This window comes from Rhizobium sp. SRI_017, from assembly GCF_057586295.1.
In genome coordinates this window covers 1-449,725 of sequence record NZ_JBYCZP010000004.1, presented here as the reverse complement: position 1 = coordinate 449,725, position 449,725 = coordinate 1, and the positions used below count along the sequence as shown (strand labels likewise).

Sequence of the window (449,725 nt, the reverse complement as noted above, 5' to 3'; positions counted from 1 at the left end):
CGAGCGGCGCCTCGCCGTCGACGACCCATTGGGCCAGCACCCAGCCGGCGCCACCGCCAGAGGCGATGCCGAAGGCGTTGAAGCCCGCGCCAACGAACATGTTCTTGCATTCAGGTGCTGCGCCGAGAATGAAGTTGCCGTCGGGCGTAAAACTCTCGGGGCCGTTGATCATCTGCTTGACACCAGCCGTCTCGAGCGCCGGTATGCGGGCCATCGCCTGTTCCATATGCTGTTCGAAATGGTCGAAATCGTCGTCGAACAGGCGGAAAGCCCATTCATCCGGCACGTCGCCGGTGGTCCAGGGCTGGGGATTCGGCTCATAGCCACCCATCACCAGGCCGCCGACCTCTTCCTTGAAATAGGTGCGGCGGTCAGGGTCACGGATGGTCGGCGCGTCGGTCGCAAGTCCGTCGATCTTCTCGGTGATGATGTATTGATGCTTGACCGGCTGCAGCGGCACGTTGATGCCGGCCATCGCGCCCACCTGTCGCGCCCATTGGCCGGCGCAATTGACCACCTTCTCGCAGGCGATGTCGCCTTGTGTCGTCTTCACCGCCGTGATGCGGCCATCCTTGATGTCGAAACCGGTGACACGGATGTTCTCGAACAGTTTCGCGCCATGCATGCGCGCGCCCTTGGCGAGCGACTGGGTGATGTCGGACGGGCTCGCCTGGCCGTCCGTCGGCAGCCAGCTCGCGCCGACGAGATCGTCGGTCATCATCAGCGGCCACATCGCCTTGACCTCCTGGGGCGTCAGCAGATGCATGCCCATGCCGAAACTCTTGGCCGTCGTGGCGAGGCGGCGGTATTCCGTCCAGCGATCCTCATTGGTGGCGAGCCGCAGGCAGCCGGTCATCTTCCAGCCGGTTGCGAGGCCGGTCTCGGCCTCGAGGCCCTTGTAGAGCTCGACGGAATATTTCAGCACACGGGTGATCGAGGCCGAGGAGCGCAGCTGGCCAACAAGGCCCGCAGCATGCCATGTCGAACCCGAGGTCAAGGTACCTTGCTCGAGCAGCACGACATCCGCCTTGTGGTCGCGCGCGAGGTGATAGGCCGTCGAGCAGCCGATAATGCCGCCGCCGATGACGACGATCTGGGCGTGGGATGGCAGTGTCATGTTGCAGTCTTCCCGTATTCTGTTCTGTAATGGTCGAGCGCCTTGTCGAGGCGACCGAGATTTTCCTGCGTATAGGTCTCGTAATCGGCGCCGGGTGCCGAGAGGTGGAGTTCGGACACCATGCTCCACATCGCTTCGCGCAGCAGCGAGGCGCATTGCATGGCGGCGTGGGAGCGCTTGATCTCGGCCGTCGGCAGCTGCCCAAAATAGGCGGCGAGGAATTCGTCGATATGATCGGGCGAGAAGCCGGCATTGGAGGTGGTGCCGGCGAGATCGAACATCGCCGTGTTGAAGCCGGCATATTCGAAGTCGATCAGCCAGAGCCGCTTGCCGTCGTCGAGAATGTTGGCGGGCAGCAGGTCGTTGTGGCCGAAGATGACGGGCAGTGGCGCCTGTGCAGCTTCCAGCTCCTCCGCGAGCGCGAGATAGCGCGGAAGCTCTGGCATCATGCGGCTCTCGCCGGCCTCGAGCGTCCGCGCATAGTCGCGGATGACGTGGAAGACCCAGAAGATGAAGCCCGCGCCGCTCACATGCTTTGGCATGCTGTCATGGAAGCGTCGAAGGAGCTCTGCCACGCGCCTCCGCTCGCGAACGACGTCCGCGCCCGCAAAGGTCTTGGCGTCGAGAAAGGCCGAGACCATCACGCCAGGCTCGGCATAGCGCGCCTCTGGCGCAAAACCTGCCGCATGCGCCGCGCGGGCCGTCATGATTTCCCGCTCGCGAGACACATGATGGAAGGGGTAGTCGTGGCCGAAGCGGACGACATGGCGACCTAGGGCATCGCGCACCACGTAGCTTTCGTTGCTGATGCCGCCCTTGAGAATGGCAATCTCGATGCTGCCGTTCCAGCAGGGCAAGGCCCGGATGCGATCTTCCGTCTTCACGGCCCCTCCTCGCGCATCATCCTTCATGCCAGCCTCCGGCGCAGTCGAATCGCGCCGGCCGAAATGAGCCGGTCGGCAATGATGGCGATGAACGCGACGGCAAGGCCGGCGACCAGCCCGCGACCGGTATCGGCTTTGGCAAGTGCTGCATAGACTTCCTGGCCGAGATCGCGGGTGCCGACGAGCGCGGTTATGACCAGCATCGAAAGCGCAAACATGATGGTCTGGTTGAGGCCGAGCATGATCTCGGGCAATGCGAGCTTCAGGCGGATCTTGGTGAGTATCTGCCATCTTGTGCAGCCCATCGCGCGGCCTGCCTCGATCAGGCGCGGATCGACCTTGCGCAGCCCGAGCACCGTGTAGCGGATCGCCGGCACAAGGGCATAGGCAACGACGGCGATCATGGCAGTGAAGTCACCCACCCGGAACAGCATCACGACGGGCATCAAGTAAACAAAGGAGGGCAGCGTCTGCAGCGTGTCGATAACGACCTGCAGCCAGCGCCACAGCCGGTCGCGCTCTGCTGCGAGAATGCCGAGCGGGACGCCGATCAAGGAGGCTGTCATGACCGAGATGCCGCAGAGATAGACGGTGATCATCGCCTTTTCCCACTGCCCGGTTACCGCGATGAGCAGCGAGAGAGTGCCGGTCGTCAGAGCAAGCCTGGCGCCGCCCAGCCGCCAGCCGGCGAAAGCCAGCAGTGCCACGACACCGAGCCACGGCAGGCCTGTCAGCAGGCGCTTGAAAGGAACGAGCAGGTTCAGCAGGATGAAATTCTTGAAGGCTTCGAGCGCGTCGAAGAAATTGACATTGATCCAGCGTACCACCTCCGACCAGAAGGTGCCGGTCGAAAGGGTAAGCGTCTCGGGATAGGTCTGGACCGCCGGCAGGGCCAAGCCGATCAGGCCGGCGCCGAGCGCGACTACCAGTCCTGTGAGCAGGTAGGCGTGACGCGCCACGAAGGTCCCGTGTATCGCTTCTTTCGGCTGCCCGGCCTTGTCGGCATAGGCCTGGCTCAGTCGGTCGAGCGCCACGGCCAGCGCCACGATGGCAAGGCCGGCCTCGAGGCCGGCGCCGAAATCGAGCCGCCGCAGCGCCGCAAGCACGTCCGCGCCAAGGCCTCCGGCGCCGATAATCGAGGCGATGATCACCATGTTGAGCGACAGCATGATGACCTGGTTGACGCCGACCATCAGGCTGTCCTTGGCCGACGGCACCATCACCCACCACGTCATCTGCTGTCGCGAGCAACCGACCATGACGCCGAGGTCGCGGATTTCCGAGGGGACCGCGCGCAGGGCCAGGACCGTGATCCGCGCCATCGGCGGCAGTGCGTAAATCAACGTGGCGACAATGGCCGCCGTGGGTCCGAAACCGAAAAGGAAGAGGACCGGCACCAGATAGGCAAAAACCGGGATCGTCTGCATGAGATCGAGCACCGGCGTCAGCGCCCGTTCAAACCGCGGCCAGCGATAGGCCGCAAGCCCAAGAAAGAGGCCGACGGCGACTCCGATTGGCACCGCGACCACAATCGAGGCCAACGTGACCATCGCGCTACCCCATTGGCCGAAGGCAACGAGGAACACGAAGCAGACGCCGACAAGCGCGGCGAGCCGCACACCACCGGCATGAAGGCCGAAGAGGACCATCACCGTGATGACCGCAATCCACGAGATCGGGGGCAGCAATTGCACGGCGCTCGACCCCTGCCCCGAGAGCAGTCCGGTATGAAGCAGGCTCAGCGCAACTCGGTATGGGACGTCGATGACGGCAGCGACAAAACGGGTGAGATCGGTGAACGTGAACAAGCCGAAACTCGCCTCATTGACCAGCCACTTGGTTATCGTGCTGATCCAGCGCGCAACCGGGATGCGCCAACCCGTCGGATAATCGAATGCCCATTTCGCGAAGGGTTCGGCGAACTGCCAGAACAGGACGAAGGCTGCGGCAACCGCAAGCCACATCCAGCCGTGGCCGAGCCTGTCACCCGTCGGTGATGCGTCGATCCTCACAGCTGGTTGGGCGGAGGCGCTCATCGATCAGCCCCGCATCATCATATCGACGACGTCGGCCCGCCGCAGAATGCCGATGATCGCATCATCGCCATAGGTCACGCCGATCGTCTCCTGCCCCGCCCGAAACAGCGGTGCCGCCTCAGCGACCGCCGCGCTCGCGCGGACGGTCACAGCAGGCGCTGCACCATTCGTGGGCTGCATGAGCGACACGACCTTGACGACCTTGGCCTTGACGACGCTCTGCGTGAATTCGGCGACGTATGGCGTTGCGGGATTGAGCACGAGGTCCTCCGGCGTACCGGACTGGACGATCTCGCCATCCTTCATGATGGCGATGCGATCGGCGAGCCGGATCGCTTCGTCGAAATCATGGGTGATGAAGACGATGGTCTTTCGTAGCACCGCCTGCAGGCGCAGGAATTCGTCCTGCATTTCGCGGCGGATCAGCGGGTCGAGCGCCGAGAAAGGTTCGTCGAGGAACCAGAGTTCCGGTTCGACCGCAAGCGAGCGGGCAATGCCGACACGCTGCTGCTGGCCGCCGGAGAGCTCGCGCGGATAGGACATCTCCTTGCCCAAAAGGCCGACAAGTTCGATCATCTTGCGCGCACGCTCGATCCGCTGCACCTTGTCAATTCCCTGGATCTCAAGCGGAAACGCCACATTCTCCAGCACGGTCAAATGCGGCAGCAGCGCGAAATGCTGGAACACCATGCCCATCTGGTGACGGCGAATTTCGATCATCCGTGCTTCGTTGGCCGCCAGCAGATTTTCACCGTTGAAGATGATCTCTCCCGCCGTCGGCTCTATCAGCCGCGAAAGGCAACGGACCAATGTCGACTTGCCGGAGCCGGAGAGGCCCATGATGACAAAGATCTCGCCGGTCCGGACTTCGAGATTGACGTCACGCACGGCGCCAACCAGTCCCGCAGCACGCAGTTCCTCGCTGCTGGGCTTTCGGCCGGCCGCCGGCACTGCGCCAGCGGCGGCCCCGAAGATTTTCCAGACGTCACGGCAGACGAGTTTCGGTTCGGCAGAAGTCATGTCTTCGGTCGCGTGGCATCCTGCGGCCGTGCCGACCGCATCCCGGGAGAATGTCAGGCTCCGCGGCGCACGCCGCGAAAGCCCTGTTCAGACTGTGCTTTATTTCTTGATCCATTCGGACCAGCGGGCCTCGTTGGCGCCCATCCATTCGGCCACAACCTCCTCGAGCTTCTTGCCGTCGAGGTCGACCTTGGTGATCATCGCGCCCATTTCGTCATTGTTGAGCGCGAAAGCCTTGATCGCCTTGTGTGCGCCCGGCCACTTGTCCTTGATGCCGGACCAGCCGACCTTCCAGATCGGGCCGAAGGGCTTGCCGCAGTCATAGGCCGCATCGGGGTTCACGCCGGCGGCTGCGTCTGCATAGCATTCCTTGCTATAGGGCGGGAATTCCACCCATTCGCCCTTGTATTTCGCCGGCGCCCAGTGCGGCGCATAGATCCAGAGCAGGATCGGCGCCTTGCGCTGATAGGCGCTCTCGAGTTCGGCAAAGAGCGCAGCATCCGTGCCAGCGTGGATGACTTCGAAAGGCAGGCCGAGAGCCTCGACGCGCTCGTCATCGAAACCGCCCCAGGTGACGGGTCCGCCGAGATAGCGGCCCTTGGGCGCGGTCTCAGGGATCGAGAAGGCCTCGGCGCATTTCTCGTCCTTCAGCGCTTCCCAATTGGGCAGGCCGGGGCATTTCTCCTTCATATAGTCCGGATACCACCATTCCTCCTTGGCGAGCATGCCGGTCTCGCCGAGATTTTCGACCTTGCCGGTGGCAGTGGCCGCGTCCATGGCGTCCTTGCCCGTTGTCGCCCAGATCTCCATGGCGACATGCAGGTCGCCGCTTTCGAGCCCGGCGAACTGCGCAAGATAGTCGGCCTGGATATATTCGATGGAATAGCCGGCCTTCTTCAACACCTCGCCCATGATCTGGGTGGTGATCAGCTGGCCGGTCCAGTCATGGAGTGTCAGCTTGATCGGATCTGTCGATTCCTGCGCCTTGGCAGGCGCCAATGAAAGTCCGGCCGCGATGCAGAGCGTGGCAGCCAAAGACCTGGCAATAGTAATAGATTTGAACATGCGAGATCTCCCAGTCGCACCGAATGAACTCGTTCCCGCGCAACTGGTCGTTCCCGTGATTTTCGTATGATTTGACCTCGGCGCACGTCCAATGTCTCGCGCACTTAACGGACTGTCAATCATGCCTGTGGCTTTTTTTGTCTTTTTGCCCGCTTCTGCGGAATTGTTGCGCGGGACGTGACAAGGGATTAAGAGTGGCGGGCATAGGCCGTCCGGCGGGATCAGATGAACCACTCGAAACGACATCGCGCAATACTGACACTGCTCCAGCAGGACGGCACGGTGACGATTTCCGATCTAGCCCGAAAGCTCGACGTCTCGCTTGAAACGGTCCGTCGCGACATCAAACCGCTCGCGAGCGAAGGCACAGTCGTCAAGATGCACGGGGCGATCAGCTTGCCCTCGATAACCGGCGAAGCCCCGTTTGAAAAACGCATGCGCGAGAACAGCGAAGCGAAGAAGGCGATCGCGATGGCAATGGCAGCCACCGTGCGCGACGGCGACTCGATCATGCTCGATACCGGCACGACAACAAGCTTCCTCGCGCGCGAGCTACTCGGTCATCGCCGGCTTACCGTCATCACCAATTCGTCGGATATTGCGCGGACGCTTTCCACCGTGAATGACAATCGCGTCTATATGGCCGGCGGCGAGCTCCGCAGCGACAATGGCGCTGCCTTCGGCGTCAGTGCCATCGAATTCGTCAGCCGCTTCAGCGTTACCCATTCGGTGATTTCCGCCGGCGCCGTCGATGCGGTATCGGGCATTATGGATTTCGACCTTGAAGAGGCCGAATTTGCCCGCATGGTAATTTCCCGCGGCCGTCGTTCGGTCGCCGTCACCGACCACAGCAAGTTCGGACGCCAGGGGCTCGTAAAAGTCTGCGACTTCTCTGATATCAACGAGATCATTACCGATAGCGGTCCACCAGACGACATCATCAATGCGCTCGACATCGCGTCTGTCCAGCTGACACTGGCGACCGGAGCGGAAGCCTAAGTTTTGGGCTGGCGGGCACATCGTCCCGCGTGGAGATCTCTCTCGGCGTGATCAATACCAGATGCGCGCCTGGCCGGGATTGAAGTTTTCACCCTGTGGTGACTTGCGGAAGCGCTCGCCGATCCACGCCCAGAATGTCGTGGCGCGGGGCGTTTCGTCGTCCTCGGCCAACCCATAGACCGGGCCTGTCTTTGGCCAGCTCTCGAGGCCGGCGAGTGGATGGGTAGTCCGGAAGTCCTGGGAAGCAGTATGGCTCACGGAGCGGTCTCCTCAATTCGCAGTACCGTCAAACGGACAGGCTGCGACATGGTTCCGCCCAAGAAGACCTCTTGGAGAGCGTTTCTTCAGAAACCGTCGCGCCCGCGGAAGCGGCGTTGATAGTCGGGATCATAGAGGGCGCTTTCCCGGAAACCGTCAGCAGTCAGGCCCGGTCCGACGAAGATAAGTGCCGTCCGTTCGATCGGTTCGGCCGCGACAAGACTCTCGATCGTCGAAAGCGTGCCCTTGAGGATCCGCTCGTCCGGCCAGCTGGCCTTGACGACGATCGCCACCGGGCAATCGACGCCATAGAGCGGCGCGAGCTCCGCGACGACCTGCGGCAGGGCGTGGATCGCGAGATGGATCGCGAGCGTCGCGCCGGACTGGCCGAAGGCGGTCAGCGTCTCGCTGTTGGGCATGGGGGAAGCCCGACCGGAAACACGCGTCAGAACAAGGCTCTGCGCGACCGCCGGGATCGTCAACTCGCGGCCGAGTGCGGCGGCAGCCGCCGCGAAGGACGGCACGCCCGGCGTCATCGTATAGTCGATGCCATGGCGATCCAGCCTGCGGATCTGCTCGGCGACGGCGCTCCAGACCGAGAGGTCGCCGGAATGGAGCCGCGCGACGTCCTGGCCGTTGGCGGCGGCATTGAGATATTCCGCCTCGATCTCGTCGAGCGACATCGGTGCCGTGTCGACAATCCGTGCGCCCTCGGGGCAATATTGCAGCAGTTCGGGCGAGACGATCGAGCCGGCATAGAGGCAGACCCGGCAGTCGGCGATCAGCTTTGCGCCGCGCACCGTGATCAGGTCGGCGGCCCCCGGCCCTGCGCCGATGAAATGTACCTTCATGTCTCAGTCCTTTTCACGGGGCCTTCCTGACCCAGCTCCACTGGGTGACGGGCATGGCCGGCCGCCAGCCCTGCATCCCGCCCACGGGTATCGCGCGCGAAATATCGAGGCGGATCAGCGAGCCGCCGAGACGCGCCTGCTGCGCCAGCAGCACGGCTTCCATTTCCAACGTCACCGCATTCGCGACGAGTCGACCGCCCGGCTTGAGCGCCGCAATCGCTGCCTCCATGACACCTGTATCGCTACCGCCGCCGCCGACGAAGATCGCATCGGGCTGCGGCAGGCTTTCCAGAGCCATCGGCGCAGAGCCAGTCACCACACGGAGACCGGGAACGCCGAAACTCGCAGCATTGCGCGCGATGCGATCGGCGCGCTCGGCATTGGCCTCGATAACGACCGCCCGCATGGCAGGATGCGCCAGCATCCATTCGATCGAGATCGAGCCAGATCCGCCACCGATATCCCACAGCAGCTCGCCGCGGCGCGGGGCAAGCGCGGACAAGGTCACGGCACGGATTTCGCGTTTTGTGATCTGGCCATCGTGGTCGAACAGGCTGTCATCGATGCCGGCCGCGAGCGGGATGATCCGAGCAGCGTCGCCTGCCACCACCTCGACGGCGCACACGTTGAGTGCGCCAATGGTCTCAAGCGAAAAAGTCTCCGCCTGGTGATGTGTAATCCGCTCGCGGTCGCCGCCCAGCGCTTCAAGTACCGTAAGCCGCGATCTGCCAAAACCGTTGTCAGTCAGCAGTGTCGCCAGTTCCGGCGGCCCCTTCTCGTCCGAGGTCAGCGCGATAATGCGCGCGCCCGGCTGCAGATGTGGCCTGATAAGATCGAGCGGCCGGCCATGCAGCGAGACCAATGCCATGTCCTGGATCGGCCAGCCGAGCCGCGAGGCGGCCAGGCTGAAGGAGGACGGCGCCGGAATCGTCAGCATTTCGGACGGATCGATGCTCCGCGTCAAGGTGGCGCCCATGCCGAAAAGAAAGGGGTCTCCCGAGGCGAGCACGCAGACAGTGCGGCCTCGGGCCGCCTTGATGAATTCGACCGAATTTTCGAGCGGCGACAACCATTGATGTCTCTCGCCGGTGATAAGTCCGGCTGCCAGTTCGAGATGCCGCGCGCCGCCGCAAACGAGGTCGGCATTGGCGATCCTGCGCTTGGCCGCGTCGCCCAGCCCGGCTATACCGTCCTCGCCGATGCCGACAATGGTGAGCCACGGCGATGATTTTGCGAGTTCAGCCATGGCCAAGCACCGTATCCTGATCCTGGGCGGCACGACCGAGGCGCGGCGCCTGGCCGAAAAGCTGGCCATGCGCGACGATGTCGAAGCGGCGATTTCCCTTGCGGGCCGAACCGTTGATCCCAAGCCCCTGCCCTTGCCGACTCGAATTGGAGGATTCGGGGGTATCGAGGGCCTGGTTGATTATCTGGCTAAGGAACGTATCGACCTGCTTGTTGATGCGACCCATCCCTTCGCTAACCAGATCTCCGCCAATGCTGCTGCCGCTGCCCAACGGTCGGGGATTGCGCTTTTTGCATTGCATCGTCCGGGCTGGGACGCTGTCGCTGGTGACAATTGGACACGCGTCGAGGGCGTCGAAGCGGCTGTCGCCGCTCTCAACGGCAGACCACGCCGCATCTTTCTCGCGATCGGTCGCCAGGAAGCCGGGCGCTTTTCGGCTGCGCCGCAGCACAGCTATCTCGTCCGCAGCGTCGATCCGGTCGACCCGCCGCTCTCCGTGGCCGATTGCCGGTACATGCTCGCCAGCGGCCCCTTCGGCGAAGCTGACGAGCGAAAGCTGCTTCAAGACGAGCGCATCGATGTCGTCGTCACCAAGAATTCGGGCGGCAGTCCGACCTATGGGAAGATCGCGGCCGCGCGCGCGCTTGGCATTGAGGTGATCATGATCGAGCGCCGCCAGCCGCCCGGCGTCACCGCCGTCGGCACGGTCGAGGCGGCGCTTGACCTCGTGGATCAATTGCTGCCTCCGGCATAGAAGCGGGGCGTGTAGACGAGGTTTGGCAGGTTTGGCCGCGCGAGGACGCGGGTCTCTGGCGAACCGATCATCACGCAGGTCGCCATATCAGCCACTGTCGGATCCGCCTCCGCAAGTGGCATCACGGTGATCTGTTCATCCGGCCGTCCGGCCGCACGGCCGAATATAACCGGCACCGTGCCCGGCAGGACTTCGCGAAGGATTTCAAAGGCTTTTCCGAGCTGCCAGGGCCGCGCCTTGGAGATCGGATTATAAAGCGCAATGACAAGACCTGCTTCGGCAACCAGCCGCAGGCGTCGTGAGATCACGGCCCAAGGCTTCAAATTGTCCGAGAGCGAAATCGCACAGAAATCATGACCTAGCGGCGCGCCGGACCGGGCCGCGACGGCGAGCATCGCTGTCACCCCGGGGGTTACCACGAGCTCGATGTCCCGCCATTCCGACGGCCCGTTCTCGATCGCCTCGCAAACGGCTGCGGCCATGGCGAAGACGCCGGGATCACCGCCGGAGACAACGGCAACCCTGACGCCCGTGGCAGCGCGGGTCAGCGCGGCGCTCGCGCGATCCAGTTCCTCACGGTTGTCGGAGGCGAGCTTGCGCTGGTCACTCCGGAGCGACAGCCGGTCGAGATAGGGAAAATAGCCGAAGAATTCTTCCGCCTTCTCGACGGCGTGCGCGGCTTCCGGTGTCATCTGCTCGGGATTGCCCGGGCCCGTCCCGATGACATAGAGCGTTCCGGTCACGGCTTTGCCTTCCAGCCGGGTACGAGGACGATCGAGAAATACGGCGCCTCGTCGTTGGGCTTCGTCGCCAGCGGCATCATCTGCGTATTGGCCATCGTGCCGCGCTCGACATAGATCGCGTCATTGATGCGACCCGTCTCGGCAAGCGCGCGGCGGATCTTCGGCAGGTTGCGACCGACCTTCATGATGACGGCGGCTTCAGTGTCGTTTAGCCGGCGAACCAATTGGTCTTCGTCCATCGTGCCTGGCAGCACGGAGAGCACGTCATCGCCCTGCACAATCGGAACGCTAGCCTGCGACCAGCAGCCGGACATGGCTGTCACGCCCGGAATAACCTCTGCGGCATATCGCTTGGCGAGCCGGACATGGAGATGCATGTAGGAGCCGTAGAAGAGCGGATCGCCCTCGGAGAGCACGACGACATTGCGGCCGGCATCGAGATGCTCCGATATCGCCTTCGTAGAAGCCTCGTAGAAGCCGGTGACCTGATCGATATATTCCGGCTTTGCACGATGGATTTCCGTGGTCACCGGATAGTAGAGCGGCAGCTCGATCGTGCCCTCGCCCACCATGCCCTCGACAATGCCTCGGCCATTGCCGCGCTTGCCTTCCTTGGCGAACCAGGCGAGCACATCGGCGCTGCCGATGGCTTTCACGGCCTTGACGGTCAGCAGTTCGGGATCGCCCGGGCCTGTGCCCACGCCGATTAGGCGTCCTGTCAAAACCGCACTCACAGGCCCTGCCTCGCCAGCGAATTGAGGGCGGCAGCCGTCATCGCGCTGCCACCGAGGCGACCGCGAACGATGGCATAGGGCACGCCATAGGAATTCTCCGCCAATGCTGCCTTGGATTCGGCCGCACCGACAAAGCCGACGGGCATGCCGAGAATCGCAGCCGGTTTGGGCACGGCACCGTCGCGAAGCAGTTCCAATAGATAGAAAAGTGCTGTCGGCGCATTGCCAATCGCTACAACCGAGCCAGCCATGCGTTCGCCCCACAGTTTGATTGCGGCGGCCGAGCGCGTATTGCCGATCTCCTTGGCGATTTCGGCCGTGCGCGGATCGCGCAGGGTACAGATCACTTCGTTGTTGGCAGGCAACCGGGCCGCCGTCACACCATGCACCACCATATTGGCGTCGCAGAAAATTGGCGCGCCGGATGCCAGGGCCCCGCGGGCGGCCTCGACGAAGCCAGGTCCGAATTCGAAAAACTGCGCCGCATCGACCGAGCCTGCGGCATGCACCATGCGCACGGCCATATCCGCTTCGGCTTCACTGAACCGGCTGAGATCGGCTTCGGCACGGATGATCGCAAAGGACTGCTCGTAAATCGCAGTTCCGTCGCGGATATAGTCGTATTCGGTCATTGTCCGTCCAGTGTCAGAGCCGCAATGATCCGCGCCGGCCCCAATCTCGCAAGGCAGTCGCGGGCAGTCTCGCCCGTCTCCTTAGCGCCTGCCACGAGCGAAGCAAGTCTCTCCAAGGCAATTCCAAGGTCATTTGCGGCAATGTAGAGGACCGGCGTATCCGACGCCGCACCATTTACGACAAGGCCGTAGCCTGATGGCGCACCGGTGAGCGTAAGTGGCGACGGCGCGGGATGCGCACAGCCTTTGGGACAGCCCGAGAGATGCAGGGTAAGCGAACCGTCAAGCAAATCCGGCGCCCGGTGCGCAACGTCCTCCGCCACAGCCTGGGTATCGAAATGCGCCGAAGCGCAGCCAGCGGTGCCGGCACAGAGCGAAATATTTGCACGGGGCTCGCTGGCATTCGTCCAGAAGCCGTGACGTCGCGCAGCAGCCTGCGCTTCGCCGGTCTCGCGATCCTGCATGCCGGTCACGATCAGGCCGTGACCGGGCGCCAGGCGGATGTCAGAAACGCCAAGGATTTCAATTTCATCCAGAAAGGCGATGAGATCGGTGGATTGAGCTTGACGATAAGGAAGTGCGAGCCCCAGCGTGGCTAAGCTTTGTGCCGGCAGCGTGCCGAGTTTCTGGACGCCAAGGAAAGATTGAATCTCCGATCGGAGGGCTGGTTCAAGCGCCGCCGGATCGTAGAGATTGTCCAGCATTTCGACCTGCAGGTCCTTGCCGCGCGCGGTCGGCCCGATAGCCGCGATGGCCTCCAGCATGTCCAGAACCGCCCGCGCGGCGTCGTGCCGGTCGATGACCGCCACCTTGCGCGCCGAGCGATTGGTGCCGCCAATCGCCATCAGAAAGCGCCGCCCGTCGATCGCCGTAAGGCGTATATCGGCCGTGACAGCGCCAAGGTGAAATCGCCCCCCGCCGTCCACCGTTATCGCGAGCTTTGGCGCGAGCGCAAGCGCCGGCTCATGCGCTGCCACGAGGCTCCTGATTTCCTCGGCGATCGGTCGAGGATCGATCATTTCGTCCGGGTCGATGCCGGCAAGCGGCGGCACCTCGACCATGACGCCACTCGCCGGAATTATGCCGGCCGCCAGCACCGCCTGTTCGAATGGCGCCACCGTTTCCGGCCGCAATCCACGGATCTGCAGGCTTCCCCGGGCAGTGACTTCGAGAATGCCGTTGCCATTCTCGGCTGCTGCCAAAGCCACGGCCCGCAACTGCGTCAGCGTGACCCGGCAATCCTGGGGTCTCAGCCGCGCCAACAGGCCGTCGCCAGTGCGCATCGGCCTGCCGAGCGTCGGGCAAGCGCCGCGGCGCAAGGCCGAAACCTCCGACTGAAAACCTGCAATCACCTGAACTGTCATAACGTCATCCTGCGTCTAACTCGACTAAACGCCTTCTCGCGTGGACGAGCAAGCTGAGCCTTGTCTTCGATCAAGGCTCGTCGAAATCCGCACCCTTGCGCAGCAGGTAGATATCCATGATCCAACCCATTTCCGCCCTCGCCTGCCGCCGGCGCTCGAGGATTTCATCGGACTTCTCCGAGAGCTTGCCGGAAATGGTGATCTCATGCGGCGTGCCGAGATAAGCGCCCCAGAAGATCGTGGCCTCGGCATCGTCGACCTTGGAGAAGGCCTGTTCGCCATCGAGCATCACGGCGACCGTTTCGCTCCTCGCAGGAAAACTCTCGGAAAGTCGCCTTCCGGTGGTGATTTCCACCGGCTTGCCAACGAGATTCAGCGGAATCCGATGCGCCGCGCACAGCGCCTGCAGGCTGGTAATTCCCGGGATAACGGAAAACTCGAATTCGACTGTCCCCGAAGCCCGCACCCGCTCGATGATGCGGATAGTCGAATCATAGAGCATGGGATCGCCCCAAACAAGGAAAGCACCAGTCTCTTCAGGTCCGAGTTGCTGAATCAGACCCGCATGAATGTCGGCGATCGCCGCGTGCCACTGGTCGACGCTGTTGTTGTAGGTTCGGTCGGCTGTGCGCCGTTCCGGCACCGCGAATTCGACTGTGCGGCTTTTGGGATTGCTCACATAGCGCTCGATGATCTCGCGGCGCAGATCGGCCAATTCCGCCTTGTTTGCCCCCTTGGTCGGCACGAACAGCACATCGGCGCCGTTGAGGGCATTGATGGCCTGGACGGTCATATGTTCAGGATTGCCGGAGCCGATGCCGACGATGAGTATTTGGCGCATAGTGTCAGTCCTGTTCGCCGCAACATAGAGGCGTTTGCAGCACCGTTCATGCCCCTAAGCGCCATGCTGCGTCAAATGTATAGGCCCTGCCGCAGGTGATAAGGGCTTTTGATCGTTGATGTTTTGCTATAGCACTTGGCTCCCGGCCAACAACCGATCGAGTGTCCATGCCACGCGAGTTTCGAGCCATAGCCTTCACTGCCTCCACCGCCGACGAGGCGCAGGCGGGCCTGAAGGATCTATCGGATCGTTATGCCAATGTGTCGATCGACGAGGCTGACGTGATCGTCGCGCTCGGCGGCGACGGCTTTGTGCTGCAGATGCTGCACCGAACGATGAATTCCGGCAAGCTGGTCTACGGCATGAACCGCGGTTCCGTCGGATTCCTGATGAATGAATATTCGACCGATGGCCTGCTCGAAAGAATTCGCGACGCGGTAGAGAATTCCATCCATCCCCTGACAATGGAATCTGTTGACGAAAGCGGCGAAAAGCGCACCGAATTGGCCATCAATGAGGTGTCGGTGTTTCGCCAATCGTATCAAGCGGCCAAGCTCAGGGTTCGCGTCGATGGACGCGAGAGGCTCGCTGAACTGATCTGCGATGGCCTTCTGCTTTCCACGCCCGCAGGTTCCACTGCCTATAACTTCTCGGCGCACGGACCGATCCTACCGCTTGAGGCACCGCTTCTTGCGCTCACGCCGATCTCCGCCTTCCGGCCGCGGCGCTGGCGTGGCGCACTGCTGCCGGACCGTGTGCAGGTCGATATCGAAGTTCTTGAGCCGGCGAAACGTCCGGTCAACGCGGTGGCTGATCACGACGAAGTCAAGTCGGTGGTCAAGGTCAGCATCAAGCAATCGAAAGAGCACACGGCTTGGCTGCTCTCCGATCCGGATCATTCCTGGTCCGACCGGATCCTGGCCGAGCAGTTCATCGACTAGCGCGAAATCGGTCGCAGTTCTGCGGCATCCGCGCTTTCAATCCACAAACATTCCGAGGAAAACCTGCCAGACGGGTGGCCTTAACACCATTCGTGATATATCACTCTTTGGAGCATTCAAAATGCGACATGACAGCCTTGATATATCAGTCGCGGAGTAAACTGTTTGGCAGAGCCCGTCGAGTCCCACAGCCGTCTCGCCTATCTTCGGCTCGAAAGGCTGATCGTGACGCTAGAACTGGCGCCAGGCTCGATGGTGACCGAGAAGCAGCTCATCGCGCTATCTGGACTTGGGCGCACGCCGGTCCGTGAAGCAATTCAGAAGCTGGAATGGCAAGGGCTGATCGCGGTCCGCCCACGTGCGGGCCTGCAGATCACGGCGCTCGATCCCGCCCACCCCGCAATGATCTACCAAACGCGGCGGCAGCTCGAACCACTCGCCGCACGCCTCATGGCCGGCCATATCGACGCAAGGGCGCGTGAGGCGCTGATCGCCTGCGCCAAGGCGATGACCGAATGTTCAGTTACCGGCGACAAGGCCGGCTTTCTCGACGCGGACAAGCTTTTCGACGAGATCCTGGAGAGAACCTGCCCCAATCCCTTCATCGTTCAGGCGCTCTCGGCTCTGCAGACCCATGCGCGCCGATATTGGTTTGACGCCGCTGATGACAAGGCGCTCGACACGTCGGTCAATCTCCATGTGAAAGTGATCCGTGCCCTGCTGCAAGGTGATCCGGATGCGGCCGAGGCGGCGATGCGGGACCTGATTGATGGCATCGCGAGCGCGGCATCGCATTAGCTGTCAGCTCAGATAGAGCGCCGAATAGGCGGCCAGCAATTGCTTTCGGGCCGGCACCTGCCGTTTCGGCGAGCCGATCACAAGCGAGGGACAGTCGAGCACGCGTTCCATTTCGGTCGCCAGTGCCGTTGGATGTGATTCTGCGGCGACGAGCCCAACATCGTAACGCCTCAGGATTTCCGGCGCGCCGCCATGCGGATAGGCGATCACCTGCTTGCCATGATGTAGTGCCTCGTAGATCACCAGCGGTGCATTTTCCCACCAGAGCGACGGGAACACCAAACGGTCGACATCGGCCATCTGCGTGCGCAAATCCTCCTGGCGGTAGGCGCCGAAGAATTGGATCGCAGAGCCGAGAGCGTGCTTTGTGGCATCCATGCGATCCTTCAGCGATTGATCGTGGATGAGTTGAGCGCCGTGGACATGGATCCGGAAACCTGACCTGCCCTTCGCTTTCAGGATGCCCGCGGCATCAAGCAAATCGCCGAGCCCCTTGACCGCGGAGATATTGCCGAAATAGGCGAAGACAGGATCGCTCCCACTCCGATGCTGTGTCGTTTCGCAGATCTCAGCGTCGCCGAGATAGGCATTTTCAACGAATTCAATCGGCTGCCGGACAGACAGGTAAGTTTCGAGCTTGGATCTGAGGAAATGGGACGGCGCAACGATCTTGTCGAAAAGGTGAAGCGTCGCCGTGATGTTCTGCCGTCTCAAGATCAGATCGCCGGCGTCCACATTGGAGAAGCACTTCGGGCACTCGGCCAGATTTGGTCCGAGGCAACGCTGCTTCATGTCATGTCTGTAAAGCTGCCCGTTGTTCGCACAGATCAAGTAGAAATCATGCGCAGTGAGGATCAGCTTGACATCCGGCAGGGTGTTTCGTGTGGCGTGAATGGCTTCCAAACCGAATTGAAGTAAATGATGGAAGTGAACGACATTGGGTTTTATCGCCCTCAGATAGTCAGTGAACTCCCTGACGAAGCCAAGCTGGTCAGGCTGTTCGAGGCCGAAGCGGACGAAGCTGTCCGTGAAGAGCGCCGATTCCCGGTGGTCGGGCGACAGCGCGATCATCTGACTCCCCCTGCCGGGTGTGATCTGGGCGCCATCGAGCGCGCCGAGATACCAGCTGTCGATGCCCTCCTCTCGGGCCTGGCGATGGAGCGCCAGGGCCGTGAGTTCGGTGCCGCCGGGATGAAATCGCGGGTGATTGTGGGCAATTTGCAGGACGCGCTTGCCGCTAGCTGGCATGATGCGCCTCGGGCGTCGCGGCGATCAGCGCCTCGATCGTCTTCGACCAGCGCAGGCTGTGAAGCGCTCGGTCATAAATCGTCGAAGCGGAATCGCGATCACGATCGGCTTCCGGCCCCGACTGTCGCTCGAAGTGGAACAGCGTGACCGATGGCACGTAAAGACAGAGCCCTCCTCGAGACCGGAGCTTGAGACAGAGATCACTGTCTTCATAGTCGCCGGAGATGAACTCGGTCGCGAAACCGCCCGCGACGAGAAAATCTTCGCGACGCAGGACCATCAAGGCAGCGGTCGCGGCGGGTACTTCGCGTTCCACATTAGCGGGCGGAAAATCCCGACCGTAGCCATTGAAGAAATGCATCTTCTGCCAATGACCGTTCGGCAAACGAAGGAAGGACATGCCGGCATGCTGAAGACTCTCATCCGCATAGATGAGTTTCGGGCCGATGACCGATGATGGCGGCAGGGTGGCAAGCCGCTCGGTCATGTCCGCCAGCCAGCCAGGCGCTTCGGGGATGACGTGCGAATTCAAAAGGACGATGGTCTGCCCCGCGGCCTCGCGAACAGCAAGATTGTTCGCCAACGCATTGCCACCATTGCGCTCCAGGAGCACGAGCCGGATGTCGAGTGCGAAGACATGGACAGCACCGCCTAGTATCTGGCGTACTTGATGCGCGACCAGCGGATCGTCGACGACATAAACAATCTGACAGATTGATTTCACAAGCGGATCGGCATCGAATGCGATGAGCTGCGGTCGGATGAATCTGAGTTCTCGACCGAGCGGAATGACGATTGATACCGCGCGCGTGGACCGAGTGCCGAGATCCAGGATTTCGCTCACGCGCTGCCTGTCGTTCAATGCGGCCTGGATGGGCCTCACAGCGGGCAGGAAGGTCTTCTTTAGTGCGTCGAGCGTGAAACCCGCCGGATTGATGGAATCCAGAATGCGATCCCGGGTCGCTCTATCATCGTTCTGACAGCTGCGAACAGACGTGACGTGGCGTTCGCCGTTTTGCAACTCTACTATCAACGTGACGCTGGGCGGGGCGGCATACCCGTCTTGCCGTGCCGCAAAGGCGTGAAACTGCCGCACGGCGATTATCCCGCTCCCCATCGCGACTTTGGCTGGCGCGACGGCCCATTGTCCGAGCAGCCTGTGGTCAACGAGGCCGTAATCGACGAGCCATACGTCTTTCAGCTGCTGGTCGGGGTCAACGAACCAACCACTGACGAAGAGTCCATGCTGCATCGAAAAGGTGTGCGTGATCTCAAGGCGAAATCCGTGGGAGGGCAGCACGACGGTGGTTGGGAGGGAGTCACTTCGCCCCAGCACAGCAAGTCCGATCCGTGCTGCGCTATCCCAGATCGCGAAAAGATTTAGCGCCTCAGGCAGTTTCCGAGCTTGGGATTGGCTAAACGCTGTTATGTCGCGGCTCTGCCGAACTTCGACATCGGCTATCGAGACGCCGTGTGGAGAGATCAGCAGCATCCCGTCGCCTGAGGGAGTGCACGTGAGGTCTGTGACTGCCAGCTTTATGTCGTTGCGGCGCCCGATCGGCCGCTCCACCGCCTTGACCTCGCCGATCGTCAACTGGTCGGCAAAGGAAACAATCAGGCTGCCCTTCCTAACCCTCAGACGCTGAGACACTTCGCAGATCGCAGTATCGATGGTCTCGACGCGGTGGATAGTCATTCGCCCCTTGGGAATTCCGTCGGCAGACAGAAGGCGGTTGAACTCGCCGCGGAGAACATCATCCCTTCTCAAATTGAAAGTCTGGGCGACCAGGCGAAACACAGTAGTTATTAGCTTGGTGTGTTCGGACGCGTTCAGTTCCAATCGCGCTGAAAATTCAAGCAATCCCACGATCTGGAGGTTACCAGCGTCTGTTCGGTGGTCGATTCTTGTCTTAAGCAGGAAGGCCGTAACGGCGCGTTCATCAACGCAAAGATCGAGCCGCCGTGTGGTCTCACGGCGGAAAACCTTCTCCACCGCCTCCACCCACGGTCCGGCGACGAGATAGGCAACTTCACCGATTCTGCAGACCAGTTGCGGTGCTGATTCCGCGCACGTCCTTTGCTCACTGCTCACGGAAGGCCCTGCTAAAACTTCGCCGGATGGGCTCGGTGAGATAGGCAAGCGCAGTCCGGTCGCCGGTGACGATATAGACCTCGGCCGACATGCCCGGATAGAGAAAGAGGTTCGGCTGCGCCTTGAGCTCGGCCTCGTCGATTTTCGCCCTAAAGGCAAAGCGCACGTCTCCCGTCCGCTCGTCGACGATACTGTCGGGCGCGATATAGATCACATGGCCCACAAGTGGCCTGAGTTCCGCGGCGCCGAAGGCACTGAGCTTGATTTCCGCCTTTTGGCCGACGCGCATCTGGTCGATATCCCTGGCGGCAGCAACGCCCTCGATCAACATCGGCTGGTTCGCCGGGACGATGTCGAGTACCGGGCTGCCGGCGGTCAGCGCGGAACCCGGCGTGCGGATCCTGATGTTGGCAATGATGCCATCCTGCGGCGCGCGGATCGCGGCCTTGGCAACGACGTCTTCCGCCGAAATGATCTGCTGGCGAACATGCACGATATTGGTTTGCGTCTGTTGAATTTCGACCGAGACGCTGCGGAAGTAATCGTTGCGCCGGTTTGCGACTGAAAGCTCAAGCTGCCTCTTGCGCTGGCTGTTCTCGGCAAGGACGGCATCGGATTCACCAATCCGGCTCTTCAGATCAAGCAGTTGAAGATATTTGGCGTTGAACGCAGCGGCGGTAATGAGTTTTCGCGCTTGCAATATTGTGTAGGTGTCGACTTCCCGTCTTACCACGGCTTCCTGCTCGACCCAGGATCGGCGACGCGCTTCGATCGCCAGCCGCTGGCTCGCGAGCTGCGCAATGCCCGACTCGTCAGCCGCAATCTGGTCGCGGAAAAGGCTGGTTCGCTCAATGAACAATCTCCTTTCCGTGAGGAGCACGTCGCCGGCGGCCGTCGTCTCCATTCCCTCCGGCACCTGTGTCTCGTAGGAAAAGGTTTCGCTCCCATTGCGCTCGGCGACGAGGCGCGCAAGCTGTGCCTTGTCAGCAAATTGCTGCTGTTTGAGTTGCAAAAGTTGGGATTCGCTGCGGGTGGCGTCCAATCTCGCGAGGACTTCGCCCGCTTTGACCTCGTCACCCTCCCGCACCACGAGCGCCCTGAGCGTGCCGCCCTCAAGATGGGAAACTGTCTTGGTGCTGCTTTCGACAATAACGCGCCCGCTGGCGATGGCTGCAGAACTGAGTTCGGTAGAGCCCGCCCAGAGGAAGAAGCCCCCGACACCGACGATCAGGGTGAAGATGCCCAACATGATGGGGCCTCGAAGCGAAGCCCCGTGTGCCTCTTCCTCCTTCACCACCGCGGCCCAGTCGCTCAGAGCAATCCGATTCGCAGCAGCGGCGTCCTTGTACTCTCCGAAAGAAAGTGCCAGGTGCGCCATCACTCGGCCCCTTCGGCGGCAACAGCGCGAATGCGCTTGCGGCGCTCCGCAACGCTGGTCGCTGCAAGCGCCGCCATGACATCATCCCTGTCGCCGAATTGCGATACCGCGCCGTTTTCAACGACCATCATCTTGTCGGCGATGGCCATGACGGAAGGTCGGTGCGCGATGAGGATGACGATGGCGCCGCGCGCCTTGCATTGTTGGATCGCGTCGATCAGCGCCAGTTCCCCTTCTCCGTCGAGATTCGAATTGGGCTCGTCGAGAATGATCAGCTTGGGATCGCCATAGAGGGCACGCGCCAGCGCCAGGCGTTGCGTCTGCCCCCCGGAAAGCATGTGCATGCCCTCCTGAACCGCCGTATCGTAGCCATGCGGCAACCGGCCGATCAGATCGTGAATTCCTGCCGCGCGTGCGGCGCGGATGACGTCGCGCGGATCGCTCTCCTGCATGCGGGCGATCACCTGCATGATGGTACCGTCCATGATCGAGAGGCTTTGCGGCAGATAGCCGACGGCCCTGCCAAAGGATCCGCGCTCCCAGAGATAGGTCGACTGACCGTCGAGATAGACGCCGCCGACCGTCGGCCTGGCGACGCCGGTCAGACAGCGTGCCAGGGTGGATTTGCCGGCGCCCGAAGGTCCGGCGATGCCAAGCGCCTCGCCAGGCCTCAATTCGAAATTGATGCCGCGCAGAACTGGAACGGTCCGACCTTCCGGCAGGTAGACGAGGTTTTCGACAACAAGATTGCCATCCGCCACTGGCGCCGGCATAGTCTGGCGCACCGAATTTTCGGTTTCGATCAGCCGCTTGATCCGACTCCAGGCACCGAGAGCATCGATCCACTGCCGCCCGTTTTCGACCATGCGCGCGAAGGGATTCACCGCCTGGCTGGTCAGGACCATCGCTGCAAAAAGCACGCTCGTGCTGACGGCGTGGTCCAGAACAAGGAAGGCACCTTCCGCGACGACGACCATCTGCAGGCTCTTGTGGAGGGACTTGGTCAGCGAATGGACAACGCGCGAACGAACGTTGGCGGTTCCCGAATATTCCAGCATTTCCGACTGAGAACGCCGCCAGACACGCACGAGCGCCGGCAGCATGCCCATGGCCTCGATCGCTTCCGCGTGGCGCAGCGAGTTGGCGACCTCCTGAACATGGCGCCGCTGCGCCTCGTTCGCTGCCCGAAGGGCTGGGCGTGTAAGAACGTCGGTCACAAAATTGAGACCCAGCATCACGGCGATGAACAGGATCGCCACGCCTGCATAGACCGGGTGGATGATGTAGAGCGCGGCGAGGAAGATCGTCGACCAGAAGGCATCGATGGGCATCGAGATCGCGGAACTTGCAATGAAGCTGCGCAGCTCGGCGATGTCCTTGATCACGACGCCACCTTCCATCGCGCCGCCACGCAGCGATTTGAGGACACCGGCCTGGACTGCGGGGAGATTGAGGCGTTGAGCAAAGCCCTGTGCCATGACGGCATAGGTCCAGTTTCGAGCGAAATCGAGCAGGCCATAGATCGTCACGCCGAGCACTGCGATGACAATCAATCCGTAGAGCGTGTCGTAGCTCTTGGTCGGGATGACGCGGTCATAGACCTGGATCATGAAGATCGAGCCGACCAGCGTCGCGAAGTTTACGAAAAAGCTGACGGCCGCAGCAAAAAGCAACCCGCGCAGAAATATCTTTCGGACGGACTGCAGGAGAGTCCCGGAATCTCTTGAACTGGAATTTGCCTCGGAGTTACGCAACAGACGACTTCCCGCGGATCTTGCCCCCGGCAACAACTCATGCTCTGAAGTAGACTGTTTTATACAACCCTAGGAATTATCATCTGTCAATAGGGTTGTATTGTCGACGAGCATCAACCTTTATCTCTCGACGGATAGTCGTGATGAAACACAATTTGGTCCGATCGCAGCGCTGAGATCCGGAAAGGCTCGTATACGAAAAACGTAAGGGGCAAAAATGGTGCAACGCAAAGGGAATAGCCGAATTTTTACTCCCATTGTCGCGGCAAGCATTGAAATCTCATGCCGGGCCGTCTTTATAGCGTGTGTCCGGGGGAGCCGTTTGTCCGGAGACAATCCGGGCAGATAAAAAGAGAATGCGATGACTGACACGCGGCCTGTAGAGGCCCAAGACGAAATCCATTGGCCGTCCCTGGTCGCGGCGATCGCAGCCATCAGCGCCGTGGGCATCGCGATCGGCCTGGGCCTTCCGCTTCTCACAGTCCTTCTGGAAAAGCGTGGCATTCCTGCAAGTCTCACCGGGCTCAACACGGCGATGGCGGGCGTTGCGGCAATGATCGCGGCCCCCATCACGACCAAGATTGCCCACAGCATGGGCGTCGCCAGCACCATGCTGTGGGCCGTGTTGATCGCCGCCGTCAGTTCGCTCGGCTTCTACTACATCGAGAATTTCTGGGCTTGGTTTCCGCTGCGCATCGTCTTCCATGGCGCGATCACGGCACTCTTCATTCTCTCTGAATTTTGGATCAATGTCGCTGCGCCCTCGCGAAAACGCGGGCTCGTTCTCGGTGTCTACGCCACAGTGCTGTCGATCGGCTTTGCACTTGGCAATGTCATTTTCTCGCTTGTCGGTTCGTCCGGCTTCCTGCCTTTCGGGGTTGGCTCAGCCATCATCCTTCTCGCCGCGATCCCGATCTTCTGGGCGCGACACGAAAGCCCTGTGCTTGACGAAAAGCCAATGGGACACTTCCTGCGCTATCTCATGCTCGTGCCAACGGCGAGCTTCGCGGTCTTTGTCTTCGGCGCAGTGGAAGCCGGCGGCATGGCGCTTTTCCCGATCTTTGCCAGCAAGGAGGGATTCAGCGAAGCCCAGGCCGGTTTCCTGCTCAGCGTCATGGCCATCGGCAATGTCGTGTTCCAGATTCCGGTGGGCTTGCTCTCCGACCATATTCGCGACCGTCGCAAGTTGCTGACGACCATTGGAACGGTAGGCCTCATCGGTTCTATCCTGCTGCCCTTCGTCACGCAGGACTGGCGTGTATTCTCGTTCCTGCTGCTTATCTTCGGCGGCGCGATTGCCGGTCTCTACACGGTGGGCCTCAGCCATCTCGGTTCCCGCTTCCGCGGAGCGGAACTCGCGGCCGCCAATGCTGCCTTCATCTTCTCTTATGCGGTGGGTACGGTCGTGGGTCCGCAGGCCATAGGCATCGGCATGGATCTGGTGGGCGGCCATGGCTATGCCTGGGTGATCACCGGCTTCTTCGCGAGCTTCGTGCTCTTCGCCCTGTCACGCCTGATTTTCCACCCGCCGAAGGCTTGACTTTTGCCGCGTGATGCGTAGTTTCCGCGCAAATTCGCCGTGACCGTCCTCGGATTCCACGGCGTCATCTTTTTATAAGGCAGGACGACCATGGCGAAAGCAACCACGATCAAGATCAAGCTCCTCTCGACGGCTGATACCGGCACCTTCTACGTGACCACGAAGAACAGCCGCACGATGACCGAGAAGATGACCAAGACCAAGTACGACCCGGTCGTACGCAAGCATGTCGAATTCAAGGAAACCAAGATCAAGTAATTGATTGCGGATTTCTGACCGTTTGAAGCGCCGGTATCACACCGGCGCTTTTGTTTTGCGTGCCGGCTAGCCCATTCCGCCGCAATAGAGCTCCTGGTAGGTCTTGAGCGCCTTGCGCATGGCGAGAACCTCCTGCTTGACGTCGTGGCCGATGTCGCCGCCGTCGCTCGCAAAGTATTTGTGGATGAAGATCAGCACGTTGCCCGAGCGACCGCCGGTTTCCAGCACCTTCTCGCCCTGCAGGTAGAGTTCGACCTCCTTAAGGTTTCCTTCCTGCTGGGCCTTGTTCAAATTCACATAGAGCACGTTCTGGAGATTGAAGGTCGCGGCGTAGCGTTCGCCGGTCGCCGTGACCAGCGTGTCGGCATGAATGATGCAGCGGTTCTCTTCGAAGCGATAGGTTTGCGACGCCTTGTGATCACTGAACTGCATGAGTCGTTCGGCGAAGGCAGGACGACAAGATTGCGTGCCTTGGGACGTGTTGGCGCAAGGGTCTTCGAAATAACGGCCGAAGAGCAATTCAGCAAAGGCGCGCTCGGCTTCGAAGGCAGTGGATTGTGCGCTGGCCGGCGCTGCGGCACACAGGAGCGCGATTGCCAGCACGCCCCGCCACATGGCCTAACTCCTGATTTCGCGTTTGCGGAAAGCCTGAATGATCGCGCCGAGCACGGCGACGGCAATCTCCGCCGGACTCTGCGCGCCGATATCGAGCCCGATCGGTGCGTCGATCCGTGCAATGTCTTCTGCCGTCAGTCCCTCAGCCAAGAGACGCTCGACGCGCTTGGCATGTGTCTTTCGGCTCCCAAGGGCGCCGACATAGAAGCAGCGTGAGCGCAGCGCCGAGATGATCGGAAAGTCGTCAATCTTGGGATCATGGGTCACGGCCACAAGCGCCGTATAGGCATCGAGCGGCTGCGCCGTGAGCACATCCTCCGGCCAGTCGGCAACGAGATCGATACCGCGAAATCTCTCTTCGGTCGCAAAGGCCGTACGCGGGTCGATGATACGGATATCGAAACCCGCGACCCGCGCCATCTCGGCGAGCGCCTGCGAGATATGGACAGCGCCAATCACCGCGATGCGCGGCGGCGGCACCTGGACATTGAGGAAAAGCCGCTGGCCGTCGCCGGTTTCCAGGATGCCTGACTTGCCCGAACGATAGGCCTTGTCGATCGCCTCGCGCAGATCGGGCTTTACAGTCTCTCCCTCCAGTTGCACCTGGCTCTCGCCAGTCCCGAGATCCGTGATCAGTATGGCGGCCCGCCTGGCGCGACGCGCTTCGTTGAGCTTTTCAAGATCGGAAAGCTGCATCACGCGACCTTTGCGACATAGACGGCGATGCGGCCACCGCAGGAAAGGCCGACCCGCCAGGCGGTCTCGTCGGCGACGCCGAATTCGAGCAGCTTGGGCGCACCCGAGGCAATGACATCCATCGCCTCGGAGATCACGGCACCCTCGACGCAACCGCCGGAGACCGAGCCCTCGAAATTGCCCTCCCCGTCGATGACGAGATGGCTGCCAACCGGCCGCGGCGCCGAGCCCCATGTCTCGATGACAGTGGCGAGCGCGACGTCGCGGCCCGACCTTCTCCAGTCTTCTGCGATATCCAGCGGTTCGCGGAGTTCGGACATGTGTTCCTCCTTAGAGAAGCCGGCGCGGATCGGCATCGTGGCTGCGACCCGCGGCAAGCGCTTTGGCGAGATCGCCAATGGCCTCTAGATTGTGCACGGCGCGCAATTCGTCAACATGCGGCAGCATGGCGCGTACGCCACGCGCCTTCGGTTCGAACCCTTCGAAACGCAGCAATGGGTTCAGCCAGATCAGCCGCCGGCAGGACCGGTGCAGGCGGTCGGTCTCGTGGCCGAGCAATTCGGCATCATCGCGCTCCAGGCCATCGGTGATCAGCAGCACCACAGCGCCTTGCGTCAGCACGCGGCGCGACCAGAGCCGATTGAACTCCTTGAGGGTCTCTCCGATCTGTGTACCGCCCGACCAATCCTTGACCGTCTCCGAGCAGATGGCGATCGCCTCGTCTGGATCGCGGTGGCGCATGGCGCGCGTGACATTGGTGAGCCGGGTGCCGAACAAGAAAGTATGCACCCTGCGCCGGCGCTCGGTCAGCACATGCATGAAATGCAGGAAGATGCGGGTGTATTGGCTCATTGACCCTGAAATGTCAGCAATTATGACAAGCGGTGGATGGATCTCGCGGCGCCGGCGCCACTTCGGCAGGATCAACTCCCCGCCTGTCCGCATCGCGCTTCGCAGCGTCGCTCGGGGATCCACCCTGCCCGGCCGCGTTGCGGTTTCAAAGCGGCGCGTCACCACCTTGTCCATCGGCAGCACCATGCGGCCAAGCTCACGTCTGGCCTCCGCAAGTTCGGCCGCGCCCATCTGGGCAAAATCCAGCTTGCGCAGCACCTCTCGGCCGGAAACGGAGAGCCGCGAATCGATCTCGATCTCGTCGCGTTCCTCCTCCCGGCGCGGTCTCTCGGCATGGAGCGCGTCCGACACCCGCGAGGCGGCCGCCTTGGCCTTTTCCTTGGTGCCCGCATCGGGCGTCATGCGCGACAGCATCTGGATCAGCTTGGCCTCGAAATCGCGTACCCGCCAGAAGACGTCGAAGGCGGCGTCGAAGACGGCCTGATCCTCGTGGCGCTTGACGAAGTTGCAGAAGAGTGCAGTGCGGAACTCGTCGCGCGAGCCGACGCCGATGGCATCGACGGATTCAATCGCGAGCTTGATCGCGCCGGGACCGATCTTCAACCCGGCGCGCCGTAGCACACGACCGAAATGCACGACATTGTCGGCAAAGCGGCCGATCTCGGCGGCGCTCTCCATCTAGCTCGCTGCTCTCAGTTCCGCCTTCACATCATCCAAGACCTTGCGGCCTTCCGAGCCCTGGATGCGGGCGATATCGTCCTGGTATTTCAGCAAAGCCCCGATCGTGTCCGAGATCGTCTCGGGATCGAGCGCCACCTTGTCGAGTTCGGTCAGCGCCGTCGCCCAATCGATTGTCTCTGCAATGCCGGGATTCTTGAAGAGATCGAGCCGGCGCAGTTTCTGCACATAGGAGACGATCTCACGGGACAGCCGCTCATTGCAGCCTGGCGCTTTCCGGTGAATGATCTCCAGTTCCAGATCGAGGCTCGGATAGTCGACCCAGTGGTAGAGGCAGCGACGCTTTAGGGCGTCATGCACTTCGCGGGTGCGGTTGGTGGTGATGATGACGATCGGTGGCTCGTCGGCCTTGACCGTGCCGAGTTCGGGGATCGTCACCTGATAATCGGAAAGGATTTCGAGCAGGAAGGCCTCAAAGGCTTCGTCAGTGCGGTCGAGCTCATCGATCAGGAAAACCGGAGCCCCGCCGTCACTGGCCGATAACGCCTGCAGCACTGGACGGCGGATGAGATGCTTTTCCGAGAAGATGTCGCCTTCGAGCCGAGCGCGATCCTTGACGCCCTCTGCCTCAGCCAGCCGGATCTCCAGCATCTGCGCAGGATAGTTCCACTCGTAGACAGCCGAGGAAATGTCGAGGCCCTCGTAGCATTGGAGGCGGATAAGCTTGCGGCCGAGCGCGTGTGCCAGCACCTTGGCGATCTCCGTCTTGCCGACGCCAGCGTCGCCTTCCAGGAATAATGGTCGCTTGAGCTTGAGTGCCAGGAACACGACTGTGGCGAGCGACCGGCCTGCCAGATAATCATTCGCCTCCAGCATCGCGACGGTTTCGTCGATCGAGCGAGGCAGCGGTGTCTTCAAATTCTCGGTCATTATCACTCCGGGACGTAGACGAGACGTCTTCGGCGGAGCTTATAGTGTGCGGTAGGAGCGGTCCATATAGACCAGTGCCGGATTGTGGCTGCCAAGTCGCAAGGCTGCGACTTCTCCGACAATGATCGTGTGGCTCGCATGCGGTACAAGCTTGACGATACGGCAGTCGTAGGTCGCGACCGCATCCACCAGCGCGGGCGCGCCGGTTACCAAAGTGTCCCAATTGCCATGACCGAAGCGTTCGTCCATCGAGAGCTTTTCGAGACCTGAAAACGCATGGCTGAGCGGCTGATGGTGCGAAGCGAGCGAGTTCAGCGCAAAGACGCCGCTTTCGAAGAAGATGTTGTTCTTCTCGTTATTGTGGTTGAGGCAGACCAGAACGGTGGGCGGACTGTCGGATACACTGCAGGCAGCGGTGACCGCCACGCCGCGGCGGCGGCCCTCATGCGCAGTCGTGACCAGCTGCACATGGCCAGCATAGCGCGCCATGGCATCACGATAGAGTTTTCCGTCGGCCACCGACAGTTCCGCCAAATTTCGCTTTAGCATCATGATTCCTATATAGGGCAAGCATTGAGAAATTCGAAACCTGGCTGCGACATTTTTAGCAATTTGCGCCAATGTTGGCCGATGCGTCTGGCGTTTCTCGCGTCCGCAGATCAGGTCAAGGCTTGCGCCCGCGCTCGTCCTGGTTAGAGTCGCGATATGGAAATGATGACGATGTTCAAACGCACCGCTCTCGCCCTGGTTCTGCTCGCTTCCGCCGATGCGACGGCGCTCGCGGCCGGGCCGAAGATTGCGGTCGTCGCACCCGATGAGGGCAACCTCAGGATTCTCGGCGATCAGGTGCGGATGGGTGCGGAATTTGCCGCACGCGACAGAGCTGAAATCGTTGTTATCCCGGAGAGTTGTGAAGAGGGGTCCGGCCCCGCACTTGCGAACAGGATCACCGAATCCGGCGCCGTCGCCGCGATCGGTTTCCTCTGCACCGAGTCGTTGCAGGGTGCCTTGTCCACCCTCGCCAAGGCCGACATTCCGGCAATCACGCTGTCGATCCGTTCAGAAGTCCTGATGCAGGATTCACTCAAGAAGAAGTGGCCCTTCTTCCGGCTCGCCCCATCCACCGGCGCAGAGCGCGATGCCGTGGCGAATGCGATCTTCGATCACTGGAAGGACAAGCCCTTTGCTCTGCTCGACGACGGCACGATCCTAAGCCGCGAAATGACGGACTCCGTAAGGCAGATTCTCGAACAGAAGGGCATGTCAGCGGCCTTTATCGACAATTTCCGGCCTGCGCAGGAAGTGCAGACCCAGCTCATGCGCCGGCTGAAAAAGGCCAATGTTACCCATGTCTTCGCGGCCTCCGACCGCAATGACATGTCGATCCTCGCGCGTGACGCCAAGGTGGCCGGGATCAATCTTACCTTTCTTGGCGGTGATGCGCTCAAGGGCATGAACCAGCCGGTGCCGCTTGAAGCCGGGGTCTATGCAGTCACTCTGCCGGAGCCCACGAATCTGCCTTCGGCGAAGTCCATCGTCGATCTGATGCGGAGCGAGAAGAAAGTCCCGGAAGGCTATGTTCTTCCCTCATATTCCTCTATCCAGATCGTGCTCGGCGCATCGGAGATCTCCGAAGGAAGCGGTGCTCCGCTGGCCGAGGCGCTGGTGGAAACGCCCTTCTCGACCGTTGTCGGCGATATTCGTTTCGGCAAGAATCACGAACTCACGAGCAATCCATACCGGATGCTGGTTTGGGACGGCTCCGCCTTCGTCGAGCCGCCGGTCTCGCAATGAGAGCCGGCCCACGCAATCTCATCACCGATGTCGGTGGTCTCAGCGTCGGCAATGCCGAAGACCGGCGGCTGAAATCCGGTACGACAGTCGTGATTTGCGATGCTCCGGCCACGGCATCCGCACAGGTATTGGGCGGCGCACCGGGTACCAGGGAGACGGACCTGTTGGAGCCGCATAACTCTGTACAGGCCGTGGACGCCATTTTCCTGTCCGGCGGCTCTGCTTTCGGCCTCGATGCAGGCACAGGCGTACAGGCGGCCCTGCGCGAAGATGGTCGCGGCTTTGCCGTGGGCCCGGTTCGCGTGCCGATCGTGCCCGGCGCCATCCTCTTCGACCTCCTGAACGGCGGCAAGAAGGACTGGGAGCGCTATTCTCCTTATCGCGACCTTGGATACGATGCGGCGAGAGCGGCCTCTGGTGACTTCGCGCTCGGCTCGCACGGCGCCGGCACGGGAGCGCTGACCGCCGGTCTCAAGGGTGGCCTCGGTTCGGCGTCCGCGGTTCTCGAAAGTGGCGCTACGATCGGAGCCTTGGTTGCCGTCAATGCGCTCGGCTCGGTGACCTTCGGACAAAGCGGCCACTTCCGCGCCGCCATCCATGAGATCGGCGACGAGTTCGGTGGCCTTGGCCTGCCCCATCCCCTGCCCGCGGATGCAGCCGAAATCCGCACCAAGATGAATCTCGGTCAGCCCAAGGATGCAAACACCACCATAGCCGTGGTTGCCACTGATGCCGTGCTGACCAAGGCCGAATGCAAGCGCCTTGCCGTCGCGGCGCATGATGGCTTCGCCCGCGCTATTTGGCCGAGCCATACACCGATGGATGGCGACATTGTCTTTGCCCTGGCAACCGGGACTTCGGGCCGTTCAATGGATGCTTTCGGATTCCTCGAACTCTGCGTTGCCGCCTCGGCTGTCATGGCCCGCGCGATTGCCCGCGGCGTCTATCGCGCGCATCCCGAAGACGGCGACGTGATGGCGTGCTTTCGCTAACGATCTGGAAACCCACACATTTAACCTGATTTCAAATCAAGACTGCTAGCTTCCCGGCAATCGTTGCTTATGCCTGTGCACGACCGGAGAAGAACATATGCGCCCGAAGTCGATTGCTGTGATCCTCGCCGTCCTGATGCTGCCTTCCCTTGCCATGGCTGGCCCCGACGGCATCTACCACGTCAAGGGCGTGAACCCTGACGACGGCAAGGATTATACAGGCAGCGTGAAGATCGTGCGCAAGGGCGAGATCTACCGGGTCATCTGGAAGATCGGCAGCAACCAGACAGTCGGCATAGGTGTCGGTCTCCGACTGGTCGACGGCCAGATGGTCGCGGGCGCGGCGAGCGACGATGACACGGGCATTTCGATTTCCTATTCGTCAGACAGCACCTTCGGCAACGCCACCTATACCGAATTCTCCGATGGAACCTGGCGCGGCGTCTGGGCCCACAAGGGCTATAAGAAGGTCTCCACCGAGGAGTGGATCCCCACGGCGCGTCAGATCAAGGTCAAGTCTCTCGCGGCCGTCAAACCCAAGACCAAACCGGTCAAGAAGCTCCAGGTCGCGCAGCAGGAGTTGGACGAGGCTAAGGTCGAAGATGTGACGGTGCAGGACACTCCCGCCCGCGTCATGTCCGCGCCGTTGGCGGCAAACGCCAGCCCGAAATCCTGACGCCGAAACCCACCCAAAAATCGTCAAAACGTTGCCGGCAGCCCACTTACCCAGTTGCGGGAAGCCGTGTATGCATTCACCCGGGACATAACGTCAGGCGTTCAGCCCGACGGGTGAAATTCGTACAAAGACAACACCGGAGGATTCCATGCGCCTGAAAATGCTTGCCGCTTCATGCCTTTTCTTTGCCTCGTCTACCCTCGCCTTCGCTGACCCTTCCGGCACCTATCAGGTGCAAGGCAAGAATGCCGACGGCGGGCAATATACCGGCACCGTCCAGGTCCAGCGCACCGGCGAAACCTATGCCGTGGTCTGGAATGTCGGCGGCACCGAATTCGTCGGCACCGGACTTGGCGCCAAATTCGTCGGCGACCGTTTCCAGATGGGCCCGGCGAGCGCGGATGACACGGCGATCTCCGTCGGCTATATCTCGGGCAAGACCTTCGGGATGGCGATGTATTTCCAGCAGCCTGATGGCCGCTGGCAGGGCATCTGGACCTATGGCGGTTCGGACAAGGCTTCCTACGAGGATTGGGTGAAGTGATTGCATTGAAGGGCGCGGCGGGTGCCGGCTGAGATTTTCGTCGATGCCGATGCCTGCCCGGTCAAGCCGGAAATCCTGAAGGTCGCGGAACGCCACGGCCTCAAGGTAACGCTTGTCGCCAATTCCGGCTTGCGGCCTTCGCGAGACCCGATGGTCCGCAACATCATCGTGTCGGCGAGCTTCGATGCCGCCGACAACTGGATCGCCGAGAATGCCGGCAAGGACGATATCGTCATCACCGCCGACGTGCCGCTCGCCACGCGTTGCGTTGCCAATGGCTGCCACGTCACCGGTCCGACCGGCCGCATCTTCGACCAGACCAATATCGGCATGGCTTCGGCCATGCGCGACCTCGGCCAGCATCTGCGCGAAACCGGCGAGAGCAAGGGCTATAACGCCGCCTTCAGCCCGCGAGACCGCTCGGCCTTTCTCGAAACACTGGACAAGCTTTGCCGCCGCGCAAAGTCGGCAATTGGCTGACCTGTCGCATTTGCGGCCACGGCGACTTGCGCTATGACAGACCTATGAACCACATCCTCCTCGTTGCCATCGGCGGTGCGCTCGGCTCCGTCGCCCGCTATCTCACCGGCCTTGCCACGCTGCGCTGGTTCGGGCCGAACTTCCCTTGGGGCACGCTAACGGTCAACATTGTCGGCGGCCTAGTCATCGGCGTCTTTGCCGAACTGATTGCACGGCGCTTCGACGGCTCTCCGGAGCTTCGGCTGTTCATCGTCACCGGCATCCTCGGCGGTTTCACCACCTTTTCCGCCTTCTCGCTGGAGGTGACGACGATGGCCGAGCGCGGGGATTACGTGACTGCGCTTGCCTATGTGCTGATCTCCGTCATCATATCCGTGGCCGCCGTCTTCGCGGGACTGGCATTGGTACGCTCTTTCGTCTAAAGCCCCGGGAAAAGGAATTCTCGATGGCTGGCGTTGAACACAAGCAGGTTTCCGGCGATGAAGCGGGCATGCGGCTCGATCGCTGGTTCAAGGTACACTATCCCGGGCTGGGCTTCGGCCCGCTCCAGAAGCTGCTGCGCTCGGGCCAGATCCGCGTCGATGGCGGCCGCGTGAAATCGGATAGCCGCGTCCAGCCCGGCCAGACCGTTCGTGTCCCGCCGATGGATGTTGATGAGAAGAAGAGTGGCAAGCCTCTCTCCGGCAAGGAACTCTCGCATTCCACCGATCACGAACTGCTCTCGCGCATGCTGATCTATGAGGACAAGAAGGTCATCGTGCTCAACAAGCCGCATGGCCTGCCCGTGCAGGGTGGCTCCGGCGTCTATCGCAATGTCGACAAGATGCTCGAGGCCTGGACCAGCCCGAAGGGCGAGAAGCCGCGGCTCGTCCATCGCCTCGACCGCGACACATCAGGCGTTCTGGTCGTCGCCCGGACCCGTGGCGCAGCGCAGACATTGACAGGTGCGTTCCGCGAACGCGACACCAAGAAGACCTACTGGGCGCTGGTCAAGGGTGTGCCTCGCCCAGCGGAGGGGAAAGTATCCTCCTGGCTGGTCAAGGAGCAGACACCCGATGGTGACCGCATGCGGACCGCCAAGCATGGCGAAGACGGCGCCGACCATGCCATCTCCTATTTCCGGGTGCTGGAAACGGCCGCCCAGAGCCTCGCCTGGCTGGAGATGGAACCCTATACCGGCCGCACCCATCAGCTTCGCGTTCACGCCCTCCATATCGGCCATCCGATCATCGGCGATCCGAAATATTTCGAGGCGGAGCAAGGCTGGACCTTTCCGGGCGGTGTGCAGAACAAGCTGCATCTTCACGCGCGCCATATCGATGTGCCCCATCCCGATGGCGGACGCCTCAGGGTCACCGCACCCCTGCCCCCGCATATGGTGCAGACGTGGAACCTGCTGGGCTTCGACGAAAAAAACGGCGGAGATTTCGAGGACTAGACTATGCGGCCAGACGTCTTCCAGTTGATCGGCTACGGCTCGCTCCTGCTGCTCATCATCTACGTCATTTTCCAGATCCGGCGGACGCGCTCGGCCCCGAGGGCGCAAAGACACGCGGAAAAGCTCCGTGACGCGCATATCGACGCACTGCGGGAAAATTCCGAGCTCCTGCGCGAGCTCATCGCCATAAACCGCAAACTACTCGAAAAACAGGAACGGCAGGACGCATGAAACTCGCCCTCTTCGATTGCGATGGCACGCTGGTGGATTCAGGCAGGCTGATCCACGAGGTCATGGCCCGCACCTTCGAGCATCACGGTTACGAGCGGCCGCATTACGACGCCACCAAATCGATCATCGGGCTCACGCTCGACACCGCGATCGCCCGCATCATGGGTGTGGAGATCGACGATCACATCCAGGCGATGACACAGCACTACAAGGATACCTACGGTCCGGTGCGACAGGAGCCTGGCTTCCAGGAGCCGCTTTACGACGGCGTCGCCGAGATGATCGCCGCGCTCGCGGCACGCGACGATGTGCTGATCGGCGCGGTCACCGGCAAGTCGCGCCGGGGTCTCGACCTGATCCGCAACAGCCACGGTTTCGAGAAGATCTTCTTCGTCTCCCGCACCGCCGACGACTGCCCCTCCAAGCCGCATCCGGCCATGGTGCTCGAATGCTGCGCCGAGGCCGGCGTCGACCCCGCCGATACGATCGTAATCGGCGACTCTGTCTATGACATGATGATGGCCAAGTCGGCTGGCGCCCATGCGCTCGGCGTGTCCTGGGGTTATGGCGAGGCCGATGCCCTCGCCGCGGCTGGAGCCGATGCCGTCGTCCATGAAGTAACCCACATCCTCCGACATATCTAAGAGACCATGCGCGATTTTTTGAACGACATTCAAGAACACCTCTCCGATCCAGATCCTGTGCGCCGCGCCCAGATCCAGATGAAGAACCCGTTGCCGAAGCGCTTCTACAAGGAGGTTGGCATCGGCCGGGACGCCGGCCGCTTCACGATCGAACTCGACGGGCGCCCCGTGAAGACGCCCGCCAAGAAGACGCTGTCGCTGCCGACCCGTGCTGCGGCCGAACTGGTCGCATCCGAATGGCGTGACCAGGTCGACGTCATCAATCCCGGCAAGATGCCGATCACGCGCCTGGTGAACTCGGCGCTTGATGGCGTCGCGAACGAGCTCGAAGCGGTGCTCGACGATATCGTGAAATATGCCGGCACCGACCTGCTTTGCTATCGGGCCGAAGCGCCGCAGTCGCTCGTCGAGGCGCAGGCCGGCAAATGGGACCCCGTACTCTACTGGGTTGCGGACGCGTTCGGCGCACGCTTCACCCTCGCCGAAGGCATCATCCATCGGGAACAACCCGCTTCTGCCATTGAGGCCTATGCCAGGGCTCTCGACAAATATCGCGATCCGCTCGCGGTCGCTGCGCTGCACACGGTCACGAGCCTGACCGGTTCGGCGCTTCTGGCACTAGCATTGGCCGAGGGCCGGATCACAGCCGAGGACGCCTGGACCGCCGCCCACGCCGACGAGGACTGGAACATCGAACAGTGGGGTTCGGATGCCGAGGCCGAAGCACGCCGCACACACCGCTGGCAGGACATGAAGGCTTCGAGCGACTTGTTTAACGCTGTCGTAAGACCCGGGGGATAGACGGGACGAACCAGCACGATCAGGGAGGGCCGGCTATGGTGCGCAAGGTGTTGACGAAGGACTGGGCGTCCTACACGGATGGCGACTTCACCCTGGTCAACAATCCCTGTAACCAGGGTAAACTGGAAAACGGTCCGGACTATACCCAGTCGATCGCCTTCGACACCGATGACATCACCAGCAATGTGCTGTTCAAGTGGAATTGGCCCGATGTCGGCCATGTCGTCGCTTATCCCGAGATCATCGTCGGCTACAAGCCCTGGGGCCGCGAGGGCTCGGACACGCTCGTCACCCGGCTCGACCAGCTCGGCCAGCTGGATGTGACCGTGGATTACGACATCTCCGGCAATACCGACGATTTCAACGTCGCCTTCGATATCTGGCTTTCCGACAAGGCGCTGGCCGGCAACAAGCACATCACCACGGAGCTGATGATCTGGACCCATGACGGCGGGCTGAGACCCGCAGGTGAAAAGGTGGGCATCTACGAGAATGGCGATTTCCGCGCCCAGATTTGGGTTGCCGATGATTTCGGCGATTCGAGCGGCGACAGTTCCACCACCTGGCGGTACATCGCACTTCGTGCCACCGACGAGCTCACGGCGGATACGATAGACATTGCCGCAATCATCGAAGATCTCGTCGGGCGCGGACTGATCGACGACCAAGACTATCTCAATGGATACGAGTTCGGCGCCGAGGTCATCGGCGGTCGCGGCAAGCTAAGGCTGAATGAGATCAGTCACGAATTCTCGACGCTTGCAGAAAGCGAGCCTGCCGATCAAAATATTACGGCTGCCGTCGAGGAATCCGCGCTTCTTTGAAGCCGATTTAACGCTTCGCTAACCATAATCGGCAACCCTTGAGTAACCATTTCTCAGGGGATTCGCCCATGTACCGCCTCATCCTGCGTGTCGCTCTTCTGGCCTTGCTTTCGGCCATCGTTGCAGCCTGCGGAACCAGACCACGCCAGACGGTCGACACGGCACGGATGTTCGATGTCCGCGCCGTGGGCGTCACCGCCAATGGCGGAGTCCCCGGCGGCGTGATCTCCGCCATTGAGCGGCAAATGGAGCTTTCCATTCAAGCGACCACATCGCCGATCCCCAAGGTCCGTGCGGTGATGAACATCCATGTAGCCTCGGTCAGCCGTGACCGCGCCGGACATGGGCAGGCCGAAATCTCCGTCACGCTTACGGATGTCGACTCCAGTCAGCCGGTCCTGGTTCGCAGCTACCTGATCCTGGCCTCATCGGAAGGTGGGCGCGTCAGTGACGCCGCCATCGCCGACGCGATCGCAAGCCGCCTGCGCTATGAATATGCCCTCTCGATGCCCGCCATCCGCAAGGTTCTCCGCCATGATCCAGCGCTCTCGACGCGCTTGAAGACACGCAATGACCGTCGCGAAAAGACGGTCAAGCCGATCGTCATTCCGCTCAAGACCGCCCCCGTCGTCGGGGCCGATCAGGACCCCATGCTGAACTCGAAGACGACGATCGAGCCCGTCGAAGAGCCCGCAAAGGTCGAACCGGCCGTGAAGGTCGAGAAGCCCGCCGCCGTCGAAAAGAAGCCTGCCGACGCCACCGTGGAAGCCGGCGCCAAGGCCAAGGTCGTGATCAAGCCAAAGGCAACCGACGAAGCCCCGGCCGATGACGAGCCCTGCGTCGAAACGCTCGAACAGAAGTGCTGAGCGAGGCTCCTACTTCAGCCGCTCGGCATGCCAACGCAGGTGGTCTTCCATGAAGGTCGAGATGAAATAGTAGGAATGGTCGTAGCGCTCGTGGTTGCGCATGGTGATGCGGATATCCTTGTCCTCCACAGCCTCCTCGAGCAGCCATGGGCGCAGGCCGGTCTGCAGAAAGTTGTCGGCAAGGCCCTGGTCGATCAGGAATTCGGGGAAAGTCATTCCATCCTCAACCAGCGCCACGGCATCGTATTTGCGCCAGTCGTTGCGATCCGGACCGAGATATTTCTCGAATGCCCCGATCGACCAGTCGGCCGTTGAGGGTTCGACGATCGGCGCGAAGGCTGAGGCACTACGGAAGCGGTCGGGGTGCTTGAGCGCGATGGTGAGCGCGCCGTGGCCACCCATGGAATGGCCGAAGATACCCTGACGGCTCATGTCGGTGCGGAAATTCCTGGCCACGAGCTCCGGCAGTTCCTTCGTGACATAGCTATACATCTGATAATTTTTTGCCCAGGGCGCCTGGGTGGCGTCGAGGTAAAAGCCGGCGCCCTTCCCCATCTGCCAATTGGTTGCCTCGTCGGCCACATCATCGCCGCGCGGAGATGTGTCGGGGCAGACAACGATGAGACCGAGTTCGGCGGCCAGCCGACGGTATTCGCCCTTCTCCATCACATTGGCGTGGGTGCAGGTCAGCCCCGAGAGATACCAGACAACCGGGCAGAGCGACGTCGTCGCCTGCGGTGGCACGAAGACGGCGAAAGTCATGTCGCAATCGCAGACTTCCGAGCGATGCGAATAGACGCCCTGCATGCCGCCATGGCTCGCCACTTGCGAAATGATCTTCAATTCCATGTCCAGTCCCTTACTTCAAATGCTTGGTTATGATGGGGTCAGTCGCCGTTGCGTTCGCGGCGAAGCTTGGCCCAGTAGTCGAGCCTTTTGTTGATCTCGCGCTCGAAGCCACGCTCCGGCGGATCGTAGAATTTCTTGCGGCCCATCTTTTCCGGGAAATAGTCCTGCCCTGAGAAGGCGTCCGGCTCATCATGGTCGTAGCGATAGCCGTCACCATAGCCTTCACTCGACATCAGCTTTGTCGGCGCGTTCAAGATCTGCTTCGGCGGCAGCAGAGAACCATATTGTTTGGCAGCTTGCGTCGCGGCTTTGAAGGCATTGTAGACGGCGTTGGATTTCGGCGCCGTCGCGAGATAGACAACGACCTGGGCGAAAGCCAGTTCCCCTTCGGGCGAACCGAGAAAGTCGTAGGCATCCTTGGCCGCATTGGCGACGACAAGCGCCTGCGGATCGGCCATGCCGATATCCTCGACCGCCATCCGGACAAGCCTCCGGCCGAGGAAGAGCGGGTTCTCTCCCGCATCCAGCATTCGCGCGAGATAATAAAGCGCTGCGTCGGGGTCGGAACCACGGACGGACTTGTGCAGCGCCGAGATCAGGTTGTAATGGCCGTCCTGCCCCTTGTCATAGATCGGTGCGCGGCGCTGGACGACACGGATCAGGCCCTCGGTGTCGAACACTTCGCTGTCGCGGGCGGCGCGCCAGACTTCCTCGGCCAGCGTCAGCACCGCACGACCGTCGCCATCGGCCATGCCGACAAGGGTCGCGCGCGCCGTCTCATCAAGCGGCAAGGGCTTGCCAAGCAGCGCCTCGGCACGCTTGAGCAACTCCTCGAGGCTAGCCTCATCATGGGATTTGAAGACGAGCACGCGGGCACGAGAGAGAAGCGCGGCATTGAGTTCGAAGGACGGGTTTTCCGTCGTCGCGCCGACCAGCACGATCGTGCCGTCTTCCATCACGGGGAGGAAACTATCCTGCTGCGAACGGTTGAAGCGATGAATCTCGTCGACGAAGAGCAGCGTCTGCCGCCCCTGGGACCGGCGCATGCGGGCTGTCTCGAAGACCTTCTTTAGGTCGGCGACTCCGGAGAAGACTGCGGAGATCTGGTCGAAATGTAGATCGGTCGCATTGGAGAGCAGCCGCGCCATCGTCGTTTTGCCGGTACCGGGCGGCCCCCAGAAGATCATAGAGCCGAGGGATCCCGACTCGATCATTCGGGTCAGCGCGCCGTCAGGGCCGGTCAGATGCTCCTGGCCCGTGACCTCCGCAATCGTCTGCGGCCGAAGCCGGTCGGCGAGCGGCCGGCGTTCATCCGGCAGCCCGGCACTGGAGAACAGATCGGTCATCGGAAGAATTGCCGTATCCGCTGGCCGTCGCGCTCGATCTCAACGCGCCAGAAATCCGGCTGGTTGTCGATGACGGACTGCAGCCGTTCGGTGGCGTCGATGTCGACGCCATTGACATTGACGATGATGTCGCGCGGCGCAAAGCCGAGGCGGGCGGCCGGCGAACCACGTGCGACATCCTCGACCACGACGCCCTGCACGTCGGTAGCCATCTGCAGGGCCTCGGCCACCCGGGGCGAGAGATTGGCGACGAGCAGTCCGGCAAATGGGTTGCGGCCATCGATGAGCCGTTCGTCCTTGGGCTTCGATTCCGGTGCGCGTTCGAGCTTGAGAGCCAACTCGCGTTCGGTGCCGTTTTCCGAGACGGTGAGCTTGACGGTTGTGCCGAGGCCCGCGGTCGTCAGGCGATAGCCGAGCGCGTCGGGATGTTCGACGCTGCGTCCGTTGATCGCCACAACGACGTCGCCGGGTTTCAGGCCGGCCTTGTCGGCCGGGCTTTCGGCGATGACCTTGGTCACCAGGGCGCCGCGGGCTATCTTGAGGCCCAGTGCCTCGGCCATGTCATTGGTCACCGGCTCGAAGCTCGCTCCGACATAGGGCCGCGCGAAACCCTGCTCACCGCCTTGGGCGGCGGCAATGAAGACCTTGACCAGGTTGGCAGGAATGGCAAAGCCGATGCCGTTGGAGCCGCCGCCCGACGAGACGATCGCCGTGTTGATACCGATCAGTTCGCCCGCCATGTTGATCAGCGCGCCGCCCGAATTGCCGGGATTGATCGAGGCATCCGTCTGGATGAAGAAGGAAAAGTCACCCTCCCCGATCTTGTTGCGCGCCAGACCCGAGACGATGCCCGAGGTCACGGTCTGACCAACGCCGAAGGGATTGCCGATCGCGAGCGCGAGGTCACCGACCTCGACCGCATCGGAATCGCCGACCGGCAGGAATGAGAAGCCGCCGCCCGGCGCCTGGATGCGCAGTACTGCGAGGTCGAGCCTATCGTCCTTGAGCACGATCTTGGCTGCGAATTCCCGGCCATCGGAGAGCGCCACGCGAATATCGTCCGCATTGGCGATGACGTGGTTGTTGGTAATAACAAGACCATCCGAGTTGACGATCACGCCGGAGCCGAGCGAACTCTGCTTCTGGCTGCGATTCGGCATTTGCTGGCCGAAGAATTCCTCGAAGAAGGGATCTCGCGAATAGAACGGCGTCACCCGCTTGTCGGCATAGACGTTGACCACGGCAGGCGCCGTCTTCTTGACCAGCGGCGAGAAGGAGAGCTGCATTTCAGCGGTGGTTTCCGGCACCTGCTTGGTCTCTTCAGCACGAAGCGGGGTGACGGCGAAGAGTATGGCAAGGGTGGCGATGGCAAGCCGGAGCATGACGATTCCTTTCTCGGGCGGCGGGAGGACTTTTCACCATCCGCGACGCGAAGAAAAGGGCTGCGGCATCCGGATCGCGATAATCCTCTGCTCAACGGCTGGTGGGCGGGAAACATTCACCCGCCCGCGAGGCACGCTCAGCCGTGGAGCGGCGCTGCCTGGAAACTGTCGGCGCGGGCGATCTGCCACGGGATCTTGTAGCGATGGTCATCGGTACCCGAGAGAAGCTCGCCCGCATCGAGTGGCGGGTAGAGATTGGTGAAGGTCGTCACCTGCGAATGGCTGACGCGCTTATGGAAATGATAGGTCTCGAATTCGGAGGGATGGCGGAGCCCCGCACCGGCGACGACTTCGGCCAGCGCTTCCAGCGTCTTGCCATGGAACTGCGCCACGCGCGTCGCCTTGTCGGGGACGACGAGCGCCCGCTGGCGGTCGAGATCCTGGGTGGCGACGCCGACGGGACACTTATCCGTGTGGCAGGACTGACTCTGGATACAGCCGACAGCGAACATGAAACCGCGCGCCATGTTGCACCAGTCGGCACCGAGCGCCATGACCCGGGCGATGTCGAAGGCCGAGATGATCATGCCGGACGCGCCGATCTTGATGCGGTCGCGGAGATTGGCGCCGATCAGCGCGTAATGCACGAAGGTCAGGCCTTCGCGGAGTGGCACGCCGATATGGTCGATGAATTCGGAGGGCGCCGCGCCGGTGCCGCCTTCCTTGCCGTCGACGACGATGAAATCCGGTGTCGTTCCGGTCTCCAGCATGGCCTTGACGATGGCCAGGAATTCGTGAGCATGGCCGATGCAGAGCTTGAAGCCGACGGGCTTCCCACCCGAGAGTTCGCGCAGCTGGCGGATGAAGGCCATCAGTTCGAGCGGGGTCGAGAAGGCCGGATGCGCTGACGGCGAGACGCAATCCTTGCCCATGGGTATGCCGCGGATCGCCGAGATTTCCTCGGTGATCTTGGCGGCCGGCAACACCCCGCCATGGCCGGGCTTGGCGCCCTGGCTGATCTTGATCTCGATCATCTTGACCTGATCGGAGGCAGCGCTTGCGGCGAAGCGCTCCGGCGAGAACATGCCGTCGGGCGTGCGACAGCCGAAATAGCCCGAGCCGATCTCCCAGGTGATGTCGCCGCCATTCTCGCGGTGATAGGGGGATATGCCGCCCTCGCCCGTGTCATGGGCAAAGCCGCCCATCTTCGCGCCCTTGTTGAGTGAGCGGATGGCATTGGCCGAGAGCGAGCCGAAGCTCATCGCCGAGATGTTGAGCACCGAGGCGTCATAGGGCTGCTTGCAATCCGGCCCGCCGATGCGAACGCGGAAATCATGGGTCTCGAGATGGGTCGGCGCGAAGGAATGCGAGATCCATTCGTATTTCGGCTCATAGACATCGTATTCGGTGCCGAAAGGACGCTTGTCGAGCTGGCCCTTGGCGCGCTGATAAGCGAGCGAGCGCTTGTCGCGCGGGAATGGCCGACCGTCCTTTTCGCCCTCGAAAAAATACTGCCGGATCTTTGGCCGGAGCTCTTCCATGATGTAGCGGGCGTGGCCCGAGATCGGATAGTTCCTCAGGATCGCGCGCTTGGTCTGCAACACGTCATGAATGCCGACGGCGGCCAGGAAGGCCAGGATGAAGAACGGCGCAATGAGGAATGCGTAGAGCCCATTGCCGAGAAGGATCAGACAACCAAAAAGCAGGAGAAGGATGATCGATCCCGAGAGCGGCAATATCCGCGATGAAAAGTAATGCCGCACCCGATCCATGTAGCCCCCCGACATCAGTCGTCCAGAGTCGTCCCGCCCCTGCAATAGAGCTCCTTCTATTGTGCGAAACGTGACAAGCGGAAGACGGGTCGGCTATTTGCGGTCGAGGCAGCCGACGGTCGGGCAATTGTCGGCGTAGCCGTTCTCATCCCAATTGCAGGCGACGACGGATTCGCCGCGATATTCCATGCCCTTGCAGGCCGGATCGGTGCGGCAGGCTTCAACCGTCATGTGGCGTCCACAGGCACCATCCTTTTCCGACGTGCACCAATCGTTGGGACTGTAGCCACAATTTTCATCGGCGGCGAAGGCCGGCGCGGGCAGCAGGAGTACTGTGGCGATGAGTGCGACGCGGAGCATGATCCCTCCCGGAATGGCGACGTCCATTATCCTAGCGCATCCGTCGCGCGGGCGCACCGCATCACTTCGGCCTGGACTGGGTTTCGATTGCCGTCGCCGCGGGCTTCGTTTCGACGACCGTTGGCTGCTCCTTGTGGCGCTGCCTGGCATAGACGACGCAGCGGTCGACCGTGCTGACACAGAGACCGTTGACTGACGTCGCAGTATTGTTGTCGCCGGCAAATTCGATCTCTGTCACATGGCCGTCGACGAAGCGGATCTGGGTGTAGCAGAAGCCGGGCGTCCCCATGCCCGTCGACCCGGTAAGGCCGGGCGTGGGGCCAAGAGCCAGTGTCGACGCGCCGACGGAAATCGTGCCGCGCGGATAGATCCGCTGATAGGTCCAGATCTTTTCCGTCGCGCCGATCATCGTGCCCATGGTGGGAAAGCCGGCGCACATGCGCACATCGGCTTCGCTCAGGCCAACCATGACGGAGCGGGAGGCTGTGACAGTCTTGTCTTCCTTGACCACCGTCGACGTATCGGCCGGGATGGTGCATGCACCGGCAAGGCTAAGCGCCGCCAGCGCGAGATATCGGACGCCTGTTCTCATCGCTGGGTGTGCTCCCTCGCGTTCTCATGCGTTGTCTCCTCCGGATGTCGGAACGCAGCGCCAGGCAAACGTGGTGGCGCCAGGTTCCTGGCAGGGGAAGACATGAATCAGCGGATGGGTTCCCGGGAAACGAGAAGGAGTTGCCAGCGCATTGTAACCACTGACTTCTTTTTGCCGTTGCTCACATGGCGAGGGCCGAAACGAAGACAGCCGGCCGCGGGTTGCGCGGCCGGCTGTGTCAGCCGGGTGATAGTCACCCGGCGCGGAATGCTTGGTTCAGCGGCCGAGGACTGCCGAACGGATCTGGCCGCGGGACAGGCCGATGTCGCTGAGTGCGTGGTCGGAAAGCGACTGCAGTTCCTGCACGGCGCGGCGGTTTTCAACGTAGGTTCTGATCTTCTTGCGGATGTTCATGGGTCTCTCCTGAATGTCTGTCCGTTTGTTTGATGACCATCAGATAGGCATTCGTCTGCTCGAAAAAAATGCATAAGACCGCATGTTAGGCATTCCGAATTTGCACGGCTCTTTAAGAATAATTTTACCGGTCGTCTTTTCGTCTTTTTCATCCTCCGACACACACGTATCAGCTGTGTAAGAATTTTTTCGCACTTCCGGCCGTAACTCCCAACGGAGGAAGAGAACTTTTCAGCGGCCGTGGTCCGACGGCCGTCCCGCCACACCACTCCTCCATGCCAAACCAGGGAGTTACGCATGAAGAACAAGCTGCTTATCGCCGCGCTCGCCGCCACGATGACGATCGTCACCGCCGTCCAGGCGCCTGCCGAGACGAAAAAGAAGAAGATCATCAAGCCGGAGGAGCAGAGCGAGCAAAGCGCCAACAAGGAAGTGATGGACGAATTGATGCTCGGCGTCGCCACCGGCATCCTCGGCCAGGCGATGAAGAAGGGCAAAATGCCCAAGGGCGGCAAGGAAATTCTCAAGCACGGCCTAAAGGCGGTGAAGGACTCGGCCAAGAAGAGCAAGGATGGCGGGAAGAGGGATTCGGGGAAGAAGAAGGATCCGCTGAAGGCGCTGTTTGGGGCGGACGAGGAATAGGCGGTCGCCGCTTGGCCTCTCCCCTTGCGGGAGAGGATACGAAGGCCGGGTGAACGATAGTGAACCCTTGGCCGAAGTTGGTGAGGGGTTCACTCTCCTCACTCACCTCGATCTTTAAGCGCCACGAGAATGCTCCGGCATACAAAGTCCAGCCCTTTCTCGATCTCCTCGTTCCAGAACCGGATCACCTGGAGACCTTGAGCTCGAAAATATGCGTCCCTCTCCTCATCACGCCGGCTTTCGGCATGCTGGCTGCCATCCACCTCAATGACCAGCCGCGCCTCCACGCAGACGAAATCAAGAATGTAGCCATCCACAGGCACCTGTCGGCGAAACTTGTGACCTTCCATCTGCCGATTGCGAAGCTGCTGCCAGAGCATATTCTCAGCCTTGGTTGAGTCATTGCGCATGGCTCGGGCGAATGTGCGATGCGTATCGGACGGGGTTCGGTGGTGTTGCATGCGGGGAAATTTGCGCGAAATCAGCGCCGCTGCAACCGAAGTTTGCAGCAGCATGAACCCCTCACCAACTTCGGCCAAGGCTTCGCTACGCTCACCCGGCCTGCGTATCCTCTCCCGCAGGGGGAGAGGTAAACCCAGCCGCGCCGCCGCGCCTCAAGTGAGGCGGCAATCGTGGCACCCTACCTCTCCCCTTGCGGGAGAGGATAGTTCGTCCCCAACAGCCGAAGGCGATTGGCTGGACGAACTTGGTGAGGGGTTTAGCCCAGAAGAGGAAGCGCAGTCGACTTCAGGTCGACCGCGCCCCATCGCTATTTGCTATTCTTGTTAGGAGCTTGCGTTAGAGCCGAAGCAGCCACTTTTTTCAATCAGTTTTCTACAACTTTTACGAGCACCCGCTCGTAGCACCACACGTGTTGCACTTCTCACAAGTCCCATTCCGCACCATCGTAAAGTTCTGGCACTCCGAGCACATGTTCCCCGTATAGCCCTGTGCCAGCGCCTGGGCCCTGCGGTCGGCTGCAAGCGTCTTGGCATCCGCTTTGGCTGATGCCGCATCCGCTGCCGCCTTGTCCGAGAAGAGTTCGGTGTCGACGACGCCTTCGTCGATTTCGATTTCCTCGGCGAGTTCGGCCTGGCGCACCTCGTAGTCGCGGCGGAAGGCCGTGGCTTCGGAGGTTATGGGTTCGAGGTCGAGCTTGCGGGCAGCAGCGCCGAAGGAGACGACCGAGCCGCCGAAGGAGGAAGCGCGGGCGCCCTCACCGGCTGCGCCCTTGGCGTCATGCGCCGGGCCGTGATTGGAGACCAGCGTCGGCTTGTGGCCGCGCGTCCAGCCCGAGGAGAACGGGTTGGTCTTGCCTTCCTGGATACCCTTGCCGAGCGCGGTGTTGCCGAAGTCGGACGTGTCGACATGAGCAAGGTCGTGGCGGCTGAGATAGGAGACGGCGAGTTCGCGGAACACGTAGTCGAGGATCGAGGTGGCGTTCTTGATCGCGTCATTGCCCTGAACGATACCCGCAGGCTCGAACTTGGTGAAGGTGAAGGCTTCGACGAATTCCTCGAGCGGCACGCCATATTGCAGGCCGAGCGAGATGGCGATGGCGAAGTTGTTCATCATCGCGCGGAAGGCAGCGCCCTCCTTGTGCATGTCGATGAAGATCTCGCCGATGCGGCCGTCGCCGAACTCACCGGTGCGGAGATAGACCTTGTGGCCGCCGACGACGGCCTTCTGGGTATAGCCTTGGCGACGGTTCGGCAGCTTTTCACGCTCGCGGCTGACGCGTTCGATGATCCGCTCGACGATTTTCTCGGTCACCGTCACGGCCTGAGCCGCGGCCGGGGCAGCGATCAGATCCTCCATCGCATCTTCATCGGCTTCATCCTCGATCAGCGAGGCATTGAGCGGCTGGGAGAGCTTGGAGCCGTCGCGATAGAGCGCGTTGGCCTTGAGGCCGAGCTTCCAGGAGAGCATGTAGGCGTTCTTGCAATCCTCGACGGTGGCGTCGTTGGCCATGTTGATCGTCTTGGAGATCGCGCCCGAGATGAAGGGCTGGGCCGCCGCCATCATGCGGATATGGCTCTCGACCGAGAGATAGCGCTTGCCGATCTTGCCGCAGGGATTGGCGCAATCGAAGACCGGCAGGTGTTCCTTCTTCAGGAACGGCGCGCCTTCGAGCGTCATCGCACCGCAGACATGGATGTTGGCAGCCTCGATCTCCTTGCGGGTGAAGCCGAGATGGTCGAGCAGGTTGAAATCGATCGCGTTCATCTGCTCGGTGGTGACACCGAGCGAGCCGAGGAATTCGGCACCGAGCGTCCACTGGTTGAAGACGAACTTGATGTCGAAGGCCGACTTGAGCGCGGCATTGACCGCTTCGATCTTGTCATCCGGCAGACCCTTGGCCTTCAGCGAGCCGGGGTTGATGGACGGTGCCTGGTTGAGATTGCCATGACCGACGGCATAGGCCTCGATCTCGGAGATCTGGCTTTCGGAATAGCCGAGCGTGCGCAGCGATTCCGGCACCGCGCCATTGATGATCTTGAAATAGCCGCCGCCGGCAAGCTTCTTGAACTTCACCAGGGCGAAATCGGGCTCGATGCCGGTCGTATCGCAATCCATGACGAGGCCGATCGTGCCGGTGGGGGCAATGACCGAGACCTGGGCGTTACGGTAGCCGTGCTTTTCGCCGAGTTCGAGCGCCAGATCCCAGGCCGCGACGGCATGCGTGATCAGGTCCTGATCCGGGCAATGGTCGTGGATCAGCGCGACCGGGGTCACCGACAGCGCTTCGTAGCCAGACTTGGTGCCGAGTGCCGCGCGGCGATGGTTGCGGATGACGCGCAGCATGTTGTCGCGGTTCGGCTGATACATCGGGAACGTGCCGAGCTCGCCCGCCATTTCGGCAGAGGTCGCATAGCAGACACCGGTCATGATCGCCGTCAGCGCGCCGGCAATGGCACGGCCCGCGTCGGAGTCATAGGGAATGCCCGTGGACATCAGCAGGCCGCCGATATTGGCATAGCCGAGGCCGAGCGTGCGGTATTCATAGGAGAGTTCGGCAATCCGCTTGGACGGGAACTGCGCCATCATTACGGAGATTTCGAGCACGATCGTCCAGAGACGGACGGCGTGTTCATACTGGCCGATATTGATGCGCGCCGTCGCCGGATCCTTGAACTGCATGAGGTTCAGCGAGGCGAGATTGCAGGCGGTGTCGTCGAGGAACATATATTCCGAGCACGGATTGGAAGCGCGGATCGGGCCGGCCGCCGGGCTGGTGTGCCAGTCGTTCATCGTCGTGTTGAAATGCAGGCCCGGATCGGCCGACGCCCAGGCCGCGTAGGAGATCGACTCCCAGAGGTCGCGGGCCTTCAGCGTCTTGACGACCTTGCCATCCTTGCGGGCGGTCAGGTTCCAGACGTCGTCGCGTTCGACGGCGCGGAGGAAATCGTCCTTGATCGAGACTGAGTTGTTGGAATTCTGGCCGGACACCGTGAGATAGGCTTCGCTATCCCAGTCGGTGTCATAGGTCTGGAACTCCATGTCAGTATAGCCCTGGCGGGCGAACTGGATGACGCGGCTCACATAGTTCTCCGGCACGAGCGCGGCCTTCGCGGCCTTGATCTCACGCTTCAGCGCCGGGTTCAGCTTCGGATCAAAGCAATCGTCGTCAGAGCCTTCGCAATTGACGCAGGCCTTCATGATCGCCTTGAGATGCTTGGCGACGACCTTTGAGCCGGTGACAAGTGCCGCCACCTTCTGCTCTTCCTTGACCTTCCAGTTGATGTAGTTCTCGATATCCGGATGGTCGATATCGACCACGACCATCTTGGCCGCGCGACGGGTCGTGCCGCCGGACTTGATGGCGCCGGCCGCACGGTCACCGATCTTGAGAAAGCTCATCAGGCCGGACGAACGGCCACCGCCGGAGAGCTTTTCGCCTTCGCCGCGCAGATGCGAGAAATTGGAGCCGGTGCCGGAGCCGTATTTGAACAGGCGCGCCTCGCGCACCCAGAGGTCCATGATGCCACCCTCGTTGACGAGGTCATCCTCGACGGACTGGATGAAGCAGGCATGCGGCTGCGGATGCTCATAGGCCGACTTGGATTTCACCAGCTTGCCGGTGAAGGGGTCGACATAGAAATGGCCCTGGCCGGGGCCGTCGATGCCGTAAGCCCAATGCAGGCCGGTGTTGAACCATTGCGGCGAATTCGGCGCGACGCGCTGGGTGGCGAGCATGAAGGCGAGTTCGTCGCGGAACGCAGCCGCATCTTCCTCGGACGAAAAATAGCCGCCCTTCCAGCCCCAATAGGTCCAGGTGCCCGCAAGGCGATCGAAGACCTGGCGCGCGTCGGTTTCGGAGCCGTACTGCTCGTCCTTCGGCAGCTTGGCGAGCGCCTCCTTGTCGGCCTCGGAGCGCCACAGCCAGGACGGCACGTCGTTCTCTTCAACCTTCTTCAGGTGCTTCGGCACGCCGGCCTTGCGGAAATACTTCTGGGCGAGCACGTCGGACGCGACCTGGCTGAACTGCTCCGGTACCTGGATATCGGCCAGCCGGAAGACAACCGAGCCGTCGGGATTGCGGATCTCGCTGATCGCGGTCCGGAATGCTACGCTGTCGTACGCCGATTTTCCTGCTTCTGTGAACTTGCGTTCGATGCGCATCTCGTCAACCCCTAGCCTGATGTCGCGCCTGTTTCAGGCGCATGATTTCCCGTTCTGAAACGCGGGTGTAAGTCCGCGCCAGCTGCCTCGATATCGAGAGGAAGACTCACGTCTCCCACTCTGTATCTTGTGGCCAATGCTGAGCGCGAACACTAAATATAGTATTAACGAACCGCTAAGGCCAGTCCTAGTTTCATTGTCGCCGGAAAAAATTCCGCAGGATCACATTGCCGCCAAGGCAAAGCTTCGCCTCTGGCTGACACCCCTATTCGCCCGCAAATTTTCGATAATTGGACCGGGCCTCGTTACAATCCGATCCTGTCGCCGCCGCAACGAGGTCCATTAAGCGCGGACGACCCGATTCCGTCAAGGGCTGGTTCATGACGAAATTATTAACACCATATCTAGTATCAACAGCATGTGGAAAACCGGGACAAACCGCAACGTCCGGGAATGATTGGCGTTCCGGCCGATCAGCCGAACGGGCTTCCACAGCAAAGCAAAAAAATCGCGCTGAATTTATTTATTTTTTTAACATGCGGCGCCACGGACTTCATCTGGCGCGCTGTTTGTGACTCGTATGGCCGAATCGACTTGCTCGTCGATTCCTGCGCAATGCAATCGCTACATCTCGCATTGTCAGGCACAGAAATGACCGACGAGATCTGGGGGCTAGAAAGTTGTGGGTGGACGCGGTCGGGACCGCGCCCACCAGATCTGGTGGTCAGAGCTGGTCGAGGTTCACGCCGATGGTGATCGCGCCGATCGGCTTGCCCGCCTCATCAACAATGGTCATCGAGGCCTGGCTCTGCAGCATCTGGGTCGACTCATCCTTCTCGGCGGCATCGACGAAGAGTGCACCGGGACCAGCACCGAAGCTCTTGGTGAACTTGTCCTCGTCGCCCTGCCAGTAGTCGGATGTTACATCCGACTGACCGACATTGAGGCCCTTGGCGTCGGTCACGAAGACTTCGGTGATCGTGCCGCCGGACGCTTCCTGCTTGGCCTTCAGGAAGGTGGAGATTGGGTTGGCCAGCACGCCGTCGATCATCGGGTGGCTCTCGGCTTCGACCTCGGCACGCCACTTCTGGTCAAGCGCGTCGATCCCCGCCTGATCGAGTGCAGCATTGGCGGCGTTCTGTGCCTTGATGGCGTCGACAATCGCCGGGTCCGAAAGCCACGGCTTGACGTTGGAGTTGATGTATTCCGTCACTGGGGCCACATGCGCGTCCTCAGCGAAGACCGGCGAAGCGGCAAACAGCGACATCAGGGCGATTCCGCCCAGCAGGTATTTCCTCATGGCATGCTCCTTGTTGTTGGCTCCCCCAAGAGCCGATAGCCGCGCCGGATAGGCCGGCGCGTATCCCTTAGAATTCTTCCCAGTTCTGGGCTGCGGCGGCGGACTGCTGCGCTATCGGACGTGCCGGAGCGCGCATGACCGCGGGACGAGAATTTGATTCTACCACCGGTTTGCGCACGGGCTGTGACGACATTTGTGCCGCCATTGTCCGCAGGGCCGCTACGGGCGCTGCTCCCCCGAACCGGAAGCCACCGAGCGCCGCCTTCAACTGATTGCTCTGGCCCTGCAGTTCCTGGCAGGCGGCATTGGTCTCTTCCACCATGGCCGCATTCTGCTGCGTCGCCTGATCCATCTGGCGGATTGCATTGTTGACCTCGCTCAGCCCGAGCGACTGCTCCTTGGCCGACGAGACGATGGCGACAATGCTGTTATGGATTTCGTTGACCTGCGTCTCGATCGAGAGCAGCGATGTGCCCATGGAATTGACGAGCGACACGCCCGAACCGACTTCCTGGCCGGAATTGGATACGAGCTGTTTGATCTCCTTGGCCGCACTCGCCGAGCGCTGAGCCAGTTCACGCACTTCCTGGGCAACGACAGCAAAGCCTTTGCCAGCCTCGCCGGCTCGGGCAGCCTCGACACCAGCATTCAGGGCGAGAAGGTTGGTCTGGAAGGCGATCTCATCGATGACGCCGATGATCGTGCCAATCTTGGCGGACGAATTCTGGATGCGGTCCATGGCGTCGACCGCCTCACGGGCAATGCCGGCGGAGCTATGGGCATTTTCCTTGGTTGCGAGGACGAGCTTCGAAGCCAGGTCCGCCTTGTCGGCGGCAAGCGTGACCGTGCTGGTGATTTCTTCAAGTGCTGCAGCCGTCTCCTCGAGCGAGGCCGCCTGGATCTCGGTCCGTTTGGCAAGCTGATCGGAGGAACCTGCGAGGTCCAGCGCGCTGCCATCCAGCTCGTGGGCGGTTTCCGAAATGCCGGACAGCGTGTTGGCCACGGTTGCGACCATGATGTTGAAATCGTTGCGCAGCTTGTCGAATTCCGGGCCGATGCTGTCGAGCCGGGCCGAGAAGTCGCCGGCGGCCAGCCGCTCCAGCGCCGCGCCGAGCGCGGCCATCGCTTGAGCTTGAATTTCGGCGCCTTCGCGGCTCTGCTCGGCAAACCGCGCTCGCTCACCTTCGATCTGATCACGCTGTTCGAGTGCGATCCGCTCCTGCGCCGCTTTTTCCTTGATCGACGCAATCGACCCATCGAGCGCACGGGCGATCACACCCACCGCATCGCCACGATCGATCATGGGAACGGCATTGTCGAGGTCTCCTTGCTGCATGGCCGAAATGCGCCCGGCGAGCAACGCCAGGGGTCTGCCGGCGAAATGACGCATCGCGATCAAGAAGGCGGCAATCACCAGCGCGATGACCATTGCCTGCTTGCCCGCGAAGAGCAATGCGTTGTTGCGCGCAGCTTCGACGACGGGCGTCGAGGACCAGCTCGCCGCGACATAGCCGATCCGCTTGCCGGCCTTGTCGAGACCGAGCGGGGAGACCACGAGCATCTCGCCGGAGACGGATTTGTCGACGACCGGGGTTTCCGGCGCCTTCTCGATTATTGCCTGGGCGCGGCCGGCGAAGTCCTTCTTCGCGTCCGGCACAAAAGACCAACTATCCGCCTCTTCATTCTTGGCATTGACCGCGAGAAATGCGTTCAGGCCCAGTTCCGGCTTCTCGCGGTACATGGCATAGGCTTCCTGGATGACGGAAGCCTTCTTCCATTTTACTGCGCCCTCTGCGGTCGCTCCGAACTGTTGCGTTGCCTTCGTCCACTCGCTCTCTGCGCGAGTGAGGGAAGTGCTCAAATCCGCCGACCAGGAAAGCCAGGCCGTGATGGCAAGACCGCTGAGATTGGCCGTCACGATGACAGCAGCGACCTTCGCGGTCAGTGAAAGCTTGGAAACCAGTCCGGAAAGCATCTGTACCCCATGCAACTCGCGACCGCATCAGAACGATCCACGGGGAAGAATTGATCCTAGATATTAAGGGTGCATTAAATACACGCGTATCGCGCTCGCTTAGCGTCGTTTTTTGGAAAAGCCCCCAAAAAATAGCTACTATGAGAAGAATTCACGCTCGCTGATAATCTTTAAAGTTGCCGTCAAGGCTATGCCGTTCAGCCGCGAGGCTCCTTGGCGATCGGTTCCTGGTAGGTGAATCCCATATCCCAAGGAAAGTAGATCCAGGTATCCTGCGAGACCTCGGTGACGAACGTGTCGATCGTCGGCACGCCCTGCGGCTTGGCATAGACCGCGGCAAAATGCGCCTTGGGCAGCATCGCCCGAACCTGCAGCGCGGTCTTGCCGGTATCGGTAAGGTCGTCGACCACGAGGAGGCCCTCACCTCCCCCTTCAAGCATATCTGTCGAAATCCCCTTCAGGACCGCCATTTCACCCTGATTGAGGTAATCGTGATAGGAGGCGACGCAGACCGTCTCGATCACCCGGATATTGAGCTCTCGCGAAATGATCGCCGCGGGCACGAGCCCGCCGCGCGTGATGCACACCATGCCCTTGAAATTCCTGTTGAGGCCAGCGAGCCGCCAGGCGAGCGCACGCGCGTCACGGTGGAACTGGTCCCAGGAAACGGGAAAGGCTTTTTCGGGAAGTGACATGGCACGGCTCTCGATCGATAGGGATCGCTCTCAATAGGAGATCGCGGGGTGCCGCGTAAAGAGTTCTCGCGCCTGTCTTGCGAGTGATCCACGCAAAAACGATCGGGATGGGGGTCAGTCAACCCCGTTCGCGCAGTCTTTGGAGGTGTCGTGTCAGCGCGACATCAGCACCGGCACGGTCATCGACTCGAGCAGCACATGGGTCACGCCGCCGAAGATGCGCTCCATGATGCGCGAGGTGCCATAGGCGCCCATGATCAGCAGGTCGGCACCGAAATCGCTGCAACGGTTTTCGAGAACCGCCGAGATCTGCAATTTCTCCGACCCCTGGGCGCGGGTGGTGACCTTGAGTCCGTGCCGTGCGAGCGATGCGGCAATCTCTGCGCCCGCGAGGTCGGCAGGGCGATCATCGCTGTGGCGGGCATCGACGGTGAAGAGTTCGATCTCGGATGCTGCATGGAGCAGGCCAAGAGAATCGAAAGTCGCCCGGGCGACGCCGCGCGAGCCGTCCCAGGCGATCAGCACCCGCTTGAACTGCTTGAACTGCTTGTCGATCCACGGAATGAACAGGATCGGTCGCCCGCCTTCGAAGAGGATCGTATCGTGTTCGCTGACATGGCCCTGCTGCGGCTGCGAGGCGATGACGAGATCGGCTGCACGGGCACTGTCGATCAATCCAGCGCTGGCCGCACCCGACGACCCCTTGAACGGCCGCCATTCGCAGGAGACACTCGATCGCGCGACGCATTCGTCAAAGGCGGCCTTGATACGGGCGCTCTTTTCCGCCGCGGCATCGTAGAGACCGGCAATGACGGAGGAATCGGGAAGATCAAGCGGCGAAAGCACCGGTGGCGGATCGATCACCTCGCCGTGGAGCGCTATGATATGCGCCCCATGTTCGCCGGCGATCGCCTCGGCGGCCTCGAAGACCGGCCGGGTCGTCTCAGCCTGGGTGAGAATGATGGCGATGGTCTTCACGGGCATAGCTACCTCCATGTTCGATGAAGCAACACTATGACTATCATCGATTCACGCATTGACGTGAATCAACGTTGATCAGGCCGATCGAGTTGCACCGCTGCGACGCTCCGCCGTCTCCGCCACCATGGCTGCCACCGCAGCGGCAGCCGCATCCAGCGCGGCTTCAGACCGCGCGCGGACGACGAGCTCGGTTGAGTAGGTCTTGCCGTCGAATTTCGGATAAGAGCCGATCACTGTTGCCGGATGCGCCTTCTGAACGGCACCCAGTGCTGCACCGATCTCGCCTTCGCCGAAGGGGCAATGGACGGTGCGCGACAGCATCTTGGCGCCGGACCGAAGCGTCGGCAGCACATTGTCCAGCATCGCCTGGAAGATCGACGGCACGCCGGCCATCACATAGACGTTGCCGATATTGAAGCCAGGCGCGACCGAGACCGGGTTGTCGATATGCACCGAGCCGACAGGCATGCGCGCCATGCGCTGGCGGGCTTCGTTAAATTCCATTTCACGCTTCGCATACATCGCTGCCATCATCTTCATCGCCTTGTCGTCATGCGTGACGGGAACGCCGAAGGCCTTGCCGATCGCATCGGCGGTAATGTCATCATGGGTCGGGCCGATGCCGCCCGACGTGAAGACATAATCGTAGCGCTCCCGCAATGCGTTGAGCGCGGCGACGATCTCGTCCTCTTCGTCGGCAACGATGCGGACCTCCTTGAGGTCGATGCCGGACAGAGTCAGCATCTCGGCGAGATGGCCGATATTCTTGTCCTTGGTGCGTCCGGAGAGCAGTTCGTCGCCGATCGCCAGCATGGCGGCGGTGACGAGGGAGGCGTCGTTTGGCATGGGAGACCCCGTGAAGCGGCAAGTCGCCGAAGTTGGAACGCCTAACATAGGCGAGTCAAGCACAGGATCGCGTCGAAAGGAAAGATGCGTCGATCAGCCCCTTCGTCTTTCCACCACCAGGAGCACCGTCAGGAGGCAGCACATCCGCCCAAGTGTTACTGGCAGCCCAGGATGTCAGATAATCTGCATCGCTAGGCCGCTATGGGCGAGCCCGCGATGCCGCCGTCTAGACGTTGCGCGGGACGAAACCTGTCGAACGAGTTCGCATTGCTTTCTGGCGGCCGGCCACGCCCCCGTTGGGCCGGCTCGACGAGGCGCTCTCGGAGGTCGAACTGTTCCTCGTCGCCAACCCGCATTTCTTGACCCGTCACTGGGCGGAAATCGAGCCATTTCAGGACGATACGATGCGCGAGTATTTCGTTGAGGCTGTCCCAGGGCCGACCTTCCGGGCTGACCGCTCCGCGCAGGCTAGTCTTCGAACCGATCGCCGGTATTGCGGTCACCCTCGTAGCGCCGCTTGACCGGAAAGGGCGGCAGCCAGGACTCCCGCCGGACGGTCCAGAGCTCATAGGTCGGCACAAACTGGTCCGGCGAATCCAATGACCCGAGATTGACCTCGACCTCATCTCCACTCCGCGCGAAAACCGGCGACCCGCAGCGGCGGCAGAAATGCCGTCCGGCATAGTCGCCCGTCTCGCCTCTAATCGTCACCGCACCCTGAGGAAAAATCGCCGAGGCGTGAAACAGCGCGCCATGATGCTTGCGGCAATCGAGGCAATGGCAGATACCGACCCGATAGGGTCGCCCCGACGCCTCAAACCGGACATCGCCACATCGGCAGCCGCCTGCGAATCTGTCCATCCTCCGCCTCCTTCAAGATCGAACACCCGGATGGTCTACGACGAACCGTGCCGTCATTGCAAAATCGGTGGAGGCGGGCGAGGTTGGAACGGGCCGAGCAATGCTGGTGCGGACGACGGGAATCGAACCCGTACGATCAAGGATCGAGGGATTTTAAGTCCCTTGCGTCTACCAGTTCCGCCACGTCCGCTCTGTCGTCGGTATCGGGGAATAGCGGCCGCGCGTCAAGATTGGGCCCGGACAATATCGACGCGTCGTGCACCAAGCGTGCGAGCGGTGCTAGACGGTCATCGACGGCGCCAGGCGTCACGTTTCAGTTGGAGGTAGACACTGTCACACCAGTTGTCGCCGACCAGGATCGTGGCCTGTTCGCGACCTGTTTCAATGAAGCCGAGCTTGGCGAGCAGCCGGAGCGAAGCAGTGTTGTGAGGGTCGACATCGGCGAGCAGCGCGTCGAAAGCGAACCGGCCGAACGCGCGGTCAATGAGTGTCGACAGGCACTCGAAGCCGAAGCCCCTGCCCCACATGTCGGGATGGAAGATATAGCCGATCTCGGGAAGGCGCCAGAAGCCGGCTTTGCCGATCACCTGGCCTTGGTATTCGACGACGAAATCATCACTTTCCGTCTCCGGCGAGGCCATCATCGCCTTCAGCCATTCGCGGCTCTGATGCAGCGATGCATGCGGCGGCGTGGACCAGTAGCGCATCGCCTCCGGATTGGAGAGTACGATGTGCATCGGACCGAGGTCGCGCACCTCCGCGCGGCGCATCAGCAGACGCTCGGTTCTGACAATGTTGTCGTCCATGGCGGGCTCTCCACGCCTCGAGGCGTGGCAGGGTTATCGCGTCATCTAGAAGGAGACAAGGGCTTGGGGTTCGTGCCGATCGTTCGGCTGCCGGGCTTTCGTGTCAGAACTCCGACCAGCCCGGCTTCGTGTCATAGGCGTGAGCATGCGTTGCGAAATCGGCACGCACCACATTGGTAACCGCACGCGCCGGTGCCGCCGCTTGTCGGGTTCGAGCGGGAGCTCGGGAAGCCGGGGCACCGACGTCGAACTGCCGGAGTTGCTCCAGGAGCGAGGCGAGTTCGGAGGCGAGCGCGTGGCTGGCGGCGCTCGATTCCTCGACGATCGCCGCATTTTGCTGCGTGCCCTGGTCCATTTCATTGACAGCCGCGTTGATCTCGGCAAGGCCAGTGGCCTGCTCGCGTGCGGATTCTCCGATGGCGCGCACGTTGCCATCGATCGCCCCCACCTGGCCGACAATCTCGGAGAGCGCTGCGCCGGTTTCGTGAACCAGCGACACGCCAGCCTTGACCTGTTCTGAAGATGTGTGGATCAGCGCCTTGATCTCCTTGGCGGCCTTTGCCGAACGCTGGGCCAGCTCGCGGACCTCTTGTGCCACCACGGCAAAACCTTTGCCGGCCTCTCCGGCGCGCGCCGCCTCGACGCCAGCATTGAGCGCCAGCAGATTGGTCTGGAAGGCGATCTCGTCGATTACGCCGATGATGTTGGAAATCTCGTTCGAGGACTGCTCGATACGGCCCATGGCCTCGACGGCGTTGCTGACCACCACGCCGGATCGCTCGGCGGCCGTGCGTGTGGCCGCAACGAGCTTGCCGGCTTCAGAAGCGCTTCGCGCAGATTCCTGCACAGTTGTGTTGACTTCTTCCAGTGCTGCTGCCGTCTCCTCAACCGATGCCGCTTGACGTTCCAGCTTGCGGGCAAAATCGGATGAGCTTTCCTGCAACTGAGAAGCATTGGAGGAAATGCCCTCCGCACTGGCGTGGATTTCGCGAACGACCTGTGCCAGTTTCTCGACGGCGCGGTTGAAGTCGGTGCGGGTGCCTTCCATGCTGGCCGTGAAGGGCCGGCTGAGGTTGGCGGTCAGTTGGCCGTCGGCCAGCTTGCCGATCGCATCGCCCAGTTCACCGATGCAGGCCATGCGGGCGGTGACGTCGGTTGCGAACTTGATCACCTTATAGACTTCCCCACGGTCGTTGAGAATCGGGTTGTAGGCGGCCTGAATCCAGATGGTCTTGCCGCCCTTGCCGAAACGCACGAATTCGTCCGAGTGGAACTTTCCAGCGGCGAGCGAGGGCCAGAAATTGCGATATGCGTCCGTCTTCACGTAGGCAGGATCGCAGAACATGGAATGATGCCGGCCGCGGATCTCCTCGATCGAATAGCCAAGCGTCTTGAGAAAATTCTCGTTGGCTTCCAGGATCGTGCCGTCGGGGTTGAACGCAATCACGGCCTGCGAGCGCGAAATGGCGCTCAGCTTGCTGTCATCCTCCATCGACTTGAGCTTGGCTTCGGTGATGTCGGTCGCGATCTTGACGACCTTGACCACTTTGCCGCCGCGGATGCAGGGGTTGTAGGAAGCCTCGATCCAGATCTCCCGGCCGCCCTTGGCAAAACGCTTGTATTGGCGACGGTCGAAATGGCCGGCTTTCAATCTCGACCAGAACTCCGCATATTCGGCGCTTTTCGCATAGGTGGGATCGACGAACATCGCGTGATGTTTCCCCTTGATCTCGGCCAGCGAATACCCGATCGCAGCGCAGAAATTCGCGTTGGCGTCGAGGATGATACCGTCGGGCGTGAACTTGATCACAGCCTGAGAGCGTCCGATCGCGTCCATTTCGTCACGATATTCTCTACCGAACACAGAAGCCATGCGCATTCCAACCTCCAGCCGAACGACGGCACTTTCGACACGTCCAAACTGATCCAGGTATCGCTAATATAGTGTGAACAAGACCCCTCACAATTTAGCACTCGTCAATTCATAATGTCGAATTCTTGCGGAAATTCTGTACAAGTCCGGCCAATTCAAATAATTTCAGCTGATTTACCAATACATTCAGTTCACCATCGTGCGCTGTATTATAATACGGGCGTATGTTTCAACCTCTGTGCCGCTCCGTTACAGGTATGAGTAGCCTGTATACCTTCTAGCTGGACGAGCTTCCGACAGAGAAATGCCGGTCTCTGCCGAACCATTAAATTTCTATGAATTTCCTCAATCTTCCATGGAGAGCCCGCTGATAGATTGCTGGTGATCGAGAATGGAAGGTCTCATGGTTCAGGTCGTCACCGTCTCCGCCACTACCGCAGCCTACGCAGCAGAAGGGCTCAGGCCGAGCGCGCGCGTCAGCGGCGTTTCGCCGTCGGAGAAGACCGTCCAGGCGCTCGCGGCCGAGGTCGAGAAGAGCGGCGACTTCGAGCGGAAGGCAATCCTCAACGTGGTGCAGCCACCGGCGCTTTCGCTTTTCTTCCTCACCGCGGAACGACAGCCCGATAATACGCTCAGACGCGCCCAGCAGGAGTATCTGCAGATGCTCGAGGGGCCCCTCGCCGAAGACGACAAGGCCGAAGAAGAGCCGAACTCCGAGGGCTGAGCGCCCTACCCTTTAACGCGTCCGCGACAATTCTTGCGGTAAAAGCGTCATCCCCCTCTTGCCATGACCCCTCAGGCACAGCTATCACATGGCCAGCCGCTGGGAGAATCTGCATTCTCGAAGCAGTGCCGAAGGAGCAACCGCCCCGGAAACTCTCAGGCCAAAGGACCAGCGGCGAGGTTACGGACTCTGGAGAATGATGCGGTCCCCAGGATGCGCATCTGCCGAAGGGATAACAATCTCAGGCATCAGGACAGAGGGGGCTTAAGATTTGCGGGCGCCGATTGGGCCCTGTTCTTGAGCTGGGCGCTCTCGCGCCGAACCGGAGGACCTCTCGTGGACGACCAACCTCTTCTCAGAACACCGCTTCACGCGCTGCATCTGTCGCTCGGCGCACGCATGGTGCCCTTCGCCGGTTACGACATGCCGGTGCAATATCCGCTCGGCGTGATGAAGGAGCATCTGGCGACTCGCTCCGATTGCGGTCTGTTCGACGTCTCCCATATGGGCCAGGTCGCGATCCGTCCGCGCTCGGGCATGATGGAGGATGCTGCGCTCGCGCTCGAGAGCCTGATCCCGATCGACATTCTCGGCCTCAAGCCCGGCCGCCAGCGCTACGGCTTCTTCACCAATGACGATGGCGGTATTCTCGACGACCTGATGGTGGCCAATCGTGGCGATCATTTCTACATGGTCGTCAACGCCGGCTGCAAGGAAGCCGACTTCCGCCACATGGCCGAACGATTGTCCGACCGCTGCACGTTCGAGATCCTGCTGGATCGCGCGCTGATCGCACTGCAGGGGCCGCTTGCCGAGCAGGTACTCGCGGAATTCTGTCCCGAGGTCGCCTCCATGAAGTTCATGGATGTCGAGGTTGATGATCTCCACGATGTCGACTGCATCATCACGCGTTCGGGCTATTCAGGCGAGGACGGTTTCGAAATCTCGATTCCATCGGACAACGCCGACCTCCTCGTGCGACGGCTGCTCGATCATCCGCATTGCCAGCCGGTCGGCCTCGGCGCCCGCGACAGTCTCCGCCTCGAAGCGGGCCTCTGCCTCTATGGAAACGATATCGACACGACGACGACGCCGGCGGAGGCGGGGCTCGAATGGGCGATGCAGAAAGTGCGCCGCTGGGGCGGCGCGCGCGCCGGCGACTTCCCCGGTGCCGACCGCATCCTCGATGAACTCGAACACGGCGCGACACGGCGGCGGGTCGGGCTGCGGCCGGACGGCAAGGCGCCGGTGCGTTCGCATGCACCGCTCTATTCCGATGAGGGCGGCCAGACGCGTATCGGCGAAGTCACCTCGGGCGGCTTCGGGCCCACCGTCGATGGGCCTGTTGCCATGGGTTACGTTTCCATCGGTCAGGCCGCCTCCGGCACGCGCGTCTTTGCCGAGGTCCGCGGCAAGTTGCTGCCCGCCACGGTGACCGACCTGCCTTTCGTCACGCCGCGCTACAAGCGCTGACAGATATCCTCACACGACATCATCTCCGGGAGAGAAGACTCATGCTGAAATTCACCGAAGAACACGAATGGCTGAAGATCGACGGCAACGTCGCAACTGTCGGCATCACCGCCCACGCAGCCGAACAGCTCGGCGACCTCGTCTATGTCGAATTGCCCTCGGTCGGCGCGACCTTCTCCAAGAATGACAATGCCGCGACCGTCGAGAGCGTCAAGGCGGCGTCGGACGTCTACTGCCCGCTCGACGGCGAGATCGTCGAAATCAATGACGCCATCGTCGCCGACCCGGCACTGGTCAATTCGGACCCGCAGGGTGCGGCTTGGTTCTTCAAGCTCAAGCTCGCAAGTCCCGCCGATGCCGACGGCCTGATGGATGAAGACGCGTACCGCAGGATGATCGCATAATGGCTCTCCCCAAGGATTTCACCTTCACGGATTACGATCCGTATAATTTCGCCGACCGGCGCCATATCGGCCCCTCGCCGGCCGAAATGGATGCGATGCTCAAGGTGGTCGGCTACGGGAGTCTCGACGCCCTGATCGACGACACCGTTCCCTCTTCCATCCGTCTCAAGACGCCGCTCAAGTGGGACCAGGCGCTGACCGAGCGCGAGGCGCTCGACAAGATGCGCGAGACCGCCAACCTGAACCGGAAACTCGTCTCGCTGATCGGCCAGGGCTATTACGGCACGATCACGCCGCCGGTCATCCAGCGCACTATCCTGGAAAATCCGGCCTGGTACACAGCCTATACGCCCTACCAGCCCGAGATCAGCCAAGGCCGCCTCGAAGCGCTCATCAACTACCAGACCATGGTGAGCGATCTCACCGGTCTCGACATCGCCAATGCCTCGCTGCTCGATGAATCGACTGCGGCCGCGGAGGCGATGGCCATGGCGCAGCGCGTGGCGAAATCGAAGTCTCTGACCTTCTTTGCCGACGAAAACTGCCATCCGCAGAACATTGCACTGCTCAAGACCCGTGCCGAACCGCTCGGCTGGAATGTCGTGGTCGGCGACCCCTTCCGCGACCTCGACAGCAACAATGTCTTCGGTGCGATCTTCCAGTATCCCGGCACCTATGGCCACGTTCGCGATTTCACGCCGCTGATGGAGAAACTCCATGCTGCCGGTGCGATCGGCATCGTCGTCGCCGACCCGCTGGCCCTTTGCCTTCTCAAGTCACCCGGCGAGATGGGCGCCGACATCGCCGTCGGCTGCACCCAGCGCTTCGGCGTTCCCGTCGGCTATGGCGGCCCGCATGCGGCTTACATGGCGGTCAAGGACGAGTGGAAGCGCTCGATGCCTGGTCGTCTGGTCGGTGTTTCGGTCGACGCACGCGGCAACCGCGCTTACCGCCTGTCGCTGCAGACCCGCGAACAGCATATCCGCCGCGAGAAGGCGACGTCGAATATCTGCACCGCGCAAGTCCTTCTCGCCGTCATGGCCTCGATGTATGCCGTCTTCCACGGTCCGCAGGGCCTCAAGGCGATCGCCCAGAGCGTCCACCAGAAAACGGTGCGACTGGCCAAGGGCCTCGAAAGGCTCGGTTACACGGTCGAGCCCTCGACCTTCTTCGACACGATCACCATCGAAGTCGGCAAGCTGCAGGGCGTGATCCTCAAGGCGGCCGAGGCAGAGGAAGTCAACCTCCGCAAGATAGGCGACGACAGGATCGGCATCTCGCTCGACGAGCGTTCCCGTCCGGTGACGCTCGAGGCCGTCTGGCGCGCCTTCGGCGGCGACTTCAAGACCGATGATTTTGAGCCCGACTGGCGCCTGCCGGAGGATTTGCTGCGCACCAGCAGCTACCTCACGCATCCGATCTTCCACATGAACCGTGCGGAAAGCGAGATGACCCGCTATATCCGCCGCCTCTCGGACCGCGATCTCGCGCTTGATCGCTCGATGATCCCGCTCGGTTCCTGCACGATGAAGCTCAACGCCACGGCCGAGATGCTGCCGATCACCTGGCCGGAATTTGCCGAAATCCATCCCTTCGTCCCGAGCCATCAGGCGCTGGGCTACAAGGTGATGCTGGACGATCTCTCGGCCAAGCTCTGCGACATCACCGGCTACGACGCCTTCTCCATGCAGCCGAATTCCGGCGCGCAGGGCGAATATGCGGGTCTGCTCACCATCCGCAACTTCCACATCGCCAGTGGCGACAGCCATCGCGACGTCTGCCTGATCCCGACCTCGGCACATGGCACCAACCCAGCCTCGGCGCAGATGGCCGGGATGAAGGTGGTGCCGGTGAAAGTCTCCGACAACGGCGATATCGACCTCGCCGATTTCCGCGCCAAGGCCGAGCAGCATGCGGCCAACCTTTCCTGCATCATGATCACCTATCCCTCGACGCATGGCGTCTTCGAGGAGACGGTGCGCGAGATCTGCGAGATCACCCATAAGCATGGCGGCCAGGTCTATCTCGACGGCGCCAACATGAACGCCATGGTCGGTGTGTCACGGCCCGGAGACATCGGCTCCGACGTCAGCCATCTCAACCTGCACAAGACCTTCTGCATTCCGCATGGCGGCGGCGGTCCGGGCATGGGGCCGATCGGCGTCAAGAAGCATCTCGCCCCTCACCTGCCCGGGCATCCCCAGTCGGACGGGCGCGATGGCGCGGTCTCCGCCGCCCCCTTCGGCTCGGCCTCCATCCTGCCGATCAGCTGGAGCTACATCCTGATGATGGGTGGCGAGGGACTCACCCAGGCGACCAAGGTTGCGATCCTCAATGCCAACTACATCGCCGCGCGGCTCAAGGGCGCCTATGACGTGCTCTACAAGTCAGACAAGGAGCGGGTGGCGCATGAATGCATCATAGACACGAGACCGCTCCAGGCGAGCTCGGGTGTCACCGTGGAGGACATCGCCAAACGCCTGATTGATTGCGGCTTCCATGCTCCGACGATGAGCTGGCCGGTTGCCGGTACCCTGATGATCGAGCCGACGGAGAGCGAGACCAAGGCAGAACTCGACCGCTTCTGCGATGCGATGCTGGCAATCCGCGAGGAAGCCCGCGCCATCGAGGACGGTTCGATGGACAAGGACAACAATCCGCTCAAGAATGCGCCGCATACGGTGCAGGACCTCGTCGGCGAATGGGATCGCCCTTATTCCCGCGAGCAGGCATGCTTCCCGCCCGGTGCCTTCCGGGTCGACAAGTACTGGCCGCCGGTCAACCGCGTCGACAATGTCTATGGCGACCGCAACCTGATCTGCTCTTGCCCCCCGGTTGAGGAATACGCCCAAGCGGCGGAGTGAACACCAAGACGGGGCGCGCCGAGGCAAATTGGCGCGTCCTTTGGCCATTGCGTTGACGTCCTGACTTCTGTAACCGGGCACTCTTCCGTATTCACGACCGAGGACGACGACGCATGGCCGGAGATGACGACTACATCTATGACGAAGCCACCGGCGAATGGCGTCCGGCCTCCGAAGTCACGGCGGCTCTGGCTGCAAAGGCCGAGGTGCGCGATGCCGCTGGCAACGTGCTGGCCGACGGCGATTCCGTCGTGCTGATCAAGGACCTGAAGGTCAAGGGCGCCGGCCAGACGTTGAAGCAGGGCACTGTGATCAAGGCAATTCGTCTCACTGACAACCCGGATGAGATCGACTGCCGGCACGATCAGATCAAGGGTCTCGTGCTCAGGACGGAGTTCGTGCGCAAGCGATAATACGCCTGCCTGCATCTGGCTTTTTCACCATTTCTTCACCCGTTGGGCTCTATAAATCGGTCATTAGTATCGCAGGGTGTGCGAAATGGGTCTCTCATCTGTCGCGTCGATTGCTCTCCAGAGTTTGAGAGAGCAGGCAAACAATCTCGAATCCACAGCCAACAATATTGCCCATACGGATTCTGGTGCGTACCAGCCGCTAGGCGATCACGCGTCCGCACCACCGTCGGATGACGGCGTGGATCTCGCAACCGAAATGCTGGATCTCACCGAGGGTGAAGTCGCCTATCGCGCCAATGCAACGGTTTTCGAAGCCGGCGCCGATCTCTGGGAAATTCTCGGTGTCGTGAGTCGCGACTGAGCGTGCTGACTTCAGAAAACGTCCCAACGATCCAACAAAAAACCCGGTAGATTGGCATCTACCGGGCTTAAAGGCTATTCATCAGCAGGCTTGCCGATCTCAGTCGACGAAGGCGCGCTCGATGACGAACTCGCCGGGCTTGCTGTTGGCGCCCTCGTCCAGCCCCGCGTCGATCAGGAGCTGCTTGGTTTCCTTGAGCATGCCAGAGGAGCCGCAGATCATCGCACGGTCGACTTCCTTGTCAAAGGGAGCAACGCCGAGATCGGCGAATAGTTTGCCGCTACGGATGTTGTCGGTGATGCGGCCCTGATGCGGATAGGACGGATCGCGTGTCACCGTCGCATAATGCTTGAGTTTGTCGCCAACGACCTCGGCCAGGAATTCGTGATTGCGGATTTCCTCGATCAGGTCAAAGCCGTACTTCAACTCGGCCACCTCGCGGCAAGTATGGCAGAGGATCACCTCGTCGAACTTCTCATAGGTCTCGGGATCGCGGATAAGGCTGGCAAACGGCGCGATGCCGGTGCCGGTCGAGAACATGTAGACGCGCTTGCCTGAAATGAGCGCATCATTGACGAGCGTGCCAGTCGGCTTCTTGCGCATCAGAACGGTGTCGCCGACCTTCAGATTCTGCAGGTGGCTGGTGAGCGGGCCATCCGGAACCTTGATCGAGAAGAATTCGAGTTCTTCATCCCAAGCCGGGCTCGCGACCGAATAGGCGCGGTAGATCGGCTTGCCCTCGACCATGAGGCCGATCATCGCGAACTCGCCCGAACGGAAACGGAATTCCGCCGGACGGGTCATCCGGAAGCGAAACAGCCGGTCAGTGTAGTGCTGGACCTCGGTCACCGTCTCGGCATAGACACCGGCGGGCACAGCATTTTCGATTTCGATCTTTAGCGCAGGCGCGTTCATGCGGGTATTATCCTCAAGACAGTCGAACGATCATGCTAGGCAGATATTACATCTTCCGCCTATAGAGAAGGCATCGCGTTCCAAGGCTGATTTCCCAGGAGGAATAAGCTTTTGATTTGCGCGAGTACGCAGCCTTCCAGCTTGACTCACCTTACTTCAAACGGCCGTCCCTGTCGAGAAATTTGTTTGTGTACAAATGAATTTGATCAGGAGACGCGACGCCAGCTATAGGACTTGGGATCTTCGGCCTTGCGCGCCGTCGGCTGATAGTGGTTGTCGATCCCGGGCAGCCTGCCCTCCTCCAACCGCCGGATCGCGGTGGCATTGGTGACGGCAAAGCTGGTGACCCCGACACGCAGCATCAGCGGGATCTGGTCGATCAGCACATCGCCAACCGCGCGCAATTCGCCCTGATAGCCGAGCCGCTCGCGCAACAGCGAGGAATGGCTGAAAGCACGACCATCGTTGAAAGCCGGGAAGTTGACGGCCACCAGCGCGATCTTGTCGAGATGCGGTGCCAGCGCCTTCACATTGTCAGCCGGCTGAATCAGCACGCCGAGGCCGGTCTCGCCGGCTTCGGCCTTCTCAATGAAAGTCGCGAGCGGCAGCAACGGCTTCTCGTTGCTGCCAGCCTCGGCTTCGTCGGTTTCGATTACCCACGGGTCATCGCTCTGAAAACCGGATTCGTTCCAGATTCTGGTCATATCGATGCTCCTCAGGCGGCTTCGGCGGCAGCGCCACCATAGAGAGCCGTCTTGAAGGGCTGCGGCCCGACACGGCGATAGGCTGCAAGAAAGGTCTCATCCTTCGACAGGCGCAGGCCGAGATAGGTATCGACCACCGTCTCGATCGCGTCAGTCACCTTTTCGGGTTCGAAGCCGCGGCCGATGATGTCGCCGATCGAGGTCTCGTTGTCGGCGGAGCCGCCCAGCGTGATCTGGTAGAGCTCGGCGCCCTTCTTCTCGACGCCCAGCAGGCCGATATGGCCGACATGGTGGTGGCCGCAGGCGTTGATGCAGCCGGAGATCTTGATCTTGAGTTCGCCAATCTCGGCCTGGCGCTCGGCAGAACCGAAACGTTCGGAGATTTCCTGCGCGACAGGGATCGAGCGGGCATTCGCCAGCGCGCAATAGTCCAGGCCGGGACAGGCAATGATGTCGGTGATCAGGTTCGAGTTCGCGGTCGCCAGGTTTGCGGGCTTCAGCGCACGATAGAGCGGCTCGAGATCGGCCAGTGCGACATGCGGGAAGATGATGTTCTGCTCGTGGCTGATGCGCAGCTCGTCGAAGGCATATTCCTCGGCGAGATCGGCGACGAGGTCCATCTGCTCATCGCTCGCATCGCCGGGGATTCCGCCGATCGGCTTCAGCGAAATCGTCACCATGCCATAGTCAGGGTGTTTGTGCGGCTTGACGTTCTGGTCGACCCAACGGGCGAAGTCCAGATCAGCCTTCTTCCAGCTCGCCAGATTGGCCCAGCCCTCGGGACGCTCGGTCAGCGCGGGCGGCGCGAAATAAGCTGTGATCGCCTCGACATCGGCTTCCGGCAGCTTGAGCTCGCCGTTCTTGAGTTCGGCGAACTCGGCCTCGATTTCGGCCGAGAGCTTCTCGACGCCTGTTTCGTGGACGAGGATCTTGATGCGTGCCTTGTACTTGTTGTCGCGGCGGCCATAGAGATTATAGACCCGCATGATCGCGGTGATGTAGCTGAGCAGATCCTCTTCCGGCAGGAAGTCACGGATCTTCTTCGCCACCATCGGCGTACGGCCCTGCCCGCCGCCGACATAGACGTCGAAACCGAGCACGCCGGCGTCGTTCTTCTTGAGAACGAGGCCGATGTCATGCACCTGGATTGCGGCGCGATCGTCCTTGGCGCCGGTCACGGCGATCTTGAACTTGCGCGGCAAGAAGGAGAATTCCGGGTGGACGGAGGACCACTGGCGCAGGATTTCCGCATAGGGACGCGGATCGGCGGCCTCGTCGGCAGCAGCGCCGGCGAAATGGTCGGCGGTGACATTGCGGATGCAGTTGCCCGAGGTCTGGATCGCGTGCATCTCGACCGAAGCGAGATCGGCAAGAATGTCGGGCGTATCGGCGAGCTTCGGCCAGTTGTACTGGATGTTCTGGCGCGTGGTGAAATGGCCGTAGCCGCGGTCATACTTGCGGGCGATATGTGCCAGCATCCGCATCTGCTTCGAATTCAGCGTGCCATAGGGAATCGCGACCCGCAACATGTAGGCGTGAAGCTGGAGGTAGACACCGTTCATCAGGCGCAACGGGCGGAACGCATCCTCGGCGAGCTCGCCGGCAAGGCGGCGCTCGACCTGATCGCGGAACTGCGCCACGCGGCCGTTCACAAAGGCATGATCGAATTCATCGTAACGGTACATTCACAAATTCCTTGGGCACAGGGTCCTTGGGTATGCTCGAGCGCATAGCTGGATCGGTCAGATCATATATTCGATGGTGGGGCCTTCGGCGCGAATGCGCTCGCGGAGCCGGAGCGGCCTGATCTGGCCCTCGATCTCCTCCACCTCGATCAGATTGACGTCCAGCACTTCGTTGTTCGCATAGGCTTTCTTGCCGATCGCTTCAAGCTTTTCGGCGTCTTCCTTGGTGTTGGCAACGACGGACCGGCCGATCCATTCGTTCCATTTGCCGTCGCGATCATACCAGACGGCGATGCCATCCGTAAGGCGATTGGCGGTGAGGACTTGGGCGGTGGACATTTCAGGCTCCAGAAACTTGCAAGCGTTCGGCGGCAACCGCCCGGCGGGCGGCCAGCGGCTCGGAATGGGTAAAATTGGCACCGGCGACGGCATCGCCGATAATGACCATGACGGGGCCGCCGAGATCGTCGCGGGCCTCAAGACCGGGCAGTTCGCGGAGTACGCCATGCAGCAGGCGCTTGTCGCGGCGGCTGGCATTTTCGACGACAGCGACCGTGGTCTCGGCCGGCAGACCGGCCTGCATCAGGCGCTCGGCAACCGAAGCGGCCACCGAGCGGCCCATATAGACGGCAATCGTGGCGCCGGAAATGGCAAGGCTCGCCCAGTCGGGCAGCGTCTCGCCGGTCAAATCATGACCGGTGGTGAAGATCAGCGAAGATGCGACGCCGCGCAGCGTCAGCGGCAGTTCGAAATCGGCCGCGGCAGCGAAGGCCGACGTAATGCCGGGAACGATCTCGTAGGATATACCCGCGGTGCGCAACGCCTGCATTTCCTCGGCCGCACGGCCATAGACCAGGGGATCGCCGGACTTAAGCCGAACGACACGTTTTCCCGCACGGCCAAGTTCGACGAGCAGATCGTTGATCTCATCCTGCGACTTCGAATGGCAACCCTTGCGCTTGCCCACGGAGAAGCGTTCCGCGTCACGACGGCCCATGGCGACGACCTCTGATGGCACCAGCGCGTCATAGACGATCGCATCCGCTTCCATCATGGCGCGCTGGGCGCGTAGCGTCAGCAGATCCTCCGAACCCGGACCGGCACCGACGAGCCAGACATGGCCCTCGACCTTCTCCATCGTCTTGAGCAACCGCGTCGCCTCGCGCTCGGCCTCGCCCAACTGCCCTGCATTGACCGCATTCGCCACTGCGCCGGAGAAGAAGCGGCGCCAGAACACCCGACGCGTGACACCGCGCGGCAGCAGGCTATCGACAGCGCCGCGATAAAGATCGGCGAGGCGCGCCAGAGGACCGAGCGATGGCGACAGCATCTGGTCGATCTGTGCGCGGATCATCTGCGAGAGCACGGGGCCAGCGCCCTCCGTGCCGATCGCGACGGCCACCGGCGCACGATTGACGATGGCCGGTGTGAAGAAATCGCAATAATCGGGCTGGTCGACAGCGTTGACCGGAATCCTGCGCTCGCGCGCCGCGGCAACAATGGTTCGGTCTTCTGCCGCGTTACCGGTCGCAGCAAATACCAGGGTCGCACCATCGAGCAACGAACCGTCAAAAGGCCGGGCAACGTGCCGGAAATCGTTCTGGATGGCGAGCGCCATCAGCGCAGCGTCCGGCGCATCCGAGACGAGCGTGATCCGCACACGCGTGTTGAGAAGCAGCCGGGCTTTCGCCAGCGCCTCGTCACCATTGCCCACGACCACGGCATCCTTCCCTTCCACGCGGAGGAAGGCCGGGAACACGCTGAGCTGATCGTCCCGATCGGGCATTCGTCAAATCCTGTTCGTCTAGTGTGCACTAATGCCAGAACAGGCGCACGATTTGAAGCAAGATGAATCTTGGCTTCCTGTCGCAAATATATTCTTTTGCTCGATAATTCGTGAATGGGAGCATTCTGTTTTGGCAAGAGCGTTCGCGTCGGTCGGTTGAAAAATCGTGGCGTTAGGCTATCTTTGGGAGAGTGAGGTGTCGATATGGTCAATACGCCAAAAGCTGCCGAGACAGAAACGGATCACGAGGAGACCTATGATGAATGGTTTCTTCGTCAGGTGGAGAAAGGCTTGGCCGAAGCCAACCGGCCAGACGCAGTATGGGTACCCCATGAAGAGGTGACGCGTGACTGGGAAGAGCAGCGCAAAGAACTTCTGGCAATGATCGCGAACAAGTAGCCGGACATGGATCTCGTCTGGTTGCTCCGAGCCCGGCAAGAACGACGATCCCAAATTTCCTACATCGCATCAAGGAACCCAGCAGCCGCTCTTGATATCGGCCTCATGTTATACAACGCCGTCGAGCGCCTTACACAATTCCCAGATTCAGGCCGGCCAGGACGGGCTCCGAATACCCGAGAACTGGTGATTGCTCACACCCAGCTGATCGCCGTCTACCGCATCGATCGCAAGGCGGACGAGATCCAAATCCTTCGCATCCTCCACGCCAAACAAAAATACCCGCCGGAATAATCTGTGCGTGTTGCACCGCGAACGCTTCCCAAGCATGCGCGGCTGCCGCTAAGGTCGCTGACAGTCATTCCGGGGCACCCATGTACTTCAACCATCATCCCGCCGATCTCCTTTCGCGCCTGCTGTCGGTGATGGAGAACGACGTCATTCCGCTGACCAAACGTGGCGTTGCCGAGGGCAACAAGGTGTTCGGCGCGGCGCTCCTGCGCAAGTCCGATCTGTCGCTGGTTCTTGCAGAGACGAACAACGAGACGGACAATCCGCTTTGGCACGGCGAGGTCCATACGCTGAAGCGCTTCTACGAGATGGCCGAGCGGCCGGACACCAAGGACCTGATCTTCCTCTCGACCCATGAACCCTGCACCATGTGCATGTCGGCGATCACCTGGGCAGGCTTCGACAATTTCTTCTATTTCTTCAGCCACGAGGACAGCCGCGACGCCTTCGCCATTCCGCATGACCTCAAGATCCTCAAGGAGGTCTTCGGTCTCGAGCCCGGCGGCTATCGGCGGCAGAACGCGTTTTGGAATTCGGTCTGGATGTCGGACCTGCTGGTCTCGGTCGATGCCGATCACCGTGCAGAATATGCCATCCGCTTCGACGGCATAAAGGCGAGCTACGCCGAGATGTCGGAAACCTACCAGGCCTCCAAGGCCGACAATGCCATCCCGTTGAATTGACGATGAAACCTGCCAAGGACATCCACCGCCTGCTCGAAATCATGGCGGCCCTGCGCACGCCTGTCACCGGCTGCCCTTGGGATCTCGAACAGGATTTCGAATCGATCAAGCCCTATACGATCGAGGAAGCCTACGAAGTGGCGGACGCGATCGAGCGTCGCGATCTCGACGACCTCAGGGACGAGCTTGGCGACCTCCTGCTCCAGGTGGTTTTCCATGCCCGCATGGCCGAGGAACAAGGCGAATTCGCCTTCGGCGACGTGGTCGAGGCGATAACGACGAAGATGATCCGCCGCCATCCCCATGTCTTTGCTGTCTCGGACGCGGACGATCCGACGAAGGTCAAGAAGCAGTGGGACGAGATCAAGGCCGAGGAGAAGCGCGAACGGGCCGAGCGCCGAGCAAGGCGGGGCACTACGGAGGACTTGAAGGCGGGCCATCTTGGCGGCGTGCCACGCGCCCTGCCCGCCCTCATCGAGGCGCTGAAACTGCAGCAGCAGGCGGCGAAGGTCGGTTTCGACTGGTCCGAGCCGGAACCGATCCTCGACAAGATCGAGGAAGAGATCGGCGAATTCCGCGACGCTTTGAAGTCCGGCGACAAGACCAAGATCGCCGACGAACTGGGCGACCTAATCTTCGCTGCAGTCAATATGGGCCGGCATGTCGGCGTCGAGCCGGAAATGGCACTGCGCGGCACAAATACAAAATTCCGCCGCCGTTTCTCCTACATCGAAACGACGCTGGAAAAGAGCGGCGAGAGCCTCGATGAAGCGACGCTCGACCGGATGGAAGAACTCTGGCAGGAAGCCAAGGGCCGCTGAAATCGATCGGGGCTCAGTCCTGATCTCAGTCAATGACCACGCGGTTGCGGCCTTCCGACTTGGCGCGATAGAGCCGACGGTCCGCGGCAGAGACCAGTTCCAGCAGGGTCGCACCGTCTTCGGGTGCCGTGGCGACCCCGATGCTGACGGTGACTGCCCTGCTCTCGTCCGGCCCTTCGATCCGCCCGATCTCCACTCGAATCCGCTCCGCCGATGCAAGTGCAAGCTTCGGATCGAGGCTGCGGCAGATTACGACGAATTCCTCGCCGCCGAAGCGGTAGACACGATCGACCTTGCGTACCGCGCCGGTCAGTGCTGCAGCGATGTCCTTCAGGACAGCATCGCCCCGGAGATGACCATATTTGTCGTTGATCTCTTTGAAGCGGTCGGCGTCGACCACCATCAGGCTGATCCCATCGCCGGCTCGGATTGCTTCGCGGATCAGTTCCGGTCCCTCGACCTCGAGCCGGCCGCGATCCCGCACGCCGGTTAGTCCGTCGCGCCCCGTTCGCGCGAGCAGATCCTGATAGCGCTCGCGATACGTCAGGTCGTTGAAGATATCGCTGATGCCCTTGGCCGGGCCAAGCGGGACGCTGGATCGGAAAAAGTAGAGATAGAGGCCAGTCATGATAACGAAAAGGAGGTTCATCGCCAGCTTGGCGGCGAGGCCACCCCAGAAAACACTGGCCGGCGCGCCGGTGAGCCATTGCAGGACACCATAGAAGCCGAGCTGATCGAAGGCCAGGACCACCGCCCCAGCCAGAAAGAAGCGTGGCAGCATATGGCGACCGATGAACGTGCCGAGCCGCTCGTAAAGAAGAATGATGGCAATGGAATCGACATAGAGCAGGCTCGTGCCCCACATCATGAGAATGCCGAGTTCTTGAAGAAGCGCGTCGTTGGTCGGCTGGCCGTCCGGCATCGTCGGGGCGACATGCAGATTGAGCACCTGGCCGAGCACGAAGATCATCACATTGCCGACCAGCAGGCCATAGATGAGCTGACGGACCGTCGGCGCATCTTCCTTCACGTAGAGCAGAAGCACCATCAGCAGCTTGCCTGCGAAAAACACCGCCGAACCCGGAGAAATCGTCGCCATCGGCACCGACACATAGAAGGCCGAAGCGAGATAGGTCTCAAGAAAGTGCATCGTGCCGAGCACGGTGATGAATACGCCGATGCCGATGCGGTGGCGCCAGTGGAGAAGCGTGATGAGGAAGAGGAAGTAGACCATGGCCTCAAGGGCCAGCACGATCATGTTGTAAAATTGCATGCGGTCTTGCCCTGCGCTTCGCTGATTCCAAAGCCGAAGACTCTGGGGCGGTCAGCGTATCCGGCAAGGAATCCATAGCGGGCGATGCTTGCGTGGAACACGCGCGATCGACGAGAAGAGACGAGAAGATCAGTCTTCCCAGGGCAATTTTTGCGCGGAATTGCCGAGGCCGAGCCGGCGATCCATCTCGATCGCTTCGGATTCCGACAAGCGAACATCGAGGCTCACCGAGCCGTCTTCGCGATCCTCGCGGGCATCGATGATGGCGTGTTCATAGAACCAGGGCAGTTGCGACAGCTGGTCGGCGGCAAGAACAACAGTGGCCTCGGTCATGACACCCGACACGCGCTCACCAACGAGTGAAAGAAGCCGCGGCACGCCCTCGCCGGTCACAGCCGAGACGGCGATCGTGTTCGGGTTGGCTTCGGCCTTGGCGAGCAGCGCTTCGCGTGCCTCAGGCGCAAGCCGGTCGATCTTGTTCCAGACATCGATGATCCGCCTCTCGCGGTCGCCCTCATCGATACCGAGTTCACCGAGGATGCGCAGTACGTCGGCGGCCTGCGCGGCATTGTCCGGATCCGACATGTCGCGGACATGCAGGATGAGATCGGCTTCCAGCACCTCTTCCAGCGTCGCCCGGAAGGCAGCAACCAGATGGGTCGGCAGGTCTGAGATGAAACCGACCGTGTCGGAGAGGATAATCATGCGGCCGTGCGGCAGCTTGATGCGCCGCAATGTCGGGTCCAGCGTCGCAAACAGCATGTCCTCGGCGACGACGCCGGCACCGGTCAGCAGGTTGAACAGGGTCGATTTGCCGGCATTGGTGTATCCCGCGAAAGCGACGATCGGGTGCGGCACCTTCCTGCGCTTGGCGCGATGCAGCTGCCGCGTCCGGCGCACCTGATCCAGCTCGCGTTCGAGCTTGACGATCTTTTCCTGCAGGATACGGCGGTCGGATTCAATCTGGGTTTCGCCGGGACCGCCGAGGAAGCCCGCGCCGCCACGCTGGCGTTCAAGGTGCGTCCAGCTGCGGACCAGCCGGCCCTTCTGATAGTTGAGATGCGCGAGCTCGACCTGCAGCGTGCCTTCCTTAGTGGAAGCGCGCCGGCCGAAGATTTCCAGGATCAGACCGGTGCGGTCTATAACCTTGGCATTCCAGGCTTTTTCGAGATTGCGCTGCTGCACCGGCGTCAGCGGATGGTCGACGATGACGAGACCGGCATTGCCCTCGGTGAGCTTTTCCTTGATCTCTTCGATCTTGCCGGAACCGATCAAGGTCGCGGGCTTGGGCTGGGAAACCATAACGATTTCACCGGCCGTGATATTGAGATCGATGGCATGCGCCAGGCCGATCGCCTCGTCGAGTCGCCCCTCAGGTGTGCGGATCTTCGTCGGATCTGCCGGGGCCTTGAGGACGGGCACGACCACCACGGCACGCATCTCATCGCGATGCCGTTCGAGCTCAGGCACCATCGAGTCCTGCGTGATATCACGTTCGTTGATTGTCATGGCTCCAATATGGGGCGCCGTCGGTAGCGTGCAAGGCGGAATTGTCCGCCGGAACGATCAAACAAGAGCGAAAAGACCGGTTCCGCTCAGGCTGCGTCCTCATTTTCGAACATCTGCACCGGTGAGCCGGGCATGATCGTCGAAATGGCATGCTTGTAGACGAGCTGCGAATGTCCGTCACGGCGCAGCAAAACACAGAAATTGTCGAACGAAGTTACGACGCCCGTCAGCTTGACGCCATTGATAAGAAAGATCGTCAGAGAAATTTTCTGCTTTCGGACAGTATTTAAAAACAGATCCTGCAGATTTTGAGAACGTTCAGCCATGTGCCCCGCCGCGTCTTTACGTTATTGCCGGCGCATTTGGCCGGATTATCGTTGATGCCTCCTGGCCGCGAGATCCCTCGTCGAGCGGCCATCCGGGAGATTGCTACCAAATAGATGTCTTCTCCGCAATGTCGAAAAAGGCTTCACGAATTTTTTGCGACACGCTTCCCGGATGCCCGTTGGCGATTGTCTTGCCGTCAATTTCAATCACCGGAAAGCAGATGCTGGTAGCCGCCGTGATGAAAACCTCGCGGGCGCTGAGCATCTTCTCGACGCTGAATTCCTCCTCGCGGATATTGAGATCGAGCGTCTTGGCGACATCCATCAAGGTTGTCCGCGTGATGCCCCGCAGGATGCCGTGTTCCGCCGGCCTTGTCAGCAGCGTGCCATCCGAATCCACCATCCAGACATTGGTCGCGGCGCCCTCCTTCACGATGCCATTGGCATCAAGATAGATGGCCTCCTGGGCCCCCGCTTCCTTCGCCTGCTGGCGGACGAGTGCGTTCGAGAGCAGGCCGACGGTCTTGATATCGACCCGGTCCCATCGGTTGTCCGGCACAGTGATCGTCTTGATTCCATTGGCGTTCTTGGCGGCGATAACAGCCGGATTGGTGTTCTTGGCGGTCACCACGATGGAGGGTTTCGTGCCCGGCGCCGGGAAGACATGGTCACGCTTGGCGACGCCACGGGTGACCTGGAGATAGAAGAGCCCGTTCTTCACCCTGTTGCGGCGGAGCACTTCGCGGATCACCCGCACCAGCGCCGCCCGGTGCATCGGCCAGTCGATCCGTAGTTCGGAAAGCGATCGCCCCAGCCGGTCGAGATGCCGGGTCATGTCGACGATCATGCTGTGGCGGACTTCGCAAACCTCGTAGACCCCGTCAGCAAACTGATAGCCGCGATCCTCGACATGGACCATGGCATCGGCATGCCTGACATAACGGCCGTTCACATAGGCAATTCTGGTCATTCTCTGAACTATCCTGCTATCAAACGCCGAGGGTCTTGAGCTTGCGGTGCAGCGCCGAGCGCTCCATGCCGACGAATTCCGCCGTGCGCGAAATATTGCCACCGAAACGGTTGATCTGGGCGATCAGATAGTCGCGTTCGAACATTTCACGGGCTTCACGCAACGGCAGCGTCATGATGTGCTGGTCGCCGGTCGAGGACACCTTCGGCATCGTATCGAGCACGTCGGCCGGCAGCATGTCTGCTGTGATCGGGTTGTCGCGTCCATCCGATTGGGCGAGGATCAGCAGCCGCTCAATATTGTTCTTGAGCTGTCGGAGATTGCCCGGCCAGTCATGTGCCTGCAGGATCGCCAGCGCATCGTCGCCGATCTTGCGGGCACGTATCCCGGCATGCTCACAGATCTGTCGCATGAAGGTGTCGACGAGGAATGGAATGTCCTCGCGACGATCGGAGAGCGGCGGCACCCTGACCGGCACAACCGCGAGCCGGTGGAAGAGATCTTCGCGGAAGCGGTTTTCGGCGATCATCTTCTCGAGGTCATAGGCGGTCGAGGAGATGATGCGAACATCGACCTTCACCCGCTTCGAGCCACCGACACGTTCGAACTGTTGCTCCGTCAGCACGCGCAGAATCTTGTTCTGCGTCTCGCGCGGCATCTCGCCGACCTCATCGAGATAGAGGATGCCGCGATGGGCCTCCTCGAGCGCGCCCGTCTTGCGCGGCTGGCCGGGAGCGCCTTCGGTGCCGAACAGCGCGACTTCCATCCGCTCGGGCGTAATGGTCGCCGCATTGAGCGCCACAAAGGGTCCCTCTGATCGGGCCGATTTCTTGTGGATCAGTCGCGCCACCAGTTCCTTGCCGGCGCCCGACGGGCCGGCGATCATCACGCGGCTGTTGGTCGGGGCCACCTTGTCGATGGTCTGGCGGAGCTGCGAAACTGCCACCGACGTGCCGATCAGTTCGGCGGTGTCGCCGCTTCGGCGCTTGAGATCGCGGACTTCCCGCTTGAGCTGGGAATTTTCGAGCGCCCGCTCGGCGATCAGGATCAGCCGGTCGGCCTTGAACGGCTTTTCGATGAAATCGAAAGCACCTCGACGGATGGCGTTGACCGCCATCTCGATATTGCCGTGACCGGAGATCATCACGACCGGCAGTTCGGGATGCCGGCTCTTGACCTCGTCGAGCAGTCCGAGCCCGTCGAGCTTGCTACCCTTCATCCAGACATCAAGGAAAACCAACCGCGGCACGCGGTCGGAAATCGCCGCGAGCGCGCTGTCGCTATCGTGCGCCATGCGGGTCTCGTGGCCCTCGTCGGAGAGAATGCCCGAGACGATCTCGCGGATGTCCAGTTCGTCGTCAACTACCAGAATGTCAGACGCCATCTGCCTCTACCTTCATAGTCCTGAACGCGGCGGTATCCGCCCCTCTGGGCAAGAGAACGCGGAACATCGCGCCCTTGCCATGGTCGAACTCCGGCGGCGCATCATGCAGTTCGAGCTGTCCGCCGTGTTCCTCGATGATTTTCTTGACGATCGGCAAGCCAAGGCCGGTGCCCTTCTCCCGCATCGTCATGTAGGGCTCGAGAATCTGGTGACGATTCTCCTGTGGCAGCCCCTTGCCGTTGTCGATGATATCGACGACCAACCGCTCGGCGGCCGTGTCCTCATAGGCGCGTATCATGATCTTCGCCTCGTCCCGCCGCTCCTCGGAGGGGATGGCCTCGATCGCTTCCTCTGCATTCTTGATGAGATTGGTGAAGGCCTGGCCGAGCATGCGCGCGTCGAAGGCACCCATCAGGGCCACATCGCCCCAGTCGCGCTCAAACTTCACGTGACTGTTGCCCATCTCGCGGAGGAACACCGTATCCTTGAGGATCTGCCGGAGATCGGCGGACTCCATGGAAGGCTTCGGCATGCGCGCGAAGGACGAGAACTCGTCCACCATGCGGCCGATATCCTCGACCTGCCGGACGATGGTTTCCGTGCACTGATCGAACACTGCGCGGTCGTCTTCGGCGATCTGACGACCATAGCGGCGCTTCAGCCTTTCGGCCGAGAGCGTGATCGGCGTCAGCGGGTTCTTGATCTCGTGCGCAATGCGGCGTGCCACGTCCGCCCAGGCCGTCGAGCGCTGGGCAATGACGAGATCGGTAATGTCGTCGATGGTAATGACGTAGCTTTCCTGGCCGGCATGCGACTCCTCGCGCGTCACCTGCACGCTCAGCGTCCGCTCCTTGCCGCCATGCAGGATGGCGACCTGCTTGCGGAAATCGCTGCGATGGCGCGAAGACGCTTCGGTGAGAACCGCATCGATCTCCGGCGACATCTCGGGCAGTTTGCGGCCGATCATCTCCTCGGGCGTCGCGCCCAGCAATTCCTGGGTCGAGGGATTGGCGATGTTGATCGTCCGGTCCTCGTCGACGCCGATAACAGCCGCCGTCACCCCCGACAGCACGGCCTCGATGAAGCGGCGGCGGTCATCGACCTCGTCCTTGGCGACAAGGATTTCGTCGCGCTGCGTCCGGATTTCCGAGATCATCTTGTTGAAGGTGCGCGACAGGGATCCCACGTCGCCGTCCACGGCGCGGACCGGCACGATGACGTTGAGATTGCCGCCCGCCACATTGTCGGCCGCATTGATCAGGAGCCGGATCGGCCGGACGATGCGGTCGGCAACAGCAATTGCGGCCCAGATCGCGGCCAGCAGCACGATCAGCGCGAAGCCGAGATAGATGATGGCAAAGGCGAGCTGGGTGGAGGTGCGCCCCTCCTCCATCGCCTTGTATTCGTTCGCATTCTCCTCCATCAGATGGAGCGAGGACATGACCTGCGGATCCACCGCACGAATGGTATAGAGCAGGCCGTCGATCTCGTTGAGAGTAATGACAGCCGCCACGAGATTGGTGCTTCCGGGCGGAATGAGTGTCGGCCGGCCGCCGACTGCTGCGGCCAGCGCATCCTTCGGCACGTCGGGCAATTTCGACTCGGTTTCGATATCCGCCTTGATCTGGACGACACCCTCCCTGTTGATGATGAAGGCGCCAAGCATTCCTCTGCCCTTGGCCTGACGCGTCATCATCTCGACGAAACCGGTCGGGTCGAGCGCGTAGAGCTGGCGGTTGCGGTCGAGGTCGTTGGCCATCGAGATCGTCTGGCCCTGCAGGTAGCTGGCATTCTCCCGCACATAGGCTCGCGCGACATTGATCGAGGAACTGACGATCTCCTGCGTCCGCTGGCCGAACCAGCGGTCGAGGCCGACATTGAGCGTGATCGAGGCGATAACCGCGACAAGAATCGCTGGTGCGATCGCCACGATCGAAAATAGCGACACGATCCGGATGTGGAGGCGCGCCGCGGCGCGACCACGGGCCCGTGCCTTGATCAGCCGGTAGATTTCATAGCCGACCAGCGCGAGCAGTGCGATGACAAAGAGGGCGTTGATGACGACGGAGCCGACCACCACCTGGTCGACGGGTTCGATCGGCGTGAAGCCGAGCAGGACCGCAAGCGTCCCCATCGCGGCCACCAGCGCGCCGCCGGCAACGGCAATGCCAGTCGTCGTCGAAATGCCGCGACGGTCGAAGTTCCTGGCTGACTTGTCGTTTGCCTCGTCGGTCATCCGCCGTCCGCTCAATGCTTCGCCGGTGCCCGCGGGCGACCTGACGCTCTCAGATTCAAATTGCCGGATCGAAGGCGAGAGACTCGAAATGGGGCGCGAACGCCGGAAGTCGCAATGCCTTCACACGAACAATGCGTTGCTTTAGAGCAACGCATTGTGGCGAAAATGCAACGGAAACTGCCGTAAAGTCAAGCGGTACGCGAGGAGCGATAGACGGTTACGCCCAGTTCCCTGATCTTCTTGCGAAGCGTGTTCCGGTTGAGCCCGAGAAGATCGGCCGCGCGGATCTGATTGCCGCGCGTGGCGGTCAAAGCGGCCAGAATCAGCGGATATTCCATCTCCGCCAGAACCCGGTCGTAGAGGCCCGGCGGCGGCAGCGCTTCACCGAATTCGGCAAAATACGACCGCATGTTCTCCTCGACGGCCTGCGAGATCGAGACCGGACCGTTCCGTTGCGTGCCCTTCTCGGCCGGGCTGGACGCGATGTCGGGCTTGAGTTCCGACTCGGCGATTTCGCGGGTGATAATGTCCTGCGGGTAGAGCGCCGTGAGGCGTCGGACGAAGTTCTCGAGCTCGCGCACATTGCCCGGCCAGGGATAGGCCTTCATGACATCGAGCGCTTCGTTGTCGAAACGCTTGGGCGCCATGCCTTCCTTCTCGGTCATCTGAACGAAATGACGGACGAGATCGGTAATGTCCTCGGCGCGCTCACGGAGCGGCGGCAGGCGCAGCGGCACGACATTAAGGCGATAATAGAGGTCCTCGCGGAACAGGCCCTGATTGATCGCCTGCTTCAGATCCTTGTTGGTGGCGGCGACGATGCGGACATCGGTGCGGATCGGCGTCCGGCCACCGACAGTGGTGTATTCGCCCTGCTGTAGCACGCGGAGCAGCCTTGTCTGCGCCTCCATCGGCATATCGCCGATTTCATCGAGGAAGAGCGTGCCGCCCTCGGCCTGTTCGAAGCGGCCGGTCGAGCGCGCCTGGGCGCCGGTGAAGGCACCCTTCTCGTGGCCGAACAGTTCCGATTCGATGAGATCGCGCGGAATCGCCGCCATGTTGATCGCGACGAAGGGGCCATTGCGACGCTTGCCGTAGTCGTGCAGCGCGCGTGCGACAAGTTCCTTGCCGGTGCCGGACTCACCGGTGATCATCAGCGTGAGGTCGGTCTGCATCAGACGCGCCAACACGCGGTAGATTTCTTGCATGGCTGCCGAACGGCCGACCAGCGGCATGCCATCATGCGTGTCGTCGTCCTGCCGTATCGGCCGGCGCTTCGGCTCAGCAAGGGCTCGACCGACAATGGCGATGAGTTCTGTCAGGTCGAAGGGCTTGGGCAGGTAGTCGTAGGCGCCCTTCTCCGAGGCCTTGATCGCCGTCATGAAGGTGTTCTGCGCACTCATGACCAGCACCGGCAGGTCAGGCCGCAGCTTCTTGACCCGCGGCAGCAAGTCGAAGGCGTTTTCATCAGGCATCACCACGTCGGTGATTACCATGTCGCCGTCACCGGCCGAGATCCAGCGCCAGAGCGTTGCTGCATTCGAGGTGATGCGCACGTCGTAGCCGGCCCGGGACAGCGCCTGGTTCAGCACCGTCCGGATCGCCGCGTCGTCATCCGCAACGAGAATGGTAGCAGCAGTCATCCGTGGTTCCCTGTCATAGGTCCTCCGCCTGTCCGCCGGGCGAGACGGGCATGAGAACGCGGAAAATCGTTCTGTTGTTCTGACGGTCGCATTCGACGATGCCGCCATGGCCGCCGATAATCTTGGCGACGAGGGCGAGGCCGAGACCCGAGCCGTTGGTCTTGGTGGTCACGAAAGGATCGAAGAGATGTGGCACGAGGTCCTCGGGCACACCGGGGCCATTGTCGATCACGCAGAATTCCAGCGGCAGCGAGATCTTGTCGCGGGTGCCCGCGACCGAGATGCGGATGCCGGGCCGATAGGCCGTCGTCAGCATGATTTCGCCGTCAGCGCGGTCCGACACCGCCTCGGACGCATTCTTCACAAGGTTCAGGAAGACCTGGATCAACTGGTCGCGGTTCGCATGAACGGCCGGCAGCGACGGGTCGTATTGCTCTGATATCTTGATATTGCGGGCAAAACCGGCCTTCGCGATCGCCTTCACATGGTCGAGCACGGAATGGATGTTGATCGGCGCCCGGTCGACAGGCCGCTCATCGGAGAAGACTTCCATGCGGTCGACGAGCGAGACGATCCGGTCCGTCTCCTCCTGGATCAGGCGGGTCAGCGCCCGGTCCTCGTCGTTGACCGAGGTCTCCAACAACTGGGCGGCGCCGCGAATCCCGGAGAGTGGATTCTTGATCTCATGCGCCAGCATCGAAGCCAGGCCAGTGACCGAACGCGCCGCAGCGCGATGGGTCAGTTGGCGATCGATCTTGTCGGCCATCGACCGTTCCTGGAAGACGACGACGACCGCGCCTGGATCAGTGAGCACCGGCGCGACATAGATATCCACCAGCTTGTCGGCGCCGAGGCGCGGCGAAGAGAGATCGACGCGGTACTCGTTGACCGGCGCGCGGCGCTCGCGCACCTGCTCGATCAGCGTCAGCATCGGGCTGCCGAACGGGATATAGGCATAGATCGTATGCCGCGCGAGATAAGCCGCGCTGGCACCGAAGAAGGATTCGGCCTCCCAGTTGGCAAAGGCGATATAGCCGTCCTCGTCGACCAGAATCACGGCATTCTGGATCGCGTTCAGCACCGCTTGCCCGATGTCTCCGGCAGCGATCTTCGGCTTCGGTTTGCCCTGATCGTCGTTCATGCGGCCTCGCTCAATTGGGCTGCCGGAGCCGCAAGAATCAAATCCCGCACGGAGGCGACGACGAATTCCGGATCCTTCGACGTCAGCACGCCGCCCTTGGTCGCAGGCGGCACGACGCCGGCATGGCGCTCGAGATACCAGCCGACATGCTTGCGCGCCTGGCGGAGCCCAAGTTCGGCGCCATAGAATTCCAGCATCATCCGATAGTGCCGCTCGAAAACGGCCGTGATCTCGATCCGATCGGGAACCGCACGCATCCCTGCCAGCACACCCGGATGCCAGGGACGACCCTGGGCGCCGCGACCAAGCATGACCGCATCGGCACCCGAACGGCGCAGAATCTCGTTGATGTCATCGGCTGTTTCGACGTCACCGTTCGCCACGAGCGGAACCTTGATCGCGTCGCGCACTTCGGCGATCCGGTCCCAGTCCGCCCTGCCCTCGTAGAACTGCATGCGCGTCCGGCCGTGAATGGTGATCATCTGCGCGCCGAGAGCCTCTGCCTCGCGTGCCAGAACAGGCGCATTGATCGAATTCTCGTCCCATCCGAGTCGCATCTTCACCGTCACGGGCACTTTCACCGCCTTGACGGTCGCGTCGATGATGGACAGCGCCAGTTCCGGCTCGCGCATGAGCGCGGAACCCGAAAGGCCGCCGATCACCTTCTTGGCCGGACACCCCATGTTGATATCGATCGCCGATGCACCATGGGCCTCGGCTATGCGGGCGCCCTCGGCCATATAACCCGGGTCACGGCCGGCCAGCTGGACGATATGCGGCTCGATGCCTGAATTCTGCAGTCGCGACCAGGATTCGGCTGTATTCCCAACGAGTTCGCGGCTGGCGACCATTTCGGTCACGACGAATCCCGCGCCGAACTCCGACGCGAGCTGCCGGAACGGCAGATCGGTGACACCGGACATCGGCGCCAGCGCGACACGGTTGCGGATCGCGAGCGATCCGACATCAAAGGCGCTTTGCAAATTAGGGAACTCGAACTGCATATCTTTCAGGCACACAACAATCGTGCATTATTTTTAGACATTTCTTGCAGCCTTGCCAAGCGGATTCGACGAGCGACCGAAAAATCAAGCAATCATCCACTGGTCTTCCGTGGTACAGGCCGATAAATGCCTGTCAGGAGATAGCGGAGCGACAGTAACGGATGATGACGGATCCGGCACCCATATTCGGCATCCTGATTGTCGCTGCGGGCCGTGGCGAACGCGCGGGTCAAGCGGAAGGGCCCAAGCAATACCGTCCGATCGGCGGCGCGCCCGTGCTGCTTCATACTCTAAGAGGCTTCGCGGCCTGGCCGCATACCGCATCGATCATCATCGCCATCCATGACGACGACATGGCACTCTACGAGACCTGCGCCAAGGCGTTTCCGAGCAATGTGAGAATTGGCGCCGTGACCGGCGGTGCGACCCGCCAGGCCTCCGTGCTCCGCGGCCTTGAGGCCTTCGAAGGCTCGGGAATCACCCATGTCATGATCCATGACGCTGTCCGGCCCTTCTTCACGTCACGCCTGCTGGACGCTGTTCGCGAGGCACACATTGCGGGCGAGCGCGCCGTCCTCCCCGTCACCGCCGTGGCCGATACGCTGAAGCGCAGCACGCCGGATGACTATTGCGACGGAACGGTTTCCCGTGCCGGCCTCTATGCCGCGCAAACGCCGCAGAGTTTTGAGTATGATCTGATCCTCGCCGGCCATCGAGCCGCCGCTGCAGCGGCGCAAAGCGACTTCACGGATGATGCTGCGATCGCCGAATGGCAGGAGATCCCGGTCAAACTTGTCGAGGGCGACCGCGACAACATCAAGCTGACGCTCAGGCGCGATATCGAGCTGGCCGACGAGAGACTGAGAGGAACAATGATTCCCGATATCCGCACCGGCAACGGCTACGACGTGCATCAACTGGTGGAGGGCGATGGCGTCACGCTATGCGGGATACTCATCCCGCATTCGCAGATGCTGAAGGGCCATTCCGATGCCGATGTCGCGCTCCACGCGCTCACCGATGCCTTGCTCGCCACCTGCGGTGCAGGCGACATCGGCGACCATTTCCCGCCCTCGGATCCGCAATGGAAGGGTGCCGCCTCGCGCATCTTCCTCGAGCATGCGGCAAAAGTTGTCCGTGACCATGGCGGCACGATCATGAATGCCGATATCTCCCTGATCGCCGAGGCGCCGAAGATAGGCCCGCACAGGGAATCGATGCGCAAAATGCTCGCCGAAATGCTGAGCATCGACCTCGAGCGCTGCTCGGTGAAGGCGACAACCAACGAGAAGATCGGTTTCGTCGGCCGTGGCGAAGGCATCGCCGCCATCGCGACCGCCACGGTGGCCTATGGGAGAAGAACATAAATGAGCAACGACAAGGTCATCCTCGAACTCGCCGAAGAGGTCGTGCATCTCTGCACAGAAAAGAACGTCATGATCGCCACCGCCGAGTCCTGCACCGGTGGGCTGGTCGCAGGCGCCATCACCGAGATCTCGGGTGCCAGCCAGGTGCTGGAACGCGGATTCATCACCTATTCCGACCAGTCCAAGACCGAGATGCTCGGCGTGATGTCCATCACGCTCCGGCAATACGGCGCGGTCTCCAAGGACGTGGCGCTGGAAATGGCGCATGGCGCCATGGCGCGCTCCGAGGCCGGCATCTCGGTTTCCACGACCGGTATCGCAGGTCCGACAGGCGGCACCACCGGCAAGCCGGTGGGCCTCGTCCATTTCGGCGGCCGCCACTACAAGGGCGCGATGATCCACCGCGAGATGAATTTCGGCGATATCGGCCGCCACGAGATCCGCATGCGTTCGGTGGAAGTCGCGCTGGAAATGATCATCGAGCTGGCAAAACTAGGCTGATCGCCCGGCGGCCCTCGTCGTGCCATAGATCTGGTCGGCGCGCTTTTCGAAAGCTTCCGAGAACATGCGGAAGGCGCGGTCGAACATCGACCCCATCAGTGCGCCCAGGATCTTGCTCTTGAACTCGTAGTCGATGAAGAAATCGACCTCCGAACGTCCCTCGTCCCGGTCCTCGAACCGCCAGGTATTGTCGAGATATTTGAACGGCCCGTCGATATATTTGACCTCGATGACCTTCTCGTCCGGCTTGATAAAGACCTGTGTCGTAAAGGTCTCGCGGATCGCCTTGTAGCCGATGCTCATATCCGCAATCAGCAATGTCCGCCCTTCGCGCTCCTTGCGGCTCCTGACCGTCAGGGCTTCGCAAAGCGGCAGAAACTGCGGATATTTCTCCACGTCGGCGACGAGCGCGAACATCTCCTCGGCGGTGTGACTGGCTGGGCGTCTGGTCTGGAACTGAGGCATGTCCGAGAGCTAATGCCGCGCCGGTAAAAGCGCAAGGAGTTGCGACACTTCAGCATGCGACTTCAACTGGAGAATCGGCAGATCGGCACCGTGTTGCGCAATCATGGCGAGGATGTCAGGGAAATCCAAGGGATCCAAGGCAGGTTCGGAAGGGCGTCGCTTCAGGATCCGCGCGCAAACCATGACGGCAAACATTAAAGGCGCCGAGCTAGGCCCGGCGCCTCCGATCACAGGAAGAATTGAGCGATCACGGCGATAGCCAGAAGGCAACGCGCGACGTCAATCTTGATGATCACGGTCACAGTGGTGCGATTCCACATTGGAAAAGCCCTTTCTGGACCGCGCCGGCGCAGCCCGTAAGGGTTGCAGACTAGCGCACCATCGATAGGCAATTACCCGGCCTTCATGGTAGCAGCGGTGCTTCTTTCGCGTTTCGAACCGTTTCCGAAGCGTCCCATGTTGCCTCCAACACCTTGGTGGGTTGGTCCAGTATGGTTGCCGGACTCCCAAAACCGCAGATCAGGCATGGGCCTCTCGGTCGCCGATAGCAGATCCAGCTGGCAAAGCTAGGGGCATTTCGGGGCGAGAGGGCGAAAGATTAAGTAGTGTATCGCCCTTGGACTTACTAGCAGTGCGGGTAATTTAGCATGAGTCAAAGGAACAGCTATGCGAAGGCGACAAGGCGAAACTCGGACGCCTTTCGAGTGCATGGGGCATAGGGCTGTCGTGCTGAAACGATGACACACATAATCAGGAGAGCCTAGGGGTGTCCGTTGCAAGATGAGACTTGAGAGCATCCACGCGCGACTTCAGGATTGCTCGAAGGCCACATTCCGCTTCGAGCATGGTCCAGCAGTGGCCGAAGACATTTCCACGCCGAGTTCGCCTGCCGGTTCACGAGACACGATTTCGGCTAGGCGACGCTCGCAAGGTAGTCGGCGACATCGGTCGAGAAGCTGTACTTCTCGAACTCCGACTTCGGCACGCCCTGCCTGAGCAGTTCCCGCGCGCAGCCGACATAATCACGCGGCGCGGGATCGGCGATCTCGTCGGCCTGGCAGGCAAAAGAGAGCGTGCCGAGCGCGTTGTCGCCGAAGCCATGCATCGTCCGCCAATCTGCACCCTCATCCAGCAGCAGGGCGACGAGCTCGGCATCGCCCTGGAAGATCGCAAGGTTGAGCGCGGTCGCTTGCCAGGCGGTCTTGATTTCGCGCGGCCAGCCGACCGCGAGCATGGTCCGCACCGCATCGATCCGGCCGATCGCAGCGAGATCGGGCATCAACTGCAGTTGGCGCGCACTGAGCCTCTCGAGAACATCGGGTTGTTCGGACTTGATCCTCTCGGCAGCATCGAGATCACCCCGGCTGCAGGCTGCAATGAAGGCGGCCTCCGCCGGCAGATCCTCTTTCGCCCCAAGGCTTTCGAGAAGCGCAACGACGTCCGTCCGACCAAACAGCGCGGCATAGGCGTAGAGGCTCGTACCATCCTCCCTCTTGCCGCTCGGATCTGCTCCCGCCTCCAGCATCGCCTGAATATGCGCCAGCGAACGGCCGCGCAGAATCGCATGATGCGTCCAAGGCTTTTCATCCGGATCACCACCATGGGCGAGCAGCATCTTCAACCGGTCCAGCCGGTCGAAGTCGAGAACCCGGCCCAGCGCATTGGTGCCGTTGACGCGGGCGCCGGCCGCCAGCAGCAACCTCGTGCAGGTGTCGTCCGACGCCTCGACCGAATGATAGAGCGACTCGTTGTCGTCAGGGTTGGCGCCGGCATCAAGCAGCAATCCGACGAGCGCAACATTGTGCGACCGGCCCGCAGCGCCATAGAGCGCGGACAGCGGATTGTCCGGCCAGCGGGGATCGATCCAGGTCGCGTCAACGTCGGCGCCATGCTCGAGAAGCAACCGGGCCGAGGCAAGGTAGCCATCTCCTCCAAAGTCGGCGATCAGCTTGGAATGAGCCACAGCCACCAGCGGCAGCATGTTGATCGGCCCGCCCGGCCTGGTCGCGAAGCCCGGATCAGCCGCCAGTGCCGCAGCGACTCTCTGTTCGTCGCCGAGGATGCAGGCAAACCAGGGATCGCGGGCGAAGAGTTCAGGCTCTTCATCGGCCAGTCTCCGCGCCAACCGCCGCTCGCGCGTGCCTCCCTCGAAGCACCACTCGAGCCATTGCTTGATACGCGCGCCAATCTCGGTGCGCTTCCATTCGACATAGCGCTTAAGCTCGACCCAGGAGAGGAAGCCATATTCTCTTGATATCACCGACTGGGCGTCGTGCAGTTTCAGATTGTAGGTCGTGAGATCGATAGTGCGCGCAGCCGGCAATGCCTGGGCGAAGCGGCCCAATGCACCAGCGTCACCGCCATGCACATCGCGCAGCAGGTGCTTGGCCTGCTTCTTGAGATGCGCGAGATCGGGGGATGCGGGAAGGTATTTCAAACGTGCCTCCATGTGCTCAAAACCGAAGACCCGCAATCGGCTGCACAGGGGCAGGATGTCGTCCATTCATCGAGCGAGGAGGTTCGACCTTTTCCGCGGGTCCGGAGGCGTCTCGCAACGCGCGAGCCGAACCATAAAATAGCAACCCATCGTTTGGCAAGGCTCTACTTGGCCGCGCTGAACATGAAACCCTCCCGCTGGCATAGAGCCCTGCCGGAAGCGTCCGTCAACCTCTGTGGTGTAGTCGCAACTCGAAGCCGCGTGACCGGAAGACCTTCCCGGCGGCGGCCGAAGGCGACGTCAGGCTGCTTTGACCGGTTTTATCCTATCCAGGCCCTTTGCATCCTTAACCGCAAGAGCGAGATCGAACGCGCGCTGGAGATTGAGCCAGAATTCAGGACTGTTGCCAAAATAACGTGACAGGCGCAACGCCACCTCGGCACTGATTCCCGCGCGGGCCGCGAGAATGTCGGACAGGGAGTCGGCAGTCACACCGATATCCTGCGCAACCCGATCGACCGACAGGCCATATTCCACAAAGAAATCGTCTTTTAATATCTCGCCGGGATGGATCGGATCATCCTGTATGAACTGCATCTTTTGCCTCAGTGATAATCGCAAACCTCGACGTCGGCGGCATCTCCATCGTTCCAGCGAAAGCATATACGCCATTGATCGTTGATGCGAATGGAATATTGTCCGGCCCGATCGCCCCTCAGTTGCTCAAGGCGATTGCTGGGTGGAATGCGCAAGTCATCAATCGAATTCGCTGCGTTGACGGCGGCAAGTTTTCTTCGTGCGCGTTCAACGATGTCGGGTGGATATCCTTTAGCCTTACGAGATCGATAAAGAGCTTCAGTCCTTTTGTCCCTAAAACTCCTTATCATCTCGGTCCCATAATTAGCTTCGGGTGCCCGCCAGCATCTTCTCCCGCGCCGCGCGCAGCTGTGCAAAATCATCGCCGGCATGGTGGGATGAGCGGGTCAGCGGGCTCGACGACACCATCAGGAAGCCCTTGGTATAGGCGACAGTCTCGTAGGACTTGAACTCGTCCGGCGTCACGAAATCCACCACCCGGTGATGCTTGCGCGTCGGCTGAAGATATTGGCCGATAGTCAGGAAATCGACGTCGGCGACCCTGAGGTCGTCCATCAGCTGCAGCACTTCATTGCGCTTTTCGCCGAGGCCGACCATGATGCCGGACTTGGTGAACATGGTCGGATCGAGTTCCTTGACCTGCTGCAGCAGCCGAATCGAGTGGAAGTAGCGCGCGCCCGGGCGGACGGTCAGGTAATTCGACGGCACGGTTTCGAGATTGTGGTTGAAGACGTCGGGCTTGGCGGCGACGACGCGCTCCAGCGCGCCGGGCTTGCGCAAAAAGTCCGGCGTCAGGATCTCGATCGTCGTCAGCGGCGATGCCTCGCGGATCGCCCAGATCACTTCCTCGAAATGCTGGGCGCCGCCATCATCGAGATCGTCGCGGTCGACGGAGGTGATGACAACGTGGGAGAGCCCCATCTTCTTCACCGCCTTGGCGACGTTGGCCGGCTCCTCGCGGTCGAGCGCGAGCGGCTTGCCCGTCGCCACGTTGCAGAAGGCACAGGCGCGGGTACAGATTCCGCCCATGATCATGAAGGTCGCGTGCTTCTTATCCCAGCACTCGCCGATATTCGGGCAGCCCGCCTCTTCGCAGACTGTCACCAGATTGTGGTCGCGGACCAGCGCGCGCGTCTCCTGATAGCCCTTCGACACCGGTGCCCGCACGCGGATCCAGTCCGGCTTGCGCAGAACCTCGGTATCGGGGCGATGTGCCTTCTCGGGATGGCGAACCCGCTTTTCGGGGCTGATCGTATCGAGGATGGTGACCATCAGAAAATCCACGCGAATAAGGCCACCGCGGATACCGCAGTGGCCTTGACTGACTTAGTTAGGAATGTGGTCCGGTTCAACGCCTGATCATGCGGCCGAGCGCGATCAATATGCAGGCGCCGATAAAGCCGATGATCAGATAGGCGAGCAAGCCCGAATAGCCGACTTTCAGCACCGTTGCGAGAATGAAGTTCAAGAGAGCCGCGCCGATGATGCCGAGTATGATATTCATGACCAGGCCCATACTGGACCTCATGAATTTCTCCGCCAGCCAGCCGGCCACACCGCCGATAAGGATTGCCGCGATCCAGCCTACGCCATTGAGTTCCATGGAATTTCCCCCGTTCCTGAGTTTTACCCTCAGAAACGTTCGCAAGGACCAAAGGTTCCGCGGAAAACGAGGTCATCAGGCGTTCAGAGCCCGGCCGTAGGCGTCGAGCACGCTCTCCTTCAGCGTCTCCGAAATGGTCGGATGCGGGAAGATCGTGTGCATCAGTTCTTCCTCGGTCGTTTCCAGGTTCATGGCGATCACGAAGCCCTGGATGAGTTCGGTCACTTCGGCGCCCACGAGGTGGGCACCGAGCAGTTCACCGGTCTTCTTGTCGAAGATCGTCTTGACCATGCCCTGGTCCTCGCCGAGCGCGATCGCCTTGCCATTGGCGACGAAGGGGAAGCGGCCGACGCGGATATCCCGCCCTTCGGCCCTCGCCTTGGCTTCCGTGAGGCCAACCGAGGCGACCTGCGGATGGCAATAGGTGCAGCCGGGGATCTTGTTCTTGTCCATCGGATGCACACCCGGCAGGCCGGCGATCTTCTCGACGCAGATGACGGCCTCATGTTCGGCCTTGTGCGCCAGCATCGGCGGGCCGGCGACGTCGCCGATCGCGTAGATGCCGGGCACGTTGGTCTTGCCGTAGCCGTCGATCTGGATGAAGCCGCGGTCGGTCTTCACGCCAAGAGTTTCGAGGCCGATGCCTTCGACATTGGCCTGGACGCCGACGGCCGAGATCATCCGGTCGGCGGTGATTTCTACCGTCTTGCCGTCCTTGGTCTCGATCGTCGCGGTGACCGAGTTCGCACCCTTGGTGACCTTGGCCACCTTGGCCTCGAGCAGGATCTTCATGCCTTGCTTATCGAACTGCTTCTTGGCAAATGCCGAAATCTCGGCATCCTCAACGGGCATGACCTGACTCATGATCTCGACGACGGTGACCTCGACACCCATGGTGCGGTAGAAGCTCGCGAATTCGATGCCGATCGCGCCGGAACCCATGACAAGAAGCGACTTCGGCATTTCCTCAGGCTTCATCGCCTCGAAATAGGTCCAGATCAGCTTGCCGTCGGGCTCGATGCCGGGCAGCGCACGCGGACGGGCGCCGGTGGCGATGATGATGTGCTTGGCCGTGTAGGTGCCCTCGGGCAAAACATTCTTGGGCAGCGGCGCCTGCGGTTGCTGGATCGGCTTCGACGTCTTGCCAACCACGATCTCACCGGGCTTGGTGAGCTTGGCCTCGCCCCAGATGACGTCGACCTTGTTCTTCTTCATGAGAAACCCGACGCCGCCGTTCATGCGCTGGGCAATGCCGCGCGAGCGCGCGACGATCGCCTTGAGATCGGGCGACACGGTGCCCTCGATCTTCAGCCCGTAGTCACCGGGATGCTTGGCGTAATGATAAATCTCGGCCGAGCGCAGCAGCGCCTTGGTCGGGATGCAGCCCCAGTTGGAGCAGATGCCCGCGAGATGCTCGCGCTCGACAATCGCCGTCTTCAGCCCGAGTTGGGCAGCACGGATCGCGGCGATATAGCCGCCGGGGCCGGACCCGATAACAATGACGTCGTAAGCATTCGCCATGGCGCTTCCACTCCTTCAGGTTCACGGGCGCCGCAAGTGATGGCGGCGCGGTTACGGGAGTGGAAGCGAAGCGGCGTCAGCCCAGCTTTTCGGCTTCCGGTTCATACCGAACCAGCATCCCGTAGATTTCGTCCTTGAGCTGCATCCGGGTCTTGCGCATCTCGGTCATGCGCGCATCGTCGGTCGGCTCTATGTCAGTTTCGGCGAGATGAATCCCGTGATTGATCTCGGTATATTGTTCGCAGAGCCTGGCGAAGTGGCCGTCCACTTCCTTGAGATGGTTCATCTGCGCCCGGTGGTCCGGGAATTCGTCGGTCAGCTTGTGCGGCGTGTCGGACATGGTGAAACTTTCCTCTGTTGGACAGTCCCACACTAAGCCGGCTGCATCGATCCTCCTTGATCCCGATCAACCCGTCAGAGACCCAGCATCATACGCACAATCGGTTCGAGGCCACGGCCGATCGCACGCGTGTTTTCGGCATCGAGGTGGATGCCGTCGATTGGCGTGGTCTTGGCGACCGACCCGGCATCAAAGAAGCCGCAGCCGAGCTCATCCGCGAGGTCGCGATAAACCGATGCGAGATCGCGGCTCTCGCCGATCCGGCCGGCAAACATCGGGCCGAGCAGCGCATGATCGGTTTCGCAGAAAGGCGGCGGCGCGACGATCAGGATTTCCGGCTCGCTCGCCATATCCATAGGCCAGGCATGATGCCTGATGATCTCGACCAGACGCTTCAAGCCGTGGCCGACGATGACAGCATTGTTGGCGAAGACCGGCTTGAGGTCGTTGGTGCCGAGCAGGAGGATGATGAGGTCGAGCGGCGCATGGGTCTCAAGCAATGTCGGCAGGATGCGCGCGCCGTTGCGGTCGCAATCGGCGGTGTGATCGTCATAGACTGTGGTGCGACCGTTCAGGCCTTCCGGGATGACGCGCACGCCATGACCGAGCCCCTTCTGCAGCACCGAGGGCCAGCGGTTCTCATAGGCATGGCGGGTGCCAGCCTCCGCATCCACGCCCCAAGTCAGGCTATCGCCAAAGCAAAGCACCGTCTTCATCGTCACCCCATCACCAGCCGTGCCATGACGGCCCATCTGCCCAAAGTCCTCTGCGATCGACCGCCTGCGACACGACCGTCGCAGGCTGCGCGTATCGGGTCCCTCAGACCAGCATCCCCATCGGGTTTTCGATATACCGCTTGAACGCCCCGAGCAGTTCAGCCCCCAGCGCGCCATCCACGGCGCGGTGGTCGGTCGAAAGCGTCACCGTCATCACCTGCGCGATCACCATCTGCTTGTTCTTCACGATCACCCGCTCCTGGCCGGCGCCGACCGCCAGGATCGTCGCGTGCGGAGGATTGACCACGGCGGCGAAGTTGGAAACACCCATCATTCCCATATTGGATACGGAGGTCGTGCCGCCCTGGTATTCCTCGGGCTTCAGCTTGCGTTCCTTGGCGCGCTTGCCGAGATCCTTCATCTCGTTGGAGATGGCAGACAGGCTTTTCAGCTCGGCATGGCGGATGATCGGCGTGATCAGGCCGCCGGGGATCGACACCGCGACGCCGACATCGGCATGCTTGTGCTTGACCATGTTCGAGTCGGTCCAGGAGACATTGGCATCAGGCACGTCGCGGAGCGACAGCGCCATGGCTTTGATCACCATGTCGTTGACCGAAAGCTTATAGGCCGGCTGGTCGCCCTTCTTCGGCGCTGCTTCATTGAGCTGGGCGCGCAGCGCCAGCAGCGCGTCGAGCTCGCAATCGACCGAGACGTAGAAGTGCGGGATCGTCTGCTTGGACTCGGTGAGCCGGCGGGCGATCGTCTTGCGCATGCCGTCATGCGGCACGAGTTCGTAGGAGCCTGCTTCAAACAGCTTGAGCACGGCCTCTTCCGAGGCGCCCTTCGGTGCGGGCGCCGGTGCCGGTGACTGACCGACAGCGGCAGGCGCCTGGCCAACGGAACCACCGCCGGTCGCGGTCTTGCCGGTGCCAGAGACGACGGCCTTCTCGACATCGGACTTCACGACGCGGCCATGCGGACCCGAGCCGGAAACCTGGGCAATATCGAGGCCCGCCTCCTTGGCCAGACGTCGGGCGAGCGGCGACGAGAAGGTGCGGGTGCCGGAGGCCGGCGCGCTCGAAACGGCCGCAGGCGCTGCGGTCGGAGCCGGTGCAGCAGCCGGGGCCGGTGCGGCGGCGGCAGGTGCAGCTTCCGCCTTCGCACCGGTGGGCGCCGAACCAGCCGGAGCCGGCGTGGAACCGCCACCACCGGCAGCGGCAGCCTTCACATCCTCGCCTTCTGCGGCGAGGATCGCGATCAGGCTGTTGACCTTGACGCCTTCGGTGCCGGCGGGAACGACGATCTTGGCGACCGTGCCCTCATCGACGGCCTCGACTTCCATCGTCGCCTTGTCGGTTTCGATCTCGGCGATTACATCGCCCGACTTGACCGTGTCGCCTTCCTTGACCAGCCACTTTGAGAGGTTGCCCTCTTCCATTGTTGGCGAAAGGGCAGGCATGGTGATGTTGATGGGCATGACCTTCCCTCCCCGTTATTTGTAGCAGACGGCTTTGACGGCATCGACGACTTCGCCGACATTCGGCAGAGCCAGCTTTTCGAGATTGGCCGCATAGGGCATCGGCACATCCTTGCCGGCGATGGTGATCACGGGCGCGTCGAGATAGTCGAAAGCCTCGCGGCTGACGCGGTTGGCGATGAAGTCACCGACCGATGACTGCGGATAGCCCTCCTCGACAGTGACGAGACGGCCGGTCTTCTTCACCGATTCGATAACCGTCGGCAGATCCATCGGACGCAGAGTGCGCAGGTCGATCAGTTCGACATCGATGCCGAGCTTTTCCAGTTCCGCGATCGCCTTGAGCGAATAAGTCATGCCGATGCCCCAGGACACCATCGTGACATCCTTGCCGGCGCGATGGATGCGCGCCTTGCCGATCGGCAGCACGAAATCGCCCTTGGGCACATCGAATGTCTGGCCGTAGAGGATTTCGTTTTCGAGGAAGATCACCGGGTTGGGATCGCGGATCGCGGCCTTGAGCAGGCCCTTGGCGTCTGCCGCCGTATAGGGCTGCACCACCTTGAGGCCCGGAATGTGGCTGTACCAGGCGCCGTAGTCCTGGCTGTGCTGGGCGGCGACGCGGGCGGCGGCGCCATTCGGACCACGGAACACCATCGGTGCACCCATCTGGCCACCGGACATGTAGAGCGTCTTGGCAGCCGAGTTGATGATCTGGTCGATCGCCTGCATGGCGAAGTTGAAGGTCATGAATTCGACGATCGGCTTGAGGCCCGCCATCGCGGCACCGACGCCGACGCCGGCAAAACCGTGCTCGGTGATCGGCGTGTCGATCACGCGCTTGGCGCCGAATTCCTGCAGCAGGCCCTGGGTCACCTTGTAGGCGCCCTGATATTCCGCCACTTCCTCGCCCATGACGAAGACGTCGGGATCGCGGCGCATCTCTTCGGCCATGGCATCGCGCAGCGCTTCACGGACCGTGGTCGGCACCATCTCGGTGCCCGCAGGGATAGCGGGATCGGCAACGACCTGCGCCTTCGGTGCGGCCGGCACGGGTGCAGCGGCGGGGGCCGCCGGCGCCTCGGCGGCAGCCGGGGCAGCTTCGGCCTTGGCTGCCGGCGCCTTGGCGGAACCGATATCGCCAGCGCTCTCGCCCTCACCCAGCAGCACAGCGATCGGCGTGTTGACCTTGACGTTCTCGGTGCCGGCAGCGATCAGCAACTTGCCGATCGTGCCCTCATCGACGGCTTCGACTTCCATCGTTGCCTTGTCGGTTTCGATTTCGGCGATCACGTCACCGGACTTTACCGTGTCGCCTTCGTTCTTCAACCACTTGGAGAGCGTGCCCTCTTCCATGGTCGGCGACAGCGCTGGCATGAGAATATCGATCGGCATGTTCCTCACCTGTGGTTCTGTGCGCGGCGCTGGAAAGATCGTCAGTGCCGGCGAATTGGTCCGAAAGCGAATGCGGCCGGTGGGTCACCGGCCGGGGATGGCTCACGCCTCGAGCAGGATATCCGTGTAGAGCTCGGACACATCCGGTTCCGGATCGGCCTGGGCGAAATCGGCGGCGTCGGCGACGATGTCGCGCACGTCCTTGTCGATCGCCTTGAGGTCGTCCTCGCTCGCCCACTTCTTCTCGAGAAGCCGCGCGCGCACCTGCTCAATCGGATCGTGCTCGGAGCGCATCTTCTGCACTTCGTCCTTGGAACGGTATTTTGCCGGGTCGGACATGGAGTGACCGCGATAGCGATAGGTCATCATTTCCATGATGATCGGGCCCTTGCCGGAGCGGGCATGTTCGGCGGCCTCGTCGGTAGCTGCCTTGACAGCGCGCACATCCATGCCGTCGACCTGAATACCCGGAATATTGAAGGAAGCGCCACGATGGGAGAAATCCGTCTGCGCCGATGCACGGCTGACCGAGGTGCCCATGGCGTAGCGATTGTTTTCCACGACGTAGATGACGGGAAGCTTCCAGAGAGCGGCCATGTTGAAGCTCTCATAGACCTGGCCCTGGTTGGCAGCGCCGTCGCCGAAGAAGGCGCAGGAGACATTACCGTTGTTGCGGTACTGGTTGGCGAAGCCGAGGCCGGTGCCGAGCGACACCTGGGCGCCGACGATGCCGTGGCCGCCGTAAAAATGCTTCTCCTTGGAGAACATGTGCATGGAGCCGCCCTTGCCCTTGGAAAGGCCGCCCTTGCGTCCGGTCAGCTCGGCCATCACGCCGCGCGCGCTCAAGCCCATGGCCAGCATGTGGCCGTGATCGCGATAGCCGGTGATCATCTGATCGCCGTCCTTCAGCGCCATCCGCATGCCGACGACGACGGCTTCCTGGCCGATGTAAAGGTGACAGAAACCGCCAATGAAGCCCATGCCATAGAGCTGGCCGGCCTTTTCCTCGAAGCGGCGGATCAGCAGCATCTCACGGTAAGCGGTCAACTCGTCCTGCTTGGCGAACTCGGCGATGGCAGGCGCCTTGATCTCGCTCTTCGCTGTCGATTTTGCGGCTGCGGGTTTGCGGGCGGTCGTCGCTGTAGCGGCCTTGCGTGCCATTCGGTCCTCCCTGGAACTCTGGAATTGAAGGGAGGATAGAGAAATAATCCAGCCGCAGCAATGCCATAAATGCATGGCACGCATGCCAATTAAGTCACTGAAATGTCATAAAAAATCGACTATTAACTTCAATTAAGTTAATTTGCATTGCGACGCAATATGACCCGCATTGCGCCGCACACAAGCCATTTCAAAGGCTTATTTGAAAATGACGATTTCATCGACGCGCGAAACGTTCAGCGCATAGCGCGCCTTCTCGTCGAGAATGTCCTTTTCCAGCGAGCCGTCGCTCATCAGCGCGACTTCGCGCTCGAGCTCCTTGCGCTGTTCCACAAGCTCTTCAAGCTCGGCCAGGCGCTCGAGTCGGCGCTGTTCGAAGCCCTTGGCGGCTTCGAGACCCAGGTCGCCATTGACGACGTGATAGCCGAAATAGGAAAGGAAACACGCCGCCAGGACCGGGGTCACTAGACGTCCGAGATGGCGCTTCTTATGCTGCTTGGTCCACATGCTAGGCCTTGTACGCAATACCGATACTGACGGAATCACAATGAATCAAAATGCTTAACCAGTAATTGACTCTTTGGAGTCCGATGGAAATCGAGTCGCGGTAGCCAGCAAAATGCGTGCAGCGCCATCATTTCATCGTGACGGAGATGCCATTTAGGTCGATTCCCTTAACGATTGTCGACCAGGTATCCCCTGCCCCAATCGGCATTGCGGCCGTCAGCGTCCCGGTCGTGATGATCTCGCCGGCGGCGATCGGCGGGCCATCGGTATCGACCTTGAGGAGGTCATTGAGATGCTTGAGCGCGGATAGCGGTCCATCGAGCACATCGCTCGAATGCCCGCGCGATGCTAGCTCGCCATTACGGTAGAGTTCGACCTCGAAATCACCAATTGCGCGAAACCACGCATCCCTCTGCTCCAGCACCTCATGGCGCGGGCCGATGAGATAGGCGCCATGCAGCGCATAGGCGGCAACCGTGTCCGCGGCAGTGAACTTCCACTTCGGGAATATCGACTGTACGAGCTCGAAGCCATGCGCGACCCAGTCGATGCAGTCGAGAAGCTCGCGCTCGGTCATGCCCGGCTTCGGCGCAGCCATGAAGTGGAACGCAAGCTCGGGCTCGATTCGAGGCTCCGCCAAATGCGCGACTGAAAAGCCGTCTGCCAGGTCGGAGAGTTCAAACAACGTGCCGTCGTACATCGGGCCCCAGATCGGGGCAAACACTTGGTATTCCTCCCAGATCGTCCGGTTGGTAAAGCCGATCTTGCGTCCGATTGGCCGTTCGCCGCGGCCCTCACGCAGGCGGCGAACCCGCCGCAATACGCGATAGGCATCGTCGAGACTGAGGCCATCACCGCGGGATGAGAACGGAGTCGTCTGCCGGCCCGTGCCGAGAAGAGCAAAGGCTTCCTCGGCGATCGCTTCGACTGCAGCTTCCGACATCGTCCTGGCCTCCCGCCCAATAGCCGGATCAGAGCACATTCCCGGCGACGATGTCGACTACAGAATGGAGAAGGGCCGCGCGACGAACGCACGGCCCCTTTTCAGTACTTGTCGTTCTGATCAAGCCTTGAGGATGGCGCGGCCGTTGTAGCGGGCAGCCGAGCCGAGCTCCTGCTCGATGCGGATCAGCTGGTTGTACTTCGCGGTACGGTCGGAGCGCGCCAGCGAGCCGGTCTTGATCTGGCCGCAGTTGGTGGCGACCGCGAGGTCGGCGATGGTCGAATCCTCGGTCTCGCCGGAGCGGTGCGACATAACGGCGGTGTAGCCGGCCTTGTGCGCAGTCTCGACTGCTTCCAGCGTCTCGGTCAACGAGCCGATCTGGTTGACCTTGACGAGGATCGAGTTGGCGACACCCATCTTGATGCCGTCGGTCAGACGCTTGGTCTGCGTGACGAACAGGTCGTCGCCGACGAGCTGGACCTTCTTGCCGCAGAGATCGGTCAGCGTCTTCCAGCCTTCCCAATCGTCCTCGGCCATGCCGTCTTCGATCGAGGCGATCGGATACCTGGCTGCGAGGTCTGCGAGATATTGGGCCATCTCGCCCGGCTCGCGAACCTTGCCCTCGCCTTCCATGTTGTACTTGCCGTCCTTGAAGAATTCCGTCGAGGCGCAATCTAGGCCGAGGAAGACGTCCTCGCCCGGACGGTAGCCGGCCTTCTCGATCGACTTCATGATGAAATCGAGCGCATCCGGCGCGCTGGCGAGATTCGGCGCGAAGCCACCCTCATCGCCGACATTGGTGTTGTGGCCGCCGGCATGCAGTTCCTTCTTCAGCGTGTGGAAGATTTCAGAACCGATGCGGACTGCATCGCGCAGCGTCTCGGCGCCGACGGGCAGAATCATGAATTCCTGGAAGTCGATCGGATTGTCGGCATGGGCGCCGCCATTGATGATGTTCATCATCGGCACCGGCAGTGTGTGGGCATTGACGCCGCCGACATAGCGATAGAGTTGCAGGCCTGAGGCCAGTGCTGCAGCCTTGGCGACGGCGAGAGAGACGCCGAGAATGGCATTGGCGCCGAGGCGGCCCTTGTTCGAGGTGCCGTCGAGCTCGATCATCGCGGCGTCGATATCGCGCTGGTTCTCGGCTTCCATTCCGGAGATCGCCTCGAAGATCTCGCCGTTGACGGCCTCGACCGCCTTCTCGACCCCCTTGCCGAGATAGCGCTTGCCGCCGTCGCGCAGTTCGACCGCCTCGTGCGCACCCGTGGAGGCGCCCGACGGCACAGCCGCACGGCCAAGGCTGCCGTCTTCCAGGAGCACATCGACTTCCACCGTGGGGTTGCCGCGGCTGTCGAGGATTTCCCGGCCCAGAATGTCGATGATAGCGGTCATGAACGTGTCCTTTGGGATTGGCGAAGTTGTGGTGAAACTCGCGACTCCATTAGCGGAGATTTGCAAAATTACAATGGCGGGCCGGAAATTCCCTTGGAGGTTGCATCGAAAGCTTCAGCCAAGGAAGTAAGGGCATCCTTACCCGTGAACAGGCCTATTAAGATAAAATATGACAATTCATTAGGGTCGGCCGTTTTGGCCGGAGATAGCCCTTCATTGTGGATGGATGCGGCGGTGCCGCGCTCCGGGGGTCAATGATGAAATTTACCATTGCAAGAAATCTCGCCGCGGTCGGCATCGCCGTGTCCGTGGGCATGTTCGCGTCGTTCGGACTCCAGCATGCGGCGCTGGAGCGGCTCAAGGTCAACGGCCCGATCTACGAGCAGATCGTCTACGGCAAGGACCTGATCGCCGATATCCTGCCGCCGCCGCTCTTTGTGGTCGAATCCTACATGCTGTCGCATGAGGCCAACGACTTCCCAGACCTGATCGACGCCAATCTCGCAAAGATAGCGACACTGAAGGCAGCCTACGAGGATCGTCGCGCCTACTGGCTGACCACCCGCCTGCCGCAGCCGCTCAAGGACGAACTCAACAACGCGGTGCTCGCCAAGGGAGACGTCTTTTGGAGCGTCATGGAAAATGACGTCATCCCGACGCTCAACACCAAGAAGGCGGGTGCTGCGACTGAGTCGATCGTAAAGCTCAAAACAGCTTTCCACGAGCACCAGGATGCGGTCGAAAAGCTGGTCGCGAACTCAGACGCCTTCCTCAAGGGCGAGGAACGCAACGCCGCCGCGGAAATTGGCACCTGGACGACAGCGGCCGCCGCCGCGGCGCTCGCATCCTTCCTGCTGCTGCTGGCGGGCCTTTACTTCTTCCGCCGCCGCGCCGTGCTGCCGATCGACGGCATGAAGCGCTATATGAGCGGCCTCGCCAACGGCGATTTCTCGCAAGATGTGCCCTATGCCGAGCGCAGCGACGAGATCGGCCAGATGGCACGGGCCGTCGTCGTCTTCCGCACCAATTCGCTTGAACGCCGCGAAGGCCAACGCCGCGAAGTCGAAGCCAAGGAGGCCGAGGTCATCAGAGAGCGCCGGCTGGCCTCCGAGCGTGCTGCCGAGGAAGCCGAGCGCGGCGATGTCATTGGCTCCCTCACGCGGGCACTGGACGAGCTCTCGCGCGGCAATCTCGGCTTCCGGATCGACAGCCACTTTTCCTCAGCCTACGAACAGCTGCGCACGACCTTCAACTCCAGCGTCGATACCCTCGCCCGCTCGATCGACGCGGTATCGGACGCGACCGGCACGCTCCGCCACTCGTCCTCCGACATTTCCGAGGCAATGGACGCGCTTTCCCAGCGCACCGAACAGCAGGCTGCGACGATCGAGGAAACCTCGGCCGCACTGACCGAGATCACCGCCGCCGTCGGCAACTCCTCATCCCAGTCGGCCGAAGCAAGCCGCATGATGTCCGAGACCAGCCGCGCCGCCGCGCAATGCGCCGGCCTGATGCGCGATGCGATCGGTGCCATGCAGCGGATCGAGGGCTCGTCCGGCCAGATCGGCTCGATCATCAATGTGATCGACGAGATCGCCTTCCAGACCAACCTGCTCGCGCTCAACGCCGGCGTCGAGGCGGCACGCGCCGGCGAGGCCGGCAAGGGCTTTGCCGTCGTAGCCCAGGAAGTGCGCGAACTCGCCTCCCGCTCGGCCAAAGCCGCCAAGGAGATCAAGGCACTGATTTCGGCGTCCTCGGAACAGGTCGGCGCCGGCGTCTCGCTCGTCAACCGCACCGGTGATGCGCTGACCGACATCGAGGCCAAAGTCCAGCGTGTCGGCGAGCTGATCGACGCGGTCGTCACCTCATCCAGCGAGCAGTCTTCGGCGATCGGTGAGATCAACAGCTCTGTCCATGCGATGGACGAGGTGATCCAGCGCGATTCCGCCATGGCAGCGGAAACGAACTCGGCCTGTAAGGGTCTGAACGAACAGGTTCAGGCGCTGGAGGAGATTGTCTCGCGGTTCACGGTGACCGCCACCCGTTCGAGCGGCGCGATCACGCGCGCCGCCTGAAGCGTACAGACTATCACGCCGCCTTGGCGATAGAATCGAGCGCCAGCAACCTTTCGAGCAGCCGTGGCATGTCCTCGAGTCGAACCATGTTCGGCCCATCGGACGGCGCATTATCAGGATCCTGATGCGTCTCCATGAAGACGCCGGCGACGCCGACCGCAACGGCTGCCCGCGCCAGCACCGGCACCATGGTCCGGTCACCGCCGGTCGAGGCGCCCTGCCCGCCCGGCTGCTGCACCGAATGGGTCGCATCGAAGATGACAGGCGCACCCATCGCCGCCATGATCGGCAGCGAACGCATGTCGGAGACCAGCGTGTTGTAGCCGAAGGAGGCACCGCGTTCACAGAGCAGAATGTTCGGATTGCCGCTGTCATTGAGCTTGGCCAGAACGTTCTTCATGTCCCAGGGTGCGAGAAACTGACCTTTCTTGACATTGACGACACGGCCGGTCTTCGCCGCAGCCACCAGCAGGTCGGTCTGGCGCGACAGGAAGGCCGGGATCTGCAGGATGTCGACGACCGGGGCAACCTCGGCGCACTGCTCCTCGGTGTGGATGTCGGTCAGGACCGGAAAGCCGAATTCCTTCTTGAGGTCGGCGAAGACTTCGAGCGACTTTTCAAGCCCGATGCCGCGCTTTCCCGAGAGCGACGTCCGGTTCGCCTTGTCGAAAGACGACTTGTAGACCAGGCCGAGCCCGAGCTTGTCGCAGATCTCGACGAGCTTGCCCGCCATCATGAAGCTGTGTTCGCGGGTCTCCATCTGGCAGGGGCCGGCTATCATGGTCAGCTTGCCGGAATTCGAAAAATTCACCTGCCGGGGACCCTCGCCCACCGTGACGACTGCATTGGTCTTCGACATCGTTCTCACTCCGAAAATGCGAAAAGTGTGCCCTGCCCGGGCTCGCGCGGCACGAGGACCATGCCGGCCGATCTCAAGTGCCTGACGCCGTTGGCGACGAGCAGGCGTTCCGTCACGGCAAGGTCGTGCACCCTGAAGACGATAGCCTCGCCGCGCAGTCCGCGCTCGGACGAGCGCGGGACGCCGTAGTCATTCTGAAGGGTTGCGGGATCGATGACCTCGAGCGCGACGTTGGCCGTCGAGAGGCCGAGCCGTCCTTTGCCTTCGCCGGCAACCTCACCACTGGTCACCGCCCGGAGATAGCCGGCAAAGGCAGCAGGTTCGCTCTCCGAAAGGACGACCTTCGCGATGCCCGTCACGCCATTTTCATGCCGTTCCAGCGCCGAACGATCTGCCGGCGGCATGTTCACCCGCTCGCAAGTGAATGCGAAGAAGTCCGGCGCGCGCAGATCGGCGGCAAAGGACAGTTTGAACGATGGCTCGATCTCGGTTCCGTCGGGAAATTTCATCACCCGCGAAAAGCTGAGCTGGTCACCGGCCGAAAGTCCCGCCGCACAGAACGCAGCATAGTCGGCATCCGCATCCGGCGTCCCCATCACGATCGCCGACAGACCTTCATCGCCATTGCGGAACCGGAAGGCCCAGTCGCGGGCGACGAACTGATTTCCCCGCCGCACCGCCGTTTCGACATCGTCACGACTCCCGACCGCGAGCGGCTCGAGATAGGTCTTGTCGGCCAGGAAGATGCAGGCATTTTCGGTGCCGAAGGGATGCCGCGCATCCGCTGCCACCGTGAAGCCGAGCCGCGTCAGCCGCGCGCGCGCCGTCTTGAGATCGGTCACGGGGATGACGAGATGGTCGAGCGGACGAGCTTGGGTCATTGCCGCCATTTGGCATGATTGGGGGTTGGGGACAAGTATGAGGGTGCCGGAGTTCAGGCGATTTCGTGCAAGCCACCGGCAACACGCCCTTCTGATTCAGAAACGAACCTGTGCCGTCGTGTGCCGGTCAGCTTGCCGATCATGAGGAACCGGGCCCAGCGGGCGCAGTGCCGGCATCTATTTTGCGGCGATACTGCTTTCCGCCGGCGCCGGACCGGGCGCTTCCGCCCGCAAAAGTCCTTCGCGGATGTGCTGCACGTCTGCCTCGCGGACATAGTGCAGCGTCGCGAGAAAGGCGTCGATGTCGAATGCGGGCGCGAGCGTTCGAACCTTCTTCATATGTGCGACACCGGCGGCACGGTCGCCGAGCCAGCCGTGGCAGGCCGCGACGAAAGCGTTTTGGACATCATCCAGCGCCGAAAGATGCCTGAAGGCCTTGATGGCCTCGTCGTATTGCCGCGCGGCGAAATAGGCTTTCCCCAGATGGCTCCAGAAGCGTTCTGGGTGATGCGGATTGAGACGCATGGCCTTGCTGATCCACTCGACGCCCTCTTCGGGCCTTCCGAGCCAGGTCAGCAGTTCACCCTGCTGCACCACGACGAGGTCGTAATTCGGGTTGAGTGAGAGCGCCCGCTCCTGATGATACTGTGCCTCGGTCAACTGATTGTTGTTCACCATCACGGCGGCGAGGATGCGGTGCACGTCGGCATCGTTGTCATCGAGCGCCAGCGCCTGCTCCAGTTCACTTGAAACCTGGATCCAGGCGGCATCCTTGTCTTCGCACCAGCCATGCACCCAGGCCTGACCGAGAATGCAGGCGCGCCAGGCATGGGCGTGGGCGTAACCAGGATCGAGCGCGATGGCCCTGCCGATGAGCGTCTGGGCCTGCATATTGTCCGCCGCGCTGCTCCGGTGATGCAGAACCTTCGCGGTCAGGGCACATTCATAGGCCGCCATGTTCGAGGGCTTCATCCGGGTGAGTTGGTCGCGCTGGGCCGCCTCGACGCGCCCGGGAAGCGTCGCCACGATCGACGCCGTCACCTCATCCTGAATTGCAAAGACATCATCGAACTTCCGGTCGTATTTGTTCGCCCAGATATGCGTATCGTTGGTCGCATCGATAAGCTGGACGGTGACGCGGATCCTGTCGCCGCTTTTCCGCACGCTGCCTTCGACGAGGTACTGGACGCCGAGCTTCTCAGCCACTTCCCGGACATTGATCGAGTGATCCTTGTAGACGAAGCTGGAATTCCGCGAGATCACGAAAAGCTCGTGGCGACGCGAAAGTTCGGTGATAATGTCCTCGGTCAAGCCGTCGACGAAGAATTCCTGCTCGGGGTCGCCGCTCATATTGTCGAACGGAAGCACCACGATCGACGGCTTGGACATGCTCCGCCGGCTGTCGTTCGCTTCTTTCGGCAGCGGCGGTAGGGCGGCGTCGTCGATGCCGATGCGATAGAGATGCACGGGACGGCTGATATTCTTCAGCGACTTCTCTCCGAGATCCTCTATCGAAACCTCGAGCCGGTCGGCGATCTGCGTGGCGACGGCGGCAGTGATGCAGATGCCGCCGACATCGGCAAGTTGTTCGACACGGGCCGCGATGTTGACGCCATCACCGAAAATGTCGTTGTCATCGAAGATGATATCGCCAACATTTATGCCAATCCTGAATTCGATCCGCCGATCCTGAGCAACGTCGGAATTGCGTCGCTTCATGCGCTGCTGGATCTCGACAGCGCATCGGACGGCGTCGCTGACACTTTGGAATTCGACCAGCATGCCATCGCCGGTCGTCTTGATGATCCGACCATCGTTCTTGGCGACCGCGGGGTCGATCAGCTCTATGCGATGGGCCCTCAGACGGGCAAGCGTACCCGCTTCGTCGGCTTCCATGAGCCGGCTGTAACCCGCCATATCGGCCGCCAGGACTGCGGCGAGTCTCTGTTTCATCGAGACACCAACAAATTCAGGGCATTCTGCCCAGTATACAACTGACCGCGCCATTCTAACGCAGCGCCGAACGATCTCCTACAAAAATTAGGCAAGCCTTATGAAAGCATCAGCCTGCAGAGCCACCGGTTGACGATCTTGGCGTGATCAATTCATCGTGGCTGACACCTCGGGATCAAGATGGGTCCGGCGACAGGATGCCACTTGCCGCCATGCCTGGCCATTGGGCGCGAACGCGGCGCTTCCGAGTCTTGAACGCTTTTTCCCCCTCCTGCTCGTGTGACGACAACATATTTCTTGCGCCACCACCCTTGCCCATGAAATAGCCGACACATATTTTCGCTTCACACACAACGGATTGCTCCCCATGTCGGCGTATGACAACGTCCTTGAAGCCATTGGCAACACACCGCTCATCAAGCTGAGAAAAGCATCCGAACTGACCGGCTGCACGATCTATGGCAAGGCGGAATTCCTCAATCCCGGCCAGTCGGTGAAGGACCGCGCCGCGCTCTACATCATCCGCGATGCGGAAAAGCGCGGCGTGCTGAAGCCCGGTGGCGTCATTGTCGAGGGCACGGCCGGCAATACCGGCATCGGATTGGCCATGGTCGCCAAGGCGCTCGGCTATCGCACGGTCATCGTCATTCCCGAGACCCAGAGCCAGGAGAAGAAGGACGCGCTGCGACTGCTCGGCGCCGAACTCGTCGAAGTCCCGGCCGTCCCTTACAAGAATCCCAACAACTACGTGAAGCTCTCGGGCCGTCTCGCCGACGAGCTCGCCAAAACCGAGCCGAACGGCGCTGTCTGGGCCAACCAGTTCGACAATGTCATCAACCGCCAGGCCCATATCGAAACCACGGCGCCCGAAATCTGGTCGGATACCAATGGCGAGATTGACGGCTTCATCTGCGCTGTTGGCTCCGGCGGCACGCTGGCCGGCGTCGCAGCGGGCCTCAAGGGCTTCAATGCCGATATCAAGATCGGCCTCGCCGACCCGGAGGGCGCAGCGCTGCACGAATACTACACGACGGGCGAATTCAAGGCGCCCGGCTCCTCGATAACAGAGGGCATCGGCCAGGGCCGCATTACCGCCAATCTTGAAGGGTTCAAGCCGGACTATTCCTACCGCATTCCGGATTCCGAGGCCGTCCAACTGGTCTTCGATCTGATCGAAGAGGAAGGCATGTGTCTCGGTGGCTCCTCGGGCATAAATATTGCCGGCGCCATCCGCCTTGCAAAGGATCTCGGGCCGGGCCATACCATCGTCACCGTGCTCTGCGACTACGGCAATCGCTACCAGTCCAAGTTGTTCAATCCGGAATTCCTCGCCTCCAAGGGCCTGCCGATCCCCGCATGGATGGCTGCCAAGTCCTCGATCACCCCACCTTACGAGCCAGTCTGACGCCATGCCGACATTGCCGCTCTACCGTGACGACTTCTACCTCTCGACGGCGGAAGGCATCGTCACAGCGGTGCGAGCGGATGGCGCGATCGAACTCGACCAGACATGCTTCTATGCCACGTCGGGCGGCCAGCCCGGCGATACCGGCTTCCTCGAGCGCGCCGACGGCTCGAAGATAGAACTCGGCATCACCGTCAATGGCGAGGACAAGAGCGTCGTCCTGCACACGCCGCTCGAAGGACAGCCGTTACCCGAAGTCGGCGAAAAGCTGGTGCTGCATGTCGATTGGGCGAGGCGCTACAAGCTGATGCGGATGCATACGGCCTGCCACATCCTCTCCGTCGTCTGTCAGTTTCCGATTACCGGTGCCGCCGTCGGCGAGGACGAGAGCCGCGTCGATTTCGACATGGCCGAAACGATCGACAAGGACGCGGTCACGGCCAGGATGATGGAGATCGTCAACGCCAATCACCCCGTCTATGTGCAGTGGATCACCGATGCGGACCTCGCGGCCAATCCGGGCATTGTGAAGTCCAAGAATGTTCGTCCACCGGCCGGGATGGGCCGCGTCAGTCTTGTCTGCATCGGCGAGAATGCGTCCGTGGACAGCCAGCCCTGCGGTGGTACGCATGTTTCCGAGACGCAGGAGGTCGGCGCCATCCATATTGCTAAGATCGAGAAGAAAGGTAAGGAAAACAGGCGCTTCCGGATAAAGTTTGGCAAGCCTGAAGCCTAACCTTCCCTAACGTCACCTGGAGGAGACACATGTCTGAGGACACAAGCCGTTTCGTCGTTTCCGCCGACTGGGTGGAGAAGAACCTCGGCGCGCCCGGATTCCGCGTGGTCGATGCCTCCTGGTACCTGCCGGCGCAGAACCGCAATGCCGCCGAGGAATATGCCGCGGGCCACATTCCGGGCGCCATCTTCTTCGACCAGGACGTGATCGCCGATCATTCGAGCGGGCTGCCCCATACGATCCCCTCGGCCGAGGTCTTCGCCGACGCGGCCGGCAGGTTCGGCATTTCGGAGAAGGACACCATAGTCGTCTACGACGGTCCCGGATTCTTCGCGGCGCCCCGCGGGTGGTGGCTCTTCCGTCTGTTCGGCGCTGACAAAGTCTATGTCCTCGACGGCGGCCTGGACGGCTGGAAGCGCGACGGCCGTCCCTTGACCTCCGAGCTCTCCGAACCGGCACCAGCCGTCTTCAATGCCCGGCTCGACTCCTCCAGGGTCACAACACTCGATGCCATGAAATCCCTTGTCGCCGAGGGCAAGGTCCAGATCGCCGACGCCCGCGGCCCCGGCCGTTTCCTGGGCACCGAGCCCGAACCGCGCGCCGGTGTCCGCTCGGGTCATATGCCGGGCGCAAAAAGCTTGCCCGCGACGACGCTCTCCGAAAACGGCCGCTTCAAGTCGCTGCCCGATCTCCGCAAGACGATCGAAGAAGCCGGCATCGATCTCTCCAGGCCCGTCGTCACCTCCTGCGGCTCGGGCATCACGGCGGCAATCATCACCCTTTCCCTCGCCTCCCTTGGCCATACAGACAACACGCTCTATGATGGCTCATGGACCGAATGGGGCGGCAGAAGCGACACCCCCGTTGTGTCAGGCAAGGATTGATCGTTAATGTCGACTGCTAGCAAGAAGCCGCGGGCGCTCAAGGCGCATATCACGCGGCTGGAGATGACTTCACCGCCACGCCAGAGCCTGACATTGCCGGTCAATATCGCGACTGCCGTGATGCGCGTGCCGGAAATCCCGCTCTCGTACTATCGCTATCTCTACGACCAGGTGGGCCGCCGCTGGCACTGGGTCGATCGACTCAGAATGTCCGACGACAAGCTGCGCGCGATCCTGCACGACCGGCGGACCGAGATCGCCGTGCTCTATGTCAATGGAGCGCCTGCCGGTTTCCACGAGTTCTTCCGCCATGAGGAAGAGGTCGAGTTCTGTCATTTCGGCCTGATGGAACATGCGCTCGGCCTCGGCGTCGGCAAATGGTTCCTGCTGCAGGCGCTCTATGCCGCCTGGGCGCACGAGCCGCAGAAGGTCGTGGTCACCACCAACACGCTCGATCATCCCCGCGCGCTGCAGCTCTACCAGATGTTCGGCTTCTCGCCGGTCTCCACCGCCGATGCGCTCGTCCGGCCGCTGAGCGATGACGAGATCCTCAAAGTCTTCAGGGGCTGACCGAGGGCATGGCAGAGAAGAACCGCGCTCTGGAACGCCTCACGCGCAGGGGTGCCTGGCAATATGCGCTGGTGATCGCGGCGGTCGTTTATCTTTTCTTGTGGGACCCACTGCGCAACTGGTGGGTCTACGAGACGACCACGGTCGAAGTGACAGCCGTCCAGTCTCTCTGCGCCGCCTTCGCGACCGATCACGCGGTCCCGCTCCATATCGACCAGTGCGACCGACTGAGGGAGAAGATGGCGGGCAAGCCTGATATCGAGGTCAAGACGCAGACCTTCGTCACCTTCACCTATCACTCACCGGCCGACCAGAGCGCGCATTCGGCCTCGATCGTCCGCGAATTCGACGATGCCGGCAAGCCCATCGATATCGGCAGCCGCATCAAGGTTCAGCTTTCGCGCAAAGACCCGAAGGTTTTCCGCATTCCCTGACCACCCATGAATCGGGTGGATCGAAGCCCCGCATCGGACCAGACAAGGCGCATCATCCAATCGGGAGACACGCCATGACCATCCGTTTCGAAGCCATGCCCACCGCCGATGCCGAAGCGCTCTGGAATGGCGGCAAGGATGCCTATGGTTTCCCCGCCGAGACCCGCACTTCCGACGGCCCCGGTCATCCCTGCCGCCACTGCCTCGGCAATATCGACGCGGGCGAAACCGTTCTCGTGCTGGCCTACCGCCCCTTCCCCGATCTTCAGCCCTATGCCGAGACGGGTCCGGTCTTCCTCCATGGCAGACCCTGCCGCCGCTACGAAGCCGAGGAAATCCAGCCGCCCGTGCTGGAAACCAGCCGCGACTATATCCTGCGCGGTTACAGCCATGATCACCGCATCGTCTACGGCACCGGCGCCGTGACGCTCAAGGAAGACGTTCGCACCTATGCCGCGGACCTCCTCGCCCGCGACGAGATCGCCTATGTCCATGTCCGGTCGGCGCGCAACAATTGCTACCAGTGCCGGATTTCGGCGGCTTGAAATACAAAAGGCCGATGGATCGCTCCACCGGCCTTTGCATATTCCGAAATCACTACCCTCAGGCGGCGAGCGCCACTTCCGGCTCGAACATCTGCAGGCCGAGCGCTTCGGCAACCGGGCGGTTGGTGATCTTGCCCTTGTGGACGTTGAGGCCGTTGCGCAGGTGCTTGTCGGCCAGGATCGCCTGGATACCCTTGTCGGCCAGCGCCAGGCCATGGCTGATTGTGGCGTTGTTCAGCGCATGCGCCGAGGTCACCGGCACGGCGCCCGGCATGTTGGCGACGCAATAGTGGATGATGCCGTCGACTTCATAGGTCGGGTCGGAATGGGTCGTGGCATGCGAGGTCTCGAAGCAACCACCCTGGTCGATCGCTACATCGACGATGACAGCACCCTTCTTCATGCCACCCAGCATCGCCTTGGTGACGAGCTTCGGCGCAGCGGCACCCGGGATCAACACGGCGCCGACAACGACGTCGGCCGAGAACACTTCGTTCTCCAGCGCATCGATCGACGAGAAACGCGTGTGGATGCGGCCCTGGAAGATATCATCGAGCTGGCGTAGCCGCGGCAGCGAGCGGTCGAGGATGGTAACGTCGGCGCCGAGACCGACGGCCATGCGCGCGGCATGCAGGCCGACCACACCACCGCCGATGACGGTGACCTTGCCCGGCAGCACGCCCGGAACGCCACCGAGCAGCACGCCGCGGCCGCCATAGGCCTTTTGCAACGCCGTGGCACCGGCCTGGATCGACAGACGGCCGGCGACTTCCGACATCGGCGCGAGCAGCGGCAGGCCGCCACGCTCGTCGGTCACGGTCTCATAGGCAACGGCGGTGACGCCCGAGGCGATCAGGCCCTTGGTCTGCTCCGCATCCGGAGCCAGGTGGAGGTAGGTATAGAGGATCTGGCCCTCGCGCAGCTGCACCCATTCGGATGGCTGCGGTTCCTTGACCTTCACGATCATGTCGGAATTCTGGAAGACTTCGCCAGCCGTGTCGGCGATCTTCGCGCCAGCGGCGACATAGTCGGCGTCAGAGGCGCCGATGCCGGCACCGGCATTGGTCTCGACCAGCACGGAATGGCCGTGGGCGACATATTCGCGAACCGAAGCAGGCGTCAGGCCGACGCGATATTCGTGGTTCTTGATTTCTTTCGGGCAACCGACGCGCATTGAAAAATTCCCCATTCTTTGGCCCGATCTTCGACGGTCGGGCAGGTTCGATCTATGCGCGTGATTAGACCGCAAAAGCCGCGAAATGTCCTTGCAAAGACGGTTTGATTCCAACCCAATTTTCGAATATTATTGCAAGTTGAAACGATTAATTCGAAGGTTTCACCGATGGAGAAGCTGGATCAAATCGATCTTGCCATATTGAGGACTCTTCAAGAGACCGGCCGGATCTCCAATGCCGACCTCGCCGACCGGGTCGGGCTCTCCGCCTCCTCCTGCTCACGACGGCTCGACATCCTCGAAAGATCCGGCGTCATCTCCGGCTATCACGCCCGCGTCTCGCACAAGGCGCTCGACTACAAGATGATCGTCATCGTCCATATCTCTCTGTCAGGCCAGTTCGCCAAGACGCTCGCCGAGTTCGAGGCGGCCGTGAAGCGCGTGCCCAATGTGTTGGTCTGCTATCTCATGTCCGGCGAGTACGATTACATCCTGCGGCTGGCCTGCAAGGATCTCGAGGATTACGAGCGCATCCACCGCGATTGGCTCTCCGCGCTGCCCAATGTGGTCAAGATCAACTCCTCCTTCGCGCTCCGCGAGATCATCGACCGTCCGAATCTCGCCGCCCTCTGAGCGCAAAGAAAGGGCCGCGGAAAACCGCGGCCCTCTCCTTCGCGCTGATGTCTGCCTTAAGCCGCGCGGCGACCCTGTACCGGCTGCTGAACACCGACCTGGAAGGCCCGGATCAGGTCGACCAGTTCGTCGGTGTCATTGGCGAGCGACTCGGCGGCTGCGGTGGTCTCTTCCGCCATGGCCGCATTCTGCTGGGTCGCTGCGTCGAGCTGGTTGATCGACGAGGTGATCGAGCGCAGCGTCGTATCCTGCTCGGAGGCACTGTGCGCGATCTTGCCGACGATATCGTTGGCGGCCTTGATCTGCTCGGAGATGCGCTTGAGTGCTTCCCCGGCTTCGCCGACCAGGCGGACGCCGTGATCGACCTGGCCGGAGGACCGGGCGATCTGGTCCTTGATCTCCTTGGCCGCAGCAGCCGAGCGCTGGGCGAGTTCCCGGACTTCCTGGGCAACGACCGCAAAGCCCTTGCCGGATTCACCGGCGCGGGCCGCTTCGACGCCGGCATTCAGCGCCAGCAGGTTGGTCTGGAAGGCGATCTCGTCGATCACGCCGATGATCTTGGAGATTTCTGCCGAGGACTTCTCGATGCCGCTCATCGCGGTGATCGCTTCGGCGACGACGCCGTCGCTGCGGCTGGCTTCGGCGCTGACCGAATGGACACGCTTGCTCGCTTCGTTGGCGCCTTCCGCGGTCTGGCGGACGGTAACAGCGAGTTCCTCGAGTGCAGCCGAGGTCTCTTCGAGATTGGCTGCCTGCTGCTCGGTGCGCTGGGAGAGCTGGCCGGAGGCACGGCGAATCTCTTCCTTGCTCATCGAGATGTCACCGCCCTTGGCGCTGACCTTCGACATCGCCGCCTCGAGACGGCCGAGCGCATCGTTGAAATTGTCGCGCAGGCCGGCATATTGCGGGCCAAGGTCGCCGCAACGGGCGGTCAGGTCGCCGCGTGCCAGACCTTCCAGCGCCCGGCCGATCGAGGATACGGCATGGTTCTGCGAGGCGGCTTCCTGCTCACGGTCACGGAGGTTTCGGGCACGCTCGCCGTCGATCTCCTGTTGCTGTGTCGCCTCACGCTCGGCGGCGGCATGGCGCTCACGCACCTTCTGTTGCAGCGAGACGGTCGCCCGCGCCATCTGGCCGACTTCGTTCTTCCAGTCGCTGTGGGGAACTTCGATCTTGACATCCTCGTCGGCCACTGCCCCGAGCGCAGTGTGCACGCCCGCGAGCGGCTTGGTGATGCCGCGGATCACGTACCAGGCGATCGCCAGGCCGAGCAGGAAGAGCACGGCACAGCCGCCGAGTGCCTTGAACACAGTGCCGCGAACCTGGGCTTCGAGGTCGTCGATATAGACGCCGGTACCGACCACGATCTTCCAGGGGTCGTAGGCCAGCGAATAGGCGGCCTTGGGGAAGGTCACATCGGCCGGTTGGCCGGGCTTGCTCCAGAGATAGTGGGTGATGCCACCGCCATTGCGACCGAGCTGGGTCATGGCATGGCTAAAGCGCACGCCATTGGCGTCGACGGCGTCGGCCATGTTCTTGCCGATCCGTTTCGGATCGGGATGGAACTGCAGGACGACATCATAATTGTTGCCGAAGAAATAACCGTTCGGCTCATACTTGATCTTGGACAGCACCTTGTAGGCCTCGGCCTGGGCTGCCTCCAGCGTCATCTCGCCGGCCTTCACCCGTTCATTATAGGAGTCCATGATGGATATCGCGCTCTCGACCTGCGTGCGGAGCATGTCGAAGCGTTCGCGATAGATGTCCTGGGTGAAAGAGGTGAGCTGGAAATAGACGGCGACAGCGAAAGCCGCCATGAGGGCGCCGACCAACACGAAGAGTTGGTGCGCAATATTGAGCTTTTTCATATGTGATCTCGCTATGCGACGGGGAAATGAAACTTTCTCATCCCAGCCGATGCATGTCCCTGGCGGCGCATGCGCATTGCGAGCAAATCATTGCTCCGTCGAAGCTGTGAAGCGCAGGGTCGGGGAAATGGTTAAAATTTGAATTAATGGGCAAATGTAAACTTTTGTCAGATTTTACCGGGGTTAGTTGTAGTGACGTGTATGTCTTCCCGGAAGGAGCGGACTTATTTGATCAGCGTCCGATTTGTTGTCTTGCCTGAACCCTCACCAACTTCGGCCAAGGGTTCGCGATGCTCACCCGGCCTTCGTTCGCAAGCTCACCCTCTCCCGCAAGGGGAGAGGTAGGATGCCGCGCTCTCGGCCTCCGCAAGTTGCGAGACCGTGCCGCGAGTCTACCTCTCCCCTTGCGGGAGAGGATAGCAAGCCCGCATGAAACGAAGTCGAATGCCTGGGCGCGCTTGGTGAGGGGTGAAAAGCCCTCCCAAAAATTTCAGGGCATTATTGATTGAATACAATCCACTAACCCCATTTTTCCCCGCCCCCTCCAGCCATGCGATAATCACTCCCGTCCCGCATCGGCTACCACGCATGGCGATGCGTCGAGGCGGGGCCGGTGTTGCTGGTGTGGGGAGACGACGCAAAGCTCCATGCCAGGGCCCGTCGCAGAAAATGGTCCTCCTCAGGCCTGAAAAAGGGCCTGGCGTGCCTGTGAGGCATAGGAGGCATTCGAATGCCAGCCGGGGGTGATGGACCGGCACTTCCGGACTGCCAGCGATGGAGGACGGAGGAACATCGTGGGCGTGGAGGCTAGGGTTACATCGGCTTCCGTCACCCCGGGGCATTCGGTGACGCAGAGGGACCGGAGTTGCGCGGGAAAAACCACCGAACGGGGCACGGAAACGCGCCTTATCGGCTGCCGCGAGGCAGTCATTACTAACGTGGCACGGTTTCGTGCCCCGGCCGATATCCCATGCGAAAGCGGGGGATCCGGAGTAGTGCATGGTCAAGCCACGGGGCGGAACGGCTCGCGTGAACGACAGCGCATACCCGCAACTTAGGGGTTGCTAATTGTCAGTTCCGAGGTTTTTATCAAACGGTAAAAAATCCGTCATGAAAGGCGCGTAGCGGAAGATCACCGGCACTTTCCGCATCCAACAGAAAACCTCTAGAGGAGAGAGATATGACTCTGAACATCACCTCCACCCGCCGTTCACTGCTCAAGGGCATGGCCGCCAGTTCGGCGCTGATTATGCTCCACCCCTTCGCCGCCAATGCCGCCGCCAACCAGGCGCATCTCCGCATCATGGAAACGACCGACATTCACGTCGCGGTTTATCCTTACGACTATTATGCCGACGCACCCGACGACAAGCTCGGCCTCGCCCGCACCGCCACGATCATCGACAAGATCCGCGCCGAGGCCGGGAACTCCATGCTCATTGACAATGGTGACTTCCTGCAGGGCAATCCGCTCGGCGATTTCATCGCCTATGAGCGCGGCATGAAGGATGGCGCCGTCCACCCGGTGATCAAGGCGATGAATACGCTGGGCTACGATGTCGGTACCTTCGGCAATCACGAGTTCAATTACGGCCTCGACTTTCTTTTCAACACCACCAAGGGCGCGAACTTCCCTTACGTCTGTGCCAACCTGACCAAGGGCCAGCTCGCCACCGATGCCAAGCAGGACGAGCTCTTCATCAAGCCCTATGTGATCGTCGACAAGAAGATCAAGGACGGCGCAGGCGCCGAACACACGGTGAAGGTTGGTTTCATCGGCTTCGTGCCGCCGCAGATCATGGTCTGGGATTCCAAGAACCTCGAAGGCAAGGCCAATACCCGCGACATCGTCCAGGCGGCGAAAGCCTGGGTGCCTGTCATGAAGGAGGAAGGCGCCGACATCGTCATCGCGCTCTCCCATTCCGGCATCGACGCGACGGGTGAAAAGGAGCGGATGGAAAATGCCTCGCTCTATCTCGCCGGCGTCGAGGGCGTAGATGCGATCTTCACCGGCCACCAGCATCTCGTCTTCCCCGGCCCGAAGACCTGGGACGGCGTCGCCGGCGCCGACCCGGTCAAGGGTACGCTGCAGGGCAAGCCAGCGGTGATGGGCGGCTTCTGGGGCTCGCATCTCGGCCTGATCGACCTCTTGATCGAGCAGGACGGCGGCAAGTGGAAGATCGTCGACTTCACCACCGAAGCCCGTGGCATCTACCACCGTGAAGACAAGAAGGTGATCCCCGACGTCGCCGACAAGGCCGAAGTGATCGACTCGATCAAGGAAGAGCACGAGGCCACCCTCGCCTATATCCGCCGCCCGGTCGGCAAGACCTCGGCGCCGCTCTATTCCTATTTCGCGCTGGTCGCCGACGATCCCTCGGTCCAGATCGTCAGCCAGGCCCAGACCTGGTATGTCAAGGACCTGATGAAGAACTCGGAGTTCAAGGAACTGCCGATCCTCTCCGCCGCGGCACCCTTCAAGGCCGGCGGTCGCGGCGGCGCGGAGTACTACACCAACGTGCCGGTTGGAGATGTCGCAATCAAGAACGTCGCCGACCTCTATCTCTATCCGAACACGCTACGCGCGGTGGTCATCACCGGCGATCAGGTCAAGAACTGGCTCGAAATGTCGGCTGGCATCTTCAACCAGATCGAGTCGGGGGCCAAGGATGCGGCACTCATCAACCCTGCCTTCCCGTCCTACAATTTCGACGTCATCGACGGCGTAACCTACGAGATCGACCTCAGCGTGACGCCAAAATATGACAAGGACGGCAATGTCATCAAAGCGGACGCCAGCCGTATCAAGAACCTGAGCTTCGACGGCAAGCCGATCGACCCGGCGCAGAAATTCCTCGTCGCCACCAACAACTACCGCGCCGGCGGCGGCGGCAATTTCCCCGACATCAAGGACGACAAGGTGGTGCTGGTGGCTCCAGACACGAACCGCGACGTGCTGGTGCGCTACATCATCCAGGAGGGCACGATCAATCCGTCGGCCGACGCCAATTGGAAATTCTCGGCCATGCCCGGCACGACGGTCGTTTTCGAGACTGGCCCCAAGGCGCGCGAGTTCCTTGATGACGTCAAGAGTGTGAAAATCGAGGATGCCGGCGAAGGTGCCGAGGGTTTCGCGAAATTCCGCATCACCCTCTGACCCCGAATTTTTCGTGCGGGTGGCTGCCCTGTCGGTGGCCGCCCGCATTGACCGTGGGGTCGGCGCATCGCATCCTTGTTCCACGAGCCGAATTGAGGGAAACATCATGAGCGCCAGAGTCGCCCCGATCCAGAAACTGACCAACTTGCCCTTCTACCAGGAGCGCGTCGACCTCGCCGCCGCCTTCCGCTGGACGGCACGGCTCGGCATGCACGAGGCGGTGGCGAACCACTTCTCGCTGGCTGTCAACGACGAGGGCACGCGGTTCCTGATGAACCCCAACCAGGTGCATTTCTCGCTGGTCAAGGCCTCGTCGCTGCTGCTGCTCGATGCCAATGACCCCAACACCATGGAGCAGCCCGACGCTCCGGATCCGACGGCCTGGGGCCTGCATGGCTCGATCCACCGCCACCTGCCGCATGCCCGCTGCGTCATGCATGTCCATTCGATCTATTCGACCGTGCTGGCCTCGCTCGCGGATTCGCGCCTGCTGCCGATCGACCAGAACTGTGCAACCTTCTTCGACCGCTATGTGATCGACGAGAATTATGGCGGCCTCGCCATGGAAGACGAAGGCACGCGCTGCGCCCGGATGCTCAAGGATCCGAAGCACAAGATCATGATCATGGGCAATCACGGCGTGCTGGTCATCGGCAAGTCGGTCGCCGACGCCTTCAACCGCATGTATTATTTCGAGCGCGCCGCCGAGACCTATATCAAGGCACTGCAGACCGGGCAGAAGCTCCGCGTCCTCTCAGACGAGATCGCCGAGAAGGTCGCGGCCGAGATCGAGGATTATCCCGGCCAGGCCGAGCGGCACCTCGCCGACCTCAAGACCCTGCTGGAGAGACAAGAGCCGGACTTCATGCACTGAAGCCCAACTGTGGATCGGCCACCTGGGGTCAATCGCCGCAGGTGATCGAGAAGCTTTTCTTGAACTCAGACACCCGCTTGTCGCCGTCCGTCACATAGGCCTCGAGATCGAAGCCGTTGCAATTGTGATTGACCAGAACCGTGCGGAACAGCTTGTCCTTCGCCATGAAGGATATGTAGAATTCCTCGCTGACGGGCTTTGCGGCCTCGTCAAGCGAGGGCTTGGTGACGACATGCAGGATCGGGTTGTTTTCGTAGAGCCCCCCGGCCTTGCCGCTCAGGACAATGTCGATGAGCATCTGGACACTTGCGCCATTCTCGTCCTGGGCGACGATCTGGTCGGGCGCATCCGCGATGTTCTTCCCGACCTTTCCGGAATCCTCATAGATCAGATAGGCGTTGATCTTCGCGATAACAGGCGCATCCGCAAATGCGAACCCCGGCACCAGAATGCCGACGATTGCGGACAGTACCAATCCAGACTTCAATGCCATGATGCTCCCCCACCCGTGAAAAAGGCCGCTGACGCGGCCCCAATTGTCAATCCACCAATCACTCAGACCGGGCGGTCCGGAGACCCATCGCCGAACAGGCCGACGCCGTGCTGGTCGATGATCTGCTTGGCCTTGCGGAACGTGGTCTCGATCGCGTCGTCCTGGCTCGAGAAGATATCTGCGCGGATGAAGCGGCGCACCATCAGCCCATCCGCTGCATCATTCTCGATGCGGCCGGCCAAGCGCCACTGCCCGCCCTCCTTCATCGGCGTCGCATAGACGGCATACTCGCCGATGCGCTCCATCCGATCCTTGCTGCCGCCAGAAGAACCCTTGGATTCGCTGCCGCCACCCAACCCAAACAATTTTGAAAGAAATCCTGCCATAGAATGCGTCTAGCACAGCGATTTGAGGCAAGGAAGTCTCATTCGCATGCTAAGATCGCCCTGCGCCAGATCTGATCGAACGCGTGGAGGCACTACAGATGAGGGCGCCCAAGATCCTGTTTCCCACCGCCATAGTTCTTGCGATTGTCATCCTGCTGCTTGGCGCCGCCTGGCTCTTCGGTTCGCGCACCGTCGTGGACACGACGATCACCTTCGACCCCGAACTGCTCGGTGACGATCTCGACGCCTATCTCGAAAAGGCGGAAGCCAAGGTTCGCGGCATACAGCCAAACCAGCACAAGGAAATCGTCTGGGCCGATCCGGAGACCAAGGCAAAAGCACCGATCGCCATCGTCTACATCCACGGCTTCTCGGCCTCGCCGCAGGAGATGCGCCCCGTGCCCGATATCGTCGCGGCAAATCTCAAGGCCAATCTCTTCCTCACCCGCCTCTTCGGGCATGGCACGACCACCCGGCCTATGGCCGATGTCAGTGTCAATGCCTGGGCCAACGATTTCGCCGAAGCCCTGGCGATCGGCGAAAGATTGGGCGACAAGGTCGTCGTCATGGGCACGTCGACCGGGGGTGCGCTCACCACCTGGGCCATCGCGCAACCCGCCTTCAGGGATCGTATCGACGCGGTGATCCTCTGCTCGCCGAACTACGGCGTGCAGGCATTCGGCTCGTCGCTGCTGACCTTGCCCTTTGCCCGGCAGATGGCCAATGTCGTGATGGGCGAGACCCGCTCCTTCGAGCCTGGCAACGATCTCCAGCGGCTCTATTGGACGACAACTTATCCTGTCGACGCAATCCTGCCGATGGCAGAGGTGGTCAGGCTCGCCGTCGATGCTCCCGTCGAGCAGACGAAGATACCTGCTCTCTTGCTCATCTCTCCAGACGACCAGGTCGTCCAGCCCGCGATCACAAGACACATGGCAGAGCGATGGGGCGCTCCCCACAGACTCGTCGAGATCAAAGGCGTCGAAGACCCATCGAAGCATGTGCTGGCTGGCGCAGCCATGTCGCCTTCGACCACCGAACCCGTGGCGAAGCTCGCCACAGACTGGTTGCGCCAGACGCTTTGATTGGACATCTGACGAAATGTTGAGTGGCACCTTCCTTGACCCTCGCGCCAGCGCCGACGTTTAATCTCGGCTGACTTCCGTGATTCTCAGAGGGGTTTGGATGCTTCGGATCGTGCGGATCACTATGCTGTCAGTGTCGGCATTCTTGGCAACGGCGGCCCATGCCGGCGAGGTCGCAAAGCTCGCCGAGGAAGCCGAGGCGCTGATCACCAAGGGCGATGGGCCGGGCGCCTATGACAAGATACGCCAGTCACTGGCTGCGGCCTCCGACAGCATACCCTTCGACGTGCGAAAGGCCTTCTTCGTCAGCGAGAAGCCGCTGATGTTCGGCAGTTATGACCGCGTTGCGAGCAATGAGTTTCCGACAGGCACATCGCTGATCACCTATGCGGAGCCGATCGGGCTCGCCTGGGTGCCCGATGGTGGCGGGGTGACCAGCGCCTTCACGGTCGATTTCGAACTCCGCAATCCCTCGGGCGAATTGCTCGCCGAGCAGAAGGCTTTTGGCAATTTCAAGATCGAGAGCCATGAGCCGCTGTTTGAGATCTTCACGCCCTTGACGCTCGACGTCTCCGCTGTGCCGGCCGGCGACTATGTGCTGAAATATGTCTTCAACGACACCAATTCGAAAAAGACCACCAGCATCGAGCAGCGCTTCAAGCTGAAGTAGAGCGGGCGCGTCAGACTTCGACGATCTGGCCCTCGGCCAGCGTAACTCTGCGGTCCATGCGCATGGCGAGCTCATGGTTGTGCGTGGCGATCAGCGCTGCCAGGCCGGACTGCCGAACCAGCGCTTCGAGCGCCTCGAAGACGTAATGCGCCGTCACCGGATCGAGATTGCCCGTCGGCTCATCAGCGAGAAGCAGCAGCGGAGCATTGGCAACGGCTCTAGCGATGGCGACACGCTGTTGCTCGCCGCCCGACAATTCGCCGGGACGGTGTTCGGCGCGATGGCCAACGCGCAGATAGTCGAGCAACTGATGGGCCCGCTCGGAAGCGACGGAAGGCGACAGCCCTCCGATCATCTGCGGCATCATGACATTCTCGAGCGCCGAAAATTCGGGCAGCAGATGATGAAACTGGTAGACGAAGCCGATCTCCGCACGCCGGATCGATGTCCGGTCGCGATCATCAAGACCGCCTGCACTTCTGCCGCTGAGCAGAACGTCTCCGCCATCCGGGCGTTCGAGCAGACCCGCAAGGTGGAGAAGCGTCGACTTGCCCGTGCCGGACGGGGCAACCAGAGCAACGATCTCGCCCTTGCGCACGGTGAGATTGGCGCCCTTCAATATTTCGAGCTTGGTATAACCCGTGCCGTAATGGCGCGAGATGTCCTGGAACTTCAACACATCCGCCGTCATCTCACTCGTACCTCAGGGCCTGCACGGGGTCGATGCGGGACGCCCGCCAGGCCGGCAGGATGGTCGCGATGAAGGACAGCGTCAGCGTCATGACGACGACCGTAATGGTCTCGGAGAGATTCATTTCCGCAGGCAACTGGCTGAGGAAATAGAGCTCCGGATTGAAGATCGTCGTACCCGAGAGCCAGGAGAAGAACTGCCGTATCGACTCGATGTTGAGACACACGATCACACCGAAGATGACGCCCGCGATGGTGCCGACCACACTGATCGTGGCACCGGTGATGAAGAAGATCCGCATGATGGATCCGGATGTCGCGCCCATCGTGCGCAGGATCGCGATGTCGGGTCCCTTGGACTTCACCAGCATGATGAGGCCGGAAATGATGTTGAGCGCCGCGACCAGCACGATCAGCGTCAGGATCATGAACATCACATTGCGCTCGACCGCGAGCGCCGAGAAGAAGGTGCGATTGCGCTGGCGCCAGTCGGTGATGAAGATCGACCGGTCGGACGCCGCCTCGATCTTCGGCCGCATTTCGTCGACGGCCTCAGGATGGTCGAGGAAGACCTCGATCGACTGCGCGATGCCGTCCTGGTTGAAATAGAGCTGCGCTTCCTCGAAGGGCATGAAGATGATCGAGGCGTCATATTCCGACATGCCGATCTCGAAGATCGCGGAGACCTTGTAGGATTTGACGCGTGGGTTGACGCCGAGCGGCGTCACGTCGCCTTCCGGGGAGATCAACGTAATCGTATCGCCGGCCGAGAGGCCAAGCGAGGCCGCCATGCGGCTGCCGATGGCAACGCCTTCGCCGGATGCGAAGCTGATGAGGTCGCCCTGTTGGATATTGTCCGCGACCATCTTGAGACGCGAGAAATCGTCGGTGCGAACACCCTTGACCAGCGCGCCGGTGCCAGCGCCGCCCTTGCCGGAAGCCAGCGTCTGACCCTCGATCAGCGGGATCGCATCCTTGACGCCCTCGATCTTGCGATACTTGTCCGACAGAGCGGCATAGTCATCAAGCACCCCGTCGATCGGCTGGATGATCATGTGACCATTGATGCCGAGAATGCGCGTGATGAGTTCGGTGCGGAAACCGTTCATCACCGCCATGACGATGATGAGTGTCGAGACACCCAGTACGATGCTGAGGAAGGACAGGATCGCCATCACCGAAATGAAGGCTTCCTTGCGCCGGGGCTGCAGATAGCGAAGCCCGACCATCCGCTCAAAAGTCGAGAAGGGGCGGACCGACGGCGCCCTCGCCTTTGCCACAACTGCCGCCGTGGCTTCCCCGTCCGCCGTATCACTCACCATGCCTGCTCCGTTCAACCGGCCGACGTCAATTTGTTGATTGCGGCCTCAATAGACAGCGTCTCGCGTGCGCCAGACTTGCGGTCCTTGAGTTCCACCTCGCCATTGGCGATCGAGCGCGGGCCGACGATGATTTGAGTGGGAATGCCGATGAGATCGGCCGTTGCGAACTTGGCGCCCGCCCGGTCGTCGGTGTCGTCATAGATCACGTCAAGCCCCGCCTTGCCGAGTTTGGCATAGAGATCCCCGCTGGCCGAGTCGCAAGCCTGATCGCCTGTCTTCATATTGATGATCGACACGTCGAAGGGCGCAACGGATTTCGGCCAGATGATTCCGTTCTCGTCATGTGAAGCTTCGATGATGGCTGGAACAAGGCGCGTGGGGCCGATGCCGTAAGAGCCCATATGCACCGTATGCTGCTTGCCGTCTGGGCCCTGCACGCTCGCACCCATCGGCTCCGAATATTTGGTGCCGAAATAGAAGATGTGACCGACCTCGATGCCGCGTGCCGACAGGCGCTCGGACTCGGGGATCGCGTTGAAGGCCGGCTCGTCATGCATTTCAGACGTCGCGGCATAGACCGAGGTCCACTTGTCGAAGATCGCCTGCAGGCCGGCAACATCATCGAAATCGGTATCCGCCGCCGGGATGTCGAAATTGACGAAATCGCGGTGGGAGAAGACCTCCGACTCGCCGGTATCGGCCAGAATGATGAATTCGTGGCTCAGATTGCCGCCGATCGGGCCGGTGTCGGCGCGCATGGGAATGGCGCGAAGGCCGAGCCGATCGAAAGTGCGCAGATAGGCGGTGAACATCTTGCGATAGGAATGCTCGGCGCCTTCCTTGGTCAGGTCGAAGGAATAGGCATCCTTCATCAGGAATTCGCGCGAGCGCATGGTGCCGAAGCGCGGACGCACCTCGTCGCGGAACTTCAACTGGATATGGTAGAGGTTGAGCGGCAGGTCCTTGTAGGACTTCACATAAGACCGGAAGATCTCGGTGATCATTTCCTCGTTGGTCGGACCGTAAAGCATGTCACGGTCCTGGCGGTCCTTGATGCGCAGCATCTCCTTGCCATAGGCGTCGTACCGGCCGCTTTCGCGCCAGAGGTCTGCAGACTGAAGCGTCGGCATGATGAGTTCGATGGCACCGGCGCGATTCTGCTCCTCGCGGATGATCTTGTTGACCTTGTCGAGCACGCGCTTGCCCAGCGGCAGCCAGGAATAGATGCCCTGGCTCTGCTGGCGGATCATGCCTGCGCGCAGCATCAGCCGGTGGGAGACGATCTCGGCTTCCTTGGGGTTCTCTTTGAGGATGGGCAGGAAGTAGCGGGAAAGGCGCATGATTGATCCGGTCTTTTGTAAGCGTTTCCGGGGAATCGCGGGTTTGATGGGTGCTTGTCCACGGCTTCATAACGGCTTCGGCCGACAAAGCAAACCCGGCACAAAGTGCCGATCAACCAATTGTGGCAGAAGTATGCCCGGACCGTAAACGATTGTGGCACGAGGGCGTTTGCCCATCGCGATGCGCGGCCGCCCGCGGCGGATTTATGAAAACCAAGCGCGAAAAATTCCTCAATAAATTGAAGCGCTTTGCCGACCGCCGTCTCACGGTGACACGCATCTGCTACAGACCCTCGATTATTTTTGTCAACGGAATTTTTTGCTGACACTGTCTCATTTTTGCAAAAAAGCGGGTGACAGCGCTTATTCTTTGAGCTAGGGTCAGGCCATAAAACAGGCAGGGAGAACAACTCCAAGCCACTTTTTCGCGGTCAAGTCTTGGGAGGATGGGATCTTAGGCGCGCTCACCCGCTGCCCCCGCAAGGGAATGGGATCACGCGAAATCTTAGAAAACAAGGCTTTCAGCCTTGTTTTTTTTTGCCTTTGAGCAAGCCTTGCGTTACGCAAGGCAATAGCGCGGGCACATGACGCTTTTGTGACGGTTTTGTTGCGAGGACTGCCGAGCTACTTTGAAAAGTCCGGGACAAAACGCGGCAACGACATGGCGCTCACGCCATAGATGACCGTCATCGTGTACCATCCGGCATAAATTACCAATGACACCAGGGTGGTTAGCAGGAAGACGCGCCAGAAGCGGAAGCGCGCAGGCGCGCTTTTGACGGTGCCTGACACCACCTCGTTCTCGTCTGCCTGCGTCCTGAGGCCGATCGGCAGCACGAGGAACAGTGTGATCCACCAACAGATGAAATATTCGGCGAAGATCGAAATGAAATTGACAGCCATTGCTACACGCGGGTGACGAAGACGGTGACGACCGGCTTCTTACCCCAAGAGTGGTTCGCTGCCGCCCGGACCGATCGCCGCACCGCTTCCTTCAGCATATCGAGATCCTTACGGCGGGCGCGCGGGATACTCTCGACGGCGCCGAGGATCGCGTCATAGAGGATGTCCTCCATGTCGTCGCCTTCCTCGTCGAAGGCGGGCAGGCCGATGGCGATGACGTCGGGATCCGTGACGAAGTCATAGCGGCTGTTGAGCACGACATTGACGGCGACATGGCCGACAAACGAGAGCTTGCGGCGGTCGCCGATGCCCATTTCGTCGAGTTCGCCGAGCAGCTTGCCATCCTTGAAGATGCGGCCATGCGGCGCCTCGTCGATGATCTCGGCCGGACCGGGTGCAAGGCGCAGAATGCGACCGTTGCGGACTTCGGCAACCTGAGCAATGCCCTTCGAGCGGCCGAATTCGGCATGCGACACGAGATGGGCGGCTTCACCATGGACCGGCACGAGAATCTGCGGCCTGATCCATTCATACATCCGCTCAAGCTCGCCACGGCGCGGATGGCCGGAGACGTGGACCAGCGCATCACTGTCCGAGATGACGATCATGCCGTCATCGATCAGGGCGTTCTTGATGTCGAGGATCGCCTTCTCGTTGCCGGGGATGGTGCGCGAGGAGAAGACGAATGTGTCGCCCTTGGTAAACGCGATGTTGCGCATCTCGTCGCGGGAGATCTTGGCGAGCGCGGCGCGTGCCTCGCCTTGGCTGCCGGTCAGGACGACGACGGCATTTTCGCGCGGCAGGAAGCCGAATTCATCTTCGGCGATGAAGGGCTTGATGCCTTCCATCAGGCCGAGATCGCGCGCCACCTCTGTTGTGCGCCGCATCGAGGTGCCCAGCAGGAGCACTTCGCGACCAGCCTGTTCGGCGGCCATGGCGATCGACTTGATGCGGCCGACATTCGAGGAGAATGTGGTGATCGCTACCCTGCCCTCGGCCTTCTCGATGATCTGGCGCAAGCTCGCGGAAACCTCGAGTTCCGAGGGCGAGATGCCTTCGCGCTGGGCATTGGTGGAATCGCAGATCAGCGCCAGCACGCCTTCGTCACCGATGGCGCGGAGTTTTGCTTCATCTGTGCCCTTGCCCATGGTCGGGCCGGGGTCGATCTTCCAGTCGCCGGTATGCACGACATTGCCAAGGGGCGTTCTGATGATCAGTGCCATCGGCTCGGGAATCGAGTGGGCGACCTCGACGGGCTCGATCGTGAACGGACCGACCGTGACCTTCATGCCGGGATGCAGGTTCTTGACCGGGATCTTTTCACCCTTGTCATCATAGTCGCCCTTGGCCTCGAGCAGGCCGGCGGTGAATTGGGAGGCGTAGAGCGGCACGCCGAGCTTCGGCCAAAGGTCCTTGACCGCGCCGTAATGGTCCTCATGCGCATGGGTGATGAAGACCGCGAGAAGGTTCTTCTTCTCTTCGAGGATGAAGCGGATATCGGGAAGGATCAACTCGACGCCCGGCAGATCGGGGCCGGCAAAGGACACGCCGCAATCGACCATGATCCACTGGCGGTGCGATGCCGGACCAAAGCCGTAAAGCGCGAGGTTCATACCGATCTCGCCGACGCCGCCAAGCGGCAAAAACACCAATTCATCCGTGCCGGCCATCAAACTCATCCACTATGTACGAGGGAAAAAGACGTCGCCTGAAGCGATGCGGAGGGTCTCGCCGCTATCGAGGCGGAGCGCGAGCAACCCATCCTTCTCGATGCCTGCGAATATGCCCGAAAGCGACCGGTCTGGCAAATTGACGGTGATCGGTCCGCCGATGCCATGCACCAGTGCTTTCCAGCTCGCAACGATTTCGTCGATGCCTGCGCCAGCCTGCCAGACATCGAGCGCATGGGCGAGTTCGACCATCAGCCGGGCAAAGAGCGCCTCCGGCGAAGTCGACGCACCGGCCTCGGACAGTGAGGTGGCGGGATAGAGCGGATTCTCGGGCTTGTGGGCAATGTTGACGCCGCAGCCGATGACTACCGCACCGCGGCCATCGGGCATGCCTTCAGCTTCGATCAGAATGCCGGAGACCTTGCGGCCATCGACAAGAATGTCGTTGGGCCACTTGATGCGGATGCGGTCATCGGCAAAGGGCATTTCGGCGGAGATGGCGCGATGAAGCGCGAGCGCCACGACGAGCGGCAGCGCGGCCAAAGCCGCCTGGGGTGCGGGATCGATGAGGAGCAGCGACGAATAGAGATTGCCGGGTTCGGAGATCCATGTCCTGCCCCGCCGGCCACGGCCGCCGAGCTGGCGCCGCGCCGTGATCCAGAGCCGGCCCGGGTCGCCGGCCCGTGCGCGCTCCAAACATTCGGTGTTGGTGGAGCCGACATCGTCGAGCGCAATATGCCGGAACGTATCCAGCCGGTATGCGCTCTGACTATCTCCCATCAAAACAGCGCTTTGGCCGCGGCTTCAGCCGCCACGCCGATCCGGCCGCCGAACAGGACATAGCCGACGACGAAGAGACCGGAGAGGCTGTAGACGAGCTTCGCCGCACCCGGCACGCGGCCGAATGTCACCACCGAGGCATCGAACCACATCAGCTTGACGATACGCAGATAGTAGTAGGCGCCGACGACCGAGGCCAGAACGCCGATCACTGACAGTGCATAGAGACCAGACTTGATCGCCGCCATGAAGACGAAATACTTGGCGAAGAAGCCGGCGAGCGGCGGAATGCCGGCAAGCGAGAACATCAGGATCGTGAACACAACCGCCATGAGCGGATTGGTGGTCGAGAGGCCGGCGAGATCATCGATGCGCTCGAGCGGCTCACCTTCCGGCGTGCGCATGGAAAGGATGACGGCGAAGGAGCCCAGCGTCATGACCATGTAGATCGCCATGTAGAGCACGACGCCCGAGACGCCTTCCTGGTTGCCGGCAGCAAGGCCGACCAGTGCATAACCGACATGACCGATCGAGGAATAGGCCATCAGACGCTTGATATTGGTCTGGCCGATTGCGGCAAAGGCACCGAGCACCATCGAGGCGATGGAGATGAACACAACGATCTGGCGCCAGTCGGCAATGAGCGGCTGGAAGGCGTCGATCGCGACGCGCACGGTGAGCGCCATGGCGGCGACCTTGGGGGCCGCCGCGAAGAAGGCCGTGACCGGCGTCGGCGCGCCTTCATAAACGTCGGGCGTCCACATATGGAACGGCACCGCGGAGATCTTGAAGGCAAGGCCGGCAAAGACGAAGACCAGGCCGAAGACGAGGCCGAGCGAACGGGTTTCGGCCGAGATAGCGGCGGCGATTTCCGGGAACCCGGTATGGCCGGTGAAACCGTAGACCAGCGACATGCCATAGAGCATCATGCCGGAGGATAGCGCTCCGAGGACGAAATATTTGAGGCCGGCTTCCGTCGAGCGTGCCGAATCGCGGTTCATGGCCGCGACGACATAGAGCGAAAGCGACTGAAGCTCGAGCGACATGTAGAGCGAGATCAGGTCGTTGGCCGAGATCATCAACAGCATGCCGAGCGTGGCGAGCACGATCAGCACCGGATATTCGAACTTGTCGATCTTTTCCTGGCGCGCGAGCGAAATCGACATGACGAGCGTGCCGGCCGAACCGATCAGCACCAAGAGCTTCATGAAGCGGCCGAAGGCATCGGTCACGAAGGCGCCGCCATAGGCCAGTCCCTCGCCCGGATTGAACAGGATCCAGCCGCCGGCGAAGATGATGACCAGCACGCCGAGCCAGGACACCGGTTCCGAGGACTTCTCGCCCGCGAACACACCTACCATCAGCAGGAACAGCGCACCGACGGCGAGGATCATCTCCGGCGCCGAGAGGGTGATGCTTGCGAGGATCGTGCTTTCAACACTCATATCTGAGAATCCTAGTGCGCGGACGACGCGACGTCATGGGCGGCCTGGATAGCGGCCGTGTAGTTGTTCACGAGCAGATCGACCGAAGCCGCCGTCGCATCGAAGACCGGAGCCGGATAGACGCCGAACAGGATGGTCAGCGCGATCAGTGGATAGAGGATGAGCTGTTCGCGCGGGCTGAGATCGAGCAGACCCTTGAGCTTTTCCTTATCCAGCGCGCCGAAGATCACCCGGCGGTAGAGCCATAGCGCATAGGCGGCCGAAAGGATGACGCCCGTCGTAGCGAAGATCGCGACCCAGGTATTGACGCGGAAAACACCGATCAGGGTCAGGAACTCACCGATGAAGCCCGAGGTGCCCGGCAACCCGACATTGGCCATGGTGAAGATCATGAAGGCCACGGCATATTTCGGCATGTTGTTGACCAGGCCGCCATAGGCATCGATGTCGCGGGTATGCATGCGGTCATAGATCACGCCGACGCAGAGGAAGAGTGCGCCGGAGACGATGCCGTGCGACAGCATCTGGAACAGCGCGCCCTGCACGCCTTGAACGTTGGCCGCGAAGATGCCCATCGTCACGTAGCCCATATGGGCGACCGACGAATAGGCGATCAGCTTCTTCATGTCCTCCTGCATCAACGCCACCAGGGAGGTGTAGATGATGGCGATCACCGAGAGAGCGAAGACGAAGGGCGCGAAATAGTCCGACGCCAGCGGGAACATCGGCAGCGAGAAGCGCAGGAAGCCATATCCGCCGAGCTTCAGCAAAATGCCGGCCAGGATGACCGAGCCTGCAGTCGGCGCTTGCACGTGCGCGTCGGGCAGCCAGGTATGGACCGGCCACATCGGCATCTTCACCGCGAAGGAGGCGAAGAAGGCCAGCCATAACCATGTCTGCATCTGCGGCGGGAACTTGTGCGCGAGCAGCGTCGGGATATCGGTCGTCCCGGCGTCCCAATACATCGCCATGATGGCGAGCAGCATCAGCACCGAGCCGAGCAGGGTGTAGAGGAAGAACTTGTAGGACGCGTAGACGCGATCCTTGCCGCCCCAGACGCCGATGATGATGAACATCGGGATCAGGCCGGCTTCGAAGAACACATAGAACAGCACGATATCGAGCGACACGAAGACACCGATCATCAGCGTCTCGAGCAGCAGGAAGGCGATCATGTATTCGCGCAGGCGGTTCTCGATGGCGATCCAGCTCGCCAGCACGCAGAACGGCATCAGGAAGGTCGTCAGTACGACGAACAGCATCGAGATGCCGTCGACGCCGACGTGATAGGAAATGCCGGTGTTGAGCCAGTTCATCTTCTCGACGAACTGGAAGCCGGCATTCGAATTGTCGAAGCCGATCCAGATCACCAACGAAAGAAGGAAGGTGACCACCGTCGTGAAAAGCGAGATGTAGAGGACATTCTGGCGGCCGTTCTCACCGTCGCCGCGCATCGCAAGAAGGATGACGACGCCGGCAAGCGGCAGGAAGGTGACCAGGGAAAGGATAGGCCAGCCGGACATCAGAACGAACTCCCGAGCATCATCCAGGTTACAAGCGCCGCGATCCCGATCAGCATCACGAAGGCGTAGTGATAGAGGTAGCCGGTCTGGACCTTGACGACCTGGCCGGTGACATCGACCACGCGGGCGGCGATGCCATTCGGGCCGAGCCCGTCGATGACGCTGCCGTCACCGCGCTTCCACAGGAAGCGGCCGAGCCACTTGGCCGAACGCACAAAGAGCAGATCGTAGAGCTCGTCGAAGTACCACTTGTTCAGCAGGAACTGGTAGAGGCCGCTCTGCTGCTTGGCGAAATAGCTCGGCAGCCAGGGCGACCGGATGTAGAAGTAGTAGGCGACCACAAATCCGACGACCATCGAGATGAAGGCCGACCATTTCACCAGCAGCGGAACATGGTGATAGTGCTCGACGATCTCGTTGCCCGGTGCCGTAAACAGCGCGCCCTTCCAGAACTCCGCATAGCCTTCGCCGAAGAAGTTTTCGTGGAAGATCACGCCGGCGAGAACCGCGCCGGCCGCGAGCAGATAGAGCGGTACCAGCATGACATTCGGCGACTCGTGGACGTGATGCATCACGTCATGCGAAGCGCGCGGCTTGCCGAAGAAGGTCATGAAGATCAGGCGCCAGGAATAGAAGCTGGTGAAGGTCGCCGCGATGACCAGGAGCGTGAAGGCGAAGCCGCCGAGCGGGCTGTGCGCGGCCCAGGCCGATTCGATGATCGCATCCTTTGAGAAGAAGCCGGCAAAGCCGATCGAGGTGCCGGGAATGCCGAGACCGGTGATCGCCAGCGTGCCGATCATCATCATCCAGAATGTCTTCGGGATGTGCGTACGCAGGCCGCCCATGTAGCGCATGTCCTGCTCGTCCGAGACGGCATGGATGACCGAGCCGGCGCAAAGGAAGAGCAGCGCCTTGAAGAAGGCATGCGTGAAGAGGTGGAAGATCGCCGCGCCATAGGCGCCGAGGCCGAGCGCCACGAACATGTAGCCGAGCTGCGAGCAGGTCGAATACGCGATGACGCGCTTGATGTCGTTCTGCACAAGACCGACCGAGGCCGCAAAGAAGGCGGTGATAGCACCGACCAGCGTGACGACCATCAGCGCGGTATGGCTGAGTTCGAATAGCGGCGACATGCGGGCAACGAGGAAGACGCCGGCCGTGACCATGGTCGCCGCATGGATGAGAGCCGAGACCGGGGTCGGGCCTTCCATGGCGTCCGGCAGCCAGGTGTGCAGAAGGAACTGCGCCGACTTGCCCATCGCGCCCATGAAGAGCAGCAGGCAGACGCCCGTGAGCGCGCCGGCCTTGTCGAGGTGATAGCCGAAGAGCGTCAGGACGGTTTCGCCGTGGGTGGCGGCACCTTCGACCGCTTCCGCAGCATGTTCGCCGCCCGCCGGCACATAGCTTGCGGCCGCGGCAAAGATCGAGTCGAGATTGATCGAGCCGAACAGCACGAAGCAGCCGAAGATGCCGAGCGCGAAGCCGAAGTCGCCGACGCGGTTGACGATGAAGGCCTTCATTGCCGCGGCATTTGCCGAGGGCTTCTTGTACCAGAAACCGATCAGCAGATAGGAGGCCAGACCCACGCCCTCCCAGCCGAAGAACATCTGCAGCAGGTTGTCCGACGTGATGAGCATCAGCATCGCGAAGGTGAAGAGCGAGAGATAGGCAAAGAAACGCGGCCGATGCGGATCGTGGTGCATGTAGCCGATCGAATAGACATGCACGAGGCTCGAGACCGTGTTGACCACGACGAACATCACCGCGGTCAGCGTGTCGATGCGGAATGCCCATTCGACGTCGACACCGCCGGACTGGACCCAGCGCATGACGGGAACGGTGATGCGTTCATGATCGCCCATGGCGACATCGAAGAACACGATCCAAGAGAGTACCGCGACGATCAGCATCAGGCCTGTCGTCACATACTCCGACGCCTTGGCACCAATGGAGCCGCCGCCAAGGCCGACGATCAGCGCGCCGAGAAGAGGCAGAAAGACAATGAGTTTGTAGATGAGCATGACTGCCTCAGCCCTTCATCATGTTGACGTCTTCGACCGCAATCGTGCCGCGGTTGCGGTAGAAGACGACGAGTATTGCAAGGCCGATCGCGGCTTCTGCAGCCGCGACGGTCAGAATGAACAGCGCGAAGACCTGGCCGGTGATGTCGTTCAGGAACGACGAGAAGGCGACCATGTTGATGTTGACGGCGAGCAGCATGAGCTCGATCGACATCAGGATAATGATGACGTTCTTCCGGTTCAGGAAGATGCCGAAGACACCCAGCATGAAGAGGATGGCGGAGACGGTCAGGTAGTGGCCGATGGTGATTTCCATTGTTCCGTTCCTTCCCTCAGAGGCCTTCGCCGGGCTTCGGGTTGACGACGCTGATGGCGGTCTCGGGCGTGCGCGCAACCTGGCGCGGAACGCTCTGCCGCTTGATGTCGGTGCGATGCTTGAGGGTCAGCACGATCGCGCCGATCATGGCGACGAGCAGCACGAGGCCCGCAAGCTGGAAGAAGAAGACGTAGCGCGTATAGAGCACATCGCCGAGCGCCGCGGTGTTTTCGCGGTCGGCGATCGCGGGGATCGGCATCGAGATGTTCTTGGCGATCTCGGGATTGATCGAGGAACCGCCGATGACAATGATCAGCTGAGCCGCGACGATCAGGCCGATCAGCACGCCGATCGGCGCATAATCGAGTGCCTGTGCCCTCAATTTGGCAAAATCGATGTCGAGCATCATCACCACGAAGAGGAAGAGGACCGCCACGGCGCCGACATAGACGACGAGCAGGATCATGGCCAGGAACTCGGCGCCGGTGAGCAGGAAGAGGCCTGCCGCACTGACGAAAGTTAGGATGAGGAACAGCACGGAATGTACCGGGTTCTTCGCCCAGATGACCATGAACGCCGCCGCGACCGCGACGAAAGCGAACAGATAGAAAAACAGAGCCTGCAGACCCATATCGGCGCCTTTTTCATCCCCGGGCGGAGAGCCTGGCGGCCCTGCCCTATCCTGCCCGGTGCGGATCTGATGCCCGCGGCCGTGGCCCTTCCAATCGATGCCCGGGACCCCGGGCGAATTCTTGCGCTGTTCTCAGCGGTACGGTGAGTCCATCGCGATGTTGCGGGCAATTTCCCGCTCCCACCGGTCACCGTTTTCGAGGAGCTTTTCCTTGTCGTAGTAGAGCTCTTCGCGGGTTTCGGTGGCGAATTCGAAATTCGGCCCCTCGACGATCGCGTCCACAGGGCAGGCTTCCTGGCAAAAGCCGCAATAGATGCATTTCACCATGTCGATGTCGTAACGCACCGTGCGGCGGGTGCCGTCATTGCGGCGCGGGCCGGCTTCGATGGTGATCGCCTGGGCAGGACAGATCGCCTCGCAGAGCTTGCAGGCGATGCAGCGTTCCTCACCGTTCGGATAGCGACGGAGCGCATGCTCGCCGCGGAAGCGCGGGCTGATCGGTCCCTTCTCGAAGGGGTAGTTAATCGTGGCCTTGGCCTTGAAGAAGTAGCGCATCGTCAGGAAGAATGCGCTGACGAATTCCTTGAGGAACAGCGAGCCGACGGCCTGCTTGAACGCGCTCATGCCCGAGCCGGAATTCTGCGAGGGTGCCGCAGCAACAACGTGATCGTGACCAGCCATCATGCCCATCCCGTCAGTTTAAGTACGAAAGCGGTAATCACCACCATGGCGAGCGAGAGCGGCAGGAAGACCTTCCAGCCCAGGCGCATCAGCTGGTCGTAGCGGTAGCGCGGCACGATGGCCTTGGCCATGGCGAACCAGAAGAACACCAGGCAGACCTTGAGCACGAACCAGAGGATGCCGGGTACCCAGTTGACCAGCCAATGGTCGATCGGCGGCAGCCATCCGCCGAGGAACAGGATCGTGGTCAGGCAGCACATCAAGACGATCGCCGCATACTCGCCGAGCATGTACATCATGTAGGGCGTCGAGCCGTATTCGACCATGTGGCCGGCGACGAGTTCCGATTCCGCTTCCGGCAGATCGAAGGGCGGACGGTTGGTTTCAGCCAGCGCCGAGATCAGAAAGACAACGAACATCGGGAAGAGCGCCAGCCAATGCCAGTCGAGGAAGGTATTCGGCAGGCCGAGGCGCGTGCCGAGGCCGTCCTTCTGGGCAAGCACGATATCGGTCAGGTTCAGCGAGCCGACGCAGAGCAGCACGCAGACGATGACGAAGCCAATCGAGACTTCATAGGAGACCATCTGTGCCGCCGAGCGCAGCGCACCGAGGAACGGATATTTCGAATTCGACGCCCAGCCGCCCATGATAATGCCATAGACCTCAAGCGAGGAAATGGCGAAGACATAGAGGATGCCGACATTGATGTTGGCGATCACCCAGTTATTGTTGAGCGGGATGACGGCATAGGTGGCGAGCGCCAGCGTCACGGCGACGAGCGGCGCGAGCAGGAAGACGCCCTTGTTGGCGCCAGACGGTATCACCGGCTCCTTGAGCACGAACTTGATCAAGTCGGCGAAGGACTGGAAAAGCCCCCACGGGCCCACCACGTTGGGTCCACGGCGCAGCTGCACGGCGGCCCACACCTTGCGGTCGGCGAGAAGGATATAGGCGATGAAGATCAGAAGGCCGACGAGCAGAAGCAAGGACTGCCCGATCATGATCAGCAGAGGCCAGACATAGGTCGAAATGAATGCGTCCATAACTCTCTGCCTTCAGCCTATTCCGCCGCAGCCTTGAAGTTGTTTCGGGCCAATTGGGAGCACTCCGCCATGACGGCCGAAGCGCGTGCGATCGGGTTCGTCAAATAGAAGTCTTTGACCGGAGAAGCAAACCCGGATTTGTTCATTTTCCTCGGTTTTTTCGCAACTGCGGCAATTTCATCCGCCCCACCCCGGACGATCTCGTCCTCGCCTGCGAAATGCGGATGCGCGGCGTAAAGCTTGGCACGCAATTGCGACAGTGAGTCGAAGGGAAGGCGCTTGCCCAGCGTCTCCGACAGCGCGCGGATGATGGCCCAATCCTCGCGAGCGTCGCCCGGCGCGAAAGTCGCGCGCTGGCTGAGCTGGACGCGGCCCTCGGTATTGACGAAGATGCCCGACTTCTCGACATAGGCCGCGCCCGGCAGGATGACGTCGGCATTGGAGGCGCCGTTGTCGCCATGCGAGCCGATATAGACGGTGAGGTTCACGCCCTTTTTCGAGAGATTGATCTCGTCTGCGCCGAGCAGGAAGAGCACGTCCATCGTGGTGATCTGGGTTGCGGCGTCGACGCCGTTGGCCCCGGGGACGAACCCGACATCGAGACCGCCGACGCGGGAAGCTGCCGTGTGCAGGATGCCGAGGCCGTTCCAGCCGTCCTTCACTGCGCCGACCGCGTAGGCGAGCGAGGCGATGCTGGCCAAAACGCCCTTGCCGTCAGCACGCGACAGAGCGCCCTGCCCGACGATGATCATTGGCTTCTTGGCGCGCTTGAGCTTGGCGAAGAATTTCGACGTGCCTTCGACGATTTCGTTGAGCGTCTCAGTGCCGGAGCCGAGATATTCGTAATCGTAGCGCAGGTCGACATTGTCGCCGATCAGGCCGACGGCCATGTCGCCGCGGCGCCAGCGCTTGCGAATGCGGGCGTTGAGGATCGCGGCTTCAGCGCGAGGATTGGAGCCGACGATCAGGAGTGCATCGGCTTCCTCGATGCCTGCAATGGTCGGATTGAATATGTAGCTCGAACGGCCGTTTTCCGGATGAAGCGCAGAGCCGTCCTGGCGGCAATCAAGATTTTCCGAGCCGAGCGACTTCAGCAGTTCGCCGAGCGCATACATTTCCTCGACGGTGGCGAGATCGCCGGCGATGGCGCCGATCTTGTCGCCCGTGGTCGCAGAAACTGCAGACTTGATGGTCGAGAAGGCTTCCGCCCAGGTCGCCGGCACGAGACGGCCATCCTTCCGGACATAGGGACGGTCGAGGCGCTGGGTCTTGAGGCCGTCGACGACGTGGCGGGTCTTGTCGGAGATCCACTCTTCGTTGATGTCCTCGTTGACGCGCGGCAAGATGCGCATGACTTCGCGACCGCGGCTGTCGACGCGGATCGCCGAGCCGAGCGCGTCCATGACGTCGATCGATTCGGTCTTGTTGAGCTCCCACGGACGGGCCGTAAACGCGAAGGGCTTGGAGGTCAGCGCACCGACCGGGCAGAGGTCGACGACATTGCCCTGAAGCTCCGAGGTCATGGCCTGTTCGAGATAGGTGGTGATCTCGGCATCCTCTCCGCGGCCGATCAGGCCGAGTTCGGTAATGCCCGCGACTTCAGTGGTGAAGCGGACGCAACGCGTGCAGTGGATGCAGCGGTTCATCACGGTCTTGACCAGCGGGCCGATATACTTGTCCTCGACGGCGCGCTTGTTCTCGGCATAACGCGAGGCGTCGACGCCGAAGGTCATCGCCTGGTCCTGCAGGTCGCATTCGCCACCCTGGTCGCAGATCGGGCAATCCAGCGGATGGTTGATCAGCAGGAATTCCATCACGCCTTCACGGGCCTTCTTGACCATCGGCGTGTTGGTGAAGACCTCGGGCAGTTCGCCGTTCGGACCGCCGCGGATGTCGCGCACGCCCATCGCGCAGGAGGCAGCCGGCTTGGGCGGGCCGCCCTTCACCTCTACCAGACACATGCGGCAGTTGCCGGCGACCGACAGCCGCTCGTGAAAACAGAAGCGCGGAACTTCGGCACCGGCTTCCTCGCACGCCTGTAGCAGCGTGAAGTGATCCGGCACTTCGATTTCTTTTCCGTCAACTTTCAGCTTCGTCATATTCTTCTTCCCGCCTCACGCACAACGCGCTTCTAGCCAGAGTTTTGCCTGCGGCACATAGGACCAGCCGAAGGCATGGTCGCTATCGCCAAATTCGTTGAGATGATCGAGCCGTGCCTTGGCTTCCTCAAGGGTCGGCTCGTGTCCGTCCTCGACCTGCCACATCACGAAATTCTGCTTTTCCAGCACCTCGAACCAGAGTTCGCGGCGGTCATAGAAGGTCTTGTGGACCGTCTTCCACACGAAGTTTTCAAGCGACTCGATATCCGTCCAGACGCTGAGGTTCGGCACCGCGTTGGAGTCCGCATAGACAGGAATGCTGGTCGCATTGCCGGAATCGGTCTTGAGCCGCCAGACGAAGCCAGGCATGCGCTCGGCGATGCCATTGACGGTATCGAGCGCCATCACGAAACGGCGGACACGCGGATCGTCAATCGGATAGCGAAGGAAGCCCACGTTGAATTCGGCAAGCTGCATCAGCCCTTCCCTCCGGAAAGCGCCTTTGCCTGGCCTGCCCAATCATCTCTGGTGATCCGGCCTTCTAGTTCCAGCTCCGCATCGAGCTTCTTCACAGCCGCTTTGCTCAGTCCTCCGAGATCGGCGTAACGCGTGATACCGCGAGCGTTCAGCTCCTGTTCAAGCCGCGGACCGATGCCGGGGATCTTCTTGAGGTCGTCGCGATCCGTTGCGGCCTGGATGGCAACCTTTGGAGCCGCCTTATCGGCAGGAGCGACCGGCTTCGGTTCGGGCGCCTTTGCGGGGGCGACCTTCGTTTTGGCGGGCTGCCTCGCGGCCTTCTTGACGGGCTTTTCCGCAACTCTCGCAACAGGTGCGGGCTTGGTTTCAGCCGTCTTCGGCGCGCGCGGGCGGAGTTCGACGACCTTTGCGGTAGCCGACTCGGCCTTGGGTTCCGCAGACTTCGGCTTTTCGGCCTCGTCGACAGACGTCGGGCCGCGCAATGCCCCGAGCATCATGCCGGTCATCTGGGCAGCGACGCTCATGCCATAGGCTGTCATCATGGCCATGGCTGCCGCCTGCTCGGCGAAGAGTTTGGACGAGGCCTGGGCAAGACTCGACACATCGCTGGCGGCATTGTCCACCACCGGCTCCTTGTCTTGATCTTTGCGGGCCTCGACCATCATTCGTCCTTACTCGGCAGCCTCGAGGACTGCACCATGACCCGTCGCGTTGCGGGTATATTCGTCGATCCGGGCTTCCATGACCGGACGGAAGTGGCGGATCAGGCCCTGGATCGGCCAGGCCGCCGCATCGCCGAGTGCACAGATCGTGTGGCCCTCGACCTGCTTGGTGACCTGGAACAGCATGTCGATCTCGCGCTTCTGCGCCTGACCGCGCACCATGCGCTCCATTACCCGCATCATCCAACCCGTGCCTTCGCGGCAGGGCGTGCACTGGCCGCAGCTCTCATGCTTGTAGAAGGCCGAGAGGCGCCAGATCGCTTTGACGATGTCGGTCGACTTGTCCATGACGATGACGGCCGCGGTGCCGAGGCCCGAACCGTGCTCGCGCAAGCCGTCGAAATCCATGATCGCGTTGCGCATCGTCGCGCCCGGCACGCAAGGCACCGAGGCGCCGCCGGGAATGACGGCGAGCAGGTTGTCCCAGCCGCCGCGAATGCCGCCGCAATGCTTCTCGATCAGTTCCTCGAAGGTGATCGACATCGCGTCTTCGACCGTGCAGGGGCGATTGACGTGGCCCGAGATCGAATAGAGCTTGGTGCCGACATTGTTCGGACGGCCGAAGGACGAGAACCAGGTAGCTCCGCGGCGCAGGATGGTCGGCGTCACGGCGATGGACTCGACATTGTTGACCGTCGTCGGGCAGCCATAGAGGCCCATATTGGCCGGGAACGGCGGCTTCAGGCGCGGCTGGCCTTTCTTGCCCTCCAGGCTTTCGAGCAGCGCGGTTTCCTCGCCGCAGATATAGGCGCCGGCACCATGATGAACGAAAACATCAATGTCGTAGCCCAGCTTGTTGTTCTTGCCCAACAATCCCGCTTCGTAGCATTCATCTATGGCCGCCTGCAGCGCTTCGCGTTCGCGGATGAACTCACCGCGCACATAGATATAGGCGACATGCGCAGCCATGGCGAAGGAGGCGACGACGCAGCCCTCGATCAGCGTATGCGGATCGTGGCGCATGATGTCACGGTCCTTGCAGGTACCGGGCTCGGATTCGTCGGCATTGACCACGAGATAATGCGGCCGGCCGTCATTCTCCTTGGGCATGAAGGACCACTTGAGGCCGGTCGGGAAGCCAGCGCCGCCGCGACCGCGCAGGCCGGACGCCTTGACCTCGTTGACGATCCAGTCCCTGCCCTTTTCGAGCAGCCCCTTGGTATTGTCCCAGTGGCCACGCGCCATCGCGCCCTTCAAGGACTTGTCCTTGAGGCCGTAGATGTTGGTGAAGATACGATCCTTGTCACTCAGCATGTCTGACGTTCCTCAACGCGGCTTCTTGCCGAAGACGCGAATATACTCGGCCTCGCCGCCATCGGCCAAGGCCTTGGCCTGGCGCACCCAGTCGTCGCGGTCAATGCGGCCCTTGAAATTCAGGTAGGCGTCGACCCAGTTGCGTTCATTTTCCTGCCAGCCGGCGACCTGCGCATAGGTGTAGATGCCGAGACCATGCAGAATTCCTTCGATCTTGGGACCGACGCCAGAAATGAGCTGCAGGTTGTCTGGTGTCGCAGGCTTATCGACGCCCTTCGGACGGTTCGGATCGTCGAGCGACGGCTTTGCGGCGATGACTGCCGACGTCTCGGTCGAGGCGACAGCGGTTGCCGGCGCGGCGTTTGCCTCAACCCTGGCAGTCGGCTCTGCGACCTTGCCGTCTGCCGGCGTCTTGATTGCGGGGCTGGTCTCGATCGCATCGGTCTTCGGTTTTGCCGCATTCGACGGCGGCACGCTCACGGCCGCTTCGGTCGGCGCCGCGGACTTGGCGCGTATTGCCTTGGGCTTGGGATCGGGTTCGTTCAGCGACGTCAGACCGCCAAACGGCGCCGAGAAGACGCGGTCAATCTGGGTGCCGACCTTAACGTCACCAGACTTGCCGGCCTCGAAACGCTCGATGATGTATTCGAGTTGGCGCGGCGTCAGGTCTTCGTAGGTATCCTTGAAGATCGCGACCATCGGTGCGTTGACGCAGGCGCCGAGACACTCGACTTCCTCCCAGCTCAGCGTGCCATCTGCATTGAGATGGTGCGGTTCGGGATGGATCTTCGACTTGCAGACGGCGACGAGGTCTTCGGCGCCGCGCAGCATGCAGGGCGTCGTGCCGCAGACCTGCACGTGCGCGCGGGTGCCGACGGGCTTGAGCTGGAACTGGGTGTAGAAGGTCGCAACTTCGAGCGCACGGATATAGGGCATGTCGAGCATGTCGGCGATCGACTCGATGGCCGCCTTGGTGACCCAGCCGTCCTGGTCCTGGGCGCGCATCATCAGCGGGATGATCGCGGATTGCTCGCGGCCCTTCGGATACTTCTTGATCGTTGCCTTGGCCCAGGCCGCATTCTCCTTGTTGAAGGCGAAGCTCGGCGGCTGGACGTTATCATCGGCTAGTCGACGTACGGACATTCTATTTCACGCCCTATCAATCTATCTTTCCGCATTGCGAGCGCGACAATGTCGACACCTGGCATGCGTAACCCGTTGAATCTTTTTGCAGGAAGACCACAAAGCTCTTGCCGTTGGGCACGGCCGCCTTGATTTCATAGCCTTCCGAAATGAGCTGTCCCATGGAAGCACCGCCCGTCATCGTCGGCTGATCTTCCTGCGCGAAGGCAGGTGTTGCAACCAGCGAGAACAAGACGACGGCGGCAAACTTCATCAGCGGTCGACCTCCCCGAAGACGATGTCGAGCGAGCCGAGCACAGCCGAGACGTCGGCAAGCAGATGGCCCTTGCAGAGGAAGTCCATCGCCTGGAGATGCGCGTAGCCCGGCGCACGGATCTTGCAGCGGTACGGCTTGTTGGTGCCGTCCGCGACGACATAGACGCCGAATTCACCCTTCGGGGCTTCGACGGCTGCGTAAACCTCGCCGGCCGGAACGTGGTAGCCTTCGGTATAGAGCTTGAAATGGTGGATCAGCGCTTCCATTGAACGCTTCATCTCGCCACGCTTCGGCGGAACGACTTTGCCGTCCATCGAGGAGACCGGACCTGTCTTCTCCTTGCCGAGCAGCTGCTCGATGCACTGCTTCATGATGCGGTTGGACTGGCGCATCTCGAACATGCGGATCAGGTAACGGTCGAAACAGTCGCCGTTCTTACCGACAGCAACGTCGAAATCAAGCTCGGAGTAGCATTCGTAGGGCTGCGAGCGGCGCAGGTCCCAGGCAGCGCCAGAGCCGCGCACCATCACGCCCGAGAAGCCCCAGGACCAGGCATCGGCCAGCGAAACGACGCCGATATCGACGTTGCGCTGCTTGAAGATGCGGTTGCCGGTCAGCAGGCCTTCTATGTCGTCAAGGATCGAGTCGAAGCCCTCGCACCACTTGCCGATATCCTCGACGAGTTCCGGCGGCAGGTCCTGGTGGACGCCGCCCGGACGAAAGTAGGCCGAGTGCATCCGGGCGCCGCAGGCGCGCTCGTAGAACACCATCAGTTGTTCGCGCGCCTCAAAGCCCCAGAGCGGCGGGGTCAGCGCGCCGACGTCCATGGCCTGGGTCGTCACGTTCATGATGTGCGAAAGGATTCGGCCGATCTCGGAATAGAGCACGCGGATCAACTGGCCGCGCTTGGGTATTTCGAGACCGAGCAGCTTTTCGACAGCAAGCGCGAAGGCATGTTCCTGGTTCATCGGCGCGACATAGTCGAGGCGATCGAAATAGGGCACGGCCTGGAGATAGGTCTTGGTCTCGATCAGCTTTTCCGTGCCGCGATGCAGCAGGCCGATATGCGGATCGACGCGCTCGACGACTTCACCGTCCAACTCCAGCACGAGACGCAGAACGCCGTGCGCAGACGGATGCTCCGGACCGAAGTTGATCGTAAAGTTGCGGACGTTGTGTTCTGTCATTCTACTTGCTCCAAGGCGGAGGCGAATACGGTCTCAGCATAGGCCGAGGCAATTCTTGACTAGCTCTTCTTTTCATCACCGGGAAGGACGTAGTCTGTGCCCTCCCAGGGAGAAAGGAAGTCGAAATTGCGGAACTCCTGGCGAAGCTGCACCGGTTCGTAGACCACCCGCTTGACGGTGTCGTCATAGCGGACTTCAACATAGCCTGTCGTCGGGAAGTCCTTGCGAAGCGGGAAGCCCTCGAAGCCGTAGTCGGTCAGCAGGCGGCGCAGGTCCGGATGGCCGGTGAACAGAATGCCGTACATGTCGTAGGCTTCGCGCTCGAACCAATCGGCACCGTAGTAAACCGCGGTTGCCGATGGAACCGTGTCGTCCTCGCCGCATGCGAGCTTGACCCGGATGCGCGCGTTCATCTTGGGTGACAGCAGATGACAGACAACATCGAAACGCTTCTCGCGTTCCGGATAATCCACGCCGCAGATATCGATGAAGCTCACGAACTGGCAGCGTGGATCGTCGCGCAGGAAGGTAAGCAGCGCGATGTAGTTGTCTGGCGTGGTCGTTATGTTGAGCTCGCCCCAGGCGATCTCAGCCTCGGCGATCCAGTCGCCTCGGCTTTCCCTGAGATAGACGGAAAGCTCTTCCAGTGAAGTCGACATGCTCTGCCCTCAACGCTCGATCGTGCCGGTGCGGCGGATCTTCTTCTGCAGAAGCAGCACCCCGTAGAGGAGCGCTTCTGCCGTGGGGGGACAGCCCGGCACGTAGATATCCACCGGCACCACGCGATCACAACCGCGCACCACCGAATAAGAGTAATGGTAGTATCCGCCGCCATTGGCGCAGGAGCCCATCGAGATGACATAGCGCGGCTCGGGCATCTGGTCATAGACCTTGCGCAGAGCCGGGGCCATCTTGTTGGTCAGCGTGCCGGCGACGATCATCACGTCGGACTGGCGCGGCGAGGCGCGCGGGGCGACGCCAAAACGCTCCATGTCGTACCGCGGGCCGGAGACCTGCATCAGGCCTTCGACGGCGCAGCAGGCCAGGCCGAACTGCATCCACATCAGCGAACCGGTACGCGCCCAGGTGATGAGTTCATCGGTCGAGGTAACGAGAAAGCCCTTGTCGGCGAGCTCGTTGTCGATCTCGCCGAAGAAAGCGTCATTCGCGCCAATGGGCTTGCCGGTCGCGGGATCGACGATCCCCTTGGGCTGGGGGGCGACGAGGGTTGCGCCAGAGGTCGAACCTGTTGAGGTCAATCCCATTCGAGCGCTCCTTTCTTCCATTCATAAATGAAGCCGATGGTCAGCACGAGCAGGAAGACCATCATCGACCAGAAGCCGAACCAGCCCACGGCGCCGAAGGAGACGGCCCAGGGGAAAAGGAAGGCGACTTCGAGGTCGAAAATGATGAAGAGGATCGAGACCAGATAAAAGCGAATGTCGAACTTCATGCGCGCGTCGTCGAAGGCGTTGAAGCCGCATTCGTAAGCCGAGAGCTTTTCCGAGTCGGGTGCCTTGAAAGCGACGATGAAGGGCGCGACAAGAAGCGAAATCCCAATCACCAAAGCAATACCGATGAAGATAGCAATGGGGAGATAGGAGCCGAGAAGTTCAGTCATTTGACCTTGGTCCCTGCCTGGTTCGAAGGGTTCGGTCGCAGGCGCGACGAAGAGCCCCGCCAGGGCCGATATATGTTGCATCGCAGTCGTGGTTAGCGCAGCTATGTGTGATTAGCAAGACGCCCGTGGCATTTTAAACGTATTGCCGCCACATTTGCCTAGAGGCCGTGGACAGCACGGTTTCAACCGTTTGAATCCGCGGGATAAATGCAGCTCCTGCGTCGCGAGTACCAAGTGTCGCAGGCACATGGAAATGCAGCCAGGAATGGAGATTGCGCGCGCCTGCGCGGCTTGTATGATGATGGTCCGCGCGGAGAGACTCGCAGCCGCCGCATCGGACGCGCGAAGGCGGCGATCAACTCAGGCGCTGGCGACGCTGGCGATCGCGATGAGCGAGAAACCACCGAGGATCACGGAGGCAAGCTTGTAGGCGTGACGCCTGATCCCGAGCGGCAGGAGCGATCCGAGCGTCACCCATCCCAACCCCGCCAATGTAGAGAGAGCGGCGTAGATGCCGATCCAGGCAGTTGCGCCTGTCCCCGTGCCGGCCGGAATGAGGATTGTGCCGACAAGCATTGCCTTGGGATTGAGCAGCGTGGTGAGCAGGACACGGCGGAAGGCGACGTCCTGGACCGCTGGATCGGGCTCGAACGGCGTGCGCCAGAGCTGATAGGCCGAATAGATCAGCCATGCCGCGGCCGCGAGCCGGACCGTGACAAGTGCCGCGTAGTTGCCGCGCATCAGTTCGGCAAAGGCGACGAAAAAGGAAATGGCAATGATATAGCCGAGCGCTTCTGCAAGCGGCAGGATCGCCGCGCGCCGAAACGGCATGGTCGCACCGCAGGCCGCAAGCACGGTGTTGGTCGGCCCGGGGGTGATGAGAACCAGAACCGATGCGGCGATGAAGGAGAGCGTGACCATGAAGCAAGAACCTGCGTTGGGATGGTCCTTCTTAGCGAAGCGCCATGAGACACGATTTGATCTACATCAGGGTTTTTGCTGAAGGCTTAAGGGGAGCGGCAGATAGTCGATGCGGAGCGTCGGGCGACGCGTCAGGCCACTTCGCGCTGGGATATCGCTTCCGAAGCAAGCCCGGCCGACGCGAGCCGCTTCAGCGCCTCGGCGACACTGACCCGCCGATAGCTCTCGGTCGTAAGGCCTGCGGGCGACTTCAACGCCTGCCGCCTGCCCCGCGCCAGGTCACGGTCAGCCTGCGTCACATCGGCGTCGCGCGCGATCAGCCATTGGAGATAGTCGTCCTCGGTTTCCTTGACCGGTCTGCCGCCGACAACGGCTGGGCGGGTCGGCGCGACCTCGGAGATGGGGCGCAGAGTCTGATTGGGATTATATTCCGTGCGCTTGTCATTGCCCAGGATCGTCACATCCGCGTCGACCACCCTCCCCGTCGCGCTGTAGACGAAAGCCGAGGCGATGCGGTCGAACGCCGCATCCTCTTCCTTTGGACGGTGGACGACATCGCGCATTGGTCTGTCCGGCACGGCAAGGCGGGTGATGCCGCGGTCGTTGATGGCGTCAAGGATCTCGCGATGATCGCTGGTGCGCAGGATGACCTCGCGCCGGGCCGGCCAGAAATCGTAGGGCGCATGAGCACCGTAGCCGCGGCCGACATGGAACGCATAAATCTCGGGATAAACAGCTCGGCTTGTGCGACGCGTCGGCCGCACGTCATAATAGGCCATCATTGCCGACTGCAGCAGATGGGTCGCGCCGAGGCCGCCGAAGGGTTCGTCGATGACCAGGCCGAAGCGGTCATGGGCATGCCAATCCGGGAAAAGATCGGTGATCGATGCCGGGTGGCCCTCGATCTCGACGTTGAACATTTCGGTCTTGAGCAGGGACACAACATGCATCTTTATTCTCCCTCGGCCAGTCGCCGTCAGACTTGCCGAGATTTGGCGACAAGTCCAGCGCGCTCGCGCGCACCAAAGAGGTGGCCTTGGGAAGATGGACGCTGAATGAATTGGCCCGCCGCGTGGGGCGGCGGGCGAGGTTACGGCGGCTAATCGCCTACTTGAGGACAAGTATTACGCCCTTGCGCGCGCCAGCGTAGTTTCGCTGGTAACTGCCAACAGAAAGCGGGACGCGTCCACAAGAGTCAGACGCGAGCGTTACGAATGTCGGGAAAAGCGACCGGCGGCAACCCGACCGCCAGCGGCCGTGGTGTGAAGATCTTGGGCCAGGACGCCGGAATCGGACATCACAGGAAAGAAGCTACCCCGGCAGCGGACATGCCGGGGCAGCTGATGCCAATCACTGGCACTCGGAAACGATGACCTTGCAGTTCGGGCACTTTTCGAGCGCCATCTTCTCAGCGGCTTCCTTGGTGTCGCCGAAGCCGGCGCCGACATGCACGCGATCGCCGGCATAGGCGCCGCACTGTTCGAACCAGACTGCGATTTTGCACGTGTCATTGCCCGCTTCCGTGCACTGCTTGACGGCATCTGCTTCGGCCGCCTTCTGGTCGGCACCCCAGCCGACGCCATAGCCGACTTCTTCGGCCGACGTGCCCATGGCGTCGTTGACGGCGATAGCGCCCGTGGCGAGTGCCGATGTGGCGCTCACGGTCATGAGAATGGAAAAAGTAAAAGCTGCGAAAATTCCCTTGTGCATGTTGGATCCCACCCTTTGAAAAAGTCGGCCGGTATTGGGCCTGCAGCAACGGCTACATCGCGGCAAGGCGACCTGCAATCCGTAACCCCTCGATATATCTGACTATTTTTGGGGGTTACGTCGCTCAGGCGTCGGCGCGCGAATACGGACAAGATTAGCCCCAGGCCCGCCAGACGGCGCCACCGACAAAGGCAGGGCCGGCCCATCAGCGGATCGACCAGGATCAACGGCGGATCGAAGGATGGCCCGAACTACGATTCCTTGGGTACACGACGGCGGTCGACGGACATATACCAGAACGCCAATCCGCCCAGGGTCCAGCTCGCGACGTGAAACACTGTCTCCAAGGTGGAGATGCCGATGCTTTGGGAGGCCAGATAGTAGCCGCAGCCTGCGCCCGCGATCATGTAGAGACTCCAGATGGCGGGAAGCCTGTGGGTCACCAGGATCGCTTCCAACGCCGCTATGACGATCAGGGCGGGAATGAAGCCATTGAGGATATTTGCCAGAGTCATGATCGAAGCGAGTGCCACCACATAAAACGGCAATCCTGCGAAATCGATGGCGTTGCTGGTCAGGTCTTGTGCTGCGCGCAACAGCGTGATCGCAATCGCTGCGACGAAGGCGGCCCAAAGGTATCCGACGCTGCAATAGGCAACGCGCCTGAGGATGGTGGCAATCATGGACTTGGCCTTCTGTCGAGGCGAGAGCCTTGGGTTGGGTTGTCGTCAGCGAACTCTGCTGAGTTCCTGACATTGGTTTTGCACCCAAATTGCCGATCCGATGTTCCCGCCGGAACATGCTGCAAAAATCTCTCGAATAAACCGAGTGCCTCAGGCGTAGGCGCCGCCTGGAATTCGTTGACTGCGACACCCATGGTCGACGAACTTGCGGTTCAGCGTCCGCGGTTGCGGGATCGACGATGGGCCATCAAGGTGTTTTGGTGGCTTTGGCCCCTATGTGGGACGGGAGCGGCCCCGGTCGATGCGGGATCAAGCACGCTCGCACTGCGCCGCAGGGACCGTCACGAAAAATGTTCGAGCGCGGCAGACAGATCGTGCCCGAAGGGCGGACCGAAAGCGCATTCTGGGAGAACAAAAATTGGCCAGAGTAGGAGCAGCCGGTCGTCGTTCAAACTCTTCGATGAATTCCGACTTAGGGAAATTTGATCAACGTGTTGATCTCTAGAAAGGGAAATGGCGCGAGTGACGGGGCTCGAACCCGCGACCTCCGGCGTGACAGGCCAAAGGGTACCCCTGCCCTGCCAACGTGTTCCGACTTTTGAGCGTACAGCCAAACGGACGGAACATATCGTGAAACTAGGAACGCTATCCGATCAGTTGGCCAGCCGTTTTTGCGGTATGTTCCGGAGCCGTGGCGAACCCTTGACACCCGCGTGCACTATGTCAGCCTCTCGCGGAAAGCGGGATTTCGTGATGGCGACTGATAGCGAAGTTGCGGCCTGGATGTTCGAGGAGCTTCGGCGTCGGAAGCGCTTAGAACTGCAGCACGCCGTCGCAACCATCGCAAAATCGTTTGGAAAGGAGTTCACCTATCGGAATAAAGAGGGCAAGCTGGCCATCTCCAAGGCCGTCCTAAACCGTTTCAAAAATTTGTGCGGTGACGATGTAGTTTGGGAGCTTAGGGAGCGAGCATGGCGGCTTCGCCACGAAGATGCATCACGTCGTCAGCAGAATTAATCGCCATGTGAGACTGCACTCCGCGGCATTGCTGAGCCCCGTGAAATTCAGACTGGGGAGCAAGCTGCCTACATGGCCCTCATCCCGAGCACAAAAACGTTATCGCCTGGCCGCTGACGCTGACCCAAACAGGGCAAGTTCGGAGAGGCCAAGGCCCTCTTCCAAGTAGGCACGCTACCGGAATGGCCAGATTTATTTTGTTTGCTACCTCTGGAAGCAAGACAAGAGAGGATAATCATGCCACGATAAGTAATAGGTCGATCTATCAAGTTCGGCTGTAGTCTTTGTTGCAACAACAACGACACCGCCGACTTCGGGAGGGGGAATTCTCACATGAGCTTTCAGGATGTAGAAGACCACATAAGGTTCAGCTCGAAATTCTCGGGCTCCGAGCAGACCACAATGCTCAAGGCGATGGAGCGAGGCTACGATCACTCCGCCACTGCCCATGAGATGCTCGACAGAATGGTGAGCGAGAATATTACAATCACAGTCAAGAAACGGTTCGACTTTGCTGCCAATCGCGAGAGCGACACGTTGTTTGTCGATCCTGACTGGCTGGAGACGCGGACGTTTATCGATGCTTTCGGAAAGAAAGTACACTCACCGTTGCCGATTTCGCTGCTGCACGAAATGTCGCACGTCATCAACGACATCACGGATCCTACACCGGCGCAGATCGCCAATCACGACTACATCGGCGACAACGTGCGAGTCGAAAACCACATTCGCAGCGAACTCGGCATGGACTTGCGGCCGTCATATTTCAATGGCCTGAAAAACGAGTACATGGACCTCATGCCGATGGAGTTCAAGAATAGCTATACCAACGGAGCGCAGATAGACCTTGCTCTCATCGCTGCGCCAAGTCCCGGCTTCGACTTTGACACGACCGGTCTCGGCCCGACACGCGACTTGATGCTTGGCTTCGGGCCGGCGAACAATATGTTCAAGTCAGGCGACGGCGCCGATTTCCTCTATGGCTATTTTGGTGCCGACACCCTTGATGGCGGCGGCAGCGAGGATTTCATTTTTGGTGGCGCCGGACGCGACACTCTCATCGCTGGCGGTGGCGACAATACTATGGATGGCGGCTCGGGCAAGGATATTGCGGAGCTTGTTGGCTTCAAGTTCCTAACGACGCTTTCGGTGTCCGGCGACACGAAGTCCTTCACGAACCAAGCGACAAGCGAGATTAATATCCTTAAGAATATCGAGACCATTCGCTTTACTGCGACCACCAACAATTTGCCGGCGGAGATCAATTCCACGTTTGTCGCCGCTGATGCGCCAACGGTGTTGGCGCAGAATGATGACGGCTATCAGGCGGCCTCGTTGTCTCAGGCATTCGAACGCGGCCTGAACTTTTTCGGTGCCAAGTACACGGAGGTGTATGTCAACAACAACGGCAACTTGACCTTCGGCAACGGTTTGAGCAGCTTCACACCAGGCGCGATCGGTGGAACATCTGGCCTGCCTATCATCGCAGCCTATTGGGCAGACGTCGATACTCGCGGCAGTGGCGGCGGCACCGTCAGTTTCGGGTACAACGCCGCCCACGACAGCTTCGTGGCGACTTGGAGCAATGTTGATTACTATAATGCAACGAGTAGCGGCCACGTCACCAAAACAAATTCCTACCAGATCGAGATCTTCGACCAGGGTGCCGGTGACGCCGAAATCATTATTCGATACGGAAACCTAAATTGGACGACTGGCGATGCATCGGGCGGAAGTGGTGGCCTTGGAGGAACTACCGCTCGTGCCGGCTTGAATTCCGGAAATTCGACCTTCCAGTACGAAATGACGGAAAACGGCGTCAATCCGCTTTCGCTGGACACACTGAGCAATTGCGGCCGAGCTGGCGTCTTCCGATTTTCGGTTCACAATGGGACGATCATAGAGGATTCGCTTGGTGCTGACGGATTCCAAGCGAGCGATCTCGACTGGACTTACTAAGTCTCATGATGGATAGTAGCTGATGCGGGGTACGCTTGATTGAGATCGGTATCTGATATGTCTCCTCGCGAGCGGCTCATGTCAGCCTCTCGTATTTCGGCTTCCAGCCCCGGCCATAGCCCTGGCTCATCAGCTGGGATGCGATGTAGAGCTGGTCCCGAAGGAAATCGGCGTCCAGCATGAGATCGGCAACGGCGCGGCGGGCATCACCTCCATTGGCCGTAATCATCGCATCGGTGAGATCAATCTCTTGAGGCGCAGATATTCTCTCCGCGCCTACATCAAGGCGCAGTTGTTCGGCCGCTGGCATGGTGGTTCTCCTATCGCTGACAATGTGAAAACACTCCGCTGATGCGGAATATGTTCTCATTCTGTTCGCGGATAGGAAAAGAGTCAAGGCAAAAGGAGAGTCGGGCGCCGAGCGACCGGGCACGAGAAGTTCGGAAATGTCGATCAGTTATTCGTGGGAAGGCGCTTCTACACTCTCAGCTATGCGCTCTGACCGGCTACCAAGCACAATGCCAACTGCGACGCCCCTGTCAAATTCGGAAGCGTCGACAGGTAGGTCGCTCGCGACTTGCAGAACCTCCTGCTCAAGGTCCGGGGTATCGTCCAAAAGGATTTCAGCTGCCGTTTGTAGCGTTGCGGATGTGTCCATTGAAGAAGTCCTTCTTTCTTCGGGCGATGGAAGCGAAGCTCTGCCTTTCGACAACCCAGCCTTCCAAGATGGTGGAAACGGTCGATCAGCCAGAAGGTTCCCAAAAGAGGACCGGTCGCAAGGCGGCAGGTCTAAACGTGGAGGTATGAAGAATGACTTCTCCCAGCTACCTAATATCGCAGCTGGCGGCGGTCTAAGCGCTACGACTGCCCAACCTGACAATGATGATCCCAGTTACAACGCCTCGCTCAAAGCTGGAAACGTCGCCCCGAAGATGTGTGAACGCGCGTTCGGCGATGGCTTCGGCAGTGGTCGGGCCAGGCTCAACCAATGCCATATTGATCGCATCGCGCAACCTATCAATTTCGAGATCTGGAAATCGGCTGACCGCACTTAAAGCTATCCCTATTTCAGTATTTGCCATGCTCTTCCTCAATTGCCGAAGCAGTCACTGGCAATCTGGGAAGACCATGTTTCAATAATGCGTCAATTTCACTATGTCGTCGTCTGTGAACTTGGAAATAGGGGGCAGCGGCATGATTGTGCATGAACAGCACGTTCATCCCGCCTTCATGCCCGCTCACATAACTCTGCTTGTTCCCGATGACACACTCCGCGGTGACGCGTTGAGGTAGTGTCGCGGCGATCGGCGACCAAACTCGCCGATCGCGCCGGCATGGAGCGGCGCAGAGCCCCGTCCGCACGCTGGTGCGGGCGGGGTTTCGATTCTGACCAATACTTGCATTCCGATTGCCCCGTGCGCACGTTAGTATCGCAGCGAACAAGGTCTTCGCATCTGGCGAGCTGTGGGCCGGTCGTCGTTCTCCATGGCGGCGGCCGGTTCTAGCTCCTTACGGCTTCACTCCATGATCACTGAAGCTGCGGCCGAGGGCCTTCGAGACAGACGAATGCGCCGAGGCGACTGACGCACCGATGCCACTGAGCACCGACTTGAGCTGGTTGGCCAGCGCGACCGCCTCCCGGAGCTGTGCAGTATTGACCTGCGGGGTCGCGGTGACCGAAAGGGCATCCTGAATCTGCCTTCCGGCTGCATCGGCCAAGTTGGTGATGTTGCCAAACAGATTGCCGATACCAGGCGTGTTCGGATTGTAGGGCGTCGTTGCGCCTTCCATCTGCTGGCGACGGTTCATAATTTCCGTTGCATGCGCATAGACGTCAGTCGGCTTATACCACTCAGATGGCGCCAGATTGCGGTCCTCGAGCCACTTGTTCGCCGCCTTGTCACGCTCGGCATTCGCCTGGCGGAGCTTCTCGAAGTCTTGCAGATTGGTCGGGCCATCCAGCGCCGCGGTGACGAAATTCAGCATGGTCATGAGCTTACCGGCACGGCCGAAAAGATCGGCGCTCTTACTGCCGTCGCCTGCGACGACCGTGCTGTCTTTCCCGCCATTCATGGTGGCTGCAGCACCCTTCAGGGCTGCGGCTGCTTCCTTCAGCGATGTGCCGGCGGTCGCGAGATCGAAGATCCCCTTCATCGCCTTGACGCCAGCGAAGGCGCCGAGCGCTGTGGTGCCCGCCAGGAGGGACTGCGCCAGGCCATCTTGCTCCCGGAGCGCACTGGCAAACCGTTGAAGGCCGCCGGTGAGCGAGTTCAGGATGCCGACTGCTTGGGGCATTCCTTTGATGCTGGTGGCGACTTCCTTGAGGCTCTCGACGAACCCGCGTGCAGCAACAAACGGATCCTTCGCGAGTGCGGCGTCCGCGGAGTCTGGCCCGGCCGCCTCCCGATATTGCTGAATGAGACGATCCATCTGCTCCCGCTGCTGCATCATCTTGGTCAGCATCGCTGTCGCCGGCGTGTTGCGAGAGAGCTTGGCGACGGATTCTGCCAGCGCCGTATCGTTGTTGATGGTCAACACCGTCTTTCTGCAACGCCGGCAACAGCACCTCTTTGACCCACTGATAGGGGTTCTCGCCCATGAGCTGGCTATTCACTAGCTTGCCATCCTTGCGGATGCCGAGGCGCTCCTGCTCTGCAAGGTTCTTCTTCGATGCAACGGCGTTGGAGCCAATGACAAAGGCCTGGAACGCTGATGACAGAGCGGTACCGGCGCCCGGCGCCGTTTGATCTTGAATCAGGCTTGGTGCGACATTCGCCAGGAACTCAGTCGAAAAAACCAGGCCCGGCGATCTTGGCCCGGCGCATGAAGGTCCAGAGCGAACCGACATCCAGCTCCCTACCTTCGATCTGTGAAGCCCGGATCAGCCCCGCAATGATCTCCTGCGTCTGCTGGATCCCCATGGGGCCACCAACGTTCTTGCCGGCGTTGTCGATCCCTCGCAGAAGCTCGCTGAGCTCCCCTGGAGCAGCATCAACGCCTTTGCTGGTCTGCAAGGCAACGAGGCTTTTCACCAGGTCGGGCAAGATGGCCAATCCGCGATCAGTGGTGCCCATCATGTTGCGGGCCTGGCGCGCCATCTCCATGACGTCGGTAATCCCGGCGCTTGGATACAGGGACGTCAGCCGATCGGCTTCGGAAGCAATCTTGAGCTGCTCCACCTTCGGGATGTTGGCATTTTCCTGGCGGAAGATTTCCCGCTGATACTCGGCGCTGGCGTTGAACCCACCCCTGACAGCATTGGCGCCGCCATACATCAGCGTGCCGACGGTGCCATAGACGGCCATGTCCTTGGCCGCCTCTTTCCATCGGGAGTGCATCTTGCTGATATTGGTTTCGGCGTCTTTCGCCTTCGCCGCGATATCAGCGAAATAGCCGAGCGACGCCGTCTTGAAGTTGCTCTTCTCCATGCTCTGCAGCGACTTCGACAGATTGCGCGAGGTCATAGAGGTATGCAGCGAATCCCACGCCACCCGGAGCTTGTCGATGTCGCCCGCCGACGTACCGAGCTTGCGCAAGCGCTCCTCGAACTGGCCGCCCCAAGTGGTGCGATTGAGCTGCTGTGCTGCCCGCTGGATCCGGTCGATCGAGGTATCGAGATTGCTGGCGGCGGCTTTCGCCTTGCCGCTCAGCTCGTCTTTCAGCCGGAGAACAAGTTCGCCAATGAATGTCCTGGCCATGGTGAGGGATATCCTATCTTAAGCAGCCGGCGTGCTGGCAGTGTCCAGCGCCACCACCGCGTCAAAGAGGGCCTTCAGCCTTTTCGGCGTGAACTCTTTGGCGGCATCATCAACGCTCTGCTGATCGTCTGCATCCAGCGCGTTCCAGACCTCGATCGGGCAATCCACCATTGGCGGCAACACATCACCGTCGCCGGTGCTCAGCGCCCTGAGGTAGTCGCGGACTTCGTTGCCGGATGCCCGGCGAATCCTGATCTCGGTCCAGAGCTTGCCGTCGAAGTCCACCGGCCATTCCAGCGGGATCATTTTCTCGCGAGGCGGGCCACCTACGAAATTCGCGACTGGTGCGGGTACCGGCTCGGCGGTCGACTGTTCGGTAGCGGGTACTGCGGTCTCATCGGTCATTTCCGTTTCCTTCTCGGCTTGACGCCGGCTCGTTCATCGTCAGTGGGGCGAAGCAGGTCGGGATCGGCTCCGATGACAGAGTCCTCTGCCTCCCGAGCCAGGTCATCGAGGATGTCGAGCACCTGCGTCCGAAACAGCAGCTTGTCATGGGCCGTGGCGCTCGGGATCGCCTTCTTGAACTCGTCTGGGAGTGAGAGAAGCGCGCGCTTGATGCCGGTGGCGAACATCTTCCAACTCGCGTCAGCTTCCTCAAGGGTGAGGATCTCACTCAGCCTATCTGCGAGGTCGAGCTCGGCAATCTTCCGCCGCACGCTGACGCTCTTGGCTTTCTCGATCGTGAGTGGCGACAGTGCGCCGGTCTCGGCGGCGAGCCTCCGCTTGTAATCGAGATATCCGTGAAGCGATTCCGGGAACCGATAGAGGCCCGGCCTCGAACCGGCGAAGACGATGCCCTTTTTCTTCAGGTCTCGAATGTGCCGAACCGAGACCAGGATCATCTCAGCGAGCTGAAATCCATCGACCTCAATCGGCCATTCCGGGCCTAATTTTGCCGCTGCTCTCGCCATTCCACATCCTGCTTTCGGCCCGTCTCGGGGCACCTCGATTTCAGCCTCGAAGGTACGTTTCCGCGGAACCGCTGACGATTGGCCATATGTGGAATTCTTTTCCCAATTTCCGATCGCCAAGTGACGCACTTCCGCGCCTCCGATTTCGAGGTTTCCACCGGTTTCGACTTCGATTTCGCGGAGGGGAGGAAGTGGGTTTTCAAAAACTATTTTGCGGCAGTATCCGGGGTGCTGCGCCCCGCGGTCGGTGGAGGCCGCATACGGTCCCTAAAGTGCCCTCGATCGCCGCGCCTGGGCGCGCCTGTGAGAGGCATGCACATCAACCATCATGTTCTTCATCAGCAGTGCCGCCCGCGTCCTGGGCCATCTGTGAGGCGAGCGGTGGCAGCTAGCGCAGAGCAGCTTGGAGGGTGGCTCGGGCTTACCCGGCATGAGGCATGGCGCGCTGTGGCGGATGCCCCTAGTGTCGTGCTCCAGCCTCGGGCGGCGTGGTGGCTTGGTGGTCGACCATACCCTGTGGCACGGCCGGTAACCGGCAGGGGATACTGTGCGGGTCTGGAGCATAGTACGCTGGTGTCCGAACATACCCCAATCGAAATCGAAAGCTGGATCGATTCGCTAGACCGTCTCGATTTTCAAGTACCTTTTGAACGGGTGGTGAGCGCCGGAAACTATGCCCAAGTGTCTCCAATTTCAGGCAAGCCGCACGGTGTAGAAAGGTGTCCAACGTCGACGGTAGGCTGACAATGCGATACGACACATGGAAAGCGCTCATTGAGATAGGGTCTGAAGGCGCTTCGAACCGAGCCCAACAAGTGGGTAGCAACCGAGAGGCAGCACATCTACTTCTCGATCACTGGCCTGGAGTACAAGGCAAGGCCTACAAGGCTGCTGTTATTGACTGTGCCCGAGCTTTGCGGGGTATTGTCTCGCAGGAAGTAGTTCGGATTAGGCTAAAGGATGCTGCCGCAGAAGCCGGATTGCAATTCAAGGTCGTCGACTCGGACGATCAATTTGAGCTGGAAATAGCGGAAGTATGCCGAGCGGTCTTCCGCGATGAAGCGCGGGTATACGATTGACGGCAAGACTTCAAAGAGACCCTCACGTCGTCATGCACTTTCAGCTATCTCCCTCAGGGCCGGAAACCCGAAAGGCTTTGCAGTTCGTTTCGATTTGAAGTGGGGTTTAAAGTGCGGATGCGGGCCCGGAACTATGCCTGCAGAGCGCTGAGTTGAGCCGCCAATCCAATCATTGACGGCTCAGCCCGGGATCAGAAGATGAAGTCAGCCTCGACGGGCGCGCTGGCATTCTTTAGGGTGATCTGGAAATCTGCCGCTGCATCGCCATTGGTATCGACGCTCACGACCGTGTCCATACCGTTCGCTGCCAACTTCACGTTTGCGAAGGAAATGTTGAAGGCATCGAGATCAATCTTGTCGGTACCCGAAACATAATCGAGAACGGTGTCCGTGCCAGGTGTTCCGGCGAAAACGAAGACATCGCTTCCGGCACCACCGATGAACGAGTCATTGCCGGCTCCGCCATTGAGCTTGTCATTGCCGGCACCACCGACGAGGAAGTCGGCGCTGGTGTCGCCCATCACGTCGTCATTGCCCATGCCTGAATTAATGTAGTTGGCGACCCCAGCATTAGCGACGAGCGTGTCGTCACCCGCTGTTCCAAGCTTGACCGCAGAGAACTGGTCGCCACGAGCTGTACCGCTGACCAAGTCACGCACATCGAATGTGACGCCGGCCGTAGTGCTGACGAAGGTGATCCCTTCATCATCAAAACGGCTTACCGGGCCGGCTAATCCGTCGAGACCGTCCTCTGCCTGAAGGCGAACTGCGAGGCCGCTGTCTTGGTTTGCCATTGAACCGGAGTCTTTCGCACTGGCGTTACCCACTTCGCTGCTAGTGAACGTCAAGCGGATCTGGCTGGAGGTCGCAGTTGCTGCAACATTCACGGCGTCCGACCCGACTCCAAGATCAATGCTGTCGGTACCGTCAGTCACGACATTGAAAATCATCAGGTCATCGCCCTGGGCGTCGGTGACGGTATCATCTCCACCACCTCCAATGAACGAGTCGTTGCCCGCTCCGCCTGCAAGCGTATCGTTGCCAGCGCCGCCAACGAGAAAGTCTGCTGTCAGGCCCCCGGTGATGACGTCGTTACCCATGCCACCGTTGATATAATAGCTCGCTTTTGCCGTGCTCTCGTCAATGATGTTGTCGGCGAGGCTACCGAGTGTTACCGCGTCGAATTGGTCGCCGCGCGCCGCACCGCTAACAAGATCCCTAACATCGAAGGTAAGATTGCCTTTGCTCTTGAAGGTGATGCCTTCGTCGTCGAACCGACTGATCTGGCCAGCCAGAGTGTCACCATCACCTTTTTCTCGCTGAATTCGCACAGCCAAGCCGCCATCCTGGTTGGCAAGCAGGCCGCTGTCTTTCCCGATATGATTCCCGACTTCGGCACTGGTGAAGGTCAAGCGGACCTGTTCGACATTGCTCTTGGCGCTTACGATCACCGTGTCATCGCCGTCGCGAAAGTTCTTCGACACGGGGTCGTCACGCGAGATGTCGAACCGGTAGGAAATGTCTGGCTGCTTCTTCGCGTTTCTGGCGGTTTGATTGGTCATCGATGTCTCCTTTAGGGGGCTCCCCTGCTCAAGGCAAAGGCGGCCAAATCGAGCGCACCACATGGTGTCGCGCGACAGCTACGGCTTTGCCTTCGCCGAAGTTTCGGCATCGGATAGCTATTGAGGACACAAAACGGTGATCGTGGCCTGATCGATCTGCTGAGCAGTGGATATGCTCGTTAACAAGGTCCAGGCAAGTCAGGGTGGCTAGAACAGGGCCGACTGAACCCGTTGGCTCACACTCCGGTTTCTGTCGAAGCGCACTTCGCTCCGTCTCCCTTGGTCGAGAGACGGAGCTTTTTCGTCCCTGGTGCTGATCAGCGTCCCCGTCAAACCAGCAGCATCCTGATCATCCAGCAGCATCCTGATCATCAAGACACAACAGGCTGCAACTGCCGACCATCCCATCAACGCGCGCTAGGTTGATGACCGCGCGGGCTGCCGAATGCCGGCAAGGTTCGGCATGAACTTCCGATAGTCGCCCTCGGTCCAACCACCCTTGAATGCCTCCTCGGCGATCCCACGCTGCCGCCGCATCCGATTGTAGAACGAATGGATTGCCTCGGCTTCCGGCAGCTCGGCGCTATAGCTCTGGCGCTGCGGGGATGCATCGATGACCGCCCGGCGTTCCATATCCGAGATCGGCCCGACCTGGCCGGACGGCGGGATGATGGAGACGCGTTCCACCTTGGTCGGTATGCCAGCATCGTCGAGGACGGAGACGAACGCCTCGCCGACGCCGAGCGCTGTCAGCTCGCCTTTGACATCCACACCTCGGTTCTCCCGGAACGCGGCCGCCGTCGCCCGCACCATTTTCATCCCGGCCGGCGTGAAGGCACGGAGCGAATGTGCGATGCGATTGCCGAGCTGTGCCAAGACGGTTTCAGGAACATCGGCCGGGCTCTGGGTCACAAAATAGATCCCGACGCCCTTGGAGCGCACCAGCCGCACCAGACGTTCGATCTGTTGCACCAGCGGTTTCGGCGCCTCGGCGAACAACAGATGGGCCTCGTCGAAAGAGAACGCCAGCTTTGGCTTGTCGATATCCCCGACCTCGGGGAGAACCCGGAAGAGCTCGGTCAACAGCCACAGCAGGAATGTTGCATACAGCCGCGGGCATTCCATGAGCTGATCGGCATGCAGGAGGTTGACCACCCCTCGCCCGCTGTCATCGGTCTTGATGAAATCGAGGATGTCAAAACGGGGTTCCCCGAACAGCTTGTCACCACCCTGGCTTTCCAGTGCGAGGATGTTGCGCTGAATGGCGGCGATCGAAGCGGCGGTTATGTTGCCGTACCGGCTGCAGATCTCTTCCCGGCGCTCCATCATGTCGGCCATCTCCCAACGGAGATCATCCAAGGTCAGCAGCCAGCCGCGTTCATCATCAGACTTCTTAAGGGCGATCGCCACCGCACCGGCCTGCGTCTCGTTGAGGCCAAGCATTCGGGCGATGAGCTCGGCGCCCATTTCCTGCAGGCTGGTCCGGATCGAAAGGCCGGCGACGCCGAAGAGAACCCAGAAGGCGACGGGGGTGCGATCGGCGAGGAACTGGCGGCCCAACGCCCGGGTCTTGGTCGCCAGCGGCGACGCGTCATCCCCGCGCGCCGCGATACCGGAGAGATCGCCTTTGACGTCGGCGGCGAATACAGGGACACCAGCTTTCGAGAATTCCTCGGCCAGGCGCTGGAGCGTCGTGGACTTTCCGCTGCCCGTGCTTCCGGTCACCAGGCCATGGCGATTTGTCTTTGCCAACGGCATGGAAACGGCGGTTCCAGAGGCGGCAATTCCGATCTCGATCGAGGTCATTTCAGGGGCTCCAAATTGTTGAGAAACGGTACCAGAAAATTGCGCTCAAAGCACTGAAAATCTCGGCGTTTCGAGTGATGCTAGCGGAAACTTTTTGAACTGATTCCGCGTCCGAAAAGGAGGTACGCATAGTATGCGTACCCCCGACTTATTCCCTTTTCAGATTGGGCCACGATCGGCCGGCTACACCCGGACCCCGCGCGAAACGGAGGCCGGATCTAGGCGTCTTCATAGTCAGGTGCGCCGCACGCGACCGTGATAGCTGTAACCCCAGACACTGGGATCCGTGTCCAGTTCGTCATCATCGATCGGGAAGTCGTCGCAGGCGGTATCCTCGTCGCCATGCTCGAGGAGCTCACTCTCGTCTTCCCTGTCATCAGTCCTGGCCGGGTCGGTGGAGAACCCGGCAAGATACGGCTCGAAATCGGAGTCGCCGTCAATCAGATCCAGGATCCGGATCATCGCCTCTATCTTGAATTCCAACTCCTGGCGGAGGGAGAGCAGTTCGGTCTTGGTCATGCCTTCCCCCTTTCCGACGCATCGGTGTTGACGAAATAGACCGAGCGGCCGGCTGCATCAGCGGGGTAGATCCGGCAATGGAAGCTGCCATTCTTGTAGCCGTTCAGCGCATCCGACAGCTCGGCGGAGAGCCGCTCCACCTTGTCAAAGGGATTTTCGCTATCGGGCTCACCGATCGCGCCGAACGATACGTCTCGCTCCGTTCCAGCCGGTGTAATCAGGGCGTAGGATTGGCCGTTGCCGCATTGTGCCAGGATGGCGGACAGCTCCTTGCAGAGACGGCGGGCGGCTTCCCATGGGTGTTCTTGTGCAGAGGTCATGGAATTGCCCTCCAGATCGCGCCAGTTCGCGCCAGCATGGCCTGAGGCTGGCCGGCCGCGAAACGAATGTCTTCGACGTCCTGGCGGCCCACGGTGAGGTGGCGCCGGTTGCCGGTGTCCACGATCCGATCGCTGAGCAAGGTGGACAGGATCGACGCCATGCGCTCGGTATAGGCAAGGGTGTAGGTGAGGTCGTCGGCCGATGGTGCCGGCGCGATCAATCCGTTGCCTTGGATTTCAACCGGCTCTAGTTGAGCCGGTTGACCCCGCGTTACACGGTTTCGCTGCGGGGATTTCCCGCCTCTGATGGTGTGAAGCATGTTCGTTACTCACGGTTTGGACCCGCTTCTCACAGCGGGGGAACTTCCGGACAGTTGTCCGCATGTTCCAACACCAGTGACAGACCGGCAGCCGGGGGGTGAGAAACCGCCGTGAGACGGCTCGAACGCTTTTATGAGTTTCCTCACTGGACAGCACGCTCGACCCCGGCCATATTGTGCCGGTTGGAGCCGCGCCGCCAAGCGCGTCCATTGTCCCAACTACTGTTGGGACTTTCATCCGAAGCGTCATGCAAGGCCCCGCCAAGGGCAAATTCGGAGATATCACGGTCCGGGTTCTCACACCCACGGACAGCATGATTTGATTAATCAATCAAGCACCACCCTTCGCCAAAGGGTGAGAGCTTGCGTTTTCCCGTTGACAGAACCTAGCGCATTGCCTGAAGCTGGTCTGAGGGGAGACTAGCGATGACTGGATTCAAGCCAGGTGACTGGGGCGCAGACGTCGAAAATCTACTGAACGCTTCCGGCAAGCGTTTCTTCAAGACGGTAACACTAAACTGGTCAACTCCGGCCGAAATTCTTTCCGGAGAGGAGCCAGAATTCGAGGAATCACGGCCCACGCTGTACGCATTCGTTCGAAACCACCATGCGTCGCGTCAGAAGGACAAGATCGTCTATGTCGGTCTATCGATCAATCCGGAAGCTCGCTTCAAGAACCACCCGAAAGCGCGGGAGATAATCGAGCGAAAGGGATCGACCAAGTTTAGTTTCGCAGCACTTGACGCGGCCAAGACGGACAGGCAGCGCCGTACAGTGATCCGCACGATGGAAGACGTCGAGCACATCCTCATTTGGACACTTTGGGGCAGCCTCGAAAACAAGGCGAAACTTTTCACTTTACCGGGCATGGGAACGACGCGAGGAAGTCCCCTGCACATCGTCAACGAAGGTTACCAATTCTTCGGTCAAATGCCCCGCGAGATCATCTATCCTTGGATGCTCGTGAAAAGCAGGAAAGATCGTTCCTGGATTGAGATGCAGTCATGAAGCCTCTTTGGCTCGAGATTTCGATAATCGCGCTCCAACTACTTGTTGCCGTGGCAGTTGCACGCTTGGCGGTCGTTTGGGCGCTCGATCGATTTAAGATCGAGAAATCCTGGGAGCGCCGGTTTCAAGCTTACTCAGACATCCTAGTAGCGCTCAACGAAATGGCTAGCATCCTCTATACATGGATCGCTGAGCAAAAGACTGCCCGAGAGATCCCACCTGCCCGCGATCAGGAATTGCGAATACAGTACGATGCAGCAAACAAGAGAATCGACGAAATTGAAACCACCGCTGAGTTGCTCCTGCCAGCTGAGACCATTGCGACAGTCCGCATGTTGCAGAAAACGCTCAGCCAAGTTGAAGGGGATTACGATTGGACAACGGACATCATTCTGAGCTTCGACGCAGTCGACAAGGCCAGGAGGGAAGTTGCAGCACAAGGTCGGAAGGTCTTAGACGTCGATAGACTTGGTCAGCCGAGCTTGTTCAGAGATCCGAGAGGTTGGCTCAAGTTTCGGAATGACAGGCGTTTGAGCTACGACGATCAACCGACCACCTAATCAGACGATCAGCTATTGGCTCGCCGGCTTCTGCCCCTGCATGCATTTCACCAGCGCTGCTCCAGCCTTCGACGATCCAGCAGCCGTAAGCAGATGTGGCCGATCGCTGATACCATCCTTGACGGCGATCTGCTTGCGTGCCCCATCAAAGGCCTCGACGAAAAGCCAGGCGTTATCGACAGTGAGCACCGTTTCGGCCGCCGCGAGGTTGTCGCCGACTGAATCTGTCCGGCCAGTCTGCCCGAAAAGCCGCTTGCCATCGAAGGCGAATTCGATTTCCGGAGACAGGCTCTCGAGAGCGGGGTCATGGGCAAAGCCCGGAATAGCGCGAACGGTCAAACCCTGCTCGGCGGTATCGCAGATGATGAAGACGCCGGACCTGAGCGAGCTCATGAAGTTGACAGTTACGCGCCGACCGCCAGAGAATGGATCCTCTTCGGTCTCGGCACTCCATCGCTGGAAATCGGCGTGCGCCGGCACCGCGGCAAACATCGCCACCAAGAACATGAAAACGGCTCGCACTTGTACCCTCCAACACGTTCCGGATCAGTGTCCGGCCCCTTGATCCACTAAACGATGTGACAGCAAAAAATTCAACCTCAATCATCTAACAGCGTTCACGCGCTTGACGCGCTTGACGCCGAGTTTGCGCTGCGCAACCCTTTCGGCAAGGGGGATGCAGATGAAAGTTTTCAAGACGTGTGCGGGATTGCTTCTCGGGATTGCGCTGTCCGCAAGCGAGACGCAGGCACAAGATTTCACCGAGGGCATGGACGACTACGCCGTCGCATCCGAGGCGGGCGATGTCATCGGCGGCGCCAGGGCATGCGGTTATGAGCTGGACATGGGCAAGGTCGAAGCGTTCATCCAATCGCGGATCGCGGCCATGGGCGGCGATGATCGGAGTGCCTTTCGTGGTGCCGTGGACACGCGCGACTACTCCCTAAAGCAGAAGGCCGGGAATGAGCGCGAAACGTAATGCATCCTTCAGCGTGAGCTTGCCAAAAAATACGGCTTTCGGAAGTGAACCGATCGCCCCTTACTCACACCCTATTCCATCACCGTCTCGATCCAGCCCATAGACGTCTGACCCGATCACCTGCACCCGGCCGGTGAAGGCTGGGCCGTTGCCTTCGCCACCGTCGCAATCGACATCCGAGATTATCGGAACGCAGGGGCTGTAGCTGGGATGACACCCGCTGGATTTCGATCGGGCAATCTCGATCACCTTCGGCCTCGTGATCGATTGTGGTTTCTTCTCGACCGGGCTCGGCTTTTCTCGAGGTGCTGCTTCCGACCACTTGTCGGCGATCGCCGATGCCAGCGCGCTCATTTGCTGTTGGACGGCCCGGGTGTTCTCCGGATTGCCTGCCGACGAACCGACGATAACCGCCACTAGGGCGCAGGCCGATACCAGGGTGATGAACTGCGATGAGGTTAAGCGATCGAGCCATGAAGCACGCGGAAGATCCTCGGACAGAACCTTCATCTTGGCTGGCCGGCCATGCTTCACCCGGCGATAAGAAAGCAACCCTGCCATGTGAATTTCCGAAGAGTTCGCGTTAGTCTATGGGCCACCCCTTTTCACCAGGTTGAGAAAATCGTTCGAACTTTATCGAGGTGGAACGACTCCTCGCCGTCGCCATTGACTCGCATTGGTTGAGTGAGGAGTGCGCGTCATGCAGAACTGGTCGAAGGGTGTTGAGCTGGAACTGTATGGGGTCGGCAGCTACCGAACGGTGAAATCGACCGAGGACGCTGCGCAATGCCTCCTGGCCCATTGGCCGACCGGCAAAGGTAAAGCCTATCTCGAGGCGCAACAGGCGTGCCTTGACGCCCTTGAGGGCGACACGTCACTGGAGCTCGCACGAGAAGCTTTCATCGGTGCCGCCCTGGCCGCCAAAATCCACATCCGATCGACCGAGGATCCACGCGCGCTGGCGATGGCCGCCGGGAAGAACCGCATCCCGGTTACCGACAGCCCGGCTTTCCGCAAGGCCAATCACGACGCCATGGTGGCAATAAGAGCCACGGTTTCGAAGATCAAAGCAGAGCGGGGAATACCCGATTAGAGCCGGGGCGAAAGCGAGACTTTGCCGCGAGCGGGCAGATCTATGAAACAATGAACCCGACCGAGGCTTTGGGTTCCTTGGTCGGGTTTCTGAAAGCGACAAACGGCGAAGCTAGTCACTTGCCGGTAAGTTGCCACGGGATGCTTAACAGACGGTAAAGGCTGAGCGGCAGCCACGAGTTCGACACCCCTCTCGACGCCATGGAGGCGGTCAAGAAGACAGTGGCGAAGATCGAGGCGGAGACAACTTCCGGAAGCACTTGCAGGGCCTGAATCGGCCCACTGTCGAGTTCCTCAAGAGCTAATGTCTGTCATCTGAGCAAGCACAATCCCGCTAACGACGCCGCGCTCAAAACTGGTGATTCCATCGTGTAAGTTAGCAATAGCTTGTGTAACGACATCTTCATATGACGTTTTGTCGGACACTTGGTGTAGAGCTAGAGCAATCGCTTTCGAAATAGCTTCCAAATCAATGTCCGCAAATCGGCTAGACTTGCTCAGTCTAATAATCTTGTTCTCATAATCTGTCATGATGCACCCTCAGCGCGACCATTGCCGCGCTTTGTTTCAGACGTGCGTCATTAGATATCTATTCGTCAATATTGCGCTATAATATGTTCAGTTAATCTGGGAAATACCTACTTCATCCCGAGACTTAAGCTCCAGCATTACAGCTGCGGTGAAGCCGGCGGCCATCCCGCGATCGAAGTCCGACGCGTCGGATGGAAGAGCGTTTGCCGCGCGAAGGATAACATCTTCCAATTCGCCACCGGAGTTCTCTTTGATGGCGGCCTCTACGGCCGTCTTAACCGCACTCAAGTCCAATTTTTCTCGCCTTGCCCTTTGTTGCCGACAAGCTGTTTAGTGTGACAATTGATGCAACGCAATGGTCCTTGGACCAAGGTATAAGAACGCTTATCCCAATCGACGTCCGCGGATCCAAGGGCTGCAACGCCTGGCAGCGTCAACGAGAACGTCCACAAAAAGGACCGCCGGCGCACAGGAGAGAGCGCCGGACTTACCCACGACTGGATTGAAAGGGCATCCGCGGGCAAAGATCAGCCAAGCGCGCGAGTAACTTCCTCAGCGATGTCCGCATTCGCAGCGACCTGGCGAGCTTCGAATTCTGTCATTTCTCGCTTGTAGGTGGCCGCCAAGCCAAGCACGTCGCCGAGCGGTGTGCACTCCTCTGGTGAAAGACTGCTACCCGAACTCCCTCCCCGCTCCCGCGCCGCCTTAGCTTCCGCGAACGCCTTCTGGCCTTCCAGACTTTCCATGTCGAAAGCAAAGCTTCTGGAGATTGCAAGCTTGCCGACCGGCTCGGGCACCCAGCGGTGCCAGCCTTTCCCAACGAGGGTCACGGCGCCATTGCCGGACGAAATCCATGAGAAGGACTTCCTCGGGAAGATCGCCATTTCCGGAATGGACGGCGGCGGCTCGTATTTGACGATCCGCTTGATGTCATTGAGGTCGGCTGCCCGCTCGCCGGCAAACACCTTTGCCGCCCGGGCGCGCAGTCGACCGGAGATCAGGGCATCGAGCGCCTTCCTGCCTACCAACGGTTCGATCTCCGCAGTTCTGGCAACGTAGTCGGGTTGGACATCAACCGGCGTCATGATGCGAAACATGCCGATCCGGTATCCGCCATCAGAGAATTGCGTGAACAGATCCGGGGCCTCAGCAAGAAGCATCTCGGCAACAACGGCGGAAATGGCATCCTGCCGACCGCCAGGCCCGCTATCGCCCGACATTCTGCGAAGGTAGTGACCCGGGAAAATCTCGAGATCGCCTGGGATGGCACTCCTCAGCTTTCGCACAGCAGATGAGACCGCAGCCACTGCCTTTTCGAGCTCGGGCGCAACCGCGTCCACCGCCTCGGCGGTTTTCTCAAGTTTTTGTGCGGCCTCACGGCGCTGCTCCTGGTCAACCGCATTGCGAAATCGCTCCTCAGCACCGGCGATCGCGGTTTCGTATTCCTCGATCATGCAGGCGTGTTCTGCAGCATCCGCCTCGAAGCGACGGACATTTGCAGTGGCCTCTGCGATAATGGCTTCGTCTTCGGCCAGCACAGCGCGGCGGGCATCCTTGGCCTCTTCGAGTGCTTGCAACACTTCCGATCGGCGGCGCTGATGGTCGGCGAGCTTCTGGCCAAGCCGGCTGAGTTCATTCTCGATATCGACGGCGGACGACGGCCGGCGGCCAAGCACGCCTTTCAGTGGGTTCTTCACGGGTATTGCCTCCTGGTTTCTAATCGTAGAGTTCGCGTTCAAGCGCCTGATCGAGCCCGTCGCGCTTCCGTGCCGGCGCCGGTGGGCGCCCGGTTGTTCTAGGTTGTTGCTGCAGATCAATGACTGCACTTCGCACAGCGGTGAGATCGGCCTTCAGCCGGCGGATCTCCTTGCCGTGACTGACAACGGCGCGCTGTGTCAGTGACAGGTCCGCCTTCAGCTTGGCTATCTCAGCTTTATCGGCGTCACGCTCGGCATTGGTGATCTCAGCCGGCTTCGATGCCCGCATGTGATCGAAGACGGCCTCCGCTTGCGCGGCGATCTCCCGGTCGCCGTCGCCGAGCTCGTAGGGCCGATCGGAACCGCCGGTCATCAGATGGCGCCACGCTGACGGTTCGCGGTTTCGACGGCCGTGACCCAAGAGTTGACTGGCGTCTCGGCGGTAACGGCAGGTGGTTCTTCGGACGCGAGGCCACGGCTGGCGTTCGCGGCAGCGGCAGCACGACTCCAGTTCGCCTTTATGTCGGCCGCTTGCTCCGCGGCGACATAGTCCCGGCATGTCGCCTGCAAAGCCTGCTCGGCAACATCCGGCGCGATGGTGGTGTTCTCGGCGAGGAAGCGCGCGAGCTGGGGGAAGGCCCTCCCAGCCTGACTACTGGTGATCGTGGTGACGCGGTCATTCATGGGGGCTGGTCTCCTTGGTTTCGAACGCCATGCCGGCGACACCGATCTCGGCGAGCGCCTGGCGGATGGCGACAGTCTGCGCTCGCACCTCGTCGACGCTGAGGGCGGTCTTGAAGCCGAAGTGCATGCTGAGCGGATTGCTGAGCCGGCCGAAGATCTGAAGCTCTTCAAGCTCAAGGATTGCCTGCAGGCGGCGCGTTGCGGCTTCGGCGGCGTCGAGGTGCTGGATAGCCATGGTTGCGACTCCTCGTCTGGCGGCCTCGGCCTGGTAGCCGGTCAGGCCGGACAAGTGCGCCGGCAGCGGCCGTTTGGGGATCATGACCACGGTCATGCTGGCAGCTCCGCGATCTCGATGCCCAGTGCAGCGAGCTCTGTCCGGATCGTCCCGTGCAAAGTCTGCAGGATCTGGCGCAGCATTGCCTTGGGCACGCCGTTCGCCTTGCTGGCGGTCTGCTCGAGAGCAAGCTCGACCCATGCATCGATGCCCTTGTGATCGATGTTGCCGGCCTTGAACTCTCGGGCGATCTGATCGGCGATCTCTCGGCCGAACTGGCGGGCGTTGGCCTCGGCCTGGTCGAACGCAGCGTCGACGGCCTGAATCTTGGTGGCGGGTGAGCGGCGGCCGAACATCAGGCACCCTCCCGCGGCAAGTCACCTGGCTCAAATAGGCCGGCGAAATTCCTGCCGGCGCGCTGCAAGCGTTGAGCGGCCGACCATAATGCGAACTCGGCGATGGTCATGCCGGCGCGAAGGGCTGCTTCATGGATCTCATCACGGAACGATGCCAGGACCGGCGCGGCGTCCATCATGATCTTCACGCGAGCTGGAGCCGCCTTGGGACGATGATATGGGTCGAGTTTCGGCATCAGCGGTCCTCCGCCAGATCGCCGGGGAAAAACACACCGCGGAGCTCGGCGCCCCGGCTCTGGAGCTGCTTGCCAACTGCCATGAGCGTGAAAGCGTTGACGCTGAGCCCTTCGCGGTCGGCGGCGGCTTGCAACTCGTTGCGAAATGACCGCAGGATATTGCCGCCATTCAGCATCAGTGCCACCGATCGATCATTACCTCGCTCGTCGAACATTTCAGTTTCCTCTTTGAGGTCGGCAGCATCCTCGCCGGTGCTGCTGGATTTTCCGACTGCCCTTTTGCGGAAATCTTTTGCAGGTCGGGAGAAACCCTCGGGATCGACCCAATCCGGCAGGATCTCGGGGCCAGGAATGCCGTGAAGGTCGAAATATTCTCGGATGTCCGCGCTGTAACGATCACCGTTGCGGAACCGCTCGAGGTGATCGAACCGGCCTTGTAAGACCATGTGCAGGCCCGGGGCGCTGAACTCGAGCCGGGCGTTATCACTGATCTGGCGGGAGATCCCGAACTCATCTCCAAGATCACGGACACGCCTGGTTGAACGCTGCGCAATGTGAGCGGCGCGTTGCAACGTCAATATTTCGTCGGGCCGCATCATCACGGGGCGCGGATGCTTCTTCCGCTCGATCGGAAGATCCTCGGGATCGAATAGCTCGGTCATGCCGCCCTCGCCTTCCCTGGCCAACACTGGCGGAGCTCGATGGCCCCACGGGGCGGAACTTTCGACATCCGGCGCTCGTTGATCAGCGCGGCATTCCTGCCGCAATGGAGGAAGCCATGACAATTCAGAACGCGCCAACCGAAACGGGCAAAGAAGCTGCCCGCGGCCTGCACAAAGCCACCCGCGCGGAGGAACGAGAGGTTGAGGCGGCGAAGGGCTCGGATCTCGCCAAGGGCGCCGATCGTGTAAACGAACGGTCGCGGTCCAGCGACGGCAAAGATGCGGGCGAAAAGCAGGGTCTTTGAAAAAATCATGCCGCCCTCCCCGGCCTGCGCTTGCGGGCATCGGTGAGGGGGCGGATTGTCCAGTCCAGCCGATTAAGTCGGCCTCCGTCGATCGGCTGACCATCCTCGCACCTGATTTCCCGAAGCTCCTGTAAGAACGCCTTGCGCTGGTCATCGGACATCGCCGCGCGGTCCGAGTAGTCGCTCCGATTGATCAGGTTGAGAATCTGCTTTCTGCTCAGTCCTACGACAGTAGCAATTGAGCCGGCGCTGAATCCGACCAACCACAGAACATAGGCCTCGTATTTCTCGCGGTCGTTGAAGCGGCGCTGGGCCGGCTTGAGGTCGAGTGCGAAGGAATCGGTCATGCGGTGGTCCTCCGAAGTGGTCCGAACAGCTCAGGCAAAGAGCGATGCACCGAGTCTCGAGCGATTCCCCGTACCGCCTTTTCAATTGCGCCCTCAATCTCAGCGACACGCTTCCTCAGTTCAGATAGCTCCTGGGATGCACGCAACTCCTTATCGATGAGGCGATCGGCATCCTCGCCGATCATGAGCAGTTTGCCGCGAAGCGCTGCAGCAGCATCGGCGGATTGAGCACACGCAATCACCGTGCCGCGAGACATGCGCCTTTTTCGAGGAAGGAAGCCAGCGACCTGGCCATTCATCAGCTCTACCGCCAAAAACCCGTCAAAGGTTCTCGGCATTACGCGCGATATCTTCGCGATGCTGATCCAGTGCGACCGCTCCGGATCGATAAAGCCTGGCACCTCGGAATAGACGAGAGTGTCAGCCAACTCTTGTGCCGACGCGAGAGGGTGGTAAAGGCCCATGCCCTGGCCGTCCATCATGAGTGCGTAGTGATTGGGAAAAAGCTGGACGTTGCTCATGCGGCATCACCTCCGGGACGGTGATCGGATGAGACGCCATCGACGATGGGCAGCCATTTCGCGTTCAACAGCAAACACTGGCGGTTTATTGACCGAAGGAATTCCTCGTGCTGCTGCTCTACCACCTCCGGGGGGACGCCCGCCGCCCGCAGTTGCCGGACGTAAGCCTGGACCGGACGGCTGAGGGTCTGGTCAGCTTCTCGATTGGTGCGAGCCTTCGCAAGCTGCTCTGCAATCTTCCGGGCGTGTCCGACCCGATTCATGGCTGGGAAAGCGATCACCTGGCAAGCGGGAGGGGCCCAGCGGAAAAGAGGAAGATCTTCATGCGACATGAAAGCCTCCATCGGCTGTATGGGTATGGTAGGATAAGGATGTCACGAAAAGCGTGACGGTCCGGAGGGCAAAAAGGTCGATTTCGTCACGGTTTCCGTGACAGCGCGTCACGCTTTTCATGACAGGGCCCGCCGTTTCGTCACGCTTTCCGTGACAGGACCGTCACGGTTTTCGTGACAGGTTTTTGCTTTTTTGCCGTTGATGCCGTCTGGATTGTTAGCGGGCGCCAGCTGAACTTCGAACTCCTTATCCTCGGTCCATTCTCGATAGAGCTTCCGACCGTCGCCCTCCGCTCCTGGCATCTTCAGTTCTGTCAGTTCGTATTCGGGTGACTTGGCCGCGCCCTCCATTCCCAGAACTCCTGGCCGGGTCTGGACGATAAAGCCCTTCCGCTGAAGATCTCGAAAAGCCTCGGCGGCGGTGTCCGGACGAACACCCATGCTCTTGCCGGCCTCCCGCGCGCTGAGCTGAATCCGACCATTGTTATTGGCCTGCGGGCCACTCCATTCGAGCTTGAGCCAGGGATAAAGGGCCTGCGCTGACGACGACAACGCCCGCCAGGCCGGCTCCTTCATTGTGTGGCGGAGCATCTTGGTAAAATGCTCCGAAGGCTGTTTGGGGCCACCCTTCATCACTGCAACCTCGGACCAGCTAAGACCTTGGCGTTCATCACTTCACCAAGTGTCTCGCATTCCGGGAACTTCAATTTCCAGTCGGTGACGACGGCGTCTACCGCTGCACTGAGGTGATCCGCAAAGGTATTGTAGAGGTCAGGCCCCACCTTGAGCGCCTCGAACACTTCTCGTCTCGTTGGTCGATCATCCTCGAATTCATCGTCGGTGGCAGTTGCGATACCAATGACCGCGTCGGCCAAGCGGATCACCTTCGCTTCGTCCAGCTCAGGAGATGCACCGCTCTCGCCGACAGGCATGTAGAATTCTTCGTACTCCTCTCCATAGCGGATACCATCGCACTCGCCGGAATGCTCCCCCTCCGCTAGGCTCATGAAGATCTGGTAGAGTTGGAACAGCCTGTTATCGTCACTCATGAGAATGCTCCTCGAGATGGGTTGAATGTTTGAAACGCCGCTTGGCGGTGGTGATGGCGTGGTTGAATCTCTAGCCGTGCGCTTTCCGCAGGATCCGCATCCGCCGTGCGCATGCCAGCGCCTCGGAGGCTTGTTCGGGGGTGACACCCTGCAGTCGCTGAAGCTCGCGCACCGTAGGCAGTGCCGGTTGATCGGCGGCGAACATGGCCGCCATCTCGACGGCCGCACTCCGAGAATGATCACAACCTGTCACGCTCAACCTCCTTGCCTTGTCGCGAGGAAGGACTGTCGTACGCCGAGCCATACGGACGTCGTGACCTTGCCATCGCTGATCATTTCGAGACGAGCAACGAGTGATAGCGGCGGCTCAGTGGCTCCGGTCTCGTAGCGCTGCCAAGTTCGTGCTGGATTCTTGCCACTGATGCCCAACATCGCCGCCATGCCCGCGAGGGACAGGTTGCGATGCTGACGCCAGCGCCGAGGTGTCAGTTGTTGATTTGCCATAAATTTATATAGCCATATCGGCTATAGCATTGTCAACATGGACGCATTTATATAGCCGAGGGTGACACAAGAGGCGGCTGCTTCATGGCAACTACAATCAAAAACAGGATTAGCGCGCTTCGGAAGGCCGCCGGCCTGTCTCAACAAGAGCTGGCTGACCGGTTGGGCGTCCATTGGGTTACGATCAGCAAGCTCGAGCGAGGCAAAATCCGTCTCACAAGCGAATATGTGGCGCGCTTGGCGGAGGGGCTAGGCATTGACCCGATCGACATATGGGAAACTGCGGTCGACAGGAAAATTGCAGTCTCCGGAGTGCTGCAAAAGGGAGTCGCGACCCTTCAAGCTACCGAGTACAACGCGTGGCTCTCGACGGGTGTATACGATACAATATGGTTGCGTCTTGACGATTACGCGCTTGAGCCCTTTTTCTTCAGAGGCGATATTCTAGGCTTCACGGCAGTAGCAAATGCCATGGATGGCGCCTTCATCGGTCGGCTGGCAATAATCCAGCTAGATGAGGAACAACTCGTCCTCGGAACGCTACTGGAATTCAGCGACAGCGATCCGCTGAAGGCTCGCATGATAAACGGAACGACGACCACCTACGAAAACGTGCGAAAGGTCTACAGTCTTTCCGGCTTTCATCCAACTTGGTCAATCTCACCGTCTAAGCCGAAATGACTTTATCGCATTGACACATATATAGCGCTTATGGCTATATTCTAGAACGTTAATGTTTCGGCTCGTCGCCGGCCAGGAGTTCGCGATGCAAGTTGCTGCCCGATCCATCCGCTCAAGGGTCGATCCCCGCCTTGTTCCCAAAGACAAGGCCGCCAGGCGCCTTGGCCTCACGCCGCCGGCGTTCGACTGCGCATTACCCGAGCTGCTGGCGAAAGGCTTTCCACCTCCGCTTCCCGTCATCGGCAATTTCGATCTTCAGGCCATTGACCGTTGGATCGATTGCCAGGTCGGCCTGGTCAACGACAACAATCCAGAGGGCGCACGGGCCGCCATGATGAAGGCGATCTCGGGGATGAACCGATGATCGCCATCAAGATCAAGTATTACAAGGTTCGCAGAAACGGCCGGGCATTCTGGGAGCCGACTGCCGCCATGCGCCGCTATGGTTTCCGTTCCACTCCATGCGGCACCGATGGCCCTGCAGCGTGGGCCGTGGCTGAGGACATGAACCGCCAGTGGCAGGAAGCGCGCCGCAAAGGTCTGCCGGCGCTTGGCGGCCCAACTACCCTGGCCAAGCACATGCAGATTTATCGCCCCGGTTCCCTCGGCGAGGCCTTCCAGAAATACCGCGCCACGATCGAATGGGCCAGGAAGGCACCGAGGACGCGCGAGGATTGGGAGCGCGGCTGGAAATACATCGAACCAGTGTTCGGTGAATACCCGCCACCCTGGGCGGACATGGCAACGCTCTCGTCCTGGCGTGAGACGATCGAGCGAACCAAGAGCCTCCGTGAGGCTCATCGTGCCATGAAGATTTGGAGAGCAATGTGGAAGGTGGCGGCCGCCATGCACTATTGCCTTAAGGATGCGGACCCGTCGCTCGCAGTTCGGAACTCCGAGCCGCAAGGACGCAAATCCACATGGACCGAGGGTGAAGCCGTCCGGCTCGTCAAGGGCGCCCTCCGCATGGGCTACAACGGCCTTGCGGTGGCGCTCGCAAGCATGTGGGATGGCGCGGTGTCACCGGTCGACGCTCGATCGCTCACGCTGTCCCAGCGCCGCCAGGACGGGCATGGAACGTGGTTCGAGCTTGGACGGGCGAAGACTGGTCGCGACGCCGTCCTGACGCTCTCCCGGCGCACTGAGCGACTCCTGAACTGGTATCTCGAAAAAACCTTCGGCGACGCCGAGCCGATCGGCTCCATGCAGATCTTCCGGACACGCCGCGGCAACAAGTATCTGAAGAATGCGTTCTCCGAGGACTTCCGTGACGTCCGTGCGATCGCCTTTCCTGGTGATACCAGGATGATGCTGGACTTCCGCCGGTCGGGTGCGGTGGAGGCGGTCGCCGGCGGCGTTGCACCGGCGCAGCTGTCGGCGAAGTTGGCCAACTCGATCGGACAATCCAAGAAGCTCGAGGCGACCTATGCACCCGTCCGTGTGGCCGCGGTTCGGCAGGCAGATGATGCTCGAAAAGCTGGTCGGAAACTCATGCGGAAAGAACAGAAATAGCCCAAAAGTAGGAACAGCCGGTCGGCGTTCACACTTTTCGACGATTTCAGTTCTGAAGGTCTGAGATCAACTTATTGATCTTCAAGAAAGAAATGGCGCGAGTGACGGGGCTCGAACCCGCGACCTCCGGCGTGACAGGCCGGCACTCTAACCAACTGAGCTACACCCGCGCATTTCCTTGCGAACCGGCTTGTGCGCCGTTCGTGAGCGGCTGTCTAAGGGGTGCCACCTGAAGTGTCAAGCAGGTTTTGTGACAAATCCAAAAACTGGGCGATGTTTTTTCCTTAACCTCGCTTAAGATATTGGAAAACCCGGCTTTTCGCTTGGTTTTCTAGCCTCGGTGATCATTGAAAATATCGGGATCCCGCCTGTGGGAATGGCGTCCGGCAGCGAATCCCGCGCGTTCCGGCGAATCCGGCAGCTCAGCAAAGGAACTCCCTCCCATTTTCTATTTCCCTGGCGTGTCGAGCCTGAGCGCAATGCGGTCGGCGGCAAAAAGCGTGCGGGAATATTGGATCGGTCTACCTTCGGAATCGGCGTTCACGGCGACCGTTTCCAGGACGATCTGATTGCCGTTGAGCGCCAGGCGATCGGACTCCTCGGCTGACGCCATGCGTGCAGTCACTTCCGTCGAGACGCGTACATAGTCATCCACGCCGAAGGCAGCGAGCGCGCGCGTGATCGAATGATAGGTCGCGAGCTTCTTGCCGATGCCGGCGAAGCGCTCATGGGCGAAATAGTGCGCTGCCAGAGACACGGGCACGCCGTCGGCAAGGCTCAACGTGTCGAGGCGGACGATCATCGCGCCGGATGCAAGTGCGAGCGCGGTGGCAACGGCGCCACTTGCGGGTCGCTTTTCTTCGGCCAGCATACGGATATCGGTCTCGCCTGCTTGCCCACCGAGGCCCTCGGAGAACCGGGTGCGGCGGCCGACGGGATAGACAAGGCGTTCGCGCTTCTCGATCAGCGTGCCCTTGCCCGGCACGCGCCGCAGCAGACCGTCCTCGGCAAGAGCGGCCATTGCACTGCGCACCGTATGGCGGTTGACACCGAAATGTTCGGCGAGCTGCGTTTCGGGCGGGACCATGCCTGTGTCGTCGAATTCGCCGGCATCGATCGCGCGGCTGATGCGGTCGGCGATCTGCTTCCAGGCGGCGACGCCGCTGCGCCTGTCGATAAGGAATTCGCCGTTCATGTCACACCATTGTCATTGTCTGCGCTTAATCGGTCCGATATGTCTAGTTATCTAGACTAATAGACATTTGGAGGCTTGACAATGACCCGGCCGCAAAACGCCGAAACAAGCAATCCCGAACGCCGACGCATGATGGAAGCGCTGGCCAAGGCAGAACAGTCTGAGCTCGAGCACATCTGGGCCGCGCTGGAGCCGACGCCGGCCTTCAGCGCAGTGCGTGGCCCGGAGACCGGCCTTGTGATGATCCGCGGCCGCATCGGCGGCGGCGGCGCGCCGTTCAATCTCGGTGAGGCGACGGTGAGTCGTGCGACGATCCGACTGGAAACCGGCGAGATCGGTTTCGGCCAGACACTGGGTATTTCGCCCCGCAAGGCGGAGCTCGCAGCACTGTTCGACGCACTTGCACAGCGCGACGAACATGCCGCCGTCGTCGCCGATCTTGTGGCATCGATCGAAACGACGCTTGCGGAACGGGATGCGGAACAAATGCGCCAGACGGCCGCCACGCGCGTCGATTTCTTCACCATGGTCAGGGGAGAAGACTGATGGCCTACCGCTCCGACGCCTATTCCGGCGGATTTTCCGAGCCGGTCTTCGATTCTCAATCCACCTTCAAGGCCGTAATGGATGCGATGGCGCGTCCGGGCTCGATCGGCGAGATCAAGCCCGCCGCCGCGCCGCCCGCGCCGATGGGGCCGGCTGCTGGTGCGATTGCGCTCGCGCTTTGCGACCACGACACACCCGTCTATCTCACGCCTGCGATGATCGACGCCGGTGTGCAGTCCTGGATCGCCTTCCATTCCGGAGCGCTGGTGACCGGTGAACGCAGCGAGGCAGCCTTTGCCTTCGTTGAAGCCGGCACGCCGCTGCCGCCGATTTCGACCTTTGCCGCCGGATCCCAGGAATACCCCGATCGTTCGACCACCGTGGTGTTCGAACTGCCGTCGCTGACCGGTGGTCAGTCGCTGGTGCTCGAGGGGCCCGGTATCGACGGCTCGACCGAGATCGCGCCGACGGGCCTGCCACCGCATTTCGAAGCCATGTGGGCGGAAAACAAGTTGCTCTATCCGCGCGGCGTCGACCTCGTTCTCGCCGCCGGTGACCGGATCCTCTGCCTGCCAAGAACGACCAAGATCACCAGGAAGGGAGCCTGACATGTATGTAGCGGTGAAAGGCGGCGAGGCCGCAATCGCCAATGCCCATCGGCTCCTGGCGGACAAGCGCCGCGGCGACCGCAACCTGCCTTCGATCACCATTGAGCAGATTATCGAGCAACTGGCGCTCTCGGTCGATCGCGTGATGGCCGAGGGCTCGCTCTATGACCCGCCGCTGGCGGCCATCGCGCTCAAGCAGGCCCGCGGCGACATGATCGAGGCGATCTTCATCCTGCGTGCGCATCGCACGACACTGCCGCGCTTTGGCTATTCCAAGCCGATCGATACGGCCGAGATGCGTGTCGCGCGCCGTGTGTCTGCAACCTACAAGGACCTGCCGGGCGGCCAGTTGCTCGGCCCGACCTTCGACTATACCCATCGCCTGATTGACCCATCACTTGCCGGTGACGCAGAGCCCGAGTTGCCGGTCGAGCGCGACGCCGATCATGGTCGCGTCATGCGCGTCTCGGAAATCCTGGCGCAAGAAGGGCTGATCGAAAGCGACGGTGCGATGCCGGCCGGTCACCAGACCGGCGACATCACGCGTACGCCACTGGAATTCCCACTTGATCGCGACGAGCGGCTGCAGGCGCTGGCGCGTGGCGACGAAGGCTTTCTGCTGGCACTGGGCTATTCGACGCAGCGCGGCTATGCCCGCACCCATCCCTTCGCCGGCGAGATCCGGATCGGCGAGGTCGAGGTCGAGATCGATGTGCCGGAGCTCGGTTTCGCCGTTTCGCTCGGCCGCATCCAGGTGACCGAATGCCAGATGGTCAACCAGTTCAAGGGTTCGGCCAAGGAGCCGCCGCAATTCACCCGCGGTTACGGCCTGGTCTTCGGTCAGTCCGAGCGCAAGGCGATGGCCATGGCACTCTGCGACCGGGCGCTCCGGGCGCGCGAATTCGACGAGGATATCGTTGCACCGGCGCAGGATGAGGAGTTCGTGATCTCGCATTCCGACAATGTGCAGGCGACCGGCTTCGTCGAGCATCTGAAACTGCCGCATTACGTGGACTTCCAGGCGGAGCTCGATCTCGTGCGCCGCATGCGCGCCGAATACGAAGCTGCGAAGTCGCGGAAGGACAATGACGACGACCGTAAGGAGGCCGCGGAATGAGTGTTGCAGCCAGAATTGTCAGCTACAATTTCGCCTATCTCGACGAACAGACCAAGCGCATGATCCGCCGCGCGATCCTTAAGGCGATCGCCATTCCCGGCTATCAGGTTCCCTTCGCCTCCAGAGAGATGCCGATGCCCTATGGCTGGGGTACCGGTGGCGTTCAGGTCACCGCGGCGATCATCGGACCGGACGACGTGCTCAAGGTCATCGACCAGGGCGCTGATGACACGACCAATGCGGTCTCGATCCGCGCCTTCTTCCAGAAGGTCGCCAATGTCGCAGTCACCACAAAGACTTCGGACGCGACGATCATCCAGACGCGTCACCGCGTTCCCGAGGAGACGTTAAAGACGGGGCAGACACTCGTCTACCAGGTGCCGATCCCGGAGCCGCTGCGGTTCCTCGAGCCGCGCGAGACCGAGACGCGCAAGATGCACGCGCTGGAGGAATATGGCCTCATGCATGTGAAGCTCTACGAGGACATTGCCCGCAACGGCGAGATCGCCACGACCTATGCCTATCCGGTCAAGGTCGAGGGCCGCTATGTCATGGACCCCTCGCCCATTCCGAAATTCGATAATCCGAAGATGCATCGCTCCGAGGCACTCCAGCTCTTCGGCGCCGGCCGTGAGAAGCGGATCTATGCGGTGCCGCCCTATACGGAGGTGGTCAGCCTCGATTTCGAGGATCATCCCTTCCGAATCCAGAAATTCGGCAAGCCTTGTGCACTCTGCGCCGCCGACGGCGTCTATCTCGACGAGGTGGTGCTCGACGACAAGGGCAAGCGGATGTTCGTCTGCTCGGACACCGACTATTGCGAGGAACGCCGAGCCCACGGGCATGCCGGTGAGATGCTGGCGAAGGAGGCGGTGGGATGAATTTGGCTTACTTCGCGGGCACCGCGTACCCCCCTCTGCCCTGCCGGGCATCTCCCCCTCAAGGGGGGAGATCCGCAAGCGGCGAACACACCGCCCACTATCACCGTCTTGCTTCCGTTCAGCGCCGGCCTGAGGCAGCGATCGTATCCCATCGGATCTCCCCCCTTGAGGGGGAGATGGCCGGCAGGCCAGAGGGGGGTATGCCGCACCCACAATTTTCCATGGAGGCCTCCCAATGACCGATCAAACGCTTCTCAGGGTCCAGGGTCTGTCGAAATTCTATGGTGGTCGCATCGGCTGCATGAATGTCAGCTTCGACCTCTGGCCGGGTGAGGTTCTCGCCGTTGTCGGTGAGTCCGGCTCCGGCAAGACCACGCTGCTCAACTGCCTCTCGACGCGGCTCCAGGCCGACAGCGGTGTGATCCAGTACCGCATGCGCGACAATGCCTTCCGCGACGTCGGTCGCATGAGCGAAGCCGAGCGCCGCTTCCTGATGCGCACCGACTGGGGCTTTGTGCACCAGAATCCCGCCGACGGGCTCCGGATGGCCGTTTCCGCCGGGGCCAATGTCGGCGAGCGGCTGATGGCGGTCGGAGAGCGGCACTATGGCAATATTCGCGCCACGGCGACCGACTGGCTGAGCCGCGTGGAAATCAACGAGGACCGGATCGACGACCAGCCGCGCGCCTTCTCAGGCGGCATGCGCCAGCGTCTGCAGATCGCCCGCAATCTCGTGACCTCCCCTCGCCTGGTCTTCATGGATGAGCCGACCGGCGGGCTCGACGTTTCGGTGCAGGCGCGCCTGCTCGACCTGCTGCGCGGTCTCGTGCAGGACCTTCGTCTCTCGGTGATTATCGTCACCCATGACCTCGCGGTCGCGCGCCTGATTTCGCACCGGATGATGGTGATGAAGGACGGCCATGTGATCGAACAGGGCCTGACCGACCGGGTGCTCGACGATCCGCGCGAGCCCTATACCCAACTTCTCGTCTCCTCCATCCTGCAGGTCTGAGCCATGACGACGCCCCTCAAAGTCTCCAATCTCGAGAAGACTTTCACCATGCATCTGCGCGGCGGGCTGACGCTGCCGGTGATGCGTGGCGCAACGCTTCATGTCGATGCCGGCGAATGTGTCGTGCTCGGCGGGCCCTCGGGCATCGGCAAGAGCTCGATCCTCAAGATGATCTACGGCAACTATGCCGTGGACAGCGGTGGCATCGACATCCTACACGATGGCGAAATGCATGATATCGCCACGGCAACGCCAAGGCAGGTGCTGGAGATCCGCCGCCGCACACTCGGTTATGTCAGCCAGTTCCTGCGCACCGTGCCGCGCGTTGGCGCGCTCGATATCGTCGCCGAACCCTTGACGGCGCGCGGCACACCGCTGGACGAGGCCCGCGACATCGCGGCACGCATGCTGGCCCGGCTCAACCTGCCCGAAGCGCTCTGGCAACTCCCGCCCGCGACCTTCTCCGGCGGCGAGCAGCAGCGGGTCAACATCGCCCGCGGCTTTATCACCGACCATGCGGTGCTACTGCTCGACGAGCCGACGGCGTCGCTCGATGCCGCCAACCGTACCGTGGTGGTCGACATGATCCAGGAAAAGAAGGCCAGGGGCATCGCCCTTCTTGGCATCTTCCACGACGAGGACGTCCGGGCGCGCGTCGCGGACCGCATCGTCGATGTCAGTGACTTCTCGGCACGAAAGGCCGCGGCATGACCCGGCTTTCAGAACAGCCCCTCATCCATCCGACCGCAGAACTCAAGGCCACGACGCTTGGCGTGTATACCGAGATATCAGAACATTGCCGGATCTCAGAGGCCACGATCGGGGATTATTCCTATGTCATGGAATATGGCATGATCTGGTGCGCGACGATCGGCAAATTCGCCAACATCGCCGCCAATGTCCGGATCAACGCCACCAACCATCCGCTGTGGCGGCCGACGCTGCATCACTTCACATACCGTTCGGGTGACTATTGGCCGGACGCCAAGACCGACGACGATTTCTTCGCCTGGCGGCGCGAGAACGCGATCACCATCGGCCACGATGTCTGGATCGGTCATGGCTCGACGATCCTGCCGGGCGTGACGATCGGCAATGGTGCGGCGATCGGCGCAGGCGCCGTCGTTTCCAAGGATGTCGAGCCCTACATGGTCGTTGGCGGCGTGGCGGCAAAGCCGATTCGTGAGCGGTTTTCGCGTGATATCGCCGAGCGCTATGATCGGCTCGCGTGGTGGGACTGGGATCATATGCGTCTCAGGGTGGCGCTGCAGGATTTCCGGGATCTGAGTGCGGAGGCTTTTCTGGATAGATATGAAGAGGTGGCAGCTGCTGACGTTGCCTAAAACGCCTTCGGCAGCCCGGCTTGTTTGAGAGTCTCGTTCGCTGTGTGACGCGACTTCGTTCCATGGTCGACAGTGAAATGGCGATTGGGATCGGGCTGAACCAGACCTCGTGATCACCCTTGCCGGCACGAACGTGGTAGCAACCCGCTTCCTCCAGCAGCCGCTTCAATTCGCGTAGAAACCCGGCCATGATTAGTGGCTGGGATTGGGAATGCGGAGTAACTGTTCCGCCATTATATGCACGGGTATTTCGGCGAGATCGGAGTCTATTCCATTTAACTCGATCAGATCGCTGAGCGCTGCGACAACCTTCGGCTCCAGCCCTTCCAACGTTGGTGCCTCAACGGATAGACCATCGATGTCCTTGCTGCTGGCTACCCAGACCTCAGCTTCGTCATCCCAGCTGGCGCGCACAATGATGAATGCAATCGGCATTCTGTCGGACCCTCGGTTTCCTCTTTTTCAGCCCTACTGATATCATGCCGTGTTGCAAAACGTGCAATTTTTCGCGCTGATGCGCTGAAAACCCCGCCATCCCACCTCTGTGGATTGTCACCCATCCGTCATCAAACTGACACCGGAGCTTCAAGCAACCGCTCTAGACCGAAGGCAATAAGATAATAATGTCTAAGGGATTGGCGGAATGTTTGAACTCAGAGACGTCACGCGACGATTCGGTGCCAAGACCGCCGTGGACAGCGTGACGACAGACATTCCCGCAGGCCAGATGGTCGGCGTGATCGGCCGTTCCGGTGCCGGCAAATCCACGCTGCTGCGCATGATCAATCGCCTGGCCGATCCGACGTCGGGTACGATTTCGTTCAACGGTCGTGTGGTCTCCTCCCTCCGTGGCGCCGAACTCCGCCGCTGGCAGACCGACTGCGCAATGATCTTCCAGCAGTTCAATCTCGTGCCGCGCCTCGACGTATTGACCAATGTTCTGCTTGGCCGGCTGAACCACCGTTCGACGGTATCAAGCATTTTCAACATGTTCACGCGCGAAGAGCGGATCATGGCAATTGCCGCACTGGAACGCCTCGGCATAGAGCAGGTAGCGCTTCAGCCGGCCGGCACGTTGTCAGGTGGCCAGCAGCAGCGCGTCGCAATTGCCAGGGCGCTGATGCAGGAACCGAAGGTCTTGCTCGCCGACGAGCCGATCGCATCGCTCGATCCCCTGAATGCCAAGGTGGTGATGGATGCGCTGCGCGATATCAATGAACGCGAAGGCATCACCGTCATCTGCAACCTCCATACGCTCGATACCGCGCGCAGCTATTGCCAGCGCATCATTGGCATGGCGGCTGGCAAGGTTGTCTTCGACGGCAAGCCCGGCGATCTGACGCGCGACGCCGTCTCCGCTATCTATGGCTCCGAGGGTGCACTCGATGAATCGATGACCTCGACCAGCATCAATATTCCCACGGCGGCAGTGGCCTCCGCGTCCGCAGAAGCGGTCAAGCCGCTCGTCTTGCTCGGCGTCTGAGGACGCCAGGAGTTCGCCCGCCCGCGTCAAAGGCAAACCCCAAAGATCCAGTGTCCGGATAGGCCGGACCAGAGGAGAGACATCATGCTGAAGAAAACCCTGCTCGCAGCGACTGCCCTTATGGCCATCGCCACCGGCGCTCTTGCCGAAGACCTCAAGGAATTCCGCATCGGCATCCTCGGCGGCGAAAACGAAGCCGACCGCCTGAAGTCCTACCAGTGCCTGGTCGACAAGCTTCCGGGCGTTCTCGGTGTCGAGAAGGTCTCGCTGTTCCCGGCCGCGGACTATGATGGCGTCGTTCAGGGTCTGCTTGGCGGCACACTCGACTACGCCGAACTCGGCGCTTCCGGCTTCGCCAAGATCCATCTCGCCGACGCCAAGGCCGTCGAGCCGATCCTGACCACCATCCAGACCGACGGCTCCATGGGCTACTATTCCATCATGGTCGCCCGCAAGGACAAGGGATACAAGACCCTCGAGGACCTCAAGGGCAAGAAACTCGGTTTTGCCGATCCGGACTCCACGTCGGGTTATCTGGTCCCGCTCGTCACCCTGCCTGAAAAGATCGGCGCCCCGGTCAAGGAATATTTCGCTGAAACCGGCTTCGGCGGCGGCCACGAAAACCTCGTACTCGAAGTGCTCAAGGGCAATTTCGACGCCGGTACGACCTTCGGCTCCGGCGTGGGCGACTTCAAGGATGGCTACACCTCCGGCAATCTGCGCAAGATGGTCGACAAGGGCATCCTCAACATGGATGATCTCGTTGAGCTCTGGAAATCCCCGCTGATCCCGAATGGCCCGATCGTCGTCCGCACCTCGATGAATGCCGACATGAAGGCGAAGTTCAAGGACTTCATGGTCAAGCTGCCGGAAACCGACCATGCATGCTTCGCCGCGATCCAGGGCGGCGAATTCAAAAGCTACACCGAAGTGAATGTCGAATTCTACAAGCCGATCATCGATGCCCGCAAGGCGACGATCGGCGGCTGATGTAGCACGCGTAGGAGGCGCCGCCGACGGGATCTTTTGGGGGTCTGGCCGGCGGCGCCTTCGTGTGAGCGGGGACAGGCACTATGAGCATGGCATCTCTTCCGACGCTGGGTGAAAATGGCACGCTCATCGAGCGGCACTGGCGGGAACTGGCTGCGCGCCGGCGCGTCTACACGGCGCTAGGGCTTGCGATCTTCGCCATGGCGCTCACCAGCTCGCTCTGGTTCGCCAATGACAGCAATTCGGGCAAATTTTTCGACCGATTGCCCTATCTCTTCGATTTCATCGGGGAATTGATCCCGCGAGACCCTTGGGAAATCTTCCGCGCCATGTTCGACATGGCCTCGCCCTATGACGACGGCAGCTTCAAATACAATTATCCGGAAGGCCGGTATTATCTTACCGAGCGTTTCTACATTCCGGAATATTTCTACAAGATGATCGAGACGATCAATATCGCTGTTCTCTCGACGCTGATCGGCCTGTTCTTCGGGTTCATCCTGAGCTTCTTCGCCGCCAGGAACATGATGCCAAATCCGTGGGTGCGCGGCGTCGTGAAGCGCATCATGGAAGTTCTCCGCGCATTCCCGGAGGTCGTCATTGCCGGCTTCTTCCTCGCCATCCTCTCTCTCGGCCCGATCCCGGCAATCATGGCCGTCGCCATCCACACGATCGGCGCGCTGGGCAAGCTCTTCTACGAAGTCGTCGAGAATGCCGACATGAAGCCGGATGAAGGCCTTCGCGCCGCCGGGGGCAACTGGGTCGAGCGCGTCCGCTTCGGCATGGTGCCACAGGTGCTGCCGAACTTCGCTTCCTATGCGCTGCTGCGCCTCGAGATCAACGTGCGCGCCTCGACCATTATCGGCGCGGTCGGCGGCGGCGGTATCGGCGAGTTGCTCCGCCTCTCGATCAGCCAAAGCCACGAGGCCAAGACGCTGGCGATCATGCTGCTGCTCTTCGTGACGATCATCACCGTCGACCAGCTCTCGGCCTTGCTGCGCCGGAGGCTGACCGGCGAGCAATCCTTCCAGTTCGTGCAGTGAGGGTGACGAGATGAACGCCATCGACATGGAAGCCATTGCCGCCCGTCACCCCGATCTTGTGCAGACCCCGCTCAGCCAGCGCCTCGCGCTGCCGATCGGCGTTGCCGTCATCGTGCTCTACCTCGTCTTCTGCTGGTGGTTCTTCGCCTTCGGCAAGGTGCTCGGCTCTGCGAGCTGGGACATTGCAGGCGCCTATCTGGCAGACTGGGTAAGCTATGAGGAGCGGCCCGACATCAAGATCGCGCCCGATGGCATGACGGTCACCTTCCCCAACAATTCCGCGCTCGGTCACGATCCGCAGCCGGAATGGTTGAAGAAGGAAGAGACCACGGTTACCCGCGTGGTCGAGAAGCTGGCGCCCGTTCAGCCGACTGCAACGGCCGAGAACAAAGCGAGCGGGTTCAATTTCCTCGGTGCGCCCGATACGAAGGCCGAGGACAGTGTTACAAGCCAGGCCGAGGCGCCAGAGACCGTCACCGACCGAGTTGTCTCACATGCTTTTGTTGAATTTTCCAGTTCAACCTCGATCGACGTGACGCCGGAGCGGGCGACCATCCTGCACAATGGCGAGACCCTCGTCGTTCCGCTCGGCGGCATCGAGATCAAGGTCGACCAGTCCCTTCCCTCCTGGGCGAGCCAGCCGCATGCCGGCGGCAAGATCATCCTCAGCCTCGGTCTTTCGGGCTGGGCGGAAATCGAGACCGATCGCGTGCGCATCCGAAAGCGCTTCCTGGGTTGGGCGAACTTCATCTTCGACACCAATTCGCAGTTCTTCGGAAAGTCGACGGGCGAAGTGCTGACGCTTCTCACAACGGGCGAGCGGCTGGATCCCACGCGCAGCAATCTCTCGATCGCCTGGAATGACTTCCTCTACAATCCGTCCTGGCAGCATCTCGACGTCTGGACCAAGCTGCTGCAGACGATCGTGATGGCCTTCGTCGGCACGCTGTTTGCCGCGATCATCTCCTTTCCGCTTGCCTTCCTCGCCGCGCGCAACATCTCGCGGTCGCGCATTGCCAACCAGGTCACCAAGCGGTTCTTCGATTTCCAACGCTCGGTCGACATGCTGATCTGGGCACTTTTCTTCACCCGCGGCTTCGGCCCCGGACCGCTTGCCGGCATCTCGGCGATCTTCTTCACCGACACCGGCACGCTCGGAAAGCTCTATGCCGAGGCGCTGGAAAACATTGACGACAAGCCGCGCGAGGGCGTGTCCTCCGTCGGCGCGCCGCCCATGGCCGTGCAGCGCTTCGGCGTGCTGCCGCAAGTGCTGCCGCTGTTCGCCAGCCAAGCGCTGTATTTCTGGGAATCGAATACCCGCTCCGCGACGATTATCGGCGCGGTCGGCGCGGGCGGAATCGGCCTAAAACTCTGGGAAGCCATGCGCACCAATTCGGACTGGGAGAATGTGGCCTATATGGTGGTGCTGATCCTGCTCGTCGTGTACATCTTCGACACCATTTCCAACATGTTGCGGTCCAGATTGATGGGCTCCGCATCACGATAGTGTCACAAAACCCGTCTAGACGGCGGGGCATGAAGGGGCGTCCCGGACGACAGGGGCGAGACAGATTCCATGCGCTATGCCATCTATTTCACCCCGCCGGCGGATGATCCGCTGACGCGCCGCGCCAGCCATTGGCTTGGCCGGGATGCTTTCTCGGGCGAGACGCTCGCACAGCCGATCGTCGAAGCCTTCTCCGAAGCGGCCTTTTCGGAGATGACGTTCGATCCACGGCGTTACGGCTTCCATGCCACGATGAAGGCACCGTTCGAACTGGCTGACGGGGTAAGCGAAGCCGAATTGGTCGATGCATTCGAAAGTTTCGCCGCGCGGCAGATGGCCTTCACCCTGCCCTCGCTGGTTCTCGGTCAGCTCGGACATTTCTTCGCCCTCGTGCCCGGCTCCACCTCTCCCGAGCTTCAGAAGCTGGCTTCGGATTGCGTGACCGTGTTCGACCGTTTCCGGGCGCCGCTCGACGATGCCGATATCTCCCGGCGCAAGCCGGAGCGACTGACCGCCAACGAGCGCCGTAACCTGATGGCTTGGGGCTATCCCTATGTCCTCGACGACTTCCGTTTTCATATGACCGTGACCGGACCGGTCGAGCGCGAAGACCAGTCTGCGATGCGCGCAGCGATCGAAGGGCATTTTGCCGGCCTTCTCGATCAGCCGCGCGAGATCGATACGCTCTCGCTTTTCATCGAGCCCTCGCGCGGCTCGCCATTCGTAATGCATCACATGGTTCCTCTCGCCGGAAACGCGACAAGAAAGACTGCCTGACATGACAACGGAAACCATTTTCTCCAATGCGCGCATCGTGCTCGAAAACGAGGTTGTCGAAGGCAGCCTCGTCATTCGCGACGGACGCATCGCCGACATCTCCAGCGGAAACGTCGCTTCGGGCGAGGATTTCGGCGGCGACTATCTGATTCCGGGTCTGATCGAATTGCATACCGACCATCTCGAGGCACATTATTCGCCGCGCCCCGGCGTGCGCTGGAACACCACCGCCGCGATCCAGGCACACGATTCCCAGGTCGCCTCTTCGGGAATCACCACTGTCTTCGACTGCCTGCGCATGGGCTCCGACGAGGATGGCGGCTTTGCAACGGGCGAGATGCGGGAGATGGCGGATGCGCTGCAGGCTGCAAGCCGCGAAGACCGGTTGAAGGCGGATCACCTGATCCACCTTCGCTGCGAAGTGTCGGCGGCCAACGTGCTCGACGACTTCTCGGATTTCGAGAGCGACCCGCAGGTTCGGCTGGTCTCGCTGATGGATCATTCTCCTGGCCAGCGCCAGTTCCAGACGATGGATCAGTACACGCTCTACTACAAGGTCAAGCGCGGCATGTCCGATGATGCCTTCGCCGAATTCTGTGCGCGGCGTCAGGAGGCCTCGGCCCGCTATTCACGCCGGCATCGCGACCAGATCGCCGCGCATTGCCAGCAGCACGGCATCACGGTCGCTTCACATGACGATGCGACACTCGACCATGTCGAGGAATCGATCACGCACGGCGTGAAGCTCGCCGAATTTCCGACCAGCATCGAAGCCGCGCGCGCTTCGCATGAGGCCGGGCTGAGCGTGCTGATGGGTGCCCCGAACATCGTTCGCGGCAAATCTCATTCCGGCAATGTCTCGGCGCGCGATCTGGCGCGTCATGGCATTCTCGACGTCCTGTCTTCGGACTATGTGCCGCTCAGCCTGGTCCATGCTCCCTTCCTGCTCTCGGAGGGCGACGAGGGGGTCAAGCTTCCAGAAGCCATCGCCATGGTGAGTGCGACGCCGGCGCGAACCGTCGGTCTCGACGACCGCGGTGCGATCCGGCCAGGCCTAAGAGCCGACCTCGTCCGCGTGCGTCATACGACGGGCGTCCCAGTCGTCCGTTCGGTCTGGCGCGAAGGCCGGCGCGTCATCTGATGATCGCGCCCGCCCCCGAACATGGGATCATGATTGCCGTCGTCGGCCCGAGCGGCGCCGGCAAGGACAGTTTGATCAACCTTGCCCGGACCCACTATCGAAACGATCCTCGTATCGGTTTCGTACAACGCATAATCACCCGGCCCGCGGATGGCGCGACCGAAGATCATGTCCCGGTGTCGCTCAAAGATTTCGACGCATTTGAACGCGAGGGTCGCTTTGCAGTGACATGGGGCGCCCATGGCCTGCGTTACGGCATTCCCGCCGCCACCCTGGACGAAATCGCAACCGGCAAGGTGCTCATTGCAAATGGCTCGCGCGCGGCGCTTGAGCGCTTCTGTGAAGTCTACTCGGCATTCGCCGTCCTGGAGATCACAGCTCGTCCGGAAGTCATCGCGACAAGGCTTGCCCAGCGCGGTCGCGAGAGCGCCAGTGAGATCGAGCAGCGGCTGGCGCGCGACACTGGCGATTGGCGACCCGACTGCCCGCATGTTCAGGTCGACAATAGCGGCACCCTCGAGGATGCCGCGCAACGGCTTTACGCGGCCATTGAGGCCCTCGCAACAGCTCGGAGCTCCGCGAGCCGCACCCCTATGGGCGTTTGAATGGAACTCCGCAAGAAACTGACGCGCAAAGCGCCCTCGCACTATTCTTGACATAATTATTCATAATTCATCGGGCGTATGTTGACCCCAACTGTCAAGTTTAATAGAACGCCCTCCAATCTCGAAAATTCAGGCATCCGAGACTGAGCCTTCGGCCGGTTCGCGGTACCCAGATCGGACAGTTCGCACGCTGGCATCCCGCCGGCGGGTGTTTCGTGCGCCTTTCTGGCGCGTAGGGGCAAGGGGGAACACCCCCTGGATCGAAGGAGTAGACCATGGCCACCCAGTTCACGACGATCGACGCGTCCGCGTTGACATCGGTTGATTATGCTACCTATCTCGCGGGCTATTTCGCCGCGATGACCACGACGACCAAGGGCGCGACGACCTACTACGACAGCGTCTACTACGACCTGGGCATGGGGCCGAACACTTACTATACCGGCAGCCAGACCGGCGTTCGCTATGACGGCAGCACCAACAATGCACAGGTGCTGATGGAAGGTGAAGCGATGCAGTATGATGGCATCGATGGCGTCAGCCACGGCAGCTATTCGGGTTCGGTCGACTCGGTCACCTTCGGCTACTACGACGCCAACACGACCTTCGCACAGATCGACGGCGTTGCCCGTTCGACGATCATCGGCGTGATCGAGGGTCTCGTGGTTTCCGGTCTCGACATTTCCGCCGAAGTCGGTGCTGGCGGCGCTGATTCGGGCAACGACTTCTACGATCTGATGACCGCGCTCCGCGACGGCAACAGCGCCACGCTCGGTGCGGATGCGATCGCGAAGCTCTATGAGTTCTTCGGCTCCCAGGCACAGCACTTCATCGGTTCCGACGGCAACGACAGCTATGTCGGCACCAAGTTCGGCGACAAGATTGACGCCGGCCTGGGCCTCGACACGCTCGACGGCGGCAAGGGCAAGGATGTGTTCGTGTTCGACCTCGGTGATTCCGCCGCGGTATCGGCAGATGCCGACGTGATCTCGAACTTCAACGTCAAGCAGGATCGCATCGATCTCTCGGCCATCGACACCAATGCGGTGAAGGACGGCGACCAGGCTTTCAAGTTCTACGGAACTGGCGACCTTGGCAGCAAGCCGGGCGTCAACTTCGAGAAGGTTGCCGGCCAGACCATCGTGAACATCGACAGCGACGGCGACGCCACCGCGGACATGATCATCGTCCTCGACGGCAACTTCGCGCTCACGGTCGATAATTTCGTTCTCTGATGACAGTCGGAGAAAAATAGAGAAAAGGCGGGCTTCGGGCCCGCCTTTTTGTTTCCTGATGAAGTGTCGCGACGGTCAGAGCAAACCGCGGGCGGCCAGGTTTGCCATCAGCGCGCGGGTGCCGAAGGTCCAGGGCGGGCATTCGGTCGACAGGCGCACGACGTTGTAGAGGCTGCCGAGCGATGGGTTCGAGATCGTCACCTTGTCGCCGATCTTGTGCGTGAACCCCTGGCCCTTGTTGTCGCGATCCTCGACCGGCGCGAAGAGCGTGCCCATGAACAGCATGAAACCATCAGGATATTGATGGTGCCGGCCGATCGTCTGTTTCACGAGATCGAGCGGGTCGCGGCTGATTTCCTTCATCGAGCTCTTGCCCGCGAGCTTGAAGCCGTCTTCGCCTTCGACGGCGAGATCGAGGTCGGCGTTTCGGACGTCATCGATCGAATAGGTGTCGTCGAACAGGCGGATGAAAGGGCCGATCGAGCAGGAGGCGTTGTTGTCCTTGGCCTTGCCGAGCAGCAGGGCCGAGCGGCCCTCGACGTCGCGAAGATTGACGTCATTGCCGAGCGTCGCACCCCTCACCTCGCCACGGGAATTGACCGCGAGCACGATCTCCGGCTCGGGATTGTTCCAACGCGAAATGGGATGCAGACCGACCTCGGCGCCGTAGCCGACAGAGGACATGGGCTGGGCCTTGGAGAAGACTTCCGCGTCAGGGCCGATGCCGACCTCGAGATATTGCGACCAGACGCCCTCCTCGATCAGCGCCGCCTTGACCTTGGCCGCCTCGTCGGAGCCGGCCTTCAAGTTGCGGAGCGAGTCACCGATGATGGCGGTGACTCGCTCGCGGATTTGTGCGGCAAGGGCGGGATTGCCAGCGGCCTTCTCCTCGATGACCCGCTCCAGCATGGAACGGGCGAAGGTGACGCCGCAGGCCTTGACCGCCTGAAGGTCGTTCGGGGCGAGCAAGAGGCCGCGGACGACGGCATCATCGAGCGACATCACCGGACGTGCACGCTGGGCCCGCAGCCAGCCGACCGGATCGTCGAGCTCAAGGAGGTCGCGCATGGTCGGCACTTCGGGCGACGTCACGTCATGCAGGACGCCATTGCGCATGTGAACCAGGGCAGGGCCGTCAACGGCCTCGAGCCAGAGGCGGCCGACAAACGTTCCCGTCGCGAAAGATTCCAATCTCAAGTTCATGCTTTCCTCCCAGCCGCGCGTGAGCGTCAGAATGGATAGCGTCTCATCCTTGGATCGCAAAGCCGCAATCGATCATTCCGGTACTTTCATGCGGCCGAGATAGAGCGACATGAGTTGCGCCTGCGAAGAGATGCCGAGCTTGCGGTAAATGTTGCGGCGATGCACCTTGACCGTACCAGTGGCGACGCCCAAACGCAGGCCGATGGATTCAGAGGAATGGCCCTGCAGCACGAGTTCGATGATGTCGGATTCGCGGAGGGTCAGTTTATCGCTGATACGCGCCCTCGCCTTCGCCTCGGAATTGCGATCTTGCTTTCGCGTCCGGTTCGAGTGATCGAAACGCGGACCAAGTCGGCCCCAAGCTTGTCGTACCATGGCGGCGACCAGCGGCTCGACCTTGCGCATCAGCGCGTATTCGGGGTCGCGAAAGACGCCGGAACCTTCTCGGCGCATCAGCGACAGGACGACCGTCACTCCCTCTCCAGCTGGCACGAAAAAACCGACCTCCTCGGCGAGGCCCGTCTGCACATAGTAGCTGCGATAATATTCCGAGGCGAAAAACCGGTCGGGCGCCAGCGCCTTCATCCGCCATACGCCCGGCTTGGGCAGCGATGCGGCGGAATAGAAGGGGTCGAGCAGATACGGCCCGTCCTGGTACATGCTGACGAAAATTTCGTAGTCGGCGGCATCGAAGGTCGAATAGAGATCGATCGGCCGTTCGGTGCCGCGATAAGCGAAGATGACCGAATAGTCGAAGGGAAGCAGGGATTTCATAGTCGCGACAAAGGTGTCGCCGGCATCTCTGTCGCTCAGATCGCGCGCGCCCACGAACCGCGAAAGCGCATCGAAAAGACGTTCAAAATCGGTCCGCATCGCCGCCTTCCTCTACTCCCCCAAACGCGGCAATTCTACAGAAATACCCCTCTTGGGGTATATACCCCGCAAGCGGTATCTGGATAGTCTCCCTGTCACACAAGGCTTATGAGGTGGCAGCAGACCGCCGGGTCAATCCAAGAGCCGTGGGGAACATGATTTGAATAGCGGGTCCGAATTCGACGTCGAATTCCGGGCGGTCGCCAAGCGTTTCGGCACTGTGACCGCCGTCGAGGAAACCGACTTTCAGCTGCCGCGCGGCTCCTTCGTCGCGCTGCTCGGCCCGTCCGGCTGCGGCAAGACCACCTGTCTCAGGATGATCGGCGGCTTTGAGCAGCCGAGCGCCGGCCGCGTCCTGATCGGCGGCGAGGACATGACCGGCGTTCCGCCCTACAGGCGGCCGGTCAATATGGTGTTCCAGCACTACGCGCTTTTCCCGCATTTCGACGTCGAGACCAATATTGCCTACGGTCTGAGGCAGATCCGGCCCAAGCTGGATGACGCCGAAGTCATGCGCCGGGTCGGCGAGGCGCTGGAACTGGTCCATCTCGACCGCTTCGCCAAGCGTCGCATACACGAAATGTCCGGCGGCCAGCAGCAGCGCGTGGCGCTCGCCCGCGCCATCGTCAACAAGCCGCGCGTGCTGCTGCTCGACGAGCCGCTTGCCGCGCTCGACAAGAAGCTCCGCATCGCCATGCAGATGGAACTGCAGAACCTGCACCGCAATCTCGGCATCACCTTCCTGCTTGTCACCCACGACCAGGAAGAGGCGCTGTCCATGAGCGACCGGGTCTGCGTGATGAATGCCGGTCGGATTGTGCAATTCGCCGCACCGCAGGACATTTACGATCAGCCGGCCGATCCGTTCGTTGCCGATTTCGTGGGTAAGAACAATGCCCTGCCCGCCACGCTGTCCGACGCCGACGGCGAGACGGTGATCGCCACGTTCGAAAACGGCAGCCGGCTCAGGATTGCATCAACCACGGCGGTCAATGGCAAGGCGCTGCTGTCGATCCGTCCGGAGGCGATCCGGATCTTGAAGCCGACGGACAACGCCGAACGGCTACGCGGCACCATCACCCATCGCATTTTCCTCGGCGCTATCGCCGAATATTCCATCGAGGTGCCCGGCATCGGCAGCATTCTCGTGCTTTCGGGCCGGCAAGCAAGCGGACCTGCCGAACTCCATGAGCCGGGCACCGCGGTGGAACTCGAGATCGCCCCGGGAGCTCCGCGTATCTTCAGCATGCAAAGATAAACAAGGGAACAGTGCCATGACCAAAAGAGAGAATGATCACCTCACCCAGAAACAGTTCGCCGACGAACTGATGCGTTTCAAGCGCGGCTCGGTGACGCGCCGCCACTTCCTCGGGGTCACCGGCCTGGGACTTGCCACCGCAGTGCTGGGCCGCAATATCGGCCCGCTCTCGGGCGACGCCTTGGCGCAGGACCTCGGCACGCAGATGTCGATTGCGACCTGGCCGAATTATCATGACCCCGCAACCTTCGAGGCCTTCACCGCCAAGACCGGCGTCGCCGTCGAAGTCAATGTCTTCGGCTCCAACGAAGAGATGCTCGCCAAGTTGCAGGCCGGCGCCTCGGGTTGGGACCTCTTCGTGCCGACCAACTATACGATCTCGACCTATCAGAAACTCGGCCTGATCGACGCGCTCGATCTGGCGATGATCCCGAATTTCAACGATGCGACCGAAAACCAGCGCTTCACCCATGAGGGCAAGATCGACGGCAAGACCTATGCGCTGCCGAAAAACTGGGGCACGACGGGCATCGCCTTCAACTCTGGCAAGATGAAGACGGCGGTCACGAGCTGGAAGGAATTCTTCGACGTCGCCATGGGCGAGGCAGATGGCCGCGCCATGGTGCATGACTATCAGCTGACCACGATCGGCAATGCGCTGGTGTCGCTCGGCTATGGCTTCAATTCGATCAAGGCGGACGAACTCGCCAAGGCCGAGGAGCTCCTGGTCAAGGTCAAGCCGCATCTCTTCGCGATCAATTCCGACTACCAGCCATCGATGCGCTCGACCGACGCCTGGATGACCATGTGCTGGACCAATGACGGCGCGCAGCTCAACCGCGACATGCCCGAGATCAAATTCGTGCTCGGCAAGGACGGCGGCGAGGTGTGGTGCGATTTCTACGCCATCCCCAAGGACGCCGCGAACAAGGCCGCGGGCTACGCCCTGCTCAACTTCCTGATGGATCCGGCCAACGCGGCCAAGGAGCACATCGCCAACGGCACCCCGACCACCGATTCCCGCGTGCTGGCGCTGCTGCCGAAGGATCTGACGTCGAACCTCATCGTCTATCCGGATGAAGCCTCGCTGGCGCCACTCGAATTCGGCGCCGCCGTGACACTGACCGATCCGGGTCGGGCAGAGGTGATGGCGCGCTTCAAATCGGCGTAACCGATAGAATTGCGAACTGCCCCTCATCCCCCTGCCGGGACCTTCTCCCCGTGGGAACGGGGAGAAGGGATTTGTGGCAATGCCGACGCTCCATCTCCCTTCTCCCCGCATGCGGGGAGAATGTGGCGGCAGCCGGATGAGGGGGCGGTCTCCGAAGGCAAACTCAAGGACGCAGATGACCATCACAGCAGCAAGACGAAAGAACCTCGTGACCGCGGCGCTGATGGCGCCGGCGGCGCTTTGGCTTTTCGTCTTCCTCGTGCTGCCCTTCATGGCCATGCTGGTCTTCGCCTTCGGCGAACGTGCTCCGGAGGGCGGTTATCAGCCGGCATTCACGTTTGCGCAGTTCGCCAACCTTCCTTCGCGTGCCACCGCCTTCTGGAACACCATGATCCTGGCGCCCGTCGGTGCCTTCGTCTGCCTCGTCGTCGCCTATCCGGTCGCCTATTATCTCGCGCTCAAGGCCGACCCACGCTATCGGCTGCTGCTGGTGTCTTTGGTCATCGTGCCCTTCTGGACGAGCCTGCTCGTGCGCACCTATGCCTGGATGTATATCCTCGGTTCGCGCGGCATTCCGAACCTGCTGGCGATGGTCGGACTTGAGGATCTCCGGCTGATCAACACGCCCTTCGCGGTGCTGGTCGGCATCGTCTATGGCTACCTGCCGCTTATGATCATGCCGATCTATGTCAGCCTGGAGAAGCTCGACCGCCGGCTGCTCGACGCCTCCTCCGATCTCGGCGCGCGGCCGATTACCACCTTCTTCAGCGTGACGCTGCCACTGTCACTGCCCGGCGTCATGACCGGCGTGGCGCTGGTGACCATCCTGCTGCTCGGCGAATATCTGATCCCGCAGCTGCTCGGCGGCGGCAAGGTCTTCTTCATCGGCAACGCGCTGGTGGACCTCTTCCTGCAATCGCGCAACTGGCCCTTCGGCTCGGCGATCGCCGTGACGCTCGTCGTCGTGGTCGTCTTCGTGCTTATGATCGCTATGCGCATCGCCTGGCGGATATCAGGCACCCGGCAGGTGGACCTGATATGAGAGCGCTTGTCACCGCTGTCTATCTCTTCCTCTATGCGCCGATCGCGCTGGTCGTCCTGTTCTCTTTCAATGCCGGCCGCAATGCGAGCGAGTTCACCGGCTTTTCCGTCGCCTGGTATGGCAAGGCGCTGACCAACCGGTTCATGCTAGATGCGCTGCAGAACAGCCTGATCATCGCTTTTACCTCGGCAGCGCTGGCCGCTGTCTTCGGCACCATGGCGGCGCTGGGCATGGAGCGGATGGGTGGACGCAGCCGCGCGGTGTTCGACGGGCTCTTTGCCGCAGCAATCGTCGTGCCGGGCGTGGTGATCGGCATCGCCACGCTGGTCGCGCTCGTCGCCGTGTTCGGCGCGGTGAACCCTGCCCTTGCCGCCATCTGGCCGACGGCGACGCCGCCAAAGCTGGGTCTCGGCTACGGCTCGATTATCGCCGCCCACGGGCTGTTCTCGCTCGCGCTGGTGACCATGCTGGTCAAGGCGCGGGTGGCAACGCTCGGCCGCGATATCGTCGAGGCCTCGTCAGACCTCAATGCCACGCCGTTCACCACTTTCCGGCAGATCGTGCTACCGCAGATCATGCCGTCGATCCTGGCCGGCTTCCTGTTGTCCTTCACCTTCTCCTTCGACGATTTCATCGTCGCCTTCTTCGTCGCCGGGTCGAAGACGACGCTGCCGATCTATGTCTTCGCCTCGATCCGACGGGGCGTGACGCCGGAAATCAATGCCATCGCCACGACCGTGCTCATCGCCTCGCTGTTCCTGATCGCGGTGGCTCGAATCTTGTTGCGTGAGAAAAAGACAAAAGCCGACGGGGAATGACATGATACTCAAGGATCGGATTGCGATCGTGACCGGCGCGGGATCCGGCATCGGCCGGGCTGGCGCTGTCATCATGGCGCGCGAGGGGGCTGACGTCACAGTCTTCGACCGCAATATCGATGGTGCCGAGGAAACCGTCGCTCTCATCAAGGCCCGCGGCGGCAAGGCCACGGCGGTCGAGATCGATGTCACCGACGACGGTGCATTGAAGGATGCGATCGCCGACGTACATGCCCGCCACGGCCGGATCGATATCCTGCATAATCATGCCGGCGCACAGGTCGAGGGCAATCTCGAGGATGTGTCGATCGAGGGCTTCGACCGGTCGTGGGATCTCAATGTCCGGGCGCATTTCATTGCCGCGCGGGCGGTGATGCCGTTCATGCGCGCCGAAGGCAGCGGCGTGATCCTCAACACGTCCTCTAGCTCAGGTCTGCTCTATGATCGGGAGATGGTCGCCTATACGACGACCAAGCATGCCGTGATCGCGATGACCAAGCAGATCGCGGGTGACTATGGCCGCTATGGCATCCGTGTGAATGCGCTCTGCCCGGGCTGGGTGGATACGCCCTTCAACGGACCCTTCATCCGCCAGCTCGGCGGCCGGGCGGCGATTGAGGACTATATAAGGAGGCGGGTGCCGCTGGGGCGATGGGCCGACGTCGAAGAGATCGCCGAGCCCATCCTGTTTCTCGTATCAGACCGGTCGTCCTACGTCACAGGCCAGATCCTGGTCTGCGACGGGGGAGAGACGGTCGCCTGAGGCTTAGCAGCCGTAGTCGTTTTCCTGGCGCTTGATCTGCTGGATGCGGCGCTGTTCGCGGCGGGTGAAGTTGGGATTGTCGGTGTAGCAATCGCTGTTGTCGAACGTGTCCTGGCCGTCGCGGGTGTTGAAGCAATAGCCGTTTTCGTTGTAGATGGAGTTACGCTCGTACCAAAGATCGTAGCAGGCATCGGCGAAGGCTGGCTGCACCGAAGTCACGACGCCGACGACTGCCAGAATTGACAAAGTTGAAATACGCATAGCCCCACTCCTCATTTTGCTTTAGGTCGACTAGATCATATTGAAGACGTTGGCAAACGAGGAGTTATTCGACCCATGCAATCACCCCTAAAATAGTCTGCGCTGTCGAGCAACGCTTATCGGGTGACCCGCATGAACGCCTCCGAAGATGAAGTCTCCAAACCGCGTCTGCGCGATCTTTTCACAGCGGGCCGGACGCCGGCGACGCTGTTGCTCGGTGCGGGTGTCGGGCTCGAGGCGCTCGAATTCTACGTGACATCAAGTCTGATGCCATCGATGGTGCGCGATATCGGCGGGCTCGAGCTGCTCGCCTGGACGTCCTCGCTCTTCGTCGCGGCGATCGTGCTCGGCTCGATCTGTGTCGTCATCCGGCCGCGCGATGTCACGCTCAACCAGACCTATGTTGTCGGCGCGCTGCTTTTCGGCATCGGCTGCGGCGTCATCGGGATGGCGCCCAACATGATCGTGGTGCTCATCGGCCGCGCGGTGCAGGGTTTTGGCGCCGGCCTGCTGGTCACCATGGCCTATTCCTTCATTCGGTTCGTCTATCCGCCTGGCCTGCAGAATGCCGCCTCGGCCTTCTACAGCGCGCTCTGGGGAGTCTCGGTCTTTCTCGGGCCGTCGATGGGCGGGATGTTTGCCGAGGGCAGCCATTGGCGCTGGGCATTTCTCATCCTCATCCCCTTGGCCCTCGTCATGGCGCTGATCGCGCCGCGGGGTCTGCCTGCCGGCGACGATGATCGCGAAGCGGAAGCGGTGCCGCTCACGCAGATCGCGCTGGTGCTCGGTGCCATTCTCGCCGTTTCCTTCGCCGGCACGGCGGATGCCAATATCGTCCGAGTGGTCCTCATCGTGGTGGCGCTTGCCGCTATCGTCGCCCTGCTCTTCCGGGAACGGCGCTCATCCGCCCGCCTTTTCCCGGCGCAGGCGACCTGGCTGTCGCATCCGCTGGCGAAGACCTATCTGGTGATGTTCCTCATCATCGTGGCGCTGAATTCGGATATCTATGCGCCGTATTTCCTGCAGACACTGCATGGCGTCACGCCATTGTTAGCCGGCTATATTGTTGCCCTCGTGGCGCTGGGCTGGACGGCGGCGGGGATCGCCACCGCATCCTTCACCGGCCGCCAGGCGCTGATGTCGATCGTTGCGGGTGCGGCCCTCTGCGCGGCCTCGACGATCCTGCTTGGCCTCGTCATCAGCCAGGACAATACGGCGGGCCATGCCGGGCTAGTCGTCGCCATATCCGTCCTGCTGTTCGGCATGGGCGCCGGCATCGGGCTCGGCTGGGCGCATCTCATATCGCTGGTGCTGACGCGCTCCGACGAGGCGGAAGCGGACAAGGCGTCGGCCTCGATTAACCTGATCCAGTCGCTCGGTGCGGCTTTCGGTGCGGCAGCAGCCGGCGTGGTCGCAAATACCGCCGGGCTGGTCGATCCCGGCGGTGTTGCGGGCGCGGTGAAGGCCGGCTTCTGGCTCTATGTGGCGATGGGCTCGTTCGGTGTCGTCGGCCTCTTCGTTGCGATCCCGCTTTTCAGAAGGTCGTGATCACGTTGATGCCGATGTCGCGCGACGTGTCCATCGAGACCAGCGCCGGCACGGCCTCCTCAAGCGTGATGCGGCGGCCGACGAGTTTTTGCGGCGCGAGGCTGCCCTTTGCTATCATCGACAGCATCTCGTCATAGCGCCAGGCCTGCATGCCGTGGCTGCCATAGATTTCGAGCTCCTGGCTGATGATCTGCGCCATCGGCACCGGCGGGGCGGCATCGTCGCCCAGCATCAGGCCGACCTGGACATGGCGGCCGCGGCGGCGGAGGTTGCGGATCGAGTTGAAGCTCGTGACGCGATGGCCGAGCGCGTCGATCGAGACATGGGCGCCGCCAGCTGTGATCGCCCGCACCGCCTCCGGTACATCAGCGACCTCGCGGCCGTTGATCGCGGCGACCGCGCCGATCCCTTTCGCGAAATCGAGCTTGGCCGGGTCGAGATCGATGGCAATGACATTGGCGCCGATTGCGGCGGCTATCATCACCGCAGAGAGCCCCACCCCGCCGCAGCCGTGCACCGCCACCCACTCGCCCGGCCGCACCCGCGCCTGATCGACGACAGCGCGGAAGGAGGTGGCGAAGCGGCAGCCGAGGCTGGCCGCCGTGGCGAAGTCCAGTTCGTCAGGCAGATGCACGAGGTTGGTGTCGGCATAGTGGATGCCGACATATTCGGCGAAGGAGCCCCAATAGGTGAAGCCCGGCTGCTGCTGGCTGGGGCAGACCTGCTGGTTGCCGGAATGGCACTCCGTGCAGCGCCCGCAGCCCGCAACGAAGGGTACGGTGACGCGCTCGCCGAGCTTGAAGCGGCTGACATCGCGGCCGACGGCAGCGATGGTGCCGGCCAGTTCGTGGCCAGGCACATGCGGCAGGACGATATCAGGGTCGTGGCCGAGCCAGCCGTGCCAGTCGCTGCGGCAGACGCCTGATGCCTCGACCTTGACGACGACGCCATGCGGCTCCGGCGTCGGATCGGCCAGCGTCCGGATCTCCGGCCGCTCGCCGAATTTTTCGTAATACATCGCGCGCATCTGCAGCCCCTTCTTGTGTCGCGCGGAGAATGGCATGCGTATTCAGCTCGATAAAGCGTGGTGCGGCATGATATTTTCTGATGGACTGATCAGGGGTGGTGGCTCCCACTTCTCCCCAGCGGGGAGAAGTGCCGAGCGCATGCGAGGCGATGAGGGGGCTTCCCGGACGACCTTGGCGCTTCGCGCCCCCCTCATCCGCCCTTCGGGCATCTTCTCCCCGCTGGGGAGAAGCGGGAGCGAGAGCGCCCCCTCACGCCTCGCCGGAATACTGCGCGTCGTCGACATGCTCCAGCCAGTCGACCGCCTTGCCATCGAGCGCCTCCTGGATGGCGATATGGGTCATGGCGGTGGTCTGCGAGGCGCCGTGCCAGTGCTTTTCGCCCGGCGCGAACCAGACGGTATCGCCCGCCCGGATCGTCTCGATCGCCCCGCCCCAGACCTGGCAGAGCCCGCTGCCCGCGGTCACCACCAGCGTCTGGCCGAGCGGATGGGTGTGCCAGGCGGTGCGCGCGCCCGGCTCGAAGGTCACCGAGGTCGCCCTCACCCGCGCCGGCTCCGGGGCGTCGATCAGGGGATCCTGCCGGACCGTGCCGGTGAAATAGCTCGCGGGCGGAATGATGGACGGACGGCTGCCGACGGGGTGGATTTTCATGGTGTCCTCATGGTGTGATCAAAACGCTGCGTGATGCCTGTTCTAGCACGGCAAATTGACCCGTGTTTGACGGTCGCGGTCCACGTCCTCGCCAAGCGTCAGTACATCGTCTTCCTGTAATCATCCTCGAGTTCGTCATCCAGCTTGCGCATCTCCGCCTCGTCGCTGGGAGCGCCCGTCGTCTGGTCCAGGACGATCTTCGCAAGCGACGGCATTTCGCTGCGATCCTGGAAGTGATCCGGCTCCCACAAATGCGAGCGCCGGAAAGCCTTGGCGCAATGCATGAAGACCTCGCGCACCCTGAGCAGAATGGCAAGCTTGGGAACGCGACCTTCGACACTCATGGTCTCGAGGATATCTGGGTCCGTCACCAGACTGGCCTGGCCGTTGACGCGCAATGTGTCATCAAATCCCGGAATGATGAAAAGCAGACCGACGTTGGGATTGGCGAGAATATTGACCAGCGTATCGAGACGATTGTTGCCGGGCCGGTCCGGTATGGCCAAAGTATTCTGGTCGAGGATTTTCACAAAGCCGACCGGGTCACCGCGCGGACTGACATCCGCCCTGCCCTCCGCGCTCTGCGTGCCGACGCAGATGAAGGGCGAACGCCGGATGAACTCCTGGGCATGCTTGTCGAGTGCGGGAAGACATTTTTGGGCGGCGAGAGGATGCGTCGCGTGGAACAGGTTGCGGAGGGATTGTTCGTCTGTGATGACGAATTCCGGATTGATCTTGAATTCCCCCATACCGCTGCCTCCCGCAGTTTTGTCGTCCGACCCAGTCTCACCAGAGTTGTCTGTTTGATTGTTAGTGTATTGGCGGTGCTTGGTCTATCGGCAAAATGAGGTACGCACCTCAATACGGCAATCCAGCGACGATGGCCTTGACACGTGCCTAAATCCCGTCGCCCTCGAAATCCGAAGAACGCCAAGGCTTGCAGCAATATCAAAGCTTGGAATGGTGGGCGATGACGGACTCGAACCGCCGACATCTTCGGTGTAAACGAAGCGCTCTACCAACTGAGCTAATCGCCCCCGCGGGAAGATCGGCTGGACGCCGCCCCTGAGGTGCCGCGCATGTAATCTGATTGGCCGGTGAGTGCAAGGCGAAAAATGAGGGCGCCCCACGCTTTCGGGGCGCGGGGCGTGTTCAATTCGATGCGGCTGGGTTGTTCTATCCGTCCGTAGGCCCGCTCCATCTTGCGGGCCGGTCGTTTTCGTCCGGATTGGGCAGCGGCTCCTCGTCCGGGAGCCGGTCTGGTTCGGGTTCCTTGACCGGCGGCACGATGTCTGGGGGCATCGGCGGGACGGTTGGCGGGCTGCCGGGTATGGGTTCCATGGCCATGGCGCGACCTCCTCTCGATCGCACAACCGAACGCGGCAAAGATGGTTCCGCTAAGGCCCCGAATCCGGCATAGTGATTCGCACAAAAGACTTTGACTTTCTCCCTTTTGCATCGCACCATTCCTTTGTATGCGCCGCGTCATAAGACGGACGATAAACTTTCGCGGCCAGGAACGGAAAATGTGTCGAAACGTTGTCTCGCGAGTAAGCGTGCATTAATCGTGTGGCTTTACTTTAGGCTTAGTTTCTGAGGGATCGGGCGCAGGCATGAAGGTACTTTCCGTCACATCGGAAGTCTATCCATTCGTCAAAACCGGGGGTCTCGCAGACGTCACCGGTGCGCTGCCCAAGTCCTTGCAGACATTCGGAATTCGCACGATCACGCTGGTTCCCGGCTACCCTGCCTTGCTGCCGATGGCGCGCGCCGGTGCGCCGCTACTGGTGTTCGACGAGATTCTCGGCGAGGCCGCATCGCTCCGTCACATCCAGACCGAAGACCAGGTGCTGTTCGTCCTCGACATCCCCACGCTCTACGACCGGCCCGGCGGCCTCTATCTCGACGAGGCCGGACGGGACTTTGCCGACAACTGGAAGCGCTTTGCAGCGCTCTCCCTCGCCGCTGCGCGGATCGCCGATGGCGTGCTCCCGGGATGGATGCCCGACGTGGTCCATACCCACGACTGGCAGACCGCGCTGACCTCCGTCTACATGCGCGCCATGGGCAATGGCACGCCTGTTGTCGCGACCATCCATAACCTGGCCTTTCAGGGCCAGTTCGCCGCCGCCCTGTTCCCCTATCTCCAACTGCCGATATGGGCCTTCTCGGTCGACTGCATGGAATATTACGGCGACATGTCCTTCCTCAAGGGCGGGCTGATGACGTCGGATGCGATCACCACGGTGAGCCCGACCTATGCGCGAGAAATCCTCACCCCGCGTTTCGGCATGGGGATGGAAGGTGTACTGGCGCTGCGTCGCGACAAGCTCAAGGGTATCCTCAACGGCATCGACGACGATATCTGGGATCCGTCCGATGATCCCTATCTCGCCCATGGTTTCGACACGACCTCCCCGCAGGATCGCCGTTACAACCGCGCGGCGCTCTGCCGCGAATTGGGGCTCGACGAGGATGAAGGTCCGATTTTCGCCGCCGTCAGCCGACTGACCTGGCAGAAGGGCATGGACATGCTCGCCGACGTGGCCGAGGAAATCGTCTATCGCGGCGGCAAGCTGATCGTATGCGGCCAGGGTGATCCGACGACACAAGAGCTCATGCTGCGGACCGCAGCGCGCTTTCCCGGTCGCGTGGCCGTCTATGTCGGCTATGATGAGCGGCTTGCGCATCTCATCCACGGCGGCTCCGACGCCGTGATCCAGCCGTCGCGCTTCGAGCCCTGCGGGCTGACCCAGCTCTACGCTCTGCGCTATGGCAGCGTGCCGATCGTGTCGCGCACCGGCGGTCTTGCCGAAACGGTGATCGATGCCAATGATGCGGCGATGGGCGCGGGCGTGGCGACCGGCTTCCAGTTTCACCCTGTCACCACCGAGGGACTTCGCCATGCGATCCGCCGGGCGATCGAAGTTTACCAGTCACCGGACCAGTGGCAGCGGCTGCAGAACCAAGGCATGACCGCCCGCTTCTCCTGGGAGCGGAGCGGCGGCCTTTACGCCAAGCTCTATCATCAGCTTCTCGACGAAGCCGAAAGCGGCAACGACAATATCCGCAGCCGCGCGGCGGGCTGACCGGCTCACCAACTGAGCGTCTCCGATCTTCCTTTTCCGGGAACTATCTCCCTCGCTTCTCGTTAGCATCGCACCAGGGAGTGCGTGCTGTCGGCACTTTCACGCCTCAAAACGAGAAAGAGAGATCCATGCTGCATCTTGATTCGTTCCCCATCGACACGACACCTCATCCGGCAGGCCAACATCCGGCAGGCCAACATCCGCCGGTGCCGGATGACGCTCAGGTTCTTAGTCCTGAAGAAGTGGATATCCAGCTACCGCGGGAAACAGTCGAACAGATCGCCGTCCCGGCCTCGATCAATGGCCGGGATCTGTCACAAGGACAGCCTTAGGGAACGTTCGATCGCCAAGACGAGTTCTGACTGGGTACAGGGCTTGGATAGCCATATGGCGTCGCCAAAGGCGGCGGCCTCAGGCGCGCTGTCATGCGTATGGCCCGAATAGATCACATAGGGCGTGCCCGCGTCCCGCAGGCGTTCGGCGACCGGCGCACTCAATCCATCGCTGACGAAGAGATCGAGGATCGCAAGATCGGCCCTCTCACGCTCAAGCCAATCGAGCGCGTCGCGAGACGACACTTTGTGATGAACACTCTTTGCGCCGGCCGAAAGCAGCATTCCTTCGAGATCCAGCGCAATCAGTGCTTCGTTCTCGACGAGGAGAATAGTTTGAAATCGGTTGGTCGCCACTCTTCGTCCCCTGTGCTGTCGATCAGCCTACAGCCTGCATAAGTGGAAGTCACGTTCAGTACGAAAACGCACCAACAGGTTCGCTCCGCTTGCGGGATGAAGCGGCCGACCCTAATCAATCGGAGACGAGAGCATAATGTCCGGAAATGCCGTGATTTTTAGCGAGAAGAGTTCCGCCGCTCTCGCCGAGCGGGGAAGAAGAATGGTGCCGCAGGACAAGATTCGTAACAAGCTGCTCTCGCTCTTGCCGCATCACGCGTTCGAGACGATCGCCGATGCACTCGAACAGATCGAGCTGCCGCGCGCCTACGTCTTCTCCAATCCCGACACGCCTGCCGACCATGCCTATTTCATCGAAACGGGCATCGGCTCGGTCGTGGCGATCACGCCTCAAGGCCAGCGCTCCGAGGTGGGCATCTTCGGCCGCGAAGGGATGACGCCGGCCAATGTGGTGCTGGATACGGCGTCGACGCCCTATGCGATCTTCATGCAGATCCCCGGCTATGGCTACCGCCTGCCAACGCATGTGCTTCGCGAGGCAGTGCGCAAGAGCGAGTCCCTGCGGCAGCTGCTGTCACGCTTTGCCCATGCGATGTCGGTGCAGACCTCCTATACCGGCCTTTCGAATTCGGTGCATCGCATCGACGAGCGCCTGGCCCGCTGGATACTTATGTGCCACGACCGGACGGCCGGCGACCAGATCGCGCTGACGCATGAATTCCTCTCCGTCATGCTCGCCGTCCGCCGATCGAGCGTCACGACGGCGTTGCACGTCCTGGAAGGCAAGCATCTGGTCTATTCAGAGCGGAACCTGATCACGATCCGCGACCGCCGCGCGCTGGAACTCTTCGCGGGCGATGCCTATGGCGTTCCAGAACGGGAATATGGGCGTCTGATCGGCCCGATGCGCTGACCATCGCTCATTCAGTCTGGATCAGCGAAGTCGCAACACAGTGCGGAGCGGCATGCGCTCGAGTACTTGATCGTCGGCATCCGCGATCTCGAAGACCTGGCCATCGAGCACGGCACCCTCCCGCAAAAGCTCCGCGAGCAGATCGCGCGCAGCGCCCTCGGCCTCTGAGATTGCCGAAGCGAGGTCGGGCAGTTCGGTGCCATCCGGATCGCGGATCAACCCTGCCGACGACCTTATGTGGAAATAATACCGCGGCATGATCTCTCGCAGGCTTCGCGGCCTCAGCGCTTGTCGTCCTTCTTTCCGGCCGGTGCCAGATGGACGGGTTTCTTGACTATTTTTGGGGCATCTTCGAGACCGTGCATCTCTTCTGCGGCCTTGCGCCAGTGCTCTTCATGCTTTCCATGCGGCCGTCCTTCCCGCTCCCAAATCGCGTAAGCACGCTGCTTTATCAATTCGTTACGGTCGACTTCCATTTGCCTCGCCTCCAAATTTCCGCTCACGATTGAATGCCGAAGGGTCACTCCGTGTTCCCGTGCGCTTCCGTACCGTGCCAGTTGCAAGCGGTAGGCTTCCAGAGCAGAGTGCGGGAAATTTTCACCTGGAGGAAAGCATGAACCGCCTGATTTTCGCAGCCATCGCCGTTCTGACACTCAGCGCACAGGCGCCCGTCGCCTGGGCGGTCGAGGATGGCGACATTATCGGCCAGTGCCTCGAGGATAATGAAGACGAGGGCCAGACCAAGCAGGCGCTCGCCACCTATTGCTCCTGCGCCAACGAGAAGATGATGCAGGACAACTACGGCAAGGACATCGACATCTCCGAATGGGAGAAGATGAACCCGGACGGCCAGGAAGCCTGCTCGAAGGAAGCGGGCTGGGTCAGCCAGCCGAATTGAGATCAACCCTCTCGATCATGCATGGGCGGCGCGAGGGCCGGCGATCGATGAGAATCGCCGGCGCGGCAGCGCTGTTGATTCCGCGGCGTTGATCGGGAGATGTGAGAGGTGGCGATCCCTGCAGGGCTCGAACCTGCGACAACCTGCTTAGAAGGCAGGTGCTCTATCCAGCTGAGCTAAGGGACCGTTCCGGTTGCGGACGGGCCGCGGCGCCCTGCCCGCTCAATGCGTCCAGGGCTGGGTGCGCGTGAACTTGAAATTGTCGGTATAGGACACGCTCTTGCGGGTCGCATCCTTGGGCTCTATCACCCGGTATTCGATGCCTTCGCGCTGAGCGTACGCTTCCGCCAGCTCGCGCGTCTCGAAGGTGAGCTTGAGCTGCTGGCGCATGTCGCCCGAACCGGTATAGCCCATGATCGAATCGATCACCCGCGGGCGCTCCTGGTCGAATTCCAGAACCCAGAGATGGGTCTTCGCCTTGCCGGACTGCATCGCGGTCTTGGCGGGTCGGTAGATCTTTGCCGGCATCTGTTGGTCTCACCCCGTATTAGCGCGATCGCGCACATCATAGTGCCACAAGATTACTACGAGGCAAATGACCGATGCACGATCATCGAATGGTCGGAGTGGAGAGATTCGAACTCCCGACCCTCTGGTCCCAAACCAGATGCGCTACCAGGCTGCGCTACACTCCGTGCCGTCCGATGCCGCTGGATTACACAAACCAACCCCGGCCCGCAACCGAAAAAACCCATTCTTCAGGGCTTTGCAGCGACTGCGGCAATTGTCGCACTCTCCACCTTGTCTCCGGAGGCGATTCCAAGCCTGGCTGCGGTGCCAGCATTGAGTTCGAGGACGAAATGCACCGGCTCGCGAGAATCGATGATCGCTTCGGACTGCGGCACGGTATCGGCCGCAATACGCGAGATCGTGCCATCCTCGGCAATGAACAGCATATCGAGCGGCAGATAGGTATTCTTCATCCACATCGCTACCCGGCGGGTGAGCCCGAAATCGAACAGCATTCCGTGGTCGGCTGCCATCTCCTTGCGGTTCATCAGTCCCTGGGCGCGCTGGTCGGCCGAGACGGCGAGCTCGACGGTGAACGCGGCCGTCGTTCCGTCAGCCTTGCGGATCGTCAGCTCTTCTGTGGTAAAGGTCGCAGAGAAAGCGAGCGCCGAGGCCAGCACAAACAACAAGAGCGCCACGAGGGCGCTCAGCGTCGATCGCACGGACATGCGCTTCATCAATGAGCCCGGTTCACGGGATTGACGACATCGGGATGAATTTCGGCGGCCATCAAACCCTTGTCGCCATCGCCAAAGCGAACGAGCACGCTCTGGCCGGGACGCAGCTCGGTGATGCCGTAGCGTCGCAACGTTTCCATATGGATGAAAATGTCTTCAGTGCCGTCGCCGCGTGTCAGGAAGCCGAAACCCTTGGTGCGGTTGAACCATTTGACGATGGCGCGCTCGAGCCCGCTCGACGGCGTGACCTGAACATGCGTCCGAATCGGCGGAAGCTGCGACGGATGAATGGCTGTCGACGTGTCCATGGAGAGGATACGGAAGGCCTGGTAGCCGCGGTCGCGCTTCTGGATCAGGGCAACCACGCGCGTGCCTTCCAGGATCGTCTGGTAGCCGTCGCGCCGAAGGCATGTCACATGAAGGAGGACATCCGCCTGTCCATTGTCCGGTATGATGAACCCGAAACCCTTGGCGACATCGAACCATTTGATGACGCCCGTGATTTCGATCAGGTCAACCGGCTCGGCAGCCATGTCCTCGAAGAGAGAAACACTCTTTGAAGAAATCCTATCCGCCATCCTGTCTCGCCCCTACTTACGCCACATACCGGTTAACTGATTCTTCACTTCTCAGATTAACATCCCGAAATGATACAGATGCAAGTCCCGGTAGGCAAAAAACCCAGGACATCTGATCCCATAAATGGCTTGCCTCAGGCTGTCTTTCTGTCCAAATTCCCGCCGGCAAATCACGAGAGAGGAACTCCCATGCGCTACCTTCACACCATGGTCCGCGTGACCGATATCGAGCAGTCCCTCGACTTCTATTGCAACAAGCTCGGCATGGTGGAGATCCGCCGACACGAGAACGAAGCCGGACGCTATACGCTGGTCTTCCTCGCCTCCACGGATGACGTCGCAAGCGCCAAGGAAAGCAGCACGCCGACCATCGAACTCACCTACAACTGGGACCCCGAAGACTATACCGGCGGTCGCAATTTCGGCCATCTCGCCTACGAAGTCGACAATATCTATGAACTCTGCGCCAGCCTGCAGGCCCAGGGCGTCACCATCAACCGTCCACCGCGTGATGGTCGCATGGCTTTCGTCCGCTCGCCCGACGGCATCTCGATCGAGATTCTGCAGAAGGGTGGCGCGCTCGCGCCGGCCGAACCCTGGCTCTCGATGCCGAACACGGGCAAGTGGTAATCACGCAAGCCTGACACAAGCCCTGGACCGGACGAACCACGCTTTCGCCGCATTTGGTAAGCATCGCGTTTCCGGGGCAACCGCCGCCGCTGGTTTCGGGCAAGGCAGCCGACATAGCGTTCCAGGGCGGTGATCACGGCAATTTTACCGTGGTTTACATTCCGAGATTTTGTGTCTAAACAAAATTCGCCGGAGTCAAAATCATACTAAATGGGATGGGACGGATTTTGCCTGAGTACCGGATCAAGAGCGCAAGCAACCGGTTAGTACCCTGGGTACTATTTGCCGCCACCATGTTGGGCCTGGGCGGCTGCATGGCCTCTCCCGCCGACCAGCTTGCTCAGATCCAGACGACTGCGAACGCCAATCCTACCACGCTCGTCGAACTCGCGGCCCAGCAGAACGCCAAGAATACGACTCCATCAGACATCGAGCAGCAGGCGCAGGCCGATGTCGAGTCGCTCGATACAGCCACCGTCGATGGCGTGGAGCAGGCGCAGACGGACCAGCAGGGCCTGCTGACACAGCCCAAGAACATCGCGGCCACCCGCAGCAGCATCTTCTCCACCCAGGGCGACCAGTTCATCGACCAGGGAGCAACGCAGAAGACGGCACGGCTTGGCAACCAGCCGGTCGACGTGACCCAGTCGAGCATCTACAGCAACAACAGCGTCGAAGCGGTAATCGCTGCGGATGCTGCGACTGATCCGACGGCTATGGTGCCGAGCTATGAAAGTCTTGCCGAGCGCATGGCGGTGCCCATGCCCAATTCCGACGAGGTCGAGGAAGTCCAGAAGGTCGCGATGGGCGACACCGAAATTCCGATCCTCGACGCCAGTGCGACACTGGCAGCGAATGCGCTGGCCGAGCCGGACAAGATTACCTCACAGGAAGTGGCATCCGCCGACCTGGCAGCCGTACAGGCCGAGATAACGACCAACACCCTTCCGACGACGCGCACGACCGCCGAAAAGAAGCCGCTCACGCTGGCGGACCTGTTCCGCAAGAGCAATTCCGAGGACTTTGACGGCGACCGCTTTGCCAAGAAGAAGAAGGTCGTGACGCGGGGCATCCCCAATATGCAGACGGCTGCGCTGAGTGACGACACCTTGCCGGGCGTTAACACCAACGCGATGTTTCCGACAACGACGGGCCTCGAAGACGAAGACCATGACGAGGATGACCAGCCCGCCGGCCTGATGCAGCTTGCCGCGCTGCCCTCGATGACTCGCATTGCGCCGAACGGCCTCTATGTCCAGACCGACAAGGTGGAAGTCAGTTGCCTGCGTCCCGAGCTGGTTTCGATGATCCGTGTGGTCGAGGACCACTACAAGCGTCCAGCCATCATCACCAGCGGCTTCCGCGACCCGCGTCGCAACCGCCGCGCCGGCGGCGTACGCCACTCGCTGCACACGATGTGCGCAGCCGCTGACATCCAGGTGCAGGGCGTGTCGAAATGGGCCCTCGCGGACTTCCTCCGTTCGCTCCCGGGCCGCGGTGGCGTGGGTACCTATTGCCATACGGAGTCGGTGCATATCGACATCGGTGGCGAGCGCGACTGGAACTGGCGGTGCCGCCGCAAGAAGCGCATGCGCGGCTGATCGGGCCGGATGCCCTGCGCTAACACCATGACAACGCTGGCAATTTTGCCGATTTCCTTTCTCAGATAATTTCTTTTGCTGGAGCGCAAATTTGCGCTTGCGGCCCCGGAACAAGCTGGCTATAAGCCACCCGTTCGCGCGCCCTTCGTCTATCGGTTAGGACACCAGATTTTCATTCTGGGAAGAGGGGTTCGACTCCCCTAGGGCGTGCCAACTTCTCCCCCTTCCTCATCGATTATTCCATGCATTGAATGCCTTCCTGGCAATTCTTCATGTCTCACATGAAATTTTTGCGATGGAATTGCTGCGACCGACTTGCGTGAATCGAATCCGCTGTTATAAGGGCGCCATCGAAGCGGATGCGCCCTTCGTCTATCGGTTAGGACACCAGATTTTCATTCTGGGAAGAGGGGTTCGACTCCCCTAGGGCGTGCCACCTCGACAATCATGACATGATGATGACGCTTGCGGCGGGCTTCGGCCTTGCCTATATTCGTGAGCGCTGCGCCCATCGTCTAGCGGTCAGGACGCCGCCCTCTCACGGCGGTAACACGGGTTCGAGTCCCGTTGGGCGTGCCAAACTTCATGAAATCGTAAATGTTGCCCGATCAGATCGCCGGCATGCTTCGGATATGTGGCTAACCCCTCGGCTTGTCGAGATCGATATTGAAGGAGTTGATGACCGTGTCGGATCCTGGTGGAATTGCCGAAATTCCAGCCCCTCAGGTCGCCCGAGATAGTGGTGCTTTTCTTCATCACCAGGTCGTGGCCGAATGTTGAATCCTCGCGGCTGCCCACTATGTCCCGTGATGAGACGCTCGCGAACACACCGGGAAGCAGTTTGAGTTAAGCTTGTGCCGCACGACGACAGAAAGTGTCATCAGGTGGACCGGCGTTTCCCTCTGATCCAGGACCGATGGCCGCCGTCCGAGCTTCCGTGATGGAACTCTGTGCCCGGTCCGCGACTTTCCGTTGGGAAAGGAGCTTGCCATGTACAAGCCAGCCAAGCATCCCGCGGCAGATGACAACCGAGAAAAGCGTGTGCCCGGCGATCCCGGCGTCGGTGGGTTGATTTCCGATCCCCTGGAACCTTCCGGCCCGCATGACAAACCTGATCCAAATGCAGGCCGCCAATCGCCCGACCCCGAACCGCCGCGTCATCACGGCGATTGGATGCCGCCAAAGAAGGACGTGGCGCGCGCGCGGGGGCATCGCCTGGCCGCCATCATGCGGCGAAAGTCACGGAGTGGCATGCCGCGTGCGCTGTTTCGCGAGGAAGACGACACCAGCCTTGAGGATCTCAAGGCGCTCGCGCTGGCCCATCGACATCAGTATGCGCTCAAGCCTCTTTCGGCAGGAAGGGTGACCACTCGTCGAAACGCCATCTGAGAGCCATCGTCGCCGGCCGCCAGAGGATGCGTGTCGGCTCGAAGCTCCAGAGGCGCTCCGCGCCCGGATGCGACGCCGTGTCGGAGGGCATCGGCTGCAGTTTGGCAACACCCGTCATTTGCAGCATGTCGCCTGTCTCGAAATCCACGAAGGTCAGGCCGGCCCGCGGATTGGCCAGGATATTGCCGAGCGTATTGAAATACATGTTGCCGGCGTAATCGGGGATCGTGAGGACGCCGTCATCGACATGCACGAAACCAGCCGGTCCGCCGCGATGTGAAACATCCACGGACCGTTTCCGATTCCGCCCCTCCACATAGGTCGCGACGAATAGAGTATCCGCGCGCTGGACGAGGTCGAGCGGCGCGCCTTCCAACCGAGCAAGTTGCGTCGGAATCGCCCGGGAGATGGCGGCGGGATCACCGACGAAGACGGGCTCCCGGCGCTGGATATATCTTGGACAATTTCCAAAGCTCTGGTCGACATGCAGGGCAAACCCCTCCCCGTCGCGGATCACGGTGCCGTTCAGCCTGTTCCGCCGCCTGGTCGAGAGATCGATGCCCAGCAGCGCAGCGGAGGCACCGTCTTCCAGACCCGCATCTGCAGGATCATGCTCATCCCGAGACAGATCGAGATGCAAATGATGTTCATCCTCGGCATGCAGGAAGCCGGGATAGCCGGTGCGAAGCGTAGCCCAGGCGTCGCCTCGCCCATCGACGCTGCCAAACACGGCCATCGGCAGCAGTGGATAGAATTCGCGATGCTGCTGGATGAGGTGGTCCCGGATGGTCTTGCTGCCAATCTCCGCCATACGCTCGGCGACACCCACCGAGCGTTGCAGCGCGACTTCACCGGCATGCCAAGGTGCGTGTTCTGACATGGCGCACCTCAGGCGGCACGATTTGCGTGCGGGAATTCGACGAAGCCCGGAAGCGCCTCGATATATCCCAGCCAGCGATGGATATGGGCGTAGTCGGTGAGCTCGACATTGCCCTCCGGCGCACGCGCCACGTAGCTGTAGAGCGCGATGTCGGCGATCGTCGGCGTCTCGCCACAGATGTAGGGGTGCGCTGCGAGCTGGTGGTCGATGAGGCGCAGGATGGCATGGGCGCGCGGGATGACTTCGTCGGGCCTGTAGGGCGCCTTGAAGACGGTGATCAATCGAGCCTGTGCCGGGCCATGGGCAAGCTGGCCGGCGGCGACCGACAGCCAACGCTGGACGGCGGCTGCACCCAGGGCATCGTCCGGAAGCCAGTCAGTTCTGCCGAACTTCTTGGCGAGATAAACGAGAATGGCATTTGCGTCCGAGATGATCGCGCCATCGTCATCGAGCACCGGCACTTGCCCAAAGGCATTGAGTTCGAGGAACTCCGGGCGCTTGTGCGCGCCGGCGGCGAGATTGACTTCAATCTCTTCGTAGTCGGCACCGACCAGAGACAGGAACAGCCTGACACGATGCGAATGGCCAGACAGGCGGAAAGAATAGAGCTTCATGATCAATCTCCAGATTACATACCGAATATGGGCGATGTTCTGGAATTGATAATCCTCATAGAATGCTCTAGATTATTGCTGAATTGGCAATAATGGGCATTCGATGAATCGGCTCGAGGCTATGCGCATCTTCGGTGAGGTCGCCGATCGCAGCGGCTTCGCCGGCGCGGCGCGAAAGCTCAATCTCTCGCCCTCTGTGGTCACGCGCGCGGTCGCGGGGCTCGAGCGCGACATCGGAGCGAAGCTCCTGGTCCGGACGACGCGATCGGTCAAGCTGACACATGCCGGCGAACGCTATCTCGCGGATTGTCGCCGCATCCTGTCCGAAATCGCCGAAGCCGAAGCCAATGCTGCAGGCAGTTTTGCAGCGCCGGCGGGAGCACTCACGATCACCGCGCCGGTATTGTTCGGCCGGCTTTATGTTCTTCCGATCCTTCTCGATTTCCTCGACAAATATCCTGCGATGCAGGTCCGTTTCTTGTTGCTTGACCGGGTCACGCATCTTGTCGAGGAAGGTATCAATGTCGCGGTTCGCATTGCGCATCTGCCGTCGTCTGCGCTGACCACCCAGCGGGTCGGCGCGATCCGGCAGGTCGTCTGCGGATCGCCCGCCTATTTTGACCGTGCGGGCATTCCGCACGTACCCGACGAGCTCGCGCAGCATCGACTTATCGGGCGCGATGGCATTTTCGGCGGATCCGAATGGCGATTTGGTCGGGACGACTCGATCCGCGTTGCGATTTCCACGCGCTTCATCTGCAACACCAACGATGCTGTGATCGAGGCGGTGCTGAGCGGCTGGGGCATCTCCCGCTTCCAGTCCTATCAGGTCGCCGAACCGATCGCTGCCGGCCAGCTTGTTCCGGTGCTCACGGACTACGAGCGCGAGCCGGTGCCCATCCATATTGTCCATGCAGAGGGACGCGAGAGTTCGGCACGGCTTCGCGCCTTCGTCGATTTCGCGGCGCGACGGTTGCGTGCCGATCCACGGCTGCAGATCGCATCCGATGGACGGAGATAGTCACTGGCGGGGATTTATGCGGCTGCGCCGTCGGCCGAGACCCATTGGCCTTTGCGGCGCGATTTCACGTCGTAGCAGGCCTTGTCGGCCGCCGACACCAGTTTGGAGACGGATTGCGCCGCGCCAGTGATCGACTTGACGTCGACGCTGGCGCCAATTCCATAATTCTTGCCACTGAAGACAGGATCGAGAGCCGCGACCGCCTTGGTGATCCTGTCACAGATGCGATCGGCAAGTCTCGCGTTGGCACGCGGTCCGCCCGCTGGATGCGGGCGACCAAGCCAGGGACCTGCGATAAGCTCGACATCGTGCCGGCATATGTCGATCCTTGAGGCGGTTCCGCCCATTGTTTCACCTCAGCGACGGGGATGATGAGGCGCTGCCAACGCCCTGACAGGCGGCAAGGGTGCGGACATTTTCACCTTCGCGGCAACGGACTGGATTTCACGCTCGCGAAGTCTGGCAAGAATGCGCGCTTGTCGGCTTTGTCGGCGGTGACATCCTTCTCATCGGCATCAAGCCGACTGAGATAGACGCGAGCGACTTCACCGCCATCTGACAGGTCTAAAACCGAACTACGGGGCGCGCGAGCGCCGCGTAGTTCGGCGTGCGAAATATTCTTATTGATCCATGCAGATATAAGCAAATTTTAAACCCTTGCAGAACATACATGGAACATATAGTGTTTGTTCCAGATTTGTTTCACCGATTCTGCCCGGGGATAGACGATGCTCACCAGAAAACAGCAGGAATTGCTTCTCTTCATTCACGAGCGGATGAAGGAGTCGGGAATTCCGCCATCTTTCGACGAGATGAAGGATGCGCTCGATCTCGCGTCCAAGTCCGGCATCCATCGGTTGATTACTGCCCTGGAGGAGCGCGGCTTCATCCGGCGCCTGCCAAACCGGGCGCGTGCGCTCGAGGTCATCAAGCTGCCCGAGGCCTATTCGCCGAGCGTGAAGCCCACCAAGGGTTTTTCACCCAGCGTCATCGAGGGTTCGCTCGGCAAGACGCCTGCCCCGGCATCACCCCGACCGTCAGCCAACGATGATGCCGATGGTTCAGTGTCGATCCCCGTCATGGGGCGGATTGCCGCCGGTGTGCCGATTTCAGCAATTCAGAATACCACGCACGACATTGCCGTGCCTGCGGGCATGATCGGCGCAGGCGATCATTATGCGCTCGAGGTCAGGGGTGACTCGATGATCGAGGCCGGCATTCTCGACGGTGATACGGTCATCATCCGCAATGGCAACATTGCGAGCCCAGGTGACATCGTGGTGGCACTCGTCGACGACGAGGAAGCGACGCTCAAGCGGTTCCGCCGCAAGGGCGCTTCGATCGCCCTCGAAGCCGCGAACCCTGCCTATGAGACACGCATCTTCGGCCCCGATCGTGTCAAGATCCAGGGTAAGCTTGTCGGGCTGATCCGCCGCTACCACTGATAACGCAAGCGCGTCGACGGAACATTTCTGAAGCCCGTGCGTTCAGGCAGCGTACGGGCTTTCGTCTGTCTGCAAGACAGGACGATTGCAGTGTTTAGCGACCTTCGGTATGGAAGGCCGCAGGGGCAGAAATTTCAAGGTCTTCGAGCTTTCGCCGGTGCGGTTCCGGTTTCCGGATCGCCTCTTTGCCGTGCGACCGGGTTCTGACATTTTGCCGCCCCAATCGGCCACTAGCGCCAAGGCCAACGGGTGAGACATCCCACGGATTGCGTTCAACAGGAGACGTCATTGAGCACTGAGAAGAGAAAAGTTGCGCTCGTCACGGGCATTACCGGCCAGGATGGCGCCTATCTCGCCGAACTTCTTCTCGAAAAGGGCTATATCGTCCACGGCATCAAGCGCCGCTCCTCCTCGTTCAACACGAGCCGCATCGAGAGCATCTACCAGGATCCGCATGTCGAGAACCAGCGATTCATCCTGCACTACGGCGACATGACCGACTCGACCAACCTGATCCGCATCGTGCAGGAAGCGCAGCCGGACGAGATCTATAACCTTGCGGCGCAGAGCCATGTGCGCGTGTCTTTCGAGACGCCGGAATACACGGCAAATGCAGATGGCATCGGCACGCTGCGCCTGCTGGAAGCGATCCGCATTCTCAAGATGGAAGAGAAGACCCGCTTCTATCAGGCCTCGACCTCCGAGCTCTATGGCCTCGTGCAGGAAGTCCCCCAGCGCGAGACGACGCCATTCTATCCGCGTTCGCCCTACGCCGCGGCAAAACTCTATTCCTACTGGATCACGGTCAATTACCGCGAAGCCTATGGCATGCATGCCTCAAACGGCATCCTGTTCAACCATGAGAGCCCGCTGCGCGGCGAGACCTTCGTCACCCGCAAGATCACCCGCGCCGCCGCCGCCATCCGCCTCGGCAAGCAGGAAAAGCTCTATGTCGGCAATATCGACGCCAAGCGCGACTGGGGCCATGCCCGCGAATATGTCCGCGGCATGTGGCTTATGCTGCAGCAGGACAAGCCGGACGATTACGTGCTCGCGACCGGCGAGACCACGGAAGTGCGCCAGTTCATCAACTGGGCTTTCGAAGATGTCGGCATCAATCTCGAATGGCGCGGCCAGGGCGTCGAGGAGAAAGGCTACGACCAGCTTTCCGGCAAGATCGTGGTCGAGATCGATCCCCGCTATTTCCGCCCGACCGAAGTCGAACTCCTGATCGGCGACCCGTCCAAGGCTCACCAGCAGCTTGGCTGGAAGCACGAGACCTCGGTGCGCGACCTCTGCCGCGAGATGGTCAATGAAGACCTCAAGGTCATGCAGACCGCCACGGTGATGAAGGAAGCCTGAGCCGATGTATTCGCTAACAGGAAAGCGGGTCTGGGTGGCCGGCCATCGCGGCATGGTGGGGTCCGCCATCGTCCGGCGGCTGGCCAGCGAAGGCTGCGAGGTGCTGACCGCCTCTCGCCAGGATGCCGACCTGCGGAACCAGGCCGAAACCACTGCCTGGATCGAGAAGACCAGGCCGGATGCGGTGTTCTTGGCAGCCGCCAAGGTCGGCGGCATTCTCGCCAACGACACCTATCCGGCGGACTTCCTCTATGACAACCTGATGATCGAGGCCAACATCATCAACGGCGCCCACAGGGTGGGTGTCGAGAAGCTGATGTTCCTCGGCTCGTCCTGCATCTACCCGAAGTTCGCACCACAGCCGATCACCGAAGACGCTCTGCTGACCGGACTGCTGGAACCGACCAACGAATGGTATGCCATCGCCAAGATCGCCGGCATCAAGCTCTGTGATGCCTTTCGCAAGCAGCATGGTTCGGATTACATCTCCGGCATGCCGACCAATCTCTATGGCCCCGGCGATAATTTCGACCTCAATTCCTCGCATGTCATGCCGGCCCTGATCCGCAAGGCGCATGAGGCGAAGCTGTCCGGCGCACCCTCGATCACCATCTGGGGAACCGGCACGCCGCGCCGTGAATTTCTCCACGTTGATGATTGCGCCGATGCCTGCGTGCACCTGATGAAGAACCATTCGGCGCCAGGCCATGTGAACATCGGCTCGGGCGAGGACGTGACCATACTTGAGCTGACGCAGATGGTCTGTGACGCCGTGGGCTACAGGGGCACGATCGAGCACGATCTGACCAAGCCTGACGGCACACCACGTAAGCTTATGAGCGCCGACAAGTTGCGGGGCATGGGCTGGAAGCCCTCGATCGAGCTCAAGGACGGGATCAGTGCGGTCTACCGCTGGTTCCTCGACAACAAGGCCTGAACCGCGCAAGCGAGCCGGCCTTACGACTGGAGAGTTCATGGCCGAGAGCAGGCACCAACTGGCATTTCTCGACGGGCTGCGTGGCATCGCCTCCCTTTGGGTCGTGGTTGGTCACGCCATGTTCCTCACCGGCTACAAATTGATGATCCTTGCCGAGCCCGACATGGCCGTCGAGCTCTTCATCATCATCTCCGGCTTCCTGATGACCTATCATTACCAGGCACGGGAGACCCGCGAGCCCTGGATGGCGCCCGACACCTGGAAGACCTTCTGGGTCAGGCGCTTCTTTCGCATAGCGCCGCTCTACTATGCCTGCCTCGCCGTCGCCCTGTATTTCGGACCAGAGCTCTGGCAGGCGCGCCTCGATGCCGCCTCGATCATGCCCGGTGGCGTCGAGGAACAGGCGCGCTATGCCGACCGCTATCTCGACCAGTCGCTGACGAATATTCTGATGCATGTCAGCTTCGTCTTCGGCGCGACCTGGACGCATAATTTCCGCACCGCCCTGCCCGACTGGTCGATCGGGCTCGAGATGCAGTATTATCTCGTCCTGCCTTTTCTGATGATCGCCGTGCTCAAGCTGGGCCGCGTTGCCGGCATGGCGCTGCTGGTCGGGGTGATGGCACTCGTCGGGACTTGGCTGGACCGCAGCGGCTTCGTCATCGGCGCCTATTCGATGCTACCGATGAAGTTCCACCTCTTTGCCGCCGGCATGCTGATGGCGATGACGCTGAAGGCCGATGCGAAGTGGAGATGGCTGCTGATCCTGGGCGCGATTGCCGTGATCTTCGTGCCGCTCGGCGGCGGTCGCTCGGCAATGCATCGCGCCATCAAGATCGGCATCGTGCTCGGCTTCCTGGCGCTGCTCTACAAGGACCGCCTGCCGGGCCTGCTGCAAGGGCCTGTCAGCGTTCTGGATAAGGTGTTCTCCAATCCGTTCAGCCGCTGGATCGGCGATGTCTCCTATGGCGTCTACCTGATCCACCTACTGGTCATGCTGCCGGTCTGCGGTTGGCTGGCGCTGAGCTTCCCTGATATGACGCCTCTGCCCCGCTTTGTCTCAGCGCTGGCCCTGACCTGCGTGCTGACTTACGGTTCCGCATGGCTCTGCTATCGCCTCATCGAGGAGCCGGGCATAGCGCTGGGTCGCCGAATTGCGTCCCGATTCCAAAAGCCCAAGGCCGATGCGGCGTTGCCCGAGAAGAATCCTGCCTGACGCAATGCCAATGAAAAACCCCGCCATCGCTAACGGGGTTCTCTGTTTGTAGGGTTGATCGCCTTACTTCGGCAGGTCGCCTTCGACGCCTTCGACATAGAAGCCGAGGCCGAGCAGCGTGCCGTCGTCGGCGCTCTCGCCGTCCTTAAGCCAAGGCGTGCCGTCCTGTTTGTTGATCGGACCGGTGAAGGGCTTGAGCGTACCGGCTTCGATCGCGGCCTGGGTTTCCTCGGCCATCTTCTTCACGTCGTCTGGCATGTTGGTGTACGGCGCCATCTGCAGGATGCCGTCCTTGAGGCCGTCCCAGCTCGATTGCGACTTCCAGCTGCCATCGAGTGCGGCCTGGACGCGCTTGATGTAATACGGGCCCCAGGTGTCCTTGATCGCCGTCAGCTGCGCCGTCGGACCGGCCTTGATCATGTCGGAGGCCTGGCCGAAAGCCTTGATGCCGCGCTCTTCGGCGATCTGCATCGGGCCGGTCGAGTCGGTGTGCTGGGTGATGATGTCGACGCCCTGGTCGATCGCTGCCTTGGCGGCGTCGGCTTCCTTGCCGGCATCGAACCAGGTGTTCACCCAGATGACCTTGAGTTTGAAGTCCTTGTTGATCGAGCGGGCACCGATTTCAAAGGAATTGATGCCCTGCACGACCTCGGGGATCGGGAAGGAAGCGATGTAGGCAGCGGTCCCCGTCTTGGACATCTTCGCGGCGATCTGGCCGAGGATGTAGCGGCCTTCATAGAAGCGCGAATTGTAGGTCGCGACGTTGTCGGCGGTCTTGTAGCCGGTCGCATGTTCGAACTTCACGTCCGGGAACTTGGCGGCGACCTTCAGGGTCTGGTCCATGAAACCGAAGGAGGTGGTGAAGACGAGGCGGCATCCCGAGCGCGCGAAACGTTCGATGGCACGTTCGGCGTCCGGGCCCTCGGGCACGTTTTCAAGCGCTTCGGTGGTGATCTTGTCGCCCATCGCCTTGATCAGCTCCTGGCGGCCGAGTTCATGGGCCTGGGTCCAGCCGCCATCGGTCTTGGAGCCGACATAGAGGAAGCAGACCTTCAGCGGATCGGCAGCATGGACGATGGTGGAAACACCGATCATGGCCGCGGTGGCGGCGAGGGAAAGAAGCAGTTTCTTCATTGTTGATCCTCTCTTGGACGTTGTTTTCATTCTATCAGCGATCCGGAACGAAGGACTTGCCCAACGAAGCCGGTGTATTGATCTGGGTAAGGCGGCGATTCTGCGAGATCACGATCAGCACGACGACCGTCGCCACATAGGGGAGCGCCGACAGAAACTGCGACGGTATGGCGATGCCGAAGGCCTGGGCATGAAGCTGGCCGATCGAAACCGCTCCAAAGAGATAACCGCCGACCAGTAGGCGGTAGGGCCGCCACGATGCGAAGACGACAAGCGCCAGCGCGATCCAGCCGCGCCCTGCGGTCATGTTTTCCACCCATTGCGGCGTGTAGACCAGCGACAGGTGGGCTCCAGCAAGGCCGGCACAAGCGCCGCCGAACATTACCGCGAGATAGCGGATGCCGATGACATTGATGCCGAGCGCATGCGCCGAACCGTGATTGTCGCCGACCGAGCGCAATACGAGGCCGGCGCGGGTGCGGAACAGGAAATAGTTCACGCCGATCACCAGTGCGATCGAGACATAGAAGATCAGATCCTGGCCGAGCAGAACCGGGCCGACGAAGGGAATGGATTTCAAAACCTCCGGCAGGAAGGCGCCGAGCTTGGTGCCCTGCTGTCCAACGAAAGACTCGCCGATCATGCCGGACAGACCGAGCCCGAGAATTGTCAACGCGAGCCCTGTCGCGACCTGATTGGCAACCAGACTGAGCGTCAGAAAGCCGAACAGCAGTGACATCGCAACCCCGGCAAGCGCGCCGGCGAGCGCACCGAGCAGCGGCGAGCCTGATGTCAACGACACGGCAAAGGCGATGACGGCACCCATGACCATCATGCCCTCGACGCCGAGATTGAGCACACCGGCGCGTTCCGTCACCAGTTCGCCGATCGAAGCCAAGAGCAGCGGCGTCGAGGCGGTGATGATGGTGATCAGGATCGATTCGAAAACGCCCATCGTTTACACGCCTCCCGTCGCGCCGGTGACGCGATTCCAGACGAGCCGGATCTTGTATTGGATCAGCGTATCGCAGGACAGCACGAAGAACAGCAGCAGGCCCTGGAACAGGCGTGTGACCTTCTCCGAGACACCGAGCGAGAGTTGCGCCGCTTCACCGCCGAGATAGGTCAGCGCGAGGATGAGGCCAGAGACGATAATGCCAAGTGGGCTAAGGCGTCCGAGGAACGCGACGATGATGGCGGTGAAGCCGTAACCGGGCGAGATCGACGGCCGGAGCTGGCCGATGGCACCGGACACTTCGGCAATGCCTGCAAGTCCGGCCAGCGCACCGGAAAGCAGGAAGGAGAACCAGACCATGCCAGACGCAGAGAAGCCGGCAAAGCGCCCTGCCCGCACCGACTGCCCGAGCACCTTCACCTGATAGCCCCGCAGCGTGAATTCCATCATGAACCAGAGCAGGATTGCCGCGACGATCGCGAAGACAAACCCCCAATGTGCCCGGCCGGAACTCTCCCAAATCGCCGGCAGCACCGCCGAGGGGTCGAACACACGTGTCTCCGGGAAATTCATGCCTCCCGGATTGCGCCAGGGCCCGCGCACCAGCCAGTCGAGAAAGAGCTGGGCGACATAGACGAGCATCAGGCTGGTCAGAATCTCGTTGGTATTGAATTTCGTTTTGAGCAACGCCGGAATGGCGCCATAGGCAGCGCCCCCGATCATGCCCATCACCATCATCAGCGGCAGCAGCCAGGGGCCGGTCCACTCGTAGAACAGAACCGGCATTAGGGAGCCGAAAATGCCGCCAAAGATGAACTGGCCCTCGGCGCCGATATTCCAGTTGCCGGCGCGATAACAGATCGAGAGGCCGGCACCGATCAGGATCAGAGGCCCGGCCTTGATCGCGAGTTCGTGGAGCGACCATTCCTCACGCAGCGGATCGATGAAGAATAGGTAGAGCGCCTGGAACGGATCCTTGCCGAGCGCCGCAAACAGGATGAAGCCGCAGATCAGCGTCAAGGCGAGCGCAATGAACGGCGAGAGGAAGGTGTAGAGCTGTGAGGCGCTCGCCCGTTTTTCGAGTTCAATGCGCATGGGCGGCCTCGTGCTGTGTGTCCATCCCGCCCATCAGCAGGCCGATCTTCTCACGATCGAGCGCTGCGGCCGGATAGACCTTGGACAGCCGACCGTCATGGATCACAGCGACATGCGTGGCGACTTCGAAAATTTCGTCGAGATCCTGACTGATGACAAGCACGGCGGAGCCCGCCTTGGCGAGGTCGACCAGTGCCTGGCGGATGCGGCTCGCAGCACCCGCATCGACGCCCCAGGTCGGCTGGTTGACAACCATCACACCGGGCTGGCGGTCGAGTTCGCGGCCGACGATAAATTTCTGGAGATTGCCGCCCGACAGAGATCCGGCTGCGGGGTCTTCGCCGCTCTTGCGGACATCCATGGCCTCGCAGATCCGCTTGGTGGCAGCTGACACGGTGGACGAGCGAATGATGCGAAGCACGCCGCCGGCCAGGAACGCCTTGCGGTCGGAGCTATTGCGCGAGAGTACGAGGTTTTCCGACAGGCTCATCGATGTCACCGCGCCGTGACCGTGGCGTTCCTCGGGCACGAAAGCCGCACCCAGCAGCCGGCGAGCCGAGATTCCGGACAGCCCGACGGCCTTGCCCCGGATCTTCACCGCGTCATTGTCAGAGACCGTGTATTCGCCCGAAAGAACATCAAAGAGTTCTCCTTGTCCGTTGCCCGCGACACCGGCGATAGCCAGTACTTCACCGGCATGGACATCGAGTGAGACGTCCTTGAGTGTCACGGCGAAGGGCGTGCGGGCCTTGGCGCTCAGCTTTCGCGTCTCCAGGCCGATCGGCCCGGACGCGTCGGAGGTCGTCTTTTCGACCTCCGCTACATTGCTGCCAACCATCATGCGCGCGAGCGAGGCTGGGGTCTCCTGACGCGGGTCGCAGGCTCCGGTCACCTTGCCATGACGGAGCACGGTCGCGCGGTCGCAGATGCGCTGAACCTCTTCTAGGCGGTGGCTGATATAGAGGACCGAGCGGCCCTCGGCCTTCAGCTTCATCAGCGTCTCGAACAGCTTGTCGGCTTCCTGCGGCGTCAGCACGGAGGTCGGCTCGTCGAGGATGATCAGCTTGGGATTCTGCAAGAGCGCCCGGACGATCTCGATGCGCTGGCGTTCGCCCACCGAGAGGTCGGCGACATGCGAATGCGGATCGAGCGGCAGGCCATAGGCCCTCGAAAGCGCGGCAGCCTGCTCTGCGATCTTGCCGAGCGGGATGTTGCGATCGAGCGAAAGCGCGATGTTCTCGGCGACAGTGAGCGCTTCAAACAGCGAGAAGTGCTGGAAGACCATGCCGATGCCGGTCTTGCGCGCTTCACCCGGGCTGCCGATGGTGACGGGATTTCCCTGCCAGATAATCTGGCCTGAGCTCGGCGACAGCACGCCGAACAGCATTTTTACCAGAGTGGATTTGCCCGCACCGTTCTCGCCGAGAAGTGCGTGAATTTCGCCGGGCGCGATCTTGAGGTCGATCCCGTTGCAGGCCGCGAACGACCCGAAGAGCTTGGAGATGCTGCGCACCTCAAGGAGCGGGGTTACGCCGCCCGCGTCAGACTCCGTCACCGATTTCCCCAGCCTTCTTCCCCCCTGATCCCTTTGTTTTTATTAGGGTATCAGCAATGTAGTTCCACTCGTTCGTCTGGCCTCCAGATCGGCATGCGCACGTGCGGCGTCAGCCAATGGATAGGTCTGATTGACATTGATAACCACTTTGTTGCCTCGCACAATAGCAAAAAGCGCCTCTGCACATTCGTTAAGCTCTTGCGGCGTGGCGATGTAGTTGCCGAGCGTCGGGCGCGTCATGAAGAGCGAGCCCTTTTGCGCAAGGATTGATGGCGCCATGGGCGGGACCGGGCCGGATGCATTGCCGAAGGTAACCCAGAGGCCGCGCGGCTTGAGGCAGTCCAGCGACTTTGGAAACGTGTCCTTGCCAACGGAGTCGTAGACCACATCCACACCCCTTCCGTCGGTGAGTTCCTTCACGCGGGCGACGAAATCTTCTTCGCTGTAGTTGATCACATGGTCGTAGCCGTGTGCCAGCGCCAGCTTCTTCTTCTCGGCGCTGCCGACTGTGCCAATGACGGTGGCACCCAACGCCTTCGCCCACTGACCGGCAATCAAGCCGACGCCGCCCGCCGAAGCATGCCAGAGTAGGACGGTTTCCGGGCCGACCTCGTATGTGCGATTGAGCAGGAATTCGACCGTCATACCCTTCATCAGGCCGCCGGCCGCGGTCTCGAACGAGATATCCTCAGGCAGTCGGACCAGCGATTTCGTGGCAATGTTGCGCAGCTCGCAATAGGCGCCGTTGCTGCTCGGATAGGCGACTCGGTCGCCTTCGCGGAAGTCTGATACGCCCTCGCCGACCGATATCACCGTGCCCGCCGCTTCGCTGCCTGCAACGAAGGGCAATCCGCCTTCGGGCTTGTAGAGGCCAGTGCGATAATAAGTGTCGACGAAATTGAGCGCGACGGCCGAGTGGCGAATCTGGACTTCGCCACGGCTCGGGGCCGGAACGTCGATCTCAGTCAGTTCGAGGACTTCGGGTCCGCCATAGCCGCGGATGACGATTGCCCTGCTTTTCATGTCAGTCCTTTCGGCCGAGATTGGGGAATAGCTGCAGCACAAAGCCGATGCAGTACATGTAGAGACCCGTCGCAACGACACCCCAGACGACCCAATCCGGCGACTTGAAATGCTTGAGCAGTGCGATGCCCGACAGCACCGCCCAAATCAGGAAGACAGCGAGATTAAGGGGCCGCAGTCGCTTCACGCGGACCGGATGCAGGAACCAGATTGGGAAGAATGACAACAATGCGGAGCCGACGACGATGACGAAGGCGACGGTCTCCGATGGCTCGATGACGAAGAGCGTGAAGATCACCATGTTCCAGACGACTGGAAAGCCAGAGAAGAAATATTCATCGGTCTTCATGCCCATATCGGCATAGTAGATAGCGGAGGAGACCACGATGATGCCGGCAGCCACGAAGGACCAGGGTTCGCCGATCATGCCGCTCTGATAGAGTGCGAAGGCCGGCAGCAGCACATAAGTGACATAGTCGATGATGTTGTCGAGCGTATCCCCGGACCAGTTGGGCAGAACTTCCTTCACCCGCACCTTACGCGCAATCGGCCCATCAATGCCGTCGACGATCAGCGCAAGACCGAGCCACCAGAACATGTCGACGAAACGATGCTCCGCTGCGGCTACCACGCCGAGGAAAGCGAGGAAGGAACCGGATGCGGTGAGAAGATGAACGCAAAAGGCGCGTATTTCAGCGTAGGGAACAGCCTTATAGTTGAAAACATAGGAAAAAATCCGCATTCCCGCGCCGCCCCTCCGGTTGCGTTCAGGCTGTCAGGCCGAGACTTTGATAACCCGGATGGGAACATATCGCCAGCGGAAAGGTCGCGAGCAGCGTCATTGCAATCGATGCAACCTACATGTCGCACCAACACTACCAAAGCGGGAAATGGCGTGATATTTGTTAGGTGTTCGAAGGCGAAAGCAGAAAGCGTCGTGACCAGAGACGCATCGCTGGAGATTGGCTCCATCGACACCAGGCGAGTGCCTCGCCCTTCGAGCACGGAGGTGAGCTATGTGATGGAAGCCATTTAGCATCACGTTTACGGTGAGAAAAACCCGGACGAGCTGGTCAGCAACCGTCCGGGTTCAATTCACTAAGTAAACAAACGGTGGGCGGGGTTACCGCCTCGTCCACCACTCCGAAAACATAGCCCAATCGGCCATGTTTTTCAAGTTTGCATCAGTCGCTCTTCTTCGGTGTGCGCTTGCGCGGCTTGGGCTCGTCATCCACCGGGTCGGCAGCGACGACAGCGGGTTCGACCTTGGCCTTCTTCGGCGCCTTGACGGTCGCAGCCACTTCAGCTTCGTCCTTCGGCCTCACAGGCACGTTTTCCGGCAAGGTCTCGAGCACGATACCGTGCTTGCCATCGGGCTTGATGCCGACCGACACCCGGACGATGCCGCCCTTCTTGAGCTTGCCGAAAAGGATCTCCTCGGCGAGCGGCTTCTTGATGTTCTCCTGGATGATGCGGCCCAGCGGGCGAGCACCCATCTTGTCGTCGTAACCCTTTTCGGAGAGCCACTGCGTGGCCTCTTCGGTGAGTTCGAAGGTGACGTGACGTTCGGCGAGCTGCGATTCCAGCTGCATGACGAACTTCTGCACGACCTTGTGGACGACCGACATCGGCAGCGACGAAAACGGGATGATCGCGTCGAGGCGGTTGCGGAACTCCGGCGTGAACAGCTTGTTGATCGCCTCGATTTCGTCGCCTTCGCGCTTGGTCGAACCGAAGCCGATAGCCGCACGCTGCGCGTCAGACGCACCGGCATTGGTGGTCATGATGAGGATGACGTTGCGGAAATCGATCTTCTTGCCGTTGTTGTCGGTCAGCGCACCGTTGTCCATCACCTGCAGCAGGATGTTGTAGATATCCGGATGCGCCTTCTCGATTTCGTCGAGCAGAAGCACGCAATAGGGATGCTGGTCGACCTGGTCGGTCAAGAGACCACCCTGATCGAAGCCGACATAGCCGGGAGGCGCGCCGATCAGGCGGCTCACCGTATGGCGTTCCATATATTCCGACATGTCGAAGCGCAGCAATTCGACGCCGAGCGAGGCAGCGAGTTGCTTGGCGGCCTCGGTCTTGCCAACACCGGTCGGACCGGAGAACAGGTAGGAGCCGATCGGCTTGTTGGGTTCGCGGAGGCCGGCGCGTGCCAGCTTGATCGCGGAGGCCAGCGCTTCCATCGCCAGTTCCTGACCATAGACCACCGAAGCGAGCTCGGTTTGAAGATTGGCGAGAACCGCCTCATCGTCGCGCGACACCGTCTTCGGCGGGATGCGAGCCATGGTAGCGATCGTCGCCTCGATCTCCTTCTCGGTGATCAGCTTGCGACGCCTGGATATCGGCAGAAGCATCTGGGCCGCACCGGTCTCGTCGATCACGTCAATCGCCTTGTCCGGCAGCTTGCGGTCGGTGATGTACCGCGCCGAAAGCTCGACCGCCGCCTTAATGGCTTCGTTGGTGTAGCGAAGATGATGGAACTCTTCGAAATAGGGCTTGAGGCCCTTCATGATGTCGATTGCATCATCGATCGAGGGTTCGTTGACGTCGATCTTCTGGAAACGGCGGACCAGAGCCCGATCCTTCTCGAAGAACTGGCGGTATTCCTTGTAGGTCGTCGAGCCGATGCAGCGGATCGCACCAGAGGACAGAGCCGGCTTCAACAGGTTCGACGCATCCATCGCGCCGCCTGACGTTGCGCCAGCGCCGATCACGGTGTGGATTTCATCGATAAAGAGCACGGCACCCGGGAAATCCTCGAGCTCCTTGACGACCTGCTTCAGTCGCTCTTCGAAATCGCCGCGATAACGGGTACCGGCAAGCAGCGTGCCCATGTCGAGCGAAAAGATCGTCGCATCCTGCAGTGCTTCCGGAACCTGCTTCTCGACGATGCGCTTGGCGAGGCCTTCCGCGATCGCGGTCTTGCCGACACCGGGATCACCGACATAGAGCGGGTTATTCTTGGAGCGGCGGCACAGGATCTGGATCGTCCGGTTGACCTCGGCCATGCGGCCGATCAGCGGATCGATCCGGCCGTTCTTGGCCTTTTCATTGAGGTTGACGCAGTAGGCCTTAAGAGCGTCGAGCGGCTTCTTCTGACCGTCCTCGGTCTCCTTGCTGCTGGCGCCTGGCCGGGCTTCCTGCTCGCTTTCGTCTACGCCCTTCGGCGTGCGCGGCTCCGAGGAGCCGGGACGCTTGGCAATGCCGTGCGAAATGTAGTTGACCGCGTCGTAGCGGGTCATGTCCTGCTCCTGCAGGAAATAGGCGGCATGGCTCTCGCGCTCGGCGAAGATCGCCACGAGCACGTTGGCACCGGTCACCTCTTCGCGTCCGGACGACTGGACATGGATCACCGCGCGCTGGATGACGCGCTGGAAGCCGGACGTCGGCTTGGAATCCTCATCATAACCGGTGGCGAGGTTGGCGAGATCGTTGTCGACGTAATCGCTCACCGACTTCTTGAGCTTGTCGAGATCAACATTGCAGGCCGTCATCACGGCAGCAGCGTCTGTATCTTCGATCAGCGAAAGCAGGAGATGTTCGAGAGTTGCATATTCGTGGCGGCGCTCATTGGCGAGCGTGAGTGCCCGATGAAGGGCCTTTTCAAGGCTTGACGAAAATGTGGGCACGTTCAGAACCTCATTTCTTTTCCATGACACATTGCAGCGGATGCTGATGTTCCCGGGCGAAATCCATGACTTGCATCACCTTCGTCTCGGCGACCTCATAGGTGAAGACGCCGCATTCGCCGACACCGTGATTGTGCACTTGCAACATGATCCGCGTTGCCGCTTCCCTGTCTTTCTGGAAGAAGCGCTCCAAAGTGTGGATCACGAACTCCATAGGCGTATAGTCGTCGTTCAGAAGCAGGACGCGGTAGAGGCTCGGTTTCTTCACCTTCGGCTGGACACGCGTGATCACCGATGTTCCGCGGCCCCCGGAGACGTTGCCGCCTTCGTTGTCGCCTTGCATACGGTAGATATAGTCGCTCATGCCTGCCATCGAACCTTGTTGTTCCGCGTCCAGTCCGCCCGGGAACAGTACGCCTTATGTGGTGTCGCAAAGCGGTATTTTAAGAGCCTTTTCACGGCTCGCAACACTAATCACACTATCTTGTCCCGAAATGGAGACAAATTCGCGACCCGAACCGTTCCCTCCACAGCACAAAAAACCGGCCGCCCTCGCAGGCGGCCGGCGCATTGAAAAATCGTGGAGAATCCGCTTAAGCGGCTGCGGCGGCAGAAGCCTTGGCAACGTTGGCCTTCACGACCTCGGTCGCCTTGCTGGCGGCGGCCTGGGCCGGAGCGTAGCTCTGCTTGGCAATGTCGGAATACATTTCGCCGAGCTTGTTGAGCTCTGAAAGGTAGCCCTCGATCATCGTCTTGGCGAAAGATGTATTGAGTTCGATGACGGCTTCGAAGCTCTTGACGGACATCAGCGCCTCGACATGAGCCACGTTGGCTTCATAGGCCTTCTTGGAATATTCGGCTGTCTCGGAGGCGATTGCCTGCAAGCCCTTGGTGGCGGTGGAATAGCTCTTCAGCACCGAGTCCATCGCTTCTTTTCCGTAGAGATTTGTATCTTCGAATTTGAACATTGCGGGTCCCGTCCTGTTTTGTTGTGACATTCCTAAAATATATGTGCACTGCACAAAAAGTCAACCTTCGGAACGGCAATGCAAAAGAAAAACCCCCGAAACCTGAGCCGGTTTGCGGGGGTTCGTGTGTGAATTTTTTGCGAAATCAAGAGGCTGAGTCGATCAGAGATCAACGTCGAGGATCGCCATCGAGAAGTTGTAGGAAAGGTCGCCGTCCTCGTCATCGCGATAGATCACGCCAAGGAATTCCTCGCCGAGATAAACCTCCGCCGAATCATTCTTGCGCGGGCGTGCCTTCACGATGATGTTGGGATTGAGGGTCCGCTTGAAATAGGCGTCGAGTTTCTTGAGTTCCTCGGGCTTCACGTCATTGTCTCCATCGGATCTTGCGATTTGCCCGGCTTGTGCCATGGCAGGCGCGGGGTGTAAACCCCGCGGCCACGGGTTCGACCTTCAGTCGATGATGGGGATCTGGACCTGATCCATAGAACGCGACGGCTCGGAACAGCCGGCTTCGCCGACGATCCGTGCCGGCACACCGGCAACGGTGGTCTTGCTCGGCACCGGCTTGAGGACGACCGAACCGGCCGCGATCCGCGAGCAGTCACCGACCGTGATATTGCCGAGCACCTTGGCGCCCGCGCCGATCAGAACGCCATTGCCGATCTTCGGATGGCGGTCGCCGGCTTCCTTACCCGTACCGCCGAGCGTGACGCCCTGGAGTATCGAGACATTGTCACCGATCGATGCGGTCTCGCCCACCACCAATCCGGTGGCATGGTCGAGGAAGAACCCGCGACCGATCTTCGCCGCCGGATTGATATCCGTCTGGAAGACGCTGGACGACCGGCTCTGGAGATAGAGCGCGAAATCCTTGCGGCCGCACTTCAGCAACCAGTTGGCCAGACGGTAAGTCTGGATGGCATGAAAGCCCTTGAAGTAGAGCACCGGCTCGATATAGCGCGTGCAGACGGGGTCGCGATCGTAATAGGCCTGGATGTCGACGCGGATGATCGCGCTCCATTCCGGATTCTCACCATTCATTTCCTCGAAGGTCTGGCGCAGCAGGACCGCCGGTATGTCGGCGTGGTCGAGCCGCTCACAGATCCGGTAGATCACCGCGTCCTCGAGGCTCTTGTGATTGATCACTGTCGAGTACAGGAAAGTTGCCATCACCGGATCGTTGTCCGCGGCAATCCTCGCCTCTGCCTTCACCAAGTCCCAGATCGGGTCGATGGAAGATATCTGTTCCATGGGCCGGATGTCGGTCGCTGCGACCATTGGGCTCTCCTTTTCGTTCCTCTCGAACCGCCATTATATAATATATACGGCGGCGATTAGAAATGGGTGCCCGCAGGAACCCGCGAACTCGTTAAATATTTTCAATCTCGCGATAGAATTCGAGTGCAGCGGCCTTGAACACCCGATCGCCGACGGCAAGCATGTGGTCGCGGTTCGGAATATCGATGGCCCGTGCGTCCGGCAGGAGATCAGCGAGATCGTGGGGCGATCCGGCGATGTCATCCTTGGTGCCGACGGCGATCAATGTCGGCTGAAGGATACGTGCCGCCTGACCTTCACTTACAAGTACCCGATTGGATGAGATGCAGGCCGCGAGCGCCCGCCTGTCGCTCTTCGTCTTGTCGGCGAAGGCACGGAACATGCGGCCGCGCCCGTGGACGACATCGTCGAGCGATGGCGCGAGAAGCGCAGCGGCAATCGGGTCCCAATCCCCTACCCCATGTACCAACCCGATGCCGAGGCCGCCCCAGACCAGCGATCGCACCCGCTCTCCATGTTCGAGTGCCAGGAAAGCCGAGATGCGGGCACCCATCGAGTAGCCCATGACATCGGCGCGCTCGATGCCGAGATGGTCGAGCAACGCCGCCGCGTCGCCCGCCATCAGCGACGGATGATAGGCTGCCGGATCGTGGGGTTTGGCGCTTGCCCCATGGCCGCGATTGTCGATGGCGACGACTCGGCGGCCGGCTTTGGAGAGCGTCTGCAACCAGCCGGGTTGAACCCAGTTGACCAGTGCCGACGAGGCGAAGCCATGAATCAGGAGCGTGGGCGGCCCATCCCCTTCACCTTCGTCGAAATAGGCGAATTCCATCCCATCATGTGCAAATGTCGAGAAAACAGGGCTATTGAGGTGCATTTTAGCGATCTTCCGGCGGCATGCCTGTTATGCGAAAGCGGCATGTGAATGGCGCTGATAGCCTCTACACATTTGCTTCCGATACCATTATGTTGCGCCACAACAATATGGTCGGAGAATTGCATGGCCGGGCACAGCATCCCACATTTCCAGAACGATGGCGGATACAAGACGATCGCGATCGGGGTCAAGGAATTCATGTGCACCGGCGCATCCGTTCCCTTCGATCATCCCCATATCTTCATCGATATGGGCGACGACAGCGAGAAGGTCTGTTCCTATTGCTCGACGCTCTATCGGTACCAACCCACTCTGAAAGCCAACCAGTCCGATCCGGCCGGTTGCGTCTTCGTCGATCGCGCCGCGTAAGTTAGCGCGAAGGTCCGGACGGACCAAGGAAAGAACATGAAATCCGTTGCCATTCTGGGCGCCGGCGTTGCCGGCCTGGTGGGTGCGCTCGCCTTCGCACGCAAGGGCGTGCCCTCAATCGTTCTCGAACGCACCGCTGCCCTGCAGGAAGTCGGTGCCGGCATGCAGCTATCGCCGAATGCCACCTATGTTCTCGGCCAGCTTGGCATTGCCGATCAGCTCGAAGGCCTTTGGCGCGAGCCTGACAATATCTGTCTGGTCTCGGGCCAGACGCTCGCGCCGATTACTTCCATAGCGACCAAGAGCATCGCGCGCAGCCGCTGGGGCTCGCCCTATGCCTCGATCCATCGTGCGACGCTGCAGAAGGTGCTGCTCGAACATGTCAAGGCCGAGCCGCTGATCTCGCTGCATCTCGACACCGAGTGCAAGAACGAGACGGAAGTCTACGATCTTAGCGGCGGCAAGCCGGACTTGACGATCGGCGCCGATGGCGTCTGGTCGAAGTTCCGGCAGTTCGTGCCGCAGTCCGGCACGCCGGAATTCACCGGAATGGTCGCCTGGCGTTTCATTATCCCGGAACGCGACGCGCCATCCTTCCTTAATCCGCGCAACATCACGGCCTATGTCGGCTCCAATGCCCACATCGTTGCCTATCCGCTGAAGGATGCCGGCGCATTCAATGTCGTGGCGCTTTCGACCGGCAACAATCCGGGTGAGACCTGGGCGGCGGACTGCAATCCTGCCTTCCGCTCGGAAATGACGGCCCAGTTCTCGACCTGGCACCGTGATATCAGAACGTTGCTCTCATATGCACCGAAACCGACCTGGTGGCCGCTATTCGGCGTGTCACATGGCCGCTGGACGGATGGCAAGTCTCGCATTTTGATCGGCGATGCAGCGCATGCCATGACGCCTTTCGCTGCGCAGGGCGCGGCCATGGCGATCGAGGACGCCTATGAGCTGGCCGGCGTCACCACCGGCAATGCGGCACTGGCCGATGCACTGCTCTTTTTCGAACGCAATCGCCAGCATCGCATCTCGCGCGTCCGGTCGCGCGGGGCATTCAACAAATTCGCCTATCATGCCCGCGGCCCGGTCCGCGTCGCTCGCGACCTGGTGCTCAGGATGCGGCGACCCGAGCAGGTCGCCGCCGATCTGGACTGGCTCTACGGCTATAAGGCGCCAGGCTGAGGCTTAGCGGTCGGTCAACCGGCCGCCCTCGCCTCGGCAAATCCCGCTTCGATATCACGCTTTAGATCGGCCACGTCTTCGAGACCGATCTGCAGGCGAATGACCGGTCCACCTTCCGGTGCCTTCGCAACCTTGCGATCCGCAAGGTTGGCCATCACGGCCAGGCTCTCGTAACCGCCCCAGGAATATCCGAGGCCGAAAATCTTGAGCGCATCGAGGAAGGCATAGCCGCGTGTCTTGTGCTTGGCGGTGTCCGGCTCCCTGAGCACGATCGAGAACAAGCCCGACGCGCCCTTGAAGTCACGCTTCCAGATCTCGTATCCGTCGAAGCTCGGCAGCGCGGGGTGCAAGACCTGCGCCACATCCTCATGACCTTCCAGCCACTGTGCGAGTTCCAAGGCGCTCTGCTGATGCCGCTCCAGGCGGATGCCCATGGTCCGGAGACCGCGAAGGATCTGGTAGCTGTCATCGGGCGAGGCGCAGGTGCCGAGCGCGATATTGGCTTCGCGCAGCTGATCCCAATGCTCGGCATTGGCCGAGACCGTGCCGAACAGCACGTCGGAATGGCCCGACGGATATTTGGTGGCGGCGTGCATCGAAATGTCGGCACCGAAGTCGAGCGGCTTGAAATAGATCGGCGTCGCCCAGGTATTGTCCATCATCACGACGGCGCCCTTGGCATGGGCTGCGTTTGATATCGCACGAACATCCTGCATCTCGAACGTATTGGAACCCGGTGCCTCGGTGTGGACGATCGTCGTGTTCGGTCGCATCAGCTGCGAAATACCCGCACCGATCGCGGGATCATAATACTCCGTCTCGACGCCGAGCCTGGATAGCAGCGTGTCGCAGAAGTTCCGGGTCGGGTGATAGACGGAATCGACGACGAGGATGTGATCGCCGGCTTTTGCGAAGGCAAGCAGCGGCACTGTCACCGCCGCGAGACCCGACGGGATGAGGATCGTGCCTGCCGAACCCTCGAGCTCGTTGATCGCTTCGGCGAGCGCATCGGTGGTTGGCGTGCCGCGCGTGCCATAGGTATATTTCTGTGCCCGCCGATCCATCGTCCGGGCATCCGGAAACAGCACCGTGGAGGCATGGACCACAGGTGGATTGACGAAGCCGTGATAGTCGCGGGGATTGTAGCCGCCATGGGCCAGCCGAGTGTTGATGCCATAATTGTCGGCATCCTTCCTGTCATCGCTCATTGAAGATGTCCGTATTGTGTATCCTGCGAGGCGGCATTCATACTTCCGCTTTGATCTCTAAGGCAAATTCTGAATTGCCACGGAGACAGGAAATTGGTCGGTCGCGCAAAAATATTCGCCAAACTGCCCCAATCTCGCGCGCTTCATTGCCGTTTTTTTCGCAATTAAGGCAAACCCCGCAATTTTTTTGGCAAAGACTCAGCTTGGTCTTGACTATCTGGCTTTTTGATACTGTCTTAGACATTCGCTCATGCCGGAAGGGAAACTGGCAAGCGCCTGGCGTCTCCCAGGGGGAACGGCGGGGAACGACAACGACAACAAATCTCAAAGGTTGGGAAAATGAACAAGAAGCTTCTGACCGGTGCCTTCGGCGCCGCAATTCTTGCTCTCGGCGCTGCCGCCGCTCACGCAGGCACGCTCGATGACGTCAAGGCCAAGGGTTTCGTGCAGTGCGGCGTCAATGGTTCGAATCTCGGCGGTTTCGGTGCTCAGGATTCGTCCGGCAACTGGTCCGGCCTCGACGTGGATCTCTGCAAAGCCGTCGCAGCCGCCGTATTCGGCGATGCCACCAAGGTCAAGTACACGCCGCTTTCAGCCAAGGACCGCTTCCCGGCTCTGCAGTCGGGTGAAGTCGACATGCTCGCCCGCAACACGACCTGGAGCGCCAGCCGCGACAGCCAGCTCGGTTTCGATTTCCGCGCCGTCAACTACTATGACGGCCAGGGCTTCATGGTGAAGAAGGAACTCGGTGTAAAGTCCGCTCTCGAGCTCAACGGCGCATCGGTTTGCGTCCAGTCGGGAACGACGACCGAACTCAATCTCGCCGACTACTTCCGCGCCAACAAGATGGAATTCAAGCCTGTCGTGTTCGAAGCGCAGGATGAAGCTGACGCCGCCTACAATGCCGGTCGTTGCGATGTCTATACGACTGACGCCTCGGGCCTGTATTCGATCCGCCTGAAGATGGCCAGCCCGGACGACCACGTGGTCCTGCCGGAAATCATCTCCAAGGAGCCGCTCGGCCCAGCCGTGCGTCAGAACGACTCCAAGTGGTTCGACGTCGTGACCTATGCGCATTACGCCATGGTAACCGCCGAGGAATTCGGCATCACCCAGGCCAATGTCGAGGAGATGAAGAAGTCGGAAAACCCCGACGTCAAACGCTTCCTCGGTGAAGAGGCCGACTCCACCATCGGTGCCGACCTCGGCCTGCCGAAGGATTGGGCCGTGCAGATCATCAAGGCTGTCGGTAACTATGGCGAATCCTTCGAGCGCAATGTCGGCGCAGGTTCTCCGCTCAAGATCCAGCGCGGCCTGAACGCTCTTTGGAGCAAGGGTGGCCTGCAATACGCACCGCCGATCCGCTAACCGCGATCGAATGGGGTTTCGGGAAGGCGGGATAACCCGCCTTCCCTTCCGGAACGAACACCCGGCAAAAAGGGTGACGGAACGACAGGGGAATTCTTAATGGCTGTAACCGACGCCCGATTGCAGGGCGGCGATGCCCAACCAAAGGTATCGCTGCTGTATAACCCGGCCCTGAGGAGCTACGTCTATCAGGCAATCACGATCATCGTCATCGCCTGGGCTGTTTGGTATGCCTGGACCAATGCCGCGGCGAACCTTGCCCGCGCCAATATGACGGCAGGATTCGGCTTCCTCAACAGCCGCGCCGGCTTCGACATCGCCCAGACCCTCATCGCCTATTCGAGCGACTCGACCTATTTCCGGGCGCTCCAAGTCGGGCTGCTCAACACGCTGGTCATCGCCTTCTTCGGCGTCATTACGGCAACCATTGTCGGCCTTCTGGTCGGCATCGGCCGCCTGTCGCCCAATTGGCTGATCTCGCGGCTGTGCACTGTCTATGTCGAGATCTTCCGAAATATCCCGCCGCTGCTGGTCATTTTCTTCTGGTATCTGGGCGTGCTCGCGCTGCTGCCGGCGATCCGCACAATCTTCCAGCATGTAAAGGACAATCCGGGCGCCATATTCTTCGTCTCGAACCGCGGCATCTACATGCCCGCTCCGATCTTCGGCGCAGGCTTCGGCATCGTCGTGGCGGCCTTCATTCTCGGCATCATCGCGGCCATCGTCTTCACGAGTTGGGCCAATCGGCACCAGCTCGCAACGGGCCAGAGGCCGCCGGTGCTCTGGGTCAATCTGGGGCTGACCATCCTGTTTCCGCTGCTCGTCTTCTTCCTCATGGGCATGCCGTTGACGCTCGATTACGCGATCCCAGGTTCCTTCAACATGAAGGGCGGCATGGTCATCGGGCCGGAATTCCTGGCACTCTATTTGGCACTCTCGCTCTACACGGCATCCTTCATCGCCGAGATCGTGCGCGCCGGCATAAGAGGCGTATCCAAGGGCCAGTCGGAAGCCGCCTACGCCCTCGGCATCAGGCCGGGCCTGAATACACGGCTCGTCGTGCTGCCGCAGGCACTCAGGATCATCATTCCGCCGCTGACCTCGCAATATCTCAACCTGATCAAGAATTCCTCGCTTGCTGTCGCCGTCGGTTATGCCGACCTCGTCGCGGTCGGCGGCACGATCCTCAATCAATCGGGCAAATCGATCGAGATCATCTCGATCTGGATGCTCATTTACGTCTCGATCAGCCTGATCACCTCGCTGTTCATGAACTGGTTCAACGCCAAAATGGCACTGGTGGAGCGCTGAGATGACAGACATTTCCTACGTCCGCCGCGAGTTCATCGCACCTGAAAAGGCACCGCTCTCCGATTCCACTGTCATCGGCTGGGCACGCAAGAACCTGTTCGCCTCGGTCACCGATTCGATCATGACGCTGGTTGCCATCGCGGTGATCCTCTACTACCTGCCCGGGCTCCTCAACTGGCTGTTCGTCAAGGCTGTTTGGGCCGGAACCGACCGCACGGCCTGCCTGACCACCGCGCAGGGCGGGGCCCTGCCCGAGGGCTGGAGCGGCGCCTGCTGGGCCTATGTGGGAAACCGCTTTGGGCAGTTCATGTTCGGCTCCTATCCGCGCGACCAGCTCTGGCGGCCACTGCTGGTGGTCGCGATGTTCGTCGGACTGCTGATCCCGTTCCTGATGCCGAAGGTGCCGCGCAAGGGGCTCAATGCCCTGCTTTTGCTCGTTGCGCTGCCGATCGTCTCTTTTGTGCTCCTGCTTGGCGGCTGGTTCGGTCTCAGCCATGTCGAGACCTCGCTCTGGGGCGGGCTGATGGTGACGCTCATCATCTCCTATGTCGGCATTGCCGTATCGCTCCCCTTCGGCATCCTTCTTGCGCTCGGGCGCCGTTCGCAGATGCCGATCCTCAAAACGGTCTGCGTCGTCTTCATCGAACTGATCCGCGGCGTGCCGCTGATCACCGTTCTGTTCATGGCGAGCGTGCTGCTGCCGCTGTTCCTGACACCCGGCACGCATTTCGACAAGTTCCTGCGCGCGCTTGTCGGCGTGTCGATCTTCGCCTCGGCCTATATGGCCGAAGTCATCCGCGGCGGCCTTCAGGCAATCCCGAAGGGACAGTATGAGGCCGCCGATGCGGTCGGTCTCGGTTACCCGGCCAAAATGACCTTCGTCATCCTGCCGCAGGCGATAAAGCTGGTCATTCCCGGCATCGTCAACACCTTCATCGGCATGTTCAAGGACACGTCGCTGGTCACCATCATCTCGATGTACGACTTGCTCGGCATCGTGAAGGCGAGTTTCGGCGATTCAGCCTGGCAGACACCGGTCACGCCGCTTACCGGTCTGATCTTCGCTGGCTTTACCTTCTGGATCTTCTGCTTCGGCATGTCGCGCTATTCCGCCTTTATCGAGCGGCGCCTCGACACCGGTCACAAGCGATAACTATAAAAGGGAAAACAAACATGGCTGACGCCGCACAGAAATTGACCGTCTCCAGCACCGACGTCGCGGTCGAAATGAACAATATGAACAAGTGGTACGGCGAGTTCCACGTGCTTCGCGACATCAACCTCAAGGTCATGAAGGGTGAGCGCATCGTCATTGCCGGCCCGTCGGGCTCCGGCAAGTCGACAATGATCCGTTGCATCAATCGGCTCGAGGAGCACCAGAAGGGCTCGATCGTCGTGGACGGCATCGAACTGACCAACGATCTCAAGAAGATCGACGAAGTTCGCCGGGAAGTCGGCATGGTGTTCCAGCATTTCAACCTGTTCCCGCATCTGACGATCCTGGAAAACTGCACCCTGGCGCCGATCTGGGTCCGCAAGATGCCGAAGAAGCAGGCCGAGGAAGTCGCCATGCACTTCCTCGCCCGCGTCAAGATCCCGGAACAGGCCAACAAATATCCGGGCCAGCTCTCGGGTGGCCAGCAGCAGCGCGTGGCGATCGCGCGCGCGCTTTGCATGCGTCCCAAGATCATGCTGTTCGACGAACCGACCTCCGCACTCGACCCGGAAATGGTCAAGGAAGTGCTCGACACGATGGTGGGCCTCGCCGAGGAAGGCATGACCATGCTGTGCGTAACCCATGAAATGGGCTTCGCCCGTCAGGTCGCCAACCGCGTGATATTCATGGACCAAGGCCAGATCGTCGAGCAGAACGATCCGCAGAACTTCTTCGACAACCCGCAACACGAGCGGACCAAGCTGTTCCTCAGCCAGATCCTGCACTGACTACTTTGGCGGTCAGAAGAACCCCGGCTCACGCACCGCCGGGGTCAGACTGCCGACAAACCGTCGACATCCTTCCGAGAGACCAAAGGTTCACGGAACGTCTCTCAATCGAAGCGTGAACGGATAGCAATCAAAGTTGCCGGCTCGAAGCCCAAAAGTACTTTGTCGGCAAGTTGACGCGCGGGCTTTCACCCGCGCGTTTTTCGTTGAATGCCTTGTCGAGCCTACTTGCTGTAGGCGTTGAGGTCGCGCACGGCGCCACGGTCGGCGCTGGTCGCGAAGGCGGCATAGGCCTTGAGCGCCGTGGTGACATTGCGCTTGCGGGGCGCGGCTGGCTTCCAGCCGAGCGCATTCTGCTCCGCTCGGCGTTCAGCCAGAACGGCTTCATCGACCCGAAGCGAGATCGTGCGGTTCGGGATATCGATGTCGATCATATCGCCTTCGCGCACGAGGCCGATCGTGCCGCCTTGGGCCGCTTCCGGCGAGGCATGGCCGATCGAGAGACCGGAGGTCCCGCCGGAGAAGCGGCCGTCGGTGATCAGCGCGCAAGCCTTACCCAGACCCTTGGATTTCAGATAGCTGGTCGGATAGAGCATTTCCTGCATGCCCGGGCCACCCTTCGGGCCCTCGTAGCGGATGACGACGACATCGCCTTCGACGACCTCGTTGCTGAGGATCGCCTTGACGGAGGCGTCCTGGCTTTCGAACACGCGTGCGGGACCCGAGAATTTCAGGATGCTCTCGTCAACACCGGCAGTCTTGACGATGCAGCCGTCGAGCGCGAGGTTGCCGTACAGCACGGCGAGGCCACCATCCTTGGAGAAGGGGTGCTCGACCGAGCGGATAACGCCCTTCTCGCGATCGGTATCGAGGTCTTCCCAGCGCTCACTCTGGCTGAAAGCGACCTGGGTTGGCACGCCGCCCGGAGCAGCCCGGTAGAAGTCACGGACGGCCTCACTGTTGGTGCGGGTGATGTCCCAGCGGTCGATTGCATCGCCGAGCGTCGCTTCATGCACGGTGGGGCAATCACGATTGATCAGGCCGCCGCGGTCGAGTTCGCCAAGGATCGACATGATGCCGCCGGCGCGGTGGACGTCCTCCATATGGACATCGCTCTTGGCCGGCGCGACCTTGGAGAGGCAGGGCACGCGACGCGAGAGAGCATCGATGTCCTTCATCGTGAAATCGACGTCGCCTTCGTGCGCGGCAGCGAGGATATGCAGAACCGTATTGGTTGATCCACCCATGGCGATGTCGAGCGCCATGGCATTCTCGAAGGCCTTCTTCGAGGCGACCTTGCGTGGCAGGACGCTTTCGTCCTCCTGCTCATAGTAGCGGCGGGCAATATCGACGATGAGATGGCCCGCCTCGACGAAGAGCCGCCTACGGTCCGCGTGGGTGGCGAGCGTCGAGCCGTTGCCGGGCAACGACAGGCCAAGCGCCTCGGTTAGGCAATTCATCGAATTGGCAGTGAACATGCCCGAGCACGACCCGCAGGTCGGACAGGCCGACCGCTCGATGACCGCGACGTCTTCATCACTGATCTTGTCGTCGGCAGCAGCGACCATGGCGTCGACGAGGTCGAGCGCGACCTTCTTGCCGTGCATGACGACCTTGCCGGCTTCCATCGGACCACCGGATACGAAGACCGAGGGGATGTTGAGGCGGAGCGATGCCATCAGCATGCCGGGCGTGATCTTGTCGCAATTGGAGATGCAGACCATCGCGTCGGCGCAATGGGCATTGACCATATATTCGACGCTGTCGGCGATCAGTTCGCGCGACGGCAGCGAATAGAGCATGCCGTCATGGCCCATAGCAATGCCGTCGTCGACGGCGATCGTGTTGAATTCCTTGGCGACGCCGCCAGCCGCCTCGATCTCGCGCGCCACGAGCTGGCCGAGATCCTTGAGATGGACGTGACCCGGCACGAACTGGGTGAAGGAATTGACCACGGCAATGATCGGCTTGCCGAAGTCGCTATCCTTCATGCCTGTGGCACGCCAGAGCCCGCGGGCGCCGGCCATGTTGCGGCCATGGGTGGTGGTTCTCGAGCGATAAGCGGGCATGGTCTTGTCCTCAGATGTCGAACTGCAATCCATCGCCGCAAAAAGCGGCTGCGGAGCACGAAATTCAGCCGTGGTATCGGAAATGGGCTGGGAAGTCACTATCGACAAGCCCTGTTCCGGTACGCCTCTTGCTAGCACAAAAAGCAACGCCGGCCCATGGCCGGCGACGGAACTGCTGTCTGGACTAAGCCTAATCCGCGCCCTTGCGGATATTGACCGCTAGCGCCAGTGCCGTCCGGCGCTCGTCTTCCGAAACGATCGAGAAGGCCTGTTCCTGGAGCGGCTGCAGCCATTCGCGGTCGGCGGTCGTACAAGTGTCAAGTGCAGCGGTCATATAGGCCAGCCCGCGCACCGTCTGGCCCTCTTGGAAGAGGACATTGCCGAAGACGGCCATGGCGCCGGGATGACCCTCGCGGCGGGCGTGGTTCAGCCACTTCTTGGCCTGCTTGATATTGGCCTCGCCGCCTTCGCCCGCGAGCAGCATCTTGGCGAGCCGGAACTGCGCCTCGGCATCGCCGAAGGTGGAGGCCGCCTGGAAATAGAGCTGGCGCGCGGTGGAGAGGTCCGGGTGAACCGGGCTTTCCGGGATGCCGCGATAGTAGTACCCGGCAAGCGCCTTCAGCGCATTGACGAAGAATCCGGTGTCGTTCGAGCCCGGCTCGACACCCTGGCTGGCGATCTCGGAATAGATCTTGAAGGCCTCGAAATCGTTCTTCACCACGCCGTCGCCATCGGCATACATGGTGGCAAGCGCCCAGCGCGAACCGGTATGGCCCATTTCGGCGGCGTAGCGGTAGGCCTCGACGGCCTCTTCCTTGTTGCCTTCGCGGTAGGCCTTGAAACCATGTCGGAAAAGATCGAACGGACCAGCACTCTTGGACACGCTGGCATTGGGATCGAGCGCGAGCGCAGCCGGCGCGGTCGCCAGCACGGCAAGTGCGGCGCCCAGGATAACTCCACTCAACTTAGTCAACGCAAGCTTCGGCATCTACTCGGTGTCTTTCAGTGTCCAGGAAGGGCAAACGCCTTCCAACGCAGCACGCCGTTCGACAAGGACTGCGAGGACACGGTATTCAAACCTCGGCAAACAGTTTTCACCATTCGCGGAATTGAAGAGGCTTGCGATTTCCCGTGCGGTTCCGTTCATTCTGTCCTTGACGCACCGGGTCTGAACCCATCTGCGCGCTTTCTTGCAGCATCGCTGCTCCTGTTTTGTGGCAGGAAATGGACCGATTTTCCATACATCCGGCAGCGTCCGGAGAATAACGGGAAATGTGTTGCGAAATCGTCACAAGGCGGAAAGCGCCGGAAAATTAACAAAAGGCCGGGGTCGTATGACCCCGGCCCAATGAGCGAAATTAGAGAAAACTAGCCGCTGAGGGGCTCCGATCAAATTTCCGCGAGTCGAGCAAGCGCGGCGTCGAGGCTCGCGAGCTGCTGGGTCAACTCGGCGAGTTTCTCGCGTTCTGCCTCGACGAGTTCCGGCTTCGCATTGGCGACGAACTTTTCGTTGCTGAGCTTGGCGTTGATCCGATCGATTTCGGCTTGCGTCTTGTCGCGGCTTTTCGCGAGCCGCCCCTTCTCGGCATCGAGATCGATCAGCGAGCCGAGCGGCAGGCAGGCGGTGGCCTCGCCGACCACGATCTGTGCTGCGCCTTTGGGCGCGACGTCGGCGAAGGATATGCCATCGACGCGCGCGAGGCGCTCAATCGCGGCGCCTTGGCGTTCACTGCGTTCACGTGTCAGCGCATTTGCGCCGACGATGACCAGTGGTGCCTTGGCCCCAGGCGGCACGTTCATCTCGGCGCGTGCCGAACGAATGCCGCTGACAACCTCGATCAGCCAGTTGATCTCGTCGGCCGCAGCCTTGTCGGCAAAACCCGATGTCGGCCAATCGGCATGGCAGAGCAGGCTGTCACGCGCCGCAGTGTGCTCCCAAAGCTCTTCGGTCATGAAGGGCATGAAGGGATGCAGTAGCTTATAGGTTTCTGACAGCACATAGGCCGCACAGGCCTGCGCCTCGGCCTTTGCCACTTCATCTTCGCCCATGAAGATCGGCTTGAGCAATTCGAGATACCAGTCGCAATACTGGTTCCACACGAAGCGGTAGAGCGAGCCGGCCGCCTCGTTGAACCTGAACTGTTCGATGCCTTGTGTGACCAGCGTCACAGTGTCGGCCAATTCGGTCAGGATCCAACGGTTGACCGTGAGCTTGGCGGCCTCCGGACGGAAGGACAGGTCGAGCTTGACGCCGTTCATGTCGGCAAAGCGCGTCGCGTTCCAGAGCTTGGTACCGAAATTGCGGTAGCCGGCGATGCGGGCGGGATCGAGCTTCACGTCCCTGCCCTGCGCCGCCATGATGGCGAGCGTGAAGCGAAGCGCATCGGCGCCATATTCATCAATCAGCTCCAGCGGGTCGATGACGTTGCCCTTGGACTTCGACATCTTCTGGCCGTGCTTGTCGCGGACCAGCGCGTGGACATAGACGGTGTGGAACGGCTCGACGGGCTTGCCGTGCTCGTCCTTCATCAAATGCAGGCCCATCATCATCATCCGTGCGACCCAGAAGAAGATGATGTCGAAGCCGGTGACCAGAACATCGGTCTGGTAGTAGCGCGCCAGTTCCGGCGTCTTCTCGGGCCAGCCGAGCGTCGAGAACGGCCAGAGTGCCGAGGAGAACCAGGTGTCGAGAACGTCCTCGTCACGGGTGAGGATCTCGCCCGGTTTCATATTCTCGAGCTTGTCCTCGACCAGCGCCTTCATCGGGCCTTCATGGCTGAGATAGTGCTGGATCGCCGCATGCAGGGCCTCTTCCTCGGTCTTCTCGACGAAAACGGTGCCATCAGGACCGTACCACGCGGGGATCTGGTGACCCCACCAGAGCTGACGCGAGACGCACCAGGGCTGGATGTTTTCCATCCATTCAAAATAGGTCTTTTCCCAGTTCTTCGGGACGAAGTTGGTGCGGCCTTCGCGGACCGAGGCTATGGCAGGCTTGGCCAGCGTCGCGGCATCGACATACCATTGTTCGGTCAGGCGCGGCTCGATCGGCACACCGCCACGGTCGCCATGCGGGACCATGTGGGTGTGGGGCTCGATCTTGTCGAGGAAGCCGCCCTCCTCCATGACCGTAACGATGAACTTGCGCGCCTCAAAGCGGTCCATGCCTTCGAGCTGGTCCCAGAGGCCAAGCTGAAGCGTGTTCGGCGCGAGGCCTTCGAGAAATTCCTCGTTTTCCGCTATGGTGATGCGGGCGTCGGTGGTGAGGACATTGACCATCCGAAGACCGGCGCGCTTGCCGACTTCGAAGTCATTGAAATCATGCGCCGGCGTCATCTTGACGGCGCCGGTGCCGGCTTCCGGATCGGGGTACTCGTCCGCGACAATGGGAATCCGACGGCCGACGATCGGCAGGGTGGCGTGTTTGCCGATCAGCGACTGGTAGCGCGTATCCGAGGGATGAACGGCGATGCCGGTGTCACCCAGCATGGTCTCGGGGCGGGTCGTGGCAACGACGAGGTAGTCTCGCGTCTCGGTGATGACGGTCTGCGTGTCTTCGTTGTAGCCGACAGGGTGCTCATAGGTGACGCCGGGCTCGAGCGGATAGCGCAGGTGCCAGAGACTGCCCTTGACCTCGACCTGCTCGACTTCGAGGTCGGAGATCGCGGTGAGCAGCTTCGGATCCCAGTTGACAAGACGCTTGTCCTTGTAGAGCAGGCCCTCCTTGTAGAGCCGGACGAAGACTTCAAGCACCGCCTCGGACAGGCCCTCGTCCATGGTGAAGCGTTCGCGCGACCAGTCGCAGGACGCGCCGAGGCGCCTGAGCTGATTGAAGATCATGCCGCCGGATTCGTCCTTCCACTGCCAGATGCGCTCGACGAAGGCCTCGCGGCCCATCTCGCGGCGCGAGGGCTCCTGGCGTTCCATCAGCTGGCGCTCGACGACCATCTGAGTCGCGATACCCGCATGATCCATGCCGGGCTGCCACAGAACGTCCTTGCCACGCATCCGCTCGAAGCGGATCATGATGTCCTGCAGGGTATTGTTGAGCGCGTGGCCCATATGCAGCGAGCCGGTGACATTCGGCGGCGGGATGACGATGCAGAAGGACTCTGCGCCCGGCTTGGCATTGGCGCCAGCCGCGAACGCATCCGCATCTTCCCATGCCTTGGCGATACGGGGTTCGATCGAAGCGGAATCATAGGTCTTTTCGAGCATCGTGGCGTGTCCGTCGGTTCAAATTCGCGAGCCTTCCGTAATCGCTTGGGCTCGCCGAAGTCAATGCAGAAGGCGAAAAAGCGGAACGGCGATGGACGAGACTTGTTCGGCGTCGCAGAATTCGGCAAGTTCCTCATTCAATGTGCAGGTCACGGTTCCAGGGAGAAGCGCCATGCCGAAGGTCGATATCGCAGCTGTGCCGAAGCACAGGGGCGTAGGCTATCCGCAGCCTTTCGATGGTCAATCTGCCGACCGCATCCGCCAGCGGCTCGGCGATGCCGGCGGCCTCAGCGATTTCGGCATCAACCTCACGCAGCTGCCACCCGGCAACTGGTCGAGCCAGCGACACTGGCATTCGCATGAAGACGAGTGCGTCTACATTCTCGAAGGCGAAATCGTGCTGATCGAAGATGCCGGCGAGACTGTTCTTGTGGCCGGTGACTTTGCGGTCTTTCCGAAAGCAACCGGCAATGGTCACCATTTGGTGAACCGGTCGGACAAGGTGGCGGTCTATCTCGAAGTCGGCTCACGCCAGCCCGAAGACCTGACGACCTGCTCTGACATCGACATGATGAGCGCAAACTCGGACGGGCGCTTCGTTCACAAGGACGGAACGCCCTATCCCAGTCAATGATCGCAGGCGTTAGCGGCGATTGCCGCGCGCGACCCGCTCAATTTCCTCGCGCACCAGTCGCTCAACAAGTGTCGGCAGATTTTCATCGAGCCATTCCTGCAGCATGGGGCGAAGGAGATCGGCAGCAATGTCGTCATAGGAACGACGCTCGGCCTCGTCGATGGCGACTGCGAGATCCTGAAAGGAACGAGCGACTTGCTGGCCGGCATCAACGGAGATCAAGGATGTCGGCGCTGCGGATTCGCTCGCGGCCGACTTGGAAATCACCGTTTCCGGCTCAACCTTTGCCATAACCGGCATGTCTTCGACGTGATGCGATTCCTCCATGCGCGTCAGTTCTTCGCGCGGCGCTTCCGAATGGGCAGACAGTTCGTTCCAGTCGACCTGCGGCCGCTCCGCTTGCAGCGAGCCACCGGCTGCGGCCATCCGGCTCGTCATTAGCGGGCTGGTGGGCGGCGCGAAATTTTCTTCGGCCGGCTGCGGCGCCAGTTCACGAAGCCCAGGATTGCGCTCCGACGCGGCACGCACGCGCGCCGCGACATCGGCGAGCGAGAGCGAACGCTGCGGCTGGGCGGCTACATCCTGCTCCCTCGGCGCGGCGGCGCGCGGCGCCTCGGCGCGTTCGGCGAAGAAAGCCTCTTCCATCGGCTGGCGGGCAGGCTCCTGTCGCGACGCGAACACGTCGTCGATGGTTAGTGGCACCTCTTCCATGTCATCGTTGGCGGCGCTGCCGGAAAAACCCTCGGGCTCGGCCATGCCGGTCGCGACACCCGGCGGCACGGGATCGTTGCTTTCAATGATCCGGCGGATCGACGCCAGAATCTCATCCATGGAAGGTTCACGCACTACATTTGGCTGGGCCATTGTCTTCCCCGCATCGCCGCATTTCAATTCTCGCGCCGCTCGTACGGCACTCGCGGCAACTTACGTCATCGCCGCATCCGAAAGAACCGGCGCGAATCGAATTCGGAGAATGATGCACAGATTTGTCGAGAAGATGAATCCCGCAACCTACGAAAAGCGCTTGTAAATTAGCGTCCGTCAACCGTACGGAGGCCGAACCAGGCGTCCTTGACCTTCTCGTAATGCTCTTCCGGCTTGTACTCGGCGACCTTCAGGTCCTGATTCTCGATGGTCAGGCGGCCGATCGAGGCGATGATGGAGTAGCTTGCCACCACGGCGTCGCGCTGCGAAACCGCAAGATTCTCTTTCGCGTTGAGAACCGTGGCCTGGACCTGGAGCACGTCGAGTGCGGTGGCCTGGCCAAATTGCCGCTCTTCGGTCAGCTGAGCCAAAGCATCGTTGGCTGCCTTGACTTGCATTCTTCCCGCCTCGACCGAGGCAACGGCAGCCTCATATTGCGCCATGGCGGCAACGATGGTCTTTTGCACGTCAAGCCGGACGCTGTCGAGCATGATGCGCTGCTGGCCCAGCTTTTCCTTCGCCTGGCGGATCTGGCCATACTCGGCGCCGCCTTGATAGATCGGGACGTTCAGGCGGGCGGTGACGGATTGCGACGCGTAGTTGGAAAGGCTTCGCTCGGCACGTGTCCCATCAGTACTCTGCATCTGGCCCTGTATCACCACGCCCGGCAGCATGGCGCCCTCGGCCGACTTCACTTGAAAGCCCGCGGCGTCGACCGCATGCATCGTCGCCAGAATTTGCGGATGTTCGCGCCAGCCGGTGGCGACGGCATTGTCTATGCTCTTTGGCAGGTTGCGCGAGGTCGGCTTCGGCTGCTTGATACCATTGGGAGTATCGCCCACGATCTGGACATACACCGCCTGGCTTTGCTTCAGCTGCGAGTCCGCCTGTGCAACAAGGGCGATCGCTCGCGCGACCTCCGCTTCGGCAAGGCTGACATCTGTCTTCGTGCCTTCACCGACATTGAGCCGCTCTTTGGAGGCACCGACTTGCTCCCTTAGAAAGGAAAGGTTCTGCTTGCGGTAGCCGAGGATCTGCTGATCGCGCGCGATGTTCGAATAGGCCTCCGCCGCAGACAGGAGGATCTGAATCTCCCTGGCACGGAGCGAGGCGCGCTCAGAGAACACGGTGGCTTCTGCAGCCCGAACGTTGTTGAGCGTTTGGAACCCGTCGAATACTTGCTGCGTGATGGTCAGACCGCGCTGATGCGAATAAGCCTTGAGATGATCGTCGCTCACCCCGGCGGGGTTTTCCACACTTGGAGCTTCCACCTGAAAATTCGGCCCGACATTGTCGTACCAAGTCTGCGTCCGCTGCGCAAAAGCCGAAATCTGCGGGCGCCATCCAGCCTTGGCGATCGTCACGCCTTCGTCAGTTGCGCGCAAGCCTGCGCGTGCAGCATTGAGGTCAGGGTTGTTCTCATAGGCCTTGGCCATGGCATCGAGGATCGTATCGGCGCGGACCTGAATCGGTGCCAGCACCGGCACGAGGATCGCTGCCAGCAATGCCATTTTGAACTTCAACACGCCTTACACCCTACCCTTGGCGTCATTTGCGCCTGACGCGGACCTTCGTCCGTCTTCAACTCTGCCCGGAGCCCGCCAAAAACAACTCGGCAGCCTCCTGACCGACAAATGCGCGCAAACTATGAACAAGCATACCCGGCGCGGCAATCGTCAATAGCCGCATGTGCCAGGAATGCACAGTCACGTTGCGGTTCGGCAACAGCTACATCATGCCGCAGCGAACGACTTGATCCGGCTCAGAACTGGAATTCCGGGGTCTTGGTGAAGCCAGACAGCAACCGCACGGAGGCGTTGAAAGCGAAGCGCTCGGACTGTGTGCCGCCTTCCCGGACATAAATCCGCGCGCCGGATGACTGTCCGCGGCCGACGACCGCCACAAGTTTGCCACCTTCCTTGAGCTGGGCGAACAGCGCCTCGGGCAACTCCTCGACGGCACCGCCAACGATGATCAGGTCATAGGGACCTTTCGCGGCATGGCCGGCGGCGAGGTCGCCGGTCACGACCGTGACGTTCGAGAGGCCGGCGGCCTCGATATTGGCTTTCGCCACGGCGGCAATGTCAGCATCGGCTTCGAGCGCGACAACGGACGCAGCAAGGTGGCCGAGAAGCGCGGCTGTGTAACCCGTGCCAGCGCCGAGATCGAGAACGTTATCCGTCGGGCGGATTTCCGCGAGCTGCAGCATCTTGGCGAGCGGCGACGGCGCCATCAGAAAGCGACCCGGCGCGATTTCGACGTCGTTGTCGATATAGGCGACGGCCTTGCGACGATCGGTGACGAAGTCCTCGCGGCGAACGGCGAGGAAAGCATTGAGCACCGGATGCGACGTCACATCCGTCGTGCGTATCTGGCCGTCCACCATCTTCAAGCGCAGCGCGGAATAATCCATGTCGGCATCCTGTTCAAACGGGTATTGTATCCGCTCTTAATCGCGCCAGCGGCGGCTTTCAAGCGGCAAAACGCAGCAGCGAAGATTAGGCACGGGGTAAGATAGACTGAGATGGAGGCCTCGCCCGGAATCGAACCGGGGTGCAAGGATTTGCAGTCCTCTGCGTAACCACTCCGCCACGAGGCCTCACTGACGAAAACCGATAAGCCCGAAAGCTTAAATATCTGTTCTCTGACGGACGGTTATGACACTGTCCGGGCGGAATTGGCGGGCTTCTAACAGGAAGGTAGAGGCTCCGCAAGGCGAAATTGGAAAGTTTCGAAAGAAGGAAAAGGCCTGCCCGGAAACCGAAAAACAAACGCCTCCAGCGCGTCACCGCGTCTGGAGGCGTGTACAGGTTCGGATCAAAGATCCTTTATATGGCTCCCCGGGCCGGATTCGAACCGGCGACCTGTCGATTAACAGTCGAATGCTCTACCGCTGAGCTACCAGGGAATGCCGCGTTGCCGCAGCGTTGCGTGGCCTAATACAAATGCTTTCCCGATTTGCCAAGCGATTTTTTGAAGAATCGGTGGAAAAGCGAGATGCGGGTAAAAAGCCTGGCAAAAGCGGCCCCCTCAAGACCTTCAGCTGAACTTTCGCACCGAGGATGCGTATGACAGCGAAAATCCCACATAGGAACGCCGATGCCGAACCCAGACCGCGCGCCATCCATTGTCTGGTTCAGACGTGACCTCCGCCTGGCCGACAATCTCGCGCTTTGCAGGGCCGTTGAGGCGGGCGGTCCCGTCATCTGCATCTACATAAGAGAACCGGGAGATTTACAAGCAGGTGCCAACGGGGCGGCGCAGGCGTGGTGGCTGCACCATTCACTCGTCGCACTCGATAAATCGCTGCGGGACCGCGGCAACGGGCTGATCACCCTGACCGGCGACCCACGACATCTCATAGAATGGCTTGTGGAAAAGACCGGCGCGCGGGCCGTGTTCTGGAATCGCCGCTATGATGGTCCGGGGCGCGAAATCGACTCCGAGATCAAGGCACGGCTGAAGGACAACGGGATCCGCGCCGAGAGCTCGCCGGGCTTTCTGCTGCACGATCCGACGGTGCTCAAGACCAAGCAGGGAAAGCACTACGCTGTCTATACGCCCTTCTGGAAGGCGTTCGAGAGCGCCTATCGCCCTCCGGAGCCGATTGCAGTGCCGGATCATATTCCATCCGGCGATTTCGATGTCGATTGCGAGTCCATCGAATCGTGGAAACTCCTCCCCCACAAACCCGATTGGGCAAAGGGATTCAAATCGCTTTGGCAGCCGGGTGAAAGCGGTTCGCAGGCAGTTCTCGAATCCTTTCTTTGCGAAAAACTGGAGCACTATGCAGAAGGTCGCGACTTCCCCGCAGACACCCACTCATCCCGGCTCTCCCCTCACCTCGCCTTTGGTGAGATCTCGCCGCATGCGATCTGGCGGGCGACAGAATTTCCCAAGGTCGACAAGGAAGACGTCACCCGGTTCCGCAAGGAAGTGGTTTGGCGGGATTTCGCCTGGCACACTTTGTTCCACAATCCGCGGCTCGACAGCGTCAATCTCGACCGGCGCTTCGATAATTTCAAATGGGACGGCAGCAAAGAGAAGCTCGAAGCCTGGAAGCGCGGCATGACAGGCTACCCCATCGTCGATGCCGGAATGCGCGAACTTTGGAACACCGGTACCATGCATAATCGCGTTCGCATGATCACCGCCTCGTTCCTCGTCAAGGACCTGTTGATCGACTGGCGCGAAGGCGAGCGCTGGTTCCGCGACACGCTGGTCGATGCCGATGCCGCCAGCAATCCGTTCAACTGGCAATGGGTGGCGGGCTGCGGTGCGGACGCTTCGCCCTTTTTCCGCATTTTCAATCCGGTGCTCCAAGGCGAGAAATTCGACCACCGCGGAGCGTATGTCCGGCGATGGTGCCCGGAGCTTGCCAAATTGCCGGATGCTGTCGTTCATCGCCCCTTTGAGGCGCAGGAGAACATGCTGAAAAAGGCCGGAGTCGTACTAGGAGAGGATTATCCTGAGCCCGTTGTCGACCACGGCAAAGCCAGGGATATTGCACTGGCGACTCTAAAGGCGATGCGCGGCGTACCTGAGGACTGATCGTCCTCTCATCCGGCGACTTGCCAATCCTCGCCCCGCCATGCGATCAACACCGGCATGGCCTTCACGCTGCGTCAGCTCCAATATTTCATCGCCGTTGCCGAACAGGGAACCGTGAGCGGTGCCGCGCAAGCCCTTTCGATTTCACAATCTTCCGTCACCGAGGCCGTGAAGGAGCTGGAGAACGATCTCGGCGTCACGCTTTTCGAACGCCACTCGCGCGGGCTGACGATCACCCATGACGGTCATCAGTTCCTGAGGCATGCGACCAACATCCTCACCCAGGTCTCGGATGCACGGCGCGCCTTCTCGGACAAGAAGGAGGAGACAACGGGATCGCTCAATCTCGGGGTCACCTCGCTGGTGGCGGGCTATGTGCTTTCGGATCTCCTGCGCCGCTATCGCCGCGCCTATCCCGGCGTCGATGTGTCGGCGATCGAGGACAATGGCAGCTATCTCGAACATCTCCTGATCGGCGGCGAGCTCGATATCGCCGTCATGACGATTTCCAATCTGCGCGACCGCATGGCCCTGCAGGCTGAGATCATCGAAACGTCGCCTTACCGTCTCTGGCTGCCGCTTGGCCACAAGCTCGGCGGCGCCGATATCATCTCGGTCAAGGACATCGCCCGTGAACCGCTGATCATGCTGACGGTGGACGAGATCGAGGAGAATACCGGCAAGCTGCTCACCGCACTCGGCGCCAAGCCGCATGTCGCCTTCCGCACACGGTCGGTCGAGGCGGTGCGCAGCCTCGTCGCGACGGGAGCCGGCATCGCGCTCTTGCCGGATCTCGTCTATCGACCCTGGTCACTGGAAGGTGATCGGATTGAGAGCCGGGATGTCTCGGGCGCCCTGCCCGTCGTTCAGGTCGGGCTTGTCTGGCGGCGCGGATCGAGCCTGCCGGCCGCCGCCAAGGAGTTCCTGCGCGTGGCGGAGACGGCGCGGGCGGTTAGGGATAGATAGATATCGGAAAATCCGAATTCATTATTCTGCACAATGAATTTGCGAAAGCGGCGAAAAAGAGGCTTCATGTCGCCCGTGGGAACCTAACCAAAAACGGGAGACGGGCATGAAGACTTTTCTTAAAGCCACGACAGCACTCGCCATCGCCGCCAGCTTTACGACCAACGTTGTTGCCGCCGAGGCGCTCAAGGCAATCGGGCCTGGTGAAGGCGAAGTCTCGATCGTCGCCTGGGCCGGCTATATCGAGCGCGGCGAGACCGACAAGAATTACGACTGGGTCACCGAATTCGAAAAGTCGACGGGTTGCAAGGTGACGGTCAAGACCGCGGCAACGTCGGACGAAATGGTCACGCTGATGAACCAGGGTGGCTTCGACCTCGTCACCGCCTCGGGTGACGCGTCGCTCCGCCTGATCGCCGGCGGCAAGGTGGCGCCTGTCAACATCGACCTGATCAAAAGCTGGTCGACGGTGGACGACCGCCTCAAGGATGCGCCCTGGCACACGGTCGACGGCGTGCATTACGGCGTCCCCTATCAGTGGGGCCCGAATGTGCTGATGTACAACACCAAGGTCTTCGGCGACAAGGCGCCGGACAGCTGGAGCGTCGTGTTCGAAGAGCAGAACCTGCCCGACGGCAAGACCAACAAGGGCCGCGTTCAGGCCTTCGACGGTCCGATCTACATCGCCGACGGCGCGCTATACCTCAAGCAGAAGAACCCCGAACTCGGCATCAAGGACCCCTATGAGCTGAACGAGGCGCAATATGCCGCCGTGCTCGAACTGCTCAAGGGCCAGCGCTCGCTCGTCGGCCGCTACTGGCACGATGCCATGGTCCAGATCGACGACTTCAAGAATGAAGGCGTCGTGGCATCGGGCTCCTGGCCGTTCCAGGTCAACCTGCTCGAGGCGGAAAAGCAGCCTGTAAAGTCCGTCTTCCCCAAGGAAGGTGCGACGGGTTGGGCCGATACGACCATGCTGCATGCCGAAGCCGCGCATCCGAACTGCGCCTATATGTGGATGGAGCATTCGATCTCGCCCAAGGTCCAGGGTGACCTCGCCGCCTGGTTCGGCTCGGTTCCCGCGGTTCCAGCCGCCTGCAAGGGCAATGCGCTGCTGACCGACGAAGGCTGCGCGCATAACGGCTTCGACAATTTCGACAAGATCAGCTTCTGGAAGACACCGGTTGCGAAATGCGCCAGCCAGGGCGAATGCGTGCCGTATCACCGCTGGACCAACGACTACATCGCAGTGATGGGCGGGCAATGAGCCGATGAACTGGTGAGGGTGATTACCCCTCACCAACTTCGGCCAAGGTTCACTCCGTTCAACCGGCCTTCGTATCCTCTCCCACAAGGGGAGAGGTAGGGTGCGTGCACTCCGCTTATTATTTGAGCACCGTCGGTGCCACGAGTCTACCTCTCCCCTTGTGGGAGAGGATAGCAAGCCCGCATGAGCCGAAGGCGAATGCATGGGCGCGCTTGGTGAGGGGTAAGCCCTCTCGCATCCTAATATCACTGGAGACCTGATCCCCATGATCCCGGCAGTCACCTTTCGCGCCGTGTCGCGCCATTTCGGCCAAGTGAAGGCGGTCGACCAGGTCAATCTTGACATCGCCGAGGGTGAGTTCTTCGCCATGCTCGGGCCCTCGGGCTCCGGCAAGACGACCTGCCTGCGGCTGATCGCCGGCTTCGAACAACCGACCGGCGGCGAGATCCAGATCTTTGGCGAGAATGCCAATGGCGTGCCGCCCTGGAAGCGCAACGTCAACACGGTGTTCCAGGACTACGCCCTCTTTCCGCATATGAGCATCCTCGACAACGTCGCCTATGGCTTGATGGTCAAGGGCGTCGAGAAGGCCGCGCGGCTCAAGGCTGCCGAAGAGGCGCTCGCCATGGTCGCCCTGCCCGGCTACGGCACCCGCAAGGCGGGCCAGCTCTCGGGCGGCCAGCGGCAGCGCGTGGCGCTGGCCCGCGCGCTGGTCAACAAGCCCAAGGTGCTGCTGCTCGACGAGCCGCTCGGCGCGCTGGACCTCAAGCTGCGCGAGCAGATGCAGGAGGAGCTCAAGAGCCTGCAGAAGGCGCTCGGCATCACCTTCGTCTTCGTGACGCATGACCAGGGCGAAGCGCTCTCCATGGCCGACCGGGTGGCAGTCTTCAACAATGGCGGCATCGTCCAGGCTGGCACGCCGGAGGACATCTACCAGCGGCCGGCCTCGAAATTCGTCGCCGATTTCGTCGGGTCGTCCAATGTGCTTTCGCCCGACATCACCGCCAAGCTGACCGGCGAGCGCGCCTGGTCGAGCATCCGGCCTGAGCTGATCTCCCTCGGTGCGGCTGGAGATGGCGCGATCGGCTTTTCGGGCACGCTCGCCACGCGCAGCTTCCTCGGCTCGGTGACGCGGGTGGCGGTTGACGTCGATGGCCATCGGCTCCACGCCAACCTGCCGGCCGCGAGCCAGCTTCCCGCCGAGGGCGAGACGATTTCGCTTCACTTCCCCCGCACGTCGCTCACCAAGCTGGAAGACGCAGCATGAGCACCGTCACCTCTCCACCAACGATCGAGCGGGGTGGCGGCCTGCTGGACCGCCTGTCCGCCACCTTCTGGCGGCGGCCGAAGCTGCTGCTCCTGCTGATGCTGACGCCGCCGCTGCTCTGGCTCGGTATCATCTATATCGGCTCGCTCTTCGCGCTGCTCGCCCAGAGCTTTTTCTCGCTCGACGATTTCACCGGCCAGGTGAAATACGAATTCACATTGGCAACCTACCGCGAACTGTTCCGCGCCTCCAACATGGACATCATCATCCGCACGGTGACGATGGCTGCGCTTGTGACGATCGCCTCGGCGATCATCGCCTTCCCGATCGCCTATTACGCCGCGCGCTATGCCAAGGGCCGCTGGAAGGCGCTGTTCTATCTCGGCGCCATGCTGCCGCTTTGGTCGAGCTACCTGGTCAAAATCTATGCCTGGAAAATGATCCTTGCCAAGGAAGGCATCATCTCGTGGTTCTTCGGCAAGATCGGCCTGACATGGCTTCTTGAAGGCTATCTCGCACTTCCCGTCGTCGGCGGTACGTCGCTCTCGATCAGCTATACCGGCACGTTCCTCGTCTTCGTCTATGTCTGGCTGCCCTACATGATCCTGCCGGTTCAAGCCGCGCTCGAGCGCGTGCCGGGCAACCTCATCGAAGCGAGCTACGATCTCGGCGGATCGCCGCAGCAGACCTTCCGCCACGTGATCTTCCCGCTCGCGCTGCCGGGCATTATCGCAGGCTCGATCTTCACTTTCTCGCTGACGCTGGGCGACTACATCATTCCGGGCATCATCGGTTCGTCTCGGCTGTTCATCGGCCAGGCCGTCTATACGCAGCAGGGCACGGCCGGAAATATCCCGCTCGCCGCCGCCTTCTCTGTCGTCCCGATCGTTATCATGGCCTTCTACCTCTGGGCGGCCAAGCGGAAGGGGGCGTTCGATGCGATCTGACAGTCCTCGCGTTGAGCTAACCGGAGAATTTCCGGACCTCTTGGAAGAGAACCTCGTCTTGCAAAAAGAGGTTTATGCGCATTTTGGTCTAGCATTCTTCAAATTTGCGCTCGTTGAGCATTCGCTCATCAACGTGCTTACGTTTCATTTCGCCGGAGAATTGCTCCGAGCGGGCACAACGCGTTCCACAGATGAATGGATCAAATCGATCGACCAGGGCGAACGTCAAGCTGTTGCTCTCACTTTCGGAAATCTGGCTAAGAGGGTTGCGGCAATCGAGGAGTTCGTCGAACTATCGCAGGAGATATCGGAGGTAAAAAAGCTTCGCGACTATTTCGCACATCACTTCATGAGGGAAGAAGCGGCTCTGTTCGGGTCCGATGAAGGTTGTTGGTTTGCACTCGAGAAAATTGCGGAAGTGCGGAGAAAGACACTTAAGCTCGAAGAAGGTATCAAACCAAGATTCACGGCAATGTGTATCCGCCTCGGGATACCCACCCCCTCAGAAGAGCAAGTCTCTTCCCTCGTCGAGGGATATTTGTCTGAGAAGACCATGAGCGTATCGGACGGCTCAGCCAAAATGGGGTGGGAAAATGAGTCGATCTGACCGGACCAATTCCGCGCCCCTGGCACTCAAGATCGCCGCCGGCACCGGACTCCTCTTCCTCCAGTTGCCGATCCTGCTGATCTTCGTCTATGCCTTCACCACCGAGGAGAAGAGCTACAAGTGGCCGCCGCCGGGCTTCACGCTGCAGTGGTTCGGCCGCGCCTGGGATCGCCCCGATGTCTGGGCGGCGCTGTCGCTCTCGGTGCAAGTCGCGGCGATTGCCACCGCCGTGGCGTTGGTGCTCGGTACGCTCTGCGCCGCGGCTGTCGCCCGCTCGAACTTCTTCGGCAAGGAGGCGATCTCGCTGCTCGTCATCCTGCCGATCGCGCTGCCCGGCATCGTCACCGGCATCGCGCTGCGCTCCGCCTTCGGCCTGATGGAGATCCCCTTCTCGTTCTGGACCATCGTGCTCGGTCATGCGACCTTCTGTGTCGTGGTCGTCTACAACAATGCGGTGGCGCGCTTCCGGCGGCTGTCCGGTAACCTGATCGAGGCGAGCTATGATCTTGGCGCCAATGGCTTCCAGACGTTCCGCTATGTGATCCTGCCCAATATCGGCACGGCGCTGCTCGCCGGCGGCATGCTGGCCTTCGCGCTCTCCTTCGACGAGGTGATCGTGACGACCTTCACCGCCGGCCAGCAATCGACATTGCCGATCTGGATGCTCGAGGAACTGATCCGTCCGCGCGAACGCCCCGTCACCAATGTGGTGGCGATGCTGGTCGTGCTCGTGACCTTCCTGCCCATTCTGGGCGCCTACTACTTGACCCGGGAAGGCGCCGAAACCGCCGGCTCCGGAAAATAAGGGAGAAGACCATGGATACCCAAATGCTGATCGGCGCGAAATTCGAGGCCGGAACCGAAGCCGAGGAGCAGATCCTCAATCCTAAGACCGGCGACACCGTGCTTCAGCTCCCGGAAGCCTCGCCCGACCAGATCGACCGGGCCGTCGATGCCGCCGAGAAGGCCTTTACCACCTGGTCCGAGACGACGCCCGCCCAGCGCGCGGGCTACCTGCTCAAGATCGCCGATGCGATCGAGAAGGATGCCGCGGCGTTCGCCGCGCTCGAATCGCTCAATTGCGGCAAGCCGATCAATGCCGTGCTGAACGATGAAATCCCCGGGATCGTCGACTGCTATCGCTTCTTCGCCGGCGCGATCCGCTCCCTGCATGGTCCGGTCGCGGCCGAATATCTCCCGGGCTTCACCTCGATGATCCGCCGCGATCCGGTCGGCATCGTCGGCTCGATCGCGCCGTGGAACTATCCGCTGATGATGATGGCCTGGAAGCTAGCGCCGGCGCTGGCGGGCGGTAACACCGTGGTCTTCAAGCCCTCTGAACAGACGCCGCTGACCGCGCTCAAGCTTGCCAAGGTGATGGCCGATATTCTGCCCGAGGGCGTAGTCAACGTCGTGCTTGGCCGCGGCGAAACCACCGGCAACCACCTGATCAACCATCCGAAGATCAACATGGTCTCGATCACCGGCGACGTCGCCACCGGCAAGAAGGTGCTGGCGGCGGCCGCCAAGACGGTCAAGCGCACGCATCTCGAACTCGGCGGCAAGGCGCCTGTCATCATCTATGACGATGCCGATATCGATGCCGTGGTCGGTGCGATCAGAACCTTCGGCTATTACAATGCCGGCCAGGATTGCACCGCCGCCTGCCGCATCTACGCGCATGCCAAGATCCACGACAAGTTCGTCGCCGATCTCGCCAGCGCCGTCTCGACCATCAAGTACAACCAGGCCGACGACACCGAGAACGAGATCGGGCCGTTGATCTCCAAGCGCCAGCGCGACCGCGTCGCGAGCTTCGTCGAGCGTGCGTCAGAACTCGGTCATATGCAGATCGCAACCGGCGGCAAGGTCGGGTCCGACAAGGGCTTCTTCTACCAACCGACGGTCGTCGCCGGCGCCAAGCAGGACGACGAGATCGTCCGCCGCGAAGTGTTCGGCCCCGTCGTCTCCGTCACCAGCTTCGGCGACAATGACGATGTCATCGCCTGGGCTAATGACAGCGACTATGGCCTCGCCTCCTCGGTCTGGACCAAGGACGTGTCCCGCGCCATGAAGGCCTCGGCCAAGCTGCAATATGGCTGCACCTGGGTGAACACCCATTTCATGTTGACCAACGAAATGCCGCATGGCGGTGTCAAGCAGTCGGGCTATGGCAAGGACATGTCGGCCTATGCGCTGGAAGATTACACCGCCGTCCGGCATGTGATGATCGCGCATTGAATATCGCGCATTGAATGAAGGAGAGTCCGGATGGCCGGCAAGGTGATTGAGAGAGATCAGTGGGCCGACCATCCCGAGCTCTGGAAGGGCGAGTTCCAGGGCGGCGAGCATGGCGCAGACGTTTCTGTCGTCTTCTACGTCACCGACGAAATCGGCGGCGGGCCGCGACTTCACAGCCACCCTTACCCCGAAACCTTCATCATCCGCATCGGTCGCGCCCTGTTCACACTGGGCGACGAGAAAATCGAGGCGCGGGCAGGTCAGATCCTTGTGGCACCCTCGGGCATGCCGCACAAATTCGAGAATCTCGGACCAGGCCGGCTGGAGACGACTGATATTCATCTCGCTGGAAAATTCTCGACCGATTGGCTGGAGTGATCCCATGAGCGCCCTCACTGCGACGATGCGCATCCTCGAGCCCTATCCCGGCATCTACGCCTACTACGACGGGCGGATCGAAGGGAAGCGGCTGCATTCCGAAGGTCCAAACTGGGTCGACGATGGCGCTTACAGCCTTGGCATCGCTTCCTATGCGATCGTGGCGGGCGACCATGCGCTGGTCTACGACACCCACATGACCCTCGAACACGCACGGGCGATCCGAGATCATCTCGCGGCTCTCGGCGTGACACGGTTCGATGTTGTGCTCAGCCACTGGCACACCGACCATATTGCCGGCAATGAAGCCTTCGCTGATTGCCCGATCATGGCACTGGAAATGACGGCGCGGGCGATGGCCGAGAACCGCGAAAAGCTCGAGACTGGCGATCCGCCGATCAGGCCCGTCGTCATGCCGAGTCGCACATTCGCCGACCGGCTCGATCTCACGATCGGCGATCGCCGGGTCCAACTCCATCACTTCGACATCCACAGCCATGACGGCTGCGTACTCTGGCTGCCCGACGAAGGCATCCTCTTCGCCGGTGACACGCTTGAGGATGCAGTCACCTACATTTCCGAGCCAGCGCATATCGAGACCCACATTGCCGAGCTCGACCGCATGGCGACATGGCCGATTCGACGCATTCTGCCCAATCACGGTGATCCCGAACGAATCGCCCTTGGCGGTTACGACAAGAGCCTGATCACAGCCAATTGCGACTATCTCGAACGGCTGATCGATCCCGAAGAAGCAAGCCGGGCGCGGACGCAATCGCTGATGGAATTCGTCGAGCGCGACATCGCTTCAGGCGCGATTCTCTATTTCGCGCCCTATGAGACAGTGCACCGCGAGAATGTTGCCGCGGCTGGCCGTCAGCCCGTCGATACCTGATCAGCTCGCAGACCGGCGATAGAAGGCCAGCGATCCTGCAAGAGTCAGTAGCGCGCCCCCACAGATGCGATCCAGCCACAGAGCGCCAGAACGCTTGAGCAGGCGAACGGCCTGAGAACCGAGCACGGCATAGCCGAGCATGACCAAGAAATCGATCGAGGCAAAGACCAGCGCCAGCGCGACATACTGCGCGGCCTGAGGCTCCGATGGCACGATAAACTGCGGCAGGAAGGCCGAGAAGAACAGGTAGCCTTTGGGATTGGTCACCGCGACCAGAAGGCTCTTGAGAAAGATTGCCCGTCGTGAGCCCGATCCGGTTTCGGCCGCTTGTAGCGACTGGTCAAGCGAACCCTGGGAGCGGAGCAGCGTGACGCCAAGGAAGGCAAGATAGGCAACGCCGACCCATTTCACGACCGAGAACCAAAATTCGGAGGCCGCGAGCAACGCGCCAAGGCCCAGGGCGACCGCGCCGATCAGGACGAAATCCGAGAGCACGGCGCCGACCATGCCATAGACCGACCGTCCGATGCCGTAGCGCGAGCCATTGGCCAGTGCGAGCAGGACCGTTGGGCCCGGCGTTGCTATGCCGATGAAGGCAACGGCCGCGAAGGCGAGTAAGGTCAATTCGTTCATGATAGCCTCTCCCCAAAGTCGAATTCTTACATCCCAGCATTTTCGGGGAAAGACAACCTTCCAAGACCGGCGATTACATCGCCGCCTCTGGCTGCGGCGAGGCTTCGTAGGCGCCCCAGATCGACTGGTCGAAACAGATCACCGAACCGGTCATCAGGCCCGACTCGGGCGACGAGAGGTAGACGCAGGCGCGGGCCACTTCCGCCGGATCAACCAGACGTCCGAACGGTTGGGCGGCGGCGGCTTTCACAAGCCAGTCGGCGGGTGCGTTGTGATATTCGCGCTGGATTCGGTCCTCGCCTTCGGACGCCATCCAGCCAATATTCAGGCCGTTGACGCGGATGCGGTTGCGGAGCAGCGCATAGGCCGTGTTCTTGGTCAGCGTTTCCAAAGCGCCCTTGGAGGCGCAATAGGCCGCGATGAAAGGCTGGCCGGCCTTGGCGGACATCGAACCGATATTGACGATCGTGCCCTCGATCTTCTCTCGGCGCATGATCTTCACCGCCTCCTGCATCAGGAAGAACGGCGCGCGGACATTGGCCGCGAACATACGATCGAAGAGCTCTGGCGACGTGTCGAGGATCGTGCCGCGGTCGGTGATGGCAGCAGCATTGACCAGGGCATCCACCCGGCCGAACTCCTTGTCGGCGCGGGCGATCACGGCGCGGACGTCGTCGATCTTTTCGAGATCGGCCTGCTGGTAGACGACCTTGGCTCCCGTTGCCGCCGATATCTCCGTCGCCTTGGCCTCGCCCTTTGCGGCCGTACGACCACAGATGACGATGCCTGCCGCGCCGCGATCGGCAAAGGTGCGGGCAATGGTGGCGCCGAGGCCCTGGGTTCCGCCGGTTACGACGGCGATCTTGCCTTCGAGGCGCGCTGCATTCGATGTCATGGTATTTCCTCCATTCTTGACGCGGAAACCCCTCTCCCCGGTAGCGGGGAAAGGGGTCGGTTTCATTCGATGCTGCGGATCAGGTCAGCTTCTTCTCGGCCTGCAGGGCCAGTTCCCCGGCGAATTTCTCCGCCGGCCAGCCGGCATCGAGCGCTTCCCCGAAGAGAGCGGCCTGAGTCTTGGGGGCCAGGCCGCCCTTGGGCGGGTCGCGGTCGAGATTGGTCGGGAAGGAATAGCCTTCGGCACAGGAGGCAATGGCATTGTTCGCTGACGTTCGGTCGATGCGGCCATCGTCCAGCATGGCCTTCAAAGCCGGATAGAGTTTGGCGCTCATCTGCTCGCGGCCGACCGATTCCATGGCGCGGCCGAAGGCGGAGGAAACCTGCAGGAGATTCGCCATGCGAAAGATGTCCGTCGAGCGGTTGGTGCCGGCGGCATGAATCAGCGACGGATTGAAGAAGACGACATCGCCCTTTTCCAGCGGCAGTTGGACGTGGTGTCTGTCGAAATAGTCCTGGAATTCCGGGCGGTTGGGGACGAGATAGCCGAGCGGATAAAGCTGGCTGAAGGGCAGGAACAGCGTAGGGCCACTTTCGAGCGGCATGTCGCAATGGGCGACAGCGCCCTGCAGCGTCAACACCGGCGAGAGGTGGTGGACATGGGCAGGGAAGCGCTCCATTTCCGAGACCGACTGAAAGCCGAGATGGTAGTCGCGATGCGCCTTTTGCGCCGAGCCACCCGGATTGACGCGATTGACCTGCGCCGTCATCTGGTAGTGCGGGCCGAGCCAGGCTTCGGAGGCGAGCGCCACGATCGGGTTGGCATAGTAGTGCGCAAAGCCCTCCGGGTCTGCGAGGCAGTGCTTTTCGAGCGAGTTCCAGATGCGGTCATTGGCGCCAGGTTGGGCGAAATGATCGCCACCGCCGACCTTACCCTTCTTTTCGTCGACGATGACAGCGTCGAACACCGAGGTCGCCTTGTCGATGACCGACGTGTCGGTGTAGGCGCCCTTGAAGACGGCGACCCCGGGGCCGCGGGCGAAGATATCGCAAATCTCGGCGAGAATCGCCTTGCGGCCGTCGGCGGTCTTCGCCGTAGCGACGACGTTCGCTGCGTCATAAATGACGACGTTCTTCTCGATGGACTTTGCGTGCGGATAGTCGGAGAGCTCGGCCGTCCGATTGATCAGGGCCGCGAACTCTTCAATGTCGCAGGCTGCTTCGGTGTACCAGACGCGATTCGTGCGCCCGGTGACGGGGTTGTCGGTCTTCATGTCATCCTCCCTGAGGTCTGTGGTGCCGATTATAGGCATGGTTACGGCCGCAGCGAGATGTGGTATCCATCAACAATCCATCAAATTTCGACGGCATCGCAGCATGGCGCATGAGTTTCTCGTCAAGGATATCGCCTATCAGGCGGGGCTGAGCACCGCGACGGTCGACCGCGTCATCAACGGTCGCGGCGGTGTCCGACGGCAGACGGCAGTGCGGATCGAGGCGGCGATCGACGAGCTTCGAAAACAGGAGAAGGATGCCGGCCTCCAGGGTCGAACCTATGTCTTCGACGTCATCATGGAGGCACCCGATCGCTTTACCCGGGCCGTCCGCGAAGCCTTCGAGAGCCAGACAGGCTCATTCCGTCCCCTTACGCTGCGCGCGCGTTTTCATTTCACTGAGCAGATGCACGATGCCGACCTGTCGCGGATGATGACCCGCATCCGGCAGCGCGGCAGCGACGGCGTCGTGCTGAAGGCGCCCGATACGTCAGCCATCCGGCAGGCGGTCGAGGCCATGACTGAGGCCGGCGTGCCCGTGGTGACGCTGGTGACGGACCTCCCCGGATCTGGCCGCCTCGCCTATGCCGGATCCGACAACCGCATGGCGGGCGAAACCGCAGCCTATCTCATTGGCTCGCGACTCGCCGGGCAGAGGGCGTCCGTGCTCGCGACACTCTCGTCGAACCGCTTCCGCGGCGAGGAAGAGCGCGAGACAGGATTCCGTAAAATGCTGCGGTCCCGCTATCCGGAACTCGGCATCGTCTCGATCAGCGAGGGTTTCGGCAAGGATTGGACCACCGGCGCCCAGGTGCGGGCTGCCTTGGCGCGAGACGAGAACATCCGCGCAGTTTATTCGATCGGCGGTGGCAACCGCTCGGTCATCGATGCCTTCGAGGCCGCGGGCCGACCCCTGCCCGTCTATGTCGCGCATGATCTCGACGAGGACAATCTCGCGCTCTTGAGAGCGGAAAAGTTATCCTATGTGCTGCATCACAGCCTTGAAGCCGACGCAGCGAATGCGCTCGGCACGCTGCTGGAGGCACGCGGCGCCGGGACAAGAACAAAAAGACCAGCGCTGTCCGCGCTGGTCATTGTCACACCGTTCAATATCCCGGCTTGATCGAATGCCGCCCGTTCCCTGGACGGCGAGAGATCAATTCTTCACCACCACAACTTCATAGGGCTCGGCGTCTTCGCCACCCCAGCCACCGCCCAGTGCCTGGCAGAGCAGGATATAGTTGATGTTGAGCTGCAGCTGCGAGTCGGCGAGCTGGAGCTGGGCGCTGTACGAGGCGGCCTGCGCGTCGAGCACGTCCTTGAACTCTGTGGTGCCGGCATTGTTGAGCTCGCGGGCGAGTTGTTCGGCGCGCGTGAGTTCGTTCACCGCCGTGGCGAGGCGCGAGTAGCGGATCTGCTCCTGGCGAAGCGCGACCATGGCATCCTCGACCTGCCGGACGGCTTCGATGACCGTCTGGCGATAAGCGAGATATTGCTGGCGCGCCGCAGACTTCGACAGATTGACACTCGCCTTCAGAGCACCACGATCGAAGATCGGCAGGCTGATCGACGGGCCGAATGCCCAATTGGCGTTGGTACCCGAAGTCGCCGAGCGGCTCACGCCGAGATTGCCCGAGAGCGTGAGCGTCGGGTAGAGATCGGCCTCTGCCACGCCAATATCAGCGACGGATGCAGCAAGCAAACGCTCCTGCTGGCGAATGTCAGGACGGTTGCGCAGCAGGTCAGCGGGAATGCCTTCCTTGAAACGCTCGCGCGGCAGGCGGACCGACCTATATTTTGTAAACAGGCCGTCGAGCTCAGCCGGGGTCTTGCCGAGAAGCGTCGAGATCTGGTTGACATATTGTTCGCGGGCCTGCTCGAGCGCCGGGATATCCGCGGAGGTCAATGCGGCGTTGGCCTTGGCGCGGGTCGAGTCGAGCGTGCTGGCGGAACCGGCCTCGACCTTGGCGATGGTAATTTCCGAGGTCTCGTTCTGGACCGAAAGCGCGCGCTTGGCGATCTCGGCCTGGCGACCGAAGCCCTGAGCGCTCACATAGGCATTCGCCACAGCCGCGATGATGTCGAGACGTGCAGCATAGAGTGCTTCGCGCTCGGCGGCGATACGCTCAAGTTCGCGCTCCTTGGTGCTTCTCCAGGCGAGCGGATTGATGATCCAGGTGCCCTGGATGCCCTTGTTGGCATTCGAGGTATCTGTTGTCACCCACTTCCGCTCGGTGATCGGCACCTTCGCGCCAGTGAGCGGGTTCTTGGTATGACCGGTCTTGACCTGGTGTTTGTCGTAGTTGCCCGACGCGGTGGCGGACTTCACGGCGGTGACCTGCGGCAGGTAGGCGCTGTTGGCAATGCGTGCGGTCAGGTGCGCGGCGTGAACGCGCTCACGGGCGGCCTCGATCGACAGGTTATCGGCAAGAGCCTCCTCAACCAGGCTATTGAGGTTCTTGTCGCCGAAATTGGCCCACCATTTGGTTTCCGGATTGATGGTCTCGCCGCGGCGACCGGTGCGGTTCTTATAGTTGTCCGTCAGGGTGACTTCCGGCCCCGGGATGAACTTCTCTGTCGAGCAGGCGGCAAGCATCGCACCAGCTGCGAGGAGGACAACGACATTTCTCATAGCGAACTTACTCGGTGAATAATTTTCTGCCCGCGACCGTCATGGCCGTCGAGCGGGATTCGTCCAGGCAGTGCGCAATACATAGGAAAAATCCTCGCCTCAACGAGACGCGGCTCCCCTGCCCGTGGCCAAGCATAGACATAACCAGCCGCGGAAAGACAAGGGTCTTAACAAAAATTTACGAAGTGGGACGAAAAGGTCACGCCCCATGCGGCAGGACGACGACCACTCCGAAAAGAGTGGTCAGAAGTCGAAATCGTTACGATCGAGATCCGAGAGTTTCGTTTCCTCGATCACGATTTGGTCGGAGCCAGCCGTGATCACGACATCACCGTTGCTGGCGTCGAGATGGCTGGCCTTGAGATCGTTGAAATTCTTGATCGCCTTCAGGCCTCCGAGATCGATGATATCGTGGTCGCTTCCCTTGGCGTCGAAATCGAGTAGCACGTCGCGGCCAGTACCGGTCTTGAAGATGAAGCGGTCGCCGTCGGCGCCACCCTCCAGCTTGTCGTTGCCGATGCCGCCGGCCAGCACATCGCTGTCGGCGTCGCCGAAGAGCTGGTCACGGCCGACGCCGCCAAACAGCTTGTCGTTTCCGGCATCGCCATGCAGTTCGTCGTCTCCATCACCAGCCGCGTCACCAATGTTCAAGCGGTAAATGCCGCCATTGAGACTGATGGTGAGGATATTACCGTCGCCATCGACCCCGTAGGCCGAGATCTGCTCGAGCTTGGCGCCAGAGATCTGGTCGGTTCGGATGGTGGCGTCCTCGACATCGCCATCGACCATGCGAAGGGTATAGATCTTGCCGGTGATGAAATCGGAGAAGATGTAGGCACCGTCCAGGCCCTGGCCCGGCGCATGGATGACGACGCCACCCGTTACCGAGGCGCCACCGCCATCATGATCGTAGGTGAAGACCGGATCGGTGAAGGTCAGTCCGCCGGGTGGATCGCCAGGATCGTTGTCGCCGTCATAATCCTCATCGCCTTCGCGATAGTTCCAGCCGAAGTTCAGACCGCCCGGTGTGCCGGCCAGTACATAGTCGATCTCTTCCTGCGAATTCTGGCCCACATCAGCAATGTAGAGGTCGCCGGTGTCGTCATCGAAACTGATGCGCCAGGGATTGCGGACCCCGAGCGCCCAGATCTCATCGGCGCCACTGGTGGCCACGAAGGGGTTGTCGGACGGAATCGCATAATTCTTGCTGTCGTTGCCAGGAAAGTCATCGCCATCGACATCGATGCGCAGGACCTTGCCGAGCAGCGAATTCTCGTCCTGAGCATTCTGTCCCGGATCGCCGCCGCTGCCCCCGTCACCAACGCCGAGATAGAGATAACCATCCGGTCCGAAAGTGATCGCGCCGCCATTGTGATTTCCGAAATCGGGATGGGGAATGGTCAGGAGCGTCTGGGTGAATTCCGCGCCCGGCGGATTGCCGTCGACGCGGCCATATTCGCGGATCTCGATGTCGCCCTCACCATTGGTCATGTAGACGAAGAAGCGACCGTTGCTCTCATAGTCCGGATGAAAGGCCATACCGAGCACGCCGCGCTCGTTGCCATTGCCGATCTGGCCATCGGGGATATCGAGGAAGGACGATTTCTTGCCGCTCTCGGCGTTGATGCGAAAGATCTCGCCGGAATCCTTGCTGAGCGCATAAATGAACCCGTCATCGCCGCCGGCGATCGCGGTTTGTACCGCACCGGATCCGATATCGGCGATTTTCTCTGTCTTGATAAAACCGGACGAGGTCTGACGGTCAGCCTTGCTGTGACCATAGATCACATCGTCGCCTTCGCCGCCGAACACCGTATCGGCGCCATCGCCAGCGGAAAACGTGTCCGCGCCGCCAAGTCCATTCAAGGTGTCGGCGCCGCCAAGGCCGACGAAGAGGTCGGCATCATCGGTGCCGTCGAGTGTTTCGGATTTGTTGGTACCGGTGCGATCGGCCACACGTCCCCTCCCTCAGATCGATGGCCGAACCGATCAGCCAGGCGCAGGATGACGCTGCCTTTGTGGCAAAGGCAAGGAATGCGACAGCGATTTGGGAGGGGTCAGATGCAGGAGGCCGCCCGCGGATATTACACGGGCGGCCTCGAAATTCTAAGAATGCAATTGGGCGGGGCGATGATGCACCACCAGCCTGTGGATGGCGGCATTCATCTCTTCAGCCGTTGGAAACAGCTGATCGTCGAGGTCCATGACGTGGTATTTCACGGCGATGAACTTCAGTTTGCCGTTTTCGGGAACGGCGATCCCAACCGGTTCCCCGGCATACTGGATGACTTGTTTGTCCATAGCAAAAACTTCCCATGCGCCAACGCATGCGCCGGCGCCAAATGACTTGCTGTCGTGGAGTCGATGGAAACGACTAATGCGCGATGCGCATACACATCATAATTTGCGACCGAAGCGACGTACCGCTCCCGGCCCGCGCGCTTCGGGAAACAAAGCTGTTCAGTGAACGCATGAAGCTCCCTCCGTCGTTTCAGTTTTCGCACGCTCATCCAACATTTGGCGTGCTTCGGTGATATGGTTTTGAAACAGGGCATTTCAATGGCGCCCTCCGAGATTTCATCAAACCGTCATCAAACAAGCCGTTGACGCTGCGGCATTTTATACGTCTGTCCAGTTGACGCGCCAGCCTTGGCGGATGCTCAATTGTTGCGCAAATTCATCACTGCCGAAAAATCTTTCACCCAAGCGAATAAGGTCATAATTTCCCCGGCTTTAGCCCGTCTCGGATGTTGTCACACATCGAAATTTGGTGTTCCTCTCTCGGCAATCAACCCGCGATCCGACGCGTACAAGACCGCATCGGCACGGACCTCCAAATGACGATCCAACCCGTCACGACCCGAGCATTCGGTCGTCTTGACGAAGCAGCGCGTGGTCCCGCCTGGCCACACGTCGGCGAATAAAGAGAATGGATGAAAAGGCCATGGTTCGGCTTCTTCAATTGCCTATGCATTCACGTGTCATGTCGAAAAATTCCCTCTGTCGGGAACCACTTACCCCCTTCACGCATTTCTGGCGTCGTTCATACCCGGTACAGACGTGTACCAATACGATTGCCGAAATTGACAATTCTGTCGCAGAACGGACGACAATATGAACATGACCATGCATTCCTCCGAGCAGGATCGCACGATCGCTGGAAAGAAGATCCTTCTCTACGGCATGAACTTTGCCCCCGAAATCACCGGTGTGGGCAAGTATACGGGTGAAATCGCCGACTACCTGACCGGCCAGGGCAGTGAGGTCACGGTCGTGACAACCCCGCCGCACTATCCAGGCTGGAGCGTTCGGGAAGGCTACACCAACAGCTATTCCACCGAGCAGAAGAACCACATGAAGATCTTTCGTGTGCCGCTCTTCCTCAAGGAGAATATGGGCGGGATCTGGCGCCTGATCGCGCCGCTGAGCTTTGCTGCGACCTCCGCGCCTGTGGTGCTCTGGAACATTCTGCGCCATCGTCCGCAATTCGTCATCTGCGTCGAACCGACCCTGTTCGCTGCTCCGCTCGCCATTCTGGCTGCCAAGGCTGTCGGCGCCCGCACGGTGCTGCATGTGCAGGACCTCGAAGTCGATGCGGCCTTCGCGGTGGGTCACCTGAAGTCGCTGAGCTTCGTGAAGAAGGCCGCCTATCTCTTTGAGAAATATACGCTCAAGGGTTTTGACCGCATCATCACGATCTCCGAGCGCATGGCCCAGCGCCTGGCCGAGAAGACCGGCAAGCCGGAACAGGTCGCGATCGTCCGTAACTGGGTTGATCTCGAGCATATCTATCCGCTCGGCCGCAAGTCCGCCTATCGCCAAGAACTCGGTTACGCCGACGACGATTTCGTCGTCCTCTATTCCGGCAATATCGGTGCGAAACAGGGTCTCGGCACTTTGCTCGATGCAGCTGCCCAGCTGGTGAAGCAGCAGAAAATCAAGTTCGTCATCGCCGGCGAAGGCCCCGCGAAGCGCGGCCTCGTGGAAAAGTATGGTCACCTGCTGAATGTCAGCTTCCTGCCGTTCCAGCCCTACGAGAAGTTCAACGAATTCATGAACCTCGCCAGCCTGCATGCGCTGCCGCAGGATCGTGGTGCGGCCGATCTCGTGCTGCCGTCCAAGCTCGGCGGAATGCTGGCCTCGGGTGCGCCCGTGGTGGTCACGGCCGATGAGGGCACAGAGCTCGCCAACTTCCTCGGCGACAGCGCCATCATCACGCCGCCCGGAGATTCCGAAGCCTTGTCTCTCGCCATCGAGCAGGCATCAAAGGGCGATCGCGAGGAACGGAAGGACCGCCGTGCGGACCTTTCCCGCATGCTGTCCAAGCAAGACGGCTGCATTTCATTCATCAACGCAGTGACCGGATGAGCCCATCGCTCATGTCAAGGATTTCCCAGCAAGGCGCCTTCAGGCGCCTTGTCAATTTGGGCATGCTGATTGGCGGCTTCGGCCTCGGTCAGGGATCGATCTTTCTCGTCCAGACATGGCTTGTCGCCAAGGGCGAAACGGAGATGCTCGCGCTGTTCGGCGCGCATTTCTCTTTCGCCATTCTCGGCATCGTCGCGGTCGAGGCAGGGTCTCTCACGATTCTTTCCGCACAGATCGCCCGCCAGGTCCATTCCGGGGGCGCGGCTTCGGAGGTCTGGCGGGCCTACTGGGAGACGACGGTGTTTCGCGCCACGATGGCGGTCCTGCTGGTCGCCGCCGGCATCGCCTCCCTCGCCTATTGGCCGCTGCCTGATTTCTCCCAGAGCTACCTGATCTGGTCACTACCCGCCATGCTGCTCTGGGCTTTCAATGCCGCGGGATTTCTCGATGGACTGCAGAAGAGCGGCGTCTCCGGCCTGACCGGCTCTATCGCTTACGTCGCCTCGGCCGTGGCACTCTTCTTCGCACATGACATGCCGCCGGTAGAGGCCGGCGTCTGGACCGGTGCTGCGTTCTCGATCGGTTACGCATTGACGATTCTCGCGCAATTCGCGGCCCTCGCGGCCGCTGGCTGGCGGCCGGCCTGGGTAACGCCGTCAGGCCCCGGCATCCGCAAGGCCTTTGTCGAGGAGAGCTCGATGCTGGCGGGGCTCCTGCCCGGACAGCTTTATTTCCGCGCGCAGTTGGCCATCGCGGCTTTTGCACTTGGGCACAACGCCACCGCGGTGTTGGTCTATGCCAAGCAGATCGTCGGCGCCGCGAGCCAGATTGCCGGCTTCGCACGGCGTGTCGAGTTTCCGCGGCTCGTGCAGGCTGTCGCCGGCAGCCCGGCACTCGGCGCTGCCGCGACGATGCGTATTCAGCGTTCGAGCCTGGCGATCGCGGCGGCCTTTGCGGTGCTAATCGCTACCGCCTCGATAGCGGTGCTCGCCTTCGCCAAGGGCTTTGCGGTCGAAGCCTGGGGTTTCCTTGCCATCTTCTGCGTGACTGTTGTGACCGAGTCGGTCGGCCAGGCACTTGTCCAGGGCCTGTTCGCGCGCAGCCGCTACCATGCCGCCGCGGTTGCCCGCATTCTGGCAGTCGCGCTCGCCGTCGTTTTCGGCTACGTCTTTGTCAATATTTTCGGGGTCCGGGTCTTCGTGCTTTCGGATCTCGTGTCGCATGCGATCGTGATCACGCTTTCGCTCTGGTGGCTCAACAAGGCAGCGCGCGCCCATGATGCCGGCAACCACGTCTGACATTCGGGAGAAAAGGGTCGGCCTGTTCGCAGGGCTCGATCATTTCGGCCTGTTTCTCGTGGGTTTCATTCTACTCTATGGCGTGACGTCGCTGTTGCTCGAGCATGTCGTGGGCATCATCGGCTTTGCCAAGACGCCCTACCTCAATGCCGGCGTCTATCTCTATGCGCTTGCTTTTGTCGCACTGACCTTCGTCTTCAACCGAACGACCTTGCAGGCCGCCGCGCCCCATCCGATCGCGATGCTCACCCTGCTGCTGTTGCTGGCCTCGGCCATCATTGGCGTCGCCAACCAGAACGCGCAGCAATATATCGTCGCCTGGTCGCTCTATCTCGTCACCGGCGTTCTGATGTTTCAGATCTTCCGCTACCGGCGCGAATCAAGCGACCCCGGCAATATCGTCGGTGCACTCTACTCCCCACCCTTCTTGGCGCTCGCGCTAGTCTTTACCGGGCTCTCCATTGTCGCCAAGGAAAATCACTATCAATATATACTGTTCGAGGTGATCGCGCTCTACGGCATGCTGATCCGACGGCGCGTCATCGAGAAGGCGATAGGCGCCCTGCTCTATGTGATGATCCATCTTGGTTCGAATGACGGCTTCGTACAGGTGGAGATCAACCGGGCCTCGATCCTCGCCGTCGGCACGGTGGGTCTGCTCTTCCTGCTCTACCGCAAATGTCTGGTGACGACCTTCTTCCTGATCTTCGTCGCGCTCGGCATTATCGGCTTTGCCCTGTCGCTCGACGACGCGACGGTCGAGACCCTGCCGCGCAACATCAAGGAAGCGATTCTCCTGATGAAGGGCGACGACCTCTACCATCACGTTTCCTCCTACCAGCGTGTCTTCGAGGGCCAGAAGGTGATGGAGGACTACCAGACCGCCACCGATGCCGAATGGCTGTTCGGCAAGGGTCTGGGCCGGACGGTCGACATGAGCGGCGCCGCGGACAAGACGCCGGGCCAGCATGCGCTGCTCGGCGTGCTCGAGGTGCACAACATCCACTTCCTGCACTTCGCCGTGTTCCACAAGTTCGGCCTTCTCGGTCTCGGCCTTCTGGCTCTGATGATCGGTGGCCTCATTTGGATGTTCGTCGTCGATCTCGCGACGCGGCGGCTGGATGACGTCAGGATGTTTTTCTATTTCTATCTTTTCTACAATCTTGTCTTCGCCATGCCGGCGTCGAACTTCCTGATTGCCAATCCGCTCTGGCCGGCCTTTCTCGGCATGCTCTGCTGGATCAGGCGAGCCGATCGCCTGCCTGTATCGGCGGCGCGGCCAGCTTTGACTTGACCAGGTTTCTCTGCCATGCCCCAGAAGCCTTATTTCACGCACATTCTCCGTCTTGAAGCCACGGTCAGACACAAGCCTTACCTTAGGGAAATTCGATGAAGTTCATGATCGTCAACGCCTTCGGCCGCTCCAACCGGGGTGACTCGGTGCTGCTTGACGAATGTATCCACGAGATCCGCGCCAAGTTCCCCGATGCGGAGATTGCGGGCGCCGTATTCGAAGGCATCGAGGCGGTACGCGCCGTGCATCCCACGGTCGCCTGGTCGGAGCGGATCGGCAATGCACCGGGTGGCGGCGCCGGCCGGATCAAGGCACTGATCTATCTCTTCGCCGCCTGGTTCAGTGCCTACGTGCCCTTCCTCGGCAGCCTGCTGCCGGAAAAGCAGCGCCAGACGCTCGACGCGATCCACAAGAGCGACGTGGTGATCTCGGCGCCGGGCGGCTATATCCACGACACCAATTTCGCCTACTTCATCGCGCTTCTTCACATCCATCTCGGCACGATCATGGGCAAGACCGTGATCCTGGCGCCCCAGAGCGTCGGTCCGATCGAGCGCCCCTTCTCGCGTGCCGTCGCCCGCCATGTGCTCGGCAAGGTGCCGTATCTCTGCGGCCGCGAGAGCTACAGCTGGGATTTTCTCGCGCTCGACCTCAAGCTCCCGGAGAAGCAGGTCTATCGCACCGGCGACAGCGCCTTTTGGAACACCCATGTCGAGGACAGTCCCGCGCTGATCGACGGCGTCTTCGAAGGCCTCGGCGTGCCCAGGGACAAACCGATCTTCGGCATTACAGTGGTGAAATGGTCCTTCCCGAAGTCAAAGACTGCGGCGGCCGACCTCGACCGCTACACTGACGCCGTAGCTCGCGCTGCCGACCACATGGCCGAGACATATGGACTGCAGCCCGTGATCTTCAACCAGGTCTCGGAAGACCTGCCCGCTTCGCTCGACGTGCAGCGCAAGGCGAAGTCGAAGGTCATCGTCGACCAGACGAGTCGGGAGCCGGACATCTTGCGTGCCATGATCGCACGGTCGAAAGTGTTTCTCGGCACACGCTTCCATTCTTGCATCTTCTCGATGATGGCAGGCCGCCCGACCTTCGCGATCGCCTATCTGCCGAAGACCGAATACATCATGAACGACCTGAAGCTCTCGCATCGGCATACGCCGATCGACGCGATCGATTATGACTATCTGATCAAGCGCATAGCGGAGGATTATGAGAATCTGAGTCAGGCCGAGGACGAGATCCGCAATGCCGTCCTCGTCTACCAGGAGAACTTCACGCGCCTTCAGGATATTCTCGGCCTGATCGGAGCCAAGCGATGATCCGCCGCGTGGCGCTCGCCCTGCCGACGATCTCGCCGCTTGGCGGTGGCGTGGCTGAGGCGGCGCGGCTGCATGTCAAGGCACTCGCCGCGGCAGGTCTTGGCGAGATCAGCGTCCACACGCTCGACGACCGGATGGAGAAGGTTGATCCGAAACAGTGGGAAGCTGCAAAGCTGCATCAGCATCGGGTCATCGGCCCGATGAGCTACAGCCTCGCGCCCGGCATGGTGTCGTCACTGATGAAGGCAAAGCCGGATATCGTCCACGTCCACGGCGTCTGGCAGTTCCAGTGCGCGGCAGTGCATCTCTGGTCCCTGCTGACGGGCAAGCCCTACGTCGTCTCGCCGCACGGCATGCTGGAGCCCTGGATCCGGGCGCGCTCGCCCGGCCTCAAGAAGGCGGTGTCGACGCTCTACCAGACCCGCTTCCTGCGCAAGGCAGGCGGCTTCCATCTGCTGACCGAGAAGGAAGGCGCCGACGTTGCGGAGTTCCTCAATGGCCAGCCGGCGCCGATCATCCCCAATTTCGCCGAGCCATTCGCAAGCGACGGCCAGAAGCCCGGCTGGTGGAGGCCCGAGCATGAAGGACGCGCGGTTTACCTGTTCCTCGGCCGCCTGCACGAGAAGAAGGGCGTGATGGAACTGATGGATGCCTGGGCGCGCCTGTCGGCGGAGGATGCCGGCTTCCGCAATGGCTCGCTGCTTGTCTTCTGCGGCTGGAACGACGGTATCCAGGGTTTTGAGACGAGGGTCGAGACACTGGGCCGCGAACTCAGCAATGTCCTCTTCGCCGGCCCGCAATATGGGCCGGAAAAGCATCGCTCGATGGGCGCAGCAAAATACTTCATGCTACCGTCCAAGAGTGAGGGCCTGCCGATGGCAATCCTCGAAGCCTGGGCGGCCGGCGTGCCGGCGATCATGTCGCCGGAATGCAATCTCGATATCGGTTTCGAACGCGGCGCGGCCTTCCGCACCGGCTTCATGGTCGATGCGATCTATCCCTCGCTCAAGGCAGCACATGCCCTGAGTGATGAAGCCTGGCGCGTCGCTTCGGAGAAAGCCGAGGCACTGGTCGCGGAAAAGTATTCGGAAGAGAGTGTCCGGATAGGACTACTCTCGCTGTACGCCAAGGCCGAGGAATGGAGATCCAGACGATGAGCCTGCTCGACGCCGAAAAATCCAATGTCCGCGAGGGCGGGCCGAGCTTTTCGATCAAGCACCGCCTGTTCCGCGCCGTCTGGAACCTGACCTGGGCCCTGGCCGGCAGCTGGACGCCGGTGCCGCTCTACGGCTGGCGCCGTTTCCTGCTCAATACCTTCGGCGCGAAGCTCGCGCCGAAAGCGCGCATCTATCCCAAGACCACGATCTGGTATCCGCCCAATCTGGAAATGGAAGACCACGCGCTCGTCGGCCCGGGCGTGATCCTCTACAATATGGGGCCGATGAAGATCGCATCCTACGCCATCGTCTCGCAGCGCGCGCATCTCTGTGGCGGCACGCATGATGTCGATGATCCGCATTTCCAACTCCAACCGAAGCCGATCACCATCGGGCCTAAGGCCTGGGTGGCCGCTGAAGCCTTCGTGGGGCCAGGTGTGACGGTGGGCGAAGGCGCGGTGCTTGGCGCACGTGCCGTGGCGGCGAAGGATCTGGAGCCCTGGGGCATCTATGCGGGCAATCCGGCGCGCAAGCTCCGGGAGCGCAAGCGCTTCTGATCAGCCGAAGGCGTTGGCTGGCAGGGTCAGAATCGCGAGATAGCTGACGCCCAGCAGAGCGGCGAGCGACAGCGAGGCCGCCACGATCACGCGGCCGCCCGCTGCGGCAATGGCGCGGATATCGACCGAGAGCCCAAGGCCGGCCATGGCGACCACCGTCAGGCCCGAAGCAAGAACCGGCGGGATGCCGAGCAGGCTTTCCGGCATGAGGTCGAGCGAGCGGACCGTTGCCAGCACGACGAAACCGACAATGAACCAGGGCAGCAAGACCGCCGAACGCTTGGTGGGTGCACCACTGCGGCGGCGTTCGAGGAAGCCGAGGACGAGGATCACCGGGCCAAGCATAAGGACGCGCAGCAGCTTGACCAGCGTGCCGGCCTGCATGGCGACCAATCCGGCGGGCGCGGCGGCGGCCAGCACCTGCGGCACGGCGTAGACGGTGAGCCCGGCCATCGCGCCATATTGCGGAATGCTGAGGCCGAGATAGGCCTGCGCCAGAGGGAGGCCGACGACGATTGCAATCCCCAGCACGGCGGTGAAGGCAAGAGCCGCAGCCACTTCTTCCTTGCGGGCATCGATGACCGGAGCGACGGCAACGATAGCGGAATTGCCGCAGATCGAGTTGCCGCAGGCAATCAACAACGAGAGCCGCGACGAAAGGCCCATCAGTCGGCCGATGACGAAACCCGTGAGAATCGAGCCGACCACGATGGCGAGCACGACGGCAATGACAGTGACCCCTACGCCGCCGATGGCAGCAAAGTTGACCGTCGCGCCAAGCAGGACGATCGCCACCTCAAGCAGCGTCTTGGCGCCGAATTCTATGCCGCGCTCCTGCGACGGCTGCGTGCCGATAACGCTCTTTACGCCGATGCCGATCAGGATCGCCAATACCAATGGCTCGACAGAAGCCGCGCCGAATGCCCGGTGCATCGCCTCGGCACCGGCATAGGCTGCGCCGGCAACGATGAGACAGAGCGCAAGTCCGGGAAGCAGTCGTGTCGTTTGTGGGAGGGACATCGGGTCCGATTCAGCGTTAGAAGGAACGCTGAGAATGTCTCATTCGCGGAAATCGACTTCCATCGAATAATATCCTACGTTTCGTTCGATAAAATAGAATGATTGCCTCATGACCCTGGAACAGCTCGCGATCTTCATCGCCGTCGCCGAACGCGAACATCTCACGCGGGCCGCCGACGCGATCCACCTCACGCCGTCGGCCGTCAGCTCCGCGATCAAGAATCTCGAGCAGCATTATGGCGTAGAGCTTTTCCACCGGATCGGTCGCCGGATCGAGCTGACCGACACTGGCCGCATCTTCCTTGCCGAGGCGCGGGAGACGTTGGCACGCGCCCGCTCGGCCGAGTTGGTGCTCTCCGAGCTCGGTGGGCTGATGCGCGGCACGCTCAGCGTTTATGCCAGCCAGACCATCGCCAGCTATTGGCTGCCGCCCCGGCTGATGCGCTTCCGTGCCGCCTTTCCCGGCATCGAGCTAACGCTCACGCTCGGCAATACGCTGACCGTCGCCAATGCCGTCATCGCCGGCCAGGCCGATCTCGGATTCGTCGAGGGCGAACTGGACCAGCCGGCACTCGCGGCATCAGCGGTGGATCAGGATGAATTGACCGTCCTCGTCGCGCCCAGTCATCCCTGGGCAACAGCCAAATCGATCGAAATCACCTCGCTCGGCGAAACGAACTGGATCATGCGCGAAATGGGGTCGGGCACCCGGTCTGTCTTCGAAAAGGCGCTCAGCGGTCTCGGCGTATCGCCCGATAGCCTGCCGATCGCGCTGGTCATGCCCTCGAACGAGGCGATCCTCTCGGCGCTGGCGGGCGGGCAATGCGCGGCGGCAATCTCACGGCTTGCCGCGCGGAGCCATATCGACGCGGGGCATCTCGTGGCGATCGACCTGCCGCTTGGCAGCCGGACCTTCCTCTCGCTGCATCACAAGGAGCGCCACCGCAGCAAGGCTGCGCTGGAACTCGCGCGGATCTGCGGCGCGAAATAATCTATCCGCGGGCGATTCGGCGCTGGAACGAGCCGCGCGACCCGGCGGCAGCATAGAGCGGCAGCTTGCGGAGATCCGCGCGGGTCAGCACCAGTCCTAGCAGCTTGGCTCGCACCTCCGGCTCTGCATCGAGCAGATCGGCGACCAGCTGTGGTGTCGCCTTGCCCCATTGGGCGGCCAGCACGAAACCATCGGCGAAGCGAGTCGCGGCGCGCGCATCCGCGGCGACGGACAGCGGCGAGAGATCGAGAATGACGTGCTGGTATTGCGCGGTGAGCTTTTCGAAGAAGGCCTGGGCGCGGGCGGACGAGAGGAGCGCCGATGGCTCAACGATCCGGCCATCGCCTATCGTCATCGGCATGAGCGATAGATTGGTTTTGGAATCGTATAGCACGCAATCATCAATGGGTTTGTCCTGCAGCAGCGCATCGACGATGCCCTGCTCGGCGCCGCTCGCGAGCCACTTGCTGAGCCGGGCTTCGCGGCTATCCACGTCGACGAGCAGCACGCTTCGGCCGATGCTGGCAAGGTGGGTGGCAAGATTGACTGAAAGCACCGACGTGCCCTCTCCCGGCAGCACGGATGTCAGGCCGGTGATCTGGCTCTTGCCTTCCTCAGCAGAGGACAGGATCGCCACGCCCATGGCGCGCACGGTCTCGCCGAAGACGGAATGCGGCTCCAGCACCACCCGGCGTGCAGCATCGGGCAGCGGCTGCCCGTTGCCGATGGTGGTATTGGCACCAAGGCGCGGGGACCGCCGCGGCAGATAGCCCAGGAACCTCGTGCCGGTGTATCGCGCCAGCGCATCGCCATCGCGCACGCCGCGGTCGGTCAATTCGCGGAAGCCGGCCAGGGCGCAGCCGATGACAGCGCCGAGAATCAGGCCGACAGCGACCAGCAAGGAGGTGCGCGGTGCGACGGGCGCGCCCGGCAGGCGCGCATTGTTGAGGACAATGACATCCATGCCAGGCAGAGCGCGGGAGACCATGATGTCGCGCAAGCGCGCCTGCAGGGCCTCCTTTTCCGGGCTTGTCGCGCGATCGATCTCGCTCTGCAGCGCAGCGCGGAGGCGGGAATTGGCGACATCGTTTTCCTGTGCCATCTTCTGCTTGAAGGCGTCGGCGAAAGCCTGCGCGACCTTCTGCGCGACGGCCGGATCGTTATGCGAGTAGGAAATGGCGGCCACATAAGTGCGGCCGACACGCAGAACCCTGACGTCCCGCTGCAACCGCGCCACAACCTGATCATCCGCGAGCGCCTCGGCCTTGCGGTCCTTTTTCCCGATCACCCGCGAGACCAGCCGCTCGAGCCGCGACGTGCCTCTCGCCGCAAAGGCGGCGTCCTCGGCCAGGCCGAGCTGATTGGCCACTGTCTGGGCGACGGAGGAGGAGCGCACCAGTTCCAACTGCGAGAGGAACTGCCCTTCCTCTTCCGGCGTCGAAGTCTGGATGCCCTGCCGCAGCGGATCCACCGCCGGACCGGACCGCACCATGATCGTGGCCGATGAGGCATAGTTCGGAACCTGGCTTATGGCATAGACGTAGCCCAGGACCGCGCCCAGAAGCGCGAAGGCGACAACGGCGAACCATCGCCGGCGGCCGACGGCCAGCAGCTGTTGGAGAACATGGACATCCGGATTGGTCGTGGCCTGCTGGTTCAAGTGTCACCCGCTGGAATTATGACGCGCTTGCAAGGGTATAGAGAGAGGTTTCGTTGCAATCAAGTTCGACGCCCTCGACGGCTTGCCGCGCCGCAAAATGTGGTTTACGTCTTCATCGTCTGCGACAGTTCGCAGACGATGATCTCAGGGCGGGGTGCGATTCCCCACCGGCGGTATGCGAGGCAACTCGCGAGCCCGCGAGCGCCTGCTGCGTCAAACGGCAGGGTCAGCAGATTCGGTGAGAAGCCGAAGCCGACGGTATAGTCCGGATGAAAGAGATCGGTGCCTTGGCACCCGTGGCGACACGGGTGATAACAGGCGTCCGCTTGCCCTGATTCATGTGTTGGCAAGAAAGGACAACCACCATGAATCCAGAAAATACCAAGACTGAACAGACGTCGCCTGCCCTTCCCGGCCGCCGCATAGCCTTCGTGCAGGCGCGATGGCATCGGGATATTGTCGATTGCTGCCGCAATGCGTTTGCAGAGGAGATCGTCAGCATTGCCGGCGAGCGCGTGCGGATCGATTACTTCGAAGTGCCCGGCGCCTTTGAGATTCCGCTGCGCGCCAAGCGCCTCGCCCGCGGCGCCCGTTATGATGCAGTGATTGGTGCGGCACTCGTCGTCGATGGCGGCATCTACCGGCACGAATTCGTGGCGCAGGCAGTAATCAACGGGTTGATGCAGGTCGGGCTCGAGACCAATGTGCCGGTGCTCTCGGCCGTTCTGACACCGCACCATTTTCACAGCCATGCCGACCACCAGTCATTCTTCGCGGAGCATTTCCGCGTGAAGGGCCGCGAAGCGGCCGAGGCCTGCATGGCGCTGATCGACGAACCGGAATTCCGGCAATTCGCCGCCTGATCTGACGCCAAAGAAAAAGCCCGGATTCGCGAGAGCCCGGGCCTTCCACCAGAAAACTGGTACCAGGATCAGCCGTTAACGGAGTCCTTCAGGCCCTTGCCTGCGGTGAACTTCGGCACGTTGCGGGCCGGGATGTTGACCTTTTCGCCCGTCGAGACGTTGCGGCCGACAGAGGCTTCGCGACGGCTGACGGAGAAGTTGCCGAAACCAACGAGGCGAACGTCACCGCCCTTCTTGAGTTCGTCCTGAACGGTGTCGAACACAGCGTCAACGGCGGTCGCCGCATCGCTCTTGCTGAGGCCTGCCTTTTCGGCAACTGCGGCTACGAGTTCACTCTTGTTCATGTTTCCACCCCTTTCTAGCTGGTTTGAAACGACTCGGTTTGTTCTTGGGGCAGTTAATGACTTAGCCTGCCCGACCGCAACCCTGATAACGAAATTTCCCGAGAAATCCAGTGTGTTTGAGCGATTTTCCATAAAGAATTGGCCGGTCCAGGGACCGGCCAATCACCATTTTTGATCGTTTGGGCCGGATTGTTACACCCCGGCCACATTTCCGCGCTCAGTGAGCAATGGAAAGCCCTGCATCGTCGACGGTACCCGGCTTTGCCGCAGTCGGCTCGAAGGATTCGTTCCATTCGATCGGCACAGGCTGCCTGACGAGGGCATGCTCCAACACTTCGCTCATCCGCGAAACCGGGATGATCTCCATGTTGTTCTTCACATTGTCAGGAATTTCAGCCAAATCCTTGGCATTATCCTGCGGGATCAACACCTTCTTGATGCCGCCACGGAGCGCCGCGAGCAGCTTTTCCTTCAGGCCACCAATCGGCGATACGCGACCGCGAAGCGTGATTTCGCCGGTCATCGCGACGTCATGACGAACGGGAATCCCGGTCATCACAGACACGATTGCCGTGACCATGCCGACACCGGCGGACGGACCGTCCTTGGGTGTCGCACCATCCGGCACGTGAACGTGGATGTCGCGGCGCTCGAAGAGCGGCGGTTCGATCCCGAAATCGATGGCGCGGGAGCGGACATAGGATGCCGCAGCCGAAATCGATTCCTTCATCACATCCTTGAGGTTGCCAGTCACCGTCATGCGGCCCTTGCCGGGCATCATGAGGGCTTCGACCATCAGCATCTCGCCGCCGACTTCGGTCCAGGCGAGACCGTTGACAACACCGACCTGGTCTTCCTTGTCGCCTTCGTCGTGGCGGAAGCGCGGAACACCCAGATATTTGTCGAGGTTGTCCTTGGTGATCTCGACCTTCAGCACCTTGTCGCGAAGGATTTCGGTGACCGCCTTTCGAGCGAGCTTGTTGAGCTCGCGTTCGAAGTTGCGGACGCCGGCTTCCCGCGTGTAGGCGCGGATGACTTCGAGCAGGGTCTCGTCGGTTACGGAGAATTCCTTTGCCTGAAGCGCGTGGTCACGCATCGCCTTCGACAGAAGATGACGCTTGGCAATCTCGACCTTCTCATCCTCGGTATAGCCGGCGATGCGGATGATCTCCATGCGGTCCATCAGCGGAGCCGGGATATTGAGCGTGTTGGCCGTGGTGACGAACATCACGTTCGACAGGTCATATTCCACTTCCAGATAGTGATCCATGAAGGTGGAGTTCTGTTCCGGATCCAGCACCTCAAGAAGCGCCGACGACGGATCGCCGCGGAAATCCTGGCCCATCTTGTCGATCTCATCGAGCAGGAAGAGCGGATTGGCCTTCTTTGCCTTCTTCATCGACTGCACGATCTTGCCGGGCATCGAACCGATATAGGTCCGGCGGTGACCGCGGATCTCGGCCTCGTCGCGCACGCCGCCGAGCGCCATGCGGACATATTCGCGGCCGGTCGCCTTGGCGATCGACTTGGCGAGCGAGGTCTTGCCGACGCCGGGAGGGCCGACGAGGCACAGGATGGGACCCTTGATCTTGGTCGAGCGCGCCTGGACGGCGAGATATTCGACGATGCGCTCCTTGACCTTGTCGAGGCCGAAATGATCCTCGTCGAGGATTTTCTCGGAATTGATAAGGTCGGTCTTGACGCGGCTGAACTTGCCCCAGGGCAGGCTCAGCAGCCAGTCGAGATAGTTGCGCACCACCGTCGATTCGGCCGACATCGGGCTCATCTGCTTGAGCTTGCGGAACTCCGCATCGGCCTTTTCACGGGCTTCCTTGGAAAGCTTGGTCTTGGCGATCCGGGCTTCCAGTTCGGCCATTTCGTCGCGGCCGTCCTCGTCGCCCAGTTCCTTCTGGATCGCCTTCATCTGCTCATTGAGGTAGTATTCGCGCTGCGTCTTCTCCATCTGGCGCTTGACGCGCGAGCGGATACGCTTTTCCACCTGCAGGACGGAAATCTCGCCTTCCATGAAGCCGAGCGCCTTTTCGAGCCGGCCTTTGACGGATACGGTTTCGAGCATTTCCTGCTTGTCGGTCAGCTTGATCGAAAGATGCGAAGCGACCGTGTCGGCGAGCTTGGAATAATCCTCGATCTGGCCGGCAGCGCTGACGACTTCAGGAGAGATCTTCTTGTTGAGCTTGACGTAGTTTTCGAACTCGGAAACCACCGAGCGCGACATGGCTTCGATTTCGACGGCATCCTCTTCGGGTTCATCAAGAATCTCGGCCGAAGCTTCGTAGAATTCTTCACGCGCGGTATAGTGCTCGATACGGGCGCGCGCGCGACCTTCGACCAGTACCTTCACGGTACCGTCGGGGAGCTTCAGGAGCTGAAGGACGTTGGCGGCTGTGCCGACTTCAAAGATTGCGGACGGCGGCGGATCGTCGTCAGTCGCATTCTTCTGGGTGACCAGAAGGATCTGGCGGTCAGTGCCGATCACTTCTTCCAGCGCACGGATGGATTTTTCCCGGCCCACGAAGAGTGGAACGATCATGTGCGGAAACACCACGATGTCGCGCAGGGGCAAGACGGGGTAGTTCTGCTGAGTTCCTTCAGCCGGGATTGTCTTTTTGGTCATTTCTTTCCCTTTCAAGTCCAGCCTTTGACAAGGCCAGGGCGACAGTCCCTCCAATAGGCGACGCCGACCTGTGTAGAGCCGTCTGGCTCGCGATTACAGGTGGCGATCCAAAAGAGGCAATTCAAGCCTGCAACCCGTGCTGCGGAATGCCGGCTGTCACATCTCTGTCACGATCCCGAGAGCAGACTAGCTTCACCGGATGTCGCGAAGCTTGCGCGCGCCCGCGAGGAATCGCGTTTTCCTGCATTAACGTTTGTTGTGCCCCCGTTGATGGCGAGGCGCAACGAAAAATGCGGAAAATGCCGGGAATTATTGCATCGCAAGCAATGAAAAAGGCCCGGAAAATCCGGGCCTTCGCATGTGTTCTGTCGAGGTTGGCTTACGCCGAGGCAGGCGCCTTTTCATCTCGCCGGTCAGCGTAGATGTAGAGCGGACGCGCATTGCCCTTGACCACTTCTTCGGAGATGACGACTTCCCGTACGCCTTCCAGCGTCGGCAGGTCGAACATCGTGTCGAGCAGGATCTTCTCCATGATCGACCGAAGGCCACGGGCGCCGGTCTTGCGGACGATAGCGCGCTTGGCGATCTCGCGCAGCGCATCCTCGTGGAAGTTCAGTTCCACATCTTCCATCTCGAACAGGCGCTGGTACTGCTTGACCAGTGCGTTCTTCGGCTCGCTGAGGATCTGGATCAGCGCATCCTCGTCGAGGTCTTCAAGCGTCGCGATGACCGGCAGACGGCCGATGAATTCCGGGATGAGGCCGAACTTCACCAGGTCTTCCGGCTCGAGATCGCGCAGGACGTGACCGACTCGGCGCTCGTCCGGCGCGGCAACCTTGGCGCCGAAGCCGATCGAGGTCTTCTCGGAGCGCGCCAGGATCACCTTGTCGAGGCCGGCAAACGCGCCGCCGCAGAGGAACAGGATGTTCGTCGTGTCGACCTGCAGGAATTCCTGCTGCGGATGCTTGCGACCACCCTGCGGCGGAACCGAAGCGACGGTACCTTCCATGATCTTGAGCAGCGCCTGCTGGACGCCCTCGCCCGATACGTCGCGGGTGATCGAGGGGTTGTCAGACTTGCGGCTGATCTTGTCGACTTCGTCGATATAGACGATGCCGCGCTGGGCGCGTTCGACATTGTAGTCGGCGGCCTGGAGCAGCTTCAGGATGATGTTCTCGACGTCTTCGCCGACATAGCCAGCTTCCGTCAGCGTCGTGGCGTCAGCCATGGTGAACGGCACGTCGATGATGCGCGCCAGCGTCTGGGCGAGATAGGTCTTGCCGCAGCCGGTCGGGCCGACAAGCAGGATGTTGGACTTGGCCAGTTCGACGTCCTGGTTCTTGGTGGCATGCGCGAGGCGCTTGTAGTGATTGTGCACGGCGACCGAAAGAATGCGCTTGGCCTGGCTCTGGCCGATCACATATTCGTCGAGCACCTTCATGATATCTTGCGGGGTCGGAACGCCCTCGCGGGACTTGACCATCGAGGATTTGTTTTCCTCGCGGATGATGTCCATGCAGAGCTCGACGCATTCGTCGCAGATGAAAACCGTTGGGCCGGCGATCAGCTTGCGAACCTCATGCTGGCTCTTGCCGCAGAAAGAGCAGTAGAGGGTATTCTTGGAGTCACCGCCGTTGCTTCCGCTGACTTTGCTCATTGTACTTTCCTTCCACAACACCCGTGACGCCAACATGTGCACACGGGGTCAAACCTGACACCCCGGCATTGAGCGGAACTTGCCGCTGTCACGACGGGGCCCTAGGGGCGCATACCACGGCAAACAAACCATACTTGCCAAGTGGCGGCAACGAATCCCCCTCATTCGAGGGAGCCTATGTCATATTTCTTCAACATAGGCTTAATGTCCATAATTAACGATCCCGACTTCCGCCGCATAGCCCTTTTCGAAGACTTTCTTGTCAGCAAATGGGCAAAGCGGCGGATCACGCGAAAGTTAAGCGTCAGTCTCGCCTTCGGCGTCGAGGCGCGTGGTGATGACCTGATCGATCAGGCCCCAGTCCTTAGCCTCCTCCGCGCTCATGAAGTTGTCGCGGTCAAGCGCACGCTCGACCTCATCATAGGTCCGGCCGGTATGCTTTTCATAGATCTCGTTGAGGCGGCGCTTCATCTTGAGGATGTCACGGGCATGGCGCTCGATGTCCGAGGCCTGGCCGGAGAAACCACCCGAGGGCTGATGCACCATGATGCGTGCGTTCGGCGTCGCGTAACGGGCGCCCTTGGCGCCGGCCGTCAGAAGCAGAGACCCCATCGAAGCGGCCTGACCGACGCAGAGCGTCGAGACTGCCGGACGGATGAACTGCATCGTGTCATAGATCGCCATGCCGGCTGTCACATAACCGCCGGGAGAATTGATATAGAGCGAAATTTCCTTCTTCGGATTTTCAGATTCGAGGAAGAGAAGCTGGGCGCAGGCGAGTGCCGCCATCGTGTCATCGACCGGGCCAATCAGGAAGATGATCCGTTCACGCAGAAGCCTCGAGAAAATGTCCCATCCGCGTTCGCCGCGGTTGGTCTGTTCGATCACCTGAGGGATGATCGCCATGGTGGTTTCAATTGGATCTCTCATATCCATCCTTCGCAGCAACCTCCGGAAACCCGCTGGCTCCCGGAATCATCGGAAATTGTCACTCCCTACATAGAGTGTCAGCACCCAGAACTTCAAGTCATGCAGGGACTTTGCCGGACGGTCCTTTCAGATTCGCCATTAATGCCGAGTAAGGCGGCGATGGATATCCCTTGATATTGGGATTTGGGGTGAAGAAAGGGTGAAGTGTGCAGGCAGCGCCTCTCAAATTTCGAGCGGAAACCTACCTGTGGGCAAAGAAACCGAATCTAGGACCTGTCTCCGGATTTCAACCCTGCTCTTTCGAACTCCGCTTGGTCGGCTGGGCCGAGCGGTTCCAGGCGACAGTGTGGTTTGCCATATCTGGTGATGACGAAGGGCAGCACCTGACGACGTCTCTTCGACATATCTTTCGAAATTCTTACGCCACTCCGTCATGGAAATCCGTCGCATCCTCGATCTCCTTTCTTTTAACATAGGACACTGCCCTGCTTCTGTGGAGCCGTTGAGAGCATGCCTTCCTAAGAAAATTGAAAAGCGCTAGTGATCCGGAATGACCGACATTCCCTCGTATTTCAAATTCGACCCCGCCACCCGCCGTCTTTCGCTCGATGCCCGCGATCCGGCTTTCTATCTCAACCCAAACCGTGGCTATGCCGCGATGCATGCCGCGTCGCCCACCTTCTTCTGGGAAGAGGAGAAGCACTGGTATTTCACGGCCTACGACCAGGTGAACGCCATCCTGCGCGACCGGCGGTTCGGCCGTCAGATCACGCATGTGATGAGCCGCGAAGAGCTTGGCTGGCCGGAACCATCGCCGCATCTTGCCGATTTCGACCGGTCGGAGTCAAAGTCCTTGCTGTCGATCGAACCGCCTGAGCACACACGGCTCCGGACGCTGGTCAATCGCGCCTTTGTCTCGCGAAATATCGAGCGTTTGCGGCCCGAGATTGCTGCCCTTTCGCACCAGCTGATCGACGGTTTCGAGAAGGATGGCGGCACCGAACTGCTTTCGACCTTTGCCGAGATCATCCCCGTCACCGTCATCGCCCGGATGATCGGCGTGCCGGACGAGATGTGCCGGCAGTTGCTCGACTGGAGCCACGATTATGTGCGCATGTATATGTTCGGCAAGACGGCAGAGGACGAGCATCTTGCCAACAAGGCAGCGAAGGAGTTCGCGGAGTATGTGGTCAAGCTTGCCGCAGAACGGCGCAGCGATCCCCGCGATGATCTTTTGACGCTGATGCTGTCACCGGCACGTGACGGACAGTACCTCACCGAGGAAGAGCTGGTCTCGACGACGATCGTGCTGCTGAATGCCGGCCATGAAGCGACGGTTCACCAGATCGGCAATGCGGTGAATGTCATCCTGAAGAACGGCGCCGATCCGAAATCGCTGTTCGCCGATGCCAAAGCGACGGAACTGACCGTCGAGGAGAGCTTCCGCATCTCCGCGCCGGTCCACATCTTCAAGCGCTGGGCGCTGGAGGATCTTGAATTCGGCGGTATTGCGTTGAAGAAAGGCGAGGAAGTCGGACTGATCCTGGCTGCCGCCAATCTCGATCCGCAGAAATTCACAGATCCCCTTGCCTTCCGGCCGCGACGCGAGGAAGGCCTCAGCCTCTCCTTCGGCGCAGGGATCCATTTCTGCATCGGCGCGCCGCTGGCCCGGCTCGAAATGAACATCGCACTGCCGATCCTCTTCAAGCGGCTGCCGGACCTGCGACTGGCCAGCGAGCCCGTCGTCAAGGACGTCTATCATTTCCATGGACTGGAACGGCTCGACCTCTGTTGGTGAACCAGCCGCCCGCGGCGCGGAGAGGACGCCGCGGGCGCTTGGGCGCCACCGCCAAACTGTCGGCGCCCGAAGGGGATGATCAGGCCGCCGCCTTGGAGGCGACGTTGTAGCGGCTGGCTGGGCGGTCGCGAGAGGCCTGGCCGCCAAGCGCCATTCGCGCGTCCTGGAAGCCGTTCACGAGGCTCTCGTCCTCCGCAGACGGCACGGTTACAAGTTCACCGTGGTCGTAGCCGGCAAGTGCTGCATCGACGAGATCGTTCACATCCATGATCCGATCCTGCGGCAGATGATCGAAGGAGCCTCCGACCCGGTCGAAGATCTCGGTGCGGGTGAGGCCCGGCAGGACGGCCTGCAGCTTGACGCCCTTGTCCTTCAGTTCACTGGCAAGCGACAAGGTCAGTCCGAGGACGAAGGCCTTGGTGCCACTATATGTGCCGTTGAAGAGTTCCGGGACGATCGCGACGGCTGAGGCAATGTTGATGATGCCACCCTTGCCACGCGCCACGAAAGTCTGGGCGGCCGCGACGGCGAGCCGGTTGGCGGCGGTAACGTTGATGGCGATCATCTGGTCGAGATAGCCGATGTCATCGGCGAGCAGTGGCCCCTTGGGCCCAATCCCGGCATTGTTGACGAGCAGCGTGATCGCCTCATCGGCGCGCAGACGGCTCTCGACTCGCCGCAGATCGACATCCCTGGTCAGGTCTGCGGCCAGAACGTCCGCCTTCACGCCATGCTTGGCCGAAAGCTGATCCGCCAAGGTGTCGAGGCGGGCGAAGTCACGGGCAACGAGCAGAAGGTCATAACCCCTCCGCGCAAGCCGTTCGGCGTAAATCGCACCGATACCCGACGATGCGCCGGTGACGAGTGCTGTTCCCTGTTGTGCAATCCGAGCCATGATCTCTCTCCTTCTGGAATTTAATGGCATATGCCACTATGTTGTAGCTGACTTGCTATATGCAAGAGGCTCCGATAAATTTAATTGCATATGCCAGTATTTTCCTGGCGACGAATTGAGAGATGTGAGATGGCCGAGGCCGATGACGGCATCTGGATGCATTGCTCGAACACGGCGATCCGCCGCGCCGCCCGCCAGCTCGGCCAGCTCTATGACGACTGCATGGAGGGTACCGGCCTCAGGGGCACGCAGTTTTCGCTGCTCTCGCAGATTGCTGCCAGCGGCGAACCGGCCTTGAAACAGCTCGCCGAAGCCATGGTGATGGATCTTTCGGCACTGGGGCATACGCTGAAGCCGCTGATCCGTGATGGTTATCTGGAACTCGTGCCGGATGCGCAGGACCGCCGCGTTAGGCGTGCGCGACTGACGGCGCTGGGGCAGAAGACGCAGAAGAACTTGCTGGCCAATTGGCGGGATGCACAGGGCCGATTCGACCGCGTGTTCGGAAAGGAACAGTCGGAGGAAATCAGGAAGGCGCTCGCCTTCGTCTCGTCGCCAGAATTCGCGAAGGCGTTTCGGGGTAGCAGCTGAAACTCTTTGTAAAGTCTCGCAATCCTAGAGTGTCCTCACTCGACCTGCGAGCCCGCCATGATGCAGAAGCTTTTTTTCACGTTGGTCTTTATCATGCCGGCCAGCATTCTGCTTGGCTTCGCCATCTCAAATGCGCGATGGAACAGAGTTCTTTTCCTATTTGCTGGCATGACCCTGCTGACGACCTGGTTGATATTTCAAGACGGTCGCGAGAGCAGGCTTCCAGTCATGCCCCTTGTTGCCGCTTTTCAATTTGGCTTAATGGCGACGGCTATCGCCGGTGGGCTGGTTATCAGGATGGCCAGACGCGTCCTATCCCGCAATAGGGGCGCTTTGACGCGGCACCGTCGTCAGCAGATGAAATCCGGTGGCCAGATACCAACTTTGGAAGCGCGCTGGCATCCTTCATACCTGCGCTTTTCGCACATCAAGGCGCATTCGCCAGGGTTGATGGCGCTGTGCTGTTCATCGGCCTGGGAACGATCATCGGAATTGCGGTCTTTGCCTCCGCGACACTGCTTCGATCGAAATCCTACGCCTTCGCTGCAACTGCCGCGTCATGCGCGCTGTCGCTGGCGGCGCTGGCAACCTATGCCCTAAACACAGGCGCGAACGTGCATTATGCCGCAAAAAAGCTCGCCCAAGGCAAGCCCTATTGTATCCAGAGCGGAAACACCGTTGTGGTGGACATCTGGGATCTCACCATCCTGAATTTAAGGGCGAAGGGCACGTCCAACATGTACCTCAATTACCACGCCCTGTTGGTGACCGGCGAAAACGGCATGAACCAATTCTACATCTGGTCCTATCACCGGCGCCAGTTTCAACCCGCCGAAATGAGGTACAAACCTGATCGGATCTGCACCCCGCAGATCACACCCTGATCACATAATCTTTCCGTGTCGTTTCAAGTACTTCCCACGTCCCCTTGAATCCCGGCCGGAGAATGTAGCTCTCGCCTGCCTTTAGGTGAGCCGGCTCGCCGCCATCCTCGGTCACCACCGAGTAGCCTTCGAGGATGTGGAAATATTCCCACTCGTCATACTCGATCCGCCACTTGCCCGGCGTCGATTGCCAGATACCGGCATAGAGACCGCCCGCGGCTTCTTCGACATTCCAGGTGGTGAATTCGGGATTTCCCGAGATCAGCCGGTCCGGCGCTGGCGCGCCGGTTTCCGGAGTTATGTTGCTCATATCGAAGCCAATGGCATTGCCGCTCATGCGTGCTCCAGAGCCTGTTCGAGGTCGGCGATAATATCGGAGAGATCCTCGATACCGACCGAAAGTCGAACGACGTCAGGGCCGGCGCCGGCGGCGATCTGTTGCTCGGGGGCGAGCTGGCGGTGCGTCGTCGATGCCGGATGGATGACCAGCGAACGCGTGTCGCCGATATTGGCGAGATGCGAGAACAGCTTGAGATTCTCGACAACGTTCTTGCCGGATTCGTAGCCGCCCTTGAGGCCAAAGGTGAAGACCGCCCCGGCACCCTTTGGCGAGTATTTCATCTGTAGCGCGTGGTTCGGGTCGCTTTCGAGACCGGAATAGTTGACCCAGGCAACCTTGGGGTGAGACTTCAGCCATTTGGCGACGCCGAGCGAGTTGTCGCAATGGCGCTGCATGCGCAGCGGCAGAGTCTCGATGCCGGTCAGGACGAGAAAAGCGTTGAGCGGCGCTAGCGACGGGCCGAAATCGCGAAGGCCCAGCACGCGGGCGGCGATGGCGAATGCAATATTGCCGAAGGTCTGGTGCAGCACGACGCCACCATATTCCGGCCTCGGCTCCGACAGCATCGGGTATTTGCCGGACTTCGACCAGTCGAACGTGCCGCCATCGACAAGAATGCCGGCCATCGAATTGCCGTGACCGCCCATGAATTTGGTGAGCGAGTGAACGATGATATCGGCGCCGTGCTCAAACGGCCGAATGAGATAAGGCGTCGCCATCGTGTTGTCGACGATCAGCGGCAAGCCGTGCTTGTGCGCCATGTCGGCAATCGCCGCGATGTCCACGAAGGTGCCGTTGGGGTTGGCGAGACTTTCGACAAAGACTGCCTTGGTCCTGTCGTCGATCAGGCTCTCCATGCTGGACGCGTCTGATGTGTCGAACCAGCGGACGTTCCAGTCAAAGTTCTTGAAAGCATTGCCGAACTGATTGATCGAGCCGCCATAGAGACGTCGTGCCGCGATGAAATTGTCGCCCGGACGCATGATATTGTGAAAGATCAGCAGCTGAGCGCCATGCCCCGATGCCGTGGCCAACGCGGCGGTGCCGCCTTCCAGTGCCGCAACCCGCTCTTCGAGAACCGCGCTCGTCGGGTTCATGATGCGCGTATAGATGTTGCCGAAGGCCTGCAGGCCGAAGAGCGCGGCCGCATGGTCGGAATTTTCGAAAACATAGGCCGTGGTCTGGTAGATCGGCGTGATACGGGCCTTGGTGGTCGGATCAGGCTGTGCGCCGGCGTGGACCGCAAGTGTCGCGAAACCCGGATTGTCCTTGCTCATGATGCTCCTCCGTTTTTGTTGCGGGCGATGATAGCGATTTCACCGCCCCTGGATAGGGCAGATATGAATCCGGGACGCCCGCTGCTCGAAGTCACGAACATGAAATCACTGGCATTTATTGTGGCCGGTGATAGCTAGGCCGTAGAGATATTTCGTTCGAGAAAGCAGGCAATTCATGGAAAACCGCGCCACACGATCACGGCTTGCGGAGAATGTTGAACCGGTCATCGTGCCGCCCGCCCGGGCGCCGCTTGTCGGTTACGATTCCATCGCGCGCTGGCTGCTGGTCGCCATCCTTGCGGCGGGCGTCTATTTCTTCCATGGCTTTCTCGTGCCGGTGTTGGCGGCATTGGTGATCGGCTTTGCGAGCTGGCCGCTTTACACACGGCTTCGCACGGCCCTCGGTGGACGGGACATCTGGTCTGCCACGATTGCGCTGATCCTCGTCTTGTCCTTCATCATCGTGCCGATCGTGTTCACCACGTTGTACGCTGTCCAGGAAGTGCGCCTTTGGGCGGCGTGGGCGATCGAGGCCAACAGGGTCGGCCCGCCGGTGCCATTGTGGATCGCCGATCTGCCGATCGTTGGGGCAGATGCTGCTGAACAGTGGCAGCGTCATCTCGGCCATCCGGGTGGGCTCGGCGAGCTCGTTCAGGCGATCAGCGGCTCCAATATCGGCAATATCTATCGCGGCTTGCTCGTGGTCGGCTCGTCGGCCTTCCAGGCGCTCCTGACGCTGTTGTTCCTGTTGATCACGCTGTTCTTTGTCTATCGCGACGGCGACCGCTTGGTCGCGCAGCTGGATCGGCTGGGCGAGCGCGTCCTGCCGGATCGCTGGGAACGCGTCTCGCGCATCGTGCCGATGACAATCAGTTCGACGGTGATGGGCATGACCGTGATCGCGATCGGCGAAGGTATCGTGCTCGGAGTCGCCTATTGGCTCGCCGGTGTCCCCTCACCTGTCACACTCGGAATCATCACCGGCGTCATGGCGCTGGTGCCGGGCGGCGCGCCGCTCAGCTTCACGCTGGTGTCGATCTATCTGGTTGCCAGCGGCGCAACGGTCAACGGCATCGCGCTTCTCGTTTGGGGTTCGACCGAGCTCTTCATCGTCGACAAGACGCTGCGGCCAAAGCTGGTCGGAGGTCCGATCAAGCTGCCGTTCCTGCCGACCTTCTTCGGCCTGATCGGCGGCGTGAAGACCATGGGCTTCCTCGGCCTGTTTCTCGGGCCGGTGCTGATGGCGCTGATCGTGTCGATCTGGAGGGAGTGGGTTTATGAGGCCAAAAGCCCGGGCGATGTAGATCACTGATGGCGCTTGGCGTGCCAATCCCAGGCACGCGTTGGCCCTGGGCGCTCGAGACGGCGCCAAGGGCCGGAAACAAAAACACCCTCTTGCGAGGGCGGCCAATCAACTCAACTATTCGTCCCGATAGACTTTCTCGCGACGTTCGTGGCGCTCCTGCGCCTCGATCGACAGCGTAGCTATCGGACGAGCATCCAGCCGCTTGAGGCTGATGGGCTCGCCCGTCTCCTCACAATAGCCGTAGGTGCCATCATCGATCCGCTGCACGGCTGCGTCGATCTTGGAGATCAACTTGCGCTGGCGGTCGCGAGCGCGAAGCTCGATGGCCCGGTCGGTTTCGGAGGAGGCCCGGTCGGCAAGATCGGGGTGATTGGCACTCTCTTCTGCAAGGTGATCGAGAGTTTCGCGTGCCTCGCGCAAAATCTCGTTTCTCCATGCGACCAGCTTGGACCGGAAGTACGCCCGCTGCCGGGGATTCATGAATTCTTCTGCTTCCGAGGGAACATAGTCCGCAAGATCGATATTCTCACTCAACGCGATTCTCCTGAAGAACATCCCGCACGCGCTGCCCTATACAGTTACAAGTGTGTCAATTCAAGCTTAAAGCGCGGCTAACGGCCTTTTTACGGCTGTCACATTTTTGCGCTAAGTGGTTATATTTTTGTCAATATTCGCGATGACCACTTGAAGATCGCCTACTGTGGATGGCCGCGCCACGCGCGCATACCGAACAGTCGCGATTGACCTTTTGGGGGCCGCCGTTTACCCAATCGGCACAGATCTGTTTCATCTATGCGGTTCCCCCGATGCAGAGTGCCGGCGCCGAGACATTCCGACTCTATCTCGTCCGGCATGCCCATGCCGCCTGGGCGACGCCCGGCGTCAGCGATTTCGATCGGCCACTCGATGAGACCGGGCGCTTCGAGGCGCGCGACATGGCCGAGCAGGCGGCGCTGGCCGGCCTGGTTCCGGAAATCCTGATCTTCTCACCCGCGCTGCGCTGTCGCCAGACGACCTCGGTCCTGCTCGACGTGTTTCGCTCGGTCACGCCGACGGAGGATGCGGCACTCTATTCCGGCGGCCCCGACGCTTATTTCGAGCAAATTCGCCGGCACGCATCACATCGCTCGCTGATGATTGTTGGCCATAACCCGATGATCGAGGCCTGCGCCCATCATCTCTCCCGGGAAAGCGACATCATGAGCCCGCTTGCCATCGGCTACCCGACGGCGGGTCTGCTGGCGATCGATTTCGCATTCCCGCTTGCCGAACACCTCACGCATCGCGGCCAGCCGGTGGCGCTGATCACGCCGTCTTTGACCTGAGGCCGAACGTTCCTATATTGCGGCTAGACAGTCTTGCCACGGATGCCGCGTTTGCCGCCCTCTCCCATGAATATCGCCGACGAAGCAATGCTTGCGCTCGAGACGATCGCCGAGCGGGCCAGCGGCTTTGCCAATCCTTCGCTTCGTCTCGGCGTCACAGGCCTGTCGCGCGCAGGAAAGACCGTGTTCATCTCGGCACTGATCCATAACCTGCTGCATGGCGGCCGCCTGCCGCTTTTCGAGGCCCAGCGGTCGGGCCGGATAAAGTCGGTGGGCCTGCAGGAACAGCCTGACGATGCGGTGCCGCGGTTCCAGTATGAGGATCACGTCCGCACACTCGTCGAGAAGCGGTTGTGGCCGGATTCGACGCGAGCGATTTCAGAGCTGCGGCTGACGATCGAATTCGAAAGCGCCTCGATGTGGAATCGGCTGCTCTCGGCGGGACGGCTCTCGATCGACATCGTCGACTATCCCGGCGAATGGCTGCTTGATCTGCCGCTTTTGGAGCAGGACTACAGAACCTTCTCGGATCGGACGGTCAAGCTCGCCGGTTCGGGACGCCGCAAGACCCTGGCGAAGGATTGGTTGAAGATCGCTTCGACCATTGCACCAGACCATGAGGCCGACGAGATGGTGGCTCGCGACCTCGCGAGCGCCTTCACCGCTTATCTCCGCGCCTGCAAGGAGGACGAGCACTCTTTCTCAGCCCTCGCGCCCGGCCGTTTCCTGATGCCTGGTGATCTCGAAGGCTCGCCCGCGCTGACTTTCGCGCCGCTCGCCCGCCTGCCTGAAGGCAAGCCGCCCCGGGGCAGCCTCGCAGCAATGATGGAGCGGCGTTTCGAGGCCTACAAGACGCATGTCGTGAAGCCCTTCTTCAAAGAGCATTTCGCCCGGCTCGACCGGCAGATCGTGCTGATCGACACGCTTCAGGCGCTCAACCGCGGACCAGAGGCGATGGCGGACCTCGAAAATGCGCTGGTCGATGTGCTCGGCGCCTTCCGCGCCGGTTCGACGTCGATCCTGAGCTCCTTCTTCACCCGCCGCATCGACAAGGTGCTGGTGGCCGCGACCAAGGCGGATCATCTGCACCATGAAAGCCACGACAGGCTGGAGGCGCTCACCCGCCGTATCGTCGATCGCGCCGTCGAACGGATCGGCCGGACGGGTGCCACGATCGACGTGATGGCACTTGCCTCTATCCGCGCGACCCGCGAGGCGACTGTGACCCGCGACGGCGAGGAACTTCCGGTGATCGTCGGCACGCCGATATCGGGCGAGCGGATCGAAGGCGAGACCTTCGACGGCAAGCGACGAACGGCGATCTTTCCGGGCGATTTGCCTGACAAGACCGATATCTATTTCCGCCCACCCGGTTCGGTCCCGAATATGCCCACCCTGCCCCATATCAACATCGTTCGCTTCCGGCCGCCGGAGGTCGAGGAAAATGGTGGCGGATTGAAGCTCTCGCTGCCGCATATCCGCCTCGATCGCGCTTTGCAGTTCCTGTTCGGAGACCGTTTGGCATGAGCAAGGAACCCCGCAAGCCGCAAAGCTTTGCTTTCGACGAGCCGCCGGCAGCGCCCGTCGAGGTCCGGATGCGCAAGCCCGGCGCTTTCGATGCCGGTGTCACGCTCACACCCGACGAACTCGACCCGTTTCTTGGCGAGGCCGATACCCTTCCGCCACCGCCGGCGCCCCGCCGGCGCGGCCTACCCCTGTTGCAGATCTTCTTGACGGCGCTGGGCGCCATCATCTCGGTCGCCTTCGCGCTATGGCTCGATGGGCTGATCCGCAGCCTGTTCAGCCGCAACGACTGGCTGGGCTATGCCGCAATCGGCGTGACTGCTATCGGGGCGCTGGCGCTTCTGGGTATAGTGGCGCGCGAATGGCTGGGCATGCGGCGCCTCGCGGCAGTTCAAGCACTGAGGGATGAAGCCGTCAATGCGGCACTGGAGCCGAAGCCCGCTAAGGCACGCGCCGTGCTCGACAAACTGGTCAAGTTGTCGGAAAGCATCCCGGAAACGGCCGCTGGTCGCGCAGCACTCGCTCGCACCGCCGGCGAGATCATCGACGCGGGAGGCCTGCTGGGACTTGCCGAGATCGAACTGCTGGGACCGACGGATCGAAAGGTTCGGCAGCTCATCCTCAACGCCTCGAAACGCGTATCCATCGTCACGGCCGTGAGCCCGCGTGCCCTCGTCGATCTGGGTTATGTGCTTTTCGAGTCGACCCGGTTGGTACGCTCAATCGCGGAAGCCTATGGCACCAAGCCCGGCCGGCTCGGCATGTTCCGACTGTTCCGCGACGTGATAGCCCATCTCGCCGTCACCGGGTCGATCGCGGCGGGCGACAGCCTCGTCCAGCAGATCCTCGGCCATGGCATTGCCTCGAAGCTTTCGGCACGGCTCGGCGAAGGCGTCGTTAATGGACTGATGACGGCACGGATAGGCATTGCCGCAATGGATCTGCTGCGCCCCCTCCCCTTCAAGGCTCTGAGGCGACCGGGAATCGGCGATTTCATGGGCGACCTTGCCGGCGGCGGCGCCTGAGTCTGCCGCTGTTTGAGTGTTTGCCAGTAGCGGGCGGGCGCGAATTGGTGTATCCGAATTGCAATAGCTGCGCATAGAGCGCGTTTTGGCTGTGGGTAGGTGTTGCGAAGCAGCGGCGACGCTGGCAGGAAGAAACCACCCATTAACCATTCTCGGCGAAGACTAAAGCTGTTCTTGCGCCGGTGTTCAGGGGATCGAATATGTTTTCGCGCGTCAAAATGCTTGCCACCGGACTTGCGGCAGCTGCCATCGTCACGGCCATATTCGTTGCGCCCGCGTCGGCCGGTTCGCGTGACAAGTCGTTCTTCGACGGTGTTCAGGGTCAGTGGTCCGGTCCGGGCGAGATTGTCGCCGGGAAGTACAAGGGCACGAAGTTCACCTGCAAGCTCTCCGGCTCGTCGCTTGATGGCACTGGCATGATGCTCGATGGCTCCTGCCGCGTTGGAATTTTCAAGCAGCCGATGAAGGCCGTTATCAAGACCGCTGGCCGCACCTACAAGGGCAAGTTCCTTGATGGCGCCCAGGGCAAGGGTCTCGACATCATCTCCGGCAATGTGACCGGCCAGAAGATCGTCGTGGGCATCACCCGCGCCAAGCTCAACGGCGCCATGATCGCCCGCCTTCAGGGGAAGAACACGATGACCGTTACGATCTCGGTGAAGGTCGAGAACACGATGGTTCCTGTTATCGGCATGAACCTGAACCGTGAAACCGATGAGATCTCAGTCGGTTCGGTCGACTAAACATCGCGTCCAAGAGGAATCGAAAGCCGGGCATCGCCCGGCTTTTTCATGTCTGGCGCCACCAGTCTCGGCTTTCGTCCGCGATTTCGATGCCGGCGCTGTCGGCTTGGCCCAGCCAGTCCTTCAGCGCCCGGTCCTCGATGCGGTAATCCGGCGCGACATCGATCAGCGGCATCAGCACGAAGGCCCGATCCTTCATCCGCGGATGCGGGATGGTGAGCTGATCGCTGTGGATCGCCTGGCCGTCATAATCGAGGATATCGATGTCGAGCGTACGGGGCCCCCAGCGCTCGATCCGCACGCGCCGATTCGCTTGTTCGATGCCGAGCGCGAGATCAAGAAGCGGCACCGCGCCGAGCATCGTCTCGACCCGCGCCGCCGAGTTGAAGAACCAGTCCTGGTCGGTCTTGCCCCATGGCGGCGTGCGGTAGAGCCGCGAAACTGCGATCACCCGACAAGCCGGACGTTCTGCAAGGGTCTTGAGCGCCGTCGACATCGCACTGACGGGGTCCCCGACATTGCCGCCGAGCCCGAGAAGCGCTGTGACGAAACCGTCACTCGCCGGCACGGTGCTCAATCGTCACCTGGACATAATCGAGGACGCCGGCAATCGGGGCGTTCGGCTTGCGGAGCGTGATCTTCGCCCGCCGGATCTGCGGAAAGCGCGCCTCGAGCGAACGCGCAACTTCCATGGCAAGCGCCTCGATCAGGAAGTAACGCCGTCCGGTGACGATCTGCTCGATCACCTTGAAGGCGACGCCATAGTCGACAGTGCTTTCGAGCATGTCGTCCTCGAGAGAGCCGGCGGGCTGTACCTCGAGTTCCGCATCGACGAAGAAGCGCTGACCCAGCACCTCTTCTTCATGCATCGCGCCGTGGCGTGCGAAGAATGCACAGTTGGACAGCAATATGGTGTAGGTTCCGCTCATTTGCTGCTCCCGCTAGCATGTTCCCATTCGACCTTGAGGATAGCATCCGCGATGGCCAGAGCATCCCTGTTGATTGCGACATTGTGGACACGGAATATCGCCGCGCCCACGCGACGCAAAAGCGCAGTTGTCGCCGCCGTGGCGACGTCCCGGTCAGCCGGATCGCGGCCCGTGACGGAGCCCAAGAAGCGCTTGCGCGATGTACCTGCGAGCAGCGGCAGACAGAGCGTGTGAAGCTCGGCGAATCGCGCCAGTATCTGGAGGTTTTCGGCCGCCGTTTCCTTGTTGAACCCGAAGCCTGGATCAAGCACGATGGCTTCGTCCTTCACGCCCGCCGCCCGGGCGATATCGAGTGATTGGCTGAGGAAGAAGAGCTGGTCCTCGATCGCATCAGGCAGCTTTTCCCGGCCGCGGCCGGTATGCATGATGCAGACGCCCGCCCCTGTGCCTGCCACAACGCCTGCGAGATCCGGGTCGCGCTGCAGGCCGTGCACATCGTTGACGATATGGGCACCGGCAGCAATGGCACGCTCGGCAGTCGTGGCGCGATAGGTATCGATCGAGATCAGCGCATCGCTCCGGGCGGCAAGCGCCTCGATGACCGGCAGCACCCTCGCCTGCTCCTGCTCGGCTGTGACTTCTGCAGCACCCGGACGCGTTGATTCGCCGCCGATATCAACGATCACAGCACCATCTTCAACCGCCCGAAGCGCATTTTCGATCGCCTTCGATGCCTCGATGTTCAGGCCGCCATCGGAAAAGGAATCCGGGGTCACATTGATGATCGCCATCAGCCATCCGGTCGGCCCCAGCGTGAGTTCCCGGCCACGAGCCAGTTTCCAGGCCACAGGATCAAAGGGCGCGGTCATTGCTCACCTTTCGTCATCACTCTGGCCCACGCTGTTTACATATTGCGCCCTCGGATACAATGTCCCATGGATAGGCAAAGAGGAGCGCACCATGAGATTGCCAAGAACGCTTCAGCCGCTTTTTGCTGCGCTTCTGATCGCAGGGGTATCGGTCCCCGCACCTGCCGAGACGATTATCCACAAGACGGTGACCTATTTCTCGATCGGGGGTCACACGGCCACTGACCTCGACCGCGAGATGACGCGCCGCGGGCCGTTCTCACACACCACCGGACGCCGGCATCCCGGCGCGACGCAGATCAAATTCAACGGCTCGGCGACGTTCGTGCGCAAGAATGGCCGTTGTGTGATCGGCGGGGCCAAAGTGTCGCTGTTGACCAAGCTCATGCTGCCGCGCTGGACCAACCGCCGGCGGGCCAACCGCCAGATGGGCCTGATCTGGGACACGCTCGCCGCTGACATCAAGCGCCATGAGGAGCGCCACGCGGAAATCGCCCGCACGCATGCCCGCGGTCTGGAAAAGACCATTCTCGGCCTTTCCGCGTCGAGCGATTGCCCGACGCTCAAGGCGCGGGTCAATCGCGTGTCGCAGGAAGCGATGGTCGCGCATGACAAGGACCAGATGCGTTTCGACCGGATCGAGTCGGTGAATTTCGAGAACCGGATGATTCGCCTGCTCAAGTACCGGATCAGCCAACGGGCCGAAGAATAGCGTCTTCGCCGTAAATTTGGGCGAAATGCTACCGGCTGCCCCATGAGGCTTGCGCGAGACTTGCGCTCATTCCTGTGAATTGACCCCTAAGATTCGTCAATTGCACTTGCGGCTTTGCTGAAATACCGTTCACATATCGAATGTGAATCGTGAATGAGAGTTCAGGCGTTCTTGCTGGTTTCGGTTTCCCAAGGCGCATGTGAGTGGCTGCAGGTGTCTCCTCCCTCGCCTGTTTGACAATGCGTCTCATTAGCCTCGCTCGGAACGGAGCGAGGCTTTTTTTGGCTTCTGACCTGCCTATCAGCCTTGTTTTTCAGGAATGTGAACAGTCAGCCCATCAAGCGCCTCGGACATCTTGATCTGACAGCTCAGCCGCGACGTCGGGCGGACGTCATAGGCGAAATCCAGCATGTCCTCTTCCATCGGGTCGGGACGGCCCGCTTTGTCGGCGAAGGCATCTCCGACATAGACATGACAGGTCGCGCAGGCGCAGGCGCCGCCGCATTCGGCAAGAATGCCGTTGATGGAGTTGCGGATCGCATTCTCCATGACCGTGGAGCCGGGAGCAGCGTCCACTTCATGGCGGGTGCCGTCGTGTTCGATGAAAATAAGCTTGGGCATGATCTGTCTTTGTCCGTTCGCGGCTCGGCGGGCTGTGGAGCCGCCTTTTCCAACAAAACAGATATTGCGTCAACAAGTGCCCGAAATAGCGACAGCCGGAGACGCGGGAAGCGCCTCCGGCTGTGCTTGATTGCCTAAATCAACGCGAGAGCGTGTTGATGAAATTCTCGGCCGCAGCGATCGCATTGCCTAGGACAATAATGTCGGCCGCGTCGCCCTGTGCTTCGACCTTCTCGGCAGCCGAGGAAACGTCGAAGGCGCCGATCGCAAGGGCCGCACCCTTGAGCTTGTGGGCCGTCTGCGTGACCACTTCGGCGTTGCCGGAAGAGAGATCACTCAGATAGCAGCGCGCCTGCCGGGCGAATGTGTGGAGCACTTCCAGTTCAAGGGCCTTGTCGCCCGATGTTTGTCTTGCGAGGTGAACGAGATCGATTGGCCGGTGGGTCGTCGTGTAACCACGATAGTTGTCCGGTGCCTCGAATGCGATACTCAACGCTGCCATGCTTAGGTTTTCCCTATTTTGTTTTGATGTGGGACAGCCACAGTTCGAATGGCCCAATTGTCTCACCGACTGTCGGAAGAATGCTTAATTGAGGCAATTTGACGGATGTGAAACTTCAGTTATGGTTAACGTCTGTTAAAAGGCGATATTCGTTGAACTTTTGGACGCGACGGAACGAAGCTGCGGTTAATTTCTTGTTAACCAGCAATCGTTCCAAACGCCAAGTGATTGTATCAAAACGGCTTCTGTGCCACTAAGTTACGAGGTCTGGAGTGGCTTGCCCCTGTGCACAGCGCTCGATTCCATGCGACAGTACGGCGTTTCATCGAATGGATCATGATGGATGAGCCCGGTCGCGACGTACATTCCGCCCGGGAGCCGATCCTATTTCCGGCTCGCTCGCGGTGACATAAGAATGAGGCGACACCGGAATGGCAACGAAACGCGAGAACGAAGCGGCCGACGACAACGCCTATAAGGCGCTGGAGGATGCCCTTGCCATCGACTTCCAGGACGGGACCAACAAGCCCGGCCGGGATGAAGATGGCGCGCGCCCGTCGAAGGAAGACCTTGCCCGCTCGCTGTCGCCGGAACCGGCCCCGAAATCTCCTCAGTTCAGGCCGGCCAACGACCAGTCCGGCACGCGCGCGAGCGCATTGAACAGCCTGCCCGGCGGCCCCGACAGCGGCGCGCCGATGCGCATCGCCACCATCATTTCCGTGATCTGGGTCGTTCTCTGCCTGGCCACCGCACATATGCTTTACGCTCCGGCCATTTGGCAGGTCCGTTCGATCGAGCAGTTCGTCGCCATTCCTGGTGCGCTGGCGCTGATCGTCGCCATGATCTTCCCGATCGCGATCTTCTTCGCCTTCGCGCTGATGATTGCCCGTGCACGCGAACTGCGCCACGCCGCACGTGCCATGGCCGAAGTGGCTCTCCGGCTCGCCGAGCCCGAAAGCGCCGCCGCCGACCGCATCATGAGCGTCGGGCAGGCCGTGCGCCGCCAGGTCACCGCGATGAACGAGGGCATCGAGCGGACCATCGCGCGTGCTGCTGAGCTGGAATCGCTTGTTCACTCCGAGGTCAGCGCGCTGGAGCGCAGCTACACCGACAACGAGATGCGCGTGCGCACTCTCGTGCAGGAGCTTGGCTCCGAGCGCGAAGCCATCGTCGGCCATGCCGAGCGCGTGCGATCCTCCATCGCCGGTGCGCATGAACATCTGAAGGAAGAGCTCGCTGCGGCGAGCCTCGGCATTTCTCGCAACATCGCAACATCGGGCGAAGCCGTCGCCAAGATGATCGACACGCAGGCCGCGATCTTCATCGAGAAGACTGGCCTCGCGGCGGACTCGATCGACAGCCTGCTGACGGTGAAAACCGACAACCTGCTGGCCGCCCTCTCCTCCAGCGGCGTAGCGCTCACCAACGAGTTCGATTCCCGCATCGACATGATGTCCTCGACGCTGCAGGAGCGCGGCAAGGCGCTGCTTTCAGACTTCGAGACACGCGCCTCGATGCTGGATGCCAATACCGAGAAGCTCAACCACGCCCTGCACGAGCGCACCAAGCAGCTCAACGAGACGCTGATCGCCCGCACCAAGCAGATCAACGAGTCGCTGACGGCAGGCGCCCAGGCGATCACGTCGGAGCTCGACGATGTGCTTGCATCGCTCAACTCCTCCCTCGACGAGAAGAGCACGACCTTCCGCCAGACGATGAAGACCACGGCCGACGAGGCCGTGATGGATCTCGATCTCAGGACGAGCTTCTTTGACGAGCGCCTGCGCAGCTCCGTCGATCTCGTCTCATCCGCTTTCGATGGCCGCCTGACCGAGTTTGCCACGGCTTTCGACGAGCGTTCCGGCTCGCTCGACGCGAAGCTTTCCGAGAGCCTGGCGCGGATCAACGAATCCGTCGGTACCGGCCGCGATGCGCTGGAAGGCATTCTTACCTCTTCGCTCGATCGCCTGAATACGGCCTTCGCCGGCCAGTCGGTCGCGATGGAGACGGCGCTCGGTACCGGCCAGGAAATGATCGAAATAGCTCTCGACAGCCGCTTCGGCCAGATTTCCGAGGTGCTTGGCAAGGCCCATCAGCAAATCGAGGCAGGTTTCGGCGGCAAGGCCGACGACATGGTCGCCAAGGTCAGCAGCAGCGCAGACGCGATCACGACGGCCGTCAATTCCGGCTATGACAAGATCGCAAGCGTACTGGACGAAAAGTCTGCCCGCATCGAAACGGCCTTCAGCGAGAACCAGCAGCGCCTGGAAAATGCCGTTGCCCGCGGCACGGAGCTGATCACGGGCAATGTCGAGGATGCTCGCACGCGCCTCGCCCGCACGCTGGGTGAGAATGCCATCACGATTGCCGCGACGTTCAACGAGCACCAGGAAAAGCTCAACGATACCCTCAAGGCGCGTGCCGAGGCTGTGTCGGGCTTGCTCGACAACAGCACCGTCAGCATGGAACAGGCGGCGAAGGATTCGGCGGCTCGGATTACAGCAGCACTTGCCACCACCGACGCCAACATCACCCAGACTGCTTCGGCTGCCGCAGCGCAGATCAGCGAAGCCTTGCTGACAGCATCGACGGGCTTCTCCGCCTCAGCTGGATTTGCAGCCGAAGAAATCAATGAAAAGGCGACCGAAGCCGCCCAGAAGATTGGCGAATCCGCTCAAGCGGCTACGTCGAGCATGTCCGAGTCGCTTCACGCCGCCACCACATCGATGGCCACTGGTGCGAGCGAGGCCTCCGATCAGATCAACGATGCAGTGCTTTCGGCAACCAGCGGCCTCTCCGCCTCTTTGGGCCTCGCTGCCGAGGAAATCAGCGGCCGCGCCACCGCGGTTGCCGAAAAGATCAACGAGACAGCTTTTTCCGCATCGAGCGGTCTGTCCGCCTCCCTCGGCCTCGCTGTGGATGAGATCGGCGGACGCGCGAGCGATGCGGCGAGCAAGATCAACGAGGCCGCCCTCGCCGCCACCGGTAGCCTTACGGCCTCCATGGATCTCGCAACCAAGGAGATCAGCGGTCGCGCGATCGAGATCGGCGCCCAGATCAACGAAGCGACACTCGCCGCCGGAAGCGGCATCACCGCCTCGATCGGCAATGCGGTCGAAGAAATCAGTGGGCGTGCCAACCGGGCAGCCGACAAGATCACCGAAGCTGCCCTCTCGGCAACGAGTGGCCTCACTGCTTCGATGGACATCGCCGCAGAGGAGATCACCGGTCGCACCGGTGAAGTCGCATCCAGGATCAACGAAGCGGCACTCTCGGCCGCAAGCGGTTTCACCACATCGATCGGCAACGCTGTCGAAGAAATCAGCGGCCGCGCCAATCAGGCGGCCGACAAGATCACCGAAGCTGCGCTATCCGTTACGAGCGGCCTCTCCGCTTCTGTCGACCTCGCTGCTGAAGAGATCAGCGGCCGTGCCAGCCAGGCGGCCGAAAAAATCACCGACGCCACGCTCTCGGCAACGAGCGGACTCTCTGCTTCCGTGGCCCTTGCGGCCGAAGAGATTGGCGGCCGTGCCAGCCACGCGGCCGACAAGATCTCAGACACCACACTCTCGGCGACCAGCGGACTCTCCGCTTCCGTGGACCGCGTCGCCGAGGAGATCAGCGGCCGCGCCGGCCAGGCGGCCGACAAGATCGCAGACGCCACACTCTCGGCAACCAGCGGACTCTCCGCCTCCGTGGACCTCGCCGCCGAGGAGATCAGCGGCCGCGCCGACCAGGCGGCCGACAAGATCGCAGTCGCCACACTCTCGGCAACCAGCGAACTCTCCGCCTCCGTGGACCTCGCCGCCGAGGAAATCAGCGGCCGTGCGTCTCATGCAACCAACCAGATTTCCGAGACCGTCGCAAACGTGACCGGTCAAATGTCAAATGTGGTGGCGGCAGCCAGCGGTGAAGTCGTCAATGCACTTTCGTCCACGACGCGTGAGATCAACAACGTGTTCGAAAGCGGCAGCTCAGATCTGTCGTTCCAGCTCGCCAATACGCATGAACTGATCCGCGCGACACTCGAAGACAAGACGAACGCGATCACGATCGCGCTCGAAGAGGGCCGCAAGCATCTCGATGAAACGCTTGCCGATCAGTCGACCGCTATGGGCACATCCATCGCCATGGGCGCGAACATGTTCGAAATGTCCTTCGAGGACGGCGAACGCAAGCTCCGCGAACATGTCGAGCTGAGCAGTCGCGCCATCAACGAGGCGGTGCAGAGCGCCGCAAGCGGCATGACCGGTGCGATCTCCCAGCATACATTGGCGCTGACGGATGCGATGAACCGCAGCACCGAGGGGCTGAATGAGAGCGCACTAAGCTTCGCCGAGAAGATCGAGGCGCGCGAAAAGAGCCTGCGCCAGGTGCTCGACTCGACGGCTGACAATCTCGACAACCGCATGCAGGCCAGTGCGCTGGCACTCGCGAGCAACACGAAGAAGCTCGATAGCACGCTCGCCGAAAGGGAAACCTCGCTTGCAGACGCCATCGATCGGGCGGCCACGTTGCTCGACGAGCGGCTCAATGCCACGGCGGGTGCCGTACAGGCCCGTTGGGAGACCGACCAGGAGGCCCTTCGCGAGGCCCTGGACCGCTCGGCGCTCTCGCTCTCCGAACGGACCGGCAGCCTGATCATCCAGCTTGAATCCAGCCGCTCGGCGCTTCGCGAAGCGATCGAGACGGGCGCAGGCAATGCGCGAATCAGCCTCGAGCAGACCACCGCCGAACTCAACCGCCAGGCCGAGACTTTGATCTCGCAGATCGCCAGCAATCGCGACGCAATCCGCCAGACCATCGAAGCCACCGCCGAAGCGCTCGACGAGCGCCTGCAGAGCGGCGCCGGCAACATGCTGAGCAACATCATGACGCTCGACATGAAGCTCGAAGAGCGCGAACACGCACTCAAGACTGCCATTGCCGAGAGCGCAGCCAATCTTGACGAGATCATGACGACGACGACGGCGGCGATCGCCGGCCGCTTCGGCGACAGCGTCGGCGACATTGCGCGCGCCGCGGACTCCTTCGGCCAGCGCCTCGACTCCACGCTTGGCGAGATGGCCAATCGCTTCGACGCCACAGGCGGCCGGATCGAGATGAGCCTGAGCGCGCTCGACACCGGCCTCAAGGAAGATGCAGGACGTTTCGCCGAGAAGATCGACCTTGCAGGCCGCGAACTGGCCGGCCTCATCGACCAACGTATCCAGGGCTTCAGCGAGGTCGGGGAAACCGCAGCGACGCGGATCGCGGAAACCTTCGATAGCAAGACCAGCCATATCGACGAACGCCTGTCGACGATGGATCGGGCGCTGGGCATCGGCCTCGACAATGTCTCCAAGATGATCGACGGCAAGGCCGCCGGCCTCGCTGCCACGCTGCGCAGCGCCGTCGTCGATGCCACCACGACGATGGACGAGACGGCCGAACGCGTAGTCGGCAACGTCGCGTCGACGGCCGAGCGTGTGGTCGGCAATGTCACGTCGACGGCCGAGCGCGTGGTCGGCGACGTCGCGTCCAAGGGACTGCAATATTCCGAGGACCTGACGGTTCGCACCACGGAATTTGCGAACACGCTCACCGAGAAATCCGACGAGTTCGCCAAGAACCTCGAGACCCGCGTCACCGCCTTCACGACAAATGCCGCAGGCCGCTCCGAGGAATTCGCGCAGAGCGCAGCAGGTCGGTCGGAAGAATTCGCCAAGGCCATGGCCGATCGCGCCGAAGCCTTCGCAGTGCGCATCACCGGTGATGCTGAGACCTTCTCCAACAAGCTGATCGAGACAAGCGCGCGCGTGACATCCGACGCCGCAACGGTCCGTGAGAGCCTCGAATCCACGGAGAAGGCGCTGGGCGCCCGCCATGAGACGATCCGTGCTACACTCGACGACCGGACCCGCGAGCTCAACTCGATCCTTGCCGCCCGTACTTCGGAACTGCAGAAGCTGATCGAAGAACAAGCACGACCTACCGTCGACGGTCTCGCCGGTCTTGGCCGCGAGACGGCCGATCGGATCAGCGCCGCCGCGATCACCGCCGTCGCTCAGTTGCGTGCCGAGAATTCGAGCCTCATCGCTGCGATCGCATCGCGAACAGAAGAGTCCACCCGCGCACTGGCCGGTTCGGAGATGTCGCTTCGTGACACCGTGACCACGCTGATCAGCGCGCTGGACGAGAGCAACAGCGGCATTCAGAATCTCGTGACATCAGCGGCAACGACACTGGGCTCGGTCGAACAGAACCTCGAGTCGGTCGCCGAACGGTTCTCCGAAACGACCAACCGGGTGTCGGACTCGATCCATGCCTCGACGCGCCTGCTCGAAGGCAAGGCGGATCGGCTGTCGACTGTCTCTGGCGAGGCTTTGTCCCAGATCGCCAACATCGTTGGCCGCTTTGAAGATCATTCGAAGGTGCTTGGCCAGGCGTCCGATCTGCTCGGGGCGGCGCAGTCCAACCTCGCCTCGACCATCGAAGAGCGCGAGGATGCGCTCAAGACGCTCGCAGTCGGCCTCGTCAATCGTTCCGAGGAAATCGAGAACACGATGCGGTCGCTGGCCGGCCTCGTCGAGGCGGCGTTCGATCGCGCCGAATCGCGCTCGTCGCAGGTATCGCTCAATCTTAAGAGCTCTGTGCAGGCCTCCTTCGCCGATATCGGCGGCATCCTTTCCGACACCGAAAAGCGTGCCGGCGAGATGGCCGAGAATATCAAGTCGGCCGTCACTGGCGCCGCGCGAGAAGTCTCCGCGACCGTCGAGGCCAATCTCAGCAAGGCGAACGAGCGCGCCGAGGATGTTGCGGGCCGCCTGCGCGCCAGCGTCTCGAACTCGCTCGCCGATGTCGACCGACTGCTGGGCGAAACCGGCAAGCGCTCGATCTCGACGGCAAGCCAGATGCGCGAGGCGCTGCAGGAGGCCGTTCAGGACGCGGTCAACCGCTTTGCTGGCGCCACCGAGGAAATCCGCCGCACGGCCGGCGATATCCGCAAGGAACTGAGCGACACCCGTGCCGACCTCAAGCGCGGCGCCTTCGACCTGCCTGAAGAGGCCAAGGAGAGCGCTGCCCAGATGCGCCGCGCCGTGGCCGAGCAGGTCAAGGCCCTTCAGGAACTCTCCGGCATCATCGGCGTGTCCTCTGCCCATCTGGAACGGCCGCGCCGGCAGGAAAGCCAGCGCGAGGATTATTCGACTCCGGTTGCCGCCCGCGAGCCGGAGGCTGCCGTCCGCCGCGAACCCGTCAGGGCACAGGCTGTCGTCCAGATGCAGGAGCCCGTCGAACTACCCCCGGCCCGCATCATCGAGCAGCCCATCCAGCAGCCAGTCCAACAGCAGCGTGTTGTCGCCGCCGAGCCGGTCCTCCGCCAGGAGCCGGCGCCGCCGCGCCGCCAGCCGGAAGCCGCGCCGCCGCTCAGCGAGCCCACCGGCTTGCGCGGCAGCCTGGGTATTGAACGGCCAGCTTCACGGCCGGTCTCGAACGAAGCCCGTCCGCCGGTCGAACAGCGCCCCGCCCCGGCTCAGCCTCGCGAGCGTCCGGCCGAGACACCGCGCCTTTCCGAAGGCCAGGGCTGGATCTCCGACCTCCTGCGCAACGCGTCGATGGAAGACGAGGAGCCGGCGCCACGCCGCGCCACGCCGACCCCAGCCGCAGCGCAGACGACACCAGCCGAAGCGCGCAATCCTCGCCATGTCGTCGAGTCGCTCAACTCGCTGTCGGTGGATATCGCCCGCGCCATCGACCACGACGCGTCCGTCGAACTCTGGCGCCGCTACCAGCGCGGCGAGCGCGACGTCTTCACCCGTCGCCTCTATACGCTCAAGGGCCAACAGACCTTCGACGAGATCAAGCGCAAGTATGACAACGAGCAAGAGTTCCGCGTGGCAGTCGACCGCTATATCGGCGATTTCGAAAAGCTGCTTGCCGATGTCGCCCGCAACGATCGCGACCGTGTCCTGACCCAGTCCTACCTGACTTCGGATACCGGCAAGGTCTATACGATGCTGGCCCATGCCGCGGGTCGGTTCTCATAAGGCAGAGTAAATCAGCTCAGACATGACAAAGGCCGCGGTGACGCGGCCTTTTCGTTTGCAGCTCGGTAAGTTGGCCGTAGCCTCAGATCGCCTTCAGCGTCCAGGCGACAATTTCCGTTGACACCTGCGCGAAGGCGCGGTCGAGGGCCGCAATATACTCGCGGTTGCTGGAACCCTGCACTGCCGACGTGGCGCTGAAGACACGCTGGGCACGAACCGTGCCGTTGCGGTCGTTGAGCAGCTTCACCGAGATCTCGATATTGGCATGCTGGCCACCATTGGTCTCGACCTGGAACGCGCGAATGTCGGTCACGACCTGGAAGTCGATCGCGAGCCCCTCGCCCGGCTTGCCGACACCGCCGACACGGCCTGTATTCTCGAAGGCCTCGACGAGCTTGGCCTGGACCAGCTTCGGCAACCGATCGCCCCAGCGCGCCTTGGAGAGATACTGGATCTCGACACCAGACAGGCGGATGACGACCTGCTCGGAATCGAGCGCCTTCACTGCCGTCGGCTCGGGCACGAGGATCTGGCGGTTCTTGGCCGAGGGGCCTTCGATTTCGGGAACCGCGGACAGGCCAAAGGTGTCCTTGTTGGCACTGGTGCCGAAACAGCCGGCCAGCATCGTCGCCGAAAGCGCAAGCACCGTCGCTGCCGCCAGCCGCCTGATATCCCGCATTGGTATCACGAATGACCGCCCCTTCAACGCCGCACCCTGCCGTCAAACTCCTTGACGTCTTCGCCGCCAAAAATCAATCGCTGCGGATCGTTGTCGAAGCGAGAAACCGCCCGATTGAGGCTGCGCATGGCCTGCCGCATCTCGTCGACTAGGCCCTCGACATTCTTGAGGCCGGAGCCGGTAAACTGCGTGAGGTTGTCGGCGATCGGACCGATCCTCTTGTTCAGGCTGTCCGCCAGGTCCTTGTAGGATTTCAAAGTTGCACGCGCGTCGGCGAATAGCGACTTGGAATCGCCGGTGCCCAGGAAACTGTCGACCTTGGCGAGCACGCCATCCACACGAGTCGAGGCCTTGTTGATTTTCTCGGCGGTCTCGGAAATGTTGGTGATCGTCTTGTCGATATCCGGACGGCGCTTGGCGATATCTTCGGAAATGCCCTTGAAGCTTGAAACCGCCGTGCGCGCATCCGCCACTGCAGCGCGGATGTCGTCGAGCGAGTCACCGACCTGCTTCGGATCGATCTCGGCCATCAGCTTGTCGACATTGTCGAGTGTCTTCGAGACCTTCACGCCGACTTCGCGGTAGGCATCTGCCGTCGAACGGAAGGCGCGGACAGTGTCAGCCAAGTCGCCGGAGGCCAGCGCAAGATCGCCGCTCACCTTCTCGGCGTTCTTCAGGATGCTGTCGATCTTCTTCGGATCGATCGACTTGACCAGCGAGTCCACCGAGGCGAGCGTGCCGTCGAGGCGGCCGGAAAGGCTCTTGATGGTCCCGGAGAGTTCGCTGACACTCTGCAGGAAGCGGTCGATGCCCGGGGCGTTATCGCGCAGCGCACCCGAGAACGTCTCGACATTCTTGATGGTGGTGTTCAACGGCGCCCGGTTGTCGCGAATGAAGCCGTTGATTTCATCGATCGTCGACTCGGTCTTGCGCATGATGTCGGCTGCCGAGGACAACAGATTGGTGAGGCCTGACTGGTCTGCGACGATCTTGGCCTCCGCACCGCCATTGGCCTGGGTGACAAGCAGCCTCTCCTTGCTGGTGTCACCGCCGGAAAGTTCGATATAGGCGGCCCCAGTCAGGCCCTGCAATTCGACCACGGCGCGCGTTCCCGGATAGATCGGGGCGTCGGTCAAAACTTCGGTGAGGGCGACGGAATTTTCGGGATTCGTCGCGTCAAGCGCGAGGCGGCGGACCGAGCCAATCGGAATACCGTTGAAACGCACTGGCGACCCAACGCTCAAGCCGTTGGCGGAACCCTGGATGATGATTCTCAGCGGCTCCATCTGGCCCTCTCGGCCATAGACCTGCATCCAATAGACAAATGCAAAAGCAGCAAGCATCACCACGACGGTGAAGAAGCCGACAATTGCGTAATTCGCCTTTGTTTCCATCGAATACTTTCGTCTCTTGTCCGGTTATACTCTTATGGGTTTCTTGGTCTCGGACCGAGGTATCGAGCGAGCGCGCTTGCCGCGGAAGTATGACTGTACCCATTCATCGGGACAATCAAGCATATCGTCGATCGTTCCTGAGACCAGAACGCGTTTTTTCCCGAGCACTGCAATCCTGTCACACACGGAAAACAGGCTGTCGAGATCGTGGGTTACCATATAGACCGTGAGCCCCAGCGTATCTCTGAGCTTGGCGATCAGTTCGTCGAATTCGGCAGCGCCGATCGGATCGAGACCGGAAGTCGGCTCGTCCAGGAAGACGAGTGCAGGATCGAGCGCGAGAGCGCGCGCCAGCGCCGCGCGCTTGATCATCCCACCCGAAAGCTGCGACGGGTATCTGTCCGCCGCTTCCGGAGCCAGGCCAACCAGCTCGATCTTGAGGCGCGCGAGCTCGTCCATCAGCGGCATCGGCATGTCGAGATATTCCCGCATCGGGAACTGAATGTTTTCCTTGACTGTCAGCGCCGAGAACAAGGCGCCGTGCTGGAAGAGCACGCCGAGTTTCATGTCGAGCTCGAACCGCTCGTTATCCGGCAGGCTGCCGTAATCCGTTCCGAGCAGTTCGATCGTGCCGGCCTGGCGTGGGATGAGGCGTAGAATGGAGCGCATCAGTACAGACTTGCCGACGCCGGACGCGCCGACGAAGCCGAGGATCTCCCCGCGATAAATGTCGAGGTCGAGTTTGTCGAGGACAAGGTTGCTGCCGAAAGCCACGGTGATGCCGCGCGCAGAGAGCACGACGTCCCGTTCATCCGCTCCGGCTCCCTGTGGCTGGACAATCACAATTCGATCCTCAGAAATTGATCGCTGCGTAGAACATGGCGAAGATGCCGTCGACGAGAATGACGACGAAGATTGCCTTGACGACTGAGGCGGTGACATGGCGGCCGAGCGACTCAGCACTGCCGCCGACCTTGAAGCCTTCTACGGAGGCAACGACGCCGATGATCAGTGCCATGAAAGGCGCCTTCAGCATGCCGGAAACGATGGTCGAGACATCGATAGCCATTTGCAATCGAGACAGAAAGACTTCGATCGTGATCCCCGAATAGATATTGGCGACCGTAGCGGCGCCGGCGAGAGCCGCGAAATTCGCTATAACCGTCAATAGCGGCAAGGCAATCGTCAGCGCGAGCAGCCTTGGGAAGATCAGAACACCGACCGGATTGAGGCCCATGACCTGCAGGGCGTCGATCTCCTCCCGCATCTTCATCGAGCCTATTTCGGCGGTGATCGCGCTGCCTGTGCGGCCCGCGATCATGATTGCAGTCAATAGCACGCCGATCTCGCGAAGCTGCAGGATGCCGACGAGATCGACCACGAAGATCTCGGCGCCGAAATAGCGAAGCTGGAAGGCGCCCTGCTGGGCGATGATCGCACCGATCAGGAACGACATCAGTGCGATGATCGGCACCGCGTTGACGCCCATTTGCTCGAGCTGGGTGAAGACGGCGGCAGGCGAAAGCCCGCTGCCCCGACCGAGCTTGAGTTGCGCACCTCTGACGGCAGAACCGATAATGTTGAAGGACTGAACCAGGTCGTCGACCAGGTTCGCGATGAGGCCGCCGAACGGCGAGAATATGCGCTCGAAAAACGTGCTTCGGGAGACGTCGACTTGCGGCTCGGGCAATTCGGGCGGCAGGGCGGCGATCAGATCCATCATACCGGCATGACCGCCAGCGAAACTCAGGCTTCCGGCATTCTGCTCGAGCGCGGTTGCAAGCCGGCGGATCACCCATGCGCCACCCGTGTCGAGGCCTTCAAGCGCCGTAAGATCGATGCGCGCCGCACCGGTGAACGTTCGGGCTTCGATCTCCTTGATGTGAGCGTTGACCTCGGCGATAGAGGCGTTGAGCCACGACCCCGACAGCCGAAGATTGACGCCCCCGGTGGGATAGTCGACCTCCAATCCGGCCCTCGGCGCCGTATCCGCCATCAGCATCCTCTCAGCTTCGCGTTCTGCGCCCGCGATCAAACTGCTTTGCTGTGCTAAGACAAGAAGATTCGACTGGCCGGAGAATTATTTGGCATTAAACTCCGCGCTGGTTCAAGATCGGGCGAGCCAAGAAATCCAAGTGTCGGAGGCGTTACAGATGACGCGTCACCTCGAAACAACAATCGAGACCTATCCGATATCAGGTGTCTTCACAATCTCGCGGGGATCGCGCACCACGGCTGAGGTCCTCGTCTGCTCAATCACCGAACGCGGCGTGACCGGTCGCGGTGAATGCGTTCCTTACAAGCGCTATGGCGAGACACTCGAAAGTGTTGAAGCGCAAATCTGGGCGGAGCGCGATTTCGTCGTCGATGCCGGTAGTCGGCACGATCTCGTGAAGCGAATGAAACCCGGCGCGGCGCGCAATGCCATCGACTGTGCACTCTGGGACCTCGAATCCAAGCTGGCCCATGTGCCCGTGGCGCGCGCGATCGGCGTGGAACCGGCACAGCCACTGGTGACCGCCTACACACTTTCGCTAGGCGAGCCAGCGGCAATGGCCGAACAGGCGCACCACCACCGCAAGCGGCCGCTGCTCAAAGTCAAACTCGGAACGGCCGACGACGAGAAGCGCATGCAAGCCATCCGCGACGCCGCACCGGACAGCCAGTTGATCGTCGATGCCAATGAAGGCTGGACCACGGACAATCTTGAGCGCCACCTAACCTGCGCAGCCGAATGCGGCGTGCAGCTGATCGAGCAGCCGCTGCCGGCGGGCAACGATTCCCTGCTCGGTCACATCAAGCGCAAGGTCGCGATCTGCGCCGATGAAAGTGTCCATCTCACGGCCGATCTCGAACATCTCCGGAACCGTTACGATGCCGTCAATATCAAACTCGACAAGTCGGGGGGCCTGACCGAAGCGATTGCAATGCGGAGGGAGGCCGAGAGGCTGGGCTTTTCTGTCATGGTGGGCTGCATGGTCGGCTCGTCACTGGCCATGGCGCCGGCGGTGCTGCTTGCGCAGGGCGCCAAATATGTCGATCTCGACGGGCCGCTCCTGCTCGCGGCAGACTGCGCCAATCCGCTGAAATACGAGGGTTCCCTGGTCTATCCGCCCGACCGGATACTCTGGGGCTGAACGAACATCGCTGCGACGACGCAGCCCACGCCGGCCGCGGCGATCAGCGCCATGATGTAAAAACCCTGGACGCCATAGGCCTGGAAGATGAAACCCGACGCCCATGAGGTCGCGACGGTGAAGATGCTGATGAAGAATTGATAGAAGCCCTGGGCTGAAGCGCCGCGCTCGTCACCGATCCTCTCCATCAGGAAGCGCTGGATGCCGACGTGAATGATGCCGAATGTGAAGGCATGGGTCGCTTGAAGCGAGAGATACGACCAAAAACCATCCACGACGGGAAACAGGCTCCAGCGAACGACCGCAACCACACAGCCGACAAGCACCAGCGAAAGATTCGAGAAACGCGCCAGATGGCGTCCCGAAAGAAAGAAAAGCAGGATTTCGGCCACCACACCTGCGGTCCAGAGAAAGCTGATCTGGACGCCGGATATGCCGTTGGCGGTCCAGTAATTCGTTGCAAAGGCGAACAGCAGGCCGTGGCTGCCCTGGACCATTGCGGCGCCTGTGATGACCAGCAGGAAATCGGTTTGCCAGAACGGATTGCGTCGGGCGGCGGCCCCGCTTGCCGACCTTTCGGCACGCGCCGCGCGCCCAAGGCGTGGTGCGGCGATGGCGACCAGCGTGGTGAAGGCAAAAAAGAACGCCATGGCGGGCAGCACCATCGCGCCACCATAGAGTTCGAGCAACCATCCGCCGATCAGTGTGGAGACAACGAAAGCGATCGATCCCCACATTCTGAGGAAGCCATAGTCGAAGCCCCAACGGCGGACGCCGGATACGAGGATGGCCTCGGCAATCGGCACGAAGGGAGCATAGAAGAGGCTCTGAATGCCGTAAAACACTGCGATCGGCCAAAATGATTGTGCAAACAGCATGACCAAGGCGGTGGCGAGCGATACCGTCGCCGACCAGATCATGACGATTGCCCGATCGCTCACCCGATCTGCCAGGGCTGCGCCGATTGGCATGCCGAGCATGCGCACCAGGAAGGGGATCGAGACGATGATGCCGATCTCGACATCCGACATGCCCATGTCCTGCAACATCGCCGGCAAATAGAGGAGCCCGATGCCGTTCACCATCATCGGCGCGCAGAAGAGCAGAGCAGAGCGCCAGGCGAAAAAGGCGGGCGGCCCCGGCTGGGTTGTCGAAGGTGGCGATAGCAGCATTGATTGAAGTCCGACGATACCGGGATGCCCTGCCTGCGGCAGACGGCGGAAGTGCGGCGGATGCCCTACCCTCCCGGTGATTCACCGCTAACATGCTGAGGCACGTACGCCAAGGAGATCCGCACCATGCGTTGCGGATAGTTGGACGGACGTGCAAAGATGCAACAAGGATCAATTGAGGGATGCGCCCGCTTGTCGACACTAGTTCTTTTCGCCAAAGTGGCAGTGGCAATTGCTGTGGCAGGCTATGTCGGCGCCTGCGTCCTTCTCTACATATTCCAGGCGCGCTTCATTTTCCCGGGGGCCTTCATGCCATTGCCGCCGGGCATCGAAGCCGAGAGCCGTGCGCTCGGACTTGAGCCCTTCCTACTTCAGACACCCGATGGCGAATCGTTGCATCTGCTGCATCGAGTACCCGGGCCTGGCCGTCCCGTGCTGGTCGTCTTTCACGGCAATGCCAGTTATCCGGAGGATTACGGCTTTCTCTACGCTGGCTGGGTCGGGGACGGTTACGGCATCGTCGCGCCAGTCGCGCGCGGCTATCCCCGGTCCTCGGGCTCACCTGGGGGTGAAGCCATGCTTTCCGACGCGCTTGCCATTCGCGACTGGATTGCTACGACCTACCCTGACAATCCGGTCGTGGTCTTTGGTCAGTCGCTGGGAACCGCGCCAGCCGTGCATATGGCTGCCCGTCGCGAGGTGGCAGGCGTGATCCTGATATCGCCGTTTACCTCGATGCTCGCGCTCGTATACGAAAAGGTGCCGTGGATTCCGGCACGACTTCTCCTTGCGTCCCCCTTCCGTAGCGATCTTGACGCCCCGGACATCAGGGCGCCTGTCCTGATCTTTCACGGCGAGAGGGACGCGCTGGTCCCGATCGAGCAAGGACGCGCGCTCGCGGCATTGATAAAGGCGCCCGTAACGCTGGAGGCGATCCGCATCGCGGGTCATGCGGAAGGTCTTTTTGGGGTGGCGACCCAAGAACAGATCGCTTCATTCCTTGCGACAATATCGCCGTAAGATTATATTTCCCAGATGGCGATCGGTGTCGACAAGGTCGCGAAAGCTCAAGCGACGCTCGGCCTGTTCCCTTGATATCGAAGACGGAAAGTCGCCTGCTCGTCAGGCCGCCGCCACCTGTTTCGCCCGGCTCTGCGGCAAGAGCCTTATCGGTACGAGCGTCGGGCTGGAGGGCTTCGCTTCCGCGGTGCTCTGCCAGCGGATCAGCTCCATCGAGCCGTCGAAATGCTCGACCACCGCCGTGCAACTCTCCACCCAGTCACCGGTATTGATATAGGTGACGCCGTCGATGTCCTCGATCACGGCGTGGTGGATATGGCCGCAGATCACGCCATCCACGCCATGGCGCCGCGCTTCGTCGGCAACGACACGCTGAAACTCGCCGATGAAGTTCACGGCCCGCTTGACCTGAAGCTTCGCCCAGGCGGAGAAGGACCAGTAAGGCAGGCCCAGCACGCGGCGCAGGCGGGCGATCCAGACATTCAGAGCAATTGCAAGGTCATAGGCCCAATCGCCGAGATGGGCGATGAAACGGGCGTTGCGCACCACAACGTCGAACTCGTCACCGTGAAGGATCAGGTAGCGCTTGCCGTCGGCCGCCTCGTGGATGAAGTTTTGCGCAACCTCGATGCCGCCGAAATGGACGCCTGGGAACTCCCTCAGGAAGTCGTCGTGATTGCCCGGCACGTAGACGATGCGCGCACCCTTGCGGCCCTTGCGGAGCAGCTTCTGGACGACGTCGTTGCAGTTCTGCGGCCAGTACCAGGAGCGCTTGAGACGCCAGCCATCGACGATGTCGCCGACGAGAAAGATCGTATCTGCCTCATACACCCGCAGGAAATCCAAAAGGAAGTCGGCCTTCGACGCCTTGGATCCGAGATGGATATCGGAAAGGAAGAGAGTCCTGACTTTCTTGATGTCGTGGCTTTCCAATTCTTCTGACATGGCAACCTCGCTGTTTGCCACAGGGGAAAACAGACTCTCATATCAGCTTTATGACAGAGGCCCGGTCACGGCCATTAACCGTGGGAATTAAAGGCGTTTTTAGCTTTTCGAAAGATAGAGTAGATTGCGCCTGTCTCAATCAGCATTGCGATCTCATGTTCAAGTCCCTGTGCCTCGCCTTCCCGGTCGCATTGGCACTCGCTGTTTCCAGCGGGGCGATGGCGTCTGAACTCTGCGACCGGCTGACCAACGAGCTGACCGCTCTTTCAGAAACTTACAGTGCGCCTGCAAAGGTGCGGAAATATGCGCGCGCCATCGCCGAGCAGAAGCTCTCAATTCGCGAGCTGCGCTATAACATGCGCGAATCCGGCTGCGGCGCGGGTTCGGTGTTCCACATCGGCGGCGAGAATGCGGATGAATGCGCCGAGCTCGAAGACAAGATGGCTCGGATGGAGACCAATCTCGCCATCCTGAACGAGAAGCGCATCAGCCTGATATCCGGCCAGGAAGATGATCAGCGCCGCCGGCGGCTTGTAGCAGCCATCGACGACAACCGCTGCAACGACCAGCCGGTCCTGGCAAGCACCGATCCCGTGGTCAACGGCGCCGACGCTGTTGTCACTGACATGCCCGACGGCTTCGAGACGATCCGGGTACCGCAATCCAACGAAGGTTATGGCGACAGCCAGTTCGTCGATCTCGGCGGCAGCGCGACGAACGGGTCTTATCGGACGATGTGCGTTCGGACCTGCGACGGCGCCTTTTTCCCGATCTCGTCGCGGGCGACCTCGATGAGCTTCCAGCGGGATGCACAAGTCTGCTCGATGATGTGCCCTGGGGTCGAAACCGAGCTGTTTTATCATTCGATCCAGTCCGAGACCGATTCCATGCGTTCCGCCGTGACCGGCCAGCCGTATGACGATCTCGACAATGCCTATCGCTTCCGCACCCAGAGTGCACGCAAGGACAAGACCTGCGGCTGCAATTTCTCCCGCTATTACAAGGAGATGATGCGGCGCGAGGCATTTATCAGCGATCCCACCAAGCGCGAGCCGAAACAGAGCTCCATCGTGTGGGTAAAGCCGGAGCTACGCGGGCAACTCGAAAAGGAAGCCGCCGTCAGCAAGCCGGTCAAGGAATCGAAGCTGCGTGACTATAAAGCGGATACCAAGATCCGCCTCATCGGCCCGAAATTCTTGCCTGACGAAGAGGCCGTCGATCTCCGCACGCCGAAGCCGATTGCACAGAACTGACGCCTGTCTGATCTCGCGCCATCAGAGTCGTCGCAGCGCGAGGTCGCCGCAGGATGTGATGCGCCGAAGTGTGACTTGCCAGTGCGCTGCAGGGCCCAAGCATCGCTTCTTGGTGCCAAATCATGCCGCGACCCTCTATTCAGCCAGCCCAGGGGAAACTAGCCGATGACGCCTACATGAAGGGGAGCCGAACAGCCGTCGGCTCACCGCGAGCGGGTATATAGCGGCAGAATGGCGATCGACGAATCGGTGCCGTCGATGCGCTGGGACAGGGCCGCAAGCAATTCCTTGGGGTTCATGCCGCGCTCGATGGCGCGACCGACCGCCTCCAGCTGTTCGTTCGAGGATATCACCACCAGATGATCCGAGCCGAAGGGTTCGACGACCTTCATTTCCTTGAGCGGCGACTTCATCTGCGGCTGGTTGTCGACGACGAGATCGAGAAGCTGCACCTCGCCGGTATTGGCGAGATTGAACACCAGCATGTTGCGATAGTCGCCGCGGGTCGCATTGAACTTGATGTGCTCGCCAGCGAGGTAGAGCTGCTTTTCCGGCGCGATCATCATCTTCCCGGGATTCTGCGAGGCAATCGCCTTGAGGAAGTCGAGCAGGATGAATTTGGACACGATGTCGTTGACGGTAAAAGCGCTGACCTTCTCGGCCACGACGTCGCCATTCGGCGAGCGGAAGAGCCCCGTCTTGGCATCCCATTCATAGGCATGGGCGCCGCCCTCGACATCGTCAGGAACGAGATCCGTTCCGGTCACGACCAGCGGCAGGAGGGGGTCGAAGCCGAGTTCGCGCGCGCGCACCATCGGCCGGCGTCCAGTCTTCTCGGCGGGACGCGCCGACGAAGCAACGACGGGCGCGTAGCTCACGGAGAAGAGATTCTCATCGCTTCGTGCAGCGACTGGCGTGAAGACGGGATTCTGCAAGGCCTCGGAACGCATCCGCACCGTTGACATGACATAGTCTTCGAGCTCGATGCGGCTGACGGTGCCGTCACCATTCTGATCGGCCTTGCCTTCAAGCGCACGTGCAAAGGCCCAGGAGAGTGCACCGCGCGACCGTCCCTCGATCACGACCTCGGGCACCGGCAGTGCCTCGGCCGTTGCCGCGAGCATGGTGACATTCTCCGGTGTACGATTCTCGGCCTGCATCACGGCGTCCGTGCTGGCGCTGCCGCTGACCATGGCGAGCAGTTCCGACAGCATCCGGCTGTCGCCGAATTCCACGAAGCGCTTCTTGCCCTTGACCGCGCGATCCATGCCGCCCGAATGGCAGGAGTCGGAAACGAGGACGACCTTGACGCCCTTGTGGCCAGCTTCTGTGAACCATTGATTGAGTTCGTTGTCGAAGACCGATTCCCGCCAGGTCTCGCGCAGGTTCTTGGGATCAAACCCCGGAAGCACCCAGAACTCGTCGAGCCCGTCGCGTTCGTCGCCGGGGTTGAGTTCCCTCAGTTGCGCGCCATGGCCGGCATAGGTGACGAAGATCGTATCGCCGGACTGCGCTTCGTTGAGCAGCGTCGTCCAGGCATTGACAATATTGGCCTTTGTCGCCTCCCGGTTCGTCAGCTTGACCACCCGCGTATTGCCATTGGCGCTAAACGCGGCGGTGATGTCCTGGGCATCGTTTGTCGCACCATCGAGGCTTGCAACCGCGGTGTATTGATCGATGCCGATGACGAGCGCCGAACTGTTGGCGGCGTGCCCAAGCGCGGGCGCGGCAAGCAGCAACCCCAAGGCCAAAGAGCGCAAACCGATCGACATGAAATTCCCCCAACGTTCAACGAGGCGCAGTTTTACCGCACCCTATTCTTATCAGAAACGATTTTCAGGGAAGCGATATTCTCGGGGAATAAAAAGATTCATGGTCACGTCATAAGTTCGGTAACCAGCTGCAAGGGCACAATTTGAAGACGGGGACGGCATGAAATACAAGACTGACATCATTCCTGAGTCTCAAGGCATGATCGCGCGCGCCGCGACAGGTACGGTCACGAAGTCCGGCGACGACCTCGCCGATGGGGTGCTCTCCGGCTACGAATGGTCGGGCGCTTCGCTCACATACTCCTTTCCCGACAACAAGGGCGATTATGGCTACAAGGGAGAGCGGGACCACGGCTTTGCACCGGTCAACAACAAGATCCAGAATGCGGCTCGCCAAGCCCTAGACGAGGACTATGGCGGCACAGCCAATGACGCGTTCTCGGTCGAGGGTTTCACCAAGCTCGACGTGAGCGAAGGCAGCGGCAAGAATGCCGATATCCGCTATGCGGAATCCAGAGAGGCCAACCCCACCGCCTATGCCTATTATCCCGCCGGAGGCGACATCGGCGGCGATGTGTGGTTCGGCAAGGACTCAATCTACGACAATCCGAAGGTCGGACACTACGCATTTACCACAGTGCTTCACGAGACCGGCCACGCGCTCGGCCTCAAGCATGGCCACGACGCCGTCAGTTTCGACCACATCAAGACGACGCTCCATGGCAAGTATGACTCGCTCGAATATTCCGTCATGACCTACCACAGCTATGCCGGCCAGAAAGGTGGCGGCGGCTACAGCAACGAGCTGCATGGCTTTCCCCAGACATATATGATGGCAGATATCAGGGCACTGCAGCACATGTATGGTGCAGACTTCACGGCCAATAGCGGCAACACCGTCTATTCCTGGAAACCCAATAGCGGCAACACATTCGTCAACGGCGCGGTGGGCGTCAATCCGGAGAAGAACCGCATCTTCGCAACGATCTGGGACGGTGCGGGCGAGGACAGCTACGATCTGAGCGCGTATTCCGCTGATCTGCAGATCGATCTCAGGCCAGGCCAGTTTAGCATTTTTAAGAAGAGCCAGCTTGCGGATCTCGACCAGTTCTCCGGCAACAAGGATCGTATCGCGAGTGGCAATATTTACAATGCGCTGCTTTTCGAGGGCAACACGTCATCGCTGATCGAGAACGCCATCGGCGGCGCGGGTGACGACCTGCTCAGGGGCAATGGCGCGAACAACAAGCTGACCGGAAATGCCGGCGATGACACCTTCTTCTTTCGCACGGGCGGTGGGAACGACCAGATCATGGACTTCACCGCCGGCGACAAGATTGACCTTGTCGGCATGGGCCTGACATTCGCCGACATCCAGACGCTCGGCGCCAATTCCGCCGGCGATTTCCTGATCAATTTCGGCAATGGCGATACGCTCAGGGTCGAGAACCGTCTGGAAGCCAGCATGACCAGCTCGGATTTCATCCTCGCCTGACCAGGCTTCGCGGGAACCGTCCCGAAAAGAGAGAGGCCACCCTCTCGGGCGGCCTCGTCGTCCATCAGCAATTTGGCCGGCTTATTCCGCGTCGGCGGCTTTTTTCTTGGCCGGAGCCTTCTTCTTCGGAGCAGCTTCCTCTGACGCTTCCTCAGCGGCCTCGGCCTTGGCGGCCTTCTTCTTCGGCGCCGACTTGGCTTCCTTGGCGGGCTTGCCACCCTCTTCCTCGTCGTCGGCCATCAGCTCTTCCTTGGTCACGGTCTTGTCGGTGACCTTGATCTCATTGAGCAGGTGATCAACCACCTTTTCTTCGAAGATCGGAGCGCGGAGGCCGGCAATGGCGCCCGGAGTCTTGCGGAAATACTCGATGATTTCCTTTTCCTGGCCCGGGAACTGCGAGATCTGGGCGTAGAGCGCCTTGTTCATCTCGTCTTCGGAAACTTCGACTCCGGCCTTCTCACCGATTTCGGAAAGCACGAGGCCGAGCTTGACGCGGCGCTCGGCGAGCGTGCGATATTCGTCGCGCGCCTTCTCTTCGGTCGTGTCTTCATCCTCGAAGGTCTTGCCGGACTGAGCGAGGTCGCCGTTGATCTGCCGCCAGATCTGCTCGAACTCGGCATCGACGAGGGTCTGCGGCACCTCGAAAGCGTAGAGGTCGTCCATCTGGTCGAGGATCTGACGCTTCAGCTTCTGGCGGGTGATGTTGCCGAACTGGCTTTCGATCTGGCCGCGGACGATTTCGCGCAGCTTGGCTTCGGATTCGAGGCCGAGCTTGGAGGCGAGCTCATCATTGATTTCGAGCTTGTCCGGGGAAGCGATCGCCTTGACGGAAACGTCGAAGGTGGCTTCCTTGCCGGCGAGGTTCGGGGCCGGATAGTCGGCCGGGAAGTTCACGGTGATAGTCTTCTCGTCGCCAGCCTTGAGGCCAACGAGCTGTTCCTCGAAGCCCGGGATGAAACGGCCCGAGCCGAGAACGAGTTCGGCATTGGAATCCTTGCCGCCGTCGAAGGGAACGCCGTCGACCTTGCCTTCGTAATCCATGGTCACGCGGTCGCCATTGGCGGCCTTGCCCTTCTTTTCCTCGTAGGAACGCGTGCTTTCGGCGATGCGCTCGATCTGCTCGTTGACTTCGGATTCCGGGATCTCGACGACTTCCCTGACAACCTTGATGCCGGAGACGTCCTTGAGCTCGATGGCCGGGATCACTTCATAGGAGAGCGTGAATTCGAAGTCGGCCAGGGCGTTAAGGATCTTGTCGGCCTCCTTCTCGTCCTCGGTCATGGCGATTTCCGGCTGCGTCGCCGACTTTTCGCCGCGCTCGGAGAGGATTTCGGATGGTCGCTTCTGGATGATCTCGTTGACGAGTTCAGCCATGACGGACTTGCCGTACATCTTTTTGATATGCGCAGGCGGCACCTTGCCCGGACGGAAGCCGTTGATACGCACGCGGCCCTTCACGTCTTCGAGGCGCTCATTCATGCGCGCTTCCATGTCCTTGGCCGGGATCACGACCTTGAGTTCGCGCTTCAGCCCTTCAGCGAGCGTTTCAATTACCTGCATGTTCCTACCTTTATCTCTAGCGGGCGGCGCACTGCCTGCCTGCCCGACCTTGAAATGAGCCCAACCCGCCCATCCGTGGGGACGGCTTTATGCAAATTCACGAAAGTTTTGCAAGCGAAATGGCATTGTCGCACGACTTTCAGGCACATTTTTGCCCAAGGAAGGCCATATATGAGAAAAGCTCCAGGCCGCCTTCCAGAATGCCTGCATGGACGTTGGTGCGGGTGGAGGGACTCGAACCCCCACGCTTTTGGCGCCAGAACCTAAATCTGGTGCGTCTACCAATTCCGCCACACCCGCAATATAGGAGCGGCTTGTAGCCGGCCCATGGATGGCCGTCAACCGACGACGACGGCCCACACGACAAGTGCGTCAGAGGTCACGCCAGCTCTGCAATCTTCACCGACTGCCGTTGCACGAAGCATCTTTCTACGCCCACGAAGCCAAACGAAGAATCCCGCGACTGATTTTCGCTCAACCGCGGAGGACTAACTTTCCGCGCGTTAATTTTTCCTAAACTTATTTGCGCCAGAATGAATATAAGGAAGATAGTTCCGACAGCTTCTCAGTCGTGCAGCAAACGCATATCGACCATGCTTTTATTGCACTGCACAAAAGCGAAAAGTCAGACTATATTCAAAGCATCGAAGGACGGGTTCTTTCGAAGATAGTCGAAGCGGAGTTGGCGAGCCGCTGCCGGGAAGTCCCGATGAAAATGCCCGCTCGATAGAGCGAAACATATTCGGAGATTGCGCACTCCTCCTCCCAGCGCGTCTTCGATTTGACTGATGGCACTCCTCCTCCCAGCTGTCAGTCATACTCAACGACGCCCACCGGATCTCCTCCCCCGGTGGGCGTTTTGAGTCTCAGGCTTGAGCCCATTTCATCATATTGCGCTCTGCCAAGTTGCTGTTTTTCTGGGCGCAATCGTAGATTTCCCATTTGCCCATCGATTGGGCAGTTGCCCAAGATCGCCGCGCGATTGCCACGTTTTTGCCACTTGTTTGAACTTTTTGTTAACATTTCCTGATAGTTAGGCGCGTGAATTGCAAATTGCGCATAGGTGCACTGCCGCATACGCGCTGGTGTTTGGTGCGATGCAGCATTATCTTCCAATCATCAAATTCAAGGGCAGAGGTCATCCGGACCGAAGCCACGACGAAAGGAAATGAAAATGAACCTCACACGCGCCTACAACAACTGGGTCAAGTATCGCCAGACTGTTACCGAACTCGGCCGCATGTCCAACCGCGAGCTCGCCGACCTTGGCATCGCCCGCCAGGACATCCGTTCGGTCGCCCGCAAGGCAGTTCTCTAATACCTCTGCCGCTCCGGCGACAGACCTAGGGACGAACAGTCCCGTCACGACAGTCCTCCCAAGACCGAAAAGCCGCCGGCACGTCCGGCGGCTTTTTGTTTTTGCTCTTCGCTTATGCTGCGAATGCGAAAGCCGCAAACGCTCGCCTGCGACGCCCCTGCCCGCTTCCAGATTCTGGGCACGTATTTCCGCAAGCGCCGACAATCGCAGACCTTTTCCGTTAACTTATGGCGCCTTTTTGGCCCCCGCCTGTTTTCTGTGCGACCAATGCTTAAATGCATGGCAGCTGCATATTATTTGCACTGCACAATATAATTATTCGCGTGTATAACGACATCAAGTTTGAAGCACGGCCAAAGGGCCGGAGCAAAATAAGTCTAAAGAGGAAACGTCCATGAACCCGCTTCGTATCGCCTTCAATTGGGTCCAGTATCGCCGCACGCTCTCCGAGCTCAGCAATCTCTCCAACGAGACCCTGAACGACATCGGCGTGAGCCGCTACCAGATCCGCGGCATCGCTGCCCGTACTTTCCGCTAAGATTATTCGATGCGGAACCATTAAAACGCCGCCTCCTCCCAGGGCGGCGTTTTCGATTCCAAGGTTCCCTCCTTCTTCCTTTCTCCATTGGTGTCGCCGCCATTTTTTGCTAAGAGCGCCACCATGACGAAAACACCCTCACCTATTCACATCGTTGGCGGCGGGCTCGCCGGTTCCGAGGCTGCCTGGCAAATTGCCCAGCGCGGCATTCCGGCCATCATTCACGAAATGCGCGGCCTGCGCATGACCGACGCGCACAAGACCGACAAGCTCGCCGAACTGGTCTGCTCCAATTCCTTCCGCTCCGATGACGCGACTGCGAATGCTGTCGGCGTGCTGCATGCCGAACTTCGGCTTGCCGGCTCGGTCATTATGGCCGCGGCGGACGCCAACCAGGTGCCGGCCGGCGGCGCGCTTGCCGTCGATCGCGAGGGTTTCGCAGAAGCGGTCACCGAGCGCATTCTTGCTCATCCATTGATCACAGTCGTTCGAGAGGAAATCAGTGGTCTGCCGCCGCGCGAGTGGGACAGTGCGATTATCGCGACAGGTCCCCTCACCGCGCCCTCGCTCGGCGAGGCGATCGCGCGGGAAAGCGGCAGCGATTCGCTATCCTTCTTCGATGCCATCGCTCCGATCGTGCACCGCGACTCCATCAACATGGATGTGGCCTGGTACCAATCGCGCTACGACAAGGTCGGCCCGGGCGGGACTGGCAAGGACTATATCAATTGCCCGATGGACAAGTCGCAGTACGAGGCCTTCGTCAATGCGTTGATCGCGGGCGAGAAGACTGTTTTCAAGGAATGGGAACACGTGCCCTATTTCGACGGCTGCCTGCCGATCGAAGTGATGGCGGAGCGTGGTCCCGAGACGCTGCGCCACGGCCCAATGAAGCCGATGGGTCTCACCAACGCGCATAATCCCGCGGTCAAGGCCTATGCGGTCGTCCAACTCCGTCAGGATAATGCGCTCGGCACGCTGTACAACATGGTCGGTTTCCAGACGAAGCTGAAATACGGCGCCCAGACCGAGATTCTCCGGATGATTCCGGGGCTGGAAAACGCCGAATTCGCCCGTCTCGGCGGCCTGCACCGCAATACCTATATCAATTCGCCAGTCCTGCTTGATGGCAGCCTGCAGCTCAAGTCGCGACCCGGCTTGCGCTTTGCTGGCCAAATCACCGGCTGCGAGGGTTATGTCGAGAGTTCGAGCATCGGCCTGCTCGCCGGCCGGTTCGCTGCCGCCGAACGGCTCGGCGAGCCGCTCATGATCCCGCCGGTCACGTCTGCGTTCGGTGCACTGCTCAACCATATTACCGGCGGCCACCTCGTCTCCGACGATGAGCCAGGCAAGCGGTCGTTCCAGCCGATGAATATCAATTTCGGCCTGTTTCCCGAACTGGCGCCTGGCGCGATCCAGCGGCCGGACAACGGCAAGCGCTTCCGTGGCAAGGAAAAGTCGATCGTCAGGAAGAATCTCATGGCAGAGCGCGCGCTGATGGATTGCCGGGCGTGGCTTGGCCTGCCACCGGCTGAAATTACGCGTGGTTTGGAAGCGGAAGTTCCTGCGGAATAGCGGCCGTCATGCCGCCCAGCAGCCAGAGGCCGACTTCGGCAGCCTCTTTTTCGGACCGGAAATTGACCGTGCCGCTCATCTGCTTGAGCGTCGGGAAGGTGATCGTCAGCGACTTCCCGCCCGCTTCCGCGGAGATGCGGACATCGGCAGGGTCGACGAGATGGCAATATTCACGATTGCCATCTCGACGCATCAGGCCGGTACGGCCAGTCCAGAGGCGTAGAAACACCATCTCACCATCGGCGGATATCAGAACCTGGCGGATCGCCTCGTTGGGATAGGCCTTGCCGAACTCGATGATTGCAAGGCCCGCGTCGAATCGCTCGCCGTCAGCTTCGGTCTTCAAGAGGTTCGTGGCCCAGAAGAAGAAGCCGAGGAAAACCGACAACACAATGATCCAGAAGACCAGGGTCATGATCCGACTCTCAATATTTCTGCATCTTCAATAGGCAGCGAAGCTTGCGCGAAATTTGAAACCACCCCGAATAATATCACGGATCGCTGCTTTTGACTCGCAATTGCGGCCCAAGCCGTTAGCCCTTTTCCACCAAGAACGATGCCGGCGTTTCAAAACGGGAAAGGCCCACCGGTTCGCACCGGCGGGCCTCGCGATGTCAGACGGCTTCGCTTAGTTCTCGGAGACCTCGGCCGGCTTTACCAGCGAGGTAATCCGCCGGATCGTAACGCGGCGGTTCGCCCGTTCGTCGCCATCAGTGTCGATCTTCAGATAGCGCTCGCCATAGCCCTGCGTCGTAAGGTTTTCCGCGGGGATGTCGAAGAGTTCCGACAGGACACTCGCGACTGACTCAGCACGCTCGTCCGAGAGAACGAGGTTCGATTCATCCGAACCTACCGCGTCTGTGTGACCCTCGATCAGGAAGGTCTCACCTGGGTCGCGCTCCAGGATTCCGTTGATCGCCTGGGCGACTTCCCGGAGGGTTGAAGCCTGCTCCCGATCGATCTCCGCGCTTCCCGTCTCGAAGGTGATCGTATCGAGGTCGATACGGCGCACCTTGTCACGGACACGGGCCGAGTTCTTCACTTCTTCGACCGAGTAGACCCGCTCGACCTGTTCGACCGGAGGCTTCGCGAGGAACTCCTCGTAGTCATAGTCGCGGTCACGATTGCTCGAGACGTCGATGATGTAGTCGTCGATCGGCACGCGCAGGCGCATCGGCGGCAGTTCGTCACCGGGATCGCGCAGGAACAGCCGATCACGGCCACGCTCGAGGTCCGGCGAGTAGAAGATCACGATTTCGACGTCGCGGTTGTCGATGCGCGAGCGGCGGATGATCTCGCCCCAACGATTGCGGATGGTAACAATGCGGTCGCCATTCGGACGAATGATGACCTCCTTGATCCGGTCGTCGCGGAGACGCTCGTAGTCGATACGCTCGTCGCGGCCGAGGCGATGGCGGTCGTCGCTGCGGATGACGATCCTGCCATCGAGATCGAAGACGACCCTGACATCATCGCCCTTGCCGACGATCTTGCCTTCGGGGCGGCGATAGCCCTGGAAGTCGTCGACGCGCTCGCCCTTCAGGTCGATCATCGGCTTGATGACGATGTTGACATCGGTCTTCTGGGCGTCCTTATCGGACTCGGGGACCTTGACCTCTTCGACTTTCTCACGCTGGCGCTTGCGCTTCTCACGGTTGGCGCCACCGTTGTCAGCGTCCTTGTCCGAGTCGAGCACGGCTGCACCGTTTTCGACCGGCAGCACGACTGTGTCGGCGGTCTTGGAAGGATCCTTGGCGATCTCTTCACGCTTCTCGATCACCTCGGGCGTCTCTGCCTCGGCCTGATCCTTCTTCTTCTTTTTCTTGCTCTGATTGACGATATCCTCGTCGCTCACCTGGGCAGGATCGGCCTGCTGCTGGTCGTCAGCCTGCTGCTGGTCCTGATTGCGCTTCTTGCGCACGGGCTCTTCGGTCGCCTCGGCATTGTCCGAGGGCTGTGCCTCGTCTGTCTGCTGCTCTTCGGCCTGCTGCTGCTTCTTGCGCTTCTTGCTCTGGTTGACGATATCCTCGTCGCTCACCTGATCGGAAGGCTGGGCGTCCTGCTGCTCTTCGGCCTGCTGTTGTTTCTTTCGCTTCTTGGGCGCCTGTTCTTCGATGGCCTCAGCATTGTCAGCAGGCTGCGCCTCGTCGATCTGCTGCTGTTCCTCGGCCTGTTGCTGTTTCTTGCGCTTTTTCGGCGCCGGTTCTTCGACGGCTTCCGCATTGTCGGAGGGCTGAACCTCCTCCATCTGCTGCTCTTCGGCCTGTTGCTGCTTCTTGCGCTTCTTCGGGGCTGGCTCCTCGACGGCTTCCGCATTGTCAGCGGGCACCGCTTCCTGCATCTGCTGCTCTTCAGCCTGCTGCTGCTTCTTGCGCTTCTTGGGTGCCTGCTCCTCGACGGCTGCGTCGTTGCCACCTTCGGTCACGGCAGGATCCTGGGTCTGCTGGCTGTCGCGCTTGCGATGCTTCTTCGGCTGCAGCTCTTCCTCGCTCTGCACCGTGAAGATGGGGCTCTTGGCCTCGATGGCCGCCACCGGTCTCACGACCGCCGCCGAAGCGGGCAGTCCGGCGCCGACAATTGCCAGGAAGGGAATTGCGGCCGTGGCCAGAAGCCGTTTCTTGATTGCCATGAGTGTTGTCCTCTCTTGTCCTATTTCCGAATCTCGCGCCCGACCCTGCCCAGATTGAGGGCGATTTTGTGGTGCCGGCCGTCGGGAACGGTGCCATTGCTAATTGGTTCCGGCTTTACCGGGACTGAACCAGCCCTTCACCGGAGGTTCACCTTCCTTAACTTGCGGCACGCGCGGATTTGCGGCCGCGCCCTTCTTTCCTGTTGATTTTGGCGGCCGAACCGTAGGAGTATCGCACGATGCGGGGCCACTCTCCCGCGCAAGCATGACCCGTGTGCCCAGTGAAAACCAAGAATGGACACGGAACCGAACAAGGGGAAGAAAACAATGCGACTGACAAAACGTCTCGCCATCGCCGCAGCCGTCACGGTTCTCAGCGCGCTCTCGAGCGCAGCCATTGCCGCAGACAAGATCGTGATCGGTACGGAAGGCGCTTATCCGCCCTTCAACAATCTGCAGGCCGACGGCTCGCTGACCGGCTTTGACATCGATATTGCCAAGGCGCTCTGCGAAGAGATGAAGGCCGAATGCACCTTCGTCACCCAGGATTGGGACGGCATCATTCCGGCGCTGCAGGCCAAGAAGTTCGACGCCATCATCGCCTCGATGTCGATCACCGATGAGCGCAAGCTGAAGGTCGATTTCACCGAGAAATATTACAACACCGGACCGGCGATCGCTGTTGCCAAGGACTCGCCGCTCACCGACGCGAGCGAAGCCGGCCTTGATGACAAGATCTTGGGCGTGCAGGGTTCAACCACCCATTCCAACTATGCCGAGGCACATTTCAAGAAATCCGAGATCAAGCTCTATCCGACCTCGGAAGAGTATAAGCTCGACTTGATCAATGGCCGCGTCGATGGTGTCATCGACGACGTCGTCGTCCTGTCAGAGTGGGTCAAGAGCAAGGAAGGCGAGTGCTGCAAGATCCTCGCAGCCCTTCCGGTCGATCCGGTCATCAACGGCCAGGGCGCCGGCATCGCGATCCGCAAGGGCGAGGATGCGCTGCGCGAAAAATTCAACGCCGCGATCAAGGCGATCCGTGCGAATGGCAAGTACAAGGAAATCAACGACAAGTATTTTGATTTCGACGTCTATGGTGGTTGATTAGACCGAAATTGATAGTGAATCTGACGGCGGGAGGGTTGCCCTCCCGCCGTTTTTGTTTCTAGTAAGAGACAAAGTCCGGGAACAGGACGGGGGAAAGCATGGAGACCGAAGTCACCGCGCCGGCGGAGGCTCAGACGTCAATACTCGCGCCGCTATGGGACGCCATAAATTGGCTCGCAAGTGGCATATGGGCAATCATCCATCCCGTGCTTTCCACGATCGATCCACTCTGCGGGCCGGTCGGTATTTTCAAGATCTTCTTCTCCGACACTATCCTCTCCTGCGGCGATACCGGCTGGGGTGATGACGTCGCAAGCGGCTTCTATGTGACGGCGAGCCTTGCCATCTGCACGCTTCCGGTTGGATTGGTGATCGGCTTCTTCATCGCGCTCACCAAGCAGTCCGAAGAAAAATTCCTCAGGACTGCCGGCGACATTTACACCACGCTTTTCCGCGGTCTGCCCGAACTGCTCACCCTGTTTATCATCTATTACGGCTTGCCGCTGGTCATCAGTCAGGCACTGCTGCCGCTCGGCTATTCAGGCTCGGTTGAAATCAATCCCTTCTTCGCCGGCATGATCGCCGTCGGTGTCGTCTTTTCCGCCTATTGCTCCGAAGTCCTCCAATCGGCCTTCAAGGCCATTCCACGTGGGCAATATGAAGGCGGCTACGCGCTCGGGCTGCATCACGGCCAGACCATGCGGCTCGTGATCGTTCCCCAGCTCATCCGCATCGCCCTGCCCGGCCTCGGCAATCTCTGGATGATCCTGCTCAAGGACACGGCCCTCGTCTCGGCCATCGGCCTGCCGGACATTCTCCGCCAGACCGGCATCGCCGCCAAGGTGACCAAGCAGGCCTTCTTCTTCTATGGGCTCGCCTGCATTCTTTTCCTGGTGCTGGCGATTCTGTCGTCCTTCATCTTCTCGTGGATTGAGACCCGGGCCCGGCGCGCGGAGGTACGGCATTGAGCATCGCCGATTCCATGATCGCGCCGCAACCGGCACCGCCCGCAGCAGCACGCCGCTTCACAATCGCCCGCCTTGCCGGCATCGTCTTCATGGCGCTTTGGGCGGCGCTCTTCGCAAGCATCGTCATCACGGCGGTCGAGGACTTCGACCAGGAAAAATTCTTCAAATACGCGCCTGCCATGCTGCGTGGCCTCGGTGTGACGCTCGAGCTCGTCGCGACCTCGCTCGTGCTCGGCGCGATCCTGTCGCTGCCGCTGACCTTCGCCCGGATGCAGCGGTCGGGCGTGCTCGCATCGATCGCTTATGGCTATGTCTACCTGTTTCGCGGCACCCCGCTGATCATGCAGGTGTTCCTGATCTACTACGGCCTCGGCAGCTTCCGGCCGGCGCTCAGCGAGATCGGCCTGTGGTGGTTCTTCAAGGACGCCTACAACTGCGCGCTGCTCGCCTTCAGCCTTAATACCGCCGCCTATCAGGCCGAAATCCTGCGCGGCGCGATCCAGAGCGTTGCACGCGGCCAATGGGAGGCGTCGCAGGCGCTCGGTCTGCACAAGGTGCCGACCTTCCTCCGCGTGATCCTGCCGCAGGCCCTGATGGTGGCACTTCGTCCCTACGGCAACGAAATCATCCTGATGGTCAAGGGATCGGCGATCGTCGCGATCGTCACCGTCTTCGACCTGATGGGCGAAACGCGCCGCGCTTATTCGCGCACATTCGACTTCCAGATGTATCTCTGGGCCGCGGTTCTCTATCTCGCGATCGTCGAGCTTCTGCGCAATGTCTGGAACCTGCTCGAGCAGCGGCTGACACGCCATCTCAAGCGCTGAGCAGAACCGGGCTATTTATTGTAACCTTGGTTAATGCGCGGTTAAGCCTTCTGTCGTTTCATTGTCATGTAGACGCAACAACCAGACGAGGTTGCCATGACGAATGAAATGGAAATGCGACTTAAGGGCTACGGCCTGACCACCGCCGAAATCCTCTACCGTATGCCGGACCATCCTTCCCTGCTGCAGAAGTTCATATGGCAGCATTATGATCTGGCTCCGAACTTTCCGGAGATGACGTCCTTCCTGAAGTTCTGGAAAGAGAAGATCGAGGGTCCGCTGCACTCGGTGCGCTATGTCCATCAAAGGCTGATTTCGCCGACGGAATGGCGCACGCTCAAGGGTGACTTCATCATCCATTGAGCCGTTGCATTCGCCGCCCTGCCCGCTTATGACCGCCCGCACACGGTCGGAGACAGCGCGGAACGATGGCGAAGAAAAAGAAGATCGACGAAAAGGCGCTTGCCGCCGCCTATAACGAGGCGCTGGCGCTTGAAAAGGCCGGCGACTTCGAAAAGGCCGCAAAGGCCTATCGGAAGGTGCTCGCGCTTGATCCGGAAGACCATGGTGGCGCGGCCGTCCGGCTGGCGTCAATGGGATTTGGCGAAGTCCCGCCCAAGGCGCCCGATGCCTATGTCGAGACATTGTTCGACCAGCACGCCGAAGCCTTCGAATCCATCCTCGTCGACCAACTCGAATATTGCGTGCCGCTGATGGTGCGCGAGCGCATCCAGGCGCTGAAACTCGGTCCGTTCAAGAAACTCCTCGACCTCGGCTGCGGCACCGGCCTTACCGGCGGCGCGTTGCGCGACATCTGTGGCGAGATGGTCGGCCTCGACCTCTCCGAAAACATGGTCGAAATCGCCCATGAAAAAGACCTCTACGAGACACTTTATGTCGCCGAAGCTGCCGACTTCCTGGAAGACAACGAGGACGGCCCCTTCGACATCGTCACCGCCACCGACGTCCTTCCTTATGTCGGCTTCCTCGAAGAACTCTTCTTTGGCGTCGCCGACAATCTCGAAAAAGGCGGCTGCTTCTTCTTCTCCTCCGAGACGCTGCCGGACGAGACCCTCGCCGGCCGCGACTTCATGGTCGGGCCGCATCAGCGATTTGCGCATGCGGAGAGCTATGTCCGAAAGACGCTGGCGGCGGCGGGCTTCGATGTGATCGAGGTTGGTGACATCACGATCCGGCTCGAGAACGGCGAACCGATCGAGGGGCACTTGGTTGTGGCGCGGAAGACGAGCTGAATCGTCGGCCCCGCGGCTTTCGCCAGGCCCCCGTTTCCGCTAATCCTGCATGCAGCAGACTGGCAGGAGAATTGAAATGGCAAAAGTCGCCTTCATCGGATTGGGCGTCATGGGCTATCCCATGGCCGGGCACCTCAAGCGCAAGGGCGGCCACGACGTAACGGTGTATAACCGGACCGCGATCAAGGCGGCCAACTGGGCGGCCGAATATGGCGGATACGCCGCTTCGACACCCGCAGGCGCCGCTGAAGACGTCGATTTCGTCTTTACATGCGTCGGCAACGACGACGACCTCCGCGAGGTCACCGTTGGTCCCGAGGGCTGCATCAAGGCGATGAAATCGGGCGCCATCCTGATCGACAATACGACGGCAAGCGCAGATGTGGCGCGCGAACTCGACGCGGTAGCGCGCGCGAAGGGCTGCCATTTCATCGATGCTCCAGTCTCCGGTGGCCAGGCAGGCGCAGAAAATGGCGTGCTGACCGTCATGTGCGGCGGCGACCCGCGCGACTTCGAGCGCGCCAAGCCCGTTATCGATGCCTATGCCCGCATGGTCGGCCTAATGGGACCGGCAGGTTCCGGGCAGCTCGCCAAAATGGTCAACCAGATCTGCATCGCTGGCCTCGTTCAAGGCTTGTCGGAAGGCGTGCATTTCGCCAAGCGGGCCGGGCTTGATGTCGAGCAGCTCATGGCGGTGCTCAGCAAGGGTGCTGCCGGCTCCTGGCAGATGGAGAACCGCCACAAGACGATGAATGAAGGAAAGTTCGAATTCGGCTTTGCTGTCGACTGGATGCGCAAGGATCTCGGGATCTGCCTCACCGAAGCGCGCCGCAACGGTGCCAAACTGCCGGTCACGGCCCTGGTGGATCAGTTCTATGCCGATGTCCAGGAGATGGGCGGCCAGCGCTGGGATACGTCCTCGCTGCTCGCACGGCTGGAAAAGTAAGCCGTGCAGAGTTGGGCCGCGATGATGCTTCTGGCACCCGCGGCCCTTGCGCCGGCGCAGGGGGCCGTCGCAGGTCAAGTGGAAATCATCGCCGAATTGCGGCGCCAGATCGTACGCTGCTGGGCGGCTCCTGGCGATGTGACCAAATCGACGACTGCGGTGACGCTGACCTTCAAGCTCGGTCGCGATGGCGCCCTGACAAGCGTGCCCACCATTGTCGCAAATCCCGCTATTCTCGAATACAGCAAGCAGTTCGTCGCCAGCGCCAGCCGTGCCATCAAGGCCTGTGCGCCTTATCGCCTGCCCGAAGACGAATACGACAGTTGGAAAGACGTGAAGATCACCTTCGACCCGCCGGAGCCCTGAGCCGATGGACGAGCCCAATCCCGCCTGGAATACCGGTGAGGTGATCGCCTACCTCAAATCGCTGCGCGACGAGACGAATATCGAGGGCATGGGCCGGTTCGGCATCGACACTGAGACCGCGCTCGGCATTTCCAACACCACGCTTCGCGCCATCGGGCGGAAGATCAAGCGTAATCATGATCGTGCGCTCGAACTCTGGGCGAGCGGCATCCGCGAGGCCCGGCTGCTGGCCGCCTTCACCGCCGAGCCCAAGAAAATCACCGCCGACATCGCACGCAGTTGGGCGGCGGAGTTCAACAGTTGGGAGATTGTCGACGGCGTCTCGGACCTTTTCGCCGATGCGAAGCTTCAGGAACCCCTGATCGCCGAGTTTGCCGCCGACGAGCGTGAATTCGTCCGCCGCACCGCCTTCGCCATGATCGCGTGGAGCGCTGTGCATATGAAGAAGGAGCCGGATGCGACCCTGCTCAACTGGCTGCCGTTGATCGAAAAGCATGCAAGCGATCCGCGCAACTTCGTGAGGAAGGCCGTCAACTGGGCGCTCCGGCAGATCGGCAAGCGCAACGCGGCTTGCCACGGCCCTGCACTGAAACTGTCCGAAAGGCTCGCCACGAGCGAGGAAAAGACGAAACGCTGGGTCGGCAAGGATGCGGTGAAGGAACTGACCAGCGCGAAAGTGCTGGCCAAGCTGGGTCAGTGAACCGAGCCTGGCCCCGACAATCTCAGTCTTCCATGCTTTTCGCCTGCTCGAGCATCATATAGTCGAGCGGCAGTTCGGTCGTGTATTTGATCTGCTCCATGGCGAAGGCGGAGGAGACATCGCGGATCTCGATCTTAGCGATCATGCGCTTGTAGAAGGCGTCATAGGCGGCGATGTCGGGCACGACGACGCGCAGCAGGTAATCCACGTCACCGGACATGCGATAGAATTCCACGACTTCGGGGAACTCCGACACGACTTCTGAGAAGCGCTTGAGCCATTCTATCGAATGCGAATTGGTGCGGATCGAGACGAAGACCGTGACCTTGGTATTGACCTTGATGGGATCGAGCAGCGCCACCCGACGGCGGATGACGCCATCCTCTTCCATCTTCTGGATTCGACGCCAGCACGGCGTCGTCGAAAGTCCAACCTTTTTGGCGAGGTCGGCCACCGCGAGGGTGGAATCCTCCTGAATAAGCCTCAAGATTTTTCTATCAAGCCGGTCCATTCGTGCCTCCGGAGCAAAATTTTTCCACTCATACATCAAACTCGCGAAAATGGGGAAGCGCTTTCAGGCAATCCACCGCGAAACTTTGCCCCGGAGGGCCGGAAGCAACTCCGCCTCGAACCACAGGTTCTTCTTCAACCAGCCGGTGTTGCGCCAGCTCGGATGCGGCAGGGGCAGCACGCCGATCGCCAGATGGCTTTGCCAGTCACGAACAGTGTCCGTCATCGATGGCGCCATGGCTGATCCAAGATGCCATTTCTGGGCGTAGCCGCCGATGGCGAGCACGAGTTCTATCTGCGGCATGACAGCCAGCGCCCTTTCGCGCCAGAGCGGCGCACACTCCTTGCGTGGTGGCAGATCCGAACCATGCGGGTCGTAGCCGGGGAAACAGAACCCCATGGGCAGGATGGCGAAATTGGCGGGATCATAGAATTGGTCACGCGTGACGCCGAGCCAGTCGCGCAAACGGTTGCCGGAGGCGTCGTTGAAAGGAATACCGGTTTCATGAACGCGCAGGCCGGGCGCCTGACCCGCAATCAAGATCCTGGCGATTGTCGATAGCACTGCGATGGGCCTCGGTTCATGCGGCAGTGGCTTGGTCGCAGCGTCACGGCACAGACGGCACGCGGCGATCGAGGCGGAAAGGCTCTCGATCGGCTCAGCGGCGGGCGTTGCGTGCATGTCCATCGTGGTAAACGTGTTTCAGAACGGGATCAACGTTACGCAACGTCGGGTCTTCCAAAGTATTTTCTAGACAAATGAGCACATCATATTGATTTTAAATAATTTTTATTCATCTAAATTCTCAGGGCTGCTGGCACGACATGGAAAACAAATCCTTAGCGCGGAAGCATCTTCTTAAGGATTGGGCGCTATTCTCGTGACCACGCGCGGAATGCGAACCGGTTTGTGTCATGAGTAATAGCGCCAGTTCATCGCCTGACAAGATTATCGTCTACCGGTCGCGCGCTTCGAAGAATCGCGACACGGCAAAGGCCGTCAAGGATACGCGCGAAAAGCTTCAGACCAATGGCCAGGGGCTCGGCATGTTCGAGCGCGAGATGCTCGACATCCATCTGTCGTCGCTCGAGCAGTCCGCGGCACTGATGCCGCTTTTCGTCGTGCTCGTCGGTGCTACCGCCGGCTATTTCGGCGACAATCTCGATCTTCTGCCGTGGATCATCACCTCGCTGATGGTTCACTCGGTCCACTTGCTGGTGGTCAGGCGCGCCCGCAAGGCCAACACGTCGGCCGAGGCGGCGGTAAAATGGCGCAAACGCTTGCTCGCGGTCCAGATCCTGTCGGGCCTCTGCTGGGGCTGGTTTGCTCTGACCGGCTGCGCGGCGTGCGATCCGAGCTATTTCTTTTTCTTCAAGGGCGCGACGCTGCTGATTGCACTGTCGGCGACATCATTCGCCTTCGTCATGCTGCGAGGGGCGACACTCTATACGTTCCTGCCCGTCGTGATCGCGCTCATTACCACATCCTATCTCGGACGCGATCCCCTCGACGTAGCGCTGACCGCCGTCTTCACGACTTCACTCGCCTTCTTCACCTTCATCACCGATCGCCTCTACAGTTCCAACGTCAAGGTCCTCTCCTTCCAGTCGGAGAAGGATGACCTGATCGCCGAGCTCGAAGTGGCAAAGTCAATGTCGGACGAAGCCCGGCGTCGCGCAGAGGAAGCCAACCTCGCCAAGTCTCGCTTCCTTGCCTCGATGTCGCATGAGCTCCGCACGCCGCTCAACGCAATCCTCGGCTTTTCGGAAGTCATGGCGACCGAGGTGCTCGGCCCGCTCAACAATCCGACCTACAAGGAATATGTCTCCGACATTCATACGTCGGGCCAGCATCTCCTCAACCTCATCAACGAGATTCTCGACCTCTCCCGCATCGAGGCCGGCCGCTACCAGCTCAATGAAGAGGCGGTGCAACTCGTCGACATCACCGAGGACTGTATCGGCATGGTGCAGCTCCGCGCGCGTGCCAAGGACATCCAGATCTTCAACCAGTTCGAACCGGAAATGCCTTCGCTCTGGGCCGACGAGAAGGCAATCCGCCAGGTCGTGCTGAACTTGCTGTCGAATGCCGTGAAGTTCACGCCGAAGGGCGGCGAGATCGTCGTCAAGGCTGGCTGGACCGCCTCGGGCGGGCAGTATGTCTCGATCAAGGACAATGGACCTGGCATTCCCGAGGAGGAAATCCCGGTCGTGCTGTCAGCCTTCGGTCAGGGCTCGATCGCGATTAAGAGTGCGGAACAAGGTACGGGCCTCGGTCTGCCGATCGTCCAGGCGTTGCTGCACAAACATGACGGGTCGTTCCTGCTGAAATCCCGCCTGCGCGAAGGCACCGAAGCCATCGCGATTCTGCCGGCTAAGCGCGTGCTGCAGCCAGTCTCCGCTGTCGAGGAGGAGCCGGCGGATTACCGGAAGAAGGCGCACGCCTAAAGGAAGACGACGTAGGCGATATAGAGAGCCGCCGCGACCAGCGTGCAGAAGACAGCAAAAGAGCCGAGATCCTTGGCGTGCTTGCCGGTGCGGGAAACCTCCGGCGAGACGCGATCGACCAGTTCCTCGATCGCCGTATTCAGCGCTTCGATGCCGAACATCAGCAGGAAAATGATGACAAGGCCGAGGAATTCGGGAAGAGAGGCGCCGATGAAGGCAAAGAGTGCGAGCGAGGCGAGGAAGAAGACGATCTCCTGCCGGAAAGCCGATTCCTTCAGAACGCGGACAAATCCGGCAAGCGAATAGCTGCCGGCGGCGAAGAGGTGCGCAAGACCCCGCTTCTTCCCTTCAGGCTCCTGCATGGCGTCTGTTGCCCCAATATCCGTCATCGCTTTGAACATATCCTCTCAGGCTTTGCAAACCGGATAGCGCCATGGCAACCGAGGCAGGCGCGGACCAGGCCGGCGTCAATCCTTGTTGGAGACGCCGGCGGATTCGAAAGTCGCCATGCCGCTATGGCATGCGGCGGCGGCCTTGACGATGCCGGCGGCGAGCGCAGCACCGGTCCCCTCACCCAGCCGCATGCCGAGCGCGAGAAGCGGCGTCTTTCCGAGCTTTTCGATCGCCTTCAGATGTCCCGGCTCGCCCGAGACATGGCCGATCAGGCAATGGTCGAGCGCCGACGGGTTGGCGGCGCGCAGCACAGCGGCAGCAGCAGTTGCCACGTAACCGTCAATGATGACAGGAATGCGTTCCATGCGTGCGGCAAGGATTGCGCCAGCCATCGCCGCAATCTCGCGGCCGCCCAGGCGACGCAGCAGCTCAAGCGGGTCCGAAAGATGATCGCGATGCAGGTCGACGGCCTTCTCGACGGCCGCGATCTTGCGCTGAAGTACCTCGCCTTCAGATCCGGTGCCCGGGCCGACCCATTCGGCAGCCGTGCCGCCATAGAGCGCGAGGTTGATCGCTGCAGCGACGGTCGTGTTGCCGATGCCCATTTCGCCGACGCAGAGCAGGTCCGTGCCGCCGGCGATCGCCTCCATGCCGAAGGCCATGGTGGCGGCGCAGTCGCGTTCGGACAGCGCTGCTTCCTCGGTGATGTCGCCCGTCGGATAGTCGAGCGCGAGGTCGAAGACCTTGAGTCCGAGATCATAGGCAGCGCAAATCTGGTTGATCGCCGCGCCGCCGTTGGAGAAGTTCGCGACCATCTGCTTGGTGACTTCGGACGGATAGGGCGTCACCCGCTGGCGCGTCACGCCATGGTTGCCGGCGAAAATCGCGACCAGCGGCCGGGTCACGGACGGCTTGCGGCCCGTCCAGGCAGCGAGCCAAAAGGCGATCTCCTCCAGCCGGCCGAGTGCGCCGGGCGGCTTGGTGAGTTGGCTGTCGCGGGCACGTGCGTCGGCGAGCGCCTGGCTCACGGGACCAGGCAGATTGGCGATGAGCTCGCGAAAATCGTCGAAAGGAAGTCCGCTATTGGCCATCGCGCGCGCTCCGAATTCTATTTGCCTGATTTGTTGTGGGTTCTATTATCGGCAGAGTCGGGGGGCGGCAACCTTAGTTGCGGCGCAAAACGGCGCGGGGACGGGCAAGCCAGCATGAATTTCCAGGATTATCTAGACGATGTCGTGCGCTCGGTCGGCTTTCTGAGCCGCATTCCCATGCCCGGACGCTTCTTTGTGGAGCATGACGGGTCGCTGAGCCGTGCTGTCCGCGCCTTCCCGGTAGCCGGGCTGCTGATCGCCCTGCCCTCCGCCGCAGTCTTCGCCACGCTGCTCGCTGGTCGGGCCGACCCGATGCTCGCAGCGTTTCTTGCCTTGGCACTTCAGGCCGTCCTGACGGGCGCCCTGCATGAGGATGGGCTGAGCGATACGGCGGACGGAGTCGGCGGCGGGAAGGATCGCGAATCGGCGCTTCGGATCATGAAGGACAGCCGGATCGGCAGCTATGGTGCGGTATCCCTGATCCTCTCCTTCGCCCTTCGCGGCGCAGCACTTGCAGCCCTTGCCGAGGTCGTAACGCCGACGACGGCCGGCCTCGCGATGCTGGGCGTGGCAGCACTCAACCGGGCCGCGATGGTCTGGCACTGGTCGCTCCTGCCGCCAGCGCGTGCAGACGGTGTCGCCGCATCCGCAGGCGAACCCGACGGGATTGCGACGATCGTTGCACTCGCCAGCGGCGGCGTGCTTGCACTCGTGTTGATCTGGCCGGCCATGTCGTTCCTCGCCACCGTTCTCGCCATCGCGCTCTCGGCGGGCATCGCCTGGAGCTTCACCCGCTACATTTCTGCCCGGATCGACGGGCATACGGGTGACACGATCGGCGCCACGCAGCAATTGACGGAGATCATGTCGCTTTCCGCTCTTGCCCTGTTCGCCTGACGTCCCGATATTTCGGGAAGAGACAATCTATCCGGTGAACCATGGAATCGCCCTGCATCCTCGTCTGTTCGATCGACGACAAAACCGGCTACTGCTTCGGCTGCGGCCGCACGCGCGAGGAGATCGGCGCCTGGGTGACCTATTCAGGCGCCGAGCGGCGCGAGATCATGGCCATCCTGCCTAAGCGCCTCGAAGGCGTGGAGCGTCGTCCGCGGCGTGAGACGCGGCGCACCCGCATGGCCCGGGAAAGGACGGAGTGAATGTCGCGTATCCTCATCGTCGCCATCGTCATCCTGGCTGGCCTGTTCCTAATGACAGTCGGCTTTTCCAACAGCGCGAGCCGCCTCGACGGCGATGACGCTGCGAGCATGCTCTATTATGCGATGTGGGCGGCTCTCCTCGGTGGCGGCATTCTGGCCAGCCAGCGCAATTTCAGCGAATCCCTGCGCCAATTGGGCATGTGGGTGCTGATCTTCGCCGTCCTGTCCTCGGTCTATGTCTTCAAGGACGATGCGCAGAATTTCGCGTCCCGCCTGACCGCCGGCCTGATCCCCGGGCGATCGGCGACGATCATCGATGCCAGTGGCAGACGCTCGACGATCCTCTATATGGGCCAGAACGGCCACTACCAGGCCGATGCCAGGATCAATGGCGTCTCGATCCCGATGATGATCGATACGGGCGCTACAACGATAGCGCTCAGCTTTGAAGACGCGGACCGCCTCGGCCTCAATCCTGGCGGCCTCAACTTCACGGGAACGGTGATGACCGCCAACGGCCCTGCCCGTACCGCTTACGTTACCCTGCCGGAAATCGAGGTCGGCGGCATCAGACGCACCAACATTTCCGCAGGGATCGCCGAACGCGGCAAGCTGGGCGGCAGCCTGCTCGGGATGAATTTCCTGAGTTCGCTCAAATCCTTCTCGTTCAGCGGCAACGAGATGACGCTTCAGGATTAAGAATTAGAGCAGGCTGGCGAGGAAGCGCAGCGAGACGATCAGCAGAAAAATGCCGAAGCCAACTTCGAGCTGGCGGCGAGTCAAGGCATGTGCCAGCCGAACACCGAGCGGTGCACTCAGCAGCGCGACCGGGATCACAAGTGCGACAGTGATCCAGTTGATGAACCCGGTCGATAGCGGCGGTAGCCCGGCCTCACCCCATCCAGCCCAGATGTATCCGAACAGGCCCGGGATCGAGATCAACACCCCAACGCCTGAAGACGTCGCGACAGACTGGTGCACTGTGCGGTTCCAGAGCGTCATCCAGAGATTGGACAGCGTGCCGCCGCCGATGCCCATCAAGCCGGACAGGAGGCCTATCGTGCCGCCGGCGACAGCATTGACCGGCCCCTGCGGCATCACGGTCCCGAATCGCCAATGTTCCCGATTGAAGAACATCTTGAACGCGATGAGCAGCGCCAAGACCATGAACACGATGCGTAGAAAGGCGCCGGAGACATAGGCCGCGACCACGGATGCCAGGATCGTGCCGAGAGGCACCCAGATCACCCATCCCTTGAGTAACGCCATGTCGACTGCTCCGCGCTGCCGATGGGCAAGGAAGGAGCGGATCGAGGTCGGGACGATCACGGCGAGCGACGTGCCGACCGCGATATGGGTGCGCACGCTGTCGGGCACGCCCAGCAGACCATAGACCTGATAGAAAACCGGGACGAGAATCGCCCCGCCGCCGACGCCGAACAGGCCAGCGAGCACGCCGGCGGTGCCGCCGGCGACAATCAGGGCTGCGGCAAAGATCAGGATCTCGGAAAGTGGCGGCACGGCATTGTCTTTCGCTTCGGCGACGGTCCTATTCCGGTCGATGTAGTGCGACAAGGTCCACTATCGCTCGCGCGGTACGCCCAATGATTTTGCGGGTCTGCCTTGAAAAGGTTGAAACTTGACCGTAAATGATGTCCTGTGGACCGGGCCCCTCTGGTTGCCGGACTAACGGTGACGATGTCGGACCGCATGACAGGGCCCGTTTGCGAACAAATTTCGGCGGGCCCTAAACGAGTCCTGATTTCGGAGATTGTCCATGAATTCCGCCGCCGGATTGCTCTGCCCCACTTGCCGCGTATCGCTTGTCATGAGCGAGCGCTCGGGCATCGAGATCGACTACTGCCCGCAGTGCCGCGGGATCTGGCTGGATCGCGGTGAACTCGACAAGATCGTCGAGCGAGCAGCACGCGATAGCGTGCCTGCCCCCGTGCAGCAACCGCAGCAGCCAGTACCTCCCCAGCCGACCTACCAGCAGCCGCAACAGCATCAGCAGCCCCAGCACTACCAGCAGGGTTACGATCCTCGCTACGACCAGCACTATGGCCACAAGCGCAAGAAGTCCTTTCTCGAAGAACTCTTCGACTGATCGCACTGGCTTTCGGACCACACACGGAAACGGCGCCGCAAGTGCGGCGCCGTTTTCGTTTCAGCGATCAGTTCAGAGACTACAGTGCCGATAACCTGACTTCCGCGGCCGCAGGTCGAAGTGGAAATGGTCGCCGTGATGGGCGTCGCCCGGGCCGAGCACCGTGTTAAAGTATTTGCAGGAGTCCTCGCGCACGGTCTTCAGCAGGCCCTTTTCCCGGAAGGCGAAGAAGCTCTTCTTGCGCACATCGATCTCCTTGCCGTTCTTCAGCGTGAAGCCGCCGATGTCGAGCGCATTGCCCTTGGCATGCTCCGACCACGGGTTCGACGAGCGAGAATTCATCTTGCGGCACGAATAGGACGACATCTGGTGGATCGATTTGATACCGGAGAAGTAGCGATAGCGCGATGACGGCACCAGTTCGTTCTTCACCCATTTGGCAAAGATGCGGGTCATCTGGCAATTGAGCGTCGCAGCCGGCTTCATCTGGATGCCGCCCTGGAATCCGCTCACCTTGATCGGATGGGCGATGCCGCAGGAGCGGCCCTTGGAGATCGGCGGTAGTTCCTCGAACTTGACGCCCATCTTTTCCAAATCGCGGCGGCAACTGGTTTCGGAGGCGCTCATCTCGTTGAAGGCCGGCGTTTCCTCTTCCATGGTCGGGTCGGCGATGCGCGGCAACATGGCGACTTCGGTTTCCTCGTCGGCATTGCGGCGGCGCGTCGGCAGCGTGACTTCCTCCGCTGTCGTCGCATCCTGGAAGTCGACCATCTGGGATTGCTGGATTTCCTTCGGCCGGCGTTCGATCAATTCGTCCGTGCCGATGCCATCGACGACCGGCTGCGTGGTCTCGCCTTCGGCGATGTCGCGTGCCTGCTCTTCGGCAAGGCTTGCCGGCTGCTCCTGGGCGACATCAGTCGACTGCTCGACACCGAGCGTCTGGTCGATGTTCACGCCGTCGTTGGGAATCTCGGCTTTCTGGACGGGCTCTTCGTCGATCTTCGGCAGAGTCTCTCGTTCTGCGGACTCGTTTGAACTGGTATCGGCGAGGTTCGGCGTGTCGAGATATTGCCGCTGTGCGTCCGTCTCCTGGATCGGATCGATCGGTGCGGCATAGGTCGAGCTGTCGTCCTGGCTATTGTCGGGTGGGATCGACGACACCATCGTCTCGTCATCGATGCCGACAGGCGGGCTCACCGGGCCGGAACAGGCCGCAAGCGCAAAGCTCATGATAAGCGGCAGGGCCAGCCGCAATGAAGATCGGAAAAACGCAATACGCATCGACACTTCCCACCGGAAAAAACCCGGACGCTCGACCAATCTAGACGGGCGTTGGTTAGGAAAACGTGAATTCGTAAGACTTATCTAAAACAAGCGATTCTTCGCGCGCCAGAGCCGCCACTGACGGCGAAGCTGTGAGGGCTGGATGGAGCGCTCAAGCACGCCCAAGCCCGCCTTTTCCGCCCGGCGCAAGACCGGTTCGACCAGCGCGACGGTCAGGAAAGCCTGCCGTGCGGCCGGCGTCACCACCTTGGCCTTCTCCCGCGCGATTCTCAGGTGATCTCGCCCGTAGCCGATGAAGGCCGAGAGCGCGGCCGCCACGCGGTCCCCTTCGCTGGCATCAAGAAAACCCGCAGCATCCAGCCCGACGGATGAAAGAATATCGCCGGGCACGTAGACCTGATGGCGGCTGCGATGCAGCGGCATGAGCAGCAGGCAGCCGGCAACCAATTGGGCAATACCGGCATGACCGGCGGCTTCGGCGGCGGCGGACGCATTGTCGGGATCGAGGATCAATGTGCCGAGCTGAAGCAGCGCCGACGATGTCTCGCCGGCATAGCCCTCGAAGCTCGCGCGGTCGGGCATGGGATCGTCGTAGAGATCAAAGATCCGCGCCTCGGTCATCGCGGCGAGCGCTGTGCGCGGTAGTTTATGGTCGACGATTGCGTGGATGATGCCGGCGGCGAGCGGATTGGCCTGCACATCGCCGTGGGGCTGTCCCTCGACGAGATCACGCCAGTATTGCAGACGCACTTCGCCGGGCAGCGGCTCACGGATCAGGTCACGGACGCGGGCGAGTTCGGCGCTGAAGGCGTAGAGGGCTGAGAGGGGGCCGCGCTTGTCCTCGGGCACGAGAAGGCAAGCAAGGTAACGGTCGAAATCGGTACTGCGCAGTGTCGTCAGGCACGCGGCATAGGCTTCGTCACGGCCGAGCGCCATGTCAGCCGTCCACGGCAATGAGCGCGGCAGCGACCGCGCGCTCTTCAGCCAGCAGGATATTGAATGTCCGGACAGCAGCGCCCGTCGACATCGGGTCGGCCGAGATACCGGCCGCCTTGAGCGCCTCTCGCGTCGCGCGCGGCAGCGGCCGAAGAGTGCTACCGGTACCAACCAGCAACACTTCAATGTCGGAGGCCTCGGCGATCACCCGCTCGAAGGCTTCGAGGGACAGCGACTCACCCTCCTCGAGCCCCCAACCATGAATGCCCGAGGGCAGGCAGAGGATCGATCCGCGATGGCTCATATCCGCGAAGCGGAAGCCGCCATTGCCGTAGGCATCGACCGGCGCCCGCCCAGGATAGTGCTGTTCACGGATGACGATGCCTCTGGCCATCAGACCGCCGGCGTCGACGCCGGCATGTCGCCGGGCGCCTTGTCCTTATCCTTGTCGAAGGCATCGGAGCGAAGCCTGAAGTAGATCAGCATCGGGGCCGCGACGTAGATCGACGAGAAAGTACCGACGACCACACCGAACAGCATCGAGATCGTAAACGAGCGGATGACATCGCCGCCGAAGATCACGAGGCCCAAAACCGCGATGAAGGTGGTACCCGCCGTGAGGATGGTGCGCGACAGCGTCGAGTTCAGCGACAGATCGATCAGTTCCTCCAGCGGCATCTTCTTGTATCGCCTGAGATTCTCTCGCATTCGGTCATAGATGACGACGGTGTCGTTCAATGAGAAGCCGATGATGGTCAGAAGCGCCGCGATCGCGGTTATGTCGAACTCCATTCGAGTATAGACGTAGAGACCGACAGTCATGATCGCATCGTGGAGCGTCGCCGTGAGCGCGCCGACCGCAAACTGCCATTCGAAGCGGAACCAGATATAGACCATGATGGCAGCTAGCGCGAGCGCGATGCCGATGAAGCCGGTGACGGCGAGTTCGCCCGAGACCGAGGGACCCACCACTTCAACCCGGCGGAATTCGTAGTCCTTCTCCAGCGCGCCACGGATCTTGCTGACGACGCCTTGCTCGGCCGTTTCCTCGGCCTGGCTCTGCACGCGCACCATGACGTTGCTGGGATCACCGAAACCCTGCACCTGGGCGCCCGATAGCCCCAGTTCCTGCAGCTTGTCGCGGATGCCGCCGAGATCTGCTTCGCCCTGCTTGGCCTTGAGCTCAATCATCGAGCCACCGGTGAAGTCGATACCGAGATTGAGGCCGATGGTGGCGAAGCCGATGATCGAGGCAAGCGTCAGCGCGGCCGTCGTGCCGAAGCTGTAGTTGCGGATCTTCATGAAGTTGATCCGGGCGAAATCGAAGAAATGCGTCCGGATACCCTTCGGCATGCCCTTCGAACGATTGCGGCGCAGCCAGTAGGAGATGATCAGGCGCGAGATCGTATAGGCCGTGAAGACGGTCGTGATGATACCGATCGCGAGCGTGATGGCGAAGCCGCGCACCGGGCCGGAACCCATGTAGAAGAGGATGACCGCCGCGATGAAGGTGGTGAGGTTGGCGTCGACAATGGTGCCGAACGCCTTCTCAAACCCTGACTCCATCGCATTGATGATGGAGCGTCCCTGTTTCACTTCTTCCCGGAAGCGTTCGTAGAACAGAACGTTGGAGTCGACGGCCTGCCCGATGGTCAGGACGATACCGGCAATGCCGGGCAAGGTAAGCGTTGCGCCCAGCGCCGACAGGATTGCTATGATCATGACGATGTTGACGATCATCGCGAAGTTCGCGATCAGGCCGAGCACGCCGTAGAAATAGGTCATGAAGGCGACGACGGCGATGAAGGAGATGATCGCCGCGGTCACGCCCGCCCGGATCGAGTCGGCACCGAGGCCGGGGCCGACCGTGCGTTCTTCGACGACGGTCAGCGTCGCCGGCAGCGCACCGGCGCGCAGCAGCACGGCGAGGTCATTGGCGGACTGGACGGTGAAGTTACCGGAGATCTGGCCCGAACCGCCGAGGATCGGCTCGTTGATATTCGGTGCTGTGATCACCTTGTTGTCGAGCACGATGGCGAAGGGGCGGCCAACGTTTTCCTGGGTCACGCGGCCGAAGATCTGCGCACCCTGAGAATCGAAGCGGAAGCTGACGATCGGCTCGTTGCCGCGCTGCTGATCGAAGCCCGGCTGTGCATCGACGAGGTTTTCGCCCGTCAGGATCGCGCGCTTCTGGATCAGGATCGGAACCGGCGGCGTGTCGTTGGTGTAGAGCACTTCCGAATTGGCCGGCGGACGGGCGTTCAGCGCCTCCTCAGCCGACATGGTGCTGTCGACGAGGTGGAAGGTCAGCTTGGCGGTCTTGTTGAGGATCGACTTGAGGCGCTGCGGATCCTGCAGGCCCGGCACCTGGACGATGATGCGGTCGGAGCCCTGGCCCTGGATGAGCGGCTCCGTGGTACCGAGCTCGTCGACGCGGCGGCGGACGACTTCGATGGACTGCGTCACCGCGGAGCGGACACGGTAATCGATGCCGGCATCCGTCAGGTCGTACTGGAAGGCGCCATCCGCCGACGCCGTCTCAGTGATCTCTTCGATCGTGCCACCCGTCAGGCCGGTGCTGACCGGTTCACGCAGGTCTTTCAGTGCAGTGCGCGCCGCTTCGACCTGGTTCGCATCGCGCAGCTTGAAGCTGATATGCGTGCCGGTGCCGGCAAGGCTTGTATAACCTATGCCGGCCTTGCGCAGGTTGGCACGGATTTCGTCGAGGATGGTCTCGCGACGCTCCTGGATGATGTCGTTGCGTTCGAGCTTGAGCATGATATGCGACCCGCCCTGCAGGTCGAGGCCAAGCGTCATTGAGTTCTTTGGCACCCAGGAGGGGATCGCGTTGAGAACGGACTGCGGCAGGAAGTTCGGGGCCGCAAGCCAGAAGCTCAAGATTACGGAGAGCCAAATCAGTGCGGACTTCCAGCGTGAAAAATAAAACATGCCGTCTCTCGATTTATTTCAAGATCAAAAAGGCGGGCATATGCCCGCCAGAAGGCCCGATCAGGGCTTGTTGGCCGCCTGCGGCTGTTCCTTGACGGGCTCGCTCTTTACGCGAACCTCGGAAATGTTGGCGCGGACCACGCGGACACGCACGCCATCGGCGATTTCCGCCTCGAGCTCGTTGTCGTCGATCACTTTGGTGACCTTGCCGACGATGCCGCCGCCGAGCACGATCTGGTCGCCACGGCGGATGTTCTGCAGGATTTCCGCGCGCTTCTTCTGCTGCTGGCGCTGCGGCCGGAAGATGAGGAAGTAGAACACCACAAGCATGGGGACGAAAAGCAGGACGATATCCAGCCCGCCTCCCAACGGCGACGACGTGGCAGGGGCCGACTGGGCGAAGGCTTCGGTGAAGATCATCATTTGCTCCCGGACATGACAAAAGCGCGGCGCTCTAAGGCCCGCTCGTTGGTGGCGGGAATATAGGAAGAACGCCCCTCAATGCAACACCATCACCCAAATTAGCGCCGCAAAACCGCCGCTTTGGACCGGAACCGACCTTTATGGTCTCATGGCGGCGTGATAGCGCGTCTGAAGCATCGAATTGTATGGAGGATGCCGTGACTGAGGATGGCGTCAAATCGATCCTGACCGAGCTCAAACGCATCGCCGACGCGCTGGAACGGCAGGCCGGGCCAGTCGCAATGACTCCGCCCTGGAGTGAGGCCGACTGTTTCGTCTGGAATCCGGCGCGCCTGGCGCTGATGCCAGTGCCAAGGGTGAACCGCGTCGATCTGTCGCTCATCCGCGGCGTCGATCACGTCAAGAACATCCTGCACGAGAACAGCACGCGTTTCGCCGAGCGGCTGCCGGCGAACAACGTCCTGCTCTGGGGCGCCCGCGGCATGGGCAAGTCATCGCTGGTCAAGGCAATCCATGCCGCGATCAACAAGGACCGTGCCGATCCGCTCAAACTGGTCGAAGTTCACCGCGAGGATATCTCCACCCTCCCCGACCTCATGGAGATCCTGAAGGTCGCGCCGTTTCAGATCATCCTGTTCTGTGACGACCTCTCCTTTGACAATGACGATACATCCTACAAGTCGCTCAAGGCCGCGCTCGACGGCGGCGTCGAAGGTCGCCCGGACAATGTAGTCTTCTACGCCACGTCCAACCGCCGGCACCTCCTGCCGCGCAACATGATCGAGAACGAGCAATCGACGGCAATCAATCCGTCCGAGGCGGTGGAAGAGAAGGTGTCGCTATCGGACCGCTTCGGCCTCTGGCTCGGCTTCCACAAATGTTCGCAAGACGACTATCTCGCGATGATCGATGGCTATGCCGACTATTTCGGCCTCGATATGCCGCGCGACGAGATGCATCACGGCGCGCTGGAATGGGCAACGACCCGCGGCTCGCGTTCGGGCCGCGTGGCATGGCAGTTCATCCAGGATGTTGCCGGACGACTTGGGACGAGGCTTGGCGGATGAGCAGTGTTCTCCGCCTCAGCCCCTGACATCCAGCAGAACATCGCGATGCGACGGATGTGTGCTGAAGGCGAAAATGCGGTTGAGGTCGCGGTCGGACATCCGGCTGAGGAAGCGTACCTCGATGATGTTGTTGGGGTGCGTCTTCATGAGCAAACAGCCGACCCGGTTGATGCGGGCATCTGGAATGTCGAGATAGAAGGATTTCGGCACCGCGAAGGAGACATTAATGGCAAGCACCGCTGCCGTCGGTGAGATCTTGATGAGATCGCAGCGGCGACTCGCCAGATGCATGACGGCCTTTTCGGTATATTCGATGCGCGCCGCGTTCGTCGTATCGACCAGGGGGTCTCTGCCCTCCCGATCATACATCTGCGATTCTTCCTTGCTCATGTAACTCCGGCGGAAAGCCGGGGCCTGCGAATCCATGACCGATTCCCCTCAAAAGGTCAGTTGCTACTGGCGCGATCACACCAGACATTGCTTCACAATTGCATAACGCCAGGATCGACCGTCACCCGACGGTTAATGCTCTCTTGATTGGAACACCAAAGGTTTCCAAATGCAGAAAGGCCCGAGTTCCCCCGGGCCTTTCACGTCTTTCCTTACGCAATACTACTGGAGGAAAGTCATCGGATTGACCGCCGCCGCATTCTGGCGGACTTCGAAATGGACCTTCGGACGCTTGGCGCCGCCGGTCATACCCGACAGAGCCAGGACCTGGCCGCGGGTCACCTTGTCGCCGCGCTTGACCTTGAGCTCGGATGCATTGCCATAGACCGTGACCGCGCCGTTGTCGTGGCGGACCAGAACCGTGTTGCCGAGATCCTTGAGGCCCGCGCCGGAATAAATGACCACGCCGTTTTCGGCGGCCTTGATCGGCGTTCCCTCGGGGACCGAAATGTCGATGCCCGGGTTTCTGACACCGTCAACATTCTGACCGTAGCCGGCGATCACAGCACCGCGGACCGGCCAGCGGAACTTGCCGATGCCCGTTTCATCCGGCGCATCTTCGCCCGTGTCGGCCTTCTCGACCTCGTCGACGGTCTTGGTGGCAACCGGCGGCGTATAGGTCTTCGGCTTGGCGTCAGCGACTTCCTTGACCTTGCTTTCGGTCGGAATGGACGCGGTCTTGACCGGATCGGCACCGGGTACCGGGATGACCAGCTTCTGGCCGATCTTCAGCGACGCCGTGGTCATGCCATTGGCAGCCTTCAGCGCATCAACCGACACCTTGTGCTTCTTGGCGATCTTGGCAAGCGAGTCACCCTGCTCGACCTCGTAGCTCGCGCCCTGAGCATCCGCCAGCTTCGGATCGGAAGCCTTGCTCTTGTCGCGGTTCGCGGTTGCCGGCAGGATCGCCTTGTCTTCCGGCGCCTTGTCTGGGGTCGGAATCTTCTTCTTGGTGTTGATCGCGAGTTCGGCCGGGACGTCCTTCTTGATGCCCACCTTGACCGGGATGATGATCGACTTGCCGAACTTGAGGTCGGCGCCCGACTTCAAATTGTTGGCCTTGAGGATCTCAGCCTGCGGCACCTTGTACTTGGCCGCGATGCCCGAAAGCGTGTTGCCGCTGTTGATCAGGATGCGCGGCGAGTCGTCGGTGACCTTCCAACTGCCCTTCACCGTGCCGGTCTTGATCGGATCGGCGTCGACGTTGATTTTCACCTTGGCCGGCATCGGCTGGTTCAGCGCAACCTTGGCGTTGACCTTGACGCCCGGGGTCGACAACTCGGTGCGCTCGACCTTCATCGGCGTCACGGCCGACTTGGCATCGATCGTCGAGGTGCTGATCGGGTCGTAGGAGACGTCCTGGTTGACAGGCATCGGCTGGTTGAGCGCCTGGTCGCCGGTCAAGTCGGTTTCGTTTGACTGGACCGATTTTATGTTCGCGCCCGGCGTCGGCAGCTTGCCGTTGACGGCATTGACCTTGTGCGGGATCGAAGCCGTTGTCAGCGTATCCGTCTTATTTGCGGAGAAGAGACCCTCGAAGCGGGTCACATCAGAGGAGCACCCTGATGCCACGCCCGCCAGCAAGAACATGGCGGCAAGGCGAAGAGTCGAAGATTTGGCAGTCCGAATTACTGAGGCACGCATGACTTGAACCCACGCTACGCATTTACTTGTATTGATTAAAGCGCGTTATCGTTACCCGGCGGTTAACAGGGCGCGATCCGTTCAAGAAAAATATTGGAATATGATAACCTTAACGGGAATTTACCTTTCCCGGCGCCGACAGCTCAGAGATATTGGGCCACACGCTGGACGACAGGCTGGTAGGGCGTGTCGAACAGTTCGGTGTGCTCGAAGCGGCTGCCAGTCTTCACCAGCCTGATCATGCGCACCGCTCCATTCTCCTGAAGGACAGGCGCGACCATCATCCCACCGGAGACCAGTTGTTCGGCGTAGATGCGTGGCAAGTTAGGGAATGCGGCGGTTACGACGATCCGGTCGAAGGTGCCCTCCCCCTGCAGACCCGATGATCCGTCCGCCTGCCGAACGACGACGTTGCGGAGCGAGAGCCTGTCCATGCGCTCCTGCGCGAGTGCTACCAGGGTCTTGTAGCGATCGACGGTCAGAATGCGCTCAGCGAGGCGCGCCATGACCGCTGCGGTAAAGCCACTGCCGGTGCCGATCTCCAGGACGCGATGGCTGGGCTTGAGTTTCAGGGAGTCGATGAGTTCGGCTGCTAGGTCGACGCCCTCCATGAAGGCGCCGCATTCGATCGGGATCGTTCGGCTCGACCAGGCCGCTGATGCGTGCTCTGCCGGCGTGAAAAGATGCCGCGGCGTCTGTTCGATGGCATTGAGCAGGTCGGTCGCCGTGATACCCCTGCCCCGAAGCCGGAGGCAGAGTGCAGCGAAACCTTCCTTGCCGTGCATCGATTGCGGCATCGCTTCTCCTAGGACACCACCGCCTGCTGGATCCGGTCGAGCAGGCCGTAGTCAGTCAGGTCGAGTTTGAGCGGCGTCACGGAAATCTTTCGCTCGCGAAGAGCGTGGATATCGGTGCCTTCGCGGAAGTCGCCCTTCCGTGCGTCGAATTTCAGCCAGTAATAGGGATAACCGCGACCGTCGGAGCGCTTCTCGATATTGATCCCGAAGTCGAGCTTACCCTGGGCTGTCACCGCAATCCCCTGCACTTCCTCGGGACGGCAATTCGGGAAGTTGAGGTTCATGAAAGTCCAGTCGGGCATTTCGACGTCGATCAGCTTCTTGAGAAGATCCGGCGCATAATTCTCGACGATTTCCCACGGGACCTGCCGTTCGCCATCGAGATAGTTCGCGGCCTGCGAGATTGCGAAGGATTTTATGCCCTGAAGCGTGCCCTCGATGGCGCCGGCGATGGTGCCGGAATAGGTCACGTCATCGGCCATGTTGGCGCCGTTGTTGACGCCGGACAGAACGAGGTCCGGCCTCTTGCCATCAAGCACTTCCTTGACGCCCATGATGACACAATCCGTCGGCGTGCCGCGCAACGCGAAGTGCTTCTCGGACACCTTGCGCAGACGCAGCGGTTCGGAAAGTGTCAGCGAATGGGCAAGCCCGCTCTGATCGGTCTCCGGTGCCACTATCCAGACATCGTCGGAGAGCGTGCGGGCGATCCGTTCGAGGACCGCCAGCCCTTCGGCGTAAATGCCGTCGTCATTGGTGAGAAGGATGCGCACGTATCAGGCCGCTTTCTCGATCTTCTTGAGACCGCCCATATATGGCAGAAGCGCATCCGGAATTGTGACGGAGCCGTCTTCGTTGAGATAGTTTTCCACAACCGCGATCAGCGCGCGGCCGACGGCTACGCCCGAACCATTGAGCGTGTGGACGAACTTCGTCGAGCGATCCGCCTTGTCGCGGTAGCGCGCATTCATGCGGCGGCCCTGGAAATCGCCGCAGACCGAGCAGGAAGAGATTTCGCGGTAGGCATCCTGGCCCGGCAGCCAGACCTCGATGTCATAGGTCTTCTGCGAGGCGAAGCCCATGTCGCCGGTGCACAGCGTCATGGTGCGGAAGTGCAGGCCGAGCTTCTTCAGCACATTTTCGGCGCATTCGGTCATGCGCTCATGCTCTTGCTTCGAGCTCTCGGCATCGGTGATGGAAACAAGTTCAACCTTGTTGAACTGGTGCTGGCGCAGCATGCCGCGTGTGTCGCGGCCGGCAGAGCCTGCCTCCGAACGGAAGCACGGCGTCAGCGCCGTGAAGCGCAACGGCAACTGATCGTATTCGAGGATTTCCTCGCGCACGAGGTTCGTCAGCGGCACTTCGGCTGTCGGGATCAGCCAGCGGCCATCCGTGGTCTTGAATAGATCCTCGGCGAACTTCGGAAGGCTTCCTGTGCCGAACACTGCATCGTCGCGCACCATCAGTGGCGGCTGAACCTCGAGATAGCCGTGCTCCTGTGTGTGTGTGTCGAGCATGAACTGGCCGAGCGCGCGCTCGAGCCGCGCCAACTGGCCCTTGAGGATCGTGAAGCGTGAACCGGCGATCTTGGCGGCACCCTCGAAGTCCATGCAGCCGAGCGCTTCGCCGATCTCGAAATGTTCAAGCGGCTTGTGGTTCCAGCCGGGCTTCTGGCCCGAACGGCGCTTCTCGATATTGTCGTGCTCGTCCTTGCCGTTGGGCACGTCTTCGGCAGGGATGTTCGGAATGCGCGACAGCGCGTCGGTGAGTTCAGTGCTGAGGCGACGCTCTTCCTCTTCGGCAGCCGGTAGCGAGGTCTTGATCTCGGCGACCTCCGCCTTCAGCTTCTCGGCGAGTTCCGAGTTCTTTTGGCCCATGGCAATGCCGATCTCCTTGGAGGCGGCATTGCGGCGCGACTGCATCTCCTGCGCCCTTTGGACGATGGCGCGGCGCCTTTCGTCGAGAGCGATCAGGGCACTGGCCTGCGGCTCGGCGCCGCGGCGCTTGAGGGCAGCATCGAGCGCTGCCGGATTGTCACGAATCCATTTGATATCGAGCATGGTTTCACCATGAGTTTGAACGCAAAGCGCGGGAATTCACGATTCCCGATATGCTGAGGGTTTTGGCCCGTCAGGCCGCGAAATACAAGGCACGATTTGGGGAGAGCGCCGCCTCAGGAGGCGGCCTTTTCTTCGACCTCAGGGCGAGATCGGCCCTTTTCGATCATCCGGCCCGCAATGATCGCGACCTCGTAGAGCAGAATGGTCGGGATCGCTAGACCGATCTGGGAGATCGGGTCGGGCGGCGTCAGCACCGCGGCGACCACAAAGGCGATGACCCAGGCATATTTGCGCTTCTCGGCCAGGGTCGTGGAACTCAATATATCGACGCGGATCAGCAGCGAGGTGATGACCGGAAGCTGGAAGACAAGCCCGAACGACAGGATCAATGTCATGATCAGGCTGAGATACTCCGAGACCTTTGGCAGGAGCTGGATGGACACCTGGCCCTCCGCCGGCAACTGCTGCATGCCGAGGAAGAACCACATCACCATCGGCGTGAAGAAGAAATAGACCATGGCTGCACCGAGCAGGAAAAGCAGCGGCGAGGCCACAAGGAACGGCAGGAAGGCGGCACGCTCGTTCTTGTAGAGACCGGGCGCCACGAACTTGTAGATCTGCGTCGCAATCACCGGGAAGGCGATGACCATGGCCCCGAACATCGCCACCTTGATCTGGGTGAAGAAGAATTCCTGCGGCGCCGTATAGATGAGCTCGGTGCTCTTCACGTCCAGACCCGCCCAGATCACGCCCGTCCGGTAGGGGATGACCAGCATATTGAACAGTTGCTTGGCGAAGAAGAAGCAGACCAGGAAGGCGCCGAAGAAGGCGACAATCGCCCAGATGAGTCGCGTGCGCAACTCGATCAGGTGCTCCATCAGCGGCTGCGGCTTGTCTTCGATATCGCTCATGCGTCACCCGCTCTTGCAGCAGTCTTCTTCTTCGGAGCGGGCTTTGCCTTGACCGGCTCGGCCTTTGCGACCGGTTCGGTCGCCACCACGGCTGGCGTCTTCTTCGCCGTACGGGCAACAGGCTTCTTCTCCGCCGCCACAACATGGACGTCATGCTCGACATGCGGCTCGGGAGCCTTGCGCTTGACGACCTTCTGGGCCGGCGGCGGATAGTCGTCGGCAGTTTCGGTGGACTTCTTCCTGGACGCTGATTTCGCAGCCGGTTTCGCCACCACGACAGGCTCGCTCGCCACCGCGGCAGGCGTCACAGTGGCAGCAGCGGTCATCATCGGCTTGGCAGGTGTGGTCGTCGCCGGAGCGGGTTCTGCCTTGAGCGGCTCGGGATCGACTATGGGATCAGAGGCGAGTTCGGCGACTGGCGTGCCCTCATCAACCTTGGGCTTGACCGAAACATCGCTCGCCTTCTGGAGATCCGACTTGATGTCCTGTCCGAGCTGACGGATCGGATTGATCGCGTCGCGCAACGAGTTTGCCGGATTGTATTTGTTGACTTCGCTCAACCCCTTTCGGACGTCGTCGAGCTCCGCTTCGCGCATCGCCTCGTCGAACTGGCCGCGGAATTCGTTGGCCATGGTACGCACGCGGGCCATCATCTTGCCGAATGTACGCATCATTCCCGGCAGGTCTTTAGGCCCCACCACGACAATCAGAATGATCGCGATGACGAGGAGCTCGCTCCAGCCGACTTCAAGCATGTCGAATATCCCGGGGAAGACGGCGCGGCATATCCCGCCCCGCCCGATGCCAGATCGTTGTTAGTTCACTTGGTGACTTCGTCAGCCTTGTGGTCGACAGACTTGGAGGCATCGGCAGTCTCGTCTTCCGCCATGCCCTTCTTGAAGCTCTTGATGCCCTTGGCAAAGTCGCCCATCAGCTCCGGAATCTTGCCGCGTCCGAAGAAAAGAAGCACGACCACCAGAACGATAAGCCAATGCCAGACGCTGAAGCTACCCATATTCGCTACTCCCAGATAACGGTGTTTGGACTGATTTAGTCACTAATGATGGCTTTTTCAAACACCAAAGTGTCACGTTCGTTAACGGACAGAGCCACGTCGCGCAAGCCTTGGGGTATGCCATCCGCCCGAATCCGTGCTCGAACAGGCTCTTCGCAGCCGGCTACGGCGAAAGTGAAGAGGTCGACAACACCGAGAAAGCGGCGCGAAATAGTTCTTGCGGGCACGCCAGACCCATCGGTTTCGACCCGAACGCCCTGAAGACGGATCGCCACATCGACCGATTGTCCGTCCGAAATGCCGTTTGCCGGAAAGCGACCGAGCGGCGTCTCGACCATGCCACCGTGAGCAACGCCCTCGAAGAGGTTGACCTCCGAGAAGAAAGATGTGGCGAAAATGTCGACCGGCCGGCGGTAAAGATCATCGGAAGACCCGACCTGAACTAGCTTCCCGTCACGTAGGAGCGCGATGCGGTCGGACATGCGCATCGCTTCCTCGGCATCGTGGGTGACAACGATCGCGGTGGCCCGCGCCTCGCGCAGGATCGCGAGCGTATCCGCCCGCACCGAATCCTTGAGACGGGAGTCGAGGCCCGAAAACGGCTCGTCCATGAGGATCACCGTCGGCCGGGGCGCAAGAGCGCGCGCCAGCGCTACACGCTGCTGCTCGCCGCCGGAGAGAACATGCGGATATTTGTCGGCATAATGCGTGAGCCCGACGCGGCCGAGGGCATGCATGGCTTCACTGCGCGCTGCGCTGTTTTCCATGGCAGTCAGGCCAAAACGCACATTGTCGAGGATGGTCATGTGCGGAAAGAGCGCGAAGTCCTGAAACATCAGGCCGATACCGCGTTTCTCGGGTGGCAGGAAGGCAGTGGGGCCTGCAATCTCCCGATCGTTGAGCAGGATGCGGCCGGAACTCTGGGCCTCGATGCCGGCGGCAATTCGCAATAATGTGGTCTTGCCGGAGCCCGATGGCCCGAGCAGGCACAGCACCTCACCCGGCTCGACGGTCAGCGACAGGCCGGAAATCGTCTGCTTGCCATGATAGCTGTGGGTGATGTTTTCGAAACTCAGCCGGGCGGCGAACGTCACCCCTGCGGTGGTCCGAGTGTTTCTCAAGGCCGGAATGACGAGGTCCTTCGCTGATGGTTCGACAGGCGGATGGCCTCCGCGCCAAAGTCGAGCTTATTCCTCCTCTTCACCGCCCGGTGTCAAGAGGCCCAGTTCTTCCAGGTCGAGTTGCGTGATCGGATCCTCGTCCGCGCCGAGGTCCTCGTCGCGCGGGATCGGCACGGAGAGATTGGCGGGAATGCGGCCCGACAGCATGCCGGCGGCCTTGAGTTCCTCGATACCCGGCAGATCCCGGATTTCTTCGAGGCCAAAATGATCGAGAAAGTCTCGTGTCGTGCCAAAGGTGACGGGTCTTCCCGGGGTGCGGCGGCGGCCCCGGAAACGCACCCAGCCCGCCTCCATCAGCACGTCGAGCGTACCCTTCGACGTCTGCACCCCTCGGATGTCTTCGATTTCGGCGCGAGTCACCGGCTGGTGGTAGGCGATGATCGCGAGAACTTCGAGCGCTGCGCGGGAAAGCTTACGAACTTCGTGCTCGTCGCTGCGCAGCGCGAAGGAGAGGTCGGAGGACGTGCGGAACGCCCATTGCCCATCGATTGCGACAAGATTGACGCCCCTGCCCGCGTAGAAAGCCTGGAGTGCCCGGAGGATGGCCTCGACATCCGTACCGCCGGGCAGTCGCTCCGTCAGAAAGTTGACCGATACAGGGGTGGCCGACGCGAAGATCAATGCCTCCGCGGTCCGCGCTTCGTCGGTGACGATGAGATCGGCGAGCGACGGACCTTCATAATTGTCGTTGCCAGCGCCCGGCTCAATCATGGCCGGCCTCCATGGCCTCGATATCGGCGTCGGTGACCGGATTGGCGCCGGTGCGCATGTAAATGGCGCCGAATGCACCGTCCTGCCGCACCTCGATGCGCCCTTCGCGGACGAGCTCCAGTGTCGCGGCAAACGAGCTGGCGATGACCGTGGTGCGCTCCTCGGGATCAGCGAGGTAGCGGATCAGGAAGCGATCGAGCGCCGTCCATTGCTCAAGCTCGCCGATCAGGCGCGCGAGCATCAGCCGCGCCTCCGCGAGCGACCACACGCGGCGCCTGGCAATGGTGACATTGGTCACGGCATTGCGCTGGCGGAGCGAAGCATAGGCGGAGAGCAGGTCATAGAGGTTGGCGTCGAAAGCGGACCGGCGCTCCTCGATGATCACCTCGGGTGCGCCGCGGGGAAAGAAATCGCGGCCGAGCCTGTCTCGATTAACCAGCCTGCCAGCGGCATCGCGGATGGCTTCGAGGCGGCGAAGGCGAAAGGCAAGCGTCGCGGCCAGTTCCTCGCCCGAGGGGCCGTCATCCTTGGCGGGCTGCGGGATCAGCAGGCGGGATTTGAGGTAGGCGAGCCAGGCCGCCATGACCAGATAATCGGCAGCGAGTTCCAAGCGAACACGACGCGCTGTGTCGATGAATTGGAGATACTGCTCGGCGAGTGCCAGGACCGAAATGCGGGTGAGGTCAACCTTCTGGTTGCGCGCGAGAAAGAGCAGCAGGTCAAGCGGACCTTCGAAACCGGCAACATCGATGACGAGGGCCGCTTCGTCACGGGGCTCACGGCGCTCCGCGTCCCCCCAGAGTTTTTCCAGCGGGATGACTTTTGGCGGATTTGCGTCCTGATCGGCCACCCGCCTCTCCCTTTACACCGCCGGAAGCAGCGTGTTGAATTCGGCGCGGATCGCCGCCTCCTCGGAACCGTCGCTCTTGCCAAAGGCAGCCTCCACGCGCCGGGCGCGCTCGCGCGATTTGCCTTCCAACGGCCTCACGGCCTCGATCACCTGCAGCATCTCGTCCATCACGCCGTTGCAGTGGAGGACGATGTCGCAACCATTCTCCGCAATCGCCTTGGCGCGCTCGCCGAGCGTGCCCTTGAGCGCGTTCATCGAGGAATCGTCGGACATCAGCAGGCCGTCGAAGCCGATATAGCCACGGATGATCTCTTCGATCACCTTACGCGACGTGGTTGCGGGCGCATAGGGATCGATCGCGGAGTAGACGACATGGGCGCTCATGCCCATCAGTTCGTCCTTGAGCGCCTTGAAGGGTGCGAAATCATGCGCCTTGAGCTCGTCGACGGAGACATTGACCACCGGCAGTTCGTGATGCGAGTCCGCCATGCCGCGGCCATGGCCCGGTATGTGCTTCATCACGGGCAGGACACCGCCGGCCTTGAGGCCCTCGGCAGCCGACCGGCCCATTTCCGTGACGATGACCGGGTTCTTGCCATAGGCGCGGCTGCCGATGACGTCACTCGCACCCTCGATCGGCACGTCCAGCACCGGCAGGCAATCGACGTCGATGCCGAATTTCAGCAGATCGAAGGCATGCAGTCGTGACATCAGCCAGGCAGCGCGCAGTCCCTTATCGCGATCCTGCCTGTAGATGGCACCGAGATCCGAGCCCGAAGGATAGCGCGGGCAGATCGGCTCGCGGATGCGCTGGACGCGGCCGCCTTCCTGGTCGATCAGAACGGGCGCATGGCGGTCACCGTGTACGGTATCGCGCAGGCTCGCTACGAGATCGGCGATCTGACCTGCCTCGCCGATATTGCGGCCGAACAGTATGAAGCCCCAGGGCTGGACATCGCGATAGAGCGCGCGCTCCTCAACCGTGAGTTCGAGGCCGCCAACGCCGAGAATAACTGCTTTCGATTCGCTCATGTTTTTGATTCGCTGTTTGGCCGATCATAGTAAGGGGATGTCAAAAGGCGATGGTGGCAAGCCAGCCGCCAACAGAAAAGGCGGGCAAAGCGCCCGCCTTGTCTTGGAAATCACGTGGATTACTTGGAGACCAGGCAGCTACCGCCGGCCTTCTTGTATTGCGAGCAAAGCGCCTGGGCTTCCTGCTTAGAACCGGCCGGAATGCGGACGCGATAGTAGGTGCCCTTGTTCTTGATCTGCGCCTTGCGGATATCGACACCGCGGCCGCCGATAATTCCGGCGAACTTCGAGGAGAGACGCGAGTAGGAGGTCTGCGCTTCGGCCTCCGAGGGCAGCGATGCGATCTGGATCACATAGGACCCAGTCGCCACGGTCGGCTGCGTCGTCGTATCGGCAAGCGCCACTTCCTGCGGCTTCGCGTCAGCGTCCGAGCGGACCGTGCCTTGGTCGGTGACGGTGCCGACGACGGTCACCGGCTGGTCGACGGGGCGAACCTCGGGAACAGGCGTGATCTTGGTGGTCTTCACCTTGCGCACCGGTGCGTCCTCGACCTCGACGGCCGGAACCTCGGCCTCGGCAACCTTCGCCACTGCTGCCTGATCGATCACCGCCTGCTGGGCATCGACATCGATGGAACGTTCGACCGGCTTGACGTCCGTTTCGACAGGCTTGGTTTCGGTTGCCACGTCGGCCGGCTTCTCTTCGACGGCAACTTCAGTCGGCTTCACCTCGGTGGTGACTTCAGGCGTCAGGGCCGTATCGGCGGGCTTTTCGACGATAGCAGGTTGCTCGGCGACAACAGGGGTCTCCGCGACAGCGGGCTTCTCATCCTCGATCTTCACCGGCTGGACGGGTTCGACCGCTGCCACTTCAGTTTCGGTCTTGGCCGTCGGCTTGATGTCCTCGATCTTGACGCTCTTAGCCTTGATCGTCTCAATCGGCGTGACGGCCGTCTCATCATTCGGCGCGAGCCGTTCGGGCACATTCTCGATCGCCTTGGCGATATCGTCGCCTTGGCTGTCATTGGCCGTGGCGGCGTCCTGCGCCGCCTTCTGGGCGATCTTCATCAGCTCGGCATCATTGGCCGCCTGCTGCTTGAGATCCTCCTCCGTGACCTCGCGCTCGACCAGCGAGCCATCGGGGCGCACGACCATGGTCTTGACCTTGCGCGGCGAGACGCCGCTCACGACCTTGTTGGTCGTGGTCACGCGATCTTTCTCCTCCTCGTCAGGGAGCAGTCGCGGATCGATGGTGTCACCGGTCGGCGTGGCCAGCGCCATGGAATCATCATCCATCGGTAGGGTTTCTGGCATCAGCGTGCGTTGCACGACATCAACCGGCTCCTCGTTTGAGGTCACCAGGTTTTCCTGCTTGGCCTCATCCGTCTTGGTGCCCGACACGCGGTCATAGACCGCCTTGTTCTGGTTCGGAACCTGCTTGCCGCCCGGATTCTCCGGAACAACCTTGACCGGATCGGTATCGGCGAGAATGACCTTGGGCTCGGTGGAAGCCAGGATCTTGGTGTCGCCGGACATAAAGGCATAGACGCCGGCGCCGCCGAAAAGCACAATGGCTACGGCAGCGCTCGCGAGCAGCCACAGGCCGCGTCGGCTGCGGCCCTGCGCGGGCGCAGCATAGACTGGCGCCAGTGCCACGCGGTCAGGATGGGAATTCGCGCGATTCTCGGCAAAGGACCGGCGGAAATCCTCTTCCAGCGCGCGCTCGAACTCGTCGAGATCGAGCGAAGCCTGCTGGTTGCGGGTCGGGGCACCGGCGACATTGATCGGCGCCTCGCCAGACAGGCCGGACCGTGCCGTCGTGGTGGATTGCGCCGTTGCGGTCACGAAGAGTTGCGCCATCTCGGCATCGAGGTCGATGTCATATTCCGGATGCGGCGCGGGCTTCTCTTCCTCATGGACCGCCGGAACGTCGGGCACGTCCATCTCGGCGATCGCTTCAAAAGTCTCTTCCTCCTGCCCGATCTGCGAGGGATCGAACGGCAGCGACGAATAGTCAGTGTCGGCGGCCCTTGGTGCGACCGGCCGGAAGGCGGGCTCGTCCAGCACCAGCGGCTCGTCGACCAGTTCCGACAGAAGCTCCGGGCTCGCGTCGATCTTGCCTTCATCAAGGTCGGAAAGGTCGAGCTCGATGTCGCCGAGATCGATATCGAAATTGCCATCCTCGAAGATGGTCTCGGCCTCGCTCTCGACAGGAGCCTGGGCAACGGGAGCAGCCTCTAGCGGTGGAGCCACGGTCTCAGCAGTGTAAGGCACGAAATCCTGCACGACCGGAGGCGCGGCTTTCGCAATCTCCTCGACGGCAATCGGCTTGGACTGCACACCCCAGCGGCCGGAATTATCAGCAACCGGATATCGCTCGACCTCGGCCAAGAGCGCATCCAGACCGTAGTCCTGGGCCGACCCAGCAGGTGTGGCGGGCGGGGCTACAACGGGAGCAACGACCGGCTGCACCGGGGGCGCTGCCTGCAAATGCTGTACTGGAGCTTCCGCCATCGGAATGAAGTCGGCGAAATCCTGGCTCACCAGTTCCTCGGCGACCGGCTCGACGAAATCCTCGATCGAGGGTTCGACAAATTCTGCCTGTGCAGGCGCCTGTTGGTGGGCATATTGCTGCACGGGTTCATCGGCCTGCGCCTGCTGAGCCGGCGGTGTGGCAACATCACTAGTGAGGTCGTTATCTACGTCCGTCTGGGCGTCCGACCAATGAGTCTCTTCGGCAGGCTGCCATGCCTGCGGCTGCACAGCTTCGACGGCGTGGAAGACAGGCTCTTCCTTCGGAAGCTCTACCGGAACATCTGAAACGGTCTCGGCAACCGCCTCTTCCGGATCAGACGAATGTGCGTTGGAAATGGCGTCGTCGAGGTCATCACCGCGGAACGATGCATAGATATCCCGGCCGTGCTCCCGCGCGATCGGTGCCGCGGTCATCGACCGCACATCGGGAACGTCATGCAGTTCGACCGGCACAGCAGCGGCTTGCGGCGGATCCTGGTGGATCACCTCGGCCTCAACAGCGTGGTCTTCGGTACGGCTGACATGGCGGGCATCGAAGGCCGCGAATTCGCGCAGAATCTCGTCTTCGAGATCGAAGACCGGATGCGAAGCGGGCCGCTCGTAGATGCGCCCCTCGGACCCGTCCGTGAAGGTTTCGACCGCTTCGAGGATCACCGGCTGGCGTACAGGCTCCGACTCTGCCTCGGGCTGGATTTCGGGCGCAGCGAGCTCTATCTCGACCGCAGGAACCGCTTCGAGCACTGGTTCGGCGATTGGTTCGAAAGCGGGCACCGCTTCCGTGGCCGCGGGCTGCGCGTAGATTTCGAGTTCCTTGAGGAGCTCGTCTTCGAGATCGAAAGCCGGTTCGCGACGGTGCGCTGGCGCAGACGCCTTGGCAGCAGGTGCCGGATCATAACCTACGATACGCGCGAGCTCCGCCAGCGGGTCGTCCTCGGCAAGAAAGTCCTCGTCCGAAGTCCGCTTCAACAACAGCTTATTGTCTGCCATTACCACCACTCGATATACGCCCTAGTGCGCCGCGTTACCAAAGCATTGTGGGGAAAAGGTGACGCCTAACGCATTTCTTCCGGTGCTGACGTTCCAGTTATTGACAAACCAGATTTCAGCACGGCAGCGACCGCGCGCACCAGCCCAAGCCTGGCCAAAGTCAGTTCTCGGTCATTATCCTTAACAAACCGTAATTCAGGGTTCTTATTGCCCTTGTCGTAATGCGAATGCAGCGCATTCGCCAGATCATACAAGTAATACGCGATCCTGTGCGGCTCCATCGCAGTTGCCGCCGACTCGATCAATCGCGGGAATTCTGCCAGTTTTGCGACAAGTTGCAACTCACTGGGATCAGTGATCAATTCTTGTACTTTTTCGGCGAGTGCTGAATCCGAAATATCGAGGTCCGGAAATGCTTCAAGCGCACGCCGGAAAACCGTCCGGCACCGGGCATGGGCGTATTGCACATAGAAGACCGGATTGTCCTTCGAAGTTTCCGTCACCTTGGCAAAGTCGAAATCAAGCGGCTCGGAGTTCTTCCGGTAGATCATCATGAAACGCACTGCATCCGAGCCGACCTCGTCGACCACGTCGCGCAGCGTCACAAAGGTCCCTGCCCGCTTGGACATCTTGAACGGTTCGCCATTCTTGTAGAGCTTCACAAGCTGGCAGAGCAGGACAGTCAGCTTCGCCTTGCCGCCGGAGATCGCCTTGGCGAGTGCCTCCAGCCGCTTGACATAGCCGCCATGGTCGGCGCCGAGCACGTAGATCATGTCGGTGAAGCCGCGATCGTACTTGTCCTTGAAATAGGCAACGTCGGCGGCGAAATAGGTGTAGCTGCCGTCGGACTTGACGAGCGGCCGGTCGATATCGTCGCCGACTTCCGTCGAGCGGAACAGCGTCTGCTCGCGGTCTTCCCAATCTTCTGGAAGCTGGCCCTTCGGCGGCGGCAGCGTGCCGCGATAGACATGACCCTTGTAGGTCAGGTCGTTGATTGCCGACAGGATCGGGCCGCCATTGCCTGCATGCAGCGTCCGCTCAGAGAAGAAGACATCGTGATGAATGTTGAGCGCCGCGAGATCCTCGCGGATCATCGCCATCATCGCGTCGATGGTCCGATCCTTGACGATCGGCATCCATTCGGCCTCGGTCATGCCACGCAATTTGGAGCCGAACTCCGCCTTGAGCGCGTGGCCGACTGGCACGAGATAGTCCCCGGGATAAAGGCCGTCTGGAATCTCGCCGATCTTTTCGCCGAAGGCCTCCCGATACCGCAAGAACGCGGACCGCGCGAGCACGTCGATCTGCGAGCCGGCGTCGTTGATGTAATACTCCTTGACCACGCCGTAGCCGGCAAAAGCCATGACATTGGCCAGCGCGTCACCGACCACCGCACCCCGGCAATGGCCGACATGCATTGGGCCGGTCGGGTTGGCGGAGACATATTCGACGTTGGCCTTGCGGCCCTTGCCGAGCGTCGATCTGCCGAAATCCTCGGCATTGCGGACGACCAACGCAAGCAGCGCGCGCCAATAGGCGCCCGACAGTTTGATATTGATGAAACCGGGGCCAGCGATCGAAACCGCTTCGACGTCTGCGTCTGCCTGAAGATGCGGGACGATCGTTTCGGCCAATGCGCGCGGATTCATGCCCATGACCTTGGAAAGCACCATGGCGGCATTGGTCGCGAGGTCGCCGTGCGCGGAATCGCGCGGCGGCTCGACCACGACGCGGGCAAGGTCAGCGCCCTCGCGCTTGTCCTCAGGGATCACCTTGTCCAACAGGATGGTCTTGATCCGGGTTTCGAAATCCGCAAACAGGTTCATGTCAAAGTCCTTTGCCAGCGGCGTCTTGCCCCGGCTATCCAATGTCGCAATGGACTGATTTCGGCGGGTGCCTATCGCAAATCGGGAGTCTGGTCAAACAGACGATTGTGGGTAGAGATCGCGAATGTATCGGTCATGCCCGCGAGATAATCGCCCACTTGTCGCGCCTTGGCGGCTTCCGGCATCGACTGGATCTGGTTGGTCCAGTGATGGCTGCGCATTTCCAGCGGGTTTTCCATAAAGGCATGGAACAGCTCGGTGACGATCTGCGCGGCGTTGGCCCGGATCCGCATGATCTCCGGATTGCGGTAGATGCGCGTGAAGAGCAGTTTCTTGATCTGGCGATCGGTTACCGCCATCTCGTCTGAAAAATTGGCGAAGGTGATGCCGGCCTGCCGGACGTCATCTGCGCTTCTCGGCTTCGTCTCGCGAAGATGACGCTGGGCCACGCCGATCACGTCCTCGACCATGCGGGTGATCTGCCGGCGCATCATCTCATGGGTGAAGCGCGTGGCTTCGAGATTCGGATAGCGATCATGCACCTCGCGCATCAGGCCGGCGAGGAAAGGCACATCCTCCAGCATCTCGAAGGTCAGGTAACCCGAACGCAGTCCGTCGTCGATATCGTGGGTGTTGTAGGCGATGTCATCGGCGATCGCTGCGACCTGCGCTTCGAGGCTTGCATGGCTGGCGAGCTCGAGATCGTGATTGTCACAATATTCTGTTATCGGCAGCGGGATCGGGCCGCGCGTGCCATCGCCGTTCGCGTCGAGCAGCGGCCCATTGTGCTTCACCAGCCCTTCCAGGCTTTCCCAGGTCAGGTTCAGGCCGTCGAATTCGGCATAGCGCCGTTCAAGCTTGGTGACGATGCGCAGCGACTGGGCATTGTGGTCGAAGCCGCCGAAAGGTTCGAGAACGGCGTGCAGCGCGTCCTCGCCGGTATGGCCGAAGGGCGTGTGGCCGAAATCGTGCACAAGCGCCACGCCCTCGGCGAGATCCTCGTCGAGCCGGAGCGCGCGGGCGAGCGCGCGGGCGATCTGCGCCACTTCGACCGTATGAGTCAGCCGCGTACGATAATGGTCGCCGTCGGCGGCGATGAAGACCTGTGTCTTGTGCTTGAGGCGCCGGAATGCTGTCGTATGAACAATGCGGTCGCGGTCGCGCTGGAAGTCGGATCGGGTCGGGCTCGACGGCTCCTGGAAATATCGGCCGCGCGTCGTCCACGGATCGGCGGCATAGACCGCTCTCTCGCCCACGCCGAAACCCAAGGCCCCGCTATCGATCGTCATTCCAGTCTCAACCTACCCATTGACGGCAAACGCGCGCCTTCATACCTATAGGATTGTGTCAATGATAGCGCGATATCGTGAGATTCGCGGTGCTTTTGACGCAAAATAACCCGCTCATCGGAACTTGACCCCGCTTCGAGAGGCTAAAATGACGACTGAGAATATCACGCTGACCGATGCTGCGGCCCAGCGCATTGCAAAAATTCTTGCCAAGGACGAGGCCAAGACGGCGCTCCGCGTATCTGTGGAAGGCGGCGGCTGTTCCGGCTTTTCTTACAAATTCGATCTTGTCGACGCAGGGCTCGAAGACGATGTGGTGCTCGAAAAGGGCAAGGCCCGGGTGCTGATCGACTCGATGTCGCTCGTCTATATGGACGGTTCGGAAATCGACTTCGTCGACAATCTGATGGGCCAATCCTTTCAGATCAAGAATCCGAATGCGGTCGCAAGCTGCGGATGTGGCACGAGTTTCGCCATCTGACATCGGAAAATGGTGGAAGCACTTGCCCTGCTGCGATAGAAACCTATCAGCAGAGGGAAGAGCCGCATGAAGATCGCCACCTGGAACATCAACGGGGTCCGCGCCCGCATCGAAAACCTGGTCGCCTGGCTGAAGGAGTCCGACCCGGACATCGTTTGCCTGCAGGAAATCAAATGCCAGGACGAGGCTTTCCCACGGGCCGAAGTCGAAGCAGCCGGCTATCACGTCGAGACGCATGGCCAGAAGGGCTTCAACGGCGTCGCCATCCTCTCGAAGAGCAAACCCGACGAAGTCAATCGTGGCCTGCCGCATCTCGACGACGATGACGCGGCCGATGAGCATGCCCGCTTCATGGAGGCGGTCTTCTCCGTCGATGGTGGTGCTATCCGCGTCTGCACGATCTATCTGCCGAACGGCAACCCGGCAAACGATCCGGTCAAGTATCCCTACAAGCTCAAATGGATGGCACGGCTCGAAGCCTTTGCCCGCGACCGCCTTGCACTCGAAGAGCCGCTGATCCTGGCCGGCGACTACAATGTCATCCCCGAGCCGCATGACTGCTGGGACCCCAAAGTGTGGGAGACCGACGCGCTCTTCCTGCCAACCACCCGCAAGGCTTTCCGCCAAATCGAAAATCTAGGCTTCATCGACGCCGTGCGTGCGTCAAGCGACGCGGTGCCCGCTTATACGTTCTGGGACTATCAGGCCGGCGCGTGGCAGAAGAACTGGGGTATTCGCATCGATCACCTGATGCTCTCCGCGGAAGCGGCAGATAGGCTGGTCTCGACCGGCATCGAGAAGCATGTCCGTTCCTGGGAGAAACCGTCGGACCATGTTCCTGTCGCCGGTTACTTCAATTTCGAGTTCGCCGGCAGCTGAGGCATTCTGTTTCCTCACGGAAACTGCATACCGAGATCAGCGCGGGAACAGGAGATCGCAGGCATAGACCAGGCCATAGGCATGGATCGCCAGCGCTGCGTAGTAGCCGAAGCCGGCGAACAGCCGTTCGCCGCCCGACATGTCGACGAGTTCCTCGCGCATCTTCACCGATGCGCGATTCGTCAGGCTGAGCAGCGCCATGACGGCGAGGCCGCCAAATAGCGCCTGCGAGGGAACGCCGACCCGCCAGCCGGTGAAGAGAATTGCAGCCGTGACAAGGAACGTGCCGCCGAGCAAGCCGTCATAGGTGGGGAATACCTGACGCAGAACCTGACCGCCGTCGAAGCGCGACATCGGCAGCAGGTTGAGCAAATTGAAGGCGGAAAGCACCAACAGGAAGACCAACACATAACCGGCATAGGGATGCATGGGCACGCTTTGCGAGAATGCCGTCTGGGCCGCGACGAGCAAGGGCACGAGAAACGCCGACATCCCAGCTCCCATCAGCGCACAGGCAGCAACTTCGAAACGCGAATTGTAGGGCCTCCCTCCGATCGCCATACCGCCCAGCAGCGGGATGAAGATCATCCGAACCGTCCGGTGACCGAAGGCCCGATAGGCCGCGAGATGCCCGAGTTCGTGGAGCGCGATGACGAGCGTGAGCAGGCAGGAATAGATAAGGCCCGAGGCCGTAAGCCCGAAGAACGGCCAGAGCACGAGTGTCGACAGCACCGCCATCAGGAGTTGTGTGCCGGGTTGCTCAAAAAGCCCGTGCTGCTCGACCTTGCCGGTTTCGAGCCAGCCCGAGAGCGCATTGAGCTCGCGTCGGAGCGCAAAGAATCGGAAAACGAGGAAGGCAAGCCCGCGATAGCGATCCGTCTGCTCGACAATCAATTCGGTGCCGACGGGCGATGCGCCGACCATGCGGCGTTCGCGATAATTGGTCCAGAAGGATGGGTCCAGCGTCGAGTCTTCAACGACGCGCGCCTCGTAGGCATGCTGCCAGGGCCCGACCAGTTCGCTAAGTTCAAGCGTGCGCCGAACCGGATCGCCGCGGCGATCAGTGTGCGAAAGCTGTTGCAGCACCCTGCCCGTGGCCGGTTCGGCGGCACTGTCGATCAGCGCTGGATACCAGAGTGCATCGCGGCCCAGCGGATGAATCGCCTGCCAGACCCGATCAGGGTTTTCATGCAGCATCCGCCGCAGCCGGATCGTCTTTGTCCCCAGCGGTGCGGCCATCAGCAGCCAGATCAGGCCGAGATTGGCGATCAGCAGAAAGAGCGCAGGCGTCGAAAGGATCATGGCAATTCCATTGAGCATCGGCATGGGCGCTTACCCTGCCGGTGACCCTAGAACCTTGCCATTAAGAATTAACTATATGACATCGTTAAAATATTAACTCGATGGCGTCATGATGAAACAGAATTCGGATGAATGGTGCCACAACGTTCCATTCAGCCCGGGGTCAGCCGGCTGATGTAACCTATGTAACGTACAAGTGGGATCGCCCGGCATAGATTGTGTGTGTGTTAGATATTCGGGATGAAGGCAATGAAGGAGCTTATCGCATTCGCGCTTGTGTCGCTGGTCACCGCCTCGGTGGGCGCGACGCTGTTTGGCGCCACCGCTCTCGCAGCGATGACGTAAGGTTCGGTTCGCACGCCGCCACGCTGCGTTCCTTCAGAGCACTGTGTTGCGCCTGGTCCCTGCCGGGCGCTTTTGATTCTGGCCTCGCGCGATCCTTCTCATCGACCCGGCAGAGGCAAAAACGCGCCGTCACAGCCGCCGTTCCCAAGCCTTTGAAAATCAATAATTCCCACGAGCAAGCTGTGGCTCAACCCGTTAGCGGGCTATCCCCAAATCTCTGCCAAAATAATTCATAACCGCACTTGTGTGCCCGAAATCCTTTTGCTACATGCTGCGCCGCCGGACACGGTTCGGCACCTACCACGATGCGGTCGTGGCGGAATTGGTAGACGCGCAGCGTTGAGGTCGCTGTGGGGCAACCCGTGGAAGTTCGAGTCTTCTCGACCGCACCATTCAAGTCGTCTCAAAAAGACCGGCTTCGAAATCAAATCCCCGGCGGAAACGTGCGGGGATTGATTTTTTCTGGCAATCCTACATGTTAAAATTGCTTTTAGCTCAAATAAGCAACTTATTAGAGCGCTCCAAAAATGCTGAGTGCCTTCGCAGCATGAAGCCTTGTAGGCAATGCGATTGTATCCGAATTAGACGGGAGCAATCGCCGCGCAAAGCTCAGTGAAGCGTCTTCTCCCTGACTTTCACGATCTGAAGCTCAGTCTCGACGATCGCCTTTTCGAGCCAATCGCAGAGCATTTGGCGCTCCGCATCGCCAACGAGTATTCGCAGCCGGTTCAACTCAAGCAGAATCCGCTCGAGTTTTTCGATCGCTGGAAGCTCTTCCTCCATCTGCACAGCTCTCGTTGCAACAACAAACGGTAACGCAACCAAAGCTTACCGTCAAACCGGCGCTACCGGACACAAGCGCAGGCAACCGTTGCATGTTGCAATTGTTGATTTGCCGCCAACAGGTTAGATGAAAAGCAGAATGCATTTGAGGTAGCAGCATGTCTTTGAGCGCCAATCTCGCAAGAAATTTGAGACGGATGTGCCCGCAGTGGGGAGACATCGAGGTGGTTTGTCGCGAGATGGGTATGAATCGAACCCAGTTCGAGAAATATCTCCATGGCAAAGCGATGCCTTCCCGGCGGAGCATTGAAAAGATTTGCGCCTATTTCAACATTTCCGAGGAAGAGTTGTTCGCAGGTGACGCAAGCGCCCCTCGCAGCGAGAGAAAGATCAGCGAGCAGGGTACCATCAACGTGCAATGTGCCGACGTCATGCGGCCGCTCTGGACGGAGGGCATGGCCTCGATCAAGCCTGGCCTCTACTTTCTCTGGATCTCGGTTCCCAAGGACCCCGATCGCATAGTCTGCGCACCGGTTGTCATCGCCAAGAAGGGCGAGGCACTGACATTTCGCCGCGTCGTCGGCGCAAGCGAGCCGAAGGACGAGCTCTTCTTCCACAGGGTGGGCGATCACAAGGGCCTGATCGTGGAGAGGCTCAACTGGATCATGCTTGTGGGCGTCAATCAGCGGGGTACCTACGAACCCTCGATGATGCGATTGAGATGGACGTCGCTTTCACAGCCCACGCTCAGCGGGCACGCCATGATCACGACGGAGTCAGGCGTTTCGTTTTCCGCCCTGTGCATGCGGCCCGCGGCACCTGGCACCACTTTTCGAAGGGCCGTCAGGCAGTCGCGCAACTACCACAAGGATGATCCGATAATCGATGCCACTGTCCGGATGGTGCTCAAGCGCGAGCGCCAGGACCTGGTGTCGACGGTTACTTCCGACCTCGCTCCTTGAGGGTGGCGCTCACAGCACCGACCTCTTCCAACGCCATCGAAAGCAAGAATCGCAACATCACCAGTTCGCGATCGTCCGCGAGCCTGTGAAGCTCTTGCAGGCTTTGATTGATGCGAGCGACGCGCTCGCGCTTGCGCGGCTTCAAATCTGCGGACTGTTCCTGAGCAATTTTTACTGCCGATTGTATAAGCCCCATTGAATAACTCCGTCACAAATATTTAAGCATTTTTCATAGTACATAAGCCTGCCGTGTTTATCAATTGATAGAATACATCGAAATTCACGCGACTATATTTAAAATCACGCTCTTTAATTACACGGATCACGCGATTTTGGCGTGATAAGCTACTTAATACCTTTGATAACTCAAAAAAATGATTGTTCCCTTCCCAAATTCTTCTGAAATTATCTTGCGCAAAGACTCACCTGGCGCTCAGAGGACAATCCAGATGACCAAGACCGTAAAGAGGCCGAACCTTGCAGTAACCGCTATCGCGCCGAAGAAAGCTGGCGCGTTCATCCGCCCCGGCATGCACTACCGTCCGGAATAATTGCTGGACCGTCGCGCGATCGTTCGGGCGACGGTCACGCCACCTCTGCCCGCGGGTAACTCAACATGAACCCGTGCATTGGCCGGCGGCAATTTCAACAATATTTCTACCGCATTCTGCGCGAGACCGTGTAGTATGCGGGCATGAACGAAGCTCGGCCCTTCGAAGCTCTGCGTCAGTCGGTCAGCCCTGCGGTGGCCGATGCGATGGAGCAATTGGTTCTCAACGCGCCGGACCGGAAGCTGAACCGCATCAATGCGCTCGCCTTTGCGGACGCGTATGGCCTGGATGCGGAAGACGCAGTTGCCGGATTTCTCCATGCCTCCCGCCTCGGTCTCTTCGAGATGTCGTGGAACGTGCTTTGTCCCGGCTGTGGCGGCGTTCTCGGCGTTAACACCACGCTCAAAACCGTGCAGAGCTCCAACTACACCTGTTCGCTCTGCGCTGCGGGCTACGAGCCCAATCTTGACGAGATGGTAGAAGTCACCTTCACCGTCAGTCCGCGGCTTCGCGCGATCGAGGCACATGATCCCGACAGGCTTTCGCCGGAGGAATATTTCCGCCAGGTCTATTGGGGCTCCGGCATCGACCTGCCCGAGGAGAACTACGAGGCAACGGTCGACGAGTTCATCCTCGAAGCGATGGAGTTGCCGCCTGGTGAAAAAGGCGTCATTTCCCTGCACTTGCCTGCAGAATATATCATCGTCTTCGAACCCGTGACACATGCCGTTCAGTTCATCGATGTGACCGGTGAACCGACCCGGGAGCGACGCAGCCTCTCGATCATCTATGACCGGTCGCATTCGCCGAGCCAGGAGATGAAACTGCAGCCCGGGCCGATCCGCATCCAGGTCGAAAACCAGCTCGACGTGAGGACCCTTCCCTCCGTCTGCATCGCCAATGACGCGCTGCACCATCTGTTGGGACAGCGGCGGCCTTTTCTGACGGCCAAGGCTCTGCTCTCCAACCAGACCTTCCGCGACCTCTACCGCACCGAAACGATTGGCGTCGACCAGCGGCTCAAGATTACCAGCCTTACCTTTCTTTTCACCGATCTGCGCGGTTCCACCGAACTTTACGATCGGGTCGGTGATCTCGCCGCATTCGACCTCGTCAAGGCGCATTTTGCAGTGCTGAACGACATTGTTGGCGCCGAGGCCGGTGCCGTCGTCAAGACGATCGGTGATGCCGTGATGGCCACCTTTCCGTCGCCAGATCGGGCGGTCTCCGCCGCCATACGGATGCGCGACGCCATGATCGAGCTCAACACCGAGCGGGGCGGCGAGGATCTGTTGCTCAAGATCGGCATCCATGAAGGCCCTTGCATTGCCGTCAGTCTCAACGAGCGGCAGGACTACTTCGGCCAGACAGTCAACATCGCCTCGCGCGTCCAGCACCTCGCCAACTCGCAGGAGATCTTCGCGACCGAGCAGGTTCTCGATGACGCACGCGCATCGAGCCTTCTCGCCAAGCGCGGCCTGAAGCCGGAAGCACAGAATGTGGCCCTCCGCGGCATCGCCAATGAAATGAAGGTCTTCACAATCCCGATGGCCGAGCCCGCCAGTGCCCGCCCCTTGCACTCGGCGGCAGTTGTCTCCAGATAGAGCGAACGCTTCCCAGGGTTCGCGCGCCATGCAACGTTCCGAAATCGAAAACCAGATGCTGCCCCTTGCCGGCTCACCGCCGGTACGATGGCGGATCGCCGAGCGGCCGATCGGGTATGAGGATGCGGTTGCCGAGATGGAGCGTCAGGCGGCCTTGATTGCCGAGGGCAAGGCCGACGAGCTTGTCTGGCTTGTCGAGCACCCGCCGCTCTATACCGCCGGCACCAGCGCGGAAGCGAAGGACCTGCTGGCGCCCGCGCGCTTTCCCGTGCACAAGACCGGCCGCGGCGGCGAATATACCTATCACGGCCCAGGCCAGCGCGTGGTCTATGTGATGCTTGACCTCAAGCGCCGGCGGCAGGATGTACGGGCCTTCGTCTCCGCCCTGGAACAGGTTGTGATCGGTACGCTCTCGGACATGAATATCCGCGGCGAGCGCCGCGAGGATCGCGTCGGCGTCTGGGTGCAGCGACCGGAACGTCCGGCCCTACCGGGCGGCCTGATGGCCGAGGACAAGGTGGCGGCGATCGGAATCCGGCTTCGGCGCTGGGTCAGCTTCCATGGCTTCTCGCTCAATGTCGATCCGGATCTCGAACATTTCACCGGCATCGTCCCCTGCGGCATCTCGGGCTATGGCGTCACAAGCCTCGTCGATCTCGGGCTGCCGGTGACGATGGATGACGTCGACCCGCTGATCCGGAAGAATTTCGAACGTGTCTTCGGTGCGACAAGCGTCGAGAGCGTCCGCACGGTGGAAACCGCGCCAGCCTGACCTCCGCGGACATTGCGGCTCTCCGGCTACGGTGCTATTCGCCAGCCAAAGGGAGTTTCCGCCATGTCCAGCCCGATCCACATCGCGCCATCCATTTTGGCTGCCAATTTCTCCAAGCTCGGCCAGGAAGTGACCGACGTGATCGAAGCGGGCGCCGACTGGGTCCATCTTGATGTCATGGACGGGCATTTCGTGCCGAACATCACCTTCGGCCCCGATGTGATAAAATCGCTCCGGCCACTGACCAAAGCCGTGTTCGACTGCCACCTGATGATCACGCCGGCCGATCCTTATCTTGAGGCTTTCGCCAAGGCCGGCGCCGATATCATCACCGTCCATGCCGAGGCAGGTCCGCATCTCCACCGCTCGCTGCAGGCCGTACGGGCGCTCGGCAAGAAGGCGGGTGTCGCGATCAACCCGGCGACACCGGAAAGCGCCGTCGAGTATTTGCTCGATACCGTCGATCTCATCCTCGTCATGACCGTCAATCCAGGCTTCGGCGGTCAGAAATATGTCGAAGCGACCACCGAAAAAATCCGCCGGGTACGCAAGATGATCGGCGAGCGTCCGATCGAACTCGAGGTCGACGGCGGCATCACCGCCGAGACCGTGGGGATCCCGGCAGGCGCCGGCGCCAATGTTTTTGTTGCCGGCTCGGCCATTTACAAAGGTGCAGGCGTGAACGACTATCGCGCCAATGTCGAGGCAATCAGGCAGGCAGCCGAGAGGAGTCGCGGGTGAGGAATTTTTCCGGGCGGAGGAGGTTTCTTGGCGCGGCGCTCTTCTTTCTGTCGATGATATTTCTGGCTAGCCCCGTTCGCGCGGGCGACACGGCATCGCTCGATGTGGTTGGTTACTCCAAGGACGGCCACGTCTTCGCCTTCGAGGAGCATGGCGTCCAGGATGGGTCGGGCTTTGCCTATTCCAACTACTTCTTCATCGACACCAAGGAAGACAAATACCTGCCTGGCACGCCGATCCGGGTGCTTATCGAGGAAGAGCAATCGGTCAAGAAAATCCGCACCCTTGCGCGGACCAAGGCCCAGCCTCTGATCGACAAATATGATCTCACGGAAAACCCGGGCGTCATGGTCGCCTATAATCCGGGATCGGAGATCGACGGGGACCCGCACAAAATCCGCTATACCCGGACTCTCTCGACGCCCGCGCGCGGCATCACCTACACGCTGGAGCTCAAACAAAAAGTCCTTCCGCCGACAGAGACGTGTCTCGACATGATCGGAGAGTATTCCGGCTTCACGCTGACCCTGACCGAGAACTCGAGCCAGCCGGCGCACGAGGTGCTTCACGACGACGCCCAGGTGCCGAAGAGCCGTTCCTGCCCCAACGGCTATCGCATCGGCGCTGTTATCGGCAGCGAGACCGCCGAGGTACCGCAGATTGCCATGATCATGGTGGCCACATACGGGTTCGAAGGCAATAACGAGCGCTGGATTGCGGTGCCGTTCAATCCGGCCGGCCCTTGATGCTGTCCGGCGGTCAAGCAGCAACTAGATTTGCGGGATTGTTGGCCGGTCTTACCATGTCTTTCATGGCAGACCAGGCATCTGCCGGTGATACCGCCTCGCTCAACGTGCTGGGCTATTCCCCCGACGGCAAGGTCTTCGCCTTCGAAGAATATGGCGTCTCCGACGGCGCAGGCTTTCCCTATTCCAACATTTATTTCATCGACATCATCGAGGACAAATTCCTGCCCGACACGCCGATTCGCGTGCAAATGGAAGAGGAAGGGCCGCTGGGCAAAGTGCGCGACATGGCGCGCTCCAAAGCAGCTGCCCTCACGGCCAAGTATATGCTTGCCGACAATCCAGGTGTGATCGTCGCATACAATCCGCCGTCCGAGATCGACAGCGATCCGGGCAAGATTCGCTATTACCGCTACGTTTCCGCCCCTCCGCACGACTACCGCGACACTCTGGTGCTCAAGGAAAAGGACTTTCCGATCTCAAAAGACTGCGCTGGCTTTGCCGATAGCTACAAAGGCTTCACATTGAGGCTTACGGAGTATCAGGGCCAACCGATGGACAAGGTCCTTCATGACGACGCAAGTGTGCCCAAGAGCCGGCTTTGCCCGAACGAATACCGCATCGGCGCCGTCGTCTCTTCGGAGATCAGGGACGTGACGCCGATGGCAATGATCCTCGTCGGCACCTATGGCTTCGAGGGCAAAGATCGCCGCTGGATCGCCGTGCCCGTCAATCCCTACGGCCAATGACCATGGCGACAGTTGAAGCTTCCAGCGCACAAATTCGCCCCGGCCGGATGGCGCGGTTGAAAGATGCCGCGGAGCGTGCGCTGCCCTCGCCTTCCATGGTGGTCTTCGGCTCGGCAGGCTGGGGCGCCATCCTGATGATTTCGGCATTATCAGGCATCTGGCTGCGCAACGGGCTGATCGTGGTCAATCCCTTCGCCATCGCCTCGGTCTTTTTCTATGGCGGCGCGCTGGCCTTCGCCCCCGCCTTCTGGCTGTCCATGCTGATCTTACGGCGCCGCGGCGCGATCACCCGCTTCACGGGCGGCACGCTGATATTCGCGTTCGGAACGCACCTCGCAGCATCAGCGATTTTCGCCTTGCAATACAAGGTGTTCTACGCCCATTGGCATGCGAGCTTTCCCAGCATCGTTTGGTTCTTCCAGCTTGCTTTCACCTCGGCCGGCGCGGTCTTCACCTTCACCGTTGGCAGCCTGCATTATTATTACTGGCCGGTCTCATGCCTGGCCTTCCTCGGCGTCGGTCTATGGTTTGCTTTGCGGAGCCGAAGCGAAGCGCATTGAGCTTATCGGCTCCATTTGTTAGAGGGGCGGCAACGAAGACCCTATCCCCAAGGATTCCTGCTGATGATCCCGCGCTATTCCCGCCCCGACATGGTCGCCATCTGGTCGCCGGAAACCCGCTTCCGGATCTGGTTCGAGATCGAAGCCCATGCCTGCAACGCGCTGGCCGAGATCGGCGTGATCCCAAAGGAATCGGCGAAGAACATCTGGGAGAAAGGGAGCGCTGCGACCTTCGACGTTGCCCGCATCGACGAAATCGAGGCCGTTACCAAGCATGACGTCATCGCCTTCCTCACCCATCTCGCCGAATTCATCGGCCCGGACAGCCGCTTCGTCCACCAGGGCATGACGTCGTCCGACGTGCTCGACACCTGCTTCAACATCCAGCTTACGCGCGCTTCCGACATTCTGCTGGCCGATATCGACAAACTCCTGGAAGCCCTCAAGCGCCGGGCCTTCGAGCACAAGGATACCGTCACGATCGGCCGAAGCCATGGCATCCATGCCGAGCCGACCACCTTCGGCATCAAGATGGCACTCGCTTTTGCCGAGTTCGAGCGCTGCCGCGCCCGCCTTGTCGCCGCGCGTGAAGAAGTCGCGACCTGCGCGATATCGGGCGCCGTGGGCACCTTCGCCAATATCGATCCGCGTGTGGAAGAGCATGTCGCCAAGGCGCTCGGCCTGAAGCCGGAGCCAGTGTCCACCCAGGTCATTCCGCGCGACCGCCACGCGATGTTTTTCGCCACGCTCGGCGTCATCGCTTCGTCGATCGAGCGGCTTGCGACCGAAATCCGCCACTTGCAGCGCACCGAAGTGCTGGAAGCGGAGGAATATTTTTCGCCGGGCCAGAAGGGCTCGTCCGCCATGCCGCACAAGCGCAACCCTGTCTTGACCGAGAACCTGACCGGCCTGGCCCGTATGGTCCGCTCCTATGCCATGCCCGCGATGGAAAACGTGGCGCTCTGGCACGAACGGGACATTTCGCATTCCTCCGTCGAACGCATGATCGGCCCGGACGCGACCGTTACCCTCGATTTCGCGCTCGCGCGGATCACCAGCGTGATCGACAAGCTGTTGGTCTATCCTGAGAATATGATGAAGAATCTCAACAAGTTCCGCGGACTTGTTCATTCACAGCGCGTGCTCCTGGCGCTCACCCAGGCCGGCGTTTCCCGCGAGGACGCCTATCGCCTCGTCCAGCGCAATGCGATGAAGGTCTGGGAACAGGGCAAGGATTTCCTCGAAGAGCTTCTGGCCGACCAGGAAGTGCGTGCCGCGCTGTCGGAAGCCGATCTCCGCGAGAAATTCGACTTCGGCTATCACACCAAACATGTGGACACGATCTTCAAGCGCGTGTTTGGATAGACCCCATATCGGCATTGGGGGCTCACATGGCAGGCAGGCTTTCGGGAAAGGTCGCAATCGTATCAGGCGGGGCGACCGGGATGGGCGGCGCGGCCTCGCTTCTCTTTGCGGCTGAAGGCGCCAAGGTCGCAATCATCGACCGCAATACGGCGGAAGCCGAAGCCCGCGTCAACGAGATCATCGCCGCCGGAGGCGTGGCCATGGCGGTGACCGCAGATGTGTCCAGGGCCGCAGAGGTCAACGAAGCCGTCGCCCAGGTCGAGCACGCTTTCGGGCCGATTACGGTGCTCTTCAATCATGCCGGCACGATCGTCATCAAGCCCTTTCTCGAAACCACCGAAGAGGAATGGGACTGGCTGCATGACGTCAACGTCAAATCGATGTTCCTGATGACCAAGGCGGTGCTTCCCGGCATGATCGGCGCCGGCGGCGGTTCGATCGTTTGCACCTCTTCGATCTCGGCCGTGGCTGCGACGCCGATGGAGGTGCTCTACGACACGACCAAGGGTGCGGTGCATATGTTTGCGCGCGCCATCGCCGTCGAGTTCCGCGACCGCAATATCCGCTGCAACGCGGTCTGCCCCGGCTTCGTGCGCACGCCGCATGGCCTGCGTGAAGTCAATGAACTCCAGGCGCTCGGCGTCGACGTCTCGGAAGCCGCGCTGGTGGCGCAGCAGGGCCGCATCTGCGAGCCGGAAGAGGTGGCACGCGCCGCGCTCTTCCTCGCCAGCGACGAGGCGAGCTTCGTCAACGGCGCCCACCTCTTCGTCGACAACGGCTTTACTGCACTCTGACGGGCATTTCGCGCAATGCCGGCGGCTCGACCAGCTTGCGGTAGAGATGCCAGGTTGCATGTCCGAGTACCGGCAGCACCACGGCAAGGCCGGCGAAGATCGGAATGCTGCCGATCACCAGCAGCACGGCAACGATAAGGCCCCACAGCAAGACCGGAACCGGGTTGGCAATGGTCGCCCGGACGGAGGTGGCGATTGCCGCCGCGGCACCGACATCACGCTCCAGCAAGAGCGGAAAGGTCACGACCGAGATCGCCAACGCCACGATGGCGAAGACCAGGCCAATGAGGTCGCCCCAGAACATCATGGACCAGCCGGCGCTCGTGGTCAGCACGTTCGATAGGAAGACGGACAGCGACGCAGGTTCTTCCGGGCCGAAATACCAGTCATGGATCGCCCAGGCGATATTGAGCCAGGCGACGAACAATACGAGTAGCATCGACGCCGCGGCAGCAATCGAAAACAAGGCCGGCGACTTGCGAACATCGAAGGCTTCGCGCCAGGTGGGATTAAAGCCGAGTTCGCGCCTGCGACTGATCTCGTAGAGACCGAGCGCCGCGATCGGGCCGAGCAGTGCGAAGCCGGATGCCAGTGGGAACATGACCGGCAGCATGTTGGCGCCCGCGCTCCAGACCATCAGCACGACGCCGGCGACCGGATATAGAAGACATAGAAAAACATAGTGCGAAGGCTTTTCACGGAAATCGATCCAGCCCAACCGGAGGGCATCGAAGACTTCGAGGGTACTAATCTTCCTGACCGTGGGTCGCGGCATCAGGCCTTCTGCATCCGAATAGACGTGAAGTACTGCCATAGCCATTCCTCCTTCTCATGCGAAGAGGCCTGCGCGCATGCACAGGCGGCCGAGACACATTACCACGTCCACACGGAAATGTCGCACAACGCCTGCAGATTCACGGCCAGTTGATCAGCGTCGTCTATCGACAGACGAATGGCTTTCTGCTTCAATTCCGCGTATTGGCCACTCTGCGGAGGATCCAATGGGGCTGCGATTCGTGCTGTCTATGATCTGGTTGCTGCCGCTCGTGGCAAGCGCCGGACTTCTCTATTACGAGTTCATGGTATCGACGGCGGCGCTGCCGGAGACCAACCGCGCCATGCGTACGCGCATGTGCCTAGAGCATGCCGATCTGGCCCGAACCGAACCCGCCAACGACACTGCGCGCGCAGCGGTCGACGAATGCGTGGGCTCCGGCTACATCACCCATGCCGAAGGCATCACGGCAATCGACTGAGATCGTTTGCGCTTAAAACTTGACACTCCACCCTTCAGCCCTCATCTGACGCGCATGAAAGCTTCAGATGCAGATATTCTCATGATCCCGGGGCCTGGCAACGACGACCCGGACCATTGGCTCGCCCGATGGCAGACACGCCTGTCGAGCGCCAGGCTGGTCTCCGAGGCAGACTGGAACCGGCAGGGCCCGTCCGATCCCGCCGGCACCGCTTTGGCGGCGATCGAGGCGGCGCAGAAGCCGGTCGTGCTCGTCGCCCATTCGACCGGCGTCCTGCCGGCGATCCTTGCGGCGCAGCTTGCGAGCAAGCGCATCGCCGGCGCGTTCTTCGTCTCGCCGCCGGAACTCGAAGACAACAGCGCGCTGGCCCGCAGGCTCCGGAAACTCGGCGCCTATCCCCGCGATCCGCTGCCCTTCCCGTCGATGGTCATCGCCAGCCGCAACGATCCACACGGCAGCTACGACCATGCCGGGGATCTCGCCAACGCCTGGGGTTCTCTCCTCGTCGATGCCGGCGATTCCGGTCATCTCAACGGGCAGTCCGGCCACGGCCCCTGGCCCGAGGGCACCATGGTCTTCGCTCAGTTCATCGCCCGGCTCACGCCATGAAAAAAGCCGCCCGAAGGCGGCTTGAAACTTGCGAATTCCGGCTCGATCAGCTGGCTTCGATCTGGTCCATGGCGACCGGGAGAAGCTCGGCCAGCTTAGCGCGAACGTCGGCTTCGCCTTGGGAAAGGCCGGCAGCCTTGAAGTCACCCGCGACCTTGCGGACCACGTCTTCGTCGCCGGCTTCCTCGAAATCGGCCGCCACGACTTCCTTGGCATAGGCGTCGGCATCGGACTTTCCGAGCAGGCCCGCAGCCCAGAGTCCGGTCAGCTTGTTGCGCCGTGCAATGACACGGAACTTCTTCTCCTGGTCATGGGCATATTTGTTTTCGAAAGCCTTTTCGCGATCGTTCATGGACACCATTGGACATCTCCCCGGGTTCGTATGGCTTGAATATAGGCTGGCCGCACATAAATCAAAAGGCAGATCAAAGTGCAACACGCGAATGCGACCGGGTTAATTCAGGGGATCGGGTGTCTCCGAGATTGTTAAAGTCGCGTATTTCGTTTATGGACCGCACAAAAGAGCACTGCGGACGCTCGGCATCGGCTGAGTCTCGCCGCCAACAAAAAACGAGAACAGGATGAACAACCGCCGCCGCCGGATTTACGAGGGTAAGGGAAAGATCCTTTACGAAGGTCCAGAGCCGGGCACGCTGGTTCAGTTCTTCAAGGACGACGCCACCGCTTTCAACAAGAAGAAGCACGAGATCATCGATGGCAAGGGTGTCATCAACAACCGGATCTCGGAATTCATCTTCACCCACCTGAACCGTATCGGCATCCCGACCCACTTCATCCGCCGCCTCAACATGCGCGAGCAGCTGATCCGTGAAGTCGAGATGATTCCGCTCGAGGTCGTCGTGCGCAACGTGGCGGCCGGTGAATTGTCGACGCGCCTCGGCATCGAGGAAGGCCTTGTACTGCCGCGCTCGATCATCGAATTCTATTTCAAGTCGGATGCGCTCGAAGACCCGATGGTCTCCGAGGAGCACATTACTGCCTTCGGTTGGGCGAGCCCGCAGGAACTCGATGATGTCATGGCGCTCGCCATCCGCATCAACGACTTCCTGACCGGTCTCTTCCTCGGCGTCGGCATCCAGCTCGTCGATTTCAAGATCGAATGCGGCCGGCTCTATGAAGGCGATATGATGCGCATCATCCTCGCCGACGAGATCTCCCCCGACTCCTGCCGGCTCTGGGATATCGAAACCAAGGAACGGCTCGACAAGGATCGCTTCCGCAAGGATCTGGGCGGCCTGCTCGACGCCTATCAGGAAGTCGCCCGCCGCCTCGGCATCATCAACGAAAACGAACCGATCCGCGCGTCCGCGGGCCCGGTTCTGGTCAAGTAATATTTGTTTCGTGAGTTTGAGGAAAAGATGATCAAGGCACGTGTCGTCGTCACGCTGAAGAACGGCGTTCTGGACCCGCAGGGCAAGGCAATCGAAGGGGCGCTCGGTTCGCTCGGCTTTTCCGGCGTCGATGGCGTCCGCCAGGGCAAGGTCTTCGATCTCGTCGTCGACCATGACGACAAGGCCAAGGCGGAAGACGACCTCAAGGCGATGTGCGAAAAGCTTCTCGCCAATACAGTGATCGAGAATTATACTATCAACCTCGGGTAGAGGTTGGAGACTTGCATGGCCGACGTTACGAATGAATTAATGTATGAACTGCTCAAGCGGATGCAGACCGATATCTCATCCCTGAAACACGGCCAGCGTGAGCATCGCGACGACATTCTTTCATTGCGCAACCAGGTGCACGGCATGCAGGGCGACATAAATAGTCTGCGCGGCTCGGTCGGCCACATCGAAGATCGTCTGGAGCGAATTGAGAACCGCTTGGAACTCCGCGAACTTGCCGAACGTGGTCAGGCGCCGTTCGAGCCGAAAAGCTGACTAGGTCCCCCGGCCTTCTCTAGCCACAACCCCGGAGACAAATGCATGAAATCCGCCGTCGTCCAGCTTCCCGGCCTCAACCGTGACCGCGATATGATCGCGGCGCTGACCAAGATCTCGGGACATGCCCCGATCACGATCTGGCAGACCGAGACCGAGATTCCCGATGTCGACCTGATCGTCATTCCCGGCGGATTTTCCTATGGCGATTACCTCCGCTGCGGCGCCATTGCCGCCCGGATGCCCGTCTTGCAGGCGATCCGCGAGAAGGCTGACAAGGGTGTGAAGGTACTCGGTGTCTGCAACGGCTTCCAGATCCTGCTCGAAGCCGGCATTCTGCCGGGCGCGCTGATGCGCAATGCTTCGCTCAAATTCGTCTGCCGGGAGATCAAGCTGGAAGTCGTCAACAACGATACGGCGTTTACCCGCGCCTATGACAAGGGTCAGATCATCCGCTCGCCGGTCGCCCATCACGACGGCAATTATTTCGCGGATGAGGAGACGCTGAAGACGGTCGAAGGCAATGGCCAGGTCGTGTTCCGTTATGCGCATGGCACCAATCCGAACGGCTCGATCAATGACATTGCCGGCATCATCAATACGAAGGGCAATGTGCTCGGCCTGATGCCGCACCCGGAAAACCTGATCGAGGCGGCCCATGGCGGCACAGACGGCCGCGGCATCTTCGCTTCCGCGCTCGAAGTCATCGCCGCTTAAGGTTTGGACGCTAAGACGGGCGGACCGACCGATTTCCGGAGTGCCCCATGCGTCTCGACGTTCTCTGCCTGCTTTCCGCCGCCGCCTTTCTCCCCGGCTGCTCGACGAAGGAGAAGCCGGTCGTGGCCCTCGAAATAAGCGCCCTGCATATCATGGAACGCGTGGCGCTCGGGGCCAACAGGTGCTGGTTCAAGTCCAAGGATCCGGCATTCGCAGCCTATAAGCTCGCGCCTGAGCTCAAGTCCTTCACAGGAACACCGCGCATTCTCATCGTGAAGAAGAATGCGCCGGAATCATTGCCGCTCCTTGTCGTCCAGGCTCAGGGCAGCCCGGCCAAGCTCTCCGCCTTCGGTCCGCTGATGCAGGACACGACCATCAATGCCCGCGTCAACAAGGACGTCAGCAACTGGGCACGTGGCGGCAAGGACTGCTGATCCCGGCAATGACAGGCCCTATCGCGAGCTGTTGAGATAGCAGGCAAGGAGCGAACGGGCGGCCTCGCGGTCAGCGACGTCGCGCGTCAGGCCGATATCCTTCAACTCCGCATCGCTGAGCTCGAAAAGATGGAGCCGGGTGCGCCGCAGCTCGCGCCTCGTGAGATAATGCGCCCAAAGCGCCCTGAATGCCCTGGCAAACATTGACCGTATTGGAGTCTCGTATCCCATCCTGTCAGACGGCATTGTATCTATTGCACTCATTGTCGTATCCTAATTGCGTGAATTGCACCTGTAAATTTCTATGACTTGACGTCGAAAAGATTGCAATATAGAGAATTGTCATGGTGACAAATTGGATTCCCGACCTCAGCGCCCGCCAAGGCCCGCTTTATGTCCGCATCGCCGATTGCGCAGAGGCAGACATCAAGACCGGTAAGCTTGTGGCAGACACGAAATTGCCGCCGCAGCGCGATCTCGCCTATGATCTCGGGGTGACAATCGGGACAATCACCCGCGCCTATGCGCTGCTGCGTGAACGCGGCCTGGTGAGCGGTGAAGTCGGGCGCGGCACCTATGTCCAGCCCGGCCAGGCGGCCAACGAAAACCGGACGGCGGACCCGATCACGGTCAATTTCGGCGGCACCCGGATCATGTCACCACCGCCCGGAAAGCTGCGTTTCGATACGACGGCCGCGCCCGATGTCGGCCAATCGGAGATCATCGGCCAGTTGATGATGGAGATCGCCAGATCCAATCCGCGTGAGATTGCGAGCTATACAAGGGTTCTCTCCCCCGACTGGCAGGAGGCCGGCCGCCGCTGGCTCTCGACCAAGAACTGGTCACCGGAAGCCTCCACGATTGTCCCCCATCTCGGCGTCCATGCGGCGATCACCGCCATCATTGCCGCTATTTCCGGCCCCGGCGACCGGATCGTCAGTGAACATCTGACCTATTCGCAAATCACGCGTAGCGCCATGCTAACGGGGCGGCAGATCGTGCTGGTCGATTCCGATCAGGACGGCATCATCCCCGAGGATTTCGAGCGGGTCTGTGCGCGTGAGCACCCGAAGGCGGTGTTCATCATTTCCTCCGGCCAGAACCCGACACTGGCAATCATTCCGGAAAGCCGACGGCGCGAGATCGCCGACATTGCCCGGAAGCACAATGTCTGGCTGATCGAGGATTACATCTATGGCGCCATGATCGGCGACGATGTTCCGCTTTTCGCTCAAATCGCCCCCGATCGGACATTCCTCGCCAACGGCCTGTCGAAATCCGTTGCCGCGGGTGTCCGCGGCGCCTGGGTCGCCTGCCCCGCCCATCTTTCCCAGCGCGTCCGGGTGACGCAGAAGCTGGTTACCGGCGGCCTGCCCTTCGTGCTCGCTGAACTTGCCGCACGGCTTGTGCTGTCGGGCGCGGCGGATCAGATCCGGTCCAAGGTCGTCGAGGAGATTGAGGCGCGCGAGGCGGTCGCGCGGCGAATCTTTTCGGGCTGCAATTTCAGATCCCATCCGCGCATGCCCTTCCTGTGGCTCAAACTCCCCGAGCCCTGGCTGTCCGGCACGTTCAAGCAGGCGGCCTTCAACGAAGGGGTCCTGATCGACGACGAGGACGAATTCAAATCCGGGCGCAGCGACCGGGTCTATCACCGCGTGCGCATCGGCTTCAGCGAGGGTGTCAATCGTGCGACCATCGAGGATGGGCTGACGACCCTGCGCCGGCTTCTGGATGGCGGGCCAGCCGCCTATGTCGGCGGCAGTTGAGCAGCGGCCGCACGGATCCCTGTCATTGATGCCAGAACTGGAACACTGCGCCGGCGAATAGCGGCTTGGCCTTGCAACGTCTTCGATGTTGAATAGGTCAACATCAGGAGCGTTCCATGGACAGCCGTTCTGCACCGATGCGTCTTCTCGCAGCAACCTTTCTCCTCATCGGCCTTGCCGCCTCAAACGCGCGGGCCGAGACGACGGCGGAGGCCTGTGACAAACTTGCTGCGCATCCCGCCGACCTGGCAAAACCCGCCAATATCGAGGGCATCGCAACCGGCTCCATCGAGGTCGACATTGCGATCGAGGCCTGCACGAAGGCCATTGCTGCCGAGCCGGCCAATGCGCGGCTGATCTACCAGCTCGGCCGCGCCCATTACGACAAGGAGGATTATGGCTCAGCGTTCCGGGAGTTCTCGACCGCCTCGGATGCCGGCTACGCTGCCGCCAAGGGCGCGCTCGGCTATCTCTACGACGGAGGACTTGGAACGCAGGTCGACAAGACCAAGGCCGTTGTGCTCTATCGCGAGGCCTCCGACGGCAATGTCAGTTTTGCTGCGCATAATCTCGGGGTGATGCTTCGCGAGGGAACCGGCGCACCGATCGACTACCCCGCTTCGCTCGCCTATTTCCGCAAGGCCGTGTCGCTCGGTCACCGCCAGTCGCTCGTTGACGTCGGCTTCGCCTATGACAATGGCTATGGGGTGACGAAAGATCATGTCGAAGCCATCCGCTGGTACCGCCAGGCCGCGGAGGACGACACGCCGGAAGCGCTCAACAATCTTGGCAGCGCCTATGAGAATGGCGACGGCGTCACGCAGGACTTCGCCGAGGCGCTCGCCTGGTACAAGAAGGCGCAGGCCCAAGATTATTCACTGGCCTTCGTCAATATGGGTCACATGATCGACAGCGGCGACGGTATCGCGGCGGATCCGAAAGCGGCAGCCGACTACATCTTCCAGGCGCTCGACAAGGGCGACGCCGACGACGACGCCTTCAATATCAAATACATGTTCGACGAAGCGACCTGGAGCCCGGGCTTCTGGACGGCGATCCAGACGCGCCTTACTGCGTCCCATGGCTACAAGGGCGCGATCGACGGCACGCCATCGGCGGAAACCCGTGCGGCAATAGAAGCACTGATGGACAAATAAGCGAAAGGCCTGACCTCAGCACCTCCGGGCTCGCAGGTGTTGATGTCGCCCATTTTCCTGTCGCACTTGCTGATAGCTTGGGTTATAGGGGGCGCGAAGTCCTCCTGCCCACCTTTCGAGAGCCCGATGACCGTTTCCAACGACCGCCCGATCACGCCAGACCTCATCGCCAGTCATGGCCTGAAGCCGGATGAGTATGAGCGCATCCTGTCGCTTATCGGACGTGAGCCGACCTTTACCGAGCTCGGCATTTTTTCGGCGATGTGGAACGAGCATTGCTCCTACAAATCCTCAAAGAAGTGGCTCAAGACGCTGCCGACCAAGGGTCCGCGCGTCATCCAGGGCCCGGGTGAAAATGCCGGCGTGGTCGATATCGATGACGGCGATTGCGTGGTCTTCAAGATGGAGAGCCACAACCATCCATCCTATATCGAGCCCTACCAGGGCGCAGCGACCGGCGTCGGCGGCATCCTGCGCGACGTCTTCACCATGGGCGCGCGGCCCATCGCCGCGATGAACGCGCTGCGCTTCGGAGCGCCGGATCATCCCAAGACCAAGCATCTCGTGGCCGGCGTCGTCGCCGGCGTCGGCGGCTATGGCAATTCCTTCGGCGTGCCGACTGTCGGCGGCGAAGTCGAGTTCGACGCCCGCTACAATGGCAACATCCTGGTCAATGCCTTCGCTGCGGGTCTTGCGAAGTCCAACGCGATCTTTCTCTCCGAAGCCAAGGGCGTCGGCCTGCCGGTCGTCTATCTCGGCGCCAAGACCGGCCGTGACGGCGTCGGCGGCGCGACCATGGCGTCGGCGGAGTTCGATGAGTCGATCGAGGAGAAACGCCCGACCGTCCAGGTCGGCGACCCCTTCACCGAGAAGTGCCTGCTGGAAGCCTGCCTCGAACTGATGAAGACCGGCGCGGTCATCGCCATCCAGGACATGGGTGCGGCGGGTCTCACCTGCTCGGCGGTCGAAATGGGCGCCAAGGGTGACCTCGGCATCGAATTGCAGCTCGATCAGGTGCCGGTGCGCGAAGAGAAGATGACGGCCTATGAGATGATGTTGTCGGAGAGCCAGGAGCGCATGCTCATGGTGCTCGAGCCCTCGAAGGAAGAGGTCGCCAAGGCGATCTTCGTCAAATGGGGCCTCGATTTCGCGATCGTCGGCAAGACGACCGATGACCTCCGCTTCCGCGTCATCCACCAGGGCACCGAAGTTGCGAACCTGCCGATCAAGGAACTGGGTGACGAGGCGCCGGAATATGACCGTCCTTGGACGCCGGCGGTGAAGCCCGCGCCGCTCGCCGCCAATGACGTACCGCAGGCCGATGTCGCCGACGTGCTGGTCAAGCTGGTCGGCTCAGCCAACAATTCCTCGCGCCGCTGGGTCTACGAGCAGTATGACACGCTGATCCAGGGCAATTCGCTGCAACTGCCGGGCGGCGATGCCGGCGTGGTCCGCGTCGAGGGCCACGAGACCAAGGCGCTGGCTTTCTCCTCCGACGTCACGCCGCGCTATGTCGAGGCCGATCCGTTCGAAGGCGGCAAGCAGGCCGTCGCCGAGTGCTGGCGCAACCTGACCGCCACGGGCGCCCTGCCGCTCGCCGCCACCGACAACCTGAATTTCGGCAATCCGGAAAAGCCCGAGATCATGAGCCAGCTGGTTCATGCCATCAAGGGTATCGGCGAGGCCTGCACCGTGCTCGAATTCCCGATCGTCTCGGGCAATGTCTCGCTTTACAACGAGACGCATGGCAAAGGCATCCTGCCGACCCCGACTATCGGCGGCGTCGGACTGATCAATGACTGGAAGCGCATGGCTCGTATCGGCTTCGCAGATGAGGAGCAGACGATCCTGCTGATCGGTGCGCCGGCCAGCTGGGGCACGCATCTCGCCCAGTCCGTCTATATGCGCGACATCCACGGCCGCACCGACGGCCCGCCGCCTTTTGTCGATCTGCAGCTTGAAAAGAAGGTCGGCGATCTCGTTCGCGAACTGATCCGTGATGGTCTCGCGACCGCGGTGCATGACTGCTCCTCCGGCGGTCTGGCGCTCGCGATCGCCGAAATGGCGATGGCATCGGGCGTCGGCGCCGAAATCAGCGCGCTTGAAGGTGCCGATCCCATTCCGGTCTTCTACGGCGAGGATCAGGCCCGCTACGTCGTCACCATCCGGCGCGACGATCTCGACGAGGTGCAGGAACTGGCGGAGACGCGAGGCATTTTTGCTCCCTTCATCGGCAAGACCGGTGGTGCGACCGTGAAACTTGGAGCCTCCAGGGCCGTTTCAATTGGGGAATTGCAAAAGGCCCATGAATCGTGGTTCCCTGACTTTATGGGTGGTGAACTGCCGCCCACGGAATAAGGAGACTGCACGATGCCGATGAACCCGGGCGATATCGAAGACATGATCAAGGAAGCGATCCCGGGGGCGAAGGTGGTGATCCGTGACCTCGCAGGCGATGGTGATCACTACGCCGCCGAGGTCGTGGCCGAGCAGTTCCGCGGCAAGAGCCGCGTCCAGCAGCACCAAATGGTCTACCAGGCGCTACAGGGCAATATGGGCGGCGTGTTGCATGCGCTGGCGCTACAGACCAGCGCGCCGGAATAAGTCGGTCAGGGGAGGAAGCATGTCGGGCGTAATGGACACCTTGATTTCGGGCATCGTCAAGAGCGCGATGAGCGAGATCCTCAAAAAGACCGGCGTCAAGTCGACGACAACCAAGCGCACCAAGCGCAAGACACGAAGCACTAGCTCGCCGTCAACCACGTCCACTCGCACCAAGAAGCGCAAGGCAGGCCCAGCGTCGGGTTCGACCGGCCGAGGCTCAAGCGCCACGGGCACCGTAAGGACACCCGCCAAGAAGCAGGTGAGCAAGCGCCGGACGAGCACAGCGCGCTCGAAAGCAAAACGCCGCTCTTACTGGTAGTCGCCCATGACCAATTCGATAGCAGTTGTCCTCGCGGGACTGCCGCTGCTTTGCGTGACGCTCTCATCGGCGAGCATGGCCGAGCCGCAATGCTACTCCAACGATCGCTACCATGTCGTCGTCCAGCCCTATCCTGACGATGCGGGCAACCAGTTCGCCGTGACGAAGCTCAAGGGCGCCGCGCCGGCTGGCTGCACCTTCGACGAATCGAAAGCCGATCTCGTGATCGGTAAAGTCGGCGATCCGCTCTGGTACGCTGACCTTTCGGGCGACAGCCTGATCCTCAGCCGCTCGACCGGCCCGCAGGGCGATCTCGTGGTCCATGACCTCAAGACGGGCAAGGCGATCCTTGACGTGCCCGCTGACGAATATGAGCTCAAGGGGAATCGCCTCGCATTCTGGCAGCGCACCGGGCGGGCTACGGCGGAGAGCTGCCCGAGCTTCGCGGAAAATGAGGCAAACGGGTTCGGGTCGGCGACTGCAGCGCTGAAGACGTTTGATCTCGAAAGCAAGGCAGTTACCGAGAGCGGCGAGAGCAAGTGCGTGGCAGTACAGTGAAACCGGCTATTTGCATACTGGAATTCCCCACATTTGCTTGCTATCTAAGGGCAATCGGAACCTGCGGGCCTTGACCCCGTGCGTGAAAGGATTTTTGGAATGAGCGGCATCAACGATTTCATCGACAATGAAGTGAAGAGCAACGACGTCGTGCTCTTCATGAAGGGCACCCCGGATTTCCCGCAGTGTGGTTTCTCCGGCAGGATCGTGCAGATCCTCGACTATGTCGGCGTGGACTACAAGGGCCACAACGTCCTGGCCGATGCCGATCTTCGCCAGGGCATCAAGGACTATTCCAACTGGCCGACCATTCCGCAGCTCTATGTGAAGGGTGAATTCGTCGGCGGTTGCGATATCGTCACCGAGATGTTCCAGGCCGGCGAACTCCAGCAGTTCCTCGCCGACAAGGGTATCAACGCAAAGGGTCAGGCGGCCTGAGCCGCTTCTCGATCGCGTAGTTTCCAAGGGCCGGGCGACCGGCCCTGATTTTTTGAGAATATTTGGCCCGTTCGGGCGGACATTTCCATGGACCAGATCGACGCCAAGGCAAATGAGGCTGCGCTCAAGGCGCGCGCCAATCTCGGGATGAGCGAATTCATCGCGCTCTGCGGCGCGCTCGCCGCCGTCGCCGCCATGTCGATCGACATCATCCTGCCGGCCCTGCCGGCGGTCGGCCGATCCTTCGGCATCACGAACGAGAACGACCGCCAGCTGGTGATCCTCGTCTTCACTGTCACCTTCGGCCTCTGTCAGCTGTTCTATGGGCCGATCAGCGACCGCTTCGGGCGCAAGCCGCTGCTGATCGCCGGGCTGGCCCTCTACATTGTCGGCTCGACGGCGGCGATGTTCGTGTCCAGTTTCAACGGGCTGCTTGCCATGCGTTCGGTTCAGGGCGTCGGTACGGCCGCCCTGCAGGTCGTGGCGCTGGCCATGGTCCGCGATTGCTTCTCCGGCCCGGCCATGGGGCGCGTGCTGACCTTCATCTTCACCACCTTCATGATCGTGCCGATCATCGCGCCGACGATCGGCCAGCAGATTGAATTCCTGGCGACCTGGAAGGGCATCTTCGCTTTCAACGCGATCGCCGCCACTTTCCTGCTCATATGGATGACCGCTCGGCTCAGGGAAACGTTGCATCCGGAAGACCAGCGGTCGCTCGACTTCGGCAGTCTCGCCGGTGCACTCGGGGAAATTGTGACCAATCGGGTGACCGCCGGCTATTCGGTGGCCAGTACACTGACGCTGATCGCACTCTTCAGCTACATCGTCTGCGTCCAGCAGGTCTATGGCGAGCTCTACGGGCTCGGTACCCTGTTCCCCTATGCCTTCGGCGCCTCGTCGATCGGCATTGCGGTCGCGGCCCTTTTCAGCGCGCGACTGGTGCGGCGGATCGGCATGCGGCCGGTCGCGCATGGCGCGCTCTCGATCTTCACCGTCTCCGGCCTTGTTCTGTTCCTGCTGGCACTCGGCGGCAATCCGCCCTTCTGGGTCACTTTCGGCTTGCTGTCGATCTGCATGATGTCCTTCGGCGTACTTCAGGGCAATATCAGCGCGATTGCGCTCGAGCCCATGGGACACATAGCCGGCACCGCCTCCTCGCTCGTCGGCGTCGTTACGATGACAGTCGCCAACCTCCTCGCCGGTGTCGTCGGCCAAGCCTATGACGGAACGGTCATCCCGCTCGCCTTCGCATTCGGCTTCGGCGGCCTTGCGGCGGGTGCAGCGGTGTTCTGGACCGAGCGTGGCCGTGTCTTCCGCAACACGAGCCCCGCGACCCGTCATTCCTCGACGTCGACATTTCACTAATCTTGACTGGACACGCGTCCAATCTTGATTCATAGACCAGCTACCTTTTTCAGCGGCCTGCTGCGATCACGCGCCGGCCGCGTTTCATTCCACGAGTGCTCAGATGCAACCCGCCGAACGTGAGATTTCGAGACCGGAATTCATTGCCCTGATTGCAGCACTGATGGCGCTCAATTCGCTCGCCATCGACGTCATGCTTCCGGCCCTGCCGGCCATGGGCGAAGCGTTGAAGGTCATGCACGAGAATGAGCGGCAATATGTATTGACCGCCTATCTCGTCGGCTTCGGCATCGCGCAGCTTTTCTTCGGTCCGCTTTCCGATCGCTTTGGCCGTCGCCCGCCCCTTATGGTTGGCCTGGCGATCTATATCGCCGCCGCGGCCTTGGCGGTCATAGCGCCAAACTTCTTCACGCTGCTCGTCCTGCGAACGGTCCAGGGCATCGGCGCCGCCGCCACGCGCGTGGTCGGCCAGTCCGCCGTGCGCGATCGCTTCTCCGGTCGCGCCATGGGCGAGGTCATGTCGCTGATCTTCATGGTCTTCATGGTGATCCCTGTCATCGCGCCGGCGATAGGACAGTTGTTGTTGTTCTCCGGACATTGGGAACTGATCTTCCTGTTCATGGCCGGTTTGGCAGCCGTCGTCGCGCTTTGGGCCTATTTGCGGCTCAAGGAGTCGCTTGCCGTCGAAGCACGCCGGCCGTTGCACCCGCATGTGATCGCGCAGGGTTTTGCACTGGTCTTCTCCAACCGCAGCGCCCTCTTCTACGGTATCTCGTCGATCTTCGTGATGGGCGCGCTTTTCGGCTTCATCGGTACCGCGCAGCAGATCTATGTCGACATCTACGGGCTGGGAGCCTGGTTCCCGGTCGCCTTTGCCGCCGTGGCCGGCCTGATGTCGGTGTCGTCTTTCCTCAATTCGCGCATCGTCGGCCGCTTTGGCATGCGCCGGGTCACCCATACGGCTCTGATCTGTTTCGCGCTGATGAGTGGCATCTGGCTGATCTTGGCGATGAACGACATGTTGCCTTTCACGGCCTTCATGATCGTGTTCGCGTTGACGATGTTTTCCTTCGGCATGGTGGGATCGAACTCGCAGGCGCTCGCGATGGAACCACTCGGCGCGGTTGCCGGTACGGCAGCCTCGGTTTTTGGTTTCATGCAGACTGCGGGTGGCGCCGCCATCGGCGCGTGGATCGGCGCGCATTATGACGGTACCGTCGTGCCGACCGCGGCCGGCTATTTCATCCTGGCGCTGGTCAGCATCGGCTGCATCCTGATCGCTGAAAAGGGCAAGCTTTTCGGCGTCGGCGTGCAGTATCAGAAGAGAAGTTAGACCGTGAAGACTTCGCGGCGGAGTTCGTCCCACATGTCCTTGTTGGGCGCCAGGATGAGCCCGCCGTCGGTTTGGCTGGGCAGATAGGCCGAGCCATCGAAGCGCGCCGCATAGGCACCGGCTTCCTGCGAGATCAGCGTGCCCGGCAGGTGGTCCCAGGGCATCAGCTTGTTATACATCAGGAAGTGCACATGGCCGGCCGCGAAGGTCCGGTATTCATGACCGGCGCAGCGATAGTTCATCAGGAACCGGACCTTGGCCATGTTGCCGAGCACGGTCGCACGGTCGCCGCCATAGAGATAGCCGGTCGAGGCCATGCCGAACATCTGGTCGAGCGACGTGGGCGCGATGACAGAGAGGCGGAGGCGCTTTCCATCTGATGTGACCTGCCAGGCGCCGGACCCCTTCTCCGCCAGCACGAAGTCGTCGCCCATCGGATCGTAGATGATGCCGGCGACGGTCTCGCCCTTGGAGACGACCGCAGCCATGACGGCGAAGAGCGGCAGGCCGGATGCGAAGTTGAAGGTGCCGTCGATCGGATCCACGGTCAGTACGAGGTCGGCGCCGGCGATCTTCGGCAGCAGTGCCGGATCGGCGGCCACCGATTCCTCGCCGACGAAAAGTGCGCCCGGCAGGATGCTCTCGAAACGCGCCTTGAGATAGCGTTCGGCTGCTTCGTCACCCTCAGTCACAAGGTCGGATGCCTCGCTCTTGATGCGGATGTCGCCCGCGCCCAGCCGGCGAAAGCGCGGCAGGATTTCGGCACGTGCGGCATCGCGCATCAGCGCGGCGAGCGCCATGATATCGAAACTGGTCATTCGGCGGCTTCCTTGGCAGCTATGGGAGCGAGACCCGCAAAATCGAAAAGCTTCGGGTCGAGGAGATGGGACGGATTGGTGTGGCCGAGCGCGCGCAGCATCGCCTCCTTGCGGCCGGGCATGCGCGTCTCGATGTCAGCCAGCATCGACTTCATCGCATTGCGCTGCAGGCCATCCTGCGAGCCGCAGAGATCGCAGGGGATGATCGGAAACTGCATGGCGGTGGCGAAGCGGGCGAGATCGTCCTCGGCGCAATAGCTGAGCGGGCGGAGCAGCATCAGGTCGCCATCGTCGTTGAGCAGCTTCGGCGGCATGGCCGCGAGGCGTCCGCCGTGGAAGAGGTTCATGAAGAAGGTTTCGAGAATGTCTTCACGGTGGTGGCCGAGCACTACTGCGTCGCAACCCTCCTCACGGGCGATGCGGTAGAGATTGCCGCGCCGAAGCCGCGAGCAGAGCGAACAATAGGTCGCGCCTTCGGGCACCTTCTCCTTCACGATGGAATAGGTGTCGCGATATTCGATCCGGTGGCGGATGCCGAGCGCGGTCAGATAGTCAGGCAGGATGTGCTTGGGGAAATTCGGCTGGCCCTGGTCGAGATTGCAGGCAACGAGCTCGACCGGCAGCAGCCCGCGCCATCTGAGTTCAAGCAGGATCGCGAGGAGGCCGTAGGAATCCTTGCCGCCCGACAGGCAGACCAGCCAGCGCTTCTGGCCATTCAGCATGCTGAAATCCTCGAAAGCCTGCCGGACCTGGCGGATCAGCTTCTTGCGCAGATGGTTGAAGCCGCCGGACTGCGGCGCATGCCGGAAGAGCGACTGCATCGTCGCATCGCCGGCAAAGCCGAGATCTTCGACCTCATGGTCAGAATTGGTGGTCAGCATCGCGCTCGCCGCGTCGTTGGTCTGCCTTGAGGCAATAACGCAATGACGGGACGGGTCAAGCTTCAATCCCGCCGGCCGATCAATTCCATGTCGAGCACGACCATGTTGGAATAGATCGGCGTCCCGACGTCCATGCCGAAAAGCGCGCGTGACATCTTGCCGGTGACGTGGAACTTCAGGCCGCGGGCACTCTTGCCCTCGTAGCGGATGTTGAACTTGGTGTCACGGGTGACGCCCTTGGCGCTCAGGCGGCCGTTGATAACCGCCGTATCGTCACCTGTCCGTTTCACGGAGGTCGAGCGAAAGGTGACTTTTGGATATTGCTCGACATTGAAGACCGAGGCCGACTTGATGAATTCCTCGATGCGGGGATCGACGGCCTCGATGCTTCCGGGCGCGAGTGTGAACTGGACGGTCGAACGCGACGCATCCTCGCCTGCAAGCACGAATTGGCCTGAGAATTTAAGGAAACGACCCTCAAGGGCCTGACCGCCCATCTGGGCCACCGAGAAATGAATGGTCGAGGATGGATCTACCTTGTAGCGGCCCTTGAGCGCGCCGAGAGAATCCGCCTTTGCCGCGAATGGCAAAGACATAAGCAAACATGTCAGGATCGCGAGACGCATCGGGCGCCCTCCTCGAGATGCCGGGCTCAACGGCGCCGCGGCCAGAGCATCCGAACAAGAATGTCATCCTTGTTCCTGAAATGGTGCCGAAGTGCGGCGAGTACATGCACGCCGACCAGGAAGATCGCCGCGTAAGCAAGGAAGGCGTGAAGGCTCGACCAGAGCTGTTCGGCGTGAAGCGAGATACCGAGAGGCAGCGAAGGTATGACGAAAAGGCCGAAGAACCACGTTGCGATCGGCAGCGGCGAGGTCGAGACCACCGCCCAGCCCGTCATTGGTATCAAGACCAGCGCGAGATAGAGAACCAAGTGGCTTCCGCGTGCCAGCGACTTTTCGCTAGGTGGCATGTCGTCAGGCAACTTCGGCCACCGGGATGTCACCGACCAGAGAATGCGGAACGCAGCGAGCCCAAGGATCGTGAAGCCGAAGCTCTTGTGCCATTGGTAGAGATTGTACTGGTCGATCAGGTTGCGGATGCCCTGCATGTACCAGCCAAGCCAGAACTGCCCGAAGAACAGCGCAGCCATGGTCCAGTGAAACAGGATGGAGACGAGGCCCCAGCTATGTTCAGTATTCCGCAACACGCGGCGTTTCTTGCAGGTTCGGAATGCGCTGGCAACTCAATTTCGCATAGCCTGCGCCGGACCAGTCAGTTTCGGCGCGCAAGGGAAAGCAGCGTCTTGCCCGCCGTGATCCGGATCAAGCTCCTGCCGCTCGCCGGATGGAATTTGATGCAGCGCGCGGCCCTGCCCCCGATATCCGTGTCGGCGATGGGGATGTTGTTCTCGCGCAGGAACTGATGCGCCAAGGCGATGTTCATCTGGCCGATATCGGCATCACAGGTCAGCGTTCGGGCGCCGCCATAGAGCTTGGCACGAAGTCGGTGCTGCACGGCACCACCGAGATAAAGCTGCTCCAACAGCTTCGGCAGCGCCTCATCACCGTAGCGCGCATTCTGCCCGTTACCCTTGTTGTGCGGCAGCAGGTAGTGGTTCATCCCGCCAATTCCGGCGACGGGATCATAAATGCATGCCGAGATGCATGATCCCAGTACGGTGTAGAACAGATCGATCTTGTCTTCGGAAACCAAGCAGTCTCCGCCGCAGACCTGTGTCGTTCGTGCGCTTGCGCTGTCCATATGACCCCATTCGACTCCCCCCGATCATATTGACACAACTAAGGATGGCGTTTATTGATCAAAATCAATTTTAACGATATATTGTGTTCATGGTTAAGGCATCCTTGACGAGACGAGATCGTGCCTGCGAACATGATCGCAAACGAAAAAAGCCGCCTCGAAGGGCGGCTTTCTTGACACATCCTCGCTGAAGAAATCAGCGCGAATAGAATTCGATGACCAGATGCGGTTCCATGACGACCGGGTACGGAACATCGGCGAGGGTCGGAACGCGAGCGAAGGTGGCCTTCATCTTGCCGTGGTCGGCATCGATGTAGTCAGGAACATCACGCTCGGCGAGACCGACGGACTCGAGAACGATGACGAGCTGCTTGGACTTTTCCTTGACCTCGACGACGTCGCCGGCCTTGCAGCGGTAGGAACCGATGTTGACGCGGACGCCATTGACCTTGACATGGCCATGGTTGACGAACTGGCGGGCAGCGAAAATGGTCGGAACGAACTTGGCGCGGTAGACGATCGCGTCGAGACGCGACTCGAGCAGGCCGATCAGGTTCTCCGGGGTGTCACCCTTGCGGCGGGCGGCTTCGTCGTAGGTGGCACGGAACTGCTTCTCGGAGATGTCGCCGTAGTAGCCCTTGAGCTTCTGCTTGGCGCGGAGCTGCACGCCGAAGTCGGAGAGCTTGCCCTTGCGGCGCTGGCCGTGCTGGCCGGGGCCGTATTCGCGGCGGTTAACCGGGGACTTAGGACGACCCCAGATGTTCTCGCCCATACGGCGGTCGATTTTGTACTTAGACGATGCGCGCTTGCTCATCGCATTTCCTTTCTTTTGTGGCGTGGCCGAAGCCTTTTCGCCTTGTTATAAGGAAACACGCCCTCCTCTGAAAAAGCCTTTCGGCCTCTCTGACAGGTATCTCACATTTGCGAATGGAGATGCCACGGGACATGCTCTGTTCCTGCAGACTACCTGCCAGCAGAAACGCAACACCGGGCATCGCTGCCCGGAGTTGACGGGCTTCTATGGGCGGAGGGCGGAAAAGTCAACAGCGGGCGCTCAACTTTCCATGTGCTGGCGCCTCCGTCCGCTGTTGAACATCGCGCCGCTTTCATGGACAGTCCCTGCCAGAGCAAATCAGTCGAGGATGACATGGCGCTTTTCGACCGGAAAGACTTCGAACGCTTCGCGGGTTCTCTCGCCGGCGTCACCTTCGTCGACCAGTGGGATTCGCGGGTTGCCAAGGTCGGCGGCAAGGTGTTTACGCTGCTGACCACCGGCATGCATGATGACATTCCCCGCATCGTCTTCAAGGTGCCGGAAGAGTCCTTCGAAATCCTGACATCGATCGAAGGCATCACCCAGGCACCCTATTTCGCCAAGCGTCAGTGGGTCTCCGTGGCCCGACATGCCGATCTGCCGGAGGATGATCTCAAGACCTATGTCACACGATCCCACCGTACGATCGCAAAGGGGCTGACCAGAAAACTCCGCACCGAACTGGGGATTGAGATCGACTGATCCCGTGAACGACCTGCGGCGGGCGAGCCACGAACCACCCGCTGCCGAAGGCAGGTATTTGTTCCATAGTTACTTTCTTGTGCCTGATTTTGTTCACTAATCCGAAACGGACTTGTCACCGGAGAGCTGCAGACAGACGCCTTTCTTTCTGTCATCTGATCCCAGGATTGGTCTTGAGCCAAGTCAAACCCATCGAGGAGACGATCATGAAACCATATCTTGCGACGGCATTCGCCTTTGCTCTGTTCGCACTTGCCCCCGCCATCCCGGCACATGCCGACGGCCTCACGACCGAGCAGGCTGCCGTGCTGGCGCAGCAGGAGCAGGAGGCGAAGAACAAGGAACTGGTGACGACCGCCTATCAGGAGCTGTTCGGCGCCAAGGACCTGTCCGCGCTCGATCGATATTTCAAGGAGGACTATATCCAGCACAATCCGACGGTCCCGACCGGCCGCGAAGCGCTGAGGCAGGCACTCCTGTCCTTCGGGTTCGACAAGGCCCCGAAATCCAAGGTCGAATTCGCCCGCGTGGCTGCGGAGGGTGACCTGGTCTGGCTTCACACCCGCGGGTTCTGGGCCGGTGCCGAGTCTGTCATCGTGGACATTTTCCGTGTGGAAGACGGCAAGATCGCCGAGCATTGGGACGTGATTCAGCCCATTCCGGCAACGAGCGCCAACAAGAACGGCATGTATTGAGCCGAACCAGAGTCGCCGGCACGCCGCTACTCCGCCGCGTCCCGGCTTTCCGTCTCTGCAGCTTCGGGATCGCCCGGCAATGTCTCGCAGCCGAGATCCGGGAATGCGACGATGCGTTTTCCGGCGCGATCCTGGTGCGTGACAACTAGGCCCTGTTCCTCGAAATAGCCGAGCAGGCGGCGCGCACGGCGGACCGAATGTGTCCCATAGCTCCGGGCGATCGCCGCATCGCCGGGGCACGGCCGGCCACTGATCGCGGCATTGGCGAGCATCAGGAATACCGCCTTGAGGTCATCCGCTACGCCATGACTCAGGGTGAGCGCCCTGCCCCATGACTCGCCGGCCATCGTCTCATCATCGGCACCGGAACGGATGACGGCCAGCTTTTTGCGGAACTCGCTCAGCGACAGCGGCGGGCCGACGAGGCGGCGGATGCGGCAGCGGACGAGGAAATCCTGATAGAGTTCGGCATCGGTGCGGAAGGCTGAGGCAGCATCGATCACGTCCGCCAGCGCGGCCGCCGCCTGGCTCTCGCGTTCCTCCGGGGTCATTTCAGGTCGCCTTGCGCGCGGCTCTGTCGCGGCAATAGGCTCTTCTGAGCGGGGTTTGGAAAGCTCGGCGAGGATGTCGGTCGCCGGTCGCGGCGCGGGCGCGATGTAGCGCGGAATGGGGCGAGCGAACTCCGCCGGGTCGGGCGTCAGGATAAAATCGGCGGCGTCTTCCATGGCCTGCGGCAGCGGCATCAGTTTGGGGCTCGACGAGCGGGCGGACGTTTCGACCTTGCCGATCTGCACCTTGACCGGCCGCTTGGTCAGCGCCGGGCCGAGAGCCACGAAGGAGCCACGCGGCAGATCGCGGAACATCTCTGCCTGGCGACGGTCGAGGCCGAGCAGGTCGGCGGCACGCGCCATGTCGATATCGAGGAAGGTGCGGCCCATCAGGAAATTCGACGCTTCCGCCGCCACATTCTTGGCAAGCTTGGCCAGCCGCTGCGTGGCGATGACGCCAGCCAGCCCGCGCTTGCGGCCACGGCACATCAGGTTGGTCATCGATCCGAGCGAGAGCTTGCGAACTTCGTCGGAGACCTCGCCGCTCGCGGCCGGCGCGAACATCTGCGCCTCGTCGACTACCACCAGGACCGGATACCAGAAATCCCGGTCGGCATCAAAAAGGCCATTCAGGAAGATGCCTGCCATTCGCATCTGGTCCTCGACATCGAGGCCTTCGAGCGAGAGCACGCAGGAGACGCGGTGCTGGCGCACCCGCGCGGCAATGCCGAGGAGCTCGCCCTCGCTACGCTCGCCCTCGACGACGACATGGCCGTAGCGGTCGGCGAGCGTAACGAAATCGCCCTCGGGATCGATGATGACCTGCTGCACCCAGCCGGCGGATTGTTCGAGAAGGCGGCGGAGAAGATGCGACTTGCCGGAGCCGGAATTGCCCTGCACCAGAAGGCGCGTTGCCAGCAGTTCCTCAAGGTCAAGCGTCGAGCGGTCGCCCGTGGCGCCCGTTCCCATGTCGATGGCTGCAGTCATTCCATTCCTCGTTGCCGCGCGATCTATCTAGCAGGATTCGGCGGCACCGCGCGTGGGAATTGTTCGAACTCACAGATTAGGTCAGACATAGGCGGCGAGCAGGAAGGCAGCGGCGAGGACCATGACGACGACCGGAATCAGCCACATCAACACATAGTAGGTCTGCTCCTGGACCCACGGTCCGAACCAGATGGCGACCAAGCTGAAGCGTGCAAAGGCGATATTGATCAAGAGTGCAATGGCGAGGGCCATGTAATTTAACGCAAACAAGCGGTTGACCGTATTGTCGCCATCCGCAAGCACGACGTAGGTACTATAGACCGTGAAGTTCAATGCGATGACCGCAAACAGGCCGCCGATGATGATGTTGATCATTTCATGCGTGTCCACGATGAATATGCCGTCCTCGATTCGGTTGAGCCACATGGCGAGCAATGGAATCAGAAGCGAAGCCAGCAGTGGAATGAAAATGGATGCCACAAGAAGACCGGGCTGACGTGTGACTTCGAGCGAGGCGACGACGCGCGCCTGTGGAACATTGTACCAGCCGAGCGCCGGCGACGTTCTCAAGTCGACAAGACCAACCGACCAGCCGGGAATTTTCGCATCGCGCGAGGCCCGGCTGAAGTCGAGTTCGGCCTGGCCGAAGCGCAGTGTGACAAGGTTGAGCGGCAGACCGTCGACCTTGGCCTCGATCACGAGATGCTGGCGATCAAAGGGAAACTTGCCGACATCGACGTCGCTGTTGAAATCCGCCGTGATGCGGTGAATAAGTTCGACCGCGCCCGTCGAATAGATGCGCAGCCCGTAGGATGAATCGGACGCAGCCCCCTGTTGGTTGGCGATGACGACAGGGGCGATCCAGATCTCGCGCATCTTCTTTTCAGCCGCCTTGTCGGTGAATGTCTGAGGCGGCGTGCTGGAACTGGGCTTCTCATCGCGCAGCCGACTGTCGGTCCAGCGCAGCCTGAGGTCGACCGTGGCGCGGAATGTGCCGGCATTCTCGTCGAAGCCGAGCAGGTCGACGAAGGCGACCCCTAACTCGACATTGAGGGGCAGGCCGGCATCCTTGGGTAGCGAGGTCTTGTCCTCAACCTCTTGCGCAACAACCGCCACAGTCGACAAGATCAGGCACAGCAGCGCGACGAGCCATGCGATGGGCAGCCGTCGGACGGTCATTTGCCGTTATCCTTGCGGCGCACGCGGATCTTCTCATAGAGGTCGACGAACGGTTCGAGCTCACGCGGGAAGTGATCGGCACCGACGATGTCGTCAAGCGGCGCTCCGGTATGGACCGCGTCGAAACGATCGGTCAGTATCTCGAGTGGCCTGAGCAGGAAGCCGCGAATCACGATGACCACAATGCCGGCCAACAGCAGAAATGCGAGCAGTCCGACGACGGCCTGATAGATCAACGTGACATTGACTGCGGCGCGCGAACTGCTGAAATCGCTTGATATCGCCATCAGGCCCAGCGTTGTGCCACCGGCATTGTTGATCGGAATGAGCACGACACCATGGGCAAGCCCATTGACCTCGCGCAGATAGGTGATCGGCTCATTGACGACGGCAACGTCGTCCGGATTGGCCAGTGCCGACATGAGTTCGGTATTGGTCGTCTCGAAACGGATGTAGCGGCCGACGCGATTCTGTTCGCCTAACCGCTCCTTGTCGACGCCCTTTGCAAATTCGCGAAGCGGCTGCTCGAGCACGAAAAAAGCGAGATCCATGCCATAGACCGACTTGATGTTGCCCAGGATGGGCGCGAGGCTCATGCCGATCTCGAAGCTGCCGACATGCTTGCCGGCCGGATCGGTCATAACGGCGATGCCGAAGATCGCCGGGCCATTGCGGGCGATAGCGATACCCTTCAATGGTTGTTTGTCACGGTTGGCGGCCACGATCATGGGCCGCGTTTCGGTAAGATCGTCGTCGAAGGACTTGGGGTCGTGCAGTCGGAGGAAGGACTTGGCCGGCATTGTATGGAATTGCGCCTGGTCGACTCCGTGGCGTGCCTTCTGGTCGGCAAAGGCCTTCTTCAGCTCAGCCAGCAGGCCCTCCCGGTCGCCTGCAGCGAAGAGGCGCTGCACGGCCGGCATGTCGGCAATCAGCTCGGCCCGGCCGAGCGCCCGGTTTTCAGCATCGCGCAGCGCGGTTTCGGCGATCGCCTGCATGGTCTTGAAGCGATCCGCCTCGACCGAGTCGGTCATGTCGGCGAAAAGCCGGCTTGTGAGAAACGTCGCGGCCGCGATCACCACGGCAATCGCAACCACGATCGTGACCGGCGCGTTGCGTCGGAATGTCATTTGATGCCCCTTGCGTCCCGAGCGTCATGGCACGCGGCCAAGCGAAACCGCCCCGGAAGCATAGTAGCAGAGGCACTCGAACTGTCGAAGGCATGGCTTGGCTAATGATGGGCTTCGTCCCAGAAAAAGTCAGCCCGGGGCGACCGGCGTCAGCCAGCCCTGATAACGCACGATCAGCCCGAACCAGGGATGGGCGATCTCGACATGAAAGCGGAACCGGCCGGCCTGGACGAATTCGAAGGTGCGGCCGCCCGGCGCCATGGACATCGGCATCGGGATGCCGAGGAAGGTCCAGCGGCGAACAATGTATTCGAGCTGTCTCCCATCAGTAACCAACGCCAAACCAACGGACACCGGGCCGAAACGCTCGTCGATGAGACAGGTACTCCGACCCGCCCCCTCGGTCTGGAAGCTGCGGAAGGTCCGGCCCGCGAAAGTGCGCTGCCAGAGTTCGCCGTCCTGCCTGCGTTCCAGCAAGACCGAGACGGGAATATCCGATCCCGCGCCAGGAAATCGGTAAAGTGCGCCGAGGAGCCTTGCGAAGACCCCATGGCCACGATCGACCACCGCACGCCCTTCGAAGCGCCGCAACGTCTCCACCTGGTGAAGGTCCTGGATCGCGTCAGGGAGCTGGTCCCAGGCGCTGTCCAGGACGCGTCGATATAGCGGAAGAGAGCGGTCCTGATCCCGTCTCTCACCGGTGACAATGCCTTTTGCCGCAAACCCGCGCGCGAAATCATCGAGGGTCAGCTCACCTGCCGCATGGCGCGCGCCCGGCGCAGGCGGTTGCCCGACAAGACAACGGCGGATGATCGCATCGATCGGCATGGCCGGCACCGAGGGTCCGGTATCGCCTTCCGCCAGCAGGTGCCAGGATTTGGAGACCGCGCGACCTCCCTCGTCCCGGCCAGTGACCCTGACAAACATGCCACCACGGCGCTCGCCCCAGGTCAGGTGATTGGCGACACGGTGGAACAGGCCGGCAAATCTACCGATCGGTGGCGTCAGTCGGAATCGTCGCAGACATGCGAGCAGCACCAGTAGGCGCAAATAGATCACCGGCGCTGTGCCCGCACCGAACCAGGTCGACCGGAGGCCGGGCAAGACCCCCTGCATCACCGTAAGGTCGGGCACGTCGACCAGTGCGAAGGAGCGCGGCTTGAGCGGCAGGCTTCCCGGCGGGCAGATCGTCATCCGCCGTGTTTCCGTAAGTCCGGTTGCGGTCGAAAGCTGTCCGTTCCTCAACAACCGCAGTGGCTCACCTGCATAGCTGGTGATCGCCTCGATCACGTTGCGTCCGATTCCGGCAAATGGCGACGGCGCGATGCCGCTCTCCACGGTCTCGACAGAGGTCATTCCCTCGCCCAGGCGGCGGGCGGCAGCGGCGCTGAGCGCCGGCGCGGAACTGACGGCCGACAGCACGAAGATGCCTCTTGCCCGGGCCGCCGCATCGAACCGAGCAATGCCCGTGGTGAAAGCGCTCGCATCCGAGAAATCCAGATAGTTGACGCAGTGCCGAAGACAGGCTTCCACGATGCGATAGGGCTCGGCGTCATAGACCTGAAACGGTCCTGTCGCATCGACGAAAATGTTCGGCCGGAGTGCGGCGAGCGCAACATCGATATCCCCGTTGCGATCGAGTTCAACCGCTTCGACGATCGCCCGGGGCGAGAGTTCGGCGCGCAGCGCATCGGCCTTCATGAGTGAGCGACCGGCGATCACGATCGTCAGGTCGGGTTCGTCCGACAACAATTCGACCAGCCGCCGGCCGAATGTGCCATATCCGCCGAGAACCACCACCTTCAGCAATGGCCAGCCCTGCTCGGCAAAATTCCTAACGCGCCGATCGACATTTTTGCTCCCGCTTTACCTGACGTTAAATACGCCTCTGCAATCTACCTTAACCATACCGAGTTTCCCGTCGTCGTTGCATGATGCTCGACGCCGGGGGTAGTCAGGCAAGTTAGTAACGTCCACGTATTGAGTTCGGAAGTAGCCGTGACAAGTATTCTCACCAACACCGGTGCGGTGTCGGCTGTCGACCATTTGCGCACGATATCCATGGCGCGGACCGACAAGCAGCAGGAAGTCGCCACTGGCCTTCGCGTCAAGGAAGCGAAGGACAACAGCGCTTATTGGTCGATCGCGACGATCATGAAGTCGGACACGCGCGCGCTTTCGGCTGCGCGCGATGGCCTGGATTTCGGCGCCGCATCGGCCGATACGGCAACGGTTGGCATGCAGAACGCCATCGATATTGTCGATGAGATCAAGAAGAAGCTGCTCAACTCGCTGGAGCGCGGCGTCAGCCACAAGAAGGTCAATGACGAACTGACCGAGCTCAAGCAGGAGCTCCGTACGCTGGCCGAGAGCTCCTCGTTTAATGGAGTCAACTGGCTCATCCGGAAGTCTGCAGCCGACGATGCCGGTCCTGAAGTGGTGAGCGGCTTTGGCCGGTCGGCGGATGGAACCGTCGCCGTGCAGACGCTGGTCTTCGAGCGGCAGACGGATTACGGCACCAACCACCTGATCGACGAGGATTCGAATACCGGCATCCTGACAAATGCAGGCTTTGCGACCGATATCGGAGCAGCGACGGACTGGGTGCTGCTGAGCGGCAAGAACCAGCAGCTTCATACCGAGATCGCGCTCGACGCCAACACGACGCAGACCCAGATCGAGGAGATGCTCAAGGTTACCAACCAGATGCTGCTGGCCATGACCGACGCATCGGCGGATCTCGGCTCGCTCGGCGCCCGCATCGGCATGCAGAAGGACTTTGCCTACGATCTTGGCGCCAGCAATACCAAGGGCGTCGGCCGGCTGGTCGATGCCGATCTCGACGCAGCCTCGGCGAAACTCAGGGCGATCGACGCCCAGCAGAGCCTCACCACGACAGCGCTCTCGATCGCCAACCAGGCGCCAATGAGCCTGATGGGGTTGCTGCAGTGATCATCTGATCGACCATCTGCCGATAGCGGAGGCATTAGAAACCCGGGCCTTTCGACCCGGGCCTTTGCACCAATTGTAGCGGCAATCTCAGGCCGTCATCGCCTTCTTGAGGTTCTCATCGATCTTGTCGAGGAAGCCTGTCGTCGAGAGCCAGGGCTGGTCCGGGCCGATCAGCAGCGCCAGATCCTTGGTCATGAAGCCGGATTCGACGGTCGAGACGCAGACCTTTTCGAGCGTGTCGCAGAACTTGGCCAGCTCGGCGTTGTCGTCGAGCTTGGCGCGGTGCGCCAGGCCGCGGGTCCAGGCGAAGATCGAGGCGATCGAGTTGGTCGAGGTTTCCTGGCCCTTCTGGTGCTGGCGGTAGTGACGGGTGACGGTGCCGTGCGCGGCTTCAGCTTCCACCGTCTTGCCATCGGGGGTCAGCAGAACCGAGGTCATCAGGCCGAGCGAACCAAAACCCTGGGCGACCGTGTCGGACTGGACGTCGCCGTCATAGTTCTTGCAGGCCCAGATATAGCCGCCGGACCATTTCAGCGCCGAGGCAACCATGTCGTCGATCAGGCGGTGTTCGTAGGTGATGCCGAGCTTGTCGAAATCAGCCTTGAACTCGCTCTCGTAGATTTCCTGGAAGATGTCCTTGAAGCGGCCGTCATAGACCTTGAGGATGGTGTTCTTGGTCGAGAGATAGACCGGCCAGCCACGCATCTTGCCGTACATCAGCGAGGCGCGGGCGAATTCCTTGATCGATTCGTCGAGGTTGTACATGCCCATGGCAACGCCGGCGCCGGGCGACTTGTAGACTTCCTTCTCGATGACCTGGCCGTCCTCGCCGACGAATTTCATCGTTAGCGTACCCTTGCCCGGGAACTTGAAATCGGTCGCCTTGTACTGGTCGCCGAAGGCATGGCGGCCGACGACGATCGGCTGGGTCCAGCCCGGGACGAGGCGCGGCACGTTCTTGCAGATGATCGGTTCGCGGAAGATCACGCCGCCGAGGATGTTGCGGATCGTGCCGTTCGGGCTCTTCCACATTTCCTTGAGGTTGAATTCCTTCACGCGCGCTTCGTCGGGCGTGATGGTCGCGCATTTGATGCCGACGCCGTATTTCTTGATAGCATTGGCGGCATCGACCGTCACCTTGTCATTGGTGGCGTCGCGGTTCTCGACGGAAAGGTCGTAATAATCGATATCAAGGTCGAGATAGGGATGGATCAGCTTATCCTTGATGAGCTGCCAGATGATGCGCGTCATCTCGTCGCCGTCGAGATCGGCGACAGGGTTTGCGACCTTGATCTTCTGCATGGATTTTCCTCTTTTGCTCGGATGTTGCGGCCGTCTGGGAGCGCCGCTCGAAACACGATGGCTTGCCTATAACATCGGCCAATCAAGACGCAAACGGGATATTGCCTGCCGCCACGGATTTGACCGAATAATCATTCCATGATCGACGTCGAAGTCATACCGAAGCAATCCGCGTGCGGGGGGACAATCATGAGACTGCATTTGGCCATCGGGCTCGCGCTTGCCGCCTCGATACCGGCGCTCGCCACTCCGCAGGATCCGGTGCGCAATGTTCTTGCCGCCGCTTCCCATGACTGGCGGCAAGATACTTCGGAAAACGAGACAAGCCCGCGACCCAGGGCGTCACGCTCGTCGACGTCCATTTCAAGGCCTTTCGTTGCCTGACCAATGGCGAGGGCACGACGCGGATCAGCCATCTCGTCTTCAAGGTGATCGCACAGAATGGCCACGATGTAATTGACGACATCCTGCGCGTCGATGACGGCAAGGAAAGATCGATCCGGCAGGAAATGCACGACGATGCCAAGGCTGTAACGGAGGGAGCGCAATGATACGACGGAGCCTGTTCTGGACATTCGCATTTATGGTCGGCCTGACCGGCGCCAGTCAGGCATGGGCCGCACCGGTCGACCCCGTACGCACCCTGCTGGATCTCGCCTCCCGCACCTTCGAAAACAGCCGGAGCGCCGTTCCTGACTATTTCAGCGCCGAACGGCTGGCGTCCCTCTACAGCAAGGATTTCGTAGCGCGCTATCAGGCGGCGACCAAGATGATGGACGACAGCGAGGACCGCGTGCTCGATGCGGACTTGCTCACCCGCGAATCCGACGACAGTTGCCCCTTCAAGGACGTCAAGATCAGCGTGGGACCAACCGAGGACGGCGTCACTCAGGTCTTCACCTCCTTCCTGCCCTATACCTGCAAGGAGGGAGATCCGATCCAGAGCGAGATCAGAACTGTCACCTTTTTCGTCAGGCATGAGGATGGTCGCGACGTGATCGACGATATTGTCCACACCTTCTCCACCAAATACGCCCTCGACCGCTACGAAGGCCTCTGAAAGGAGTTTTCGGGACATGAAACTGGAACGGCAACTTGCCTTAACGCTCCTCCTGGCCGCCAACCTGCTGATTTCCGCGCCATCCTTCGCCGCCGAGCCCGACGAACCCGTCAAGGCGATCATGGATCTCGCCACCGCGCTCTGGAGCGACAAGCCGCCGGAGGGAAAGGACTACTTCGACAAGGACCATATCGGCCTGTTCTCGAAGGATTTCGTCGCCGCTTATCGCGAGACCGAGAAATATCCGATCTACGAGGAAGGCGGCAGCCCGTTCGGCTATGACGTCATCACCAACAGCCAGGACGGGTGCCCGCTGAAGGACGTGTCGATCGCGCCCGCTGTAGAGGCGGTAGGCATGACCGACGTCAAAGTTACCTTCAAGCTGATGAGCTGTTATGCGGAGGACCCGAACAAGGACGTCTTGTCGGAGGTCCATTTCAAGGTCGTGACCGAGAATGGAAAATCCCTGATCGCCGACATCGACCGCATCATCGACGGCAAGTCTGTATCGCTGATGGCCGAGATGAAGGAGATCGTGAAAGTCGGGCGTGAGACCCCGACCGACCAGCAGGAGCCACAATAGCAATGAAGTTCTTCGCCATCGCCCTGACCGCCGCCCTGCTCCCGTTCGCGGCGCATGCCGAGTCGGCCATCGATCCCGTCAACCGCATCATAAAGGTCGCTGAGGCTCGCTGGGCGACCACGGAAGGGACGACCGTCGACTATTTCGACAATCTCGACCGCGATTTCAGCAAGGATTTTGCTGTCGTCTACCGCGAAGCCTCAAAATATCCCGCCTATGATGGTGGCGACTCGCCTTTCGATTACGACGTGATCACTTCGAGCCAGGACGGTTGCCCGCTGAAGGATGTCAAAGTGTCACCGGAAGGTGAGAAAGACGGCGTAAGCTCTGTTGCCGTCAGTTTCAGGCTGATGGCCTGCGCGCCGGATGCCGAAAGTCAGGCCGTCGTCAGTGAATTGAAGTTCGACGTGGTGACGGAAGACGGCAAGCCGGTGATCTCGGACGTCCACCGCTTCCAGGAAGGCAAGTGGAACACTTTGCTCGGCGAGATGAAGGAAGGCATTGAATACGCCAAAAAGAACCAGCAGTAAGACGTCGAGGCCTTCGGCGCGCTGTTGTCGTCATTCGCGATGACATGCTTTCAAAACGCCTGACTTTATGCCAATGCGTGGCGAAAGACACTCAAAGGCAAAGCATGTCCGGCACCAATTCCGAACTTGAAATGATCACCGGCGGGCCGGTGATCGTGCTCGTCGAACCGCAGCTCGGCGAGAATATCGGCATGGTAGCACGTGCCATGGCGAATTTCGGCCTGTCCGAACTCCGGCTCGTGGCGCCCCGCGACGGCTGGCCGAGCGACAAGGCGCGCGCCGCCGCGAGCAAGGCCGACCATGTGATCGACGGCGCGATTGTGTACGAAACCCTTGAGGAAGCGGTCGCCGACCTCAATTTCCTCTATGCGACCACTGCCCGCGTCCGCGACGGCTTCAAGCCGGTCCGCTCTCCAATTGTGGCGGCGGAAACACTGCGGGCAAAATACGATTCCGGCGAAAAGGTCGGCATCCTTTTCGGCCGCGAGAAATCCGGCCTGTCGAACGAAGATGTCGCGCTCGCCGACGAGGTCGTGACCTTCCCGGTCAATCCGGCCTTCGCCTCGCTTAATATCGCCCAGGCCGTGCTGCTGATGTCGTACGAATGGATGCAGACATCGATGGCCTCGAAGGAGGAAACCCCCTTCCAGGCGGTCGACCAGACACCGGCGACCAAGGACCAATTGTTCGGCCTGTTCGCGCATATCGAGGAGGCACTGGACGCCCGTGGCTTCTTCCGACCGGTCGCGAAAAAGCCGAAAATGATCGACAACCTCCGCGCCGTACTCTCCCGCCGCGCTTTCACCGCGCCCGAGATCAAGGTGATGCGCGGCGTGATCTCCTCGCTCGACCGGTTCAGCCGCAAACATCCGCGCGGCACCGGAAATCCGGAAGATTTCGATGACTGATGCGCCCAAGCCGATTCTCGTGTTCGACAGCGGTATCGGCGGCCTCACGGTGCTGCGCGAACTCAGGGTGCTGATGCCGGAGCGCAACTTCGTCTATGTCGCCGACGACGCCGGCTTTCCCTACGGCAACTGGGCCGAAGCGGAACTTCGGCCGCGCGTCGTAAGTCTCTTCGGCCGGCTGATCGAGGAATACAGGCCCGAAATTTCGGTCATCGCCTGCAACACCGCCTTCACCCTCGTCGGCGCCGATCTCCGTGCTGCCTATAAGGACCACACCTTTGTCGGCACCGTCCCGGCCATCAAGCCGGCTGCCGAGCGCACCCGCTCCGGACTGATATCGGTTCTTGCGACGCCAGGCACGGTGAAGCGCGCCTACACCCGCGACCTCATCCAGTCCTTCGCCAGCCAATGTCATGTCCGTCTTGTCGGCTCGGAAAACCTTGCCCGCATGGCCGAGGCCTATATCCGCGGCGACGCCGTCGCCGATGCCGAAGTCACCGCCGAGATCGGCCAGTGCTTCTACGAGCAGGACGGCCGCAAGACCGACATCGTCGTTCTTGCCTGCACGCATTATCCCTTCATGGGTAATGTCTTCCGCCGCCTCGCCCCATGGCCGGTGGATTGGATCGACCCCGCCGAGGCTATCGCCCGCCAAGCCCGCCGCCTCGTGCCGCGCGACGACGGCCTGCAACCCGAGCACCATGCCGACCGGGCGATCCTGACATCGGGAAAGCCGGATTTCTCGACGCGACGGCTGATGCAGGGGTTTGGGCTGAGCGTGTATTAGAGCGCGGCGCTAACTGCTCTACACAACTGGCGTGACTTAGTATTCGATTGTGCTAACCTTCGATTGACGGCGGAGGATGGTGCGATGGGGGCAGCTGACGCAAAGCAAACTCACCTCGATGGCTTGCTCAATTTCGAGGCCATTGAGGCGACCGAGGCCCGGCGCATCTGGGCGCGGCGCAACCGCAAAACGGCAGCAGAGGCACCGCCGCACCCGATCATCGAAGACAAAGTCGGCGTCGGTCTGTCGGGCGGCGGCGTTCGCTCTGCGAGCTTCTGTCTCGGTGCCCTTCAGGCGCTCAACACATTCAAGGTCATTCCGAAGATCGATTATCTCTCGACCGTTTCCGGCGGCGGCTACACTGGTGCCAGCATGATCGCGCATATGAGCGAAAATAACGTGGCGTTCCCCTTCGACGAGAGCGGTTTCGAAGATTCGCCGACCGTCCGGCATATCCGCAACCACAGCCGCTACCTGTTTCCCAAGGGAACAACCGATATTCTGAGATCCGTCGGCATTCTCGTCCGCGGGCTGCTCGTCAACCTGGTGCTGACATTGACGCTGGTCCTGCCGCTGGCCGCTCTCACCATCCTCGCAAATCCGACCGTCTACCACCTCGAACACAGCTTCGCCGCCGACATTTGGCGGCTGTTCGGGTTGCCGCCCGCCGGCTGGCTCTACGAATTCGTTCAGGGCCGCTTCTTCTTCACCCAGGTCATGCTGGCCGGACTGGCGGTTGTCGGGATTTTCTGGGCGATCTATCGCTCGGCCCTTGAGGATGGCAATGCGCGCCGCCTGCTCGGCAAACCCGAATTTCTTTCGAGATGGGCCGGCGCCTGGGCATTCTTCATGCCGGTACTGATCTTCACCTTCGTGGCCGAGTTCCAGACCCTCATCATCGAATGGATCATCCACTTCTATATCCAGACCGACGGCTTCGAATTCAGCTCGATCCTCTCGACCATTGCCGGCGCCGCCGGCTTCTCCACGCTGCTCACCATCTTTCGTGGCAGCCTCGTCAACACCGTCGCAAAGGCGCTCGATACGCCAAACCTATCCTCGATGATCAAGGCGGTCACCGCCAAAGCCATCCTCTATGTCGGCGCGCTTGTGCTGCCGATGATGATCTATGCCGTCTATCTGCTGATCGCTGCTTCCGGCATCGATTTCGCGGGCCGATGCCCGTCAAATCCTGTTCTCGCCTGGTTTGCCGAGCATCTGCATTGGAAGTTCGACAGTCTCTGCCGGACAATGATGCCGGCACCGGGACAATTTCCGCTAATGCCGGAGATGATGTCCTGGCAGCCACTCTATCTCATGGCCGCCTTCTTCGTCACTTTGTCGATCGCGATCGGCTATTCGGGTTTTTGGCGAAACAAGGGGCAGCCCGAAGCCGGCACATGGACGCGTCTCGCCTACAAATTCGGGCGGAGCCGCCACGATCGCGTTCCACTCTACGGCTTGCTCATTCTCCTTGCGCTGACGATCCTGGTGGCGATTGCCGTGCGGAGGGGCCTCGACATCCGCTATTGGGATCTGCTCTGGAACTATGTCTGGATCAGCGGGATATTCATTGCCATCGGCGTCTGTTTCTCGGAAAATGCCAACGCGCTCCACGGCCTTTATCGAGATCGGCTCAACGCCGCCTTCCGCCTCGGTCGCAACGTCAATCCCAGGGCGACGTTGACGCTCGCCAAGATCGATTCCGACAAGACCCCCTATCTCTTGGTCAACGCCGTGTTGAATGCGCGTCACAGCCGAGAGGAAACGGAGCCGGTGAAGACATCAGCGATGTGGAATGTCGGCAATCCCAGGGCAAACCTGCCCAGTCACGACGAGGCGACGGATCCGGCACAGCGCGGCCGGAATGCAGAATTCTTCCTGTTCACGAGCGATTACATCGGGAGCGATTCCACACTTTATGCCCCCACTGTGCTCCCGGCCAAACACACGGGACGTATGGAAGACAACGACATCGGCATTGACCTTGCGACGGCCGTCGCGATCTCGGGCGCTGCGGTCTCCTCAAACAGCGGGCGGGTGATTTCTGGGGTCCTGTCACCGACTTTGGCGCTCCTGAATGCGAGGCTGGGATATTGGCTCGACAATCCGAGATATGTCTTCGCCAGCCCGGGCGAGATCCAGCAGACTTGGTTCGAAGTCTTCCGGCTCTACCTGGTACAGGAGGCTTTTGGCCTGCTTCGCACCGATAGCAAGAAGGTATTGCTTAGCGACGGCGGCCATATCGACAATATCGGCCTCTACCAATTGCTGCGTCGAAGATGCAAGGTGATCATCATCATCGACGCGGAGGCGGACCCCGCGCTCAATTTTGGCGCGCTGGCCGATGCGCAGCGTTTTGCCCGCATCGATTTCGGTCATCGCGTGCGGATCGCCTGGCAGCCGATCCGCGAACAGTCCGCCCGCCGCATGCGGGCCTTCCGCGGCCAGGCCACCGACGACGATCGCGCCGTGCCGGCAGACATCACGCAATATGACGACAGCCGGCACTTCGCCATCGGCGAAATCTATTACGGCTCGGGCCAGAATGAGGAAGACAAAGGCATCCTGCTCTATGTCAAAGCCAACATGACCGGCGACGAGCCCGACTATGTGACAGACTACGAGCGGCGGTATCCGACCTTCCCGCACGAAACGACAGCGGACCAGTTGTTTTCCGAGGAGCAGATGGAGGCCTATCGCGCACTCGGATTCCACAGCGTCAGCCGTGCGCTGTCACCCAGGCATGCACCGACATCGGTCGAGGCCGAGAAGCTGATGTGGAAGTTGAAGGAGATCGTCTGCGTGCCGGAAAGCATCGTCGAGCCGCGCCGATAGGCTCCTTCGTCAGACGATCACGCCCCGCCGATACGGCTGCGGATGTTCACGCGACTCAATCGCTGTTCGGTCGTGCCCAGACGCATTTCCGAGCCATCTTCGACGATCTGATGCATGCGCATGGTGAGGCTGAAGGTGCGCAGCCTGTTGCGGCCCTCTTCCTTCGCGAGATAGAGCGCGCTGTCGGCGGCCGCCATCAGGTGGTCGAAGTCGATCCCCACTTCCCGGACCGATGCTGCACCGATGGAGATCGTGATGCGGATCGGACTGCCCATGAAGGGGATCTGCATCGCTTCGACTTCGGCGCGGAGCTGTTCGAGGAACTCCCTCGCCTCGGACAGTTCCTTGTCCCGTAGAAAGAGGCCAAATTCCTCGCCGCCGAGACGCCCGAAAATCATGCCGGGTTCAAGCCTTGAGTTGACGAATTTGCCGAAGGCCTGCAGCACGCGGTCGCCGCCGAGATGGCCGTAACAATCGTTGACAGACTTGAAGAAGTCGAGGTCGATGATGGCGAGCACGCCGGATTTCGGCGCTTTGACCAGCCTGTCGCGCGTCTCGGACACGAAGAAGCGGCGCGTTGCAGAATTCGTCAGGCTGTCGATCTCGGCAGCAAGGCGGTATTTCCGTTCGGCGCGCTCCTTGATCAGGGCGAGGAACACGAATGTACTGAAGATGCTCATCGTGAACGCTTCGAGCGCGACAGCCGCGACCCAGACGGCCTGAATGTCGCCGCCTTGTTCGGTGGCGGGTATGAAGATCGCAAAGAGCGTACGGACGACACAGAAGACGCAATGTGTGGAGTAGATCAGCACGGTCGCCAGGAAGGTAGGTAGCCGCTCTTCCTTCCAGCCGCGCCAGGCGGAGCCGACGATGAGCAGGCAATAGCAGCCGAGAATGACCGTCGTAACAAACGCTCGATAGGCGACGATATCGGTGAAGCCCGGGATGAGGAGATAGGATGCGAGCCAGGCCATCGGGCCGGCAGCCAAGGCCGTGGTGTTTGCACGACCGCCGGTGAAGACGGAGAAGCCTGCCGCGACCAGCCCGAAGGCGAGCGTCATCAGGGTGACCCCGATGCCGACCGCAAGCCAAAGCGGCAGAAGCGTGCGCGTTGCAAGAAACGACGCACCGAGCACGGCGCTCCACATGCCGACCGCCCACCACAGCACTGCCTTCTCGCGTTGATCATGGATCCACACGAGCGTGAGAGCGACTGCGACGATCAACACTGTGATCGCTACGCAGACCATGACGGTCGGGACGCTCAACACGACGTTCAAGGGTGGCGAACTCCTAGGCTATTGGAGTCCGCTATCAGATAAAGCTTAAGAAAGCCGAAAGCCGCGACCGCAAGGGCGCGAAAGCCGGCATCGATTTTCGGAAAGAACGTTACTTAGATTCAATGACTTAGAGTACCCGTTCTGTGTCCGAAAGCGCACGCGCCGCTCTGAGGTCTTCAGGTCGAAAGCGACGCGAAATGAGATATCAGCCGAGTGCAGCGGCTACGGCTTCAAGCGCCTCGGAGGCCTTGGAACCATCGGGACCGCCAGCCTGGGCCATATCCGGACGGCCACCGCCGCCCTTGCCGCCGAGAGCTTCAGACGCAACGCGAACAAGATCGACAGCCGAGAACCGGCCGATCAGATCGTCGGTCACCGCGACAACGGCGCTCGCCTTGCCGTCCTCGGAGACGCCGATGAGTGTCACCACGCCCGATACCGCCGACTTCTTGCCCTCGTCAGCGAGGCCCTTGAGGTCCCGCGGCTCAACGCCGGTGACGACCCGGCCGAGGAACTTGACGCCGGCGATATCGCGTAGGCCCTGATCGCCACCCGAGGTACCGCCTCCCATGGCAAGCTTCTTCTTGGTATCGGCCAGTTCGCGCTCGAGCTTGCGGCGTTCGTCGACAAGGCTTTCCACGCGGGCAAGCACGTCGTCCGGCTGCACCTTAAGGATGGAAGCCAGCTGCTTGACGCGCTCGTCCTGCGTCGAAAGATATTCGCGCGCCGCTTCGCCCGTCAGGGCCTCGATGCGGCGCACGCCTGCGCCGACTGCGCTGTCGGAGAGAATGCGGATCAGGCCGATATCGCCGGTCTCGCGCACATGCGTGCCGCCGCAAAGTTCGACGGAATAGGCCTTGCCCGACTTGGAGCCGCGCTTGGCCGTCCCCATGGAAACGACGCGCACCTCATCGCCATATTTCTCGCCGAACAGCGCCATGGCGCCCTCGGCGATCGCGTCGTCGACACTCATCAGGCGCGTACTGACCGGTGCATTCTGCACCACGATATCGTTGGCGATCTCCTCGACCTCCTTCAGTTCCTCTGCCGACATCGGCTTGGGGTGGGAGACATCGAAGCGCAGCCGCTCGGGTGCGACCAGTGAACCCTTCTGCGCCACATGGGTGCCGAGCACTTCGCGCAGCGCCTCGTGGATCAGGTGGGTCGCCGAATGGTTGGAACGCAGGCGGCCACGGCGGGCGTGATCGACCTCGAGCGTTACGGGATCGCCGGCCTTGAGCGTGCCTTCGGTCACTTCGGCATAGTGGACGAAGAGCCCCTCGCCCTTCTTGTGGGTTTCAGTGACGATCGCGCGGCCGCCTTCGAAGACGATGACGCCGCTGTCGCCCATCTGGCCGCCGGATTCGGCGTAGAACGGGGTCTGGCTGACGACGACCTGAACCTTGTCGCCGGCCTTGGCGGATCCGATCACGGCACCGTTGGCCACGATGGCCTGCACCACGCCTTCGGCACGCTCGGTGTCATAGCCAAGGAATTCGGTCGCGCCGTGCTGATCCCTAAGTTCGAACCAGATGGTCTCGGTCGCAGCATCGCCGGAGCCCGCCCAATTGGCGCGGGCCTCGGCCTTCTGCCGCGCCATCGCCCTGGAGAAAGTGTCGGTGTCGACGCCGATGCCCTTCTGACGCAGCGCATCCTGCGTCAGGTCGAGCGGGAAGCCGTAGGTGTCATAGAGCTTGAAGGCGGTCTCGCCATCGAGCTGGCCGCCTTCGGAAATGTCGCTGACAGCATTGTTCAGCAGGCCAAGGCCGCGCTCCAACGTCTTGCGGAAGCGGGTTTCCTCGAGTTTCAGTGTCTCGGTAATCAGCGCTTCGGCGCGGATCAGTTCCGGATAGGCGACGCCCATTTCCCGGACGAGTGCCGGCACCAGCTTCCACATCAGCGGTTCGCGCGCGCCGAGAAGCTCGCCGTGGCGCATGGCGCGGCGCATGATGCGACGGAGAACATAGCCGCGGCCTTCGTTCATCGGCAGGACGCCATCGGCAATCAGGAAGGCGCTGGACCGAAGGTGGTCGGCAATGACGCGATGGCTCGCGCGGCGCTCGCCCTGGTCGTCGGTGCCGGTCGCATGCATCGAGGCTTCGATCAGCGTGCGGAAAAGATCAGTGTCGTAATTGTCGTGCTTGCCCTGCAGCAGCGCCGAGACGCGCTCGAGGCCCATGCCGGTGTCGATCGACGGCCTGGGCAGGTTGACGCGTTCCTCCTTCGTCACCTGCTCATACTGCATGAAGACGAGGTTCCAGATCTCGATGAAGCGGTCGCCATCTTCATCGGGTGAACCGGGAGGGCCGCCCCAGACATGGTCGCCGTGGTCATAGAAGATTTCCGAGCACGGCCCGCAGGGGCCGGTGTCACCCATCGCCCAGAAATTGTCTGATGTCGGAATGCGGATGATGCGGCTTTCCGGCAGGCCGGCGATCTTCTGCCAGAGACCGAAGGCTTCGTCGTCAGTGTGGTAGACGGTGACGAGCAGGCGGTTCTTGTCGATGCCGTATTCCTTGGTGATCAGGTTCCAGGCGAGCTCGATCGCACGTTCCTTGAAATAGTCACCGAAGGAGAAGTTGCCGAGCATCTCGAAGAAGGTGTGATGGCGCGCGGTATAGCCGACATTGTCGAGGTCGTTGTGCTTGCCGCCGGCACGAACACATTTCTGCGCGGTCGCGGCCGTCTTGTAGGGACGCGATTCAAGGCCAGTGAACACGTTCTTGAACTGCACCATGCCGGCATTGGTGAACATCAGCGTCGGATCGTTGCGCGGCACCAGCGGCGAGGATGCGACGATCTCGTGCCCGTTTTTCCCAAAGTAATCCAGGAAAGCCGACCGGATTTCATTCACGCCACTCATGTTATGCCTTTCAAACCTTCGAAACGCCTGTACGACGCCGTTTTGGACACCGGCTTTTATCGTCCGCCCTTTTCCATGTCCAGAAAAACAAAGCCCCGGCACGCCAGTTTAAGCGGCGGCCGGGGCTCGTGAATGTCGGCGCGGGCGGCGCACCGGACATGGGGGAAGAATGATCAGTCGTCGGGCGAGTTCACTTCCGCTTCCGGCGAGCCGTTTTCCAGGAACTTCTCGGCGATCAGACCGGCGTTCTGACGCAACGACAATTCGATTTCGCGCGCGAGATCGGGATTATCCTTGAGGAACGTCTTGGCATTTTCACGGCCCTGACCGAGGCGTTGGCTGTTGTAGGAGAACCAGGCACCCGACTTCTCGACGATACCCGCCTTGACACCGAGATCGACGAGCTCGCCGGTCTTGGAAACGCCTTCGCCATACATGATGTCGAATTCGACCTGCTTGAAGGGCGGCGCCATCTTGTTCTTGACGACCTTGACGCGGGTCTGATTGCCGATGACTTCTTCGCGATCCTTGACCGAGCCGATACGGCGGATGTCGAGGCGAACGGAAGCATAGAACTTCAGCGCGTTGCCGCCCGTGGTGGTCTCGGGCGAACCATACATCACGCCGATCTTCATGCGGATCTGGTTGATGAAGATCACCATGCATTTCGACTTCGAGATCGAAGCCGTCAGCTTGCGCAGCGCCTGGCTCATCAAGCGCGCCTGCAGGCCTGGAAGGCTGTCACCCATTTCGCCCTCGATTTCGGCACGCGGCGTCAGCGCCGCAACCGAGTCGATGACCAGCACGTCGATCGCGCCTGAGCGGACCAGCGTATCGGTGATTTCGAGCGCCTGCTCGCCGGTGTCCGGCTGCGAGATCAGCAGATTTTCGAGATCGACGCCAAGCTTGCGGGCATAAACGGGATCGAGCGCGTGTTCGGCGTCGACGAAGGCGCAGATGCCGCCCTTCTTCTGGGCTTCAGCGATCGTCTGCAGAGCGAGAGTTGTCTTGCCCGAGCTTTCCGGCCCGTAGATCTCGATGATGCGGCCCCGCGGCAGACCGCCGACGCCGAGCGCGATATCGAGGCTGAGCGAACCGGTGGAGACGGTTTCGATCTCGACGACATTCTCGTTGGAACCGAGACGCATGATGGAGCCCTTGCCGAACGAGCGTTCGATCTGCGAGAGAGCCGCATCCAGTGCCTTGCTTTTGTCCACTGCCTTGTTGTCCTCTACGAGTCGAAGCGTGTTCTGAGCCATCTGGTCCACCTTTAAGTTATCGGAGCCGCCGAAGCAATGTGCGGGATTGAGGCTGTATGTACTCTATTTGTTCTCGTCGTGCAAGGGCCGTTCAAATAATTGAACTATAATCTAAATCGAGTGCGTGTTCTCTCTTCGTTTCGCAAGATGTAGTGGGACCTGCGAGCGGCGGTACTTGCCCTCGATCCCGCGCGGGCGCTATGGATGATTCGAGACGTGAACAGGTTCATAGCATGACCGACATTCTGGTTCTGGGCGGCGCCCATATCGACCGGCGCGGCCGCATCGCGGGCGCCACCGCGCCCGGTGCATCCAACCCCGGAACCTGGAAGGAAGAGGCCGGTGGCGGCGCCTTCAACTGTGCCCGCAGCCTTGCCAGGCTCGGACACAAGGTGACGATGGTCTCGCCGCGCGGCGGTGACGCCGAGGGTGAGGCCGTGGCGACAGCAGCTGCTGCGGCCGGCGTCATCGACCGCCCCTTCACCTTCCTCGATCGCCGGACGCCGAGCTATACGGCGATCATGGAGCGCGACGGCAATCTGGTGATCGCACTGGCCGACATGGAACTCTATCGACTGTTCAGCCCGCGACGGCTCGCGGTTCGGCAGGTGCGCGACCTCGTCGACAAGGCGGAGATCCTGCTGACCGATGCCAATCTTCCACCCGAGACGCTGGCCGCCATTGCTGCAGCAGCAAGAACGCGCGAAATCCCACTCGCGGCTATCGGCATTTCACCCGCCAAGGTCGTGCGCTTTGTGGAACTTCTGCCGTCGATCGACTGGCTGTTCATGAATGAAGCCGAAGCTCGGGCGCTGACCGCTCGCGAGCCGACGGATCATCGTGCGTGGCCGGCCCTTATGCGGGAGAAGGGTCTCGCGGGGGGCGCCATCACGCGCGGCGGCAACGAGCTGATCGCCTGGGACGCGTCCGGCGCGGCCTTCCTCACGCCTCCCTCGCTGGAGCAGATCGGCGATGTCACGGGTGCCGGCGATGGTTTTGCCGCGGGTTTCCTGCATGCGCGGCTCAATGGTGGTACACTCGGCGATGCCGTGGTGCATGGCGCGGCGTCTGCCCTGCTGGCGCTGGCCAGCGAGATGGCGACAGCGGAAGAGCTGACGCACGAAATGCTGACGGGCACCCTGCCGCTTGTGCCGACCGCAGAAATCGTGCTGTAAGACCGGAAAAACACGACGATCCAGGACCCCGCCAGATGACCGACGCCAGCTCGCTCCCCGTTTCCTTCTCCGCCGAAGTCGCGGCCGCCAAGGCCGCCGGCAGGCCGGTGGTGGCACTCGAGTCCACCATCATCACCCATGGCATGCCCTTCCCCGGCAATCTCGAAATGGCCGAGAGTGTCGAGTCGATCATCCGGTCCGAAGGCGCCGTGCCGGCGACGATCGCGGTCATCAAGGGTCAACTGCATATCGGCCTCGACCAGGCCGAGCTCCATGCACTCGCCCAGACGTCGGACGCGATGAAGCTGTCGCGCGCCGACCTCGCTTTCGCGATCTCCGAGGGTCGGACGGGCGCCACGACAGTCGCCGCGACCATGATTGCAGCGGCACGCGGCGGTATCCATGTTTTCGCCACCGGCGGCATTGGCGGCGTCCACCGCAAGGCGGAGGAGAGCTTTGATATCTCGGCGGACCTGGAAGAATTGTCGCGCACGCCGGTGATCGTTGTCTGCGCTGGTGCCAAGGCGATCCTCGACGTGCCGAAGACGCTCGAAGTTCTGGAGACCAAGGGCGTGCCGGTCCTCACCTTCGGCCAGGACGATTTTCCGGCCTTCTGGTCGCGCAGTTCCGGCCTCAAGAGCCCGCTTCGGCTCGACGGCCCGGATCGCATCGCCGCCTTCCAGCGCTCCCGCGAAGCCTTCGGTATCGCCGGCGGCATGCTGATCGGCAATCCCGTGCCGGAGAGACACGAAATCCCGAGCGCCGAGATGGAAGGCTATATCGCCCAGGCACTTGAACGCGCCGAGGCCAAGGGCATATCAGGAAAGGCGGTGACACCGTTCCTGCTCGCCAGCATTTTCGAGATCACCGAGGGCCGCAGCTTGACGACGAACATTGCGCTGGTCGAGAACAACGCGCGGCTGGCGGCGCAGGTCGCGGTGGCGCTGGCCCAAACATCCTAAAATCGGATGGTACAGAGCGCTATTGTGAAGCTCGACCGAAGGGCCTGATCGAAAGGACTCAACTGGAAGCTCAGGGGGTGTGCGGAGCGTTTCCGTCCTGTGTGACTGTCCCGACAAAACTCACCAAGTTGATCGGGCGCGCCCACATCACGCTGTCAGTGCTAGGGTGAGTGAGCTTTGTCGAAATATGACAGCTCGGCATCCCACTCCAAGTCCTTCGGAGCCAGATTTGCATTCTTCATTTCCTTTGCGTCGAAGTCTGACAGAGACCAGCACGAAGCAAAAAACTCGTGTTTCGCTATGATCTTATCATTGGTGTAGCTGGAACGATAAATCGTCTTGCTAAAGCCAGACTTCCTACCATTGATGTAGAACGTGACTGCGTTGATAGTGAAGTCATTGCTGTTGCGAACCCCGATCGCCAAGGGGAAATCAGCCTCCTCGCAGATGAAGGGATCCACCTTGACAGTTATCTTGATCAGGTTGCGCTCCGACTGCCGTGTCTCAGCCGCACGCTGCTCCCACGCATAATTAATGGCCAGTCCTATTGCCGCAACTCCTGTTGCCGCGACGACAGTCCAGATGACTGTTCTAGGAAATTTGTAGAGCAGAGCTGCGAAGACGATTGCCGCGGCGACCCATCCCATCCCCTGCTTCCTCCCCCTGTCGTTGGCTATTTCGTGAACTATCCGATTTAGTGGCCTTTGATCTCGAGTTCCGCCGCCTCGCGCCCCTTTCATCAGCGCTGAAGCAGTAAGCGTCAGCTATCGAGCATTTCCCGCACGGTGCTCGCCAGCTGCTTGAGCGAGAACGGCTTGGGCAGGAAGCCGAACTTCGAGCCCTCCGGCAGATTGCGGGCGAACGCATCCTCGGCAAATCCCGATACGAAGATGAATTTCAGATCCGGCCATTTCTTGCGGATTTCGCCGAGCAGTGTCGGACCGTCCATTTCGGGCATGACGACATCGGAAACGACGATATCGACCTGGCCGTCGAGTTCTTCGAGGATGTCGAGCGCTTCGACACCTGATCCCGCCTCGTGGACCGTGTAGCCGCGTGTTTCCAGCATGCGCTTGCCGCCGCGCCGCACGGCTTCCTCGTCCTCGACCAGCAAGACGATCGCGGAATTGCCCGTGAGATCGACATCCGCCTTTTCGGCTTCCCCGGGCTTGCGCGCGCCTGCGGCGACACTCGGCTCGGCACCCTCGACCACCGGTTCCTCCACGACGATATGGCGCGGCAGGAAGAGATGAAAGACGGTGCCCTTGCCGACTTCGGACTCGGGGAAGACATAGCCTCCCGACTGCTTGATGATGCCGTAGACCATCGACAAACCCAGGCCAGTACCCTTGCCGACGTCCTTCGTCGTGAAGAACGGCTCAAAGATCTTGTCCATGATGTCGGGCGAGATGCCGGTGCCGGTATCGGCGACGTCGATCAGCACGAAATCCTCGGCCGGCAGGCCGCGATGGCCGAGACTGCCGGCTTCCGTTGCCGCCACGTTGCGCGTGCGGATCGTCAGCGTGCCGCCCTCGGGCATGGCGTCGCGGGCATTGACGGAGAGGTTCACCATCACCTGCTCAAACTGCGAGAGGTCGGTCTTGACCGGCCAGAGGTCGCGGCCATATTCGACCTCGAGCTTGACCTTGGTGCCGGACAGCATCCGCGCCACGAGCATGCGGAGATCGCCGATTGCGTCCGTGAGATTGATGACAGCCGGCCGAAGGGTCTGCTTGCGCGAGAAAGCGAGCAACTGACGCACCAGCACCGCGGCGCGATTGGCATTGCGCTTGATCTCCATGAGATCGGCAAAGGTCGAATCCGACTGCCGGGCCTGCAGCAGCAGGTGGTCGGCCGACAGCATGATGGCAGTAAGCACATTGTTGAAGTCGTGCGCGATGCCGCCGGCGAGCGTGCCGACAGCGTTCATCTTCTGCGTCTGTGCCATCTGGCCTTCGAGCGCCTTTTGCTGCGTCGTTTCCACGGCATAGACGATCGCGGCTTCCTCCGGTGCCTCGTCGGCCTGGTCGATCACCGCATTGACATAGAAGCGGAACGCCCTGCTCTCGTCTGCCGGATGGTGCGACTCGACAGGCTCGATATCGACCTTGCGATCCTTGGCGGCGGCAAGCGCTTCCTCGAGCCTTCCGCGGTCGCTTTGCTGAACGATCTGGTCGAGACGCGCCTCCCCACCGTCCTTCGGCGCGAGGCCGGCGAAGAGTTTCATGAACTGGGTATTGGTGCGCAGGATGCGGCCGTCGCTGTCCACCGAGGCGATGGCCATCGGCGTATTGTTGAAGAAGCGGTTGAAGCGCTGCGCGGCCGACGAGTCGCCGTCGTGCGAGACTTCGTCCTTCTGGCGCGCGAGCACGATCGTCCTGCTTTCGCCGGGCGCGCCGTCCTTGGTTGCCGAGACGCGATGAACAATGCGGACCGGCAGGCTCTGACCATTGACCTTGCGGAAATCGAGATCGAGCATCTCGGTCTTGGTCTGACCGGGCTCGGGCTGGATTGCCTGGATGCGGGTGAGCCCCTCGCCCGCCGCAATGTCGCGGATCGTCATTGCGCCGGATTCGAACTGGGTGAGATCGATGCCGAGCCACTCGGCAAGCGTTGCGTTCACATAAAAGATCTCGCCCTTGCGACCGGCCGAGAAGAAGCCTGCGGGTGCATGGTCGAGATAGTCGATCGCATTCTGCAGTTCCCGGAAGAACCGCTCCTGCTCGTCGCGCTCGGCCGAGATGTCCGAAAGCTGCCAGAGGAAGAGGCCGGCGCCTGCTTCATCTTCGAGCTTCAGCGGTCTGGCACGCAGGCGATACCACCAGGCCTGCTGCGGCCCGGTGTCCGCCTGGCCGAGCGCGTGGGCCAGGCGGAACTCCTCGTGGCCCGGCTTGCCCTCCATCAACCCATTGGTCAGGCGATAGAGCGCCTCGGTGCTTTCGCGATTGCGCGACAGAAGCGTTTCGAGCGTCAGAAGCTCGGTTGCCGATTTTGCACCCGTCAGCCGCGAATACGCGGCGTTGGCATAAATGACCCGCCCTTTGCGGTCGGTGACGATCGTGCCGTCGGGATGGCCGTCTATGAAGGCGCGCGGTATGAGGTCGGCGCGATTTTGCGGCATCACTTCGACGAAGCCGATTACGGCGGAAACGATGAAGAAGATGCCGGCCATGGCGAGCACGCCGAGAATGCCGAGCACGATCTCGTTTTCCAGATCCTTCTGGAACCAGATGAAGGCTGCGGCGGACGCAATGAGCAGGAGCGCCAGCAGGACGACTCGGATAATCAGCCCCGGCCGGTGGGAGTTGTCTACCGCCGGAACCTGGTAGCCCGCCGCCTGTTTCAGATCTGTCATCGGTACCTCAATCCACAGCGAGACGACCAATCGCGCGACTCAATGCTTATCAATTCGAGGGGCCGGTCAAAAGCGTCGAGGGCCATCTTTTCACCGCTTTGCCCGTCAATTCGGGGGACAGGGCAAGTCTCGCGAAGGCCTCGGGACCGAAAGCCCTTGCCAAGCCCGAAAAAAGCCGTCTATGACCGGCAAGATCGACCCCCGAAAGGATTGTGCCCATGCTCGACGGATTGACCCCGGACCTTGCGCCCCGGCTCGTCCTCGCCATCGGCGGCGTCGGTGTGGCGCTCGTCATTCTTATCCTGGTGCTGATCTTCCTCAAGCGCCGCAACTCGCCTCTTTTCATCAAGGGCGGCAAGGCGCGCGAGCCGCGGCTGATGGTGCTGGATGCTGCAGCGATCGACCCCAAGCGCAGGCTTGTGTTGATCCGGCGCGACGACATTGAACATCTCATCATGATCGGCGGCCCGACCGATATCGTTATTGAAACGGGCATCAGCGATCGGTCAAAAGCGGCCCTGCCGGCCCGCGGCGTTTCAGTTGATGAGATCACCGCGCCGCAGCCGGTCGCCGCCCCTGCGGCGGAGGCCCGGCAGGCGGCGCCCGTCGTCGAGCGGAAACCCGAACCGGCACGTCCGGCCGCCCCGATGCAGCCGGAACGGCCTGCACCTGCGCCGGCCGAGACCCGTATCCCTACGCCCCCCGTGCAGTCGGTAGCGCGGGCCGTTACGCCCCCGGTCAATGTACCGGAGCGGACGGCACCCTCGATCGATCGCTACATGGAGCGCCCAGCGGCTGAACGCCAGCCGGAAACCCGTAACGTGTCGGCGATGGGCTCGATTCTTTACAGCGAGGACCGCGAACCCATGACCGGCGCAAAGCCGGCGCAGACGCCGTCCGATACCGCGCCAATGCAGCCGGTCGCCAGACGGCCGGACCCGGTCGAAGTTGCGCCCGTCCAGCCGCGCATCCAGCCATTGCCTTCTGCGGCGGAAGCCATTCTTGATGCGGCGCGGGATCGCGTTCTCCCCAATCAGCAGGCCGCGGCATCCGCACCTGCCGTGACTGTAACGGATGCCGAGAAGGCGCTTGCCGCTCGCATGGAGGCCATGCGCCGCGTCCAATCGGCACAGCCCACCGTCTCCAATACACCGCCGGCTGGCGTGCAGCCAACCGCGAAGCCTCTTGCTCAGCCCATTGCCGAACGGACCGAACCCGATATCGAACTGCCGACGCTGAAGGATGAGCCGAGCGATTTCGAGAAACTGCTCGAGGCGGAACTCGACGCCAATGGTGTGTTCGGCAACCAGACGCCTCAGGTTCGCAGCGACAGCCGCGTCACCAATGCGATCACTACCGGCACGGTGACCCCGCCGGTTCGGGTGTCTCCGCCGATCACCGGCGCGACCCCTGACGTGACCTCTGAAGAAGAAGTCGCCAGGCTGCTCGGCGAAATCGCCATCAATCGCAAGCCCTGACCGGATTTACATTTTGCACCACCTGTCCTAACCCTTCTAGCGTTGAGGGAGGCACTATGACCAAGCACGTTCTCGTGGCCGGATCGCTGCATTATGACCTCGTGGTCAATGCCGATAGATTTCCTGTCGTCGACGAATATGTCTCCGGCCATTCGCCTCGGCACGTCCCCGGCGGCAAGGGCGGCAATCAGGCGCTGGCCTCTGCCCGCTGCGGCACACCCACATGGTTTGCCGGCCGGGTCGGGGATGACGAAGCAGGACGCGTGCTGAAAGCCAACCTCTCCGAAGGCGGCGTCGATATCTCCCTTCTGCAGACGGGACCCGGAGAAGCGACGGGCTCGAGCATTGCCATTGTCAACGAGTTCGGCGATTTCGGCGCGGTGGTGATCGCGGGTGCGAATGCGAATTTCGATGTCGAAGATGTCGTGCTGCCGCCCGAAGCCAGCTTTCTCCTGCTGCAGAACGAGCTGCCCGAAGAAGCAAATCTCGCGCTCGCCCGCAGGGCAGCAGCGGCTGGGATGGGTATCGTCCTGAACGGTTGTCCCTTCCGCGAGGTCTCAGACGAATTGCTGTCGCTCTCGGGCACGCTGATTCTCGGCCTGCATGAGGCTGAATCGATCGCCGGAAATTCTTTCTCCAATATCAGGATGGCACTCGACGCGATCCGGCCGGTCACCGAACGGGTGCCGCGCGTCATTTTCTTCCTGGGCGGCGGCGGCATGGTGCACATGGAGCGCGGTGGTCACCCCGAATATCATCCCGCACGCGAGAAGCGCCCGGAATCGATGCATGGCGCGCAGGATTTCTTTGTCGGTGCCTATGTGAGCCAAATCGCCGGCGGTTCGGAATTCGAGGCGGCCACGCATTATGCACAGGCCGCCGCCACGCTCTTTGTGGGTACGCCAGTCGAGCGGCGCGATCTCATCCGTGCCACGCAGATCCGCGCCAGACTGAGTGAAGACGACCGTTGAGCGTCAAAGCACTTAACGGAAGCACTCTAACCGATCAGTCGCGGATACTCGATCGCCGGGCAGCGATCCATGATGACCGTAATGCCGGCATCCTCAGCCTTTTTCGCCGCTTCGTCGTTGCGCACCGTCAGCTGGCCCCAGATCACTTTTGGTCGGCTCGGCAGGGCCAGGATCTCGTCGACGACTGCCGGTAGTTGGTCGGCGGCGCGGAACACATCCACCATGTCGATCGGCCCCTCGATGTCGGCGAGAGACGCGATCACGGTCTGGCCGTGAATCTCCTTGCCGGCATGGCCAGGATTGATCGGCACGACATCGTAGCCCTTTCCGAGCAGGAAGCGCAGCACGCCATTGCTCGGCCGAGACGGATTTGGCGAGGCGCCGATCATGGCAATCCGCTTGGTGTTTTGAAGAACGTTGCGGATCAGATTCGGATCATAGCTGTCGTGGTTCATCGCATGCCTCGCGAAATCGTGCCAAATGCGGTTCTTGCGAGCCGCCGAAGCCTATGGCAAACCTAGGGAGTCTTAGCTGTAGGTGGGAGGAACGGCCCGAATGTCAAGGCTGCTTGCCATCGCAATCGTTCTTATGGCCGCCGCGCCGGCGGAGGCCGTGTCGCGCTATGCCGCCACGCAACTCAGTTGCGCCGAGATCACGGCCATTATCCGCCGGGAAGGTGCCGCGATTTTCCGCTATCCCTCGCCCCGCCGGACCGGATTTACGCTCTACGACCGTTATGTCCGCAACGGCGGTTACTGCGCCCGCCACCAATCGCTGCAGAAGGTCTATATCCCCTCTGCAGGCGGCCAGCAGTGCCCCGTCCAGCATTGTGTCAGTTCACCCGAGAACTGCATCGGCGCCTTCTGCGACTGAGTGCTCAATCGTCTAGAATGACGTGACCGTCCTTGTCGAGCGGAAAGAAAGGGTTGTGCGCGACTTCCCAGAGATGCCCATCCGGATCGGCAAAGTAGCCGGAATAGCCGCCCCAGAACACTTTCTCCGGCGCCTTGACCGGCGTCGCACCACAAGACAGCGCAAATTTGTAGACCGCGTCCACGCCGCGTTCGCTCGTGACATTATGGGCCAGCGTTATGCCGGAAAAGCCCTTCGTGGTGTTTTCGACATGCGCGTCCTCGGCGAGCGACTGGCGCGCGAAAAGACCCAGCACTGTGCCCTTGAGTTTGATGAACGTGACGGTGTCCTGGCTTGCCGACGACTTCTTCCAACCCAGCCGCTCATAGAAAGCGGTCGCCCGCGCGACGTCCTCGACCCCCAGTGTTATCAATGAAATTCTAGGATCGAGAGACATGGATCGCACTCCTTGTTCTTTTTTTGTATTTCATATGTTGTCTTTATGTACGCGATGCTTCAACGATATCAATAGTTCAGATCAAGTCTTTTCATTTGCGTGAACAAAATGGCAACGGTGCGGCGTGGGTGTGGCATTCCTGCCCATTCGGGGCTAAGTATCGATTTCTCCACCGGAAAATCGTGTCTGATGGAAATTATCGCGCGCAACGGGGATTCTGCTTGGAATTCCGCCACAAGTCTGGTCAAGAAGCCAAATATCCATCTCATCTCTCCGGCGACGGCCGGAAAATCCCGGTTCCGAAATGCCCATCGACATCGTCCTGCTCGTTCTCCTGGGGGCATGCCTGCATGCGACCTGGAATGCCCTCGTCAAATCGGGTTCGGACAAGCAGCTCGACTCGACCATGGTGGCGCTCGGTGCCTCGGTCGCCTCGATCGCCGCCCTTCCCTTCGTGCCGTTGCCGGCCGCCGCGGCATGGCCCTATGTCCTGGCCTCGGTCTGCATCCACTTCACCTATTACCAGCTCGTCGGCGCGGCCTATAAGCATGGCGATATCGGGCTTGTCTATCCGCTGATGCGCGGCGCAGCGCCGCTGCTCGTTGCGACATCCACCACGCTGTTCCTCGGCGAACATCTCACACCGATGATGTATGTCGGTATTGGCACCATTTCCGCCGGCGTGCTCGCGCTCGCCTTCGAGGCGCGCGGCGGCGGTAGCACCCGGCGCGCAGTCGGCGTCGCCCTGCTCAATGCCGTCGTCATCTCGCTCTACACCTATGTCGATGGCATTGGCGCACGTGCCGCCGGCCACCCCATCGCCTATACGCTCTGGATCTGCATCCTGCCCCCGATCCCCCTCTTCGCCTATGCGTTCGCGACCCGCGGCAGGAACACCGTGGTCCGCCACGTCCGGTCGACCTGGAAACGCGGCCTTTTCGGGGGTGCCGGCTCTGTGGCCTCTTACGGCCTTGCGCTCTATGCCATGACCCAGGCGCCGATCGCGGCGGTGGCGGCGCTCCGCGAAACGTCGATCCTCTTCGCGCTTCTCATCTCCGTGCTGATCTTGAAGGAGCGCGCCAGTCCCTGGCGCTATGTCGCCGGCGCGGTGATTGCCGCGGGCGGGCTGGCGATGAAGCTGGGCTAGACTTTCTGCCGGCTTGCGCTGGGTGTAGCAGTCGATACAACGAAATGATGACACCCGTCCTCACCGCCGAGCAGATCGAAGATTTCCTGGCCCGCGAATTCCCGCAGATTTATGCGGGCGGGCCGGTGTTCAGATGCATCAATGTCGCGCCGGGCACGGCGACGCTGCGCTTTCATCCCAACGAGAGCCATCTGAGGCCCGGCGGCACCGTGTCCGGCCCTTCTCTTTTCGCGCTGGCTGATGTCGCAGCTTATGTGGCGCTTCTCGCCCATATCGGTCCGGTGCCGCTGGCGCTGACCACCAATCTCAACATCAATTTCCTCAACCGCGCGGACCCGGTGGCGCTAGACGGTGTCTGCCATGTCCTCAAGATCGGCCGGTCGCTGGCGATGCTCGAAGTGTCGATCGAGCGGGTCGATACGCGTCAGCTGATCGCGCATGCGACCACAACCTATTCGGTTCCGCCCCAAAAATAGTACGGTAAAATAATACCACACACCCAAGATATTGATTATAATGATAAAATTTTTCCATCCGGAATTTTCCCTTTCTTGACGTTCCAGTAGCTCTCACGTATAAGCCCGGCCAGATTGCCGCCCGTTTCGGGTGGCTTTCTTTTTGGTTCGCCCTGGCGGCCCAATCCAAGCAACAAGAAACGCCCTTTTGCCGGTTCGCCGGGATTTGGGATCAGATGAGAGACAACATCATGTCCACCTTCGTTCAGAAGCCGGCGGAAGTTGAGAAGAAGTGGATCCTGATCGACGCCGAAGGGCTCGTCGTGGGACGCCTCGCTTCCATTATCGCCAACCGCCTCCGCGGCAAGCATAAGCCCACCTTTACCCCCCATGTCGACGACGGCGACAACGTGATCGTTGTCAATGCCGACAAGGTCGTCTTCACCGGCAAGAAATACACCGACAAGAAGTTCTATTGGCACACCGGTTATCCGGGCGGCATCAAGGAACGCACGATGCGCCAGACTCTCGAAGGCCGCTTCCCCGAGCGCGTGCTCGAGAAGGCCGTTGAGCGCATGGTTCCGCGCGGTCCGCTCGGCCGTCGCCAGATGAAGAACCTCAAGGTCTATTCCGGCGCCACCCATCCGCATGAAGCCCAGCAGCCCGTCGCTCTCGACGTTGCCAAGCTCAATGCCAAGAACATCAAGCGAGGCTGATTATGGCTGATCTCTCTTCCCTCAAGGACCTCGCTGGCGCGACGACTGAGCCCGCGGCTCCGGTTTACGTCCGCAAGGTCGACGCGCAGGGCCGTTCCTATGCGACCGGCAAGCGCAAGGACGCCGTCGCCCGCGTCTGGGTCAAGGCCGGCTCCGGCAGGATCATGGTCAACGGCAAGGACTATTCGGCATACTTCGCCCGTCCGGTGCTGCAGATGATCCTGCGCCAGCCGATGGTTGCCGCTTCGCGCGACACCCAGTTCGACATCGTCGCCACTGTTGCCGGCGGTGGTCTCTCGGGCCAGGCCGGTGCGGTTCGCCACGGCATCTCCAAGGCCATGACCTATTTCGAGCCGTCGCTTCGCGCCGTGCTCAAGAAGGGTGGCTTCCTCACCCGCGACAGCCGCGTGGTCGAGCGCAAGAAGTACGGCCGTGCGAAGGCACGTCGTTCGTTCCAGTTCTCGAAGCGTTAATCGCTTTCGCGCATTTCGGATTTGGAAAGGCCGGGTCTCGCATCCGGCCTTTTTCGTTTCTGGAGCTTTCAGTGTTCATCGGGGGGGCCAGGTCGCTGATCATTCGTATGTGTGGCCAGCAGTCATCCACACATCATTCGCCCTGCCACTCTGGGTGAAATGGCAAGGTTCGGTTTACCTTATTCGGATAAGACCGATTCGAACGCCGCTGTTCTGTACCGTCGAACCGAACGAAGCGAGATTGTAACTTGACCAATTCCTTCGAAAACCAATTTTTTGAACTTGCTCCGATTGCGCTCTGGCTCGAAGATTTCAGCGAAGTCCAGGCGCTTTTCCAGATTTGGCGCACCGAAGGCGTCGAGGATATTCATGCTTTCCTTTCCGAGGATCCGAACCGCGTCTTTGCCTGCTCGCAGCGGATCCGCGTGCTCAAGGTCAACCGAAAGACGCTTGAGGTCTTCGAAGCAGATTCGCAGGACCATCTAGTTTCCAACCTCGCGCTCGTGTTTCGCGGCGAAATGCTCAACAGCCACATCAATGAGCTGTGCGAGCTCTGGAACGGTAAGCTCGAGTTTGCGAGTAATGCGGTCAATTACTCGCTGTCAGGCAAGCGGCTCGACATTCAGCTGAGGGGGCAGGTTCTCCCTGGACATGAAGATACGCTGGGCCGGGTATTGGTAACGACCGAGGACGTCACGATCCGTGAGGAAGCACGCCGCGGCGAAGAGAAGAACCGGCGCTACGCCGAGGGCATTTTCGTCCATTCACCGGTGTCGCTCTGGATCGAGGATTTCAGCCAAGTCAAACGCCTGCTTGAGGACGTGCGCTTCCGCGGCATTTCGGATCTCCGGGTCTTCACCGATGTCCACCCGGAATTCGTCCGCCAGTGCATGAGCGAGATCCGCGTCATCGACGTCAACCAGGCGACGCTCGACCTCTTCATGGCGCCGGACCGAAATGCGCTTTTGATCCAGATCGGCGACATCTTTCGCGACGAGATGGAAAAGAGCTTTCGCGAGCAGCTCATCGATCTGTGGAATGGCAATCTGTTCCAGCACCGCGAGGTGGTGAACTACGCGCTAGACGGCTCCGAGCGCCATGTGCTCCTGCAGTTCTCGGTCTTCCCCGGATACGAGAATGACTGGTCGCTGGTGCAGGTTGCCCTGACGGATATTACCGCCCGCAAACGCGCCGAAGCCTATCTCGAATATCTCGGCAAGCATGACGTCCTGACGCGACTGCATAACCGCGCATTCTTCAACGAGGAACTGAACCGGCTGGAACGCAGCACGCTGCGCCCGCTCTCCGCCGTCATGATCGATCTCAACGGCCTGAAGGAGGCCAATGATACACTCGGCCACGATGCGGGTGATGCGCTCTTGCGCCGGCTCGGCGAAGTGCTGAACGGGGTGGCCTCGGGCCGCAATACGGTAGCCCGCATCGGCGGCGACGAGTTTGCAATCCTGATCCCGGGGGGCGATCGTCAGGTGGCGCTGGCCATGACGGAAACCGTGACCGAGTTGCTCAAGATCAACAATCAGTTCTATTCGCACCTGCCGCTCTCGATTTCGCATGGCATCGCAACGAGCGAAGGAAACGAGAAACTGGAGGCTGTAATCCGCCGCGCGGACGCCGCCATGTATGACCACAAGCGAAAGTTCTACGAGGGCCGCTCACGCGAACGCAGGGGCAATCCCGCCTCGGCGGCGTGACGTCCGGCGCATCTACCTGCGGGAGAGGCGCCGCACGCGGCATATGAGGCGCTGCTAAAGGTTCTTCCCTCCCCTTGGTTGAAGCCCTTGACCTTGCTATCCTATCTTTAACCGGATTCTCCGCCCGTCCCTGGAAGATCAAGGTGAAGCCACAGTCGAAGTCTGTCCATTTTCCAGAGAACCTTGCCTGGGTCATGACCCAGGGCAACAACCTGAACAATATCCTGGCTGGCAGTGTCGGCGACAACGCGATTTCAGGCCGCGACGTCTTCGACCTGCTCGTAGGCGCGGAAGGCAGGGATATGCTGACAGGCGGCGGCGACAGCGACAGTTTCTCCTTTGCCAAGAAGAGCGGCGTGGACACGATCACCGACTTCAGCCTCGGCGAAGACGACATTCAGATCAAGTAGATTGCTGGCATAAGCGATTTCGGCGACGTCCAGAACCGTATGTCGAGCGTGGACTTCGACAAGGATGGCGACCTCGACACCGTGATCAATCTCGGCGACGGAGACCGAATTCGCCTGACCGATATCGCCAAGGATGACCTCCAGATGAGCGACTTCAACATCTTCACCTGACAGATAGCCGACAGCCCTCTATCCCGATCGCAGAGCTTGACCAATCCCTTGGGCGGGGCGAGATTGCGGACCTTTCGCCCTTGCCCGAGTTCGATCATGCCCTCACGCACTACCGACAACGCCTTCACGGCCCGCTCCCTCAAGGGAGCCGCGACCGACCCGACCTACGCCGGCGCGCTTTCCTTTATGCGTCGGAAATACACCAAGAATCTCAGGGACGTAGATGCAGTGGTCTGGGGCATCCCCTTCGATGCCGCCGTCTCGAATCGCCCCGGCACTCGCTTCGGGCCGCGCGCGATCCGCGAGGCATCGGCGATCTTCGACAACGATCCGCAATATCCCTTTCATCGTGACCTGTTCGCTAACTTTGCCGTCATCGACCATGGCGATTGCCTGTTCGACTACGGCGACCACCCGAAGATCCCCGGCGCGATCGAGCGGGAAGCCGCCAAGATCCTGAAATCCGGCGCCTTCCTGCTGACACTTGGCGGCGATCACTATGTCACCTGGCCGGTGCTCAAGGCTCATGCCGCTGCCCACGGGCCGCTTGCCCTTGTCCATTTCGACGCGCATCAGGATACCTGGTTCGACGACGGCCGCCGCATCGATCATGGCTCCTTCGTCGGCCGTGCCGCGCGTGACGGCGTGATCGATGTGAGCCATTCGATCCAGATCGGCATCCGCACCCATGCGCCCGATGATTGCGGCATCCGCATGCTTTACGGCCACGAGGTCGAGGACACGAGCGCCGGCGCCATCGCCGAGACCATTCTCGCCCATGTCGGCGACCGGCCATGCTATGTCACCTTCGACATCGATTGCCTCGACCCGGCCTATGCACCCGGGACGGGCACACCGGTGGCTGGCGGCCCCTCCTCTTCGAAAATGCTGTCGGTCATCCAGCGGCTGGGCGCGCTGGATATTCGCGGCGGTGACGTGGTCGAAGTCTCGCCACCCTACGACCATGCCAACATCACCGCGATAGCCGGCGCGACAGTTGCGATGTATCTCCTGGCGCTCCGCGGAGAGAAGGTTGCGGGCGGGCGCTGAGAAATTGATTCATCCACCTGCGGTGTCGATTCATGTCCGCGCGGCAAGAGTTTGAAATCGCCGGGAATTCTCGGCATTGAGGTGCGGACGGCAGGGCTGGCGAAACGGGCTCTCGTCCTGCGTCCATGTTGCGTTATCGTCACCGCCGGCCTATATGCTCGCGACATCAAAGGCTGAGAGACGGACAGCGGACCATGAAACCCAAGATCTTCATCGACGGCGAACACGGAACCACGGGATTGCAGATCCGCACCCGCATGGCCGACCGCAGCGATGTCGAACTCCTCTCGATCCCGGAAGCCGAGCGCCGCAACGCCGCGCTCCGCGAAGACATGCTGAATTCAGCGGACATTGCCATCCTCTGCCTGCCGGATGATGCATCGAAGGAAGCTGTCGCGATGACGGCGGCCAACAACAATGTCCGCATCATTGATACGTCCACCGCCTTCCGGGTGCATCCGGATTGGGCCTATGGTTTTGCCGAGATGGACCCGGGCCAGGACGACAAGATCCGCTCGGCGCGCTACGTCGCCAATCCCGGCTGCTATCCGACAGGCGCCATCGGCCTCGTCCGGCCGCTCAGGATGGCGGGTATCCTGCCAGAATCCTACATGATCACGGTCAATGCCGTGTCGGGTTACACCGGCGGCGGCAAGCAGATGATCGCCCAGATGGAAGATCCTGCGAATCCCGATCATATAGACGCACCCCACTTCCTCTACGGCCTGCCGCTCAAGCACAAGCATGTGCCCGAGATGAAGCTGCATGGCATGCTCGAGCGTTCGCCGATCTTCTCGCCTTCGGTCGGCAAGTTCCCGCAAGGCATGATCGTGCAGGTGCCGCTGTTCATCGACCATCTCGCATCGGGTTCGACCCTCGAGACCGTGCACAAGGCGCTGGTCGACCACTATGCCGGCCAGGATATCGTCGAGGTCGTGCCGCTTGAAGTCTCGGCCAAACTGCCGCGCGTCAATGCGGTCGAGCTCGCCGGCAAGGACACGATGAAGCTCTACGTGTTCGGCACGCCGGGTGGAGAACAGATCAATCTCGTGGCCCTGCTCGACAATCTCGGCAAGGGTGCGTCCGGGGCCGCTGTCCAGAACATGGACCTGATGCTCTCGGCCTGATCGATGCCCGACATCGCGGAGGCCACCGAGCGCTGGCATCTTGCCAGTGTAACGCCGATTGCCGATACACCAGGTAGCCTTGTCTACCGGGCGCGACAGCCGGATGGTCGGCCGGTCATTGCCAAGATTCTCAAGCCGCGCGGCATGGGCGAGATCACCGGAATGGATTATCTCGCCTGGCGGGACGGCCACGGCGCAGTCAAGCTTCTCGCGCGCGACGCCAATGCCTGCCTTCTGGAGGATGCCGGCACGCGGACGCTCGAAGATGTCCGCCTGTCCGATGGCGAGGCGGCTGCGACCGAGATCTTTGGCAACCTGCTCAGAAAACTGCGCACCCCTTCCAAACACCGATTTCCCAACGGCCTCGTGCCGCTCGACCAGCACTTTGCCGCGCTCCTTGGCGAGCGGCCGAACATGCCAGGAGCACACGCACCGAACATCGCCTGGGCCGCGGACATGGCCCGCAACCTGCTTCTGCATCAGGCGGATGTCATTCCCTTGCACGGCGATCTCCACCACGACAACATACTGTTCGATGGCCTCGGCCAATGGCGTGCCATCGACCCACACGGACTGATCGGCGATCCGGTCTATGATGCTGCGAACTTCTTCGGCAATCCGCTCGGACGGCCCGATATTACCTGTGATGAAGCCCGCATCCGCCTGCTCGCCGGCCGCCTGACGCCGGCGCTTGGCTGCAGCAAGGACAAGGTACTGCGCTACGCCGCAGCGCATGCTGGGCTCTCCGCCTGCTGGTCCATCGACGATCCCGTCTCCACGGACGATCTACGCGACGCCGAGCACAGGCTGATGTTTCTCGCCACCGTGCGCGCAATGATCGGGTGAAACCGGATTGGCATTGACCCTCGCCTGGCGGGAAGCAATAAACGGGCAGCGCGGAACGTTTGGGAAGCACCGGCACCGCGCCGGCCTACCAGGAGTCCGCATGTTCAACAGAATACTGATCCTCGCCGCGCTCTCGCTTGCCGCCCTTCCCGCCCATGCCGACCAGACGGCCTTCTACGGAAAGTGGAAGATATCAGGTGCTATCACGGCGCCGTGGGAGGATCCCGCCCGTCCGATAGTCACCGACGACGTCGGACGCTACAGCGGCCAGGTCGTCGAGATCGCGAAAGGCACAATCTCCGGACCAGATCTGCTGGGCTGCGGCAAGACCGAATATTCCGTCGAAGCCCTGCCCTATGCCGGCCTGTTCGAGGGCGGCTTGGGCGTCGACCCGAAGGATCCCGGCGGGAAGTATGACGAAGCCAAGGCGAAGAGGCTCGCAGAGGGTCTTGGCTACACGGCCGAGCCGGTAGAGACCCTGTTTCAAGGTTGCTCCGAGATCAGCCTGCACCGGATGAATGACAAGACCCTGCAGTTTGGGCTCGACAACCGCATTTTCACGCTCGAGAAGCAGTGATCAGTTTCTGACCGTCACATCGGTCGGCCGCGCATATTCGCCGTGAAAACCACGCCAGTGGGCGACGCTGAAGCCGAGCAGCACCAGCGCCAGCCCCTGGTGGGTCAGCGCAACATCGGTTGGCACCGCCATCAGCAGCGTCGCGATGCCAACTGCCGCCTGGACACAGACAAGCAGGAAGAAAACTACGCCGCGATTGGCATGGGTCGTACCACGATGGTTGACGAGCAACATGATCATCTGGATCAGCGCGAGCGTCAGCAGAAGGTAGGCATTCATCCGGTGCAGCCACTGTACGGCCTTGGCATTCTCGAAGGCGTTGAGCCAGATCGGCTGCATCGCCGTCAGACCATCGGGCACGATCGCGCCATCCATCAGCGGCCATGTATTGTAGGCAAGTCCCGCATCCATGCCCGCAACCAGCGCGCCGAGATAGATCTGGAGCAGCACGACCAGCGTCACGAGCGCGGCAAAGCGAGTGGCGGTCGTGCCCGGTATCGGCTGGCTGGAATGCGGACAGAGCGCACGCCAGACCCATGTCGTGGACGCAAAGATCAGGCAGGCGACGGTCAGATGCACCGCAAGCCGGTACTGGCTGACATCGACGCGTTCGGCGAGACCGGAGGCCACCATCCACCAACCGATCGCGCCCTGAAGGCCGCCCAGCACGAGGATGCCGAAAAGCGGCCAGCGCAGACGGTGCTCCAGCCGACCCGTCACCCAGAAGAAGGCGAGCGGCAGCGCGAAAATGACCCCGATCGAACGGGCGATCATGCGATGCGCCCATTCCCACCAGAAGATCCGCTTGAACTCACCCAGCGTCATACCCTTGTTGACCTGCTCATATTCCGGAATCTTCTGGTAGAGCGTGAACTCCTCCTCCCATTCCGCTTCCGTGAGCGGCGGGATCGCGCCATGGATCGGCTTCCATTCGGTGATCGAGAGCCCGGAATCGGTGAGCCTGGTAGCGCCCCCGACGAGCACGAGGGCAAAGAGCGCGAAGAGGACGACCAGCAGCCAGCCCCGCACCATGCGGCGATTCCGATCGATCCGGTCAATTTCCTTGTAAATCCGGGCCTCGACTTGTATTGCGCTCTCAGCCATGGCGGGCTCCTTTCGGCCTGATGCTCTCTCATGAGCCCTGCCCGACTGGCAAGATGAAAACGTGGGATGTGAGACAATATGCCCGACACGCTGCGCAGGATCATCGGCACCGTACTTCTGGTCGTGCTCGTCCTTCTTTATGCGCTGCTGGCCGTGACGATCGCATCAGCCACGCTCGGCACATCGCCCTGGTATATCCACCTCGCCTATTTCTTCTTCACGGGCTTCCTCTGGATCCTACCCGCCATGTTGATCATCAAGTGGATGCACAGGCCAGCACGCAAGTAACCTCGCGTTAACCAGCCGCCACCAAATAGCTGATCACGAAGCCGTGAGTTAAGTTTTCATCCGCGCATTTGCCGCTAAGGTTCGCCCGGACGTTGGTCATAACAGCCTCTTTCGCCGGGGAGCATGGTGCCGTGCACGCAGGGCAGATAAATTTTCAGACCATGGGCTTGCCAGAAGAGCGCCCGGCATATGATCTAGACTTCCTCACCGCGGATCCCCCTCGCATGGCCGGAAACATCTCAGTTTCGATCCACGACCGGATGCAACCGCTGGAGGCCGAGTGGCGCGCGCTCGAAGCGCTGAACCTCAATTCCCTGCACCAGGGCTATGACTGGTGCCGCGCCTGGATCGCGCAATATCACCGCCCGCTGATCGTCGTCGAAGGCCGCATGAATGGCGAACTCGCCTTCATCCTGCCGCTCGAACGCGTCAAGGGCCGGATGTTCACCAGCGCCCAGTTCATCGGCGCGGAACATTCCAACCTCAATACCGGCCTGATGACCGAGGTTTTCCTCAAGGCCGCGACCCCGGAGATGATGGCAGCGGTGGGCGCACAGATCCGCGCCGCCGTCTCCGGCGTCGACTTCGTGCTTCTGACCAACATCCCGCACGTGTGGCGCGGCGCGCGGATGCCCTTTGCCATGTTGCCCGCGGTGGAGAACCAGAACCACGCGTTTGCGCTTACCATGAAGCAGGACTTCGTCGCGACGCTCGCGCAGCTCAGCGCCAAGCGGCGCCGCAAGAAGTTCGGCTCCAGCCATCGCAAACTCGAATCCATGGGCGGCTATGAGCATGTCGTGGCCTCGACGACGGAGGAGAAGAACCACTTTCTCGATCTGTTCTTCGAGCAGAAGGGCCAGCGGCTGATCGAGCTCGACCTGCCCAACGTCTTCGCCTGCCCCAAGACCCGCCATTTCCTCCACAGCTTGGCTCAGCAGCCGCAGAGCGACGATCGCTTCGCGCTCCGCCTCCATGCGCTGCGGATGAAGGATGGCGAGTTCGCGGGCGAGGTCCCCGCCATTGCCGGCCTGTCGCGCAAGGGCGACCATCTGATCGTGCAGTTCTGTACCATCGGCAGCGGCCCGCTCACCCATGCGGCGCCGGGCGAACTGCTCTTCCACCTGATGGTGGAGGGCTATAATACGCAGAATGTGAGCTTCTTCGACTTCGGCATCGGCGATATGCCCTTCAAGCGCGCCTGGACCAATGTCGAGACCGTGCAGGTCAATGTCACGCTTCCGGTCACCCAGCTCGGCCGTCTCGCCGCGATGAAGGAAGAGACGACGACGCGTCTCAAGGCCATGATCAAGCAGAACCCGGCGGTCTATTCCTTCCTCCAACGCATCCGTGCCCGCGTGCACAATGCACCGCTCGATAGGGCCGGAGAGGCTGACCGTGACGAGGATTGAGGCCTACGCCGCCTTGGAACGACCCGAATTCGGCGGAACTGGCTTGTTATTGCCGAACAGCAGCACGACATCGTCGTAACCAGCACCGATGAAGGCATTGGCGGCGGACTCGATCTCCTCGTGCGACGCATCAGCGGCCGAGAGGACAATTTCGGCCTGACCACTGCGAGCCAGGCGCTTGACACCTTCCACATTGGCCGGACCGCATTCGACGATCACGATATCGTAGGCGTTGGCGAGCGAATCCACGATCATGCCGAGACGGTCTGCGGCGCGCATGGCGCGTTTCGCATTGGCATTGCCGTGCGGCAGGACATGGGCATCCGACAGTCGGTCGCCATGGATCGTGTCGGCAATTGCGGCCTCGCCACAGAGCAGGTCAGTAATGCCTGGCTGGCTGATATGCTCGGCCATCAGTCGCGTCGGCAGTGCCGAGCCGGTCATGTCGATCAGGATCGTCTTGCGGCCCATCTCCGCGACGGTGCGCGCGAGAATGACGGTCGAGGTCGAGCCGATATCGCCCGACAGCGACACGGCGATCGCCACATTGACATCAGTGTCGATCAGGTGGCGCGCCACGGCATTGACCGAAAATTCGTCGTCGATGAAGTCGTCGGCGGCCGCTTCCATGGTCTCGTCGAGCTTTGAAGTGTCGAGTTCCAGCGAGAGCAGGCTTGCCGCCTTGGTCTTCGGCTTCTCTTCCATAGCCGCTACGGGTTCTTCGACGGGGACTGCTTCTTCGTCCTGGGCAACGACCGGTTCAGGCTTTGCCTTGGCGGGCGCCACAACGGCGCGGGTCGGCGGCGCTTCGACGATCTCCTCGTCGTCCATCTCAGGCTCGGAATAGCGGATCGCGCGGCCGGAGAAGAGTTCCGAAAGCATCACGAAGACGGAGCTCAGGATGAAGCCGGCGAGTGCCGCGACGATCGTGATCGGCAGCACCTTCGGAAAATAGGGCTCGGACGGAACACGCGCGTTGGAGATGACGCGGCCATCGGCTGGTGTCGCATTCATGTCCTGCCGGGAGACGGCTTCGCGATAACGCGCGAGATAGGTTTCGAGCAGCTGCCGTTGGGCCGCGGCTTCGCGTTCCAGCGCCTTGAGACCGACCTGGCGCTCTTCGGTGACTGCCGTATCGGCCTTCAGGTTGTCCAACTGCCCGATCAGTTGCTTTTCACGGTCGCGGGAGACGCTCGCCTCGCTTTCGAGGCTTGCGAGCACCTTCCTCGTCTCGCGACGGATCTGCTCACTGATTCCTATTAGTTGCGAGCGCAAGCTCTTGAGCCGGGGATGGCCATCGAGCAGCGAGGTCGTGAGGTCGGCGATCTGGCGCTCGATATTCGACTGCGTCTCCTTGAGGCGCTGGATCATCGGGGACGCGACAACCTCGGCGATGGAGTCGCCATTGCGTCCGGCCTTCAACGCAGCGCGCACACTCTGCGCCCTCGCCTCGGCATTGGCGCGCTCGCCGCGGACCCGGGCGAGTTCGAGCGAGATATCGTTGAGCTGCGTCTCGGCAAACGTATTGAGCTCTCCGGTCTTGTAGATGTCGGAAGAGGAGCGGTATTCGGCAACCTTGGCCTCGGCGTCCTTCACCTTCTCGCGAAGATTGGCGATTTCGGGCTCGAGCCACTTGGCCGTATCATTGGTCGTGTCGAGCTTGGCGCCCGATTGCAGTGCGAGATAGATCTTGGCCATCTCGGTCGGTACCCGGGCCGCGAGCTTGGGATCTTTCGACGAGAACTGGATCGCGATCACGCGCGACTTCTCGACCTGGTAGACCTGCAGCTTCTTGTAGAACTCCTTGAGCACTCGCTCTTCGGGCGGCGCGTCCAGCGGGTTCTTCATCAGGCGCGTCAGCACCATGATGCTGGTCAGCGGATCGGGGTTGGCACTCGGGTCGAATTCCGCGACATCGCTGAGTTTCAGCTCCTTGGCGACCTGCTTGATCAGGTCGTTCGACTGCAGGAGTGCCACCTGAGACGTGATGCCGGCCTCATCGAGAATCGGCTCGGGCGTCATCTGCTGGTTCTGTTGGCTGTTCAGCGACGGATTACGCGTCTCGATGAGGATGCGCGTTTCCGCCTGGTAGCGTGGCGAGATGACGGTGGAAATGCCGAAGGCAGCGCCGCCCATGACGACAGTCGACAGCAGCACGAGCAGACGCCGACGCCAGATCGCGCCAACAAGCCCGCCGAGGTCAATATCCGCATCCTGATCGCTGTATCGTCTGTCCGACATGCGTACCACTCCATACAAATCGCCCGCCAAAGCTAAACAGACAAGGTAAGAGAAGCGTTAATGGCGGCGGTTGCACCTCGATTGTTGTGCGCCCCCGCGTAATTTTCTTCCATGGATGTCAGCGCTTTACTGGCTGTTAACCTTAATCGATCGATAACAGCCGTATGAATTCGGCCGTGCGCCCTGTCTGCGCTGTTAACGGTCGCGACACCTGGAGTCATGGCGCCTCGCGCCGGAACCGCGGAGACTGACGAGAATGGTTACCGCCCAGAGACGGCACCGCCTTTCGATCGCCCTGATGCTGGCGGTGACCGCGGCCGTTTCCTCCTGCTCATCCTACCGCCCTGCCCCCAAGGCTTTCCACGAAGCGACGATCCAGCCATACCGGGTCGACTCTGGCGACCGGCTGCGCATCACTGTCTTCGACCAGAAAGATCTGACCAACACCTATTCCGTAGACCAGGCCGGCTATGTCGCCTTCCCGCTGATCGGCTCGGTGCCTGCGCGCGGCCGGACGATCCAGGAACTGGAGGGCCAGATCGCCGTGCAGCTCCAGAAGGGTTATCTGCGCAATCCTGACGTCTCGATCGAGGTCGACCGTTACCGCTCGATCTTCGTCATGGGCGAAGTTGGCCAGCCTGGCCAGTATGCCTATGTCCCCGGCATGACCATTCAGAACGCCATCGCGCTTGCCGGCGGCTACACGCCGCGTGCTCTACAGGCCAATGCCGACGTCACCCGCAAGATCAACGGAGAAATCCTCACCGGCCGCGTCCTGATCTCTAATCCGGTCCTCGCCGGCGACACCATATATATCCGCGAACGCCTGTTCTGATTTGGAAGATCGATGACGGATGAGCCGCCATTACGCATACTCCATTGCTTCAGGTCACCGGTCGGCGGCATCTTTCGTCACGTCCGCGATCTCGCCATCGAGCAGAGTCGCGCAGGCCACGACGTCGGCATTCTCTGCGACTCCTCGACGGGAGGCGCACATGAGGACCGGCTCTTTGCAACCATCATGCCCTATCTTTCGCTCGGACTTTCGCGTCTGCCGATCGACCGTTCGATCACACCGCGCGACATTCCGGCATTCTGGAGAAGTTTCAAAGAAATCAGGGAGTTGCGACCCGACATTCTGCACGGTCATGGCGCCAAGGGTGGCGCAATGGCACGGCTTGCCGGTTCGCTTCTGCGGGTAAACAGGTATAGCGTATCCCGCTTTTATTCGCCGCATGGTGGCAGCCTGCACTTCGACCGCTCGCGCTGGAGCGGCTGGCTCGTGTTCAAGCTCGAACGGCTGCAGGAATGGTTCACCGACGGCATGGTCTTCGTCTGCGACTTCGAGCGCCGGACCTATGCCGAAAAGGTCGGCAAACCGTTCCGCCGGCACGAAGTGGTCTATAACGGCGTCGGCGAGGGCGATTTCGAGATCGTTCCCGAAACGCCCGATGCCGTGCATTTTCTCTATGTCGGCATGCTGCGCGACCTCAAGGGTCCCGACATATTCGTCGATGCCTTCGCCAAGACCGAGCGGCTGCTCAAGCGGCCGCTTTCGGCCATGATGATCGGCGACGGCCCGCAGAAGCAGAAATATCTCGACATGATGACCGTGCGCGGCCTTGGCCGCCGTATCACCATGCTGCCGGCGATGAACATCCGCGAAGCCTTCGCACGATCACAAAATGTTGTAGTGCCCTCCCGCGCGGAATCCATGCCCTACATTGTGCTCGAAGCCATTGCTGCGGGAAGGACCGTGATTGCCTCCGATGTCGGGGGCATTTCGGAGGTCCTCGGCAAGGGTAGTGCCGCCCTCGTGCCGCCCGGCGACAGCGACGCGCTTGCCCGCGTAATGGCTGATTCCATTACGATTTCCGATTGGAAGAATACCAATATGCCCGAGCGCGAAGGCTTCCATGCCGTCTTCAGCTCCAAAACCATGGCGTCGCGCGTCACCGCCCTCTACCAGGAAGTCCGCGGCAAATAGAATCCTACCGACAGGTTCGATTCCGGGACAGCTGCCTTCCCTAGCGTAAGCGTTTCTTAGTGCCTTTGCTCTACCGTGCCGGGAAACCAGTATCGAGTATCCGGGTATGAATCAGGCAGAAAAGAACGATGACGAGTTCGACGTGGAGCGCCTGCGCAAGCAAGTCTCCGAGATCCGAACCATCACGACCGAGGAAACGTCAGCGGGCAAACGCCCCAGCCAGCCGGCCGAACTCAACGACTTCGCCAAGCGTGTCGCTGAACAGTTTCGCGACGAGAAATTCTCGCCGGCGATGATGACAGGCCTTTTCCGCCTCGTCGATTTCCTGATGCTCTTTGCCATCGGCAGCGTGATCAGCTTCGGCTATGTGCAGGAAGACCGGGTGATGCCGATCTACACGCTGACGGTCGCCGCCGGCGCCGCGCTCAGCGTCCTTTTCGTACAGCTCGCCGATTGCTATCAGTTGCAGGTGCTGAGGGCGCCCAGGCTGAGCCTCGGCCGTCTGGTCGGCGCCTGGACTCTCTCCTTCGCCGTCATGGCCATGGCGCTGTTCTTCATGAAGGTCGGCGGCACCTATTCCCGCGTCTGGTTCGCAGGCTGGTTCCTGGCCGGCGCCTCCTATCTGGTGGGCGAGCGCTATATCGTCGCCTGGGCACTGAAGCGCTGGCTGCGCAACGGCATTCTGGAGCGTCGCGCCGTGATCGTCTGCGGTGGCAATCCTGCCCGCGAATTGATCCGTAATCTCGAGAGCCAGCCCGACAACGACATTCGTATCCTCGGCGTTTTCGACGACCGGCTCGACCGCCGTTCGCCCGACCTGATCGCCGGCTATCCCAAACTGGGCAATGTCACCGAACTCGTCGAGTTTGTCCGCGCCGCCCGCGTGGACATGCTGATCATCTCGCTGCCGCTGACGGCCGAGAAACGCATCCTCGATCTGCTCCGCAAGCTCTGGATCCTGCCCGTCGACATCCGCCTTGCCGCGCATGCCAACAATTTGAAGTTCCGGCCGCGCGCCTATTCCCACATCGGCAAGGTTCCGATGCTCGATGTCTTTGACAAGCCGATCAGCGACTGGGACTCCGTCGCCAAGCGGATATTCGACATCTTCTTTGCGAGCCTTGCCATCCTCTGCCTGTGGCCAGTCATGCTCGGTGCAGCACTCGCGGTGAAGCTGACCTCGAAGGGTCCTGTTCTCTTCAAGCAGAAGCGGCACGGCTTCAACAACGAGACCATCATGGTCTACAAGTTCCGCTCGATGTACACCGACATGGCCGACATCACGGCTGCCAAGGCGGTCACAAAGGGCGATCCGCGGGTGACCCCGGTCGGCCGTTTCCTGCGCAAATCTTCGATCGACGAGTTGCCTCAGCTTTTCAACGTTCTGACGGGCGGCCTTTCCCTCGTCGGTCCGCGCCCCCATGCCGTGCTCGCCCAGACCCATGACCGCGTCTATGCCGACGTCGTCGAAGGCTATTTCGCCCGCCACCGCGTCAAGCCCGGTGTCACTGGCTGGGCGCAGATCAACGGTTGGCGCGGTGAGATCGACTCCGACGAGAAGATCCGTTTCCGTACCGCCTATGACCTCTATTACATCGAAAACTGGTCGCTCTGGTTCGATCTCAAGATCCTGTTCCTGACGCCGATCCGACTTCTCAACACGGAAAACGCCTATTGAGCGCGACCCTGGCGACAGCGGCGGCGGGCTATCAGCCGAAGCGCATGGCTTTGCGCTTCGCCGGCTCCGGCCTTGTCGCCTTTGGCGTCTTCCTCTCGGGCTTCGTCATCGCGGAACCTGCACCCTACGAACTGATGATGGCTTTCCTGATCGCCGTCTGGTTCATCCTGGGCCTGCCGATCTCGCGGACCACAGGCGTTCTTCTCGCCTTCATGCTCACCTTCATGGCTGGTGGCTTCCTGTCGATCACGCAGATGGCGGCGATCGCGGACGCACCGATCTACATGGGCGTCTCGCTCTTCCTGGCCCTGTCGGCCGTGTTCTATTCGGCGATCATCGAGGACGACTGGAACCGGCTGCGGCTGATTTTCAATGCCTGGACGGCGGCGGCCGTGATCACCGCGCTGCTCGGCATCGCCGGCTATTTCAATCTTTTCCCCGGCTCCGAGGCCTTCACGCTTTATGATCGTGCCAAGGGCGCGTTCCAGGATCCGAATGTGTTCGGGCCTTTCCTCATTGCGCCGGCGCTCTACCTCATTCATGCGATGCTGACGGGCAAGGTGGCGACCTTCCCGATCAAGGCTCTATCGCTCGCCATCATCACGATCGGCGTACTGCTGTCCTTCTCGCGCGCCGCCTGGGCGCTCTTCCTGTTCTCCGCCATGATGATGGTGCTGATCATGTTCATCAAGGAACGCTCGGGCGCGTTCCGGCTGAAGGTTCTCGGGCTCGCGCTCGGCGGCTTGATCTTCGCGGTGCTGGCGATCGTGATCGCACTACAGATCCCGCAGGTCTCCGATCTGCTCACCAGCCGCACGTCGCTTACGCAAGACTATGACAGTGGCCATCTCGGCCGCTTCGATCGCCACAAACTCGGCTTCCTTGCCGCCATGAGCCAGCCGTTGGGCATTGGCCCGATGGTGTTTTCCACCATCTATCCCGAGGACGAACACAATATCTGGCTGAAATCCCTGACCAGCTATGGCTGGCTCGGCTTCGTCGCCTATGTCGGCCTGGTCTGGACGACAATCTGGTACGGCTTCCGCTATCTGCTCCGCGACCGCCCCTGGCAGCCCTATCTCATGGTCGGCTGGATCACGCTTTGCGGCCATGAACTGATCGGCAACGTCATCGACACCGACCACTGGCGCCACCATTTCATGCTCTTCGGCATCGTCTGGGGCTGCATCGCGCTCGAGCATGCCTATCAGCGCACGCGGGCGCGCAAGGCCCGTCCCACATGACGTCAGACACCGCCAGCCGGCTGCTCAACATCCTGCAAGTCCTGGAGCCGAGCGGCGGCGGGTCAGGCCGTCATTTCATCGATCTCTGCGGCGAACTCGCTAAGCGTGGCCATAAGGTGACCGCGATCTATTCGCCACGCCGGGCCGAACAACGTTTCGTCGAGGAACTGACCGCGCTGCCGCTCAATGCCGTGCTGCCGGTGTCGATGCACCGCTCCCCCTCCCCCTCCGACTTCAAGGCATGGCGCGAAATCAACGCGATCATTCGCAAGCATGGCCCCTTCGATATCGTCCATGGACATAGCTCGAAGGCTGGCGCCCTGACCCGGCTCCGGCTGCCCGGCTCCGGTGCCCGGCGCATCTACACGCCGCATGCCTTCCGCACGATGGATCCGAATCTCGGCAAGGGCGGACGCCTGATCTATGGGCTGATCGAGGGCTTCTTCGGCCGATATCTCTCGGACGCCGTCATTTGCGTCTCCGATGACGAGCACCGCCACGCCGCCGAAACCCTCAAGATACCCGAACGCCTGCTTTCGACCGTGATCAACGGCGCAGCAACGCCGCCCTGGGGCGACCGGGACGCGGTGCGCGCGCGGCTCGGCCTCCGCCCCGACAGCTTCGCCTTCGGCTTCGTCGGCCGGTTGTCACCGCAAAAGGCGCCGGAGCGCCTGATCGAAGCCTTCCGCCGTATAGCGGCCGAACGTCCGGACGCCGAACTCGCCATCATCGGGTTCGGGGAACTGGAGGAAGACGTCAAGATCCAGATCCTCGAAGCCCATCTCTCCGACCGTATCCATCTCGGCTCCGAGGTACCCGGCGCCGAAGCGATGCAGGCCTTCGACGCGCTGATCATGCCGAGCCGCTACGAGGCCATGTCCTATGTGATGCTGGAAGCGGCAGCAGCGGGTCTTCCCATGGTCCTCTCGGATGTGGGCGGCGCCTCGACGGTCGTGGAAAGCGGCATCAACGGCCTGATCGTCCCCAATTCCGACGATCCCGCAGAACTCGCCGAGGCAATGCGCACGATCTCTTCGCAGGAGCGGCACCAGGCAATGAAGACCGCCGCGGCGCTCAGGACCAACCGGTTCACCCTGGAGCGGATGGTGCAGGAGACGGAAGCGGTTTATCGAAGAGCCATTCGCGGCTAAGGCCACACAACATCCTGCGGCTAAACGAAAATTCCGCTTGCATCGTCTGGCCGGAGCGTCTATCCGGTGCAGGCCCTAATCGGGCACGGCCGGAGTGTGGCGCAGCCTGGTAGCGCACTTGACTGCGGGTCAAGGGGTCGTGGGTTCGTTATACGAAGTCATGACATGTGTTCACCGCCGACCGAAGAAGCGTCATACGGAGTGTAGCGCAGCCTGGTAGCGCACTTGACTGGGGGTCAAGGGGTCGTGGGTTCGAATCCCGCCACTCCGACGTTTTTCTGATCTGGAACAACTACTTAGCATAACCGGCAGGTCTTCCGGATCGACGGCGAAGCGTAAACTAGTCATTTCAGAGGCAATTGTTGCTTAGACTGATGGCTATGCTAGAACAATCTCCTTTCAAACCTCTCAAATTCTGTTCAATCCGGTGACAATCTCGGTGTTTTGATGCAGAGCGCAGCCTTGTGCTGAACAAGAATCAGTGAAATGAACAACTTTAAGACCAGGGCTCAATTCGACGTCAGGCGAATTGCAAGCATAGAGGATCCGCGTTAGCGGATACCGCTTAGAAGATAAGGCTGAGGTGGCGTAGCCTACTTCGAAGCCGCATCAGCCTTATCGTCCGATCTTAACAAAAAAAGACGGTCGACAGGCCGACCGTTTCCGGCGTGCCGGAACGAACCCGGTCGTGAGGACGGGCCTCGGTGGCTCTACTTCCCGCTAAACTTGTCACTGCCCTGCCTGGCCAGCAATCGATCAAGCTGTCCCCTGTCCGAGGAGAGCGTCTTCTCCAGCTCGTGGATTTTGATGCCCGCTTCGGCCAGTTGGGTTGCAATCCTATGGAACGCAAATTTTGCATCGACGGCCTCCTGCTTAATACCAACCGTTATTGATCAGAACCCTTGTGCCCATTGGTGTCGGCCAATTGACATGATCTTCCATGGCCGCTCC

Annotated in this window: 454 protein-coding genes, 13 tRNA genes, 2 pseudogenes and 2 riboswitches (1 of these 471 cut by a window edge); of the genes and pseudogenes, 209 read left to right on the top strand and 260 right to left on the bottom strand. The window is 61.0% G+C overall.

Features of this window, described 5'->3' with window-relative positions:
* The 5 genes from AC2YI2_RS12525 to AC2YI2_RS12505 all read right to left on the bottom strand — a co-directional run.
* Positions 1-1,117, bottom strand: the 5' end (the start) of a protein-coding gene (locus AC2YI2_RS12525; protein WP_487386794.1) for a GcvT family protein. The gene continues 1,325 nt to the left of window position 1, outside the view; only the first 1,117 of its 2,442 coding nucleotides appear in the window; the start codon lies at positions 1,115-1,117; the stop codon falls past the left edge of the window.
* The gene (locus tag AC2YI2_RS12520; protein WP_487386793.1) at positions 1,114-2,028 is read right to left on the bottom strand and encodes a phosphotransferase; all 915 of its coding nucleotides are present in this window, start codon (positions 2,026-2,028) and stop codon (positions 1,114-1,116) included. The genes AC2YI2_RS12525 and AC2YI2_RS12520 overlap by 4 nt, the downstream gene beginning before the upstream one ends.
* A complete protein-coding gene (locus AC2YI2_RS12515) occupies positions 2,025-3,965 on the bottom strand; it encodes an ABC transporter permease (protein WP_487386860.1) in 1,941 nt (646 codons plus the stop codon). The genes AC2YI2_RS12520 and AC2YI2_RS12515 overlap by 4 nt, the downstream gene beginning before the upstream one ends.
* A 75-nt stretch (positions 3,966-4,040) precedes the next feature.
* Positions 4,041-5,057, bottom strand: a complete 1,017-nt coding sequence (locus tag AC2YI2_RS12510; RefSeq protein WP_487386792.1) for a quaternary amine ABC transporter ATP-binding protein — start codon at positions 5,055-5,057, stop codon at positions 4,041-4,043.
* A 99-nt stretch (positions 5,058-5,156) separates the two neighbouring features.
* Complete coding sequence (locus AC2YI2_RS12505) at positions 5,157-6,122, bottom strand: ABC transporter substrate-binding protein (protein ID WP_487386791.1); 966 nt, start codon at positions 6,120-6,122, stop codon at positions 5,157-5,159.
* Between the two features lie 225 nt (positions 6,123-6,347).
* On the opposite strand from AC2YI2_RS12505, the gene AC2YI2_RS12500 reads away from it, so the two are divergent.
* Positions 6,348-7,121: a DeoR/GlpR family DNA-binding transcription regulator gene (locus tag AC2YI2_RS12500; RefSeq protein ID WP_487386790.1), complete on the top strand. Its 774-nt coding sequence runs from the start codon at positions 6,348-6,350 to the stop codon at positions 7,119-7,121.
* Between the two features lie 51 nt (positions 7,122-7,172).
* Here AC2YI2_RS12500 and AC2YI2_RS12495 read toward each other — a convergent pair whose 3' ends face one another.
* The 3 genes from AC2YI2_RS12495 to cbiE form a co-directional block, all read right to left on the bottom strand.
* On the bottom strand, positions 7,173-7,379 hold the full coding sequence (locus AC2YI2_RS12495; RefSeq protein WP_487386789.1) for a hypothetical protein: 207 nt from the start codon (positions 7,377-7,379) through the stop codon (positions 7,173-7,175).
* An 86-nt stretch (positions 7,380-7,465) separates the two neighbouring features.
* A complete protein-coding gene (gene cobM / locus AC2YI2_RS12490; protein ID WP_487386788.1) occupies positions 7,466-8,230 on the bottom strand; it encodes a precorrin-4 C(11)-methyltransferase in 765 nt (254 codons plus the stop codon).
* A gap of 13 nt (positions 8,231-8,243) precedes the next feature.
* A complete protein-coding gene (gene cbiE, locus AC2YI2_RS12485) occupies positions 8,244-9,407 on the bottom strand; it encodes a precorrin-6y C5,15-methyltransferase (decarboxylating) subunit CbiE (RefSeq protein WP_487386859.1) in 1,164 nt (387 codons plus the stop codon).
* A gap of 67 nt (positions 9,408-9,474) precedes the next feature.
* Here cbiE and AC2YI2_RS12480 point away from each other — a divergent pair, with 67 nt between their 5' ends.
* Positions 9,475-10,230 (top strand): cobalt-precorrin-6A reductase, encoded by a 756-nt coding sequence (locus tag AC2YI2_RS12480; protein WP_487386787.1) that lies wholly within the window; start codon positions 9,475-9,477, stop codon positions 10,228-10,230.
* On the opposite strand, the gene AC2YI2_RS12475 is transcribed toward AC2YI2_RS12480, so the two are convergent.
* The 5 genes from AC2YI2_RS12475 to cobF all read right to left on the bottom strand — a co-directional run bounded on the left by AC2YI2_RS12475 (position 10,209) and on the right by cobF (position 14,544).
* Positions 10,209-10,973 (bottom strand): precorrin-3B C(17)-methyltransferase, encoded by a 765-nt coding sequence (locus AC2YI2_RS12475; protein ID WP_487386786.1) that lies wholly within the window; start codon positions 10,971-10,973, stop codon positions 10,209-10,211. The two genes, AC2YI2_RS12480 and AC2YI2_RS12475, sit on opposite strands and share 22 nt — an antisense overlap.
* Positions 10,970-11,707 (bottom strand): precorrin-2 C(20)-methyltransferase, encoded by a 738-nt coding sequence (locus tag AC2YI2_RS12470; protein WP_487386785.1) that lies wholly within the window; start codon positions 11,705-11,707, stop codon positions 10,970-10,972. The genes AC2YI2_RS12475 and AC2YI2_RS12470 overlap by 4 nt, the downstream gene beginning before the upstream one ends.
* Positions 11,704-12,339, bottom strand: a complete 636-nt coding sequence (locus AC2YI2_RS12465) for a precorrin-8X methylmutase (protein WP_487386784.1) — start codon at positions 12,337-12,339, stop codon at positions 11,704-11,706. The genes AC2YI2_RS12470 and AC2YI2_RS12465 overlap by 4 nt, the downstream gene beginning before the upstream one ends.
* A complete protein-coding gene (cobG, locus tag AC2YI2_RS12460) occupies positions 12,336-13,703 on the bottom strand; it encodes a precorrin-3B synthase (protein ID WP_487386783.1) in 1,368 nt (455 codons plus the stop codon). Before cobG ends, AC2YI2_RS12465 begins: the two co-directional genes overlap by 4 nt.
* Before the next feature lie 70 nt (positions 13,704-13,773).
* The gene (gene cobF, locus AC2YI2_RS12455; protein WP_487386782.1) at positions 13,774-14,544 is read right to left on the bottom strand and encodes a precorrin-6A synthase (deacetylating); all 771 of its coding nucleotides are present in this window, start codon (positions 14,542-14,544) and stop codon (positions 13,774-13,776) included.
* Positions 14,545-14,711: 167 nt separating this feature from the next.
* Here cobF and AC2YI2_RS12450 point away from each other — a divergent pair, with 167 nt between their 5' ends.
* Positions 14,712-15,485 carry an NAD kinase gene (locus tag AC2YI2_RS12450; protein ID WP_487386781.1) on the top strand — a complete coding sequence of 258 codons (774 nt, stop codon included), beginning with the start codon at positions 14,712-14,714 and terminating at the stop codon, positions 15,483-15,485.
* A 165-nt stretch (positions 15,486-15,650) separates the two neighbouring features.
* Positions 15,651-16,283, top strand: coding sequence for a GntR family transcriptional regulator (locus AC2YI2_RS12445; RefSeq protein WP_487386780.1), 633 nt, complete (start codon positions 15,651-15,653; stop codon positions 16,281-16,283).
* 3 nt (positions 16,284-16,286) lie between these two features.
* Here the strand turns inward: AC2YI2_RS12445 and AC2YI2_RS12440 are convergent, their stop codons facing one another.
* The 4 genes from AC2YI2_RS12440 to AC2YI2_RS12425 form a co-directional block, all read right to left on the bottom strand.
* Positions 16,287-17,531, bottom strand: a complete 1,245-nt coding sequence (locus tag AC2YI2_RS12440; protein ID WP_487386779.1) for a glycosyltransferase — start codon at positions 17,529-17,531, stop codon at positions 16,287-16,289.
* Positions 17,521-19,623, bottom strand: coding sequence for a glycosyltransferase (locus tag AC2YI2_RS12435; protein WP_487386778.1), 2,103 nt, complete (start codon positions 19,621-19,623; stop codon positions 17,521-17,523). Before AC2YI2_RS12435 ends, AC2YI2_RS12440 begins: the two co-directional genes overlap by 11 nt.
* Positions 19,613-20,872, bottom strand: coding sequence for an HlyD family type I secretion periplasmic adaptor subunit (locus AC2YI2_RS12430; protein WP_487386777.1), 1,260 nt, complete (start codon positions 20,870-20,872; stop codon positions 19,613-19,615). Before AC2YI2_RS12430 ends, AC2YI2_RS12435 begins: the two co-directional genes overlap by 11 nt.
* Positions 20,873-21,000: 128 nt before the next feature.
* Positions 21,001-22,674: a type I secretion system permease/ATPase gene (locus AC2YI2_RS12425; RefSeq protein ID WP_487386776.1), complete on the bottom strand. Its 1,674-nt coding sequence runs from the start codon at positions 22,672-22,674 to the stop codon at positions 21,001-21,003.
* Positions 22,675-23,116: 442 nt separating this feature from the next.
* On the opposite strand from AC2YI2_RS12425, the gene AC2YI2_RS12420 reads away from it, so the two are divergent.
* Positions 23,117-24,295, top strand: a complete 1,179-nt coding sequence (locus tag AC2YI2_RS12420; RefSeq protein ID WP_487386775.1) for an MFS transporter — start codon at positions 23,117-23,119, stop codon at positions 24,293-24,295.
* 90 nt (positions 24,296-24,385) lie between these two features.
* The gene (gene rpmG, locus AC2YI2_RS12415; protein WP_258162352.1) at positions 24,386-24,553 is read left to right on the top strand and encodes a 50S ribosomal protein L33; all 168 of its coding nucleotides are present in this window, start codon (positions 24,386-24,388) and stop codon (positions 24,551-24,553) included.
* Between the two features lie 66 nt (positions 24,554-24,619).
* Here rpmG and AC2YI2_RS12410 read toward each other — a convergent pair whose 3' ends face one another.
* The 6 genes from AC2YI2_RS12410 to AC2YI2_RS12385 are packed head-to-tail and all read right to left on the bottom strand — an operon-like array spanning position 24,620 to position 28,873.
* On the bottom strand, positions 24,620-25,168 hold the full coding sequence (locus tag AC2YI2_RS12410; RefSeq protein WP_487386774.1) for a hypothetical protein: 549 nt from the start codon (positions 25,166-25,168) through the stop codon (positions 24,620-24,622).
* A 3-nt stretch (positions 25,169-25,171) separates the two neighbouring features.
* The gene (locus tag AC2YI2_RS12405) at positions 25,172-25,864 is read right to left on the bottom strand and encodes an XdhC family protein (protein WP_487386773.1); all 693 of its coding nucleotides are present in this window, start codon (positions 25,862-25,864) and stop codon (positions 25,172-25,174) included.
* Entirely contained in the window at positions 25,864-26,184 is a 321-nt protein-coding gene (locus tag AC2YI2_RS12400; protein ID WP_487386772.1) for an XdhC family protein, read from the bottom strand. Before AC2YI2_RS12400 ends, AC2YI2_RS12405 begins: the two co-directional genes overlap by 1 nt.
* Before the next feature lie 10 nt (positions 26,185-26,194).
* Positions 26,195-27,394 carry a vWA domain-containing protein gene (locus tag AC2YI2_RS12395; protein ID WP_487386771.1) on the bottom strand — a complete coding sequence of 400 codons (1,200 nt, stop codon included), beginning with the start codon at positions 27,392-27,394 and terminating at the stop codon, positions 26,195-26,197.
* Positions 27,395-28,324 (bottom strand): AAA family ATPase, encoded by a 930-nt coding sequence (locus AC2YI2_RS12390; RefSeq protein WP_487386770.1) that lies wholly within the window; start codon positions 28,322-28,324, stop codon positions 27,395-27,397. It abuts the gene before it with no gap.
* 39 nt (positions 28,325-28,363) lie between these two features.
* Positions 28,364-28,873 (bottom strand): flavin reductase, encoded by a 510-nt coding sequence (locus AC2YI2_RS12385; protein WP_487386769.1) that lies wholly within the window; start codon positions 28,871-28,873, stop codon positions 28,364-28,366.
* A 171-nt stretch (positions 28,874-29,044) separates the two neighbouring features.
* Here AC2YI2_RS12385 and AC2YI2_RS12380 point away from each other — a divergent pair, with 171 nt between their 5' ends.
* The 12 genes from AC2YI2_RS12380 (at position 29,045) to AC2YI2_RS12325 (ending at position 37,614) form a co-directional block, all read left to right on the top strand.
* Positions 29,045-30,118: a branched-chain amino acid ABC transporter substrate-binding protein gene (locus AC2YI2_RS12380; protein ID WP_487386768.1), complete on the top strand. Its 1,074-nt coding sequence runs from the start codon at positions 29,045-29,047 to the stop codon at positions 30,116-30,118.
* Complete coding sequence (locus AC2YI2_RS12375) at positions 30,115-31,110, top strand: P1 family peptidase (RefSeq protein ID WP_487386767.1); 996 nt, start codon at positions 30,115-30,117, stop codon at positions 31,108-31,110. Before AC2YI2_RS12380 ends, AC2YI2_RS12375 begins: the two co-directional genes overlap by 4 nt.
* 97 nt (positions 31,111-31,207) lie before the next feature.
* Positions 31,208-31,786 carry a hypothetical protein gene (locus AC2YI2_RS12370; RefSeq protein WP_487386766.1) on the top strand — a complete coding sequence of 193 codons (579 nt, stop codon included), beginning with the start codon at positions 31,208-31,210 and terminating at the stop codon, positions 31,784-31,786.
* Between the two features lie 148 nt (positions 31,787-31,934).
* Positions 31,935-32,330, top strand: a complete 396-nt coding sequence (locus AC2YI2_RS12365; RefSeq protein ID WP_487386765.1) for a hypothetical protein — start codon at positions 31,935-31,937, stop codon at positions 32,328-32,330.
* Between the two features lie 21 nt (positions 32,331-32,351).
* Positions 32,352-32,810 (top strand): YaiI/YqxD family protein, encoded by a 459-nt coding sequence (locus tag AC2YI2_RS12360; protein ID WP_487386764.1) that lies wholly within the window; start codon positions 32,352-32,354, stop codon positions 32,808-32,810.
* A 44-nt stretch (positions 32,811-32,854) separates the two neighbouring features.
* A complete protein-coding gene (gene crcB, locus AC2YI2_RS12355; RefSeq protein WP_487386763.1) occupies positions 32,855-33,232 on the top strand; it encodes a fluoride efflux transporter CrcB in 378 nt (125 codons plus the stop codon).
* 23 nt (positions 33,233-33,255) lie between these two features.
* A complete protein-coding gene (locus tag AC2YI2_RS12350; protein WP_487386762.1) occupies positions 33,256-34,248 on the top strand; it encodes an RluA family pseudouridine synthase in 993 nt (330 codons plus the stop codon).
* A gap of 3 nt (positions 34,249-34,251) precedes the next feature.
* Complete coding sequence (locus AC2YI2_RS12345) at positions 34,252-34,479, top strand: hypothetical protein (protein WP_487386761.1); 228 nt, start codon at positions 34,252-34,254, stop codon at positions 34,477-34,479.
* On the top strand, positions 34,476-35,123 hold the full coding sequence (locus tag AC2YI2_RS12340) for an HAD-IA family hydrolase (protein ID WP_487386760.1): 648 nt from the start codon (positions 34,476-34,478) through the stop codon (positions 35,121-35,123). Before AC2YI2_RS12345 ends, AC2YI2_RS12340 begins: the two co-directional genes overlap by 4 nt.
* A gap of 6 nt (positions 35,124-35,129) precedes the next feature.
* On the top strand, positions 35,130-35,924 hold the full coding sequence (locus AC2YI2_RS12335) for an ATP12 family chaperone protein (protein WP_487386759.1): 795 nt from the start codon (positions 35,130-35,132) through the stop codon (positions 35,922-35,924).
* A 35-nt stretch (positions 35,925-35,959) separates the two neighbouring features.
* Positions 35,960-36,748, top strand: a complete 789-nt coding sequence (locus AC2YI2_RS12330; RefSeq protein WP_487386758.1) for a GH12 family glycosyl hydrolase domain-containing protein — start codon at positions 35,960-35,962, stop codon at positions 36,746-36,748.
* 68 nt (positions 36,749-36,816) lie between these two features.
* The gene (locus tag AC2YI2_RS12325) at positions 36,817-37,614 is read left to right on the top strand and encodes a hypothetical protein (protein WP_487386757.1); all 798 of its coding nucleotides are present in this window, start codon (positions 36,817-36,819) and stop codon (positions 37,612-37,614) included.
* A 9-nt stretch (positions 37,615-37,623) separates the two neighbouring features.
* Here AC2YI2_RS12325 and fghA read toward each other — a convergent pair whose 3' ends face one another.
* The 7 genes from fghA to AC2YI2_RS12290 form a co-directional block, all read right to left on the bottom strand.
* Positions 37,624-38,457, bottom strand: coding sequence for an S-formylglutathione hydrolase (fghA, locus tag AC2YI2_RS12320; RefSeq protein ID WP_487386858.1), 834 nt, complete (start codon positions 38,455-38,457; stop codon positions 37,624-37,626).
* Between the two features lie 44 nt (positions 38,458-38,501).
* On the bottom strand, positions 38,502-39,809 hold the full coding sequence (locus AC2YI2_RS12315) for a replication-associated recombination protein A (RefSeq protein ID WP_487386756.1): 1,308 nt from the start codon (positions 39,807-39,809) through the stop codon (positions 38,502-38,504).
* Complete coding sequence (locus AC2YI2_RS12310; protein WP_487386857.1) at positions 39,806-41,197, bottom strand: DegQ family serine endoprotease; 1,392 nt, start codon at positions 41,195-41,197, stop codon at positions 39,806-39,808. The genes AC2YI2_RS12315 and AC2YI2_RS12310 overlap by 4 nt, the downstream gene beginning before the upstream one ends.
* Positions 41,198-41,328: 131 nt before the next feature.
* Positions 41,329-42,978, bottom strand: a complete 1,650-nt coding sequence (locus AC2YI2_RS12305; RefSeq protein ID WP_487386755.1) for an FMN-binding glutamate synthase family protein — start codon at positions 42,976-42,978, stop codon at positions 41,329-41,331.
* A gap of 78 nt (positions 42,979-43,056) precedes the next feature.
* A complete protein-coding gene (locus AC2YI2_RS12300) occupies positions 43,057-43,323 on the bottom strand; it encodes a hypothetical protein (RefSeq protein ID WP_487386754.1) in 267 nt (88 codons plus the stop codon).
* A 61-nt stretch (positions 43,324-43,384) separates the two neighbouring features.
* Positions 43,385-43,915, bottom strand: coding sequence for a hypothetical protein (locus tag AC2YI2_RS12295; protein WP_487386753.1), 531 nt, complete (start codon positions 43,913-43,915; stop codon positions 43,385-43,387).
* Positions 43,916-44,191: 276 nt separating this feature from the next.
* Positions 44,192-44,329 carry a DUF1127 domain-containing protein gene (locus AC2YI2_RS12290; RefSeq protein ID WP_487386752.1) on the bottom strand — a complete coding sequence of 46 codons (138 nt, stop codon included), beginning with the start codon at positions 44,327-44,329 and terminating at the stop codon, positions 44,192-44,194.
* A 297-nt stretch (positions 44,330-44,626) separates the two neighbouring features.
* Here AC2YI2_RS12290 and AC2YI2_RS12285 point away from each other — a divergent pair, with 297 nt between their 5' ends.
* Complete coding sequence (locus AC2YI2_RS12285) at positions 44,627-44,971, top strand: hypothetical protein (RefSeq protein ID WP_487386751.1); 345 nt, start codon at positions 44,627-44,629, stop codon at positions 44,969-44,971.
* Positions 44,972-45,069: 98 nt separating this feature from the next.
* On the opposite strand, the gene AC2YI2_RS12280 is transcribed toward AC2YI2_RS12285, so the two are convergent.
* The 7 genes from AC2YI2_RS12280 to AC2YI2_RS12250 all read right to left on the bottom strand — a co-directional run bounded on the left by AC2YI2_RS12280 (position 45,070) and on the right by AC2YI2_RS12250 (position 55,391).
* Entirely contained in the window at positions 45,070-45,486 is a 417-nt protein-coding gene (locus AC2YI2_RS12280; protein WP_487386750.1) for an endonuclease domain-containing protein, read from the bottom strand.
* 328 nt (positions 45,487-45,814) lie between these two features.
* Positions 45,815-49,594 (bottom strand): vitamin B12-dependent ribonucleotide reductase, encoded by a 3,780-nt coding sequence (locus AC2YI2_RS12275; RefSeq protein ID WP_487386749.1) that lies wholly within the window; start codon positions 49,592-49,594, stop codon positions 45,815-45,817.
* 724 nt (positions 49,595-50,318) lie between these two features.
* Positions 50,319-50,861 carry a hypothetical protein gene (locus AC2YI2_RS12270; protein WP_487386856.1) on the bottom strand — a complete coding sequence of 181 codons (543 nt, stop codon included), beginning with the start codon at positions 50,859-50,861 and terminating at the stop codon, positions 50,319-50,321.
* Between the two features lie 100 nt (positions 50,862-50,961).
* Positions 50,962-52,869, bottom strand: coding sequence for a methyl-accepting chemotaxis protein (locus tag AC2YI2_RS12265; protein ID WP_487386748.1), 1,908 nt, complete (start codon positions 52,867-52,869; stop codon positions 50,962-50,964).
* A 197-nt stretch (positions 52,870-53,066) separates the two neighbouring features.
* Complete coding sequence (gene gpt / locus AC2YI2_RS12260; RefSeq protein ID WP_487386747.1) at positions 53,067-53,564, bottom strand: xanthine phosphoribosyltransferase; 498 nt, start codon at positions 53,562-53,564, stop codon at positions 53,067-53,069.
* Between the two features lie 153 nt (positions 53,565-53,717).
* Positions 53,718-54,548 (bottom strand): universal stress protein, encoded by an 831-nt coding sequence (locus tag AC2YI2_RS12255; protein WP_487386746.1) that lies wholly within the window; start codon positions 54,546-54,548, stop codon positions 53,718-53,720.
* A gap of 72 nt (positions 54,549-54,620) precedes the next feature.
* Complete coding sequence (locus AC2YI2_RS12250) at positions 54,621-55,391, bottom strand: competence/damage-inducible protein A (RefSeq protein ID WP_487386745.1); 771 nt, start codon at positions 55,389-55,391, stop codon at positions 54,621-54,623.
* A 238-nt stretch (positions 55,392-55,629) separates the two neighbouring features.
* On the opposite strand from AC2YI2_RS12250, the pseudogene AC2YI2_RS12245 reads away from it, so the two are divergent.
* A pseudogene (locus AC2YI2_RS12245) lies at positions 55,630-55,816 on the top strand (adenylate cyclase); the annotation flags it as partial.
* A gap of 43 nt (positions 55,817-55,859) precedes the next feature.
* Here the strand turns inward: AC2YI2_RS12245 and AC2YI2_RS12240 are convergent.
* The 4 genes from AC2YI2_RS12240 to AC2YI2_RS12225 all read right to left on the bottom strand — a co-directional run bounded on the left by AC2YI2_RS12240 (position 55,860) and on the right by AC2YI2_RS12225 (position 58,937).
* Positions 55,860-56,252, bottom strand: coding sequence for a GFA family protein (locus AC2YI2_RS12240; protein WP_487386744.1), 393 nt, complete (start codon positions 56,250-56,252; stop codon positions 55,860-55,862).
* A gap of 104 nt (positions 56,253-56,356) precedes the next feature.
* Positions 56,357-56,442 (bottom strand) — tRNA-Leu (locus tag AC2YI2_RS12235).
* Between the two features lie 97 nt (positions 56,443-56,539).
* A complete protein-coding gene (locus AC2YI2_RS12230) occupies positions 56,540-57,058 on the bottom strand; it encodes a GNAT family N-acetyltransferase (protein WP_487386743.1) in 519 nt (172 codons plus the stop codon).
* Positions 57,059-57,161: 103 nt separating this feature from the next.
* Positions 57,162-58,937: a methyl-accepting chemotaxis protein gene (locus tag AC2YI2_RS12225; RefSeq protein WP_487386742.1), complete on the bottom strand. Its 1,776-nt coding sequence runs from the start codon at positions 58,935-58,937 to the stop codon at positions 57,162-57,164.
* 385 nt (positions 58,938-59,322) lie between these two features.
* On the opposite strand from AC2YI2_RS12225, the gene AC2YI2_RS12220 reads away from it, so the two are divergent.
* The 6 genes from AC2YI2_RS12220 to AC2YI2_RS12195 all read left to right on the top strand — a co-directional run bounded on the left by AC2YI2_RS12220 (position 59,323) and on the right by AC2YI2_RS12195 (position 65,170).
* Entirely contained in the window at positions 59,323-59,655 is a 333-nt protein-coding gene (locus tag AC2YI2_RS12220; protein ID WP_487386741.1) for a hypothetical protein, read from the top strand.
* Positions 59,656-59,745: 90 nt separating this feature from the next.
* Positions 59,746-59,836, top strand: a riboswitch (glycine riboswitch).
* A gap of 155 nt (positions 59,837-59,991) precedes the next feature.
* Positions 59,992-61,128 carry a glycine cleavage system aminomethyltransferase GcvT gene (gene gcvT / locus AC2YI2_RS12215; protein ID WP_487386740.1) on the top strand — a complete coding sequence of 379 codons (1,137 nt, stop codon included), beginning with the start codon at positions 59,992-59,994 and terminating at the stop codon, positions 61,126-61,128.
* A 41-nt stretch (positions 61,129-61,169) separates the two neighbouring features.
* Positions 61,170-61,532, top strand: a complete 363-nt coding sequence (gcvH, locus tag AC2YI2_RS12210; protein ID WP_487386739.1) for a glycine cleavage system protein GcvH — start codon at positions 61,170-61,172, stop codon at positions 61,530-61,532.
* On the top strand, positions 61,532-64,396 hold the full coding sequence (gcvP, locus tag AC2YI2_RS12205) for an aminomethyl-transferring glycine dehydrogenase (RefSeq protein ID WP_487386738.1): 2,865 nt from the start codon (positions 61,532-61,534) through the stop codon (positions 64,394-64,396). The genes gcvH and gcvP overlap by 1 nt, the downstream gene beginning before the upstream one ends.
* A 113-nt stretch (positions 64,397-64,509) precedes the next feature.
* Positions 64,510-64,809 (top strand): alkylphosphonate utilization protein, encoded by a 300-nt coding sequence (locus AC2YI2_RS12200; protein WP_487386737.1) that lies wholly within the window; start codon positions 64,510-64,512, stop codon positions 64,807-64,809.
* Between the two features lie 238 nt (positions 64,810-65,047).
* Positions 65,048-65,170: a hypothetical protein gene (locus AC2YI2_RS12195; protein ID WP_487386736.1), complete on the top strand. Its 123-nt coding sequence runs from the start codon at positions 65,048-65,050 to the stop codon at positions 65,168-65,170.
* Between the two features lie 99 nt (positions 65,171-65,269).
* Here the strand turns inward: AC2YI2_RS12195 and AC2YI2_RS12190 are convergent, their stop codons facing one another.
* From AC2YI2_RS12190 to cysG, 5 genes are all read right to left on the bottom strand, one after another.
* Positions 65,270-66,085: a ferredoxin--NADP reductase gene (locus AC2YI2_RS12190; protein ID WP_487386735.1), complete on the bottom strand. Its 816-nt coding sequence runs from the start codon at positions 66,083-66,085 to the stop codon at positions 65,270-65,272.
* A gap of 206 nt (positions 66,086-66,291) precedes the next feature.
* Entirely contained in the window at positions 66,292-66,789 is a 498-nt protein-coding gene (locus AC2YI2_RS12185) for a DUF934 domain-containing protein (protein ID WP_487386734.1), read from the bottom strand.
* A gap of 11 nt (positions 66,790-66,800) precedes the next feature.
* On the bottom strand, positions 66,801-68,474 hold the full coding sequence (locus AC2YI2_RS12180; protein ID WP_487386733.1) for a nitrite/sulfite reductase: 1,674 nt from the start codon (positions 68,472-68,474) through the stop codon (positions 66,801-66,803).
* A gap of 57 nt (positions 68,475-68,531) precedes the next feature.
* Positions 68,532-68,813: a DUF2849 domain-containing protein gene (locus AC2YI2_RS12175; protein ID WP_487386732.1), complete on the bottom strand. Its 282-nt coding sequence runs from the start codon at positions 68,811-68,813 to the stop codon at positions 68,532-68,534.
* 1 nt (position 68,814) lies between these two features.
* Positions 68,815-70,260 (bottom strand): siroheme synthase CysG, encoded by a 1,446-nt coding sequence (gene cysG / locus AC2YI2_RS12170; protein WP_487386731.1) that lies wholly within the window; start codon positions 70,258-70,260, stop codon positions 68,815-68,817.
* A gap of 204 nt (positions 70,261-70,464) precedes the next feature.
* On the opposite strand from cysG, the gene AC2YI2_RS12165 reads away from it, so the two are divergent.
* The 4 genes from AC2YI2_RS12165 to mazG all read left to right on the top strand — a co-directional run bounded on the left by AC2YI2_RS12165 (position 70,465) and on the right by mazG (position 72,454).
* Positions 70,465-70,659, top strand: a complete 195-nt coding sequence (locus tag AC2YI2_RS12165; protein ID WP_487386730.1) for a hypothetical protein — start codon at positions 70,465-70,467, stop codon at positions 70,657-70,659.
* A gap of 6 nt (positions 70,660-70,665) precedes the next feature.
* Complete coding sequence (locus AC2YI2_RS12160) at positions 70,666-70,953, top strand: type II toxin-antitoxin system RelE/ParE family toxin (RefSeq protein ID WP_487386729.1); 288 nt, start codon at positions 70,666-70,668, stop codon at positions 70,951-70,953.
* A gap of 80 nt (positions 70,954-71,033) precedes the next feature.
* Entirely contained in the window at positions 71,034-71,633 is a 600-nt protein-coding gene (locus AC2YI2_RS12155) for a deaminase (RefSeq protein WP_487386728.1), read from the top strand.
* Between the two features lie 2 nt (positions 71,634-71,635).
* The gene (mazG, locus tag AC2YI2_RS12150; protein WP_487386727.1) at positions 71,636-72,454 is read left to right on the top strand and encodes a nucleoside triphosphate pyrophosphohydrolase; all 819 of its coding nucleotides are present in this window, start codon (positions 71,636-71,638) and stop codon (positions 72,452-72,454) included.
* 25 nt (positions 72,455-72,479) lie between these two features.
* On the opposite strand, the gene AC2YI2_RS12145 is transcribed toward mazG, so the two are convergent.
* From AC2YI2_RS12145 to dusB, 9 genes are all read right to left on the bottom strand, one after another.
* Complete coding sequence (locus tag AC2YI2_RS12145; RefSeq protein ID WP_487386726.1) at positions 72,480-73,727, bottom strand: GGDEF domain-containing protein; 1,248 nt, start codon at positions 73,725-73,727, stop codon at positions 72,480-72,482.
* 129 nt (positions 73,728-73,856) lie between these two features.
* Complete coding sequence (hflX, locus tag AC2YI2_RS12140; protein WP_487386725.1) at positions 73,857-75,236, bottom strand: GTPase HflX; 1,380 nt, start codon at positions 75,234-75,236, stop codon at positions 73,857-73,859.
* Positions 75,237-75,322: 86 nt separating this feature from the next.
* Positions 75,323-75,562 (bottom strand): RNA chaperone Hfq, encoded by a 240-nt coding sequence (gene hfq, locus AC2YI2_RS12135; protein ID WP_449114897.1) that lies wholly within the window; start codon positions 75,560-75,562, stop codon positions 75,323-75,325.
* A 103-nt stretch (positions 75,563-75,665) separates the two neighbouring features.
* Positions 75,666-76,532, bottom strand: coding sequence for a D-amino-acid transaminase (locus AC2YI2_RS12130; protein WP_487386724.1), 867 nt, complete (start codon positions 76,530-76,532; stop codon positions 75,666-75,668).
* A 19-nt stretch (positions 76,533-76,551) separates the two neighbouring features.
* Positions 76,552-77,916 carry a nitrogen assimilation response regulator NtrX gene (gene ntrX, locus AC2YI2_RS12125; protein WP_487386723.1) on the bottom strand — a complete coding sequence of 455 codons (1,365 nt, stop codon included), beginning with the start codon at positions 77,914-77,916 and terminating at the stop codon, positions 76,552-76,554.
* Positions 77,906-80,152 (bottom strand): sensor histidine kinase NtrY-like, encoded by a 2,247-nt coding sequence (locus AC2YI2_RS12120; protein WP_487386722.1) that lies wholly within the window; start codon positions 80,150-80,152, stop codon positions 77,906-77,908. Before AC2YI2_RS12120 ends, ntrX begins: the two co-directional genes overlap by 11 nt.
* A gap of 188 nt (positions 80,153-80,340) precedes the next feature.
* Positions 80,341-81,795, bottom strand: coding sequence for a nitrogen regulation protein NR(I) (gene ntrC / locus AC2YI2_RS12115; RefSeq protein ID WP_487386721.1), 1,455 nt, complete (start codon positions 81,793-81,795; stop codon positions 80,341-80,343).
* A gap of 13 nt (positions 81,796-81,808) precedes the next feature.
* Positions 81,809-82,936, bottom strand: coding sequence for a two-component system sensor histidine kinase NtrB (locus AC2YI2_RS12110; protein WP_487386720.1), 1,128 nt, complete (start codon positions 82,934-82,936; stop codon positions 81,809-81,811).
* The gene (gene dusB / locus AC2YI2_RS12105; protein ID WP_487386719.1) at positions 82,933-83,955 is read right to left on the bottom strand and encodes a tRNA dihydrouridine synthase DusB; all 1,023 of its coding nucleotides are present in this window, start codon (positions 83,953-83,955) and stop codon (positions 82,933-82,935) included. The genes AC2YI2_RS12110 and dusB overlap by 4 nt, the downstream gene beginning before the upstream one ends.
* A gap of 149 nt (positions 83,956-84,104) precedes the next feature.
* Between dusB and AC2YI2_RS12100 the strand changes: the two genes are divergently transcribed.
* Positions 84,105-85,307 (top strand): bifunctional 2-C-methyl-D-erythritol 4-phosphate cytidylyltransferase/2-C-methyl-D-erythritol 2,4-cyclodiphosphate synthase, encoded by a 1,203-nt coding sequence (locus AC2YI2_RS12100; RefSeq protein WP_487386855.1) that lies wholly within the window; start codon positions 84,105-84,107, stop codon positions 85,305-85,307.
* Complete coding sequence (locus AC2YI2_RS12095; RefSeq protein ID WP_487386718.1) at positions 85,308-85,808, top strand: CinA family protein; 501 nt, start codon at positions 85,308-85,310, stop codon at positions 85,806-85,808.
* Here AC2YI2_RS12095 and AC2YI2_RS12090 read toward each other — a convergent pair.
* The 16 genes from AC2YI2_RS12090 to eno all read right to left on the bottom strand — a co-directional run bounded on the left by AC2YI2_RS12090 (position 85,800) and on the right by eno (position 100,368).
* On the bottom strand, positions 85,800-86,273 hold the full coding sequence (locus AC2YI2_RS12090) for a type II toxin-antitoxin system RatA family toxin (protein WP_487386717.1): 474 nt from the start codon (positions 86,271-86,273) through the stop codon (positions 85,800-85,802). The two genes, AC2YI2_RS12095 and AC2YI2_RS12090, sit on opposite strands and share 9 nt — an antisense overlap.
* A gap of 9 nt (positions 86,274-86,282) precedes the next feature.
* Entirely contained in the window at positions 86,283-86,468 is a 186-nt protein-coding gene (locus AC2YI2_RS12085; RefSeq protein WP_487386716.1) for a hypothetical protein, read from the bottom strand.
* A gap of 718 nt (positions 86,469-87,186) precedes the next feature.
* Complete coding sequence (locus AC2YI2_RS12080) at positions 87,187-88,710, bottom strand: ankyrin repeat domain-containing protein (protein WP_487386715.1); 1,524 nt, start codon at positions 88,708-88,710, stop codon at positions 87,187-87,189.
* A 300-nt stretch (positions 88,711-89,010) separates the two neighbouring features.
* Positions 89,011-89,307, bottom strand: coding sequence for a HigA family addiction module antitoxin (locus tag AC2YI2_RS12075; RefSeq protein WP_487386714.1), 297 nt, complete (start codon positions 89,305-89,307; stop codon positions 89,011-89,013).
* An 8-nt stretch (positions 89,308-89,315) separates the two neighbouring features.
* On the bottom strand, positions 89,316-89,597 hold the full coding sequence (locus tag AC2YI2_RS12070; RefSeq protein WP_487386713.1) for a type II toxin-antitoxin system RelE/ParE family toxin: 282 nt from the start codon (positions 89,595-89,597) through the stop codon (positions 89,316-89,318).
* Positions 89,598-89,610: 13 nt separating this feature from the next.
* Complete coding sequence (gene lipA, locus AC2YI2_RS12065; RefSeq protein ID WP_487386712.1) at positions 89,611-90,579, bottom strand: lipoyl synthase; 969 nt, start codon at positions 90,577-90,579, stop codon at positions 89,611-89,613.
* A 76-nt stretch (positions 90,580-90,655) separates the two neighbouring features.
* Positions 90,656-90,910 (bottom strand): GlsB/YeaQ/YmgE family stress response membrane protein, encoded by a 255-nt coding sequence (locus AC2YI2_RS12060; RefSeq protein ID WP_487386711.1) that lies wholly within the window; start codon positions 90,908-90,910, stop codon positions 90,656-90,658.
* A 75-nt stretch (positions 90,911-90,985) separates the two neighbouring features.
* Positions 90,986-92,431: a dihydrolipoyl dehydrogenase gene (lpdA, locus tag AC2YI2_RS12055; RefSeq protein WP_487386710.1), complete on the bottom strand. Its 1,446-nt coding sequence runs from the start codon at positions 92,429-92,431 to the stop codon at positions 90,986-90,988.
* Between the two features lie 76 nt (positions 92,432-92,507).
* The gene (locus AC2YI2_RS12050) at positions 92,508-92,771 is read right to left on the bottom strand and encodes an HP1242/YdcH family protein (protein ID WP_487386709.1); all 264 of its coding nucleotides are present in this window, start codon (positions 92,769-92,771) and stop codon (positions 92,508-92,510) included.
* Between the two features lie 74 nt (positions 92,772-92,845).
* Positions 92,846-93,487 (bottom strand): SGNH/GDSL hydrolase family protein, encoded by a 642-nt coding sequence (locus AC2YI2_RS12045; RefSeq protein WP_487386854.1) that lies wholly within the window; start codon positions 93,485-93,487, stop codon positions 92,846-92,848.
* Between the two features lie 103 nt (positions 93,488-93,590).
* The gene (locus AC2YI2_RS12040) at positions 93,591-94,967 is read right to left on the bottom strand and encodes a pyruvate dehydrogenase complex dihydrolipoamide acetyltransferase (protein ID WP_487386708.1); all 1,377 of its coding nucleotides are present in this window, start codon (positions 94,965-94,967) and stop codon (positions 93,591-93,593) included.
* A 15-nt stretch (positions 94,968-94,982) separates the two neighbouring features.
* The gene (locus AC2YI2_RS12035; protein ID WP_487386707.1) at positions 94,983-96,362 is read right to left on the bottom strand and encodes a pyruvate dehydrogenase complex E1 component subunit beta; all 1,380 of its coding nucleotides are present in this window, start codon (positions 96,360-96,362) and stop codon (positions 94,983-94,985) included.
* Between the two features lie 102 nt (positions 96,363-96,464).
* Positions 96,465-97,523, bottom strand: a complete 1,059-nt coding sequence (pdhA, locus tag AC2YI2_RS12030) for a pyruvate dehydrogenase (acetyl-transferring) E1 component subunit alpha (RefSeq protein ID WP_487386706.1) — start codon at positions 97,521-97,523, stop codon at positions 96,465-96,467.
* A 198-nt stretch (positions 97,524-97,721) separates the two neighbouring features.
* Complete coding sequence (locus AC2YI2_RS12025) at positions 97,722-98,030, bottom strand: FtsB family cell division protein (protein ID WP_487386705.1); 309 nt, start codon at positions 98,028-98,030, stop codon at positions 97,722-97,724.
* A gap of 127 nt (positions 98,031-98,157) precedes the next feature.
* A complete protein-coding gene (locus AC2YI2_RS12020; protein WP_487386704.1) occupies positions 98,158-98,973 on the bottom strand; it encodes a 2-keto-4-pentenoate hydratase in 816 nt (271 codons plus the stop codon).
* 120 nt (positions 98,974-99,093) lie between these two features.
* Complete coding sequence (gene eno / locus AC2YI2_RS12015; protein ID WP_487386703.1) at positions 99,094-100,368, bottom strand: phosphopyruvate hydratase; 1,275 nt, start codon at positions 100,366-100,368, stop codon at positions 99,094-99,096.
* Positions 100,369-100,625: 257 nt separating this feature from the next.
* On the opposite strand from eno, the gene AC2YI2_RS12010 reads away from it, so the two are divergent.
* Positions 100,626-102,443, top strand: a complete 1,818-nt coding sequence (locus AC2YI2_RS12010) for a methyl-accepting chemotaxis protein (protein WP_487386702.1) — start codon at positions 100,626-100,628, stop codon at positions 102,441-102,443.
* Positions 102,444-102,456: 13 nt separating this feature from the next.
* On the opposite strand, the gene kdsA is transcribed toward AC2YI2_RS12010, so the two are convergent.
* The 3 genes from kdsA to AC2YI2_RS11995 form a co-directional block, all read right to left on the bottom strand.
* Entirely contained in the window at positions 102,457-103,302 is an 846-nt protein-coding gene (gene kdsA, locus AC2YI2_RS12005; RefSeq protein WP_487386701.1) for a 3-deoxy-8-phosphooctulonate synthase, read from the bottom strand.
* Between the two features lie 5 nt (positions 103,303-103,307).
* Positions 103,308-104,183, bottom strand: a complete 876-nt coding sequence (locus AC2YI2_RS12000; protein WP_487386700.1) for a VOC family protein — start codon at positions 104,181-104,183, stop codon at positions 103,308-103,310.
* A 177-nt stretch (positions 104,184-104,360) separates the two neighbouring features.
* Positions 104,361-106,136, bottom strand: coding sequence for an adenylate/guanylate cyclase domain-containing protein (locus AC2YI2_RS11995; protein ID WP_487386699.1), 1,776 nt, complete (start codon positions 106,134-106,136; stop codon positions 104,361-104,363).
* Positions 106,137-106,503: 367 nt separating this feature from the next.
* Between AC2YI2_RS11995 and AC2YI2_RS11990 the strand changes: the two genes are divergently transcribed.
* From AC2YI2_RS11990 to AC2YI2_RS11965, 6 genes are all read left to right on the top strand, one after another.
* A complete protein-coding gene (locus AC2YI2_RS11990) occupies positions 106,504-107,541 on the top strand; it encodes a cysteine synthase A (protein ID WP_487386698.1) in 1,038 nt (345 codons plus the stop codon).
* Between the two features lie 4 nt (positions 107,542-107,545).
* Positions 107,546-108,277 carry an alanyl-tRNA editing protein gene (locus AC2YI2_RS11985; protein ID WP_487386697.1) on the top strand — a complete coding sequence of 244 codons (732 nt, stop codon included), beginning with the start codon at positions 107,546-107,548 and terminating at the stop codon, positions 108,275-108,277.
* A gap of 29 nt (positions 108,278-108,306) precedes the next feature.
* Entirely contained in the window at positions 108,307-109,161 is an 855-nt protein-coding gene (gene sseA, locus AC2YI2_RS11980; RefSeq protein ID WP_487386696.1) for a 3-mercaptopyruvate sulfurtransferase, read from the top strand.
* A 6-nt stretch (positions 109,162-109,167) separates the two neighbouring features.
* Positions 109,168-109,731 (top strand): GNAT family N-acetyltransferase, encoded by a 564-nt coding sequence (locus AC2YI2_RS11975; protein WP_487386695.1) that lies wholly within the window; start codon positions 109,168-109,170, stop codon positions 109,729-109,731.
* Positions 109,732-109,739: 8 nt separating this feature from the next.
* Positions 109,740-110,165: a hypothetical protein gene (locus AC2YI2_RS11970; protein ID WP_487386694.1), complete on the top strand. Its 426-nt coding sequence runs from the start codon at positions 109,740-109,742 to the stop codon at positions 110,163-110,165.
* A gap of 74 nt (positions 110,166-110,239) precedes the next feature.
* On the top strand, positions 110,240-110,710 hold the full coding sequence (locus AC2YI2_RS11965; RefSeq protein WP_487386693.1) for a DUF1203 domain-containing protein: 471 nt from the start codon (positions 110,240-110,242) through the stop codon (positions 110,708-110,710).
* A 58-nt stretch (positions 110,711-110,768) separates the two neighbouring features.
* Here AC2YI2_RS11965 and ald read toward each other — a convergent pair whose 3' ends face one another.
* Positions 110,769-111,884 carry an alanine dehydrogenase gene (gene ald / locus AC2YI2_RS11960; protein WP_487386692.1) on the bottom strand — a complete coding sequence of 372 codons (1,116 nt, stop codon included), beginning with the start codon at positions 111,882-111,884 and terminating at the stop codon, positions 110,769-110,771.
* Positions 111,885-112,052: 168 nt separating this feature from the next.
* Here ald and AC2YI2_RS11955 point away from each other — a divergent pair, with 168 nt between their 5' ends.
* A complete protein-coding gene (locus AC2YI2_RS11955; protein ID WP_487386691.1) occupies positions 112,053-112,517 on the top strand; it encodes an Lrp/AsnC family transcriptional regulator in 465 nt (154 codons plus the stop codon).
* 56 nt (positions 112,518-112,573) lie between these two features.
* On the opposite strand, the gene AC2YI2_RS11950 is transcribed toward AC2YI2_RS11955, so the two are convergent.
* Positions 112,574-114,385: a methyl-accepting chemotaxis protein gene (locus AC2YI2_RS11950; protein WP_487386690.1), complete on the bottom strand. Its 1,812-nt coding sequence runs from the start codon at positions 114,383-114,385 to the stop codon at positions 112,574-112,576.
* A 1,180-nt stretch (positions 114,386-115,565) separates the two neighbouring features.
* On the opposite strand from AC2YI2_RS11950, the gene AC2YI2_RS11945 reads away from it, so the two are divergent.
* Both AC2YI2_RS11945 and AC2YI2_RS11940 read left to right on the top strand, forming a co-directional pair.
* The gene (locus tag AC2YI2_RS11945) at positions 115,566-117,542 is read left to right on the top strand and encodes a bifunctional 2',3'-cyclic-nucleotide 2'-phosphodiesterase/3'-nucleotidase (protein WP_487386689.1); all 1,977 of its coding nucleotides are present in this window, start codon (positions 115,566-115,568) and stop codon (positions 117,540-117,542) included.
* 106 nt (positions 117,543-117,648) lie between these two features.
* A complete protein-coding gene (locus AC2YI2_RS11940) occupies positions 117,649-118,416 on the top strand; it encodes a class II aldolase and adducin N-terminal domain-containing protein (protein ID WP_487386688.1) in 768 nt (255 codons plus the stop codon).
* A 28-nt stretch (positions 118,417-118,444) separates the two neighbouring features.
* Here the strand turns inward: AC2YI2_RS11940 and AC2YI2_RS11935 are convergent, their stop codons facing one another.
* On the bottom strand, positions 118,445-118,909 hold the full coding sequence (locus AC2YI2_RS11935; RefSeq protein ID WP_487386687.1) for a hypothetical protein: 465 nt from the start codon (positions 118,907-118,909) through the stop codon (positions 118,445-118,447).
* A gap of 62 nt (positions 118,910-118,971) precedes the next feature.
* The gene (locus AC2YI2_RS11930; RefSeq protein WP_487386686.1) at positions 118,972-119,295 is read right to left on the bottom strand and encodes an HlyU family transcriptional regulator; all 324 of its coding nucleotides are present in this window, start codon (positions 119,293-119,295) and stop codon (positions 118,972-118,974) included.
* 98 nt (positions 119,296-119,393) lie between these two features.
* Between AC2YI2_RS11930 and AC2YI2_RS11925 the strand changes: the two genes are divergently transcribed.
* On the top strand, positions 119,394-120,380 hold the full coding sequence (locus tag AC2YI2_RS11925; protein WP_487386685.1) for an alpha/beta hydrolase: 987 nt from the start codon (positions 119,394-119,396) through the stop codon (positions 120,378-120,380).
* Between the two features lie 100 nt (positions 120,381-120,480).
* The gene (locus AC2YI2_RS11920) at positions 120,481-121,050 is read left to right on the top strand and encodes a hypothetical protein (protein ID WP_487386684.1); all 570 of its coding nucleotides are present in this window, start codon (positions 120,481-120,483) and stop codon (positions 121,048-121,050) included.
* Positions 121,051-121,060: 10 nt separating this feature from the next.
* Here AC2YI2_RS11920 and AC2YI2_RS11915 read toward each other — a convergent pair whose 3' ends face one another.
* From AC2YI2_RS11915 to AC2YI2_RS11785, 27 genes are all read right to left on the bottom strand, one after another.
* Complete coding sequence (locus tag AC2YI2_RS11915; protein WP_487386683.1) at positions 121,061-121,741, bottom strand: ABC transporter ATP-binding protein; 681 nt, start codon at positions 121,739-121,741, stop codon at positions 121,061-121,063.
* Position 121,742: 1 nt separating this feature from the next.
* The gene (locus tag AC2YI2_RS11910; protein WP_487386682.1) at positions 121,743-123,062 is read right to left on the bottom strand and encodes a lipoprotein-releasing ABC transporter permease subunit; all 1,320 of its coding nucleotides are present in this window, start codon (positions 123,060-123,062) and stop codon (positions 121,743-121,745) included.
* Positions 123,063-123,073: 11 nt separating this feature from the next.
* Positions 123,074-124,402, bottom strand: coding sequence for a proline--tRNA ligase (gene proS / locus AC2YI2_RS11905; protein WP_487386681.1), 1,329 nt, complete (start codon positions 124,400-124,402; stop codon positions 123,074-123,076).
* 624 nt (positions 124,403-125,026) lie between these two features.
* Entirely contained in the window at positions 125,027-125,305 is a 279-nt protein-coding gene (locus tag AC2YI2_RS11900; RefSeq protein WP_487386680.1) for a DUF1467 family protein, read from the bottom strand.
* 2 nt (positions 125,306-125,307) lie between these two features.
* Positions 125,308-126,975: a ribonuclease J gene (locus AC2YI2_RS11895; protein ID WP_487386679.1), complete on the bottom strand. Its 1,668-nt coding sequence runs from the start codon at positions 126,973-126,975 to the stop codon at positions 125,308-125,310.
* A gap of 12 nt (positions 126,976-126,987) precedes the next feature.
* Entirely contained in the window at positions 126,988-127,755 is a 768-nt protein-coding gene (locus AC2YI2_RS11890; RefSeq protein ID WP_487386678.1) for a biotin--[acetyl-CoA-carboxylase] ligase, read from the bottom strand.
* Positions 127,755-129,200, bottom strand: coding sequence for an NADH-quinone oxidoreductase subunit NuoN (nuoN, locus tag AC2YI2_RS11885; RefSeq protein WP_487386677.1), 1,446 nt, complete (start codon positions 129,198-129,200; stop codon positions 127,755-127,757). Before nuoN ends, AC2YI2_RS11890 begins: the two co-directional genes overlap by 1 nt.
* A gap of 11 nt (positions 129,201-129,211) precedes the next feature.
* Positions 129,212-130,723, bottom strand: a complete 1,512-nt coding sequence (locus AC2YI2_RS11880) for an NADH-quinone oxidoreductase subunit M (protein ID WP_487386676.1) — start codon at positions 130,721-130,723, stop codon at positions 129,212-129,214.
* On the bottom strand, positions 130,723-132,744 hold the full coding sequence (gene nuoL / locus AC2YI2_RS11875) for an NADH-quinone oxidoreductase subunit L (protein ID WP_487386675.1): 2,022 nt from the start codon (positions 132,742-132,744) through the stop codon (positions 130,723-130,725). The genes AC2YI2_RS11880 and nuoL overlap by 1 nt, the downstream gene beginning before the upstream one ends.
* Before the next feature lie 7 nt (positions 132,745-132,751).
* The gene (nuoK, locus tag AC2YI2_RS11870) at positions 132,752-133,060 is read right to left on the bottom strand and encodes an NADH-quinone oxidoreductase subunit NuoK (protein WP_487386674.1); all 309 of its coding nucleotides are present in this window, start codon (positions 133,058-133,060) and stop codon (positions 132,752-132,754) included.
* Between the two features lie 16 nt (positions 133,061-133,076).
* Positions 133,077-133,691, bottom strand: coding sequence for an NADH-quinone oxidoreductase subunit J (locus tag AC2YI2_RS11865; protein ID WP_487386673.1), 615 nt, complete (start codon positions 133,689-133,691; stop codon positions 133,077-133,079).
* Between the two features lie 132 nt (positions 133,692-133,823).
* Positions 133,824-134,315 (bottom strand): NADH-quinone oxidoreductase subunit NuoI, encoded by a 492-nt coding sequence (gene nuoI, locus AC2YI2_RS11860; protein ID WP_487386853.1) that lies wholly within the window; start codon positions 134,313-134,315, stop codon positions 133,824-133,826.
* Positions 134,316-134,371: 56 nt separating this feature from the next.
* Positions 134,372-135,415 (bottom strand): NADH-quinone oxidoreductase subunit NuoH, encoded by a 1,044-nt coding sequence (nuoH, locus tag AC2YI2_RS11855; protein WP_487386672.1) that lies wholly within the window; start codon positions 135,413-135,415, stop codon positions 134,372-134,374.
* Between the two features lie 17 nt (positions 135,416-135,432).
* Positions 135,433-137,514, bottom strand: a complete 2,082-nt coding sequence (gene nuoG / locus AC2YI2_RS11850; RefSeq protein WP_487386671.1) for an NADH-quinone oxidoreductase subunit NuoG — start codon at positions 137,512-137,514, stop codon at positions 135,433-135,435.
* Positions 137,515-137,529: 15 nt separating this feature from the next.
* Entirely contained in the window at positions 137,530-137,991 is a 462-nt protein-coding gene (locus tag AC2YI2_RS11845; protein ID WP_487386670.1) for a DUF3291 domain-containing protein, read from the bottom strand.
* Positions 137,991-138,653: an NADH-quinone oxidoreductase subunit E gene (locus AC2YI2_RS11840; protein WP_487386669.1), complete on the bottom strand. Its 663-nt coding sequence runs from the start codon at positions 138,651-138,653 to the stop codon at positions 137,991-137,993. The genes AC2YI2_RS11845 and AC2YI2_RS11840 overlap by 1 nt, the downstream gene beginning before the upstream one ends.
* Positions 138,654-138,662: 9 nt before the next feature.
* The gene (gene nuoF / locus AC2YI2_RS11835; protein WP_487386668.1) at positions 138,663-139,967 is read right to left on the bottom strand and encodes an NADH-quinone oxidoreductase subunit NuoF; all 1,305 of its coding nucleotides are present in this window, start codon (positions 139,965-139,967) and stop codon (positions 138,663-138,665) included.
* A 12-nt stretch (positions 139,968-139,979) separates the two neighbouring features.
* The gene (locus tag AC2YI2_RS11830) at positions 139,980-141,110 is read right to left on the bottom strand and encodes an NADH-quinone oxidoreductase subunit E (protein ID WP_487386667.1); all 1,131 of its coding nucleotides are present in this window, start codon (positions 141,108-141,110) and stop codon (positions 139,980-139,982) included.
* A gap of 16 nt (positions 141,111-141,126) precedes the next feature.
* Positions 141,127-141,363 carry a hypothetical protein gene (locus AC2YI2_RS11825; protein ID WP_487386666.1) on the bottom strand — a complete coding sequence of 79 codons (237 nt, stop codon included), beginning with the start codon at positions 141,361-141,363 and terminating at the stop codon, positions 141,127-141,129.
* Entirely contained in the window at positions 141,363-142,553 is a 1,191-nt protein-coding gene (locus tag AC2YI2_RS11820) for an NADH-quinone oxidoreductase subunit D (protein WP_487386665.1), read from the bottom strand. The genes AC2YI2_RS11825 and AC2YI2_RS11820 overlap by 1 nt, the downstream gene beginning before the upstream one ends.
* 59 nt (positions 142,554-142,612) lie before the next feature.
* Positions 142,613-143,212 (bottom strand): NADH-quinone oxidoreductase subunit C, encoded by a 600-nt coding sequence (locus AC2YI2_RS11815; RefSeq protein WP_487386664.1) that lies wholly within the window; start codon positions 143,210-143,212, stop codon positions 142,613-142,615.
* Between the two features lie 9 nt (positions 143,213-143,221).
* On the bottom strand, positions 143,222-143,818 hold the full coding sequence (locus AC2YI2_RS11810; protein WP_487386663.1) for a NuoB/complex I 20 kDa subunit family protein: 597 nt from the start codon (positions 143,816-143,818) through the stop codon (positions 143,222-143,224).
* Positions 143,809-144,174 carry an NADH-quinone oxidoreductase subunit A gene (locus AC2YI2_RS11805; RefSeq protein WP_487386662.1) on the bottom strand — a complete coding sequence of 122 codons (366 nt, stop codon included), beginning with the start codon at positions 144,172-144,174 and terminating at the stop codon, positions 143,809-143,811. The genes AC2YI2_RS11810 and AC2YI2_RS11805 overlap by 10 nt, the downstream gene beginning before the upstream one ends.
* A gap of 360 nt (positions 144,175-144,534) precedes the next feature.
* Complete coding sequence (locus AC2YI2_RS11800) at positions 144,535-145,095, bottom strand: LysE family translocator (protein WP_487386661.1); 561 nt, start codon at positions 145,093-145,095, stop codon at positions 144,535-144,537.
* Between the two features lie 131 nt (positions 145,096-145,226).
* Positions 145,227-146,045: a hypothetical protein gene (locus AC2YI2_RS11795; RefSeq protein ID WP_487386660.1), complete on the bottom strand. Its 819-nt coding sequence runs from the start codon at positions 146,043-146,045 to the stop codon at positions 145,227-145,229.
* A 400-nt stretch (positions 146,046-146,445) separates the two neighbouring features.
* Positions 146,446-146,805 (bottom strand): DUF4189 domain-containing protein, encoded by a 360-nt coding sequence (locus AC2YI2_RS11790; protein ID WP_487386659.1) that lies wholly within the window; start codon positions 146,803-146,805, stop codon positions 146,446-146,448.
* Positions 146,806-147,056: 251 nt separating this feature from the next.
* Positions 147,057-147,488, bottom strand: coding sequence for a hypothetical protein (locus AC2YI2_RS11785; RefSeq protein WP_487386658.1), 432 nt, complete (start codon positions 147,486-147,488; stop codon positions 147,057-147,059).
* A 753-nt stretch (positions 147,489-148,241) separates the two neighbouring features.
* On the opposite strand from AC2YI2_RS11785, the gene AC2YI2_RS11780 reads away from it, so the two are divergent.
* Complete coding sequence (locus AC2YI2_RS11780; protein ID WP_487386657.1) at positions 148,242-148,505, top strand: DUF6953 family protein; 264 nt, start codon at positions 148,242-148,244, stop codon at positions 148,503-148,505.
* A gap of 333 nt (positions 148,506-148,838) precedes the next feature.
* Positions 148,839-150,464, top strand: a complete 1,626-nt coding sequence (locus tag AC2YI2_RS11775; protein WP_487386656.1) for a nidogen-like domain-containing protein — start codon at positions 148,839-148,841, stop codon at positions 150,462-150,464.
* Positions 150,465-150,540: 76 nt separating this feature from the next.
* Here AC2YI2_RS11775 and AC2YI2_RS11770 read toward each other — a convergent pair whose 3' ends face one another.
* The 6 genes from AC2YI2_RS11770 to AC2YI2_RS11745 all read right to left on the bottom strand — a co-directional run bounded on the left by AC2YI2_RS11770 (position 150,541) and on the right by AC2YI2_RS11745 (position 155,133).
* A complete protein-coding gene (locus AC2YI2_RS11770) occupies positions 150,541-150,774 on the bottom strand; it encodes a hypothetical protein (protein ID WP_487386655.1) in 234 nt (77 codons plus the stop codon).
* Positions 150,775-151,315: 541 nt separating this feature from the next.
* Positions 151,316-151,546 carry a hypothetical protein gene (locus tag AC2YI2_RS11765; protein ID WP_487386654.1) on the bottom strand — a complete coding sequence of 77 codons (231 nt, stop codon included), beginning with the start codon at positions 151,544-151,546 and terminating at the stop codon, positions 151,316-151,318.
* 427 nt (positions 151,547-151,973) lie between these two features.
* A complete protein-coding gene (locus tag AC2YI2_RS11760; RefSeq protein WP_487386653.1) occupies positions 151,974-152,999 on the bottom strand; it encodes a hypothetical protein in 1,026 nt (341 codons plus the stop codon).
* Between the two features lie 248 nt (positions 153,000-153,247).
* The gene (locus tag AC2YI2_RS11755; RefSeq protein ID WP_487386652.1) at positions 153,248-154,162 is read right to left on the bottom strand and encodes a hypothetical protein; all 915 of its coding nucleotides are present in this window, start codon (positions 154,160-154,162) and stop codon (positions 153,248-153,250) included.
* Between the two features lie 18 nt (positions 154,163-154,180).
* Complete coding sequence (locus AC2YI2_RS11750; protein WP_487386651.1) at positions 154,181-154,567, bottom strand: hypothetical protein; 387 nt, start codon at positions 154,565-154,567, stop codon at positions 154,181-154,183.
* Positions 154,564-155,133, bottom strand: coding sequence for a hypothetical protein (locus tag AC2YI2_RS11745; RefSeq protein ID WP_487386650.1), 570 nt, complete (start codon positions 155,131-155,133; stop codon positions 154,564-154,566). The genes AC2YI2_RS11750 and AC2YI2_RS11745 overlap by 4 nt, the downstream gene beginning before the upstream one ends.
* A gap of 746 nt (positions 155,134-155,879) precedes the next feature.
* Between AC2YI2_RS11745 and AC2YI2_RS11740 the strand changes: the two genes are divergently transcribed.
* Positions 155,880-156,212, top strand: coding sequence for a DUF982 domain-containing protein (locus AC2YI2_RS11740; protein ID WP_487386649.1), 333 nt, complete (start codon positions 155,880-155,882; stop codon positions 156,210-156,212).
* 191 nt (positions 156,213-156,403) lie between these two features.
* On the opposite strand, the gene AC2YI2_RS11735 is transcribed toward AC2YI2_RS11740, so the two are convergent.
* The 5 genes from AC2YI2_RS11735 to AC2YI2_RS11715 all read right to left on the bottom strand — a co-directional run bounded on the left by AC2YI2_RS11735 (position 156,404) and on the right by AC2YI2_RS11715 (position 160,739).
* On the bottom strand, positions 156,404-157,774 hold the full coding sequence (locus AC2YI2_RS11735) for a calcium-binding protein (RefSeq protein WP_487386648.1): 1,371 nt from the start codon (positions 157,772-157,774) through the stop codon (positions 156,404-156,406).
* A gap of 417 nt (positions 157,775-158,191) precedes the next feature.
* The gene (locus AC2YI2_RS11730) at positions 158,192-159,580 is read right to left on the bottom strand and encodes a helicase HerA-like domain-containing protein (protein WP_487386647.1); all 1,389 of its coding nucleotides are present in this window, start codon (positions 159,578-159,580) and stop codon (positions 158,192-158,194) included.
* 234 nt (positions 159,581-159,814) lie between these two features.
* A complete protein-coding gene (locus tag AC2YI2_RS11725; RefSeq protein ID WP_487386646.1) occupies positions 159,815-160,099 on the bottom strand; it encodes a hypothetical protein in 285 nt (94 codons plus the stop codon).
* Positions 160,096-160,419, bottom strand: coding sequence for a hypothetical protein (locus AC2YI2_RS11720; protein WP_487386645.1), 324 nt, complete (start codon positions 160,417-160,419; stop codon positions 160,096-160,098). Before AC2YI2_RS11720 ends, AC2YI2_RS11725 begins: the two co-directional genes overlap by 4 nt.
* Positions 160,416-160,739, bottom strand: coding sequence for a hypothetical protein (locus AC2YI2_RS11715; protein ID WP_487386644.1), 324 nt, complete (start codon positions 160,737-160,739; stop codon positions 160,416-160,418). Before AC2YI2_RS11715 ends, AC2YI2_RS11720 begins: the two co-directional genes overlap by 4 nt.
* 426 nt (positions 160,740-161,165) lie before the next feature.
* Between AC2YI2_RS11715 and AC2YI2_RS11710 the strand changes: the two genes are divergently transcribed.
* Positions 161,166-161,747: a hypothetical protein gene (locus tag AC2YI2_RS11710; protein ID WP_487386643.1), complete on the top strand. Its 582-nt coding sequence runs from the start codon at positions 161,166-161,168 to the stop codon at positions 161,745-161,747.
* Positions 161,744-162,307, top strand: coding sequence for a hypothetical protein (locus AC2YI2_RS11705; protein ID WP_487386642.1), 564 nt, complete (start codon positions 161,744-161,746; stop codon positions 162,305-162,307). Before AC2YI2_RS11710 ends, AC2YI2_RS11705 begins: the two co-directional genes overlap by 4 nt.
* A gap of 12 nt (positions 162,308-162,319) precedes the next feature.
* Here AC2YI2_RS11705 and AC2YI2_RS11700 read toward each other — a convergent pair whose 3' ends face one another.
* Complete coding sequence (locus tag AC2YI2_RS11700) at positions 162,320-162,829, bottom strand: hypothetical protein (RefSeq protein WP_487386641.1); 510 nt, start codon at positions 162,827-162,829, stop codon at positions 162,320-162,322.
* A gap of 160 nt (positions 162,830-162,989) precedes the next feature.
* Here AC2YI2_RS11700 and AC2YI2_RS11695 point away from each other — a divergent pair, with 160 nt between their 5' ends.
* Complete coding sequence (locus AC2YI2_RS11695) at positions 162,990-163,286, top strand: hypothetical protein (protein ID WP_487386640.1); 297 nt, start codon at positions 162,990-162,992, stop codon at positions 163,284-163,286.
* 60 nt (positions 163,287-163,346) lie between these two features.
* Here AC2YI2_RS11695 and AC2YI2_RS11690 read toward each other — a convergent pair whose 3' ends face one another.
* The gene (locus AC2YI2_RS11690) at positions 163,347-163,796 is read right to left on the bottom strand and encodes a hypothetical protein (protein ID WP_487386639.1); all 450 of its coding nucleotides are present in this window, start codon (positions 163,794-163,796) and stop codon (positions 163,347-163,349) included.
* A 190-nt stretch (positions 163,797-163,986) separates the two neighbouring features.
* On the opposite strand from AC2YI2_RS11690, the gene AC2YI2_RS11685 reads away from it, so the two are divergent.
* Complete coding sequence (locus tag AC2YI2_RS11685; protein WP_487386638.1) at positions 163,987-164,379, top strand: DUF982 domain-containing protein; 393 nt, start codon at positions 163,987-163,989, stop codon at positions 164,377-164,379.
* Between the two features lie 293 nt (positions 164,380-164,672).
* Here AC2YI2_RS11685 and AC2YI2_RS11680 read toward each other — a convergent pair whose 3' ends face one another.
* From AC2YI2_RS11680 to AC2YI2_RS11640, 9 genes are all read right to left on the bottom strand, one after another.
* Positions 164,673-164,909: a hypothetical protein gene (locus AC2YI2_RS11680; RefSeq protein ID WP_487386637.1), complete on the bottom strand. Its 237-nt coding sequence runs from the start codon at positions 164,907-164,909 to the stop codon at positions 164,673-164,675.
* 87 nt (positions 164,910-164,996) lie between these two features.
* Positions 164,997-165,203, bottom strand: coding sequence for a hypothetical protein (locus AC2YI2_RS11675; protein ID WP_487386636.1), 207 nt, complete (start codon positions 165,201-165,203; stop codon positions 164,997-164,999).
* Positions 165,204-165,436: 233 nt separating this feature from the next.
* A complete protein-coding gene (locus AC2YI2_RS11670; RefSeq protein WP_487386635.1) occupies positions 165,437-166,606 on the bottom strand; it encodes a zinc ribbon domain-containing protein in 1,170 nt (389 codons plus the stop codon).
* 19 nt (positions 166,607-166,625) lie between these two features.
* Positions 166,626-166,979 carry a hypothetical protein gene (locus AC2YI2_RS11665; protein WP_487386634.1) on the bottom strand — a complete coding sequence of 118 codons (354 nt, stop codon included), beginning with the start codon at positions 166,977-166,979 and terminating at the stop codon, positions 166,626-166,628.
* Entirely contained in the window at positions 166,979-167,290 is a 312-nt protein-coding gene (locus AC2YI2_RS11660) for a hypothetical protein (RefSeq protein ID WP_487386633.1), read from the bottom strand. The genes AC2YI2_RS11665 and AC2YI2_RS11660 overlap by 1 nt, the downstream gene beginning before the upstream one ends.
* The gene (locus tag AC2YI2_RS11655; RefSeq protein WP_487386632.1) at positions 167,283-167,621 is read right to left on the bottom strand and encodes a hypothetical protein; all 339 of its coding nucleotides are present in this window, start codon (positions 167,619-167,621) and stop codon (positions 167,283-167,285) included. The genes AC2YI2_RS11660 and AC2YI2_RS11655 overlap by 8 nt, the downstream gene beginning before the upstream one ends.
* Positions 167,618-167,920 carry a hypothetical protein gene (locus AC2YI2_RS11650; RefSeq protein ID WP_487386631.1) on the bottom strand — a complete coding sequence of 101 codons (303 nt, stop codon included), beginning with the start codon at positions 167,918-167,920 and terminating at the stop codon, positions 167,618-167,620. The genes AC2YI2_RS11655 and AC2YI2_RS11650 overlap by 4 nt, the downstream gene beginning before the upstream one ends.
* Positions 167,920-168,156: a hypothetical protein gene (locus AC2YI2_RS11645; RefSeq protein WP_487386630.1), complete on the bottom strand. Its 237-nt coding sequence runs from the start codon at positions 168,154-168,156 to the stop codon at positions 167,920-167,922. Before AC2YI2_RS11645 ends, AC2YI2_RS11650 begins: the two co-directional genes overlap by 1 nt.
* Positions 168,156-168,818, bottom strand: a complete 663-nt coding sequence (locus AC2YI2_RS11640) for a hypothetical protein (protein ID WP_487386629.1) — start codon at positions 168,816-168,818, stop codon at positions 168,156-168,158. Before AC2YI2_RS11640 ends, AC2YI2_RS11645 begins: the two co-directional genes overlap by 1 nt.
* Positions 168,819-168,934: 116 nt before the next feature.
* On the opposite strand from AC2YI2_RS11640, the gene AC2YI2_RS11635 reads away from it, so the two are divergent.
* Positions 168,935-169,123, top strand: coding sequence for a hypothetical protein (locus tag AC2YI2_RS11635; RefSeq protein ID WP_487386628.1), 189 nt, complete (start codon positions 168,935-168,937; stop codon positions 169,121-169,123).
* A gap of 5 nt (positions 169,124-169,128) precedes the next feature.
* Here the strand turns inward: AC2YI2_RS11635 and AC2YI2_RS11630 are convergent, their stop codons facing one another.
* The 5 genes from AC2YI2_RS11630 to AC2YI2_RS11610 form a co-directional block, all read right to left on the bottom strand.
* The gene (locus tag AC2YI2_RS11630; protein ID WP_487386627.1) at positions 169,129-169,470 is read right to left on the bottom strand and encodes a hypothetical protein; all 342 of its coding nucleotides are present in this window, start codon (positions 169,468-169,470) and stop codon (positions 169,129-169,131) included.
* Positions 169,467-169,991 (bottom strand): hypothetical protein, encoded by a 525-nt coding sequence (locus tag AC2YI2_RS11625; RefSeq protein ID WP_487386626.1) that lies wholly within the window; start codon positions 169,989-169,991, stop codon positions 169,467-169,469. The genes AC2YI2_RS11630 and AC2YI2_RS11625 overlap by 4 nt, the downstream gene beginning before the upstream one ends.
* Entirely contained in the window at positions 169,988-170,323 is a 336-nt protein-coding gene (locus AC2YI2_RS11620; RefSeq protein ID WP_487386625.1) for a DUF6074 family protein, read from the bottom strand. Before AC2YI2_RS11620 ends, AC2YI2_RS11625 begins: the two co-directional genes overlap by 4 nt.
* Before the next feature lie 117 nt (positions 170,324-170,440).
* Complete coding sequence (locus AC2YI2_RS11615; protein WP_487386624.1) at positions 170,441-170,956, bottom strand: hypothetical protein; 516 nt, start codon at positions 170,954-170,956, stop codon at positions 170,441-170,443.
* A complete protein-coding gene (locus AC2YI2_RS11610; RefSeq protein WP_487386623.1) occupies positions 170,956-171,372 on the bottom strand; it encodes a hypothetical protein in 417 nt (138 codons plus the stop codon). The genes AC2YI2_RS11615 and AC2YI2_RS11610 overlap by 1 nt, the downstream gene beginning before the upstream one ends.
* Positions 171,373-171,960: 588 nt before the next feature.
* Here AC2YI2_RS11610 and AC2YI2_RS11605 point away from each other — a divergent pair.
* The 3 genes from AC2YI2_RS11605 to AC2YI2_RS11595 all read left to right on the top strand — a co-directional run bounded on the left by AC2YI2_RS11605 (position 171,961) and on the right by AC2YI2_RS11595 (position 174,069).
* Entirely contained in the window at positions 171,961-172,557 is a 597-nt protein-coding gene (locus tag AC2YI2_RS11605) for a helix-turn-helix domain-containing protein (RefSeq protein ID WP_487386622.1), read from the top strand.
* An 85-nt stretch (positions 172,558-172,642) separates the two neighbouring features.
* On the top strand, positions 172,643-172,921 hold the full coding sequence (locus AC2YI2_RS11600; RefSeq protein WP_487386621.1) for a hypothetical protein: 279 nt from the start codon (positions 172,643-172,645) through the stop codon (positions 172,919-172,921).
* Entirely contained in the window at positions 172,918-174,069 is a 1,152-nt protein-coding gene (locus tag AC2YI2_RS11595; RefSeq protein ID WP_487386620.1) for a hypothetical protein, read from the top strand. Before AC2YI2_RS11600 ends, AC2YI2_RS11595 begins: the two co-directional genes overlap by 4 nt.
* A 93-nt stretch (positions 174,070-174,162) precedes the next feature.
* Here the strand turns inward: AC2YI2_RS11595 and AC2YI2_RS11590 are convergent.
* Together AC2YI2_RS11590 and phnF are read right to left on the bottom strand one after the other, a co-directional pair.
* Positions 174,163-174,239 (bottom strand) — tRNA-Asp (locus AC2YI2_RS11590).
* Between the two features lie 278 nt (positions 174,240-174,517).
* Complete coding sequence (gene phnF / locus AC2YI2_RS11585) at positions 174,518-175,264, bottom strand: phosphonate metabolism transcriptional regulator PhnF (RefSeq protein WP_487386619.1); 747 nt, start codon at positions 175,262-175,264, stop codon at positions 174,518-174,520.
* A gap of 81 nt (positions 175,265-175,345) precedes the next feature.
* Here phnF and phnG point away from each other — a divergent pair, with 81 nt between their 5' ends.
* The 7 genes from phnG to AC2YI2_RS11550 all read left to right on the top strand — a co-directional run bounded on the left by phnG (position 175,346) and on the right by AC2YI2_RS11550 (position 180,771).
* Positions 175,346-175,810, top strand: coding sequence for a phosphonate C-P lyase system protein PhnG (gene phnG, locus AC2YI2_RS11580; RefSeq protein ID WP_487386618.1), 465 nt, complete (start codon positions 175,346-175,348; stop codon positions 175,808-175,810).
* The gene (phnH, locus tag AC2YI2_RS11575) at positions 175,810-176,418 is read left to right on the top strand and encodes a phosphonate C-P lyase system protein PhnH (protein WP_487386617.1); all 609 of its coding nucleotides are present in this window, start codon (positions 175,810-175,812) and stop codon (positions 176,416-176,418) included. The genes phnG and phnH overlap by 1 nt, the downstream gene beginning before the upstream one ends.
* Position 176,419: 1 nt before the next feature.
* On the top strand, positions 176,420-177,535 hold the full coding sequence (locus tag AC2YI2_RS11570) for a carbon-phosphorus lyase complex subunit (RefSeq protein WP_487386616.1): 1,116 nt from the start codon (positions 176,420-176,422) through the stop codon (positions 177,533-177,535).
* Positions 177,532-178,416: an alpha-D-ribose 1-methylphosphonate 5-phosphate C-P-lyase PhnJ gene (locus AC2YI2_RS11565; protein ID WP_487386615.1), complete on the top strand. Its 885-nt coding sequence runs from the start codon at positions 177,532-177,534 to the stop codon at positions 178,414-178,416. The genes AC2YI2_RS11570 and AC2YI2_RS11565 overlap by 4 nt, the downstream gene beginning before the upstream one ends.
* Before the next feature lie 235 nt (positions 178,417-178,651).
* On the top strand, positions 178,652-179,428 hold the full coding sequence (gene phnK / locus AC2YI2_RS11560; protein WP_487386614.1) for a phosphonate C-P lyase system protein PhnK: 777 nt from the start codon (positions 178,652-178,654) through the stop codon (positions 179,426-179,428).
* Positions 179,429-179,431: 3 nt separating this feature from the next.
* Positions 179,432-180,139 (top strand): phosphonate C-P lyase system protein PhnL, encoded by a 708-nt coding sequence (phnL, locus tag AC2YI2_RS11555; protein ID WP_487386613.1) that lies wholly within the window; start codon positions 179,432-179,434, stop codon positions 180,137-180,139.
* Positions 180,136-180,771 (top strand): DapH/DapD/GlmU-related protein, encoded by a 636-nt coding sequence (locus tag AC2YI2_RS11550; RefSeq protein ID WP_487386612.1) that lies wholly within the window; start codon positions 180,136-180,138, stop codon positions 180,769-180,771. Before phnL ends, AC2YI2_RS11550 begins: the two co-directional genes overlap by 4 nt.
* Here AC2YI2_RS11550 and AC2YI2_RS11545 read toward each other — a convergent pair.
* Positions 180,768-180,961: pseudogene (locus tag AC2YI2_RS11545) on the bottom strand (type II toxin-antitoxin system HicA family toxin). The gene AC2YI2_RS11550 and the pseudogene AC2YI2_RS11545 sit on opposite strands and share 4 nt — an antisense overlap.
* A 2-nt stretch (positions 180,962-180,963) precedes the next feature.
* The gene (locus AC2YI2_RS11540; protein WP_487386611.1) at positions 180,964-181,206 is read right to left on the bottom strand and encodes a DUF1902 domain-containing protein; all 243 of its coding nucleotides are present in this window, start codon (positions 181,204-181,206) and stop codon (positions 180,964-180,966) included.
* A gap of 208 nt (positions 181,207-181,414) precedes the next feature.
* On the opposite strand from AC2YI2_RS11540, the gene phnC reads away from it, so the two are divergent.
* The 8 genes from phnC to AC2YI2_RS11500 all read left to right on the top strand — a co-directional run bounded on the left by phnC (position 181,415) and on the right by AC2YI2_RS11500 (position 189,552).
* Positions 181,415-182,254, top strand: a complete 840-nt coding sequence (phnC, locus tag AC2YI2_RS11535) for a phosphonate ABC transporter ATP-binding protein (RefSeq protein ID WP_487386610.1) — start codon at positions 181,415-181,417, stop codon at positions 182,252-182,254.
* Positions 182,255-182,338: 84 nt separating this feature from the next.
* Positions 182,339-183,244 carry a phosphonate ABC transporter substrate-binding protein gene (phnD, locus tag AC2YI2_RS11530; RefSeq protein WP_487386609.1) on the top strand — a complete coding sequence of 302 codons (906 nt, stop codon included), beginning with the start codon at positions 182,339-182,341 and terminating at the stop codon, positions 183,242-183,244.
* 83 nt (positions 183,245-183,327) lie between these two features.
* Entirely contained in the window at positions 183,328-184,287 is a 960-nt protein-coding gene (phnE, locus tag AC2YI2_RS11525; RefSeq protein WP_487386608.1) for a phosphonate ABC transporter, permease protein PhnE, read from the top strand.
* Positions 184,288-184,297: 10 nt separating this feature from the next.
* On the top strand, positions 184,298-185,794 hold the full coding sequence (gene phnE, locus AC2YI2_RS11520; RefSeq protein WP_487386607.1) for a phosphonate ABC transporter, permease protein PhnE: 1,497 nt from the start codon (positions 184,298-184,300) through the stop codon (positions 185,792-185,794).
* Positions 185,795-185,863: 69 nt separating this feature from the next.
* Positions 185,864-186,571, top strand: coding sequence for a DUF1045 domain-containing protein (locus AC2YI2_RS11515; protein ID WP_487386606.1), 708 nt, complete (start codon positions 185,864-185,866; stop codon positions 186,569-186,571).
* A gap of 1 nt (position 186,572) precedes the next feature.
* On the top strand, positions 186,573-187,712 hold the full coding sequence (locus AC2YI2_RS11510; RefSeq protein WP_487386605.1) for an alpha-D-ribose 1-methylphosphonate 5-triphosphate diphosphatase: 1,140 nt from the start codon (positions 186,573-186,575) through the stop codon (positions 187,710-187,712).
* Complete coding sequence (gene phnN / locus AC2YI2_RS11505) at positions 187,712-188,317, top strand: phosphonate metabolism protein/1,5-bisphosphokinase (PRPP-forming) PhnN (RefSeq protein ID WP_487386604.1); 606 nt, start codon at positions 187,712-187,714, stop codon at positions 188,315-188,317. The genes AC2YI2_RS11510 and phnN overlap by 1 nt, the downstream gene beginning before the upstream one ends.
* A gap of 275 nt (positions 188,318-188,592) precedes the next feature.
* Positions 188,593-189,552 carry a calcium-binding protein gene (locus tag AC2YI2_RS11500; protein ID WP_487386603.1) on the top strand — a complete coding sequence of 320 codons (960 nt, stop codon included), beginning with the start codon at positions 188,593-188,595 and terminating at the stop codon, positions 189,550-189,552.
* A gap of 75 nt (positions 189,553-189,627) precedes the next feature.
* On the opposite strand, the gene AC2YI2_RS11495 is transcribed toward AC2YI2_RS11500, so the two are convergent.
* Together AC2YI2_RS11495 and AC2YI2_RS11490 are read right to left on the bottom strand one after the other, a co-directional pair.
* A complete protein-coding gene (locus AC2YI2_RS11495; protein ID WP_487386602.1) occupies positions 189,628-190,755 on the bottom strand; it encodes a fumarylacetoacetate hydrolase family protein in 1,128 nt (375 codons plus the stop codon).
* 72 nt (positions 190,756-190,827) lie between these two features.
* Entirely contained in the window at positions 190,828-191,628 is an 801-nt protein-coding gene (locus tag AC2YI2_RS11490; RefSeq protein ID WP_487386601.1) for a helix-turn-helix transcriptional regulator, read from the bottom strand.
* A gap of 160 nt (positions 191,629-191,788) precedes the next feature.
* On the opposite strand from AC2YI2_RS11490, the gene AC2YI2_RS11485 reads away from it, so the two are divergent.
* The 5 genes from AC2YI2_RS11485 to AC2YI2_RS11465 all read left to right on the top strand — a co-directional run bounded on the left by AC2YI2_RS11485 (position 191,789) and on the right by AC2YI2_RS11465 (position 196,680).
* Complete coding sequence (locus AC2YI2_RS11485; RefSeq protein WP_487386600.1) at positions 191,789-192,886, top strand: ABC transporter ATP-binding protein; 1,098 nt, start codon at positions 191,789-191,791, stop codon at positions 192,884-192,886.
* Between the two features lie 16 nt (positions 192,887-192,902).
* Entirely contained in the window at positions 192,903-194,057 is a 1,155-nt protein-coding gene (locus AC2YI2_RS11480) for a polyamine ABC transporter substrate-binding protein (protein WP_487386599.1), read from the top strand.
* 175 nt (positions 194,058-194,232) lie between these two features.
* Positions 194,233-195,099 carry an ABC transporter permease gene (locus AC2YI2_RS11475; RefSeq protein ID WP_487386598.1) on the top strand — a complete coding sequence of 289 codons (867 nt, stop codon included), beginning with the start codon at positions 194,233-194,235 and terminating at the stop codon, positions 195,097-195,099.
* A complete protein-coding gene (locus tag AC2YI2_RS11470) occupies positions 195,096-195,917 on the top strand; it encodes an ABC transporter permease (protein WP_487386597.1) in 822 nt (273 codons plus the stop codon). The genes AC2YI2_RS11475 and AC2YI2_RS11470 overlap by 4 nt, the downstream gene beginning before the upstream one ends.
* A gap of 1 nt (position 195,918) precedes the next feature.
* Positions 195,919-196,680, top strand: a complete 762-nt coding sequence (locus tag AC2YI2_RS11465) for an SDR family NAD(P)-dependent oxidoreductase (protein WP_487386596.1) — start codon at positions 195,919-195,921, stop codon at positions 196,678-196,680.
* Positions 196,681-196,683: 3 nt separating this feature from the next.
* Here AC2YI2_RS11465 and AC2YI2_RS11460 read toward each other — a convergent pair whose 3' ends face one another.
* A complete protein-coding gene (locus AC2YI2_RS11460) occupies positions 196,684-196,941 on the bottom strand; it encodes a YARHG domain-containing protein (RefSeq protein WP_487386595.1) in 258 nt (85 codons plus the stop codon).
* A 132-nt stretch (positions 196,942-197,073) separates the two neighbouring features.
* Here AC2YI2_RS11460 and AC2YI2_RS11455 point away from each other — a divergent pair, with 132 nt between their 5' ends.
* The gene (locus AC2YI2_RS11455) at positions 197,074-198,489 is read left to right on the top strand and encodes an MFS transporter (protein WP_487386594.1); all 1,416 of its coding nucleotides are present in this window, start codon (positions 197,074-197,076) and stop codon (positions 198,487-198,489) included.
* On the opposite strand, the gene AC2YI2_RS11450 is transcribed toward AC2YI2_RS11455, so the two are convergent.
* The 4 genes from AC2YI2_RS11450 to AC2YI2_RS11435 form a co-directional block, all read right to left on the bottom strand.
* The gene (locus AC2YI2_RS11450) at positions 198,476-199,516 is read right to left on the bottom strand and encodes a zinc-dependent alcohol dehydrogenase family protein (protein WP_487386852.1); all 1,041 of its coding nucleotides are present in this window, start codon (positions 199,514-199,516) and stop codon (positions 198,476-198,478) included. The genes AC2YI2_RS11455 and AC2YI2_RS11450 overlap by 14 nt on opposite strands.
* Before the next feature lie 250 nt (positions 199,517-199,766).
* The gene (locus AC2YI2_RS11445; RefSeq protein ID WP_487386593.1) at positions 199,767-200,168 is read right to left on the bottom strand and encodes a (R)-mandelonitrile lyase; all 402 of its coding nucleotides are present in this window, start codon (positions 200,166-200,168) and stop codon (positions 199,767-199,769) included.
* A 98-nt stretch (positions 200,169-200,266) separates the two neighbouring features.
* Positions 200,267-200,917 (bottom strand): pyridoxamine 5'-phosphate oxidase family protein, encoded by a 651-nt coding sequence (locus AC2YI2_RS11440; RefSeq protein ID WP_487386592.1) that lies wholly within the window; start codon positions 200,915-200,917, stop codon positions 200,267-200,269.
* Positions 200,918-201,129: 212 nt separating this feature from the next.
* A tRNA-Val gene (locus AC2YI2_RS11435) sits at positions 201,130-201,205 on the bottom strand.
* Positions 201,206-201,781: 576 nt separating this feature from the next.
* On the opposite strand from AC2YI2_RS11435, the gene glgA reads away from it, so the two are divergent.
* Entirely contained in the window at positions 201,782-203,257 is a 1,476-nt protein-coding gene (gene glgA, locus AC2YI2_RS11430; protein ID WP_487386591.1) for a glycogen synthase GlgA, read from the top strand.
* A 128-nt stretch (positions 203,258-203,385) separates the two neighbouring features.
* Positions 203,386-203,589, top strand: a complete 204-nt coding sequence (locus AC2YI2_RS11425) for a hypothetical protein (RefSeq protein WP_487386590.1) — start codon at positions 203,386-203,388, stop codon at positions 203,587-203,589.
* On the opposite strand, the gene AC2YI2_RS11420 is transcribed toward AC2YI2_RS11425, so the two are convergent.
* Positions 203,572-203,946, bottom strand: a complete 375-nt coding sequence (locus AC2YI2_RS11420) for a response regulator (protein WP_487386589.1) — start codon at positions 203,944-203,946, stop codon at positions 203,572-203,574. The two genes, AC2YI2_RS11425 and AC2YI2_RS11420, sit on opposite strands and share 18 nt — an antisense overlap.
* Positions 203,947-204,082: 136 nt before the next feature.
* On the opposite strand from AC2YI2_RS11420, the gene AC2YI2_RS11415 reads away from it, so the two are divergent.
* Entirely contained in the window at positions 204,083-204,859 is a 777-nt protein-coding gene (locus AC2YI2_RS11415) for a Crp/Fnr family transcriptional regulator (RefSeq protein WP_487386588.1), read from the top strand.
* A gap of 21 nt (positions 204,860-204,880) precedes the next feature.
* Here AC2YI2_RS11415 and AC2YI2_RS11410 read toward each other — a convergent pair whose 3' ends face one another.
* Both AC2YI2_RS11410 and AC2YI2_RS11405 read right to left on the bottom strand, forming a co-directional pair.
* Positions 204,881-205,117: a DUF6894 family protein gene (locus tag AC2YI2_RS11410; RefSeq protein ID WP_487386587.1), complete on the bottom strand. Its 237-nt coding sequence runs from the start codon at positions 205,115-205,117 to the stop codon at positions 204,881-204,883.
* 23 nt (positions 205,118-205,140) lie between these two features.
* On the bottom strand, positions 205,141-205,335 hold the full coding sequence (locus AC2YI2_RS11405) for a DUF2934 domain-containing protein (protein ID WP_487386586.1): 195 nt from the start codon (positions 205,333-205,335) through the stop codon (positions 205,141-205,143).
* A 137-nt stretch (positions 205,336-205,472) separates the two neighbouring features.
* Here AC2YI2_RS11405 and AC2YI2_RS11400 point away from each other — a divergent pair, with 137 nt between their 5' ends.
* Positions 205,473-205,757: a hypothetical protein gene (locus AC2YI2_RS11400; RefSeq protein WP_487386585.1), complete on the top strand. Its 285-nt coding sequence runs from the start codon at positions 205,473-205,475 to the stop codon at positions 205,755-205,757.
* 109 nt (positions 205,758-205,866) lie between these two features.
* On the opposite strand, the gene AC2YI2_RS11395 is transcribed toward AC2YI2_RS11400, so the two are convergent.
* The 5 genes from AC2YI2_RS11395 to AC2YI2_RS11375 all read right to left on the bottom strand — a co-directional run bounded on the left by AC2YI2_RS11395 (position 205,867) and on the right by AC2YI2_RS11375 (position 207,582).
* Positions 205,867-205,943 (bottom strand) — tRNA-Arg (locus tag AC2YI2_RS11395).
* 36 nt (positions 205,944-205,979) lie between these two features.
* A complete protein-coding gene (locus AC2YI2_RS11390) occupies positions 205,980-206,285 on the bottom strand; it encodes an ETC complex I subunit (protein WP_487386584.1) in 306 nt (101 codons plus the stop codon).
* A 90-nt stretch (positions 206,286-206,375) separates the two neighbouring features.
* Positions 206,376-206,452, bottom strand: a tRNA-Pro gene (locus AC2YI2_RS11385).
* Between the two features lie 63 nt (positions 206,453-206,515).
* On the bottom strand, positions 206,516-207,004 hold the full coding sequence (locus tag AC2YI2_RS11380) for a DUF192 domain-containing protein (protein WP_487386583.1): 489 nt from the start codon (positions 207,002-207,004) through the stop codon (positions 206,516-206,518).
* Positions 207,004-207,582, bottom strand: coding sequence for a cold-shock protein (locus AC2YI2_RS11375; protein WP_487386582.1), 579 nt, complete (start codon positions 207,580-207,582; stop codon positions 207,004-207,006). The genes AC2YI2_RS11380 and AC2YI2_RS11375 overlap by 1 nt, the downstream gene beginning before the upstream one ends.
* Positions 207,583-207,771: 189 nt before the next feature.
* Here AC2YI2_RS11375 and gloA point away from each other — a divergent pair, with 189 nt between their 5' ends.
* From gloA to AC2YI2_RS11345, 6 genes are all read left to right on the top strand, one after another.
* Positions 207,772-208,212 carry a lactoylglutathione lyase gene (gloA, locus tag AC2YI2_RS11370; RefSeq protein WP_487386581.1) on the top strand — a complete coding sequence of 147 codons (441 nt, stop codon included), beginning with the start codon at positions 207,772-207,774 and terminating at the stop codon, positions 208,210-208,212.
* A gap of 314 nt (positions 208,213-208,526) precedes the next feature.
* A complete protein-coding gene (locus tag AC2YI2_RS11365; protein ID WP_487386580.1) occupies positions 208,527-209,813 on the top strand; it encodes a D-Ala-D-Ala carboxypeptidase family metallohydrolase in 1,287 nt (428 codons plus the stop codon).
* Between the two features lie 138 nt (positions 209,814-209,951).
* Positions 209,952-210,026 (top strand) — tRNA-Glu (locus AC2YI2_RS11360).
* A 148-nt stretch (positions 210,027-210,174) separates the two neighbouring features.
* Positions 210,175-210,249 (top strand) — tRNA-Glu (locus AC2YI2_RS11355).
* 68 nt (positions 210,250-210,317) lie between these two features.
* A tRNA-Glu gene (locus AC2YI2_RS11350) sits at positions 210,318-210,392 on the top strand.
* Between the two features lie 411 nt (positions 210,393-210,803).
* Complete coding sequence (locus tag AC2YI2_RS11345; RefSeq protein ID WP_487386579.1) at positions 210,804-211,202, top strand: hypothetical protein; 399 nt, start codon at positions 210,804-210,806, stop codon at positions 211,200-211,202.
* Here the strand turns inward: AC2YI2_RS11345 and AC2YI2_RS11340 are convergent.
* Both AC2YI2_RS11340 and AC2YI2_RS11335 read right to left on the bottom strand, forming a co-directional pair.
* On the bottom strand, positions 211,153-212,082 hold the full coding sequence (locus AC2YI2_RS11340) for a flavin-nucleotide-binding protein (RefSeq protein WP_487386578.1): 930 nt from the start codon (positions 212,080-212,082) through the stop codon (positions 211,153-211,155). The genes AC2YI2_RS11345 and AC2YI2_RS11340 overlap by 50 nt on opposite strands.
* Before the next feature lie 8 nt (positions 212,083-212,090).
* Complete coding sequence (locus AC2YI2_RS11335; RefSeq protein WP_487386577.1) at positions 212,091-212,696, bottom strand: glutathione S-transferase family protein; 606 nt, start codon at positions 212,694-212,696, stop codon at positions 212,091-212,093.
* 103 nt (positions 212,697-212,799) lie between these two features.
* On the opposite strand from AC2YI2_RS11335, the gene AC2YI2_RS11330 reads away from it, so the two are divergent.
* On the top strand, positions 212,800-213,717 hold the full coding sequence (locus AC2YI2_RS11330; RefSeq protein WP_487386576.1) for a LysR family transcriptional regulator: 918 nt from the start codon (positions 212,800-212,802) through the stop codon (positions 213,715-213,717).
* Between the two features lie 14 nt (positions 213,718-213,731).
* On the opposite strand, the gene AC2YI2_RS11325 is transcribed toward AC2YI2_RS11330, so the two are convergent.
* Positions 213,732-214,064 (bottom strand): hypothetical protein, encoded by a 333-nt coding sequence (locus tag AC2YI2_RS11325; RefSeq protein ID WP_487386575.1) that lies wholly within the window; start codon positions 214,062-214,064, stop codon positions 213,732-213,734.
* 381 nt (positions 214,065-214,445) lie between these two features.
* Here AC2YI2_RS11325 and lexA point away from each other — a divergent pair, with 381 nt between their 5' ends.
* From lexA to AC2YI2_RS11305, 4 genes are all read left to right on the top strand, one after another.
* Positions 214,446-215,162, top strand: coding sequence for a transcriptional repressor LexA (gene lexA, locus AC2YI2_RS11320; protein WP_487386574.1), 717 nt, complete (start codon positions 214,446-214,448; stop codon positions 215,160-215,162).
* Positions 215,163-215,450: 288 nt separating this feature from the next.
* Complete coding sequence (gene gmd / locus AC2YI2_RS11315; protein ID WP_487386573.1) at positions 215,451-216,524, top strand: GDP-mannose 4,6-dehydratase; 1,074 nt, start codon at positions 215,451-215,453, stop codon at positions 216,522-216,524.
* A gap of 4 nt (positions 216,525-216,528) precedes the next feature.
* Positions 216,529-217,461, top strand: coding sequence for a GDP-L-fucose synthase (fcl, locus tag AC2YI2_RS11310; RefSeq protein WP_487386572.1), 933 nt, complete (start codon positions 216,529-216,531; stop codon positions 217,459-217,461).
* Positions 217,462-217,498: 37 nt separating this feature from the next.
* Entirely contained in the window at positions 217,499-218,677 is a 1,179-nt protein-coding gene (locus tag AC2YI2_RS11305; protein WP_487386571.1) for an acyltransferase family protein, read from the top strand.
* A gap of 63 nt (positions 218,678-218,740) precedes the next feature.
* Here the strand turns inward: AC2YI2_RS11305 and AC2YI2_RS11300 are convergent, their stop codons facing one another.
* The 12 genes from AC2YI2_RS11300 to AC2YI2_RS11245 form a co-directional block, all read right to left on the bottom strand.
* Entirely contained in the window at positions 218,741-219,811 is a 1,071-nt protein-coding gene (locus tag AC2YI2_RS11300; RefSeq protein WP_487386570.1) for a BMP family ABC transporter substrate-binding protein, read from the bottom strand.
* 34 nt (positions 219,812-219,845) lie between these two features.
* The gene (locus AC2YI2_RS11295; RefSeq protein WP_487386569.1) at positions 219,846-220,766 is read right to left on the bottom strand and encodes an ABC transporter permease; all 921 of its coding nucleotides are present in this window, start codon (positions 220,764-220,766) and stop codon (positions 219,846-219,848) included.
* Positions 220,767-220,769: 3 nt separating this feature from the next.
* Positions 220,770-221,861, bottom strand: coding sequence for an ABC transporter permease (locus tag AC2YI2_RS11290; protein ID WP_487386568.1), 1,092 nt, complete (start codon positions 221,859-221,861; stop codon positions 220,770-220,772).
* The gene (locus AC2YI2_RS11285; protein WP_487386567.1) at positions 221,851-223,416 is read right to left on the bottom strand and encodes an ABC transporter ATP-binding protein; all 1,566 of its coding nucleotides are present in this window, start codon (positions 223,414-223,416) and stop codon (positions 221,851-221,853) included. The genes AC2YI2_RS11290 and AC2YI2_RS11285 overlap by 11 nt, the downstream gene beginning before the upstream one ends.
* 42 nt (positions 223,417-223,458) lie before the next feature.
* Entirely contained in the window at positions 223,459-224,439 is a 981-nt protein-coding gene (locus AC2YI2_RS11280; protein WP_487386566.1) for a quinone oxidoreductase family protein, read from the bottom strand.
* Between the two features lies 1 nt (position 224,440).
* Complete coding sequence (gene pcsA, locus AC2YI2_RS11275) at positions 224,441-225,181, bottom strand: phosphatidylcholine synthase (protein WP_487386565.1); 741 nt, start codon at positions 225,179-225,181, stop codon at positions 224,441-224,443.
* Positions 225,182-225,623: 442 nt separating this feature from the next.
* Entirely contained in the window at positions 225,624-228,077 is a 2,454-nt protein-coding gene (gene clpA, locus AC2YI2_RS11270; protein ID WP_487386564.1) for an ATP-dependent Clp protease ATP-binding subunit ClpA, read from the bottom strand.
* Between the two features lie 10 nt (positions 228,078-228,087).
* On the bottom strand, positions 228,088-228,441 hold the full coding sequence (gene clpS, locus AC2YI2_RS11265; protein WP_487386563.1) for an ATP-dependent Clp protease adapter ClpS: 354 nt from the start codon (positions 228,439-228,441) through the stop codon (positions 228,088-228,090).
* A 229-nt stretch (positions 228,442-228,670) separates the two neighbouring features.
* A complete protein-coding gene (locus AC2YI2_RS11260) occupies positions 228,671-229,045 on the bottom strand; it encodes a phasin family protein (protein ID WP_487386562.1) in 375 nt (124 codons plus the stop codon).
* A gap of 162 nt (positions 229,046-229,207) precedes the next feature.
* On the bottom strand, positions 229,208-229,411 hold the full coding sequence (locus AC2YI2_RS11255) for a DUF3126 family protein (protein ID WP_487386561.1): 204 nt from the start codon (positions 229,409-229,411) through the stop codon (positions 229,208-229,210).
* A gap of 87 nt (positions 229,412-229,498) precedes the next feature.
* A complete protein-coding gene (gene cysE / locus AC2YI2_RS11250; RefSeq protein ID WP_487386560.1) occupies positions 229,499-230,326 on the bottom strand; it encodes a serine O-acetyltransferase in 828 nt (275 codons plus the stop codon).
* Between the two features lie 91 nt (positions 230,327-230,417).
* Complete coding sequence (locus tag AC2YI2_RS11245; RefSeq protein ID WP_487386559.1) at positions 230,418-231,203, bottom strand: alpha/beta fold hydrolase; 786 nt, start codon at positions 231,201-231,203, stop codon at positions 230,418-230,420.
* Positions 231,204-231,326: 123 nt separating this feature from the next.
* On the opposite strand from AC2YI2_RS11245, the gene AC2YI2_RS11240 reads away from it, so the two are divergent.
* Positions 231,327-231,572 (top strand): zinc-finger domain-containing protein, encoded by a 246-nt coding sequence (locus AC2YI2_RS11240; RefSeq protein ID WP_487386558.1) that lies wholly within the window; start codon positions 231,327-231,329, stop codon positions 231,570-231,572.
* A 36-nt stretch (positions 231,573-231,608) separates the two neighbouring features.
* On the top strand, positions 231,609-232,763 hold the full coding sequence (locus tag AC2YI2_RS11235; protein ID WP_487386557.1) for an FAD-dependent monooxygenase: 1,155 nt from the start codon (positions 231,609-231,611) through the stop codon (positions 232,761-232,763).
* Positions 232,764-232,777: 14 nt separating this feature from the next.
* Here AC2YI2_RS11235 and AC2YI2_RS11230 read toward each other — a convergent pair whose 3' ends face one another.
* Positions 232,778-233,971 (bottom strand): cystathionine beta-lyase, encoded by a 1,194-nt coding sequence (locus tag AC2YI2_RS11230; RefSeq protein ID WP_487386556.1) that lies wholly within the window; start codon positions 233,969-233,971, stop codon positions 232,778-232,780.
* A gap of 339 nt (positions 233,972-234,310) precedes the next feature.
* Between AC2YI2_RS11230 and AC2YI2_RS11225 the strand changes: the two genes are divergently transcribed.
* The 4 genes from AC2YI2_RS11225 (at position 234,311) to AC2YI2_RS11210 (ending at position 238,594) form a co-directional block, all read left to right on the top strand.
* A complete protein-coding gene (locus AC2YI2_RS11225) occupies positions 234,311-235,339 on the top strand; it encodes an amino acid ABC transporter substrate-binding protein (RefSeq protein ID WP_487386555.1) in 1,029 nt (342 codons plus the stop codon).
* Positions 235,340-235,438: 99 nt separating this feature from the next.
* On the top strand, positions 235,439-236,650 hold the full coding sequence (locus AC2YI2_RS11220; protein WP_487386554.1) for an amino acid ABC transporter permease: 1,212 nt from the start codon (positions 235,439-235,441) through the stop codon (positions 236,648-236,650).
* 1 nt (position 236,651) lies between these two features.
* Positions 236,652-237,803 carry an amino acid ABC transporter permease gene (locus AC2YI2_RS11215; protein WP_487386553.1) on the top strand — a complete coding sequence of 384 codons (1,152 nt, stop codon included), beginning with the start codon at positions 236,652-236,654 and terminating at the stop codon, positions 237,801-237,803.
* Positions 237,804-237,823: 20 nt separating this feature from the next.
* Positions 237,824-238,594: an amino acid ABC transporter ATP-binding protein gene (locus AC2YI2_RS11210; RefSeq protein ID WP_487386552.1), complete on the top strand. Its 771-nt coding sequence runs from the start codon at positions 237,824-237,826 to the stop codon at positions 238,592-238,594.
* Positions 238,595-238,818: 224 nt separating this feature from the next.
* Here AC2YI2_RS11210 and ilvD read toward each other — a convergent pair whose 3' ends face one another.
* From ilvD to AC2YI2_RS11195, 3 genes are all read right to left on the bottom strand, one after another.
* Positions 238,819-240,663: a dihydroxy-acid dehydratase gene (gene ilvD / locus AC2YI2_RS11205; protein WP_487386551.1), complete on the bottom strand. Its 1,845-nt coding sequence runs from the start codon at positions 240,661-240,663 to the stop codon at positions 238,819-238,821.
* A 190-nt stretch (positions 240,664-240,853) separates the two neighbouring features.
* Complete coding sequence (locus AC2YI2_RS11200; protein ID WP_487386550.1) at positions 240,854-241,651, bottom strand: tetratricopeptide repeat protein; 798 nt, start codon at positions 241,649-241,651, stop codon at positions 240,854-240,856.
* Between the two features lie 401 nt (positions 241,652-242,052).
* Positions 242,053-244,881, bottom strand: coding sequence for a valine--tRNA ligase (locus AC2YI2_RS11195; RefSeq protein ID WP_487386549.1), 2,829 nt, complete (start codon positions 244,879-244,881; stop codon positions 242,053-242,055).
* A 172-nt stretch (positions 244,882-245,053) separates the two neighbouring features.
* Here AC2YI2_RS11195 and AC2YI2_RS11190 point away from each other — a divergent pair, with 172 nt between their 5' ends.
* Positions 245,054-245,515: a cupin domain-containing protein gene (locus AC2YI2_RS11190; protein WP_487386548.1), complete on the top strand. Its 462-nt coding sequence runs from the start codon at positions 245,054-245,056 to the stop codon at positions 245,513-245,515.
* A 9-nt stretch (positions 245,516-245,524) separates the two neighbouring features.
* Here the strand turns inward: AC2YI2_RS11190 and AC2YI2_RS11185 are convergent, their stop codons facing one another.
* The 5 genes from AC2YI2_RS11185 to AC2YI2_RS11165 all read right to left on the bottom strand — a co-directional run bounded on the left by AC2YI2_RS11185 (position 245,525) and on the right by AC2YI2_RS11165 (position 249,347).
* Entirely contained in the window at positions 245,525-246,379 is an 855-nt protein-coding gene (locus tag AC2YI2_RS11185; RefSeq protein ID WP_487386547.1) for a PopZ family protein, read from the bottom strand.
* A 167-nt stretch (positions 246,380-246,546) separates the two neighbouring features.
* Positions 246,547-247,950: a TolC family outer membrane protein gene (locus AC2YI2_RS11180; protein ID WP_487386546.1), complete on the bottom strand. Its 1,404-nt coding sequence runs from the start codon at positions 247,948-247,950 to the stop codon at positions 246,547-246,549.
* Positions 247,951-248,201: 251 nt separating this feature from the next.
* Positions 248,202-248,852, bottom strand: a complete 651-nt coding sequence (locus tag AC2YI2_RS11175; RefSeq protein ID WP_487386545.1) for a protein-L-isoaspartate O-methyltransferase family protein — start codon at positions 248,850-248,852, stop codon at positions 248,202-248,204.
* A 112-nt stretch (positions 248,853-248,964) separates the two neighbouring features.
* A tRNA-Cys gene (locus tag AC2YI2_RS11170) sits at positions 248,965-249,038 on the bottom strand.
* Between the two features lie 234 nt (positions 249,039-249,272).
* Positions 249,273-249,347 (bottom strand) — tRNA-Asn (locus tag AC2YI2_RS11165).
* Positions 249,348-249,538: 191 nt separating this feature from the next.
* Between AC2YI2_RS11165 and AC2YI2_RS11160 the strand changes: the two genes are divergently transcribed.
* From AC2YI2_RS11160 to AC2YI2_RS11115, 10 genes are all read left to right on the top strand, one after another.
* Complete coding sequence (locus tag AC2YI2_RS11160; RefSeq protein WP_487386544.1) at positions 249,539-250,990, top strand: cryptochrome/photolyase family protein; 1,452 nt, start codon at positions 249,539-249,541, stop codon at positions 250,988-250,990.
* 57 nt (positions 250,991-251,047) lie between these two features.
* Positions 251,048-251,956, top strand: coding sequence for a LysR family transcriptional regulator (locus tag AC2YI2_RS11155; RefSeq protein ID WP_487386543.1), 909 nt, complete (start codon positions 251,048-251,050; stop codon positions 251,954-251,956).
* Positions 251,957-252,062: 106 nt separating this feature from the next.
* Positions 252,063-253,223, top strand: coding sequence for an ABC transporter substrate-binding protein (locus tag AC2YI2_RS11150; RefSeq protein WP_487386542.1), 1,161 nt, complete (start codon positions 252,063-252,065; stop codon positions 253,221-253,223).
* Positions 253,224-253,488: 265 nt separating this feature from the next.
* Positions 253,489-254,490: an ABC transporter ATP-binding protein gene (locus AC2YI2_RS11145; RefSeq protein WP_487386541.1), complete on the top strand. Its 1,002-nt coding sequence runs from the start codon at positions 253,489-253,491 to the stop codon at positions 254,488-254,490.
* A complete protein-coding gene (locus AC2YI2_RS11140; RefSeq protein WP_487386540.1) occupies positions 254,487-255,437 on the top strand; it encodes an ABC transporter permease in 951 nt (316 codons plus the stop codon). The genes AC2YI2_RS11145 and AC2YI2_RS11140 overlap by 4 nt, the downstream gene beginning before the upstream one ends.
* On the top strand, positions 255,427-256,044 hold the full coding sequence (locus AC2YI2_RS11135; RefSeq protein ID WP_487386539.1) for a hypothetical protein: 618 nt from the start codon (positions 255,427-255,429) through the stop codon (positions 256,042-256,044). Before AC2YI2_RS11140 ends, AC2YI2_RS11135 begins: the two co-directional genes overlap by 11 nt.
* The gene (locus AC2YI2_RS11130) at positions 256,031-256,849 is read left to right on the top strand and encodes an ABC transporter permease (protein ID WP_487386538.1); all 819 of its coding nucleotides are present in this window, start codon (positions 256,031-256,033) and stop codon (positions 256,847-256,849) included. Before AC2YI2_RS11135 ends, AC2YI2_RS11130 begins: the two co-directional genes overlap by 14 nt.
* An 11-nt stretch (positions 256,850-256,860) precedes the next feature.
* On the top strand, positions 256,861-258,285 hold the full coding sequence (locus AC2YI2_RS11125; RefSeq protein WP_487386537.1) for a gamma-aminobutyraldehyde dehydrogenase: 1,425 nt from the start codon (positions 256,861-256,863) through the stop codon (positions 258,283-258,285).
* A 30-nt stretch (positions 258,286-258,315) separates the two neighbouring features.
* The gene (locus tag AC2YI2_RS11120) at positions 258,316-258,663 is read left to right on the top strand and encodes a cupin domain-containing protein (RefSeq protein WP_487386536.1); all 348 of its coding nucleotides are present in this window, start codon (positions 258,316-258,318) and stop codon (positions 258,661-258,663) included.
* Between the two features lie 4 nt (positions 258,664-258,667).
* Positions 258,668-259,558 (top strand): MBL fold metallo-hydrolase, encoded by an 891-nt coding sequence (locus AC2YI2_RS11115; protein WP_487386535.1) that lies wholly within the window; start codon positions 258,668-258,670, stop codon positions 259,556-259,558.
* On the opposite strand, the gene AC2YI2_RS11110 is transcribed toward AC2YI2_RS11115, so the two are convergent.
* From AC2YI2_RS11110 to AC2YI2_RS11100, 3 genes are all read right to left on the bottom strand, one after another.
* The gene (locus tag AC2YI2_RS11110) at positions 259,559-260,191 is read right to left on the bottom strand and encodes a LysE family translocator (protein WP_487386534.1); all 633 of its coding nucleotides are present in this window, start codon (positions 260,189-260,191) and stop codon (positions 259,559-259,561) included.
* A gap of 73 nt (positions 260,192-260,264) precedes the next feature.
* Positions 260,265-261,086: an SDR family oxidoreductase gene (locus AC2YI2_RS11105; RefSeq protein ID WP_487386533.1), complete on the bottom strand. Its 822-nt coding sequence runs from the start codon at positions 261,084-261,086 to the stop codon at positions 260,265-260,267.
* A gap of 79 nt (positions 261,087-261,165) precedes the next feature.
* Positions 261,166-262,359 (bottom strand): phytanoyl-CoA dioxygenase family protein, encoded by a 1,194-nt coding sequence (locus tag AC2YI2_RS11100; protein ID WP_487386532.1) that lies wholly within the window; start codon positions 262,357-262,359, stop codon positions 261,166-261,168.
* A gap of 103 nt (positions 262,360-262,462) precedes the next feature.
* Between AC2YI2_RS11100 and AC2YI2_RS11095 the strand changes: the two genes are divergently transcribed.
* Positions 262,463-263,482, top strand: coding sequence for a LacI family DNA-binding transcriptional regulator (locus AC2YI2_RS11095; protein WP_487386531.1), 1,020 nt, complete (start codon positions 262,463-262,465; stop codon positions 263,480-263,482).
* Between the two features lie 33 nt (positions 263,483-263,515).
* Here the strand turns inward: AC2YI2_RS11095 and AC2YI2_RS11090 are convergent, their stop codons facing one another.
* The 3 genes from AC2YI2_RS11090 to AC2YI2_RS11080 form a co-directional block, all read right to left on the bottom strand.
* Entirely contained in the window at positions 263,516-264,991 is a 1,476-nt protein-coding gene (locus AC2YI2_RS11090; protein ID WP_487386530.1) for an efflux transporter outer membrane subunit, read from the bottom strand.
* Between the two features lie 243 nt (positions 264,992-265,234).
* Positions 265,235-266,947: a PQQ-dependent sugar dehydrogenase gene (locus AC2YI2_RS11085; protein WP_487386529.1), complete on the bottom strand. Its 1,713-nt coding sequence runs from the start codon at positions 266,945-266,947 to the stop codon at positions 265,235-265,237.
* Between the two features lie 150 nt (positions 266,948-267,097).
* Complete coding sequence (locus AC2YI2_RS11080) at positions 267,098-267,292, bottom strand: hypothetical protein (RefSeq protein ID WP_487386528.1); 195 nt, start codon at positions 267,290-267,292, stop codon at positions 267,098-267,100.
* An 813-nt stretch (positions 267,293-268,105) separates the two neighbouring features.
* On the opposite strand from AC2YI2_RS11080, the gene AC2YI2_RS11075 reads away from it, so the two are divergent.
* The 6 genes from AC2YI2_RS11075 (at position 268,106) to AC2YI2_RS11050 (ending at position 274,993) form a co-directional block, all read left to right on the top strand.
* A complete protein-coding gene (locus tag AC2YI2_RS11075; protein WP_487386527.1) occupies positions 268,106-269,359 on the top strand; it encodes a WcaI family glycosyltransferase in 1,254 nt (417 codons plus the stop codon).
* An 11-nt stretch (positions 269,360-269,370) separates the two neighbouring features.
* Complete coding sequence (locus tag AC2YI2_RS11070) at positions 269,371-270,657, top strand: lipid II flippase MurJ (RefSeq protein WP_487386526.1); 1,287 nt, start codon at positions 269,371-269,373, stop codon at positions 270,655-270,657.
* Positions 270,635-271,951 carry a hypothetical protein gene (locus tag AC2YI2_RS11065; protein WP_487386525.1) on the top strand — a complete coding sequence of 439 codons (1,317 nt, stop codon included), beginning with the start codon at positions 270,635-270,637 and terminating at the stop codon, positions 271,949-271,951. Before AC2YI2_RS11070 ends, AC2YI2_RS11065 begins: the two co-directional genes overlap by 23 nt.
* A 95-nt stretch (positions 271,952-272,046) precedes the next feature.
* The gene (locus AC2YI2_RS11060; RefSeq protein ID WP_487386524.1) at positions 272,047-273,279 is read left to right on the top strand and encodes a polysaccharide pyruvyl transferase family protein; all 1,233 of its coding nucleotides are present in this window, start codon (positions 272,047-272,049) and stop codon (positions 273,277-273,279) included.
* Positions 273,276-274,436 carry a glycosyltransferase gene (locus tag AC2YI2_RS11055; protein WP_487386523.1) on the top strand — a complete coding sequence of 387 codons (1,161 nt, stop codon included), beginning with the start codon at positions 273,276-273,278 and terminating at the stop codon, positions 274,434-274,436. The genes AC2YI2_RS11060 and AC2YI2_RS11055 overlap by 4 nt, the downstream gene beginning before the upstream one ends.
* On the top strand, positions 274,433-274,993 hold the full coding sequence (locus AC2YI2_RS11050) for an LbetaH domain-containing protein (protein ID WP_487386522.1): 561 nt from the start codon (positions 274,433-274,435) through the stop codon (positions 274,991-274,993). Before AC2YI2_RS11055 ends, AC2YI2_RS11050 begins: the two co-directional genes overlap by 4 nt.
* On the opposite strand, the gene AC2YI2_RS11045 is transcribed toward AC2YI2_RS11050, so the two are convergent.
* The gene (locus AC2YI2_RS11045) at positions 274,994-276,013 is read right to left on the bottom strand and encodes a YeiH family protein (RefSeq protein ID WP_487386521.1); all 1,020 of its coding nucleotides are present in this window, start codon (positions 276,011-276,013) and stop codon (positions 274,994-274,996) included.
* Positions 276,014-276,122: 109 nt separating this feature from the next.
* Between AC2YI2_RS11045 and AC2YI2_RS11040 the strand changes: the two genes are divergently transcribed.
* Positions 276,123-277,004 carry a LysR substrate-binding domain-containing protein gene (locus tag AC2YI2_RS11040; protein WP_487386520.1) on the top strand — a complete coding sequence of 294 codons (882 nt, stop codon included), beginning with the start codon at positions 276,123-276,125 and terminating at the stop codon, positions 277,002-277,004.
* 1 nt (position 277,005) lies between these two features.
* On the opposite strand, the gene AC2YI2_RS11035 is transcribed toward AC2YI2_RS11040, so the two are convergent.
* Positions 277,006-278,664, bottom strand: coding sequence for an AAA family ATPase (locus AC2YI2_RS11035; protein ID WP_487386519.1), 1,659 nt, complete (start codon positions 278,662-278,664; stop codon positions 277,006-277,008).
* A 136-nt stretch (positions 278,665-278,800) separates the two neighbouring features.
* Positions 278,801-278,949, top strand: a riboswitch (FMN riboswitch).
* 80 nt (positions 278,950-279,029) lie between these two features.
* Here AC2YI2_RS11035 and AC2YI2_RS11030 point away from each other — a divergent pair.
* Positions 279,030-279,527: a 6,7-dimethyl-8-ribityllumazine synthase gene (locus AC2YI2_RS11030; protein ID WP_487386518.1), complete on the top strand. Its 498-nt coding sequence runs from the start codon at positions 279,030-279,032 to the stop codon at positions 279,525-279,527.
* A gap of 68 nt (positions 279,528-279,595) precedes the next feature.
* Here AC2YI2_RS11030 and AC2YI2_RS11025 read toward each other — a convergent pair whose 3' ends face one another.
* From AC2YI2_RS11025 to AC2YI2_RS11010, 4 genes are all read right to left on the bottom strand, one after another.
* Entirely contained in the window at positions 279,596-280,003 is a 408-nt protein-coding gene (locus AC2YI2_RS11025; protein ID WP_487386851.1) for an HU family DNA-binding protein, read from the bottom strand.
* A gap of 85 nt (positions 280,004-280,088) precedes the next feature.
* The gene (gene lon / locus AC2YI2_RS11020; protein ID WP_487386517.1) at positions 280,089-282,506 is read right to left on the bottom strand and encodes an endopeptidase La; all 2,418 of its coding nucleotides are present in this window, start codon (positions 282,504-282,506) and stop codon (positions 280,089-280,091) included.
* 379 nt (positions 282,507-282,885) lie between these two features.
* Positions 282,886-284,163, bottom strand: coding sequence for an ATP-dependent Clp protease ATP-binding subunit ClpX (gene clpX / locus AC2YI2_RS11015; protein WP_487386516.1), 1,278 nt, complete (start codon positions 284,161-284,163; stop codon positions 282,886-282,888).
* Between the two features lie 297 nt (positions 284,164-284,460).
* Positions 284,461-285,093 carry an ATP-dependent Clp protease proteolytic subunit gene (locus AC2YI2_RS11010; RefSeq protein ID WP_487386515.1) on the bottom strand — a complete coding sequence of 211 codons (633 nt, stop codon included), beginning with the start codon at positions 285,091-285,093 and terminating at the stop codon, positions 284,461-284,463.
* Positions 285,094-285,643: 550 nt separating this feature from the next.
* Between AC2YI2_RS11010 and AC2YI2_RS11005 the strand changes: the two genes are divergently transcribed.
* Positions 285,644-286,891: a cytochrome P450 gene (locus tag AC2YI2_RS11005; RefSeq protein WP_487386514.1), complete on the top strand. Its 1,248-nt coding sequence runs from the start codon at positions 285,644-285,646 to the stop codon at positions 286,889-286,891.
* Between the two features lie 79 nt (positions 286,892-286,970).
* On the opposite strand, the gene AC2YI2_RS11000 is transcribed toward AC2YI2_RS11005, so the two are convergent.
* Positions 286,971-287,786: an SDR family NAD(P)-dependent oxidoreductase gene (locus tag AC2YI2_RS11000; protein ID WP_487386513.1), complete on the bottom strand. Its 816-nt coding sequence runs from the start codon at positions 287,784-287,786 to the stop codon at positions 286,971-286,973.
* A gap of 129 nt (positions 287,787-287,915) precedes the next feature.
* On the opposite strand from AC2YI2_RS11000, the gene AC2YI2_RS10995 reads away from it, so the two are divergent.
* Together AC2YI2_RS10995 and AC2YI2_RS10990 are read left to right on the top strand one after the other, a co-directional pair.
* Positions 287,916-288,377: a MarR family winged helix-turn-helix transcriptional regulator gene (locus tag AC2YI2_RS10995; protein WP_487386512.1), complete on the top strand. Its 462-nt coding sequence runs from the start codon at positions 287,916-287,918 to the stop codon at positions 288,375-288,377.
* A gap of 458 nt (positions 288,378-288,835) precedes the next feature.
* On the top strand, positions 288,836-289,261 hold the full coding sequence (locus tag AC2YI2_RS10990) for a hypothetical protein (protein ID WP_487386511.1): 426 nt from the start codon (positions 288,836-288,838) through the stop codon (positions 289,259-289,261).
* On the opposite strand, the gene AC2YI2_RS10985 is transcribed toward AC2YI2_RS10990, so the two are convergent.
* Together AC2YI2_RS10985 and AC2YI2_RS10980 are read right to left on the bottom strand one after the other, a co-directional pair.
* A complete protein-coding gene (locus AC2YI2_RS10985; RefSeq protein WP_487386510.1) occupies positions 289,251-289,598 on the bottom strand; it encodes a cupin domain-containing protein in 348 nt (115 codons plus the stop codon). The two genes, AC2YI2_RS10990 and AC2YI2_RS10985, sit on opposite strands and share 11 nt — an antisense overlap.
* Positions 289,595-290,878 (bottom strand): O-acetylhomoserine aminocarboxypropyltransferase, encoded by a 1,284-nt coding sequence (locus tag AC2YI2_RS10980; RefSeq protein WP_487386509.1) that lies wholly within the window; start codon positions 290,876-290,878, stop codon positions 289,595-289,597. Before AC2YI2_RS10980 ends, AC2YI2_RS10985 begins: the two co-directional genes overlap by 4 nt.
* A 175-nt stretch (positions 290,879-291,053) precedes the next feature.
* Between AC2YI2_RS10980 and AC2YI2_RS10975 the strand changes: the two genes are divergently transcribed.
* Positions 291,054-292,190: an AI-2E family transporter gene (locus tag AC2YI2_RS10975; protein ID WP_487386508.1), complete on the top strand. Its 1,137-nt coding sequence runs from the start codon at positions 291,054-291,056 to the stop codon at positions 292,188-292,190.
* 108 nt (positions 292,191-292,298) lie between these two features.
* On the opposite strand, the gene dksA is transcribed toward AC2YI2_RS10975, so the two are convergent.
* Positions 292,299-292,718: an RNA polymerase-binding protein DksA gene (gene dksA, locus AC2YI2_RS10970; protein ID WP_487386507.1), complete on the bottom strand. Its 420-nt coding sequence runs from the start codon at positions 292,716-292,718 to the stop codon at positions 292,299-292,301.
* 272 nt (positions 292,719-292,990) lie between these two features.
* Between dksA and AC2YI2_RS10965 the strand changes: the two genes are divergently transcribed.
* The 4 genes from AC2YI2_RS10965 (at position 292,991) to AC2YI2_RS10950 (ending at position 296,801) form a co-directional block, all read left to right on the top strand.
* Positions 292,991-293,509: a SixA phosphatase family protein gene (locus AC2YI2_RS10965; RefSeq protein ID WP_487386506.1), complete on the top strand. Its 519-nt coding sequence runs from the start codon at positions 292,991-292,993 to the stop codon at positions 293,507-293,509.
* Between the two features lie 51 nt (positions 293,510-293,560).
* Positions 293,561-295,036, top strand: coding sequence for a YcjX family GTP-binding protein (locus AC2YI2_RS10960; protein ID WP_487386505.1), 1,476 nt, complete (start codon positions 293,561-293,563; stop codon positions 295,034-295,036).
* Positions 295,033-296,058, top strand: a complete 1,026-nt coding sequence (locus tag AC2YI2_RS10955; RefSeq protein WP_487386504.1) for a YcjF family protein — start codon at positions 295,033-295,035, stop codon at positions 296,056-296,058. The genes AC2YI2_RS10960 and AC2YI2_RS10955 overlap by 4 nt, the downstream gene beginning before the upstream one ends.
* Before the next feature lie 200 nt (positions 296,059-296,258).
* Positions 296,259-296,801, top strand: coding sequence for a hypothetical protein (locus tag AC2YI2_RS10950; protein WP_487386503.1), 543 nt, complete (start codon positions 296,259-296,261; stop codon positions 296,799-296,801).
* 46 nt (positions 296,802-296,847) lie between these two features.
* On the opposite strand, the gene folK is transcribed toward AC2YI2_RS10950, so the two are convergent.
* The 3 genes from folK to folP are packed head-to-tail and all read right to left on the bottom strand — an operon-like array spanning position 296,848 to position 298,599.
* Positions 296,848-297,378, bottom strand: coding sequence for a 2-amino-4-hydroxy-6-hydroxymethyldihydropteridine diphosphokinase (gene folK / locus AC2YI2_RS10945; RefSeq protein WP_487386502.1), 531 nt, complete (start codon positions 297,376-297,378; stop codon positions 296,848-296,850).
* A complete protein-coding gene (gene folB, locus AC2YI2_RS10940) occupies positions 297,356-297,730 on the bottom strand; it encodes a dihydroneopterin aldolase (RefSeq protein ID WP_487386501.1) in 375 nt (124 codons plus the stop codon). Before folB ends, folK begins: the two co-directional genes overlap by 23 nt.
* A complete protein-coding gene (gene folP, locus AC2YI2_RS10935; protein ID WP_487386500.1) occupies positions 297,727-298,599 on the bottom strand; it encodes a dihydropteroate synthase in 873 nt (290 codons plus the stop codon). Before folP ends, folB begins: the two co-directional genes overlap by 4 nt.
* Positions 298,600-298,696: 97 nt before the next feature.
* On the opposite strand from folP, the gene AC2YI2_RS10930 reads away from it, so the two are divergent.
* Positions 298,697-299,311 (top strand): DUF922 domain-containing Zn-dependent protease, encoded by a 615-nt coding sequence (locus AC2YI2_RS10930; RefSeq protein ID WP_487386850.1) that lies wholly within the window; start codon positions 298,697-298,699, stop codon positions 299,309-299,311.
* A 300-nt stretch (positions 299,312-299,611) separates the two neighbouring features.
* Here the strand turns inward: AC2YI2_RS10930 and AC2YI2_RS10925 are convergent, their stop codons facing one another.
* On the bottom strand, positions 299,612-299,932 hold the full coding sequence (locus tag AC2YI2_RS10925; protein ID WP_487386499.1) for a 2Fe-2S iron-sulfur cluster-binding protein: 321 nt from the start codon (positions 299,930-299,932) through the stop codon (positions 299,612-299,614).
* 139 nt (positions 299,933-300,071) lie between these two features.
* Positions 300,072-300,434, bottom strand: a complete 363-nt coding sequence (locus AC2YI2_RS10920) for an Hpt domain-containing protein (protein ID WP_487386498.1) — start codon at positions 300,432-300,434, stop codon at positions 300,072-300,074.
* 431 nt (positions 300,435-300,865) lie between these two features.
* Between AC2YI2_RS10920 and AC2YI2_RS10915 the strand changes: the two genes are divergently transcribed.
* Positions 300,866-308,461, top strand: coding sequence for an apolipoprotein A-IV repeat region-like domain-containing protein (locus AC2YI2_RS10915; protein WP_487386497.1), 7,596 nt, complete (start codon positions 300,866-300,868; stop codon positions 308,459-308,461).
* Between the two features lie 82 nt (positions 308,462-308,543).
* Here AC2YI2_RS10915 and AC2YI2_RS10910 read toward each other — a convergent pair whose 3' ends face one another.
* Genes AC2YI2_RS10910 through AC2YI2_RS10895 form a run of 4 tightly spaced genes read right to left on the bottom strand, consistent with a single transcriptional unit; the run spans position 308,544 to position 312,536 of the window.
* The gene (locus tag AC2YI2_RS10910; RefSeq protein ID WP_487386496.1) at positions 308,544-309,140 is read right to left on the bottom strand and encodes an ABC-type transport auxiliary lipoprotein family protein; all 597 of its coding nucleotides are present in this window, start codon (positions 309,138-309,140) and stop codon (positions 308,544-308,546) included.
* A gap of 23 nt (positions 309,141-309,163) precedes the next feature.
* A complete protein-coding gene (locus tag AC2YI2_RS10905) occupies positions 309,164-310,534 on the bottom strand; it encodes an MlaD family protein (protein ID WP_487386495.1) in 1,371 nt (456 codons plus the stop codon).
* Positions 310,535-310,558: 24 nt separating this feature from the next.
* The gene (locus tag AC2YI2_RS10900; RefSeq protein WP_487386494.1) at positions 310,559-311,377 is read right to left on the bottom strand and encodes an ABC transporter ATP-binding protein; all 819 of its coding nucleotides are present in this window, start codon (positions 311,375-311,377) and stop codon (positions 310,559-310,561) included.
* A 10-nt stretch (positions 311,378-311,387) separates the two neighbouring features.
* Positions 311,388-312,536: an MlaE family ABC transporter permease gene (locus AC2YI2_RS10895; protein ID WP_487386849.1), complete on the bottom strand. Its 1,149-nt coding sequence runs from the start codon at positions 312,534-312,536 to the stop codon at positions 311,388-311,390.
* 151 nt (positions 312,537-312,687) lie between these two features.
* Between AC2YI2_RS10895 and dgcA the strand changes: the two genes are divergently transcribed.
* Positions 312,688-313,671, top strand: coding sequence for an N-acetyl-D-Glu racemase DgcA (dgcA, locus tag AC2YI2_RS10890; RefSeq protein ID WP_487386493.1), 984 nt, complete (start codon positions 312,688-312,690; stop codon positions 313,669-313,671).
* Here the strand turns inward: dgcA and AC2YI2_RS10885 are convergent.
* Positions 313,641-314,843, bottom strand: coding sequence for an MFS transporter (locus AC2YI2_RS10885; protein WP_487386492.1), 1,203 nt, complete (start codon positions 314,841-314,843; stop codon positions 313,641-313,643). The genes dgcA and AC2YI2_RS10885 overlap by 31 nt on opposite strands.
* Before the next feature lie 192 nt (positions 314,844-315,035).
* On the opposite strand from AC2YI2_RS10885, the gene AC2YI2_RS10880 reads away from it, so the two are divergent.
* Complete coding sequence (locus AC2YI2_RS10880; protein ID WP_487386491.1) at positions 315,036-315,863, top strand: alpha/beta hydrolase; 828 nt, start codon at positions 315,036-315,038, stop codon at positions 315,861-315,863.
* A 102-nt stretch (positions 315,864-315,965) separates the two neighbouring features.
* Here the strand turns inward: AC2YI2_RS10880 and AC2YI2_RS10875 are convergent, their stop codons facing one another.
* Positions 315,966-316,808: a UDP-2,3-diacylglucosamine diphosphatase gene (locus tag AC2YI2_RS10875; RefSeq protein WP_487386490.1), complete on the bottom strand. Its 843-nt coding sequence runs from the start codon at positions 316,806-316,808 to the stop codon at positions 315,966-315,968.
* 155 nt (positions 316,809-316,963) lie between these two features.
* Between AC2YI2_RS10875 and AC2YI2_RS10870 the strand changes: the two genes are divergently transcribed.
* Positions 316,964-318,061, top strand: a complete 1,098-nt coding sequence (locus AC2YI2_RS10870) for a DUF2865 domain-containing protein (protein ID WP_487386489.1) — start codon at positions 316,964-316,966, stop codon at positions 318,059-318,061.
* Positions 318,062-318,264: 203 nt separating this feature from the next.
* On the opposite strand, the gene AC2YI2_RS10865 is transcribed toward AC2YI2_RS10870, so the two are convergent.
* Entirely contained in the window at positions 318,265-319,833 is a 1,569-nt protein-coding gene (locus AC2YI2_RS10865) for a caspase family protein (RefSeq protein ID WP_487386488.1), read from the bottom strand.
* Positions 319,834-319,993: 160 nt separating this feature from the next.
* Between AC2YI2_RS10865 and AC2YI2_RS10860 the strand changes: the two genes are divergently transcribed.
* A complete protein-coding gene (locus AC2YI2_RS10860) occupies positions 319,994-321,328 on the top strand; it encodes a M10 family metallopeptidase (protein WP_487386487.1) in 1,335 nt (444 codons plus the stop codon).
* A gap of 81 nt (positions 321,329-321,409) precedes the next feature.
* Here AC2YI2_RS10860 and tig read toward each other — a convergent pair whose 3' ends face one another.
* The 3 genes from tig to AC2YI2_RS10845 all read right to left on the bottom strand — a co-directional run bounded on the left by tig (position 321,410) and on the right by AC2YI2_RS10845 (position 324,004).
* Complete coding sequence (gene tig / locus AC2YI2_RS10855; RefSeq protein WP_487386486.1) at positions 321,410-322,888, bottom strand: trigger factor; 1,479 nt, start codon at positions 322,886-322,888, stop codon at positions 321,410-321,412.
* Positions 322,889-323,104: 216 nt separating this feature from the next.
* Positions 323,105-323,188: transfer RNA gene (locus AC2YI2_RS10850), tRNA-Leu, on the bottom strand.
* Between the two features lie 510 nt (positions 323,189-323,698).
* Positions 323,699-324,004: a hypothetical protein gene (locus tag AC2YI2_RS10845; RefSeq protein ID WP_487386485.1), complete on the bottom strand. Its 306-nt coding sequence runs from the start codon at positions 324,002-324,004 to the stop codon at positions 323,699-323,701.
* A 58-nt stretch (positions 324,005-324,062) separates the two neighbouring features.
* Between AC2YI2_RS10845 and AC2YI2_RS10840 the strand changes: the two genes are divergently transcribed.
* From AC2YI2_RS10840 to trmFO, 3 genes are all read left to right on the top strand, one after another.
* Positions 324,063-324,206, top strand: a complete 144-nt coding sequence (locus AC2YI2_RS10840; protein ID WP_487386484.1) for a DUF1127 domain-containing protein — start codon at positions 324,063-324,065, stop codon at positions 324,204-324,206.
* A gap of 394 nt (positions 324,207-324,600) precedes the next feature.
* On the top strand, positions 324,601-324,744 hold the full coding sequence (locus tag AC2YI2_RS10835) for a DUF1127 domain-containing protein (RefSeq protein ID WP_487386483.1): 144 nt from the start codon (positions 324,601-324,603) through the stop codon (positions 324,742-324,744).
* Between the two features lie 123 nt (positions 324,745-324,867).
* Complete coding sequence (gene trmFO / locus AC2YI2_RS10830) at positions 324,868-326,319, top strand: methylenetetrahydrofolate--tRNA-(uracil(54)-C(5))-methyltransferase (FADH(2)-oxidizing) TrmFO (protein WP_487386482.1); 1,452 nt, start codon at positions 324,868-324,870, stop codon at positions 326,317-326,319.
* On the opposite strand, the gene AC2YI2_RS10825 is transcribed toward trmFO, so the two are convergent.
* Both AC2YI2_RS10825 and AC2YI2_RS10820 read right to left on the bottom strand, forming a co-directional pair.
* The gene (locus AC2YI2_RS10825; protein ID WP_487386481.1) at positions 326,282-326,734 is read right to left on the bottom strand and encodes a hypothetical protein; all 453 of its coding nucleotides are present in this window, start codon (positions 326,732-326,734) and stop codon (positions 326,282-326,284) included. The genes trmFO and AC2YI2_RS10825 overlap by 38 nt on opposite strands.
* Before the next feature lie 213 nt (positions 326,735-326,947).
* The gene (locus AC2YI2_RS10820) at positions 326,948-328,948 is read right to left on the bottom strand and encodes an OmpA family protein (RefSeq protein WP_487386480.1); all 2,001 of its coding nucleotides are present in this window, start codon (positions 328,946-328,948) and stop codon (positions 326,948-326,950) included.
* 327 nt (positions 328,949-329,275) lie between these two features.
* Here AC2YI2_RS10820 and AC2YI2_RS10815 point away from each other — a divergent pair, with 327 nt between their 5' ends.
* The 8 genes from AC2YI2_RS10815 to AC2YI2_RS10780 all read left to right on the top strand — a co-directional run bounded on the left by AC2YI2_RS10815 (position 329,276) and on the right by AC2YI2_RS10780 (position 335,118).
* Complete coding sequence (locus AC2YI2_RS10815) at positions 329,276-330,055, top strand: lysine/arginine/ornithine ABC transporter substrate-binding protein (protein ID WP_487386479.1); 780 nt, start codon at positions 329,276-329,278, stop codon at positions 330,053-330,055.
* A 167-nt stretch (positions 330,056-330,222) separates the two neighbouring features.
* A complete protein-coding gene (locus tag AC2YI2_RS10810) occupies positions 330,223-331,026 on the top strand; it encodes an ABC transporter permease (RefSeq protein WP_487386848.1) in 804 nt (267 codons plus the stop codon).
* Positions 331,023-331,853 carry an ABC transporter permease gene (locus AC2YI2_RS10805; RefSeq protein ID WP_487386478.1) on the top strand — a complete coding sequence of 277 codons (831 nt, stop codon included), beginning with the start codon at positions 331,023-331,025 and terminating at the stop codon, positions 331,851-331,853. Before AC2YI2_RS10810 ends, AC2YI2_RS10805 begins: the two co-directional genes overlap by 4 nt.
* 96 nt (positions 331,854-331,949) lie before the next feature.
* A complete protein-coding gene (locus tag AC2YI2_RS10800) occupies positions 331,950-332,216 on the top strand; it encodes an usg protein (protein WP_487386477.1) in 267 nt (88 codons plus the stop codon).
* A gap of 65 nt (positions 332,217-332,281) precedes the next feature.
* Positions 332,282-333,106, top strand: a complete 825-nt coding sequence (locus tag AC2YI2_RS10795; RefSeq protein ID WP_487386476.1) for a class I SAM-dependent methyltransferase — start codon at positions 332,282-332,284, stop codon at positions 333,104-333,106.
* Between the two features lie 49 nt (positions 333,107-333,155).
* Entirely contained in the window at positions 333,156-334,052 is an 897-nt protein-coding gene (locus AC2YI2_RS10790; protein WP_487386475.1) for an NAD(P)-dependent oxidoreductase, read from the top strand.
* A 3-nt stretch (positions 334,053-334,055) separates the two neighbouring features.
* Complete coding sequence (locus tag AC2YI2_RS10785; protein WP_487386474.1) at positions 334,056-334,418, top strand: cell envelope integrity TolA family protein; 363 nt, start codon at positions 334,056-334,058, stop codon at positions 334,416-334,418.
* 4 nt (positions 334,419-334,422) lie between these two features.
* The gene (locus AC2YI2_RS10780; RefSeq protein ID WP_487386473.1) at positions 334,423-335,118 is read left to right on the top strand and encodes a DNA alkylation repair protein; all 696 of its coding nucleotides are present in this window, start codon (positions 334,423-334,425) and stop codon (positions 335,116-335,118) included.
* Between the two features lie 22 nt (positions 335,119-335,140).
* Here AC2YI2_RS10780 and AC2YI2_RS10775 read toward each other — a convergent pair whose 3' ends face one another.
* Positions 335,141-335,629, bottom strand: coding sequence for an Lrp/AsnC family transcriptional regulator (locus tag AC2YI2_RS10775; RefSeq protein WP_487386472.1), 489 nt, complete (start codon positions 335,627-335,629; stop codon positions 335,141-335,143).
* Between the two features lie 63 nt (positions 335,630-335,692).
* A complete protein-coding gene (locus AC2YI2_RS10770) occupies positions 335,693-336,310 on the bottom strand; it encodes a uracil-DNA glycosylase family protein (RefSeq protein ID WP_487386847.1) in 618 nt (205 codons plus the stop codon).
* A gap of 233 nt (positions 336,311-336,543) precedes the next feature.
* Between AC2YI2_RS10770 and AC2YI2_RS10765 the strand changes: the two genes are divergently transcribed.
* Entirely contained in the window at positions 336,544-338,076 is a 1,533-nt protein-coding gene (locus tag AC2YI2_RS10765; protein ID WP_487386471.1) for a sensor histidine kinase, read from the top strand.
* Here AC2YI2_RS10765 and AC2YI2_RS10760 read toward each other — a convergent pair.
* Together AC2YI2_RS10760 and cobT are read right to left on the bottom strand one after the other, a co-directional pair.
* Positions 338,073-338,465, bottom strand: a complete 393-nt coding sequence (locus tag AC2YI2_RS10760; RefSeq protein ID WP_487386470.1) for a diacylglycerol kinase — start codon at positions 338,463-338,465, stop codon at positions 338,073-338,075. The genes AC2YI2_RS10765 and AC2YI2_RS10760 overlap by 4 nt on opposite strands.
* Before the next feature lie 78 nt (positions 338,466-338,543).
* Positions 338,544-339,560 carry a nicotinate-nucleotide--dimethylbenzimidazole phosphoribosyltransferase gene (gene cobT / locus AC2YI2_RS10755; RefSeq protein WP_487386469.1) on the bottom strand — a complete coding sequence of 339 codons (1,017 nt, stop codon included), beginning with the start codon at positions 339,558-339,560 and terminating at the stop codon, positions 338,544-338,546.
* Between the two features lie 114 nt (positions 339,561-339,674).
* Between cobT and AC2YI2_RS10750 the strand changes: the two genes are divergently transcribed.
* The 3 genes from AC2YI2_RS10750 to AC2YI2_RS10740 are packed head-to-tail and all read left to right on the top strand — an operon-like array spanning position 339,675 to position 341,416.
* Positions 339,675-340,457 (top strand): adenosylcobinamide-GDP ribazoletransferase, encoded by a 783-nt coding sequence (locus AC2YI2_RS10750; RefSeq protein ID WP_487386468.1) that lies wholly within the window; start codon positions 339,675-339,677, stop codon positions 340,455-340,457.
* A gap of 41 nt (positions 340,458-340,498) precedes the next feature.
* Positions 340,499-340,717 carry a DUF1289 domain-containing protein gene (locus tag AC2YI2_RS10745; protein WP_487386467.1) on the top strand — a complete coding sequence of 73 codons (219 nt, stop codon included), beginning with the start codon at positions 340,499-340,501 and terminating at the stop codon, positions 340,715-340,717.
* Entirely contained in the window at positions 340,718-341,416 is a 699-nt protein-coding gene (locus AC2YI2_RS10740; RefSeq protein WP_487386466.1) for a retropepsin-like aspartic protease family protein, read from the top strand.
* Between the two features lie 3 nt (positions 341,417-341,419).
* Here AC2YI2_RS10740 and AC2YI2_RS10735 read toward each other — a convergent pair whose 3' ends face one another.
* A complete protein-coding gene (locus tag AC2YI2_RS10735) occupies positions 341,420-342,238 on the bottom strand; it encodes a sulfite exporter TauE/SafE family protein (protein WP_487386846.1) in 819 nt (272 codons plus the stop codon).
* 256 nt (positions 342,239-342,494) lie between these two features.
* Here AC2YI2_RS10735 and AC2YI2_RS10730 point away from each other — a divergent pair, with 256 nt between their 5' ends.
* Positions 342,495-342,824: a TFIIB-type zinc ribbon-containing protein gene (locus tag AC2YI2_RS10730; RefSeq protein ID WP_487386845.1), complete on the top strand. Its 330-nt coding sequence runs from the start codon at positions 342,495-342,497 to the stop codon at positions 342,822-342,824.
* Positions 342,825-342,896: 72 nt separating this feature from the next.
* On the opposite strand, the gene AC2YI2_RS10725 is transcribed toward AC2YI2_RS10730, so the two are convergent.
* The 5 genes from AC2YI2_RS10725 to yajC form a co-directional block, all read right to left on the bottom strand.
* Positions 342,897-344,105, bottom strand: a complete 1,209-nt coding sequence (locus AC2YI2_RS10725) for an extensin-like domain-containing protein (RefSeq protein ID WP_487386465.1) — start codon at positions 344,103-344,105, stop codon at positions 342,897-342,899.
* An 84-nt stretch (positions 344,106-344,189) separates the two neighbouring features.
* Positions 344,190-345,044, bottom strand: coding sequence for a phytoene/squalene synthase family protein (locus tag AC2YI2_RS10720; protein WP_487386464.1), 855 nt, complete (start codon positions 345,042-345,044; stop codon positions 344,190-344,192).
* Position 345,045: 1 nt separating this feature from the next.
* Positions 345,046-345,438, bottom strand: coding sequence for an Mth938-like domain-containing protein (locus AC2YI2_RS10715; RefSeq protein WP_487386463.1), 393 nt, complete (start codon positions 345,436-345,438; stop codon positions 345,046-345,048).
* Positions 345,438-347,993, bottom strand: a complete 2,556-nt coding sequence (secDF, locus tag AC2YI2_RS10710; RefSeq protein ID WP_487386462.1) for a protein translocase subunit SecDF — start codon at positions 347,991-347,993, stop codon at positions 345,438-345,440. The genes AC2YI2_RS10715 and secDF overlap by 1 nt, the downstream gene beginning before the upstream one ends.
* Before the next feature lie 60 nt (positions 347,994-348,053).
* Positions 348,054-348,413, bottom strand: a complete 360-nt coding sequence (yajC, locus tag AC2YI2_RS10705; protein ID WP_487386461.1) for a preprotein translocase subunit YajC — start codon at positions 348,411-348,413, stop codon at positions 348,054-348,056.
* 200 nt (positions 348,414-348,613) lie between these two features.
* On the opposite strand from yajC, the gene AC2YI2_RS10700 reads away from it, so the two are divergent.
* Positions 348,614-349,483 (top strand): ATP-binding protein, encoded by an 870-nt coding sequence (locus tag AC2YI2_RS10700; protein WP_487386460.1) that lies wholly within the window; start codon positions 348,614-348,616, stop codon positions 349,481-349,483.
* 15 nt (positions 349,484-349,498) lie between these two features.
* Here AC2YI2_RS10700 and AC2YI2_RS10695 read toward each other — a convergent pair whose 3' ends face one another.
* The 15 genes from AC2YI2_RS10695 to AC2YI2_RS10625 all read right to left on the bottom strand — a co-directional run bounded on the left by AC2YI2_RS10695 (position 349,499) and on the right by AC2YI2_RS10625 (position 366,770).
* Positions 349,499-349,909, bottom strand: a complete 411-nt coding sequence (locus tag AC2YI2_RS10695) for a hypothetical protein (protein ID WP_487386459.1) — start codon at positions 349,907-349,909, stop codon at positions 349,499-349,501.
* A 186-nt stretch (positions 349,910-350,095) separates the two neighbouring features.
* Positions 350,096-351,481, bottom strand: coding sequence for a peptidoglycan DD-metalloendopeptidase family protein (locus tag AC2YI2_RS10690; protein ID WP_487386458.1), 1,386 nt, complete (start codon positions 351,479-351,481; stop codon positions 350,096-350,098).
* A gap of 239 nt (positions 351,482-351,720) precedes the next feature.
* Positions 351,721-352,374, bottom strand: coding sequence for a protein-L-isoaspartate(D-aspartate) O-methyltransferase (locus AC2YI2_RS10685; protein ID WP_487386457.1), 654 nt, complete (start codon positions 352,372-352,374; stop codon positions 351,721-351,723).
* A gap of 8 nt (positions 352,375-352,382) precedes the next feature.
* Positions 352,383-353,147 (bottom strand): 5'/3'-nucleotidase SurE, encoded by a 765-nt coding sequence (gene surE / locus AC2YI2_RS10680; protein WP_487386456.1) that lies wholly within the window; start codon positions 353,145-353,147, stop codon positions 352,383-352,385.
* Positions 353,148-353,150: 3 nt separating this feature from the next.
* Positions 353,151-354,434, bottom strand: coding sequence for a serine--tRNA ligase (gene serS, locus AC2YI2_RS10675; protein ID WP_487386455.1), 1,284 nt, complete (start codon positions 354,432-354,434; stop codon positions 353,151-353,153).
* Between the two features lie 113 nt (positions 354,435-354,547).
* Positions 354,548-355,345, bottom strand: a complete 798-nt coding sequence (gene tatC / locus AC2YI2_RS10670; RefSeq protein ID WP_487386454.1) for a twin-arginine translocase subunit TatC — start codon at positions 355,343-355,345, stop codon at positions 354,548-354,550.
* Positions 355,342-356,100 (bottom strand): Sec-independent protein translocase protein TatB, encoded by a 759-nt coding sequence (tatB, locus tag AC2YI2_RS10665; RefSeq protein WP_487386453.1) that lies wholly within the window; start codon positions 356,098-356,100, stop codon positions 355,342-355,344. Before tatB ends, tatC begins: the two co-directional genes overlap by 4 nt.
* Positions 356,101-356,165: 65 nt before the next feature.
* Positions 356,166-356,360 carry a twin-arginine translocase TatA/TatE family subunit gene (locus tag AC2YI2_RS10660; protein WP_487386452.1) on the bottom strand — a complete coding sequence of 65 codons (195 nt, stop codon included), beginning with the start codon at positions 356,358-356,360 and terminating at the stop codon, positions 356,166-356,168.
* 35 nt (positions 356,361-356,395) lie between these two features.
* Positions 356,396-357,490: an ABC transporter ATP-binding protein gene (locus AC2YI2_RS10655; protein WP_487386844.1), complete on the bottom strand. Its 1,095-nt coding sequence runs from the start codon at positions 357,488-357,490 to the stop codon at positions 356,396-356,398.
* Positions 357,491-357,547: 57 nt separating this feature from the next.
* The gene (gene scpB / locus AC2YI2_RS10650; RefSeq protein ID WP_487386451.1) at positions 357,548-358,252 is read right to left on the bottom strand and encodes an SMC-Scp complex subunit ScpB; all 705 of its coding nucleotides are present in this window, start codon (positions 358,250-358,252) and stop codon (positions 357,548-357,550) included.
* Positions 358,245-359,102: a segregation and condensation protein A gene (locus AC2YI2_RS10645; protein ID WP_487386450.1), complete on the bottom strand. Its 858-nt coding sequence runs from the start codon at positions 359,100-359,102 to the stop codon at positions 358,245-358,247. The genes scpB and AC2YI2_RS10645 overlap by 8 nt, the downstream gene beginning before the upstream one ends.
* Before the next feature lie 12 nt (positions 359,103-359,114).
* A complete protein-coding gene (nagZ, locus tag AC2YI2_RS10640; protein ID WP_487386449.1) occupies positions 359,115-360,134 on the bottom strand; it encodes a beta-N-acetylhexosaminidase in 1,020 nt (339 codons plus the stop codon).
* A gap of 119 nt (positions 360,135-360,253) precedes the next feature.
* Positions 360,254-363,655: an SPOR domain-containing protein gene (locus AC2YI2_RS10635; RefSeq protein WP_487386448.1), complete on the bottom strand. Its 3,402-nt coding sequence runs from the start codon at positions 363,653-363,655 to the stop codon at positions 360,254-360,256.
* 65 nt (positions 363,656-363,720) lie between these two features.
* Positions 363,721-365,481 (bottom strand): arginine--tRNA ligase, encoded by a 1,761-nt coding sequence (argS, locus tag AC2YI2_RS10630; RefSeq protein ID WP_487386447.1) that lies wholly within the window; start codon positions 365,479-365,481, stop codon positions 363,721-363,723.
* A gap of 71 nt (positions 365,482-365,552) precedes the next feature.
* Positions 365,553-366,770, bottom strand: a complete 1,218-nt coding sequence (locus AC2YI2_RS10625) for a deoxyguanosinetriphosphate triphosphohydrolase (RefSeq protein ID WP_487386446.1) — start codon at positions 366,768-366,770, stop codon at positions 365,553-365,555.
* Between the two features lie 148 nt (positions 366,771-366,918).
* Here AC2YI2_RS10625 and erpA point away from each other — a divergent pair, with 148 nt between their 5' ends.
* Together erpA and xth are read left to right on the top strand one after the other, a co-directional pair.
* Complete coding sequence (erpA, locus tag AC2YI2_RS10620) at positions 366,919-367,251, top strand: iron-sulfur cluster insertion protein ErpA (protein ID WP_487386445.1); 333 nt, start codon at positions 366,919-366,921, stop codon at positions 367,249-367,251.
* Positions 367,252-367,317: 66 nt separating this feature from the next.
* Entirely contained in the window at positions 367,318-368,130 is an 813-nt protein-coding gene (gene xth, locus AC2YI2_RS10615) for an exodeoxyribonuclease III (RefSeq protein WP_487386444.1), read from the top strand.
* A 36-nt stretch (positions 368,131-368,166) separates the two neighbouring features.
* On the opposite strand, the gene AC2YI2_RS10610 is transcribed toward xth, so the two are convergent.
* A complete protein-coding gene (locus tag AC2YI2_RS10610) occupies positions 368,167-369,456 on the bottom strand; it encodes a zinc metalloprotease (RefSeq protein WP_487386443.1) in 1,290 nt (429 codons plus the stop codon).
* Positions 369,457-370,084: 628 nt separating this feature from the next.
* On the opposite strand from AC2YI2_RS10610, the gene AC2YI2_RS10605 reads away from it, so the two are divergent.
* Positions 370,085-370,169: transfer RNA gene (locus AC2YI2_RS10605), tRNA-Leu, on the top strand.
* A gap of 217 nt (positions 370,170-370,386) precedes the next feature.
* Here AC2YI2_RS10605 and AC2YI2_RS10600 read toward each other — a convergent pair.
* Complete coding sequence (locus AC2YI2_RS10600; RefSeq protein ID WP_487386442.1) at positions 370,387-370,560, bottom strand: hypothetical protein; 174 nt, start codon at positions 370,558-370,560, stop codon at positions 370,387-370,389.
* Positions 370,561-370,718: 158 nt separating this feature from the next.
* Here AC2YI2_RS10600 and AC2YI2_RS10595 point away from each other — a divergent pair, with 158 nt between their 5' ends.
* Positions 370,719-371,522 (top strand): helix-turn-helix domain-containing protein, encoded by an 804-nt coding sequence (locus AC2YI2_RS10595; RefSeq protein ID WP_487386441.1) that lies wholly within the window; start codon positions 370,719-370,721, stop codon positions 371,520-371,522.
* Here the strand turns inward: AC2YI2_RS10595 and AC2YI2_RS10590 are convergent.
* Positions 371,500-371,718: a hypothetical protein gene (locus tag AC2YI2_RS10590; protein WP_487386440.1), complete on the bottom strand. Its 219-nt coding sequence runs from the start codon at positions 371,716-371,718 to the stop codon at positions 371,500-371,502. The two genes, AC2YI2_RS10595 and AC2YI2_RS10590, sit on opposite strands and share 23 nt — an antisense overlap.
* Positions 371,719-372,216: 498 nt before the next feature.
* On the opposite strand from AC2YI2_RS10590, the gene AC2YI2_RS10585 reads away from it, so the two are divergent.
* The 8 genes from AC2YI2_RS10585 to AC2YI2_RS10550 all read left to right on the top strand — a co-directional run bounded on the left by AC2YI2_RS10585 (position 372,217) and on the right by AC2YI2_RS10550 (position 379,404).
* Positions 372,217-373,677 (top strand): DUF5939 domain-containing protein, encoded by a 1,461-nt coding sequence (locus AC2YI2_RS10585; RefSeq protein ID WP_487386439.1) that lies wholly within the window; start codon positions 372,217-372,219, stop codon positions 373,675-373,677.
* A gap of 28 nt (positions 373,678-373,705) precedes the next feature.
* Positions 373,706-374,449, top strand: a complete 744-nt coding sequence (gene lipB / locus AC2YI2_RS10580) for a lipoyl(octanoyl) transferase LipB (protein WP_487386438.1) — start codon at positions 373,706-373,708, stop codon at positions 374,447-374,449.
* A gap of 63 nt (positions 374,450-374,512) precedes the next feature.
* Positions 374,513-375,190, top strand: a complete 678-nt coding sequence (rpe, locus tag AC2YI2_RS10575; protein WP_487386437.1) for a ribulose-phosphate 3-epimerase — start codon at positions 374,513-374,515, stop codon at positions 375,188-375,190.
* Entirely contained in the window at positions 375,187-375,936 is a 750-nt protein-coding gene (locus tag AC2YI2_RS10570; RefSeq protein WP_487386436.1) for a DUF2259 domain-containing protein, read from the top strand. Before rpe ends, AC2YI2_RS10570 begins: the two co-directional genes overlap by 4 nt.
* Positions 375,937-376,001: 65 nt before the next feature.
* Complete coding sequence (locus AC2YI2_RS10565; protein WP_487386435.1) at positions 376,002-376,685, top strand: DUF2259 domain-containing protein; 684 nt, start codon at positions 376,002-376,004, stop codon at positions 376,683-376,685.
* 2 nt (positions 376,686-376,687) lie between these two features.
* Complete coding sequence (locus AC2YI2_RS10560; protein WP_487386434.1) at positions 376,688-377,245, top strand: hypothetical protein; 558 nt, start codon at positions 376,688-376,690, stop codon at positions 377,243-377,245.
* Positions 377,246-377,308: 63 nt separating this feature from the next.
* Positions 377,309-378,610, top strand: coding sequence for an adenylosuccinate lyase (purB, locus tag AC2YI2_RS10555; protein WP_487386433.1), 1,302 nt, complete (start codon positions 377,309-377,311; stop codon positions 378,608-378,610).
* 26 nt (positions 378,611-378,636) lie between these two features.
* Positions 378,637-379,404: an SDR family NAD(P)-dependent oxidoreductase gene (locus AC2YI2_RS10550; protein ID WP_487386432.1), complete on the top strand. Its 768-nt coding sequence runs from the start codon at positions 378,637-378,639 to the stop codon at positions 379,402-379,404.
* Here the strand turns inward: AC2YI2_RS10550 and AC2YI2_RS10545 are convergent.
* Positions 379,391-380,218 carry a DUF2189 domain-containing protein gene (locus tag AC2YI2_RS10545; RefSeq protein WP_487386431.1) on the bottom strand — a complete coding sequence of 276 codons (828 nt, stop codon included), beginning with the start codon at positions 380,216-380,218 and terminating at the stop codon, positions 379,391-379,393. The two genes, AC2YI2_RS10550 and AC2YI2_RS10545, sit on opposite strands and share 14 nt — an antisense overlap.
* Before the next feature lie 187 nt (positions 380,219-380,405).
* On the opposite strand from AC2YI2_RS10545, the gene AC2YI2_RS10540 reads away from it, so the two are divergent.
* Positions 380,406-380,660, top strand: a complete 255-nt coding sequence (locus AC2YI2_RS10540) for a hypothetical protein (RefSeq protein WP_487386430.1) — start codon at positions 380,406-380,408, stop codon at positions 380,658-380,660.
* 54 nt (positions 380,661-380,714) lie between these two features.
* Complete coding sequence (locus tag AC2YI2_RS10535) at positions 380,715-381,269, top strand: RBBP9/YdeN family alpha/beta hydrolase (protein ID WP_487386429.1); 555 nt, start codon at positions 380,715-380,717, stop codon at positions 381,267-381,269.
* Positions 381,270-381,315: 46 nt separating this feature from the next.
* On the opposite strand, the gene AC2YI2_RS10530 is transcribed toward AC2YI2_RS10535, so the two are convergent.
* Positions 381,316-381,630: a DUF1476 domain-containing protein gene (locus AC2YI2_RS10530; RefSeq protein ID WP_487386428.1), complete on the bottom strand. Its 315-nt coding sequence runs from the start codon at positions 381,628-381,630 to the stop codon at positions 381,316-381,318.
* A 220-nt stretch (positions 381,631-381,850) separates the two neighbouring features.
* On the opposite strand from AC2YI2_RS10530, the gene purC reads away from it, so the two are divergent.
* Genes purC through AC2YI2_RS10505 form a run of 5 tightly spaced genes read left to right on the top strand, consistent with a single transcriptional unit; the run spans position 381,851 to position 384,318 of the window.
* A complete protein-coding gene (purC, locus tag AC2YI2_RS10525; protein ID WP_487386427.1) occupies positions 381,851-382,621 on the top strand; it encodes a phosphoribosylaminoimidazolesuccinocarboxamide synthase in 771 nt (256 codons plus the stop codon).
* Between the two features lie 27 nt (positions 382,622-382,648).
* Complete coding sequence (purS, locus tag AC2YI2_RS10520) at positions 382,649-382,891, top strand: phosphoribosylformylglycinamidine synthase subunit PurS (RefSeq protein ID WP_487386426.1); 243 nt, start codon at positions 382,649-382,651, stop codon at positions 382,889-382,891.
* Positions 382,892-382,906: 15 nt separating this feature from the next.
* Positions 382,907-383,167: a hypothetical protein gene (locus AC2YI2_RS10515; protein ID WP_487386425.1), complete on the top strand. Its 261-nt coding sequence runs from the start codon at positions 382,907-382,909 to the stop codon at positions 383,165-383,167.
* Between the two features lie 45 nt (positions 383,168-383,212).
* Positions 383,213-383,884 carry a phosphoribosylformylglycinamidine synthase subunit PurQ gene (gene purQ, locus AC2YI2_RS10510; protein ID WP_487386424.1) on the top strand — a complete coding sequence of 224 codons (672 nt, stop codon included), beginning with the start codon at positions 383,213-383,215 and terminating at the stop codon, positions 383,882-383,884.
* A 47-nt stretch (positions 383,885-383,931) separates the two neighbouring features.
* Positions 383,932-384,318, top strand: coding sequence for a hypothetical protein (locus AC2YI2_RS10505; protein WP_487386423.1), 387 nt, complete (start codon positions 383,932-383,934; stop codon positions 384,316-384,318).
* A gap of 18 nt (positions 384,319-384,336) precedes the next feature.
* On the opposite strand, the gene AC2YI2_RS10500 is transcribed toward AC2YI2_RS10505, so the two are convergent.
* Entirely contained in the window at positions 384,337-384,522 is a 186-nt protein-coding gene (locus AC2YI2_RS10500) for a YjiS-like domain-containing protein (protein WP_487386422.1), read from the bottom strand.
* Positions 384,523-384,665: 143 nt separating this feature from the next.
* Between AC2YI2_RS10500 and AC2YI2_RS10495 the strand changes: the two genes are divergently transcribed.
* The 9 genes from AC2YI2_RS10495 (at position 384,666) to AC2YI2_RS10455 (ending at position 393,861) form a co-directional block, all read left to right on the top strand.
* Positions 384,666-386,084, top strand: coding sequence for an aminotransferase-like domain-containing protein (locus tag AC2YI2_RS10495; protein ID WP_487386843.1), 1,419 nt, complete (start codon positions 384,666-384,668; stop codon positions 386,082-386,084).
* A gap of 116 nt (positions 386,085-386,200) precedes the next feature.
* Complete coding sequence (locus tag AC2YI2_RS10490; RefSeq protein WP_487386421.1) at positions 386,201-387,241, top strand: tetratricopeptide repeat protein; 1,041 nt, start codon at positions 386,201-386,203, stop codon at positions 387,239-387,241.
* A gap of 126 nt (positions 387,242-387,367) precedes the next feature.
* Positions 387,368-389,599 (top strand): phosphoribosylformylglycinamidine synthase subunit PurL, encoded by a 2,232-nt coding sequence (purL, locus tag AC2YI2_RS10485; protein ID WP_487386420.1) that lies wholly within the window; start codon positions 387,368-387,370, stop codon positions 389,597-389,599.
* 12 nt (positions 389,600-389,611) lie between these two features.
* Positions 389,612-389,845: a BolA/IbaG family iron-sulfur metabolism protein gene (locus tag AC2YI2_RS10480; protein ID WP_487386419.1), complete on the top strand. Its 234-nt coding sequence runs from the start codon at positions 389,612-389,614 to the stop codon at positions 389,843-389,845.
* 19 nt (positions 389,846-389,864) lie between these two features.
* On the top strand, positions 389,865-390,164 hold the full coding sequence (locus tag AC2YI2_RS10475; protein WP_487386418.1) for a hypothetical protein: 300 nt from the start codon (positions 389,865-389,867) through the stop codon (positions 390,162-390,164).
* A 6-nt stretch (positions 390,165-390,170) separates the two neighbouring features.
* A complete protein-coding gene (locus AC2YI2_RS10470; RefSeq protein ID WP_487386417.1) occupies positions 390,171-390,722 on the top strand; it encodes a hypothetical protein in 552 nt (183 codons plus the stop codon).
* Positions 390,723-390,821: 99 nt separating this feature from the next.
* Positions 390,822-391,160 carry a Grx4 family monothiol glutaredoxin gene (grxD, locus tag AC2YI2_RS10465; protein ID WP_487386416.1) on the top strand — a complete coding sequence of 113 codons (339 nt, stop codon included), beginning with the start codon at positions 390,822-390,824 and terminating at the stop codon, positions 391,158-391,160.
* An 87-nt stretch (positions 391,161-391,247) separates the two neighbouring features.
* Entirely contained in the window at positions 391,248-392,528 is a 1,281-nt protein-coding gene (locus tag AC2YI2_RS10460; RefSeq protein WP_487386415.1) for a multidrug effflux MFS transporter, read from the top strand.
* 31 nt (positions 392,529-392,559) lie between these two features.
* Positions 392,560-393,861, top strand: a complete 1,302-nt coding sequence (locus AC2YI2_RS10455; RefSeq protein ID WP_487386842.1) for a multidrug effflux MFS transporter — start codon at positions 392,560-392,562, stop codon at positions 393,859-393,861.
* Here AC2YI2_RS10455 and AC2YI2_RS10450 read toward each other — a convergent pair.
* The 6 genes from AC2YI2_RS10450 to rpsD all read right to left on the bottom strand — a co-directional run bounded on the left by AC2YI2_RS10450 (position 393,858) and on the right by rpsD (position 398,138).
* On the bottom strand, positions 393,858-394,679 hold the full coding sequence (locus AC2YI2_RS10450) for an inositol monophosphatase family protein (protein WP_487386414.1): 822 nt from the start codon (positions 394,677-394,679) through the stop codon (positions 393,858-393,860). The two genes, AC2YI2_RS10455 and AC2YI2_RS10450, sit on opposite strands and share 4 nt — an antisense overlap.
* Positions 394,676-395,500 carry a tRNA 2-thiocytidine(32) synthetase TtcA gene (gene ttcA, locus AC2YI2_RS10445; RefSeq protein ID WP_487386841.1) on the bottom strand — a complete coding sequence of 275 codons (825 nt, stop codon included), beginning with the start codon at positions 395,498-395,500 and terminating at the stop codon, positions 394,676-394,678. Before ttcA ends, AC2YI2_RS10450 begins: the two co-directional genes overlap by 4 nt.
* Positions 395,501-395,622: 122 nt before the next feature.
* On the bottom strand, positions 395,623-396,186 hold the full coding sequence (locus AC2YI2_RS10440) for a YceI family protein (protein ID WP_487386413.1): 564 nt from the start codon (positions 396,184-396,186) through the stop codon (positions 395,623-395,625).
* Positions 396,187-396,212: 26 nt separating this feature from the next.
* Positions 396,213-396,770 carry a cytochrome b gene (locus AC2YI2_RS10435; RefSeq protein ID WP_487386412.1) on the bottom strand — a complete coding sequence of 186 codons (558 nt, stop codon included), beginning with the start codon at positions 396,768-396,770 and terminating at the stop codon, positions 396,213-396,215.
* 65 nt (positions 396,771-396,835) lie between these two features.
* A complete protein-coding gene (locus AC2YI2_RS10430; RefSeq protein ID WP_487386411.1) occupies positions 396,836-397,276 on the bottom strand; it encodes a chemotaxis protein CheD in 441 nt (146 codons plus the stop codon).
* 244 nt (positions 397,277-397,520) lie between these two features.
* Positions 397,521-398,138 carry a 30S ribosomal protein S4 gene (rpsD, locus tag AC2YI2_RS10425; protein WP_487386410.1) on the bottom strand — a complete coding sequence of 206 codons (618 nt, stop codon included), beginning with the start codon at positions 398,136-398,138 and terminating at the stop codon, positions 397,521-397,523.
* 333 nt (positions 398,139-398,471) lie between these two features.
* Between rpsD and AC2YI2_RS10420 the strand changes: the two genes are divergently transcribed.
* Both AC2YI2_RS10420 and AC2YI2_RS10415 read left to right on the top strand, forming a co-directional pair.
* Positions 398,472-398,840 carry an MmcQ/YjbR family DNA-binding protein gene (locus tag AC2YI2_RS10420; protein ID WP_487386409.1) on the top strand — a complete coding sequence of 123 codons (369 nt, stop codon included), beginning with the start codon at positions 398,472-398,474 and terminating at the stop codon, positions 398,838-398,840.
* Positions 398,841-399,046: 206 nt separating this feature from the next.
* Entirely contained in the window at positions 399,047-399,535 is a 489-nt protein-coding gene (locus AC2YI2_RS10415; protein ID WP_487386408.1) for a nuclear transport factor 2 family protein, read from the top strand.
* Between the two features lie 26 nt (positions 399,536-399,561).
* Here AC2YI2_RS10415 and AC2YI2_RS10410 read toward each other — a convergent pair whose 3' ends face one another.
* The 4 genes from AC2YI2_RS10410 to AC2YI2_RS10395 all read right to left on the bottom strand — a co-directional run bounded on the left by AC2YI2_RS10410 (position 399,562) and on the right by AC2YI2_RS10395 (position 405,176).
* The gene (locus AC2YI2_RS10410; protein ID WP_487386407.1) at positions 399,562-401,070 is read right to left on the bottom strand and encodes a helicase HerA domain-containing protein; all 1,509 of its coding nucleotides are present in this window, start codon (positions 401,068-401,070) and stop codon (positions 399,562-399,564) included.
* An 81-nt stretch (positions 401,071-401,151) separates the two neighbouring features.
* Complete coding sequence (locus AC2YI2_RS10405) at positions 401,152-402,249, bottom strand: ligand-gated ion channel (protein ID WP_487386406.1); 1,098 nt, start codon at positions 402,247-402,249, stop codon at positions 401,152-401,154.
* Positions 402,246-403,376 carry a cache domain-containing protein gene (locus tag AC2YI2_RS10400; RefSeq protein ID WP_487386405.1) on the bottom strand — a complete coding sequence of 377 codons (1,131 nt, stop codon included), beginning with the start codon at positions 403,374-403,376 and terminating at the stop codon, positions 402,246-402,248. Before AC2YI2_RS10400 ends, AC2YI2_RS10405 begins: the two co-directional genes overlap by 4 nt.
* A 129-nt stretch (positions 403,377-403,505) precedes the next feature.
* Positions 403,506-405,176 (bottom strand): saccharopine dehydrogenase family protein, encoded by a 1,671-nt coding sequence (locus tag AC2YI2_RS10395; protein WP_487386840.1) that lies wholly within the window; start codon positions 405,174-405,176, stop codon positions 403,506-403,508.
* A gap of 198 nt (positions 405,177-405,374) precedes the next feature.
* Between AC2YI2_RS10395 and AC2YI2_RS10390 the strand changes: the two genes are divergently transcribed.
* Positions 405,375-406,328, top strand: coding sequence for a flagellin N-terminal helical domain-containing protein (locus AC2YI2_RS10390; protein WP_487386404.1), 954 nt, complete (start codon positions 405,375-405,377; stop codon positions 406,326-406,328).
* An 87-nt stretch (positions 406,329-406,415) separates the two neighbouring features.
* On the opposite strand, the gene AC2YI2_RS10385 is transcribed toward AC2YI2_RS10390, so the two are convergent.
* On the bottom strand, positions 406,416-407,630 hold the full coding sequence (locus AC2YI2_RS10385; RefSeq protein WP_487386403.1) for an NADP-dependent isocitrate dehydrogenase: 1,215 nt from the start codon (positions 407,628-407,630) through the stop codon (positions 406,416-406,418).
* A gap of 131 nt (positions 407,631-407,761) precedes the next feature.
* On the bottom strand, positions 407,762-408,145 hold the full coding sequence (locus AC2YI2_RS10380; protein WP_487386402.1) for a hypothetical protein: 384 nt from the start codon (positions 408,143-408,145) through the stop codon (positions 407,762-407,764).
* A gap of 32 nt (positions 408,146-408,177) precedes the next feature.
* On the opposite strand from AC2YI2_RS10380, the gene AC2YI2_RS10375 reads away from it, so the two are divergent.
* The 6 genes from AC2YI2_RS10375 (at position 408,178) to AC2YI2_RS10350 (ending at position 414,336) form a co-directional block, all read left to right on the top strand.
* Positions 408,178-408,690, top strand: a complete 513-nt coding sequence (locus AC2YI2_RS10375) for a hypothetical protein (RefSeq protein WP_487386401.1) — start codon at positions 408,178-408,180, stop codon at positions 408,688-408,690.
* 16 nt (positions 408,691-408,706) lie between these two features.
* Positions 408,707-409,273, top strand: a complete 567-nt coding sequence (locus tag AC2YI2_RS10370) for a hypothetical protein (RefSeq protein WP_487386400.1) — start codon at positions 408,707-408,709, stop codon at positions 409,271-409,273.
* A gap of 2 nt (positions 409,274-409,275) precedes the next feature.
* Positions 409,276-409,803 carry a hypothetical protein gene (locus tag AC2YI2_RS10365; protein WP_487386399.1) on the top strand — a complete coding sequence of 176 codons (528 nt, stop codon included), beginning with the start codon at positions 409,276-409,278 and terminating at the stop codon, positions 409,801-409,803.
* A gap of 104 nt (positions 409,804-409,907) precedes the next feature.
* On the top strand, positions 409,908-410,711 hold the full coding sequence (locus AC2YI2_RS10360; RefSeq protein WP_487386398.1) for an RNA methyltransferase: 804 nt from the start codon (positions 409,908-409,910) through the stop codon (positions 410,709-410,711).
* Positions 410,704-411,498 carry a glutamate racemase gene (gene murI, locus AC2YI2_RS10355; RefSeq protein ID WP_487386397.1) on the top strand — a complete coding sequence of 265 codons (795 nt, stop codon included), beginning with the start codon at positions 410,704-410,706 and terminating at the stop codon, positions 411,496-411,498. Before AC2YI2_RS10360 ends, murI begins: the two co-directional genes overlap by 8 nt.
* Positions 411,499-411,582: 84 nt before the next feature.
* Positions 411,583-414,336, top strand: a complete 2,754-nt coding sequence (locus AC2YI2_RS10350) for a hypothetical protein (protein WP_487386396.1) — start codon at positions 411,583-411,585, stop codon at positions 414,334-414,336.
* A gap of 17 nt (positions 414,337-414,353) precedes the next feature.
* On the opposite strand, the gene AC2YI2_RS10345 is transcribed toward AC2YI2_RS10350, so the two are convergent.
* The 3 genes from AC2YI2_RS10345 to recA all read right to left on the bottom strand — a co-directional run bounded on the left by AC2YI2_RS10345 (position 414,354) and on the right by recA (position 419,738).
* The gene (locus AC2YI2_RS10345) at positions 414,354-415,607 is read right to left on the bottom strand and encodes a GGDEF domain-containing protein (RefSeq protein WP_487386839.1); all 1,254 of its coding nucleotides are present in this window, start codon (positions 415,605-415,607) and stop codon (positions 414,354-414,356) included.
* 214 nt (positions 415,608-415,821) lie between these two features.
* Complete coding sequence (alaS, locus tag AC2YI2_RS10340; protein WP_487386395.1) at positions 415,822-418,479, bottom strand: alanine--tRNA ligase; 2,658 nt, start codon at positions 418,477-418,479, stop codon at positions 415,822-415,824.
* Between the two features lie 173 nt (positions 418,480-418,652).
* The gene (gene recA / locus AC2YI2_RS10335; protein WP_487386394.1) at positions 418,653-419,738 is read right to left on the bottom strand and encodes a recombinase RecA; all 1,086 of its coding nucleotides are present in this window, start codon (positions 419,736-419,738) and stop codon (positions 418,653-418,655) included.
* 233 nt (positions 419,739-419,971) lie between these two features.
* Here recA and AC2YI2_RS10330 point away from each other — a divergent pair, with 233 nt between their 5' ends.
* Together AC2YI2_RS10330 and AC2YI2_RS10325 are read left to right on the top strand one after the other, a co-directional pair.
* Complete coding sequence (locus tag AC2YI2_RS10330) at positions 419,972-420,913, top strand: carbohydrate kinase family protein (RefSeq protein WP_487386393.1); 942 nt, start codon at positions 419,972-419,974, stop codon at positions 420,911-420,913.
* Between the two features lie 35 nt (positions 420,914-420,948).
* The gene (locus AC2YI2_RS10325; RefSeq protein WP_487386392.1) at positions 420,949-421,875 is read left to right on the top strand and encodes a pseudouridine-5'-phosphate glycosidase; all 927 of its coding nucleotides are present in this window, start codon (positions 420,949-420,951) and stop codon (positions 421,873-421,875) included.
* A 161-nt stretch (positions 421,876-422,036) separates the two neighbouring features.
* On the opposite strand, the gene AC2YI2_RS10320 is transcribed toward AC2YI2_RS10325, so the two are convergent.
* Together AC2YI2_RS10320 and cckA are read right to left on the bottom strand one after the other, a co-directional pair.
* Positions 422,037-422,522, bottom strand: coding sequence for a hypothetical protein (locus AC2YI2_RS10320; RefSeq protein ID WP_487386391.1), 486 nt, complete (start codon positions 422,520-422,522; stop codon positions 422,037-422,039).
* A 113-nt stretch (positions 422,523-422,635) separates the two neighbouring features.
* The gene (cckA, locus tag AC2YI2_RS10315) at positions 422,636-425,230 is read right to left on the bottom strand and encodes a cell cycle histidine kinase CckA (RefSeq protein ID WP_487386390.1); all 2,595 of its coding nucleotides are present in this window, start codon (positions 425,228-425,230) and stop codon (positions 422,636-422,638) included.
* A gap of 218 nt (positions 425,231-425,448) precedes the next feature.
* On the opposite strand from cckA, the gene AC2YI2_RS10310 reads away from it, so the two are divergent.
* Together AC2YI2_RS10310 and AC2YI2_RS10305 are read left to right on the top strand one after the other, a co-directional pair.
* A complete protein-coding gene (locus tag AC2YI2_RS10310; protein WP_487386389.1) occupies positions 425,449-426,708 on the top strand; it encodes a flagellar biosynthetic protein FliO in 1,260 nt (419 codons plus the stop codon).
* 56 nt (positions 426,709-426,764) lie between these two features.
* A complete protein-coding gene (locus AC2YI2_RS10305; RefSeq protein WP_487386388.1) occupies positions 426,765-427,679 on the top strand; it encodes a PfkB family carbohydrate kinase in 915 nt (304 codons plus the stop codon).
* 26 nt (positions 427,680-427,705) lie between these two features.
* Here AC2YI2_RS10305 and AC2YI2_RS10300 read toward each other — a convergent pair whose 3' ends face one another.
* Positions 427,706-428,134, bottom strand: coding sequence for a CoA-binding protein (locus tag AC2YI2_RS10300; protein WP_487386387.1), 429 nt, complete (start codon positions 428,132-428,134; stop codon positions 427,706-427,708).
* Between the two features lie 100 nt (positions 428,135-428,234).
* Between AC2YI2_RS10300 and AC2YI2_RS10295 the strand changes: the two genes are divergently transcribed.
* Positions 428,235-428,552 carry a hypothetical protein gene (locus tag AC2YI2_RS10295; RefSeq protein WP_487386386.1) on the top strand — a complete coding sequence of 106 codons (318 nt, stop codon included), beginning with the start codon at positions 428,235-428,237 and terminating at the stop codon, positions 428,550-428,552.
* 4 nt (positions 428,553-428,556) lie between these two features.
* On the opposite strand, the gene AC2YI2_RS10290 is transcribed toward AC2YI2_RS10295, so the two are convergent.
* Positions 428,557-428,988 carry a VOC family protein gene (locus AC2YI2_RS10290; protein WP_487386385.1) on the bottom strand — a complete coding sequence of 144 codons (432 nt, stop codon included), beginning with the start codon at positions 428,986-428,988 and terminating at the stop codon, positions 428,557-428,559.
* Positions 428,989-429,292: 304 nt separating this feature from the next.
* Between AC2YI2_RS10290 and AC2YI2_RS10285 the strand changes: the two genes are divergently transcribed.
* The 11 genes from AC2YI2_RS10285 (at position 429,293) to AC2YI2_RS10235 (ending at position 437,672) form a co-directional block, all read left to right on the top strand.
* Positions 429,293-430,135 (top strand): EamA family transporter, encoded by an 843-nt coding sequence (locus AC2YI2_RS10285; protein ID WP_487386384.1) that lies wholly within the window; start codon positions 429,293-429,295, stop codon positions 430,133-430,135.
* 44 nt (positions 430,136-430,179) lie between these two features.
* Positions 430,180-430,611 carry a PaaI family thioesterase gene (locus tag AC2YI2_RS10280; protein ID WP_487386383.1) on the top strand — a complete coding sequence of 144 codons (432 nt, stop codon included), beginning with the start codon at positions 430,180-430,182 and terminating at the stop codon, positions 430,609-430,611.
* Between the two features lie 230 nt (positions 430,612-430,841).
* On the top strand, positions 430,842-431,306 hold the full coding sequence (gene rplM, locus AC2YI2_RS10275) for a 50S ribosomal protein L13 (RefSeq protein ID WP_487386382.1): 465 nt from the start codon (positions 430,842-430,844) through the stop codon (positions 431,304-431,306).
* Between the two features lie 2 nt (positions 431,307-431,308).
* Positions 431,309-431,779, top strand: coding sequence for a 30S ribosomal protein S9 (gene rpsI / locus AC2YI2_RS10270; protein WP_487386381.1), 471 nt, complete (start codon positions 431,309-431,311; stop codon positions 431,777-431,779).
* Positions 431,780-432,027: 248 nt separating this feature from the next.
* Positions 432,028-433,491, top strand: a complete 1,464-nt coding sequence (locus AC2YI2_RS10265) for a sensor domain-containing diguanylate cyclase (protein WP_487386380.1) — start codon at positions 432,028-432,030, stop codon at positions 433,489-433,491.
* 143 nt (positions 433,492-433,634) lie between these two features.
* The gene (locus tag AC2YI2_RS10260; protein ID WP_487386379.1) at positions 433,635-433,901 is read left to right on the top strand and encodes a hypothetical protein; all 267 of its coding nucleotides are present in this window, start codon (positions 433,635-433,637) and stop codon (positions 433,899-433,901) included.
* A 39-nt stretch (positions 433,902-433,940) separates the two neighbouring features.
* Positions 433,941-434,072 (top strand): hypothetical protein, encoded by a 132-nt coding sequence (locus tag AC2YI2_RS10255; protein ID WP_487386378.1) that lies wholly within the window; start codon positions 433,941-433,943, stop codon positions 434,070-434,072.
* A 96-nt stretch (positions 434,073-434,168) separates the two neighbouring features.
* Positions 434,169-435,122, top strand: a complete 954-nt coding sequence (gene speB, locus AC2YI2_RS10250) for an agmatinase (protein ID WP_487386377.1) — start codon at positions 434,169-434,171, stop codon at positions 435,120-435,122.
* A gap of 194 nt (positions 435,123-435,316) precedes the next feature.
* Positions 435,317-436,249 (top strand): N-acetyl-gamma-glutamyl-phosphate reductase, encoded by a 933-nt coding sequence (gene argC, locus AC2YI2_RS10245; protein ID WP_487386376.1) that lies wholly within the window; start codon positions 435,317-435,319, stop codon positions 436,247-436,249.
* Between the two features lie 3 nt (positions 436,250-436,252).
* Positions 436,253-437,095, top strand: coding sequence for an aminoglycoside phosphotransferase family protein (locus AC2YI2_RS10240; RefSeq protein WP_487386375.1), 843 nt, complete (start codon positions 436,253-436,255; stop codon positions 437,093-437,095).
* Between the two features lie 100 nt (positions 437,096-437,195).
* Positions 437,196-437,672 carry a hypothetical protein gene (locus AC2YI2_RS10235; protein WP_487386374.1) on the top strand — a complete coding sequence of 159 codons (477 nt, stop codon included), beginning with the start codon at positions 437,196-437,198 and terminating at the stop codon, positions 437,670-437,672.
* On the opposite strand, the gene AC2YI2_RS10230 is transcribed toward AC2YI2_RS10235, so the two are convergent.
* Positions 437,673-438,776 carry a COX15/CtaA family protein gene (locus AC2YI2_RS10230; protein WP_487386373.1) on the bottom strand — a complete coding sequence of 368 codons (1,104 nt, stop codon included), beginning with the start codon at positions 438,774-438,776 and terminating at the stop codon, positions 437,673-437,675. It lies immediately after the preceding gene.
* Between the two features lie 78 nt (positions 438,777-438,854).
* On the opposite strand from AC2YI2_RS10230, the gene AC2YI2_RS10225 reads away from it, so the two are divergent.
* The gene (locus tag AC2YI2_RS10225) at positions 438,855-439,064 is read left to right on the top strand and encodes a DUF2842 domain-containing protein (protein ID WP_487386372.1); all 210 of its coding nucleotides are present in this window, start codon (positions 438,855-438,857) and stop codon (positions 439,062-439,064) included.
* Positions 439,065-439,288: 224 nt separating this feature from the next.
* The gene (locus AC2YI2_RS10220) at positions 439,289-440,473 is read left to right on the top strand and encodes a GNAT family N-acetyltransferase (RefSeq protein ID WP_487386371.1); all 1,185 of its coding nucleotides are present in this window, start codon (positions 439,289-439,291) and stop codon (positions 440,471-440,473) included.
* A gap of 3 nt (positions 440,474-440,476) precedes the next feature.
* On the opposite strand, the gene AC2YI2_RS10215 is transcribed toward AC2YI2_RS10220, so the two are convergent.
* A complete protein-coding gene (locus tag AC2YI2_RS10215) occupies positions 440,477-442,714 on the bottom strand; it encodes a GumC family protein (protein WP_487386370.1) in 2,238 nt (745 codons plus the stop codon).
* Positions 442,715-442,970: 256 nt separating this feature from the next.
* On the opposite strand from AC2YI2_RS10215, the gene AC2YI2_RS10210 reads away from it, so the two are divergent.
* From AC2YI2_RS10210 to AC2YI2_RS10185, 6 genes are all read left to right on the top strand, one after another.
* A complete protein-coding gene (locus AC2YI2_RS10210; RefSeq protein WP_487386369.1) occupies positions 442,971-443,549 on the top strand; it encodes a polysaccharide biosynthesis/export family protein in 579 nt (192 codons plus the stop codon).
* Between the two features lie 12 nt (positions 443,550-443,561).
* Positions 443,562-444,701, top strand: coding sequence for a glycosyltransferase (locus tag AC2YI2_RS10205; RefSeq protein WP_487386368.1), 1,140 nt, complete (start codon positions 443,562-443,564; stop codon positions 444,699-444,701).
* Between the two features lie 106 nt (positions 444,702-444,807).
* Positions 444,808-446,379 carry an undecaprenyl-phosphate glucose phosphotransferase gene (locus AC2YI2_RS10200; protein WP_487386367.1) on the top strand — a complete coding sequence of 524 codons (1,572 nt, stop codon included), beginning with the start codon at positions 444,808-444,810 and terminating at the stop codon, positions 446,377-446,379.
* Positions 446,376-447,623 (top strand): O-antigen ligase family protein, encoded by a 1,248-nt coding sequence (locus AC2YI2_RS10195; protein WP_487386366.1) that lies wholly within the window; start codon positions 446,376-446,378, stop codon positions 447,621-447,623. The genes AC2YI2_RS10200 and AC2YI2_RS10195 overlap by 4 nt, the downstream gene beginning before the upstream one ends.
* Positions 447,620-448,774 (top strand): glycosyltransferase family 4 protein, encoded by a 1,155-nt coding sequence (locus AC2YI2_RS10190; protein WP_487386365.1) that lies wholly within the window; start codon positions 447,620-447,622, stop codon positions 448,772-448,774. Before AC2YI2_RS10195 ends, AC2YI2_RS10190 begins: the two co-directional genes overlap by 4 nt.
* Positions 448,775-448,971: 197 nt before the next feature.
* Positions 448,972-449,045 (top strand) — tRNA-Pro (locus AC2YI2_RS10185).
* Positions 449,046-449,725: the final 680 nt, after the last annotated feature.

Bases quoted from the DNA above. Each gene is read 5' to 3' on its own strand.
- AC2YI2_RS10610 (WP_487386443.1), bottom strand. From the start codon at position 369,456: ATGCCGATGCTCAATGGAATTGCCATGATCCTTTCGACGCCTGCGCTC.
- AC2YI2_RS11710 (WP_487386643.1), top strand. From the start codon at position 161,166: ATGACTGGATTCAAGCCAGGTGACTGGGGCGCAGACGTCGAAAATCTA.
- AC2YI2_RS10560 (WP_487386434.1), top strand. From the start codon at position 376,688: ATGGCGACAGTTGAAGCTTCCAGCGCACAAATTCGCCCCGGCCGGATG.
- AC2YI2_RS11235 (WP_487386557.1), top strand. From the start codon at position 231,609: ATGAAATCCGTTGCCATTCTGGGCGCCGGCGTTGCCGGCCTGGTGGGT.
- AC2YI2_RS11110 (WP_487386534.1), bottom strand. From the start codon at position 260,191: ATGAACGAATTGACCTTACTCGCCTTCGCGGCCGTTGCCTTCATCGGC.
- scpB (WP_487386451.1), bottom strand. From the start codon at position 358,252: ATGATTGAGCCGGGCGCTGGCAACGACAATTATGAAGGTCCGTCGCTC.
- AC2YI2_RS11945 (WP_487386689.1), top strand. From the start codon at position 115,566: ATGACTCTGAACATCACCTCCACCCGCCGTTCACTGCTCAAGGGCATG.
- mazG (WP_487386727.1), top strand. From the start codon at position 71,636: ATGAAACCTGCCAAGGACATCCACCGCCTGCTCGAAATCATGGCGGCC.
- AC2YI2_RS12175 (WP_487386732.1), bottom strand. From the start codon at position 68,813: ATGTCCACCGCCCAAGTCCTCACCGCCAATCGCCTTACGGATGGCATC.
- AC2YI2_RS12510 (WP_487386792.1), bottom strand. From the start codon at position 5,057: ATGACTTCTGCCGAACCGAAACTCGTCTGCCGTGACGTCTGGAAAATC.
- AC2YI2_RS10190 (WP_487386365.1), top strand. From the start codon at position 447,620: ATGACGTCAGACACCGCCAGCCGGCTGCTCAACATCCTGCAAGTCCTG.
- AC2YI2_RS12505 (WP_487386791.1), bottom strand. From the start codon at position 6,122: ATGTTCAAATCTATTACTATTGCCAGGTCTTTGGCTGCCACGCTCTGC.
- AC2YI2_RS12315 (WP_487386756.1), bottom strand. From the start codon at position 39,809: ATGACCGATCTGTTCTCCAGTGCCGGGCTGCCGGATGAACGCCGGCCG.
- AC2YI2_RS12255 (WP_487386746.1), bottom strand. From the start codon at position 54,548: ATGCCCGTGAAGACCATCGCCATCATTCTCACCCAGGCTGAGACGACC.
- AC2YI2_RS12010 (WP_487386702.1), top strand. From the start codon at position 100,626: ATGAAATTTACCATTGCAAGAAATCTCGCCGCGGTCGGCATCGCCGTG.
- AC2YI2_RS12290 (WP_487386752.1), bottom strand. From the start codon at position 44,329: ATGAACATCCGCAAGAAGATCAGAACCTACGTTGAAAACCGCCGCGCC.
- AC2YI2_RS11925 (WP_487386685.1), top strand. From the start codon at position 119,394: ATGAGGGCGCCCAAGATCCTGTTTCCCACCGCCATAGTTCTTGCGATT.
- fcl (WP_487386572.1), top strand. From the start codon at position 216,529: ATGTATTCGCTAACAGGAAAGCGGGTCTGGGTGGCCGGCCATCGCGGC.
- AC2YI2_RS11625 (WP_487386626.1), bottom strand. From the start codon at position 169,991: ATGAGCAACGTCCAGCTTTTTCCCAATCACTACGCACTCATGATGGAC.
- folB (WP_487386501.1), bottom strand. From the start codon at position 297,730: ATGAGCGGAACCTACACCATATTGCTGTCCAACTGTGCATTCTTCGCA.
- tig (WP_487386486.1), bottom strand. From the start codon at position 322,888: ATGCAGGTAATTGAAACGCTCGCTGAAGGGCTGAAGCGCGAACTCAAG.
- AC2YI2_RS11455 (WP_487386594.1), top strand. From the start codon at position 197,074: ATGAACGCCTCCGAAGATGAAGTCTCCAAACCGCGTCTGCGCGATCTT.
- gcvH (WP_487386739.1), top strand. From the start codon at position 61,170: ATGCTGAAATTCACCGAAGAACACGAATGGCTGAAGATCGACGGCAAC.
- lpdA (WP_487386710.1), bottom strand. From the start codon at position 92,431: ATGGCGAATGCTTACGACGTCATTGTTATCGGGTCCGGCCCCGGCGGC.
- AC2YI2_RS11200 (WP_487386550.1), bottom strand. From the start codon at position 241,651: ATGCCGAAGCTTGCGTTGACTAAGTTGAGTGGAGTTATCCTGGGCGCC.
- AC2YI2_RS12020 (WP_487386704.1), bottom strand. From the start codon at position 98,973: ATGTCGGAAGCTGCAGTCGAAGCGATCGCCGAGGAAGCCTTTGCTCTT.
- AC2YI2_RS11730 (WP_487386647.1), bottom strand. From the start codon at position 159,580: ATGACCTCGATCGAGATCGGAATTGCCGCCTCTGGAACCGCCGTTTCC.
- AC2YI2_RS11495 (WP_487386602.1), bottom strand. From the start codon at position 190,755: ATGAACTTGAGATTGGAATCTTTCGCGACGGGAACGTTTGTCGGCCGC.
- AC2YI2_RS12295 (WP_487386753.1), bottom strand. From the start codon at position 43,915: ATGAGAACAGGCGTCCGATATCTCGCGCTGGCGGCGCTTAGCCTTGCC.
- AC2YI2_RS11490 (WP_487386601.1), bottom strand. From the start codon at position 191,628: ATGCGGACCGATTTTGAACGTCTTTTCGATGCGCTTTCGCGGTTCGTG.
- AC2YI2_RS10215 (WP_487386370.1), bottom strand. From the start codon at position 442,714: ATGTCGGACAGACGATACAGCGATCAGGATGCGGATATTGACCTCGGC.
- kdsA (WP_487386701.1), bottom strand. From the start codon at position 103,302: ATGTCGAAGACCAATGCAGTCGTCACGGTGGGCGAGGGTCCCCGGCAG.
- AC2YI2_RS12270 (WP_487386856.1), bottom strand. From the start codon at position 50,861: ATGTCGCTGTTTGCCGCTTCGCCGGTCTTCGCTGAGGACGCGCATGTG.
- tatC (WP_487386454.1), bottom strand. From the start codon at position 355,345: ATGAGCGATATCGAAGACAAGCCGCAGCCGCTGATGGAGCACCTGATC.
- AC2YI2_RS10975 (WP_487386508.1), top strand. From the start codon at position 291,054: ATGGAAAACCGCGCCACACGATCACGGCTTGCGGAGAATGTTGAACCG.
- AC2YI2_RS10955 (WP_487386504.1), top strand. From the start codon at position 295,033: ATGAGCAAGGAACCCCGCAAGCCGCAAAGCTTTGCTTTCGACGAGCCG.
- AC2YI2_RS11515 (WP_487386606.1), top strand. From the start codon at position 185,864: ATGCGCTATGCCATCTATTTCACCCCGCCGGCGGATGATCCGCTGACG.
- AC2YI2_RS10470 (WP_487386417.1), top strand. From the start codon at position 390,171: ATGACCAATTCGATAGCAGTTGTCCTCGCGGGACTGCCGCTGCTTTGC.
- AC2YI2_RS12145 (WP_487386726.1), bottom strand. From the start codon at position 73,727: ATGCAATTTTACAACATGATCGTGCTGGCCCTTGAGGCCATGGTCTAC.
- AC2YI2_RS11470 (WP_487386597.1), top strand. From the start codon at position 195,096: ATGAGAGCGCTTGTCACCGCTGTCTATCTCTTCCTCTATGCGCCGATC.
- xth (WP_487386444.1), top strand. From the start codon at position 367,318: ATGAAGATCGCCACCTGGAACATCAACGGGGTCCGCGCCCGCATCGAA.
- AC2YI2_RS12185 (WP_487386734.1), bottom strand. From the start codon at position 66,789: ATGACCAGAATCTGGAACGAATCCGGTTTTCAGAGCGATGACCCGTGG.
- AC2YI2_RS10310 (WP_487386389.1), top strand. From the start codon at position 425,449: ATGCTCGACGGATTGACCCCGGACCTTGCGCCCCGGCTCGTCCTCGCC.
- cckA (WP_487386390.1), bottom strand. From the start codon at position 425,230: ATGACAGATCTGAAACAGGCGGCGGGCTACCAGGTTCCGGCGGTAGAC.
- phnG (WP_487386618.1), top strand. From the start codon at position 175,346: ATGACCCGGCCGCAAAACGCCGAAACAAGCAATCCCGAACGCCGACGC.
- AC2YI2_RS11795 (WP_487386660.1), bottom strand. From the start codon at position 146,045: ATGCATGTTGTGTCCCTGCTCAAGACCGAAATGTTCAACGTCGAGATC.
- AC2YI2_RS11210 (WP_487386552.1), top strand. From the start codon at position 237,824: ATGGCTGACGCCGCACAGAAATTGACCGTCTCCAGCACCGACGTCGCG.
- AC2YI2_RS11335 (WP_487386577.1), bottom strand. From the start codon at position 212,696: ATGAAGCTCTATTCTTTCCGCCTGTCTGGCCATTCGCATCGTGTCAGG.
- AC2YI2_RS11055 (WP_487386523.1), top strand. From the start codon at position 273,276: ATGATCCGCCGCGTGGCGCTCGCCCTGCCGACGATCTCGCCGCTTGGC.
- AC2YI2_RS11405 (WP_487386586.1), bottom strand. From the start codon at position 205,335: ATGGAAGTCGACCGTAACGAATTGATAAAGCAGCGTGCTTACGCGATT.
- AC2YI2_RS11105 (WP_487386533.1), bottom strand. From the start codon at position 261,086: ATGACATCGAATGCAGCGCGCCTCGAAGGCAAGATCGCCGTCGTAACC.
- AC2YI2_RS11720 (WP_487386645.1), bottom strand. From the start codon at position 160,419: ATGACCTCTGCACAAGAACACCCATGGGAAGCCGCCCGCCGTCTCTGC.
- AC2YI2_RS11005 (WP_487386514.1), top strand. From the start codon at position 285,644: ATGACCGACATTCCCTCGTATTTCAAATTCGACCCCGCCACCCGCCGT.
- hfq (WP_449114897.1), bottom strand. From the start codon at position 75,562: ATGGCTGAACGTTCTCAAAATCTGCAGGATCTGTTTTTAAATACTGTC.
- AC2YI2_RS11910 (WP_487386682.1), bottom strand. From the start codon at position 123,062: ATGGTGAGTGATACGGCGGACGGGGAAGCCACGGCGGCAGTTGTGGCA.
- AC2YI2_RS11970 (WP_487386694.1), top strand. From the start codon at position 109,740: ATGGCAGAGAAGAACCGCGCTCTGGAACGCCTCACGCGCAGGGGTGCC.
- AC2YI2_RS12190 (WP_487386735.1), bottom strand. From the start codon at position 66,085: ATGAACGCGCCTGCGCTAAAGATCGAAATCGAAAATGCTGTGCCCGCC.
- AC2YI2_RS11820 (WP_487386665.1), bottom strand. From the start codon at position 142,553: ATGACAGAACACAACGTCCGCAACTTTACGATCAACTTCGGTCCGGAG.
- AC2YI2_RS11180 (WP_487386546.1), bottom strand. From the start codon at position 247,950: ATGGCATTGCTGGCAGCGATCCTCGTGCCGGTGCTGGCACCGATTCAG.
- purL (WP_487386420.1), top strand. From the start codon at position 387,368: ATGACCGTTTCCAACGACCGCCCGATCACGCCAGACCTCATCGCCAGT.
- eno (WP_487386703.1), bottom strand. From the start codon at position 100,368: ATGACCGCTATCATCGACATTCTGGGCCGGGAAATCCTCGACAGCCGC.
- AC2YI2_RS11935 (WP_487386687.1), bottom strand. From the start codon at position 118,909: ATGGCATTGAAGTCTGGATTGGTACTGTCCGCAATCGTCGGCATTCTG.
- AC2YI2_RS10685 (WP_487386457.1), bottom strand. From the start codon at position 352,374: ATGCCGCAATCGATGCACGGCAAGGAAGGTTTCGCTGCACTCTGCCTC.
- AC2YI2_RS11725 (WP_487386646.1), bottom strand. From the start codon at position 160,099: ATGACCAAGACCGAACTGCTCTCCCTCCGCCAGGAGTTGGAATTCAAG.
- argC (WP_487386376.1), top strand. From the start codon at position 435,317: ATGAAACCCAAGATCTTCATCGACGGCGAACACGGAACCACGGGATTG.
- AC2YI2_RS10360 (WP_487386398.1), top strand. From the start codon at position 409,908: ATGTCCGGCACCAATTCCGAACTTGAAATGATCACCGGCGGGCCGGTG.
- AC2YI2_RS11300 (WP_487386570.1), bottom strand. From the start codon at position 219,811: ATGAAGAAACTGCTTCTTTCCCTCGCCGCCACCGCGGCCATGATCGGT.
- AC2YI2_RS12100 (WP_487386855.1), top strand. From the start codon at position 84,105: ATGACGGATCCGGCACCCATATTCGGCATCCTGATTGTCGCTGCGGGC.
- AC2YI2_RS12395 (WP_487386771.1), bottom strand. From the start codon at position 27,394: ATGGAGAGCGCCGCCGAGATCGGCCGCTTTGCCGACAATGTCGTGCAT.
- speB (WP_487386377.1), top strand. From the start codon at position 434,169: ATGCCCTCACGCACTACCGACAACGCCTTCACGGCCCGCTCCCTCAAG.
- AC2YI2_RS12385 (WP_487386769.1), bottom strand. From the start codon at position 28,873: ATGCTAAAGCGAAATTTGGCGGAACTGTCGGTGGCCGACGGAAAACTC.
- AC2YI2_RS11080 (WP_487386528.1), bottom strand. From the start codon at position 267,292: ATGGACAAACAAGTCATCCAGTATGCCGGGGAACCGGTTGGGATCGCC.
- sseA (WP_487386696.1), top strand. From the start codon at position 108,307: ATGTCTGAGGACACAAGCCGTTTCGTCGTTTCCGCCGACTGGGTGGAG.
- AC2YI2_RS11120 (WP_487386536.1), top strand. From the start codon at position 258,316: ATGGCCGGCAAGGTGATTGAGAGAGATCAGTGGGCCGACCATCCCGAG.
- AC2YI2_RS10475 (WP_487386418.1), top strand. From the start codon at position 389,865: ATGTCGGGCGTAATGGACACCTTGATTTCGGGCATCGTCAAGAGCGCG.
- AC2YI2_RS12400 (WP_487386772.1), bottom strand. From the start codon at position 26,184: ATGTCCGAACTCCGCGAACCGCTGGATATCGCAGAAGACTGGAGAAGG.
- AC2YI2_RS12440 (WP_487386779.1), bottom strand. From the start codon at position 17,531: ATGCCAGCTAGCGGCAAGCGCGTCCTGCAAATTGCCCACAATCACCCG.
- AC2YI2_RS12230 (WP_487386743.1), bottom strand. From the start codon at position 57,058: ATGGACGACAACATTGTCAGAACCGAGCGTCTGCTGATGCGCCGCGCG.
- purB (WP_487386433.1), top strand. From the start codon at position 377,309: ATGATCCCGCGCTATTCCCGCCCCGACATGGTCGCCATCTGGTCGCCG.
- AC2YI2_RS12220 (WP_487386741.1), top strand. From the start codon at position 59,323: ATGGAAGGTCTCATGGTTCAGGTCGTCACCGTCTCCGCCACTACCGCA.
- AC2YI2_RS11615 (WP_487386624.1), bottom strand. From the start codon at position 170,956: ATGAAGGGTGGCCCCAAACAGCCTTCGGAGCATTTTACCAAGATGCTC.
- crcB (WP_487386763.1), top strand. From the start codon at position 32,855: ATGAACCACATCCTCCTCGTTGCCATCGGCGGTGCGCTCGGCTCCGTC.
- alaS (WP_487386395.1), bottom strand. From the start codon at position 418,479: ATGAGTGGCGTGAATGAAATCCGGTCGGCTTTCCTGGATTACTTTGGG.
- AC2YI2_RS11810 (WP_487386663.1), bottom strand. From the start codon at position 143,818: ATGGGATTGACCTCAACAGGTTCGACCTCTGGCGCAACCCTCGTCGCC.
- AC2YI2_RS12240 (WP_487386744.1), bottom strand. From the start codon at position 56,252: ATGGACAGATTCGCAGGCGGCTGCCGATGTGGCGATGTCCGGTTTGAG.
- AC2YI2_RS11950 (WP_487386690.1), bottom strand. From the start codon at position 114,385: ATGAAAAAGCTCAATATTGCGCACCAACTCTTCGTGTTGGTCGGCGCC.
- AC2YI2_RS11365 (WP_487386580.1), top strand. From the start codon at position 208,527: ATGGCCTCTCCCGCCGACCAGCTTGCTCAGATCCAGACGACTGCGAAC.
- AC2YI2_RS10285 (WP_487386384.1), top strand. From the start codon at position 429,293: ATGCCCATCGACATCGTCCTGCTCGTTCTCCTGGGGGCATGCCTGCAT.
- AC2YI2_RS12515 (WP_487386860.1), bottom strand. From the start codon at position 3,965: ATGTGGCTTGCGGTTGCCGCAGCCTTCGTCCTGTTCTGGCAGTTCGCC.
- AC2YI2_RS11930 (WP_487386686.1), bottom strand. From the start codon at position 119,295: ATGGCAGGATTTCTTTCAAAATTGTTTGGGTTGGGTGGCGGCAGCGAA.
- AC2YI2_RS11955 (WP_487386691.1), top strand. From the start codon at position 112,053: ATGGAGAAGCTGGATCAAATCGATCTTGCCATATTGAGGACTCTTCAA.
- AC2YI2_RS12330 (WP_487386758.1), top strand. From the start codon at position 35,960: ATGGTGCGCAAGGTGTTGACGAAGGACTGGGCGTCCTACACGGATGGC.
- AC2YI2_RS10385 (WP_487386403.1), bottom strand. From the start codon at position 407,630: ATGCAGAAGATCAAGGTCGCAAACCCTGTCGCCGATCTCGACGGCGAC.
- AC2YI2_RS12520 (WP_487386793.1), bottom strand. From the start codon at position 2,028: ATGAAGGATGATGCGCGAGGAGGGGCCGTGAAGACGGAAGATCGCATC.
- AC2YI2_RS10885 (WP_487386492.1), bottom strand. From the start codon at position 314,843: ATGCTGCTATCGCCACCTTCGACAACCCAGCCGGGGCCGCCCGCCTTT.
- AC2YI2_RS11000 (WP_487386513.1), bottom strand. From the start codon at position 287,786: ATGGCTCGGATTGCACAACAGGGAACAGCACTCGTCACCGGCGCATCG.
- ilvD (WP_487386551.1), bottom strand. From the start codon at position 240,663: ATGCCCGCTTATCGCTCGAGAACCACCACCCATGGCCGCAACATGGCC.
- glgA (WP_487386591.1), top strand. From the start codon at position 201,782: ATGAAGGTACTTTCCGTCACATCGGAAGTCTATCCATTCGTCAAAACC.
- nuoL (WP_487386675.1), bottom strand. From the start codon at position 132,744: ATGCTCATCTACAAACTCATTGTCTTTCTGCCTCTTCTCGGCGCGCTG.
- AC2YI2_RS12165 (WP_487386730.1), top strand. From the start codon at position 70,465: ATGGTCAATACGCCAAAAGCTGCCGAGACAGAAACGGATCACGAGGAG.
- argS (WP_487386447.1), bottom strand. From the start codon at position 365,481: ATGAACCTGTTTGCGGATTTCGAAACCCGGATCAAGACCATCCTGTTG.
- AC2YI2_RS11865 (WP_487386673.1), bottom strand. From the start codon at position 133,691: ATGGGTCTGCAGGCTCTGTTTTTCTATCTGTTCGCTTTCGTCGCGGTC.
- AC2YI2_RS11025 (WP_487386851.1), bottom strand. From the start codon at position 280,003: ATGGAAAATCGCTCAAACACACTGGATTTCTCGGGAAATTTCGTTATC.
- AC2YI2_RS12200 (WP_487386737.1), top strand. From the start codon at position 64,510: ATGGCCGGAGATGACGACTACATCTATGACGAAGCCACCGGCGAATGG.
- nuoI (WP_487386853.1), bottom strand. From the start codon at position 134,315: ATGAGCGCGTTCAAGCAGGCCGTCGGCTCGCTGTTCCTCAAGGAATTC.
- pdhA (WP_487386706.1), bottom strand. From the start codon at position 97,523: ATGGCACGCAAGGCCGCTACAGCGACGACCGCCCGCAAACCCGCAGCC.
- erpA (WP_487386445.1), top strand. From the start codon at position 366,919: ATGACGACTGAGAATATCACGCTGACCGATGCTGCGGCCCAGCGCATT.
- AC2YI2_RS10920 (WP_487386498.1), bottom strand. From the start codon at position 300,434: ATGGCAGCGTTGAGTATCGCATTCGAGGCACCGGACAACTATCGTGGT.
- lon (WP_487386517.1), bottom strand. From the start codon at position 282,506: ATGACCAAAAAGACAATCCCGGCTGAAGGAACTCAGCAGAACTACCCC.
- AC2YI2_RS11660 (WP_487386633.1), bottom strand. From the start codon at position 167,290: ATGAATGACCGCGTCACCACGATCACCAGTAGTCAGGCTGGGAGGGCC.
- AC2YI2_RS12180 (WP_487386733.1), bottom strand. From the start codon at position 68,474: ATGTACCGTTACGATGAATTCGATCATGCCTTTGTGAACGGCCGCGTG.
- AC2YI2_RS10450 (WP_487386414.1), bottom strand. From the start codon at position 394,679: ATGACCAGTTTCGATATCATGGCGCTCGCCGCGCTGATGCGCGATGCC.
- AC2YI2_RS11390 (WP_487386584.1), bottom strand. From the start codon at position 206,285: ATGCCGGCAAAGATCTACCGACCCGCCAAGACCGCGATGCAGTCCGGC.
- AC2YI2_RS10740 (WP_487386466.1), top strand. From the start codon at position 340,718: ATGTCGCGTATCCTCATCGTCGCCATCGTCATCCTGGCTGGCCTGTTC.
- AC2YI2_RS11920 (WP_487386684.1), top strand. From the start codon at position 120,481: ATGCTTCGGATCGTGCGGATCACTATGCTGTCAGTGTCGGCATTCTTG.
- AC2YI2_RS10985 (WP_487386510.1), bottom strand. From the start codon at position 289,598: ATGAGCGGCAATGCCATTGGCTTCGATATGAGCAACATAACTCCGGAA.
- AC2YI2_RS12285 (WP_487386751.1), top strand. From the start codon at position 44,627: ATGAAGAACAAGCTGCTTATCGCCGCGCTCGCCGCCACGATGACGATC.
- AC2YI2_RS10840 (WP_487386484.1), top strand. From the start codon at position 324,063: ATGAACCTCACACGCGCCTACAACAACTGGGTCAAGTATCGCCAGACT.
- AC2YI2_RS11790 (WP_487386659.1), bottom strand. From the start codon at position 146,805: ATGCACAAGGGAATTTTCGCAGCTTTTACTTTTTCCATTCTCATGACC.
- AC2YI2_RS12480 (WP_487386787.1), top strand. From the start codon at position 9,475: ATGGCCAAGCACCGTATCCTGATCCTGGGCGGCACGACCGAGGCGCGG.
- AC2YI2_RS11785 (WP_487386658.1), bottom strand. From the start codon at position 147,488: ATGATTGCCACCATCCTCAGGCGCGTTGCCTATTGCAGCGTCGGATAC.
- secDF (WP_487386462.1), bottom strand. From the start codon at position 347,993: ATGTTTTATTTTTCACGCTGGAAGTCCGCACTGATTTGGCTCTCCGTA.
- AC2YI2_RS11060 (WP_487386524.1), top strand. From the start codon at position 272,047: ATGAAGTTCATGATCGTCAACGCCTTCGGCCGCTCCAACCGGGGTGAC.
- phnH (WP_487386617.1), top strand. From the start codon at position 175,810: ATGGCCTACCGCTCCGACGCCTATTCCGGCGGATTTTCCGAGCCGGTC.
- serS (WP_487386455.1), bottom strand. From the start codon at position 354,434: ATGCTCGATATCAAATGGATTCGTGACAATCCGGCAGCGCTCGATGCT.
- AC2YI2_RS11805 (WP_487386662.1), bottom strand. From the start codon at position 144,174: ATGACTGAACTTCTCGGCTCCTATCTCCCCATTGCTATCTTCATCGGT.
- AC2YI2_RS10545 (WP_487386431.1), bottom strand. From the start codon at position 380,218: ATGGCAGTACTTCACGTCTATTCGGATGCAGAAGGCCTGATGCCGCGA.
- AC2YI2_RS11685 (WP_487386638.1), top strand. From the start codon at position 163,987: ATGCAGAACTGGTCGAAGGGTGTTGAGCTGGAACTGTATGGGGTCGGC.
- phnK (WP_487386614.1), top strand. From the start codon at position 178,652: ATGACCGATCAAACGCTTCTCAGGGTCCAGGGTCTGTCGAAATTCTAT.
- AC2YI2_RS10725 (WP_487386465.1), bottom strand. From the start codon at position 344,105: ATGCGTATTGCGTTTTTCCGATCTTCATTGCGGCTGGCCCTGCCGCTT.
- AC2YI2_RS11260 (WP_487386562.1), bottom strand. From the start codon at position 229,045: ATGTTCAAATTCGAAGATACAAATCTCTACGGAAAAGAAGCGATGGAC.
- AC2YI2_RS11375 (WP_487386582.1), bottom strand. From the start codon at position 207,582: ATGGCGGATAGGATTTCTTCAAAGAGTGTTTCTCTCTTCGAGGACATG.
- AC2YI2_RS11150 (WP_487386542.1), top strand. From the start codon at position 252,063: ATGAAGACTTTTCTTAAAGCCACGACAGCACTCGCCATCGCCGCCAGC.
- AC2YI2_RS11115 (WP_487386535.1), top strand. From the start codon at position 258,668: ATGAGCGCCCTCACTGCGACGATGCGCATCCTCGAGCCCTATCCCGGC.
- AC2YI2_RS10210 (WP_487386369.1), top strand. From the start codon at position 442,971: ATGGTTACCGCCCAGAGACGGCACCGCCTTTCGATCGCCCTGATGCTG.
- cobM (WP_487386788.1), bottom strand. From the start codon at position 8,230: ATGAAGGTACATTTCATCGGCGCAGGGCCGGGGGCCGCCGACCTGATC.
- AC2YI2_RS10600 (WP_487386442.1), bottom strand. From the start codon at position 370,560: ATGGAGGAAGAGCTTCCAGCGATCGAAAAACTCGAGCGGATTCTGCTT.
- AC2YI2_RS12090 (WP_487386717.1), bottom strand. From the start codon at position 86,273: ATGCCTCAGTTCCAGACCAGACGCCCAGCCAGTCACACCGCCGAGGAG.
- AC2YI2_RS10350 (WP_487386396.1), top strand. From the start codon at position 411,583: ATGGGGGCAGCTGACGCAAAGCAAACTCACCTCGATGGCTTGCTCAAT.
- AC2YI2_RS11225 (WP_487386555.1), top strand. From the start codon at position 234,311: ATGAACAAGAAGCTTCTGACCGGTGCCTTCGGCGCCGCAATTCTTGCT.
- AC2YI2_RS11895 (WP_487386679.1), bottom strand. From the start codon at position 126,975: ATGGCCGGCACGGATGAATTGGTGTTTTTGCCGCTTGGCGGCGTCGGC.
- cysE (WP_487386560.1), bottom strand. From the start codon at position 230,326: ATGGTCGCAGCGACCGACATCCGGCCCATGGAACAGATATCTTCCATC.
- AC2YI2_RS11100 (WP_487386532.1), bottom strand. From the start codon at position 262,359: ATGAAGACCGACAACCCCGTCACCGGGCGCACGAATCGCGTCTGGTAC.
- AC2YI2_RS10980 (WP_487386509.1), bottom strand. From the start codon at position 290,878: ATGAGCAAGGACAATCCGGGTTTCGCGACACTTGCGGTCCACGCCGGC.
- AC2YI2_RS11705 (WP_487386642.1), top strand. From the start codon at position 161,744: ATGAAGCCTCTTTGGCTCGAGATTTCGATAATCGCGCTCCAACTACTT.
- AC2YI2_RS12275 (WP_487386749.1), bottom strand. From the start codon at position 49,594: ATGCGCATCGAACGCAAGTTCACAGAAGCAGGAAAATCGGCGTACGAC.
- AC2YI2_RS10585 (WP_487386439.1), top strand. From the start codon at position 372,217: ATGAACGAAGCTCGGCCCTTCGAAGCTCTGCGTCAGTCGGTCAGCCCT.
- AC2YI2_RS10635 (WP_487386448.1), bottom strand. From the start codon at position 363,655: ATGGCAGACAATAAGCTGTTGTTGAAGCGGACTTCGGACGAGGACTTT.
- AC2YI2_RS11620 (WP_487386625.1), bottom strand. From the start codon at position 170,323: ATGTCGCATGAAGATCTTCCTCTTTTCCGCTGGGCCCCTCCCGCTTGC.
- AC2YI2_RS11220 (WP_487386554.1), top strand. From the start codon at position 235,439: ATGGCTGTAACCGACGCCCGATTGCAGGGCGGCGATGCCCAACCAAAG.
- AC2YI2_RS11475 (WP_487386598.1), top strand. From the start codon at position 194,233: ATGACCATCACAGCAGCAAGACGAAAGAACCTCGTGACCGCGGCGCTG.
- AC2YI2_RS10410 (WP_487386407.1), bottom strand. From the start codon at position 401,070: ATGACTGCAGCCATCGACATGGGAACGGGCGCCACGGGCGACCGCTCG.
- AC2YI2_RS12000 (WP_487386700.1), bottom strand. From the start codon at position 104,183: ATGACCCAAGCTCGTCCGCTCGACCATCTCGTCATCCCCGTGACCGAT.
- AC2YI2_RS11755 (WP_487386652.1), bottom strand. From the start codon at position 154,162: ATGGCCAGGACATTCATTGGCGAACTTGTTCTCCGGCTGAAAGACGAG.
- AC2YI2_RS11195 (WP_487386549.1), bottom strand. From the start codon at position 244,881: ATGCTCGAAAAGACCTATGATTCCGCTTCGATCGAACCCCGTATCGCC.
- pcsA (WP_487386565.1), bottom strand. From the start codon at position 225,181: ATGCGGATTTTTTCCTATGTTTTCAACTATAAGGCTGTTCCCTACGCT.
- AC2YI2_RS11330 (WP_487386576.1), top strand. From the start codon at position 212,800: ATGAATCGGCTCGAGGCTATGCGCATCTTCGGTGAGGTCGCCGATCGC.
- AC2YI2_RS11750 (WP_487386651.1), bottom strand. From the start codon at position 154,567: ATGACCGATGAGACCGCAGTACCCGCTACCGAACAGTCGACCGCCGAG.
- cobG (WP_487386783.1), bottom strand. From the start codon at position 13,703: ATGACAGTTCAGGTGATTGCAGGTTTTCAGTCGGAGGTTTCGGCCTTG.
- gcvP (WP_487386738.1), top strand. From the start codon at position 61,532: ATGGCTCTCCCCAAGGATTTCACCTTCACGGATTACGATCCGTATAAT.
- AC2YI2_RS10200 (WP_487386367.1), top strand. From the start codon at position 444,808: ATGAATCAGGCAGAAAAGAACGATGACGAGTTCGACGTGGAGCGCCTG.
- dgcA (WP_487386493.1), top strand. From the start codon at position 312,688: ATGACGCGTCACCTCGAAACAACAATCGAGACCTATCCGATATCAGGT.
- AC2YI2_RS11740 (WP_487386649.1), top strand. From the start codon at position 155,880: ATGCGATACGACACATGGAAAGCGCTCATTGAGATAGGGTCTGAAGGC.
- AC2YI2_RS10780 (WP_487386473.1), top strand. From the start codon at position 334,423: ATGGACGAGCCCAATCCCGCCTGGAATACCGGTGAGGTGATCGCCTAC.
- recA (WP_487386394.1), bottom strand. From the start codon at position 419,738: ATGGCTCAGAACACGCTTCGACTCGTAGAGGACAACAAGGCAGTGGAC.
- AC2YI2_RS11715 (WP_487386644.1), bottom strand. From the start codon at position 160,739: ATGCTTCACACCATCAGAGGCGGGAAATCCCCGCAGCGAAACCGTGTA.
- AC2YI2_RS11800 (WP_487386661.1), bottom strand. From the start codon at position 145,095: ATGGTCACGCTCTCCTTCATCGCCGCATCGGTTCTGGTTCTCATCACC.
- cobF (WP_487386782.1), bottom strand. From the start codon at position 14,544: ATGCGCCAAATACTCATCGTCGGCATCGGCTCCGGCAATCCTGAACAT.
- AC2YI2_RS10220 (WP_487386371.1), top strand. From the start codon at position 439,289: ATGGCCGGAAACATCTCAGTTTCGATCCACGACCGGATGCAACCGCTG.
- AC2YI2_RS11965 (WP_487386693.1), top strand. From the start codon at position 110,240: ATGACCATCCGTTTCGAAGCCATGCCCACCGCCGATGCCGAAGCGCTC.
- AC2YI2_RS10440 (WP_487386413.1), bottom strand. From the start codon at position 396,186: ATGCGTCTCGCGATCCTGACATGTTTGCTTATGTCTTTGCCATTCGCG.
- AC2YI2_RS11845 (WP_487386670.1), bottom strand. From the start codon at position 137,991: ATGCAGCTTGCCGAATTCAACGTGGGCTTCCTTCGCTATCCGATTGAC.
- AC2YI2_RS10720 (WP_487386464.1), bottom strand. From the start codon at position 345,044: ATGGCGCTCGGCCGTGACGAAGCCTATGCCGCGTGCCTGACGACACTG.
- AC2YI2_RS11190 (WP_487386548.1), top strand. From the start codon at position 245,054: ATGCCGAAGGTCGATATCGCAGCTGTGCCGAAGCACAGGGGCGTAGGC.
- AC2YI2_RS11940 (WP_487386688.1), top strand. From the start codon at position 117,649: ATGAGCGCCAGAGTCGCCCCGATCCAGAAACTGACCAACTTGCCCTTC.
- AC2YI2_RS10400 (WP_487386405.1), bottom strand. From the start codon at position 403,376: ATGACATTCCGACGCAACGCGCCGGTCACGATCGTGGTTGCGATTGCC.
- AC2YI2_RS11975 (WP_487386695.1), top strand. From the start codon at position 109,168: ATGTCGACTGCTAGCAAGAAGCCGCGGGCGCTCAAGGCGCATATCACG.
- AC2YI2_RS11040 (WP_487386520.1), top strand. From the start codon at position 276,123: ATGACCCTGGAACAGCTCGCGATCTTCATCGCCGTCGCCGAACGCGAA.
- proS (WP_487386681.1), bottom strand. From the start codon at position 124,402: ATGCGCCTTTCCCGCTACTTCCTGCCCATCCTCAAAGAGAACCCCAAG.
- AC2YI2_RS12410 (WP_487386774.1), bottom strand. From the start codon at position 25,168: ATGTGGCGGGGCGTGCTGGCAATCGCGCTCCTGTGTGCCGCAGCGCCG.
- AC2YI2_RS10230 (WP_487386373.1), bottom strand. From the start codon at position 438,776: ATGGCTGAGAGCGCAATACAAGTCGAGGCCCGGATTTACAAGGAAATT.
- AC2YI2_RS11155 (WP_487386543.1), top strand. From the start codon at position 251,048: ATGGCCTTCACGCTGCGTCAGCTCCAATATTTCATCGCCGTTGCCGAA.
- AC2YI2_RS12045 (WP_487386854.1), bottom strand. From the start codon at position 93,487: ATGAAGACGGTGCTTTGCTTTGGCGATAGCCTGACTTGGGGCGTGGAT.
- AC2YI2_RS10500 (WP_487386422.1), bottom strand. From the start codon at position 384,522: ATGTTTGCCAGGGCATTCAGGGCGCTTTGGGCGCATTATCTCACGAGG.
- purQ (WP_487386424.1), top strand. From the start codon at position 383,213: ATGAAATCCGCCGTCGTCCAGCTTCCCGGCCTCAACCGTGACCGCGAT.
- AC2YI2_RS10950 (WP_487386503.1), top strand. From the start codon at position 296,259: ATGTTTTCGCGCGTCAAAATGCTTGCCACCGGACTTGCGGCAGCTGCC.
- AC2YI2_RS11280 (WP_487386566.1), bottom strand. From the start codon at position 224,439: ATGAAAAGCAGGGCAATCGTCATCCGCGGCTATGGCGGACCCGAAGTC.
- AC2YI2_RS12500 (WP_487386790.1), top strand. From the start codon at position 6,348: ATGAACCACTCGAAACGACATCGCGCAATACTGACACTGCTCCAGCAG.
- AC2YI2_RS11045 (WP_487386521.1), bottom strand. From the start codon at position 276,013: ATGTCCCTCCCACAAACGACACGACTGCTTCCCGGACTTGCGCTCTGT.
- AC2YI2_RS11325 (WP_487386575.1), bottom strand. From the start codon at position 214,064: ATGGGCGGAACCGCCTCAAGGATCGACATATGCCGGCACGATGTCGAG.
- nuoH (WP_487386672.1), bottom strand. From the start codon at position 135,415: ATGGACGCATTCATTTCGACCTATGTCTGGCCTCTGCTGATCATGATC.
- AC2YI2_RS11425 (WP_487386590.1), top strand. From the start codon at position 203,386: ATGCTGCATCTTGATTCGTTCCCCATCGACACGACACCTCATCCGGCA.
- AC2YI2_RS12450 (WP_487386781.1), top strand. From the start codon at position 14,712: ATGCCACGCGAGTTTCGAGCCATAGCCTTCACTGCCTCCACCGCCGAC.
- AC2YI2_RS10590 (WP_487386440.1), bottom strand. From the start codon at position 371,718: ATGGGGCTTATACAATCGGCAGTAAAAATTGCTCAGGAACAGTCCGCA.
- AC2YI2_RS10240 (WP_487386375.1), top strand. From the start codon at position 436,253: ATGCCCGACATCGCGGAGGCCACCGAGCGCTGGCATCTTGCCAGTGTA.
- rpmG (WP_258162352.1), top strand. From the start codon at position 24,386: ATGGCGAAAGCAACCACGATCAAGATCAAGCTCCTCTCGACGGCTGAT.
- AC2YI2_RS11635 (WP_487386628.1), top strand. From the start codon at position 168,935: ATGACAATTCAGAACGCGCCAACCGAAACGGGCAAAGAAGCTGCCCGC.
- AC2YI2_RS12465 (WP_487386784.1), bottom strand. From the start codon at position 12,339: ATGACCGAATACGACTATATCCGCGACGGAACTGCGATTTACGAGCAG.
- phnN (WP_487386604.1), top strand. From the start codon at position 187,712: ATGATCGCGCCCGCCCCCGAACATGGGATCATGATTGCCGTCGTCGGC.
- AC2YI2_RS10505 (WP_487386423.1), top strand. From the start codon at position 383,932: ATGCGTCTCGACGTTCTCTGCCTGCTTTCCGCCGCCGCCTTTCTCCCC.
- AC2YI2_RS12130 (WP_487386724.1), bottom strand. From the start codon at position 76,532: ATGACCAGAATTGCCTATGTGAACGGCCGTTATGTCAGGCATGCCGAT.
- AC2YI2_RS11480 (WP_487386599.1), top strand. From the start codon at position 192,903: ATGACCAAAAGAGAGAATGATCACCTCACCCAGAAACAGTTCGCCGAC.
- AC2YI2_RS11605 (WP_487386622.1), top strand. From the start codon at position 171,961: ATGGCAACTACAATCAAAAACAGGATTAGCGCGCTTCGGAAGGCCGCC.
- AC2YI2_RS11550 (WP_487386612.1), top strand. From the start codon at position 180,136: ATGACCCGGCTTTCAGAACAGCCCCTCATCCATCCGACCGCAGAACTC.
- AC2YI2_RS12155 (WP_487386728.1), top strand. From the start codon at position 71,034: ATGTACTTCAACCATCATCCCGCCGATCTCCTTTCGCGCCTGCTGTCG.
- AC2YI2_RS10715 (WP_487386463.1), bottom strand. From the start codon at position 345,438: ATGGCCAGAGGCATCGTCATCCGTGAACAGCACTATCCTGGGCGGGCG.
- AC2YI2_RS12420 (WP_487386775.1), top strand. From the start codon at position 23,117: ATGACTGACACGCGGCCTGTAGAGGCCCAAGACGAAATCCATTGGCCG.
- AC2YI2_RS10915 (WP_487386497.1), top strand. From the start codon at position 300,866: ATGGCAACGAAACGCGAGAACGAAGCGGCCGACGACAACGCCTATAAG.
- AC2YI2_RS11985 (WP_487386697.1), top strand. From the start codon at position 107,546: ATGCCGACATTGCCGCTCTACCGTGACGACTTCTACCTCTCGACGGCG.
- AC2YI2_RS11345 (WP_487386579.1), top strand. From the start codon at position 210,804: ATGTACAAGCCAGCCAAGCATCCCGCGGCAGATGACAACCGAGAAAAG.
- tatB (WP_487386453.1), bottom strand. From the start codon at position 356,100: ATGCTTGAAGTCGGCTGGAGCGAGCTCCTCGTCATCGCGATCATTCTG.
- lexA (WP_487386574.1), top strand. From the start codon at position 214,446: ATGCTCACCAGAAAACAGCAGGAATTGCTTCTCTTCATTCACGAGCGG.
- phnF (WP_487386619.1), bottom strand. From the start codon at position 175,264: ATGAACGGCGAATTCCTTATCGACAGGCGCAGCGGCGTCGCCGCCTGG.
- phnE (WP_487386608.1), top strand. From the start codon at position 183,328: ATGAGCATGGCATCTCTTCCGACGCTGGGTGAAAATGGCACGCTCATC.
- AC2YI2_RS11840 (WP_487386669.1), bottom strand. From the start codon at position 138,653: ATGGTCGAGGCCCGCAAAGATCAAGACAAGGAGCCGGTGGTGGACAAT.
- AC2YI2_RS12095 (WP_487386718.1), top strand. From the start codon at position 85,308: ATGAGCAACGACAAGGTCATCCTCGAACTCGCCGAAGAGGTCGTGCAT.
- AC2YI2_RS10695 (WP_487386459.1), bottom strand. From the start codon at position 349,909: ATGGATTCGCAGGCCCCGGCTTTCCGCCGGAGTTACATGAGCAAGGAA.
- AC2YI2_RS10625 (WP_487386446.1), bottom strand. From the start codon at position 366,770: ATGACGATCGATAGCGGGGCCTTGGGTTTCGGCGTGGGCGAGAGAGCG.
- AC2YI2_RS10365 (WP_487386399.1), top strand. From the start codon at position 409,276: ATGAAGTTCTTCGCCATCGCCCTGACCGCCGCCCTGCTCCCGTTCGCG.
- cysG (WP_487386731.1), bottom strand. From the start codon at position 70,260: ATGCCCGATCGGGACGATCAGCTCAGCGTGTTCCCGGCCTTCCTCCGC.
- AC2YI2_RS12120 (WP_487386722.1), bottom strand. From the start codon at position 80,152: ATGACCGACGAGGCAAACGACAAGTCAGCCAGGAACTTCGACCGTCGC.
- AC2YI2_RS11780 (WP_487386657.1), top strand. From the start codon at position 148,242: ATGGCGACTGATAGCGAAGTTGCGGCCTGGATGTTCGAGGAGCTTCGG.
- nagZ (WP_487386449.1), bottom strand. From the start codon at position 360,134: ATGAGCGAATCGAAAGCAGTTATTCTCGGCGTTGGCGGCCTCGAACTC.
- AC2YI2_RS10875 (WP_487386490.1), bottom strand. From the start codon at position 316,808: ATGTCAGAAGAATTGGAAAGCCACGACATCAAGAAAGTCAGGACTCTC.
- AC2YI2_RS10795 (WP_487386476.1), top strand. From the start codon at position 332,282: ATGGCGAAGAAAAAGAAGATCGACGAAAAGGCGCTTGCCGCCGCCTAT.
- folP (WP_487386500.1), bottom strand. From the start codon at position 298,599: ATGACCGCGCCCTTTGATCCTGTGGCCTGGAAACTGGCTCGTGGCCGG.
- AC2YI2_RS12265 (WP_487386748.1), bottom strand. From the start codon at position 52,869: ATGCTTTCCGGACTGGTTTCCAAGCTTTCACTGACCGCGAAGGTCGCT.
- AC2YI2_RS10530 (WP_487386428.1), bottom strand. From the start codon at position 381,630: ATGGTGTCCATGAACGATCGCGAAAAGGCTTTCGAAAACAAATATGCC.
- AC2YI2_RS11130 (WP_487386538.1), top strand. From the start codon at position 256,031: ATGAGTCGATCTGACCGGACCAATTCCGCGCCCCTGGCACTCAAGATC.
- murI (WP_487386397.1), top strand. From the start codon at position 410,704: ATGACTGATGCGCCCAAGCCGATTCTCGTGTTCGACAGCGGTATCGGC.
- AC2YI2_RS11050 (WP_487386522.1), top strand. From the start codon at position 274,433: ATGAGCCTGCTCGACGCCGAAAAATCCAATGTCCGCGAGGGCGGGCCG.
- AC2YI2_RS12340 (WP_487386760.1), top strand. From the start codon at position 34,476: ATGAAACTCGCCCTCTTCGATTGCGATGGCACGCTGGTGGATTCAGGC.
- AC2YI2_RS11630 (WP_487386627.1), bottom strand. From the start codon at position 169,470: ATGACCGATTCCTTCGCACTCGACCTCAAGCCGGCCCAGCGCCGCTTC.
- AC2YI2_RS10820 (WP_487386480.1), bottom strand. From the start codon at position 328,948: ATGGCAATCAAGAAACGGCTTCTGGCCACGGCCGCAATTCCCTTCCTG.
- nuoK (WP_487386674.1), bottom strand. From the start codon at position 133,060: ATGGAAATCACCATCGGCCACTACCTGACCGTCTCCGCCATCCTCTTC.
- AC2YI2_RS12405 (WP_487386773.1), bottom strand. From the start codon at position 25,864: ATGCAGCTTTCCGATCTTGAAAAGCTCAACGAAGCGCGTCGCGCCAGG.
- AC2YI2_RS10290 (WP_487386385.1), bottom strand. From the start codon at position 428,988: ATGTCTCTCGATCCTAGAATTTCATTGATAACACTGGGGGTCGAGGAC.
- AC2YI2_RS11825 (WP_487386666.1), bottom strand. From the start codon at position 141,363: ATGAAGTTTGCCGCCGTCGTCTTGTTCTCGCTGGTTGCAACACCTGCC.
- lipA (WP_487386712.1), bottom strand. From the start codon at position 90,579: ATGGTCACCATCCTCGATACGATCAGCCCCGAAAAGCGGGTTCGCCAT.
- AC2YI2_RS12060 (WP_487386711.1), bottom strand. From the start codon at position 90,910: ATGGAACTCAATGGCGTAGGCTGGATCGCGGCAATCCTTATCGGCGGT.
- clpS (WP_487386563.1), bottom strand. From the start codon at position 228,441: ATGAGCGACTATATCTACCGTATGCAAGGCGACAACGAAGGCGGCAAC.
- AC2YI2_RS10895 (WP_487386849.1), bottom strand. From the start codon at position 312,536: ATGCTGATGGCGGATACGGCGCCGAGGGCCGGATTGGAGGTCGACTAT.
- AC2YI2_RS11610 (WP_487386623.1), bottom strand. From the start codon at position 171,372: ATGAGTGACGATAACAGGCTGTTCCAACTCTACCAGATCTTCATGAGC.
- AC2YI2_RS11915 (WP_487386683.1), bottom strand. From the start codon at position 121,741: ATGACGGCGGATGTGTTGAAGTTCCAGGACATCTCGCGCCATTACGGC.
- AC2YI2_RS11655 (WP_487386632.1), bottom strand. From the start codon at position 167,621: ATGACCGTGGTCATGATCCCCAAACGGCCGCTGCCGGCGCACTTGTCC.
- AC2YI2_RS10420 (WP_487386409.1), top strand. From the start codon at position 398,472: ATGGCGCTTTTCGACCGGAAAGACTTCGAACGCTTCGCGGGTTCTCTC.
- AC2YI2_RS11650 (WP_487386631.1), bottom strand. From the start codon at position 167,920: ATGTTCGGCCGCCGCTCACCCGCCACCAAGATTCAGGCCGTCGACGCT.
- AC2YI2_RS10775 (WP_487386472.1), bottom strand. From the start codon at position 335,629: ATGGACCGGCTTGATAGAAAAATCTTGAGGCTTATTCAGGAGGATTCC.
- AC2YI2_RS10550 (WP_487386432.1), top strand. From the start codon at position 378,637: ATGGCAGGCAGGCTTTCGGGAAAGGTCGCAATCGTATCAGGCGGGGCG.
- AC2YI2_RS12250 (WP_487386745.1), bottom strand. From the start codon at position 55,391: ATGCCAAACGACGCCTCCCTCGTCACCGCCGCCATGCTGGCGATCGGC.
- AC2YI2_RS11070 (WP_487386526.1), top strand. From the start codon at position 269,371: ATGTCAAGGATTTCCCAGCAAGGCGCCTTCAGGCGCCTTGTCAATTTG.
- AC2YI2_RS11900 (WP_487386680.1), bottom strand. From the start codon at position 125,305: ATGGCTGTCAATTTCATTTCGATCTTCGCCGAATATTTCATCTGTTGG.
- AC2YI2_RS11690 (WP_487386639.1), bottom strand. From the start codon at position 163,796: ATGAAGGTTCTGTCCGAGGATCTTCCGCGTGCTTCATGGCTCGATCGC.
- AC2YI2_RS10375 (WP_487386401.1), top strand. From the start codon at position 408,178: ATGATACGACGGAGCCTGTTCTGGACATTCGCATTTATGGTCGGCCTG.
- AC2YI2_RS10565 (WP_487386435.1), top strand. From the start codon at position 376,002: ATGGCAGACCAGGCATCTGCCGGTGATACCGCCTCGCTCAACGTGCTG.
- lipB (WP_487386438.1), top strand. From the start codon at position 373,706: ATGCAACGTTCCGAAATCGAAAACCAGATGCTGCCCCTTGCCGGCTCA.
- AC2YI2_RS12380 (WP_487386768.1), top strand. From the start codon at position 29,045: ATGTTCAAACGCACCGCTCTCGCCCTGGTTCTGCTCGCTTCCGCCGAT.
- AC2YI2_RS12325 (WP_487386757.1), top strand. From the start codon at position 36,817: ATGTACCGCCTCATCCTGCGTGTCGCTCTTCTGGCCTTGCTTTCGGCC.
- AC2YI2_RS10300 (WP_487386387.1), bottom strand. From the start codon at position 428,134: ATGAACCACGACAGCTATGATCCGAATCTGATCCGCAACGTTCTTCAA.
- AC2YI2_RS10205 (WP_487386368.1), top strand. From the start codon at position 443,562: ATGACGGATGAGCCGCCATTACGCATACTCCATTGCTTCAGGTCACCG.
- phnC (WP_487386610.1), top strand. From the start codon at position 181,415: ATGTTTGAACTCAGAGACGTCACGCGACGATTCGGTGCCAAGACCGCC.
- AC2YI2_RS10760 (WP_487386470.1), bottom strand. From the start codon at position 338,465: ATGACGGATATTGGGGCAACAGACGCCATGCAGGAGCCTGAAGGGAAG.
- AC2YI2_RS10660 (WP_487386452.1), bottom strand. From the start codon at position 356,360: ATGGGTAGCTTCAGCGTCTGGCATTGGCTTATCGTTCTGGTGGTCGTG.
- AC2YI2_RS11565 (WP_487386615.1), top strand. From the start codon at position 177,532: ATGAGTGTTGCAGCCAGAATTGTCAGCTACAATTTCGCCTATCTCGAC.
- AC2YI2_RS10535 (WP_487386429.1), top strand. From the start codon at position 380,715: ATGAAAGCTTCAGATGCAGATATTCTCATGATCCCGGGGCCTGGCAAC.
- AC2YI2_RS11445 (WP_487386593.1), bottom strand. From the start codon at position 200,168: ATGAAAATCCACCCCGTCGGCAGCCGTCCGTCCATCATTCCGCCCGCG.
- AC2YI2_RS10765 (WP_487386471.1), top strand. From the start codon at position 336,544: ATGAGTAATAGCGCCAGTTCATCGCCTGACAAGATTATCGTCTACCGG.
- AC2YI2_RS10965 (WP_487386506.1), top strand. From the start codon at position 292,991: ATGCAGAGTGCCGGCGCCGAGACATTCCGACTCTATCTCGTCCGGCAT.
- AC2YI2_RS12070 (WP_487386713.1), bottom strand. From the start codon at position 89,597: ATGATAAGGAGTTTTAGGGACAAAAGGACTGAAGCTCTTTATCGATCT.
- ntrX (WP_487386723.1), bottom strand. From the start codon at position 77,916: ATGGCGTCTGACATTCTGGTAGTTGACGACGAACTGGACATCCGCGAG.
- AC2YI2_RS10865 (WP_487386488.1), bottom strand. From the start codon at position 319,833: ATGTCGATCGGTTTGCGCTCTTTGGCCTTGGGGTTGCTGCTTGCCGCG.
- AC2YI2_RS10320 (WP_487386391.1), bottom strand. From the start codon at position 422,522: ATGGGATGGGTCGCCGCGGCAATCGTCTTCGCAGCTCTGCTCTACAAA.
- AC2YI2_RS11640 (WP_487386629.1), bottom strand. From the start codon at position 168,818: ATGACCGAGCTATTCGATCCCGAGGATCTTCCGATCGAGCGGAAGAAG.
- AC2YI2_RS12280 (WP_487386750.1), bottom strand. From the start codon at position 45,486: ATGCTGCTGCAAACTTCGGTTGCAGCGGCGCTGATTTCGCGCAAATTT.
- AC2YI2_RS12430 (WP_487386777.1), bottom strand. From the start codon at position 20,872: ATGTTGGGCATCTTCACCCTGATCGTCGGTGTCGGGGGCTTCTTCCTC.
- phnD (WP_487386609.1), top strand. From the start codon at position 182,339: ATGCTGAAGAAAACCCTGCTCGCAGCGACTGCCCTTATGGCCATCGCC.
- AC2YI2_RS11125 (WP_487386537.1), top strand. From the start codon at position 256,861: ATGGATACCCAAATGCTGATCGGCGCGAAATTCGAGGCCGGAACCGAA.
- AC2YI2_RS11770 (WP_487386655.1), bottom strand. From the start codon at position 150,774: ATGCCAGCGGCCGAACAACTGCGCCTTGATGTAGGCGCGGAGAGAATA.
- AC2YI2_RS10730 (WP_487386845.1), top strand. From the start codon at position 342,495: ATGAATTCCGCCGCCGGATTGCTCTGCCCCACTTGCCGCGTATCGCTT.
- AC2YI2_RS11815 (WP_487386664.1), bottom strand. From the start codon at position 143,212: ATGTCGACTTCACTGGAAGAGCTTTCCGTCTATCTCAGGGAAAGCCGA.
- cobT (WP_487386469.1), bottom strand. From the start codon at position 339,560: ATGGCCAATAGCGGACTTCCTTTCGACGATTTTCGCGAGCTCATCGCC.
- AC2YI2_RS11880 (WP_487386676.1), bottom strand. From the start codon at position 130,723: ATGTCCGGCTGGCCTATCCTTTCCCTGGTCACCTTCCTGCCGCTTGCC.
- AC2YI2_RS10540 (WP_487386430.1), top strand. From the start codon at position 380,406: ATGGGGCTGCGATTCGTGCTGTCTATGATCTGGTTGCTGCCGCTCGTG.
- AC2YI2_RS12075 (WP_487386714.1), bottom strand. From the start codon at position 89,307: ATGCAGTTCATACAGGATGATCCGATCCATCCCGGCGAGATATTAAAA.
- AC2YI2_RS12110 (WP_487386720.1), bottom strand. From the start codon at position 82,936: ATGAACGACGATCAGGGCAAACCGAAGCCGAAGATCGCTGCCGGAGAC.
- AC2YI2_RS12025 (WP_487386705.1), bottom strand. From the start codon at position 98,030: ATGTGGACCAAGCAGCATAAGAAGCGCCATCTCGGACGTCTAGTGACC.
- AC2YI2_RS12160 (WP_487386729.1), top strand. From the start codon at position 70,666: ATGGATCTCGTCTGGTTGCTCCGAGCCCGGCAAGAACGACGATCCCAA.
- AC2YI2_RS11450 (WP_487386852.1), bottom strand. From the start codon at position 199,516: ATGCGCGCGATGTATTACGAAAAATTCGGCGAGCGGCCGGAGATCCGG.
- AC2YI2_RS11995 (WP_487386699.1), bottom strand. From the start codon at position 106,136: ATGAAACAGAGACTCGCCGCAGTCCTGGCGGCCGATATGGCGGGTTAC.
- AC2YI2_RS11410 (WP_487386587.1), bottom strand. From the start codon at position 205,117: ATGCCGCGGTATTATTTCCACATAAGGTCGTCGGCAGGGTTGATCCGC.
- AC2YI2_RS10405 (WP_487386406.1), bottom strand. From the start codon at position 402,249: ATGACCGTCCGACGGCTGCCCATCGCATGGCTCGTCGCGCTGCTGTGC.
- AC2YI2_RS10515 (WP_487386425.1), top strand. From the start codon at position 382,907: ATGGCCGACGTTACGAATGAATTAATGTATGAACTGCTCAAGCGGATG.
- AC2YI2_RS11890 (WP_487386678.1), bottom strand. From the start codon at position 127,755: ATGGGAGATAGTCAGAGCGCATACCGGCTGGATACGTTCCGGCATATT.
- AC2YI2_RS11540 (WP_487386611.1), bottom strand. From the start codon at position 181,206: ATGCCGATTGCATTCATCATTGTGCGCGCCAGCTGGGATGACGAAGCT.
- AC2YI2_RS10460 (WP_487386415.1), top strand. From the start codon at position 391,248: ATGGACCAGATCGACGCCAAGGCAAATGAGGCTGCGCTCAAGGCGCGC.
- AC2YI2_RS10255 (WP_487386378.1), top strand. From the start codon at position 433,941: ATGTCGAGCGTGGACTTCGACAAGGATGGCGACCTCGACACCGTGATC.
- AC2YI2_RS12035 (WP_487386707.1), bottom strand. From the start codon at position 96,362: ATGCCGATCGATATTCTCATGCCAGCGCTGTCGCCGACCATGGAAGAG.
- AC2YI2_RS10295 (WP_487386386.1), top strand. From the start codon at position 428,235: ATGTCAAGGCTGCTTGCCATCGCAATCGTTCTTATGGCCGCCGCGCCG.
- AC2YI2_RS11600 (WP_487386621.1), top strand. From the start codon at position 172,643: ATGCAAGTTGCTGCCCGATCCATCCGCTCAAGGGTCGATCCCCGCCTT.
- AC2YI2_RS11380 (WP_487386583.1), bottom strand. From the start codon at position 207,004: ATGAAGCGCATGTCCGTGCGATCGACGCTGAGCGCCCTCGTGGCGCTC.
- AC2YI2_RS12365 (WP_487386765.1), top strand. From the start codon at position 31,935: ATGCGCCTGAAAATGCTTGCCGCTTCATGCCTTTTCTTTGCCTCGTCT.
- AC2YI2_RS11215 (WP_487386553.1), top strand. From the start codon at position 236,652: ATGACAGACATTTCCTACGTCCGCCGCGAGTTCATCGCACCTGAAAAG.
- AC2YI2_RS10905 (WP_487386495.1), bottom strand. From the start codon at position 310,534: ATGGAAACAAAGGCGAATTACGCAATTGTCGGCTTCTTCACCGTCGTG.
- ntrC (WP_487386721.1), bottom strand. From the start codon at position 81,795: ATGACTGCTGCTACCATTCTCGTTGCGGATGACGACGCGGCGATCCGG.
- AC2YI2_RS11775 (WP_487386656.1), top strand. From the start codon at position 148,839: ATGAGCTTTCAGGATGTAGAAGACCACATAAGGTTCAGCTCGAAATTC.
- AC2YI2_RS11030 (WP_487386518.1), top strand. From the start codon at position 279,030: ATGAATCCAGAAAATACCAAGACTGAACAGACGTCGCCTGCCCTTCCC.
- AC2YI2_RS11135 (WP_487386539.1), top strand. From the start codon at position 255,427: ATGCGATCTGACAGTCCTCGCGTTGAGCTAACCGGAGAATTTCCGGAC.
- AC2YI2_RS11090 (WP_487386530.1), bottom strand. From the start codon at position 264,991: ATGAGAAATGTCGTTGTCCTCCTCGCAGCTGGTGCGATGCTTGCCGCC.
- AC2YI2_RS12040 (WP_487386708.1), bottom strand. From the start codon at position 94,967: ATGCCCATCAACATCACCATGCCTGCCCTTTCGCCAACAATGGAAGAG.
- AC2YI2_RS11290 (WP_487386568.1), bottom strand. From the start codon at position 221,861: ATGCGCATTGAACTCGAAAAACGGGCGAGCGCCTCACAGCTCTACACC.
- AC2YI2_RS10815 (WP_487386479.1), top strand. From the start codon at position 329,276: ATGCGACTGACAAAACGTCTCGCCATCGCCGCAGCCGTCACGGTTCTC.
- AC2YI2_RS11570 (WP_487386616.1), top strand. From the start codon at position 176,420: ATGTATGTAGCGGTGAAAGGCGGCGAGGCCGCAATCGCCAATGCCCAT.
- rpsI (WP_487386381.1), top strand. From the start codon at position 431,309: ATGGCTGATCTCTCTTCCCTCAAGGACCTCGCTGGCGCGACGACTGAG.
- AC2YI2_RS12050 (WP_487386709.1), bottom strand. From the start codon at position 92,771: ATGTCCGACACGCCGCACAAGCTGACCGACGAATTCCCGGACCACCGG.
- AC2YI2_RS10490 (WP_487386421.1), top strand. From the start codon at position 386,201: ATGGACAGCCGTTCTGCACCGATGCGTCTTCTCGCAGCAACCTTTCTC.
- nuoG (WP_487386671.1), bottom strand. From the start codon at position 137,514: ATGACGAAGCTGAAAGTTGACGGAAAAGAAATCGAAGTGCCGGATCAC.
- AC2YI2_RS11240 (WP_487386558.1), top strand. From the start codon at position 231,327: ATGGCCGGGCACAGCATCCCACATTTCCAGAACGATGGCGGATACAAG.
- AC2YI2_RS12305 (WP_487386755.1), bottom strand. From the start codon at position 42,978: ATGTCGGGGGGCTACATGGATCGGGTGCGGCATTACTTTTCATCGCGG.
- AC2YI2_RS10235 (WP_487386374.1), top strand. From the start codon at position 437,196: ATGTTCAACAGAATACTGATCCTCGCCGCGCTCTCGCTTGCCGCCCTT.
- AC2YI2_RS10595 (WP_487386441.1), top strand. From the start codon at position 370,719: ATGTCTTTGAGCGCCAATCTCGCAAGAAATTTGAGACGGATGTGCCCG.
- AC2YI2_RS11665 (WP_487386634.1), bottom strand. From the start codon at position 166,979: ATGACCGGCGGTTCCGATCGGCCCTACGAGCTCGGCGACGGCGACCGG.
- purS (WP_487386426.1), top strand. From the start codon at position 382,649: ATGATCAAGGCACGTGTCGTCGTCACGCTGAAGAACGGCGTTCTGGAC.
- ald (WP_487386692.1), bottom strand. From the start codon at position 111,884: ATGCGCGTCGGTTGCCCGAAAGAAATCAAGAACCACGAATATCGCGTC.
- AC2YI2_RS12370 (WP_487386766.1), top strand. From the start codon at position 31,208: ATGCGCCCGAAGTCGATTGCTGTGATCCTCGCCGTCCTGATGCTGCCT.
- AC2YI2_RS11245 (WP_487386559.1), bottom strand. From the start codon at position 231,203: ATGCACCTCAATAGCCCTGTTTTCTCGACATTTGCACATGATGGGATG.
- AC2YI2_RS11140 (WP_487386540.1), top strand. From the start codon at position 254,487: ATGAGCACCGTCACCTCTCCACCAACGATCGAGCGGGGTGGCGGCCTG.
- AC2YI2_RS11340 (WP_487386578.1), bottom strand. From the start codon at position 212,082: ATGTCAGAACACGCACCTTGGCATGCCGGTGAAGTCGCGCTGCAACGC.
- AC2YI2_RS10925 (WP_487386499.1), bottom strand. From the start codon at position 299,932: ATGCCCAAGCTTATTTTCATCGAACACGACGGCACCCGCCATGAAGTG.
- rpe (WP_487386437.1), top strand. From the start codon at position 374,513: ATGTCCAGCCCGATCCACATCGCGCCATCCATTTTGGCTGCCAATTTC.
- AC2YI2_RS12345 (WP_487386761.1), top strand. From the start codon at position 34,252: ATGCGGCCAGACGTCTTCCAGTTGATCGGCTACGGCTCGCTCCTGCTG.
- rpsD (WP_487386410.1), bottom strand. From the start codon at position 398,138: ATGAGCAAGCGCGCATCGTCTAAGTACAAAATCGACCGCCGTATGGGC.
- AC2YI2_RS12300 (WP_487386754.1), bottom strand. From the start codon at position 43,323: ATGCTCCGCGTCGCACTCATCGCCACAGTACTCCTGCTGCCCGCGCCG.
- phnL (WP_487386613.1), top strand. From the start codon at position 179,432: ATGACGACGCCCCTCAAAGTCTCCAATCTCGAGAAGACTTTCACCATG.
- AC2YI2_RS11305 (WP_487386571.1), top strand. From the start codon at position 217,499: ATGGCCGAGAGCAGGCACCAACTGGCATTTCTCGACGGGCTGCGTGGC.
- AC2YI2_RS12350 (WP_487386762.1), top strand. From the start codon at position 33,256: ATGGCTGGCGTTGAACACAAGCAGGTTTCCGGCGATGAAGCGGGCATG.
- AC2YI2_RS11695 (WP_487386640.1), top strand. From the start codon at position 162,990: ATGAAAGTTTTCAAGACGTGTGCGGGATTGCTTCTCGGGATTGCGCTG.
- AC2YI2_RS11765 (WP_487386654.1), bottom strand. From the start codon at position 151,546: ATGGCAAATACTGAAATAGGGATAGCTTTAAGTGCGGTCAGCCGATTT.
- trmFO (WP_487386482.1), top strand. From the start codon at position 324,868: ATGACGAAAACACCCTCACCTATTCACATCGTTGGCGGCGGGCTCGCC.
- AC2YI2_RS12390 (WP_487386770.1), bottom strand. From the start codon at position 28,324: ATGACCGAGAATTTGAAGACACCGCTGCCTCGCTCGATCGACGAAACC.
- AC2YI2_RS11680 (WP_487386637.1), bottom strand. From the start codon at position 164,909: ATGACAGATTATGAGAACAAGATTATTAGACTGAGCAAGTCTAGCCGA.
- grxD (WP_487386416.1), top strand. From the start codon at position 390,822: ATGAGCGGCATCAACGATTTCATCGACAATGAAGTGAAGAGCAACGAC.
- AC2YI2_RS10835 (WP_487386483.1), top strand. From the start codon at position 324,601: ATGAACCCGCTTCGTATCGCCTTCAATTGGGTCCAGTATCGCCGCACG.
- AC2YI2_RS10370 (WP_487386400.1), top strand. From the start codon at position 408,707: ATGAAACTGGAACGGCAACTTGCCTTAACGCTCCTCCTGGCCGCCAAC.
- AC2YI2_RS11065 (WP_487386525.1), top strand. From the start codon at position 270,635: ATGATGCCGGCAACCACGTCTGACATTCGGGAGAAAAGGGTCGGCCTG.
- AC2YI2_RS11160 (WP_487386544.1), top strand. From the start codon at position 249,539: ATGCCGAACCCAGACCGCGCGCCATCCATTGTCTGGTTCAGACGTGAC.
- ttcA (WP_487386841.1), bottom strand. From the start codon at position 395,500: ATGCAGTCGCTCTTCCGGCATGCGCCGCAGTCCGGCGGCTTCAACCAT.
- AC2YI2_RS11145 (WP_487386541.1), top strand. From the start codon at position 253,489: ATGATCCCGGCAGTCACCTTTCGCGCCGTGTCGCGCCATTTCGGCCAA.
- clpX (WP_487386516.1), bottom strand. From the start codon at position 284,163: ATGAGCAAAGTCAGCGGAAGCAACGGCGGTGACTCCAAGAATACCCTC.
- AC2YI2_RS11745 (WP_487386650.1), bottom strand. From the start codon at position 155,133: ATGGCGAGAGCAGCGGCAAAATTAGGCCCGGAATGGCCGATTGAGGTC.
- AC2YI2_RS10280 (WP_487386383.1), top strand. From the start codon at position 430,180: ATGATGACACCCGTCCTCACCGCCGAGCAGATCGAAGATTTCCTGGCC.
- AC2YI2_RS10860 (WP_487386487.1), top strand. From the start codon at position 319,994: ATGAAATACAAGACTGACATCATTCCTGAGTCTCAAGGCATGATCGCG.
- gloA (WP_487386581.1), top strand. From the start codon at position 207,772: ATGCGCTACCTTCACACCATGGTCCGCGTGACCGATATCGAGCAGTCC.
- AC2YI2_RS11295 (WP_487386569.1), bottom strand. From the start codon at position 220,766: ATGGGCGTTTTCGAATCGATCCTGATCACCATCATCACCGCCTCGACG.
- AC2YI2_RS11440 (WP_487386592.1), bottom strand. From the start codon at position 200,917: ATGGGGGAATTCAAGATCAATCCGGAATTCGTCATCACAGACGAACAA.
- phnE (WP_487386607.1), top strand. From the start codon at position 184,298: ATGAACGCCATCGACATGGAAGCCATTGCCGCCCGTCACCCCGATCTT.
- nuoF (WP_487386668.1), bottom strand. From the start codon at position 139,967: ATGCTGAGTGACAAGGATCGTATCTTCACCAACATCTACGGCCTCAAG.
- AC2YI2_RS11415 (WP_487386588.1), top strand. From the start codon at position 204,083: ATGTCCGGAAATGCCGTGATTTTTAGCGAGAAGAGTTCCGCCGCTCTC.
- AC2YI2_RS12225 (WP_487386742.1), bottom strand. From the start codon at position 58,937: ATGCGCATGGCTTCTGTGTTCGGTAGAGAATATCGTGACGAAATGGAC.
- gpt (WP_487386747.1), bottom strand. From the start codon at position 53,564: ATGTCACTTCCCGAAAAAGCCTTTCCCGTTTCCTGGGACCAGTTCCAC.
- AC2YI2_RS12375 (WP_487386767.1), top strand. From the start codon at position 30,115: ATGAGAGCCGGCCCACGCAATCTCATCACCGATGTCGGTGGTCTCAGC.
- AC2YI2_RS11735 (WP_487386648.1), bottom strand. From the start codon at position 157,774: ATGACCAATCAAACCGCCAGAAACGCGAAGAAGCAGCCAGACATTTCC.
- AC2YI2_RS10870 (WP_487386489.1), top strand. From the start codon at position 316,964: ATGTTCAAGTCCCTGTGCCTCGCCTTCCCGGTCGCATTGGCACTCGCT.
- AC2YI2_RS10800 (WP_487386477.1), top strand. From the start codon at position 331,950: ATGACGAATGAAATGGAAATGCGACTTAAGGGCTACGGCCTGACCACC.
- AC2YI2_RS10790 (WP_487386475.1), top strand. From the start codon at position 333,156: ATGCAGCAGACTGGCAGGAGAATTGAAATGGCAAAAGTCGCCTTCATC.
- AC2YI2_RS11595 (WP_487386620.1), top strand. From the start codon at position 172,918: ATGATCGCCATCAAGATCAAGTATTACAAGGTTCGCAGAAACGGCCGG.
- AC2YI2_RS10750 (WP_487386468.1), top strand. From the start codon at position 339,675: ATGAATTTCCAGGATTATCTAGACGATGTCGTGCGCTCGGTCGGCTTT.
- AC2YI2_RS11400 (WP_487386585.1), top strand. From the start codon at position 205,473: ATGAACCGCCTGATTTTCGCAGCCATCGCCGTTCTGACACTCAGCGCA.
- AC2YI2_RS10480 (WP_487386419.1), top strand. From the start codon at position 389,612: ATGCCGATGAACCCGGGCGATATCGAAGACATGATCAAGGAAGCGATC.
- AC2YI2_RS11095 (WP_487386531.1), top strand. From the start codon at position 262,463: ATGGCGCATGAGTTTCTCGTCAAGGATATCGCCTATCAGGCGGGGCTG.
- AC2YI2_RS11830 (WP_487386667.1), bottom strand. From the start codon at position 141,110: ATGTCCGTACGTCGACTAGCCGATGATAACGTCCAGCCGCCGAGCTTC.
- AC2YI2_RS10305 (WP_487386388.1), top strand. From the start codon at position 426,765: ATGACCAAGCACGTTCTCGTGGCCGGATCGCTGCATTATGACCTCGTG.
- purC (WP_487386427.1), top strand. From the start codon at position 381,851: ATGAACAACCGCCGCCGCCGGATTTACGAGGGTAAGGGAAAGATCCTT.
- AC2YI2_RS10330 (WP_487386393.1), top strand. From the start codon at position 419,972: ATGACCGACATTCTGGTTCTGGGCGGCGCCCATATCGACCGGCGCGGC.
- AC2YI2_RS10225 (WP_487386372.1), top strand. From the start codon at position 438,855: ATGCCCGACACGCTGCGCAGGATCATCGGCACCGTACTTCTGGTCGTG.
- AC2YI2_RS11465 (WP_487386596.1), top strand. From the start codon at position 195,919: ATGATACTCAAGGATCGGATTGCGATCGTGACCGGCGCGGGATCCGGC.
- AC2YI2_RS12085 (WP_487386716.1), bottom strand. From the start codon at position 86,468: ATGTTTGCCGTCATGGTTTGCGCGCGGATCCTGAAGCGACGCCCTTCC.
- nuoN (WP_487386677.1), bottom strand. From the start codon at position 129,200: ATGAGTGTTGAAAGCACGATCCTCGCAAGCATCACCCTCTCGGCGCCG.
- AC2YI2_RS11230 (WP_487386556.1), bottom strand. From the start codon at position 233,971: ATGAGCGATGACAGGAAGGATGCCGACAATTATGGCATCAACACTCGG.
- AC2YI2_RS11010 (WP_487386515.1), bottom strand. From the start codon at position 285,093: ATGAGAGATCCAATTGAAACCACCATGGCGATCATCCCTCAGGTGATC.
- AC2YI2_RS11500 (WP_487386603.1), top strand. From the start codon at position 188,593: ATGGCCACCCAGTTCACGACGATCGACGCGTCCGCGTTGACATCGGTT.
- AC2YI2_RS12335 (WP_487386759.1), top strand. From the start codon at position 35,130: ATGCGCGATTTTTTGAACGACATTCAAGAACACCTCTCCGATCCAGAT.
- AC2YI2_RS10745 (WP_487386467.1), top strand. From the start codon at position 340,499: ATGGAATCGCCCTGCATCCTCGTCTGTTCGATCGACGACAAAACCGGC.
- AC2YI2_RS10325 (WP_487386392.1), top strand. From the start codon at position 420,949: ATGACCGACGCCAGCTCGCTCCCCGTTTCCTTCTCCGCCGAAGTCGCG.
- AC2YI2_RS11185 (WP_487386547.1), bottom strand. From the start codon at position 246,379: ATGGCCCAGCCAAATGTAGTGCGTGAACCTTCCATGGATGAGATTCTG.
- AC2YI2_RS10825 (WP_487386481.1), bottom strand. From the start codon at position 326,734: ATGACCCTGGTCTTCTGGATCATTGTGTTGTCGGTTTTCCTCGGCTTC.
- AC2YI2_RS10910 (WP_487386496.1), bottom strand. From the start codon at position 309,140: ATGCGGGATATCAGGCGGCTGGCGGCAGCGACGGTGCTTGCGCTTTCG.
- AC2YI2_RS11645 (WP_487386630.1), bottom strand. From the start codon at position 168,156: ATGCCGAAACTCGACCCATATCATCGTCCCAAGGCGGCTCCAGCTCGC.
- rplM (WP_487386382.1), top strand. From the start codon at position 430,842: ATGTCCACCTTCGTTCAGAAGCCGGCGGAAGTTGAGAAGAAGTGGATC.
- AC2YI2_RS10415 (WP_487386408.1), top strand. From the start codon at position 399,047: ATGAAACCATATCTTGCGACGGCATTCGCCTTTGCTCTGTTCGCACTT.
- AC2YI2_RS11175 (WP_487386545.1), bottom strand. From the start codon at position 248,852: ATGGATTATTCCGCGCTGCGCTTGAAGATGGTGGACGGCCAGATACGC.
- AC2YI2_RS11990 (WP_487386698.1), top strand. From the start codon at position 106,504: ATGTCGGCGTATGACAACGTCCTTGAAGCCATTGGCAACACACCGCTC.
- AC2YI2_RS11510 (WP_487386605.1), top strand. From the start codon at position 186,573: ATGACAACGGAAACCATTTTCTCCAATGCGCGCATCGTGCTCGAAAAC.
- AC2YI2_RS11460 (WP_487386595.1), bottom strand. From the start codon at position 196,941: ATGCGTATTTCAACTTTGTCAATTCTGGCAGTCGTCGGCGTCGTGACT.
- AC2YI2_RS10770 (WP_487386847.1), bottom strand. From the start codon at position 336,310: ATGCACGCAACGCCCGCCGCTGAGCCGATCGAGAGCCTTTCCGCCTCG.
- yajC (WP_487386461.1), bottom strand. From the start codon at position 348,413: ATGATCTTCACCGAAGCCTTCGCCCAGTCGGCCCCTGCCACGTCGTCG.
- AC2YI2_RS11075 (WP_487386527.1), top strand. From the start codon at position 268,106: ATGAACATGACCATGCATTCCTCCGAGCAGGATCGCACGATCGCTGGA.
- AC2YI2_RS10995 (WP_487386512.1), top strand. From the start codon at position 287,916: ATGGCCGAGGCCGATGACGGCATCTGGATGCATTGCTCGAACACGGCG.
- hflX (WP_487386725.1), bottom strand. From the start codon at position 75,236: ATGACAATCAACGAACGTGATATCACGCAGGACTCGATGGTGCCTGAG.